The following is a 461,373-nucleotide window of genomic DNA, read 5'->3' as shown; positions in this document are numbered from 1 at the left end:
GTGATAGTACAAGCCCTTTTATTATTAGCTATAAGTTATGAAATGCTAAGTAAAGAGAGGGATAGACAAATATGACAGAGAAGCAAGTATTTTCAACAGAGATCTCTGGTAAACCATTCTCCGTAGAGGTTGGGGAGCTAGCAAAACAAGCAAACGGTGCTTGTATGATCCAATATGGTGATACATCTGTATTAGCTACAGCTACTGGATCAAAAGAACCAAAAGATTTGCCATTCTTTCCACTAACGGTTAATTATGAGGAAAGGTTGTATGCAGTCGGTAAAATTCCAGGTGGTTTCGTTAAACGGGAAGGTAGACCAAGTGAAAAAGCTGTATTAACATCACGTCTAATTGACAGACCCATTCGCCCACTATTTCCAGATGGTTACCGTAACGATGTACAAGTAATCAGTATGGTACTAAGTGTAGATCAAGATGCACCTTCAGAAATTGCAGCTATGATTGGCTCTTCCATCGCATTAGGAATTTCAGATATTCCATTTGAGGGACCTATTGCAGGGGTAGTTGTCGGACGCGTTGATGGTGAATTTGTGATTAATCCAACAACAGAACAACGTGAAAAAAGCGACATTGATCTTTCTGTAGCAGGAACGAAGGATGCTATTAACATGGTTGAAGCTGGAGCAGATGAAGTTCCAGAAGATATCATGCTTGAAGCAATTATGTTTGGACATGAAGAAATCAAACGTCTCGTTGCATTTCAAGAAGAAATTATTGCTGCTGTAGGGAAAGAAAAAATGGAAGTTAAACTTTTTTCTCTTGCTGAAGATATTCGTACAGCAGTAGAAGAGCAAGCACATGATAAATTAATCACTGCGATTCAAGTACAAGAAAAGCATGCACGAGAGGAAGCTATTTCACAAGTAAAAGAAGAAATTGTAGCTTCTTATGAGGACAACGAAGCAGATGAAGAAACCATTGGGCAAGTAAAAGCGGTTTTAGATAAAATGGTAAAAGCAGAAGTCCGTCGTTTGATTACGAAAGAGAAGATTCGTCCAGATGGAAGAAAAATAGATGAAATTCGACCACTATCTTCTCGTATCGGCGTATTACCACGGACACATGGATCAGGTCTATTTACACGGGGGCAAACGCAAGCGTTAAGTGTATGTACATTAGGAGCACTTGGTGATGTGCAAATTCTTGATGGATTAGATCTAGAAGAATCGAAACGTTTCATGCATCATTATAACTTCCCATCTTTCAGTGTGGGAGAGACAGGTCCAATTAGAGGACCAGGTCGTCGTGAAATTGGTCACGGAGCGCTTGGTGAACGTGCTTTAGAAAAAGTCATCCCATCTGAATCAGACTTCCCTTATACGATTCGACTTGTATCCGAAGTGTTGGAATCAAATGGATCAACTTCTCAAGCAAGTATCTGTGCCAGCACACTAGCAATGATGGACGCAGGTGTTCCGATTAAAGCACCTGTAGCAGGTATTGCAATGGGACTAGTGAAATCTGGAGAAGATTATACGATTTTAAGTGATATTCAAGGAATGGAAGACTTTTTAGGAGATATGGACTTTAAAGTTGCTGGTACGGATAAAGGTGTAACAGCACTTCAAATGGATATTAAAATTGAAGGTCTATCCCGTGAAATTTTAGAAGAAGCATTAACACAAGCTAAAAAAGGTCGTATGCACATCCTTAGACATATGCTTGAAACAATTAAAGAGCCAAAACAAGAATTATCTTCCTATGCTCCAAAAATTATGACAATGAGCATTAATCCAGATAAAATTAGAGATGTCATTGGGCCAAGTGGAAAACAGATTAACAAAATTATTGAAGAAACTGGCGTGAAAATTGATATTGAGCAGGATGGAAATGTCTTTATTTCCTCTACCGATGCTGAAATGAATCAAAAAGCCAAAAAAATTATTGAAGATCTCGTACGTGAGGTTGAAATAGGACAAATGTATCTTGGAACAGTGAAACGAATTGAGAAATTTGGTGCCTTTGTCGAAATCTTTAAAGGTAAAGAAGGTCTTGTTCACATTTCAGAGATGGCGACTGAACGAATCAACAAAGTAGAAGATGTTGTGTCTATTGGCGATCAAATCATGGTTAAAGTGAAAGAAATTGATCGTCAAGGTCGTGTTAATTTATCTCGCAAAGCGGTTCTACAAGAACAAGCAAATCAAGAAAATAACTAAAGTAAAAGAAACTGGTTTTCCAGTTTCTTTTCTTACATAATCAGCTTGCGCTTTAGGAAGGAGCAACATGATGTTACAAAAACATACAAGCGATAACGGATTACGATTAGTTATAGAATCAATCCCAACTGTACGATCTGTAACTATTGGGATATGGGTTCATGCAGGTTCAAGGGATGAAACAGAAGCAAATAATGGGATATCTCATTTTCTAGAACACATGTTTTTTAAAGGAACAAAAACACATAATGCAAAAGAGATTGCGGAAACATTTGACGCAATTGGCGCTCAAATCAATGCATTTACCTCTAAAGAATATACGTGTTATTACGTAAAAGTATTAGATACGCATAAAACCGAAGCAATGGCGTTATTGGCAGAAATGTTCTTTCACTCTACATTTGATCAAGAAGAAATGGAAAAAGAAAAAAATGTTATCTTAGAAGAAATCAGAATGGTAGAAGATACGCCAGATGACATTGTACATGACTTGCTAGCAGAAGCTTCTTTTGGTCAGCACGCATTAAGTTATCCTATCTTAGGAACAGAACAAACGTTACGTTCTTTTACTCGACAAGATTTATTCGATTATAAAGATCGTCATTATACACCAAATAATGTTGTGATTTCAGTTGCGGGAAATGTAGAAGCTGATTTTATGAAACAATTAGAACAAACGTTTGACCAATTTGGTAGTACCAATAATAAAAAAGTACTGCAAACGCCGGCATTTGAACCAATTGCGTTAACGAGACAAAAACAAACGGAACAAGCACATTTTTGTTTAGGTTATCAAGGGTTAGCGGTTGATGACCCAGATATTTATAGTTTGATTACCGTAAACAATATACTAGGTGGGAGTATGAGTTCACGTCTTTTTCAAGAAATACGTGAACAAAGAGGGTTAGCCTACTCGGTATTTTCTTATCATAGTTCATTCTTGGATGATGGTTTGTTAACCATTTATGCGGGAACAGGAAAGGAATACTTGGAGACCTTACAAACAACAATCCAAGATACCATAGCAACATTAATGAGTGATGGTTTAACCCAAAAAGAATTAACCAACAGCAAAGAACAAATGAAAGCAAACTTGCTCCTCGGATTAGAAAGCACAGATAGTCGAATGAGTCGAAATGGGAAAAATGAATTAATTTTAGGAAGGCAACGAAGTCTAGATGAATTGGTTACTGCTATTGATAATGTAACCATAGAATCAACAGCTAAGATTATTAAACAAGTTTTTGACGAACCGTATTCTAGTGCGTTAATTCGTCCATAAAAGGAATAGTTTTCTCTATTTATTCATAATGTAAGGATAGTTAGGGGAGATGTTACTAATGCGATATCGTGATTTAAGCAACAAGGAAATTGTTGATATTCAGACTGGTACAAGACTTGGCATTCTTGGTCAGACAGATATTGAGTTAGACGAAGCAACAGGAGAAATAATCGCTTTTATTATTCCGAATTATAGTTGGTTTGGTTTAAAAAAGGAAAATGTAACGCATCGGATTCAATGGTCCGATATCGAGAAGATTGGCGAAGATATGATTATGATACGCCAAACGCCACTTTCGAAATGAATAATGTACAAAGCTGTATAAAAGCGATATTTATCCTTTTATACAGTTTTTTTTTATACCTTAAAGAAAGTAAACGATAAGTGAAAGTTTATTTCGCCTTGTGTCTCGCTTTAGGCAGATCTCACTCACTTCATCCTATGATTTACATATAATAAGAGAAGATAACAGGACCTTATTTTAAGAAAGAAGAGGTGATAGCATGGATCAAACCATTCGAATGGCAATCATTGGTGGAGATGCTAGATACTTGGATATGATAAAAAAACTAAATGAAAATGATAACTTAAGTATGGAGTTAGTGGGCTTTGATCAATTAGATCAAGGATTTGCTGGAGTAAAAAAGACCAACTTCTCTGGTTTGGAAGTCGAAAAATTAGATGTTGTTGTTTTACCTATTCCTGGTATAAATGAAAATGGGATGATTGATACCGTATTTTCTAATGATCACATTCAATTTTCTGAAGACTGGTTCAAAAGATTACCAAACCATACAACCATATTTACCGGTATTACAACTCCTTATTTAGAAAAAATGATACAGAAAACAGCTATGCATTTAATTCCACTGATGAATAGAGATGATGTGGCAATATATAACTCAATTCCTACCGCAGAAGGAACGATTATGCTGGCAATTCAACATACGAATTTTACGATACATCAAGCGAACATTTGTGTATTAGGATTTGGGCGTGTTGGAATGAGTGTAGCTAGCAGATTTCATGCTTTGGGTGCAAAAGTTGCAGTAGGTGCGAGAAATCCTGCAGATATTGCACGTATAACTGAACTAGGAATACAGTCTTTTCACATGGATGACATTATTGCATATACTGGGCAGTGTGATATTCTTATCAATACAATTCCGGCTAAAGTAGTAACTGAACCAGCGCTTAAGGAGCTAAAATTAAATGCGCTAGTAATTGATTTGGCTTCAAAACCAGGTGGCATTGACTTTCTATATGCCAAAAAACGAGGAATAAAAGTGATCCATGCTTTAGGGCTTCCTGGTATAGTAGCACCAAAGACAGCAGGAGAAATACTAGGAAATATCATAAACCAACTTATTATCACAGACAAAAAGTAAAGAAAGGGAGAATTTTTGTGTTAAAAGGTAAAAAAATTGGTTTTGGTATAACAGGCTCACATTGTACTTACGCGGCAGTCATGCCGCAAATTGAACGATTAGTAACTGCAGGGGCAGAAATTGTGCCAGTAGTGTCTGAAACAGTGCAGACAACAGATACACGATTCGGTAAAGCAGTGGATATTGTGAATGAAATTAAACAAATAACAGGTAGAGAGCCAATCCGTACCATTGTTGAGGCAGAACCTTTAGGCCCTGTAGAACCGCTCGATTGTATGGTAATTGCACCATTAACTGGTAATTCGATGAGTAGACTGGCGAACGCAATTTCAGATTCCCCTGTGCTAATGGCAACGAAAGCAACCATTCGAAATGGAAATCCTGCTGTCCTTGCTGTATCTACAAATGACGCACTTGGGTTAAATGGTGTTAACTTAATGCGTTTAATGGCTACAAAGAACTTCTATTTTGTCCCATTCGGTCAAGATGATCCCATAAAAAAACCAAATTCCCTCGTTGCAGATATGACACTACTTCCAGACACGATTAAGGAAGCTTTGTCCTACAAACAATTGCAACCAGTACTAGTAAATTGTAATTAAAAATAGAATATGTGCTATCCTATTATCTTTCCACCCCTAATCTATGTTAAAATAACATCAATTACGTATTAAGTTTTTATTGTATGATTGGAGAGGGGTATTTTTTATGTCTGAAATTAAAGGTTATCATGTTGCTGTTGTGGGAGCGACAGGAGCAGTAGGTCAAAAAATGCTAGAAACGCTAGAGAAAAAGAAGTTCCCAATCGGTAAATTAACACTTTTATCATCAAAACGTTCAGCAGGAACCAACATAAAGTTTAATAATGAAACTTATACTGTCGAAGAGGCTACACCTGATAGTTTTGAAGGTGTGGAAATTGCGTTGTTCTCAGCAGGGGGTTCTGTATCAAAGGAACTTGCGCCTGAAGCTGTGAAACGCGGAGCAGTAGTAGTGGATAACACAAGTGCTTTTCGAATGCATGAAGATGTTCCACTTGTCGTACCTGAAGTGAATGAAGTAGATATTGAAGCCCATAAGGGAATTATTGCTAATCCAAATTGCTCAACTATCCAAATGGTTGCAGCATTAAAACCAATAAAGACGTTATACGGTTTAAATCGAGTGATTGTGTCTACCTATCAAGCTGTTTCGGGTGCAGGTAATCAAGCAACGGAAGAGTTAGCAGAACAATCACAAGCCTTCTTAAATGGAGAAGAATTACAACCCGAGTTACTACCAGTAAAAGGTGAAAAAAAACATTATCCAATTGCTTTTAATGCACTGCCACAAATTGATGTATTTCAAGACAATGGCTATACATTTGAAGAAATGAAAATGATAAACGAAACAAAGAAAATCTTACATGATAATGTCTTACCTGTAGCTGCAACATGTGTCAGGTTACCATTCTTTACTTCACACGCAGAAAGTGTTTATATCGAGGTTTATGAACAAGGAGTAACTGCATCTGATATCCAAAAAGCAATATCAGAAGCTCCAGGCATGGTTTTAGAAGACGACCCGACTAATCAAGTTTATCCAACACCACTTCATGCAGCTGGAAAGCCAGATGTTTTTGTGGGAAGAGTGCGAAAAGACCTCGATCAACCAAATGGTTTTCATTTATGGGTTGTATCTGATAATTTATTAAAAGGTGCAGCTTGGAATTCAGTGCAAATTGCTGAATCGTTAATAAAAAATAATTGGTTATAATATTGAGGTGGCAAGATGAATGTATTAGTTCAAAAATTTGGTGGAACATCTGTTAGAGACAAAGAGGTTCGCACAAATGCAATTAACCACATTAAACAATCAATTGAAGAAGGATATAAAGTGGTAGTTGTAATATCAGCAATGGGAAGAATGCCAGATCCATATGCGACTGATTCTCTACTAGAATTAGTTGATTTTCCTAGCACCGATCTATCCAAACGTGAACAAGATCTTTTGCTAGCATGTGGCGAAACAATTTCTTCTGTCGTTTTTTCCAATGAATTAAAGCAGAATGGTGTTTCAGCTATTGCCTTAACTGGAGCGCAAGCAGGATTTATTACTACAGAAGATTTTACTGCAGCAAGAATTAAAGAAATGCAAGTAGATCGTGTAACTCAAGAATTACAGACACACCAAGTAGTTGTTGTTGCTGGTTTTCAAGGTAAAACAGAAACAGGTGAAATAACTACACTTGGAAGAGGTGGAAGTGATACTTCCGCTGCTGCATTGGGAGCTGCACTTGATGCAGACTATATCGATATTTTCACTGATGTGGCTGGCATTATGACCGCAGACCCTAGAGTGGTTAAAAAGGCGAAAACACTAAAAGTAGTTACGTATAATGAAATTTGCAATCTGGCTTACCAGGGTGCCAAAGTTATCCATCCGAGAGCAGTAGAAATTGCCATGCAAGCGAAAATACCGATGCGTGTTCGTTCAACACTTTCGAATGAAATTGGCACCTTAGTGACGTCTTCGTTAGAACCTAAAAAGGGGAATGATATTGCTGATCGTTTAATAACAGGAATTGCTCATATCTCCGGTATTACACAAATAAAAGTCGATTCAACAGAAAATACAGATCAATTGCATTCGAATGTCTTTAAAGCAATGGCGGAATCTGGCATTTCAGTGGACTTTATTAACATTTCACCTACAGGCGTTATCTATACCGTTCCAGAAATATTTGCTTCAAGAGCAAAAACGCTATTAATTGAACTAGGATATCAGCCTGAAATGATCCATAATTGTGCAAAAATATCGCTAGTCGGGGCTGGAATGACAGGTGTACCAGGTGTTACAGCTAAAATCGTACAAACGTTAACCAATGCTGAAATACAAATTCTTCAGTCTGCTGATAGTCACACCACGATTTGGGTTCTTGTTCATCACGATGATCTTGTCCCGGCTATTAATGCCTTGCATGACACTTTCGCACTAGATCGTACAGTTACAAAATAGCTGGGAACAGTTATTGATCAAAAAGAATGGGAGGAGCAGATGGCTATCATGAATTTTGGGAGTTTACTTACCGCAATGGTTACACCGTTTGATCAGCAAAATCGAGTGGACAATCAACGTGTTGATCACTTAATTGAACACTTGATATCTCATGAGACAGACGGTCTTGTTATTGCAGGTACAACTGGTGAATCACCAACATTGTCAAAAGACGAAAAAGTTGAACTGTTTAATCATACCGTTAAAACAGTGAATGGTCGTGTGCCTGTTATCGCAGGAACAGGTTCCAATAATACAATGGAGACCATTGAATTGACTAAAAAAGCGGAAACGGCTGGGGTAGATGCTATATTACTAGTAACACCTTATTATAATAAGCCAAGTCAGGGCGGATTATATCAGCACTTTCAGACAATTGCTGCAGCCACAAGATTGCCGATTATGTTGTATAATATACCTGGTAGAACGATGGTTCATTTATCTGTTGAAACAATCGTTGCTTTATCAAAAATTGATAATATTGTTTCGATAAAAGAATCTAGTGGGAATCTAGATGCCATTACCCAAATTATTGAGCAAACGGATGAAGATTTCACTGTATATAGTGGTGATGATAGCCTAACATTGCCATTAAAATCGATTGGTGCTAACGGTGTTGTCTCTGTTGCTTCTCATGTAATCGGAAACGAAATGAAACAAATGTTAAATTCTTTTGATCAAGGGAATGTTAGCGAAGCGGCAAGTATTCACCGTAAATTACTACCGATAATGCGTGGGTTATTTATGTCCCCATCACCGGCGCCAGTAAAAGCTGCACTTAAATTTCAAGGAATTGACACAGGAACGGTTCGACTACCATTGGTACCTTTATCAGAAATAGAACAACAGTACTTAAAAGAATTAATGGAGTACCAATAAAGCACAAAATCTATCCAAAAAACGCAAGAATTTAGACACGAGCTATACGTGATAACATGCTTCTTAAAGATAGAAAGTAATAAAGTTTCTATTGCACGGAGTGTATGTTTTATTACGATAGTTCGTGTTTTTTGCTCTGCTTATTTTTAGTATACATGCTGTATGAATTGTTGTACTAACGTTCATACTAAAACAAGATTCTAAAAAGGAGCTGGGAATATGTCTAGTAACGAAAAAACACAAGAGGAAGAGCCAAAACAGTCGTCTTTAGTTGAAAAAATCCAACAATTAGGTCAATCCAATGTACCAACTGCGCCTGACTCCAATATTCACGTATTATCGATCATTGGACAAGTCGAAGGGCATGTTCAATTACCACCACAAAATAAAACAACAAAATATGAGCATCTCTTGCCACAATTAATTGCCATTGAACAAAATCCAAAGATAGAAGGATTAATTATATTATTGAATACGGTTGGGGGCGATGTAGAAGCTGGTCTTGCTTTATCTGAAATGATTGCATCCTTGTCAAAACCTACTGTATCTGTTGTATTAGGAGGAGGACACTCAATTGGTGTTCCTATTGCAGTGGCTGCAAATACGTCTTACATTGTACCTTCTGCAACCATGACGATTCATCCAATTCGGCTTACAGGATTAGTGATAGGGGTACCGCAAACATTTGAATACCTAGATAAAATGCAAGAACGTGTCATCCAATTTGTAACAAGTCACTCCAATATCAGTGAAGAAAAATTCAAATCACTAATGTTTGAAAAAGGCAATTTGACCAGAGATATAGGCACAAATGTTGTTGGTAAAGATGCGGTGGCTTATGGTCTGATTGACTCTGTTGGTGGTGTTAAGGAAGCCATGGAGCGATTAAATGAATTGATTGAATTAGATAAAGATAGTAAAGGGATGATCCAATGATCCTGTATACGCCACTAGAACCGATGGATATTTTTGAACATAATCAATCAAACTATACGAAACAAAAAGTAATTCATTTTGATGATTGTAGTCTGCTTGTTGATTGCCTAGAAGAAGGAAATTATCGTGTTGTACAATTATTGTCAACTAATCCACAACATTTTTTAAATGAATCTTTCCAACCAGGAAAAATGTTATAGACAATGGATTATTTTTAAACGTAAGTGAATTAATTTCATCATTACATCCACACTTATAAAACATAAACGTTACATTAATTTTTCGTTTAAACCGTGTAAATAAGTGAAGGAAGCAATTGGGGAAAAGTGACTCCTCGAAAATAAAAAGCTATTTTCTTCGTGCGATGATTCGCTGCCCAAGCGTTCCTTATCCTGACGGAAACGTATCAACCGAAAATCCACTTTTGTTGATGAAAGGAATGTTAGACTAAAACCATCACGTCTTGTGGCCCAAAGACCTTGCCTAAAAAGCACCCTATATGGGCTGACTGAACGGATTAGGTGCACTACATTTAATCTGAAATATCATGCGTGTTTTTTAATCAAACATTGAATGATGAAAGTGATTCAAGTAAATAAATTTTACGTACTACAGAAACAAGTGTTTGTGGTATAATAGAATACACGTGATGCAAAGAACCCTTGTCGTAATGACGAGGGTTTGTCACTTCTAAATCAATAATAGATATAAATGCGGTTACACATACATGAATATTATTTTTGCTTGAATTGAGGTGAAACAAATGGCAAAAAAGAAAAGGAAACCTAATCAAAAGAAACTGCAACAACAATTGAAATACGAACTAATGGGTATACTATTCATTTTTCTCGCCATTCTTGGTAGTGGCGCAAGTGCGATAAGTGAAGGGGTTATTCCTAATTGGTTAGAGTTATTGTTTCGATTGTTTTTAGGGATTTGGTACAGCATTGCTTCATTGGTCTTGTTTATTACTGGGTTATATCTAATGATTAAACGGAAAATGCCGGTGTTTTTTAATCGTAGATTGATAGGATTGCTAATTGTGTTTTTAAGTGTTCTACTGATTACACATATTAAAGCGATCGAATCAATGCTAACAAGCGGAGGATCGATTCTACAATTAACTTGGAATAATTATGTTGGTTATTTTAATGGTCAATTACCTGCTTCTGAATTGGGTGGTGGACTAATTGGAGGTCTATTGTTTACTTTTACATACATATTATTCTCAGCAAATGGTGCGCAAATCGTTGCCTTCTTTTCTATCGTGATAGGTATCCTGTTTATCACTGATTTCTCACTAGGTGATTTCTTAGAAAAACGTTGGACAAGTCTTAAAACGATTTTGAAAAATTGGAGAACACAAACAGTAGATAAACAGAAACGCAAACAAGAGCAACAAGATGCAATGGAAACGATTGAACAAAATGAAATTACTGATATGGATGAAGATTTTAATCATTCGGACACACCGATAGAGCCAGTTATTCAAGAGTTTACCGATATTGCATATGAACAAGAAGAGTTACAAGCGAACAAAGTAGATCAGTCTAGTGAAGACAAACACTCGGACAAAACAGCTAACAAAGCAGAAGAGGCCGAATCACTACCAACTCTACCATTAACGGAGATGGAAAATGTCGATTATCAGCTGCCTTCTATGACTCTATTAGAAGAACCAAAAAGTCAACAGAACCAACGAGCAAAAGGAGAAATTCAATCTACTGTTCGGAAATTAGAGCGAACCTTCCAGAGTTTTGGGGTGAAAGCAAGAGTTACACGTGTACATGTGGGTCCGGCTGTTACCAAATATGAAATCTATCCTGAAGCAGGTGTAAAGGTATCAAAGATTGTTAATTTACACGATGATTTAGCACTTGCTTTAGCTGCCAAAGATATCCGAATTGAAGCACCAATCCCAGGAAAATCTGCTGTAGGGATTGAAGTACCAAATACAGAAATTGCTACCGTATCTTTACGTGAAGTACTTGAATCAAAACAAGCAATCAATGGATCTATTCTTTCATTTGTGTTAGGACGAGATATTTCAGGTGATGCTGTTGTTGCAGAATTAAATAAAATGCCCCATTTACTAGTAGCGGGAGCAACGGGAAGTGGTAAAAGTGTTTGTATTAATGGAATTATTACGAGTATATTAATGCGAGCGAAGCCACATGAAGTAAAAATGATGATGATTGATCCTAAAAAAGTAGAATTAAATATCTACAATGGCATTCCTCATCTGTTAACACCGGTGGTTACAGACCCAAAAAAAGCGTCTAGAGCACTGAAGAAAGTAGTTTCTGAGATGGAAAGAAGATACGAACTATTCTCTGATACTGGAAACCGAAATATCGAAGGATATAATGATTATATTAAACGTTATAATCAAACGTCTTCTTCAGAAGAACAACAGCCACAACTTCCTTATATTGTTGTTTTAGTAGATGAACTCGCCGATTTAATGATGGTCGCTTCTAATGAAGTAGAAGATGCGATCACACGACTTGCGCAAATGGCACGAGCAGCAGGAATCCATTTAATTATTGCTACGCAACGTCCATCGGTTGATGTTATTACTGGTGTTATAAAGGCAAATATTCCCTCCAGGATTGCGTTTAGTGTTTCTTCACAAACAGATTCTCGAACCATTTTAGACTCTGGAGGTGCTGAAAAATTATTGGGACGTGGCGATATGCTTTTCACACCAGTAGGTTCTTCAAAGCCAACACGTATTCAAGGTGCTTTTCTTTCTGATGAAGAAGTCGAAAGAATAGTCGATTATTGTGTAGAACAGCAAAAAGCGCAATATCAAGAAGAAATGATTCCAGAAGAAGAATCAGAAGTGAAAAATGAAGTAGATGATGAATTGTTTGATGATGCTGTACAATTAATTATTGAAATGCAGAGTGCTAGTGTCTCTATGTTGCAAAGACGTTTTCGAATTGGATATACTCGAGCTGCAAGGTTAATAGATGCGATGGAAGATAGAGGGATTGTCGGTCCATATGAAGGATCGAAACCTCGATCGGTTTTAGTATCAGATTATCAAGAACATCAAACTAGTTAATAGTTTATTTTTGAAGCAAAAAAGACTGGGACAAAACAAATTTAGAAAAAGAACAATCTGAACGACGTGAACGAAGCGTAGGCAAAACACGTAGACTTCTGCGTGAAAAGCAAATGTGTCCCATGGTACGAGTAATCGCAGTCCCACAAGCCGAAGATCCACTGTGGGAAGTGGCTAAAAATTAGACTAAAACCGTCACGTGCTGTGTGCCCGAGGAAAGCGAAGTATTTTGCCAAAGGGTTATATTTTTACACGTTAACGTTCGGATTTTTCCTATTCCTTTACTCTTTTCTCCCAGTCTTTTCCTGTATATTTTTTGTTGAATTTCAATGTGAACGTGGGTATATTTGGTCATATGGATGGACGTCCAACCCATAAAAGAGAACGTTTACACCGCCTGTGAGGTTGGACGTCCTACCGAAAATAAACCGTTTACATCCTTGATTTAATAAGAATCACTGCTTTTCCAAAGTTTATGTCTAATTTAGTATTTATTTCTCGAATTAATAATGTTATATTATTGTGTGACCATATTAATTGGCTGTAAATACTGGAGGTTCATGAATGTCTTACGAAGAAAATTCACATACAGACATGGAGAAAACATTACTTACTTTAAAACAGGATATTGAAAATGGTTTTTTTCAAGAAAAAGAAAAGTTGCCTTCAGTTTTCGAGCTAGCTAAAAACTATCAAGTATCTTATGAAACAATGAAGGAAGTTATCCAACTTGCAGTAAACGAAGACATTCTTACAAGGCGTGCAGGAGTGGGGGTTTTTATAAATTCCCAACCAATTTTTTCTTCAGGGATTGAACAGTTACGTAGTGTAACAAAAATGATTCAACATGCTGGGAAAACACCTGGTACGCAGTATGTTTCTGCAGATATTGTCAATCCTACAAAGTATGATTACCAATATCTACGATCAGCTGAAACCGATAAGATTGCAAAGATCGAGCGGGTTCGAACTGCAGATGGTGACCCTGTTGTATATTGCATTGATAAAGTTAATCAACAACTCTTGCCCATGAGCCAACTACATAGTAAACATTCTATTTTTCAATTATTAGAAGAGCATAGTGAAATGCGAATTTCTTATGCGGTGGCTTTTATTGAACCAATTAGCTACGATGAAAAAATCTCCCCGATTTTGAATTGTCAACCAGATCAAGCCATGCTATTACTGAAGCAAATTCATTATACGGAATCGGACGAACCAGTTTTATTTTCGGAAAATTATTTCCGTCCTGATGTGTTTCGCTTTTATGTCGTACGTCAAAGAACTTAAATTTATTTAGGGAGGTGATGCGTTACATCAGATTAGGATTTGCTACTTAATATCAAATAAATATTACTTTTGGGGGTAAAACAATGAAAAAAAATCATTTATTTCTAGTATTTAGTATGCTTTTTGCGGCTGTGCTTCTTTTAGCTGCTTGTGGAACGTCAGATGAGAATGCAAATGAACAAGAAGATGCTGGGGCATCAGATGAGGGAACAACTGAAGGAACGAATGACTTTAGTGTTGCAATGGTAACTGATGTTGGTGGTGTAGATGATAAATCATTTAACCAATCTTCTTGGGAAGGCCTAAAAGCATTTGGTGCCGAGAATGGTTTAGAGAAAGGTGCAGGCTATGATTACGCACAGTCTGAACAAGATGCAGACTTCATGCCAAACTTAAATCGTTTAGTAAAACAAGATTATAACTTGATTTTTGGTGTTGGTTATAAACTAGCAGATGCATTAGGTAAGGTGGCAAAACAAAATCCAGATACAAACTTTGCAATTATTGATTCAGCAGTTGAAGGAGACAACGTAGCTAGTCTTACATTTGCTGAACATCAAGGTTCTTTCTTAGTGGGTGTTGCAGCTGCAATGAAATCTGAAACTGGTAAAATTGGATTCATTGGTGGAGAAGAAAGTGACCTAATTAAAAAATTCGAAGCTGGTTATCGAGCTGGTGCTAAATCTGTTAATCCTGATATTGAAGTAGAAGTAGATTATGCTGAATCATTTGCAGCTCCTGATAAAGGAAAAGCAATTGCAGCAAATATGTACAATTCTGATGTTGACGTTATTTATCATTCTTCTGGTGCAACTGGAAATGGTGTGTTTGCACAAGCGAAAGACATCAAAAATGGTGACCCTGATGCAAACGTGTGGGTGATTGGTGTCGACCGTGACCAGTATGATGAAGGTGCAATTGGTGATATGAATGTAACTTTAACATCTATGTTAAAACGTGTGGATGTTGCAGTACAAACTGTTGCACAACAAGCACTTGATGGAGAATTCCCAGGTGGAGAAACATTAACTTTTGGTCTTAAACAAGATGGTGTCGGTGTAGCGAAGACAAATGAAGAAGCGTATACCGAAGAAATCGGTGCAGCCGTTGAAGAGTGGAAACAAAAAATTCTTGATGGTGAAGTAACAGTTCCTAAAACAATCGACGAACTTGAAACTTACCTTGATGAATTGTAAGAATTTAAATCTTAATTGCTTTCAATGATGAAAAAGGCTAGAGATTTTCTAGCCTTTTTCATCTATGTTGAATCAATTACATCATTACAATGTTTGATTAAAAAATACGAAAGATATTTCAGACTAAATGTAGTGCATCTGATGCGTTCAGTCGGTCCATACGCGGTTGCTTTCTAGGCAAGACCTCGGGGCCACAAGACGTGAGTCAGCTAGACGTTGTCACATGACGTGACGGTTTTAGTCTAACATTCCTTCATCAACAAAAGTGGATTTTCGGTTGAAGCGTTTCCGTCAGGATAAGGAACGCCTCGGCAGCGAATCATCGCACGAAGAAAATAGCCTTTTATTTTCGAGGAATCTCCCCCAATTGCTTCCTTCACTTATTTATAAAGAAAACAGTTAAAGGAAATATTAATTTAAGGTTCGTGTTTGATAAGTGTGGATGCAATTATAAAATTGATAAATGTTAAACAATAAAAATCTTCAAATGAAGAGAAATAACTCTCCCCTTTTCATTTGCAGATTTTTGTAAGATACTTTGTAGAAGGAGTGAGAAATTCATGGAGAATTATGTGGTTGAAATGCTTCGCATACGCAAAGAATTTCCTGGTATTGTGGCGAATAATAATATAAATCTTCAAGTGAAGCAAGGCGAGATCCACGCACTCTTAGGGGAAAATGGAGCAGGTAAGTCCACGCTAATGAATGTTTTATTTGGCCTTTATCAACCAGAACAAGGAGAGATACGGGTAAAAGGTAAGCAAGTAAAAATAACCAATCCAAATGTGGCCAATGATCTAGGCATTGGTATGGTGCATCAGCATTTTATGTTGGTAGACACGTTTACGGTAACACAGAATATTATCTTAGGTAGTGAGCCAAAGCGTGGGACAGTGGTTGATGTCAAAAAGGCAGAAAAAGATATAGAGGAATTATCTAAAAAATATGGTTTAGATGTTGATCCGAGAGCCAAAATTCGAGATATTTCTGTTGGCATGCAGCAACGTGTAGAGATATTGAAGACATTGTATCGTGGAGCAGAAGTGTTGATTTTAGATGAACCGACAGCTGTGCTCACACCGCAAGAAATCAAAGAACTCATGAATATTATGAAATCATTAATTAAAGAAGGTATTTCGATCATTTTAATCACACACAAATTAAAAGAAATTATGGAAGTGTGTGATCGTTGTACAGTAATTAGAAAAGGTGAAGGTATTGGTACGGTTGATGTAAAAGAAACTAATCCTAATGAATTAGCTTCCTTAATGGTTGGGCGAGAGATCAGTTTCACCACAGAAAAATCGCCTGCTCAGCCGCAAGAAGAAGTGCTTAGCATAAAAGGTCTTGAAGTGAAAGACATCCGTAATGTGTTGATGGTAAAAGGACTAGACCTTTCCGTAAAAGCAGGAGAGATAGTCGGTATTGCTGGGATTGACGGCAATGGTCAGACTGAACTAATTGAAGCTCTTACGGGACTTCGAAAGGCTGAAACTGGAGACATTCGTTTGAACGGGAAACTAATCACCAACTTATCACCTCGAAAAATTACGGAGTCAGGATTGGCGCATATCCCTCAAGATAGACATAAATTTGGGCTTGTTCTTGATTATCCAATTGGTGAAAATATGGTGTTACAAACCTATTATAAAAAGCCGTTTTCTAATATGGGAATTTTGTCATTCAAAGAAATTTATAAACATGCGAACAAATTAATTGAAGAGTATGATGTACGGACACCAAGTCCTTATACGCCAGCACGTGCTTTATCTGGCGGTAACCAACAGAAAGCAATTATTGCTAGAGAAGTGGATCGTTCGCCAGAACTATTAATTGCTGCGCAACCAACGAGAGGGTTAGATGTCGGTGCAATTGAATTTATTCATAAGCGATTAATTGAAGAGAGAGATAAAGGAAAAGCTGTTTTACTATTATCTTTTGAATTGGATGAAATATTAAATGTTAGCGATCGTATTGCTGTTATGTTTGATGGTAATATTGTAGCCAATGTGAAGCCTGAAGAAACAAACGAACAAGAACTTGGCTTGCTAATGGCCGGAAGTACAAAGCAGAAGGCGGGTGATCAGTAAAATGTTTACTAATCGATTATTTAATATATTAGTGCCACTAATTTCTGTGTTTCTTGGTTTGTTAGCTGGTGCAATCATCATGTTAGCTTTTGGGTATAATCCAATAAACGGTTATCAAGCATTATGGAATGGTGCATTTGGAAGTGGTTACTTTTTCGGTGAAACTATTCGTCAGGTGACACCATACATTTTAACAGGACTAGCTGTTGCATTTGCCTTCCGAAGTGGTCTTTTCAACATTGGTGCTGAAGGTCAAGTTATTGTTGGATGGGTTGCGGCAGTATGGGTAGGTTCAAGTTTCGAAGCACCAATGATTATTCACTTGCCACTAGCAGTTTTAGCAGCTGCCTTTGCAGGTGCATTATGGGGTTTTTTACCTGGACTGTTAAAAGCTACAAAAGGTGTTCATGAAGTAATTATAACGATTATGTTGAACTACATTGCCCTACACGTTTCAAATTATATGATTCGACATGTACTAAGTGATGGTGGCGATTCTTCAGATCCAATTGCGAATTCTGCATCGCTTGCGTCTGATTGGTTAATGCAAATTACCGAATATTCAAGAATGCATTATGGAATTCTTATTGCTTTATTTGCCGCTTTTATTATGTGGTTTATTTTAGAAAAAACAACAGCTGGTTACGAATTTCGAGCAGTCGGTTTTAATCCGGACGCTTCGAAATACGCTGGTATGAATGTGAAGAAAAATATTATTACTTCTATGATCATTTCGGGCGCTTTTGCAGGACTTGCAGGTGCGATGGAAGGGCTGGGAACGTTCGGTTACATGCCTTCCCATTCCGCATTCACCAACTTAGGTTTTGATGGGATCGCGGTGGCCTTATTAGGAGGAAATACTGGTTTAGGTATTGTCATTTCTGCTTTCTTATTTGGTGCTTTAAAAGTAGGTGCGTTAAACATGCCTACCACTGCAGGTGTACCATCAGAATTAGTAGAAATCGTTATTGCTTTAATTATTTTCTTTGTCGCATCAAGCTACATCATTCGTTGGGCTTTATTGCGGTTAAGAAAGGAGGAGAAATAAATGGCACTTTTAGATATCCTACAATCTATTATTCCAATCGCATTATTTTATTCTGCTCCACTTATTTTTACCGCTCTAGGTGGTGTGCTAAGTGAACGATCTGGTGTTGTAAACATTGGTCTAGAAGGTTTAATGGTTATGGGAGCCTTTGTCGGTATTGTTTTTAACTTAACGTTTGCTGATGTGTTAGGCGCAGCAACGCCTTGGGTATCTATCCTTGTAGCTGCAATTATTTCTGCGCTATTTTCTTTACTACACGCAGTTGCCTCAGTTTCCTTTCGAGCTGACCAAGTAGTAAGTGGTGTAGCAATTAACTTTCTTGCAGTAGGGTTAGGTGTGTTTTTAACGAAGCAATGGTATGGGAAAGGCCAGACAGATATGGTATCACAGCCATTCTATTCAAGTAATGTACCGATATTATCAGATATACCAGTTATTGGGAAGATGTTTTTCGCGGGTGCTTATTACACGTCTTACTTAGCAATTGGATTAGCTATATTGATTTGGTTTGTTCTTTATAAAACAGCATTTGGCTTGCGTCTTCGTTCTGTTGGCGAGCATCCGATGGCTGCGGACACGAATGGTATTAATGTATATAAAATGCGTTATATCGCGGTTATGCTCTCTGGAGCACTTGGAGGATTAGGTGGATCGGTATTTGCCTTAACGATTGCGCTTAATTTTTCAGGATCTACCATTGTTGGTCAAGGCTTTATGGCGCTTGCTGCTGTAATATTTGGTAAATGGCACCCAATAGGTGCATTAGGGGCAGCATTGTTCTTTGGCTTTGCTCAAAGTTTAAGTATTATCAGTTCAAATATTCCTTTCTTAGCTGATGTACCATCTGTGTATCTAATAATTGCACCATATGTCTTAACAATTCTTGCTTTAGCTGGTTTTATTGGCAGAGCAGAAGCGCCTAAAGCTAGTGGTGACCCATATATTAAAGGTTCTCGTTAATAAAAAAATAGAATCAAAAAGCCTGGTAATTGTTACCGGGCTTTTTTTTCGGTAGAATAAGTTTTAAGGGGATAGTAATAATACAAATATAATAAGGATGTAAGAAGTAAGAGGAGGCGTTCGCATTGACTGTAACAAATGAACAAACATATGATTACAACGGATATAAACTTCATGTAATCGATAGTAAGAAGTTTAAAACTGTTGATATTGTCGTGAAATTTAAAGCGACACTAGCTAAAGATACCATTACTTATCGAGCATTATTGCCATTTGTATTGCAACAGGGTACACGTAATTATCCAACCCAACATCAATTTAGGCAAGCTTTAGATAATTTGTATGGCGCTCATTTATCTATTGATGGAGGAAAAAAAGGCAACAACCATATTTTGTCGTTTCGAATGGAAGTGGCTAATCAAGCTTACTTAACGACAGAAACGAATATCTTTGAAGAAGCAATAAAATTTCTGCATGAAGTAATTTACTTTCCGAAGGCAACAGAGCAATCATTTGATACCAATGTGGTGACAAGAGAAAAACAAACATTAAAGCAAAAAATAAACGCGATTGTAGACAATAAAATGAGCTATGCTAACATGCGGTTAATTGATGAAATGTGTGAAGATGAGTCTTATCGTTTGCATGTTCATGGATACGAAGAAGACTTAGATACAATTGATGAAAAGAACTTATACCGATACTATCAACAATTGCTTCAAGAAGACAAAATGGATATCTATGTTTTAGGTGATTTTTCTTCCATGAATGTAAGCGAATATATTCAGTCATATTTCAATGCAGACAGACAACCTAAAGTGAATCAAATACAAGAAGAAAAGCCAACTATTCAACAAGCAAAAGAAGTAATCGAAAAGCAGCCTGTTCAGCAAGCAAAATTACATCTAGGTTACAGATCTTCGATAAAATTCGCTGATCCGCTTTATCCTGCCCTACAAGTGTTTAATGGAGTATTTGGAGGGTTTCCTAGTTCAAAATTGTTTATGAATGTAAGAGAAAAAAATAGCTTAGCGTATTATGCTGCTTCAAGATTTGAAAGTCATAAAGGGCTTTTATTTGTGTTTAGTGGCATTGACCCTAAAGATTTTTATAAGGCTAAAGAAATTATTGTAGCTCAGATCGATGACATGGTGAATGGTGAATTTTCTGCTGATGATGTGGAAGAAGCAAAAAAACAGATTACCAATCAATGGAAAGAAACCATTGATAATCCCAACGGTTTAATTGAAATACTGTATCATCAAGTGCTAGCTGAAACGACCCAAACGCCAGAAGACTTTTTATCACAGATTAGTACAGTAACAAAGGCTGATGTATTAAAAGTAGCTCAACAATTACAGTTAGATACTGTCTATTTCTTAACCGCTGATGGAGGAGAAAACGATGAATAAGCAATATTATGAACAATTAAAAGAGACATTATATGAAGAAAAACTTGCTAATGGTTTACAAGTTTATTTGTTGCCAAAAAACGAAATGGCAAAGACTTTTGCTATATTTGCAACCGATTATGGCTCAATTGATCAATCTTTTATACCAATTCAGCAAGATGCTTATATCAATGTGCCAGACGGTATTGCGCATTTTTTAGAGCACAAGTTATTTGAAAAAGAAGATCGTGACGTTTTTCAAGATTTCACAAAACGAGGAGCATCAGCAAACGCATTTACTTCTTTTACAAAAACAGCTTACTTGTTCTCTGCTACAGAATCTATAGAATCTAACGTTGAAACGTTGCTTGATTTCGTCCAAGAGCCCTATTTTTCTGATCAATCAGTTGAAAAAGAAAAAGGTATTATTGCGCAAGAGATCCGTATGTATGATGATCAGCCAGATTGGCGTGCTTTTTTTGGAACCATTGGCAATATGTATCATGCGCACCCAGTTCAAATTGATATTGCTGGTACTGTTGATACCATTCAGGCAATTACCAAAAATGATTTGTACACGTGTTACCATACTTTTTATCACCCTGCTAATATGATTTTATTTTTGGCTGGTAATTTTGAAGCGGAAGAGATGATGGATCTTATTAAGAAGAATCAGCAAGAAAAAGAATTTGCACCATTCAAGTCGATTGAACGATCTTTACCTGAAGAACCTGCAACTGTAGCAAGCCAAAAAGAGGTATTAGAAATGCCGGTTTCTGTACCGAAGTGCTTGGTAGGAATTAAAGAAAACCTGCAATCCATTGACCAAGAATTCATGAAACATGATTTAATTTCAGACATGTTACTAGATCATTTTTATTCGAAAAGTGGGGCATTTTATCAAGAACTTTATGAAAAGGATTTAATTGATGATCATTTTTCCTTTGAAGTGAATCGTGAAAAGAATTTTGCATTTTCTATTTTAGGTGGAAATACCACGAAACCTGATCAATTAGCAGACCAAATGAAAGATCAACTGCTAAGGTGGAAAAAAACTACACTGACGACAGAAGAATTTGAACGAATGAAAAGAAAGAAAACTGGGGAAATATTAAGAAGTATGAATAGTTTAGAGGCAACTGCCCAACAATTTATTCATTATAAGACGTTAGGATTTGATTATTTTAATATGTTACCAGCACTTAATCAAATTACGATAGAAGACGTCAACGATTACTTACAACACTGGGTTAATGACACCAATGTTACAGTTTTTCAAGTCGTTCCAACCAAGGCAGCTACAAATGGATAAGCATTGTCTAATTATTGGAGCAAGTGGTGATATTGGGAAAGCTGTTGCCTTACAGTTAGCACGGGATGGGTACACTCTTTCCCTACATTACCATACAAACAGAAAGAGTATCGACGAATTGCTACCAGCTTTACCAAACGAAACGGTAGTAGAAGTTCTTCGTGGCGATTTAAGTACAGGATCTGGTATTGAAGCGTTTATCAATTCTGTTTCATTTGTACCATCTCATCTTGTGTTTGCTAATGGTCAAGCGTATAGTGGCTTATTCCAAGAGACACCTAAACAAGTAATGGATGAGCTATTTCATGTGCATGTAAAAGCGTTATGGCTAATCACACAGTTTTTCTTACCTACCATGATTCGTAATCAACATGGGAATATCATCGTGATATCATCGATTTGGGGAAATGTTGGTGCTAGTTCAGAAGTTATCTATTCATCGGTAAAGGGAGCGCAAAATAGTTTTGTAAAAGCCTTAGCAAAGGAAGTCGCTAGTAGCAATATCCGCGTTAACGCTGTTAGTCCTGGTTTAATTAATACAAAGATGAATGCGGATCTATCGAAAGAAGAAGTTGATGCATTGGTTCAAGATATTCCGGCTAACCGAATGGGCAAAGTGGAAGAGGTCGCCGATTTAGTCACATTTCTATGTCAACCACACGCTACCTATATAAATGGAGAAAACATCAATATCGACGGCGCTTGGTAACAAATACATGTATATTTTCCTTTCTATTTTCACAACCTATTGGTGCAAGTCAATGGAAGGAGGGAAAAGGTAAATGTCTGTTCTAGATAATTTCGAATCATGGAAAGATTTCCTTGGCGATCGCTTACACCAAGCCCAAACACAAGGTATAAGTCAACAAGCTATATCTGATGTAGCCTATGATATTGGTGATTATCTATCACATCATGTGGATGCAAAAAATGGTCAAGAAGCAGTTATTAAAGAACTGTGGAATGTTGCGGATAAAAAAGAACAACATGCCATTGCGAATATGATGGTTAAATTAGTGCAAAACGAGGGTACAGATCGTTAAATACAAAAAGTCCTTGCATCTGCAAGGGCTTTTCTTTCTCCTTGTTTGTATCGCCGCATTAAAGTTATCCCTTAGCTTATAATGGCACCTATTCACATATTATTAATATATTTGAGTTAATTTCATAATTCAATATTTGTTTGACAAACACGAATAAAATAATTATATGTAGCATATTAGCTCCGTGCAGTCAGCAAATGAGGTCGCTTTCCGAAGGTATCACCTCGGGCCCACAAGATGTGGGTCAGTTAGATGTTGTCACACGACGTGACGGTTTTAGTCTAACATTCCTTCATCAACAAAAGTGAATCTTCGGCTGATGGGACTGCGATCACTCGTCCCACCAAGATCATCTGGGACTGCGATTACTCGTCCCACCAAGATCATCTGCTATTCCTTCAGGATAAGGAACGCTTTGGCAGCGAATCATCGCACGAAGAAATTAGCTTTTTATTTTCGAGGAGTCTCCCCATTTGCTTCCTTCCCTTATTTGTAAAGAAAACATGTAAAAGAAATATCCATGTAATGTTCGTGTTTTATTAAATAGAAATAAATTATGAAATTGACTCATTTATAAAAAAAGTTACATAAAAAACAAATATTAAATTAAATAAAACAAAATTTGTATAATTAGATCTTTAATAAATGATAAAAATCATTTATGATAATAATAGTAAATAGTGTGATGATTTACTTTTTATATTTAATTGGATGGTGTTAACATGGAAATCGGTATGAGATTAAAAGAAGCGAGAGAAGCCAAAAATCTCTCACTACAAGATATTCAAGACATGACAAAAATTCAACCAAGATATTTACGAGCTATTGAAAATGGTGATTTTTCTTTGTTACCAGGGTCTTTTTATGCCCGTGCTTTTATTAAAGAGTATGCTGTTGCGGTTGGACTTGATGCTAATGAATTGCTAGAGACTTACAGCCATGAATTACCAGTGACAGAAGAAGATCATTCCATTGATTATAATCGTGTACAACGCAGCAGGAAAGATACGAATGTCTCAGAAAAAAGCTCGCCTATTTTTTCATTGCTTCCCACCATTATCGTTGTAATCTTAATCATTGGCGTTGCTTTCGTTATTTATCTATTTGTTACTAGCGGTATGTTTACAGATAATAATAATACACCTTCTGCAAACAACACGGAGCAAAGCGGAGATGAAGTGAAAGTGCGTTCAGATTCAGACGATGCATCAGCGAATAATGAATCTTCTGAAACAACAGAAAAGGGTCAAACAAATGAGGATGGATCTGATCAAGAACAATCAACAGAGGAGTCAACCTCTGCAGAGGATCAAGAACCTACATTAGAACTGACGCAATTTGAAAACGACGAATCAACTTATGATTTCACGTATGCAGAGGATGAGGTAGCCTTAGTAGTATCGACAGAGAATCAAAACTGGCTTGAAATTGAAGACAGTAATGGGGAAAGTTTATTCTATGGTACATTACAATCAAGTAATTCGCCAGTTGAATTAGACGTCTCTGATTTAGAACAGATTTACTTGCGTTTTGGTGAACCAACAACTATCTCCATTGAGTTAAATGGGACAATGTTAGAATTATCTGATGATATTAGTAGTCCTACTGCAGTACAGCAAGTTTGGATTAATATGAATCAGGTTACAGAATAAGGTGGCGAGATACCCTTTTCATCGCAAGGTGGGAAGGGTTTATCATTGCAAAAAAGGGGAAATCACAATGAACATACCAAATCGAATTACATTATCACGTATTTTTTTAATTCCAATTTTTATTTTGCTTTTAACATTACCGATAAATTGGGGAATTTGGACGATGGGTACAGAAACACTACCTATTGTCGATTTTGTAGCTGCTCTGCTATTTATCATTGCAGCAGGTACAGATTGGATTGATGGGTACTATGCTAGAAAATATAACTTAGTTACGAATTTAGGAAAATTTTTAGATCCAATGGCTGACAAACTATTGGTATCTGCAGCTTATATTTTACTTATTGAAATGGGGATGGTACCTGCTTGGATTGTTATTATTATCATTAGTAGAGAATTTGCCATTACAGGTCTTAGGTTAGTAGCGGCTGGGGAAGGGCTTGTGTTAGCAGCTGGAAATATGGGGAAATGGAAAACAACATTTCAGCTAGTTTCGATAGCCACATTGTTACTTCATAATTTCCCATTTGCTTATATTAGTTTTCCTTTTGATATCGTAACGTTATACATTGCATTAATTTTAACTGTTTTATCAGGAGTAGATTACTTTATAAAAAATTGGCATGTAATGAAAGGGTCTAAATAATGGAAAAAACGTATAAAGCTGAGATTATTGGTGTAGGTACAGAACTTCTATTAGGACAAATTGCCAATACCAATGCACAATGGATATCAGATAAGTTGGCTGATATTGGTTTGAGTGTATATTATCATCAAGTTGTAGGTGACAATCTAGCACGAGTAGAGCGTTGTTTTGATGAAGCAAAAGGTCGTTCGGATATAGTATTCGTAACAGGTGGTCTTGGCCCTACAGAAGATGATCTAACCAGAGAGGCATTCGCGAGTCTCACAGGTGAATTATTAGAGTTAAATGAGGATGTTCTTACTACAATTCATCATTATTTTTCCAAAAATAATCGTCAAGTAACAGCGAATAATCGTAAGCAAGCGATGGTATTTCCTGATGCTACGATTATCGATAATCATATAGGTACTGCACCAGGAATGATTGTTTCTTATGAACAAACTATGTTTATTTTTATGCCAGGCGTTCCCAGGGAAATGAAACAGATGATGACGGAGTTTGTTATACCATATTTAAAAGACCAACTCTCCTTAGAAGAAGTAATTTCATCTCGAATGCTTCGTTTTATTGGAATTGGTGAAGCTCAATTGGAAACAAAAATCCAATCGATTGTGTCAGATCAAGTTAATCCGACCGTAGCTCCATTAGCTTCTGATGGTGAAGTTGCAGTCCGTATTACGGCAAAAGCAAATACAGCTGACCAAGCAAATCAAATGATCGAACAAAAGCAACAAGAAGTACTTGCTATCGTTGGTTCGTACTACTATGGGTATGATGATGTATCGATAGAGACGGCTGTTTTGAATCTATTAATAGAAAAAAAACAGACGCTAGCTGCGGCTGAGAGTCTAACAGGTGGTTTATTTGCTGATGCGTTAGTTTCTCTATCGGGAGCAAGTCAAGTGTTTCAAGGAAGTGTTGTTAGTTACAGTGAGCACGTGAAACAAGCAGTATTAAATATACCAAGAGAATTATTAGTAACAAATGGTACAGTGAGTAAGGCCTGCGCTAAAGCAATGGCAGAGCAAGTGGCAAAAACTATGCGAGCTGATATAGCGATTAGTTTTACTGGGGTTGCAGGACCAAATGCGTTAGAAGGTCAACCACCAGGAACAGTTTATATAAGTATTTATCAAGCGAATAGCGTAATCATCACGGAGAAATATCACTTTTATGGTGATCGAAATTATGTAAGGAAGCGTTCGGTTAAGAAAGGGCTAGAGCTACTATACTATCTACTTAAAAATAATAAATTATAATTTCCTAAAAAAAAAGATTTGTACACTATAAGACGGACAAATTTGATTTTTTAGCTAATGAAATGATATTTTTTGTTGAGTAATATTAGCTAAAAAATAACGAACATTTATTCGCTTTTTACTTGTTTTATCTCAAAAAACAAGTTATGATAGTAGTAGTTTAAATGACGAGGGGGAAATATAACGTGAGTGATCGTAAACAAGCCTTAGATATGGCGTTGAAATCTATAGAGAAGCAATTTGGTAAAGGTTCTATCATGAAGTTAGGAGAACGTGCAGAGCAAAAAGTAGCTACTGTTTCCAGTGGTTCTTTAGCGTTGGATGTTGCATTAGGTGTTGGAGGATATCCGAGGGGGCGTGTTGTTGAGATTTATGGACCAGAATCTTCTGGTAAAACAACGGTCTCCCTTCATGCCATTGCCGAAGCACAGAAACAAGGTGGTCAAGCAGCCTTTATTGATGCAGAACATGCTTTAGATCCTGTTTATGCAAGAAGTTTAGGTGTTAATGTGGATGAATTATTACTTTCACAACCAGACACAGGAGAGCAAGCATTAGAAATTGCAGAAGCACTAGTACGAAGTGGTGCCGTTGATATGATTGTTATTGATTCGGTTGCAGCGCTTGTTCCTAAAGCCGAGATTGAAGGTGAAATGGGAGACGCCCACGTTGGTTTGCAAGCAAGACTAATGTCTCAAGCATTGCGTAAGTTGTCTGGAGCTATTAATAAGTCAAGAACAACAGCAATCTTTATTAACCAAATCCGGGAAAAAGTTGGAGTTATGTTCGGTAACCCAGAAACAACACCTGGTGGACGCGCCCTTAAGTTTTATTCTTCTGTTCGTTTAGAAGTTCGTCGTGCTGAAACGTTGAAACAAGGAAATGAAATGGTCGGAAACAGAACAAGAATAAAAGTTGTTAAAAACAAAGTAGCGCCTCCGTTTAGACAAGCAGAAGTCGATATTATGTACGGAGAAGGTATCTCTAAAGAAGGAGAATTACTAGATATTGCTTCTGATTTAGATATTGTTACGAAAAGTGGTGCTTGGTATTCCTATAACGAAGAACGTTTAGGACAAGGAAGAGAAAACTCAAAACAATTCTTAAAAGAAAATCCAGAAATAATGGAAGAAATTTATATTAAAGTACGAAATCACTATGGTATGGGTGTTGAGGCGCCAGAAGAGACACCAAAAACAGATGAAGAACAAAATGTCTAATAGATAACAGAAAGAAAACTGATAGTCTTATTTAAGATTATCAGTTTTTTGTGTAAAGTATGACGTTTCCTTGACATTACCATGACGCAAGATTAAAATTAAATTGTATAATTTTATTATACAATTTTGATTAATTATGCATTTATAAAGGTAAAGCTGTACATGCCGACTTAAATTGATTTGTACAAATTTATAGCAAGAGGAGGTGAAACCATGACCACGGAATGGGTTATATTCATAGTCATCTCCATTTTGCTAATTATCGTCAGTATTGTTGTTGGTTATCTGATTCGTAAATCTATTGCAGAAAAGAAGATTTCTAGTGCCGAAGAGTTGGCTGAACAGATCGTTAAAGAAGGACATAAAAATGCCGAAGTTGCTAAGAAAGAGGCACTGTTAGAAGCGAAAGATGAGAATCATAAAATTCGCCAGCAAGTAGATGAAGAACTTCGAGAACGACGAGTAGAACTTCAAAAACAAGAGAATCGTCTATTGCAAAAAGAAGAGAATCTAGACAGAAAAGATGAAACGCTAGATAAACGTGAGCTCATGTTAGAGAAAAAAGAAAGTTCGCTAGCAGAAAAACAACAACAAATTGAAGAAATGGAACGCAAAGTGGAAGCTATGTTTAGCGAGCAACAGACTGAGCTAGAGCGCATTTCCGGATATACCACTGACCAAGCAAGACAAATAATTCTAGAACGAGTTGAAAAAGAAGTTAATCATGAAGCGGCGTTAATGATTAAAGAGTCAGAAAATCGTGTGAAAGAAGAGTCAGATAAAAAGGCAAAAGAGATTTTGTCACTGGCCATGCAACGTTGTGCTGCAGATCATGTAGCTGAAACAACAGTATCTGTCGTTAATCTACCTAACGATGAAATGAAAGGTCGTATTATTGGTAGAGAAGGACGGAACATTCGTACGCTTGAAACATTAACTGGAATTGATTTAATTATTGATGACACGCCAGAAGCGGTTATTTTGTCTGGTTTTGATCCAATTAGGAGAGAAACTGCCCGCATTGCTTTAGAAAAGTTAGTGCAAGATGGTAGGATCCATCCAGCTCGAATTGAAGAAATGGTTGATAAATCAAGACGAGAAGTTGATGAATATATACGTGAAGTTGGTGAACAAACAACATTTGAAGTTGGAGTACATGGACTTCATCCTGATCTTGTGAAAATACTTGGACGATTAAAATATCGTACAAGTTATGGTCAGAATGTGTTAAAACATTCAATGGAAGTTGCGAATCTCTCAGGACTACTCGCTGCAGAGTTAGGTGAGGACGTTACTGTAGCTAAACGAGCGGGTTTATTGCATGATATCGGTAAAGCGATCGATCATGAAGTAGAAGGTAGTCATGTTGAAATCGGTAAAGAATTAGCAATGAAGTATAAAGAAAATGAAATTGTTATTAATTCCATTGCTTCGCATCACGGAGATGAAGAAGCTACTTCAGTAATTGCAGTTCTTGTTGCCGCTGCTGACGCCCTTTCAGCTGCGCGACCAGGCGCTAGAAGTGAAACATTGGAAAACTACATCAAGCGATTAGAGAAACTAGAAGAAATATCTGAATCGTATGATGGAGTCGAAAAATCTTTTGCGATCCAAGCTGGAAGAGAAGTTCGTATTATGGTTAAACCGGATGTAATTGACGACGTAGAATCTTTACGTATTGCAAGAGATATTAAAAAACGTATTGAAAGTGAGTTAAATTATCCAGGCCATATTAAAGTAACAGTCATTCGAGAAACAAGAGCAATTGAATATGCAAAATAAAGCGGCCGCATGGTCGCTTTATTTATTTACTTACATATAGTTAAGCGTATAGCTATTATATGCATATTTTGACTTTTATATGTTGATGTGTGAGACTAAAAGTAATTTAAAAGTGAGGAAGATGAAATTTGAAAATTTTATTTGTCGGTGATGTTGTTGGCTCACCTGGAAGAAATCAATTAGAAACGTATTTACCCAAATTAAAGCAAAAGTATCAGCCACAACTAACAATTGTGAATGGTGAAAATGCTGCCTCTGGTAAAGGAATTACTGAAAAAATTTATAAACAATTCCTAAGTTGGGGTGCTGATGTTATCACAATGGGAAACCACACGTGGGATAAGAAAGAGATCTTTGAATTTATTGATGAAGCACAAAATATGATCCGTCCAGCTAATTTTCCAGAGGGTACACCAGGGAAAGGACTACAATATATCAATTGTAACGGAATTAAAGTTGCTGTGATCAATTTACAAGGAAGAACGTTTTTGCCTGCTATCGATGATCCTTTTCGAAAGATAGACGAATTGATTGAACAAGCAAAAAAAGAAACATCTGTTATCTTCGTTGATTTTCATGCAGAAGCAACTAGTGAAAAGCAAGCACTAGCATGGTATGTTGATGGAAGAGTCAGCGCAGTGGTCGGTACACATACCCATACACAAACAGCTGACGAAAGAATTTTAGATGGAGGTACCGCATATATTACTGATGTAGGTATGACTGGTCCATATGATGGAATCCTAGGAACCGATCGTCAAGCTGTTATTAAGAAGTTCCTAACTAGTTTACCAGTACGTTTTGAAGTAACGAAAGAAGGGAAAACCCAACTAAACGCAGTCGTTGTTGAAATAAACGATCAAAGTGGCAAGGCAAAAACGATCCAGCGTATTTTAATAAATGATGATCACCCATTCTTTGTATAAAATTTGAATTTTTAGACTATTTACTTCATAATAAAATATAAGGGAATAACTGGCTGTTATACGAATATAGTAAAAGTGGAACTACTTTAGTTAATGAAGGAGGTAGCAAACGTGGATGTATTAAAAGTTTCAGCAAAATCAAATCCAAATTCAGTAGCAGGAGCACTTGCAAATGTTCTAAGAGAACGTGGTTCAGCAGAAATTCAGGCTATAGGTGCTGGTGCATTAAACCAGGCCGTTAAGTCAGTAGCTATTGCTAGAGGGTTTGTAGCACCGAGTGGCGTTGACTTAATTTGTATTCCCGCTTTTACAGATATCATGATTGATAATGAAGAACGTACGGCCATAAAGTTAATTGTAGAACCAAGATAACCACATAGTAGTTCCTGTTTGCTTACCTAGCAAACAGGTTTTTTTACATAGTAAAGTTATGAATCTAGCTCTACCGTGATTCTCTTCAAATGATTAATGCAAAGGGAGATAAGTGATGATTATTGATGCGCACTGTGATGTTTTATTAAAACTTTGGGACGACAAGTTAGATTTTGCGACTAGCGAGAACCTACAAATAAATGAGCAAAAATGGCGACGAAGCCCAGTCAAAGTACAATGTTTTGCTATTTTTGTTCCACCAAACGTACCACAAGAAAGCCAATTTCAAGCAGCCTTAGAAATGGTTACTCTTTTTTTTGAAAAAATAATTGAACCTTATAACGATATTAAATTTATCAAGAACAAACAAGATCTACTTGCGTTAAAAGAACATGAACGTGGTGCAATACTCACATTAGAAGGTTGTCATGTGATCGGCAACGATATTAACAAGTTAAAAACATTAATTCAATTGGGTGTTCGAGCGGTTGGACTAACGTGGAATCAAGCCAATGCAGTAGCAGATGGTGTAGGTGAGAAAAGAGGCGCAGGGATCAGTAGTTTTGGAGAAGAAGTCATTGCGCTATTAAACCAAGAACAAATTTGGACAGATGTGTCACATCTTTCTTATCAAGGGTTTTTTGATGTGATGGGGCAAGCTGAATTTGTTATGGCATCTCATTCAAATGTGAGATCATTGTGTAATCATCGTCGTAATCTAGATAACAAACAAATTCAAGCACTTATTGATAAAGATGGTTGGATTGGCGTAACGTTTGTCCCTTATTTCACGAAAAATGCAGAAGTGGTCACCTATCACGATACCATCGATCACGTGTTAAGTTACATCAGTCTTGGTGCAGCAAACTGTTTAGGATTTGGTTCGGACTTTGATGGGATTGACAAATATATTAATGGGTTGGAAAATGTAACAGGTTATCACACGTTAACCAGTTTGTTACAACAAAAGTTAACACCACAACAATGGAACAACATTAGTCACCAAAATTTTATTAATAAATTTCCGAAAAACAGGTAATAAATTACAAAGAGACTTTGTTTTTAAACTAAATCCTTGCTATAATAGTAGAATTGAAGTAGTACATAAAGGACTACTGATCGCTGAAAAAAGAAAGGAGTTCTCTGAAAATGAATGAACAGCAACGAAAAGAAGCTAGTCAAATTAAACAATCCAATCCCTCGGACGTAAAAAACGACTCCGAATCAAATTTAGAACGCTTAAAACAAATGGGCTCTGATGAATTGATAGGAAAGTATTTTCAAACAACCTATGAACCCCCTAACTTAAAAAAAGCTAAAAAACGATTAAAAAAAGATGTAGATATCCATTATGATTTTTCTATTTCGGAAGAAATGCAAACGATTGGTGAAGGAAAGAAATTTTTAATTCGTACCTATGGCTGTCAAATGAATGAACATGATACGGAAGTAATGGCTGGCTTATTAACTGATATGGGTTATCAAACGACCGATGATGTAAATCAGGCAGATGTTATTTTATTAAATACATGTGCTATCCGTGAAAATGCAGAAAATAAAGTGTTTGGTGAAATTGGTCACTTAAAACCATTAAAATTAGAAAATCCAGATCTAATCATTGGTGTATGTGGTTGTATGTCTCAAGAAGAAGCGGTCGTTAATCGTATTCTCAAAAAACACCCATTTATTGATATGATCTTTGGTACGCATAATATTCACCGTTTACCAAGCTTGTTAAAAGAAGCGATGTTTAGTAAAGAAATGGTTGTTGAAGTATGGTCAAAAGAAGGCGACATTATTGAAAACCTACCAAAAGTTCGTAAAGGACGTATTAAAGGTTGGGTTAACATCATGTATGGTTGTGATAAATTCTGTACGTACTGTATTGTACCGTATACACGAGGTAAAGAACGTAGTCGTTTACCGGAAGATGTTATTCAAGAAGTTCGTCATTTAGCAGCACAAGGCTACCAAGAAGTTACTTTACTTGGTCAAAACGTAAATGCATACGGTAAAGACCTAGAATTTGAATATGGACTTGGCGACCTAATGGATGAGTTACGTAAAATCGACATCCCACGAATTCGATTTACTACATCCCATCCGCGTGATTTTGATGATCGCTTAATTGAAGTGTTAGCGAAAGGCGGAAACCTTTTAGATCATATTCATTTGCCTGTTCAATCAGGAAGCTCGGACATCCTTCGTGTAATGGCACGTCGTTATACTAGAGAAAGTTATCTAGAATTAGTACGTAAAATTCGTGAAGCAATGCCAAATGCTACACTGACAACAGATATTATCGTAGGTTTCCCAAATGAAACAGATGAACAGTTTGAAGAAACCATGTCGCTTGTGCGTGAAGTAGGGTTTGAAAGTGCCTATACATTTATCTATTCTCCAAGAGAGGGCACACCAGCTGCTCGTTGGGAAGATAACATTCCGATGGAAGTGAAAAAAGAACGATTACAACGTTTAAATGCGTTAGTTAACGAGCAAGCAAAACAAGCAATGCAACAATATGAAGGCGAAATTGTCAAAGTGCTTGTTGAGGGAGAAAGCAAGAAAGATCCGGACGTATTGTCTGGTTATACCGAAAGAAATAAATTGGTTAACTTTAGAGCGTCCAAATCACTTATTGGAAAACTAGTTGATGTTAAAATAACGAAAGCAAAAACATGGTCATTAGATGGAGAACTTGCTAAAGAGACAGCAGAGGTGTTATAAATGGAAACTTACTCAAAAGAAGTTATTTTAGCAGAAGCAGAAAAGCTTGCAGATCGAATGGTGCAAATTGAAGAGGTTGCACGTTTTAAACAAGTTGAGAATCGTTTAAATCAAAATGAAAAAATCAAGAAACTGATTAATAATATGAAGGCATTACAAAAGCAGGCAGTTAATTTTCAAGCTTATGGTAAAACAGAAGCATTGAAAAAAGTGGATGCTCAAATAGATGATTTACAAGCAGAAATCGATGCAATCCCTATTGTAGAAGAATTTAAAGAATCACAAATGGTAATGAACGATCTGTTACAACGGATATCTCAAACCATTACGAAACAAGTTGAAGGTAATATGGAAAATATATTAAACGAAAACTAATATTATAAACACGTTTACCAGGATTATTCTAAGTAAACGTGTTTTTTTGGCATTAAAGATGTTCCTTGTCTGAAAATTATATGTATGAACAATGATTGGTGTATCACCTTTTCTAGGCATATGCATACGATGAACTAGAAACCTATGACATGTTATTCACCTACTTTTTTTAAGCACTCTAGGTGGATAGCCTGCATAAACTGACTATGAATAAAGAGGAGGTTTTAGTTCTATGTCTTTTCTTGATCAAGAATATCGAGAAATTATTACAAAAGCAGTCATTGGAAAAGGGCGAAAATTCATTCAAGATACGAATACAGTCTCACCAACCCATAAGCCATCAAGCATATTAGGGTGTTGGATCATCAACCATTTATACCATGCCAAACGCAAAGAAGATGAACTGGTAGAAGTAAACGGTAGTTATGATGTGAATGTTTGGTATTCGTATAACGATAACACGAAAACTGAAGTAGTAACGGAACGTGTTTCCTATCAAGATCTAATTAAGCTAGCAGTTAAAGATAAGCATACTTTAGGGGATGAAGAAAAAGTGTATGCTAAAGTATTGCAACAACCAAATTGTCTCGAATGCAACATTGCTCAACATGACCAAAAAATTGTCGTAGAAGTGGAGCGAGAATTTCTAGTGGAGGTGATCGGCGATACCAAAGTCACCGTTAAAGTTGATCCAAACGGTTTGGTAATCGATGATGACAATTGGGATCTAGAATTATCAGACGATGAATTTGATAGTGTAGACACTGAATTCATGTCCAAAAAGGATTAGTCAAAAGAGTGTGAGTTCTCTCGCGCTCTTTTTTTTACATAATTCAACCATAAACCATAAACGATAAACATCACGCTGCAACAAAAAATAGAGAATGTGCTATAATAAAAGAATGATATTTTATGCGTTGGGGGAAGACAAATGGCAAATTATACGCCAATGATCGAACAGTATTTAAAGATAAAAGCAGACTATAAAGATAGCTTTCTATTTTTTCGATTAGGTGATTTTTATGAAATGTTTTTTGATGATGCCTTAAAAGCATCAAAAGAATTAGAAATAACATTAACGAGTCGAGATGGTGGAGGAGATGAACGAATTCCAATGTGTGGGATTCCTTTTCATTCGTCATCTAATTATATAAAAAACTTAGTGGAAAAAGGGTATAAGGTAGCTATTTGCGAGCAAGTAGAGGACCCGAAATCGGCTAAAGGCGTAGTAAAACGAGAAGTCGTCCAATTGATTACACCTGGAACGGTAATGGAAGGGAACATGTTGGATGAGAAAGAGAACAATTACTTAGCTAGTATTACGCAAGTGGACGAGCAAACCTTCATCATCGTCTATAATGATCTTTCAACTGGTGAAAACAGAATTGCGCGAATTGAAGCTGGCTGGGATCAAGTGATTAGTGAGTTGTTTAATCAACCGATTAAGGAAATTGTTATCTCACAATCCCTAGACTCATATTATCAAGAACTTTTAACGGAAAGATTACAAGTAACATTATCTTATCAAGAGCGAACAGATATTGCCAATGATTTCATGCCATTAGTTGAGGCATTGTCCGATGATGACATGAGACAAGCGTTTGGTCGCTTGTTGACTTATATTGAAGCAACACAACAACGTTCGTTAGATCATTTACAACCTGTCAAAGAGATTGAATTAAAACAATTTATGAAATTGGACATGTATTCTAAACGTAACTTAGAACTTACAGAAACGATCATGCGCAAAGGAAAACAAGGCAGTCTTTTATGGGTATTAGATAAAACGGTAACAGCTATGGGTGCACGGAAACTAAAAAAATGGTTGGAACGCCCGTTATTGAATCAATCTGAAATAAATTGGCGCTATCAGCTAGTAGATGGCTTGATGGCACAGTTTATGGAACGAGAAGAATTACGCGAAGCATTACAATCAATTTATGATTTAGAGCGTTTAGCTGGGAGAGTAGCATTTGGTAATGTTAATGCACGCGACTTATTACAGTTAAAACATTCAATAGGTAAGATACCAGAACTAAAACAAATACTACAATCATTTTCAACGAAAGAAGTACAACAGTTAGGTGAAGTAATTAACCATCAAGAAGCATTATATTCTCTTTTAGACCAAGCAATTAATGAAGATCCACCGGTGACCATTAAAGAAGGTGGAATGATCAAAGATGGTTTTCATCCACAGTTAGATCAGTATCGAGATGCATCGAAAAATGGTAAACAGTGGATTGCGGAGCTAGAACAACAAGAAAAGCAAGCAACTAACATTAAATCATTGAAAATTGGCTATAATCGTGTATTTGGTTACTACATCGAGGTAACCAGAGCAAATCTACACTTATTACCTGAAGGGAAATATGAGCGAAAACAAACACTTACGAACGCAGAGCGTTTTATTACACCAGAATTAAAAGAAAAAGAATCTTTAATTTTAGAAGCTGAAGAAAAAAGTGTTGATTTAGAATACGATTTATTCCTTGAATTACGCGAAAATGTCAAAGCATTTATTCCGCAATTACAAGTACTAGCCAATCAAGTTAGTGAGATTGATGTATTGCAAGGCTTTGCTACAATAAGTGAATCCGCAAATTACACCCGTCCTGTGTTTAATCAAACGAGAGAAATAGCAATCACTAATGGAAGACACCCTGTTGTAGAAAAAGTGATGAAAGATAATGCTTATGTACCTAACCATGTATCTATGAATAATAACACCAATATCTTATTAATTACTGGTCCGAATATGTCTGGTAAAAGCACCTACATGCGTCAACTTGCACTTATTGCAATTATGGCGCAAATCGGATGTTTCGTACCGTGTGAGCAAGCAAACCTACCCGTTTTTGATCAAATTTTCACTCGAATTGGCGCATCGGATGATTTAGTAGCAGGTCAAAGTACCTTCATGGTAGAAATGTTAGAAGCCAAACATGCAATTACGAATGCAACAAAAGACAGTTTAATTTTATTAGATGAAATTGGACGAGGTACTAGCACGTATGATGGGATGGCGTTAGCTCAAGCTATTGTCGAATATGTACATCATCATGTCGGTGCAAAAACGTTATTTTCGACCCATTACCATGAATTAACAGCACTAGACGAAGCACTTGATCATTTGAAAAATGTGCATGTAAGAGCGGAAGAGTATAATGGAAAAGTGGTTTTTCTCCACCAGATTCAAGATGGTGCCGCTGATCAAAGCTATGGGATTCATGTTGCCAAATTGGCAGCATTACCTGATGCATTAATTGAAAGAGCGCAAGTGATACTACAAGACTTAGAAAAAACGCAAACGATTGAATCTACTAATCAACCACCTGCTGCAGATGACCAACAGCAATTAAGCTTCTTTGTTTCAGAAGAACAAAAGCCAAAAGAGAAGCAGAAACAGCCAGTAACAGGACAAACCAAATTAACGAAATCGTTAAAGCAATTAAATATTATGGATATGACACCACTACAGGCAATGAATGAATTATATCGGTTACAAAAGCAGGCAAATGAGGAGGGATAAGCATGCATATATTACCAATGCCAGATCAATTAGCTAATAAAATTGCCGCTGGTGAGGTAGTAGAACGACCGGCTTCCGTTGTCAAAGAATTAGTAGAAAATAGCGTTGATGCTAAAAGTACCGAAATTAAAGTAGATATTGAAGAAGCCGGGTTACATCGTATTAAAGTGACGGATAATGGCATGGGCATGGAAGAAGAAGATGCTGAAGTCGCATTTGCCAGACATGCGACGAGTAAGATTCACAATGAAAATGATCTATTTCATGTGCGTACGCTGGGCTTTCGAGGAGAAGCGTTAGCATCTATTGCAGCCGTTAGCCAATTGACGGTTAAAACCTCGACAGGCGAAAACGCTGGTACCATTCTCAAGATTGAGGGGGGTCACGTCATTGACCGTGATAAAGGGGATGCTAGAAAAGGAACTGAAATCACGGTTGATGCTTTATTTTTTAATACACCTGCCAGATTAAAATATATGAAAACGATCCATACCGAATTAGGCCATGTGACCGATGTAATCAATCACATGGCACTATCCTATCCTAATGTTCGATTTGAACTACAACATAACGGAAAACAGATCTTTAAAACGAATGGCCGTGGTGACCTAATCCAAATTATTGCCGAAATTTATGGGGTTAATGTTGCGAAAAAAATGATCCCAGTTTCCTATGAGACGCTTGATTTCTCTATATCTGGTTATATTGCTAAACCAGAAGTTACCCGTGCATCAAGAAATTATATCTCAACAATTATTAATGGTCGTTATATTCGCAATGTACCCTTAAATAAGGCAATAACTAATGGATATCATACATTACTTCCAATCGGAAGGTATCCGTTAGTAGTCTTACAAATTGAAATGGATCCAATTTTAGTCGATGTCAATGTCCATCCTGCTAAGTTAGAAGTGCGTTTTAGTAAGGATAAAGAATTGTATCAAGCTGTTGAAGAAACAATTCGCCTTGCATTTCGAAAGCAGACACTCATACCAGACGTGACCAAAAAAGAAAAGAAAGAACAACCAAAATCAACACAACATCACTTTGATTTTGAGTTTAATCGAACGGAAACAGAACAAGTTTTACCCACTTCAACAACGGATTGGACATCAACGGGTCACAGCAATTTTGCAGCAGCTCAAAATCAAGCGTTAGAATCGATTCAATCTTATGATGTTCCGAGAGAACAAATAGGTTCTCAAGGTGATCAATATGGGATGAATGAAGAAGAATTGTCATTAGACACTAACGAAAATTCAAACGATGAAGTTCAATCACAAGATCGAGTTCCAGCGATGTATCCGATTGGGCAACATCATGGAACCTATATTTTAGCGGAAAATGAAAACGGCCTGTATATGGTTGATCAACATGCGGCTCAAGAACGGATAAAATATGAATACTTCCGCGACGTTATTGGTGAAGTTCCCAATGAACGACAAGAGTTGCTGTTACCAATGACTTTTGATTTCTCGAAACAAGAAGCGTTGCTTATTGAACAGTACCAAACGGAATTAGAAAAAGTTGGTTTGTTTTTTGAACATTTTGGTCAACAAACCTATATTGTTCGTTCGCATCCGCAATGGTTTCCTAAAGGATTTGAAGAAGAAATTATTCGTGAAATGGTCGAACAAGTGACAGAAGAAGAAAAAATAGATATTGCCAAATTACGCGAAGATGCAGCAATTCTGATGTCTTGTAAACGATCAATCAAAGCGAATCATTATTTAAACAAAGATGATATGTTTCGATTACTCGAAGATTTGCGGAAATCAACAGATCCATTTACGTGTCCGCACGGGCGACCAATTATTATCCATTTTTCTGGTTATGAGCTTGAGAAATTATTTAAACGTGTTATGTGAATAAATGATAAAACTAAAAAAGTAGAGATAACGGAGATACGCGTCAACTTTTAAAGGCTTATCATTTAACTGGTATAGCAATTACCTTTTTTGTTAATGAATAAACAAAAAGGTAGGTGTACAATGATGCGCGATTATGAACACGCAATTAGACATTTAAATCAATTATTGGCAGATCTATTTGTTCTCCACACAAAATTACATCGTTATCGTTGGTATATTAAAGGGACAAATTTTTTCACTCTAACAGATTTTTTTTATGATTTCTGTAAAGAGGTTGCGCAGGATATTGATGAAATAGGTGTTTTTATTTTAACAATTGATGGTCAACCTTTTGCAACAATGGAGACCTTTCTTGAGCATGCGACATTGAAAGAGGCACAAGCGGATGACACAGAAACCGAGATAATCGATCAATTAATTGCCGACTTGCAAATGTTGGATAAACAGATAACATCCTTTGTGCCATCCGAACAAGAGAAGTCAGTGGTACATCTATTCTATCAACTCCGAACGAAATACAATAAAAGAAAGTGGATGCTGCAAACGTATCAAACCTATCATCACTAGCTTTCTCGAAGTGTTAAATGACAATTGTGGTTTAACACTTTTTTTTCATGCTTAATTCTGTATAATGAAAATCAGAAGAAAGAGTTACTGTTTTTAAGGAGATATTTTTATGAAAGATACAGTTATAGCGGTAGTTGGACCGACTGCTGTGGGTAAAACAAGTTTGAGTGTAGAGATAGCGAAGCATTTTGATGGAGAAATTATTAGTGGTGATTCGATGCAAATCTATCAAGGAATGGATATTGGTACTGCAAAAATAACGGAAAAAGAACAACAAGGAATTCCGCATCATATGTTAGATATCGTTTCACCACAAGAACCTTTTTCTGTAGCTGATTTTCAAGATCTAGTACGAAAAAACATTTCAGCTATTCGTTCAAGAAATAAATTACCGATTATTGCTGGCGGTACAGGTCTATACATACAAGCTGCTTTATATAATTATCAATTTTCCGATAATAAAAGAGACGATACTTATCAAAAACAAATCGAACAATTGATTGAGCAAAAAGGGGCTGATTATCTCTATCAAAGATTGGCACAAATAGACCCTGCGCAAGCAGAGAAAACACATCCAAATAATGTGAGAAGAGTAATTCGCGCGCTAGAAGTATATGCGCGTACAGGGAAAACAATGACGGAACATCATGCCGATCAATCAAGGAATTCGCCCTATCAGCCTATTTTTATTGGATTGGAAATGGATCGCGAATTATTGTATAATCGAATTAACCTTCGAGTCGAGCAAATGTTGAAAGATGGATTACTTGATGAAGTTAATGGTCTTTATCACAAAGGACTTGAAAAATCACAAGCAATGCAAGCGATTGGTTATAAAGAGTTTCTTCCATACCTTAAAGGCGAAATGTCACTAGAGGAAGCCATAGATACATTAAAACGTAATTCAAGAAGGTATGCTAAGCGCCAATATACATGGTTCAAAAATAAAATGCATGTTCATTGGTATACGGTTAGTCCGGAAGAGAAAGATAAAAAGTTTTCCATCATTTTAAAAGATTTAGCAGGAATGATCGATAACAAGTAGAATAAATATGAGTAATAGAGATAGATATAGAGGAGGAAAATTCATGTCTCAATCAGTTAATATTCAAGATCAATTTTTAAATCAACTTCGTAAAGATCATATCCAGGTTACCGTCTTTCTTACAAATGGTTTTCAATTACGTGGAACAGTAAAAGCTTTCGATAACTTCACGGTGCTTTTGGATACAGATGGGAAACAACAATTGTTATTCAAACATGCCATCTCTACTTTTGCTCCAACAAAAAATGTAAGTCTTGATAAAGAATAATTTTATTGTTTATTTATCATGAAAAAAGCAATTCATCAGTATTTTCTCGATGAATTGCTTTTTTTAATACAGGAAAAATAGGCGTTTGTCACACATTTTTTGTAGACGACGTATAATGGCAATGGTAAGGGAAGGGGTGAGGATGTGGAATCACAAATATCTTTTCAAAAACAAAATCAAATTAATATTATCTTGAATGACCAGAAGAATGATAGTAAAAAGACATCATCCATCGAAAATTCACCATTTCGAATAGTAGAAGATGCCTTTCAAGATATTATTGGGATGGATAAATTAAAAGAAAATGTCAAAGAAATGTATGCTAACGTCCTAATTAATCGAGAACGTGAAAAGGTTGCTCTGAAAACAGATCAACAAGTTTGGCATATGCTTTTTAAAGGCAATCCGGGTACGGGCAAAACGACAGTTGCGCGGAAATTGGCTCAGATTTTTTATGATTTGAATGTGTTATCAAAAGGGCATTTTATTGAAGCGGATCGAGCAGATCTGGTTGGAGAGTACATTGGACATACAGCAAAAAAAACAAGAGGACTGGTAGAAAAGGCGTTAGGTGGCATACTATTTATTGACGAAGCGTATGCGTTAGCTCGAGGCGGGGAAAAGGATTTCGGTAAAGAAGCCATTGATACATTAGTCAAACAAATGGAAGATTATCATGACCAATTTATTTTGATTTTAGCTGGCTATCCAGACGAGATGGATTATTTCTTATCGATGAATCCTGGATTGCAGTCAAGGTTTCCTTTTATTATGCATTTTGATAATTACACAATTGATCAACTAATAGAAATAGCTATGCATATGGTCAAGGAGAGAGACTATCAGTTATCCAGTGAAGCTATTTGGAAATTAAAATCATATCTTATTAAAATGCAACAGCATAAATCTTCGCAACACTTTGCCAATGCTCGGTTGGTTAGGAATATGGTTGAAAAAGCAATACGATACCAAGCGGTTCGGCTTTTACAAAAACAACGCTATTCTACAAATGATTTAATGTTGTTAACCGCTAAAGATATTGTGGTAGAATAAATAAAGTACATGTTCAGAAAAGGAGTAGAAGTTTGATTATGACAGAAGAGAATGTACTAATCATTGCGGTACAGAGTGAAACAATGGATGATCTGCGACTTAACTATTCTGTGGATGAACTCACTTCATTAACGGAGACAGCAAAAGGAAATGTTATCGAAACCGTTGTTCAAAAGCGGGATCATCCATACCCTGCGTTATATATGGGAAAAGGTAAATTAGATGAATTGCGCGAACTAATAGACGAAATGGACATTGATTTAGTAGTTGCCAATCATGAGTTAACGGCAACGCAAATGAGAAATCTTCACCACGAGTTAGAAGTTCGAATCATTGATCGTAGTCAATTAATATTGGATATATTTGCCCAACGCGCACACACCAAAGAAGGAAAATTACAAGTAGAATTGGCACAATATGAGTACATGCTTCCTCGTTTGCACGGTCAAGGTCAACAATTGTCTCGTCTAGGTGGCGGAATTGGTACAAGGGGACCTGGTGAAACAAAACTAGAAACTGATCGAAGACACATTAATCGCCGTATTGATGAGATAAAACGTCGACTTGCGGCAGTAGTTCGTCAACGCGGGCAATATCGACAACGAAGAAAACGAAATAATGTAACACAAATTGCCATTGTCGGTTATACGAATGCTGGTAAATCAACATTGTTTAATCGTCTCACTCGAAGTGAATCAATAGAAGAAGATCAACTATTCGCTACACTTGATCCAATGTCACGGCAAATAAAGTTTCCCTCTGGTTTTCAGGCAATTATCACGGATACAGTAGGTTTTATGCAAGACCTACCGACAGCGTTAATTGCAGCTTTCCGTTCAACTTTGGAGGAAGTGAAGGAAGCAGACTTTATTTATCATGTTGTTGATAGTACGCATCCTGATAAAGAGAAACAGCAAGAAACCGTGTTGACGTTGCTCAATGAATTAGGTGCTGATCAAATTCCTACATTAACGATTTATAATAAAATGGATACATTAGTGGAGACATTTATACCTGAAGCGCACCCGTCTATTTTTATTAGCGCTTTTAACGAGAATGATCGAAACCGGTTATTAAAACAAACGGAACAATTATTTACCGAACAATGGGAATTTTTCCATAAATTAATACCTGCGGCAGAAGGAAAGTTATTACAACAGTTCCGGCAGCAAACGATGATTGTTGAGCAAAACTTTGACCCGGACAAAGAACATTATGTGCTAGAAGGGTATATTCCCCCTGCACACCCGTTATTATATGATCAAAGGAGTAACTAAACATAAGATGATAGAACAACAAATTGAACAAGTTGAAAATGAAATAGAAGAGCAACGAAAAAAGATTCAACGAACTGCTGAGTATAATCAAAAGCGTGTACTGCAGGCGTTTCGAAATAATCAAATAAGTGATAGCCACTTTAACCCTACAACGGGATATGGGTATGATGATTATGGCAGAGATGGATTAGAAGCTGTGTATGCAGATGTTTTTGGCGCAGAAGATGCACTCGTTCGGCCGCAATTGATATCAGGAACACATGCCATTACCACTGCTTTATTTGGCATCCTTAGACCGGCGGATGAATTAATGTACATTACAGGGGCACCATATGATACGTTAGAAGAAGTCATCGGTATTCGAGGCAATAATAATGGTTCCTTACTTGAATTTGGCATTAATTATCAAGCCATCCCTTTAACAACTGAGGGGCAAGTTAACTGGGAACAGATTGAATTAAGTATTAGCCAACAAACGAAAGTTGTTGCAATTCAACGTTCGAAAGGCTATGCCAATCGTCCATCGTTCTCTGTAGACGAGATTGCAGATATGATTCGAAAAATAAAAGAACTGAAATCAGATGTTATTGTGTTTGTTGACAACTGCTATGGTGAATTTGTGGAACAAAAAGAGCCCACGCATGTTGGGGCAGACCTTATTGCTGGTTCATTAATTAAGAATCCTGGTGGCGGGATTGTTCGTACAGGAGGATACATAGTTGGGAAGAAAGATTTAGTAGCCTTAGCCGCTAATCGGTTAACGGCTCCGGGGTTAGGAAAAGAAACAGGGGCAAGTATCGGTATGCTCCAAGAAATGTATCAAGGTTTGTTTTTAGCACCACACACCGTTAGTGAAGCACTACAAGGTGCGGTTTTTTCTTCAAATTTATTGGCGGATTATGGATTTAAAACATCACCATTCTTTGATGAACCACGCACTGACTTGATTCAGTCTGTTACTTTTGAAACCAAAGACCAAATGATTGCATTTTGTCAATCGATTCAATATGCATCACCAATCAATTCACATGTAACACCATATCCCGCAAGTATGCCCGGCTACGAGAGCGATGTGATCATGGCTGCAGGCACGTTTATTCAAGGAGCTAGCTTAGAATTAACAGCTGATGGTCCTATTCGAGAACCTTATACGGTATTTGTCCAAGGTGGGTTAATCTATGCGCATGTGAAACTTGCCATTATTGAAGCAATTAATCTTTTTAAAGAAAAAGGATATGTACCAACAAATGAACATTCTTCTACGAAATGACGGAAAATAAAAGTGTATTGAATTGAAAATGATGAATAATATAAATTTTTTGAATTTTTTAATGTAAAGAAAGCTCACACGTATTGACAATTAATTTTCCAAATGTATAATGAAACTATGGAAATGCAAGATAGGAAGGGGTGGATATTATGAGCGATTTAGATAGACGTTCGATGCCCTTATTTTCCATTGGTATTGTTAAATCATTAACGGATTTAACTGCCAGACAAATTCGTTATTACGAAGAACATCAATTAATTCATCCTTCTCGTACAGATGGTAATCAACGATTATTTTCTTTTAACGATGTTGATCGTTTGTTAGAAATAAAGGAATTAATCGAAAAAGGGATAAACTTAGCTGGTATTAAGCAAGTTTTACAAATCAAAGACTTACCTACGACGAAAGAGATGAACGAATCTGAAAAACCACCTGAATTATCAGAGAAAGAATTGCGTAAGATTCTTCAGAAAGAACTATTAGAATCAGGCCGGTTTGGTAAGACCTCGTTAAGACAGGGAGAATTATCGAGATTCTTCCATTAAAAAGATTGATTAAAGGAGAGGAAAACATGGCAAAATTTACGAAGGAAGAAGTCAAAAAAAGCATTGAGGAAGAAAACGTTCGATTTATTCGTCTACAATTTACCGACTTACTTGGTACAATCAAAAACGTTGAGATTCCTCTAAGTCAATTAGACAAAGCACTGGACAATGAAATGGTATTTGATGGTTCATCAATTGAAGGTTTTGTTCGTATTGAAGAATCAGATATGAAACTATATCCAGACCTAGATACATTTGTTGTATTCCCATGGACATCTGAAAAGGGTAAAGTTGCAAGGTTTATTTGCGATATTTACAATCCAGATGGCACTCCTTTTGAAGGTTGCCCTCGCTATAATTTGAAACGTAATCTTAAAAAGATGGAAGAACTTGGTTTTTCTAAATTTAATATTGGTACCGAGCCTGAATTCTTTTTATTTAAATTAGATGAAAATTTTGAACCAACATTAGAATTGAATGATCATGGTGGTTACTTTGATCTAGCACCTACTGATTTAGGTGAAAACTGTCGTCGTGATATTGTATTAGAATTAGAAGAAATGGGATTTGAAATGGAGGCATCTCACCACGAGGTTGCTCCAGGACAACATGAAATTGATTTTAAATATGCAGATGCGGTGAAACACGCAGATGATATTCAAACATTTAAATTAGTTGTTAAAACAATTGCTCGTAAACATGGTTTGCATGCAACATTCATGCCAAAACCGTTATTCGGTGTAAATGGTTCAGGTATGCACTGTAATATGTCATTATTTAAAGATGGTAAAAATGCATTCTTAGATGAATCTGGTCCGCTTGAGCTAAGCAAAACAGCTTATCAATTCATCGCAGGAATTATTAAACACGCATTAAACTTTACTGCGGTTACAAACCCAACAGTAAACTCTTATAAACGTTTAGTTCCAGGTTACGAAGCACCTTGCTATGTAGCATGGTCTGGTCTTAACAGAAGTCCATTAATCCGTGTTCCATCTTCAAGAGGGTTAAGCACTCGTATCGAAGTGCGTAGTGTTGATCCAGCTGCCAACCCGTACTTAGCACTTTCTGTCTTGCTAGCTGCAGGTCTAGACGGTGTAGAAAACAATCTTGAAGCGCCAGAATCTATTGATAGAAATATCTATGTAATGGATAAAGAAGAAAGAGAAGCAAATGGCGTTAAAGATCTACCAGCAACACTTTATGATGCAGTACAAAAACTGAAAGAAGACGAAGTAATGGTAGGCGCACTAGGTGAGCACTTATTTGAACACTTCGTTGAATCTAAAGAAATCGAATGGGATATGTTCCGTACACAAGTTCACCCATGGGAACGTGAACAATACCTTAAAGCATATTAATAGACATAAAGCCCTTGATACTACGGTATTGAGGGTTTTTGTTTTGGTTGAATGAAATAGTAATATTTATGTCACCCACGAAACAGCCACAAAAATTAATCACTCTTTGAAGAAGCGATTTGACCAAGGTACGCTTCATATTTTCAATTGATTTTTGATCAAGTCTTTTAGAAATGTGAGAGTAAACATCTGCGGTTATTTGATAATTTCCATGTCCTAATCTTTCTTGAACGAATTTCATGTTAAGTGGGTACTACTTAGGCCAGTTAACAGAGCCTTGTCCTACCGCAACAATACGAAATATCATACTAATCTAGTGGTGTCAAAAGCGATTAAAAGCAGGTGGAATGTAATGGATGCACTACTTCAAGAGCTTATAGCTAAAGCTGTTATTACACAAAAACAGTTTGATGAAAAAGGTGTAGGTTATAAAAATGATAGTGTAGCTAAAACGCTAGAAACGGAATTTGCGGAAAAAGATATCCGTATCTTGGAATTAGAAGCTGAAAATAGGCAGTTAGGTAGCCAAGTAGTTGACTAAGACTTACGTTTAATGCAAGGAGGATTGTGAGCAAGATGTAATTCGATAAAGAATGGGCGAACAAAGAACAAGTCGCTATTTATGTTAGATACAATAAAATCACAAAATTAGAATACAAAGAAATCATAGGAGAGCCTTATTCAACAGAATTTGAGTAGGGTTCTTTTTTTATGAAGCAATAACATGGCTCAAAATCAATTAATGCCAATCCGTATCCTTTCACAAGATTTAACACTGTTAAGTGAAATTGATAACTAAGAATCTTTACAATATCTGAATAAAAATAATTCAGAAGAAATGCAAGATATATCTCTGGCAACCGATCTTGGTTGGGATATTACCTTAGATTTAGAAAATAAACAATTTATTTTTGGTGTTTATTATTTTCTACAGATTTATTATCAAAGTAAAAAAAGAGAAAGCAATAAGTGAAAACGAAAATGATTAAATTATTTATTGTAACATTTACTGTGATATCAATAACTTTAGTCCTCACAAATCAAGTTGTAGAAGCTACTAAATGCTATCCCACTAACTCATGTGATAATAGTAATGCACATTATAAAAAAATGTCAGTCTATTATTCTAAGGCTGATGTTATTAATTATGAAAAGAAAAGATAAGCTGGCTAGCAATATTAGTCTAATCATTAGTTAGATATTAGGGATCAAGTCAACTCCATTAGGATTAAATATTTTAATGGCTAATATTGGTGCTATTAATGTAGGATAAAAATTCGAAGCACCTTATAATAAAGAAACAGGTGTTAAAATATAGTAAACTGTTATAGTTTATAATCATACAAATCCATACACTAATGCAACGAGCAGTTGTAATGAAATACTTTTAGTATAGCCAAGTAAATTAAATTGCTGATGAAGGAGTATAAATTATGGATGATTTAATCAAGCTTAAAGAACACCTATGCGATTTAGAAACTACACTATTAAAACCAGAAACACGTTCATCTAAAGAAACACTGGAAAAATTGCTGGCCAAAAATTTCTTTGAGATTGGTAGTTCAGGTAAGTTTTTATATAGAAACCAAGAAATAACTGATACCGGAATCGATGTAGTAAAGATGACCTTAAGTGAGTTTGAAATACATCCCTTATCTGAAGAAATAATATTAACTACCTATCGAATTTACAATCATGAAACGAAACAGTATTCGTTACGCAGCTCCATTTGGAAATATCAAAATCAAACATGGAAAATGCAGTTTCATCAAGGTACCACAGTTAAGTCATAGAAAATATAAAGTCCTATTAAAAAAACTGAGGTAACATAGATAGTTGAACAAGATATATCTACGAGATGATCGTTTTGAAGATAGTAAGGTAGCATTCCTTTTGAAGTTGCTCCACAAAGAGAAAATGGAATATATTTACAATTAACGATTTCTTTTGGTTTTTCGAAATACAATCCAATTTAGTTTGGACAAAACAGGATATTTATGTATTAAAAGAACAAATTGCTCAATTAAATATGAAAGAAGCAAGAATTCCATGTCTACGTATAAACTAGATGTTATGTTTACTTATATTTTCACAATGAAGAACAATGTGTTTCCAATTCATTGTTTGATCTTTACATAAAAATTCATAGCGGTCTGTTAAATAGTAATATGGAAACTGATACTGAACCGACCATAAAATTAACCACAACATACTAAGATTTATTAAAATGGCTACAAGGATTAGAACATGTTTTTTAGATAGTAGAACATGTAATTTGTTTATTAGCAAGTAGACTAATACATCAATTTTTGAAAAGTAGGTAACAACCCACAGGAATTGATAACCTTCAACATATATAAGTAGTAGAAGGAGGTTGTATTATGGTTAAAATCTTCCTTGATCCAGGACATGGTGGCAATGATCCAGGAACTATTGGTAATGGATTACAAGAAAAAGATTTAACACTTGCTATCGCACGTGAATTACAACAAATATTAGAATCAAATTATAAAGATGTAAATGTTCGTTTATCTAGGACAAAAGATAGAACAGTTAGTTTAAATCAACGGACAAGTGCAGCGAACCAATGGAACGCAGATTATTTACTATCTATTCATATCAATGCTGGTGGTGGTGAAGGCTTTGAAAGTTACATTTGGCGCGGGAATTTTAATGGCAAATCAAGAACAGAAAAAATCCGAAGTGTGATCCATCGAGCAATTATTGATGAAATGAACTGGAGAGATAGAGGAGAAAAAGAGGCTAATTTTCATATGTTGCGTGAATCTACCATGCCTGCTGCTTTGACGGAGAATGGGTTTATTGATAATGAAGAAGAGGCTGAGCAAATGAAAACAAAGCAATGGATAAAAAAAGTTGCCATTGCCCATGCAAATGGAATTGCCGAAGCTATTAATCTGAATGAGGCGGAATCATCAGATGCACCAAAACCAGAGGAAGGTGCTTTTTATCGAGTCGTATGTGGTTCTTTTCGTAAACTAAAAAATGCCAAAGAACGTAAATATGTCTTAAACAAAAAAGGATTTCAAAGCTTTTTGTCGCCGTATCATGAAGAAGAGACAACCTATTATCGCGTAATTGTTGGGTCATTTCAAAACAAAAGTAATGCTGAAGATAGATTAAAAGAATTACAAAATATAGGTTTTGATTGCTTTATTACTGTTTTTGAAGAATAATGCGCATAAAAAAGCTTTACTCTTATTAGTGAGTAAAGCTTTTTCTTTAGTGTATGTGACGATAAAGTCCGATAACTTTCCCTAGAATAGATACATTCTTATAGATTAGAGGTTCCATCGTAGCATTCTCTGGTTGTAAACGAATATGGTCTCGCTCTTTAAAGAAACGTTTTACTGTTGCTTCTTCTTCATCGGTCATCGCTACAACAATTTCCCCATTTTGCGCTGTCTGTTGTTGTTTCACAATAACCATATCCCCATCTAAAATACCTGCTTCAATCATACTTTCTCCTTCAATAATCAAAACAAAAATGGATTGATCTGTGGCATCGCCATGTGTTAGCGACATCGGTAATGGAACATACTCTTCAATATTCTCAACTGCTGTAATAGGTATCCCTGCTGTAACTTTTCCGATGACTGGTGCAAACGTTGCTTCCCCAGCGGCAATGCTCGGTTGCTCGTCTTCGAGTTCAAGTACTTCAATTGCTCTAGGTTTTGTTGGGTCTCTACGAATATATCCTTTTTTCTCTAAACGGGAAAGGTGACCATGTACAGTCGAGCTTGAAGCTAAACCAACAGCTTCCCCTATTTCTCTAACAGAAGGTGGATAACCTTTTGCTAGAACTTGTTCTTTTATGTAATCCAGTATTGCTTGCTGCCGCTTCGATATTTTTGTCATAAACGATCAACTCCGTACATATTTTATTAAAGTTAGTATACCATCTCATGTATAAAAAGACAAACATAAGTTCGAAAAAATAGTTGACAAGAACCTTTGTTCGTATACAATAGAAATCAGAGGCGAACATAAGTTCTTTATTAGATAGGAGGGATAAAAGGTGTTTAGTAAAATATCTAAAGCAGATGCTTTCTATTTCGTTTTATTTATACTTACGTTAGTATTTATGTATATAGGTTTAGTGACAGGTTGATTAATAGATTAGAGGGTTTTACATATGAAGGCAATTATTTATTGTAGAGTAAGTACGGATAAAGAAGAACAGGCTTCTTCTTTATCGAGACAAAAACAAGAGCTATTACAATTAGCAGAGAATGAAGGTTTTGAGGTTGTAGATGTCGTTCTAGAAAGAGAAAGTGGTTATGATATTGATCGAGAAGGTATGCTGCATGTATTAGAACAATGCACGACAGGAGAAGTTGATTGCTTACTTATTCAAGATGAAACAAGATTAGGACGAGGAAATACTAAAATCGCACTTTTTCATCAGTTTACGAAGCTAGGTATTAAAGTTTATGCTCTTTCGAACCAAGGTGAACTTCAATTATCTGAAGCCGATAATATGGTACTTCAGATTGTTGGCATCGTAGAGGAGTATCAACGTAAAATCCATAATATAAAAATAAAACGAGGAATGAAACGAGCGATGGATAATGGTTATAATCCTGAGAAAAATTTAACTAATCGTCACCATGCTGCTGGGCGAGAACGTATTAAATTTCCCATCGAAGAAGTAAAACGATTGCGTGATAATAAACTAACATTCACAGAGATTGCTTCTACACTACGCGGATTGGGGTATAATGTTTCAAAAGCTACCGTGCATCGGAGGTATCAAGAATACCTATCGCTTGAAAAAGAAGGATCATTTCATATAGAATGAAACCAAGGTCAAATTTTGATAAACCTTGGTTTTTATTTTTGTTATATTAGATTAAAAGGAGTAGCTTGATGTTATCTAAGGATAAATTGAATCGTATTAACGAGTTAGCGAAGAAATCAAAAGCAGAAGGATTAACAGCAAAAGAAAAAGAGGAGCAACAAGAATTAAGACAAGCTTATTTGAAGAATGTACGTAAATCATTTAAGAATCAATTTAAAGGTATGAAAATCGTTGATCCTAATGGTGAGGATGTTACCCCACAAAAAGTAAAAGATTTGCAAAAAGAAGACCAGAATAATTAATGTTTTGCGAATAATAATACTTGTATAATATCACATTTCATTATAGGATATAAATTGTACGTACATATTGTTAAAATTGAAAGGAGTATTACTATGGCAACTAATATGGAACAATTATCGATTAATACAATTAGAACATTATCCATTGATGCAATTGAAAATGCAAGCTCTGGACACCCTGGATTACCAATGGGGGCAGCTCCAATGGCATACACGCTTTGGACTGATTTTATGAGTCATAACCCCAAAAATTCCGACTGGTTTAACCGTGATCGTTTTGTTTTATCAGCAGGTCATGGCTCAATGTTATTGTATTCTTTACTTCATCTATCAGGTTATCAAGTAACGATTGATGATTTAAAAGGATTTCGTCAATGGGGCTCTAAAACACCAGGACACCCTGAGGTTACACATACAGACGGAGTAGAAGCAACAACTGGACCATTAGGACAAGGTATTGCAATGTCAGTTGGTATGGCAATGGCTGAACAACATTTAGCTGCAAAATATAATCGAGATAACTACAAAGTTGTTGATCATAATACCTTTGCTTTAGTAAGTGATGGGGATTTAATGGAAGGTGTTTCCCATGAATCTGCTTCACTAGCTGGTCACTTAGGTTTAGGAAAACTGGTTGCTTTATATGATTCCAATGATATTTCATTAGATGGTGAACTGAATCAAGCATTTTCTGAAAATGTTGAAGAGCGTTTTAAAGCATATGGTTGGCAAGTTATTCGAGTCGAAGACGGTAACGACGTGGAAGCGCTTCGAAATGCTATTAAAGAAGCTACAGCTAATACAGAACAACCAACTTTAATTGAAGTAAAAACAATTATTGGATATGGTTCACCAAACAAATCAGCTTCTTCAGCAGCACATGGTGCACCATTAGGTGATGATGAGATTAAGCTAACAAAAGAATTTTATGGCTGGGACCATGAGAATTTTCATGTTCCAGATGAAGTATATAAAGATTTTGAAACGAAAATCGTTGAACAAGGCCAAAAAGCAGAAGAAGAATGGAACAACCTATTTGCTAGCTACAAAGAAACTTATCCAGAATTAGGTAAAGAACTTAGCTTGGCAATGAAAGGTGAATTACCTGAAGGTTGGGAAAAAGAACTTCCTGTTTTTGAAGCGGGTGAAGATGCTGTGGCTACTCGTGCTTCTTCCGGTAAAGTATTAAACGGTGTTGCAAAAGCTGTACCATACTTCTTCGGTGGTAGTGCAGACCTAGCAGGTTCTAATAAAACAACCATTAATGATGAAAATGACTTCTCTAAAAAAGATTACACTGGGCGAAACGTTTGGTTTGGAGTTCGTGAATTTGCAATGGCTGCTGCGTTAAACGGTATGGCATTACACGGCGGTTTAAAAGTATTTGGAGGTACATTCTTTGTATTTAGTGATTACCTTCGTCCTGCTGTACGTTTATCAGCTATTCAAGAACTACCGGTAACATATGTATTAACACATGATTCTATTGCAGTTGGCGAAGATGGTCCTACACACGAACCGGTTGAGCAACTTGCTGCGTTCCGTGCAATGCCAAACTTGTCACTTATTCGTCCTGCTGATGGCAATGAAGTACAAGCTGCTTGGCGTTTAGCGTTAGAGTCTGAAAAACTTCCTACCATGCTGGTATTAAGTAGACAAAACTTACCAACGCTACCAGGTACGAAAGATAAAGCGTACGAAGGTGTGAAAAAAGGCGCCTATGTTGTTAGTCCTTCATCAAAAGAAACACCAGACGCCTTACTTTTAGCGACAGGTTCAGAAGTACAGTTAGCAGTGAAAGCTCAAGCTGAATTGAAAGAGAAAGGCTATGATGTGAGTGTTGTAAGCATGCCATCTTGGGATCGTTTTAAAGCACAAGATCAAGCTTATCAAAATCAAGTGATTCCACCTGCTGTAACAAAACGTTTAGCAATTGAAATGGCGTCTCCATTTGGATGGGAACGTTATGTTGGAGTTGAAGGAGATATCCTAGCAATTGATCAATTTGGCGCTTCCGCAAATGGAAATAAAGTTATGGAAGAGTATGGATTCACTGTAGAAAATGTAGTAGAAAAATTCGAAAACATGATGAAAAAATAAATTATAAGAAGTCTCACATGTGTGAGGCTTCTTTTTTACATAAACATTTATCATAATTAGTGTCCCTCTGACAAAATAACAGTTTTTTTATTTCTCTGTTTGACAGCATATGCAACGTTTAATTGGTATACTATGTCAAAAAAGTGGAGGACGAGCTTGTGGAAACTTATTATATGTTCTTTTTAGAAGATGAAGTACAAAATAATTATTTTTATAAATCAGGATTGCTTTGTCAATTTATTCGTTCCTATCTCTCCAACCCTGACAGAGAAGACTTGCGTGATCAATTTTTCTATATTACTCGTGTCATTAATCAAAAAGATCTAATGACATGTTTTAAAAATGATTTTCCTACATATAATTTTAATTTGATTGAACCATATTCTATCACCATGAGACCTCGATGGGTAGAAGTAGAATTTGATTCATTGCAATCAGCTTACAGTTTGTTTTTTCAATGGATCAAACAAATAAGAAAATGTTGTTTTATCGTTGAAAAGAATGGCGATAATTTTGGTTGGTTATCACCGCTACGAAAAGAATCCTTGCTTTCCTAGTTCATCTATTGTAATCTTACATATTGTCTACTATACTGTATTAGAGAGAATGTGAAGGAGGAAAAGACAGAAATGAGCACGGTGGTTTGGATAATATTACTTGTTGTTGCTTTACTTGCTGGTGTGGCATTAGGCTTTTTCATCGCGCGAAAATATATGATGAACTACTTAAAGAAAAACCCACCAATTAATGAACAAATGTTACGCACGCTAATGATGCAGATGGGGCAAAAACCATCACAGAAGAAAATAAATCAAATGATGCGTGCAATGAATAATCAAAATCAAACGAAATAATATCATTGGAATATTATATTCATGGTATAAGATGTGAACATTCTGAAATCCCTTGCGCCATTTATTTGGGCAAGGGATTTCTAAATGGTAAATCACAAGAAGGGACTCGATACAATGTATTTAGTTATTGCTACTACGATCATAGGTTTAATAATGGCTTCTACGATGATTATTATTCGTGCAAAAGTAGCAAAACGTCCAACGAATACGAAGCGTATTTTATTACCTCCTGTCTTTATGAGTACAGGAGCTTTTATGTTTGTTTTTCCTCAATTTCGGGTTTCTACACTTGAAATAGCGGAGGCTATCCTTGTTGGAATGTTTTTCTCAATTTTTTTAATAAAATCAACAGATTTAGAAATAATAGACCAGGAAATATATTTAAAACCGTCCAAGTATTTTATTGCTATATTAGTTGGATTATTAATTGTCCGCCTTGGCTTAAAGTGGATTGTTGGATCACACATTTCTTTAGGAGAAACAAGTGGAATCTTTTTTCTATTAGCTTTAGGCATGATTGTTACTTGGAGGATTGCTATGTATTTCAAGTATCGCAGGCTGATGCAAAATGTAAAATTAAATCAATAAATAATAAAGGAATTGTGCTTATTCTGTCATAAAAGGAAAAAACAACTAATATATTGGTATAGATTATGATATACTTGTGAAGTAACGATAGGACTATTATAAAATATTAGATAGTGGGGGATCATAATGGACGAAGTTGAAAGAGAGAAAAAAGAGCAACGTACTATTCGTTCTACATTTCATATTGATCATCTTCCTAATCCTTTTAAAATAGCGTATCTACCAGAACAGGTTCAAGATTGGATAGCAGGTCGAGGTTTTGATTTTGTTTCCGTGTGTTCCTATTCTGGGGAAATTATCTATCTAACTCCATCGGTTAAAAATGTATTAAGTTATGCATCATCAGAATTGATAGGTGAAAAAGCGCTTGATTATTTTGCACCAAAAGATAGGGAAACAATTGAACAAAACTTTATTTGTAATACAAAGAAAGTTCAAAATTTCTCAGTCGCTGTTCGCAATCTAACAGATAAATTTATTTGGGTTGATGTGGCCATCGCCTCTATTTATGTTAGTGAGATTAGTGATATAGTTTTTATTACATTGGTCAAAGATATAACTGATAAAAAAGAATCAGAAGAACTATTGATTCGTTCAGAAAAAATGTCAGTCGCCGGTCAGTTAGCTGCCGGTGTTGCACATGAAATTAGAAACCCTTTAACATCTTTAAAAGGATTTATTCAATTACTGCAAGCTGGAGTAGAACAGAAAGAGCAGTTCTACCAAATTATGATTGATGAAATTGAAAAGATTGACACGATTTCTTCAGAGCTATTGTTTATTGGTAAACCGATAACCGACAAACGTGAATTGGAAAAACTCTCTAAGATGATTAATGAAATTGTCACTTTATTAAATACACAAGCTAAACGGTATCATATTACGATAACCACATCGGTTCCTAAAAATATATCGCTTTTGTGCGATCGAACCCAAATAAAGCAAGTTTTAATTAATTTAGTTAAGAATGCTATTGAGGCCATGCCAAATGGTGGTAACATAAGTATTGATGCTACTACAAATGAAGACTGGTGCTATGTTTCTATTATAGACCAAGGCACAGGTATTCCTGAGTACCTTATACATAAGATTAACGAGCCTTTTTTTACTACCAAACCAGATGGGACAGGGCTTGGTTTAATGATATCGAATAAGATCATTGAAAATCATCAAGGAAAGTTGAGTATAGAATCTACTGAACTTGAAGGTAGTACGTTTACTATTCAATTACCTTGTTTTAACAATCAAAAAAAAGTGAGTGATAGCCAAGCATATTGATGAAATATGCTTGGCTATCTTATTGATTACATGTCATGGTGTGTATGTTGTTTTTGACGACTGTGATTCTTATTTTTTACTTTTTTTGAGCCACTTAATGGTTCATTTGGTTGTTGTTTCTTCTTCTTTTTTGGCACAATGCATACCTACTTTCTCTTTCTATGTTCATAGCTAGTATTAGTATTTGTGAACTTTATCAATTTATACGCAAAGTAAGCGTTAAACTGTCTAAAAATTTTACTTATTAACAGTTTTCTATTAAAATAAATAATACATACGTGTTTCACAATTTATGGAGCGGAGAGTTGTGAACAAGAGAGAGTTTTAAATGGGGGTATTTGGTTATGGTAAACAATTTTAATGATGTAAATGTAAAAAAGCACTTTGAATTGAACGGTAAAACGTATCATTTTTATCATTTAAAAGCACTGGAGGAAGCAGGGATTGGTAACATCACAAGATTACCATTCTCTATCCGTGTTTTATTGGAATCGTTAATTCGACAACACGATGGACGAGTGATTAAAGAAGAACACATTAATGGATTAGCAAAATGGGGAAAAACAGAAAAGACAGATGTACCATTTAAGCCTTCACGTGTTATACTTCAAGATTTTACAGGTGTTCCTGCTGTGGTTGACCTAGCATCATTAAGAAAAGCAATGGTTGATATGGGTGGTTCCTCTGACCAAATTAATCCCGAAGTTCCAGTTGATTTAGTTATTGACCATTCGGTTCAAGTAGATCAATATGGAACAAGACAAGCGTTACAAGCAAATATGGATTTAGAATTTGAACGCAATGCCGAACGGTATGAGTTTTTAAATTGGGCACAGAAAGCTTTTGAAAATTATCGGGCTGTTCCACCAGCTACCGGTATTGTTCACCAAGTTAACCTTGAGTATTTAGCAAATGTGGTTCATGCTGTCGAGAATGAAGACGGTGAAATGGAAGCTTACCCTGATACTTTAGTAGGTACGGATTCACATACAACCATGATCAATGGGCTTGGTGTATTAGGATGGGGCGTTGGTGGTATTGAAGCTGAAGCTGGTATGTTAGGTCAACCATCATATTTTCCGGCTCCTGAAGTTATCGGTGTGAAGTTCACCGGAAGTTTTCCAAACGGAACAACAGCGACCGATTTAGCTTTAAAAGTAACACAAGTACTTCGTGAGAAAAAAGTAGTTGGAAAATTTGTTGAATACTTTGGTCCAGGACTGCAAGATATGCCACTTGCTGATCGTGCAACTATTTCTAACATGGCGCCAGAGTACGGTGCTACGTGCGGATTTTTCCCTGTCGATCAAGAAGCGTTAAATTATTTACGTTTAACTGGGCGGAGTGAAGAACATATTGCATTAGTAGAAAAATATTGTAAAGAAAATAACCTATGGTATTCTCCAGAACAAGCCGATCCAGCATTTACTGATCTAGTTGAAATTGACTTATCAGAGCTTGAACCTAATTTATCTGGTCCAAAGCGTCCACAAGATTTAATTCCACTTTCTATGATGAAAGGATCGTTCCAAGAGGCAATTACCGCGCCAGCAGGAAATCAAGGTTTTGGGTTGGATAAATCAGAATTTAGTAAAGAAGTAATGATTGAGCATCCTAATGGAAAAACATCAACAATGAAAACTGGGGCAGTAGCAATCGCAGCGATTACTTCTTGTACCAATACATCCAATCCTTACGTTATGTTAGGTGCGGGATTACTTGCGAAAAAAGCTGTCGAAAAAGGATTAGCTGTACCGGAATATGTAAAAACATCTTTGGCACCAGGTTCAAAAGTTGTTACGCGTTATTTAGAAGATGCAGGCTTAATGCCGTATTTGGATCAGTTAGGTTTTAGTCTTGTAGGATATGGATGTACGACATGTATTGGTAACTCTGGACCATTATCACCAGAGATTGAACAAGCAATTGCAGATAATGATTTAACTGTATCATCAGTTTTATCTGGTAATCGTAACTTTGAAGGTCGTATTCATCCATTCGTGAAAGCTAATTATTTAGCATCTCCTCCTTTAGTAGTTGCTTATGCTTTAGCTGGTACAGTAGATATAAACATTAAAGATGAACCTTTAGGCGTAGATGAAGAAGGTAATGATGTCTTTTTCGATGATTTATGGCCATCAATTGATGAAATTCGTAATGAAGTTGAAAAAGTGGTTACACCAGAAATCTTCAAAAAAGAATATGAAAGTATTTTTGATGCAAATGAAAAATGGAATGCAATTGAAACAACAAATGAACCATTATATACTTGGAATGAAGATTCTACTTATATACAAAATCCGCCATTCTTTGAAGGGCTAACAAAAGAAGTAGACGAAGTAGAACCATTAGCTGATTTACGTGTCATTGGAAAATTCGGTGATTCTGTAACAACAGATCATATTTCACCAGCAGGTGCTATTGCTAAAGACATGCCAGCTGGTAAGTACCTACAGGAAAAAGGTGTCACGCCACGCCACTTTAATTCCTATGGATCAAGACGTGGAAACCACGAGGTCATGATGCGTGGAACGTTTGCTAACATTCGAATTAAGAACAAGTTAGCGCCAGGTACAGAGGGTGGTTTTACAACGTATTGGCCAACTGATGAAGTTATGCCAATCTATGATGCTGCTATGAAGTATCAGCAAACTAATACTGGATTAATGGTTATTGCAGGAAAAGATTATGGTATGGGTAGTTCACGTGACTGGGCTGCAAAAGGTACAAACCTATTAGGAATAAAAACTGTTATTGCTGAAAGTTATGAACGAATTCACCGAAGTAACCTTGTGATGATGGGCGTATTACCATTACAGTTTAAAGAGTCTGACTCAGCTGATCGTTTAGGCTTAACGGGGAAAGAAACGTATCGTATTCAAATTGATGGAACGGTAAAACCCAACGATAGTGTATCGGTTGTAGCTGAAAAAGAAAATGGAGAAAAGATCGCTTTTGACGTTATTGCTCGTTTCGACAGTGAAGTAGAGATCGACTATTATCGTCACGGTGGTATTTTACAAAATGTTCTACGAAATAAATTAGAAGCACAATAAAGAAAGAGACTGGAACAAAAGTGAATTAAGCTCTCGAAAAAGCAAAGCGGACGATAGATATAATTTTTATCTATCGTCCGCTTTTTGGTTAGGTGATATAACTAAGCAACTGGAAATATTCAAGACTCTAGCGGGACCAGCGTATGTTTTCGATGGGACGAGTAATCGCAGTCCCACGAGCCGAAGATCCACTTTGTAGAGCGTTTTTACAAAGTTAGCTGAATTCGTGCCCCCAGAACGTGAGTATATTTCCAGTTGCGACGGTTAGGCTCTCATCAATCATTTGTTTACTGCAGTTGAAAATTAGTTTTGTCCCGCACACTTTTTTAATTTGATTGATTGTTGTCTTTAATCGTTGCATGGATACGCGTATCGATTCGTTTTTCAATTTCTGCTAGTTGATGAACATCGTTTAATATTTTTTCACGGTTCATTGCAAAAAGTGTTTCAAAACTCATTTTTCCTTTGTTTTGCATACAAAACCCTCCTGTTGTTCATTTATAACTATTATTTCCATTTATCTGATAATTATAATTATAAAATGAAGTTAGGAGTAAAAGTTTATAAAATATAAGTGTTATGAATGAACATGCACTGATGTCAACCAACTTGTAACAATTTCATTTCTGTATAAAATACAGTACCTTAATTCACACTAGCTAGTGAAGGAGGGGTTTACATGAGCAATCCTAAACGTGATAGTGAGCAATTTCAGCCGGATGTATTAGGTACACAGCCAAGAAAGGCTAGAGCTAACAATGCGAAAAAAATGGGATTAAAGAAAGATCATAACCCTGAATTAGTAGATCAAAAAGGAAAGTAAGGAGGAACTATTGTGAAGAATCATCAACAACCAAATCCAGATGATCGATCGGATAATGTCGAAAAACTACAAGAAATGGTACAAAATACGATCGAAAACATTGAAGCATCACATGATACGATGAAATTTGCTAGTGATGAAGAAAAAGAAAATATTAAGCAAAAAAATAAAAGACGAGAAGACTCCATTGAGAGTATGCGTGCAGAGATAAAAGACGAGTATAAAGAACGATAATTTATTTTTATATCAATATTTCTAACGCTTGGATAACCTGTATATCCAAGCGTTTTAATATTGTTAAATAAACGAACAAAGAGTATTTAAATGTTATTCTTCTATTCGATTATCTAGCTGTTTGCGTATTTCATTTTCCATCGTACCTAACTTAATATCATTTCTATAAAGTAATTCAATAACTTTTTCATCTAATTCTGCGTAAGGTCGGGCTAAAGAGTGGCCTTCATCCTCAAAGAAAATACTAGAACTTTATTTTGGTGAATCGTTTCCTAATCCCAGTGACTGGATCAATCATATTTTTTTACTTCACTATCTTTTTTATCCTACTAACGATGGTAAAAAGGTCATGACACGAACACAATATCAAAGAAGTAAGCGGAACTGTTATTCTACTATTGTCTAGAAATGTGAGCACTGTAGCAAACGAAAAAAATTTTTTATGATAAAATGAAACAAGTGAAGGGAGCGTATCATTGTGAGTGAGGTAGCAAATACACAAACGATAAATGAAGATAAAATAACCAATTGGAAGTCACTTGATCAGCTTCCACCATTAACAGAAGTAGAAATACTTCGCGTGTTAGACGATGTGGAAAAAGAAAAACAGACAGTTGCCAATGAAACCATGGCATTGCTGTATACCATGCTTGCGTTTCATCGCTTAAAAAGGCATACAGAAACGGATCCTTTTGTCGACTTTTTATTGCGTAAGGCAGGGGATTATGACGCAACCATACCTGTATACCAATCTATACAGCAAATTAAATCCTATTACCAATTTTATTTAGCTTTAAGTGAACAACAATTTGAAGAGTGGGCGTTAAGAGAAACTGATTTTGCCCCAGTGAAATTAAAGAAAATGAACCAGTGGGTTGAGCGTCTGCAAAACCTATTAGATAGCACTACAATAGAATCTAGTAACGACTTGGAGATTGGGCGATTATATAAAAAAATAATACAACAAATAAATGATTTAATAGAAACATTAGAAGATGCTATTGCTATGTTAGAAAATAAACGAACTAGCGCACCAATTTCAAAAATTAATAATGATATACGAGCGTTAAGTAGTTTAAAAATTGATTTATATCATTCGATCCCAATGATTTTACAATCAAATGAAAATAAAACCGCACTAGACAAATTGCAGGAAATGGTTGGCTTAGCGGACATCAAAGACTATATGAATAAATATTATCATTATTTGAAATATCAAAAAGAGCGTAAAGAATTAGGGTTCCAAATGATTGATGAACCTGGACTGCATATGGTCATCACTGGAAATCCAGGAACAGGTAAAACAACCATTGCGCGCTTACTTGCTGAAATTTATTACGAACTTGGATTACTACAATCAAAAGAAGTAATCGAAGTTAACCGATCTCACCTTGTTGGTTCCTATGTCGGACAAAGTGAAGAAAATACCATTGCATATATAAAAAAAGCAATGGGTGGAATTCTATTTATAGATGAAGCATATAGCTTAAAACGTCAAGAACAACAGGGAAATGATTATGGCCAAGCGGTAATTGATACGTTGGTATCTGCGATGACAAGCAGTGAATATGAAGGGAAATTTGCTGTCATTCTAGCTGGCTATCCAGAAGAAATGAGACAATTTTTGTGGTCAAATCCTGGTCTTAGAAGTCGTTTTCCAGACCAAAATTTTATTTCACTTCCCGATTTTCAAATTAATGAATTATTACACATTGCGGAGAATACGGCTTTATCAAACGATTACTTTTTTACAACAGAAGCACGTCGACATTTTGAAACATTGATTGATCAAGCGAAAGTAGATGAAACATTTGGAAACGCTCGTACAGTTCGAGATTTAGTATTAAAGGCAATTTTTAATAAAGGTGCTGCTGAAACGATTGACGTCAATGATAATTGGATAGAGCACATGCGTATTGATAAAGAAGATTTAGATTTTATAGATAATCAATCAGACGGTGGCGATCCTATGGAACAGTTAGATGATCTTATTGGACTTAGTAATGTTAAACAAGAAGTGAAAAAGCTATCTTCTTTTGTCAAAGTACAGCAACAACGCAAACAACAAGGCTATCCAGCTGTACCAATTCAGTTGCATGCAGTATTCTCTGGAAACTCAGGAACAGGAAAAACAACTGTAGCAAAAATTTATTCTGAGTTGTTAAAAGATTGTGGTTTGTTGAAACGGGGACATTTCGTAATAGCTTCAAGAAGTGATTTAGTTGCTGGTTATGTTGGCCAAACGGCTGTTAAAACAAAACAAAAAATTCGAGAAGCTTTAGGTGGTGTTTTGTTCATTGATGAAGCCTATTCACTTTTTCGTGGGCAAAATGACTTCGGTAAAGAAGCCATTGATACTTTAGTAGATGAAATGACAAAACACAATGAAAACTTGGTTGTGATTTTAGCAGGATATAAACAAGAGATGCAGCAGTTTATTGATAGTAATCCGGGACTTGCTTCACGATTTAAAAAATATTTCCATTTTCTTGATTATAATGCAGATGAATTAATTCAAATTACCAATTATCATGTTAAAAATTATCAATATCAATTAGATGGAGACGCTGCGTCGTATTTATTTACCCAGTTTAACAATAACAAAATAAACGGCAATGCTCGTTTTGTTGTGAATCTCGTTGATGAAGCTATCCAATTTCAAGCCCTACGTTTAGAGGATTCAGAAGATAGTTCTGAAAACTTCTTACTACTTACAAAAGCAGATGTAGAAAAAGCTTGGCTAGCAGTGAAAGGAGAAAATGAATCATGAAAATAAAGACTCCGATACAAGTAAGATATCAAGAAACAGATCAAATGGGAGTTGTATACCATGCCAATTATTTAGTTTGGTTCGAAATTGGACGAACAGCATTTATTGAAGCTAATGGACTCAACTATCATGAAATGGAAGAACAAGGTGTCGTTTCTCCAGTAATCGATGTACATGTGTACTTTAAACAACCTATTCGCTATGGCCAAGATGCATTTGTGCATACATGGTTAGAAAACTATGATGGATTACGAACTACCTATGGCTATCAAGTGACCGATGCAGAAGGTAATATTGCTGTTAGTGGTACTTCACAACATGTGATTGTGAAAAAAGATAATTTTCGTCCTATTTCCCTACGTAAAAAGTTTCCTGAGTGGCATGAAGTATATTCCAACGCCTTGGAGGAGAAATAGATGGCCTTTGGTGTGAAACGAAGTGAACTAAATAAGTGGAAACAAGATGTACAAAATGGAAATATTGCTTTTTTAACGCATTACTGGTTAGACGATCGTTTTCCAGGTTGTGATACAGTTACAAAAGTAGGGTGTAATGATTTGACCAAATTGAAAAACTGGGGACAAAAATATCACTTGGCTCCTGAATGGATTCATCGTGATGAGTTATATCCTCATTTTGATTTATTTGGTGAACGGCAAAAAGAGATATTAACACAAGAAGGCGTCTGTGACCAAATTAAACGTTTTGGTTTATAATAGTATAAGGTTAAAAAAAGACGGACCAAGTTCAGTTCTTTAGGTCCGCCTTTTTGATTTCTTTTCTGGTACAGGGTCAAATCCACCAGGGTGAAAAGGATGACACTTTACTATTCTCCTAACACTCAGGTAGGTCCCTTTCATGGCACCAAATCGTCTCACCGATTCTAAGCTGTATTGAGAACAAGTAGGTTGAAATCGACAACTTGGCGATGTCATAGGACTAATAAATTTTTGATAAAACCGAATGATACCTATTAGTAAATATTTCATTTCAACCCTTCTATTCTTCACTTTTATCGTATGTTATTGAAGCGATCGCATCGTGTAAATGAATCGATTCTTCATTTTGACAAACGACATGAAATGCTTGCACGAACTCCATTTCATATAAATCAGCAGCAACGAGTCTAACCATGTCTTCGACAAATCGTGGATTCTCGTAAGCTTGTTCTGTAACCATTTTTTCATCTGGCCGTTTAAGAACAGGGTGGATTCTAGCACTTGCATTACTTTCAGCTGCTTCTAATAACGCTTGTTTCCAGTCGATTTTGTTTTCATCAAATGAATCTGCTAGCCCAATTTCCATCGAAACTTTACCGCGTTGATTGTGAGCGCTGTATTCACTAATTTCTTTTGAACACGGGCATAAAGTAGTGATCGTACCTGTGATTCCGGTTATGATATCATAACCGAGCTCTTTATCATAATTGATGCGAATATAAGCATCCGCATGGTTAAACCCACTTAAGTCAGAGGCTGGGCCTTTACGTTCAAAAAACCAAGGAAATGTTACTTCTAAGAAAGCATCATTGCGCTTAAGTCGTGCTGCTAATTCTTTTGTGAATTCTTTTAAATTTGACAGCGACACATCAAAGTTTCCATCTATTAAATAAGCATGTAACTGCTCAGTAAAACGGCTCATGTTGGTACCTTTACTATCTTTTGCTACTGAGGAAGAAAAACTAAACTCCCCAATTGAACTTTGGGTGGTAGGTTGTAATTGACTTGATACTTTGACAGGGTATTTAACGTTTGAGATTCCTACCGCGTCTAAATCAAATAAGTAATTATTTTGTGAGTTTTGTAGATCCGCCATAGCTTCTTTATCTGTAGGTTTTGTTTTTTTGCCTGGTTCTACAGAGCCAAATAATTTATGTCGTTCTTGTTTATTTGGTAATTGTTTTTTTCCATTTGTATTAATCCCCATTATGCTAACCCCTTTCAGTTGATAACCTATCTCAAAGTATAAGTTAAAAATAGTGTGCGTTCAATTTTTATGCTTTTTTATTCATTAAAGAAAAAATACTCAAAGGCAATCAGCTTTGAGTAAATATTGTAGAAGTTACATCCATTTAATTTTTGGTTCTGTTTTATTGATGATCCGCTTAATATTTGCTCTATGACGATAAATAACAAATATTGTCAATATAGTTGTTACAATAATTAGGCCAATATTTTGTAGCAAAGCGGAAGTAATAACTGCTACGATTCCGGTTACCATTGACGCGAGTGATACGTATTTACTTAAATACAACACTAGGAAAAAGGAAACTAAAATAATTCCGAATAAAAGTGGACTAAGCCCTAGTAACATGCCTCCGGAAGTGGCAACAGCCTTACCGCCTTTAAATCGTGCAAATACAGGATACATGTGACCAATAACTGCAAAAACACCGATAATTAAAGCATTCACACTAGCATCAACAGAAAATATTATCGGTAATAGTACGGCTAAAGTTCCTTTTAAAATATCAGCCAATGTAACTACTGTACCAGCTTTTATACCTAAGACACGAAACGAGTTGGTGCCCCCAAGGTTACCACTGCCGTGTTCTCTAATATCAATGTTATAAAATGTTTTTCCGACAATAAGTCCAGATGGGATTGACCCAATCAAATAAGCAAGTATTGCTAATAATACATAAGTCATATCATTTGCTCCTTTAATCTATTTCACAGTATCGTTATTTTAACACGAATTCTTATTACCATGTACTATAAATTTAGTAAACAAGTGAAATATGTGTTTCTTAAGCTTTGTAAATGGGTAACGTATAAATCAGTAGGAGGGGTAAATATGATAACTTTTGAACATGTAGATAAAGTATATCAAGATGGCACAGAAGCAGTAAATGATTTCTCTGTACATATAAAACAAGGTGAGATATTTACGTTAATTGGACCAAGTGGTTGTGGGAAAACAACTACGATGAAAATGATCAACCGTTTGATTACACCAACGAAAGGAACCATTAAGATAAATGATAAGGATATAACTTCTTATGATATTCATCAATTACGTTGGAATATTGGTTATGTACTTCAACAAATTGCGTTATTTCCACATATGACTGTTCGTGAAAACATTGAAATTGTTCCGCAAATGAAAAATTGGGAAAAATCACGGACAACATCTAGAATAACCGAATTATTAGATATGGTTGGATTAGAGCCAGAAAAGTTCATTAATCGAATGCCTAGTGAACTATCTGGTGGTCAACAACAACGAATTGGAGTTGTTCGTGCCTTAGCTGCAGATCCAGATATTATCTTAATGGATGAACCTTTTAGTGCGCTTGATCCAATTAGTAGAGAACAGTTACAAAAAGATATTCAAGAGCTTCAACAAAAAATCCATAAAACCATCGTTTTTGTTACCCACGACATGGACGAGGCATTAACTATCTCTGATCGTATTTGTTTAATGGATGAAGGGAAGATTATTCAAGTTGGTACACCACAAGAAATCGTATTGTATCCACAAACAGATCTTGTTAAGACATTTATTGGTGAGAAACGATCCGCGTGGCAAATGACAGTGAAAGATGTGTTACAACAACGGTTAGCTAAGCAAGAAACTATGAATAATAATAGTGAAAAAGTGTCTATTCAAGCGGATCAATTTTTGATTGAAGCAGTAAAATTGCTTGAAACTGAAGGAGTAAATCAACTTGTCGTACTCAAGGATAATCGGGCATTAGGGGTTATTCATGAAAGGGATATTTTACAATTTCTTCGCGAACGGATCACATCTAAGAATGGAGTGATCCAGTAATGCAACAGTTTTTATCTGTCTGGGAAGAACGTCAGTCAATGGTTTTTTCAACCATTCTAGAACATATCCAGCTGTCTGTACTGGCGCTACTAATTGCTATTGTTATCGCCGTCCCTTTAGGAATTATTTTAACGCGATATCAACGCATTGCAGAACCAATGATTGCAATTACAGCTGTATTGCAGACGATTCCAAGTTTAGCTATTTTAGCATTTTTAATCCCGTTTTTAGGCATTGGCACCAAACCAGCTGTAGTAGCACTTATTGTTTACGGTCTGTTACCAATCCTACGGAACACGTATACAGGAATTAATGAAGTAGACCCAGCTTTACGCGAAGCCGCAACAGGAATGGGGATGAATACGTATAAACGATTGATTAAAGTAGAGCTGCCGCTCGCAATGCCAGTCATTATGGCAGGAATCCGAACATCTATGGTTTTAATTGTCGGTACTACCACTGTAGCAGCACTAATTGGGGCTGGTGGACTTGGGGAATTAATTTTACTAGGTATTGATCGAGGTGGAGACATTAACTTAATCATCCTAGGTGCGATACCAGCAGCATTACTTGCAATTATACTTGATGGGTTACTTCGTTTTTTTGGCAAATCAGCAAAACGATCGCCTTTTAAGTCGATCTTGGTTACTTTAATCGTATTGGCCTTAATACTAGTGCCGTTTGCATTTAATCAAGAAAAAGAAGCTGATTTAGTAATCGGTGGAAAGTTAAATGCAGAACCTACCATATTAATAAACATGTATAAACTATTAATTGAAGATCAAACCGATTTAGATGTCGCTTTAGAACCTAATCTAGGAAAAACGACATTTGTTTTTAACGCATTAAAAAATGGTGACATTGATATCTATCCAGAATTTACAGGTACTGCGATTGTTACACATCTAGAAGAACAAACAAACAGTAATGAACCGAAAAAAGTATATGAACAGGCAAAAACGGAGATGATGGAAACATTTAATATGGCTTATTTGCAACCAATGAAGTACAATAACACTTACACACTATCTGTCAAAGAAAGCTTTGCTGAAGAAAATAATTTGACTTCTATTGCAGATTTACAAGCTATAGATGACGACATGACAGCGGGCTTTACCTTGGAATTTAAAGACCGAGAAGATGGCTATGTAGGAATCCAAGACAAATACGGAATTTCATTCGGTGAAATAAAAACAATGGATCCTGGTGTTAGACAGCAAGCAATCAAAAATGATGAAGTCGATGTGATTGATGCTTATTCTACGGAAGCATATATGGTAGAATTAGGATTAGTATCCTTAGAAGATACAGAGAATGTGTTCCCGCCTTATCAAGGCGCACCATTAATGCGACAAGAAACATTAGATAACTATCCTGAATTAGAGAGTATTTTGAATCAATTAGCTGGTTTAATTACCAATGAACAGATGAGAGAAATGAATTATCAAGTAGATTATGAAGACAAACAGCCCGAAGAGGTAGCGAGAAACTTTTTAACCGAACAAGGCTTATTATCACAATAATAAGGAGACATGTCACATGGATTATCAACATCCGTCAAAAGAAGAAATAAAAACGATTTTAGATAACGCGAAAACGATTGCTGTGGTAGGTTTATCCGATAATCCAGAACGAACTTCCTATCAAGTATCAAAAGCAATGCAAACGAATGGGTATCGGATTATACCTATTAATCCGACCATTGAGGAAGCATTAGGAGAAAAAGCTTATCCTTCTTTACAAGACGTACCAGAAGAATTTGATATTATTAACGTGTTTAGAAGATCTGTTTTTCTAAAAGATGTCGCTAAAGAAGCGCTCCAAACCAATGCACGTGTTTTCTGGGCCCAGCAAGGAATTTTTGATCAAGAAACCTACGAGTGGTTAACAGATCAAGGCTTTTCCGTTATTATGGATATGTGTATTAAAGTCGCACACGCGCTAACTAAATAAGTACAGTAAAAAATCTCTGTTTCGACAGAGATTTTTCATTGTTAAGTTACAAATCGTGCAAATAGACACTTTACGAAATCAAACATTTGTTCTAACATATAGATATTTCAAGAAATTATGGTAACATAGGGAATGTTACTAGTGTGTTTGGAGAAAGGGGCACTTACATTGAGTAAACAGACAAACGTTTATTCTGATGATTCGATTCAAGTCTTAGAAGGCCTTGAAGCAGTTAGAAAAAGACCAGGTATGTATATAGGAAGTACAGACGCAAGAGGCTTACACCATCTTGTTTTTGAAATAGTAGATAACGCTGTAGATGAAGCATTAGCAGGATTCGGAACAAAAATCACTGTAAAAGTACATAAAGATAATAGTATTTCCGTAATGGACGAAGGACGTGGTATGCCAACTGGCATGCACCGTACAGGTAGACCTACACCAGAAGTTATTTTAACGGTATTACACGCTGGTGGTAAGTTCGGTCAGGGTGGTTACAAAACCTCAGGTGGTTTACATGGTGTTGGTGCTTCAGTAGTTAATGCTTTATCCGAATGGTTAACAGTGACAATCCATCGTGAAGGATCGATTTATCAGCAAACATTTCGAAATGGCGGCGTAGCAGACACCGATTTAGAGACGATCGGAAAAACAAGGAAAACAGGTACGATTATCCATTTCAAACCTGATTCAACTATTTTTTCGACCACAACATTTCAATATGATATTCTAGCAGAAAGATTACGTGAGGCTGCATTTTTATTAAAGGGATTAGAGATTATTTTAGAAGACGAACGACAAGACGAAACAGCTTCATTTTGCTATCCTGAAGGACTGAAATCGTTTGTTACTTACTTAAACGAAGAAAAAGATGCACTTCACTCTGTCGTTTCCTTCGAAGGAGAACAACAGGAATTGGAGATAGATTTTGCTTTTCAATTTAATGATGGGTATGCCGAAAACATGCTATCATTTGTTAATAATGTCCGAACAAAAGATGGTGGTACGCATGAATCAGGAGCAAGAACTGCTATTACTAGAGTCTTTAATGAATATGCCCGAAAAAATAATCTGTTGAAAGAAAAAGATAAAAACCTTGAAGGTAATGATATTCGCGAAGGTTTTACAGCGATCGTTTCTGTCCGCATTCCAGAAGCGAAATTACAATTTGAAGGACAAACTAAAGGAAAATTAGGTACTTCAGAAGCTCGTTCTGCCGTTGATGCTGTTGTGTCAGAGAATTTAGCTTATTTCCTTGAAGAAAACCCAGACACCGCCTCCATGCTATTGAAAAAAGCTGTTCGAGCCAAAGAAGCAAGAGAAGCTGCACGCAAAGCGCGTGAAGAAGCGCGTTCAGGTAAAAAAAGGAAAAGAAAAGATGCTTTATTAAGTGGTAAGTTAACACCAGCACAGTCTAAAAATGCTGATAAAAATGAATTATACCTTGTCGAAGGTGATTCAGCTGGTGGTTCAGCAAAGCAAGGACGTGATCGTAAATTTCAAGCTGTATTGCCTTTACGAGGTAAGGTTATCAATACAGAAAAAGCTAAATTAGCTGATGTATTAAAAAATGAAGAAATTTCGACGATTATTCATACGATTGGTGCTGGTGTTGGTGGTGATTTTAATACGGAGGACATCCAATATGATAAAATTATCATTATGACAGACGCTGACACAGATGGGGCACACATTCAAGTACTATTACTTACCTTTTTCTATCGTTATATGCGACCTCTAATTGAAACAGGAAAAGTCTATATTGCATTACCACCCTTATATAAGATCTCTAAAGGAAAAGGTAAAAAAGAAGAGATTCACTATGCATGGAATGAAGAAGAAATGCAAGAAGTGACCAAAAAGCTGAAAAACGGTTATATTTTACAGCGTTATAAGGGACTAGGCGAGATGAATGCTGATCAACTTTGGGAAACGACAATGAATCCAGAATCAAGAACATTAATACGAGTTACTATTGATGATCTTGCTCGTGCAGAACGACGTGTAGCTACACTTATGGGAGATAAAGTTGCGCCCCGAAGGAAATGGATTGAATCCCATGTAGCATTCGGCTTACAAGAAGATGCAAATATTATGGATAATGAAAATATCCATACGTAAGAGGAGGAAGTACAGTTGACATCGTCAATCGAAAATTTTCTTGATTTACCTTTAGAAGAGGTGATCGGCGACCGTTTTGGTCGTTATAGCAAATATATTATTCAAGATCGTGCATTACCAGATGCGCGTGATGGATTGAAACCGGTACAACGCAGAATTCTTTTTGCGATGTATGAAGAACGAAATACATTTGATAAACCGTTTCGTAAATCGGCAAAAACAGTTGGTACAGTAATAGGGAACTATCATCCACATGGAGATAGTTCTGTTTATGAAGCTATGGTACGTTTAAGTCAAACGTGGAAGTTACGGAACGTGCTTGTTGAGATGCATGGAAATAACGGAAGTGTCGATAATGACCCACCAGCAGCAATGCGTTATACGGAAGCGCGACTTTCTAGTATTTCTTCTGAGTTGCTACGAGATATTGATAAAGAAACCGTTGATTATGTGCCAAACTTTGATGATACCATTAATGAACCGGTAGTATTACCAGCACGTTTTCCTAATTTACTTGTCAATGGTTCAACAGGTATATCAGCAGGTTATGCTACTGATATACCGCCCCATAATATAGGCGAAGTCATTGATGCAGTAATCAAACGAATGGACAACCCAGTTATTACGATTAAAGAATTAATGAAAGTGCTGAAAGGCCCTGATTTTCCCACTGGTGGCATTATCCAAGGCGTTGAAAATTTACAACAAGCTTATGAGACTGGTAAAGGAAAAATTGTCGTTCGTGGTAAAGCTTGGATTGAGCCAATCAGAGGGAATAAAGAACAAATTGTTATTGATGAAATCCCTTATGAAGTAAACAAAGCTGCACTCGTTAAGCGTATGGATGAATTACGTATTGATCGAAAAGTAGAAGGAATTGCAGAAGTTCGTGATGAGACGGATCGCACTGGCCTACGTATCGTAATTGAATTGAAAAAAGATGCGAACGGCGAAGGTATTTTACATTACTTATACAAAAATACAGACCTTCAAGTAACGTATCATTTCAATATGGTTGCGATTAAAGATAAAACACCAAAATTATTAAGTCTAACGGAATTACTAGATGCGTATATTGCCCACCAAAAAGAAGTGATGACAAGACAATCAATTTTTGATTTAAAGAAAGCACAAGATCGTTCCCATATCGTTGAGGGATTAATTAAGGCGATTTCTGTTTTAGATGAATTAATTGCTACGATTCGGGCTTCTAATGATAAACAAGATGCAAAACGACGGATTAAAGCAGCATTTGATTTTTCGGAAGCACAAGCGGAGGCAATTGTTAATCTACAGTTATATCGCTTAACAAATACAGACATTACGTCACTACAACAAGAAGCAGAAGAATTGCAACAGAAAATTAACGAGTTGCAAGCGATTCTAGATGATGAAAAACAGTTAATAGCTGTTATCAAGTCAGATCTTAAAGAAATCAAAAAGAAATATAATAGTCCCCGATTAACAAAAATTGAAAACAAGATTGAAGAACTAAAGATTAATTTAGAGGTAATGGTGGCAAGTGAAGATGTCTTAGTATCTGTTACTAGAGATGGCTATGTGAAACGAACAAGTTTACGTTCCTATGCCGCCTCGAATGGTGAAGACCTAGCAATTAAAGATGATGACCATTTGGTTGGACTCCATGAAATAAACACGACAGACACGGTGCTTCTATTTACAAATAAAGGGAAGTATATCTTTGCGCCAGTTCATACGTTACCTGATATAAGGTGGAAGGATTTAGGTCAGCATATCTCTAATATTGTTTCCATTAATAAAGGAGATTATATAATTAAAGCTCTCCCAATTAGATCTTTTACAGAAGGTTATCTCGTGTTTGTTACTAAAAATGGCATGATCAAACGGAGTGAGCTTGCTCTATATGAAGCCCAACGGTATTCAAAAGCTCTAGTTGCTATTAATTTAAAAGGTGACGATGAATTAATAAATGTGGAACAAACGGATGGCAATGCTGAAATATTTATTGCTTCAAATCGTGGCTTCGGACTTTGGTACAGTGAATCAGAAGTTTCTGCGATGGGACAACGTGCAGGTGGTGTAAAGGCGATTCAATTAAAAGACGATGAATTTGTAGTGAATGGTATAACATGTAAACCAGCCGAAACGGCAGTACATTTGGTTGCGGTTACCCAAAGAGGTGCAGCGAAGCGAATGAACATAAATGATTTTGACAAGATGTCTCGTGCGAAACGTGGACAGGCGATGCTACGAGAATTAAAACAAAAACCACACCGTATTGTAGGGTTCTTGATGGTAAACGAAACAGATGTGGTACAAATGACTACAGCTAATGGGAACGCGCAAACGCTTTACCCAATGGAATTGAGTGTAAGTGATCGTTATAGTAATGGCTCCTTTGTTTTAGATACAGATGAAAAAGGTAATGTTGTGAATGTGTGGAAACAAGCGAATTACACGAAACCTTTTGAAGAAGAGTTATTAGATTTTCATTAATAAATAAAGCGATGAGTTGCTCTATAAGAGTAAGCCTCGCTTTTTTATTAGCTTTAATAATAGAAAGTAAGCAACTTACTTTTGATTCGAAGTAATACGTGCTATGATTTCTATACAATGTATAGATTAGCTTATAATTTTTAGTTAATTGTATAATGTACTGGTAACTATTTAATTTAAGAAGACTAACGACATACAACTAGACTAAATAAACGTAAGGAAATGAATATGAGAGATTATCATGTAGATGTTATTCAATATAGGGGCGATTATCGTTCCTTTGGTTTTGAGCAAGGAAAATGGTTAAAAAATATGCCGATTCACTCCATATATACGAATAAAGAAGCGATAAAAAATCCTAGATATACAGTAGATCAAGCGAAAGCAATCGATTGGATTAAATCTTTGTTCCCACAATTTTTAGAAGAAATCAAAGGTTTAGCCGAAGGGTTGGAACTTTCTTTTGAAGAAGCTATCTTTCATTTTAGTGGCTATCAACAAGAATGGGTTCGTTCTGGATGTACTATTCTAACGGGAGACCATTTTCTTGTTCGTAATTATGACTTCCACCCAAAAACATATGAAGGCAGATTTGTTTTATATCAACCAAAGCAAGGATATGCAACAATTGGGCCTTCGCAACGAATGGTAGGACGAGCAGATGGAATGAATGAGACAGGATTAATGACGGGTTACAATTTCGTTAACCGACGTGGTGCTGGAGATGGATTCATTCCCACTATTATCACTCGGATGATTTTGGAACAGTGCCAGTCAAACGAAGAAGCGATTGCTTTATTAAAAGAAGTACCTCATCGCGTAGCGTTTAATTATGTGATAGCTGATCGATTTGGCAATAGAAATGTCATTGAAGCGACTTCGGAAGCTGTCCGCGTCAAAGCGGATACCATGAGCACGAATCATTTTGACCTTTTACATCAATCAAATCGTTACCATTTGGCCGACTCCAAACGTCGTATGGACATCTTAAGAGAAAAGAGTAATCCTGCTTCTAAACAAGCGACATATGAGTTATTAAATAACAAAGAAAAAGAAGTGTATTCCGAAAAATATTTACAATCGGCTGGCACGTTGCACACGACTATCTATGATAGAGAGACACTTGAAGGCGGAATCGGACTTGGTCATAATCGCCCACCTGTTATCTTTTCATTTAAAGAATGGTTAAAAGGGGACAATACCTGGGTCAAAAAAATTAAAGGTAAACTCAATACAGATGCCCACATGCCTTATATGGATGGGTTGAAACAAGATGCATAATTAAAAGAAAACCTCCAATACTAACAAAAAAGATTGGAGGTTATTTTAATGCCTGAAAGACCAGAAAGAAAAGCTGGCAATACACGATTATCAAAAGAAGAAGAATTACGTATTGAACAACGTGCACTAGAAGAAACAAGAGAACAAATTGAAGATGGTTATATGGCTGGTACGATTGATCATGAGATCGACTAAATAATAAAATTTCTTAGTTAAAGTTAAAAAACATAAATTTGTTTAAAAAAAGCGCAAAAGTTCTAGCATTGTGTAGACTTTTGCGTTTTTAATTAAACTGTCACCAACAGGATAGCATTAAAATATCCCCGTCATTTCTTAGGAAAAGTATAAGATATAGAAGCAGGCAATTGATCGAACCCTCTAGCTATAGTGTTTGCTGCATGACTATCCGATCCAGGAACTAAAGCTATTCCCATTTGATCTGCTATTTCCATTAAATTTTGTGGTGGATACATCTTTCCACAGTCCGCTTTATATAATCCTGCTGTATTGGCATCTAATGTATAATTATTATTTTTAATCAACTGTAATAATTGCATGTAGTTATCCTGATAGTTTTTTAGCGGAGGATATTTTTTGGCAAATTTTTCAATTAAGCTAATGTGGCCAATTCGGTTCGGCTTATATTTGCCAAGATCAGCTTCTATACTAGCAGCTACGGTTTTAAAATAAGCCTGATAAACCTTATCGACAGAACCAAATTGCACAATAATATTTGCGAAATTCTCTAAACTATAATCTAAACAAACAAATGAACCATCCGGCGCTTGTAGCATGTGCACGGATAATATCCCATCACCCATTTGTTCACCATATGTATCTAAAAATGTTTTTGTTTCTTTTTCGAAGCCTATAATGTAATCCAATTCAAATCCAACGTATATGTTGATTTTGTCTTGATAACGTTTTTTTAATCGATTGCCCTCTGCAAAATACTTCTCCAAATCCTCCGTAAGCATGGCACTATCTTTTGTCGGTGTAGGATCAGTAAAAGCTTTTGGAAATGGGGCGTGTTCAGTAAAACTTATCGCCTTTAGCCCCTTATTTATCGCTGCCCGTACATAATCTTCCATCGAATCAGTCGTACCATGTGGACAATAATTCGTGTGAATATGAAAGTCTCCTGGTTGCTGCACATCACATCCCTCCTAATCTTATTCTACCTTAAACTTACTAGCAGAAAAAGCGCAACCTCCTTTTGAGACTGAAAATGACACCAATATTAAATCTGTTTTATTCAAGAACATTTACAACTATTGAAATAGAATCGAACGAAGTCTTATAAAAATTAATTAATAATTTGGTCTATTACAGTATTGGTTATGAGAAAGTACAGTATTATTTCTTTTGTATTTATTGATTTTGTATAGCAGTTATTTACACTGTTGATATTTATGTCGGTACGTTACTGTTCTTTCCATAAGTAGTGATAAAGTTTTATAGACATTCGCCTCATTTGAAAAATGTAACTTGATAAGGCGAGTAATTGCAAACCGTTAAGAAGTTAGACTAAACCAGGTACGTACTCTTTAACGTCTAACTTGTGCCCAAAGCTCGATCCTACACAACGCGAGTATACTCTTAATTGCGATGGTAATGTTCTCATCACTAATTCATTACTGAAAAATACTTTTGTTCCAACTTTTATTGATGAAAACATGCATATGCAAGTATCTCCTTATCTATACAATTATGGCAGAGAGAAAGATAGCTCGATTTCATACATGTTATACTGGTCAGTAGATTATATAATCGTTTGCTAGATATAAGAGGTTTTCGTTGACTTCTCCCCAATTAACATGATAAGGTTATAACAATAAAAATACTTTATCTAAGTAAAATGGTAGTGTGATAAAGTTACAGTCGGAGGTGTGTATGTTGTTTTTACCTGAAGGTAGCCAAGATGAGACTGGAGAAATATTAGATAATAAAGCAACAACATCAGCAATATTTCGTGAAATTGCGCAAGCGAGGAATTTTAAAGCAATTGCTACGCCTGTGGTCGAATACGCAACTACGTTTACGAACAAACATGTAGGCATGAAGCTGCATCGGATGTTGAAGTGGTTTAATCGTGATGGAGAAATCGAGGTTCTTCGAGTGGATTGGACGACAGCGATTGCTCGTGCCTTAATGAAACAACAATCACCACAAACGAAGTGGTTTTATGAAGGATCTGTCTTTCGAAATGACAAAGATGGTATTGAATCAAAACAGGCTGGAATTGAAATTATTCGAACGGAAGCCTTTTTAGGAGAAGTGGAGAGTCTACTGACAGCAGTCGCTTATTTAAAAGAATTAGGCATTTCTAATTATTTGATTGAGTTAGGACATACAGGGATCTTTGATGAAATAGTTGCTTCACTAAATTTAGATGAGGCAGATACAAAAAAATTACGAGAAGCAATGCATGATAAGCGTAGAGATATTGTTTATGAAATTGCTTTAGCTCATGGGACTGAAAAACAAGTAACACAATTAACCCAATTAGTTGATGCTTATGGATCGGTTACTGAATTACGAAATTATCAATCTATATGGAAAGATAATCCTAAACTCACAAAAATTTTAGACCATCTCATTGAATTAGCTAATTTATTAGAACAAAGTGGTGTTGACGAAGTAATTATTGATTTAGGGCGTGTGAAAAATTTACCGTATTATTCTGGAACGATGTTTCGAGGGTATGTCAAAACTGACGGTGAAACATGTTTCTCTGGTGGACGGTATGATAAATTATATGAACAATTTGATGAGAAAATTTCAGCAGTCGGTTTAGCATTTGATGTGGATGTATTAGCCAAACATTTGCAACAGGTGCAAGCAAAACCACACATTTGCATCTTAGCAGATTCAAAGACACATGTGCAGGCAGAACAATTAAGAGCAAGCTATTCAAATGCTGTAGTAGATATTCAATATGAGCAAGTAGCTGCCGAGCAGTACGACAAAATCGTTACCGTAGATGACGAAATAATTTTTTCAAAAATAGGTGATTAGCTATGAAACCAACGATTGCGTTAACAAAAGGAAGGTTAGAAAAACAGTTTATCGCTTTTTTAGAGTCGATTGATTTTGATGTAGAGCCTTTAGTAAATAAAGGACGGAAATTACGTGTAGAAACCGATACATTACAGTTTATTTTTGCCAAAGGTCCTGATGTTACTACCTATGTGGAACATGGGATCGCTGATTTAGGAATTGTTGGTGGAGATATCTTAGCGGAATTTCAGCCTGATGTCTATAATTTATTCCCCTTACCATTTGGCCATTGTCGGATGGCGGTAGCAACGGAGCAAGGTCAGGTATGGTCGAATCAAAAGAAAAAAATTGCGAGTAAATATACCGGAATTACGAAAGAATTTTTCAAAGACAAAGGTGAATCCGTTGATATTATTAAATTAGAAGGATCTGTTGAGTTAGCACCGATTCTTGGTTTAGCCGACGCAATTGTCGATATTGTTGAAACAGGAACCACACTAAAAGAGAACGGATTAGTTATTAAAGAAGAGTTCTTTTCATTCAGTGCACGGTGTATTGCCAATCGTTCCTCACTTAAAATTAAACGAGCAGAGCTGACACCAATTATTGATATATTTCAAAAGCAGGGGGGAAATTTATGATACCTACATACCAAATCCAAGCATTTCGAGATAATTTTATTAACAAAAATAGGCGTAATCAGACGGATGAACAGTACAGACAGGTTGCCAAAGAAGTGATTGATGCTGTTCGATCTGAGGGAGACAAGGCATTAACCAAATATGTTGAAAAATTTGACCGATTTGTTCCTGCTAACTGGGAAGTGACAAAAGATGAACGCGCACAAGCATGGCAACTAGTAGATCAAACAACGATTGAAGCACTAAAAAGAGCGGCAAGTAATATTCGTGATTTTCACCAAAAACAACTACAAAATTCTCGTTTTATGCAAACAGATGATGCGATTATTTCGGGGCAACTATTTCGTCCGATTGAGCGAGTTGGCATCTATGTTCCAGGGGGGACGGCTTGTTATCCATCATCGGTGTTAATGAATGCGATTCCTGCGATTCTGGCAGGTGTAGAAGAAGTAATTATGGTTACTCCGGCTCGGAATGGAGAAGATATTGCTCCTATTTTATCTGTTGCAGCGGATATCGCAGGCGTGACACGAATATTTAAAGTTGGTGGGATTCAAGCGATTGCGGCTTTAGCATATGGGACACCTTCGATTCCAAGTGTAGATAAAATTGTTGGGCCCGGAAATGCGTATGTCGCTGCGGCGAAGTCACTTGTATTTGGTGATGTTGGGATAGACATGATTGCTGGTCCATCAGAAGTAGCAATTATTGCTGATGAATCTGCTGACCCAACGTTTATTGCGTCAGATTTAATTGCTCAAGCCGAGCATGATACGAATGTGCGTGCTTGTTTATTCACTACTTCGGAAAAAATAATTGCAGCAACCAAAGAAGAAGTAGCTAAACAATTGGAGACGTTACCTCGAAAAGACATTGCGCAAGCGGCTTTAACAAACCAAGGCGCAGTAGTTCTTTGCGATAATCTAGAGGAAGCTTTTGACTTGTCGAACCAATTTGCACCGGAACATTTAGAGATTCACTTAGATAATGCGCTAGCGTATGTAGGCAAGATTAAAAATGCTGGTTCTGTCTTTTTAGGACACTATACGCCAGAATCATTAGGCGATTACTATGCTGGACCAAATCATGTCTTACCGACATCCGGTACGGCTCGCTTTTCATCTGGTTTATCTGTTGATGATTTTATTAAAAAAACAACGTTTATTTATTATTCGGAACAAGCATTATCCCAAGCTTCAGAGGACGTGATAACCATTGCCAATGAAGAAGATTTAATTGGACATGCTAGAGCAGTAGAAAAAAGACAAAACAAAGGTGGTGGCAAATAAATGCGAAAAGCAAACAAAGCAAGGAAAACAAATGAAACGGCGATCGAAGTAGCTGTTAGCCTGGATGATCCAGAAGTGGTTTCTATTCAAACAGGTGTGGGGTTTTTTGATCATATGTTAGAGTTATTTGCTCGCCACGGTAGAATTGGCTTAACAGTGAAAGCTAACGGTGATTTACATATTGATAGTCACCATACGGTTGAGGATGTCGCCATTGTACTAGGGCAAGTGATTCGAGAAGCACTTGGTGATAAAAAGCAAATTACTCGTTATGGTACTGCCTATGTACCAATGGATGAAGCTTTAGGATTTGTTTCATTAGATATTAGTGGTCGACCTTATCTCGTGCTAGATGCAGTATTTGATAATCAAAAATTAGGTGATTTTGATACTGAATTAGTTCGAGAATTTTTACAGGCATTTGCTGTACAAGCTGGGATCACGCTACATGCTCGTGTGTTGTACGGAATCAATACGCATCATAAGATTGAAGCTATTTTTAAAGCTTTAGGTCGGTCTTTTGCACAAGCTATTACCATTGATCCTTCCATTAATGGGGTCAATTCCACAAAGGGGCTAATCGAATGATTGCAATAGTAGATTACGGTATGGGAAATACCGCTAGTGTAAAAACGGCTTTGCAACGATTGGGGTATGAAGTTGCTATTACGGATAATCCTGCCGTTTTAGAACAAGCCTCTCATATTATTTTACCTGGCGTGGGCTCTTTTCAAGCGGCTGTAGAAGAAATTGAAAAAAGAAATCTAAAAAATGTATTAATAAAGTTAGCAAATGAGAAACCACTACTTGGTATTTGTCTTGGCATGCAATTGCTATTCACAACCGGCTATGAGAATGGAATTACACAAGGGTTAGACCTAATTCCCGGGGACATTGAAAAAATAGAAACGCCTTATTTATTGCCTCATATCGGTTGGAATGCCTTGCATGTGCATCAAGAGGAATCGACTTTTGCCACATTCCAAGATCAACATGTGTATTTTGTCCATACCTATGCGGCAAACACAGATGACACTTATGTGGTAGCTACGGCAGAATATGGACCAGAAGTAACTGCGATCGTTAAAAAAGGAAAAATATACGGCATTCAATTTCACCCCGAAAAAAGTGGGGAAGTAGGACAGCGAATTTTACAAGCATTTTTAAAAGGGGTGGAACAATGAAAATCATTCCAGCAATCGATTTAATTAATGGAAAAGGCGTTCGCTTATACCAAGGGGATTTTAATCAAACCGAAGAAGTAGCAAGTGATCCGTTAAGCCAACTACAGGCATTTATTGCTGACGGTGCTGAGCTAATTCATATTGTGGACTTAGATGGTGCTAGGTACGGAGAAGAAAGAAGGCAATATCAATTAATCGAACAGATCTGTGAACAAGCAACTGTGCCGATTCAGATTGGTGGAGGTATTCGCAGAATGGATACAGTTGATAAATTAGTAAGCGTTGGTGCTGATCGATTAGTACTTGGTACCGCCGCCATTGAAGATACGTCCTTTCTTCAAGCAGCTGTAGCAAAATATCCTTCAAAAATTGTCGTTGGTATAGACGCAAAGAATGGGAAAGTTGCAACCCATGGCTGGGAAAATGTATCAGAAGTAGATTATATTACATTTGCGAAAGAAATGGAGCAACTTGGTGTTCAAACGATAGTCTTCACTGATATCTCAAAAGACGGGACGATGTCAGGTCCAAATGTTGAAGCGTTACAAGAAATGAACGAGGCTGTATCATGTAAAGTTGTTGCCTCTGGTGGTATCAAGGATAACGAAGACATTGCAGTGTTGGCTGAGGTTGGTATTGAAGAAGCGATTGTAGGAAAAGCAATTTACCAAGGTGCAGTTACCTTAAAAGGAGCAAAACAATGATCGTTAAACGAATTATTCCTTGTTTAGATGTTAAAGAAGGAAAAGTAGTTAAAGGTACTAACTTTGTTGGTTTACGGGAATTAGGTGATCCCGTGGCCATGGCACAAAATTATTCCAAAGCAGGAGCAGATGAAATTATTTTCTTGGATATATCTGCAACGAATGAAGGTCGCAATACCATGGTCGATATTGTAAAGGAAACAGCACGCGAAGTATTTGTCCCTTTCACAGTCGGTGGTGGCGTTCGCAACATCGATGATGTCACAAGATTACTACAAGCAGGAGCCGATAAAGTCGGCATTAACTCAGCTGCCGTTCATCATCCAGCATTAATTACGGAAGGAGCCAATCGTTTTGGTTCTCAATGTATTGTCGTTGCCATTGATGCGAAAAAATTTGCTGATGGTTGGCATGTGATGATAAATGGTGGATCAAAGGATAGTGGCTTAGATGCATTAGAATGGGCAAGAGAAGTCGAAAAAAGGGGAGCAGGCGAAATTCTATTAACAAGTGTTGATACCGATGGTGTAAAACAAGGCTTTGATTTAGCCTTAACACAAGCTGTTGTTAATGCTGTTCGTATTCCTGTCATTGCATCGGGTGGAGTAGGTCAACCAGAACATTTTCCAGAAGTATTCAAGAAAACCGATGTATCAGCAGGCTTAGCTGCTTCTATCTTTCATGAAAATACCTTTTCAGTCGCCGAAGTAAAAGCAAAATGTAAAGAACAAGGAGTGAATATACGTGAAGCCTGATTTTTCAAAAGGACTCTTACCAGCTATTATCGTTGACGAAGCGTCGAAAGAAGTGTTAACACTCGCTTACATGAACGAAGAATCTTATCAAAAAACATTAGATACGAAGGAAACGTGGTTTTATTCACGTTCAAGGGATGAATTATGGCACAAAGGCGCTACCTCGGGAAATACGCAGCAAGTCGTTTCCATGACTTTGGACTGTGATCAAGATAGTTTAGTCGTTTACGTGAGACCAAACGGACCAGCTTGCCATACGGGAGCTATTTCGTGTTTCCATCATACCGTGTATCAAGACGAAACAATAAACCAATCAAATCAAGTCGATATTATCGATCAAGTAATGGACGAAATCGACGCACGTAAACAAGAACCAGTTGAGAATTCTTATACCAATTATTTATTTGATAAAGGTATAGATAAAATTTCGAAAAAAGTGATTGAAGAAGCTGGGGAAGTTGTCATTGCCGCTAAAAATCAAGAAAATCAAGAACTTGTAAATGAAGTCAGTGACTTGTTGTATCATACCTTTGTTTTAATGCGTAATCAAGGCGTCTCGTTGGAAGAAGTAAAAGAAGAACTAGCCAATCGAAGTTTAACAAAAGGGAATAGTAAAGGTGAGCGCCCAGAAATTAAGAAGTGGTAAAAAGCTTCTTAATTTTCTCACATATAGTGTACATAATATTATTATGATAAATAGATGAAATAATTATAAAATGATCCTTACTTAATAGGTTAGATTTTTATCATTAGAGATAGATAAATGGTTACAATTCCAGAGGGAAAATAAAAGTGTATAAAAGCTATTGACGAAGTATACGTTTGTCCATCAAAAATGTAAACTTAAATTTTGGATTTCAATTTAATCTTGAATTGTAACCCTTTACATAAACATTATAAATGTGGTATACTAATTTCAAAGAATATATTTAACTTATGGATTGTTACTGATTAGCAGGCGAAACCTAAGTTGCTGTTGAGTCGGAAGTGTTTTATTCTGATTCTTTAAGTAACTCAGGTTTTTTTATTACCTTGAGCATGGTGTTAATATATTCATTTTTCTTCCACATATTCAGTGGAACATCAAATAATTATATGAGGTGATAGTTATGTCAAACGTATTTCCAGATGGATTTTTATGGGGTGGCGCAACCGCTGCTAACCAAGTAGAAGGTGGATTCCATGAAGGTGGAAAAGGACCAAACTTAGCGGATGTACTCCCAGGGGGTAAAGAAAATAGATTGAAGCTGTTGTCAGATACCGGCTTTGATTTTGAAATGGATACAGATAAATATACGTATCCAAACCACGAGGCAATTGATTTTTATCATCGCTATAAAGAAGATATCGCATTATTTGCGGAAATGGGATTCAAAACATTTCGTATGAGTATTGCTTGGTCTCGAATTTTTCCAAAAGGTGATGAATTAGAGCCAAACGAAGAAGGACTTGCCTTCTATGATCGTGTATTTGATGAGCTTGCAAAATATGATATTGAGCCATTAGTAACAATCGCACACTACGAAACACCACTTCATTTAATTAAAGAATATGGTGGTTGGAGAAACAGAAAATTAGTTGAATTCTTTGAGCGTTATGTAACGGTAATTTTTAATCGCTACAAAGATAAAGTGAAATATTGGTTAACATTTAATGAAATTAATGGTGCAACTCATATGCCGTTATTTGGACTAGGTTTCTCACCAGAAAATGAAGAAACACGTCTGCAAGATAGCTTTCAAGGGCTTCATCACCAATTTGTTGCAAGTGCTAAAGCAGTACAATTAGGACATGAAATCATTCCTGGTTCACAAATTGGTTGTATGTTACTTTATGCACCAGTTTATGCTTATGACAGTAATCCTGAAAATGTACTTTATGCAAAGAAAGAATCACTTCTCTTTAATAATTTCTGTGGTGATGTACAAGTTCGTGGAGAATATCCAAACTTTATTGACCGCTATTTCCAAGAAAATGATATTAACATTGAAATGGAAGATGGAGATCTTGCATTAATCAAAGAAGGAACGGTTGATTTCATTTCATTAAGTTATTACATGTCTCGTACAGATAAGAAAAATAAAACACCAGAAGAGCTTGGCCAAGGTAACTTAATTGGTGGCGTAAAAAATCCATTCTTAGAAGCAAGTGACTGGGGATGGGAAATCGATCCAAAAGGACTTCACATTGCATTAATGGAATTATATGGTCGTTATCAAGTGCCGTTATTCGTAGTAGAAAACGGATTAGGTGCTTATGATAAAGTTGAAGAAGATGGTAGCGTGAATGACGACTATCGTATTGATTATTTAAGAGAGCACATTAGAGCAATGGGTGAAGCGATTAAAGATGGCGTTGAATTAATGGGTTACACTGCTTGGGGATGTATTGACTTAGTAAGTGCATCTTCTGGCGAAATGTCTAAACGTTATGGCTTCATCTATGTAGACAAGCAAGATGATGGTAGCGGTTCTTTCGATCGTAGTAGAAAGAAATCATTCTACTGGTACAAAAATGTAATTGCTACAAATGGTGAAGAACTGTAAAAAATAATGTACCTGTTACATCCAATGGACAACAGTCTTATTGGTGTAATAGGTGTTTTTTATTATTAAATTACATCCAAACATTTTACAATAGGAAGGCATCATTATTGTGCCAGCACCGATCCATGTTTGGAATACATTAACCTCTGTATCATATCAGATCCAGCTCACAAAAAAATGTCTGACTTTATGTATTTATAAATTTTAGACCAAAATCCCCTCAATAGCTATTGTAAGCTGAATAGAGCATTTACCAATAAAATCACTTCTAGTCTTTTCCATATTCCGCTTAATCTTTTCCATCAATGGTTGGTAAGCAGTAATAAATCTTCATTTTATTACTATCAGCCAGTAATTTTCCTGTTAAATCTTTCCCCCTTCGAACTTAAAAATGTAATGATTCTTACAATTTTTAAATAGAATATTTAGAAAAAAATAATTAAAAATACATTTTTTATAAAAAAATAGGTTGTAATTTCCTTGGTAATAAATGATAATAAAGATGTTTTTAATAGATTAATAGAATTTTCTGCAATTATTTCTATTGCATAATTTTTTGTTCATCTTTATTTTCTGTTTTTTAATTTGAGGGGGTTAGTTATGAATTTTATTAAGCGTGGTTTATTAAGTATTACAAGAAAAAAAGGAAAAGCTTTGATTTTATTAGCTGTTATTTTTATTCTTGGTAATGTCATCTCAGGGTCTATCTCTATTCAGCAGGCCACAGGGAATGTAGAAAAGAATATTAAAGAGAAATTAGGGGCTGCAGCAACGGTTGAGCTTGATTATAAAGCATTAGAAAATATGGATGAAGAAGAACAAATGAGCATAGAAATTGCTGACCTAGATCTAGAATTAATTAAGCAAATTGGAGAAATTTCTTATGTGAAATACTATGACTATAACATGTCTACTTGGTTAGGCTCAGAGAGTCTTCAAAGTTATCAAGGTGAAGAAATGGATGATGCGGGAGTAGAAGTGGTAGCGGATGGAATGAGTCCAGATTTTATGTTAAAGGGGATTAACTACGCACCCGTTCTTGATTTTGAGGAAGGAATAGGTAATTTAGTTGAAGGACGTATATTTGAATCACAAGAAGTAGAAAACGGTTCCAGCGTTGCCATTATATCTAAAAAAATTGCCGAGAAAAATGATTTACAGATCGGGGATAATTTTACCCTTACGAATAGTGTTATGGACTATGATGAAACAACTGGAGAAGAAAAGGTAGCAACTTCTCGTGATGTGGTATTAGAAGTGATTGGATTGTTTGAACCTGCTTCTGCAAATGTAGAGCAGAGTGAAGAAGACGCTGAAATGCTGGATTTCATGGACATCGATTATCAAAATACGATTTATGTTCCTAATGAAATCATTAGTAATGAATCACGTTATCAATCAGAAGAATATATGAAAATTGATGAAGAATATGCGGAGATGGTTGAAGCGGAGGGAACAGACTATTCTGATATTTATACACCTATTTTTGTATTAAAGAGTCCAGAAGATAGTGTGGCATTTGAGGAAGAAGTTCAACCGTTATTACCGGAGCTCTACAAAGTAACGAATGCTGGTGATCAATATGATTCAATTGCTGCTCCAGTTGAATCAATGTCTAAATTAGCAGGTTATGTGTTAATTGTTGCCGTAAGTGCTACTGTATTGATAATTGGTTTGGTTGTTTTACTATTCTTACGAGATCGAAAACATGAATTAGGAATTTACTTATCCTTAGGCGAGCAACGGGCTCGTGTGGTTGGTCAAATTCTTATCGAAGTAATGGTTGTAGCTGTGATTGGGATTACCTTATCGCTATTTAGTGGAAACTTCTTAGCACAAGGTATATCTAATACGTTACTTAATGCAGAAGACACACAAATGGAAGACGATATGATGTATTACAGTGAGTTACAAGCTTATCAAAATAATATAACAACGGATGATGTAGTGGAATCTTATGAAGTAAGATTGGATTCTAGCTATATATTAATGTTTTATTTAATAGGGTTATTGACTATTTTAGTATCAACGATTATTCCATTGGTCTATATTGTCCGATTAAATCCAAAAAAAATAATGATGTAGTAGAGGTGAAATAGATGATATTAGAAGCGAAGGACTTAAATTATTTTTATCAAGATGGTGATCGTCGACGTTACGTATTAAAAAATACAAACGTTGGTTTTGAAAAAGGAAAGTTTTATACCATTTTAGGCCAGTCTGGTTCTGGTAAAACAACACTATTATCATTACTAAGTGCATTAGATTCCCCGCATAGTGGGACAGTACTATTTAATGAAAAAGATATTAAACAAATTGGTTATGAGAAATATCGTCGAAATAATGTTGGTATTATCTTTCAAAGTTATAACCTGATACCTTCCTTTACAGCAGTAGAAAATGTGCTAGTTCCAATGTCGATTACAGAAAATGAAATTCCAGAAGATCAAAAGTCGGTTGCTTATAATTTATTAGACTACATTGGAATTGTGAAAAGCAAAGCAGATCGCACAGTAAATAAACTTTCAGGTGGAGAACAACAACGAGTTGCTATTGCACGCGCATTGGCTACCAATGTAGAATTGATTCTTGCTGATGAACCAACCGGAAATCTTGATGAGGAAATGGAACAAGAAATTATTGACATTTTTAAAAAACTAGCACACGACCATGACAAATGTGTCGTAGTTGTTACGCACTCGAACGAAATTGCTGAACAATCCGATCAAACCTTTACGCTTCAGAAAGGTAATTTAACAGCTTATGAGTGATTTTTTATCAAAATTTAACAAGGATAATTATAAAGATACATTGGAAGAACAGGATAACAACAAATCAGAAAAAGCAGAGGATGCAGCTTTAGAAAATAAAGAAGATACTGAGCCAAAAACGGAAAAACAGTATATCCCAGAAACAAAAAATTATTCCTTAACTTCTAATCACCTAAGTGGAGTAGGAGAAGAAGTAGAGTTCGATCCGACGTACCAAAAGAAAAAACGTCGAAAACTTATCTTAATTATTGCGGGAGCTACACTAGCGCTTGTTTTAAGTTTCATTACTTATTATCATGTTGTTCACGCAGAAGTGGAAGATTTCACAGGTAAGCCGGTTTCCGAGGCAAGGGCATGGGCTAAAGAGAATGATGTAGAAATTGAATTAACCCAGGAATATAACTCCGATATTGAAGCGAATCGAATAATCTCTCAAAATATTGATGAAGGAAAAAACATTCGGAAAGGCAAAACAATTACATTTGTTAGTAGTTTAGGTCCTGATCCAGAAGAGGTGATCCCTTTACCTGACTTTTCAAAAATGAGTAAAAGAGATGCAGATACCTGGATAGAAGAGCAACAAGCGGACAATCTTAAGCTTGTTTCCGAATATAGTGATAAAGTGGAGTCTGGTTCCTTTATTAAGCTTGTGATTAAGGATAGTGAAGTCGAGGAAGAAACCTATCGCCGAAAAGATAGTGCTGCTGTCTATTACTCTAAAGGAAAAGAAGTCTTTGAGAAAAACATTAGTGTTCCGGATTTTTCTGAAAGCACAAAAGAAGAAGTGCAACAATGGGCAGATACGAATGAGATTGCACTGACGCTTAAAGATAAGGATTCTAATACAGTAGAAGTTGGCAAAGTAATTAGTCAAAGTGTAAAAGCTGAAGAAAAAATAGCGAAGAAAGATAAAATGACTGTAGAGGTATCCGTTGGCAAAGCCATTGTCGTACCTAATTTCGGTGAGTTATCTATGGAAGAAGCAGCTAACTATCCTGGATTAACGGTAACAATAAAAGAGCGGTTTCATTCTAAGTTAGCGTATGGGAAATTAATCGCACAAACAATTGAGGCAGGTACTAAATTGATAGGAGAAGATGATTCTACTATTACGGCTACTTATTCTGTAGGTCGACCATATCTAGCAGATTACCGTGGTGTGTTAGAAGGTGATTTGCCCAAGTTATTCTATGATGATTATCAATCCAAAGGAGCAGACATAGATTACATTGTGAAATACGTAAATGCTACCGAGGTCAAAGGAACAGTTGTTAGTATGAGCAAATTTAACGCATTTGTGCCTATGGATTATACGGTTGAGGTGCGGGTTAGTAATAATACTTCTGCTCCATCAACATCTAATCCTTTAGAAGATGTCGAAGAAGAGGTGCAACAACCAATAGAAGAAGAATTAGACCAACCGATAGAAGAAAATATTGAAAAGTAATTTGTCGTGTAGGTCAATAAGAATGTTGCCAGTAATTTAATTGTATGCAGACTAGAAACTAAAAAACAATAATAGGAACTTATGTTTGTGTTTGTGTGTTATCTTAGAGAAGGATAATGTTCTTTTAGGATAGGTCGGCTAATCCCCGTATGAAAGGGGGTGAAGCCTATGAGTATGTATGTACTGTTAGGTTTCGGTACTTTCTTGATTGCGTTACTCACGTTGATCATTGCGTTGATCAATAGAAAATAGACCTCCCTATTAACCATCCAAGTGAGTAGGTGAGGTCTATCAAACCAATAGCCGATTTCCTCTGGGGAAGCGCTTATCCATAACCTGTAGTGACTGCTACGGGTTATTTTATTATTATAGGTAATCCTTATTTTTACTATAGCACAAAAAGTCATATAAGTCATAAATTTAACAAGGATATAAGATATAAGGTAAGCCTTCAATAAATAAACTGAGATATGACTAAAGTAAATTCACATGTAAAAAAATCGAAATTAAGGTAGTAAATTAATACGTTTTACCTCATTATAAAAAGGTTTATTTGAAAGATGAAACTTTACTTTTATCTTAGGTAACAATGATGATTAAAACTATTAATAGTATTGATTGGTATATGGTGAAAAGGACGTCTTTTGATTCAAGAAGCAAACGGCATTTAACATGAGTGATGTGTATACGTTCCCATGCTTTCTTTTTGTAAAAAAAATTAAATGCATATATACCTTAGTAGTTAATATGATCCTAAAAGACAGAGCAGTACCACAAACATGTACTGCTCCGCTTTCGAAGTTTTACTTCATTATCCCTGCTGCAAAGAAGGGGCCATTTATCGTCATTGTGGAAATAATTCGGGCTATTTCTTTTGGCGATTCTCCTTTATCATGATTGAGCCATTCTTCAATAACACCTATATGAGCTGAAGCAATATAAGAAATTAAGTATTCTTGGGGAACAAGTAGATTTTTCTGCTTAAATATAGGATGGTTGTTATTGTCAAATAGAGTTTTTTGCATAAAAATTTTTAATTTTGATTGGAATGATAGATCACCTTTTGCTCCTAACAATACTTTTATAAACCCTCTATTTTGATTAAGAAATTCAAAAAATGGAACAAGAATGGTGAAAGGGATTGAAGGGGAAGAAGTGGGTGCTAGATTTGAAATGACTTCTGGAAGGTTCTTAATAATCTTTTTTTCCAGTTCCTGTAACAATTCTTCTTCACACTTCATCATTAAATCATATTTATCTTGGTAATGGCTATAAAAGGTACCACGATTAATGTTTGCTTTAGTAGCTATATCTTTAACTGTAACTGCCTCAAAGCCTTTTTCTTCAATCAATTCTATCAATACCTTCTTTATTGAAGCTCTTGTGCGAATAACACGTAAATCCGAACTAGTATTACCCATTTCAATTTCCTCCCTAAATTTTTTCAACACATTTCTAAATAGCGTAGTATAACCTACACATCTTGCTTTTTTGATTATTGAACAAATCGATAACGTGAGATTATAATTTTAGTGAAGCAACAATAAACAACGCGTTGTTTATTATTTTAACGGAATGCAAGTAGGATTAACAAGAAATTATTGTATTTTTGATTACGTTAATTGGGGAGGAACACCGATGGATATTCAAATATCGCATGTATCAAAAAGTTTTGATCAAAAGCAAGTGATAAATGATATTACGTTTTCAATTCCAAAAGGGGAAATAAGTTGTTTACTTGGGCCCTCTGGTTCGGGAAAAACCACATTAATTCGTTTGATGATTGGAGCGATTGCTGCTGATCAAGGGTCCATTCAAATTGATGATATTCCTATGCCGCATATGAAAATGCTAAAAAAAGTAGGGTTCATGCCACAGAATGATGCGTTATATGACGATTTATCAGCAGATGCTAATTTAAGTTTTTTTGGTGGCCTTTACCATATGGATAATAGCGCATTGAAAAAACGTATTAATGAAGTACTTGCTATTGTTGATTTAACAAAGCATCGCTGGAAATTGGTGAAACATTTTTCAGGAGGGATGAAAAAGCGACTTTCACTGGCAGCCTCCATCTTACATTCTCCTAAGATCTTGTTTCTTGATGAACCAACAGTAGGAATCGATCCTGTGTTACGTAGAACGATCTGGGACCAATTTCAGATGATTAAACATGCTGGAACAACGATTATTGTTTCCACACATGTAATGGATGAAGTGAGCGAGTGTGATAAAGCAGCACTCCTATATAATGGTACTTTAATTGAATATGATGCCGTGACAACTCTACTCGAAAAAACGGAAAATGGACGGGTAGAGGAATTATTTTTTATTGCAAGTGATTCGAAAAGTGGTGCTGAAAGATGATTCATTTAGCTAAACGTGTTATCCGTCAAACAATCAATGATAAACGAAGTATTATGATGATTTTAGTTGCTCCATTATTAATTTTGACTTTAGTATATTTTTTGTTAGGTGATACCAATTATGTTCCAAAAGTAGGAATATATCAAGATGCCATACCACATTCATTTATTAATGCTTTAGAAGAGCAAGACTTGCAAGTTATAGACTTGATAAAAAAAGAAGACAAACAAGCAAAACAATACTTGAAAGATCACCATGATGTAGATGCCATCTTCACACTATCAAAAAGTTCAGGTATGACTATCACAATGTATGAACCTAATTCTAAGGCTAGAGATGCTGCAAGTGGGATCCAAAAAGCCATAGCCTCTTTAAATCCATCAGCCAAAATGAATATGTCTTATGTTTATGGTAGTCAAGATCAGTCGAGTTTTGATTCCCTCGGCTTTGTGTTCCTTGCGTTATTTTCGTTTTTCTTAGTGTTTATTATTTCAGCTATGGCACTTGTTAGAGAGCGAAGTGGTGGTACCTTGGAACGTTTATTGATGACGCCAATTAGACGTGGAAAAGTGATTCTTGGCTATACAGTAGGATATGGTGTTTTCGCCGTCATTCAAGCTGTTCTCCTTGTTCTTTACGCTATTTTTGTATTGCGCTTAAGTATAGTTGGGAACATTGGGTGGGTTTTGGTCGCAATGGTTTTATTAGCTGTTACCGCTGTGTCATTTGGTGCTGCAATATCAATTTTTGCTAGTTCAGAACTTCAGGTGGTGCAAATGATTCCTTTTACCATCATTCCTCAAGTGTTTTTTTCTGGGTTGATTCCCATCGACCAGATTCCTTATCATCTTGGAAAGTTGTGTTATCTTATGCCCATTTACTATGGAGCAGCAGCGATTAAAGGAGTAATGGTTTATGGAGATGGTTTCATGCAAATTTGGGGGCATTTGTTTGGTTTAATTGTGTATGCATTCCTGTTATACCTGTTAAACACACAAGCATTGAAAAAATTCAGGAAACTGTAGACCGAATCAATTTTGCAAAAAGATAAAGTATGAATAAAGTACATGGTAAAAGGTTATGAAAGTAATTTTAAAAAGGGAATTAGCAAATGAGGTTACTGGATAAAGCAAATTATATATAAAAAAGATACTTCCGCGCTTTCTAAAGATGAGCTACATCTATTTATGAATTATATTGGTGAACATGTGAATGTTTTAGTATAATTACAAAACAACAGGTAACGAAAACAAAGGAGCATGAGGAGGGTCATAGAAAATGAGCAATAATGCAATTGAACAACTATGGAATGATTTTAAAAAACAAAACCCAAACGCACCTGAAACGTATGAGGCATGGGCTTTTGGTAATTCAAAACAAATGGCTGATGAATTAGCAGATTTAGTTGTAAGAGGGATCAAAACGGCAACAGCTTCTAATTATCTAGCATATGAAGAAAAGGAGCCTTTACCAGACGTTGGACTTCATAATATCATCCTTGATGGAGAGGGAAAACCGGTAGCAATTGTGAAAACGACAGTTGTTGAAATTATCCCTTATGATGAGGTTACAGAAGAACATGCTTATTTAGAAGGAGAAGGAGATCGTACCTTAGCGTATTGGAAAGCTGTGCACGAACCTTTTTTCACTAATGAACTAAACCAAATTAATCAATCCTTTCATCATAAAATACCGGTAGTTTGCGAGCAATTTGAATTGGTTTATATAAAATAATTAGTATTATTGAATGCTATGTCCTAGAACAATTCATTTATAAATAGATTAGTGCAGCGTATCACAATTTGACTGCTCCTTTTTTTTATTACCAATAAACGACTCGAATGAATAAGTATCTCATCTATTCGGATATACATTTAATTAATTATTTAGGATGAAAAAGGTAAATACTAACTATAATAAGTCAATTCAATTCCACATATTTCCTTAATGGTACACCTATATTCTTAAAAAATAGATATTTTTTAAGATTAATTAATTCTTATTTCAAGAACCAATTTCAAAATATGGAGATGATCATAAAATGGGACATAAAGTAAACCTATCGGAAGTAATAGAATTCTCAGATGAATAAAAGTCAACATCAGAAGATCTAAAAGAAAGTATATCTCAAATACAACAAAATATAGACTCATTGCAAGATATGGTCAGTTTTTCAGGAAAAACAGCTGATGAGGCGAAACTATATTTTGGAGATTGTCACTAGATTATGTTGGAAACTTTTAAATGGATTTTTACTGGCTTATATACAAATTTAAACAAGCATATTGAAAGCTTTCAATCAGAGGTAAAGGTTTTGAATGCATCTCTGCTAAAGTAGCTGCTATAGAAGGAGAAGTATCTCCAATAATTGCAATACCATTTACTGACCATTACATAAAATTAGCTCCGGTCTGCTGGAAGTATTGGTGGAGAAGCAAGGGTTGGTAATGAGTTTATATTATATTTATGTTTAATTGTTGGAGGAAAACTCGGTTTTAGCTTTGAATGGAAAATTTAGGAATATCCAGTGTAAAAGGAAAAGAGTTACTACCTATCGACACAGCTGGAAAAATAGAGTTTGTGCAACAGGCAGTAATGATCTATGGCAGAAAACAATTGCAAGATGATAAAAGTGTAATTTGGGATTATGTAGTTTGCCATATTCCCAAGGGCATCTTTCAGAAGAAAGCAATATTTTTTTAATCATAATCAGATTAATAATATTTTTTAAAGGTTCCGAATCGGAAGGTGAAGTCATTTTACGTGAAAAAATAAAGGGTAGAATGGGTGAAAATTAAAGAATGAAAACTTATTTAGCTTTTCCTTTTAGCCAAGCTATTCAAGAAATAAAAGAAAACAAGAAGCAAATACAAATGGCTAAAGAAGATGGTATACATATAAACCTTTATCCGTTTATATTTGCTGGTTATATGTTTATTTTTATAATGATTATCATGTATATTTCTATTTTGTACTTATTGATAGGTACTGTTGTTGAACCAGTAGGAATTATTATGTTGATACCATTCTTAGTAAGTGCTTGGTTATTTACAATTATCTACACTAAAGTCTTTCCAAAAGTAAAAGAAAACTATTTGAAACATGTCGGTTTTTATGATGAATATTAAATAAGAACTTTAAAACTAAGAAAGAAAGAATTGATTATTGAAAATAAAAGTACCGATTAAAGAAAGAGTGAAAATTTTTATAATATCCCCATATAAATTGCTTAAACAAGATTTTCAAAAAGATAAGTTGTTAATCAAAGAAGCAAAAGAATATGGGATAAAAATAAATTTATATCCTTTTAAAGTTATATCATGTATGTTTGTCTTTGTAACTTCTATATTATATATTTATTTTATATATATAATATTCGGAGGCCTCTTTGTGAGTCCACTAGTCTTTATTGGACTTCTACCCAATAGCTTGTCTATCTGGGTATTTATTCTTATATATACAAAGCTCTATCCAAAAGTAAAAGAAAACTATTTGAAACATGTCGGTTTTTATGATGAATATTAAACAGAAATAATAACCCAAGTTAAAATCGGGTACACTAATAAAGAGAATCTTCTAATCGCTAGGATAGTCATTACCGCCCTGAGATTAAAAGATTCACTTCTTTAATTACCTTTATTTCCAATGCATATCAATAAAATTATCTCTACCAGACTTCTCTCGATCTTCCAGATATTCATCTTCATTCTTTTTATAAAAATCTTGATGATAATTTTCTGCAGGATAGAAAGGTTTTGCAGGTAAAATCTGTGTTACAATATCTTTTTTGAATTTGTTTGATTGTTGTAATGTCTCTTTAGAGTTTGTTGCTAATTGCTGTTGGTTGTCATTATGATAAAAGATCGCAGTACGATATTGTGAACCACGATCATGGAATTGACCGTCTGGATCGGTTGGGTCAATTTGTGGCCAATATAGATCAAGAATTTGTTGATAATCTATTTTGTCAGGATCATAAGTTATCTGAACGGCTTCATAATGACCTGTTTCCCCAGTTTTAACTTGCTCATAAGTTGGGTTTTCCACCTTTCCCCCTGTATATCCCGATATAACTTCATATACACCATCCCATTGATCGAATGGTTTTACCATACACCAGAAGCAACCCCCAGCAAATGTCGCGATCTCTTTAGTTGCCATGCTAATCCTCTCCTTGCTTCCTATTTGTATTGTTAAATGTATCTAAAAATATCGAGTTTGTCCATTAAAATGTATAGGTTGAATGCTTCCAGTAAAGTCTAACTAAAAAGGTGGTGAATAGCTTGAAAAAACAAACAAGTAACCGGACCAATCGTCAAATGAAGGCCGGTTTAAACAAACAAGGCCTCACAGAAGATGAAGCAGTCCAACGCCCTGTATCACAACTAGAAGCCAAAGCGAAAAAAGATAATACGAGACGATAAATAAGTGATTATTGCTGTTTAAAAATATCCATAATAAAATCATAAAAGACTTTTTCAGAAGGAGCGAGATCACGGTGTTTCGGTGTAATGATTCCGACTGTTCGGTGCAGGTTTGGACTCGTTATTGCTATTTTCGATGTATACGGCGTTTTAGTTTCAGTAAACGCGCTCTCTGGTAATATGGTAATCCCCATACCGGCAGCTACTAAACCTTTAATGGCATCGAGGTCTTCTCCTTCTGACGTTACATTTGGTTCAAAGCCAGCTTCACGGCATCCATCAATTGCCATCTTGTTAAAGATGTAACCTTTCGGAAATAAAACGAAGGGTTCTTTTTTTAATTCAGATAAATAGACACTTTTTCGTTGCGCAATACGATGATCACTTGGGACTAATACATATAAATCCTCAGAAAATAAGATATCTCCATTAATATCTGCTCGATTTTCAGGTACAGGACCTAAGAAAGCGACATCGATTTCACGATTTTTTACTGATTCAATTAAAAAGTTATAGGAACCTTGCCGAAGTTGAAATTGAATACCGGCGTATTTTCGTTTGAATTCAGCTAAGACACTTGGTAAAAGATTACTAGCCAAACTAGTGGGGAAGCCAATTTTAATCGAACCTCGCTCGGGATCAATGTATTCGTCAATTTGTTTTTTAGCATGGTCAATTGCTTTTAAAGCAACCTTCGTATGATGCAAAAACGTTCTTCCTATTGGAGAAAGTTTTACGTTACGCCCTTCACGTTCAAATAATTCAACACCTAACTCCTTTTCCAAATTCGCAATTTGCCTACTAATTGCAGATTGCGCTACATGTAAATGAAGCGCTGCTTCAGATACATGTTCGCGTTCAGCAACTTCCATAAAGTATTTTAATTGTCGCAATTCCATAACCTTTACACCCCTTCTTATATCAAAATTAGATTGTTCTTATCTATATTATATATTGTATGGATGGATAATTAAAATTACAATAGGAATAGACACTTTAAAAAATAAGACGGGGGCGAGTAGAATGACTTATAATAATTTGCCCGAAGCGCAAGGTTTATATCGTCCTGAATTTGAGCACGATGCTTGTGGTATTGGCCTTTATGCACATATGAAGGGTCATCGCACACATGATATTGTAAAAAAAGGATTGCAGATGCTTTGTCAACTTGATCATAGGGGTGGTCAAGGAAGTGATCCGAATACAGGAGATGGCGCAGGGTTAATGGTACAAATTCCTGATGCATATTTTAGAAAAGTATGTTCCGATTTTAAGTTACCAGAAGAAGGGCGTTATGGTGTTGGAATGGTATTCTTCTCAAACGATGACCAGGAAAGACAACGGATTGAAACAAAAGTAAATCAATTAATTCAACAAGAAGGTCAACAACTTATTGGTTGGAGAGATGTACCCACAAATGTCAGAAAAGTCGGAATAAAAGCACAAAAAACGGCGCCTGTCGTGAAACAAGTTTTTATAGGTGCAGATCCATCCATTAAAGATGATCTTGTTTTTGAACGTAAATTATATATTATTCGTAAGCAAGCAGAGCATTGGGCAAAACAACAATCATTACGCTTTTATTTTGCTAGTCTATCTAACAGAACAATTGTATATAAAGGCTTGTTAACTCCAAACCAAGTAGATGAATTTTATTTAGATTTACAAGCAGAAGATTTTGTTTCTGCTTTCGCGTTAGTACATTCACGTTTCAGTACTAATACATTTCCTAGCTGGGAACGCGCACACCCGAATCGTTATTTAATTCACAATGGTGAAATTAATACGATGCGCGGAAATATCAATTGGATGCGCGCACGTGAGCAACAATTTGTTTCAGAGGCTTTTGGTGATGACTTACCAAAACTCTTGCCAATTTTAAATGCAGAAGGTAGTGACTCGTCTGTATTGGATAATGCATTAGAGTTCTTTACGCTAGCTGGAAGAACACCAGCACATGCTGCGATGATGCTTATTCCAGAACCATGGAAACATAATCCACATATGTCAGCAGAAAAACGCGCGTTCTATGCATATCATAGCTGCTTAATGGAACAATGGGATGGACCAACTTCCATTACATTTACGAATGGAAAACAAATTGGGGCAATCTTAGACCGGAATGGGTTACGTCCTGCACGTTATTATGTAACAAATGATGATTACATTGTCTACTCCTCTGAAGTAGGAGTTGTTGATATACCTGATGAAAATGTTCGTTTTAAAGATCGATTGAGTCCAGGAAAAATGTTGTTAATCGATTTAGAAGAAGGACGGATTATTTCTGATGAAGAGATTAAACATGACATTGTTAGCGAACATCCATATGAAAAATGGTTAGATGAAAAACTTGTGACACTATCTAGTGACTTGGTCGATGAAGAAGAGCAAGCAATTGATCACTTAATCGCAAGACAGAAAGCATTTGGTTATACAACGGAAGATGTTGAAAAATATTTAAATCCGATGATTACCGAAGGAAAAGATCCGATTGGTGCGATGGGAAATGACATGCCTTTAGCAGTATTATCCGATAAAGCACAATCTTTGTTTAATTATTTTAAACAACTATTTGCGCAAGTAACAAATCCGCCGATTGATGCTTACCGAGAACAGATTGTCATGTCCATGATGACACTTTTAGGGCCAGAAGGGAACATCTTACAACCGGGACCAGAAAACAGTCATCGTATTCAGTTAGAAACACCTGTTATCTCAAACAGTCAATTAAACCAACTGAAAAAAAATCGTTATTCTGGTTTTACAAGTACGACTATCAATACATTATTCACCAATGATTTAGCGCAAGGATTAGATAATGTTTTTGCGAAAGCAGATTCGGCGATTGCAAAGGGTAGTAACATTTTAATCTTGTCTGACCGAGAGATGGACGAAAATCATGTAGCAATCCCAACATTGCTTGCTGTTAGTGCCTTACACCAGCATTTGGTTCGGGAAGGAAAACGAACAAAAGCTAGTATCATTGCGGAGACTGGGGAAACAAGGGAAGTCCACCACTTTGCTGCTTTATTAGGGTTTGGTGTTGATGCCATCAATCCTTACTTAGCTTTTGAAACTTACCGTCAAGAAATTGCGGATGGAGATTTAGCTGTAACCTATCCTGAAGCAGTTGAAACATACATTGATGTCGTTACCCAAGGTATTGTAAAAGTAATGTCTAAAATGGGGATTTCAACGGTACAAAGTTATCGTGGAGCACAAATCTTTGAAGCAGTAGGTATCAGTAAGGAAGTAATCGACAATCATTTTACTGGTACAGCATCCCAGATTGATGGAATCGGGTTGGATACCATTGCACAAGAAGCGAAGTTGCAACATGAAAAAGGTTATACGCGATCGATTGATGCATCATTAGAGCCTGGAAGTGATTTTCAGTGGAGAAAAACGGGAGAACATCATGCCTTTAATCCATTAACAATTCATAAATTACAATGGGCTGCACGTCGAGGCGATTATCAATTATATAAAGAATTTTCGCAAGCTTCCGATAAAGAACGATTAGGAAACCTACGCCATTTATTTGAATTTAAAACTACCGATTCGATTTCAATAGATGAAGTAGAATCAGTGGATTCCATTGTGACACGATTTAAAACAGGTGCAATGTCATTTGGTTCACTAAGTCAAGAAGCGCATGAAGCTTTAGCCATTGCAATGAACCGTTTAGGCGGAAAAAGTAACAGTGGTGAAGGTGGAGAAGATGCACGTAGATATCAAATCGATGAAAATGGTGATGATCGTCATAGTGCGATTAAGCAGATTGCATCTGGACGATTTGGTGTAAAAAGTCACTATTTAGTAAATGCAGAAGAATTACAAATAAAAATGGCACAAGGTGCAAAACCTGGTGAAGGTGGTCAATTACCAGGGAAGAAAGTGTATCCTTGGGTTGCCAATGTACGAGGATCTACACCTGGTGTGGATTTAATCTCCCCACCACCACATCATGATATTTATTCGATTGAAGATTTGGCACAGTTAATTCATGATTTAAAAAATGCTAATCGAGACGCAAGAATTAGTGTGAAACTCGTTTCTAAATCAGGTGTTGGTACGATTGCTGCCGGAGTTGCTAAAGGAAATGCAGATGTCATCTCAGTCGTTGGTTATGACGGAGGTACTGGTGCATCACCTCGAACCAGTATAAAGCACGCCGGTTTGCCTTGGGAACTAGGATTATCAGAGGCCCATCAAACCTTGATGCTTAACGATTTACGAGAACGAGTGATTTTAGAGACGGATGGAAAATTATTAACTGGACGTGACGTAGTAATTGCGGCGTTACTTGGTGCAGAAGAATTTGGTTTTGCTACTGCTCCACTAGTCGTATTAGGTTGTGTCCTGATGCGTGTTTGCCATCAAGATACTTGTCCGGTCGGAATTGCCACACAAAACCCGGAATTGCGTAAAAAATTCACTGGACACCCGGATCATGTCGTAAACTTCATGCGTTTTGTCGCTGAAGAAGTGCGTGAGATCATGGCTTCGTTAGGGGTTCGCACGGTTGAAGAATTAGTCGGAAGAACAGATATGTTGACTATTAGTGAACGAGCAAAAAATCACTGGAAAGCAAAATCTCTAGATCTATCTCGTATTCTTTATCAACCAACAGGGAGCGGACGTACCAATTCGAAACAACAAAATCATAAAATTGAGCAATCATTGGATATAACAAAGGTCCTCCCAGCTGTACAATCTGCCATTGAAACAGGCGAAAAAGTGAACGCCACGTTCCCGATTATGAACGTGAATCGTGTAGCAGGGACAATTGTAGGTAGTGAAATCTCTAAAAAATATGGGGAAGAAGGGTTACCAGAAGATACAGTGAATGTTCAATTTAACGGATCAGCTGGTCAGAGTTTTGGTGCGTTTATTCCAAACGGTATGACGCTTACCCTTACGGGAGATGCCAACGATTACGTGGGTAAAGGACTCTCTGGAGGTAAGCTTATTGTTAAAGCACCAGAAAATGCAGGGTTTGTTGCTAGTGACAACGTGATTGCTGGTAATGTGTGTTTCTATGGTGCAACGAGTGGTGAAGCTTATATTAATGGTTACGCAGGCGAACGTTTTGCCGTAAGAAATAGTGGCGCAAACATCGTTGTCGAAGGAATCGGAGACCACGGTTGCGAATATATGACAGGCGGTCGAGTAGCGATTCTTGGTAATGTAGGTAAAAACTTTGCAGCCGGAATGTCTGGTGGTATTGCATATGTATTTGCTGAAGATCAGAATCACTTAAAAAATATAACCAATACAGAATTGGTTGAATTCGAATCACTTATTTCTGAGCAAGAGATTGCTAGTGTAAGAGAGATGATTGAAAAACATGCTGCTTATACGAATAGTAGTCGTGCGGCAGAAATTTTAACAGATTGGGAAAACAGTCTCACAAAATTCGTAAAAGTTATCCCAAGAGACTTCAAACTAATGCTACAAACGATTGAATCCTTTGTAGAATTTGGAGAAACAGATGAAGAAGCAAAAATGAGTGCATTTTTAGCCAAAAAAGAAAATCGCGCTGTCCTAACAGATGAGCGTAAAAAAGCGATTGTACAGTAGAAAGGAGAGAATAAAATGGGCAAAGCAACAGGGTTTATGGAAATAAAACGGGAAGAAGCTGTCGAGCGTGATCCGATTGAACGCCTCAATGATTGGAAGGAATATTCTACTCCTTTCACTGATGATATGATGCAACGCCAAGGGGCAAGATGCATGGACTGTGGTACGCCTTTTTGTCATATTGGAATGGATATTAACGGTGCTACATCCGGTTGTCCGGTTTATAACTTGATACCGGAGTGGAATGATCTAGTTTATAAAGGAAAGTGGAAAGAAGCATTAGATCGGTTAATAAAGACAAATAATTTTCCAGAGTTTACTGGGAGAGTTTGTCCAGCTCCATGTGAGGGTTCTTGTACAGTGGCTATTTCTGAACCAGCTGTCGCCATTAAAAATATTGAACAAGCAATCATTGATAAAGGTTTTGAAAATGATTGGATTACACCAAACCCTCCTGAAAAACGCACAGGTAAAACCGTAGCGATTATTGGTTCTGGTCCGGCTGGTCTAGCTGCTGCAGACCAATTGAACAAAGCAGGTCATACCGTAACGATTTATGAGCGAGCTGACCGTGCTGGAGGATTGCTAACGTATGGTATTCCAAACATGAAATTAGATAAAGATGTGGTGCAGCGCCGTGTTGACCTATTAGCACAAGAAGGTGTTCGTTTTGTATTAAATACCGAGGTAGGAAAAGACATTACAGCAAATGAATTAAAAGAAATATTTGATAGTGTCATTCTATGTACAGGTTCACAAAAACATCGTGATTTAATCATTGAAGGACGAGAAGCAGAAGGTGTTCATTTCGCAATGGACTATTTAACGGCTGCTACGAAACACTTGTTAGATGAATCGCAGCCACCTGTTAACACATTAGATGCAGAAGGAAAGAATGTCATTGTTATCGGTGGCGGTGATACTGGTGCCGACTGTATCGCTACCGCATTACGCCAAGGTGCAAAAAATGTTGTTCAGTTTGGTAAACATCCACAATTACCGTTAAAGCGTACGGAAGATAATATGTGGCCTGAATATCCAAAAGTTTTTAGCTTAGAATATGCACATAAAGAAGCAAAAGCGAAGTTTGGTGAAGATATTAGAGAATATTCGATCCAAACAAAAGCTTTTATCAAAGATGATGCAGGTAAGTTAAAAGAATTGCATACTGTTGAAATGAGAAAGACACGAACAGATAATGGAAAGTTAGTTTATGAAGAAATTCCAGGAACAGAAAAAGTGTGGCCAGCTGAATTAGTTCTTATTGCTATTGGATTTGAAGGACCAGAGCCTACCGTTTTAGAAGAATTTGGTGTAGAAACGAAAAATCGCAAGGTTAACGCTACCTATGGAAAATTCACTACTAATGTCGATGGTGTATTCGCTGCTGGTGATGCTAGAAGAGGACAAAGCTTAATTGTATGGGCAATTAATGAAGGTCGAGAGGTGGCATACACAGTTGACCAACACTTGATGGGCAAAACGAGCTTACCAACTGTTTTAGCAATGTAAGGAATTAAAAAGATCGCTAGTTCTCAACACTAGTGGTCTTTTTATGCACTTGCTTTGTTTTAAACTACATTCATGATAAGATAATAATATATACATATATAGATTAAGATGGATATACTTATAAACTTATATTAATATTTTTAACAATTTCGAATTTTTCGACTTAAATAACTTGAAGAATATTATCCTTTAGTAATAAAATAGTGATTATACATTAAAGAAAATCTACGAAATAAAAAAGCAAGGGGACGAAATGATGACAGTAAATAATATAACGATTTCGAAAACAACTTCTAAAAAAGAAAAACCAGATCAAACGCAATTAGGATTTGGCCAATACTTTACAGATCATATGTTCATTTTAGATTATACAGAAGGAAAAGGTTGGCATGACCCTAGGATCGTACCTTATCAACCAATTACATTAGAACCGTCCGCAATGATTTTTCATTATGGTCAAACCGTATTTGAAGGAATGAAAGCATATCTCTCTGAAGATGGAGATATTCATCTCTTTCGACCAGAAAAGAACATTCAACGTTTAAACCGGTCCAACGATCGTATGCGCATTCCAGAAGTAGATGAAACGTTGGCATTACAAGCAATTAAAGAATTAGTGAAAGTTGATGCGGATTGGGTACCAAGCGAACCTGGAACTTCTTTATATATTCGTCCATATATTATCTCAACCGAGCCATTTTTAGGTGTAGCTCCTTCAAAACATTACAAATTCATGGTGATTTTATCACCAGTAGGAGCTTATTATAAAGAAGGGATTAACCCAGTTAAAATTGCTGTGGAAAATGAATTTGTTCGTGCAGTAAAAGGTGGTACGGGAGAAGCGAAGACAGCAGGTAACTATGCTTCCAGCCTAAAAGCACAAGCGCTAGTGGCTTCACAAGGCTATGCACAAGTCATGTGGTTAGACGGTATTGAGAAAAAATATATTGAAGAAGTAGGAAGTATGAATGTATTTTTCAAAATAGATGGAGAAGTAGTAACTCCTGAATTAAATGGTAGTATTTTAGAAGGTGTTACACGCAACTCTGTAATGGAACTTTTAAAACATTGGGGAATCACAGTAACTGAGCGTAAAATAACGGTAGAAGAAATCTTCGAAGCACATAAAAATGGCAAATTAGAAGAAGCATTCGGTTCAGGCACAGCTGCTGTTATCTCGCCAATTGGAACTTTGGCTTGGGATGGAAAAGAAATTGTCATCAATGATAGCAAAACTGGTGAAGTTTCCAAAAAGCTTTATGATACACTAACAAATATCCAATATGGTAAAGAAACAGATGTGTTTGATTGGATCGTTAAATTAGAACGCTAAAAAATAAAAGTGTTTCTGTTATGTTTAGCAATTGACATTTCACTTATACTAAAGCATAATATGAACAATCAATTTCGGATAAAGGCAACGACGAGGTCTAGTAAATAAAGAGCAAATGAAAGAGAATAGAATCCATCGGCTGAAAGATTCTTGCATAACTGCTTTTATTGAACCTACCCTCTGAGCTAAGAAGGATAAACTTCTTTCGCTTTCCCAGCGTTATGGGGCAAGGTGGGCAAGCTTGCTTGTCAAAACAAGGTGGTACCGCGGATCAACTCTTTTCGTCCTTTACAGGCTTCTATGTATTGGATGGAAAGAGTTTTTTTAATGATACAAAATAAAAGAGGGTTTAACATGGCGAATAAACGAGTAGTAGTGAAAATTGGTAGCAGTTCGTTGACAAAAAAAGATGGGAGTCTAAGTATTGATAAACTTCAAGAGCATACGGAAGCAATTGCAAAATTAATGCAGCAAGGAATAGAAGTTATTCTGATTTCTTCTGGTGCAGTTTCAGCTGGGTTTCATGATTTAGGTTATTCGAGTCGTCCCGTTACCGTTGCTGGTAAACAAGCGGCAGCTGCAGTAGGTCAGGGCTTGTTAATTGAGGCTTATGCAGACGCGTTTAAGAAATACGGTATTGTTAGTTCGCAACTTTTATTAACAAGAGATGTCTTTGTTAATAAACAGCAATTCCATAATGTGTTTCAAGTAATTAGCGAGCTATTGAGACGTTCCGTTATTCCAATCATTAATGAAAATGATGCAGTTGCAATTGATGAATTAACTTTTGGCGATAATGATATGTTATCCGCTTTAGTTAGTGGATTGGTAAATGCGGATTATTTGATTTTACTAACGGATATTAATGGACTCTATAGTGCAAATCCAAATCAATATCCTGATGCCATTCGCTACAATCAATTAGATCATGTATCAGATGAGTTAATTGATCAAACAAGTCAAAATTCTAGTTCAAAAGTCGGGACCGGTGGAATGAAATCCAAATTATTAGCAGCGCAAACTGCTTTATCACTTGGGGTACACGCTTTTGTTGGAGTTGGAAAAGGTTCAAATAAGTTTGTAGACATTTTAGCAGGCAATGGGGACGGTACTTATATTGGGAATTATCATACACACCATGTGCGCAAGCATAAACAATGGATTGCGTTCCATTCCAATGTATCTGGACAATTAATTATTGATGATGGCGCTAAGGAAGCTTTACTAAAGAAAGGGAGAAGCTTACTTCCAGCTGGTGTTCTTAAAGTGAAAGATACATTTGCTGAAAACGACGTGGTTGAAATCGTCTATCATAATGATGTGATTGCGAAAGGACAAGTGAACTATAACTCGGAAGAAATTCAACAAATTAAAGGATTAAGTAGTGCACAAGCGATGAATATCATTGATCAAACAAAAGCAGAAGTTATTCATCGGAACAATTTAGTTTTAACATTACAGGGGGTATAAGAATGCAGGACTTACTGATAATTGCACAGCAAGCAAAAGCAACGACAACAGCTTTAAGTCAAGCAACAACAGAGCAAAAGAATGATGCTATTAAACAAATAGCTAACCAATTGATCCAACAACAGGATTATGTTATTGCAGAGAATGCTAAAGATATTGCCAAGGCAGAGGAATCAGGATTTTCTACTTCCATTATGGATCGATTAAGACTAGACAACCAAAGAATTATAGATATGGCAGAGGCTTTAAACCAGTTAACACAATTAAATGATCCCATTGGAACAGTTCAAGATGCATGGGATAGACCAAATGGTTTGTCAATTAAGAAAGTTACAGTTCCAATTGGTGTTGTTGGCATGATTTATGAAGCTCGACCAAATGTAACGGTAGACGCTGCTTCGCTTTGTTTAAAAACCGGAAATGCTGTTATTTTACGAGGTAGCTCTTCTGCTATCTATTCAAATATTGCGCTTGTAAATGTAATGCAACAAGCCTTACAGAATACTGCAATTCCTGTAGAAGCAGTGCAACTAATTGAGGATACGAATCGTGAAACAGCTGAAAAAATGTTTCGTTTAAACGAATATTTAGATGTACTAATTCCAAGAGGAAGTAAAAATCTAATAGATACGGTGGTTGCTAAGTCATCTGTACCGGTGATTGAAACTGGAGCAGGAAATTGCCATTTGTTTATTGATCAAACAGCTGACGCAGAGATGAGTGTGAATATTGCCATCAATGCAAAAACACAACGTCCATCTGTTTGTAATGCGATTGAAACAATATTAGTTGATAAACAATGGTTTGAAGAAAATGGAGATCAATTAATAAATGCATTGTATGATCACGATGTACAAATGGTAGTCGATGAGGTGATTGCTTCTTTCCGTAAAGAATTGCCTTTAGCGACGGAAGAAGATTGGCAGGAAGAGTTTTTGGCTAAAAAAGTAGCCATCAAAACTGTAAATAATGTAAAAGAAGCAATACAACATATTAATTATTATGGGACCAAACACTCTGAAGCAATCATTACCGAAAATGATCAACATGCCCTTCAATTTTTAAATGAAGTTGATGCAGCTTGCGTATACCATAATGCTTCGACTCGGTTTACCGATGGATTTGAATTCGGCTTTGGCGCAGAGATTGGTATCAGCACACAAAAATTACATGCCAGAGGACCAATGGGTTTAGATGCATTAACATCAACGAAATACACCTTGCATGGAGAAGGACAAATTAAATAATCTTTTTGATGTTTTTTGTCAAATGCTTTAATCTATGTTAGTGATTTTTAAAGAGAAATAAACCAATTTGGATGAAATAGCAAACAATTTACGTTACAATAGATAAGGATATTTTACACTATTTGATCATACACATGTAATTGTTAAAGGAGAGAGACAAAGTGAGTAAAACATTTATTTTCGGACATAAAAACCCAGATACAGATACCATAACAGCAGCACTTGCTTATGCGTATTTGAAAAAACAACTTGGCCAAGAAGTAGAGGCAGTTCGACTTGGTGAAGTGAACAACGAAACACAATATGCACTTGATTATTTTAAAGTAGAGGCACCTCGCTATGTTTCTACAGTAGCAGATGAAGTAGATTCGGTTATTTTAGTCGATCATAATGAACGTCAACAAAGTGTAGATGATATTGAGAAAGTACAAGTAAAAGAAGTAATTGATCATCACCGTATTGCAAACTTTGAAACAAATGATCCATTATACTATCGTGCAGAACCAGTGGGTTGTACGGCGACTATACTTAAAAAAATCTATCAAGAAAATAATGTTGCGATTCCAAAAGAAATTGCCGGACTTATGTTTTCTGCCATTATTTCTGATTCGCTATTATTTAAATCTCCAACATGCACAGAGGAAGACGTACAAGCTGCTGATGCATTAGCCACTATTGCAGGAGTAGATCCACAAACGTATGGCTTAGAAATGCTAAAAGCAGGTGCAGATTTAAGTGATAAAACAGTTGAAGAATTAATTTCACTAGATGCAAAAGAATTCAACATGGCTGGTACAAGTGTGGAAGTTGCCCAAGTAAATACGGTAGATATAAATGATGTGTTAGCAAATCAAACAGCGATTGAAGAAGCAATTCAACAAACAATTGATAAAAAACAACTTGGCTTATTTGCATTTGTCGTAACAGATATTCTTAATAATGATTCCGTAATTTTAGCTTTAGGAGACAAACAAAAAACGGTAGAACAAGCTTTTGATGTAACGTTAACGAATAATCAAGCATTGCTTAAAGGCGTTGTATCTCGTAAAAAACAAATTGTACCTAACATACAAGGTGCTTTAGCATAATCTGATTTAGAAAGACAACTATCCATTTTTTAGTTGTCTTTTCTAATAAGATAAATCTGGTGTTATAGTTTTCTAATTTGTCTGAATATGATAGTATAAGTCTAACTATTTTTTGCAGGAAGGATTCTATGAATGATGAGCACAAAAGTAAGTACAGTCCAAATTAAAGATATTCTTATTGCACAACAAAAATTAAAGGATGTTGTTCAAAAAACACCTTTACAAAAAGATCCAATCTTATCAGAAAAGTATCAATGTAATGTTTATTTGAAGCGAGAAGATTTGCAAGTTGTTCGCTCCTTTAAAATTAGAGGGGCATATAACTTGATGCAAACCTTATCCAAAAAAGAACTACAAAATGGTGTTGTCTGCGCAAGTGCTGGTAACCACGCACAGGGCGTTGCATACTCCTGCAAGGCAATGGAGGTTAAAGGGAAAATATTCATGCCTACAACGACACCAAGACAAAAAGTAAAACGCGTAACTTTCTTTGGTGGTGACGAAGTAGAAATTATCTTAGTTGGCGATACCTTTGATGATGCTTATCAAGAAGCAAAAGCTTATTGTGATCAATATGACATGTCGTTTATCCATCCTTTTGACGACTATCGTACGATTGCTGGTCAAGGAACCATTGGGATGGAAGTTGTTGATGAAATGGAAGAACCAATTTCCCATATTTTTATGTCAGTAGGTGGCGGTGGTTTAGTTTCTGGTGTTGGTTCATATATGAAAAACATTAGTCCTGATACCCAAGTTATTGGTGTGGAACCGCAAGGAGCACCATCTATGCAGGCTGCTTTAAAACAGCAAAAGGTTGTTAAACTGGATAAGGTAGATAAGTTTGTTGATGGAGCTAGCGTACAGCAAGTTGGCAATTTAACTTTTGAAATTGCTAAAGAGGTGATTGATGATATTGCAATTGTCCCAGAAGGGAAAGTTTGTAGTACATTAATTGATCTATACAATGAAAATGCCATTGTAGCTGAACCAGCTGGAGCGATGCCAATTGCAGCATTAGATCAATATCGTGAACAAATCATAGGTAAAAATGTTGTTTGTATCGTAAGTGGTGGCAATAATGATATGGATCGCATGCAAGATATGAAAGAAAGATCACTAGTTTACGAGGGCTATAAACATTACTTTATTGTTAACTTCCCGCAACGTGCTGGTGCGTTACGTGAATTTTTAGATAAAGTTCTAGGTGAAACAGATGATATTACTCGTTTTGAATACACGAAGAAAAATAATCGTGACAAAGGTCCTGTTCTTGTTGGGGTTGAATTAAAACATCGAAGTGACTATCAACCATTGATGGCGCGAATGGAAGAACATGACTTTTCTTATATTGAAATTAATAAAGATGAAGCACTGTTTCATCTATTAATCTGACAAAGGTAATCCCTTTTGTCAGATTATTTATATATAAAATTTTTTTGTTATAAACAAGTCAATGGAAATAGATTACCTTGCGAATGCTTTACTGATTTAACAAACAATCATTCGTAACTAAATAAAAAATAAAAAAGTTCTTGAAATCAATCAACGGCGTGTTACAATATTAAAATAATAATTTCATAATTATTCACTCGTATAATAGTGGGGATATGGCCTACAAGTTTCTACCAGATTACCGTAAATGATCTGACTATGAGTGAGCAATAGATGTATGTTTATTGATCTATGTTTCAATAACGAACAATGCCCAAAGATTATTGCTCATCTCATTAGGTGTGCACAATCTTTGGGTTTTTTATATTCACAAATAGGGGGTTGCAAGCATGGAAAAACTACAACAAAAGATCACTGAGGAAGGGGTAGCACTTTCCGACACAGTCTTGAAGGTGGATAACTTTTTAAATCATCAAATTGATCCAACATTAATGTATGAAGTGGCACAAGAATTTATTAAGCGATTTGAAAACAAGACAATAACGAAAATCGTTACATTGGAATCATCGGGTATTGCCCCTGCTGTAATGGTTGGATTGATTTTAAATGTCCCAGTTCTTTTTGCTCGCAAAAAGAAATCATTAACGTTAACGGATGGATTGATAACTTCTAAAGTTTATTCATTTACAAAACAAGAAACAAATGAAATATCGATAGCTGAAAAATTTCTTAGTACTGATGATCAGATCTTAATTGTTGATGATTTTCTTGCAAATGGGCAAGCAACACTAGCACTTATTGATATCGTGGAAAAAGTTAATGCTACAGTCGCTGGTATCGGCATCGTCATTGAAAAAGCTTTTCAAGATGGTGGTAAAATGATTCATGATAAAGGATATCAATTAGAGTCATTAGCAAGAATCAAGTCATTAAAAAATAAAACCATTGAATTTGTAAGTGAGGAGGAGTTTGCATAATGAAGTTAACAAAAGGAAAAATCGCATCATTAGGATTACAACACGTATTAGCCATGTATGCCGGGGCAGTAGTTGTTCCAATGATTGTTGGAGCTGGGATCGGACTTACTAACGCACAACTTACTTACTTAATTTCCATTGATATTTTAATGTGCGGTATCGCAAGTATTTTACAGGTTTGGCGGAATAAATTCACTGGTATTGGATTACCAGTTGTACTAGGGTGTACCTTTACTGCAGTGGGCCCCATGATATCGATTGGCAATAATTATGGAATCACCTCGATATATGGTGCGATTTTAATATCTGGTTTATTAGTCGTGTTACTTGCTAAGTTCTTTAGTAAAATGATTATATTATTTCCGCCGGTTGTGACAGGCTCTGTGGTGACCATTATTGGTATTACGTTGATACCGACTGCGATGAATGATCTGGCTGGTGGCACAGATAATAGTGAGTTTGGTAGCTTAACGAACTTAGGTTTAGGATTTGGGACATTATTGATTATTTTATTAATCTTTCGTTTTGGAAAAGGCTTTATACAATCAATTGCAATTTTACTTGGTATTGTCGTTGGAACTGTAATAGCTTCGTTTTTCGAAATGGTAGACCTAAGCACTGTAGCAGAAAGTAGCTGGTTTCACATACCAACACTATTTCATTACGGAACACCTAAGTTCCATATCGTACCTATTTTAACAATGGTGCTAGTGGCGATTGTAAGTTTAGTCGAATCAACAGGTGTTTATTTTGCACTAGGAGACATTTGCGATAAAAAGTTAACAGATAAAAATTTGGAAAGAGGCTATCGTGCAGAAGGAATTGCCATTTTACTTGGTGGCTTGTTTAACTCTTTTCCATATACAACTTTTTCACAGAATGTCGGTTTGGTGCAATTGTCAGGTGTTCGCTCCAAAAAAGTAATTTACACAGCAGGTGTTATGTTAATTATGCTTGGACTTGTGCCTAAAATCGGTGCTTTAACATTAATTATACCAAAAGCCGTTTTAGGTGGGGCAATGGTTGCCATGTTTGGAATGGTGATTGCTTATGGAATAAAAATGTTAAGTAAAGTTGATTTTTCGTCACAAGAAAATTTATTAATTGTTGCTTGCGCAATTGGAATGGGGTTAGGGGTAACAACCGTACCAGAGATTTTTACAAGTTTACCTAATAGTCTAAGACCAATTACAGAAAGTGGAATTGTCGTAGGGAGTTTAACTGCAATCATTTTAAATGTTATTTTTAATTTTAGAAAAAAACCAATGCAACAAATGACAAATGAGCCAGATAAAGAGGTAGCCTAATTAGATGGAGTAATAATTTTTCACTTAACGCTTTCACATCATTCCAATTATGTGAAAGCTTAGGGCGAATGGGTAAGATTTTAAATTTGTTTGTGAACTTTACTTACATAATAATGGCAATCGAAAAGAAATTTTATTATCATTATTATTAAATCTTGGGAAGGATGAGGACTCAATGGTTACAAAGCAAGCGTATTCCTTTATTAAACAACTACCAAAAGTAGATTTACATCTTCATTTGGATGGAAGTGTTAAACCAAAGACATTATTGGAATTAGCTCGTGCGCAAGGCGTGACATTACCAACCCAGTCTATTGCTGATTTGTCTTCCTATATGTCTGTCGGAGATAATTGTACTAGTTTAGCAGAATATTTACGTCCGTTCGATCTTGTGGCTAAAGTGTTACAAACTAAACAAGCATTAGAACGCGTTGCCTATGAATTAGTGGAACAAGCAAAACAAGACAATTGTGCATATATTGAGGTGAGATTTGCACCTCAACAGCACCGTGAACAAGGACTTCAACTAGAGGAAGTGCTTAATGCAGTAATGAAAGGCTTAACGAAAGGTTCCTGTATGTTTGGAGTAGAGACACGGGTTATTACATGCTGCATGCGTCATCACGATGCCGAAGTTAATAAAGAAGTGATTCGTGTTGCTGCTAAATATTTAAATAAAGGATTGGTTGCTGTAGACTTGGCCGGAGACGAGAACAGTTTTCCTACTTCATTATTCCGAGATACCTTTGCATTAGCGAATCAACTAGAAATACCGATTACGATTCATGCTGGAGAAGCAGCGGGGGCAGAAAGCATTAAAGAAGCTGTTAAGCAGTTAGGTGCTGCCCGCATTGGTCATGGTGTAAGATTAACCGAAGACGACAAACTCTTGCATGAGATTAAAAAAAGAGAAATACCATTAGAAATGTGTCCAATTAGTAATTTACAAACAAAGGCCACGGATGGGTGGGGACACTACCCGATTAGATATTATTTTGATCAAGGGTTAAAAGTTACGGTTCATACTGATAATATGACCGTTTCTGATACGTGCATCACAAAAGAATTCTCTATTTTAATGGACCATTTTCATTTTACAATAACTGAATTGAATCAATTAACGATTAATGCAATTGATGCTTCGTTCCTAAGTTTTCAAGAAAAAAAGACCTTAAAGCAGAAGTGTTTAAAACAAATGAAAAAGCAGGAACAAAGCTTTCCTATGGTAGTATAAAACTGATGGTATATTAGCCATTGGTTTTTTTTGTTTGAAGAAATGTTACAGATTGGCTTAATTCATAGATATTGTTATAATAATCATAGTAAATTGATCAGTTTTTATTTTTATTTCTTTTTATTATAGAGAGGATGTTACATACATGCGTGTTGTAAATAATATGACAGAATTAATCGGTGAAACACCAATTGTAAAATTAAACCGTTTGATTCCAGATGATGCTGCAGACGTTTATGTTAAATTAGAAATGTTTAACCCTTCAAAGAGTGTTAAGGATAGAGCAGCATTTAACATGATCAAAGTAGCAGAAGAAGAAGGGATTTTAAAACCTGGATCAACGATTATCGAACCAACAAGTGGAAACACGGGTATTGGTTTAGCGATGACTGCAGCCGCAAAAGGATATAAAGCAATTCTAGTAATGCCTGATAACATGACAAAAGAACGTATTAATATCTTAAAGGCCTATGGTGCACAAGTGGTTCTCACACCAAGTGAAGAGAAAATGCCAGGCGCAATCAAAAAAGCAAAAGAATTAACAGCAGATATTCCAAATAGTTTTATGCCACAACAGTTTGAGAATGTCTCAAATCCTGATGTTCATCGAGTTACAACGGCTAAAGAAATTTATGAGCAAATGGATCAACATCTTGATGCTTTTGTTGCAACGGCAGGTACTGGTGGCACCATTACAGGAACTGGTGAGACACTCAAAGAATGGTTGCCTAATATTCATATTGCTGTTGTTGAGCCACAAGGTTCACCTGTTTTATCAGGAGGAAAGCCTGGTAAGCATAAATTAGTTGGTACCAGTCCTGGCTTCGTACCAAAGATTTTGAATACATCTATTTATGACGAAATTATGCCGATTGAAGATGATGACGCTATTAATATGATGAAGCAACTAGGGCAAAAAGAGGGAATCTTTATCGGACCTTCTGGTGGTGCAGCTGTCTTTGCTGCCATTGAAGTGGCGAAACGTTTAGGAAAAGGAAAACGTGTTGTTTGTATTGCGCCAGACACAGGAGAACGTTATTTAAGCATGAATTTATTTGGTGAATAAATACTCGAATGTTTGGTGAATCAGAATTGGAGAGGTACACGATGGTTAAAGTAAGAATGCTTGTGCAAACCAGATATAATGAGCAGTTACTACGAGTGAACAAAGAATATGATATTCCGAAAGAGACAGCAATCCGCTGGGATCAAAGTAAATTAGCTGAGATAGTAGAGAATCCTAAACAACAAGATAAGAATTAAGTATTCTAAAAGTTCGATTTCAGTAATGTTATTATTTACTGAAGTTGAACTTTTTTACAATTCATATACAATGATTGTGTAACTTTATCAAATATAAATACATCTTTCTATGTAAAAGGGGGATTACTACAAATGAGAAAGAAGAAGCTTATTGCTATTATTATTGTTTGTATTCTAATAGCAATACCAATTTACTGGCTCTCCCAAAATGGGTTGCAAATTATAATAAAGAATCAAACAAATCAAGAAATCACGGGTTTATATGTCACCTATGACAATATCAAATCAGATATTATGCTACCCTCCATCGGAGCTAAGAAAGAAGTCAAATGTCATATAGATCCAAGCAAGCATTCTTTTGAATCTTTTGATGAAGCAGAGATATCTTTACAATATATAAATAACCAAGGTAAAGTACAAACGGAAAATGTCATTGGTTATTTTGAAAAAGGATATACTGGAAAGGCCAATATAAAAATTAAATCTGTTGATAAAGATGGACACCTAGAAATGGAGATTTCCAATCACACTTCTTTATATTAATTAAAATAAGATTTTAACTAATAGCATTTCTTAAAGAATTTAAGAAATGCGTAAGGGAGCGAAGGGAATAATGAACTTTGATGCGATATTTAGTGACTTCCCAGTATTACAATCTGATCATCTCGTTCTTAGTAAAATTGAAGATATCCACTTAGAAGAGGTTTTTGCAATTTATAATAACGACGCTGTATTTACATACTGTGGAATTATTCCTAAACACAATAAGCAAACAGTACAAAAAATGATAAGTCATTTTGAACGAGATTTTAATAAGAAAAAGCGAATTAAATGGGGGATTTTTCAAGATAATCGGTTAGTAGGAATTATTGAAGTGATGAGCTTTAATAAAGACGTAAATATGGCTAGTATAGGGTATTTTCTAGCAGAGGAATTCTGGAACAAAGGAATTTCAACTGAGGCCGTCCAAAGAATAGTGCGTTTTTTATTCGAGGAGGTTAATATAAATCGAATTCAAGCAGAGGTAATGCCTGCGAACAAAATATCAAAAAAGGTACTTTTGAAGAATGGTTTTATCAAAGAAGGTGTCTTAAGACAAGCGAGTGTTTGGGCTGGGAAAGGAGTAATCGATCTGGAAATATACAGTATTCTAAAAAATGACTATATGTTAGAAAGAGGTATAAATATGACAATGATGACTTCATGTTAGATTCTTATTTTAATTCATGAAAATTTAAATCAATTTCCTAATTGCATCCACACTTATAAAGCAAAAAAGGCTTTATAAGAGATCTTTCTCTTTAAAGCCTTTTTCTAACAATAAATTAGTCAATAAACTGTGTGTCAATTAAGTTTGAGAAATCTGGTTGTTCTTTTAAGAATTTTAATTCGTAAGAAGAATCCCCGAATGCTTGCACTTCTTCTGCACTAACATCATAACTAAAACCAATGTTGTTCCATGCGCTATCAATTACTTCTTTACTTAATTCTTGACCAGTGTTTTCTTTGATATCTGCAATCGTGATATCTTTTGCTTTTTCCTCGTTTTCATTGATGAAGGTAATTGCTTCTTTATGTGCTTCGACAATCTGTTGAATTAATTCTTTATCGTTTTTAATCATATCACCTGATGTAACGAGGACAGAAGCTGGTAATGTTTCACCGAAAGAAACTTCATCTGGTGCGACAATTACTTTTGCGCCAGTTTCCATTTGCAATACAGATCCCCAAGGTTCTGGAGCAACTGCAACATCTACTTTCCCTGATTCAAACATTGCCTGATACTGTGCTGGTTTTCCTGTGGTATGAACCATTTCACCACCCGTACGTTCAGAAGTGATACCATGTTCCTTCATGAAAGTTTCGAATTGCACATCGTGTGTACATCCCACACGCGGGGTAATAAATGTTTTTCCTTTAAGGTCTTCAATTGATTCAATACCGCTATCTTTTCTAGCAACTGTTACTGTACCACCTGTAGAACCACCAGCTAAAATCTTTACATCTGTTCCTGTCGTGTAATTATTCATTGCTGGTCCCGGGCCAACAAGTCCTGCTTCAATTTCGCCTGTTTTTAATGCTGTCATAAAAGAAGCACCGTCAGGGAATGTTTTGTATTCAATTGTAACATTGTCGCCTACTTTTTCTTTATATATACCTTCTGATTTGGCAACCATAGCAGGAACATGGTTAATATTAGGAAAATATCCAAGGGTGATCGTCCGTTCGTCATCCTTAGAAGTCGATCCTCCCGAAGTACCACAAGCTGCTAAAACACCTACAATAAAGATAAATACTATACTAATTATTACTTTTTTCATGTCACTTTCCTCCTTAGGGTTTTTTATGATAAGCCCCAACGTCTTGCTACATTCTTTTCAATACGTTGGAAAATTAGTTGATCGACAATAGCACCAATAACACCAATGATAATCATGACACCAATGACTAAACTCATATCACCGAAATCAGAAGCATAGCGCAGTGTATAACCTAATCCAGGCCCAGTACTAAGTAATTCTCCAGCCATCAACGCTCGCCAAGAAAAGGCCCAAGCTAAGCGTGTTCCTGTTACGACGTGTGGAATAGAAGCAGGGAAGATGACTCGTAGAAATAAGTCAAAGCCTGAAGATCCCATGGTTCGTGCTGCTTTAATAAATAATGGGGACACATTTTTAATGCCAGTTCGAATATTTAAGGCCATCACAAATGTACCACCAAGGATAACGATAAAAATAACTGCTTTTTCATTAAGGCCAAACCACATTATTGCTAATGGTAGCCAGACAATACTAGGCACGCTTTGTAATGCCAATAGCATGGCACCAATCGTATCATCTGCTGTTTTTGATTTCGCTATTAATACCCCAATTGCTGTTCCAATAATTAGCGCGATACTTAGACCGATTGCCAACCTGCGAAAACTAGCAATTAAATCATAGATCAGTGTCATATCTGTTATGCCTGCTACTAAAGAATTAATTACACTGAGAGGGGAAGGGAACAACACTTCAGACCATAAATTTACTGCAGAACCAAAGCTCCAAAAACCGATTAAGATAACAAAGAAAAGAATTCGTTTTAGTAGTGGATTCATATCAATTCTCCTCAGCAATTACTTTATCGATTTCTTTTTTAAGATAGGTCATAATTTCTTCTTCCAGTTCAAACATTTTTTCTTTATGATCTTCTCGTGGTCGTGAAATGGTCACTTTGATATCGGCTAATATGGTACCAGGTCGTGTGCCCATGACAATAATGCGATCTGATAACTTAATAGATTCAGTAATGCTATGTGTTACAAATAAGATAGTTTTCTTTGTATCTCTCCAAATGTTTTCTAATTGCGTATGCAATCTTGTGCGAGTTTGTTCATCTAATGCACCAAATGGCTCATCCATCAATAATAATCTAGGGTCCATCGCTAACGCACGCGCAATAGCTACACGTTGCTGCATTCCACCGGATATTTCATGCGGATAATGATCAAGATAATTTGACAATTGTACCATTTTCAAATAATTTGTTGCTTTTTCTTCAGCATCTATTTTGGATCCATCGCTTTTTAAAGGAAACATCACGTTTTCTTTAACTGATAACCAAGGGAATAAAGCTGGTTCTTGAAATACCATTCCGCGGTCTTTTCCTGGTGAGGAGATAGGTGTTCCTTCGACTTTAATTTTTCCTTCAGTAGCAGATGTTAAGCCAGCGATAATCGAGAGTAATGTAGATTTCCCGCAACCAGATGGCCCTAAAATGGAAATGAACTCTCCTTCGTTGACAGATAAATTGATATCTTTCAAAATAGTGCTAACTTGACCGTTTTGATCCGAAAATTGTTTATTAAGTTGTTGTATAGTAAGAAACATTATTGTCACACCTTATTCATTAATATCATTATTCTTATTAAATTAATCGGAATTAAAACAAACTTACCTTAGTTACCTAGTTCCTGTCAACCAAATTTTAAGAATTTATCAATAATTAGTTAAGGTATCACGAAGTTTAGCTCGAAAAAGATCTTTATCTTCCTGTGTTAACCGCTTTGGGCCCTTGATTTTTTGCTTTTGACGTCTAGCCTGTGCATTTTGATAACGCACTTCTAACAAGTAATCAATATTCTTATTAGAATACAAGAATCCTTTGTGGTGTAAAACTTTTGCTTGTTTTTCTAATGCTAATGAAGCAAGTCCATAATCTTGTGTAATTACTACGTCATCTTTTGCTACCAAAGAAAGAATCCGATAATCTACGGCTTCTCGATCAGCGTCTACATAAATAGAAGTTACACCAGCTGGGTCTTCTTGTGTAGAAAAATGAGCATAGCTTTTCACTAACAATACGGGTATATTTTTTTCATGTGCTTCTTCAATTACAATATCTTTTACTGGACAAGCATCTGCATCTACATAAATTTTCATGTTATTTTACCAACCTTTATGTTTATTTTATTAATTATATTAATGAATCGAATGATATTATTCCCTTTACTATTTTATCAACGTATGACTTCGGTTATAATAATTTATTAGAATAGAGAATAGAAAGAAGGCTAAAATTTGAAGAAATCACTTGCTGGAAATATTGTTTCATTACAAGTAAAGAACGAAATCAAAGACTATTATGTACTTTCTAATACAGCATTAGCAAATGTGTATGTTAATAAAGAAAATAATGATGCATTGGAATTAAATCAAAACTACCAAGTCTTTGTCTATTTAGATAATGATCAATGGTATGGTACTACAAGGTTGCCTGATGTTCAATTAGATGTATTTGATTGGGCTGATGTTACTAGAATTGTTCCTAGTTTAGGTGTATTTGTTGATATAGGTATTGCCGTTGATATCTTAGTTTCTAAAGATGATCTACCGGTTTATACCAGTGTTTGGCCTGAAGTAGAGGATCAATTATATGTTACATTAGAACATGATAAAAAAGGTAGGTTATTAGCAAAACCTGTATCCGAATCTGATTTTGAAGGGACATGGGATATTGCACCAGAAAATTTGCTTGATCAATCGATTGAAGGAAGAATTTTTCGAACAGATCGAGAAGGAGCAGTGATGATCTCAGATCAAGGTTACAGAGGGTTTATCCATCATACAGAACGTAAACATGAACCGCGATTAGGACAATGGGTCAATGGAAGAGTAATCGCCGTTAAAGAGGATGGTACCATAAATGTTTCGTTACGTCCTCGGAAAAAAGAAGCAAGAAGAACGGATGCTGACACGATATTAGCCTATCTTCAGGACCATCATGGAGAAATGCCTTTTAATGATAAAACAGATCCAACTACAATATATGATACATTTAAAATAAGCAAAGCTGCATTTAAACGCGCGTTAGGAAAATTAATGAAAGAAAACAAGGTTAAACAACAAGAAAATAAAACGGTACTATTGGATTAAAGAAAAAGGAAGAGGCTTGGGAAAAGAGTAACTGAAGAAGAAAAATCTGAATAAGATAGTGTGCAAACATAACACTTCATTCACGTTGGTCAGATTCTGGTTCTTCTAATTTTGTTATGCCCCAGCCTCTTCCTTTTTTAACTAACCTGTGCTTTTTTAGAACAGGCTATCGTCTTGGCTAATTCCTCGCGTTGTTCTTCTGATAATGCAATCAAAGGTAAACGTACACTTCCAACATTTAGACCAATCAAAGCCAGGGCTTCTTTAATGGCTGTCGGATTAGGAGCCATAAATAAGGCCTTCATTAACGGCAGTATTTGTTGGTGGATAGCTGCTGCTTGTGCAGGATGACCATTTATATGGCTAGTTATCATGTCTTGCATTTCTCGACCGATAATATGAGAAGAAGCAGAAATGACACCTGTACCACCAATCGATAAAATTGGTAAAGTTAGTGAATCATCACCACTATATAACTGGAATGAATCATCCGTATCGTGAATGATTGCTGTCATGGCATCTAAATCGCCGCTTGCTTCTTTAATTGCAACAATATTATCAAAGTTATTGGCTAGACGAACAATGATATCTGTAGTCATACCTACAACACTTCTACCAGGAATGTTATATAACATAATCGGCAAGGTTGTTTCCTTAGCAATTGCACTAAAATGTTGAAACATTCCTTCCTGAGAGGGTTTGTTATAGTAAGGGGTCACTAACATTACACCATCTACTCCAATGGTTTCCGCTTGTTTAGTTAATATAATAGACGCCCGAGTGTTATTAGAGCCTGTGCCAGCGATGACTGGGATTCTGCCGTTAACATATTGTACCACATAGCGTATGAAAGAAAGTTTTTCTTCGTTTGATAATGTAGGTGATTCTCCTGTAGTTCCTGTGATCACAATGCCTTCTGTTCCATTTAATAATAGATGATTAATTAATTGATCTGTTTTACCAAAATCAATATTTCCTTTGTTGTCAAATGGGGTTACCATTGCAGTTAATAGTCGTCCGAATTGCATGACTTTCACCTCTATTCAAATATTTAAAGCATGATCTATTCAACTAGATAGATCGAATAGAGGGCATCTCATCATAATAAACAACAAAAAGCAGCGGGGATAGGACGCCCGCTGCATCATGTAAAAACAATAAAATGACGCGTGAGATAGCCCTCCATATAGCAATTGCTATATGACAGTACTGTATTTATTCAATACAGCACCAGTGAATAAAGTGATAAGCCAATATTCACTTCGGCAAATTCCCCTTTCAACTACAATCTTTAGTTCTCATCATCTTCTTGTAGCCTACTCTTGGTCAATGCACCTCTATACTCACTTCAATGTTAGATTGAAGTAAACTTAATATTAAGTTTACTATATCAAATAGTCAGATTTTATGTCAATAAAGTAAAAATATTTGTAAAAGAGAACAATTTATCAGAATGGTATTTATTTCTGAAAATTACATTCAGCATATGCTTATTTTTGAAAGGCTTATGCCGATAAAATAAATAGAAATCCCTTTTTATAGCTGAATAATGAATAGTTAGTATATAGTAAATGCCAACATAGCAAAAAATGTCGAAATTCATTGTATTATGTTTTTTCGTCATATATGCTAGTGTAGCACAAATAGTTTAGAAAATTCATTGAATATAAAGCACTTTATCAGTTTTACCACAAAAAGATTAAACTATTTTCAGGAAAATTATGTTTAAGCTTAGAAAACTTAATTAATGGAGCGTGATACGTTGAAAAAATTTAATTTTTGGCGCTCAAAAAAATTTTGGCAAATTGTTAGTATAAACGGTATTATCATTTTTTGTTTATTTATGCTTTTAATGTTTTCTTCCCATAAACTACTTGTTCAATACCTTACAAATCATTATCAAGAACGAATGGATAATGTAACCGATCGTCTAGAAACCCAAATTACACAAAAAACTTCCGATATTGAAAGTATAACTAGATTTATAGCAAGAAACATAAATTCAGATATGGAGATTAATTCACTTCAATCTACGATAGAAGATCTTACAACATACGGTTCTATTGTAGATGGTATTGTAGTTACTGATTCGGATGGTCACCAAATTGCCTCCTATATTAACAAGTTAGATATTAATTTCAATAAACTTACAGATGATTTGGATACAATAGATGACAAGTTAATGATGAAACATTCCTCGGATCAAAGAGATAATCAATATATCCAGTACTCTAAATTAGTAGGTGGTAATACAGAAGAGCAGCGATGGGTACATTTGTTTTTAGATATCAATAACGAGTCTTTTCAATCTATCTTTCAATCACTTGACTTTGTTGAAGATAGTTATACAGCGATCTTGTCTGACGATGACGTATTATTCAGATACAATAATTTAAATCAACATGAAATAGAATTTATAAACCAACTAGAAGAACAAATTATTGCGAATGATGCAACTAAGACGCAAAAACTGGATATTTCAACTTATGATCATTTTTATAGTTCGCAACAGTCTATTCCAAAATTTGATTGGCGTATTGTGATGGTACTTCCATCATCTGATATTACTGCGTTATCCTATCAATTAAATAAAATTTTAATACCTATTTTCATCATTTTATCTATATTGTTATTTATTATTGTCACTATTTCTGTACAGCAACAATTACGCCCTCTTAATAAACTATTTAAAGCAATTGAAGAGATTAGTGACGGACACTATAATCATCGTATTCGAGACATTGATAACAAGTCTACCATCGGTTCAATAAATGCTAAGTTTAATGTAATGGCCAATAAATTAGACAACTATCGAGGAGATATCAAGCATAAGACAGATCAATTGAAACAACAGAAAAACTTTTTAAATCGAATAATTAACCACAATCCGAACGGCATTTACACCATGAATTGGGAAGGCGAATTTACATTAGTAAATAAAGTATATGCTGATTTATTTGGAAAAACGCCAGAAGAAATTTTAGGAAAAAAAGAAATAGAATTTAATCCAAATCATGAAGAAGCACTTTATTATTTAGATCTAAACAGAAAAATTATTAGAAGTAATCAGGTGCACGAAATAGAGGATTTTCTATTTGATGATAAAGGAAACAAACATTGGTTTCATGTAGGAAAAGTGCCCATCTTGGGAGATGATGGTGAACAAACGCAACTGCTCTGCGTAATTACTGATATTACGGAGCAAAAAGAAAAAGAAGCATTGATTAAACGTCAAGCATACTATGATGATTTAACTGGTATACCGAATCGTTACATGTATAAAGATAAATTAAGACAAATCATTGAGCAATCTGAGAAGAAGAATAAAAAATTTGCTTTACTATTTTTAGATTTAGACCGATTTAAGTATATTAATGATACTTTTGGTCATGAGGCAGGAGACACATTACTTCAAACTGTGGCTAGTCGATTGCAGAATATTTTACTGAAATCTGCCACTGTGTTTCGATTTGGTGGAGATGAGTTTATCATTCTTTTTCCGAATATAGAGGGAAGACAAGAAGTTGCAGATTTAGCAAAAGAAGTATTAGTCAAAATCGCTAAACCGTATTACTTTGAAGAGAATAAGTTTATCACAACAGCTAGTATTGGCATAAGCATCTATCGAGATCACGCGACTGAAATGAAGAGCTTAACAAAGTTTGCTGATATTGCCATGTATCAGTCTAAGCAACAAGGGAAAAACACGTTTCGATTTTACACCGAGGACATGGAAACAGATGTATCAGCTAAACTACGGTTGGAAATGGATTTATATCAAGCTTGTGACAAGCATGAATTTTTCCTGAATTATCAACCTATCATGCATGCGCAAAGTGGAAAAATAATGGGGGCGGAATGTTTGTTAAGATGGGAGCATCATCAACTTGGGTTAATTTCCCCTTCAGAGTTTATTCCAATCGCTGAAGAAACAGGTCTAATACATCATATTGGGGAGTGGGTGTTACGAACTGCTTGTCATCAATTAAAAGATTGGCAAGAAAGATGCTTCAGCAATATGCATTTATCTGTTAATTTGTCTCCAGTACAATTAATGGACCGCGCGTTAGTCAATAAAATAAAACAAATAATTGAAGAAACAAACATTGATCCAAGTTCCTTACAATTAGAGATTACGGAAAGCTCCATTATTCAAAACCAGGAACAAGTAGTAGCATTTATTGCAGAGCTTCAACAACTTGGCGTGCTGATTGCGATCGATGACTTTGGCACAGGCTACTCTTCTCTAAATGTCCTAAAAGAATTACCAATTGATACATTAAAAATTGACCGCTCTTTTCTTGATGATATCCTGTATGATCAAACTGAGGATGTGGTATTGAAGACCATGTTTGATTTAGCAAAAAAATTACGTTTATCCGTTGTAGCGGAAGGGATTGAAACACAAGATCAATTGGCATATATTAGAAATCAATATTGCCAATATGTTCAAGGATTTCTATTTAGTCAACCGTTAACAGTTACTCAATTTACTGAATTTATCTTGCAAAATAAAGAATAGTAGGCATTTAAATTGACATGTATCGCCTTAGTCCATACAATATAAAATAACAATTTATAATTTTTGGTTAATAAATACTTTTCGCTTAATAAATGGTTTCATTTCTCAAGTTAATGAAATATAAGTATGAATTAGTCGTAAGTGTAAAAATTATAAATAGGGTTAAATAATAAAGGTGGTGCCAATGCATGGGAACGAATCATAACACATCTGTTCAAGTTGGTGATTGGGTAAGCGCGAAATCAAGTAGAGGCGAACTGATTCATGGATTTGTTGAAAAAAATGCATTAGATCATAATGTCATTCAATTACGAGTCGTAGCAAGTGACAATAAAATGTTAATGGGGCATAGTATTCAAATTAATCAATCGAAAATCAACCGTTTGGATAATAATCTCTTAAAAACAGAAATTCAACTGAAGCAATTAATTGATTTTGCTCTTGAGACACGTGATCAGGAATGGTTCAATGAACTTCTAAACCAACTTCAATATTTAAAAAAACACAAGAAAAAAGGAAATTTTCATACCTTACCTAAACATAAGACACAACATACAGATCATCATTCATAACGAAAAACCTACCTTTACAAAGAAGGTAGGTTTTTTGTTGACAGAATATCAAAATCATGATATATAGTTGACATTAGCACAAAGCTTGTTAAAGTGCTAATCTGATAAATGAGGAGAGGAGAAAACAACAAATGACAACCAAACAGTTTGAAGCAGAATCAAAACGCTTGTTAGAAATGATGATTAATTCGATTTATTCTCAGCGAGAAGTGTTTTTACGAGAACTAATTTCGAATGCAAGCGATGCAATTGATAAGTTATATTATAAGGCTTTAACAAATGATAATCTTACATTTCATCCTGATGATTATTACATAAAGATAACCCCTAATAAGGAAAAAAGAGAATTAACGATTGAAGACACTGGGATTGGGATGACCAAAGAAGAACTAGTTGATCATTTAGGGGTAATCGCAAAAAGCGGATCACTGGCTTTTAAAAAAGATAATGAATTAAAAGATGGACATGATATTATCGGACAATTTGGTGTAGGCTTTTATGCAGCATTTATGGTAGCAGACAAAGTGACCGTTCGCACCAAGTCGATTGATAGTGACCAAGCTTACGTGTGGGTATCTGAAGGAGCAGAAGGATATACAATCGAACCTTCCAATAAAACAAACGTAGGTACTGAGATCACTTTAACCATTAAAGAAAGTGAAAATGAAGAAGACGATTTCGATCAATTTCTAGAAACGAATCAATTAAAATCAATGATTAAAAAATACTCTGATTTTATTCGTTACCCAATCAAAATGGACATTGTCTCCCAGCAGCCACAAGAAGATGGGGAAGAACCAACTGAGGTAATGGAAGAAAAAACGGTTAACAGTATGATACCAATCTGGAAGAAAAATAAAAGCGAATTAACAGAGGCAGATTACCATCAATTCTACAAGGAAAAACATTATGGTTATGATCAACCACTACAACATATTCATTTAAGTGTGGATGGGAATATCCGTTACGATGCTATTCTGTATATCCCGGAATCTATGCCATACAATTATTATTCTGCAGAATACGAAAAAGGCTTAGAACTTTATTCAAATGGTGTGCTTATCATGAATAAATGTGCAGATTTACTTCCGGATTACTTTAGTTTTGTGAAAGGTTTAGTTGACTCAGAAGATCTTTCTCTAAATATCTCTCGAGAAATGCTACAACATGATCGTCAATTAAAACTAATTGCAAAAAATATTAATCGAAAAGTAAAAAGCGAATTGCAAAAATTGTTAAAGAATGATCGTGAAAAGTATGAAGCGTTCTTTGAATCATTTGGACGCCAGTTGAAATACGGTGTCTATAGTGATTTTGGTCAAAACAAAAATGTTCTTCAAGACTTACTACTTTTCTATTCTTCCAAAGAGAAAAAGCTAGTAACACTTGCTGAATACGTTGATCGTATGGAAGCAGATCAAGCCTATATCTACTATGCAACAGGGGAAACTAATGATCGAATTGAACGATTACCTCAGACTGAATTTGTATTAGATAAAGGTTATGAGGTCTTGTATTTGACAGACGATGTTGATGAATTTGCAGTTAAAATGTTAGCAAATTACCAAGAAAAAGAATTTAAGTCAGTCGCCAGTGGGGACCTAGGATTTGAATCAGAAGAACAGTCAGATACTGAAGATGAAGTGAAAGAAAATCAAGCATTATTAGCCTATATGAAAACAGTTTTAGAAGATAAGGTCAAAGATGTTCGAATTTCCAAACGCCTTAAATCACATCCGGTTTGTTTAAGCAATGATGGTGATATTTCAATCGAAATGGAAAAGGTGTTAAATATGATGCCTAACAATCAACAAATAAAAGCAGATAAGATCTTAGAAGTAAACCCAAATCATGATGTTTTTCAATTATTACAAACATCATTTGATTCCAATCACCATGATCGGACAGATTTATTGACGAATATCTTGTATAATCAAGCGCTTTTGATTGAAGGATTATCGGTTGAAGATCCTGTCGTATTCACAAATGATATTTGGAAGGCTATATCTTCTTAATTATATATAAGTTTAATAATAATTGTTTAATGTTTGAAAAGAGGCACACATTATAAAATGTGGTGTCTTTTTTTAATACTTAGTTTAACAAAGACAAAAAGGGAAATAGGAAAAGGAGTTCATTATTGTAATTCAAAAAAGTGTCACGGAATAGTCATAAATCATTCACAACTTTACAAACCATAAAGTTTAAAATGTAAGAACGGAAATTATTTAAAAGTTATAAATGTTATAATTATATAGTGAATATTTTCACATGCGAAAGAGAGGGATTTTTGTGGAATTTGATACAGTTATTATGAGTCGTTTAATTACAGCGATGACGTTAGGATTTCATATTATTTTTGCTACCTTAGGCGTAGGTGTGCCATTATTTATTTCCATAGCGGAATTTATAGGGATTAAGAAAAGAGACGACCATTACATACTACTTGCCAAACGATGGGCACGTGGTTTTGTTATTACAGTTGCAATTGGTGTTGTGACAGGGACTGCTATTGGGTTACAATTGTCACTTGTTTGGCCAAATTTCATGCAGTTGGCTGGTAACGTGATTGCCCTACCATTATTTATGGAAGTATTTGCATTCTTCTTTGAAGCAATCTTTCTTGGAATTTATTTATATACGTGGAATCGCTTTAAGAATCCATACATTCATTGGCTGTTTTCTATTCCAGTACTGATTGGTGCAGGTATCTCAGCTTTATTTATTACAACAGTAAACTCTTTTATGAATACGCCAGATGGATTCATGATGGAAAATGGCGAATTTGCTGCGGTTAATCCAATAGCAGCTATGTTAAATCCGTCCACCCCAACACGAGTAGCTCACGTGTTAGGTGGTTCTTATGTGACAGTTGCAGCTATCCTTGCAACAATTGCTGCATTTGCTTTATTACGCAAAAAAGGTGCACAACAATACCATAAAAAAGCATTGAAGTTGACGGTTATTTCTATGTTTGTATTTTCTATTGTTACGGCTGTTGCTGGGGATGCATCTGCAAAATTTTTAGCTGAACATCAGCCAGAAAAATTAGCTGCAGCTGAGTGGCATTTTGAAACGGAAAAGAATGCTGACCTAATACTTTTTGGTTGGTTAAACGAAGACAATGAGGTCGTAGGAGAAATACGATTACCAGGATTTTTAAGCTTCCTTGCTCATGGTAACTTTATGGCTGAAGTTACTGGTTTAGAAGCTACCCCTGAAAATGAACGACCACCTCTATGGATACACTATATGTTTGATTTAATGGTGTCGATCGGGATGTTTTTAGTAGGTATTTCGTTTATTTATTTATTGTTTTCAATTATTAAAAAATGGAACGCAAACAATAAGTTATTTCTATGGCTAATGGTATTAAGTGGTCCTTTAGCTATGCTTGCAGTTGAATTTGGTTGGATCTATGCAGAAGAGGGTAGACAGCCGTGGATTTTGCGTGGCTATATGACTGTCGAAGAAGCGGCTACTAGCTCACCTTATATTACACATATGTTCTTCTTATTCTTACTATTGTATGTCGTGTTAGGAACACTATGTGTGATTACATTGCGTAAACTGTTTAAAGATAATCCCGCTGAATTGGAATTAGAGAAAAATACTCCTGTATTTGAGGAAGGAGCGGATAAATAATGAGTTACGAGCTTATTGGAATCTCCGTTTTATGGTTGTTTCTTTACGGTTATTTAATTGTTGCTTCAATTGATTTTGGTGCTGGATTTTTTGCTTATTATGCAAAAGTAACAAAACGAGACCATATTATTAATCAAATTATATCTCGTTATCTTTCTCCTGTTTGGGAAGTAACGAACGTATTCTTAGTGTTCTTTTTTGTTGGTATTGTTGGGTTCTTCCCAAAAAGTGCTTATTACTTTGGTTCAGCTTTGCTTGTTCCAGCAAGTTTTGCAATTATTTTGTTGGCGATAAGAGGTTCTTTCTATGCTTTCGAAAATTATGGATCAAAGCAAAATAACGTATACATGTTTTTATATGGAGCGACTGGATTATTGATTCCTGCCTCTTTATCGACTGCTTTGACGATTTCGGAAGGCGGATTTATTACTGAAGCAAACGGAGTTGTATCTCTTAACTATCTTGAACTATTCACAAGCCCGTTGTCATGGAGTATTGTTGGACTAGCAATCACCGCTTTACTATTCATTAGTGCAAGCTTTTTAACTTATTATGCTTCTAGAGCAAAAGATATCGATGCACTTAATTTAGTAAGAAAATGGGCATTATTTTGGGCAACACCAACGATAATTATGGCCTTAACAACGATGATTGCATTAAGTCAACGAAACGAGCGTCATTTTGATAATATGCTTGATTTGTGGTGGGTGTTTGGTTTATCAATAGCATTCTTTGCCATTGGTATGGGCTTACTATATATCGGTAAGTACTATGGTGTTGCGTTTATCGCCATTATGTTACAATTTTTCTTTGCATTTTTCGGTTACGGTGTTGCGAAGTATCCATATTTACTTGATCCTTATGTTAGCGTGCATGATAGTGTGACTTCAGACGCGATGGCAATTGCTTTAATCATTGCATTTATTGGTGGGTTATTATTACTTGTTCCATCACTTATTTTATTGATGCGTTTATTCTTATTTAATGCGGATTATGCAAAAGGAAAAAAATAACCTTTTATAAAGGATCGATCGACGATGAATCAAATTAAACAATCTTTACAAATGCATAAGTTACGTTTAATCATGCTGGCGTTCCTAACGTTGTTGTTAGGAACGTCCATTATCATTCAAGCTTTAGCAATTACATATGTAGTGAATGGTATCTATATAGATGATGTATCATTTTTGTCTATTGTTAAATGGCTCATCATTTTATTTGGTGCACTTTTGATTCGCGCTACAGCCGATTATCTTAGTAAAAAAATTGGCATATCTATCGCAAGTCACGTAAAAAAACAAACACGCGTTAGATTGTTAAATAAATATCGTAATGAAATTACTAGCATGGAAAATCGTGGTCAAACAGGTGAGAAAGTGAGTTTGTTACTTGATGGCGTCGATGAAATGGATAGTTTTTATAGCCAATTTATTCCACAAGTAATGCAAAGTGCTTTTGTTCCTTTATTGACACTAATTATTATTTTTACACAGCATATGAACTCGGGCATTATTCTAATGGTTACTGCACCATTTATTCCGATTTATATGATTGTAATTGGGATACAAACGCAAAAGAAATCAGAAGAAAAATTGGACAAAATGGCCGCGTTTTCTGGTACATTTTTAGATACGTTAAAAGGGCTAGTTACATTGAAATTATTTAATCGCACGGATCAAAAAAAGAAAGAGATTGAGAGAAGCAGTCTTGGTTTTCGTGATACAACGATGGATATATTAAAAATAGCCTTTACACAATCATTTATGCTTGAAGTAATTTCCATGTTGAGTATCGGGATTGTCGCTTTAGAAATCGCCTTTCAATTAGTGTTGTATAATGGGATCACTTTCTTTACTGCTTTTTTTGTATTGATATTAGTTCCGGAATTTTACACCGCTCTAAAAGAATTAGGAACAACTTTTCATAATGGTCGTAGTAGTATGGGTGCTGCCAAAAAAGTCTTTGAATCGTTCGAAACAAGTGTTGTACCAGTTAAATGGGGCAATCAAGTCTTTGAAAATTCGGATCAAGTGCCGACCATTGTTTTAGAAAATGTTACATTTCGATATGGTGCAGATCGTTTTGCATTAGAAGATATTTCATTTATTTGTCACCCAAATGAAAAAATTGCTATTGTTGGACCAAGTGGAGCAGGTAAATCAACTTTATTAAATTTGTTTGCGGGTATGATCAGTCCCGAGCAGGGACAGCTAACGATTAATGGAGAGTCGTTGTTAACATATACGGAGGCTAGTTGGCTGAACCAAGTTAGTTATATTTCACAAGATCCTTATATATTTGCTGGCACAATTAGAGAAAATATCGCGATCGGGGCTAGTGAATCAATAACAGATGAGGATGTTAAGGATGCCGCAAGAAAAGCGGGAATTGCAACATTAATTGACTCTTTACCCGAAACCTATCAAACCTATATTGGTGAAGGAGGGCGAGGATTATCGAGCGGAGAAAAACAACGCGTTGCGATTGCGCGTGCTTTTATTAAGCAGCCAAATGTCGTCCTATTAGATGAGCCCACGAGAGGATTAGATCTTCAAACAGAGCGGATATTACAGCAATCAACGAAAGAGTTGCAAACATTCGGCACAGTGATTACGATAGCCCATCGTTTGCATACGATCAAAGACGCCGATAAAATTGTCTTTTTGCAAGAGGGGCGAATAACAGGTAATGGCACGCATGATGAACTTTATGCTGCCCTACCAGCTTATCGAGAAATGGTAACCATTCAGCAAGGAGGTACCGCTTGATGACTCCAATGAAACAACTAATTAAGGTATTATGGGTTGAAAAAAAAGATATTATCTCTGCTGTTATCTTTGGTTTTATCGCTGGCATTTCTAGTGTTGGATTATTTGCGGCTAGTGGTTATCTTATTTCTAAAGCAGCATTAGTACCACCCTTGTATGCACTAATCGTATTAACTTCAACCGTGAAATTACTTGGTTTTATTAAAGCTAGCGCGAAATATGCAGAAAGGCTAGTCTCTCACCGAGCAACGTTTACTATCTTAAGTAATTTACGAGTAGAATTCTTTGAGAAGCTAGAACCATTAGTACCACAAATTTTTCGTAAATATCGTAGTGGCGATTTATTAGGAAGAGTGGTTGGCGATGTGGAAAGTTTACAAAACTTCTTTTTACGCGTGTTTTATCCGCCAATTGTTTTAGTATTGGTATTTGTAAGCACAATTTTCTTTACAACGTTTTATTCATGGGCAGTTGCTGTGATATTATTCGTTGGATATTTAATAACAACTTTACTTATCCCGTTCTTGTTTTCATTAAAACAACTAAACATTAAACAGCAAGTAAGCGCAGAACGAGGAAAGTTATCGACGGAAGTTACGGAATTTATGTTTGGTTTTAAAGAATTGAAATTATTTCAACAAGTAGATAATAAAAGACAAGCTCTACTTTCACAAGCGAATAACTATAGTCAAACACAGAACCATGAAAATATCAACAAAGCATTCAATCAATCATTTACTGGCTTTGTCACTTTTATGACAAGTTGGTTAGTGCTAGCAGTGGGAGCTTATCTAGTAGCAATTGGGGATCTGGAAGGTATTTTTCTTGCGATGTTAGTGATGATTTCGTTAACAGTATTTGAACCAATTGCTCCGATGGGTGTATTTCCTATTTATTATCAAGAAAGCCAAACAGCTGTGACACGTTTAGATGAAGTCGTCAATGACCATGATGTTTCACTTGATCAAGGAAATGCAGCATTAAGTACAGATAGTGCACCTTATCTAAGGATGAATCATGTTGCATTCAGTTATCATGGCGATTGGCGAAAGACGCTATCAGACATTTCAATAACAATTCCACGAGGAAGTAAAACTGCGATTGTTGGCGCAAGTGGTTCTGGTAAATCAACCTTGCTACAATTATTGATTAAATTGCAATTTGCTGAAAAAGGGGATTTATTCTGGAATGAGCAAAACTATACAATGATTCGGGCAACATCAATTTGGGAGCAAACACGAGTTGTATTACAAGAAAACCACTTTTTTTATGGAACAATTAGAGAAAACTTGTTAATCGCAGACGAAAATGCTAGTGATCGATTGTTAGAAGATATGTTAAAACGTGTGCTGTTAGATCATTTTTCATTAGAAGGACATGTTGCTGAACGAGGGGAAAATCTGTCTGGAGGGGAAAAACAACGTCTAGCTATTGCACGGGCCATGTTAAAAAGCGGGAAGCTCTGGATCCTAGATGAACCAACATCTTCGTTAGACGCGAAAACAGAACAAGTCATTCTTGATCATATTGAAACGTTAGCCCAAGATGACACATTATTACTCGTTAGTCATCGAATTAATGGATTAGAGAAAATGGACCAAATCATCGTGATGGAGTATGGAAAAATCATCGAAAGCGGAAGATATGATGAATTAATGAAACGTAAGGGCTATTTATATGAAATGAAACAATTAGAACAATCAATGTTAGGATAAATTTGACATAATTAGTAGACATGTTATGATGGAGACAAAATAATTGCAAATTCAAACCACTAGGGGTGTTTTAAGAAAACTGAGATTGAAGTGCACCTTCAAGACCCTTTGAACCTGATCTAGTTTACACTAGCGTAGGGAAGTGAAAAAGGGTTACGTGTAACCACTTTTCTACCTGCGTTGGTGAGAAAAGTGGTTTTTATTTGTATAAAAAGGGAGAGAGTAAACAATATGTTATTTTCAGATCAAATTCAACAAGAAATTGAACCTGTCTGGCAAGCGAGTATTCAACATCCATTTGTGAAGGAAATAGGCGAGGGCACTTTACCACTTGAAAATTTTAAGTTTTATATCATGCAAGATGCTTATTATCTAACACATTTTGCTAAAGTACAATCACTTGGAGCAGCAAAAGCATCTGATTTAGCTACGACCAAAAAAATGAATGTACATGCACAAGGTACGTATGAAGCAGAACTTAGTTTACACGAAACGTTTAGTAAATTATTAAACATTACCGAGCAAGATCAGCGCGTGTTTCAACCAGCGCCAACAGCCTATGCCTATACATCGCACTTATATCAAGCTGCTTACCAAGGACACCTTGGTGATATTATTGCAGCTATCCTTCCATGCTACTGGATTTACCATGATGTTGGGGAGGCTTTAAAGGACAAACAGCCAGAAGAACCTATTTACCAAGAATGGCTTAATGCCTATGGGTCTGAGTGGTTCAAAAATTTAGTGAAAGAGCAAATCAATCACCTAAATGAAATTGCAGAGACCGTTACGCCAGCTGAACGTGAGCGAATGAAAAATCATTTTGTTATTAGTGTGCAATACGAGTATATGTTTTGGGATATGGCTTATCATTTAGAACAATGGCCAGGTGATATAATCTAAAGAAGCACTTTTAAAAACAAGACTTGATATGTTCAAGTCTTGTTTACTGTCTTACGGTTTAAGAATAACTTTTATGCACTCATCTTGTTTATTATTAAAAATTTGATAACCATAATCAGCTTTAGCTAATGGTAGTTCATGCGTAATGATACAGGTTGGATCAATTTTTCCTTCTTTAATTTGTTGATAGAGAGGTTGCATATAGGTTCTTGCATGTGCTTGTCCGGTTTTAATTTGAATATTTCGAGCAAAGAAAGCACCCAAAGGAAATAAATTGTAGTTGCCACCATAGACACCAGTAATCTGGAAGGTACCACATTTTTTAATTGCTTTCGTCGCAATCTGTATAGGTCCTAAGGTTCCTCCTTGTAGTTTCAATTTTTGCTCAACAAATTCTAAAGGTGATTTTTTACCATCCATACCTACACAGTCGATTACAACATCTGCACCACCTTTGGTAGTTTCTTTTAAAAACTCGCCCATATCATCATGTTTTGTAAAATCAAATACTTCTGTTTGGTTAAACTTTTTGGCTTGAGTCAATCGATAATCAATGTGATCAATAGCTATGACTCGGTCTGCACCTGCTTGCCAAGCAAATTGTTGTGTCATCAATCCAATTGGCCCACAACCTAGTACAATGACAGTATCTCCCGGTTTTACTCCTGCATTTTTTACGCTCCAATAAGCAGTAGGGAGTACGTCAGACAAAAACAAGAGGGTAGGATCCTCCATTTCACAATCCGGTGGAATAAGAAAAGCAGTTGCGTCCGCAAATGGCACACGTAAATATTCTGCTTGTCCACCTGGATAGTTCCCGAATTTTTCTGAGTAGCCAAAGTAACCACCAGAATCGTAATGAGGATTGACGTTGTCACATTGGCTTTCCATATGATGGTTACAATAAAAACAGCTACCACATGATACAGTGAATGGTATTACCACACGATCTCCCTTTTTGAATCGTCTTACTGATTTGCCAACTTCTTCTACTATCCCCATTGGTTCATGACCAATAATATAGCCTTTGGGTAACGGGAAATTCCCTTGATAGAGATGTAGATCAGAACCACAAATTGCTGTAGATGTCACACGTATAATAATATCTTGCGCATCTTCAAGGAATGGTTCTTCTACTTTATTAACAGCGACTTGATTTTTTCCTTCATAAGTTACAGCATGCATCATTTCGAGTATCATCTCCCTTTATGTAATCAATTTAAAAGTAGTATGAGAATAATCAGTAGTTTTATTCGTAATAATAGAGTTCTAGGCGTCAAAATGACACATTAAAAAGGAAGAAACCTTGAAAAATAGTTTCTTGCTTTTTTAACTATCTTGTTAAAGGTTTTGGTGGTGTGTTAAAAACGGTAGCTGGTGCTAGCGGAAGTTTAGGAACAGGGCCATAAGGGAAAGGTTGTTCTATATAACGGAATTGTCCTCGTCCATCCGGTGCTGTTCCTTGCGCCCAAGGCCCGTTTGCATCCGATTGCCCTTGCGAAGTATTGTAAAAATCATAAGCTACTTCTTGTTTTTGCAACTCTTTTGGAAAATTTGTCGGAACAACAACATCTTGTGCTTTATTTTCTAATTCACGAATCGCGGCAATCCATTGATTTTGATGGGCAGTATCTCTTGCAATGAGAAAACTCAACGTATCTTTGACTAAAGGGTCGTCTGAGATTTCGTATAAGCGACTGACTTGAAGACGTCCTTGTGATTCTGCGGTTAAATTTGCACGAAAGTCAGCCAGTAAATTTCCACTGGCAACGATGTAGTCAGCTGACCATCGGTTACCAACACTATCAGCCGGCATTGCACCTAATCCTGAAACAATCGCGTGTTGGGGGTTCATTCCACCTAGTACAGCAGCTAACGCGGGATCATAATTAAATGCCTCCAATTGACTTTCCATTGGTGTTCCATCTAAAAGACGTGCTATTAATGTCGCTAAAATTTCAATATGCGCAATTTCTTCTGTACCGATATCAAATAGCAAATCACGATACTTTTTATTGCCCCGACAGTTAAATCCTTGAAATAAATATTGCATCATTACGGACATTTCACCCCATTGTCCACCTAATACTTCTTGCAGTTTTTTAGCAAATACAGGATCTGGTCTGCTAACTTTTGCTTCATATTGTAATTCTTTTACATGATAAAACATAGAACCCCTCCTTTAACGTCATCCTTTAATATGTATGAGATTAAATAACTGTTTAATGTCAACTTTATTTGATGGTAGGCATCATAAATTAAGCGTGATAGGCTATACTACTTGTGAAAATAGGAGGGGATTGGCATTGACTGACAAAGAGAAAAATTTGGCTTGGTGGCAATTAGCTTTAATAGGGGTCGGATGTACGATTGGGACAGGTTTTTTTCTTGGATCAGCTATTGCGATTCAACAGGGGGGGCCTGCTGTTGTTGCTTTATTTTTAATGGGGGCTATAGCAACATATATCGTATATGATGCATTATCGATCCTAACAGCTAACGATCCGCAAGAAGGTTCGTTTCGGACATATGCCAAAAATGCTTTTGGTTCATGGGCGGGTTTCAGTAATGGCTGGGTATACTGGTCTTCAGAAATGCTCATTATGGGTAGCCAACTCACCGCTATCTCTATTTTTGCCCAGTTTTGGTTTCCCTCTATGCCGATATGGGTGTTATCTGTCATCTTTGGCTCTTTAGGGGTTGCAGTAATCTTGTTAGGTGTTTCTGGTTTTGAGAAAGTAGAAAATATCTTTGGAATGATGAAAATAGCGGCTATAATTATGTTTATTATTATTGGGTTTTTAGTAATTTTTGGCGTTATCCAGGGAGACACGTCCTGGTTAACATTTACCAAAGACAAGCTATTACCAAAAGGAACAATCGGGATTTGGACAGCGTTTATCTATGTGCTTTATGCCTATGGCGGGATTGAAGTAATGGGAATTATGGCGAATGAACTGAAAGAACCAAAAGACGCACCAAAGTCAGGAAAAGTGATGCTTGGGTTATTAAGCTGTATTTATATTATTTCGATAGGCTTGTGTGTTTGGTTACTACCAATAAAAGCATTCAATGGCGATAAAAGTCCGTTTTTACTACTTTTAGAAAAACTGGATCTAACTATTATTACGCATATTTTTAACGGCATTTTAATCATTGGTGGATTTTCAACCATGGTTGCTTCTTTATACGGGATTACCACTATTTTAACTAATTTATCAGAAGATGGCGATGCACCAAAACTATTTTCAAAAAAAGGGAAAAGGAACGTACCGTATTATGCGGTAGCCTTAACAACCAGCGGCTTAGTTCTATCCATTGTAATCGCATTTTTGATACCAGATAAGGTATATGAATACATTACCACTGCAGCAAGCTTAATGTTAATTTATATTTGGATTTTCATTTTGTTTACGTACAGTAAATTAAGTAAGTTAACAGTGATAGCAAAATGGAAGCAACGCATAGGTGTCTTACTGTTAGCAGTAGGTGTGCTAGGAACTTTATTTGATGCTATAGGTAGAATTGGATTATTAATTAGCGGTGTCTTTCTGACAGTCATTAGTGTCGTGACGATCATTGTCCAAAAAAAGCAGGTACATTAAAACAATAATTGAAATGCATGATAGCCAAAATATCCCGCAAAACCAAGCAAACAGACCGCAGATAAAACGGTTATCATCTGCAAAAAAATTGGCTTTAAAAAATAACGGAAACCACTGGATAGAGTAGCCATAAAAATATCCCATAACATTAATCCAGCAAGTATCGCTGCACCATAATAAATCACTTGTGCTAAGTCGTATTTATGTAAAGAGTTTGCTAAGATGGAACCATAAATCCCCAACCAAAATAAAATGGACAAAGGATTAGTTAACGAAAGAATAAAACCACTCCAAAACGTTTTGACTAATGAATCCTTATTCGTCCGAGTATCAGATGGTGAAAGAGAGGCTAAATTGGTTAAGCTTTCTATAGCAGTATATGCTAAAACGAATGAACCAAATGACCATAGAAATACACGTACAAATGAGGATTCTAATAAATGAACCACCCCAAAAAAGACCGCAATGATAAACAAGCATTCAGCTAAAATCGAACCAAGACCAATAAACCAAGCATGCATAAATCCATTTTTAATCCCTTGACTCATTTGAGCGGCATTAATTGGACCGATTGGAGCTGCTAGTGATAATCCTAACAGGACATAACTTAACAAAACCATGAAGATGACTCCCTTCTATATAGAACATAGCTTGTACAAATATATTCTATGAAAAGAAGGGATATGCTCAAAAAAGTTGGGATAAAATACATCTTTTTATAAACTGAAATGTTCCAAACTTTTATCGACGATATCTTGATTAATACCAATATAGCGTAAAGTGATATCTGGAGAAGAGTGGTTAAAAATGTCTTGCAATAAAGCTACGTTTTTGTGCATTGTATAATGCCAAAAACCAAAAGTCTTTCGCAAACTATGTGTACCAAAATCAGGGATTCCAACATTGTTGGCTGCTTTATTTAAAATTTTATAAGCTTGCACACGTTTGATTGGAAAATCCGTTTTATGGGAAGCAAATAAATAATCATCCAGTGACATATGTTTTGTGTAATCCACAATTATGTTTCTAAGTTCTAAATTTATTAAGAAACGCTTATTTTTTCTCGTTTTTGTTTCTCTGATAACGATATGTGTTTGATCCCGAACATCCGTTACTCGTAAAGGAAGTAGATCACTAATTCGAAGCCCCGTATTAATGCCCATCACAAACAAAAAATAGTTTCGATAGGAGTGTTTCCATAATTCCTGTTTCATTGCTTCAATTAAAAACTTATCGCGTATCGGTTGGACTGTTTGCATTCCCTTACTAATAAGTGCATGATAATCAGACTTAATACGGTAACGTCGCTTTTTATCATTTTGTTTTGAACGACTTAATTCTTCCATCTTGAGATTTAATTCGTAGGTACCGTACTTTGATAGAAGATACATATATTCTCCTTCCGTTAAGAAAACATTCGTTGTATATTCTGTCTTTTCCATCAGTAATTCCTCCAATCCATCCCACACATAATATCACGCATCGAACGAATACTCACTCGTCACAAAAAAGATAATTTGCTTAGAATCCCCCTCTGCGTAACAGAGGATTGTTGTATAATTAGAATATATGTAATAAAAAGGATGAATGATTATATTCAATATGTTTCATTCCATAATTATACTATTACATAATTTTTTAATTAGTTCTCGAATCAACAAGCTTTCATATGTTTTCACAATGAAACATAATATCTATTATGTTTCATTACATATTTTACTATCATTTTTGAACGGGAGCAACTAAAAATTTATAATATAAAAGACGTTGGTAAAAAGTGAGACCGCTTCTAAAGGCAGTAGAAGAATGGTAGAGTTCGTATATTAAATATGCGAATTTTCAATTAGAAAGTAGGGAATTTTCTAAGTTAGAGATAGCTGGAATAATCATCATGACAATTGCAACAATTATTTTCCTTTATACACTTGTGTTCGAGCAAAATTTTTGGAGTTGTCTTTATTTGCTGATTAGCCTATCATTCTTTATTCAACTAAGTATTAGAAAAAAGCGACAAAACAAGCAACATTCGTAATATATGAATTCATTTAGTTGAAGCTGACAGAAGTCGGGTTTTTTATCATTTATATTCAAATAAATATTTGAATATAAGGTTTAATTTCTTTATAATATATTCAAACAAACTTTTTAATAAACGAGGTTTTTTAGATGATAGTTGATACAAATCGGTTCGAGTTCACCTGTCTTCATAAAGACAAAGTAGATCGTGTCAGAGAACGGATGAAAGATCAAAATACAATGGATGTCGCTAAAATGCTGAAGGCAGTGGCAGATGCTACAAGAGTTCACATTGTATGTGCTCTAACCATTGAAGAAGAACTTTGTGTCTGTGATATGGCGAATATTATTTCATGTAGTGTAGCTTCTACTTCTCATCACTTACGAACACTAAAGAAAGCTGGTATTACAACGACAAGAAAAGAAGGAAAGACAGTTTATTATACATTAGAGGATAACATCATGGTTGAACTAGTGATGAAAATGGTTTTTGAACAAAACAAAGTATCAGTTTAAAGGAGAACACGTTATGCAAAAAATGAAAAATAATACTTGTTGCAATAGTAACCAGATTCAAGCAAATAGTTGCTGTAACCATACAAAACAGACGGCTGGTTTGCAAACTTCTACAGTAGCAACTACAACACCTTCCAATCAATCAGAGGAGAAATTAGATTGTTGCGAAAGTGAAACAAATGATGATTCAGACTCCTATGACTCGAGTTGCACGAATCATAGCGATTCTTTTTGTTCAGTAGCTAAGGAGCAATCAAATGAAGAAGCAATAAAACACCATACTAATGAAGCAATTGACTTTTATCGAGTACAGTACACCGTCTCTGGAATGGATTGTGGTGCATGTGCGAAAACAATTGAAAAGTCTGTAGCAAACATGGAAGCTGTGCAGACAGTAGAAGTACAGTTTGGCACTGCAAAGATGAACGTTGCCGCAAAAAATCAAGCTGTTATCCAAGAAATACCACGAAAGGTTGCTAAACTTGGTTATAAGGCAGAAGAGATTGGTTCGCATAAGGATAAAGGGGAGATCTATTTTGTTGAAGGTATGGATTGTGGGGCATGTGCAAAAACAATTGAGAAGCATATGCGTACAATTCCTAACGTCCAACAAGTAACCGTCAATTTCTCTACAAGTAAAATGGATATTAGTCACTCAACAGATCAGGAAACTATTATTAGTGAAGTTAAAAAGGCTGGTTATAATGCTACTTTAGCTTCTAAACGAGCTCGAGGAAATACTGCTCCTGCTAAATTAATTGATTTAAGTGCGATGTTTGTAATTATTTCAGGATTGCTTCTTGGAACTGGTGTTGGATTATCCTTCATAGGTGTTCCATCTACCATCTCAAACGTATTTTATGGAGCAGGGATGGTAATTAGCGGATATAAACCAGTAAAAAGTGCTTATTTCGCTGTAAAGAGTCGGGCTTTGGATATGAACGTATTAATGTCCGTCGCTGCTATTGGGGCGGCTTTAATTGGGGAATGGTTAGAAGGAGCACTTGTTGTCTGGCTCTTCTCTTTAGGTGCTTTACTTCAAATAAAGTCGATAGATCGTACTCGAAATTCAGTAAAAGAATTGATGGAGTTAGCTCCTCTAGAAGCATTGGTTAAGCGCGGACAGGATATTGTAAAAGTATCTGTAGAAGCGGTTACTATATCTGATATTATCCTTGTCAAACCCGGGGATCGAATTCCGCTTGATGGCGAGATTGTCAAAGGGGAATCAAGTGTTAACCAAGCGTCCATAACGGGGGAATCAATTCCAGTTGATAAAACAGTAACAGATGACGTTTTTGCTGGTACAGTTAATGGACATGGAACATTGGAAATAGAAGTCACCAAACTAGCACAAGATACCACGATAGCGAAAATCATTGAAATGGTGGAGGACGCGCAAGGCAAACAGGCGCCTTCGCAAGCTTTTATTGATAAATTCGCTTCTATTTATACGCCCATCGTGTTTGTTGTTGCATTGATTATTATGGTACTTCCCCCACTAGTGCAGCTTGGGACATGGGGAGAATGGTTTTATCGAGGTCTTGAACTGTTAGTTATCGCCTGTCCGTGTGCATTGGTTATTTCAACCCCAGTGGCGATTGTGGCCGCAATTGGAAATGCAGCCAAAAATGGTGTGTTAATCAAAGGTGGTGCGTTCTTGGAAAAAGCGGGCACAATTACAGCCATTGCTTTTGATAAAACGGGGACAATTACAGCTGGTAAACCAACAGTTTCAGACGTGGAAGTGTTTCACAAAGATGAAACAGCATTACTACAATTAGCACGAACATTAGAAGCATATTCAAATCATCCGATTGCGAAATCCATTGTGGATTATACGGAAGCAAAACAAATCAACATATTAGAAGGAGAGAACTTTCAAAGCATTGTGGGTAAAGGCGTAAGTGCCACAATAGATGGTACCACTTATTATGCTGGTAACCGAAAATTATTCAATGATTTGGGTGTCGAACCAATTCCAAAAACAATTGATCAATTGCAAGAACAAGCGAAAACTATTGTTATTATTGGAAATAATATTGAAATACTCGGTGTGATCTGTGTAGAAGATACCATTCGCACGACGACAGTAAAAGCAATGAAACAGCTTGAAAATGACGGCATGAAAGAAAAGGTCATGCTGACGGGTGATAATGAAAAAACAGCTGCATTTATGGCGAAACAATCGAATATGACACGTTATTATGCTAACTTGCTCCCCGAGGATAAGGTTACTTCGATTAAAAAATTGCAGCAGGCAGGTTATCAAACTGCAATGGTTGGTGATGGCATTAACGATGCACCAGCGCTTGCGACAGCTGATTTAGGAATTGCAATGGGTGGAGCTGGAACAGACACAGCAATTGAGACAGCTGATGTGGTGTTAATGGCCGATAACCTTGAAAAACTGCCCTTCACCATGAAGCTTAGTAAGAAAGCATTAACGATTATTAAACAAAATGTCTGGTTCTCCGTGCTAATCAAGGTTGTAGCTCTTGTACTAGTTCTTCCTGGGTGGTTTACACTTTGGTTAGCTGTATTAAGTGATACAGGCGCTGCATTACTTGTGATCTTAAACAGTTTACGTCTTTTTAAATTAAAATAATATTTTTGGGTCCTTGTTTGTGCATCTAATCAAACAGGACCTTTTTTTGTTGCGTGACTTGTAAAAATAATTTGAATTTATCGTGAATGAGAACAGCTATTGACAGTAAGATGAAAACTTTGCTAACTTTAGCTTAGTAAAGAGAATAAGTATGCTAGTCTACCTTTTATTGAATATAAAGTTAATTTTTATACAGTAGTAGGGAATACTTAAGAAAATGGAGACTCATGGTTAGGGAAGGATAGATACATCGGTTTGAAAAACATCATTGTCGTTATTGGTTCATTTATTGTAGCAATTGCATTTAACTTATTTCTCGTTCCTTACGATGTTTTGAGTAGTGGAATGAGCGGGATAGCCATATTGATTGGTATCTTAACACCTTTTGATATTGGTTTACTAAATTTTTTACTTAATGTACCGCTTTTAATTATCGGTTATATTAAGCTTGGAAAAACCATCATTATTAACACAATTGTCTGTGTTGTTTCCTTATCTATATTTTTATATGCTATTCCGGTCGTCCCTGTCGCAGATAATATTTTGTTATCAAGTATTTTTGGCGGGGTGTTCGGTGGTGCTGGCATTGGGTTGATTATGAAGTACTCTGGAACTTCTGGCGGTCTGGATATTATCGCTATCATCTTATCAAGGTCTAGTAATGTCAGTGTCGGTATGTTACTCACAGGAATGAATGGTTTAATTGTTTTACTTTCTGGATCAGTGTTCGGATGGAATATCGCTTTATATACCATGCTATCCATTTACCTTACTGGAAAAGTTATTGATACCATCCACACAAATCATATTAAATTAACAATGCAAATCGTTACTTCAGAAGGGGATGCGATACGTAAAGAGCTTATTGACTCTATTTATCGTGGAATTACTTTAATGGATGGGTATGGTGGTTATACAGAAGAAAAAAAACAAATTTTAATGATGGTAGTAACACGTTATGAGACAATGCAAATTAAACAAATTGTGCGAAAGTATGATAAAAAAGCTTTTATTAACATATATGAAACAGTGGAGGTAGATGGAGAATTTGCAAGAAATTAATTGAAAAAGTACCTAGCTTTGATTGGAGAAACACCCTATTATATAGACATTAGACACGTCTATCTATGGGTGCTTTTTTATTTTATAAAATGACAATAAACTTCTTAAATTGGTAATAGAACTACGTTAGCTGTAGTCTATGTGAAATTCACTGAATTGTCAAACTTTTTATAAATTAATTAGTACTATTAAGTTACAATTATAAGTAATATTAGGTATAAAATTGAATTACAGAGAGGTGTGTAATTAAACAGGTGGAGGATTTATATGATTGATAAATATTTCATTAATAAGAATATATTCCTTTTGCTAGTAAGTCGTTTTATTTCACAAATGGGTGACTACATATTTCTTCCTGCAATTCTTTGGTTGGCTATTGACTCCGAAAGTGGTTCTAGAACTTGGTTAGGTATCATTTCTATCGTCATTTTAATACCACCATTTTTAGGTTTTTTATTTGGATTGATAGCGGATAATAGATCAAAGAGAAGTATCATGGTGGTCAGTGATTTAATTAGATTATGCTTATGTATTCTATTATTATGTAATCAAATTACGATACAGTCGATGCTTATTATTACCTTAATTATATTTCTTATTGAAAGTCTTGGCCAGTTATTTAATATCTCCTCCCAATCCTTCATACCTGATATTATCCCTAAGGAAAAGTATCTAAAAGCTAATTCATATTTTAGTGTTATTAATAACCTTACTGGAATTATTGGTTTTGCTGTTGGAGGTATCTTAATAGCGATATTAGATTTTCAGTTAATCATTCTCCTCAATGCCTTAACATTTACAGTATCCGCTCTATTGATTTATCTTATTGATAACAAAGCTGTTGTTGCTCTTAAAACGAATGAAAAAGAAGAGATTGATAAAAAAAATAGGTTCATTGAAAATCTTACTGCAAGTTTTAAATCCGTCTTTAAAAATAAACTTTTGACAAGTATTCTGCTAATAGCGTGTATAGTAAATATGTTTTCTGCTTCAATTGAGATGTTGATAACGGTATGGACACACGATAGTTTAAACATGAATTCTGATCATTTCGGTATATTAATGGCAACCATTTTAACGGGAGCTTTAGCTGGAGGCTGGGTTGCCAATTTGAAGTTGTTTAAAAAAAGCTCTGCTGTATCTATTGTTGCATTATCGACTTTATTATTTGGATGTATCTTTTTAACAGTTTCGTTTCCCCCTTTTTTTATATAAATGTTATACAATTTTTTACAGCAGGGATTTTTCTATCTATTAATAGTATTCATTTCACAACAGCTATCATGACTGCGACTGATCAAAGTTTAATGGGACAGGTATTTGGAATTATTCAGACAATCATACGGGGTGGACAACCATTAGGAGTTGCTATCGTTACTTGGCTTATTACATTTGTTAATGTGTCTTTTATATTTTTAGGCATAGGAGCTACTATCGGTTTAGCAGGGCTAACACTATTTTTAATTAGCATAAGACATTTCTCAACATCTAAAAAGATCTATCAACCAGAACAAAAACCTTCGGAGTTATAAACTTCAAATGTGTATGGAGAATTTTCAGATGACGATACCAGAAGCTAAAGTTACAATTAGTATAGCAGAGAATGTAATCTGATTAGAGCGAAAAGCTAGATCATATTTTAGATCTAGCTTTTTTGATATAGGTTATAAAAATAGATGACGCTACATTTCAACCATCAAAGAAATTCCAATTCCTCCACCAACACACAGGGAAGCTATCCCATAATGGTTATTCCTCTTCTTCATTTCATGTAACAATGTTACTAAAATGCGAGCACCAGATGCACCAATTGGGTGTCCTAGGGCAATAGCGCCACCATTTACATTTACTTTTGTCTGATCAATCTCTAAGTCTCGCAAAACAGCAAGACTCTGAGCTGCGAATGCTTCATTAAATTCGAATAGATCAATTTCTCCCAAATTAACACTTGTTTTTTCTAATAATTTTTGCGTGGAGTAATACGGTGCATATCCCATTAGCGAAGGATCTGTGCCAACTTCTGCATATGCCTTCAAAGTGGCTAAATACGGAATATTCTTCGCTTCAGCAGTAGATTTTTTCATCAATACGACAGCTGCAGCACAATCGTTGATTCCTGAAGCATTCCCTGCAGAAACTGAACCGTTTTCAATAAATGGCGTTTTTAGTTTTTGTAAATCTTCTAGTGTTACATTCGGACGTATGTGTTCGTCAGTCTTAAATACATTGGATTCATCATCTTCTAATGGAATAGGAACTATTTCTTCTTGAAATCTGTTCCTTTCTAAAGCTGCTTTTGCTTTTTGTTGTGACTGCAATGCAAATTGATCTTGATCTTCGCGAGTAATACCATATTTTTTTGCTACATTTTCAGCAGTAACACCCATATGTGTCTGCTCAAATGCATCTGTTAAGCCATCATGGATCATACTATCTGTTAGTTTTTTATCCTCTAAAGTCTTGTCCCAACGATAACCATGAACAAGATGGGGGGCTTGGCTCATATTTTCTGTACCACCGGCAACAACAACATCCGCTTCACCAAGTTGAATCGCCTGACTACCTAGAATAATAGACTTCATACCAGAACCACATACTTCATTAATCGTCATGGCTGGCACATGATATGGAATACCTGCATGGACAGAGATTTGTCTGGCCACGTTTTGACCTAATCCTGCTTGCAATACATTTCCAAATATTACTGAATCAACTTCTGTATTCGAAATATTCGCTTGTTTCATTGCAGCTTTGACTGTATAAACCCCTAAGTCTTTTGCGGATATATTTTTTAAGCTACCACCAAATTTACCGATTGGGGTACGCATTGCACTTACAATTACGACTTCTTCCATTATTAAGCACTCCTTTAAAACTAATCAATTACTACAAAAGTAGCAGTTTGTACTTCCTGTTATAGTATAACATGGAACGAAGAAAATATAGAAATACAAAGGTATGCATCAATAATAATACTAATTAGTAAAGAAAATCGGTTAATTTTGCACTTTTCAATAGCAAAAAACATCAAAATCATCTAAAATAGGAAAAGCAAACACATATTTAAAAAGGGTGAAACAGATTGAAAATAGGAATTGATAAGATCGGCTTTTATACGCCTAATATGTATGTCGAAACAGAAAATCTTGCGAAAGCTCGTCATATTGATCCAGGAAAGTTTACGATCGGAATAGGCCAAGAAAAAATGGCAGTTACCCCGATTACGCAAGATGCTGTCTCATTGGCTGCTAATGCGGCGTTAGAAATTTTAACAGCTGAGGATAAAAAAGCGATTGATTATGTCATCTTTGCTACAGAGTCAGGGATTGACCATTCGAAAGCGGCTTCTATTTATATACATGAATTATTAGATTTAGAGCCAAATGTACGATCCATAGAAGTGAAACAAGCTTGTTACAGTGCTACAGCTGGTATTCAGATTGCAAAAGGGCATATCGCGCTTAATCCTGAAAGCAAAGTATTGATTTTGGGTGCAGATATTTCTCGTTATGGACTAGAAACTTCTGGTGAAGTGACGCAAGGGGCAGGAGCAGTTGCTATGGTAGTAAGTGCTGATCCTAAAATTATGACAATTGAAAGTCCGAGTGTTTATCAAACAGAAGATGTGATGGATTTCTGGCGACCATTACATTCAGATACTGCGTTTGTTCAAGGAAAATACTCTGTTGATCAGTACATTAAATTTTTCCAAAATCTTTATTACGCACATCATGATAAAACAAACATTGGACTGAGCGATTTGGATGCTATCTTATTCCATTTACCGTATACTAAAATGGGAATGAAAGCACTAAAATCAGTAGTAGAAGAGGCAAATGAAGCAGATAGAGAACGATTGCTAGCTAATTTTGATATTAGTAAACGTTATAATGCAATTGTAGGGAATATTTATACAGGCTCCCTTTATCTAAGTCTAATCTCTTTATTAGAGTTAAATACGACGATTGAAGCGGGCTCACGTATCGGTTTGTTTAGCTATGGTTCGGGTGCAGTAGGGGAATTTTTCACTGGAATTTTACAACCAAACTATAGAGAAGCATTATATAAAGAAAAACATGACAACATGTTAGATAATCGAACGGAAGTAAGCGTAGAAGCATACGAAAAAACATTCCAAGATACGATCCCCTCAGGAACAGAAAATATTGAATTACCGATTGAACAAGATCCGGCAACCATTTGTTTCGCTGGTATTAAAGATCATATGCGTCAATATGTTAATAAAAATAACTAATGATAAAAAGCCGTTAATCTAAACAGGATTAACGGCTTTTTGTGTTTGCGTTTAATTTAATTGTGCAAGAATAGCTTTTGCCGTGGCTAAATTCATATTGGGTGCTTGTTTTAGTTGTTCAGTTACAACTTCAATTTGATCACCTTTTGCGCCAGCAGTAATGGCAAGTGATTTTGCTTGTAATCCCATATGCCCTTTTTGAATTCCTTCGGTTACAAGGGCGCGAACTGCTGCAAAATTTTGAGCTAACCCTATGGAGGCAATAATTGCTTCTAACTCTTTGGCAGCTGGATTTCCTAATAGCTTCATGGAAAATTTAGCAGCAGGATGAATTGAAATTGATCCACCAACTGTGCCAATAGGTAATGGTATTGTAATTTCTCCTAATAAATCACCATTTTCCGCTTTTGTCCAGTTGGTTAAGGAACGATATTGTCCACTTCTGGTTGCATAAGCATGGATACCAGCTTCAATGGCACGCGTATCATTGCCGGTTGCTAACACAACGGCATCAATACCATTCATGATTCCTTTATTATGTGTTACTGCACGATATGGATCAACTAACGCAAATTGACATGCTTCTATTATACGATCACGAACTTGCTCACCAGTGTATGGTTCTTTTGCTAATTGGTTAGTAGGAATACGACAAGTAGCAGTAACTAAACATTCGGTTGCATAGTTAGATAATATCCCCATTAAAGCAGTACCACCTGTTACATTTTCTAGATAAGGTTTCACGGCTTCAACCATTGTATTAATAATATTCGCACCCATTGCTTCAAGCGTTTGCGCGTGGATATGTATAACCAAGAAGGCGGGTGTTTGATAAGTTGGATCAGCTTGAATTTTTCTGATTTGAATTGAACGTGCACCGCCTCCTCGTTTCACAATTGAGGGATGTGCTTGATTTGCTAGGTCGATAATCGCATCTGCATGCTGTAAAATAATTTCTTCAGCCTTGTTCATATCTTCTACATTTTTTAATGCAATTTGCCCAATCATTGCGCGATCTCCTACCGTTGTTTTAAAACCACCGGCTTGTTGAATCGTTTTGGCAGCAAAACTAGCAGCAGCAATCACAGATGGCTCTTCAGTTGCCATTGGTACTGCATAGTCTTTTCCATTAATGAAAAAGTTTAGCCCCAATCCTAACGGGACTTGATAAGTGGCAATTTGGTTTTCAATCATGTGATTCGCAACTTCATCAGACAAATGTATTTTAGACGAGAAAGCTGTTGTAGCTTCTTCGTGAATAAGACCTGCAGAAACCAATGCTTCTATCCGTTCTTGCTTCGTTTTCTGATAGAATTTTGTTAAATGTTGCTTGTCCATTCTAAGCCTCCTAGAATTCTATAAAAATAATTACCGCGTAACAATTAAAATCTTTATGACTGCCATTATTTTAGCACAAATTAAAAAAGAAAAGATAGAAATAAAATAATCATGCGTCAATACTTTAGACAGCGCATGAAAATGATACACGAAACCAAAATACCCATAAACATTTTTACATAATTATTTGATACAGTTGAATATGATTAATGGTAGGGGGGAGGAATATGCGAAGAAATAACAAACCATTTATCATCATTATCTTACTCATACTGTTTGTTATCTTTATTCTAGTACCACTTGGTATCAGTATTGCCTATGGAAATATTCCTCTGTTTAATAGCGATTATCTTGAAAACTATGATGTCTTAGTTAGTAATGACCCCAATTTATCAGAGAATGAACTTTCCTTTATCAATAATAATACGTATACATGGAGTGAAATTAAAAGTTATATTCTCCGTAATGAAATGACCTTCTCCAAAGCTTTCCGTAATACAGTTTTTGTCGTAGGAATCGCTATACTATCTGTAATCCTTGATCGACTACTTTTTCGTAGAAAATGACTCGATAGAATCTTTTATAAAAATTAAAAAGGTTCTATTTTTTTTTGAAAATATGTAGTACTTTTCTTTGTTTCCATCGTCTATAGTACGGAGAGCCAAACGGAAAGGGGGGTAGAGCGCTATTCATGATGAACAATTGATTAAAAAAATTAAAGCTGGCAATACACAAGCACTACGGATACTAATTGAACGGTATAAAAATCATGTCTTTCGTATCACAATGAGCGTGGTTCACAATGAGAAAGATGCAGAAGATCTCGCACAAGAAACATTTATTAAGATGATGGATGCGCTCTCCACCTATCAATCACAAGGATTTAAAACTTGGATTAGTCGTATCGCTTTACATAAGGCGATTGATTATAAGCGGAAGTTGCAGCGTAAAAAAGAAGAACTTTCCACTTTTGAAGAGGATAATCAATGGTCTGATAATAATAACGTTGAAAAGGAAATAACTACGAAAGAAGTAAGACGACGGGTTAGAGAATCGATTACTAGTATGCCTGATAAACTCCAATTAGTTGTTCACTATTATTATTTAGAAGATTGTTCTTATAAAGAAATAGCTGATAAATTAGCTATAGAAGAACCAAATGTAAAGATGCGACTTTACCGGGCTCGGAAATGGATGAAAACGCATTGGAAGGAGGAAGACTTTTAATGGAGCATATCGATAGACACCAATTAAAAGCTTATATTGATAATGAATTAGATATAGATAAAGTAGAACAAGCAGAAAACCATATGTATGCTTGTGAAGCATGTATGCGCACTTATATTTCATTATTAGATCAATATCATGTGCAAGACTCTGTTTCAGAAGGTTTTACCGATAAGGTAATCGATAAAGTCGATAAGCAAATTCCAGTTCAAAAGTACAACCTTCAACAAAAACGATCATCCAAAACAATGTCACACTATTTGTTAGCGGCTGGTTTAACGATCCTTATTATGCTGACTGGCGCATTTCAAGAAATCATTACAATGACACACGATCAGGCGGCGATGGAACGAACGTCACTAACAGAGCAATTAATGCATAAAACAAACCATTTGTTAGATAAGATAAAGGGGGGACAAGACGAATGAAGTCACGTATTTTAGCATTTTTTCTAGCATTTTTTCCGGGGTTTGGTCATTTGTATTTAGGACACAAAGTTAGAGGTATACTGTATTTAGTCTTTTTCCTGGTAGCCGGAGGACTTGGCTGCATAACTGGGATTCTAATTATGTATGATACAACATTTGTATTGTTCTTTGGAATTGCAGCTATGATATGGATTATTAACATGATGGATATCATTATCACCTTGCTTACAATTTCACCAAGGACAGCTATGAACCAAACAACTCAAATGCAAGCTGATCAAATTATTAATCAAAATGAACGGATGAAAACCATTCTATTATCTTTAATTCCTGGGATGGGACAATTCTATCTTGGATTAACATTAAGAGGATTAACCTTTACCGCCGCATTTTTTGGCATTATTACGATGGTGTTATTTGTAAGTGTGTTAACTAGTTCCGTATTTTTAATTTTTTTATTTGCTTTACCAATCATTTGGATTTACAGTATTTTTGATTCCATTAACTTGTTAAATAAAAAGCAAGCTGGGGAGACATTAGAAGACAAAACGATTATTGATGACTTTGACCAATATCGTGAAATTGGGAAGAAAAGCAAAATTTTAGTCATCGCATTATCTATTTTTCCCGGGGCAGGACACATGTATCTCGGATTACAAAAACGCGGTTTACAACTCATGGCAGGATTTTTATTGTCAATCTTTATTTTGGATGCTTTACAATTATCGATCTTCCTATTCATTATTCCGATCATCTGGTTTTTTAGTTTTTTTGATGCGTTACAATTAGCAAATCGCTCAGAATACGATATTCTTGAAGATATACCGATTGTTACCTATCTAGCAAATTACCAAAAATGGATAGGAACTGGGCTAGTATTGTTAGGATTTTATTACGTATCTACTTCCGTACTTTTACCAGAGCTATCAGAGTATGTAAGCTATGCATTTGGTATTGATTTGTATCATTATTACTATGATTATTTTCAAGTTACCATTGTCTGCGTGTTACTAATCGTTGCTGGTATTAAATTATTGTCTGGATCGAAAAAGAAATCGACTGATGGCTAATATCAATTTGGATATATACCCAGTTTAACGGACTAGTTGGTCGTGCATAATTTAATTAAATTAAAACTCCATTTCTTTTACGGTGGGGTTTTTTGTTATTGATGAGTCTTTTCCAACGATCGATACGAGTTTTATCCAAGCTGGAGAAACGTTATACAGGTTACAAAATCAGAAGTAAATTACAAAGTTTATTATGAAAAGGAGACGAATATCTTTGATGATGCTGATGATATTATAGAAAACGGCTTTCAATTTGAACCAATTCCAGGAACAAAAGAAGGCAACAAAGGGTTGATTGTTTATGGTGGAAATAACGATGGAGCTACCGTTAGTATAGTAGGCTTGAAAACAGAAGATTTTACGAAGAAGAAGACGATAAAGTACTTCAGTTTTCTGGAAATACCAGCGAATATGTAGAGCTACCCAATAGATAGATGATGAAACATTTACGATTGAAACGACATTTCGTACCAGTAAAGCAGCTAATCATTGGCTCTATGCACATGATGCCAATTACACAAGTAGAGTATGAGTATGATAATTTGCTAAATAACGCAACCGGTGGAGGTAATAAATCCAGGCAATGAAAATAACGTTACAAATGAGGTAGTTGACCAAGAAAGTGTTATGTTAACAGAAGGAGAAGATACAAAACTAAATGTAACAGTTATGCCAAGTATGCGGCTAATAAAGACGTATTATGGACTACCAATAATCCTGAAATAGCTACAGTAACTATGGACGGAACGGTAACTGGTATTTCACCAGGGGATGCTGTCATTACCGTAACAACTGTAGATGGAGGATTTATTACAACCACTAAAGTAACGGTACAGGAAGATAAACAGGGAAGTGAAGAACCTGAGAATGATGATGAAACCCTGGTAGATGAAGAAAGCACATTGGGCGCATTTCCAGTGTTTGGATCTGTGCCTTTTGTATTATCTTTGTATCTCCATGAAACATTTAATTAGTTATTTACAAAAAGGTAAATACTTAAAAACACTTAAAAAAATAATATAAAACTTAAAAATACTTAACAAAGTACATATAAACATTTATAATGAATGAATAAAGGCAGGTGTTTCCTAATGTATCAAGAAGAACGTTTGTTAAAAATACTAGATTATCTCAAAACACATAATCAAGTCTCAAACCAAGAAATTTGTAGCATGCTCGATATTTCAAGAGATACCGCTCGAAGAGATATTATCAAATTAGTTGAAGAAGAAACTGCAATAAGAACGCATGGTGGCATTGCATTGCCTCACTTTAAGGAAGAAATAAAAGCATATAAAGAACGTTTAACCACTGCTTCAAAACAGAAGTACCAAATAGGAAAAGAAGCTTCAACATACATCATGGATGGAGACCTTTGTTTTCTTGATGTTTCCACAACAATAAAGTTCCTTTGCGAGCATCTAAAAGCAAGTTCGATTCTCTATACTCATTCACTTGATAATGCAGAAATGTTGTCAACGAAAGAATTTGTAGAACTAAACATTCTTGGAGGAAATTTCAATCAAAAAAATAGATTTTTTTATGGTCCTGAGATGATTTCACAATTAAATGATATTTGCTTCGATAAAGTATTTTTGGGATCAGCAGGTATTTCAAGTGATGGGATCTACTATGCCGATGAGGAAGATGCTTATATTAAAAAAATTGTATCTAAACGTGCAAAACAAGTCTTTCTACTAGCTGATTATGAAAAGTTTAATCATACAAGTTACTATAAAGCCATGTCTTTTTTAGATGTTGATACTTTAATTACAGATAAAGAGCCCCCAGGTAACTTTATTGAATTATTAAATAATCATGGAGTTCAAATAGAGTTAGTAAGAGAGGGAGTTGAAAACTAGATGTCACGTACAGCGGTAGATATGGACGGAGTGATTACTAACTACAACGTATTTTGTGACGTGTAAAAGACTGGAAAGAAGTCAGAGAATACTTTAAGGGTGCTTTTGCATATCCCCTCGAAAAGATGGAATAAGCAAAAGCAGCAATCCGCTAGATGAATTGCTGCTTGACACTAATAACCCAGTGAATGCTAGTACAGAAACATTTTCAGGGATAGAATACATGCAAGGAAGAAATACAGTTCATTAAAGAATTTAGTAGTTATATTGAATCAGAAGATCCAAGTTCATTGGAAAATTTAAAGATATCAATTCTTTCAAAAGATTCAAACGCAACTATGGAGGATCTCAAAGTGATTTCTAAGCATTTAAACCAATTCTTTGAAAAAAGTGATTATGAGCTCACTGAGTCAGGTGAAGTGATTCCTCAGTGTGGGGTTGTGGCCGTTTGGGGAGCTGCAGTAGTTGTTGTTGCACATCAATATGTTGGTGTGACATATGCTGCGGTAGGAGGCGATGTTGTTTATCTAGCCGCCGGGACCTGGGGTTAACTCTGCGGAGGAACCAGAAAAAGCAGTTGCCTATGTTTTAGATAAACTATCTTAGATAGAAGGAGATAAGAATGTTAGTATTTATCACTGGTTTGGGTACTCTGATGGCAAGTATTGTTCTAAGGACTTCTAGTCCCCACAATATTAACAGCCTATATGGCTATCGAACTAAAAGGTCTAAGAAAAACCAAAAACTATGGGATTTTGCTCAAAAATACTCCGCAAAATTATTAAGCATAGTGGGAATACTTAATATTTTAATTGGTATAGGATTGATGTTTGTTACTTACAGCAAAGAATATTACTTGTTTTTTGAATTAGGGTGGGGAGTCCTTTCTTTCCTACTGGTTTTCGTTCTAACAAAGAGAAAACTTATTCAAATTGAGCGATCTTAACGGAATGAAAAAAGAAGGATTGTTTGCTCCCTTCTTTTTTCATGTAAATAAAATCTTAAAAATGATTATTATGAAGATAAAGATCTACAATAGGTTTTTCTATATGCTTTCTATTGTTAATCTACTTATCTGTTATAATAGACATTTTTTAATATATACTTTTCTTAGTTCTCGGTTATTTAACGACTGTGCAAGGGTTATTTCAAGGTTGTAGACTTCTTGATCTAACGGGACTTTAATGTAAAAAAGTGCTCTTCTTACTTAAGAATTATTTGGGACATCTTATTCCACCTTTTCGAGGGGAAGTGTAATAATACCCTTTAAGAAAATTAATGATTAATTAAAATGAAGGGGGACAATAAAACATGACACTTAAAGCTATTTTTAGCGATATTGATGGAACTTTATTAAATTCAAATCACCAAATTACAGAAGAAACTAAAAAGGCAATTTTAAAAGTTGCGAATAATAATATTCACTTAATATGCTATAGTGGTGCTTTGATTCTAAGTTCAGATAATGGCAACGGAGAAAAGACAACCATTGATAGCACAAGCATAGTGCAAACAGATGTACAAGAAATTTATAAAATAGTCAATAAACTTTCACCTATTAATTTTAGCTTATATAGTCATGACCAATGGGTGGTTAGTGATAGTCAAAATGAATGGGTTTTACAAGAACAAGAAATTACAAATGCGTCTCCTATACATCGTCAACTCCCTTTATTCATTGAAGAAAACCATGATATTCATAAATGTTTGTGTATGGGGGAAACACAAATAATTAATCAACTTGAATCAATATTAAAAGATAAATTTCCTAATTTAACGATTTATAAGTCAAAGGATACCTATTTAGAAATTATGTCAGGTAACGCTTCAAAGTCTAATGCTATTAAAAAGTTAGAGAACCTTTATGGCATTACAAAACAGGAAATCATGGCCATTGGAGATAATTTTAATGATATGGATATGTTAAAATACGCAGGTTTAGGGGTTGCGATGGGGAATGCACCAGAAGAGGTGAAAGTGATCGCTGATGAGGTCACTTTGAGTAATGATGAGAATGGTCTAAAACATACTTTGCAAGAGCATTTTTAATAAAAGGAAACTAATAATTCATATCCGATTATAAAAGCAATGATTAGTCTTGTGGTTAGAATTAAGAAATTTAAATTATTCCACTTAAACGGGTGCGTTACTTATAATTAGGATTAATAATGGTAAAATTACGATGGTTGTTATGTTATAGATCAGGAATGTATGTTCGACGTAATTATGTTATAATAGATGTGGATAACGCTTTCTTTTAGGGCAAGGTCGGCTAATCCCCTCAATGAAAGGGGGTGATGCCTATGAGTATGTACGAAAGTTTTGTTGTGCTGTCTAGCTTTGGCACTTTCTTGGTTGCATTACTCGCTTTGATCATTTCTTTGATCAATAGAAAATAGACCTCCCTATTTGCCCTGATAAGTAATTAGGAGAGGTCTAACGCTATAGTTAGCCGATCCCTCTGGGGGAACAGCTTATCTATAACCCGTAGTGACCACTACGGGTTATTATTTACTTTTCCTAATCAAATTATAGCATATAAATCAAAAGAAGTCACAATAATTCCTTGAATTAGGCAGAGTAGCTATTCTCTATTCATCTCACACATACAAATGCAATCAACTGTATTTTGTAGTACCTGACACTGTTTGGGTGGGGGACTACTAATAAAGGTAATTGACTTCTTACCCCCGTGGTTAGTTTACTTATTCTGACTCTTGATATCCCTATATAACTGTATATTTGATCTTTATAGGTGGAGCTATAGCGATAATATCTGGAATCTTAGATATAAAGGAGAAAAAAGTAATTTTCATGGATCTACGTCAATATCTTGCATAAAAAAGTTAGGGTGGTAATGATTACTCTCGGAATCAGGGATCTGGCATTATTTATTGTTATACTCAATTTTCTTGTTTACATAATATATATTATCGGAAGTGACAGATAAATCAAAAAAACAGTCTCATAAATCAAGTATACTTATGATAGTGAGACAAAATAAATTTTAAAGTTATTTTAAATTGAATTATTTTATATATTATATGTCTATGCCAATGTTTTTAACTTATTGAATCACTAACACTACATTTTTATATTTAAATCTATAGAAACATCTAAGTGTTCAGACTTTGCTATTGGTTACCACTTAGATGTTTATTACGTTCACTAAGTATTAGGATACAAAATAAACTTCATTTTTTGATCGTTTAATCTGTTTTGTAAAAGTCCACTTTTCGTGTCAGAATATCTAAGTTTTGCTTATAGTTTGTTTCTTGATTACCATTAGATTAATTGCATCGTTGTTATACAAGTTCCGTCCGTATTATAAGTTGAAATTTCTGATTCAGCAACCTTCCCATTTTGTTCAATTTTAACTTGATATGTTTTGTCTCGTGGTAGCCATAAATCAAAAAAGCCATTCTTCTGTGATTTCATTTGTTTATTTACTAACACATTCCCATCATTATCTTTTATATATACTTGGAAAGTTTCATTAACTAATTCTCCTTGACAACCTGTCAAACTATGATTTGTACACGGATGTGTTTGATTGATGTAAGGTGCAATAGAAATGAAAAAGTCTTCATTACTGACATCATAAACGAACTCCTTCTTGTTATTTTTGATAATCAACTGCTCAGGTGTAATTGAAGCAGAATCTGCACTTACAGTACCTGAACTGTATTCACTAACTAAATCTTTGATATCTTGATCTTTTGTTCCATTCAATGAATTTTCTTTACTTGAATCAGCTTGTTCGCAACCAACTATTACCATAGAAATAATTAAAATAGACAGAAAGAATTTTATTTTCATTTAACGTTTCACTCCTGTATGATCATTATTTTTATAATTTATAACATCTCTAAGGACAATTTGCTATACACTCTAGTATTCGCTATTTATATAAAATTTTCCTTTACTTAGAACTATCTTTAATTTATTCATTTTTAGGAATCCATATGGTTACAGTTGTACCAACATTCAGTTCGCTTACTATGTTAATGTTGCCATGGTGAGCATCCACTAAAGCTTTTACAATTGAGAGACCAATTCCAATCCCACCTGTTTTTCTATTTCGGGATTTGTCTCCTCGATAAAATCGCTCAAATAAATGCGGAATATCCTCTTGGCGAATGCCTGTACCTTGGTCTTGTATAACAAAACCAAGAAAATCTGCTTCATTTTTAACCGTTATCCATACCTTACCTTGCTCTGGCGTATAATTAAGCGCATTTTTTAAAACATTTGTTATGATTTGAACGACTTTGTCATGATCACCAACGAAAGCAGAACCACCGTCTGTTTTATTAACAAATAATTGTACTTTTTTTTCTTTAAATAGTGTAGATAATTGATTGGTTATTTGCGCAATCAGTTGATCAGCATCAATTGTTGTTTTATTTAATTTAATTTGTGGATTTTCAGCTGCGATAAGCTTCTCTAATTCATTTACCAGCCTTACTAGACGCATTAATTCATGATGACTTTGCTCTAACCTTTTGGGCGTTGGTTCCCAAATTCCATCTTGAAACGCTTCTATTTGACTTCTAAGCGTTGCAATTGGTGTTCTTAGTTCATGAGCAAAGTCTGCTGTAAACTGTTTACGAAGATTATCTTCTGTAACAAGTGAATCGGTAAGTTGATTAAAAGATTCACCTAGTTTTCTAAATTCAGGTGTGAGCTTCTCTACTGGAACTTTTGCTTGGTCTCTGTGCTTTTGTAATCGTTCAATCGCATTAGATAGTTGGTTAAATCCAGTGGTAAGTCGTCTTGAAAAAAACAAACTAAAGACAATGGATAGTATGACTGTGATGATAATTGCTATTACAATGTTTCTTTGAATTGATTTAACAAATGTAAAGTTCTCTCCAACAAACTCTACTGGATAGAAAACTTCTAATTGACCGATTTGTTTACTGCGATAGTTTAAATTAGTTATAGATGATTCATAGCCCTGTTCGATTTTTTGCGAATGCTTCCCATGCATCATGCCCATCATACCTATCATTGTGGTCGTGTTAAGAATAACTTCACCTTGTTCATCAAGGATTTTATAATATAAATTCTCTGTCATGGCTTGGTCATGTAACAACTCACTCAAGTTATCCCCGGTTAAATTTCCATACGTTTGATAGCTAGTTATCAACGCTTGTTCAATGAGCTCAATATTTTTTTCTCTATCATTTTGTACATACGTTGAAAAATGATTTTGCACACCAAATAATATGGTAAAACTGGCCAGAAAAATGCCACAGAAAGAAACAACTAATAGATAAAATAAAATTTTATTTCGTAAAGTTTTATGCATCTAGCTCTCTCCCAAATTTATACCCCATTCCAAATACAGTCTCAATGAATCGGGGATTACGTGAATCGATTTCTATTTTCTTTCTAAGATTTTTGATATGTGTGTCAATACTTCGCTCATATCCATCAAAATAAGCAAGATCTTCTTGAATTATTTCTAGTAAATCTACTCTGCTATAGACTCGCCCTGGATAGGAAGACAACGTCACAAGTATTCTGTACTCATTTGGTGTTAATGTGATAACTTCCCCTTTTAGCTTCACTTCTTTTTTTACTTGATCAATTACTAACTGTTCATTGTCGAATTGAAGCAAATCTTTATTAGCAGCTTTCTTTATCCTTCGTAATAATGCTTTTACTCTTACGACAACTTCTCTAGGACTAAATGGTTTTATCACATAATCATCTGCTCCGATCACAATCCCATTAATGAGATCATCTTCTGCTGATTTAGCTGTGAGCATAATAATTGGTACATCACTTTCATTTCTTGTTAAACGGCATACTTCTTCGCCGGAGATATCAGGTAACATTAAATCTAATACAACAATGTCTGGGTTTAGTTGCTTTATTTTTTTGAGCGCCTCCACTCCATTTGCTGCTGAAGCTACTTTCCAACCTTCCTTCTCAAAATAGGCCTCAAGAACTTCAATAATGGCTTGCTCATCATCGATAACAAGTATGGTCGTCATAACAATCACCTCATTATTAATAATAGCATTAGTTAACTTTTAATGAATAATCTTCACAACTTCTACACAAGTTCACCATAAGAAACACAAAAGCTACGGGTATAGTGTTCGTAGAAAGGAGTTGAAATAACAATGAAAAAATTAGTAATGAGTGTTATCGTTGGCGTGGTGATTATAGGTGGAGCTGGCACTTATGTGTACGCTAATGCAAACGAAAGCGGCAATGTTCCCTTTAAATTTGACCAGATGAGGCCTCATATAGATCAAATTCACCCAAATTTATCTACACAAGAACAGAAAGAGATGTTCAATTATTGTCACGGTAAAGATGGATATATGAAAAATTACAACTATCAAGGAATGATAAATAATTATTAGTAGGAGGGTTAACCATGATGGGCGGTTATGGAGGCATGATGAATGGATATGGTTCAGGAATGACAGGGTTTGGACTTTTAGGTTGGATTATTAACCTTATCGCCATTGGAGTGGTTGTTTATTATGCCACTAAGTTAGCTTTAAAACATTTTCATAATAAGAAATGATAATAGATTTTGTTTAAATATGGAGGCTAGGACAAAAGTGAATTAAAATACCTGATAAACGAACGATGGATAACTTATTTTATCCATCGTTCGTTTTAGTTAGAAAACATAACTAAGTACTAGAAATATACGAGACTCTAGCGGGAACAGCGTATGTTTTCGATGGGGCGAGTAATCGCAGTCCCACGAGCCGAAGATCCACTTGGTAAAGCGGCTAGAAGTTAGACGAAAACCGCCACGTCCTGTGACAACGTCTAACTGACCCACGTCCTGTGTGCCCGAGGCCGTGCACGCAGAACGCGAGTGTATTTCCAGTTGCGATGGTTAAGCTCTCATCAATCATTCGTGTACTGTAGTTAAAAATTAGCTTTGTCCCAGCTCTTTTTCTCTATGTAATAAAAGCTAATACTTATTGGACAGGATAAAAATAGATACGCTGTAACTGAATAAAAAACGATAATCTTATAAAACTAATACAGAATATTTAAAGTGAGGAGGTTATGTATGGGCGTATTAACAACATCACCAACAACGATGGATAAATGTATTGAAGAGTGTCTAAAATGTGCTCGCGCGTGTAATGAATGTTTTGCTGCTTGTTTATATGAGCAAGATATAAAAGAACGAACTATGTGTGTGAAAACACTTACAGATTGTACTGAAGTTTGTTTTCAATCAGCGGCAATGATGTCTCGGCAAAGTAATCTTTCAAAACAACACTGTCAACTATGTGCCTCTATCTGTGAAGCATGTGCGAAAGAATGCGAAATGTTTAAAGACAAACATTGTCAAGAATGCGCTAAAATATGTCGTGAATGCGCAAAGGCTTGTAAACAAATGGCATCTTAAACACATACCTAAACCATGTCCTCACTTTCAATTGAAAGTGAGGACTTTTCATATTACTCTTTTCCAGCCACTTTACCTAGCTAATCCGCGTCTTTTTCGATTCCTTTACAAAAAGAAAAAGGCAGTAGTCATATACAAGTGGTAACTTTGATTTCTCAAGTTAACTATTTTCTATGATTTCTATAAAATTTATACCCAAAATAAACAAAAGGAAATAATACAAGAAGTATCACGATTGGTGTGGGAAAAGTGATCATACTTTCTTTCCTCCTTTTTTGATATATTTCTATAACAGTTATAATAAATCTTTTTTTGCATAAATCTTAATGGATACAATCAAGGAGATAGCAAAAACAGTGATTACAGCCGCAATCAGTATCAAACATTTGGCTAACATAGATATTGCATATAGTTCACTAAAATCGAGTCTAATATCTACGTTTGATAGTGCTGGCAAGATAAATGGCGTTGCTACAATAACAATGGAGAAGAAATACTTTGTTCTTTCATAACCTAATTTATACTGTATGGGTGTATATACGCCAAATAATATTGTCGAAATCAACAGAACAGTAAGTATACTTATCGGGGTAAGATATTCAACTTTAGACACGAACAGTGCTAATACGGTATATGCTACATAGCAGTAGGCAAAAATAAAAAGAAGAAAAGCATATCTTGCCTTTATAAGCATGCTGCGAGGGTATGGTGTACTACATAGTAACGCGGTGGCTTTAGGGTATTTCATTTCTGCCATTGATACATACTGATAGAGCATAAATTCTGCAAAAATCACTGAAATTAGAAAGGCATTGAGACCCAAAAATTCAGGGATGCGAACCATAATAAATAGTGGGATAGCACTTACCGCAAGCAACGTAAATAGTAAGTATTTCTTAACAAGGAGAATATCTTTTTTAATGAGATGTAATAACATTATTCTTTGCCTCCTCTTCCATGTATCCAAGCATAATATCTTCAATTGTAGGTCTTTCAATCAGAATGTCATGCATGTTTTTTTGGACCTTCGACAGTTGATTGGTGATACCCGAAAAACCAAATTCTGTTTCTTGGATATTTAAGAACAGGTTTCTGGTTTCATCATTTAAACCTTTTATATCGCCTTTTATCAAACGGTGAGTATCAATTAGCATATCCTTGTCTTCCTCAAATAAAATCCTGCCATTGTTGATGAGAATTAGCATATCTGCAACTTTATCTAAATCAGAAGTGATATGCGTCGAAAAGAAAACCCCTTTACCTCCTTGCTTCATATAATCCTTCAAGATTTCCATAAGTTGACTTCGGATTAAGGGGTCTAATCCACTTGTAGGTTCATCCATTATCAGTAAGTCTGCCTGATGGGAAAGTGCTAAAGTCAATGAGTATTTCATGCGCATCCCCTTTGATAAGGTGGCAATCTTTTGGCGTGGGTTTAAGGAAAAGCGTTCCATAAAAGTTTTATAGTCTTGTTCACTCCATCTTGAATATGCAGGGGAGATAATGCTTGTCATTTCTGCCATTGACAATTCATCATAAAAGCCTCCGTCGTCCAAAACAATTCCAATACGATCCTTTAATTCCTGTTCATATTTGTTCATATCCTTCCTAAAGAATTTAATCGTGCCTGAGGCTCTTGTTACAAGTCCAAGTATTGTCCGTATAGTAGTTGTTTTCCCTGCTCCATTGACACCAATAAACCCTGTAATGCAATCCTCCTCTAAGGAAAAGCTAATATCAGAAAGAGAAAAATCCCCATAAGATTTGTTTAGCCCTGTTACTTCTAAAATGTTACTCATGTCCATCCTCCTCATATAGAATATTCATCATTTCATTTAGCTCTTCTTTCGTAATTTTCAATGTCTTTGCGGTTTGAATTAACTCTTCCATTATTTGCTCAACTAGATGGCGTTTAGAGTCTCGAATCAACTCAAGATTACCGGTAGAGACAAAAGTACCAATACCCACTTGCCTTGTTATAAACCCTTCTTCTTCTAATTCATCATAAACGCGACGAATAGTAAGAACACTTACCTTTAAGTCATGGGCAAAATTTCGAATGGATGGGAGTGGATCCCCCTCACTAATCTCCCCGTTAAAAATAGCATCTTTGATTTGTTCTTTGATTTGCTGGTACAAAGGGTTATCGGATGTGTTTGAAATCAATATCTTCATATTATTATTTTTCCTGCCTTAAGTGTATAGTGTGTATCTTGATAATACACACTATACACTTAAGGCACTACTTTGTCAATGTGAACTAATGCACTTAAATGGTACTTTAATGGAGTAATGAACAAAAACCTAAATTCTCAGCATTTATTTTGAGAATTTAGGTTTTTAATATAAAAATTTTCTTAACGTTGTAAATCTGCAATTTCCTGAATCTCCCCTTTAAAAGAGATACTAACAAGAAAAAATAATCACCAATTAAATGTTAATACACACAAAAATTCTGTCCCCTAATCCTCGCTTGCACATAGTGAGACAGAATTCCCTTTATTGGACTAACTTATGTTCTACTTGGACATGTAATAAATCATCATAAAAATCAACTAGTTGTTGTGAAGGTTCAGACCAACTGAATTTTTCCGCTTCGATACGTGCATTTCGAGATAATTTCTGATAAAGGTCCTCATCTTCTAACTTTTCAATGGCTTGGATCATACTTGCTGTATTTCCGTTTTCAAAGAGCAAACCATTTTTTTCATTGGCCACTTGCTCCATGGTGGGACCACTTTTGGCAGCGATAACTGGTAAACCTGCTGCCATTGCCTCAAGGATGACTAAACCTAGTGTCTCTGTAATAGATGGAAATACAAGGGCATCACTTGAAGCGAATGCTTCAGCAAGTTCTTTTCCTTGCAAAAATCCAGTAAACACTGTGTCAGTACCTGCAAAAGTGTTCTCTAATTCTTGACGAGAAGGACCATCACCAACAATTGCTAATCGCACATCATCACGGTTTTCAAGTAATGGTTTTAATTTGTAGATTTCTTTTTCAGGTGCTAATCTTCCTACAAAAAGTAATAATTTCTTGTCTGGATTCCCGTTAGATAAACGCTTGCGCATTGAATCGGTTGCATTATTCGGGTGGTATTTATCAATATCTACTCCTCTTTTCCATAAATGAACGTTATGGAAATTTTTTTCGATCAACTCATCCTGAATAGCTTTGGATGTACACAAGTTTACTTGTGCCATATTATGTAATTTTCTAAAATAATGCCAAAATATCGGTTTAAGCGGACGGTATAATTTATAGAAATCTAAATATTTTGGTACATGTGTATGATAAGACGCAATTAATGGATAGCCTAACTTCTTTGCATAATAAACTCCAGTTGCCCCAACTAGTGCCGGGTTAACGACATGGACTAAATCAGGATCATGTTTGGCTATTAGATCCTTCACTTTTCTTTGTGGTAATGCAAATGACCGGTAGCGATAAAATGGCAATTTAGTTGCTTTCACGCGCTCAATTGTCACTCCTTCTAGTGTTACTTCACCTAGATCTGGAGCGATAACGACCACTTCATGATTTAATTGGCGTAAATGTTTGATTGCAGCAGTTAACCTTGTTACAACTCCATCAATAGATGGTAGAAAGGTTTCTGTAATAATAACTATTTTCAAAACAAAATGCTCCTTTTCCGACAACATTCCTACTTCGTACACTATTATAAAGTATCTCAAAACAAAAATACAATAAAAGGCGAGTAAAAAAGGTGTTAATCCCCCTTATAATCGATTAATAAAGTGTGTTATCAAATGATTAAAAGCATAGTAATGCTTGCTGGGAACTCGGTGAAAAGCATGGTGAACAAAAACAATATTTATATTTGCTTGTTGCTCATAGAAACGTCTGTGCTCATTAATCCAATCAGCTTTTTCGCCATAAACAAATAAAGCTGGACACTGTATCTGTTTGATAGAAGGAACCAGATTTAAATGATGGGTATCATAATAGAATTTCAGCCAATGTTGAATATTTGCTTGTAGCATATGTGTGTACAATCTATGATAGGACTTGTGACTATTGGAATTGCTATAAGCGAGAATCTGTGCTAATCGGTTTTTATTTTGTAATACCAATGTTTCACCGATCTCATACATGAACTCCAAACCGATGGTATCAACTTTTGGATATCCACCAGAAACAATCAATCCTTTTACTTTATCTGGATATTTTATACAAAAAGATTGTGCAATCATGCCTCCAGCAGAATAAGCACATAAAATAACTCTGTCTAAACCTTCCGCTTGAATAAGTTGATGAATCTCTTCTACATATTGGTCTACGATAGAAATATTATAATTGATTACTGATGTCGATTGACCATGTCCGCTTAAATCAGGTAGTAGCAATTGATATCTGCTTGATAAAACAGATTGAAATTGAAATACATAGTGCCCTAATCCTGGAGGGTGGATAAATAAAATGGGCTCCCCTTCGCCTATGCTGGCATAATAAATGGACGATTGATCAAATTCTACAAACGGCATGTTTAAGCGTCCTCCGTTACATTTAAGTCAACTTGTTTTAAGGGTTTGGTTGCAGGTCCTTCCAAAACTTCACCATGAATAGAAAAGCGTGAGCCATGACACGGACAATCCCATGTATCTTCTTCTTTATTCCATTTTACTTCACATCCTAAATGTGTGCATGTAGTATCAACCGCAAATAATTTTTTGTTTTCATCTCGATATACCCCTATTTTGTCCTTACCGGATTGTATGACCGTACCATTATTCATTACCAAATCACGAATATGTTTTGTTGAAATGGATAGTTTTCCTTTTGTCAGATGTTTCGCTGTGGTAGCATTCATGCTAATTAACTTCATGAAATCAGGATTGACGTGAAAACGATGTGGTGAAAATAATTCCACAAATGAATTCTCCTTTCCAAGGATCCTATCCGTAATTAATTGTGCTGCAACCATACCATTGCTCATTCCCCATTTATGAAATCCAGTTGCTACATAAATGTTATTCGTTCTAGTAGTTAACCCACCTATAAAAGGAATAGAATCTGATGTGGTTAAATCTTGTGCTGCCCATTGATGGGTAACCGCTTCTAGGTCTACCATATCATTAGCAAAATTTTGTAATTGGTGGAATGCATGTGTTTGTTTTTTTGTATCCCCTGTTCGATACCTCTCCCCACCAATTAACCAAGTCTCTTTTCCGTCACGAATAGTTGCACGGACTGAACGAATTGGTTGTTCTGCGCTAATGTACATTCCCCCAGGAAAACATGCCTGCTTTGGAGCTACAGCGATGAGATGAGAGCGTTCTGCGTACATCCGGGCAAAATACAAGCCGCCGTTATCATAAAACGGGAAATGCGAAGCGACAACAACATGTTTTGCTCGAATTCTATGCCCTTCTTTCGTTACAACAGTAGGCTGATTAGATGTTCCGTTTTCTACATCTTGTGCAGGGGTGTGCTCGTATATATCAAAATGAGTATCCTTCGATAACGTATCTACTAGAAATCCTAGATACTTGAGCGGATCAAATTGCGCCTGTTTCTTCATTTTTATCGCTGCTTGAATAGACATATTCAAAGAGATTTTAGCTTGCATCTCACCAGGTATGTTTAATTGTTCATAGGCTTTCATTTCTTTTTCGATTTTTTTAAGATAATCACTATCTTGTGTATATACGTAAGCATCTTCTTCTGAAAAATCACAGGCAATCTGATGCTTTGTAATAATCGCTTTAATCGTCGCTAATGCTTGATTTTGGGCCTGGTAATATTGCTGGGCACGTTCAGTTCCTTGCTGCTGCATCAATTGATGATAAATTAATCCATGTTGCGCGGTGATTTTTGCTGTTGTATGTCCTGTAGTTCCACTAGCAAGGCGATCAGATTCTATTAGGATTACGTTAAGGTTTGTGTCTCGAAGTAAATAAGCCGTTGTAATGCCAGTTATCCCACCCCCTATGATAACAACATCCGCCGTTGTATCCTTTTTTAAAGGAGAAAATGCTGTTATTCTATTTTGATTCCAATAAACCTTTTTCTGTTCTTGCATATCTAATTGTCATCCTTTTTTGCTTTAGTATGTACCTATCGCATGTTGCACATACAAAAAACTCTTTCTATACAGGCTAAGTATAAAAAGAGTTTTTAAGTTGTTACATTTTCGTTTGATAGCGGCCAAGTGTAGCATTTATTTTTGTTTCCGCATCATATCATAATATCTTACTGGCTGATCTACTTTTACTTTGGTGATCATCATAGCATGTTTCGCTCGATCAATTGGTTCCCCATTTTCGTCCCATATTGCTTGAATCGTTTGTTTGAAATGATAAAAATTAGGTCCAAAAAATTCTATTTCGTCCCCAACGCCAAAACTATTTCGTTGCTGAATAGTTGCTATCTCGGTTGTTTCATCATAATCTAACACGAGTCCAGAAAAATCATACTTTGGAATTCGATCGGGTTTGCCAAATAATTGATCCTTTTCCGTAGGTTCTTGATAATAAAATGCAGTTGTTAATGAACGTTGGGCTGCTTTCCATATTTCATCAACCCACGCTGGATTAAGGGTGAAGTTCTCAGGGTCTTCAAAATAGGTATCAATAATTTTTCGGTAGACATTCACCACTGTTGCAACATAGTGAATACTCTTCATTCTACCTTCAATTTTTAAGCTATCAACCCCAAGTTCTAACAGATCAGGCATATGCTCGACCATACTTAAATCTTGGGAACTCATGGTATAAGCTTCATCTGCTTGTTCTGAAACACTAACAGCACCGTCTATCCCATCTTCAAACAAATCATATTTCCATCGACAGGACTGTGCACATCCTCCTCGATTGGCATCACGAGCAGTCATATGATTGGATAGTACACATCGACCAGAGTATGAAATACACATCGCACCATGAATAAATGCCTCTAACTCAATGTCTAATTTTTCTTTCATTTCTTTCATCTCTTTTATTGAGACCTCTCTTGCTAAAACGACACGTGGTATGCCTTCCTTTTTCCAGAAATCCACCGTACGCCAATTTACAATTGATGCTTGTGTACTAATATGGATCTCTAAATTTGGAGCTGCTTCCTTACACGCCGTTATTAGCGCGGGATCAGCAATAATAACGGCATCTATTCCGATATCATATAACGCTTTAAAGAAGTCTTTTGCACCTGATAAATTTTCGTTGTGCGCAATAATATTAGCGGCTACATATACTTTAGCACCATATTTTCTAGCAAAAGCAATTCCTTCTTCCATGTCTTCATAAGAAAAGTTACCCGCTTTTGAACGCAATCCAAATTGGGTTCCGCCAATATATACTGCATCTGCTCCATAATGAATAGCAAATTTAAGTTTTTCTAAATTTCCAGCAGGAGCAAGTAATTCTGGTTTTTTTGTTATTGGTTTTGTCATCATGTTCATACTCCTCTGTTAATAAATCTGTTCTTTGAAATAAAATCCAGTGTCTAGTATTCTGTCGTCTGGTTGAATGGCATAAATCTGATGTTTATAACCCGCTTTTTTTAATTCATACTGATCTGGATCAGCTAAGTAAGTATCAATTGCTTCACGGTACAACCGAGCAACCTGCACATGATAATCAGTACTTTTTAAAATGCCATTAATCCGCAAACCAGAAATCTGACTCATTAATAATAATGGTAAATGCTCAATCATGCACAAATCTTCGTTACTCATAATATGCGTTCCGTTCACATCTTCAAAGATTGGATAATGCGTATCATCGTCTTTCGCTTGCCTAATATGTTTCGCTTGTTGTTCATGATACGGTACATTAATATGCCGGTAATAGTTTTGTACTAACTTACGTTTGGATTGAAATATACAGGTCATCCCGTGAACTTGTACTTCAATTGGGAATTCAACCTGCTTATTAATTTCATTAATAGCATCTATTGATAACTCGTTGGATAATATTGCTCTACTGATGCCTTTTTGATGCCAATAGTTTAATGTTTGATAATTCGTAGCTAATGTTTCAGGATTCCAGGTCACTGGTATATCAAGTGACAAATCTTCTAACAAAGAAAAGACAGATGGATCTCCACAAATAACAGCATCTATTTGTATTGCTGCTAAACTTTCGAAATAAGCAGGTAAGTATTCTAGTTTGTCATTATGAAAGATTGCATTTGCTAATACATAGACTTTTTTTTGATGTTGGTGACAATACGTTGTAGCCGCTTCTATTTCTTCAATTGAAAAATCACCAGGTACGCGCAATCCGTAATCCTGATGTCCGAGTGTTATTGCATCAACGCCTGCTTCTACTAATTGTATTACTTCGTTAAAGTCTCTAGCTGTTGCAATTAATTCTGGTTGATAATTGTTTGACATAGTTTCACCTCAAAATGGCAGTCTACTGTCTATTATGGATGAAAAAATAAAAATATCTGTGACAAACATCACAATTTTATATACTTTTTTATTTATTTTTGATTATTGCTTGATAACTCGGTTGCCCACAAGTGGTTTCAGCATTTTTAACCGCGTTAATAACTGCTTGTTCGATCACCTTAACTGCTAACATACCAACCAAATTTAAATCAGCTTCTACTTCATTGGTCGACATCGTAAATATAGTATCTCCATCTACTAAAGTATGAGATGGACGCATGGTTCGAGCAAATCCATCGTGTGCAATGCTTGCAATTTTGTTCATTTCCGCTTTTGATGCTTTTGCATTTGTCATAACAACACCTATCGATGTATTATCAGAAAACCGATTTGTTTGCTTAGATAACTGTGATAATAATTGTTTTTCTGTGTCTAGGAATTGTCCTTTTTTACGGTCGTAAACCCCCGCTAAAATAGAGCCATTACTAGGATCAATAATATCTCCAAAACTATTTACTGCAACGACTGCACCAATTTGAAGTTCACCGATTTGTAAGGCATACGTACCTAATCCACCCTTCATGGAATAGTCAACCCCTAGACATTTTCCGACCGTAGCGCCAGATCCGGCTCCTACAGCACCTTGCGTAACTGGTTCGTTTGAAGTTGCGTTAAGGCACGCTTGATAACCTAAAGCAGCATCTGGACGAATGGTTGCATCTCCAATACCCAAATCAAACAAAATAGCTCCTGGCACAATAGGCACGTTAGCAACACCAACATCAAACCCGATTTTTTGTTCTTCTAAATATTGCATAATGCCACCGGCTACGTTTAACCCGTAAGCACTACCCCCACTAAGAAAGATCGCATGCGTTTCTTGTACCAGATTTTCTGATCGTAATAAGTCCGTTTCACGTGTACCGGGCGCCCCTCCTCGCACATCTACACCACTCACTGCTCCTCTTTCGTTGATAATGATGGTACATCCTGTTGCCGCTTCTTGATATTGCGCATGACCAATAGCAAAAGCTTTAATGGACTGAATAGAAATTTCTTGTAACATAATTAACGACCTCCGTAATTAAAAACTAGTTTAATTTGATGATATATGGTAAATAGTTTAATAACAACTATTTTGGGTTTGAGGTGATAACATGAGTAAAGTAAGAGTAAATATGATTGTTAGTGGTAAAGTACAAGGTGTCGGTTTTCGATATACAACACAAATGAAAGCCAAAGAAATAGGTATTAACGGGTGGGTGAAAAACCTGGTTGATGGAACAGTTGAAATTGAAGCAGAAGGTGACGCACAGAAGGTTTATAAATTTGTTGATATCATTAAAGCCGGACCCAGTCGATTTATTAAAGTAGATAATGTAGATATAGAAACTTACGAAGAATTGAAAAATTATCAAGATTTTGATGTAGTATATTAACAGACCGATCAAAAAGATGCATATTTAAAAAAGTCGCGAAATTGTCGCGACTTTTTCATGAATTAATTTTCTTGGAAAAATTGGCGATTGAGTGAAATGTACTCATGCTCTTCGTCAGGTACTTCATCTTCCATGAAGATGGCTTCTACTGGACAAACAGCTTCACACGCACCGCAATCAATACAGATATCTGGATCAATATAAAACATATCTTTTCCTTCTTCTATACAATCGACAGGACAAACTTCAACACATTCGCCTGCTTTTTCTTCTTTACATGGTGATGTAATAACAAAAGCCAAAAGAAAAAACCTCCTTAAATCTTTACTACAGTCTGTCTATCGTATCACAATTAGCTAAACTTCCCAATAGTTAGACAACAATAAGCTTACCATAAATGTGTTACTTGATACGCATTCTGCTGTTGTTCAATTAAGAAAACATCTGGTGTTTTTAACATTTTCCAATCATTAAATTCAAATTGATCAGCATAATGTGATACCAGCAAACTAAATAAATTATAATGTGTTACAACAGCGGCAATTTCATGATTTTCATCTTGCCACAACTCATTCAAGCTCTCTAAGCCTCTTCGCAAGGCTTCATTAGATGATTCACCACCGGATAAGGAAAAGTCATAGTCTCTAACGGATGTCTCTATTACGTCTAGCCAATCATCAATGGGTTCATCACTAAGAATCCTTTCTTCTAAACGAACATCTTTTTCTATCGGAATGTTAGATGCATTAGCGAATGGTTTAATCGTTTCTATTGCAGGCATAAAAGGACTAGTAACAATTCGATCTACCCTTATACCTTTTTCTTTAAAATATGCTGCTAACCGATGTGCCTGGTTCACGCCATGATGGGTTAATGGAGAATCTTTATGGTGTTCTTCTACTTGACAATGGCGAATCAAAATGATTTGCTTCATGAGATCATCTCCTACTTAAGAGGCTTATATTACTTATCCTTATCTACTAAGCTATGATAACTCAGTAAAATAATCTTTTTTGAAACCACCAATTCTATTCGTATTATCTATAATAAAATAGAATTCATCGGTTTCATTTTTAACATCATATACTTTACCTGGTGTTAATACGTTATCGACGACAAACTTTTTTGCATTTGCATGTACACATTGGACTTTTTTTATGGTTTCTGATTTATCCCACGTTTTATGTATCATCATTATGCACCTTCTTTCTCTCTTACATACTTCTTCTATTTCATTTTAGCATGAATACTATAAAAAAATAAGTAGTTATAAGATGTTTTGCGAATCTATAAAATCAGCATGATGTTTCTCATGCGAGATAGGTAACCATATTGAAAAACGAACTATAATGATGAAATCAGAGATAGTTCGTTTTTTTTATTGCTTCATATTTTTCTTTTATCCAATATTTATTCAAACAAAGAAAGATATTGCCCATAACCTTCTTCTTTTAATTTGTCTTTCGGTATAAATCGCATGGCTGCAGAATTCATGCAATAGCGCATACCACCTTGATCAATTGGACCATCATCAAATACATGTCCTAAATGCGAATCTGCATCTTTACTACGAACTTCTATTCGTCGCATACCAAGTGATGTATCCATATTCTCGGTTAACTGATTGCGATGAAGTGGTTTGGTGAAGCTTGGCCAACCACACCCAGCATCATATTTCTCTTTTGAAGAAAAAAGTGGTTCCCCGCTTACGATATCTACATAAATCCCATCTTCTTCTAAATCATAGTATTCATTCTGGTAAGGTCTTTCTGTACCGTTTTCTTGTGTAACTTGATACTGAATGGGAGAAAGCATTTTTTTTAATTCTTCTTTGGTATATTTCTTTTTCCAGTTTCGGTTAATGAAGTCTTCTCTCCCTGAACCTTTTTTATATAAACGATAATGGAACGTATTTTTTTTGTAATAATCTTGGTGTTTTTCTTCTGCTGGATAAAATGTTTGAGCGGGTAGAATTTTTGTCACAATTGGATTTTTAAATTTACCTGATTGGGCTAATGCTTCTTTCGACGCTTCTGCTAACATTCGCTGCTCCTCATTGTGATAAAATATAGCAGTTTGGTAAGATTCACCTCGATCATTAAATTGTCCACCAGGATCGGTTGGATCAATTTGTTGCCAAAATAATTCTAATAAACGTTCATATGGGAAAACATCTGGTTGGTAAGTAATTTGAACAGCCTCAACATGGCCGGTTGTATTGGAACATACTTCTTCATACGTTGGATTTTCCGTATGTCCACCAGTATAACCGGAAACAATTTTTTCTATGCCAGGCTGCTCATCAAATGGTTCAACCATACACCAAAAACAACCCCCTGCAAATGTTGCTAACGCAAACGTTTGATCCAAGATACATTCCTCCTAGTTGAATGGTAATCATTACTCTCATTATTATTGTAGTTAGTTTAAGGTTGAATATCAAATATATAGCTTAGGAGCTGATTGGTTCGAACGTTTTTTAGGAGATTGATTTGTCTCAATGATATTTAAAGTTTCTTTCGCATCTAATTTGTTAGGCTTTACTGTTTGCTCTTCTTGATCTTTTGCATCTTCATCTTCTTCATCCACTTCTAGTAAATCTATATCCTCATCCGTGTCCTTTTCTTCTGCTTCATCATCTGATTCGGTCTCTTGAAAAGCTTTTAACAGAGATATCATACTAGGAAGATTTTTCATTAATGGACCATACTGTTGAATTAATGGCGTGACAGACTGGGTCATTTTTAGAATTTGCTGGAGATTGGTTAAGGTCTGCGTAACCCCTCCCCCACCACTTCCGACTTGACTAAGCAATTTGCTAGGCAGAAATCGTTGCAATAGCCCTTGTAGTCCACTGCTAGTGCTTGGTACTTGAGCGGGAGGTGTGAAAGGTGCACGCATTGGCCCCCAAGGTTGAAATGATTGCATATTTCTTGGCGTGAAATTGGAAGGGGAAGGTGGCCCGCCTCTTGTTGGTGGTAGTAACATGTTACTCCCTCTTTTCATAAAAATACTTCTAAACTAGTGTACGTAATTTTATAAAAAAAGTGTAGGCTACTTCTTCAGTAACATCTTATTTTGGAGATAACGAGGGTAGTTATTTCATCAGAATTATTTTAGTATAAATCATAAACAGCAGTATAAATCAAAAATAAAAAAGCTGAAAAAGTCTTTTAGAAAAACTTAATTTCAGCTATTTACAGGAAATAGCCAAGTGGTTATTTCCCGGGTAAGCGCAGGAAGCGTCATCATTTGAGCTATCCCGTTGTAATTAATTGACACTATACAAAGAAATAAGTTGATAGGTACAAATCGTTCGATTTGCTTTCCAAGTTATTTCGACAACTTTTCCATATCCAATCTGATCAGCATCTTGATGACGACGTATCTCAATCTCTTCTTCAAGTGGAAATAATCGATAACCATCTAAAACGATGGAAAAAAAGTTATCTTTATTTGCGACACGTTTTTCATTTCCTTCTGTAACAAGTCTCCATTCAAAAGACATAGGCATGCTCATCTTCTTTTCCTCCTAATCTATGTAAAATAGTATAGCACGTCTAACGTGTCAGTGGATTAAATTTTTAAAAAGACTCCAGTTGGCACTAGAGTCTAAGCTGTATCTTCTTGATATTGCTCCCATAGTCTATCGAATACTTGTAAAGCTTCTGTAAAAGGAATATTCCATTCTAAATATCTACTAATTTCATCATAAGACCGACTCTGTTTTGGGAAGCTATGATCATGAAACATCCAATCAGCTAACCTTGTCTCATTGGTTACCTGTTTTGCGCCACGAAAACGCATCATATATTGATAAAAAGAACGCATATCCTTTCTCCTTTAGCTTTTTTTGATATTAGATTGCTTTATTATTGATTTTTTTGCGATCGTATTGTAAGAAATAATATTCATGGGGATTATTTTCATCTTGTACCCCTTGCTCTTTGTTGGTTAGTTTCCACTCACTTTCATCATAAGCAGGGAAATAAGTGTCTCCTTCAAACTGATCATTAATCCACGTCATATACATGCGATCGACATAGGGGAAAAATAGTTTAAAAATCTCTCCTCCTCCAATGACAAAGTATTCTTTTTCAGGGTTCGCTTTATTCCATTGTAAGACCGTGTCAACGGAATGAATCACATGGCATCCTTCTTTAGCGTATGCCGTATCCCTTGTTAACACGACATTTTCTCTTTTAGGTAAGGGTTTTTGAAACGATTCAAAAGTTTTTCTTCCCATAATTACGGTATGGTGTAATGTTTTTTCTTTAAAAAATTGCAAATCACGTGGGAGATCCCATGGCATCCATTGATTGAGTCCAATCACTTGTTGTTTGTCCATGGCAAATACAAATGAAATCATAATAACATTCCTCCTCCATTATACAGCTACAGGTGCTTTGATTGGTGGATGTGATTGATAGTTCTCCATGCTAAGGTCATCCATTTTAATTGCAAAGATAGATGTTAGATTCTCATTGATACGTAGTTTAGGGAAAGCGTATGGTTCTCGTTCTAACTGTGTCTTCACCTGTGAAAGATGATTCGAGTAAATATGTGCATCCCCTAATGTATGAATGAATTCACCAACTTCTAGTCCACATTCGAAAGCAATTAGATGTGTTAACAGCGCGTAACTCGCAATATTAAATGGAACGCCTAAAAAAACATCGCCACTTCGTTGATATAATTGACAAGAAAGTTTTCCTTCTGCTACATAAAATTGAAACATAGTATGACATGGAGGTAAAGCCATATTACTTGGAACATCTTCTGGATTCCAAGCTGTTACCATATGTCTTCTAGAATCAGGATTTTTCTTAATTGCATCAATAACTTGACTTATTTGATCGATAGTTTCTCCTTGCGATGTTTTCCAGTGACGCCATTGCTTCCCGTAAACATTTCCTAAGTCACCATACTTTTCTGCAAAATCATCTTCTGTTAGGATTCGATGTTTAAAGGAGTCCATCTCTTGATCATATCGTTCTTTAAAGTCTGGATCTGTTTGCGCTCGGTTACCAAAATCAGACATATCCGGACCGTTGTATTCATCACTTTCTACCCAGTTTTTAAATGCCCACTCATTCCAGATGTTGTTGTTATGTTGTAATAAAAAGCGGATGTTGGTATCACCTTTTAAAAACCAAATTAATTCACTAGCAATCAAGCGAAAAGGTACGCGTTTTGTTGTTAATAACGGAAAACCTTCTTGTAGATTAAAGCGTAATTGATGGCCAAAGACAGAATAAGTCCCAGTATTCGTTCGATCTGCCTTTTTAGTTCCATTTGCTAATATGTGTTCACATAAGTGTAAGTATCCTTTTTCCCCTAACAATTCTATCCACCCCAGTTTCGTGTTGAGTTTAAATCATATGTCCCATATTACAGAAATATTTCGTTTGATTCAATAGCACATGTTTCGGTTTACTTTTACATAGATTGAAATGAAGAGAGACACTTTCAAAGGAGGGTTTTATTATGCTTACTTCCGGTCAGTTGCAACATATTGTCAAGCATTCGATGGCTTATGGCTATCTGTTAAGTCAACCATTCTCCTTTTACGTTGATGCCTATCCACTTCACCAAAATGAAGTATTTGAGCAAACAGATAGTAACCTAACGTATGGGCAGCACAATGAAGCTGTTCGAGTCTTACAACAAAAATTAAATTATCTATCGTACTATACAAAAGACATTGATGGAACGTTTGGGCTTTATACGGAACATGCATTAAAACAATTTCAAAAAGAGCAATCATTAAAGCCTAACGGACAAGCAAATCAAGAAACAATTGTGGCTATTATTAAAACAGAACGAAACCGATACCTTGCCCCGTTAAAAACAATTGATCGCACGTATACGATCGGAGAAACAGGTGATGGAATTAAATCAATCCAGCGTGCATTGTATTATTTTGGATACTACAAAGATTCAATAGATGGCATATTTGGACCAAAAACAAATGAAGCACTTTACTACTTTCAAGTGGATCATGATTTAGACGTAAAACAAGAGATTAATCATCAAGTAGTTACTGCTTTAACAGAAAAGCAAGAAGAAGTGAAGCCACCAACAGTAAAAACGACTAAAAACCAAGAAACAACGCAACAAACAACTAACGACCAGACGATTCACGTAGCACAGAAAAAAGCTGAACAAGAAACCTATCAATCCGATCAATTAATAGCAACTGCCAAACAATACGTTGGTACGTCCTACGCTTGGGGTGGTACTTCTCCTTCTGGATTTGATTGTAGCGGGTATATTAATTATGTATTTAACGAGTTAGGTGTTTCGATCCCAAGAACAGTGTCAGATATATGGAATAGTGCACAACCGATTGAGCAACTATCTATTGGCGACCTCGTTTTTTTTGAAACATACAAAAAAGGTCCTTCACATATGGGGATATACTTAGGAAATCATAATTTTATCCACGCTAGTGAATCCAAAGGGGTTTCAATCGCTTCCATGGATATTGATTATTGGCAACAAAGATATTTAGGAGCAAAACGTATTGTTGTAGAAAAATAGCTTACGAATAAAAAGATGCTCTACAAACTTGTCAGTGGAAGAGCATCTTTTATATTATTTCCCTTCCCAATCTAGAAAAAAGTGATCAAGAAAATCTTCCATAAAAGTATGTCTTCGTTCCGCAAGTTGTTTAGCGGTTTGTGTATGTAATCGATCTTTTATCAATAACAATTTATCATAGAAATGTTGGATGGTTGTCATTGATTTTTCGATAGGGTTTTCACTATAGATCTGTCTTTTCTTACTCCCACCGTAGCTAAACGCTCGAGCAATACCGATGGCACCAATCGCATCTAAGCGATCAGCATCTTGTGCAATTTGACCTACAAATGAAGTTGGAACATTCCCTTTTCGAAAAGAGATGTTATCAATAGCTTGTAAAATAGTTGCTACTTGTGTTTCAGATAAGCAAGATGCATAGAGATAATCGGTTACTTCTTGCTTTGCTGTTACTGGATCGTTTGTTAATTTTGTATCTGTTATATCATGTAGCCATCCAATAAGTTCTGCTAGTAATGGATCAGCTTGTTCTTTTTCTGCTAGATATTTAGCCATTGTGGCGACTCTTTTCATATGTGCATAATCATGCCCAGTGGTATCATCTTTAAATCGATTAAATACAAACGTCTTTGTTTGTTCAATTATATGTTGATTCATCACTACCTACCTACTTTCTTATGAAAAATCAAATAAATCCAGTTGTTTTGGATTTAAATTGTTGTAAGAAATCCCTAATAAACCAATTAACTGTTTTGCATTTTCAGCTGCATCCCCTCCAGAATTATTGTTAAATACAATACTGATATGTTCCACCTGTGATTGTAACTTCTTGATATGATTTGCCCATTCCATTAACTCAGCTTTATTATACCGATAAAGAAAACGGACTTTTCGCCACTCTTCTCCTCTGCCATTGCGATTCCATCCGTGTACATTTCTACCGTGCATACGAATGAATGCATGGGTTTGATTGGTCACTTCTAATACAGTAGGTACAGATCCTTCTCCTGCTTGTGGTTCATCACAAATGGTATGAATCCATTCATAATTGGTTAACAATTCTAATGTCGCTTGCTTATGCTTAGAATTAAACCAAGACTGATTACGAAACTCGACGGCAATTGGAAGATCTGGTAGTAATTGTTTTATTTTTTTCAACTTCCTGATGTGAGTGAAATGCACATCAAACCATGGTGGAAATTGAAATAATACATACAGTAGTTTATCGTTTTTTCGTATCGGGTCTATTGAATCCAAAAAAGCTTCAAATAATTGTTTTGCTTCTAATGTTGTCATTTGTTTTCGATCATGGCCAGTCATAGATTGGTGTGCTTTTACAATGAATTTAAACTGCTCAGGTGTTTCAGTACTCCATCTTTGATAATTAGAAGTCGATTGAATTGCATAAAATGAGCTGTCAATCTCCACAATAGGAAAATGAGCACTATAAGTGGCTAGTTTGTCTTTCGTTCTTACTGACTGTGAATATAGTATATCATGATCTCCCCAACCAGTTAGTCCAATATAAATCCCCATTTCTATTCACTCCATTTATTTCTCATGATTTCTCTATTCAATTCTACCATATTTTATTGGAATTTAACTCCCAATTCCTTGACTGATTTATCAAAATAAGTTATATTAGACATAAGCAAAGAAGATGTTTGGATTCATAATTGACAGGTAGCTTCATAGAAGTGGATGCATTGATAATCCTACACTTCTATGAAGCTACTTTTTTATTTCCATTAGTCTTATTTGTATTACCACGTATGACGTGAAAGTTTTTAGGAGGATTTACATGCAAACAGGTGTAGTAAAATGGTTTAACGCAGAAAAAGGATACGGTTTTATCCAATTAGAAGAAGGAAATGATGTATTTGTACATTATTCCGCAATTCAAGAAGAAGGATTTAAAACACTAGAAGAAGGTCAAACGGTTAACTTTGAAGTAGTTGAAGGCGATCGCGGACCACAAGCAGCTAACGTAGTTAAACAATAATATATTATTAATGCGGTGATCAAATTGATCACCGCATTTTCATGAATGAGGAAGGAGTGAGCCCATGTTAGAAGTATATGTGGATGGCGCGACAAGTGGCAATCCAGGCCCTAGTGGGATTGGTATCGTTTTAAAAAAGAAGAATTTTTTAAAAGAAGAAAAACAAAATATTGGAATTGTAACCAACCATGAGGCAGAACTAATTGCTGTTACAAAAGGGTTACAACTATGTAAAGAGTTATTTCCGGATGAGATACTTTCATTACGATCCGACTCCAAATTAGTAGTTGATATGATCGAAAAAGAATATACTAAAAATAAAACGTTTGCTCCTCACCTCGAACAAATTCTTTCATTAATGCATACTTTTCCATATTGTTTTATCAAATGGATACCTGATGGACAAAATACACAAGCCGATCGCTTAGCGAGATTGGCAATTCAAGCAATAAATGAATCATAACATCTTTTTTTGCTGAAATAATTGAATGGCTTGCTGCTCATTTGTAATTTCATGCTCAAGTAATAACTCCAACAAACTAAGATAAAAACTAAAATCAAAATCACGCTGTATCTGTAATGTGAATTTCAGTGCCATGATAATATTATGATCATGCGCAGCCGTAAATCGCTTTCCGAAATAAATTAATCGAATATCTTCGTTTGTTAGTTTAAACCCTCTCCCCCACAATTCTTCTAAATAATTTGCTAATGAAGAATGCTTTGGCATTTAAACACCTCTAACTCAAACTAATGTTGAAAGACATATTAACTTTATCACCAGTAAGTATAATATAGATTCCTTCATTTAGCCAGATATTTCTCTTTGTTTAGATGTGTGCATATTCAGAAAAATGCTAAGATTTCAACATTAAATGAAAATGTTTACTTTTCTTCTATGAAACAGTAAACTACTAACTATTGAAAACAAAAAAGGGGGAAACTAAATTGAAAAAAGTTTTATTAGCTTTAGGATTACTTGTAACATTTGTGATTACTGGTTGTGCTCAGAATTCAGATGAAGCAGATACAACAGATGATCAAGCTACGACTTCATCAGAAACAGAAAGCGCAGAAAAATCTGCGGATGATACTGCAAATGTAAAAAAAGCACTATTAGATACACAAATGAACTTAGTGCATGAACTTACTACATATCAACCAGCAATTAATGACTACACTGCTGCTGCGGCAGATGAAGCAGCAAAAGAAGAAGATGTAAAAGCAGCAAAAGAAGCAGCGAAAACAGCGGCAAGCGAAGTTAGTAGCCAACTAGAAGGTTACGAAATTCAGACTGAATTGCCTGAGGCTGAAAAAGAACAATATGCAGCAGCAATTGCAACATTACAAACGTATTATCAACAAGTTGCTACAGCTCTAGAAGCAAATGTTGGTGAAGTTGATTTATCTGAAGCTGACGCTACTTGGGAAGACTTCCAAGGTCAAATAAATGAAATTTATGAAGCGGCAGATTTAATTGCACCAGATATGAAAGACGCATTAAGTTAAGAAAAAGGGACGAGTATTCGTCCCTTTTTTAATGTACTTGCATAATTATTTTACTTTTCGGCTTACTTGGCATCTCTGTCATGGAATAACTTAAATCCTGTTCAGGTAACTCAAAATCCATATGAACAAAGAAGGATAGACAGCGTTTCATTACACCTAATGTCATCCACTCACCAGCGCAGCGATGTCCTAAATTAAACTCTCCTCCACCTTGTGGTATGAAATCAAATGGACTACCTTTCCATTCTTGAAAGCGGTCAGGTTTAAATTGATTAGGTTCGCTCCATTCATTCGGGTCATGATTTGTTCCATATAGATCTAATAATGTTAATGTTCCCTCTTTAAATGTGAAACCATTCCATATGAAATCTCGTTTTACTCTAGCAGCAGCAAATGGGAAAAACGGATAATACCTACGTACTTCTTGGCAGAACCATTCAAATCTATTTTCATTATCTGTATTTTTTAGATTTTCCCTTTCTTCCGGATGTTCATATAGAGCTAGAACTAGAAAATTGATATATGCGCTAATCGCTACAATAGGACGTAACAAATTTAATAGTTCAACAGCCACGATTTTTTCGTTTAATAGATTACCATCTAAATCCCGGTGCCAACTAAAGGTATAAAGCGCACGATCCTCGTCTACGGCCATCTCATTATTTCGTACTTGTCTTACTAACGAAATGATCCACTCTTCCCCATTTTTTCGAGATTTACGTCCTTTCCAATGCTTTGGACCGATCGAAGCTGCTGATTCAAACATATCTGCAAGTTGCTCTGTTCGTTGATTTATTTCTTTATCTGGTAATGGCACCCCCACCCACTGACATGCTGCTTTTGTAAGTAATTTTTGTATTTCTTTATCAAGTACAATATGGTTTTCTTTTTTCCAATTCTGGTTTGCAGCAGTTAATTCTTTGTCAATGATTTCATACATCTCATTTAGGCCATCTCGTGACATTAACGTCATAAACATAGCTTTTCGGTGATGATGGGCTTCTCCATCTAACGATTGTACACCACCTTCACCGAATAAAGTTTTTTGTATACGTTTTGGAGCCGCATCGCTTCTTCTGAATTTTTCGTTATCGTAAAATAAACTTGCAGCTTCTTTTCCGCTTAATGCAATTGCTTGTTGTCCAAGAATCCTAGTTTTAAATATCGTGGAATCTACTTCCTGCCTCCGATTGAATAGAAATGGATACCCCTCTTTTAATAATGCAAGCGTGTGATCAATGCCACTTTCTTTTGGCATTTTTTTAATCATTGTCATGAAATCCCTCCCAAAATATCTTTTATATAACTATTGACTAAAATAATAGGTTTAAACCATTTTTTACAATTTTCTTTGTATATATCTTTCTCGTAGGTGATTGCTGAGTTTTATAACATGTTTGAAAATTAACTTCGAATCACCCTATTAAAAATACACATCTTTTGTATGTAGAACCGTTGCCACTTATTATCGTTTGCGTTTTTCAAAACTTTGCTGCGCAACTTTTTGTAAGGAATAAATTTAGTTGTAATATAATTGGTATAATCATAATTTGTTCATGGATGGTTAGTTAGTTTATTCAATAGACATCCATAGTTAAAGATAGCGCCAGGAAAATCCGGATTGACAACGATAAGAGAATTACAAATTAAAAAGCCCAACTTCTCTACATACCAAAATAGAGAAGTTGAGCTTTTTAGTTGCTTCTTTTATTTATTGATTTCATTAACTGGAAGAAATATTCAAGTTTATGAGTTTTATTTAGCTTATACCATGAATGTAAGGTATCTGGTGTAAATACATCTAATTTTTTCAGTACCTCCATTGCAAATTCCAGAGGAGCTATTCCTGATGCAGTAACTAAATTTGAATCAGATACGGCAGGTTCCAATTCATAAAACTTTTCTCCTTTATAGTTAGGACACACCATTTTAGTATATTCTAAGCTCTTACTTGTATGCTTTCTAGTATCCAAGTATCCCATATTCGCGAGGGCATCAGTTGCACCACAAATTGCAGCAACAATAGTGCCAAGCTTTAATACTTGACCTATTCTTTCCAAGATAGGTTGATGAATTTTTTCACCCCAAGTAGTCCCTCCTGGTAAGATTAAAAGATCTTTATTGTCAAAAGCACATTCATCAATAGAAATATCTGGTTTTACGCTCAATCCCCCCATCGTACTAATCATTTCCTTATTAGCTCCTACTGTAATTACTTTTAGAGGTGCTAAATCTCTTTTGAAATATCTTCCTGAGTTTAGTTCAGTAATTAAATATCCATATTCCCAGTCCGACATTGTATGAAATACATATAGAAAAGCTTTTTTTGTTTGCATCTGATGACACTCCAATCATAATTAATATAGCTAGTATAATATAACTTCCCTGACACTTAACGTCAGGGAAGTTATATTACACTTGATGAAATTTTATTAACTCCGATAGAACTTCAACAAGTCTTTTTTTAAGGCTTATTGGCTCAATAACTTTAATAGCTTTATTGTACGGTAAAAGTAAATAAGGTACATAAGTATGGATTATATCTTTTTCAAGAAGAAAAACTGCTTGATTTGAAGTCCGTTCTTGTAAATAATGTCCCAAAAACCAATGTTGGCTAATATCAGCCAATACACTTTTATCCCCACTGATAACCAAAGAAATAATCCCTTCTTTATCTTCTATAGTGGGAAGAAGATTTTTTATAAAAAAGTCCCGTGCCGAAAAATTTTCTGGCCGGTTAAACTTATTTTCGGTTAGCATTAGACTTTCAATTCTATCTGCTCGAAAACTACGAATATCATTCCTAAGATGACAAAATCCAATCACATACCACTTATTATTCCAATAGATAATTCTGTATGGATCGAACAATCTATAATTTAATTGTTTTTCGTCACTTTTATTGTAACGAATTTTTACTGCGTACTGGTCAACTACGGCACGTTCCAACTCCTTCAGAAAATATTCCATAGATAATGAACTTAATCGACTTATTACTTCAAGACTAGTTAAATGTTGGTTTATCTTTGTTTTCTGCTCTTGATTTGAGAATTTTTTTAGTTTTGAAATCGCCCTATTTAGTGCTTCACCTCCATAATATCCGGCTTCTTCTGCAAACACAGCAGCGTGAAATAATGAAGTATACTCCTCAAAATCAAAAAAAAGAGGAGCCTTAATAAAATTATTCAATAAACTGTATCCACCGTTATGTCCTGGTTCTGAAATTATCGGTACGCCACTTGTTGAAAGTGTATCAATATAACGATAAACAGTTCTTATATTCATCTCTAACTTTTCTGAAATTTGTTTTGCAGTAAGCTTTTGACCTGACCTGAGCATCCATAGTATTGCTAACATATTGTCAATTTTAGGCATGTAATTCCACCTCTGAGAATATACTAATTTACTAAGAAAATACCATTTTAATTCAAAAAAAGGACTCGCATTAGATTCTCTGTGGTCTTTGTAACTTTCTTAACGTTGTAAAAAAGGGAATCGTCTTGGAAATAGGCTTAGCGTTGTAAATCCGTAATTCCATGACGATACCCCTTGATAGATTATAAATTGTATATTGCTTTATATTTGTTTGTTAAGTAAGTAACTAAATAACTTGCATTTAATGAGGATCCAGTTACTTCTTTAATTAATTCTAATGGTTTTTTAACTTTTCCATATTGATGGATATGTTCGGTTAACCATGACGTAATTGGTGAAAAATCACCGGATTCGATCACCGCTTCTACATCCATCTCTTGTTGCATTTGATGATGCAATTGTGCAGCATACATATACCCTAATGCATAAGAAGGAAAATAACCAAAATCCCCTCCAGACCAGTGAATGTCTTGTAACACGCCTTGCTTGTTTGTGCTTGGTCTAATACCAAGATAAGCCTCCATTTTGTCATTCCATGCTTCCGGTAAATCTTTTACAGCTAGATCACCATCAATTAGAGCTTTCTCTAATTCATAACGAACCATAATATGCAAACAGTAGGTTAATTCATCTGCCTCAATTCGAATATACGATGGTTTCACTTCGTTAACTGCGCCGTAGAAGTCTTCAAAATCTATTTGTTGAAAAGCTTCAGGCGCAACGCTTTTAAAGTCTTCCATTAGTACCTTCCAAAAAGATTTACTACGCCCTACAAAATTCTCCCAAAATAGTGATTGGGACTCATGTATACCCATTGATGTCCCAGTAGCCAAAGGTGTCTGCGCTAATGCATTGTCGATATTCTGTTCATATAGTGCATGACCTCCTTCATGGATTGTTCCGAATACAGCCATTCGAAAATCTTGCTCATCATAACGTGTCGTAATCCGTACATCATTTGGATTAATACCGATGGCAAAAGGATGAATTGTCTCATCTAATCGACCAGATTGAAAATCGTATCCCATTCTATGTAAAACATCTAAGCTAAACTTTTCTTGCGCTTCTTTCGGGAAATAATGCGTTAATATATGACTATCAGGTTGATGATCAGCTTGGCTAATTTGTTGCACTAAATCGGTTAGTCCATCTCTTACTTGTTCAAAAACTTGATCTAATAACGCAGTTGTGACACCTGGTTCAAATAAATCTAGCAACTGGTCATATTTATTGGTGGTGGCCCCCCAATACGTAGCAAACTTTTTATTATAAGCAACTAGTTCTTCCAAATACGGTTGTAATAATTCAAAATTATCCTCATCTCTTGCTTGTTGCCAAATCGATTCAGATTTTGATTGTAATGTAATATAAGCTCTGTGTTCCTCATCTGGTATCAGGCTACTTCGTTGGTATTCTTCCTCACAAACCTCCACTGCCCGTTGTAAGATAGCATCCCCTGTTTGGTTCTTTAATTGATCAATACACTCTTTCATTTCATCAGAAGTTTTTATTTGATGGATTTTTTGTGAAAGTAACCCAATAACTTCTGCACGTTGGTCGGTACCTTTCGTAGGTATTTTGGTACGTAGATCCCATTGCACAAGTGATAGTGCTTCGCGGTAGCTATCTTGCTCCTGTAATAAAGCACGAAACTTTTCTTCCATTTGTTTCACGTTTTCCATTTAAGACTCCCCCTTTTTTTCATGCTTTCCAAAGTACTGATAGTAATCAACTTTAATGAATCCATTAAAGAGTTTACGTCGTTTCGTTGCTTTTGCTCCATATAATGATTCAAACTTTTCGTTTGAAGTAAGCACATAAACACTCCATGACGGATGCAGTCTCATCGTTTCTCCTAACGCCTCATACAACGCTTCTACTTGTTTTTTATCGCCTATCCGTTCACCATATGGTGGATTGCTAATGATATAGCCATTTGGAACTTTCGGTTGAAAATCGGTTGCTTGCATTTGCTTCCACTGAATTAAATCGGCTAGCCCGGCTTCCATTGCATTGTTTTTAGCAATTTCGATCATTTTGGGATCAATGTCTGAACCAGTTATGTCTAATGCCTGATCATAATTTGCTAGTGATTCTGCTTCATCAAAAGCTTGTGCCCATCTTTTATCACCTATCCATGCCCATTCTTCTGAGGCAAAGGACCGATTGAATCCTGGTGCGATATTTTGACCGATGAATGCAGCTTCAATTAAGATAGTTCCAGACCCACAAAATACGTCAACTAAAGGATAATCAGGCTTCCAATTGGTTAATTGGACAAGAGCCGCTGCAAGTGTTTCTTTAAGAGGCGCTTCCCCTTGTCCGATTCGGTACCCTCGTTTATGTAAACCAGCTCCTGATGTATCAATTGTTAGTGTTGCTTTATCTTTTAAGAGCGCAATCTCAACTTTATACAGTGCACCTGATTCCGGCATTCTTGATGCGACACCATGTTTTTGTTTTAGTTTTTCTACTATCGCTTTTTTGACAATAGATTGACAATCAGGCACGCTGTAGAGTATGGACTTAACAGATTTACCAGTAACAGGAAAAGATCCGTCTTCTGGAATATATTCATGCCAGGCAAGCGCTTTTGTTTGTTCAAATAATTCATCAAAAGTTGTTGCCTCAAATTCTCCTATAATTACTTTCAATCGATCTGCAGTGCGTAACCACAGATTACAACGTGGAATCGCTTGTATATCTGCTTTAAATATTACTTTACCGTTTTCTACTTGTACATCCTCATAACCTAACGCTTTCACTTCATTTGCAACGATAGATTCCAACCCCATTGCAGATGTAGCAAGTAATGTTACTGTTGTTGGCATAATTCAAAATTCCTTTCATCTACATAAAATAAATAACACCCTTCTGATAACAATGCTGTTATTAGAAGGGTGTTTGTGTTTTGTAAATAGTATAGACCAATGAATGTTTGGTAAGCCATGTTCTGTTACTATAGTACTGCAAACGGTGGTCAACCTCGTACGTAAGTTGTAATCATCTATCTACAAGCATAAAGCTTGTCCCTGTTTCGGTTGTATTCCCTAATCCAGGATGCCCCTACCTAAATTTGGGTTGCTCACTCGTGGGGTTTACCTCGTTCCACTCAAGTTGTTTCCAACCTGACTACGTCACTGTGGCACTTTCAAGAGCATCACACCATATCAAATGACTTAGGTATTTACTCTGCCGTGAACCAACATATGGCTCCCTTGATTTATGAATTCATCAAGCACGAACACTACAAGCATCTCAGCTTGTGTGAGCATGGACTTTCCTCTACGTAGTAAATTACGCAGCGATTACAGCAAACATTCATTTTGTAAGATTTCATATGTTGATTTCATTTAAAAGACGACATTATTACTATACCATATTGATAACAAACAGACTAGTAGTAATAATTGGATACTTCAAAAATTATGAATCAGCATACTTCTTACCAAACACAGCCTTCTCTAAATTTGATAAACGTTTCAAAATATCATAATTCACTTGATGATTCGATGTTACTGGTCTACTTCTCGTTTGTTCGGATTGTTTTCGTAATCGACTATTATCCTGCTCTAATTTCTCAATGTGATTTAAAAACGCTTCATAGTCTTTAATAATAATATCTAAAAATGCATCTACTTCTTCTTGATTATATCCTCGCATGGAAGTTTTAAATTCTTTATCAAGTATTTCTTTTGTACTTATTTGATTAATTTCTTCGCTCATCATTTTCACCTCGAATTTCACAGACGTTAGTTGTATTTTTTCAAATTTATTGTGAATTGTCAATTACTGTTCCAATTTTCCCCCTGTTCATTCTGTATTTCTTGCGCGGTATCTTCTAAATCAAAGGGAGTAATGGTAAACATAGGATAATTTGAAATCTCAGATTTACTTTGCGCTTCTTCTAAAAAGAACTTCACTGATCCTGGATTATCTTCATCTAATAAAAGTAAACACGCGTCACTTTTATCTGTTAAAAATTTATTTTTTGCTTGGAATTGATATGGCCCTTTATAAGCAGAATCGTATAGAAGTTGAACAAAGTCAGCTTCCATTAGAATCAACTGATATTTTTCTTGTAAACCCTCTGGCCATTTACTATCTTGTTGATCAAAGGGTGGAATAACAGCTAACTGGATTGGATATTCTTCTTGCAATTCCAACGTGACTTCACATGTCCAAAGTTCTACTCCAATTTGCCCAGATACCAATATCCACTCGAGACCTTCTTCCAAGAATACACGTAATCTTCTTTTTATTGTTTCTTTAATGTATGTAATTCTTTCATCATTTATCGATGAAATATTCATTTCATGTGGTTTGTAACCTGTCACTGTTAGTACTTTCACGTTATTGCATCACCCTTTAAAAATGAAAAAGCTGGTAGTCCCAGCCTTTTCGAAGTTACGTTAGAATAAATTACCGAAAAAATGGAGGTCGTTGGTTCGGGACTTCAAAAGAACCTCCATATACATTTGTGCTATTCACGGTATTTTGGTAAGAAGTAGAATGTGGATAAAAATGAGTGTTTTTAATTGTGTGATGATTAACTACATTGGTATGAGAAGGATGAATGTAATTAACATCAGATTGGCTAAACGTATGCACTTCATTACAATTGGTTGGACAAACCACTGTTTTTGCAGGTCCTGTCATACAACCATGTGGGCGAGGCCGCATAAAAATTCTCCTTTCATAAATTTAGTGTAATTAACACTGCTACACTATAACCTATGTTAATAAGAAAAACTTGTCTTGGCGTTCGTCCTAATTATAATGAATTTATCTATAAATTCTTTTATGCTAAATCTTCAAGAATGATATCTAACACATATTGTACCGAATTATATAAATTCATGTATCTTGTTTCTTTCACATCAATATAGTAACTATGCATCAACAATAATTCCACATTTTCTTTTGTTGATGCTACTTGTTGTGGATGAATCCGTAATTCTCTTTCTTTTACCTTTTTAGCCGTTTCTTCTGACCATTTTTCAGCTAATTGAAAAACAGGAAGTGTCTCTTCCTTGACAAGATTAAAAAATTCAGGATCTCTTCTATATTCTGGTTTCTCTTGCTGATAATAGTTTGTTTTAAGTTTTGCTAATTTTTCTTTTAATTCAAACGTTAATTCTTTTACTGAAATATATATCCCCCCTGCTTATTCACTTTACCATGCTTTATGAAGATAATGCAGTCGTTTGTTTCGCTTTTATTTGTTCTTTCTAATTTAAACAGCATGACGTAATAATAACTAATAAAAATCTTACTCTATCTCTTTTTGTAAAGCAACTATACTCTTTTGAAATTGCCCAATATCATTGTGATGATTGCAATGGATTTCTTCGATAAGTGTATTGGCTGTAACAATAAGTTGCTCTTCGATTAATTGCAATTTATCCGAAAGTGCGATAAATCGATTATTTACTTCATTGATCGTGAAAGGTTTCGTTTGTATATGCAGCATTATTTACACTCCCTCTTCATTTTGTACCTACTCCATTCTTCATTTCCCCTTCTTCTCCTTCACACTTGACAAAACTAGAAGTAATCTAACAAAAACACCAAAAATCGCGTATGATTTTTCATTATTTTATCAAACTAATAGTTAAAAGGAGGGATACTTATGGCTAAAGCCGATAAACGCCAACGTCAAACGAAATCAGTCAAAGAATCGAAACGACAAGGTGCTCCAGTTGATAAAAAATTAGATGGTCCCAACCGTCCATCTACTTAAATGAAGCATTACTTAATAACTATTGTTGCGAATGCGACAATAGTTATTTTTTTGTGTAAAATCACGATTCGTCGTATAATAAGAAAGTGTCTTACTACTATTAACTACACACAGAGTTAAAAATAGGCTTTTGTAATTAAAATATAGTAAAAGTATATAAGATTATTCTCAAACCCATATGTTTTTGTTATGATACTGGCAAGCAGGAGGGAAAACTATGAACTATCCGAACGGGAAGAAATCTTCTTCTCTAGTAAATCGTAACAAAATAAAGAAAACAACAACGTTTAGTAATCGAGGAATGACCCTAGAAGAAGATATTAATAATACAAATATGTATTATCGTACAACAAATGCTGCAATTATTCACAAAAAGCCAACGCCAGTGCAAATTGTTAACGTTGATTACCCGAAGAGAAGTGCTGCAGTTATTAAAGAGGCATATTTTAAACAAGCATCGACTACAGATTATAATGGTATATATCGTGGCAAATATATTGACTTTGAGGCAAAAGAAACGAAAAATAAAACATCCTTTCCACTTAGTAATGTGCATGAACATCAAATAAACCACATGCGTTCGGTTGTTGAACATGAAGGTATATGTTTTATTCTTGTTCGATTTGCATCTTATAATCAAACATTTTTTTTTCCTGCGTTGAAACTTTTCCCATACTGGGATAGTCAGTTTAATAGTGGAAGAAAATCTATTCCGTATCAGGATATTAAAAACAATGGTATTGAAGTTCCTGTTCATTACCCAGCTCAGGTAGATTACTTAAAAGTAATTGACCAGCTTTATTTTTAGAACGGAGGAAGAACAATTATGGCAAATGAAAGCCAATCTAGAACAGCAAGAAGAGAACAACAAAAACAAAATAAACAATCAAAGAAAAAGCAAAAATCCATATTTAAAAAAACCTTATTAATTATAGGTATCATTTTCCTAGTCACAGCGATTGGTGTAGGTGGATTATTCACTTATTATATTGCAAAAGCACCAGATTTAGACGCTTCCATGTTAAGCGACCCTGCATCAACTAAAGTCTACGATATGAATAAGGAACTTTATGCAGATTTGGGTACCGAAACACGAACGAAGGTTTCATATAATGAATTACCTGATTTATTAATTGATGCGGTTTTAGCTACTGAAGATGTTCGTTTTTTTGAACATTCCGGAATTGATTTAAGACGTATCGGAGGTGCGGTTATTGCCAATGTCACAGACGGTTTTGGGTCTGAGGGGGCGAGTACCATTACCCAGCAGGTTGTGAAAGACTCATTTTTATCAACGGATAAGACAATTAGAAGAAAAGTACAAGAACAGTGGCTTGCCATTCAACTAGATCGAAAGTACTCGAAACAAGAAATTTTAGAGATGTATCTAAATAAAATTTATTACGGATCTGGAGCTTATGGCGTCGCGACAGCAGCAAACACTTATTTTAGTAAAACTGACTTAAGCGAATTAACGTTACCGGAAGCTGCTTTATTAGCTGGACTTCCGCAGCGACCATCTGCTTATGATCCAACGGTTAACCCAGATCTTGCAAAAGAACGAATGAATACGGTATTAGATCTAATGGTTCGCCATGATAAAATTAGCGAGGCAGAAGCAAAAGAAGCAAAACAAGTAAAAATAGAAGATATGCTTAACCCTTCAGAACAACAAGACACGGAATATCAAGCGTTCATTCAAAAAGTTGCTGAGGAAGTGGAAGCAAAACTAGGTGCTAACATTTACACGGATGGCTTGAAAATTTATACAACATTAGACCCTAATGCTCAAGAAGAGGTAGAGCTTGTTTTATCAAATTCTGAAGATAATCCAATTCAGTTTCCAGATGATGAATTACAGTCAGGTATTGCTGTCGTTGATACCACATCTGGAGCTATTCGAGCAATTGGTGGTGGCCGTAATAGAGAAAATAATAACGGTTGGAATTTTGCTTTCCAAGGTGATGGTCGGCAAGCAGGTTCTTCTATTAAACCAATTCTTGATTATGGACCTGCAATTGAATACTTGAATTGGTCCACTTACCATCAAATCAATGATGATGGACCATATGCTATTGCTGGAACAGATGATGTAGTTAGAAACTGGAATAGACGTTATCAAGGTTGGATGAGTATAAGATATGCTCTGGAACAGTCATTAAACGTACCTGCATTGAAAACGTTAGAAGAAGTTGGTTTAGACCAAGCTACTGAATTTGCGAGTGGATTAGGAATTGAATTAAGCGAAAAACCAGTAATAACAGATGGAATCGGAGGAGGTAGCGCGAATGTAACGCCATTAGAAATGGCAGGTGCCTATAGTGCATTTGGAAACGAAGGTATCTATACAGAGCCATATGCAGTAACGGAAGTAGTTTTTAGTGATGGTCAATCTGAAACGCTAAAATCTCAACCTGAAGCAGCTATGTCTGATGCGACGGCTTATATGATTACGGATATGCTTAAATCAGTAGTCAACAGTGGTACAGGTACAACTGCTAAAGTATCTGGTCTACCGATGGCAGGTAAGACTGGTACGACAAACTTAGCCGACAGTTCAAAAAGCGGAAGTCCTGATGTTTGGTTTGCCGGTTACACACGTAACTATTCGATAGCAATATGGTCAGGCTACCCTGAAGACAATAAAACTGCTGTTGCAGATACAAAAATATCGCAAAAACTATTTCATGAGATTATGAGTCATATTTCAGAAGGTAAAGATACTCCAGATTTTGAAATGCCAGACTCTGTAGTTGAGGTTGCTGTAGAAAAAGGATCAAATCCTGCGAAACAACCAAGTGCGTATACACCAGATTCTCAAATCGTTACTGAACTATTTAAAAAAGGACATGAACCTAGTAAAACGTCTGAGAAATATGATCAGCTAGATCCTGTTTCTGATTTGACTGCGACATATAATGAAGAATCAAATAGTATCAATGTTTCATGGGGATACAATGGTGATCAAGAGGTACAATTTTCTGTAGATGCAGGTTCAGGTAATAAAACCACGACTGAAAATACAGAAATGGAAATTACCAATGTAGAGCCTGGTACAACTTATACTATTAATGTAACAGCGGTCGATGCTAATAATGAAAGCAATGTAAGTGAGGCAAAAACGGTAAAAGTGGATGTTCCTGACGAAGAGCCTGAACAAATTGCGGCTGTTTCTAATTTATCTGGAACATATAATCAAGAATCAAATAGTATCACAGTCTCATGGGGCTATGAAGGTGATCAAGATGTTCGCTTTCAAGTAGACGCTGGATCTGGAAATACGACATCAACTGAGGGAACTACACAACAAATAACCAATGTACAACCTGATACAACATATACCATTCGTGTTACAGCGATTGATAAGAATAATGAAAGCAACACAAGTGGAGCACAATCAGTAGAAGTTAGTGTTCCCGCGGATGATCAGGAAACAGACCCTTCATCTGATAATGATAATAATTCCGCTGATGACCAACAAGGAAACACTGACAATTCAGAACAGGAACAGAACTCAGAGGAAAACGGCAGTGGCAATGAGGACAGCGAAAACAGTGAATAAAGGTAAGTAATAAAAAACAAGAAGTCAGCTTATTGCTGGCTTCTTGTTTTTTGCTTTAATATAGCAACTTTAGCGTATATTTTTTCTGTTTCTTTATATAATTCATTTAACTGTATGTAACAGTAATATTGTTCCGGCTGTTGTAAGATAAAAGGAATGCGTTCTTGGCTATTAAATGGTGCATAAGTTAGCTGTGTTATTTTTTCACTTAACGTATTATCTACGATTAGTTCGGTATCATTCAACCAACCCAATACTAGTACTAACTGTTTAGTATAATATTGCACGGGTTCTTTAGCCTCTGGATAGCGACGTTGTTGAAATAAATCGGCTATTGCTTGATGATTTGCTTTCCAATTCTCGATCCATTCTTTACCTTTATCGATTAACATGTTGTTCACGTTCCTTTTTTTTCATTCTTTTTTGTCCTTCTCGACAGATAGATAATAAAGGACAGACATCACAATTTGGGCTTTTCGCTTTACAATGATATCTTCCAAAAAAAATCATTCGATGATGGGTGGCACTCCATTCTTCTTTTGGTACCTTTCGCATTAATGTCTTCTCTACTTCCAAGGTAGAATCTTTCCAACGACAGATAGCTAATCGTTTAGAAACACGTTCTACATGTGTATCCACAGCAATAGCTGTCTCTCCAAAAGCCACCGAGGCAACTACATTAGCTGTCTTCCGCCCTACACCAGCCAATGTTTCTAGTGCTTCTTTTGAATGTGGAACTTCTCCATCAAATTCGTCGATTAAAGATTGACATAACTTTTGTATATTTTTTGATTTATTACGATATAATCCAATCGAACGAATGTCTTGTTGCAATTCTTCTAGTGAAACTGCTAAATAGTCTTCTGGTGTCTGATATTTTTTAAATAACTCTTTTGTTACTTTATTTACTAATGCATCTGTGCATTGTGCAGATAAGACGACTGCAATTAACAGTTCAAAGGCATTTTTATGCACGAGCTCACAGGCTGCGTTAGGAAACATTTCTTCCATGACATCCAATGTATATCGTATTTGTTTTTGATTTAGCATTACTGATCCCCTCTTATCTTAATCCTCTTCTAACCAATTGTAATACAAGGAAGCATCTCGTTCAGTGGTTTCTTTTCTTTCCACTTGCGATGGACCAGTATGAAATGCTTTACTATGTTGTCGTGCTTGCTCCACCGTATGAATGCCTTGTCGTTTCCATTCTCGTAAAATACGATCAATATATTTAAAATTTAATTTACTCATTAACACAGCTTCCCGGAGTGCTGCTTTAATAAGTGCAGGTTGTTGTTCATCTTGATCTATCCAAATATTAATTGTCTCAATTTCAATGGGAGACAGAGCTCTACCAAACTCTTGTTCAAAAAGGATAAAAATATTCATTTGCTCTTGCTTGTTTGAATCATCTTTTTTCTTCGATTTATTAGTATACAAGACTGCCCATAAAGGCTCTAAAGAATAATATTCATTTCTTAAGGATTCAGAAGCAGATGACTCTTCAATCTCTAATAAGCCTTTTTGAATTAATTGTCTAAGAAGCATGGCACATTCTTGTTGATCAATTGTCGTCTTTGCTGTAATTTCTTCTGGTGTAGGGAATAAAACACCTTCTATTTGATACTGATATATTTTTAAAACAATAACTAGTTCTTTCTCGTCTAATCCGACGGAGGGATAATCCGATAGTAGGCGTGCTGGTATAGATAGTTGATCTTGTAGTATCACTTGTATTGCTTGTTTGTCTTTCATACGTTCACCTCAAAAAGTATTGTAGCATAGACATGTCACGAATACGAATATATTAAAAAGCGTAAAAAACCCTTGACACATAAGTCAAAGGTTTTCCTAATATCAAGGATATAAACGATTTAATAAACGAGGGAATGGTATCGTCTCTCTTACGTGTTCAACACCAGATAACCAAGCAACTGTACGCTCTAATCCTAAACCAAAACCGGAATGTGGCACACTTCCGTATTTACGTAGCTCTAAATACCATTGATAGGCATCACCAGACAGCGCATGTTCCTCATAACGTTGTTTCATTAATTCTACATCATCAATTCGTTGAGAACCACCAATAATTTCACCATATCCTTCAGGAGCTATTAAATCCGCGCATAATACTACCTCAGGACGGTTAGGATCTGGTTTCATGTAAAAGGCCTTAATCTCAGCTGGGTAATTCGTAATAAAGACTGGTTTATCAAAGCTTTCAGCTATTGCAGTTTCATGCGGTGCACCGAAGTCTTCTCCCCATTCAATGTCATCAAAACCTTTTTCTTTTAATAATTCAATTGCATCATCATAAGAGATTCTTGGAAATGGCGCTTTGATTTTTGCTAATTTTTCTACATCTCGTTCTAATGTTTGTAATTCAAGGCTACAATTGGTCAGAACTGCATCTACAATATAAGATACATAGTTTTCTTGTACTTGCAGGCTATCTTCATGGTTCATAAACGCCATTTCTGGTTCTATCATCCAGAATTCAATTAAGTGCCTACGTGTTTTTGATTTTTCTGCACGGAATGTGGGGCCAAATGAAAATACTTTTCCAAACGCCATTGCAGCAGCTTCCATATATAATTGACCACTTTGAGATAAATAAGCCTCTTCATCAAAATATTGCGTATGGAATAGCTCTGTTGTTCCCTCTGCAGCTGAACCTGTTAAGATCGGTGGATCAATTTTGATATAGCCATTTTCATTAAAGAAGGTATATGTAGCACGAATAATTTCGTTACGGATTTTCATAATTGCATGTTGTTTTTTAGAACGTAGCCATAAATGGCGGTTATCCATTAAGAATTCTGTTCCGTGTTCTTTAGGTGTAATTGGAAAATCAACAGCTTCATGAATAACCTCGATACTCGAAACTTGTAATTCATAGCCAAATGGGGAACGACTATCTTCGGCTACGATTCCTGTGACGTACAATGAAGTCTCTTGTGTCATGTTTTTAGCTAATTGAAATGTATCTTCACTTACTTCAGCTTTGACAACAACTCCTTGGATAAATCCTGTTCCATCCCTTAATTGAAGAAATGCAATTTTACCACTAGAACGTTTATTGGAAAGCCAACTTCCAATGGTAACTTCTTGTCCTACATAATGTTTTACTTGATCTATTGTTGTTTTCATAACAAACTCCTCCAAAAACTAGTATTATACTTGATGTGTTTCAACAAAATGTTGAATTCGTTTGGTAGCTTCTTCTAATTGATCTAAACCAGTGGCATAAGATAGGCGAACATTATTAGGAGATCCGAATCCACTACCAGGTACTAAAGCAACTTTTTCTTCTTCTAATAATGCTTCAACCCATGCATCCACTGAATCAAAACCGTTCATTTCTACCGCTTGCTTCACATTAGGAAATAGATAAAAAGCTCCTTTTGGTTTGACACAAGTGATCCCCGGAATAGCAGTTAACCACTCGTATGTTGTATTCAAACGTTGGGTAAATGCCGCTTTCATTTCGCTTAACGCCTGCTCTCTTGAATCTGTATAAGCTTTTAAAGCTGCAGCTTGCGCAATTGAAGTTGGATTTGACGTAGAATGCGACGCAAGGTTGGTCATGGCTTGAATTATTTTTTGATTACCAACAGCATAACCTATCCTCCACCCCGTCATCGCATGGGATTTAGAGACGCCATTAATAATAATGGTTTGCTCTTTCAAATCTTTTGAAAGTTGCGCAATGGAAACATGTTTATCTTGCGTATAAATTAATTTTTCGTAGATCTCATCGGAAATAATTAATAACCCATGTTCTAGACAAACTTCTCCCAATGCTTCCAATTCTTCTTTGGAATACATCACCCCAGTTGGGTTACTTGGTGAATTGATGATAATCGCTTTTGTTTTTTCCGTTATAGCTTGTTGTAATTGCTCTCTTGTAATTTTAAAATTATTCTGTTCCTCCGCATTGACAAAAACCGGTTGTCCTTGTGCCAATTTAATTTGCTCCGGATAACTCACCCAATATGGTGCTGGGATAATTACTTCATCATCCGGATTAAGGATTACTTGAAATAAAGTATATAACGCATGTTTAGCTCCAGTAGTCACAATTACTTCCTTCTCCGTATAATTTAATGCATGATCAGATTTCATTTTATCAATAATTGCCTGTTTGAGTTCTAACGTGCCACCGGAAGCAGTATATTTGGTGAATCCTTGATCCATTGCCTCTTTAGCAGCATCCAATATGTAAGATGGCGTATTAAAATCTGGTTCTCCAGCCCCTAATCCAATGACGTCATGCCCCTCATTTTTTAAGGATTTTGCTTTCGCCGTAATTGCTAACGTTGTTGATGGCGTCAATGCATTTACTCGATCTGCTAACTTCATAAAATCACCTATCCTTTTTTAATACTGGTTAGAGAAAGAAATACCACTTTCATACTCTCCGTTATCTAATTGATAATAACGATAAGTCAGTCGGTTCTGTGAATCTATATAAGTCAATTCTAACAAAGGTGTCGTATCTCTTATTGCGTATGTTGAATGTAACAACTGACAACTTTCGCATTCATTTTTCCATTGACTAGTTAATTGCTTTTTCGTCATTAAATTGTTCAAAGAAAAAGTATGAATTTCTTCGTCTTTATTCGTCTGGTTTACATAAGCTAGTAACCGATCACCATCTTTGTTGTCTCCGATAAAGACATGGTAAAAGTCTGTACCATGAAACCTTTCTGTTTGATTAACAGTAACCATATCCGTTTCATTTAAGACACTTTCTTCTGACTCGGCAAATCCTGACAGTTTATTGGATTGAATTGTTTGATAAAGATGACCAACATACACAAATACTGCGACTAGGCATAAAACGAGTATTACAGTGGTCCACTTTATCCAATTAGGTACGGTAAATCGTGAAGACTGCTGTCTCATTGTCATCCTCATCTAGGGCTAAACCAAACATTAAATCATCTTCTTTTAAAATTCGATTTAAGCTATCCACTATTTTATATAAATCTTCTGTATATGTCAGTCGAACGGTAGATAATGTTTCAATTTTATCCTTCATTAGTCAAAACCCCTACATGAAATATTTTTATTGTCTTTATTTGCTAAACATAGAATGATACTAGCAACACCATACTAATAGTGCGTTGAGAAGAAATATGTCTCCATTATAACAGTTTTTTACCGAATTTTGATGGTGAATATTTATTTTCAACTAAATTTAATCCTTACCCATTTTTTGCTGTGTGCATTTATGTACACAGCTTTTTTACCAATTCTCAAATTAATTAGGAGATAACCTCGTAGTCCGTTAAGGTCATTTGAATAATGGTCGTACCTACTTGTTTTAATTGATATACGTCAATCCATGACTCGTTTAATCTTTCAACAAGTCGTGGATTTAACTTTGCTGAGCTTGAATTAAAAATAATACCTATGTGTGGATCAATTGCCTTTAAGAGTGTCTCACTCGGTGAATTATTTTGCGCAAAATCAGGCACTTTGATAATATCTGGTTTACTATTTGAATTTTGAATAACTAAATCCTTATTTATTTGTTCAGAAAATCCCATATACAACATGCTATTATCACCATATTGAATAGTAAACGTCATTTCTCCATCAACCGAAGTATCAAAAACATGGAATTGCAAATGATTGGCTAAATTATGTTGCTCTCCTTTTTCCCATTGTTGTAATTTAACCTGATTAGAAAATTCATTCAACGGTTTTGCGGCTACAATTAAATTTTTCACTGCAATATGATCAAGAAGATAGTGAAGATTCCCTATATAGTCTTCTGTTTGTTTAGACAAAATAATGGCATCTAGTTTGGTAACACCCAGTTCTTCTAATTGATTGATCAATTCAGTGGTACTGTTGTCTGAGCCCGTGTTGATTAAGTAATTCTCATCTCCAGTTGTTTGGATTAAAGTAGCTTCTCCCTCAGGTAAATTAAAAAAGGAAAGTAATAACTGAGGATCTTCTTGCATAGGCAACTGTGTTTTAGCTATAGCGGGCAATGGAAAACACATTATTATGCTAAGTACTATTATAAATGACTTTATCTTCTGTTTCATCTTAGACCACCTACTTATCATTCATACATATGATTAGGGTATGTAAGATAACGAACATCATAACCAATCTTCTGCAGTTTCCAACAATTCTTTCGTTGTTTGATAATGGATGTCGATTGGCGGAATCGAATCGATAAAATATTTTCCATATTTTGCTGTCATTAAACGATCATCACAAACAAAAACTATGCCCCGATCTTTACTTGAGCGAATTAATCTTCCGAAACCTTGTTTGAATCGAATAACTGCATTCGGTAATGCAACAGACATAAACGGATTATGCCCATGCTTTTTATAAAAATTGGCTTTTGCTTGATAAACAGGGTGATTAGGTGGTTGAAATGGTAAACGAACAATAACAACACAAGTTAAGTCACTACCAGGAATATCTACCCCTTCCCAGAAAGAATTCGTACCAAGTAAAATGGCTTGCTCAAATGTTTGAAAGTTTTTTTTCAAACGAGAACGACTTCCACTTGAAATGCCTTGTGCAATCAACATATACTCGTCTTCTACCCATTCCTTTAATAAATAATATGTTTTTTTAAGCATGTCATAAGAGGTAAATAATATTAGCATCCTCCCCTTAGTTAGTTCTGCCAAAGAAACAATTGCTTCACATGTAGCATAAATAAAGTCATCCATTTGATTAAATTTTGCTACAGGAAAATCATTAGGAATTAACAATTGTACTTGATCAGAATAAGAAAAGGGTGAATCAATTTGTTTTTCGACTATTTCATTATTTGTAAATCCTAATCGTTCTTTAAAAATAGCAAAAGATCGTTTTACCGTCATCGTTGCGCTCGTTAAAATGATACTTTCCATTTTTTTAAATAACTGCGTTTGAAGTTTTTCACCAACGTCAATTGGTTCTTGATACAAATAAACTGAATTTTGTGCTCCATCTTTGTCAATTTCTATCCATTTTACTTCCGTATCTAAAGTTGGTTGTAAGAAATAGATGCGGATACGTTCAATGGTTATGTCCAGTTGTTCCTTAAAGTAATCAATTTCTTGGATAATATCTGTCGGATATTTCGCTTTGACAAAATAACTAGATAGATGTGACAACACCTCTTTTAGATCTTCCAGAAGCACAACTAATCTATTTACCATTTCTAAAATACTTTGCCATTGTTTATCGGTATGATCGGTTGAAGAAAAAGTATATTGATATCTACCAACATCACTCATTGCTCCTTGTTGGTATTGTTTTTTCATGACATACTGAAACAAATGTCGAAATAACTGATCAAGTTCAGCTTTCGCATCTTCCCAACGTTTATCCCATTGTTGATCCAGCAGTACGTTTGCAATCACACTTTCTCTTTCAGCTAGACGATGAATGGTTCCATCTTCGGTAGAACCAATCCCCTTCAGTAAACGATGAACAGCTACATAATGTAATTGAAAACCAACGTGTTTAGCTGCTGTTTCTTCTAAATGATGTGCTTCATCAATGATTAACTTTTTAAAAGCCGGCAAAACTTGCTTTTCATTGGTGAGACTACTACTCAATAAAGCATGATTAGTTATAACAACATCAGCTTTTTGTGCTTTCTTAATCGCTTTTAGATAAAAAGAATGTTGAAACCATGGAGATTGAGGATCTAATCCCCCTTCTGCTTCTGTAGAGATTGTACGAACAAATCGCTCTCCACTTGAAGGAAGCGTTAATTCATCAAAGTCTCCTGTCCAAGTTTCCGTTAACCAAACCAACAAAATCGCCTTTGTTAAAGTAATATCATAATTATCAAATTCGAGTGACTGCATCACTTGTTCAAATCTTGCTAAACTCAAGTAATGTTGTTTACCTTTGATCATCACAGCTTGAAATGGAAAAGGAAGGACACGTTTTAACAACGGGATTTCTTTTTCCATTAATTGGCGTTGTAATTGTGTTAAGTGCGTACTAACAATCACTCTTTCGTGGTTTGTTACTGCTTGATAGATGGCTGGAATTAGATATGCGAGTGATTTACCAGTCCCTGTAGCAGCTTCAATCATCGCGTGTTTTTTTGATTGAAACGTGTCATAAATGGTTGTCGCCATCTCATATTGGCTAGGTCTTGCTTCAAAATCATTTAAATAATTGGCAAAACCAGAAGATTCATAAAACAAATGGTCAACTAACTCACCATAAGAAGGGGTTTCCGTTAATTGAGGAAAATTAGTAACTGATTGTTTTTTAAAGGCAAAACCTCGGAATTCTTCGATCTGATTCGTTTCATCAGCTATAAAGATTGCTTTGTTAAGGGCTTCATCAAATATAGCGGACAAATCACTTTTTAGTTTACCTTCTAGCAGCATTAGTTTACGCAATGTTTCATATGGAAGACTTTTCAACTTATTTAAAAGGTAATCTAACAATTCTGTGGTGACCAGTGCATCTGATAGCGCGCGATGTGGTGATGTATGTACAAAATGTAATGATTCAGCTAATTGACCTAATTTGTAGCTTGACGCTTGTGGTAAAAAAATCCGAGATAACTCTACGGTATCTATCACTGAAAGGTTGATAGGCTCCAAGCCAACACGCTCAAATTCAGCATTAATAAATCCTAAATCAAACGGAACATTATGCGCAACAAAATAAGCATCAGTTATAATAGCATGTAATTCATCCGCTATCTCTTCAAATATAGGCGCATGTCGAACATCATCATTCGAAATACCAGTTAGATGTGTAATAAAATGTGTGATTTCTATATTTGGATTAACCAATGTAGTAAATTGTTCTGTCACTTCTCCGTCTTCGTACACAACTAAACCAACTTCAATGATTCGGTCTCCTTGTTTTGGCGTATGTCCTGTGGTTTCTAAATCGATTATGACAAATTTATTCAATCTACTCATCCTTCATTGTCGACATTTCTCACAGCGCCAACCATCTGTAATAACCCATTTTAAATGAGTTGGTGATTAACAGATGCTGAGCTTTCTGAAAAGTTTTCATAGTCTTACTTATATATAAGTAAAACTCCTATCAAACACAAGCTGATAAGAGTTTTACCGTTACATCGTTGCTAATGGTGGTTCCTGATCGATTACTTCAACAACCTCATTGTTATCGTTCATCAACGCAACTTTTGGTTTAAACGTGGTTAATTCTTCATCAGATAAAGAAGCATAAGAAACAATAATAATAATATCATTAGGCTGAACCAGTCTAGCTGCAGCCCCATTTAGACAAACGACCTTACTACCTCTTTCTCCAGGTATAACATAAGTTTCTAACCTTGCTCCATTATTGTTATTGACAATTTGCACCTTTTCGTGAGGTAAAATACCCACTTGATCAATAATGTCTTGATCAATCGTGATACTGCCAACATAGTTTAAATTTGCTTCGGTTACGCGAGCGCGATGGATTTTTGCTCTCATCATCGTGCGATACATAAAAAAACCCCCTACAATACTACATTATCAATCGATCCATCGGTTGAAATGATGACATTATCGATCAGCCTAGCTTTCTCAAATTGCACAGCAACGGCAACAATTACATCCTGATCGATTTCCGCAACAAGTTCCAGTGTAGGAAAGGTTAATAGTTCCACATAATCTATCATTCCACTAGTATGGGATTGAATATAGTTTTTCACTTCATTCACTATGATAGCAGGATTTTTTTCGCCGTCAAACATTTTTTGTTGTGCAAGTGAAAGACTTTGAAACAGTGCAGGTGCCTCCGCACGTTCCTGTGTTGATAAATAGACATTACGACTACTTTTAGCAAGCCCATCTTCTTCTCTTACAGTTGGAACTACATGTAAGCTAACAGGGAAATTTAAGTCTTTAATCAGTTGATCAACCACGGCAACTTGTTGTGCATCTTTACTACCGAAATATACATGATCAGGTTGTGTTAGATGAAACAGCTTAGTTAATACTGTTACAACACCAGCGAAATGCCCTGGTCTAGATTTTCCGCACAAGACATCAACGCGTGAAGTCACATCCATGCTAATGCCCGATAATCTTGGATACATTTCTTCTACGTTTGGAAGAAATAAATAATCTACGCCATGTTTCTCAGCTATTTGCTGATCACGCGCTTCATCACGTGGATATTTATCAAAGTCTTCATTTGGCCCAAATTGTAGTGGGTTTACAAAAATACTAGTAATTACGACGTCATTGTTTGTACGTGCTTCATCCATTAAAGTGGTGTGCCCTTCATGGAGATAGCCCATAGTAGGCACAAAACCAACTTTTTCTTTGCTTTGTTTTAACGTTTGCGCAATTTCTTGCATTTTCTGAACCGTTGTAATTACTTGCATTAGGCATCCTCCAAATTCAAAGCAGTTCTCAATTCAGGAGATAAAAAATAACTTTCGGACGCATTAGGAAAAGTACCCTGTTTTACTTCTGAAATATACTGGCCAATTGCTTGTGGGATGACTTCATTAAAGTTTTGATAAGAGCGAACAAATTTCGGTAAACGATCTACTCCATATTTTAAGATATCATGAGAAACAATAACTTGACCGTCACAATTGATTCCTGCACCAATACCAATGGTTGGGATGGTTAATTGACTCGTAATCAGCTGTGCAACTTCTTTTGGAATACACTCAAGTACAATACCGATCGCTCCACTTGCTTCCAGTGCTTTGGCATCTTTGATTAGTTTATCAATACTTGCCTGATCTTTTCCTTGCACACGAAAACCACCTAAAACATTTACTGATTGCGGCGTTAAACCAATATGGGCTACTACAGGTATACCTGCATCCGTTAATTTGGTGATGAATTGTAATATCTCTGGAGATGCCCCTTCTATTTTAATCGCTTGCGCATTAGTCTGTTGGAAAATTTCTTTTGCATTTCGCATCGAATCCTCTAATGATATGTGGTAGGACATAAATGGCAGATCAACCACGACAAATGTATCTGATGCACCACGAGTTACTGCTTTTCCATGATGAATCATGTCTTCAACCGTAACTTGAATGGTTGAATCATATCCTAATACGACCATTCCTAAGGAATCCCCAACTAAAATCATATCAATCCCTGCTTGCTCAGCTAATTTAGCCGTAGGATAATCATAAGCCGTAATCATCGTAATTTTATCATCTGTTTCTTTCATTTGTTGTAATGTAATTTTGTTTTTCATCTTTCTTCCCCTTTTACCAATCAATTTCAGCAGAATATAGTGCGGTGATTTGTTTATCTATTCGTTCTACAAGCAAAGCACCATCTTCTTGAATGCCTTTAATCTTCCCTTCTGCTTTCTGGTTGTTTGTATAATATGTCACCCATTCATTTAATTTATAAGCTCGCTGTTCCCACTTCGTTTTTATCGGATTAAATCCTTGTTTAATAAAGTTCTCATATTCTGCCTCAAATGAACGGAGGATTTGTTGAATTAAAATAATTCTCGAGTAAATTGTTCCAGTAGCTTCTCGTAATGAGGTTGCTTTTGTTTGAATCGATGTATCAAAGCGTGTTCTAGTTTGGTTGACATTTATTCCAATACCCACAACAAGATGGTGGACAGTGTCTTGTTCTGCTTGCATTTCCGTTAATATACCAGCAACTTTATAATTACCGATAAATAAATCATTTGGCCATTTTATTTTTACAGCTACGTCAGTTTCTTTTGTCAAAACTTCAGCTAGTATTGTTCCAACTAATAGAGTGAATTGAGGTGCTTGAAAAGGTAGCACGGATGGCCTAAGAATGATACTTAACCATATCCCCTGATTATTATCAGAAAACCACTGGCGATTCATCCTCCCTCTTCCCGCTTCTTGTTTATCAGCTACGACAATTGTTCCATGTGGTGCGCCTTCATAAGCTAACGCATTTGCTTTCGTTTGTGTGGAATCAATTGTTGGGTAGTGGTGAATCGTTTTACCTAACCATTTTGTATCTAAACCCCATTGTAACGTATTCTCACTTAATTTATCTGGGGTTGAAATAATACGATAACCTTTATTAGGGATTGCATCAACTTGGTAACCATCTTTTTTTAAAATGTTTATTTGTTTCCAAACAGCAGTGCGGGAGATGTTTAATTGTTCCGAAATTGCTTGACCTGATAAATAAGTGTCTTCATTGGCAACAAACAAAGCGATTATTCGATCTCTGGTGGATGCCATTTTGTTAACCACTCCTTTATCTGTTGATAATCATTTTCTACATCTCGTTGAACAATGGCATATTCGACTTCGTTGAGATAGGTACCTAACCATGCTCCTTTCGACCGATTAGGATACATAGCAACTATGTCTTCCCCATTGACTTGCATTTCTTTCCGGCTTTTAAGTGGTAACTGATTAGCTAACACAGACAATTGGTCAACCGTAATCTCTTGGTTAGTTAGATTACGAATAAGACGAACAAATGATTTGTAAAGATCACTAGGTAACTGATATACAAGCCAAGTTGTTAAACCTTGTTGATTAAATAATCTCGCTAAATCAATTAATACTTTTGCTTTATTAAGAGAGTGATTCGACAGTTTCCACTTTTTCGCCATTTCTTTGATCGTTATGTCTTGATACGTACAACTGATAAATGCAGATAACTCGAATAAATGGTGTAACGGACAAGACATCTTTTTAACCACATGACCTATAGAAGGAAGGTCTTGAAAAACTGGCAAATGACGCCACAAATCAACTTGTGTACTAAGTGCAAGTGCCTGCATATATTGGGAACCTGCAAACATTTTTTCTAATTCTATTGCTAATCGTTCTACTGCTAATGTCTCAATTAAAGGAATTTGATGATGAATCGCTTGGTATGTAGTATTTTCTATTGAAAAATCCAGTTGACTAACAAATCGAAGTGCTCGCATCATACGTAATGGATCCTCTAAAAAACGCGCAGCAGGATTTCCTACAGTTTGAATTTGTTTATTTTTAATATCGTTTTGTCCGTTAAATGGATCATGAAGAACACCAAATCGATCCATTGCTATCGCATTCATCGTGAAATCTCTTCTACTTAAGTCTTCTTTCAAGTCAGAGATAAAAGTGACTTGATCTGGATGACGATGATCAGAATAATTTCCATCTGAACGAAATGTCGTCACCTCATACGATTGATGTGCATGACGGACGATCACTGTACCATGTTCAATGCCTACCGGAATGACTTTATCAAAAATTCGCTGCATAACCTCTGGTGTAGCTGAAGTTGCAATATCAATATCGCTAATGGAAAGACCTAAAATAAAATCACGAACTGCTCCACCAACAAAAAAAGCCTGATAACCATTAGCTTCAATTGTTTCAATAATTGGCAAGGCTTCTTTAAAATGTTTAGCTAGCATCATTTTTTCCTCCTATAGAAGTTCATCGTAAATCTGTTGATAAGCTTCTACAATATGTTCTGCATGGAAGTGATTTTCTACGTGGGTTATTGCTTGTTTAGAGAACGCTTGCCATCGTTTGTCATCACCAAGTAAAGAAATAGCTTTTGCAGCCATATCCTCTACATCTCCTAATTCAACAATAAAGCCATTGTTATTATGTTCGATTACTTCCGGTATACCGCCCACATTTGTTCCAATACATGGCACACCACAAGCCATTGCTTCAATTAAAACGAGACCAAAGCTCTCTTTTTCGGAAGGTAATAGTTTCAAATCAGCAATTGAGAATAATGCTGCAATATTGCTTTGTTTTCCTAAAAATAAAACATGATCTTCTAGGTGAAGCGTATGGACAAGCTGATGCATTTCACTATATTCCGGACCATCACCAATTAATAATAGTTTTGCTGGGATCTTTTCGTTTATTTTCCTAAAAGCATAGATGACATCTTGGATTCGTTTAACCTTACGAAAATTTGAAATATGTACAATGACTTTCTCATTTGACTGAATGTTGTATTCTTTCTTTAATGCTTCGCTTGGTTGGTAATAGTATTCTGATGTATCGACAAAATTATAGACAACTTTCATTTCTTTTTCAACAGCTAACATTTCTTTTGTTTGCTTAACTAAACTGTTTGAAACAGCTGTAACCGCATCTGATTGTTCAATGCCATATTTAATCATCTTTTTCAAACTTTTATCAATGCCTAGTACTGTGATATCTGTTCCGTGTAATGTCGTTACAATTTTGACGTCTTTAGTCGCCATTTGCTTAGCTAGTATCGCACAAATGGCATGCGGCATCGCATAATGAACATGTAAAATATCAAGTTCTTCTGTATCAATAACTTCTGCCATCTTATTCGCTAATGCTAAGTCATAAGGTGCATATTGAAATACAGGATAATGATTCACTTCAACTTCATGAAAATAAATGTTCGAAAAGAAATTATTCAAACGAAATGGCACACTAGAGGTAATAAAGTGTATCTCATGTCCTTGCTTTGCCAGAAATTTTCCTAATTCTGTGGCAACAATCCCAGAACCACCTACAGAAGGATAGCAAGTGATGCCAATTTTTTTCATTTTTACTCATCCTTCATTATTTTTCTTGTTGATTAAGTTTCTCCATTCAAAAAAGCCCGCTTCTAGCGCTCGAATAACTATTTCAGCTCCACCCAAATTAGTTACTAATGGTATCTGATGCACATCGCATAAGCGCATTAATGCACTAATATCAGGCTCATGTGGTTGCGCCGTTAATGGATCTCTAAAAAAAATAATTAAGTCCATATTGTTTTCTGCAATTTTTGCACCAATTTGTTGATCGCCCCCCATCGGGCCAGATTGGAAGCGATGAATTTTTAATCCAGTTGCTTCACTAATCATCTTTCCGGTGGTACCAGTAGCAAATAAGTTATGTTTCGATAAAATATGTTTATACGATAATGCAAAATCAATAATCATTTCTTTCTTTTTGTCGTGTGCTACTAAAGAAATATTCATGTTAAACCTCACACCTTTTTAGTTTTTTATTCGTGATTTTATTCTAACAAGTTTTCTAACCCATAAACCAGTACATCTAACTTCATCACGTGATCAATGGAAAATTTAATACCTGACATAAAGGATTGACGATGAAATGAATCGTGTTTAATTGTTAGATTTTCGCCTGGGCTACCGAAAATAACCTCCTGATGGGCCACAAGTCCCGGTAGCCTTACACTATGGATGTGCATTCCATCAACATTGGCACCTCGTGCACCCTGTATTGTTTCTTGTTCATTTGGATGGCCCTGCTGTTTCTTTTCACGTTCTTGCTTAATTAATTCAGCTGTTTTCACTGCCGTACCTGATGGCGCATCCAATTTCTGATCATGGTGTTTTTCAATAATCTCGACATCCGGAAAATATTTAGCTGCCCATTTTGAGAATTGCATCATTAACACCGCGCCTATTGCGAAATTTGGTGCGATAACAGCGCCTATCCTCTTTTCTTCTGCAAGATCTGTTAATTCTGCTAATTGCTCTGAGGTAAACCCTGTGGTGCCAACCACTGGTCGTACGCCATATTGTATGGCTGTTTTCGTATGAAGATAGCCATATTCAGGAGTAGTTAAATCAATTAGTACATCCGCGTCAACTGCTTGAAAACACTGATCGATGTCAGTGAAAATTTTGGCATCAAATGCAGGAAGTCCAGGTATATCTTTTATTCGTTCTCCCTCATGTTTCATATCTAAACATGCCACTAAATTCAAGTCATCATGTTTTTCAATCATACGTAATGCTTCGCTTCCCATTCTTCCTCTTGGTCCCGCTACAACTACTTTAATATTACTCATTTTCTTCACGCTCCAACTCTTTTTTTGTCCAGCGATTCTTATCTCTTGTTTCAATTTTGGTCATCGAGTGATCAAATGCTTCGGCTACATCAATATCTAATGAATTGGCAAATGAAAGCATAACAAACATTAAATCACCAAGTTCTGCTTCGATGCTATTTGTCACTTCTGTCTTCTTTTTTGGTTTTTCCCCATATGTATGATTTATTTCTCTGGCTAACTCTCCAATTTCTTCGGTAAAACGTGCAAGCATACTAAGCGGGCTAAAATATCCTTCCTTAAATTGAGATATGTAATTGTCCACTCTTTGTTGCATCTGTCTCACATCATTATTATTATTTTCGACAATCATATACATAACCCCTTTTATCGATAAAAATTCATATGTTCACTGTACCCTATATGTTAGCGAAAACAACGCTTTTTGACAAATAAATTCAATTTGCCATCAATCTGTATTGTTTCTTTGTTTCTGTTTGACTATAATAGTAAAGGTGTTTTGTATGTTAGGAGGAGAACATTTATGAATTTGTTTGGTCTTAAATTTAAAAATATTTTCTTTATATTAATTGGATCTGCTATATTTGCTTTTGGGATTGTTCATTTTAATATGCAGAATAATCTTGGTGAAGGTGGATTTACAGGGATCAATTTGTTACTTTATTTCCTATTTGGTTGGGATCCCGCAGTGATGAATATCGTATTAAATATCCCTACATTTATTTTAGGATGGCGATTTTTAGGAAGAAATACGTTTGTATATACGATTATCGGTACAGTGGCTGTTTCTATCTTTTTATACATATTTCAAATCAAACCATTTCAACTTCATTTAGAAGCTGACATGACATTAGTTGCTTTGTTTGCAGGGGTTTCCATTGGGGTTGGATTAGGAATCATTTTTAGGTACGGTGGAACCACTGGTGGTGTAGATATTATTGCCCGTATTGTTTTTAAATATGCCGGATGGAGTATGGGCAGAACAATGTTTTTGTTCGATGCGATTGTTATCGCTGGTTCCATTATCACGTATTTAGAGTTACGAGAAGGCATGTACACATTAGTGGCAGTGTATATTGGTGCAAGGGTAATTGATTTTATTCAAGAAGGTGCCTATTCCGCACGCGGAACAACAATTATTTCTAATTTTAGTCATGAGATTTCAGATAAAATATTGAAAGAAATGGATCGAGGAGTTACCGTGTTGCAAGGTAAAGGTCGTTTTTCTGGAGAGAATAAAGAAGTTCTTTATTGTGTAGTTGGTCGTAATGAAATCGTTCGTCTAAAATCGATTATCAATGAAATTGATCCACACGCTTTTGTTGCGGTAACATCTGTACATGACGTTGTGGGAGAAGGATTTACTTTAGATGAGAATAAAAAACCTTATCCAGATTAAAAAAGAACTGATACATTAGTATCAGTTCTTTTACTTTGTTAAAATTAATCTTCTGAGATAACAAACATTAAAATAAAACGGATTAATTCAGCTACAGCTACAAGTGCAGCTGCTACATAAGTTAGTGCTGCAGCATTAAGTACTTTTTTCGTGTCACGTTCTTCATTATTGCGGATCACGCCAGAAGATACTAACTGCCCCATCGCTCGGTTAGAAGCATCAAATTCAACTGGTAATGTTACTAATTGGAACAATACCGCAAATCCCATGAATACGACACCAATTATACTCAGCATAGGCGTAAGGAATATACCAGCAATAATTAAGATAAAACCAAGTTTATCCCCTAAATTTGCCAACGGAAATAGTGAGGAACGAAATCGTAAAAATGCATAGGCTTGGGCATCTTGAATTGCGTGCCCAACTTCGTGTGCTGCAATCGCTGAGGCTGCCATGGAATGACCATGATAGTTATCGCTAGAAAGTCGAACAACTTTTTTACGTGGATCATAGTGGTCAGACAGCATACCCCGTGTTTCTTCTATTGTAACGTTGTATAAACCATTATCATCTAAGATTTTTCTTGCTACTTGAGCACCAGTCATATAGGATGACGTTGCTACTTTCGCATACTTCTTATACGTACTTTTCACTTTTGATTGCGCCCAAAGTGGAATAATCATTAACAGCGCAAGATAAATAAGGTAAGTACCTATTCCCATCTTCATACCTCCATCAGTATATACTTTCTCTATTTAAAGACAATTTTAGTCAAAAAACATCATTTAGTCAATTAAAAGGTTGTTTTTGTTTACGCTTTTTTTCTGCTTTGTATTTTCGCCAAGCAACATAAGATAACGTGACAATAATGGCTCCCCCAACCATTAAAATAATCCAATAAAATGATAATGGGTCTCCTTGCGTTGTTGTTTGCACATCAATTAGTTGCGATTGTTTAAATACTGCTTTTGTATTTTGGACAGCATTAACTGATTCTACATTAAGTTGCGAGAAGCCCTCATTTAGAGCACTGAAATCTTCTTCGCTTAGTACAATTTGAAGTGCAGGTTGAAGCATTTGCCAATGTGTTAGTATATCCTCTAAACGTTCACTAGAATAATTACCTGTTTCAATAACTGATTGCAATGATTTGTCTAACGCTTGTTTACTTTTCATCCATAGAGGATCATCATGTTGTTTGATTGCATCCAAGGCAATAACAAGTGATCTAGCCGCATTCACTTTATAGGAAGCAGGAACATCATCACGCATTACAGTATCTAAATTATGTGATATTAATTCGTTTATAATAGCTTGTACCTGTTGATTTTCCGTATACATCATGCTGTCAATTTCTTCAGTATATGTTGATAACCACTGTTCTGCTAGACTATACTGCTGCTCTGTTACATAACGTTCATAGGTATAAGAAACGGAAGAGCTCTCCTTTTCCTGCGTCATTAGTATCTGTTTTGATCCAAGTACGATGAATATAATGCTAAGAACGAAAATGAAACTTGTCATATACTTTGTCATCATTTTTTTCATAGAGATCCCCTTCTCTTATCATTTCTTTACTAAATGTATGAGAAAGTGGACGAGCTTATAACTACGAACTAATTAAAATATGTAATAGAAGCATTTTTTTTAATAACAAAATAATATGCTATTCCTAATGAACAAATACTTAACCAGAAAGTAAAATAACCTATTTCATTCATATAGATGTTGAGTGACCTGTATTGAGGCATCATATCAAAAACATAATCAATGACATCATTGTGTAACGTCCAGATTGCAGCTACGACAAGATGCCTTCGTTTAAAACGATAGAAAGGTACATAAAGCAATCCTTGGATTGCCATTGCTCCATGGGAGGCGATTAACATATAGCCTTGCCACGAAATATCTCCATCCATGATTAATGTAAGGAGATTCATCACCACCGCCCATGTGCCATATTTAAATAATGTCACGATAGCTAGTGCTTCTATGTATGGTACATGCTTACGAAAAATATAAAACGTCAAAAATATAGTGAAAAACAAACTTGCTGTTGGACTATCTGGAACAAAAATAAGAAATTTAGCCGGTGTAGTAGATAATTGCGTTTCATACCACATGTAACCGTAAATAGTCCCTGCTAAATTAATCATCCATAGAATTACTAAAAATGTTCGATCTTGCAGTAATTGCTTGTAAAAATATAACATGACACACACTCCATTAACACAATAAGAAATCCCTGAAACTTTCGTGTCACAGGGATCTTTTCTATTTACTATAAGATTAGCACGTGCTTTTGAAAATAACAAGCATCTTTCCTTACTGTTCAGACGGATATTGTAACTTATTTAATCGTTTTACAAAACGTTCAAAACTTGCTTGATCTTTTTCATCTAAAGCTTGATCTATTTTTGCTTGCAAGTACTTTTTTTGAGATTGAAATAAAGAATAATCTAAAAGCTCTTTCGCTAATTCTTTTTCTCGTTTGGTGATAAAAAAATCATCTGGTAAATAAGGGTTATCTTCCAATACAGCCACATAATTAGCAGTTTGATGAGCATTTTCAAAACTTAATTGAATATAAATAGGTTCTTCTCGATTCAGGCGAATATCATGAAATGATTTTTCTGCATCTGTTGTAACAATATGATTTTTATAAAAACGAAAAGGTACATCATTCGAACAATGCGTGGATATAACAATTCCTCGTGGACAATAGCGTGCTTCACGAATAAAGTGAACATGCGCTAGTAAGGCATCATGATTCGTTAAGTAATTCAAAATCCATACACTTTCTCTTTTCTTTAACTGATAGTTCTGTAAAAACCACTTAATAAATGTTTTTTTATCTTGCACAGAAACAGACGTATTCAACTTTTTCCCTCCTAAACGAACGATAGGAAAGCAACACATAAGATGTTTATACCGATTTCATTTTTAATGAGACTTTATTAAATGTCAAATGATTCCTTTAATCGTCCTACATATTCCTCTATTTCAGTATCACTTGGATCAAGTCTTAAATATCTTTCTAGGACGGTAATAGCTTCTTGTCTCCTCCCTTCTTCTACTAAGAAATAACCATATTCTTTCAAGAAATCTTGATCGTCTTTAAACGTAGTATATGCTTCTTGGTAAAATTTTAATGCTTCAGAAAACAATTCTTCTTTTTCATATGCATTAGCAAGTTCCCAGAGATAGTAACCATCATCTTCTCCTAGTTCTATAATATGTGTTAATAAATCAATTATTGCTTCAAAATCTTCATCTTGTTTATAATTTTCAACCAAGAACAGAATAGCTTGTTTAAATCCAGGATCAATACTTACTGCTTCTCGTGCTAATTGATATCCTTCTTCTGTATTACCCATTTTTCTCGCTAGTGAACCAGCTAATAAATACAATTCTTTATTTAATTCATCAACCTCAAGCCCTTTTTGGGCTGTTTCATACGCATCTTCAGTTCTTCCTTCATCTTCATAAGTGTCAGCCAAATTAAAATAAACCGATTGAAAATCAGGATCCATCTCCATTACTTGCTCCCAAGCTTGGATACTTATATCTGCCCGATCTGCTTTTTTTGCAATGAACCCATAACGAAATAGCACTTCTGATTGATCTGTTTCTACCGTTTGATAGTAGGTTAAAGCTTGTTCAAATTCACCAGTAGCGGCTAAGCATTCCCCTAAACGTAGTGCAACTTCGACATCAGCAAAAACCGCTTGTTGTTGGTATACTTTTTCATAATAAGGGATTGCTTTTTGGTATTCTCCATTTGAAAAAGAAAGTTCTCCTAATGCAAAATCGATCAATATTTCGCTAGGATCTAATTGCTTAGCATCTAACAGCTTTTGTTCAGCTACTTCAAACAAACCTTGTGTCTGATACAAATCTGCAAGTTGTACTAAAACGGCAAGATACTCTTCATCACCTGATTCAAACCGATTTAAAAGTTCTATCGCTTCTTGGTCTTCATCGAGATCAATATGAATATCGGCTAATGTTAATTTTAATTCTCCTTCTTCAGGATATTGTTGAACAAGACCTAACAGAATCATTTTTGCTTCTTCAAGCATTCCCCATTGATTATATAATTCGGCAATCGTGTACTTTTCTTCCTCATTTGCTTTTGGCAAGTAATCTTCTAGTACAGCAATTGCCTCTTCTGTTTTTTGTTGTTCCATTAATGTTACGGCACGAGATATTTCTTCCATGCTAATGTCATCCTTTCCACAAACATTCCTTTAACTATTTGCAATATTACTATCATAACGAACTTTTTTCTGATCAGCAATTTATATAATTATTATTCATTACAGACATTTATTTCTGTTTTGTTTCATGCAAAAACACCTCTCTTCCATTTGTATAACAATTGAAAGAAAGGTGTTGCAATTAACTAGTTATTAATTGAGATAAATCCTCAAAAAATGTAGGATATGAGATATTAATACATTCAGGATCTACTAAAGTTACTTCTTCTTCGGTAATTAAAGACGCAACAGCTATCATCATACCGATTCGATGATCGCCAAACGCTTCTACCTGTGCACCTGATAATGTTGATTCTCCAGAAATAATCATACCATCTGTTGTTGCTTCAACTGTTGCCCCTAGTTTAGTAAGTGTATCGATAATTGTTTGAATTCGATCAGTTTCTTTGTAACGCAATTCTTCCGCATCACGAATAATTGTAGTTCCTGTCGCTTGTGTAGCTAAAAGCGCAACAATCGGGATCTCATCAATCATGCGTGGAATCACTTCACCACTAATTTCAATACCATGTAATGTTGAACTAGAAATCGTAATGGAGCCAACCGCTTCTCCGCCTATGTACCGTTCTTCTACAACTTCAATGGATGCGCCCATCTGCTGTAATACGTCGATAACACCTGTTCGAGTAGGATTTAACCCTACATCTTCAATTGTTACTTTACTGTTTGGTACCATAGCTGCTGCAACTAAAAAAAATGCCGCTGAAGAAATATCACCTGGGACAGCTAGGGTCGTACCTATCAATTGTTGATTTGATGGAACAGAAATGCTGTTATCTTGGACAGAAATATTTCCACTGAATGCTTTAATCATATTTTCTGTATGATCTCGCGTTTTTGTAGACTCAATAACTGTTGTATTTCCATTACCAAATAAACCTGCTAAAAGAACTGCTGATTTTACTTGTGCACTTTTAACAGGAGGAATAAAAGCGATGGATTGAAGCGCTCCTCCTCGAACGGAAATTGGCAAATACTTGCTATTCTCTCTACCATCAATCTGTGCACCCATTTGCTTTAACGGTTGAACCACACGATCCATTGGGCGACGAGTTAATGATTCATCACCATATAACGCAATGTGAAATGGTAGTCCAGCTAATACTCCAAGCAATAACCTTGCAGTCGTTCCTGAGTTCCCTAAATAAATTGGTTGCGTTGGTTCAATAAAGTTATCTGCACCTTGACTATCGATAATTACTTGTTGCCCTTCTTGACGAATCGTCACTCCTAGTGCTTCAAATGCATGAATAGTTCTCAAGCAATCTTCTCCATCGAGAAAATGTGTAATCGTTGTTCTACCTTTTGATAAAGCACCGAATATGATTGCTCGATGGGAAATTGATTTATCTCCAGGAACAGTTACCTTTCCGGTTAAGCAAGTTTGAATAGGTAATAGTTTCTTCACCATCTTGTATCTCTCCCCCCTACTCCTGAAGCATGGTTTCATAACCGTGCTTCGTCAATAATTGGTGTGCGTTGACTTGTTGTTTCTGTGTCATCAAACTCACACGCAAGACACCGGTAATCCCTTCTCGAATCTCAAGAATTTCAATATTTTTAATACTAATATCACCTTCGGCTAATATTGAAACTACCTTTAATAGAGCACCCGTTTGATCAAAAATATCTACATACACATCATAAAATGATGGAAGCGCACCTCTTTTTCTAGCATCTAAGCCATCTCGATATTCTTTTGCTTGCTTTAAATAATCATACATTGTTGTTCTATCATCATTCGTTAACAACTTCTGTAGATCTTGCATTTCATTGATCCAATCCGTTAATAGATGATGGATGATTTTTTTGTTTTGGAAGAAAATATCTTGCCACATCGCAGGATTACTTGATGCAATACGCGTAATATCTCGAAAGCCACCTGCAGCTAAATGTGGAATCCGATCATGCTTTTTCTGCCATTTCTTTGCTTGCTGTACTAACGAGGAAGCAATGAGATGCGGAAAATGTGATATAACACTAGTCATTTCATCATGTTCAGTTGGATTTAACTGCAGAAAAGAACTCTTTGTATGTGCCAATAACCTTTTTAACGCTTCCATTTGCTCATCGGTAGCATTTGTGTCTGGAGTTAGTATATAAAGCGCATTTTCAAACAAATGTTCTTTTGCTGCGTGTATCCCTTTTTTATGTGAACCTGCCATAGGATGGCCACCGATAAAAGAAACATTAGGTTGGTCCAGCCTTGCCACAGCGTCCATAATCGGTTGTTTAACGGATGATACGTCCGTAATAATAATCGGTCGATTAAATGATATTTGTTGGATTTGCTTAATTAAGTCGACTGTTTTTGATACTGGCGCAGCTAATAAACAATAATCTACATCTGTTATTTTCTCGGTAAATTTGGTTGTTACTTCATTTACAATCTGATGGACTTGTGCGTACTCTAATGTTTCCTCATCTGTATCATATCCAATAAGGTAAGTATCCTCTTGTTTCTTGATATTAATTGCTAATGAAGCTCCAATCAAACCTAGACCTACAATTAATATTTTTTTAGTCACGATTGATTTTCCTTTACAGCAGGTGTTAAATATGCTTCGATTAGATCTTGAAGAAGTTTCATATCTTCTTCATGCCCAATTGTAATACGTGCCCCTTTCGGATGTCCTAATGCTTCGCCAGACCGAACGATAAACCCTTTCGTTAGTAAGTGTTCAAATAGTTCATCCCCCGTTACAGGAAGATTTACAAATACAAAGTTTGTTGCTGAATCATAATACGTTAACCCCATCCGATCTAGAAATTCCATAAATTTCTTTTTATTAGCTAGAGTTTGTTTGACAGTATCTTGTAAAAATTGTTGATCTTCTAAAGCAATTAGAGCTGCTTTTTGTGCGATCGACGTCGTATTAAATGGTCCTCTGACGATATTTAACAGATTAGCAATGGTTTCTGTTGCAACGCCATAACCAACCCGGAGTGCAGCTAAACCGTAAGCTTTAGAGAATGTTCGAAGTACTACTAAATTGGGATAAGTTTCAATAGCTTTTATCGAATCCGGCGCATCTTCAGGTCTAACATATTCATAATACGCTTCATCTACCACAACTAATACATCTGAAGGACATCGTTCCATAAAATCAATTAATGATGCCTCCTCTATTAACGTACCAGTAGGATTATTAGGTGTACACAACCACACTATTTTTGTATTCTCATCGATTTCATTCAACATTGCATCCAGATCATGATAGCCATTAACTACAGGCACTTCTTTCACGTCTGCACCTTGAATTAAGGCATTATGCTTATATTGAGGAAACGTAGGTGTAGCAGTAATTGTGTTCGTGCCTGACTCTAGAAAAGCTTGACATAGAATCGCAATCACTTCATCGGAACCACTTCCAAAAACTAATTGATCTGGCTTCACGTTTAATTGATTAACCAGCGCTTCCCGTAATTCTGTTGCATAGCCATCTGGGTATAGTTCTAAATGTGTGGAAATATCCGTTATAGCTTCTTTCACTTGAGGAGAATAGCCGAAAGGATTTTCATTTGATGCTAGTTTCACAATTTTATTTAGACCGTATTCTTTTTTTACATCTTCAATTTGTTTGCCTGGTTTATAAGGTTTCATTGTTTGTAAAATCGTTTTGCCGTTCATTCTCTAACACTCCTTTAATCAGTCATTGGATAGATCAGGTCTCAATTTTTTTGCTTCATGATGATAGATATGGTTTAACTTGTCTTGTTCGATCGTTGTATTAACTGTCATCATGATTCGTATACATTGAGCTAGACTCCCTGGCACATCAATTTCTTGCATGCACATAACTGGAACAAATGTCCATCCATCTAAATTTCGAATCGCTTTCGCTGGAAAAGTCGCATTTAAATCAGCAGTTACTGAAACAAGCACAGATGCTACATCTTCGGCTTTGATCGCATTCTGTTTGATCATTTCAGATGCAAGAGAGGACGTTTTCTCTAATATTTCTTCTGATATGTTGTTTGAAACCGTTGTTGCTCCACGAATAGCACGTATCATTTTTCTAACAACTCCTGGATAAACTTCTCAAGTATGTCGGCTAAATCTCTATCATCTACAGAAGCAATAGTGGGGTTTCCTACCCCTTTTAATAAAACCATTTGAATATGTTGATTTCTTGTTTTTTTATCTTTTTTCATACGCTGAATTATTTTAGAAACGGAAACAGCTGGTAAACGAAAAGGAAATTGATTCTTTTTCATCCAACCCAAAAGTTCTTCATATGGTAATATAATATTATAAACATATGAACTTACCCGAAAAGCATATAACATTCCAATTGCTACTGCTTCCCCGTGCGTCATTTCTCCGTATCCAAGTTCAGATTCTAACGCATGACCAAGCGTATGGCCAAAGTTTAAATATTGCCGGATATTCGTTTCTCTTTCATCCTGCTCAACAATAGCGGCTTTTACTGCAATACCCTTTAACAGGTGTTGCTTTAATTCTTGATCAGACATCGCATGCATAATATTTACTTTTTTAATTTCTTCCCAAAAAGAAGGTGTATGAATCAAACTATGCTTAGCAATTTCAGCATAGCCTGATCGCAGCTCCTTTAAAGGGATAGTATGTAAGGTTTCCACATCAAAAATTACTGCTTGTGGTGCATGAAAGTTTCCAATTAAATTTTTCCCTTCAGGATGATTAATGGCCACTTTACCACCAACACTACTATCGTGTGCTAAGACAGTAGTTGGCATTTGGATAAAATCAATGCCTCGCATAAATGTGGAAGCAACGAATCCAGCTAAATCACCTATCATCCCACCTCCAAGTGCGATAATCAAACCTTGACGATCTAAACCAGATTCAATTGCTTGTGTAACTAGATCAAAATAAACGCGAATACTCTTCGAACTTTCTCCAGCGGGAACGATGGTATAATTTACGTTATGATGTTTTTCTAATGGTCGCAGAACATCTTCTAAATAGAGTAATTCGACATTACTGTCAGTTATGATAAAAATACTACTATAATTCTGTTTAATAAAGTCATTTACCCGAAAACGTAACTGCTTCCCAATAAACACATTATAATTTTTTGTATTAGTTTTTACTGACAGGGATTCCATTAAAAACACCTGATTTCTTCACGATAAGTATGAATTGCTTGTTGCAATTTAGGAAACTGGTCATGTGGAAACTGTTCCAGTAGTGCATTTGCAACTTCAAATGCTACTACGTGCTCCATTACGACCGCTGCAGCTGGTACAGCACAAGCATCAGATCTTTCTATACTCGCATTAAACACTTCTTTTGAATCAATATCTACACTTTGTAATGGTTTATATAAAGTAGGAATTGGTTTCATGACACCTTTTACAATGATAGGCATTCCAGTCGTCATACCGCCTTCAAAACCACCTAAGCGATTTGATTTTCGATAATAGCCATTAGCTTCGTCCCAAGCAATTTCGTCGTGCACCTCACTACCGTTTCTTCGAGCTGCTTCAAATCCGATACCAAATTCTACTCCTTTAAATGCATTGATACTTTGAACTGCTCCAGCGATTTTACCATCCAGTTTTCGATCATAGTGTACATAAGACCCGATACCAGCTGGCATTCCTTCAACATAAACTTCGCATACACCGCCAATGGAATCACCATCTTTTTTTGCTTGATCAATGGCTTGCATCATTTTTTTACCAGCTTCTTCATCTAAACAACGCACAGGTGATTCCTCAGATATTGTCTTTTTTTCTTCCATGGAGTGGTTAGTTTGTTTTGCATTAATACCAGCAATTTCCTTTACATACCCTACAATTTCAACACCTAAATGATGTAGTAATGTTTTGGCTACGGCACCAGCGGCAACGCGAGCAGCTGTTTCTCTAGCAGAAGAGCGTTCTAGTATGTTTCGCATATCGCGATGCCCATACTTTAACGCTCCGTTTAAGTCTGCGTGACCTGGTCGAGGTCGTGTTACTTTTCTCCGAATATCTTTTTCTGGTTCAATAGGATCTTCTCCCATAATGTCTTCCCAGTGTTTAAAATCATCATTTTTAACTACCATTGCTATTGGCGATCCTAATGTATATCCATGTCTTACACCACCTGCAATATCGACAAGATCTTTTTCAATCTGCATTCTTTTGCCACGACCGTATCCCTTTTGCCTTCTTACTAATGATTCATTAATATTCTTTGATAATAAAGGCATTTGTGAAGGAACACCTTCCACAATTGTAGTTAATTGCTTGCCATGCGATTCACCAGCAGTTAAATAACGCATTGCGCAACCCCCCTGTTATTACAATTTTGTATTACTATATCATATGTTTGTCTATCTGTGTGTGATTAATAAATGAATTATTCTATTTTTTCTAAAATTTCTGGATAACTAGCTAACTAGCCAGTTGTTTTTTGATAGAAAAAGGTGTCTAATACTTTAAAATTATATTTTTCTGGAGAAAAAATTTGCTCTGTACTTCCTACAAAAAATACTCCATCATCGTTTAGAGATTGATTAAACTTATGATAAATTGCAGCCTTTGCTTCCTCCGTAAAATAGATCATAACATTTCGACAAACAATTAGATCAAAATTATTCGGATAAGGGTCTGATAATAGGTTATGTTTTTTAAATGTAATTGCTCTTTTTACTTTATCATCAATGACGTAAGCATTATCTTGTTGTGTAAAGAACTTTTTCTTTAGATTATTTGGGACTTCTTTTAATGCCCGGTCTGAATATATGCCTTGTTTTGCGCGATCAAGAATTCGATCATCAATATCAGTGGCTAGAATACTCACTTGAGAGAGATCTACATATTGACTTAACATCATGGCAAGCGTATAGGGCTCGTCTCCTGTTGAACATGCCGCACTCCAAATTTTTAATTTTCGATTATTCTGAAGCAAATCGGGTAATATTTTCTTTTCCAATACTTCCCATCTACCTGAATTGCGATAAAATTCAGACACATTAATTGTCATTTTATCTAAAAATTCTTCCATCAGTGCTTGGTCATTTTTTAAAGCTTGAAAATATGCGTCAAAATCTTTATACCCTTTTTTATCTCGTAAAGAAGTAAGTCGTCGTTTCATCTGTACTTCTTTATATAAAGACAAATCAATTCCTGTTTTCTTCTTGATCGATTGGATAAAAGTTTGATAATCACTCATGGGTATATCTTCCTCCTTGATGTGTCCTGGTTTAAATCAACCCCCCGCATAGTACGAGAGGTATAAGTTAGGTATTGTTATAGGTGTATTGTATTACATATCTGGAAAAAATCGAGCTATTTCTATTTTTGCATTTTCAACTGAATCAGAACCATGAATTGCATTATGTCGGACATCTGTACCAAAGTCAGCGCGTATCGTATTAAGTTTGGCGGCTTTGGGATCCGTAGTACCAATAATATCTCGTGCACTTGCAATGATATCTGTTCCCTGCCAAACCATCGGAACAACTGGTCCTGACGTGATAAAAGCTACTAGATCATCAAAAAAATCCTTCTGTTTGTGAGCTGCGTAATGCTGTTTTGCTAACTCTTGAGACATCGTGAACATCTTAATTGCTCTGAGTTGATAATCATGCTGTTCAAATCGATGAATAATCTGACCAATATTACCTTGTTTAACCCCATCCGGTTTTATCATAATCAATGATTGTTCCATCTTCTTAGACAACTCCTATTCCAGAAAATTCTTATGCTTTTCTTTGTCCAATATAAGTGGCTATGTCTTTTAAAGTTTGCTTTGCTTTCACATTTGGTAACTTATCTAAGGCATGAAAAGCTTTTTGCAAATACTGATTACTAATTTCAAAACTCTGTTCAATAGCATCTGATTGTTTGATCTGTTCGATAAATGGTTTTATTTCATCTTGTGTAATAGATTTATGTGTAAATAATTCTTGCAACTGTTGATAAAAATTCGGATCTTTCATAGCAATTAGTACAGGCAATGTTATATTTCCTTGCATTAAATCACTACCTGCTGGTTTGCCTAATTGTTTTTCTGATGCTGTAAAGTCTAAGATATCATCGATAATTTGATATGACATTCCGATATAATAACCATATCGTTCAAGGTGTTTTTCTTGTTCAATTGGCACACTTGCAGCTATCGCTCCTAGTTGTGTGCTAGAGGTAATTAGTAAAGCAGTTTTACGTTTAATACGGCGTAAATAGTCACGTAAGCTTTGGCGCGTATTAAATTTGTCTCGTATTTGCGTAATCTCTCCAATTGTTAAATCCACCATCGTTTTAGATAAAATTTGGTGAGCTCTTGGGTCATTGATTTCTGCTAAGTATTCTAATGCCCTGGCAAAAATATAGTCTCCCGTATACATAGCGATACGATTATCCCATTTTGCTTTTACGGTAGGCTTACCACGTCGTAATTCTGAATTATCGATCACATCGTCATGAACTAATGAAGCCATATGAATTAATTCCAAAGCTACTGCAACATGTTTAACTTTTGATAAATCGTATTGACCAAATTGAGCCGAAATTAATACAAACACCGGACGTAGCCTTTTACCGCCAGCCTTAAGCAGTTGCGTAGATGCTTCGTTTAATATCGAATGATCAGCTTGAATGATTTTTTCTAAATCTTTTTCAATTACTCCTAAATCTGGTTTCAGATAGGAATATGTCTTTGCTAATTTCATTATTTACTTCACCTTTAAGTTAATATATTGTTGCTAAGATTTCTTTGGTTTCACACCCATATGCATAGCTGCTACACCGCCAGTATAGCTTTTCACTTGAACAGCAGTAAGACCTGCTTGTTCAAACATTTCTTTTAATTCTTTTTTACCCGGAAAATTTTTAGCTGATTCATGCAACCAAGCATATTCTTGATAACTACTCGCCAAAAGTCTGCCAAATGTCGGCATGATGAATTTAAAATAAGAATAATATAGCTGACGAAATACAGGTAATGTTGGTTGAGATGTCTCTAAACAAACTACTTTGCCACCAGGTTTTACGACTCTAGTCATTTCTTTAAGAACTTGTTGATAGTCTGGAACGTTTCGCAAACCAAAACCGATGGTTGCAAAATCAAATGAGTCTGATTCAAAAGGTAATTCCATTGCATTTCCATGCATGAAAGTAAGTTGCGGTTGAATTTGCTTATCATGTTTTTGTTTTGCTACTGAAAGCATATTTTCGCTAAAATCTAGTCCAACAATTTCTCCCGATCGACCTGATTTGTCTGCTAAAGCAAATGTCCAGTCTCCAGTACCACAACATACGTCTAATGCAGATGAGCCACGACTTACCTTCATTCTTTTCATGACGTCTTTTCTCCAAGCGATATGGCGTTTAAAGGAGATAACTGAATTCATGAAATCGTAACGATTATATATCTTTTCAAAAACGTGATGCACACGTTCTTCTTTTGTTTGTTTATTCAATTATTTACCCTTCTTCCATTGCCAGTTTATTATGACTAAAATATTCGTTAAAGAAACGTTGGGTTGATGTCTTTACAGATTGAAAAGGGACAGGTAAATTTCGACCAAGTTCTTCTGTTATTAGTAAATGCTTTCGGATAAACGTTTCAATCATTTGTAAAGCTTGATGATTTTGCAAGCGATGAAAGGAGTCTTGAAATAGAACGTCGAATATCGATGCTTGTTGCTTTGAAGTATATAAATCTTTTTCTTGTACTAATTTTTTTGTTAATAACCAATTTTGTGCAAATTCGTTTATGGAATCTTTTTTTGCATGTTGCGCAACTCGCACAATTAAAACTGATTCTAATTTTTTTAATCGATCAACCAACGCGTGTAAGGATTGGCCTGATTCATAATACAAGTTCATTTTTAATTCATTTATTTCTTTAATTGCAGAAGCTAAGGTGGATATCATCTCGACATCATCAATCTGAGATAACATGTAGTAGTATAAACCACTAAAATAATCTCCCGCTAATACTGTGAGTTGCCTATTTTTCTTTATTTGATCTGTTTCCTCTTCACTACTATGTTGCGTTACTAAATCATGGGTATCCAAAGCGATTTGCACAATCATTGTAGTTAATATATAGCTTCTCTTTTTTTTATCGGAATAAGATGTATGATTTATAAGTGTAAACAATAGCAAAAGTTTATCTTTATCTATTTTGGGCTTTTGGATAAACTTGTTTAAATAGGAATGATATAATTTTTCCTCTAATTCTTTTTCTATAGTGTTTAACGATAAATTTGACATATAATCACCTAAGCCCTTTCTCCCAAACCCCTGTGACAACGAATTCTAAGCCTAATTATAACATAGTATGTAATATTTCGCTTTCAAAAAATATGTATGTATCCGATATCATTCATCATTCTTTACTTGTCCAACACTTGAATGAATGATAGCTTTTCCTTTTATTTTTATCGCTGACGTATGTTCAGTAAATTGTACTACTAACATTTCATTTTTATCTAGTTTTTCAGCATGATGAAATTTGGTATTTGACCCCCTTGTTAAACCAATAACTTGGACGCCATCTTCTAAAGCTTTAATAATGAAATAATCACCTTGCGATAATCCTTGCATGTATATCCTCCTTAGTCTAACTCGATTATAAATATATTTTAAATCGTCCGATTGCTCTATCTATTAACATTGTTTCATACTTTGTTGTTAAACTAAAAGAAAAAGGGTGCATTAGAATGCACCCTTTTTCTAGCCCATATGTAACAATTTATTTTACACTATCTTTAAGGGCTTTACCTGGTTTGAAAGCTGGAACTTTGCTTGCTGGAATTTCAATTTCAGCACCTGTTTGTGGGTTGCGACCTTTACGGGCAGCACGCTCACGTACTTCAAAGTTTCCAAAACCAATTAATTGTACTTTGTCACCGTCTTTTAGTGAATCCATGATAGTTTCAAAAACTGTGTCAACAGCTTTTGTTGCATCTTTTTTGGATAATTCGCTTTTTTCAGCAACTGCATTAATTAGATCTGTTTTATTCATGACATTCACCTCCTCCCAAAAAATCAAAATACCTTTTGAAAATATGAACAATAATGGATTTATTCCATTCGTTCACTAAATTCATAGAACTTATACTTCTAATCATCAATAAAATGATGACAAGGCTTATAATAAACGACTTTTCCCTTAAATTCAACAAAAAATAACAAGATAATTAATTTTTTGTTCTTTTGACCTAGTGAAACACTTACTAAATTCCTTTGGAGCATATCATATAAACTACCAGGATGCAAGTGTTTACAAAGGATGGGAGAATAGTATTTTTCCTATATTAAAATGAATCTGTTTAAGTTCAATATAGAGATTTTATAGAAAAACAAAGCTCATAAAACTGGAAGTTCTGTTTGGATGATGGTCACATTCAACGAACGATTCGTTAGTTGAACAAGCCATTATACTATTATTTACTTTATACTAGTGGAAATAAACATTGAGGCATCTTGATTCATAAAAATACGATTTCCATGATAAAATGTCTTAAGTTCAGTCGATTTAAAACCAACTTCGGATAATTTTGTTTTCAATTCTTCATGCGAAAAACGATTATGAACTTTCGGATGATTGATGTTGTCGTTTTTGTCAAAATCAATAACAAGTAGTTTACCACCATTATTTAAATAGGGAACAACACTTGTAAGATTTTTTTAGTATTTGGAATATGAAGAAGGACTAATGACATTACAATTATGTCAGTCGTAAGTTCAGGAGTTTCTTGTGTGAAATCTGCACAAAGCACTCTTGAGTTTATGATCCCTTTGTTAATAATCTTAGCATTTGCAACCTCCAACATCTCTTTCGATGAGTCTACCAACAAAATAGAATCCACTAAATCTGATAAATCTAGACCAATTAGAACAGTCCCACTTCCATTCCGTTCATCATTTACGTAAACCTATTACAAAACTTTAGTTTCAGTGAAGTAAATATTAACAAAAACCATTAACAGATCATAAAAAAACGACTTGCTGAACAAGTCGTTAAAGAATAATTGCTATTAAACCTCCAGAACCTTCATTAATGATACGCTCTAGGGTTTCTTTAAGTTTATACCTTGCATTTTCTGGCATTAAAGATAATTTTGCTTGAATCCCTTCTCTTACAATAGAACTTAAGGAACGCCCAAATATATCAGACTGCCAAATTGATAATGGATCTTCTTCAAAGTCTTGCATTAAATAACGTACTAATTCTTCACTTTGTTTTTCTGTTCCGATAATTGGTGAAAACTCAGACTCTACTTCTACTTTAATCATATGAATAGACGGTGCTACAGCTTTCAAACGAACACCAAAGCGCGCACCTTGTCGGATAATCTCTGGTTCGTCTAACCGCATATCTTGTATGGATGGAGCTGCAACACCATAGCCGGTTTGCTTGACCATTTGTAATGCTTCGGCAATTTGATCATATTCTCTTTTTGCTTCGGAGAATTCCTGCATTAACTGTAACAGGTGATCTTTACCTCGAATTTCTTCGCCTACTATTTCTTTTAACACTTGGTCATACAAGTAATCTGGAGCCTCTAAATCAATTTCTGCGATACCCTCGCCCATTTCAATGCCCGCTATTTTCGCTTGATAAATGTAGTCATAATCGTCAAATTGTCCTACTACACGATCGACATCACGAAGGCGTTTTATGTCTTTTACAGTTTCTTGAATCGCCACTTGGTAACTTTCTCGCAACCAATGATCTTCATTTAACACCATGACCCAGCTTGGTAAATTCACATTCACCTCTAAGACGGGGAACTCGAATAACGCTTCCCTAAGCACATTGTACACGTCGTGCTCTTCCATACTTTCTACACTCATAGCTATAACTGGTACGTCATATTGCTCTGTTAAACTTTGTCTCAGCAACTCGGTATCTTGGTGATAGGGTTGTACCGAATTTATTACCATGATGAAAGGTTTGCCAACCTCTTTTAGCTCTTCAACTACGCGTTCTTCAGCATCTAAATAGTCTACTCTCGGAATATCCCCTATTGTTCCGTCAGTTGTTACAACGACACCCATTGTTGAATGTTCTTGAATAACTTTTCTTGTGCCAATCTCAGCTGCTTCATGAAATGGAATTGGCTCCTCATACCAAGGTGTATGTATCATCCTTGGTCCATTCTCATCTTCAAAACCTTGCGCTCCTGCAACAGCATAGCCCACACAATCCACTAGTCTTACATTTACATCAAGTCCTTCGTCCACATTAACACTAACCGCTTGATTTGGAACAAATTTAGGTTCGGTAGTCATGATGGTTTTACCAGCTGCACTTTGAGGAAGTTCATCTTGCGCTCTTGCTCGATCACCTTCATCAGCAATATTTGGTAAGACAACTTGTTCCATGAATTTTTTAATAAAAGTCGATTTACCAGTACGTACAGCTCCTACAACACCTAAATAAATATCACCATTTGTACGTTTAGAGATATCTTTAAAAATATCAACTCTTTCCAAGTGATCCCCTCCCGATCTCCTTTACACCACACGATTAGATTCTTTGACATTTCTATTCTATGACATTGTCCCACTCGATTATGACTGAATTAAAGAAAAATTAAGTATTCCCAAATAATCCAAAGACAAGCGACGATTACCTAATGAATACGCAAAAGGGGGGAGAATTATGATAGGCAATATTAGATTCTCTGTCAAATGTGATGGTGTCATTTTCACTCCACCATCTCTTTTATTACACTTACATTATTAATCATACTTGTACCTGAACCGCAGGGGAAATATACTCGCTTTCCTCGGGCACGGCCACGGGCACACAGGACGTGGTTCAGTTAGACGTTGTCACAGGACGTGACGGTTTTCGTCTAACTTCTAGCCGCTTAACCAAGTGGATCTTCGGACGCGTGGGACTGCGATTACTCGTCCCATCGAAAACATTTGCTGTTCCCGTAGGAGTCTCGCATATTTCCTCTGCTAAGGTACTTTTATAATAAGACGCTTCTTATCTCTTGAGGCCCCAGTATCTTCTTTTTCAATCACTCTAAACTCTTAATGCCCTAAGATATGCATTTCGTCACTTTTATTGTGTTGTTCACCCCCTCAATATATCCATTATTAAAGAGAGGGGTTTTTCTTCGAGGGAAGCTTTGAGAAATCAAGGGAGACCACCACATTTAGTATAGAGCCATATTAAAAGAGTTAAAAAGATAAATGAATATAAAAAAGACAGAGGGGGCAATCTCTGTCTCATCATGACTAAATAATACCCAAAGCAACCCTAAAATGAATGCTTGTGCGGTTTATTGTATGCTTATTGTAGTTTGTTCGTATCCTCATCTGCCCAGATCAGTTATTTTTTAAATAATTGGCCTAATGAATTTAAGTCTTTTGGTACTTTATTTTTTGTAATCGATTGAACAAGTTTATCTTCTTTTTCTTTTGAAATTGGTTTATTTGCCATTTTAGCGAGTTGTTTCACTAAATTACGGACTGTTTTTTCATCAGAAAAATTTGCATTTTGCACAGAACTTGCCACTTTCATAATTTCATCAGTAGTTATGTTTGATTTCTTTTGGATTTGGTCAAACATATTTTTTTGGAAATCACTCACACGCTCTCCTCCTTGCTAATAGCTTCAAGATACTATATGCAAGACAGCGTGATAGTGTTAATTATTGCGTGTACCGATTGGACAAAATAAGTGACAAATCTTCCATTTCGTGTTTACGCATTCTTGTCATTAATTGATCGACAATATCTTTGGGATTAGCATGCTCAAATAATATTTGATAAAGTCCTGTTGTAATTGGCATTTCTATACGCTCTTCTTTAGCTAATGCATAGGCAGCTTGTGTTGTTCGGATACCTTCTACCACCATATCCATTTCAGCTAGCACATCTTCCAACTTATTTCCTTTTGCTAATAAGTTTCCCGCTTTCCAATTTCTACTGTGTACACTCGTGCACGTTACAATTAAATCACCGACACCACTTAAACCAACAAAAGTTAGCGGATCTGCTCCTTTTGCTGTACCTAAACGAGCAATTTCAGCAAGTCCTCTAGTAACTAATGCCGCCTTTGCATTATCCCCATAGCCAAGGCCATCTGAAATCCCCGCTCCTAAAGCTATTATATTTTTTAATGATCCTCCCAGCTCTACGCCTACCATATCAGCACTAGTATATACTCGGAAACGTTCATTAATAAATAAATCTTGCGCCCTTTCTGCGTCTTTCATCGTTTTTGAAGAAGCAGTTACCGTAGTTGGTTGTTTTTCACTAACTTCTTCAGCATGACTAGGACCAGATAAGACAACAATATCGTTATATAACTCAGGCGGTAGCTCTTCTTCCATAATTTCAGAAACACGTTTAAATGTATTAGGTTCTATTCCTTTAGTTCCATGTATTATAGTAACTTTGTGGTCTAAAACCTCTTTCACCTGTCTACAAACGTCTCGTATGGCTTTTGTAGGTAACACAAAGACAATTGCAGAGACATCTTTCACAACTTCTGCCAAAGATGTATAGACGTGCATATCTTCAGGTAATGTGATATTTGGTAAATATTTTATATTTTGATGCGTCTGATTCATCTCTTCTGCGTGGGATTTGTCATGTGTCCATAATTTAACTTCATGACCATTGTCGTATAAAACCATAGCTAAAGCAGTTCCCCAACTACCTGCTCCTAAAACAGCAATTTTTTCCATGCGGCGTCCCTCCTATTGCCTACGTCTTGCAAATATTTTGATCGGGGTTCCTTGAAATCCGAAAGCTTCCCTAATTCGATTCTCCAGAAAACGTTCATACGAGAAATGAAGTAATTCAGGATCATTAACAAAGACTACAAAGCTAGGTGGTTTAACTGAAACTTGTGTAGCATAGAGTATTTTCAGTCGTTTTCCTTTCATCGTTGGTGTCGGATTCATCGCTAAAGCATCCATGATTACATCATTTAGCACATTTGTTTCTATACGTTTGGTATGGTTCTCACTCGCTTCTAGCACATGTGGAAGCAGCGTATGCGTTCTTTTTTTCGTTTTAGCAGATAAAAACACAATTGGCGCGTAATCTAAAAACGGGAAGTGAACACGTACTTTATCTTCAAAAGCTTTCATGGCTTTCTCATCGCTTTCAACCGTATCCCATTTATTCACAACAATAACAACCGCTTTACCAGCTTCGTGTGCATAACCAGCTATTTTCTTGTCTTGTTCGATAATGCCTGTTTCTGCGTCAATTAAGGTTAATACTACATCGGAACGTTCGATCGCTTTCAATGCACGTAAAATACTATATTTTTCTGTTGATTCATATATTTTGCCACGTTTCCGCATTCCAGCTGTGTCAATAATGACATAATCACGCCCATTGTTTGTAAAAGGAGTGTCAATAGCATCTCTTGTGGTACCAGCTATTTCACTTACGATAACTCTTTCTTGCTGTAAAAGAGCATTAACAAGTGAAGATTTTCCTACGTTTGGTCTGCCGATCAAACTAAAATGAATCGTATCCTCATCGACTATTTCAGTTTCTTTTATAGGGAAATAGTCAACTACTTGATCCAACAAATCTCCTAAACCTAATCCATGAGTACCTGAAATTGGGAAAGGTTCACCAAATCCAAGTGAATAGAATTCATAGATCTCGTCTCTCATATTCGGATTATCTATTTTGTTCACACCAAGTACCACAGGTTTATTAGATTTAAAAAGTAATTTAGCTACTTCTTCATCAGCAGCTGTAATTCCTTCACGTCCGTTTACCATAAAGATGATAACATCAGCTTCACGAATGGCTACCTCTGCCTGCTCACGCATTTGAACAAGCAATGGTTCATCACCTAACTCAATACCACCTGTATCAATCAGATTAAAAGTTGTCGTTAACCACTCAGCTTGTGCGTATATTCGATCACGAGTAACACCAGGTGTATCCTCTACAATTGAAATACGCTCTCCTACTAAACGGTTGAAAATAGTTGATTTACCAACATTCGGCCTACCTACAATTGCTACAATTGATTTTCTCATGAAAGGTACATCCTTTCTTTGCTTTCTTGTATTTGTCATGGTTATCTTGATTACATCTAAGTATCCTTTCATAATATCGCATGTCTATTAGATGCAACATTAGTAACTCAAATATATATGCACCTTAACTTATACATTTTAGCAAATGAAGTAGACAGAAACAACAACCTATTTTTTTAATGTTTTACAATGATGTACAATTCGTCACTTAACGCATGGCTAATTCCATCAATTATTGCTTCTAAATTTGCTGCAACTTTCGTCATTTCTTCTTTTGATTCACAATAAAAAATAGGTGCTCCCCCGTCTACTTTTTGTGAATTCGTTGTAATCACTGCTAAAATTGCTTTTTCAATATTCATCTGTATCACCTTAATTTTTCTGATTTACTTTAGACTCCGAAGGCATACGTATTGCATTCTCCAGTACTGGGACAGCTCCAATTATTTCTGCGGCTTTTTTCGGATTATGATCTTGAGGTAAAATAAAAACTCCAATACGGCCATCATCTAACTCTCTTTTGATTAAAGGGACCAATGCTGGTGTACCAGAATCACGAAAAACGCCTAGAGATACGGAGATATCATGTAAAATAGCTTGCCTTTGACCAAGATTTGCAATAGTAGACCGGACATCAAAGTTTTTTGGTGTCAAAATAAATCCCATTCCATATTTCCTAATTTCTTCTTGACGTTCAGGTAAACCAATATTCATAATATAGATATTATCTACATATAAGCCAGCGCCTTCGAAATGAATATCAGAGTGAGATATGTCAACGATCTCTTTGAGTGTAGAACCGCTCATTAATTTTCTGTTAATAATAAAAATGACAATTGTAACCGCTAGAGCTGCAATCCAGTTGAACACAAGGTAAGCCAAAGTAGTCAAAAATGCTGTGAAAATAACCAAATAATTTCTACTTTCAAAAGCTACTGCAATTCCTTCAATATACGTATTCCCTCTAGGTACTAATTCATAACCATCTAACTCTGTCAGTGTATTTCTTTCCATATTTCTAACTTCTCGAAACTGGGATGCTGCAATGGTCAAAAAAGTAACTGCAGTAAATTCTTTTTCCATAATAGCTGGTATAGCAACGGAACCTAATGCAGCAGCAATAAAACCTAATGCTAAATGAATCACTTTTCCATGTAAGTAAGTAGGATATTGACGATAATCTGTTCGAAGCATAATCGCTCGTGCGATCGTTCCAACTGTAACACCAAATATTATTGGTAGTGTATATTCATTCATTTGTCCACCTCTTGTTCTGCTGTTCTATCACATGTAGTATATCCTGAAGTTTTCGTTTTATTTCAATGCCCAAGTGATGGCATAAAATGATGGCAGATAGAACTGTTAAAAGCAGTAACAGATCAGGTGCACCTATGATTATGTCCCAATTTATTGAGTACACAGTAGCCATAAAGATAGCTTCACCGATAATAATAGATAAACAAACAATGATTAGTTTATCTATTAATTTTTTTGAGAGAAAAGAAATAATAACTACAAAAACGCCACCATATAATAATGTTTTGGGAAGAAAAAACCATACAGGTGTAACAACTTCAAAACAACGTAATCCTGCATATACATGTGCCACGAACAAACAAATGACAAATAAGCTTATCCGTCTTTTTGAACTTGTTAAAAACAAGCTGCTTGCAATGAACAAAATAAGGACCGCTGTATTGACAGATATTTGTTTCCATGTAATTATATAGTTCCCGAAAATAAGCAAGAGAAATAATAATATAGCCAAACTATTCCTTAGGCTGCTTTTCTTCATAAAAAAAGTTACAAGTGTTAAATAAATCCACCAAACCCAATAAACAATAATTATCCCATTTTCATCACCATTATTAATTATAGGGTAGAAAAAAAATAATTAAACTTAAAAAAGCTGTTTATCATATGATAAACAGCTTTTTCCTACTTATTTGTATTTGTCAAGTTTGTCACCAATCATGTCACCTAATTGAAAACCACCTTGATCATCTCCTTTTTCATAATTTTTTAACTCTTGTTGATCCTTATCTGCTTCGATTTCTTTGATGCTTAATGAGATTCGCTTGTCTGCTTCACTAACATCAAGTACTTTTACATCAACAGTCTGACCTACGTCTAAAACTTCTTGAGGTGTTCCGATGTGTTCAGTAGATATTTGAGAGATATGAACAAGTCCTTCTACCCCTGGGAGCACCTCAACAAACGCACCAAAGTTCACAAGACGTTTCACAGTACCTTCAACAACGCTACCTGCTTGAAGTTTTTCAGAAATGTTTTCCCATGGACCCGGAAGTGTTTCTTTAATTGATAAAGAAATTCGTTCATTTTCTTTATCTACAGAAAGTACTTTCACTTTAACAGTTTCACCTTCTGTTACTACTTCACTAGGTTGATCGACGTGTTCATGAGATAATTGCGAAATATGCACTAAACCATCAATACCACCTAAGTCCACAAATGCACCAAAGTTAGTTAGACGAGCAACAGTTCCTTCTAATGTTTGGCCGGATTCAATTGAATCAAGTATTTTTTGCTTTCTCACAGCATCTTCTGCTTCAACAACAGCGCGATGAGAAAGAATGACACGATTCTTATCTCTATCTAATTCAACAACTTTCAATGTCAATGTTTGATCCATATAATTCGAAAAATCTTCGACATAATAAGTTTCAATTAAGGACGCTGGAATAAACCCGCGCAAGCCGACATCGATCACTAATCCGCCTTTTACTACTTCTTTAACGGTCGCTTCGAAAACAGTACCTTCATTGTACTTTTCTTCTAGATCTTGCCACGCTTTATCCGCATCGATGGCTTTTTTCGATAGAATGATTTCTTCATCTTCTATTTTAATTATCTTTAGAATTAATTCGTCACCTTCATTAACTATATCACTCGCTTTTTCTACATGAAGGCTAGATAGTTCACTAATTGGCACTGTACCATCTACTTTGTAACCAATGTCTACGAAGACTTGCTTATCTTCGACTTTCTCTACTTTTCCTGTTACTGTTTCACCTTCTGTCAATTCTTTGAAATCTGATACTTCTTTATTTAATTCATCCATAAAAGAGGCCTCCTTCAATTTACGACAAAACTGAAAACAACATTTTCCTTTTGTCTAACTTCTAATATTTTTACTTATTTGTCAAGCAATAGACAAATAAGATTACTCATTATTTTTTTTCAACTCTTTAATATTTTCCATAATGGTATCCGTTACTTCACTAGCTTTGGCTTTATTTTGCCTCATCTCTTGAAGATCAATCGGTTTTCCATAAACAATTTTTAATTTTTTTCCTATTTTATATTCACCAATAATTGCACATGGGATAACAGTTGCTTGTGAACGAAGCGCAAAGAATCCAATACCTGAAAGTCCTTTTCCTACCTCGCCAGTTTTACTTCTTGTCCCTTCTGGAAACAACCCTAAAGTTCTACCTTCACTTAAGATATTCAAGGCATTACGAAGTGCATCTCTATCTTTCATACCACGTTTAATTGGAAAAGCATTGAGTTTATGAAATAATTTAGCTGACCATTTCTTACTAAACAATTCTTCTTTTGCCATAAAAGATATATCTCTTGGCGAAGTAATACCCACCATCGGAGGATCAAAATTAGAAATGTGATTAGAACAAATTATTACAGGTCCTTCTTTAGGTATATTTTCTGTACCAATAACTTGCACGCGATAAAGCGGCATTAAAATTATTTTAACCACCCATTTAGCAAATCGATATAAACTCATTTCAGTTCTCCTTCTTTTGTTTAACAATAGTTAAAATCGCTTGTGTGACCTCATTAATAGACATTGCAGTCGTATCAATTGCAATCGCGTCATCAGCTTTAATAAGTGGAGAAACTTCTCTTTCTGAGTCTAACTTATCACGTTTTGCAATTTCAAGTTTTAATTGATCTAAATCAGAATTATATCCTTTTGATCTATTTTCTTGATATCTTCGTTCTGCTCTTTCATCAACAGAAGCCAGTAAAAAAATCTTTACTTCAGCATCAGGTATCACATGTGTTCCGATATCTCGTCCATCCATTACCACACCGCGTTCAGCAGCCAATTCTTGTTGTCGCTTTACCATTTCTTCACGTACCAAAGCATGCTGTGCAACAATAGAAACTTGATTTGTTACTGCTGCTTTTCTGATTTCCTCTGTAACATCGCGTTGATCTACATATACTTTTTGACCAAATTCAGTTTGTTCTAATGTTACACTTGAATTTTTAATTAAATGAAATAATGCTTTTTCATCTGTTAAATCAACTTCTTTTTCTAATGCTTGAAATGTTACAGCACGGTACATTGCACCAGTATCAATGTATATGTAATGTAATTTATTTGCTACTTTTTTTGCAACTGTACTTTTTCCAGCTGCTGCTGGACCATCAATAGCAATTGCTATTTTTTTCTTGTTCATCTTGCTTACTTCCTTTCTTTCAATGCCAGAACCGTCAAATAGTGTGCACTTCATTATAAACAAGGATAACATATTTTATTAAAAATGTTATCCTTCAAATAAAAAATTACAATCTTTGACGACGTTCTCTCAACTGCACTTCAAAACAATAACGAATTATTTGTTGGCGATCTTTTTCTAGAATATCATGAAATTTTAGCGTTAATAAAGGTTTGTGCATATCTTTCTTTTGAAGCATGCGAACCACACTGGCTTTAGCCTTTATGTATTCAGTATTTCCATTATTCATTGGTAAAACAAGTAGAATTTCAACTAACTCCTCCTCGTCATATTGCAGTTGATCGTTAGGTAATACTACAGATAAACCACCACCACTGATATCTTTGGTGATCGAGGTATACGCCTCCTTCTCGTTGGAAAGGTCATGAACAGCTATATCAAGGGTGCTATTTATTCGAACATATTCCCGTCGCTGAATACGATTTAACTTATCTTTGGGATAATGAAGCAATAGCATAGGCATATTTCCTTGTTTCTTCCCTTTAATTTCTGTGAAAAATTGATAAACCGCTTCATCTTTTCCAATAAATGATACCGAAAATTCAGCTCCTTTTGGAAATATATCTGTTCTACCAGTTTTCTCATTAATTGGATAATCAATATAAATGGTTGATTCTTCCTGCTCAACCACTTTACATCGATACTTTGTATGTTCTTCCTCATTTTGAATTGTCTCTAACGTTAACGGTATACCAATCTTAATCAATTGTTGTTCCCCCTTATATATCAACCTGGCAATTACACGAGTGTATATATGTGCATATAGTTCTAAGAATAAATACTCATTATAGTTATACAACATTTTTCAATAAAACGAAAGAATGTTATAAAAAGAAAGTACTTAAAAAGAACTATACCACTATCAGTATAGTTCTTGGGTTATTCGCATACTTAATCATATTTCGTCATATTTCGTCATATTTCGTTTTTAATCCATTTGGAATTTTGCCTCAGCTGATTGCATTTTCTCAACTTGAAGCTCTGCACCACTGTTAGCATCAATGAAAATTCGATAGGTTTCATCATCCATTGTCCCTAAAAACGCATAAGCTAAAGTCTCTTCCATAATATCACTTTCGATTATAGCCAAGTGCTGATCTTGTATTTTTACTGATGGATTGACCTTTTCTTTTGCTTCTTCTAGTGAGAGTTTTGGTGCCTCTATCATACGATCATGATGATTACGGTAAAAATCATTTCCGACAAATCCTAATATTTCTCCGTTATCAAGGGCAACTTTTAATTGTACTTTGTCTGGATATACGCGTACGTCATTATCTTTATACAAAAATTGAAAAACACCAACATGGTCATATTGACTACTTTGAGCTAGCTCCATATCTGCTAAACCATTATCTTTTAAAAATTTTGCCGCTTTTTGCGAAGCCTCATTTAAACTAATCTTCTGTTCTTTTATTTCCCTATTAAGCATGAACGACAAGATATGGCCACCCTGTTTGGATACATCAATATATCCGTGCTCCTCATCCAACTGAAATGCACCACTATAAGTAGGTAAATTCGCTCCTTTTCCACTCTCTGTAACAGTTATTTTAAGGTCTTTTGGTAGTTCAAAAAAATCTCTAAGTTTTTTCTTGACTTCAGATTTTCCTACTTCTTTACCTTTAATAAATTGATACTCGTGATTTTCATTGGAAATACCAGTAGCATTTGTAGATAACATACTTTCGGAGTAACCTTTGGATACTTCTTCTACAGTTTTAAAGCCATCAATAATCGTATTGTCTTGTTGCTCATCATTATTCACTAAAGCTAACTGCACATCCATCCAACGTAAATTTTCTTCTAATACCACATGTTGTACTTTACGAAGTTCATCTTCTATTTCTCCAGCTGATTTATGAAGCTCTTTTAATGTCTCCAATTCTTTATCTGATAAAGGTTCTTCTTCTAAGTTACGAACAGCTGTCCGATAAGTGAAATCACCTATATTTGCTAAGAACTCTTCTGTTTTATTAAATGGAAGTAACGACAATGGTAGTTGCCCAACGTCCGTATGCGCTTCAGAAGTTAACCGCCAAATATCTATCAACTGAGGAGATAATTTTTCTTTTGTATTCATTGCTAAGGTTGTACCAATTTTATCATGTAATAAATCAATTTGATAAGTTAAATCATGAAAAGCTCGTTGATAGTTGTTTTCTGCTTGAACGAGAATTGCATTTTTTTCTTGATGTTCTTGATAACCCCAAAAACCTGTAGCAAAAATAACGACAGATAATACAGTAATAAAGATCCATCTAAACATGAATAATTCGCTCCTTTCTTACATACAAAATACATGCTTTCCTATTCGTTTAATTTGTGGTCTACCCCATATCCAACTGGATGTTGCAGTATTTGGATTAAAATAATAGATAGCATCACCTGTAGGATCCCACCCATTAATTGCATCTACTACAGCTTTTTTCGCTTTTTCATTTGGTGTCAGCCAGATCTGACCATCTGCAACAGCAGTAAATGCTCTCGGTTCAAAGATCACGCCTGAAACCGTGTTAGGAAAGGTTGTACTTTGCACACGATTTAAAATAACAGCGGCAACAGCAACTTGTCCTTCATACGGCTCTCCTCTCGCTTCACCATAAACTGCATTTGCCATTAGCTGAATATCATTTTGTGAATATCCATTAGGAACATTAACTGAAGTTGGTTCAAGTGACATATCTTTTCCTTGTTGCTTTTGTTGTTGTGATTCTTTATTTTGTTGTTGTTGTGGTTCTTGATTTTGTGCTTGTTTCTTTTCTTGTTGCGACTCTTGATTTTGTGCTTGTTTCTTTTCTTCTGTATTTTGCCCATTATTTGGTTTAGGTTGTTGAGATGGTGCCTGCTTTTTCTTTTTAACCTGATACTCTTTAGGTGTGCCACCATAATAAGTGAAGTCATGACCAGACTCGATATTTTTCTTGATAAACGCTCTATCATATTTACTTGCTTTAACAAGTTTATCTTTAGCTGTTTGACCAGCCAACCCGTCAATTTCCATGCCAAACTCGTATTGAAAATTTCGTAATGCCCAATACGTACTCCAACCAAATACACCATCAATTTTTTTGTTATAAAAACCTAAATATTGCAATCTCGCTTGTAATTCAATTACATCCTCACCTGTTGCTCCATGTTGAATCACTTGTGAACTAAACGCATGAACTTTTGTTACTGGTTGGAATGATAATCCTGTCAATAACAACATCGTACTTAGCAAACATATATTGATACGAGTAAACATCATAAACCTCCTACAATCTTCATAATCTATCCTTTGCTATTTAATAGTATTTTTTGGCTTATAAAGTTTTTTATACGTGATAGAAATTGGAAATATATAATTTTATAAATTAAAAAAGTGCGTCTTCTTAATGTAGAATACGCACGAACTATTTAACTTCTTTGACAGGAACATGACATTGCTCCATACTCTGATTTGCCTGTTTCACTTTTTTTATTGCATTTAACCAGAGGATAACCATAAAAGGTATTAAAATGAAGATCCAATTTCGCTCGGATGTTTGTAATATATAATCATACGTCCCGTGTAATAGAAAAGGTAAGACTAATCCAATAGACATTGTTCGTTTTGGTTGTGTTGTTTTAAACTTTGCCTTTCCTAAATAATAGCCCATAATGACACCAAATAAAGCATGAGAAGAAACTGGAAACACAGCACGAGAAAATGCATATTCAATACCATGTGCAAACAAATACAAGATATTTTCAACTGTCGCAAATCCGAGACTGATAGCAACTCCATAAATAATACCATCATAAGGAGTATCGAAATCCGCAAATTTGTAAACGGTAAAAATGAAAATAAACCATTTAAAGAATTCTTCCATTAAACCTGTGAGCAAAAAAGAAGAAATGAGTGGATCTTGAGCTACATTTTCAGCGACAAAAGCATATTGCACAAACATAATTGGAAAAACCAATAAGGCACCATTGATAAATGATCGCACTATTGGTAATAAAGGTTCTGAATTGAATCGATCTTTTAAATAAAAAAAAGTCATCAATGCTAGGGCTGGCGCAATTCCAGCAGATAAGAGTGCGATCATATCGTTGACTCCTCTTTCATAAAAATTAATTTCATCGTATCATGAAGTAGAAAAAAAGAAAATATTTAAAGTAGGTGTATGTAATGAAAAAAATATTACTGATTCATACAGGTGGTACAATAGCTATGAGTGAAGATCACCAAACTGGAGCTGTTACGACAACACAAGATCACCCGCTTCTACAAGATCAGGCTATTCTTAATCAATTTGCATTTGTAGAAGAAAAGGTGATTTTTCATTTACCTTCTCCTCATATTACACCTGCTCATATGCTTGATTTAGGAAAGTACATTCAATCTCGCATGGATGAATTTGATGGTTTTGTCATCACACACGGAACAGATACGTTGGAAGAGACAGCATATTTTTTAGATTTATATGTACAAACGAAAAAACCAGTCGTTGTTACCGGCGCCATGCGCTCAAGTAATGAAATAGGTTCAGATGGGCTTTATAATTTAATTTGTGCGGTACGTGTGGCTACCACAGAGGAAGCATCAGAAAAAGGGGTACTAGTAGTGATGAATGATGAAATCCATACTGCGACCTACGTAACCAAAACAGCTGCTAATAATGTAGCGACGTTTCAAAGTCCTCAATTTGGACCAATAGGAATGGTTACAAAACAAGAAGTTTATTTCTACCATAAATGGATCTCGTATGAGAAATTTCAAATCGAAAAGGTTACAAAACAAGTTCCTTTATTGAAAGCATATGCAGGGATGGATGAATCATTTCTTAACGCAATACTTTCAATGGATTTAGATGGTTTAGTGATTGAAGCATTCGGTCAAGGTAATTTACCACCTGTATTAATCAATAATATAAATGATTTAATTAATAAAAATATTCCGGTAGTTATTGTTTCAAGGAGTTTTAAAGGAGTAGTACAACCGACCTACGGCTATAAAGGTGGAGGAAAACAGTTACACGATATGGGAGTCATTTTTGCTAAAAGACTTTCTGGTCCAAAAGCACGTATCAAATTATTAATGATACTAGATGCAATTAATAAGCAAAACCTCCGCAATAGTTTTGAACATTAGTTATCATTTTCAGTATATTGTATAGGTAAAAGAAAAGGATAAGACAAAATGCTACATTAGTTTTGTCCTATCCTTCGTTTTTATCGGTTTGTAACTTTTTGATAAATATCTTTTGCAATTTTAGGCCCATGCTCTCGTCCATTTTCAATGAAAATTTCGTTATTATTATAACCTGCTGCGATAACACCAGCAATGTAAATACCTTCAACATTCGTTTCTAATGTCATGGAATTAAAAACTGGGCGACCAGTTTCTTTTTCTATTTCCACACCAATTTCTTGCAAAAATCGATGGTCAGGTTGATAACCAGTCATAGCAAATACAAATGCGGTATCTACAGTTTTCTTCGTATCACCTACTTGATAAATAACTTGATCGGTTGTAATTTCTTTGATCGTTGCGTTAAATTCCATCTCAATTTCTTGTTTATTTATTAAAGCAGTAAACTCAGGCAATATCCAAGGTTTAACACTTTTTGAATAGGTTTCACCTCTATACAGGACCGTTATATCTGCATTTGCTTTATGTAACTCTAGGGCTGCATCCACAGCAGAGTTTTTCCCACCTATAATAACCACCTTTTCACGATAAAAAGGATGAGCTTCTTTAAAGTAATGAAAAACGTGTGGAAGCTCTTCTCCTTTCACTTCCAATTGGCGAGGTTGATCATAATAACCAGTAGCTATGATAACAAAAGCTGCTTGATAAACGCGAGAAAGCCCTTTAATAGTTTTTGTGTACACCATAAAATGATCTTTCTCTTTCTTTATATCAACTACTTGCTCAAAACTATTGACTCTTAATGACCTGCGTTTTGCAACCTCACGATAATATGCAAGAGCCTCACTACGAATAGGCTTTTTTCGCTCGGTCACAAACGGAATATCACCAATCTCTAAGCGATTGCTGGAACTAAAGAAGGTTTGATGGGTTGGGTAATGATAAATCGAATTAGTAATATTTTCTTTTTCAATTATTAATGGATTTATTCCTTGGTCTTGCAAAGCTAAAGCAGCAGACATCCCGCAAGGACCAGCACCAACAATAATTACTTGTTCCTTTTGCATGATTATCCCCCTAGTGATAAATCGTCCTATCTTTAATTTTCAAAAAAACTAGTTACTTGATTCACCGCATTCTCTTCCATGATTATTTTACCATACTCAAATAACCGATATGATGTAACAATAGAGGGTGAAGCAAATTCTGACAAGATTGCAATGATGTCTTCACGATTAACATTCTCTACATCTTTTTCAGTAAATCGCATGTAATAATGATTATTATAATAAATGACTGCACCACCGCTTACACCAGCTGGGTGAAGTGACTTGGATAATTGAATAATGGACTCAAATGAATCAAATAAAAATATGAGTTCATTACTCTCATCTAAAGTTACCTTCATTTCAATATATTCATCGTCATCATATTCAGCAACTGCCTCATTTTGCGTAACAATGATGAGCATACCTTGAGCTTGGAGGACATGAACTTGAACTAATAACACACCTTCTAATTCAAAGTCTAATTCATCGCTTGCTTCATACATCACGTCATGAAATAATGCTTGCATCCTAGGAAGATCACGCCATAATTGTTCCTTTGTTAATCCTCTTTCGACTAAATCATCAAAGGTAAGAAAAATTTTAAATTGGTTAAACGAAAGTCGCTCCAAACGCATGGTTATGTCCCCCTTATCATGTACTATTATATGATGTAACAGAACAACATATAGCAAATCCTCATTCGTTGTTATACTACCATCATTTGATGAAGAAAAAGGGTACTCTCTTATCAAAGTACCCTTTAATGATTATATATTATACAATACTATATTTTAAATTCCAAAGAAGTGTTAATCTATTTTAACACTTTTTTTCTTACATCCTTAATGGAATCTATGGTAATTCTAATAAAATAACAAATAATAGGAATGACATTACCATGCTTTACACATTTTTTACATCAAGCACACGGAATCCTGCTTTTTCAAGTCGGTGCTTTAATTTTTCTATTTTCACATCTTGATCCACTTTTAAAACTATTCGTCTTGCTAATTTATCTGTCTCATCAAAAGTAATAACCGAAATAATATTCGCATGTAAACTTTGTAATATTTCTGTTAGTCGCGCAAATCTTCCTGCTGATTCTTCAGATGTAAACGCGATTCTTATCCCTGATCTTTTCATACCAAATACACTTTCAAATTGTTCTATTACATCGTAACGCGTGACAATGCCTAAGAATTTTTTCTCTTCACCCACTACAGCAAGAATAGGATAATCTTTAAAAGTAGTTAACGTTTCTTCAAAAACATCATTTTTATTAATATATAAGTTTTCATGTGTCATTACTTCCTTCACCTTTACTTGATTTAAAAAGGTTTCCTGATCTTGTTTAGCGTGGAAGTTAGCTTTATAGATCGTTTGTACAGATATCATACCTAGGAACTTTTGATTTTCATCGACAACAGGCATAGCTTGGATATCTTTTTTATCAAGTTTTTCTAATACTTCCTTTACAGGTTGGTCTGGTGATGCAACAGAACATTTATAACTCGGTTTCATTGTGCTACGAACAAACACGAAAAACACCCCCACGTGAATTATTTACAACCATTAACAGTTCTATATTCCCATTACACAAAGATATCAAACTGATAAGGTTATTTCCATTATACACATAAGACTAGCTGCTATGCCATAAAATCAAGTGATGCATGAAAAGAAAGGAGGAACAAAATTGGATAATACAAACACAAAATATTACTACCCGTATATCAGTCCATTTGACCCTTGTAAGCCTATAGTTATAAAGAGCTATTCGACTCCCCCACATTTATATATGGGATTCCAACCACCAAATTTACCACAATTTAGCACAGCTAGAGAAGCGCTCTTTCGAGGAACACTGTGGCCGGCTTTATATGATACCTATCCACCTGAGAAAGCGAGGGAAGAATAATGAGTACACCAAAACAAGTGCCGCAAGCCTATTATGACTTATTAGAACAGATTCAGGCAATTGACTTTGTATTAGTTGAACTAAATTTATACCTTGATACACACCCCAATGACGCAGAATCCATTCAGCAATTTAACCAATGCTCCTATGAAAGTAGAAAATTAAAAAAACAATTTGAAAAGCAATTTGGTCCACTAATGCATTTTGGTTACAGCTATTCAAATTATCCATGGGATTGGATTGATGTTCCATGGCCATGGCAAGTATAAAGGGGGCAAATACTATTGTGGTATTATGAGAAGAAATTACAATACCCTGTTAAGGTTCGCGAATGTAATCCACGCCTTGCAAAGTATTTAATTGAACAATATGGCGGTGCAGACGGTGAATTATCAGCTGCTTTACGTTATTTGAATCAACGTTATACGATACCTAATAAAGTGGTTGGTCTGTTAAATGATATTGGTACAGAAGAATTCGCTCATTTGGAAATGATTGCCACTATGGTTTATAAATTAACAAAAGACGCCACACCAGAGCAAATGAAAGCAGCTGGGTTGGCTGCGGATTACGCGAACCATGATAATGCATTATTTTATCATAATGCAGCAGGCAGCCCATGGACGGCTACTTATATTCAAGCTAAAGGTGATCCAATTGCTGATATTTATGAAGACATTGCTGCCGAAGAGAAAGCTAGAGCAACTTACCAATGGATTATAAACTTGTCCGATGACCCAGAGTTAAATGATAGCTTGAAATTTTTACGTGAACGAGAAATTGTTCATTCCCAACGTTTTAGAGAAGCGGCACAAATTCTAATGGATGAAAGAGATACAAAACAATATTTCTAGTAGGCTAAAACTAACCATCAGTGAATGGGTAATGCACCGGCACTGATGGAATTTTTATTTTGACTCTTCTAGTTGCGGTAGAAATAGTTCTTCACCCGGTTTAATCGTTTCATCCTCAAGTTGGTTTATTTTTTTTAATACGTTTATCACATCTGGGTTTTTATAATACGTATTAACAATAGATTCTAACGTATCACCTTCCGAAACTCGATAATACCTTCCTGTTAACTCGATTGTCTCATCGGAGTTAGGATCTAATTCAAATTCAACTGTTCGTTCTTCTGTGAGTTTCTGATTCGAAGATACTACTTGAACAGATTGACCGCCAACTTCTTTTAAACCATCTTGTTGTGTTGACTCTAGAAATTCTTTTCCCCAATATGGATAAGTAACCACTAAAATAATTACTAAGACGAATAAAAAAATTAAAAATCTTAGAAACAACTGATTAAATTTCCATCTTGTCTTTTTCTTTTTATTTTGATGTACTTCACTTCTCGGCGGAAGATCTAACACATTAATATCCGCTTGATTAAATGCTTGCTCGTGCGCATCTTGTTCACTTTCTTCCATGTGCCTACGTAAGTTTTCCGCTTGATCCTTATGTTGAGTCATGATTGCTCTCCTTCAATAAAATAGTTGATATTTTAATTATCTCGTTACTAACAATCACTATGCATTATTTGTTGGTCGAATAAATGTGCTAAAGATGTTCGCCAATCTTCTGTGTTCGTTTTCTCTATATCTACCACAGGTGACCATTGTTCAAATTGAAAATCGCAGGAATCACAACAATAGAAAGTAGGTTCTTTTATTGTTGATTGAAAAGGTTGAAACAACGTTCGCCTTCTACAACCTTGTTGATGAATCCAATTAACCATTTGGTTTAATTTTGCTAACTTTTCTTGATATCGATTGTGAATCAATTGTTCGATTGCTGGCACCAAAACATTCTTTTTTTCATATATCGACATAATATGATTATCTTTTAGTATTTCATATTTCTCAAATTGAAATTTAATAAACCTCCACTGTATTTCATTTAAATCAAAAGCGACCATAATCTCTTGTTCATTGATAGCGGTTTGTTTTGCTTGAAATTTATTATCAAAAAAATGATATAACGATTTTACTTGCTCTACCGTAGGCAATTCTGAATCAATGAGCCTTTTAGGAAGCATCTCATCGTAAGGCGCATATAAAACAACAGAAACACTTGATAGTCCATCTCTACCAGCTCGTCCAACTTCTTGAATAAACGACTCAATTTGCGTTGGGATATGATAATGAATAATCAAACGAACGTTTGTTTTGTTAATCCCCATACCAAAGGCACTGGTACAACAAACGATATCTAATTGACCTGCCATAAATTGTTGCTGAATTAACACACGATCCATGCTATCCATCCCCCCATGATAGAAAGCAACACGTAAATTTGGTAATTGATAATGCAGGTGGCTCGCAATGGCTTCCGCTTCTTTCTTGCTTGAAAAATAAATCATTGTTGGAACCGGGAATTTCTGTAATGTATCTGATATAAAAACAAGCTTTTCTTTCGTGTTATTACAATATTGCACTGAGAACGTAATATTTTCTCGATCCATTGCATAAATATGTTTATTCATATTCATTCGTTCTAACTGATTCATAATATCGTCTTGTACTTCAGGAGTAGCAGTAGCCGTTAACGCTAATACTGGCGGAGCATTAAGAAAAGCAATTACTTCTTTCAATTTTAAATAATCCGGCCTAAATTCATGCCCCCATTGTGAAATACAATGCGCTTCATCAATCACAAATAAAGAAATCTTCATGTGGTTTAATTGCGTTAATAATCGTTTATTTTGAATCATTTCAGGTGACAAGTAGATAAGTTTATAACTTGATAACTCATGAAAGATTTGAGATCTTTCCATTTCCTGGACAAAACTATTGATAGCAACAACATCTTTAAATCCTGTTGCTTTCAATTGTTTAACCTGATCTTCCATCAACGAAAGTAAGGGAGAAATAACAATGACTGTCCCTTCTGCTAACATGGCAGGGATTTGATAACAAATTGATTTCCCAGACCCTGTCGGTAATACACCTAATACATCGTTTCCAATCATCACATCATCAATAATTTCTTTTTGACCTTCACGAAAAGATGTATGTCCAAAAAATTTCTGTAAAATGGTTTCTAGTTGACTCATGGTATCATGCTCCTATTATTATCAGTTACACTGGCAAACACTAAGCGAATTTCAAAATAACTATATTGATTATGCAATAGTGACTTAATATCTTTTAATTTTGTTGTTTTTGATTGTTTTATACCATGCAGGATTTCGGTATAAGCTTGATGATGAAGAAATGATTCCACAGAAAACGATGGATCTATATACGCAATCTCTATCACATGGTCTTCGATGGTACTTCGTTTTAGTTTACGAATTTGGGCGATTTGATCAATCGAAAATCCTTTCTCTAACCACTGTTTCGTTTTTTGGGCTGACTGTGTGACAACATCTGCCACATGCTGTTCTGATGGAGGGATAAGCATGGATAGATAAGGAAAATCGTTTGATTTAACTTTTACTTTTGTTACAAAACGATGAATCACACAAGTCAATAGTAACGAAACGTCATAAACAGATAAATGAGAACTCTGAGCTAATTGATAAAGAGATAAACCTATTTTTTGATAGCCACTTAAACGATGTACGAATAATGTTGCGTAGTCAGTGGGTAATGACTCAAGCAATGTTAGTAATTCTTTATATAAATGATCCACCGACTCTCTTACATCAGTTCTTGAATGGTAATAGTGTTGTTTAAACCAATATTGCACCGTATGATCATCTGTTATTGGAATAAAATTGTTATTTCCTTGTACAAGGTTGGTATATGTTTGAATGGTAAGTTGTAATCTCAGCCAAAACAATTCACTTATTGACGCTAACTGCATACCATTTAACCATTCTACAGGAAACGTTTTTTGATGTGATTGCAAGTATATATATCCATCTTCTGTAAGAGAAGCATAATTTTTATGATTGCTTACAATCCACCCACTTTCCTGTAGTTTTTCTACTATTTTTTCAAAATCACTTCGTTTCAGGTTTTTTAATATCCCAAAATACGAAGAAAGCTCATATAGTTTTGCATCTTGGATCGTCTGACTTGAGCGCTTCCCTCTTAATAAGTGGTAAACAGAAGCTGTGGTTCTTTCATGATTTATTTTTGCAATGCAGTATAATATAACATAATTAACCAGGTGAATCACCTTCTACTATCTTCTTTTTATTGCTACAGTTAGATTTTTTCGTAAGAGTAATTTTTTTGACACACAATACAATACTGTTAGTTTTAAATGCTTCTAGTATGTTAATACCATATCACGAACATATCTATAAGTGAATATTGCATATTATTGTTTTCAGTTGTAAAATTAAATAATATGAATATTTTAACTGAAAGGAGCATCATTTTTGGCGCGATATACGATTGTGGATCAAGAAACTTGTATTGCATGTGGCGCATGTGGTGCAGCTGCTCCTGATATATATGATTATGATGATGAAGGAATCGCCTATGTATTATTAGATGATAACAAAGGCATGATTGAAATACCAGATGTGTTAGAAGATGATATGCTTGATGCTTATGAAGGCTGTCCTTCAGATTCTATCAAAATAGCAGAGCAAAGTTTTGATGGCGATCCAATGAAATTTGAATAGATAATCTTTCATTTGTAATTCATTATATAAGCAAATTTGCGTGAAAGTTATAGAATCATGATAATGCAATAAGTGCTTGAAACAATAGTTCAACATACTAAAAAAAGCAATCATCTCGATTGCTTTTTTTGAATATCATCAAATTAATGAAGCGTGATTGCGTTAACTCCATCAGGTACTAAAATTTTTGCTTTCATTTTGTAATTGCCAACTTTGTCCCCTTTATATGGTAAGTCGATAACTACAGTGTCATAATTAAAAGCTTTTGCAGTCATTAAAATTGATTCTATCATTTGGGAGGTTTGTTTATTATCACCTAATGAATTACCTTTTGAAAAAGTTATATTAAGATTATTTTCTGTTTTTGTTAATTGAAATTCTGCATCTTTTGGAATTGGCGCGATAATATTTGCTGTAGGTTCTTCTTCTTGCATAGCTTTTAAGGCTTGTTCTATACTTTCAGATGTTTGTGTCGGCACCAACATCGGTTGTTTCTTCTCATATTGATAAATCTTATATGTTTGTTGCTCTAATGCTAATAAATCTAATTTCGTAATTTCCCCGTAACTTCCTAATTTTACTGGGTTACCATTTTGAGTTTGAACAATTACCTCGTCAATTTCATATGATTGAAACATTAAACTAAGCATTCTCCTAAATAAATGTGCTATACTACTTCCCTCAGGAAAAGAATAATTCTCTGGAACCGTCATTGTAGCTTCCGTTCTCTCATGATTAATCTCAAATACAATATCATCAAAAGGAAACGTTTCGATACCATAGGAGACCTGTCTTTCTACCGGCAAAAAACTATTTATTCGATTATAATAATCATTCGGATTATCGGTTGATGATGGATCTACAAGTGTAATCGGAATAGCATAACTGGCTGATTTATCACTAGCAACAATTGTAAATAAATGCTCTTGGTCTGTTTGTTTATAATGAATCATACTTTGATCTGTCGGGTTAAAGTTGGGGATCACTACTTCCTCACTTTCTACATCATTCAATGTAACATTGTCTTCTCCCGAGAAAGAAGATTCTTCGCTAACTGTTTGTTTTTCTGCGCTACTATCCATACGAACAGACATGTCAGATTCGTTTGATTGTTCTGTTATTTGCAAAGGCTGCTCTATAGTATGTTGAACAATTAAAAATAACAATACTAAAGCAATTAAACCAGTAAGCGAAGGTAGCATCCATCTTCTCCAGCGATGTTTGGGTGCCTTATCCATTTGTTGTTCAACTTTACGGAAGAATACTTCTTTTGATTGCTTATCTTGGATAAGCGGCATCTCTGTTAGTTTCTTTTCAATGTCCGTTTCTCGCCATCTCTCATTGTTCCTTTGCACACCTATTAACCTCCTTTAACATTAATGCAAGAGTTCTTGTAGTTTTTTTATCGCACGATGTTGGGTGGTTTTTACTTTACTAATTGTCCAACCCATAATATCTGCTGTTTCTTGAATGGAAAAAGACTGGATATATCGTAAAATAATTACTTGTTTTTGATCGATGCTACATGCTTGAAGTTTTTGATATATTTGTTGTATTTCATCATTTGAAACAACAATTTCTTCTGGTAAGGCCTTCTCATCTTTTAAATCATGTTCTGTTTTATTCCATGAAAACAATTCAACTAAGCGATGCTGCCTCTTTTGCTGCTTACGAAAGAAATCCAATGTAGTATGACGTGCGATAGCGAAAAGCCATGTTTTTTCACTACTATCACCACGAAAAGTATCATAAGATTTTAGCACCTTCACATATACCTCTTGGACGATATCTTCTGTTTGAGTTGAATCTTTTACCATATAAAAAACAAATTGATACAAATCTCGATGATACTTATGATAAAATGCGTCGAACGTGGTCTTCATTTCATTAGACCTCCAGCTATAATTAATTAGTCGCAAATGCACCAAGAAAGTTACAATGTTATAAACTAGAATAATGTATTTTGTAATGTTTTGCTAATAGCGAAAATGGCTTATAAGATACAAGCATAAATAGCACGTTGCCGAACGCATGATAGCAATCAAAGATTAGACCAGCAATGTAATAACCCCAAAAGAAACCCGTTATAAGGTAATTGGATATAGCAAAAAATAAACCATAACAAAAAGCTGCCAGGATTGACATAATTATTAAAACAAAAAATTGATGTTTGATAATGCATTTTCCTACTATCCCACTGATCAAGCCAATCAAAGTGAAAGCAATAAGTTGTGATAACGTCCAAATCCCCATACCAAGAAACAAATTAGATATCAATATAGTGATAATTCCTAATAAAGCTGCTGGTATTGAACCAAAGAAAAAACCAGTTAATATCACTAATGATGTAACTGGTTGAATGTTAGGCAGAAATTGCAACGCAAACCTTCCGGAAATTGCTAATGCAGCTAGCATTGCAATTAGTGAAATTTTGTATGTATGTTTCATCAATAACTCACTTCGTGCAGATCAAAATTGATTTTATCACCTGATTTAAGGGTATAATCGCCTGCGCCAACATTTGCTGGTTCTCCATTCACTTCATACATCCAATAGACATTCTTTTTAGGATCTTGTTGTTCTCCTTCAATAGAAGTAATCAACCCACCTGACTCTTCGATATCAAAATTCTTCTTAAGTATAGCTAATAAGTTTTTTTCATCTTGCAACTCAATGGAAACTTCATCAATAATCTCTTCTTGGTTATTCTCAGAAATAGTTATCGTTACTGGATTTGATGCTTCCTCTGTTAATGTAGAAGCTTGACAACCACCCACGAATAGGATTGTTAAAGCCAGCACAATTATCTGGATAGTAGTTCTCATTACTTACTCACCTCACTCATATGTATCGAAGGATGTCTGTTTGTTTTATCCGTAACAACATCCCTCGTCTGATTTTTTTCTTATATGTGCCAAAAGCTGTGATAATTAACCAGAATAATTTTTATTCTTCTTCTGTTTTTGGAATAACAAAGGAAAATGTCGTGCCTTCTCCATGTTTGCTTTGTACCGTAATCGTGCCGTCGTGCGCTTCGACAATATTCTTTGCAATCGAAAGCCCAAGGCCGGTACCTTTACGTTTCGAAGTTTTCTTCCTCGACTTATCAGCTTTATAAAATCGTTCAAAAACAAACGGAAGATCGTCTTCAGATATACCAGAACCGGTATCTTTAATAGAAAAGCGTACATTTTTCACTTCTTCCTCAACAATCAGTTTTACTTCACCATTTTTTTCCGTATGTTGCATCGCATTATCGATTAGATTGGTTAATACTTGCTCTAATCGATCCTGGTCCACAAAAATTGTCGCTAGTTCTACCTTGTTTTCCGTATATATATGAATCATTTGTTCATTTGCTGGCACTTGAAATTTACGGATAATACGATCAATAAATAAAGTCAAGTTGACTTCTTCTTTATGCAATACTTCATGTCCAGCTTTCATCCGTGCTAAGTCTAATAATTCATTAACTAACCTACCCATACGAAGAGACTCGTCTCTTATGATGGAAGCTAATTCATTTTTTTCTTCCGGCGAAGCTGCAATATCATCAACGATTGCTTCGCTATAACCTTGTAACATTGAGATTGGTGTTCTTAATTCGTGTGATACATTAGCAATAAATTCTTCTCGCAATTGATCCGTTTTTCTTTCTTGGGTCATGTCTCGTATAACTGCAACTACGCCTCTTACATTTGTTTCATCATATAATGGGGACATGATCATCACCCAATACCTACCCTGCACCTTTACTTCCTGCACTTGTTCAGATTCGGATTGAATAACTGTATACAAAAGCTTAATGATGGCTTCAGGTAAGAAATCATTCTGTTGATTACCGAGTTCGTAACGCCAATCATGTAAAAATCGCTGTGCAGGTGGATTGGAAACAATGATACCAGCTTCACGATTAAATGTAATCACACCATCTGCCATGGAACGCAGAATGCTGTATAATTGTTCTTTCTCTTGTCTTAAAGCATCCATATGATAGTTTAACTGTCGCCCCATCCGATTAAATGCCATTGCCAGTTCCCCTATTTCGTCATGGGTAACAATTGGTACTTTTGTCTTAAATTCACCTCTAGCTAATTCCAATGCACCTTTACGCATTTTGATTAATGGTGCAGTAATACGGGAAGATAAGAAAAAAGCAAACACAGTCATTAGAATTATGGCAATTGCTGCTGCAAGTAAGATGATTTTTTCTGTTTGTTTTGTTGTTTCTGCTACTACTTCAGAAGATTGATAAGCAAATATGCTAACGCCACTTTCTTGCACGTAGGTACCTACCATTAATACCTGACGATCTTTATCTAACGAAACTTGTCCTGACATATCTGAATGATTTTCAATTACTTCACGAGTGGTTAGATTAGTCTTTAACCATTCTTTTGAAATGGTTGGTAAATCACTATCCGAGCTATCAGAAGTCCAAATAAGATCATCTTGAGATAAAATAGTAATTTTGCTAGTATCATCTTTTACTGTTTGAACGATTCTTTCTGTCGTATCTTGTGGTTGGTCAATTTCAATTAATTCAGCAATCTTTGTAGCTTCATCAAGTAATTGTTCTTCCGCTTGATTCACGTGATAGCCATCAAAGAATTCTACTAATAATAGACTAATAATGGCTAGCACAACGAAGATAACGAATAGAAACGTAACCCATAACTTGACAACTACACTGCGCCAAAACATCATTTTTCAGCTACTTCAAATTTGTAGCCTACACCCCAGACAGTCACAATCATTTTACCTGCGCCTTTAGATACTTTATTAAGTTTTTCACGTAATCGTTTAACATGTGTATCAACCGTACGTAAATCACCAAAAAACTCATATTGCCAAACTTCTTTTAATAACTGTTCTCGGTCAAATACTTTGTCTGGAGCACTTGCTAAGAAATATAGCAATTCATACTCCTTAGGCGTTAATCCTACTTCTACACCTTCTGCTAATACTCGGTGAGCATCATTATCAATAAACAGATGTTCAAATTCTAATATATCTTTTGTTTTTGCTCCTGCAGTAGGCAATGGTGCTGTCGATGATCTTCGTAATAAGGCTTTAATTCTTAATACTACTTCTCTAGGACTAAACGGTTTAACGATATAATCATCTGCACCTACTTCAAATCCTTCTACTCGATTTGCTTCTTCCCCTTTTGCGGTAAGCATAATAATTGGAGTTGATTTTTTAGCACGAACTGCTTTACAGATTTCCATTCCATCTTTTCCTGGTAACATTAAATCAAGAATAATTAATGTGTAATCATTTTCTAAAGCTAGTTCTAAACCTTGATCACCATCTTCTGCTTCTTCCATCTCGTACCCTTCTCTTTCTAGGTACATTTTTAATAGCTTACGAATTCTCTCTTCATCCTCCACTACTAAAATCTTCTGTATTTCATCCATCCCAATTCCCCTTTCTAACCGACTTGCTTCTTTCATCTTTCTCCCCGTTTTCTACTTGTATGATCAAGGGAAAATAATCTACAATTTTTGCAATTGACATATACCCTTTACGTAGATAAGTAACAAAAAACTACCGATGAAAACAATCTATGTTACGTGATGGAAATCATATTAATCAAAGAAGTTGTTGCATCTCCAATTCCTATTTTACATTATAATAGAGTAAACGATTAATCTATTTTTCTTTTTTTGCTTCCTGACGAAGTTGATTTATTTCATGCGGTGTTAATTCCCGATACTCTCCAGGTTGTAACCCCTGTAGTGTTAGGAAACTATACTGTTCTCTTTTTAATTTACTTACTGGGTGGTTAATCGCTTCAAACATCCTTCGAACTTGTCGATTTTTCCCTTGATGTAGCGTTAATTGAACGATAGCTGTTTGTTTGGTTTTATCTGTAGATAATACTTTGACATGAACCGCTTTTAATTTTTCCCCTTCGTGGTGCACGCCTTTTCGTAACATTTTTAAGTCATCACTTGTTGGTATACCTCTCACTTTTGCAACATAGACTTTATCGATTTCGTGACTTGGATGCATTAACAGTTGAGCAAATTCACCATCATTTGTTAATAGAATAATGCCCGATGTATCATAATCTAACCTTCCAACAGGGTATAGACGTTGGTCAATACCAGGTAAAAAGTCAAGTACAACTTTACGATCTTTATCATCTTTCACACTGGAGATAACTCCCCTAGGTTTGTAAAGCATATAATATGCGGGCTTTTCTTTTTCTAATGGAATCCCATTTACTTCAATCTTATCTGTTGAAGAGACTTTGGTTCCCATTTGACTAACTACTTTCCCGTTTACTTTAACTTTTCCTTCTTCAATTAAAGTTTCTGCTTTTCTTCTTGACGTTACACCACTCTGTGCAATTACTTTTTGTAGTCGTTCTAATTTATTCGTCATTATTACATCACTGTACCCTTCTGTTTTACATATATATATTCTGCCAGAAACTCGAAAACAAAACAATAGCGCTAACTTTTTCGTTAACGCTCCATGCATTAAAATACTATAGAAACGATGATAATCGATGTTATTATACCAACAAGGTCTGCTAGAAGTCCAACTTTTAATGCATCACCCATTTTTTTAATTCCTACTGAACCAAAATATACCGTAAGAATGTAAAAGGTCGTATCCGTGCTACCTTGCATTGTAGAAGCTAGCCGACCAATAAAAGAATCCGGGCCATAAGTACTAATTAAATCTGTTGTAATAGCCAAAGCAGCTGTTCCTGATATTGGCCTTGTAAATGCCAAAGGGACGAGTTCACCTGGAATACCCACCAATTGTAAGAAGGGATGCAAATGATCTATGATTGCTTCTAAAGCCCCTGAACTTCGAAAAATAGTGATAGATACCATCATACCTAATAAATAGGGGAGCAAAGATACAGCAATTGAGATACCTTCCTTGCCCCCTTCCACAAAAAGTTCATAGGCAGGGAGTTTTTGAATCGTCGCTGTAAGCAAAATAACCATGACGATAACTGGTATAATCCATATACTAATGGTAGTAATTACACTCATTTTTTGTGCTTACGCTCCCTTCTATAATAAAAAAGTCGATCTATTATAATAGCACATATTGTTGTAATAAGTGTGGCGATCAAGGTAGTACCGACAATCTCCGTTGGTGCAGCAGAATTATATTGCATACGGATAGCAATAATTGTTGTCGGAATAAGCGTTAAACTTGATGTGTTGATGACTAAAAAGGTTACCATCGAGCGACTAGCTTCATTCGATCTTGATAGTTTCTTCATTTCTTCCATTGCTTTTATCCCCATTGGGGTTGCAGCATTACCAAGACCGAATAAGTTTGCGATAAAATTAGACAGGATATAACCCATCGCAGGGTGATCCTTCGGTATTTCAGGGAATAATTTAACGATCAATGGTTTGAATAACGATGCTAGTTTCTTCAGAATCCCCGCTTTCTCTCCAATTCGCATTAACCCCAGCCAAAAAACAAGTACGCTAACTAAACCAATCACAAGAGTAACTGCTTCTTGACCACTTGCGAATAGAGCTTCATTTACATCTGCCATTGTGCCATTAAACATAGCGTAGACAATTCCTATGATCGCTAAAGCGGCCCATATGTAATTGACCATAATTAAAGCACACCCATTAACTGTTGAATGATACTTCGAAACGTATATTGATAGGACTCGCCTTCATGAAGCGTGTGTACAGATTGGTTTGATGAAGTTTTCGCATAGTGATCAAATCCCCAATTATATAAGCGGATATGGTCTTTCCAATCATCTGGATCCTGTAACGTAACAACAATTAGCGTCGTATTGTCTTTTTTAGCAATAGAGACTAATGTTCTACCTGCTGCTTTTGTGTAACCTGTTTTCCCCCCAATTGTATATGGATAATATTGCGTTAATAGTTTATTTTTATTTCCCCAAGCATACTTTCTTTTCTCGGAGTGGTAGGACTTTGCTCCTGTTATTTCAACAAATGTATCGTTGTTCATGGCATATTTTGTTAAAACTGCCATGTCATAAGCACTTGAATAGTGAGTTTCTGAATCCAGACCATGCGGATTATCAAAATGAGATTCATTCATCCCTAACCAAGCGGCCTTCTCATTCATTAAATAAGCAAAACCTTCTACACTTCCTCCAACATGCTCAGCAATAGCCGTAGCTGCATCATTACCTGAACGTAAAATTAACCCGTATACTAAATCTCTTAGTTTTACTTTTTCTCCCTCTTTTAAATAGATGGACGAACCCTCTGTATAAGCTGCTTCATGACTTATCGTGACCTCTTCGTCTAGTTTTCCTGATTCAATGGCGATTATAGCCGTCATAATTTTTGTTATACTTGCAATTAAATGTTGATCATGTGCTGCTTTTTCATATAAGACTTCTCCATTTTCTTGATTTATTAAGATTGCATTTCTAGCTGTAACATCTGGTTTTGCCATTGAGCTTGTCGGCGATATAAACATAAGACATACCATAATTATTACGATCTTTTTTTCCACATTAAACATCCTCCCTGCAGCCCTTTCCTTAACATCTTATGCAAAAAGGACAGGCATATGAAAAAAGTATATGAAAAAAGTCTTCTTATCTTAACGATAACAAGACTTTGTTCCTTACGGTTAAAAAGGTTTCCATTTTAATTTCCATGATTGATTAAATCGATTATCTACATCATCCCAATTCACAACATTCCACCACGCTTGCACATATTTACTACGTTCATTATCATATTGTAAATAATAAGCATGTTCCCACACATCCAACACAAGTAACGGAATCGTGTCGGCCAAAGCATGATTTTGATGTTTTTCTAACGTTTGAATTGCTAACCTTCTGGTTCGAGGACTCCAAACAAGAGTTGCCCATCCGCTCCCTTGAACCGAATTCGCCGCTTCTGTAAATTGTTGTTTGAAATTTGCAAATGAACCAAAATCATTTTCAATCTGTTTACTTATCGAATACTTTGGTGTCGGAGCACCTCCACCATTAGGGGACATATTAAACCAAAAAATAGTGTGTAGATAATGACCTGACCCATTAAATGCTTGTTCATCTAGCCAATATTTGTAGTTTATTGGTTGATTGTCAGCAAGATACAATGCTCTTTCTGCACGATTCAATCCATCGACATAGGATTGGTGATGTTTGTCATGGTGTAAACGCATGATTTTTTCAGAGATATGCGGTTCTAACGAATTATAATCATAGGGTAACAGAGGAAGTTTATGCTCTCCTGGTTTAACTGAATTGTTTTCTATACGACTCTCTAATGATTGGTGATAATATTCTGCACGATCTCTTATTTGTTGTACTTCTTCTTCTGAAATACTGTTATTCTCTCGTGCTACTTCTAACTGGGCTATCCACTGATCCCAATTACTAAGCCGTACATTTTCTTCTCTAATTGAGAATATACGTTCCACTTCCCTCGACCATTCGAGTACATCGCTTATATAAGCTTTCTTTTGTGTTATTGTCATCGTTATCACCTCATGATAGACTATGCAATTAACATAAAAAAGTTAGTGCAAAAATAACGCACTAACTTTTATTTAGTATCCTGGTTATTTAATTCTTGTTCTACTTGATTAAAGAATAAATCTGCTTCTTCGGTAACATCTGATGCAGTAATATCCTCTGGTAACGGTGGTAACTCATCGATTGACCTTAATCCAAAGTAAGTTAGGAAGTCTACTGAAGTACCAAACATAACTGGTCTTCCTACTCCTTCTTTCCTTCCGACTTCTTCAATCAATGCCCGAGATAATAACGTTTGTACCGGCCGGTCACTTTTCACTCCACGAACATCTTCAATTTCTGTCCTGGTAATCGGTTGATTATAAGCAATAATTGCTAACGTTTCTAAAGCCGCCTGTGATAATTTAGATGCCTGTGGCGATTCCATCATTTTTTGAAAGTAAGACGTATGTTCAGGTTTTGTCGCCAAATGAAAATTACCTTTTGCCTCCACTAACATAATTCCTCTATCGCCACGTTCGTAATCATAATTTAACTCTTCCATAATATGATCAATCGTTTCATTATCTATTTCTAGTACCGTTTTTATCTGTCTTTTATTTAAACCTTCATCACCTGCAGCAAATAATAAACCTTCAACCACTGCTTTAAAATTTACTTGATTCACAGATTGCCCCCCCAAATCATTACAAACAACTAGTTAGTTTTCTTCCACCTCAGCATGTAACCCTGGATAGATAGTTAATGTTTCAAAATGCTTTTGTTGTACACAATAAATCTGTTTGCTCTTCATGAGCTCTAGTATGGCTACAAACGTCACAACGATATGAGAACGTGTAGGATAAGGAAACAATTGAGCAAAAGCAATCCCATTTTTGTTGTGCTTTATTTGTACCATTACTTCGTCCATTCGTTGTTTGATCGGTATCTCTGTTCGTTGGACAGTTGTCTCCATTGGTCGATTCCATTGTTTTCGCGTGAAAACTTTCTGCATAGCAGCTAACATGTCATAGATAGACACATTACCTGGATTAGTTAATGGTTTTGGTGTAGTAGTATAATCAAATGGTTGTGGCGCTCTCGTGTAACTGAAACTCGCATCTTCTTCTTTTTCTTTTAATTGAGTTGCAGCTTCTTTATATTTCCGATATTCAATTAATCGGCGCATTAATTCTTCTCTTGGATCTTCTTCATATGTGTCTTCATCTACATCCAATTCTTGATTTGGAAGAAGAAGCGAACTTTTCATCGCTAATAGTGTTGCAGCCATCACCAAATATTCACTAGCAATATTTAATTCTAATTGCTGCATCGTATGAATATAATGCATATACTGTTCCGTGATTTCAGCCACCGGTATATCATATATATCAATTTCATATTGATTAATTAGGTGCAACAAAAGATCTAAAGGACCTTCAAATGCATCTAATTTAACTTGATAGGCTGGTTGCATATTTTTCTCCTTCTTAACCGATAAAGTAGTTATTATACTCTAGTTTACCACATTCACAAAAAAGGGGTTAGTAGAAAAATGCTTGTCACAGAAAAACCAACTCCCTCAAGAGCTGGTTACAGATTATCCTCACATTTATCAATAAAATCTTTTGTTACATCATTTGCGAAAATAGTATAATTATCCTGATAAACTTCTTTAATTCCTTGAACCATTTTTCTGCCGATACCATGGTCACGATGGGATGGGTTTACTGTAATATGTTGAATAACTAATGCTTGCTGTTGATCATCAATCACCACACCAATAGCCCCTATAACATCTTCTTCTTTCCACAGATATAATTGCCAGTCTGGGTTCTCTTCGTATGCTTTAATGGTTTGTTGCAATTTTTTTACGTCTTTTTCTTCTGGCATGAAAGACAAAAGTCCCATAGCAATTTTCTCTAATGATTTTTTATAGCGTATTAACATAATTACCCCTCATCACTAAATGCTTTTGTATATTATAACGAATATACCTAAAAAAATGTTCCATTTTTGCGTAATTTTTTACAAACAAATTCTTCTTAAACAATTAATTTTAATTATACCAAAAATCATACTACGTTTTATCTTAGTTGTCATGTACTAATGCAAAAATAACATTAGTAATTTTACAATTCAATGACATTTACGTCAATCCAAATCTAATAAAGGCTCATCATAGCTAGCTTCGTAAGTAAAATCATCAATAAATCGACAAATCAAAAATAAAAAAAGTGGCTTCTCAAAAACGTATAACAAACTTCATTATACGATAAAAGAAGACCACTTTTCACTTTCCATCTTACTTTTCTTCTACAATTACATTTTCCATACGGTCACCTTGTCTTATGCGAAGCACTGTATCCATACCATCAATCACCTGTCCAAACACTGTATGCACACCGTCTAAATGAGGTTGGGGTTCATGGACAAGAAAGAATTGACTACCACCTGTATCTTTACCTGCATGCGCCATTGACAAAGTACCTGCTACATGTTTGTGGGGATTTCCCTCTGTTTCACATTTAATTGTATAACCCGGGCCACCAGTACCATTGCCGTTAGGACAACCTCCTTGCGCTACAAATCCAGGAATAACACGGTGAAAGGTTAGCCCATTGTAAAATCCATCATTAGCTAATTTTTCAAAGTTAGCCACTGTGTTTGGAGCTGCCTCATCATACATTTCCAATATTATTTTTTCGCCATTTTCAAAAGAAATTGTTGCTTGTTTCATAAATAGTTTCCTCCTCATTATTCATAAGATAAATCATTTTTTATCATGTCTTGATATGTTTCTCTTTTTATAACTAATGTATCAACACCATTCTCAACAAAGACAACTGCTGCTTTCGGGAAACGATTATAATGGTTGGACATGGAATAGCCATAAGCACCAGTACTAAATACAGCTAATATATCACCAGCTTCAACTTCTGGCAGAGAAATATCCCAAATTAACATGTCTCCAGATTCACAACATTTCCCAGCAACAGAAGCTTCGTTCGTAGTTGGTTGTGTTGCTTTATTGGCAACTACAGCATCATATTTCGCTTGATACAGAGCTGGTCTAATATTATCCGTCATTCCTCCATCCACTGCGATATAATCCCTTACATTAGGAATTTGCTTTTGTGAACCGACGGAATACAATGTTATTCCAGCATTCCCTACTATCGCTCGACCTGGTTCAATCCATATCTCTGGAAAGTTCATTTCATATGTGTTTACTTGACTATTAATCTCTTCTACGAGGGCTTTTACATATTGATCTAATGCCAATGGTTCATCTTCAGCCGTATATTGAATACCAAAACCACCGCCAAGATTTAATACTTCTGCTTCAAAACCATAGGTTTGCTTCCAATTAGCTAGTGATTGAAACAACCGACGAACCGCCATGATAAATCCATCTGTTTCAAAGATTTGGGAACCTATATGACAGTGTAATCCTTTGACATGAATACGGTCGAAACCCTGTAATTTTTGAAATGCTTTCGCCGCTTGTCCATTCGCAAGGTCAAAGCCAAATTTAGAATCTTCATTTCCAGTTAGAATGTAATCGTGCGTGTGCGCTTCAATACCCGGTGTTACCCGAAGTAATACTTCCATCTCTTTTTGTTGATGGACAAGAATATCATGTAATAACTCAATTTCATAGAAATTATCGACAACGATACAGCCAATATTATACTGAACAGCCATCTCGAGTTCTTTTCTACTTTTATTGTTTCCGTGCATATGAATTTTTTCCACAGGGAAAGCCGCTTGTAAAGCAGTATACAATTCTCCTTCAGAAACAACATCTAAGCTTAATGCTTCTTGTCTAGCTACTTGTAACATCGCAATTGATGAAAATGCTTTACTGGCATATGCAACTTGCGCTTTGACCTTTAACTTTTTAAATGTATCTACAAATAAACGAGCGTTTTTTCTTATTCTTTCTACATCGTAAACAAATAATGGTGTCCCATATTTCTCGGCCAGATATACTGTATCTAAATTACCGATTGTTAAGTGCCCATTATCATTAACTTTACGCATTTCATGCATACATACACCCCCTCTGTTGCTGATACGCTTCACATCAATAAAAATCCCTTGCCATTTGATACATCCGCAAGCAATTGACGAATGTATAAAGGAAGGGATAGCAATCTTTCCCAGACACGTTAACTTGTTTTAAGTATGCAAGACTAATATGGTTAATTTACCACAAGTTCTATCGCTATTCAACTTAAATGTTACGGCTGTTTGTAATTATTTTTAGGGTGTACAATACTCGGACGTTCTTTGGATGCTGGGACAGATAAACGCAATAATATCTGTATTAATGCTTTTCCATTGAAAGGAATAAACGGCCATAAATAAGGTGTATTAAGCGACTTTGTCCGGATTAAATGGATGACATAAAGGCTACATCCAATCGTAAAGCCTTTGATACCAAATAATCCAGTAATAATGATCAGAAACACACGACTTATTTTATTTGCTACACTTAATTCATAACTCGGTGTTGCAAAAGAACCGATAGCACTAACAGAGACATATAAGATAACTTCTGGACTAAACAAACCGACGTCAATGGCAATTTGACCAATTAGAACGGCTGCGATTAATCCCATCGCTGTAGATAGTGGTGTTGGGGTATGAATTGCCGCCATACGTAATAACTCAATTCCAACGTCTGCTAATAAAATCTGAACAATAATTGGGATATTTCCTAATTCGTTGGGCCCGATAAAATCCAATGCACTAGGTAATAAGGATGGATTCATCGCTAGCAGATACCAAAAAGGCATTAAAAATACGGATGATAAAATACCAATAAATCGTATCCAACGAATAAATGATCCTACAGCAGGTGATTGACGGTACTCTTCCGCGTGTTGGACATGGTGAAAATAAGTAGTTGGGGTAATAATCATGCTTGGTGATGTGTCGACCATCACTAGGACATGGCCTTCAAAAAGGTGATTCGCCGCCACATCTGGCCGTTCTGTATAACGTACTAAAGGAAAAGGGTTAAGTCCCTGTTTTAAAAGGTACTCTTCTAAAGTTTTATCCGCCATAGTTAAACCATCAATATCGATTGCTTTCAATTCTTTTTTTATTGTTTTCACAAGTCCATCGTCAGCTATATCTTGTATATAAGAGATACAAATATCTGTTTTGGACCGCTCTCCAACCTGAATAATTTCATTTCGCAAGCGTTCATCTCGTACACGTCTTCGTGTTAAACCAGTATTTTCAATGATGTTTTCTGTATATCCATCTCGTGAACCACGCACAACCTTTTCAGTATCTGGTTCCTGAGGTGTCCTGCCAGGATAGCTACGTACATCTACGGTAAAGGCATAATCTCTATCTTCCATAAAGATAACAATTAAACCGGATAAAAGCTGGGTGATAATTTGATTTAATTCTTGTTTTCTTTCAACTTGTTGATGAATAAGACGATTTTCAATAATCGACCCAAGTTGATCTTTATTTGCCTCATCATCATTAATCGCTGTTATTTTTTTTAATAGCTCCACAACAATTGATGTATCACAAAGCCCAGTCAGATAATAAAGTTGTATTTTTTGATCCAGAATAGTCATTTCTCGAAAACCAATATCAAATGATGTCCCTATGCCTAATCGTTTTTTCATCAATCGTTGGTTTTCTTCTAATTGACTACTCACTGCTACTTTTTTTGCCATAATGTGTCTTATCACCTTTCTAAAATCATTTCAATCGCTTTTCGGGTAATGGGACATCCCTTAGAAACATCGTCTCGACCTTGCATTTTTCCAATATCGCCAATACCAACCACCGTCGGAATAGATAATTGATCCAATAAATATACTGTATCCCCATTGATACGTTTATCATCATAAATGGGAATCCCTTCTTTATTTACCCCCTTCGATGTGATATTGCCATCTTGATCGATTGCAAAAGAAATACGTGTCCATTCTTTATTTTTAGTATGCGCTGCTACAGCAACGGCACCAATAATAGTAATTGATGGTTCATGAGCCAACGTTTTCAATATGTGCTCACCTGAACCAATACCAGAGAAACCCGCGTCATCGATTAACACATAAATAAGCTCTGCGTCGATATGTTGAATCGTTTTAATAATGGTGTTTGCATCGATTTTACTTGGATTATCAGCAAGAGCCGTTAATGCAACACCTCCGATTTGTTGAGAAATGACATCCATCGCTTTTCTGGCAAAATGATCACCATCGGTAATAATTATAATTTCTTTTGCATTCATCGATATATTTCCCTTTCCATTTTTCTCTTCATAGTTTTACAAAGATGATCCATTGAAAAAGTGAACCAACAATCTTACCAAAAACAATTGCCATCATAAGCCAGATAATTTGATTGTCAATGCCAACTCGTTTAGCTAATAGAGGAAACACATTTAATACCTCTGTTAAAGCGGCTGAAAGCATGCCAACAAAAGTTCCATGTAGTAATCCCCAAAACATGATAACAATAATCCCTAATCGAATAGGGAACGGTGTGAAAGAGACATATGTGCCAAACAAAACCCCAATAATGACTGCAAATTCGTATAAATGAAGTTGTTCTCTCGTTTTGCTTAATTGAATCAAACGAGGCAAAATTCCTAAAACGGTGATAAAAGCTACAAAACCAGTACCTACCACTAATCCTGATGCCAGTCCAACAAAAACATCAATACTATGATTTATCATGTTTACTGTGATTCAAGGGATTTTCATAATATTGCACATATTGATCGATATCTTGTTGATATTTATGTATTTCAATTTCCATCGGACTCGGCTCTTCATTAAATTTTTTCTTAAATAAATGATTGAAGAACAAAACCATTCCTAGTCCTAATCCAATGGAATATGGTATTTGTAGCCATAAAGGATAGTCTGTATCCTCTCCTGTAAAAAGGTAATGCAAACGTTGATGCACACGTTGCATGCTGACATCATAATGAAAGTTCATGATCGCCATGGCAGAACCGACAAATAAAAGTAGCCAGACGAACAGCATAAGTAATATCTTTGGTTTATTATTTTGTTTTTGCTCATAGATGATAGATTGACTAGCACCTAATAATTGAACGTCTATCGTTGGATCTACTTTTTGCATTAACTGAATAATGGTAAAAGCTTCAATGACTTGAACTTTATTAGTCATTGAGGTCTGTTCTTTAATTGGCAAAGCGTTACAGGAAGAAACAAGTTGTTGGTCGCCTGTTAAAAGCGCGACATCCGCTATAGTTAGTTTTTTTGGTGGAGTGATGTAGACATATTTTTTCATTCGCATGTAGATAATAGCTTGCATATTCGTATCCTCCATTTCTTCGAGTATAGTATGAAGCAAGCTTATTTATTTCATACATACAACTAGATGATGAAGGGAGAAGAGAAAACAAAAAACCATTGGTAATCCAATGGTTTAAAAAAATTATATTAAAGTTATCTTTGTTCTTACTTACTCTAAGACGCCGATTTGCTCTTTCATCCAATCTAAGATCTTTTTCTCTAATCGCGAAACTTGAACTTGTGATACACCAAGACGTTCCGCTACTTCAGCTTGAGTTTGATCTTGATAATAACGCAAATATACAATCAGCCGTTCGCGTTCATCTAATTCACGAATGACTTCTTGCATAGCAATTTTATCGAACCAGTTATTATCTTGATCAGATATTTGATCCATTAATGTGATAGGATCACCATCGTTTTCATAAACTGTTTCATGAATCGAGTGCGGTAATTTAGATGCTTCTTGCGCATGAACAACTTCCTCAATCGAAAGGTCTAGCGATTCCGCCACTTCAGAGATGGTAGGGGCTCTACCAAGTGCTTTCGTCAACTCATCTTTTTTTCTTCTTATTTTATTACCAACTTCTTTTAGCGATCGACTAACTTTTAAACTACCATCATCTCTTATAAAACGCTGAATCTCCCCGATAATCATAGGTACCGCATACGTCGAGAATTTCACCTCGTAACTTAGATCAAATTTATCTATCGATTTTAATAAACCTATACAACCAATTTGAAATAAATCATCAGGATCATATCCACGGTTCATAAACCGTTGCACCACTGACCATACTAGTCGAACATTTCGTTCTACTAAAATATCTTTGGCTGCTTGATTGCCTGTTTGACTTTGGTGAATATATTTTTTCACCTCTTCATCCGTTAACTGCACCTCTGTACGTTTTTTATTTTTTTCCATCATTCCATCCCCTTAATTACATAAGGTTCTAGATTTATTAAAATATTTGATTAAACGCACTTTTGTTCCTTCTCCAGTTGTTGATTCCACTTCCACATTATCCATGAAATTTTCCATTATTGTAAAACCCATTCCTGATCTTTCTAATTCAGGTTTTGACGTATAGAGTGGTTGAACGGCTTCGTCGATATTGTCTATACCAATACCTGTATCTTCAATAATGAGCTCTACTTTATTGTCATCAATTTCACAGTACATAAAAATCATCTGGTTCTCATCATTGTTATAGCCATGAATAATTGCATTCGTCACTGCCTCAGAAACGACTGTTTTCATTTCAGTTAATTCTTCCAATGTTGGATCTAGTTGGGCAACAAAAGCGGCAATCGTGACACGTGCAAAAGATTCATTCGCGCTATTACTAGAAAATGATAACTGCATTGTATTTTTCATGATGCTACCCCCAATCGCAATAAAGCTAGCATCTCATTTTCTTCATATCGAATAATCTTAAATAAACCAGATAACTCAAATAAACGTTCTACTAAAGGAGATATCGAACATGCGATCATTTCTCCACCCATCTGCTTTAGCTCTTTATATCTTCCTAAAATGACACCTAATCCTGAACTGTCCATAAATGTTAAATCAGCTAGATTCAAAATGACGTGCTTTACCTCGCCAGTTTGAATCATATGTTGCCACTCTTTTTTGAATTTCTCAGCTTCATGATGATCTAACTCACCAGATAGTCGAACTAATAGCACATTTTCTTTGACATTCCACCCTACATTTAAGCTCAACTTCTCTCCTCCTCTTTGCTTTAGACACTTTGTTTCGTTTCTTTAAAAGCTTTTCTATCCTCACCTCGCGGATTCCTGCCCCATGACAAAACTAGTGATCAATTTGCATTTTTCACCATTTCTTTCATCGAATATTTGAACAGCTTCCATACATTTGCTTTATTCAACGATGCTTCAAGTAAAAGTGGTGTTTCGGTCATTACTTTTCCATTCTGTTTCACTTGCAACATCCCCACTTTTGCACCTTTTTCCAACGGTAAATCCATGTCTTGATCTATTTTTATGGTCGTTTCAATCCCTGAAGAATCTTGTCCTTTTTTTAAAAGAATGGATACTGCATCTCCAGTTACAACATTTACTTTATCTTTGTCAGCTTTAATCATCGCTATCTGAGTTACTGGCTGGTTCTTTTTATAAATGGAAGCTGTTTTATACTGTGAAAAAGCATAATCTAACATGTTGGTTACTGCTTTATTTCTCTCTTTAGGTGTTTGTGCACCCATAGCGACGGCAATCACACGCATGTCATCTTTTTTTGCAGTAGCTGTTAAACAATACTTGGCTTCTGATGTATATCCAGTTTTAAGTCCATCTACACCATCATAAAATTTCACAAGCTTATTCGTATTTACTAACCAAAACTCATCTTCCGTACCTTTTCTTAAATAATCTTCATATACACTGGTATAGTTAGTGATTTTTCCGTATTTCAATAGTTCTTTTGCAATAACAGACATGTCATATGCAGTAGAGTAATGATTTTTCGCGGGAAGGCCTGTTGGGTTTTGAAAGTTAGTATTTTCTAAACCTAACGCTTTTGCTTTGTCATTCATCTTTTGAACAAACGCTTCCTCAGTACCAGCAATGCGTTCCGCTAAAGCAACACTAGCATCATTTCCAGAAGCAATTGCAACACCCTTTAATAGATCGTTAACAGACATTTCTTCACCTTCTTCAAGAAAAATCTGTGATCCTCCCATCGAGGCAGCGTGTTCACTAACACGTACCTTTTCATCTAACGTAATCTTTTCTTCATCTAGAGCCTCCATAATTAATAGTAGAGTCATCATTTTCGTCATACTTGCTGGTGGTAATTGTTCATGGGCATTTTTTTCATACATTATGGCACCAGAATCTCGTTCAATTAAAATTGCTGAACTTGCTGAATCCGCTAACGATAGATCTTGATCTTCTTGTTTATTTTCGTTCGCACTAACCGTTTGCATAGACAAAAAAGTAAGCATTAATACTAGTGTTAAAGTAACTATTTTTTTCATGGTTGTACCTCCAACTATGTAATGTTCCTATTTTCCCCACCATAAGCAATTTTTATAACAAAATAATAAAGAAATGTAGGTAACAAAAAAAGTTATTCCAAATTTCCTGGAATAACTTTTTTACGCCCTCGGATGATAGGTTGTATAAATATCTTTTAATCTTGCTTTTGATACGTGGGTATAGATTTGTGTGGTTGATATATCAGCATGTCCCAACATTTCTTGTACAGATCGCAAATCTGCTCCATTTTCTAATAAGTGGGTTGCAAAGGAATGACGCAATGTATGTGGTGTAATTTCTTTTTTAATACCTGCTTCTTTTGCTAGTCTTTTAATAATTTTCCAAAATCCTTGTCTGGACATAGAATTTCCGTGATGATTAACAAAAAGAGCATCCCCCTTATTTTTCTTGGTAAGAGAACCCCGAGCTCTAGTTAAATAGTCTTCAATTGCTTCCTTCGCCACATCACCTAAAGGAATGATACGTTCTTTATTTCCTTTACCAATACAGCGTACAAACCCCATTGTTAAATGTAAGTCTGTAACTTTTAATTGAATTAGTTCAGAAACGCGTAATCCAGTAGCATACAGCATCTCAAGCATTGCTTTATTTCGAATGGACAACGAATCTTGAGTGGGAAATGTTAATAGCCGTTCTACTTCTGTCATCGAGAGTACCTTTGGCAATGTTCGAGCTTTTTTCGGTGTTTCAATATGTAAACTTGCATCATGTGATAAATGGTATTCTCGTACCATAAATTGATGGAACAATCGAATAGAAGACAGCATTCTTGCCATGGTAGCCTGTGACCGCCCTTGGTCATTTAAATGAAATAAAAATTTCATAAGTTGTGGCCTATCGACTTCCTCCCATTTATTTATGTTCAATTTCTCACGTAAAAATAGCTGATACTGATTTAAATCACGGCGGTAAGATTGTAACGTGTTATCAGATAATCCTCTTTCTATTTGAAGATAGTGAAAAAAATCATTTAATGCATCTTTCATTATTACTCCCCTAATCGAAACAGAATAGATAAGCGATCCATCCAATCATAGTCGATATTGTTGCTACTAACCTTTATCGCATTTCCTTCAGGTGGATCATAACGATGATAATCTTGATATTCACTGTGCATCGCTTGTAAACCAAAGTAGAATATCGATGTACATAAGACAAACAATACAAATAATTTAACAACATCTTTTACATATCTAGCAAAAGATCGCATTATCGCTTACTTCCTTTCTATTATATCAAAAAAAGTTTATTAAAAATATATTCTCTTTAAAAGATATGCCAGAAACGAAGAATAATATACATTGTTTCAAAAATAAAAAAGCCTTTTAACAAAGGCTTTATCTACTAGGAATTAGCATTCATTTTCAACTATTATCTTTATGATGAAGCCTTTAATTCTTTCTCTTGGCATTTTTTACATACACCATGAAAAGTAAGACGATGGTCTTTTACTTTGAAACCCCAATCATTTTCAACAATTTTTTCAACATCTTCTAATAGATCTTCTACTATTTCTTCAACTGCGCCACATTCTGTACAAACCAGATGATGATGAAAGTGTCTCGCTCCTTCTTTTCGTAAATCATAACGAGAAACACCATCTCCAAAATTTATTTTATCAACAATCTTCAATTCTGAAAGTAATTCTAGTGTTCGATATACCGTAGCCAATCCAATTTCTGGAGCTTTTTCTTTCACTAATAAATAGACATCTTCTGCACTTAGGTGGTCTTCTTCTCTCTCCAAAAGCACACGAACTGTTGCTTCTCGTTGGGGAGTAAGTTTATAACTTTGGGAATGTAATTGTTTTTTAATCCGCTCAATTCGATGTTCCATATATGAAACCTCCCTCACACTATTATTATAAGCAGGGTGAGAATTAGTGTCAATTAAAATCATTATAAATTATTAATAGTATTTATTATTTTATTAAAATAATTATTATTTAGGTTCATGTCACTAATAAAATCGGTTCGTTATCCAGTCCATTAATGGATTAGATACAAAGGCTTCAACAATTGATGCTCCACCTAAACAAGCAATTAGGACAACAAAGATAATCATATATTGCATGAGATACTGTGCAATTGGTTCTTTTTGCAATCTCCTTGAAAATATCTTTTGTATTAAATGAAAAGAAAAAATCATGGCTAAGCTACTTGCCAATAAATAAATCGGTATAGATATAAGGTTCTGCGGTGCGATAGAAGCTGCTGCAAAAAGCAATCCTTTCCATCCTAGTTGATTTACAAAAAAACCAACAGAAAAGCCGACAACAACTCCTTTCACAAAAATCAGCACCCAAATAATTGGTAACCCAATAACAGATAAGCCAAGAATAAAAAAAAGCGCTAAATATTGAAAATGATAGAAAAAGGAAGTTTTCAATATTTCTTGATTAGATATAATAGGCCCTTCTAACAAACGACTTAAAAATTGGTCAACATAAAAAAATAAGTTTTGTCTTTGGATAACTCCCATACTATTTACAATGATAGCTCCAAAAATAATCCCAATTAAAAATAGAATGATCATAAAAAAATAGATCAAATGATATTTTTTTATGTGATGAAATATAGCAGATTGATTACGATTCATTAACATCCTCCGTTCTTACATACTATAGTAAGAATCTATGAGGAGGTTAATTGAAATAGACCAGCAATTCTATAATCTATTATTTTATTTTTCCATATTTACCGCCACCGCCGGCTGAAACTTCTTGCATCCCAGTTCTCAATTGCCATATCTTATGAGCAATGCGTTCTGGAACAACTGCTTGCAACTGACTTTTGGTAGCAAAATGAATAATGTTCATTTCTGTTTGAAAAGCGTCCAATAACCGCTGGTACATTTTTGGTCCAAGTCCAGGAATATAGGATAACGGCACTTGATGAATATATTGCGGACGCAATACAACATCGTCAGGATCATCTGATAGTTCTTTAATACGTTCAGAAACACCTTTAATAATTTTATCTGCACCACAATTGGCACAGTTGGATCTACCTTCAATTGGATATAGGCACTTTTTACACACGGTATGATAGTATTTACCTAGCTTTGGGTTCATACCATAATTTGCAACAATCGTTCGTTCATAACGGTTGTGCAGTGCGAGTGCTAATTCATTGAATGATGGATCAGCAACTTGTAGTTGTTGATACTCCCGAGCTATCTTTGATAAAGAGTGTGCATCGGAGTTACTTACATAGGTATAAGCATGTAATTCGTTTATTTGATCAGCCATCGTAGTATCTGCACTTAAACCAAGTTCAATAGCATCAATTAAGTTGGGATCAAACACTTCTGTTAATGATTGTTTAACACCTTTGCCGTAAAGACTTTTAAATGGAGTAAAAACATGTGCAGGAATAAATAAACCACCTAATGATTTTACAAATGCTTGTAATTCCTGTGCATTACCATAATATCGTTGCGAACTTAAAAAAATGTTTTTCATCCTAGAACGAAGCCATTGAGTGAATTGGATCATAGCTTCCAGTGTCGGTAAATAACAAAGTACATGAATAGGCCCCTGACATCGGTCATCATAAATTTCGATTTCAGAACCTAGAATCAAGGTTAGCTCTTCAAAAGTGATGCCTCCACCCAATCGTTCGTTAGCTGCTCCTTGATTGATCAAATCCATTAGTTCTTCTTGAACAGCCGGTGATTGACAATCAATGACACCAATCATTTGTAAACCTTTATTTCGACTTGCTTCTTTCAAAATATTTGTAAGTGTAAGTGTTTTACCAGCACTAATCTTAACCGGGTAATTGTGTTTATCTCTGCCAACATGTATATGTAAATCTGCAAAGATCGTTTCCATTGTTTCATCAGATCCTTTATTTGCTAAAACGTTCTTTTAAATAAGATAATGCTAAAATAGTTTTCGCGTCATGGATTTCTTGTTGTTGTATCAAACTGTCTGCTTCAGCCAAAGAAATATGTTTTACTTCTACAAATTCATCTTCATCTAATTGTGAGCTTTCCGTTACCGGTGCGAGTTGGTCTGTAAAGTATAAATACATTAGTTCATCTGAAAAACCAGGTGAGGTGTAAAAAGATGTAACATATTCTAATTGATCAGTAGTATAACCTGTTTCTTCTTCCAATTCTCGTTTGGCAGTAATCGCAGGTTGCTCTCCTGGCTCTAACTTTCCTGCTGGTATTTCTAAAATGCTCTTTTCTAGTGGTTTTCGATATTGTTCCACCATAATAATTTTTTTATTTTCAGTAATAGCCATAATAGCCACGGCACCGGGATGTTTCACGATTTCCCTTGTCGACGTTTTTCCATTCGGTAAAGATACATCATCAATTTGTAATTCTATAATATTACCACGAAAAATACTATTGGTTGAAAGTGTTGTTTCTTGAAATTTTTGCCCCATTAAAACCTTTCCTTCCTGTATATGTGATTGGTGTTTATTTTAACATATGGACACCATTTGTTGTGTTTTAGAACGATTATTTTTAAAATAGTAGCAAGGAGGATGATCATGCAAAAGAATCAAATAGGAAATTCAGATTTATATGTTTCGGAGCTTGGCTTAGGGTGTATGTCACTTGGTACAGATGAAGTAAAAGCAAAGGCAATCATTGACCGCGCTCTTGATCTAGGGATTAATTATTTGGATACAGCCGATTTATACGATCAAACACAAAATGAGTCTATTGTTGGTAAAGCATTAAAGGGAAAAAGACAAGACATTATACTAGCTACGAAAGTCGGTAATCACCTCAACGAAGATGGTACATGGTTCTGGGATCCATCCAAACGTTATATTAAAGAACAAGTAAAATCTAGTCTTTTACGATTGCAAACAGAATATATTGATCTCTATCAATTACACGGCGGTACAATAGAAGATCCTATCGATGAAACCATTGAAGCTTTTGAGGAATTAAAACAAGAAGGATTGATTCGCTACTATGGCATCTCCTCCATTCGACCAAACGTCATACGCGAATACGTTAATCGAGCTTCGCTAATATCTATCATGATGCAATACAGCTTATTTGATCGTCGGCCGGAAGAGGAAATGTTAGATTTATTAAATAAGAATGATATTAGTATCCTTACAAGAGGTTCGCTAGCGAAAGGGTTATTATCTGATCAAGCTGAGCAAAAATTGCGTAATAAAGCTACAGATGGGTATCTAACCTATTCTGTTGATGAATTAACACACACAATCGAACAATTAAAAACCAAAGATCTCATCAACCAGTCCTTACTTACTACCGCTTTACGCTATGTGTTAAAACATCCAGCTGTTGCAAGTGTTGTAGCGGGAGCGAGTTCCTTAGAACAATTAGAAACTAATGTGGCAGCACTTGAGCAAGGATATGTAATAACAGATACCTTATATAAGAATTTACAATCGACTACAAAGGCAGATACCTATGTGAAGCATCGATGATCAAAATTCAAGCGTAATAAGGAGGCTCTTTGAAAGATGAACCTCCGATTACGCTTAAGCATTTTTAGCTATTTGAATTTTTTCCAATCTAATTCACTTTCTTCAAAAAGTTCAGCAAAACTTTTGTTTGCTTCTCTTCTTTTTCTTTCTTCCACACGTTGTTTTTTTCTAACTTCCTCTTCCTTGCGCACTTCTTCTTTTAAGTGTTGTTTTTTCTTTTGTAAAGCTTCTAGCACATCTTGATTCAAGTTAGAATTGATAGGCTTTTTATCTTTTGCCTTACTCATGCTTCCACAACTTCTTGAACGGATTGCTCTGAGATGATTGGATTGAGGATCCCTTCAGGACTAGAAAGGCGAAAGCCAGTAGTTTCATAAGATAGGGTAAGTGAAGCAGCAAAAAAGATTGCTTGTTGACGATTAACAATCACATCAAAGGATGCACAATCCACCTCTTTATCGAGTTCTTCTTTATGATTAGCAAACCGAATAGTTGGTAAACCATTAACCCCACAGCCACAATCATCGGTATCGTAAAATAGTCGTAAATATGGTTGATTTTGATCATTTAACATTGATAATTTATTTTTCGCCTGTTTTGTTATCCTTAATTTCATAATTTAATTCCCCTCTTTCTTGTAAATAAAGCAATTAGAAGTAATATTTACTTCTTACTTCTGATTGAATTGACTTGCTAATAACCGCTCAGATAGTGTCGGGAATAAATGATAGAGACGATTCCCTAGTTCCATCCATCTCGGAAGATTAATTTCCCGTTTACGAATGAATAATGAATTGATAATTGCTCTAACCACATCACTTGGTTCGATCATAAAACGGTCAACATTTTGCTGGTAACCTCCACTAGGATCTGCAATATGAAAGAAATTGGTTCGAACAGGTCCCAAATTAACAGTGGTTACATACACCCCATGCTGTTCAACTTCTAGACGTAGTGCATTACTAAAGCCAACTACGGCATGCTTAGTCGCTCCATAAACAGACGATTTAGGTGTAGCAATTTTACCTGCAAAAGACGCTACATTAATAATATGCCCTCTCCTTGCGTTTAGAAAAGAAGGTAATAATTGTTTAACAGATTCGATTAAAGAAAATACATTTACTTGAAACATATGTTCAACATCTGATGTCTTCACGTCTTCTACTTGGTCAAACAAACCGTATCCAGCATTATTAATTAATGCATCTATTTTTGGATACTTCCTTTTTATCTCTTCAAGAACTTTAACCCAGTCTTCATTTTTAGACAGATCTACTGTATAAATCGCACAATCGATGGCGTAAGCTTCCTCTAGTGTTTGTTTTAATTCCAGTAGTTTGTTTGTGGAACGGGCAACTAAAATTAAATTAGCTCCTCTTAACGCTAACGCTTGCGCTAATTCTTTACCTATTCCACTTGAAGCACCAGTAAGTAATATTCTTTTATTAGAAAAATTTCGCACGTGTACCCCTCATTTCGTTTTTATGGAATGTAACAAATGCATAAACTGCTTTATATTATATATACTTTTTCATTACATTCATCATATCGAATACTACGTAGCCATGTCCAACATTATGAACGTGTGAGGATGAATAGCCGATCACAGAAACCAAATTTCATAAATTCGTAGAAGTTATTTATTTAAGCACTATTGATTAATAGCTAAATTGACATTCTTTAATTAATATTACACAATCATATAGAATAACCTTTATCGAGGTGAAAGAATGAAAACATTGATTTATGCTCACAGAGGTGCTAGTAAACAAGCGCCCGAAAATACAATGCCCGCTTTTACATTTGCCTATGAACTTGGTGCTGATGGCATTGAAACCGATATCCAATTGACAAAAGATCACGTTCCAGTATTAATCCATGATGAAAATGTCAGGCGAACCACAAACGGCACTGGTTTTGTCCAAGATTATACGTTTAAACAACTCCAACAATTAGATGCTGGTTCTTGGTTTTCTGAGAATTTTATAAATACGCAGATTATTTCACTAGAACAGTTATTATCTTGGGTAAAGGATAAAGAATTAAAACTTAATTTAGAATTAAAAACAAAAATCATTCCATACAAGCACATTGAACAAATTGTTTATGACTTACTTATAAAATATGATAAGCTTAACCAAACAGTCATATCAAGTTTTAACCCAAATACGATTCAAAATATGCACGTAATTGATCCCAATGTTACTACTGCTTTGCTTACATCACAGAAGAAAGTGGATCTATTCCGATTTGCCAAACAGGTAGGTGCATCAGGACTACATATTAAAAGCCGATTGCTCAACCCACCCTTCCTTAATAAAGCTACAGAAAACGGTCTATATGTTGCAACGTATACTATTAATCGAAAATTTGAAATGCTACGTTGCTACAAACTAGGTTGTCACGCAATCATTTCAGACCTACCTCATTTAGCAATCGAAACGAGAGAGTTATACGAACAAAATATCTTGAAATAACGGAGGAAGACACATGAAAAGCAAACTGTTTAGCCCTATTACATTTCGGAACATTGAATTAAAAAACAGAGTTGTCATGGCACCAATGTGCATGTACGCTTGTGACACAGAAGATGGTATAGTACAAGATTTTCACATTACACATTATGAATCTAGGGCTGCTGGTCAGGTGGGGCTTATTATGCTAGAAGCTACCGCGGTGCAACCTGAGGGAAGAATTTCGACTAAAGATCTTGGAATCTGGGACGATAAACATCTGCCTGGATTAAAAAAAATCAATGAACGTATTCATGCACATAGGGCGAAAAGTAGTATTCAATTAGCTCATGCTGGAAGAAAAGCACAATTACCTAATCAAATTGTTGCGCCAAGCGCGCTAGCTTTTGATGAAACCTATCAAACACCTAAGGAAATTTCGAGCGAACAGATAGAAGAAACCATACAAGCATTTCAAAAAGCGGCAGTGCGAGCAAGACATGCTGACTTTGATATTATTGAACTTCATGCTGCACATGGCTATCTCATCAATCAGTTTCTATCACCTTTAACTAATAAACGAGAAGATCGATATGGTGGTACAAGAGAAAACCGTTATCGCTTTTTGCATGACATAATTGAAGCTGTCAAACAAGTATGGACTGGTCCCTTGTTTGTCCGAATATCTGCGGACGAATATCACCAAGATGGCAATACTCTTGCAGATTTCATCTATTTTAGCGAACAAATGAAGCAGCAAGGAATTGACTTGGTTGATTGCAGTACTGGTGGCGTTGTGAAAGCAAAAATTCAAGCTTATCCCGGTTATCAAGTCCCCAAAGCAGAAGCAATTCGAAATCAAGCGAACATTGCAACAGGTGCTGTAGGATTAATTACTACCGGTATTCAAGCAGAAGAAATACTGCAGAATGATCGTGCAGATCTAATCTTTTTAGCTCGCGCATTATTACGCAATCCTTATTGGCCAAAAGCTGCAGCACAGGAATTAAATGATGAATTACCCGCACCTACTGCCTATCAAAGAGGTTGGATATAATCGTATGAGATTAGAGTTTCTTGGAACCGGAGCAGGAGTTCCTTCAAAGGAAAGAAATGTCTCCTCACTCTTGTTAGACTTAAATCAAGAAAAAGGAGAAACGTGGTTATTTGATTGCGGCGAGGCCACCCAACATCAGATTTTGAAGACCACAATTAAACCGAGAAAAGTTGCAAAAATATTTATTACCCATTTACATGGTGACCATATTTATGGGTTACCAGGTTTCCTCAGTAGCAGGTCGTTTCAAGATGGTACTTCACCAGTAATGATTTACGGCCCAAAAGGATTAGAATCGTTTATTAAAACTAGTCTGGCAATTAGTGGTACACATTTGCGTTATCCGTTTGATGTGATAGAAGTAAATGAAGGTATTATTTTTGAAGATGATACGATGACGGTATATGCACAACCGTTGGAGCACGGTATCCCATCTTTTGGTTACCGAGTGGAGGAAAAAGACAAACAAGGTGAATTGTTGCCAGAAAAATTAAGAGCTTTAGGTATTCCCCCAGGTCCAATCTATAAACAAATAAAAGAGAATGAAACGACTATCTTACCTGATGGTGAAGTAGTCCAACGAAAAGACGTTGTCGGTGATGATAAACGAGGACATGTTATTTCCATACTTGGTGATACCCGATACCTGCCAAATTTACAAGCGTTTGTAAAAGACAGTGATGTACTTATTCATGAAGCAACATTTGCGGATGAAGATGCAACATTAGCTTATGACTATTTTCATTCGACAACAACACAAGCTGCAACCTTAGCAAGTGAGGCAAATGTTAACAAATTAATTTTAACACATATTTCTTCACGTTATACTGGGGAGCGTATTGAACAGCTAAGACTTGAAGCAGCTACTATCTTTCCAAATGTAACGATTGCACATGATCTATACCAACATGAAATAACAAAATAGCGAAGCAGACTGCTTCGCTATTTTCTATAATCATCAAGATAATCCTTTTGAAAACTTGTCCTTGGTTGGCTATTATCTTCTAGTTGATGCCCATTTTTAAATGTTTTTGCTCCATATTTTTCAGTTAACTGCTCCATAGTCTCATATAACTTCTCTTTTTTCGCTTCATGCTCATACGTAAATAGATTAAGTTGTTGCGCAATGGCTTTTTTTTCTTGGAGATCTTGAACAGTTACACCTAATAACCGGATGGGGGTGCCATTCCAATGCTGATCAAGCAATGCATATGCATAATTAAAAATAGTGTCATCTTCATCGATATAAGTGCTTAATTTTTTACTTCGTGTAATGGTTTTTCGGTCATGAAAACGAATCATAAGCTGTACATTCTGGCCAACTACTTCTTTTCGTTTTAAGCGTTCTGACACTTTTCGAGATAGCTTACGTAGCAATTGTTTAATAACTAGATCATCCGTCGTGTCCTCAGGTAATGTTTGTGAGTTACCAATACTTTTGAAATCATAAATGGCATCAGGGTCTACCGATCTTGTATCAATACCTTTTGCACGATTTTGTAACCGTTCGCCATTAATACCCAGTATTCGCTTTAGCAAATAAATGTCTGCTTCGACTAAATCGTGAATAGTTGTAATATCAACCTTATTTAGTTTTTCAGCCGTTTTTGCTCCAATGCCATACATTTCTCCAATTGGCAGTGGCCATAGTTTCATTGGTAAATCTCGTAACCGCAGAACCGTAATACCCATTGGTTTTTTCATATCTGAGGCCATTTTTGCCAGAAACTTATTCGGTGCAATGCCGATACTACAGGGCAAATCAAGTTCATCATGAATACGTTGTTGCAGTCGATTCGCAATTTCCAACGGGGCGCCTAGCGCTTCGCATCCAGTAATGTCCATATACCCTTCATCTATCGAGACCGGCTGCACATAGGGTGTAATTTCTGCTAGCATTTTAAACATTTCACTAGAAGCTTTACGATATCGCTCAAAGTTAGGTCGCATGATAATTAAATTTGGACATAGCCTTTTTGCTTCCCAAATCGGCATAGTTGTTTTAACACCTTTGGCGCGTGCTTCATAGCTACTCGTTACAATAATTCCTCTACGTTCTTCTGGATTACCTGCGATAGCTAACGGTTTACCTTTTAATGACGGGTCATAGGCTGCCTCTACAGATGCATAAAAACTGTTCATATCGACGTGGAAGATAACTCTTCCTTTTTTCGGATACCATTTAGACATATATCTCTTCCTTTTTCAGGAACGTGCGTTCTTATCGCAAGTATAGCACAATGTGATAAGAATTTCTATTTTAGTTTACATAATAATTTTATAGTTATTTTAAGTGGGCAGTGAAAAAGCCCTTTAAAATTATTAACTGTTTGCAGCCTCTTCTACAATTGCAAGGATAAGCTCAGCAATATGATTTAACTCTTCGATTGGCATTTTTTCACCAGTTGTATGTATTTCTTCATAACCAACTGCAAGGTTGACGGTAGGGATACCAAATCCTGCAATAACATTCGCGTCGCTTCCTCCGCCACTTTGTTTTAAAGAACTATTACGGCCAATTTTTTTTGCCGCTTGTCTAGCGATTTCTACTACTTTTTCGCCTGCTTGTTGTTTATAGCCAGGATACATAACAGTTGTATTGATTTCTACTTCACCACCAAGCTCATTTGCAGCCTCTTCAAATGCAGTACGCATCGCTTTCACTTGGGTTTCCATTTTTTGTGGATCTAGTGAGCGTGCTTCTGCAAGTATTTCTACATAATCACAAACAATGTTTGTTTTTTGTCCGCCTTCAAAACGGCCAATATTAGCCGTGGTCTCCTCATCAATTCGTCCTAGCGGCATTTTGGCGATGGCTTTAGATGCGATCGTAATAGCAGACACACCTTTTTCAGGAGCCACACCGGCATGTGCAGTTTTCCCTTTTACAACTGCTTTCAGTTTTGTTTGGGTTGGCGCTGCAACAACAATATCACCAACTGGCCCATCACTATCTACTGCATAACCATAGGATGCATAAATCTTTTCTTTTTCTAGCGCTTTTGCACCGACAAGTCCTGATTCCTCTCCTACCGTAATAACAAATTGAATATCACCATGGGCTATGTCTTGTTCTTTAATGGTTTCAATCGCTTCAATTAAAGCAGCTAAACCAGCTTTATCATCTGCCCCCAATATAGTTGTACCATCTGTCATAATATAATCATCTACTATTTGTGGTTTAATTCCTTTACCTGGCACAACTGTATCCATGTGAGATGTGAAATAAATAGCTTCGGCTTCTTTAATCCCTTTTAACGTGCATATTAAATTACCAGCACCATGACCAGTTTCCTTTGCACTATCATCTTCGTACACATCTAAACCTAGATCAGAGAATTGTTTTTTTAATAATTTAGCGATTTCTGCCTCTTCTGTTGTTTCTGAATCCACTTTCACTAATTCCATAAATTTGCTTAATAGTCTTTCCTGGTTTATTTTCATAATTTTTCTCCTCCTCACGTTACGCTATAACGTACATTAGCGAAACCTAGTTAAATTGTCAATTTAAACAAATAAATCGGGGTGGTACCTTGGGGAAATTCACGATAAAATACTAATGAAGTATGAAGGAGGAAATACAATGGCAAATACAAAAAAACAAAAACATCATACACAGAGCAAAACAAAAAAAACTTCAAAAAGGCAACGTAGAACTAAGATAATTGTTTATATTATGATAATCGCAATGATACTTTCTGTATTTACTGCTGGACTAGCTTATTTTATTAACGGCTAATTAATTTATAACACCTTTTGATTTAGCCAATTCTATAAAGTTACGATCGGTATCAACTACCCATATTTTTGTTCCAATTGGTATTTGATCAAATAATTCCACAACATCTTCATTTTTCATACGAATACAGCCACCAGAGACCCTATATCCGATTGTCTCTGGTTGATTCGTACCATGCACACCATAAGTTCTCCCGTCAGTATCCCTTGCATCAAACCCTATCCATCTTGCACCTAAAGGGTTATTAGGATCGCCGCCTGGAATATTAGATTTTCGATAGTATGGTTGGTTTGCTTTCACAACAATCGTGAACATACCTTCTGGCGTTCGGTCTTCTGTTAATCCTGTTGCTACTGCATAAGTAGCTTGTAACTCTCCCTCATCAAAAAAAGCTAATTGCAATGTCTCCTTGTTGACAATAACAAACGGCGCATAATAGGTGGGATTTTCACCTAAAGGCCACAGTGGTGAAAGAAATAATAAAATTCCAATCTGCATTATTTTCATTGATACCCTCACTCCACGCTAATTTTTTTGTAGTTTATGGAGTGAGGGACAAATTATGAATGATGCATCTCGTTTATCGTTGTAATGCTTTCGATAATTTCTAAGTAGGTCTCTAATTCATGTAATAATTGAAATAGACTTGCTCTTGCCTCGAATTCTTCTTTTGTATCTGGTAATGGTTCGGCTTCAAATCGTTGCTTGACTTCTTCTATCTGTGCTAACAGTTGTTCTGTTGTATTGTCGCGGGGAACGGCTTCCGCTAATTGATCAAAAAAACTTCCAATTTGATCTGCTTGATGATTAAACTTGTTTATTTGATTGATTAAAGGTAGCATTCGTTTTAAAATAGAAAATTGCTCTTTTCTAACATTAAAATATAATTTATACGGATGCTCTTCCCTTAATATATGGTTTTCTGAATCTCTTGCTACAAACAGATCCGCTTGACGGAATAGCTTTTCCGTTTCTAGAATTTCTTTACTCGTCCAGGTTTTTTCCCCTTTATGAAGGTATAGAGCTATTTTTTTTAGAATTACGATAATATTAGATTCTACCTTTTTACTGAGGGAAAACAATTTTGTGTCCAAACTAGGCATATATAAATTAAGTAATAAAGCAGAGCCAATTCCAATGATAATTAGTAAAAATTCATTCCAAACAAGTGAAAAAGTAATATGCCCTGAACTGTATAAATGTAATAAAATAACAGAACTAGTAACGATACCAGGTGCTAAATTAAATTTTATTGTTGTTGGAATAAATAACAAAAGCAGTATCCCGATTGCAATTGGATGGTACCCAATTAATTCAAAAATAAGAAAGGAATAAACAATAGAGATCATGCAAGCACCAAAACGGTGCCAAGCGGTTAGAAAAGATCGTTTTCTTGTTGTTTGAATACACAACACAGCAATGATACCGGCTGATACAAAATTATTTAATTCTAAGACTTGTGCTATCCATATAGCTAACGGGGTAGCAATTGCCGTTTTTAACGTTCGGTATCCTATTTTCACTTCAGTTTCTCCCTGTTTTTTATGTACAAAAGCACAAATCCCCTTCTTCACATTATGAAAGAAAAGGGAAAAATGACAATTTTACTTATTTACTTGTTGCATAGCAGCTTGCAATTTTGCTACGACATCATCAACTTGGTGCCCTTCAATTTCATGGCGTTCTACCATAGTGACCATGCTGCCGTCTTTTAATAAAGCAAAAGATGGAGAAGATGGTGCGTACCCTTTAAAATAGCTTCTTGCTTTTTCGGTTGCTTCTTTATCTTGTCCGGCGAATACGGTTACTGCATGATCTGGCTTACCCTCGGCCTGCATGATTTGTGCCGCAGCTGGTCGAGCTACTCCTCCGGCACATCCACAGTTTGAGTTTACCATTACTAATGTTGTACCCTTATTTTGCATCACTTCATCTACTTGTTCAGGAGTAGTTAATTCTTGATAACCCGCTGTAACAATCTCATCTCTTGAGGCTTGGGTGCGATCGCCCATGTATAAATTAAATTCCATTTTTTGTTCACTCCTTGCTTTATTGTTATTTAATTATCATAACAAGTTTCCTCAATCGAATCAATCAATGATATTTCCCGGGAAAGCGCAAAATAACTGTTTATATAAGCATTTCTTTTGTTTTTCTACAATTTTGCTAATATTTTAACAAGATTTTTTGTTGAAAGGTAAAAGTTAACTTTATTTACATATTTGAATAGGAAGATTTCTTATTTGGCATACTGATAAATGACATCTACTTATAAGAAGGGAAGCATTAACGAATGGAGTTAATAAAAAAACAAGCAGTAATTGATGAGTTGCGTTCGAAGCTTGAACTTTGGAAAAATGCATGTGAAGTAGCTCATATTGATGTTTATCAACATTATCAAAATGGAGATCTTTGTTATCTTGGCTTCCAACTTTCAAAACAAACACGTAACTTTCAAATCTATTTACCTTATTTAATTTATGATGAAGAGCAACTAATGCCGTTAACCCCGATTTGGACTATTGAACAATCAGACAATCCAATAAAAAAGGGATTTGAAAATGTAGAACAAGTAATAAGTTCGATTCTGATTGCTTCTTAGATTCAATGGTTTCTCATTCCATTGCATAATTTTATTCCCTTTTCGTTAAACTATAAGTAACTTTACGGATCCAATGGAAGGGGAGGACTGTGTGATGAGCCTTGATGACAATTTAACGAACCACCCAAATGATTATGAACATGCAGAAGTTACTGAGATATTAGAGGATGTTGCCCTCTATCGGACACTGGTATCCAATGTCTATATGTTGGGTAAACCATCAGAAAAAGAGTGGTTCTTAATTGATACGGGCGTCAAGCACTATCATGAACGTATCATAGCGGCAGCTAAAAAACGATTCAATAATGTTCCACCAAGAGCCATTCTCCTTACGCATGGTCACTTCGATCATGCAGGTTCGGCTAAAGCGTTGGCAAAATACTGGGATACACCGATCTATTCACATGCACAAGAAAAACCCTATTTGGACGGAACCTTAGCTTATCAACCAGTGGATCCAACGGTTGGAGGTGGCATGTTATCTTTACTGTCTCCTCTTTTTCCACAAAAACCACTACAACTATCCAAATGGTTACATACGATTACAGAAGAACAAGAAATTTCCTTTCTTCAAGGTTGGAAAATCATTCATACCCCTGGCCATACACCAGGACATATTTCATTATTCAGAGAAGATGATCGTACACTAATTGCAGGAGATGTCGTTACAACAGAAAATCCTGAGTCAGCTTTAGCAGTATTCTTTCCAATCGGAAAAATATATGGACCTCCTGCATTCTTTACGAAAGATTGGGATTTAGCCAAAAAATCCGTTGAAAAAGTCGCTTCATTACATCCAAAATTATTATTAGCTGGACATGGTTTACCAATGAAAGGGACAGCATTAACAGAAGGATTAGAACACTTAATTACTAACTTTCACAGCTTAGCTATTCCAAAACATAAAAATGATGACTAAAGTTACCTTTAAATAAGTTAAAATAACAATGTCTAAGATTAAGGATAAAAGAAAATCTCATTTTGTTACCAGCTATTTTGATAAAGTAAAGCGCGTTGTAGTTCGTTTACAACGCGCTTTACTTTATTTAAGGTTAAATTTCATAACTACTTTATTTAAGTTTGTTGCCAGATCTTCTAATAAGTTTGATTGTTGGGTTAAGTAGTCTACTGCTTCTTTTTGTTGTTGAATCGATGCAGTTGCTTCTTCCATGTTAGCGGCGTTTTCTTCTGATACAGCAGCTATTTGTTCAATTCCATTATTCATATCTTTACTATTCGACTCAATAGAGGTTAGATTACTTGCAATACTGGATATATGTTGATTCATGTTGCCTACTTCGTTCGTTATCTCAGTAAAAAAGTTGGCAGATATTTGAATTTCGTGTACCCCTTTATCTGCTTGCTGATAAGTGGCTTCTAATGATGACTTCAAGCGCATAGATTCTTCCTGCATGGACGCTATCATTTGTGCAATATCAATTGCTGAGTTGCTTACCTGCTCAGCTAATTTTCTGATTTCTCCTGCAACTACGCTAAAACCTTTTCCCGCTTCTCCAGCTCTTGCTGATTCAATTGCCGCATTTAAGGCAAGTAAGTTTGTTTGTTCTGTTATATTATTTATGACATCAGTCAGTTTAGAAATTGCTGCTGATTGTTTTTCTAAGGCGTTAACGTTCTCAACTGCTTGCTTAACATTAAGATTAATAATATTCATCTGTTCAATCGAATTTGTGATTTGCACATTACCTTTATTGCCCAGTTCAGCTACACCCGATGATGATTGTTTGATATCTTCCGCTTTCTGCCTTACTTGTTTGATTTTCTCACCTAATACTTGCTCTGCGGTTGCTATTTGAGAAGCTGAACTTGCTTGTTCCTCAGCGCCCGAAGCAATTTGCTGCATCGAGGCATTGAGTTGGTCACTACCATTTTTTAATTGATAACTAAGCGATTGCAGCGCATTACTTTGTTCGGTTACCCGACTGGAAGCTTGATTAGTAGAACGAATGGTTTCTTCTAAGTAATCAACCATATGATTCATAGCAATAGACAGATGTCTAACTTCGCCTCTACCTTGAATCTTTGCCTTATCTGTTAAATCACCCATAGCAATGGTTTGTGCTTTATTTCTTAAGTTAAGAAGTGGCTTGGCAATCATTTGAGATAAGAAGAAGGCAAGGAGTATGACACCTAAAAACGTAGCAACCGCAATAACTAATATACTATTCCTGATTGAGGCAATAGACGCTAAGGCGATCGATTCTGGCTCACTGACCACTAACGACCAGTTAAATCCTGGGTAATCATTGAAACGGTCACTTTTGGCATAGCCAATTACCGCCGCTTGTCCAGTACTATCTTTTCCAGTAGTATAGGATGCTTCCCCAGGTTTAATATTTGCTAATTTTGTTTGAATAGTGGAAGTACTTTCAATTGGATCTGACTCTTCTTCCGAAACACTAGCACTTGATACCGTATCCGCTACCTTTTCTCCATCTTGATTAATTAATTCTACGATCATATTATCAGTAGAAATACTATTAATATCTGTCCAAATGTATTCAATATTAAATGTTCCTTCTAAATTTAATGTTTCGCCTTGAGCATTTTCGATAGGAACAGAAATTGCAATAACGGTTTCTCCTAAGTCTTGATCATAATAAACATTTGAATAGCTTACCAGATCAGATTGGAGATCTAGCGTTTGTTTGGCAGGTTGATAGTTAGCTGGTATATTACTTGATGCTGCGTACAAATCACCACTGTTATTAAAAATCGTTAAAGATGAAAAGTACTCCAAATCTTCCACCTTGTTATCTAAATATGTTGTTACCGAATCGCCCGCTACTTGATCCACATTTGTAATGGCTGGTTCATTAGCTAATAACTGTATATCTCTTGTTCTTTCATACATTACTCTATCTAATTTACCCATATGCACATCGGCAAAATCCTGTACTTTATTACCAACTTCTTTTTCTAACGCATGTGCCGCTTGCATATATGCTATACCACCTATTAACAATACTGGTATAATTGCTATCAAACTAAAATAAATAGTTAATGTGCTTCTAATCCCTCTATCGTCCCATTTTCTCTGTAATTGCTTAAACATATAGCCCCATCCTTTAAATGTCTAATTTTTTATTATAAAATGTATAGAAAACCTATTTCATTATAAACGAGATGTGTCTAATAATCGGTGTCATTTCTGTGAAATAATTCACGTTAATAAAAAAAGTTATAACTACTTATTCATCTATTGACATATTATTTAATCTAAACGATACAGATCATTGTTAATAGTGGTTCAACAAAGAAACGGATTGGGATTAGTAGAAAATCTGATTGTTGCTGTTCATTTTTCTGAATGGCAAGACCAAGATCACCAGAAACAGGCAGCAAACAATTTTCCTCAACATAGAAATGTTGGTATTGATGAAAAAACTGGGGTTTATTTATTGAACAATGCAATGGCGGAAATGGAAGGTAAAGGCATTTATCAATACAAGCATGATAAGTTAACTTTGCTTTATCCATGAAACTAGAGAGAATTAGGTAATGGAATGAATTAAAATAAACCAAAACGAATGCCAAACCGTTAATGAGGATTGCCATTCGTTTTTTTGTGAAATAATTATGGATTCGGTTTAATTCCATACCGAAAATACCGTGATTTACTTTTTTCAATTTATGGTAATACATTACCTGCAGCTCGGTAAAGCTCATACCACTCTTCTCGTGTTAATGCTACATTTGTTGCTTTTTCAATATGTTGAAGTCGTTCAGGATTCATTGTTCCAACGACAGGTTGGATGTTAGCAGGGTGTCGCAAGATCCAAGCAATGGCGATAGCTGAATTCGTTACGCCTTTCTTTTCAGCAAACTCGGTTAATTTAGCATTGACCTCAGGGAAATCGCTATTATCAATAAATGGCCCTTTAATTAAGCCATATTGGAAAGGGGACCATGCTTGAACGGTAATGTTATTTAGACGACAATATTCTAATATACCATTGTCCCGATCAATTCCACTTTCATTTCCCATGTTTACATTTAAGCCAGCATCAATCATTGGTGTATGCAGTAGACTTAACTGCATTTGGTTAACGATTAAATCATCTTCCAGATACTTGCTTAGTAATTCCATTTGGTATGGGTTTTGGTTACTCACACCAAAGTAACGAACTTTCCCCTCGGCTTTTAACTTTGTGAACGCCTCAGCAACTTCTTCTGGTTCCATAAGCGCATCTGGACGGTGAAGTAATAATACATCTAAGTAATCCGTATTTAAACGATTTAAATTACCTTCAACAGAAGAAATTATATGATCTTTTGAAAAATCAAAAAAACCTTTTCGAATACCACATTTTGATTGCAAAAAAATTTTTTTACGAATAGATGGATTCATATCAATAGCTTGGGCAAAAACTTCTTCTGATTCTCCAGCGCCATAAATGTCTGCATGATCAAAAAAATCGACTCCAAGATCTAAAGCATTTTCAACTACATACGCCGCGTCTTTTTTTGAAAGCGAACTCATTCGCATGCAGCCTAAAGAAATTTCGCTTACTTCTAAATCACTTGAACCTAATCTTAATTTTTTCATCATTTCACCTCTTATGGACTATTTTATGTATCACAATTTCAATTATAGCACTTTCTACCATTATCAACATAGAAAACGCTTTATTTTTCTGAAAAATCATAGTCTTCTTATTTAATTACCACTTCTTAATGAAACAAAATCACAAAATTTAAAGGAGCTTAGAAACTCAAGCTCCGTCCTAACATTTAATAATCTTTTACTAGCTACACTTCCATTTTTATCAGAATAACTGGTGTACATGTTACGGTTGAACACTATCTTTTTGCGCATGCAAATTGGTAAGTAGTTTCTCCATTTGTTGATTACTTTCTGCTACACGTAATTGGGCTTGATATAATGGCTCAGCTGATGTATCATCCCCATTCATCGCTTTCCCTTGTGCTTGATGAATGTGTTCTAATACTTTTTGTAATTGTGTGTGAAGCTCTTTAGCTTTAGCTGCATCAGCGTGAGTTTGTGCTTGATGAGCTTCCGCTTCTAACTTTTTAGAAAGGCTACATAGTTCTTCAATTTCGTGTTTATTTTGAATAGGCATTCAAAATTCCTCCTTATTGTTTATCTACTGCCTAGTTTCTGCAAAAATTAGAAACCTACTCTTTTGTTTATTTAAGTTTCTTAGCTATTTTATATGTCTTTTGGTTCAAACGCGTATTACTTGGACATCAATACCTTTTTATGCCATAATTTCCTTAAACCAACCTTAGAGAAGATGGGAAGAACAATAAAAGCATGTATATCGATGCTATTTTGAATAACACCAATACTAGAGGAACCCAATACCGAAACCGTTGGATAAGCCACCCAAAAAGCGGTAAGATAAAGAGCAGTTCGAACGTAATGTTTTCCTAATGATTGATTGAAATTAGATACTATTTTCCTGAGTGGAGACCAGATAATATATGGAATAATAAATAACGCAACCACACCTAAAAAGTACCACAAATACTTCTGGTAACCAGTTCAAAAATCTGCAATTAATCCCATAAATATAGCAATCACGTATTCATAACGATAAACACCACGGAATTTTCTACTTAACAAATAAAAGTACCATGCACCTGCCGCCGCCATAATAACAAAATAAAAAATATGCATTGCAAAAATATATTTCTCCATATTTTTATCACCTCATAGAACTTTTTAACCGTATCAGTCGTGTGAGGCTAATGCATACATAATTATAGCTTTAAGTTAAACCACAAGGTAAGTCACCAAACTAGTAAAAGTGATTAGAACAAAGATAAACAAACTATACTTCAATGTTTTTGGTTGTAAAAATCGAAAGAATAAATTAGAAATAAAGAACAAAACACTAATATCAAGAAATAGAATGAAAGGAACATAAAAATCTGCTTGTACAGTGAACGCTGTTTCTACTATTCCTAAAAAACTAATCCATAACAATGGGACGGCAATAGCAATAATACCAAGAACTTTCAGGAAGTTTTTCAAAAATTGATTCAAAGCATTTCCTCCTATTGTTTCTAGAGAATTTTTCTTCTTATAAGAGAGAAAAAATAGGGAGTTTAGTGATTTAATAACCAAAAATAAGTGGTCTGATATAAAAATGGCGAAAGAAGAGAAATGAAGGTATTTTCTATTTATTTCTGAATATCTGCGTAAACTTTTCGTTCTAAAAAAATATCCTTTAAATTAAATAAAACAGAAATTAAAAATTATAATGAAATAATCCGTCAAGGTATCAAAGATTCCGGTTTAAACATAATAAGAATGTAGAGAAATTTCTCTACATTCTTATTAACTTTTAAACAAAAGGTCATTACATTTGTTGAGTTTTTTATCTATTACATCATTATAGCTTTTAGTATATCGGTGTCGTAGTTGCAGATACATTTTCTAGATATGTTTTCACTTCAGACATAAAGTCACCTGAGACTACGCCATCCAAAATACGATGGTCGATTGATAAACAAAGATTTACCATGTCACGTGCTGCAAACATGTCATCAATGATGACTGGACGTTTTACAATTGATTCTACTTGTAGGATTGCCGCTTGTGGGTGATTAATCACACCCATGGACTGAACGGAACCAAATGAACCAGTATTGTTAACGGTAAATGTTCCACCTGACATATCTTCTTGCGTTAGCTTTCCATTCTTTGCTTTAGTTGCTAATTGATAAATTTCTTTGGCAATTCCTTTTATGCTTTTTTCATCTACATTTTTTATAACCGGGACAAATAATTCTTTTTCATGGGCTACTGCAATCGATAAATTAATATCTTTATACTGAATAATTTTATCGCCCGCCCATGAACTATTTAATTCAGGGAATTTTTTCAATGCTTTTGCAACAGCACTTAAAAAGAAAGCAAAGTATGTTAAGCTGTAGCCCTCATTTTCTTTAAATTTTAGTTTTTCTGCATTTCGATACTTAACCAAATTAGTAACATCTACTTCTATCATCATCCAAGCATGTGGAATTTCTGTAGTAGAACGCACCATGTTGGTAGCAATCGCTTTGCGCACACCAGTTACTGGAATTTCTTTATCACCATTTTCCAACGAAAAATCAACAGGTTTTGGTTGTTTTACAGATATATCTTCTGTTTGTTCTGGTTCACTCATTTGCTGAGATCCATTCGCAATCATTCGTTCAACGTCTTTTCTAGTTATACGTCCTGCTTTACCGGAGCCTTTTACATTGGAAAGATCTAGATTATTCTCTTGTGCTAAACGCATCACAGCCGGAGAATATCTTGTCTTCATACTTGTTTCTGCTGATACTTCTGTTTTTTCAACAGTTTCTTCTGTCACTTTGTTTGTCGTTTCATTTGAAGCTGGTACCTGGGACTCATCACCCGCAGTTTCAATCGAACAAATAACATCCCCAACGGCTACCGTCTCATCTTCTTGAGCAAAAATTTCTTTAATCGTTCCAGAAAACGAAGATGGAACTTCTGCGTTCACCTTATCGGTAAGTACTTCCACGATTGGATCATACTTATTTACTTTATCGCCTGGTTTCACTAGCCAAGTGTTAATCGTACCCTCCGTAACGCTTTCTCCTAGCTGCGGCATTTTCATATTTTCTAAACCCATTTTTCCACCTCAAATTCTATTAAAATTCAGCCAATTCGCGCATAGCAGCTTCAATTTTATCTGGATTAATCATAAATTCTTTTTCTAACGGAGGTGCATAAGGCATAGCTGGAACATCAGGGCCAGCTAAACGCTTGATTGGTGCATCAAGATCAAACAAACAGTGCTCACTAATAATTGCTGCGACTTCGCCAATGATACTTCCTTCTTTATTATCTTCGGTAATCAACAACACTTTCCCTGTTTTAGATGCTGCTTCTTTAATTGCTTCTTGATCTAGTGGATACACGGTACGCAAATCTAGAATATGGACATCAATGTCTTCTTTCTCCAATTTTTCAGCAGCTTGCAATGCAAACTGTACACATAAGCCATACGTAATCACCGTAATATCAGCACCGTCACGTTTCACCTCTGCTTTTCCAATCGGTAACGTGTAGTCTGTATCCGGGACTTCTTCTTTGATTGAACGATACGCACGTTTATGTTCTAAAAATAACACAGGATCCTCATCACGAATCGCTGCTTTTAACAGTCCTTTTGCATCATATGGGGAGGACGGCATCACAATTTTCAAACCGGGTTGATTAGCAAAGATCGCTTCAATCGATTGTGAATGGTAAAGTGCACCATGAACGCCACCACCATATGGTGCTCGGATGGTAATAGGAGCGGTCCAATCATTGTTTGATCGATAGCGAATTTTTGCTGCTTCTGAAATAATCTGATTAACAGCAGGTAAAATAAAATCAGCAAATTGCATTTCTGCTACTGGGCGCATACCGTACATTGCAGCCCCAATGCCAACACCAGCAATTGCAGACTCAGCTAATGGTGTATCAATCACTCGTGTTTCACCAAATTGTTCATAGAGACCATCTGTTGCTCGAAACACGCCCCCTCTTACACCAACATCTTCTCCTAAAACAAATACCTTCTCATCTCGCTCCATTTCTTCTTGCAGTGCTTTTGTTATCGCTTGGATATAAGATAAAACTGGCATTATCTCGTACTCCCTTCATTACCATAAACAAAATCATAGATTGACTCTGGTTTAGCATAAGGCGCATTTTCTGCATACGCTGTCGCCTCATCAATGATTTCTCTTATCTCTTGTTCCATTTGTTCTAACTCACTATTTGTAGCAATCTCTTGATCTTGTACATAAGATTTAAACGTTAGTAATCCGTCTTTTTGCTTCGCTTGTTCTACTTCTTCTCGTTCTCGATAGCTGCGATCATCATCATCACTTGAGTGTGGGGTTAGACGATAAGACACAGCCTCGATTAAAGTTGGACCTTCGCCTGTCCTTGCACGATCTACAGCTTGTTTCACTGCTTCATAGACAGCAAGCGGATCATTTCCATCAACCGTTACGCCGGGCATACCATACCCAATCGCTCGATCAGATATTTTTTCGCAAGCCACTTGTTTGTTTAGCGGAACTGAGATGGCATATTGGTTATTTTCTACCATAAAAATAACAGGCAGTTTATGGACTGCAGCAAAGTTAGCTCCTTCATGGAAATCCCCCTGATTAGAAGAACCTTCCCCTAATGTAACAAAACTCACAATATCCTTCTTTTCCATTTTGGCAGCTAATCCTACACCTACCGCATGTGGTACTTGTGTGGTTACTGGTGATGAACCAGTTAACATTCTATTTTTCTTTTGACCATAGTGCCCGGGCATTTGTCTACCACCTGAGTTAGGGTCTTCCGCTTTTGCATATGCTTGAAGCATTAACTCTCTTGCTGTCATACCTAAAGATAAAACCACACCAACGTCTCGGTAGTATGGTGCAGCATAATCTTTCGTACGATCTAATGCATAACTAGCTCCCACTTGTTGAGCCTCTTGCCCTTGACAAGAAACAACGAAAGGTATCTTTCCAGATCGATTTAATAGCCACATGCGCTCATCAATTCTGCGCGCTAATAACATGGTTCGGTACATTTCTAATATGTTTTGATCAGACAAGCCAAGTTGCTGATGTTTACTTAAACTCATGAATTTTCCTCCTTTTAACCGTGTATTTTCATATGATCAATATCTAATGCGGCTTCAGCTATCGCTTCTGACATTGATGGATGGGGATGAATCGTTTGACCAATTTCCCAAGGCACAGCATCCAATACTTTTGCTAAACCCGCTTCTGAAATTAACTCGGTTGCATTGGCACCAATAATATGAATCCCTAATACATCATTTGTTGCTTTATCCGAAATAATTTTGACAAAGCCATCAGGTGTACCATTAATTAATGCTTTTCCGATAGCTTGGAAACGAATCGATCCTTTTTCAATATCATATCCTCGATTTAGGGCTTCTTTCTCTGTTAAACCAACATGCGCAATTTCTGGGTTAGAATAGATACATACTGGAATATCTTGTTGTTTGATAGCAAAAGGCTGTTCACCAGCAATATGCTCTACCGCATGTTTTCCTTCATGTGAAGCAACATGGGCTAATTGCATGCCCCCGATGCAATCGCCTATGGCATAGATATGTGATTCTTTTGTTTGATAATGCTCATTCACTTGAATAAAACCAGCCTCATTTAACTGAATGTCAGTATTCTCAAGACCGATATTTTTGGTAATAGCTTGTCGACCAACCGCCAATAACAGTTTATCTGCTGTTAAATCAATAACTTGCTCTTTTTCAGAAACTTGAATCTGTACCATGCCATTATCTTTATTTACTTGTTCATGCATACTTGCATTCGTATAGATGCTAACTCCTTTTTTCTTTAATTGCTTTTGCATCTCTTTAACAATTGCTTGATCTTCAGCAGGTAAAATTTGTTCAGCAGATTCGATGATTGTAATTTGCACACCAAAATCAGCTAGCATAGATGCCCATTCGACACCAATTACCCCACCGCCAACAATAATCATGGATTCTGGTAATGATGGTAACTCCAAGGCGTCATCAGAAGATAGAATGTATTCTCCATCTATTTCAATGTTAGGTAACGTCCTTACGGTAGAGCCAGTGGCAATAATAACATTTTTACTGACAAGCATTTCGTTGTCTGAACCATCATTCATTTCAACAGAAATCGTTCCTGCTGTAGGAGAAAATATTGACGGTCCCAACAATCTTCCAATACCTTCATACACATCAATCTTGCCTTTTTTCATTAAACCGACGACGCCTTGATGCAATTGATCAACAATTGATTGTTTTCTATCTTGAACTTTACTGAAATTAACACTCGTATCCTTTACTGTAATACCATAAGAATCTGCACGTAAAGCCTGTTGATAAACGGATGCACTCTTTAATAATGCTTTTGATGGTATACAACCACGGTGAAGGCAAGTGCCACCTAATTTATCTTTCTCAACAATGGCAGTTTTTAAGCCTAATTGAGTGGCGCGGATGGCAGCAACGTATCCACCTGTACCACCTCCTAATATGACTAGGTCATAATTTTTGGTCATAAAAAAATTCCTCCTTAAGAAACTTGAAAAAAATTAGCGTTGTAGAATATTCGAAATTATATTTGCTATACATTTTCACTTTTGTTATTGATAATTTACCTACTTCCATCATAGACGTTTCTTCTTTTTTTGGCAAGGTATACATCAATGAAACAAACAAGTTAATAACAAAGAACCTGCATAACATAAATGAATCACGCAGGTTCTTATATAATTTACAGTTATTAATGAGTGTTAACTAAGCTTCAGTAAAAAAAGCTTCATAGAGAGAACGAACAGCTACATCTACACCTTCTTCTTTCACACCAAACATTAATGAAACTTCCGATGATCCTTGGTTGATCATTTCAAGATTAACATTAACTCGAGAAAATGCCTCCGTCGCTTTGGCTGCTACGCCAATCGTACTGTCCATATCTTCACCAACAATCATAATTAAAGCTAAGTTACGCTCAGTATAAACAAGATCAGGGTGAAGTTCATTTTTAATCCGCTCGATTATTTTTGCTTCTTTTTCAATTGGCAGCTGATTTTCATTCATGATTACTGACATATCGTCAATACCAGAAGGCGTATGTTCAAATGATATCCCTTCATCTTCTAAAATGTGAAGCAATCGCCTACCAAAACCTAATTCTCTATTCATTAAATATTTGCTAACATATAAACTTAAAAATCCTTTAGCAGAAGCAATCCCAACAACGGGATTACCTCTAACTTCTTTTTCAGAAACAATAATTGTTCCCATCGCACCTGGATTATTCGTATTTTTTATGCTAACAGGGATTTTTGCCTTTACTGCAGGAATTAATGCTTCATCGTGAAAAACCGAAAAACCTGCATAAGACAACTCTCGCATTTCTTTGTACGTAAGTGAAGTAATCTCTTTTGGATTCTCTACAATAGAAGGATTCACACAATATACTGAATCCACATCCGTGAAATTTTCATATAAGTCTGCCTTGACACCAGCGGCTACTATCGAACCAGTAATATCTGACCCACCTCGTGAGAAAGTTACTAATTTACCTTCTTTAGTAAAACCAAAGAAACCAGGTATAACAACAATTTCTTCGCGCTTATGTAATTCATATAGTAAATCAAGACTTTCGTCTAAAAATTGTGCGCTTCCAGGTTCATTACTAACAATGATACCTGCATCTTTTGGATTTAAATATGCTGCATTCAGCCCTATATGTTTTAAGTATTCACTTACCACTTTTGCAGATGAGTCTTCGCCAATTGATTTAATTGCTTCTAGTTTCATTTGATCGGAATAATTACTTGAAATAATGGATGCTACATCTGATTTAATTTCTTGCACCACTTGATTCGTTATATTAAGGTCATCTGTAATTAATTGAAATCTATTTAGAACTAGATCCAATGCTGGCTGGTAAGCTTCGCCATTTATTAAATCCTCTCCCAACTGTATCAATAAATCTGTAACTTTTGTATCTTCTGCTGTACGTTTTCCAGGTGCTGAAACAACCACAACTTTTCTGTCTGAATCATCTTGAATGATGGATGCTACTTTTTTAATTTGTTCAGCACTCGCGACTGAACTTCCTCCAAATTTAGCTACTTTCATTAAAAACCTCTCCAATTATATTTTCTCTTTTGTAAAAATATTATCATACTTTTAGAGAAATTGTTACAGTAAGGTTCAGATTATTTTAATTAGGTTAACTAGAAACTTTGTAAAAAGAACCAAAAAAGTGCTTGTGACAAAACTATATAGCATTTATCAAAAAACGAACCTTCACTCTGCAGACGCGAATGAAGGTTCGTTAATTTAAGTAGAATTAATGATTAGCTGTGGAATTATGCGCCACTCCTGCAGGAACAGAAAATGTTTTCGATAGGGCGAGTAATCGCACTCCCGTGAGCTTGAGCATCCACTTTTTAAAGTGTTTTGTGCTTTAATGAGTTAGCTGAAGCCGTGCCTGCGGAAAGGTAGCTTATTTCCACGGCAGTATTCATTTTGTTATAAAAAATTAATTGTTGTTTTGTCCCAGTCTTTTTCACATGTTAGCGTTTAATAAACATTTGTGTCCAATATTTCCCATTCTCTACATAACCTACACCGATATGAGTAAAGTCACCAAGGATATTTTTTCGATGTCCCGAACTATTCATCCAAGCTCGCACAACGTCTTGTGGTGTCTGTTGTCCTCTTGCGATATTCTCACCCGCTCGTTGATAAGAGACTCCAAAGGCTTTCATCATATCAAATGGAGAACCATAAGTTGGACTTGTGTGGGAAAAATATCCTTTATCTCTCATATCTTGTGACTTATAGCGTGCCACGCGAGAAAGTTCCCAATCGGGTTTCAAAGCTGGAAGTCCATACTTCGCCCGTTCTTGGTTTGTTAATTGAATAACTAAATGTTCGGTATGTTTAATCGAATCAATAGTTGGAATGTTTAATTGTTGATTTGGATAAATCAAATTCGGATTCTTTATTTGGGGGTTTGCTTCAATGATCTCAGTCACACCGATTTGATAACGAACAGCAATTTTCCACATGGTATCACCTGGTTGAACCGTATAGGTTTCTTTTGCTAACGCTGATACAGGTAACAGAAAGCTAAATAACATAACTATTAGTAATATTTTTTTCAACATACAACCTCCTTTTTTGTTTAATTTCTCTCAAAAGAAAGGTTCTATTCACATAATCATCAAAAAAAGTTCTCTTTTTAACTGTAACGTTAAGCAGAGAACTTTTGGAAAACATACTTAGATTTATTATCTATAACTAATTAGAAAAATAAGTATTTTTAAAATTTAGATGTTGTTTTTAAGATGCCTTATGTTCTAAACGAAGTCGGTCTGCTACCATTGCAATAAACTCACTATTGGTAGGTTTTGCTTTTGAAACATTTACAGTATAACCGAATAAGGACGAAATAGATTCTATATTTCCTCTACTCCAAGCTACTTCAATGGCATGTCGTATTGCTCGCTCAACTCGAGATGCAGTGGTATTGAATTTCTTCGCGATGTCTGGGTATAACACTTTGGTGATGGAGCCTAACAACTCAATGTCATTGTATACCATTGTGATGGCTTCTCTTAAATACATATAACCTTTAATATGCGCTGGTACGCCGATTTCATGAATAATATGTGTAATGCTTGTTTCTAAATCAAATTTTTCATTTTCTTTTGCAGATTTTTGTTTTAATGGTCTTGAGTCTGAAACTGGCATGCCATACACTTGACGAATTTGATCTGCCAAATTATCTAAGTCAAAGGGTTTTAGGATAAAATAGGAAGCTCCTAAATTAACTGCATTTTTGGTAACTTCTTCTTGACCAAAAGCAGTGAGCATAATCACGTTAGGTTTTTTCTTTAATTCCATTTGTTTGATCTTACCAAGAACTGCTAAACCATCCATATGAGGCATTATGATATCTAAAATGATCACATCCGGTTCTTTTTCCTCGATAATTTCAAGGCTTTCTTTTCCGTTATAAGCAGTACCTACCACTTCAATATCAGATTCGGTTTCGAAATAATCCTCCATTAATTCCACTAACTCTCGATTATCATCCACTAGACACACTTTAATTTTTTCTACCATTGTGCTCCTCCTCCTCATTGCCTTTCTATGCATATATTCAATTTCGACGCAAGTTCTAAAAAACCTTCAATTTCCTCAAAAAAAATATATTTCTTTAAAAAGCTATCTTTTTCTCCGTTTTTTGCATTATTTCGATTAATTACGACAATGTTACATATTCCTTTAAAATACCAATTACTTATGTCCTAAGTATAGCATGAAATTTCCAACTAGATAACGAATTCGTATATTTTTCTTTTGCATTTTACATTATATGATTGTTTTTTCGCTTTTAGTACAAAATTTATGGTCAAATGACTTGTGATAACACCAAGTTACATTCTTAACAAAACGAACTATACTGATTAGGTATCAATATAGTTCGCCATCCAATATTTAATTCAATTTTTTGTCTTTATTAGCTCGCTTGTTTTTGTTCGTCATAAATATCGATCCCAGATTCTTGCAACATCCATTCGATATGAACACCATAACCACTAGTTGGATCATTGACAAAAACGTGGGTAACCGCCCCAATCAATTTTCCATTCTGAATGATAGGGCTACCGCTCATTCCTTGAACAATTCCGCCGGTTTTTTCTAATAATTCTTCATCGGTTACTTTAATAATCATCCCTTTTGTAGCCGGATTTTTTTGCACTACACTATTCACTATTTCTATATCAAAAGCTTCCACCTTTTCTTCCTCCACTACAGTTAATAACTGCGCTTTACCTAATTCGACTTGATCTGATAAAGCAATTGGCATCGGCTTATTCCACTTACTATCTTGCAATTTTTTGTTAATTTCTCCAAATACACCGAATGGCGTATTCTTCGTTATTGTACCAAGCGGCTCTTTATCTGCTGAAAACGTTGCTTGCTTTTCTCCAGGTAATCCGTTATTACCTTTCTTTATATCTTTAATCGAGGACTTAACAATAGATCCTTCGTTAATCTGGATTGGTTTTTTGGTATCCATATCCGAAATCACATGTCCTAATGCCCCATATTTTTTAGTTTTTGGATCATAAAATGTCATTGTCCCAATCCCAGCTGCCGAATCACGAATATACAACCCAATTCGATAAGCATCTTCATCTTTATCTAAAGCAGGCGTTAACTCTTTCTCTAATGTTTTTTCATCTCGTTTTATCGTAAATTGTAGCGGTTTGTTGCTCTCGCCTGCTTTATTTACGAGCGGTGTTATTTCTTCCATGTTTTTTATTTGTTTATCATTTACTTTGGTTATAATGTCACCCACTTGAATATCTGCATTTTCGCCAGGTGACTTTTCTCCTTCCTCTGTCGAAATTAAATGGTGCCCAACAACTAATACTCCTAATGTTTGTAAATTAACACCAACTGATTGCCCTCCTGGTATCACTTTGTAATCCTTCAGTACATCCACATTTACTTTTTTTACTGGAATATTAGCAACTTGATAAACAATATTACTTTTTCCTTGATCTAGCGTTTTGAATTTAGACGTGTCCATCGCTTCTATCACTCGATCTGATTGTGCCACAGCGGTTGTTGCGTGTTTCACTTCTGGGAGGTTAATGGTCTCCTGATCATTGTTAAATACCGTGATATGTCCGGGGATTGCTAAATACGTTTGGATCGGTTTTATAAATGGCATACTAAGGAAAGTAACAAGGAGTAATATCCCTAAGGCTGCTCGTATATTTATTTTTTTCATGCTTCACGCTCCTCGTTCCTTAACCCATTTTATTTTTTCTGTATTTCTAATGTCACCTTACAATGTCGTTTTTAAACCCTGCAAAGTACAGAAAAAGCGGAGATGATTTCCACATCTGCATAAAAATTTTGTATTAGATAAAAATAAAAGACAACGCATAAATACGTCGTCTTTTGGCACTATTATTATTTATTTAATTGTTTAAATTGCTCTGCTTGTTCAATTAATTCACGTGCGTGTTCTCTAGAAGTAGCTGTTAATTCTGTACCTGTAACCATTCTTCCGATTTCTGTAATTCGTTCATCTCTTGTTAATTCATTGACTGAAGTTAAGGTTCTTTCGCCCTTAATTTCTTTTTCAATAAATAAATGAGTATCTGCCATTGATGCTACTTGCGGAAGATGTGTGATACAAAGAACTTGTGAACCAACAGATATTGTAAATATTTTTTCTGCAATAGCTTGGGCGACTCTTCCGCTGACACCAGTATCCACTTCATCAAAAATTACACTCGTAACACCTTGATGTCGCGCAAATATTTTTTTTATTGCGAGCATAATGCGTGACAATTCACCACCAGAAGCAACCTTATTCATATCTTTCACTGGTTCGCCAGGATTTGTGGAAATTAAAAATCTAACTTTATCAAATCCACTTTCACCTAGTTGAACTGGCATTCCATCCAGTTGAATTGTGTCGTCTTTACCTTTTTTAATAGCGATATCAACGTCAAACGTAGCCTTTTCTAAATATAAATCCTTTAGTTCTTCATGAATTACTTGTTTTAAATCGTGAGCAGCTTGGATTCTCAAATCATGAAGGTGCTTAGCCTCCACTAATAAGTCTTTTCCAACTTCTTTTAAATCATGGTCTAACTTTTCAATCGATGTATCCTTATCCTCTAATTCATCGATTTCATCTTCAATCGTAGAAGCATATTCCAACATGGCATCAACAGTAGTGCCGTACTTCCTTTGGAGCCGATCAATCTCATTTAATCTACTTTCTACTTCATTTAATCGATTAGAATTAAATTCTAAAGAATCAATAAAGTTGCGAAGATCGATGGAGAGTTCTTCAATCAGATAAAAATGACTAAGAAACTGTTCTTTCTTTTCCACAAGCGTTGCTTCGTACTCACTTGCTTTTTCTAGACCAGATAACGCAAGCCCTAACCAATCAATCGCACGTTGTTCACCACTTAGCGCTTGGTAAGCTTCATTTACCCCAGTGAATATTTTTTCATAATTCGTAAGTCTTTCTCTTTCTTCTCTTAGGGCCTCGTCTTCGCCTGGTGATAAATTAGCTTCTAGAAGTTCGTTTAATTGAAATTTTAATAAATCAAGTCTTTGAGCCATTTCTTGTTCATTTTCATTTAATTGTTTATAGCGATTTTGTAACGTAGTGAATTTGTCAAAAAGAGGGGAATAATCTTGTTTGGCTTCTTCCATTTCTTTATAATTGTATAAGTCTAATAACGCAATATGTCGATCAACATCCATTAAAGATTGTGTCTCGTGTTGCGTATGAATATCAATTAATACTTTTCCAAACTCTTTTAATATAGCCAAAGTTACTAAGTGACCGTTTACACGGCAAATACTCTTTCCATTTGCACTGATGGTACGAGATAATACAATCATTCCATTCCCATCAATATCAACGCCAAATGCTTCTCCTACCGAATATACTGCGTGTGAACGGTCTTCTACCGTAAAAAGGCCCTCTAAACTTGCTTTTTTAGCACCATGACGAACGAATTCCGCTGAACCTCTTCCACCAGTGAGGAGTTGTATGGCATCAATTATTATTGATTTTCCTGCACCAGTTTCCCCAGTTAATACGGTTAAGCCGTCTTTAAACGTAATTGTTGTTTCTTCAATTATGGCAAAGTCTTTTATGGAAAGCTCGGTTAGCATGAACGTTTACCTCACTTTATTGTTAGAATTTACTTAACTATAACATCTCTAAAAAACGATTTTTTATCTCTTCAGAATGAGCTGCAGTTTTACAAATAATAAGTATTGTATCATCACCACATATCGTTCCAAGAATTTCTTCCCAATCAAGGTTGTCAATTAAAGCACCAATCGCATTCGCATTACCTGGCAAAGTTTTTAATACTAAGAAATTGTCAGCTTCCTCCACTCGGATAAATGCATCTCGCATCAAACGCTTGAGCTTTTCAAGAGGATTAAAACGCTGATCAGCAGGCAAGCTGTACTTATAACGACCATCCGTCATAGGGACTTTTACTAAATGGAGCTCTTTAATATCACGGGATACTGTAGCTTGTGTTACATTGTAACCTAATTCACGGAGTGTATCTACCAATTCATCTTGGGTTTCAATATCATTTTGTGTTATTAATTCACGAATTTTTATGTGACGTTGTCCCTTAGTCAATAGTCAAACCTCCTTTTCATTCTACACATACAAAAATGAGCTGTTTTTGTTTGAGATAAACAGCTCCTCACTTCTTCTGTCTAGTTATGAGCTAGGTGTGCATTTTTAATTACTTGGTTGATTTGTTCCTCTAAATCATGCGCATTAAATGCCTCGTGTTGTTCATTATTCCAAGAAAAATGAGCTAAGAATTCAATATTTCCATCTCCACCTGTTATTGGTGAAAAGGTTAAATTTTTCAATTTAAAGTTTTCTTTCGCTGCAAATGAAATAATATTTGTTACTACTTGATGATGCACACGAGCATCTCGTACAATACCTTTTTTTCCAACTTGTTCTTTGCCAGCTTCAAATTGCGGCTTAATTAGCGCAACGACTTCACTATTAGGATCTAAAATAGTTTTTAATACAGGAAGAATTAGCTTTAAAGATATAAACGACACATCGATGCTAGCAAAATTAGGTGTTTCAAATAAAAACATGTCTTTTGTTGCATATCTAAAATTTGTTCTTTCCATTACGACAACACGTGGATCATTGCGTAACTTCCAATCTAATTGATTATAACCTACATCAACAGCATAACATCTGCTTGCACCATTTTGTAAAGCGCAGTCTGTAAAACCTCCAGTAGAAGAACCAATATCTACCATCACTTTATTATTCATGTCAATTTGAAATTCTGTTAACGCCTTTTCCAATTTCAGACCGCCTCTACCTACATAAGGAATTAATTTTCCTTTCACTTCTAGAGGAATATCTGAAGTAACTTTCATGCCAGGTTTGTCCAATCGTTGTGAATCTGAAAAGACTAGACCGGCCATAATGGTTCGTTTTGCTTTTTCCCTCGTTTCAATCAATCCACGTTCTACTAATAAACTGTCTAATCTCACTTTATTTGCCATCACATTAGTTCCTTTTTTTGATACTTTTTTTCGGAGTTAAGATTCGTATACTTAACCTATTTTCGATAAACGAGATAACTTTTCCTGCAAAAAAAATAATTTTTGTCGAAGAATGGATCCCGTAGTATTTCCCAAGTGCTTTGCCACCAACAGTCAATGCGGCTACAAAACTAGTCATAATAACAGATATCGTAAGTTGAAGCGTCGAACCTTCCCCTTGCCCAAAAACATTTGCTAATTGTAATACAACAATTGCTGAGGCAGTACCACTAATAACACCAGATATATCACCGATCACATCGTTACAGAAACTAGCAAATCGATCTGCGTTACGAACGATTTGAATCGCTTCTTTGGAACCGTTTACTTTCTCTGCGGCCATTGCATGAAAAGGAACTTCATCAGCAGCTGTAGCAGCAATTCCAAGCATATCAAAGATAATTCCGATCAAAACAATTGCTAATACAATAATAAGCCCGAAGATCCACATAACTTCGCTTAAGATAGAGGACGATATGACAGAAAAAATAGCCGCTAACACAAATGTGATAACGGCAATACTTAAACTAAATTTTATCGACTTTCTTATTTGCGATTCCGATTTCGCCATTTATAGATACCTCATTGTAATTTCACTATGTAGTTGGAATGGTCATTTAAAAGGTAAAAACTACGGCTTAGGTCCAGTAGGTTTTCCCAGATACGTACCGAATGTTGCCATTCTGGCGGTTCCCCTTTAAACGCATCTTAGCTTTGTTACCAATAGCTAGACTGGATTGCCACTTAGTCCGTACTATAATCCCTTTTAAACGTCCGATGGAACAGTCTAGGAGATTTCCTCAGCAGCTCTTAACCGCTCCCTAGCCTCTTTTGCAGTGCCGATTTCAGACAGTTAAAAATGCAGTGATCAGTGGCCACCAAATCTCGCATTCACTAGTGTCATCCCCTCGGACACCACTCAAGGCAGGCTACGCTACGAATAAGATTCCCTCTCTCCTATTACGTAGGTTCATACCCCAGTCCATGGTAATTGCTTTGGCATTGACTTACCACAGAGATGGGCCTCCGCGGAAGCAGGGTCATCGCCCACATGCCTTTGTGGATCGCCCTGCAACCTTAACTCCCAGCACCAACCCAAGGCTGGGCGCCTCAAGCCGGCACAAGGAACTTCATCGATGTGCCCTTTGGCGGATTTTTAGGCCCGCCTTCAGAAACGGAGAACCGACTAGAATACTGCACCATTCCTATTATATTTTTAATAATAACATATAAGTGATTTTTTTTCAATTATCGGTTGCTTCCATTTTTTGAATTTGTGAACTATGCATCCCTTTCGCTAATGTGTGTCACAAATGATTCTAGTAGGGAAGTAGAAAGATTAGCTTTAACCAGCGCTTCTTTGGCTTTCACTAAATAGTGTTTTTTCTTTTCAATCGCACCTTCGAGTCCAAGTAGTTTTGGATAAGTGCTTTTCTTGTTGATTTCATCACTACCAATTGGTTTGCCAATAAGTTCTTGATCACCGATTACATCAAGTATGTCATCTTGAACTTGAAAAATTAAACCAAGATAATAACCATAGTCACGGAGAGCATATAACTCTTCATCATTAGCACCACCAATGTAAGCGCCAATTTCGACAGCAAACTCAAGCAGTTGTCCCGTTTTCAACTGATGGATTCGTTCCAAATGGTCTAAAGAAAGTTCCTCATCCTCTGCATGCATATCCAATGATTGACCAGCTACCATTCCTTTTGGTCCACTAGCCTCAGCTAACCGCTTCAAGATATAAACCTTTTGTTGATCCGTTAAGTGTAGATCAGACGCAATAACATCGAAACTGTACGTGAGTAATGCATCTCCAGCTAAAATAGCTGTTGCTTCATCAAACTTACGGTGATTTGTTGGTTTTCCTCTTCTTACATCATCATTGTCCATTGCTGGCAGGTCATCATGAATAAGTGAATATGTATGAATCATTTCTAGTGCTATTGCTACATTTAGTACATGTTCATCTCTACCTTGATAGGATTCACAACTTGCTATCATTAAAAGTGGACGAAGTCTTTTTCCACCAGCTTGAATGGAATAAAGCATTGATTCTTTTAAGGTTTCAGGAATAGATAATTTAGCTACCGTGTCAATTAATTTTTCTGTTATTCGTTCTTCTTTATCCTTAAAAAATGAAGTGAGTGATTGGGCCATCTACTCCTCCTCCTGGATCATAAATGGCTTGGTTTCTCCCTGCTCATTCATAATTTGTGTCATTTGTTTTTCTACATTAGCTAATTTGTCACTACAAATTTTGGAATACTTCATGCCTTCTTGATAATACTGAATAGCTTTTTCTAATGGAACGTCTCCTTCTTCAAGTTTTTCTACAATTGTTTCCAATTGTTGCATTGCTTCTTCAAAAGACAGTTCTTCTTGCGTCATTTTTTCTCCTCCTCTATACCCCACACATGACAATCCAGTGATCCATCCTTCACTTTAACAGTAATTGCATCTCCAGGTTGTACCTGTTTGGTTGATTGAATTAGTGAACCGTCTTCACGGTATGTGATAGCATAACCCCGTTTCATTGTATGAAGTGGGCTTAACACTTCTAGTTTATCTAACTGACGAATAAACTTCTGATTATACGCCGTATATAGTTGATTCATTGCTCGGCTTTGTCGATTAAATAATTGAGCCAGTTCTTTTTTAGTAGTCTGAACTTGTTTCTCAGGATGTTGGTTTTCCAAGCGTTGATTGAGTTGACTGAACGTTTTTAATAAGTTTTCTTGACTCGATAGACTAGATTTTGTTAGTCGCTCAATATTTTTGTCCAATTCCTGCTCTTTTTGGTTTAACAATTGGGCTGGATAACGAAAAGCATAGCTTTTCTTTAATCGATTCAAGTGATTTTTGGAATGATTCATTAAGTACTCTAAGCCACGTGACATCGTACGATTTAAATTGTTTAAATGTTGTTGTACATCGTCTTTAGAAGGAACGGCTACCTCAGCAGCACCAGTTGGGGTAGCCGCACGTACATCAGCAACGAAATCCGTAATTGTTACATCTGTTTCATGGCCAACCCCGGAAATAACAGGAATGATTGAATTAGCAACAGCTCGAGCAACACGTTCATCATTAAATGCCCACAACTCTTCAATCGAGCCTCCACCACGACCGACAATTAACACATCTAAAGCAAGATCATTTTTGTTGGCTAACTGAATTGCTGACGCGACAGACACAGGAGCTTGTTCGCCTTGCACAAGTGCAGGAAAAATCGTTATATCTGCAATTGGATATCTACGTTGTATCGTAGTTAAGATATCTCGAATAGCCGCCCCAGTCGGAGAAGTGACTACTCCAATATGTTTCGGATAGGTTGGTAAAGCTTTTTTTAGAGATTCACTAAATAATCCTTCATTATCTAATTTCTCTTTTAATTGCTCAAAGGCTACATAAAGAGCTCCAATACCATCTGGTTCCATTTGTTGAATGTACAACTGATAATTCCCTTGTGGTTCATAAACACCCACTTGTCCTTTGATCAATACTTGCATCCCATTTTCGGGGAGAAACTTGAGTGAACGATTGTTTCCAGCAAACATCACTGCACTAATTCGTGACCGATCATCTTTCATGGTCATATACATATGACCTCTACTGTGATGTTTGAAATTTGATATTTCCCCTTTTAACCACACTTCGGTTAAGTGATTGTCTAATTCAAATTTTCGTTTGATATATTTAGTAAGCGCACTAACCGTTAAATAGTTATCGTGCATTAGTACCATCTACCTTTTAGCATGTCTTTGTTTTGCTGCTTTAATTGTGTTATGCAACAGCATGGTGATTGTCATTGGCCCTACTCCACCGGGCACAGGAGTAAGGTAAGCAGCCTTTTGTTTTGCAGAGTCAAAATCAACATCCCCTACTAATGATCCACTGTCCGTACGATTTACACCAACATCAATCACTACTGCTCCTTCTTTAATTTGGTCACCATGGACAAATGCTTGTTTTCCAACTGCAACAATTAATATATCAGCTGTTTTTATATAATCTTCTATATTTTTGGTTCTAGAATGGCAATACGTAACCGTTGCGTTTTCATTTAGCAACAATTGTCCAACAGGTTTTCCCACAATATTACTTCGACCTAGAATGACTGCGTGCTTTCCATCAATCGAGATATTCTTAGCTTTTATCATGTGAATAATACCGTAAGGCGTACATGGGAGAAACGTTGCTTTTCCTGTCATCATTCTACCAATGTTCATCGGATGAAAGCCATCCACATCTTTTTCAGGAGTGATGGCCTCAATAACTTTTTGTTCGTCAATATGTCGAGGTAACGGTAGTTGAACAAGGATACCGTCAACTTTATTGTCGTTATTCAACTCGTCAATTCGTTGAAGTAATTCTTGTTCGGACGTTTCAGTAGGTAATGTAATCACCTCTGATTCCAATCCTAAAAAATCAGAAGCTTTTTGTTTTCCTTTCACGTATGATTGCGAGGCCGGATCTTTTCCAATTAGAATAACAGTTAGTTTTGGATGAATTCCTTTTAACTTTAACTCATCAACCAAATGTTTCATTTCTAATCGAAATTCTTCAGCTAATTGCTTTCCATAAATGATCTCTGCCGCCATATGAGCGCCCCCCTATTGAATCATTTTTGATAACACGCCATTAATGAATTTCCCAGACTTATCATCTCCGTAAACGTTAGCTAACTCCACTGCTTCGTTAATCGCTACACCATAAGGCGTTTCTAATTCATAAAACATCTCGAAAGTAGCAATGCGTAACAACGTTCGTTCTACTGTCGCTATTCGACTTAAACTCCATTTTTCTAGGTTTTTTGTTATTTTCTCATCTATTTCAGCTTTATTTTGGTGAACTCCCAAAATTAACATCGTTAAAAAATCAGACTGAACTTCTTCTTCATCTAACACGTTATTTATAGCCTCTTTCGGTTCAAAACTTTCATTATCTATAGAGAAAAGTATTTGAAAGGCCTTCTCTCTTGCATTCCTACGATTCATCTCTTCATTCTCCTTGTTTCATATGTAAACAACATATACTATAAATAGTTTTAACTCCATCATAACGAATATAAACAGAAAAAGCCATAGCTGCTTCCCAAAAGTAAATGACTATGAAGACGAAAAGACCTTGGAAGAGAGTTGTTCTCTTTCAAGGTCTTAGCAAACTAGCTCTAAACTTCTTCATCTATCTCATCTTTTGCATCCATTTTCATGGCAACAACATGTACATTGATCTCTTGAATTTCCAAAGCTGTCATGTTTTTCAAAGCTTGCCTGATATTCTCTTGCACTTTTTCTGCAATTGCAGGAATACTAACACCATAATCTAAAACAACAAACACATCAATAGCAACACCAGTGTCTGCTAATTCAACTTTAATTCCTTTTCCATGTGCTTTTTTACCAAATCGTTCAACCACTCCAGATGCAAAATTACCACGAGTAGATGATACTCCAGCCACTTCATTTGTTGCAATACCAGCAATTACTTCAATAACTACAGGTGCGATCTCAACTTTTCCTAAATTTACATCTTCACTTACATTGAGAACTGTGTGATCACTCATTAAGGTTCACTCCTTTTAGAGTTTTTTTAACCATGGAAATTTAATTTTTTTCTTCTTCTATTATAGTATATTTCTCCAAAAATTTCGTATTAAAATCTCCACTATTAAATACTTCATGCTCCATCATCTGATAATGAAATGGAATAGTGGTTGCAATTCCTTCTACCATAAATTCACTTAACGCTCTTTTCATTCGATTAATGGCTTCTTTTCTCGTTGATCCATGAACGATTAATTTAGCAATCATCGAATCATAATAAGGCGGAATACTATATCCAGAATATGCTGCAGAATCTACACGAACACCTAAACCACCAGGAGGTAAGTACATATCAATTTTTCCAGGAGAAGGCATAAAATTCTTCCATGGGTTTTCTGCATTTATACGACATTCTATTGCCCAACCCTTAAAAGTTACGTCTTCTTGAGCTAGTGAAAGTGTTTCATTGTTCGCCACATTAATTTGTTCTTTAATTAAATCTACACCCGTGACCATCTCTGTAACAGGATGCTCCACTTGAATTCGAGTATTCATTTCCATAAAATAAAAGGCATTTTCTGCTTTATCAAAGATAAATTCAATTGTTCCTGCGCCAGAATAGTTGACAGCTTTTGCTGCTTTTACCGCAGCAGCGCCCATTTCTTCACGAATAGATGGGTTAATAGCTGGGGATGGTGTTTCTTCAATCAACTTCTGCATTCGGCGTTGAATCGAACAATCTCTTTCTCCCAAATGAATCACATTACCATGATTATCTGCTAACACCTGAATTTCCACATGAGAGAAATCTTCAATGAATTTCTCTACATATACACCCGGGTTACCAAAAGCTTGCTCTGCTTCTTGCTGGGTGACACGTAAACCTTTCAAAAGCTCTTCTTCTGTGCGAGCAATTCGGATTCCTTTACCCCCACCACCAGCAGTCGCTTTGATAATAACAGGATAACCAATTTCTTCTGCGATAGACATCGCTTTTTCTTCACTTTCGATAATTCCTTCCGAACCTGGAACAATTGGTACGCCTGCTTGTTTCATGGTCTCTCTGGCAACATCTTTCGTGCCCATTTTTTGAATCGCATAAGCGCTAGGTCCAACAAAAGTAATATTACACTTGGTACAAATTTCTGCAAAATCAGCATTTTCTGATAAAAATCCATATCCTGGATGTATTGCGTCAACTCCAGTAGAAGTCGCCACGCTCATAATATTGGTAAAATTTAAATAACTATCTTTACTAAAACGCGGTCCAACACAATATGCTTCATCAGCCATTTGAACATGTAAGGCATCACGATCAGCTTCAGAATATATAGCTACTGTTTCGATCTCCAACTCTTTACACGCACGAATGATTCGAACAGCAATTTCACCACGATTAGCTACTAAAATTTTGGAAATCATGTTCTCTCTCCTTACTTCGTCTTAACTCGATATAACGGTTGACCGTATTCCACAAGCTCGCCATTTTCAACTAAAATCTCGACAATTTCTCCGGAAACTTCAGCTTCAATTTCATTAAACAATTTCATTGCTTCTACAATACACACCACAGTATCCTCACTTACTTGATCGCCAACAGAAACAAATGCTTCCGTATCTGGTGATGAAGAGCTGTAGAATGTACCAACCATAGGTGATGTGATTTCGTAATCACCATTTGATGTATTAGCTGTATCTTCTTTTTGTTCCGCTGAAGAAGTGTACGTCTCAACCGGAGCCGATACATGCTCGTGTGTAGGAGATTGATTTGGAGCAACTACCTGTGGAGCAGGAACAGCTTGCTGTGCTCCTTGTTTTTTAAGTTCAATTTTCGCACCATCTGCTTCATATGTAAATTCATTTATTGATGATGCATCTAACGTTTTAATTAAAGATTGTATGTCTTCGATTTTCAACATAACAAACACCCCTTTTACTATTAAGTAATTAAATATTTAAGAACAGGTACTAATAATACCTCTTAACATTTTACGCAAACCCAGCTCAATCTGCAACTATTCATTTTTCCAACACTTCTATAGTTATTTATTATTATCATAACATGAAACCTATATTAGCGAAAAATTTAACTTCATCTCAGTTGACTTTAATAAAATGAAAAAGGCTACCGCCAATGAAAGAGCGAAAGCCTTTTTGATAGAATTATGTTAATAAAATAGTTAAAATAATTAAGCTAGTTGCTCGGTTGAAATTTAACTTCTACATTCTTGTTGCCAAATTCATCATAGATCGTTTGCATAATATTGTTAGCTTCACTATCTGAAAGTTCATCTGCTTTCACCGTAACAATAACATCTTCATCCTCAGTGCGAACAAGTACATCCTGATAACCTTTATCAGCTTTTAACGTTTCTTCAACAATTAATTCTTTAGAGGAAAGCTGATCAATTTGTTCCATTTCATCATAAGCTTCATTCTTCTCTTCAGTAGACGTAGCGCTAGAAGCAACAATTTCCTCTAACTGTTCCATTCGAACACTTCTTGATTCTTCTACATCCATTCGAATCGTTGTGAATAAGTCATCTGTTTCACTTGCTGTGCCCTCCGTGGTGTCTGTGACAATATCTGTACCTTCTGTCACTGTGTCTTCTGTGGAACCATCTACATTTCCTGTAGTAGTTTCCTCTTCGGTCAAATCATCATTAATAAACGCCAAATCGCCATTCGCATTCTGATTCATATAATACACACTCAAAACGATCATCAAACTTAGCATTGTTAACAGCCATACGGTTTGTTTTTTTAACATTAGGATTCCTCCCCTTTATTTTTTGGCATTACGGAAATGCGATGAACTGGTACATCGAGTACACGAGACACTGCCTCTGTGACCCACTGTTCGATTTCTAAATTGTTAACGCCTTGTGCAACTACAAGTACCCCTCTTACTTCTGGCCGCTTGGTTTGAATTAATAATGGCACCTCTTCCTCTCCTTGCCGAACAATGACCACTTGTTTTTCTTCCGAAGTATCTTCTATCTTTCTTTCTCCCCCGTTTTGGTCCGTTTCTTCTGTTGTTTGCGTCCCGACAATTAAATTTTTCTCATACACTTGCTTCTGCGTAGCATCTAAATTGACCATTACCTCTACCCCAGACACACCATCAATCTTTTCAAGCAATGCTTGCAATTCACTTTCATACTCTTTTTCCACTTCATCGAGATTTGATGTCTTTTTTTCTTCTTGTAAAAATGTTTCTTCCCCCAAATCTTCTCTCATTTGATTCGATGAAGTTTGCGGTTTTTGTGTAGTTGTTTGACCTTGAAACATATTAGCAACCAGTAGTACCAAGATACCGATTAATCCAATAATTAGGATATAACCAACTTTTGTTGGTTTAGTTCCATCTTTTGTTTTTAACTTCAACATTGAAAAGATTTTTTTGAAAGGGTTCTCCATTATACTTCTCCCTTCTGAATAATCTCTAGTTGATCTGCATCAATTTCCCATTGATCTGCTAAGAATTGGCTAACTTCTTGTATAATATTATCTGTAATTGTTTCTTCTGTAGACGATTGATTGTTTCCGATAACCACCTCTTTAATCTCAGATTGTCCTGTATTAGGTTCTTGTAAATGTAAATACACCGTCACTGTTTTTAATGTTTCAGGTGTTATGCTTTTATCAGCGAAAAACTGCAGCTGTATGTCTGCTATTTGCACATGATATTCTTCCACCAACTCCTCTTTCACTTGATTTTTCATTTGGACAATCAGTTCTTCTACAATATATGCATCTTGAGAGGCTTGTATTTCTTTTTTCTTCGATTCTATGTTTTTTTCTAATTGTTTTTCATTGACTTCTTGGTTAAAACTATTAAAGGACTGCGAGACAACTTGATTAACATCAACATGAAAAAGTTGAAATAGTGGATGCAACAACATTAATAAAAATAATAGGGACATCACTGTATGCACATACTTTCGTAAATCTGTTTGGGGCAACAGCATTTCAAGAATTAATGTTAAAAATAAAAAGAGTATGAGTTTGGTGACCCAAGCAACTAAAAATTCCATATGTACAACCGTCCCTCCTATTACCGAAGCATTAAAGTAATATTACTCGCAGCTACAATGATGACTATCATTAAAAAAAACATGAATGAAACAGATAATAGAGCAGCAAACAAATATAAAATATGTTTACTCATAATATCTAGACATTTTAAAATTGGACCGTCCCCGAGTGGTTGCAACATCGCGACTGTCAATTTATAAATAAACGCTATAACAAATATTTTCACCGCTGGAAATAGGACAATTACAATAAGAATAACAACCCCTACGATCCCAACTGCATTTTTCAATAAAAGTGATGCACTTAACACCGTATCTGTTGCATCAGTAAAAAGTTTACCTACTACTGGAATGAAATTACCTGTTACAAACTTAGTTGTTTTCATAGCTACACCATCTTGAATTGCTGAGGTCACTCCTTGAACCGAGACAACACTTAAAAAAATAGTTAAGGCTACTCCTAAAATAGTTAAACTTGCATTTTTTAATAATTCTGCTAATTTTGTTACTTGAAATGATTCATTAAGTGTACTTACCATCTGTAAAATGATTGAGATAAAAAAAAGAGGAATAATAACATAAGAAATTAATAAAACCGTAAAATGCATACAAGAAACGATAATTGGATGAAAAAAAGCAACTGCTGTCAAACTACCAAAAGATGCCATCAATCCTAGCATTAAAGGCAAAAGGGCTAACATAAAATCCTGCATGCGTGTAACGGTTTCTGTTGTATAAGAAGCAACAATTTCAAAACTATGCATGGCCAAAATAAATAAAACTAAAATCACTACTAGGTTTGAGACGTTGCTTATCGTTTTTGATTCAAATGAATTTTGGATCATTTGAAGAACCACTGAACAAAGGGAAAGAACAATTAAAGTTCCAAGTAATTTTCCATTTGCTAGTATTTCATAGCTAAAAAAGGAAACAATTGCTTTTAGCCAATCGGTTAGTGATAAGGCGCTTTGGTTTTGCAGAAAATCACGAAAAGATACATTTTCTAATTCAGGTAAATAAGCGCCGTAATCATCTCCAACTTGTTCCCAAAATTCACTTGTCTCTTGTAGCGATATGTCATTTAATATTTGATTATTAGATTGATCGATTGCTTGTGTTTGATCACCGGTTGAAGCCAATACTTGCTGTTTAATCATCAGGCATCCACTGCAAATGATAAATAAAAAAAGTATTACTTTTAAATAGCTTTTCATTTTGGTACCCCGCCTTGTTCATTATTGCGGTAAAAAATCGATGATTGTTTCAATAACAGCAGATATAATTGGCACGGCTAATACGATAATAAATAGTTTACCTGCCAATTCAATTTTTGCTGCAATGGAAGCTAGACCTGCATCTTTTGTGATATGCGCACCAAATTCAGTAACATACGCTATACCGATAATTTGTAAAATTGTATCAAGATACATATCGTTAATGTTTGCCCGCTTACTTATAGAATGAATTAGATCAAATACGACAGCGATATAGTCGATAATAAATGAAAAAATGACAACAGATGTGAGAATAACAAGAAACAGTGCAAATGTTGGCTTTTGTTCTTTTATTAAGATAATTAATAAACTTGCAACAATCCCAATCGAGATAATTTGAACAATTATCATTATCTATTATCCTTGGAATAGAAAAACGGACTTAATTTCTTGAAAAAAATCTGAAATGCCGTTTACCACGAATAGAAGCACAATAATAAAGCCAACAATACTAGCAAATTGCGCATATTCCTCTTTTCCCATCTGTTTAAGAATAGTACTGATTAAAGCAACAATAATCCCGATTCCTGCTATTTGAAATATAATCGAAGCATCCTGATACATCGTTTAACTCCTTTCTAGATTAGAAGTAAGACGATAAATAAACCTGCTAAGAAACCAAGACTTTTCACCATCTTACTATAACGATGTTGTTCATCTAACGCATTCTCTAGTATTCGTTGTAAATGGGTTTGTGCTAATTGAATGTATTTTATTTGCTGCGTTATATCATGTTGACCCAATGTTTGTCCAAACTGTTCTAATATTTCTTTTTCTGAAACTCCTAAAGTACTATTGTTAATTAAACCTTTCACTTTTTCACTCCATACCATTGGTAAGTTAGCAATATTATTGTTTAGTTCAAGACACAATGATTCAAAAAAAGAAGCAATCGGCCGATTTGTTTGTTTAGCTACTTGGTTAAAAGCTTCTACCAATGTCGCACGACTATATACAATTTCTGCTTCAAGTATTTGCAGGGCACTTTTTAATTGTCTAATTTGCTTCGGACGATCGTTTAGGTGGGATGCGATGTGAAATCCGATCCATGTTGTCGCCACTACACATAGTAGTGCTCCAATCCATTTCATTTTTTTTATAACCTACCTTCTGGATGATGTTCTCCCCCTGGTTTGTTAATATCTCTGAAATGTCTCCTGGTTGTTTCGATTTTTGGAGAATAACAAATCGATCAAATTGTTTAGAACGAAAAAGTGGCTGAAGTGAATCTCTTTTCAAGATGTCCTGCAAGCAGTCACCATGAACACTACATATAACTTTCACTCCTGCATGCAACGCCTCTTGAATAGCCCAAACATCTTTGTCGCCTCCAATTTCATCAACAATAATTACACTTGGAGACATCGAACGAATTAGCATCATCATACCTTCTGCTTTTGGACAAGCATCTAAAACATCTGTACGCATCCCGACATTGTGTTGAGGAACTCCATTCACACAACCTGCGATTTCAGATCTTTCGTCTACAATACCAACTTTCATCGGTTCTACTTGTTTCCAGCCTGAACTAATTAACCTTGCCATGTCCCGTAATAACGTTGTTTTACCAGTTTGAGGGGGACCTATTACTAACGTATTACAATAATTCCCCTCGTATAAGTAGGTTATATATGGTGTAGCAACCCCTATTTTTGCTTTAGCGATACGAATATTAAAAAACGTGATATCTTTGATTGCTTTGACCTTTCCAGCTTCGGTATTTACTTTTCCAGCCAAACCTACGCGATGTCCGCCTTGAATAGTGACATAACCATGCTTTAATTCTTCTTCCATTCGATATAAGGAAAATTGAGAAACTTGATTCAACAAATACACCCCATCCTCTTTCGTAACAATAAATTCCGAAAGCCACTCTGTTTCTGAATTAAATACGATTTCTACTGGTTGATTTACCCTTATACGAATTTCTTGAATACTTTTCCAGCGATTTTTCAGTTTAACTTGCAAATGTTTTTTTAGCGGGGGCGAAAATAACCTTAGAATTTCTTCTATCATTTTACTCTTCCTTTTCTAGTACTCCTTTTATTATTCATTGTATGCTTGTCTATCCTTGTTATGATTAAAACAGCTGTTGTATTATAAATATTTTCATCTAAGCAAATGAAGTTAAAGGTGATAGCTTTAGCAAAACTATGTGAATAAAAAAGAGCTGTCTTTAAAAAGACAACTCTTTAGTCAAGCGATTCAAGCGATAGAAAACTTAAGCACGTGATACGTATTTGCCATCACTCGTATTTATTAGAAGTACATCCCCTTCATTAATAAAGAACGGGACTTGAACTACTAGACCTGTTTCAAGGGTAGCTGGTTTCGTACCACCGCTCGCTGTATCTCCTTTAATTCCAGGTTCCGTTTCAGTTACTTCAAGTTCAACGTTATTTGGTAAATCAACGCCGATTGTTTCACTTTGATAACTCATAATATTTACTTCCATATTTTCTTTTAGAAACTTTAATTGATATTCAATTTGGTTACCTGGCAATTCAACCTGTTCATACGTTTCCGTATCCATAAACACATGCATGTCACCTGATGCATATAAATATTGCATTTTTCGATTGTCAATATGTGCTCGGTTTACTTTTTCACCTGCACGGAAAGTTTTCTCTTGAATATTTCCGTTACGCAAATTACGTAACTTTGATCTTACAAACGCTGCACCTTTACCAGGCTTCACATGTTGAAATTCAACCACTGTCCAGATACCATTATCTACTTCAATTGTTAGACCTGTTTTAAAATCATTAACTGAAATCATAATTTATTTCCTCCCCAAACTATTGCAATACTTCTTACCATACACGTAAGTTGTGTCCTATAATATAATAAGTTCTTTTGGTGAATGATTCAAGCGTTCATTGCCATCTTCTGTGATAAGAAGGTCATCTTCAATCCTGCATCCACCAACATCTGGAATATAGATACCTGGTTCTACAGTTACAACCATGCCTTTTTCTAAGGATTGATTTGTTTTAAAAGAAAGTCCAGGACCTTCATGAACTTCTAAGCCTACGCCATGTCCAGTAGAATGTCCGAAGTAGTCGCCATATCCTTTTTCTGTAATATAATCTCTTGTTAGTGCGTCTGCTTCTTTACCAGTCATCCCTGGCTTAATGCCCTCTACCCCTCGTAGTTGCGCTTGTAATACCGTATTATAGATTTCTTTTAATTCGTTAGATATCTCGCCAACTGCGACAGTTCTAGTAATATCTGAACAATAACCATTGTATAGCGCGCCAAAGTCTAACGTAACCAACTCACCGGATTCAATTGTTTTGTCAGATGCAACACCGTGTGGTAAGGCAGAGCGATAACCTGACGCAACAATGATATCGAAACTAGATGACGTTGCCCCTTGCTTACGCATAAAAAATTCAAGTTCATTCGAGACTTCAATCTCTCGGACACCTGGCTTGATTACAGTTAGAATATGGTCAAAAGCTGCATCTGCAATTCTAGCCGCTTCTTTTAGAGTGGCTACTTCTTCCTCTGTTTTAATTAAACGAAGCTTCTCTACCAATCCAGTGGTTGGAATCCATTCTACTTCGGCTTCATTTTTGTATTGCTCATATAAAGCATATGTAAGGTCTGTTTTTTCAAAACCAACTCGTTGAACTCCCATACGGGAAAGTTGATTTGCAACTTCCTTTGTTAGTGGCTGCTTATGTTCTATAATATTATAATTAGACGCTTGTTTTGCAGCTTGTTGGGTATAGCGAAAATCTGTAATAAATAATGCTTCTTCTTTTGTGATCAATGCTACTCCAGCAGTACCTGTAAATCCAGTCATATATCTTCTGTTATACGCATTGGTAATTAATAATGCATCCAAATCATTTTCCAGTAAAGCACTTCTGATTTGCTCAATTTTCCCCATTCTATTCCTTCCTTTCTAAATCAAACACATTTCAATTTTAATGATTTCTATCAGTGTATCATAAATATGTTTATTTGTTTATTTGTTCAACTTTCTTGTTATCATATATTTTTCTTTGTAATACTATCTAAATAGTCATATGAAATAGAATATCCAATAAATATACCGTATAATAAATATAAACAGATTGTTGTCACGATTGTGTCACTATTCAATTGTTGAACTGGTTTAATGTTTGGGAAGATTGGTAGTAAGACATAAAATACAATTCCCCATAATAATAATCCAAAAATGATACTTGGCCATAGTCCGCGTGCCTTACGAAGAATAAAATAATAAACTAACGCGACAAACAATGAAATTAATCCAATAATGACAACGGATATAATTTCAGCTAGCCAACTCGAAGTCCATTTTGCATGTAACCAAGATCGAATAATAAATGATGCGGGAGAAAACACTGTGAAATTAAAATAATTCATCAACCATCCAATCGAGCTCCAAAGGATACCTCCAACAAAGCCCGTCATTAATGTTTTAAATATAATAGAAACAGGTTGTTCTCGTTTATTTTGTTCTAATTGTTGATCTGAACTCATATTTATCACCTCTATGATATAGAATGACCCAATTGATGAGAAATATGCTTTTGTTGCAATCTATATACAATAAAAATCACTTTCTAGTATATTAATTATTAAGATTGCCATACTAATGAATAAATTATAGATTGTAAAAGTGAAATTACGGGAATAAACAGAATAAACTTATGTTTAGAAAGGATGAAACATATGTTTCAAAAACGTCTACCAGCTTGGTCTTATCTTTTAATCGCTATTGCATTACTTGGATTCGGAAGCCAATTACTAACTAATACACAAACATTTTTTTCTACCATATTAATGATTCTCGGAACAATGGTACTTATATACGGCGCAATCTATTTTCTCTTCCTTCGAAAAAGAAATACGAATGAATTAAAGAAATATAAAAAAGCTGTAAAACAATCAAAGAAACGAAGAATTAGTCAATCTAGTACTACTCGTCCAACAAAGCAAGGAAAGATAAAGACGTACAAACATCGTAACCATAAAGATGCACCTTACCTACGAGTGATTGACGGTAAAAAGTCTAAAAGAAAAGATCGCGCTACGTTTTAGTAGGCGATCTTTACTTTGACCACTTTTTCAAGAAGGCTTCTGTTCTTTCTCTACCAAAAGCAACTAAATGTTTTTTTTCTTCCATCGACACATTCAATGCAGAAACTTTGACATGTGTTACTGGTAAAAACAAGATATCACCTTGGTACCTTTGTGATATATATCGATTATCATGCGCTATTCGCATGGTATTAATTAAATCTTTAGTTAAATCTAATGCATTTGTTATTTGTTTTGGCGGGATCTGATCAGCAGGAGCAGTTAACTTCATTCCCAATAGTGGTCGCACTCGTTTTGATTTTTTTTGTTCAAATAACCACAATGGAAGATTGCTTAGCACCCCTCCATCCACAATGATACTTTTTTCGTTATCACGGTTGAGCAATTTTTCTGGACGAAAAAAGTAAGGAAGACTTGCACTCATACGAATTGCCTTCGCAACAGAAAAATTCTCTGGTGACAGATGATAGATACGTTCTAAATCATCAGGGATAACAACAATTTTTCCTAATGATAGATCAGCAACAATTACTTTCAAACGATCAGCCGAAATATCGCCAAAAGTGTAGACTTGTTTTTGTCCCAACATGCTATATAGCCAATCTTCAAAGCGTTTTCCTTTATACAATCCCATAGTAAAGTACAGAGAAAGCCATTTTATTATAGGAATATATTTTTCTAACAATGAATTATCCATAAACTCCTTTAAGTCTACATCCATAAATATCTTTTGGATATCCTTATTCGAATATCCAGCCGCCAAAAAACCAGCAACTATTGCTCCCGCAGAAGACCCTGCTACCCGAACAAACTCAAAACCTTTTTCCTCTAACACTTCAAGTGCACCCATATAAGCAAATGCTTTAACACCCCCACCTGAAAATGCACCATCAATTTTCATAACATCGCTCCTCTACAGTTTATCTATAGAGGAGCGATGGTGTTTTTAGAACTATTTTTTAATTTGTAAGACCTTCAATTTCTATACTTTCTACCGACCCTGTTGCTCCATCACGAATTTTTGCTTGTAATTCAACATCATCTCCGCTAGTCATAAAAATTGCTTTGGGTTCAATAGTTGTGCTAACTGTATAAATAACTGGATCGTTTTCTAATAAGAATCGAACAATTTGAACATCGTCAGTAGACGTAACAAGCACACGATCAACCGTACCTTGCACATTTTCTGGCTGAACTTGATCACTCGCACCAACAGCACTTGGGTTTTGTTGTAAGGCAAGACGATAACTTGCTAACGCTTGACTTGCCGTTTCACCAAACACGACAAAATCAGAATCTGCTGCATTAATATAGGCATATTGTTTAAATAATCCATTTGGATCCAATACATTTACCACCCATGTTGCATTGCCATCTATATTATAAAGGATTGGCATCGAACCTTCCCAATTTTTTTCTGGGTATTCTTTGTTTACAATTTGTTTCGCACCTTCACTATCCATGATTCCATTATTCATATCGCCATTGTAATAGGTTAGTTTTCCTGTTCTTGCATTGATCATGGTGTAACCAAGTGCGGAATCAATATTCTCCTTCGGTGAAGTCATGTCCGTGAAATAATACATGTCACCACTCTCGTCAAAAATTGGTGTAACACTCTTCTCTGTGCCTGACTCATTTGGTACTCGAACATCTTTCTTACCAAACATACTATTAAACCAACCGTGCACATATTTACCAAAGTAGGTATTTTCCGTTGAAGCCAACTCAGAACTTACTGATCCATCAATAAAATCAGGTGCTTGATCCGTATCATGTAACGAAACATCTCCGGTCGCAGGATCAACTACAGCTACTTTTAATTGGTTTAAATCTGGTTTATCAGTGACATTCATCGTTAAATATAAGGTCTGTACATACCATGGTTTTCCATTTTCGTCCACTTCAATTTGTGCTGTACCACTTTGCACATACTGTGGATACTTATTGTAGATTGTACGTTGAACGTTTTTATTCAAATAGCTCGAATTTGTATATTGCATTTTTTCTGCAACAAACTCAGGTTGAGCGTTAATATTAGTAGCAGAAATCGTAAAATATCCTTCTGTTTCTTGACCACGAATGAATTTCCAGAAACCTGTAAACTCTAATGGGGCAACATAAACAATTTCATCGCCTATTTTTTGTACTTGTAGCTTCCCTAAGTCATAAAATTGTGGATTAGGGACTACACTCATTGCTTTTTGCATTTTATTTCGAGCGGATTCTGGTGCGACTGCAATTGGCGTATCTTCTTTACTTAGCGGTTCTGCCTGATCTTTCATCTCGGTATTAATTGAGTCATGTACATTGTCTAGTGTAAATAAGCTATAGATATAAATAACTGGTAAAGCTAGTACAAGTATGGTTCCTATAAACGTAACAGTTTTTATTTCTTTTGCTTTATAAACAAGTTTATTCCCTAATAAAAAATACATTAACGGTATACTGATAATACCTACGATTATATTGGACAGTATAATGTTAGGTACAATGATACTTGGCATTAAAAAGTAAATAAAAATATAAAAAATTATAAATAGGAAAACAAGTAAAAAGAAACCATGCTTGATTTGCTTGAATGATGCTTTTTGCTTTATCGCCATAAATAAAACAATAAGCAGTGTTGCAATAAATGAAAATCCTGTTGTTAGTAACGGGCCTAGCATATTTATCTTCCCCTTTAATTAAATTCTCTACTTCTAATACGGATAAAAAATAAATAAGTTTCAAAAACAGTACAGAACTTGATTGAAAGTATTAAACCATTAAAAAAACCAAATCTAACTGAATATATTCAGAAACGATTCGGTCTTTGGTTCTGTTTATTCACTTACCTTTGGTTAACTTAAAATACTATACTTCGTCAGCTTCCTTGTGTAATTGTCTTAATGACTCTATGGTCTTTGGGTGTTTTTCTAAATACTGTACAAGATCTCCAATGCGATCGATTGAATTCCAACTTAAATGATGTTCGATTCCTTCCACATCTTGATAGATATTTTCTTGATTTACTCCGATTAGTTCTAAAAATTGTTCAAGCAATTCATGACGATAAACTAAACGTTTTCCAATTTTTTTACCTTGAGGGGTTAAAATCAATCCTCTATATTTTTCATAGTTTAAGTATTCATCTTTATCTAGCTTCTGAACCATTTTTGTAACGGAGGATGGATGAACGTCAAGGGCATCAGCTATGTCTGATACTCTCGCATACCCTTTTGATTCAATTAATATATATATTTGCTCAATATAGTCTTCCATACTAGGTGTTGGCATAATAATCCTCTCCAATTCTACATCCACAAAGTTCCTTTAATAAAAGGATACAACAGTTTTCTTATTGTTACAAGCGATTACAGTAACAGAATTTTCAGCAATAAAATAGACCTTCCCAAAACTTAACTTTAAATTAGCAATTATAGAATTCTCTATTTAAATCATGTTATAATCATCATATAATATAAAAAGATTGTATGAAAAAGGGGAAGTAGATTATGACATTAGATTGGTACATCATAATAGGGATATTATTTGTGTTTATTATCTTTAGTATTTACAGATATGTGAAACAAAATAAAATTCTTAAAACGTTGAACGAGGAGGAATTCCGTCAAGGGTATCGAAAAGCTCAATTGATAGACGTGAGAGAACCGAAAGAATTTGATGGTGGCCATATTTTAGGTGCACGAAATATTCCTCTAACGCAATTAAAGCAACGAATGAATGAATTACGAAAAGATCAGCCTGTTTACCTATATTGTCAAAGTGGGACTAGAACGGGTCGTGCGGCGATGATTTTAAATAAAAATGGATACAAGGATCTTTATGAGCTAAAAGGCGGCTTCAAGAAGTGGACAGGCAAAATCAAAAAAGCAAAAAAAGCAAGTTATTAAAAGCAGACGGGTGTTTTTTTAAAACACCCGTCTGCTTTTCTGTTCGATAAACATGTTCCTTTGATCGGTTTTAATTTTCTCATTATAATGTTTGTGTCTGTATAGTACAGCTAATTTTAGGGTAGTTTATTTTTAAGTATCTTTTTAAAAAGAAGCTTTATGTATTATTACCATTTTTTAAAGCTTGTGATAATGTCTTTCTTTTTAACAACAATTAATAATTAGCTTAGTACGAATCGTTCAAGATTTTGTTTCTTTAATTTTATATTCAATCAGCATGGAGGTTGGTAAAATGAATATTGAAATACAAAGTGATCAAGACTTCTTACCAGTATTCGTAGAGAAGTTAGATCAAGATCGTTCTTTTGCAAACTGGCAGTTATTTTATTCAACCTATCAAGTAGCCGAATCAAAACAAATTAAAAATTTCCATGATTTACAAGCGCCACATTTATTACCCCATGTAAATTTCTTATCCCATCAATTAGCATGTGTTAAACAAGTGCTACATCGAATGAATGGGCGTGCAATTTTAGCAGATGAAGTTGGTCTTGGAAAAACCATTGAAGCCGGATTAATTTTAAAGGAATACATGCTTCGAGGGTTGGTAAAAAAAGCACTTTTATTAGTCCCAGCTTCCCTTGTAAACCAATGGGCAACCGAACTCACCCAAAAATTTTATTTACCCGTTGTTACCTCGCGAAAAAAACCTATTTGGGACCAAGATAATATTATGATTACATCCATTGACATGGCAAAACGAGAACCAAACCAGTCTATTATACTGGAGCAACAATATGATTTTGTGTTAGTAGATGAAGCACATAAATTGAAAAACCATAAAACGAAGAATCATCAGTTTGTTCGAGCTTTAAATAAAAAATATTTTTTATTATTAACCGCAACCCCGGTACAGAATAAGTTAAGCGATATCTTCAATTTAGTATCTTTGTTAAAACCTGGATATTTAGGAGATTATAAAACATTTTCTGAGAAATTCGGCAAACGTAACACTACACTTGAAAATGATGCCCATTTAAAACAGTTAATAAAACAAGTAATGGTACGTAATCGAAGAAAAGATACAGGATTAGAGTGGACGAATCGAAATGTAGAAACTGTACTGATTTCGTTTTCACAAGAGGAAAAAGAAGCATATCAAATGTTACAGAATATAACTGATGATTATGCTTCTTTTGCCAAAATTACTTATTTACGTGAGTTATGCTCATCGCGAGAAGCATGCTACTTATCGATAAAGAAAAACCAAGAGCAAGTTCAAAATCAAAAAAAAGATTACTTATCTTTATTAGAAAAAATTGAAACTTTACCAAATCACGCAAAAGCGATTAAAGTTGTAGAATTAATTCAATCGTTTAATAACGAAAAATGCATTATTTTCACAGAATATCGAGCAACGCAAGTTTACTTGCAGTGGTTTTTAAAACAACATGGTATCACTTCTGTCCCATTTCGTGGTGGCTTTAAAAGAGGAAAAAAAGACTGGATGAAGCAATTGTTTGAAAACCATGCACAAGTATTAATTGCTACAGAGGCGGGCGGAGAAGGGATTAACTTGCAGTTTTGCCAACATATGATAAATTATGACCTACCCTGGAATCCTATGAGACTAGAACAACGAATTGGTCGTATTCATCGTTACGGACAAACAAAAGATGTGCATATCTATAACTTTGCAATCGAACATACAATCGAAGCACATATTCTACAATTACTATACAATAAGATTGGGCTTTTCGAACGAATTATTGGAGATTTAGATGCCATATTGGCTGAACTGGATTTGTCGCATATTGATAAAGAAGTAGAGCAAATTTTCAAAGAGTCCGTTTCTGAAGGGGAAATTAAAATTAAATTAGATAATTTATCCTCTGTTATCGTTAACAATCTAGGACAAAAAGAACAGGAGAATAATTATGGGAATCGAGAATCTTCATAAGTTCCTTTATACTTTCTTTTCGGAAAATAATAGTCAAATAACAAACCAATCAAAAACCACATTAGATATTCAACTATCTCCAGAGTTAGATGAACAACTGATGAATAGACCGTTTTACTGGCAATATGTCAAAAAAATGGGATTACAGGGGGAAGCCACATCCCTACATTTAACCGTAGATCCAAACGAAGATAGCAAATATGAATTTATCCACTTCGGCAGCCCAAGACTACAAAAAATTATGGAAATATTAGCTGACAAAGGAAAATATGCTAAGCTGTATCAATCTGTCGATACAAATCAACACACACCACTGGTTCCATGGTTCGTCTTAAACGTGAAAATAAGTTACATAGGGACAGTGAAAAAAGAAATATTAAAGTCTATTGGCATTAATATGATCAATGGCGCAATGGTTAATCAAATGATTGACCATTGTAGGCACATCAACTGGGACATAAAAATTTCTGATTTTTGTTATACCTTAACGCCCTTGATTCATGTTAAACACAGTTACCAACGCATCATACAATTGATGAAAGAACACATTCAACAAGAATCGCATCAATGGGCTGTCGATGCATGGAACAAAATGAACGAAGAGAAAACACTACTTCAAGAATTTTATCAAACGGAAGATAATGACTATCAAAATCATTATCAACAAGAGTTGGCATCCATTGAAGCACTGTATCAACCTAAAATTGAATTATCCGTTGTCAATGGAGGATTGTTTTTCATCACTCAACCAACTACATTCCAAATATTAAATACATAACTGGTTTTACAAAGATCTGTTCTTTCTTTTCTTGTTTGCCCATGTTCGAATAGAAAAAGGCAGTAAGCCAAACCATTTGTTCGATAAATAAAATTGAGCTTGCTGTTTTTCCGCTTTTCGTTGCTCTCTCATTCGTTCTTTCTCTTCTTTTGTCATATCAGCATATTTCACTAATTCTTTGGTAACATATTTAACTAAATCATTTCCTGACATAAAATCAGCTCCTTTATGTCTAGGATTGCCTATTTATTTATTCTTATAAGTCTAACAATTTCATTAGCAATTTCTTTTGGGTTTTTCTCATCTGTTTGGATAACATATTTACTTGCTTGTAAGTACTTTTCCTCCCTAGCATTTAATAATGCTAATTTATCTTTCGTTTGATCGTTCCAAATTGGTCTATTTTTATCATGTTGGAGACGACGAACAATTTCTGACCAACTTGTTTTTAAGTAAATCACTTGATGGGTAGAAAGCCAATTTATATTTTGCTGACTTTCAATGATGCCCCCACCAGTTGATACAATCGTGTTTGCTGGATTTGTGTTTATTAACATTTGATGCTCATACGCTCGAAAAGTATCTTCTCCAAACGCAGCGAATATCTCTTTGATAGATAATTCATAATTAATCTCTACCATGCGGTCCGTATCTTGAACAGCAGCTCCACATCTTTTTGCGAGTTCATGAGCCACTGTTGTTTTTCCACTTCCCATAAATCCAATTAAATAAATACTCTCCATCATAAACCTCTCCAATTAGCAATTACATGTTGTACATTATAGCATGAATTATCTTGCAATTATATTAACAAAAAAAATTTTCCTATAAAACAAGATGTAAGAAAATCGATTTTTGATCTGCTAAACATTAAAAACAATATTACTATTTCTGTAAAATATCTATTTTTGATTTTTTATTCAGTGAGTCAAGATATTGATTTTTGCTCAAAAACTTTATATAGTTTTTGCAAGGAGGAAAAGCCATTATGAATTCGATTGACCGTTTTTCAACAAAATTGTTAAATAGTGCTTTAGACCTTTACGCATCAGATATTCATTTCAGTCCAACCAATAAAATCGTCCGAATTTATTTTAGAATCCATGGAAAAAGACATTTTCATCATGAAATAAGTGTGCCACAATATGAGCATTTATTAAGCTATTACAAGTTCTCCTCTGGAATGGATATTGGCGAGAAACGAAAACCTCAGAACGGTGCACTAACATTTTATTATCACAAACGACTTATTTCACTACGCATCTCCACCCTACCTGTTCACCCATCTGAGAGTTTAGCCATTCGCTTACTTCCACAGGATGACAATATTTCCTTTAATCGCTTATGTTTATTCCCATACCAATTAAACAAAATTAAAAAATGGATCCGTCATCGCTCCGGTGTTATTTTGTTTACTGGTCCTACCGGAAGTGGCAAAACAACTACTTTATATGCATTATTGCAATCATTGCTAGAAGAGCAATCTTATCAAACCATTACCTTAGAAGATCCAATTGAAAAAGAAATCAAGGATCTTTTACAAGTTCAGGTAAATGAAAAAAGTGGTTTAAGTTATCAAGTCGGATTAAAAGCTGCTTTACGCCATGATCCTGATATTATTATGGTGGGTGAAATCAGAGATGAAAACACAGCTAAATTTGTTTTTCATGCCGCCTATACCGGACACCTGGTCCTTTCTACTTTGCACGCAAAGAATGCATTTGGAACAATTTATCGATTAAAAGAAATGGGTATCCCTATCACAGATCTTGATCAAAGTTTGATTGCAGTAGCAGCAATAGAATTACTTCCCATTATTTTAAATGAACAAGATATTTCACGTGCGGCCATCTTAGAATTGTTAGATGGTGATTTATTACACGAGGCAATTAACGGACAAACATCTGAGAGTAACAAACTCTTCTATACTTTTGAGAAATTAAGGAGGAAAGCTTATGCATATGGATTTAGCAAAGAAAAGTAAATTCAAAAAATTGAGCTCAAGCGAACAAAATAAATTTCTCATTCGATTAACTCGTTTATTAGAACAAGATTACTCGCTTATTGACGCGCTCAATGCAATGAAATGGAATGCTACTTGGAAAGAACAGATAAATCATCTAATGGGTGCTTTAAAGCGAGGCAAGTCAATCGATGATGCATTACAACAAGCAAAGTTTGATAATAAGGTCGTTTCATTTTTATATTTCGCTAATGCGCATGGAAACATGAGTAAGGCACTTAAACAAAGTATTCAACTAATTGAACAAAACAACCAATTATGGATTAAATTCAAACAAGCTATTCGCTATCCTGTTGTCCTGTTCCTTCTGTTTATCAGTTTACTTTATTTTATTAAAAGCTATGTTTTTCCAGCCTTTATGCAGCTCTTCGCTTCTACTGCTTATGTATCTAATATCACTCTCTTGGCATTGCAAATTATTCAACTATTTTTCCATGCATTAATAATTGGTACGTTACTTATCGCGCTTACTTCATTAACTTGGTTATTGATGCAAAGGCATTGTAATGTTGAAACAATTATTACTATCTATCAGCGTCTTCCAATTATGCGACTATTCGCTCAAACCTACACTACTTTTTTATTCACACTCCACCTCAGTTCACTACTACAATCCGGACTTTCATTAAAAAGAAGTTTAACAGTTCTAACACAACAATCGCATTATCAAATCATCCGTTATTACAGTAATATGCTAATCGACCACTTAGCCGGTGGTCTAAGTATTGAGCATATCTTACCCTCTCTTCATTTATTAGCACCTGATTTAGAGACAATCTTTTTTAAGAACAATAATGTGGAAGAATTAGCTAAAGACATGAGAGGTTTCGCCGATCATTTACTGGAACAAATGCAAAATAAAACAAAAAAAATAATAGCTTGGATACAACCTACTTTTTTCGTCATGATGGCTACTAGTATCATATTCATTTATATGTCACTTTTGTATCCTATGTTTCAATTAATTCAAACGATCTAAACGAAGTAATTTTATTAATTAAAGGAGCTGGAAGAGTTGAGAGACCAAAAGGGATTCACACTAATAGAGATGTTAATCGTTTTAACAATTATTGCTACACTATTAATTTTACTTATTCCTAATATTGCTAAGAAAAATAGTGAGATACAAACAAAAGGTTGTGATGCTTTAAAACAAATGATTGAAAATCAGATGCAAACTTACGTGGTTGATACCGGAAGATATCCAGATACTGTAAACACATTAGTTCAAGAATCATATATTAAGTCCGATCAATGTTCAAATCAAACCAAACGAATTGTATTTAGTGATACAAGTACGCATGAACTAGAAATCGTGGCGAAAAGGAATGAATAAACAACATGGATTTAGTTTAGTTGAGTTATTGATTGTTTTGAGTATTTTGACGATCATTTTATTTATAGGTGGTACAATCCATATAAAGACATATCAACAATATCAATTTAATCAATGGTATCAAATTTTTAGTAATGATATATTACGTATGCAACAAGATACAATTATTAGCAATAAAAATCTTTATCTCACAATTAATCCAACTTCAAATGTTTATGAAATACGGAAAGGCGGTTTAGGAGAACTAATAATTTCCAGGAAAATCCCCAAAAAATGGAATATAAACCTTTATTCACTTAAAATTCCTCTTTCTTTCTCTAAAAATGGGACGATCAAAAAGCCTGGGAGATTCCAAATTGTTATCGCAGATAAAACAAGGGAAATTGTATTTCCTTTTGGAAAAGGTAGATGTTATGTACGCGAAAAATAAACAAAACGGATTTATATTATCTGAATTGATCGTTACGTTTAGTATCATTATGATGATCGCTTTTACAATTGTTCCTGTTTTTTATCAATTATCCACTGAACATTCACTATTACAAAATCGTGTAGAGATACAGTCTCTTTTACATGATCAACTATTAAATCAATCATTTCAATCGTCTACAACAGAGATTAATCACACCTTTGTTGAGTTTACTTATACTTTTGAAGAACCGCTATGGAAAGGATGTGCGCAATGGTCCAATGGTAAAAATAATAAAGAAAGCGTCTGTCTGTACTACTATCCAAAAGAATGAAAATGGGTTTTCCCTCGTTCAAGTCTTTATTTCTTTAATGGTTATAAGATCGATTTTACTTTTTATCCCCACGTTTTATAAGCTCTTAGACCAACGTCATTTTACCGATACTTACTCTGCTCGACAGTTTTTTCATTTCTTAAATGATGAAATCCAAGCTAACAGTTATGATTATCATACAAGCAATTCGATTCACTTTATTAGTCCAAATGACGAAAATATTTCGGTTTCTTTATATGGTTCAAGCATTCGTCGACAAGTGAATCGAAAAGGTCAAGAAATATTAATCAGAGATATCACTAATTTTACTGTCAAACCAACAAAAACTGGGATACAAGTATTAATCCGTTTAAAAGAAGGTGATCGATTTGCTAAGAAATTTACATTTGACTAAGCATGTCAAACAACGAGGATTTATTTTTCCATATATCTGTTTTATCGCAATAATGCTTCTGTTATGTGTATTAACTAGTGTCACGCTCTATGAGAATAGTAAGCAAATGACGAATAATCAGCTCGAACAAATTAAATTGGAAACACTACGGCAAATGACGTCAGGTAAACTGTTCGATGAAATTAGGCATCAAAAAATTAAACTTCCATTTAAAGATATCGCTTATGAGTTTCCGAATGGTTCCGCAACAGTCCAATATCAAACGCATGATTCAGAAGTTTTACAAGTTAGAATTGAGACGGTAACAACCAGAGGTTATACTAAATATTGGAATAAACAAATAGAAATGAATGATAAATAATGCATAACATGATGGTTCTTACACAGGCTATTTGTATAATTGGGCTATAGCCAAGCGGTAAGGCAGCGGATTTTGATTCCGTGATTCCGTTGGTTCGAATCCAACTAGCCCAGTAAAAAACGGAACAGTTTAAAATAGCTCCGTTTTTTTGTGCCCATAAGATGTTAGAGAAAAGGATTCATTTGCTTTTCTCTCTTAATTGTAGTTTTTGGACCGTGACCTGGATATACCGTATAGTCTTCTGGTAATTGAAGTAGTTTTTGCTTAATGGAATTCATTAATTCCTGCTGATTCCCGCCAGGCAAGTCCGTTCTGCCTATTCCATTTTGAAATAAACAATCTCCAGAAACAACAAACTTTTCGGAATCGAACACAAAGCTTATTCCTCCAGGTGAATGACCAGGAGTGTGAATAACATTAAATTCAAATGAATCAATGACCATATTACCTGGCTGTAAGTAGTAATCTACTGGTTTGCAGCGTACTTCTGAAACTGGAAATATACTAGAGCCATTTAGCGACGGGTCAGCTAACCAGTTTGCTTCACTATCATGTAAATAAACTGGTGCATGATACTTATCCCTCACATCGTCTAATGCGCCTATATGATCAAAATGTGCATGTGTTAATAAAATCGCGATGATCTGTAAGTCATTTTGTTTTAGATAGTATATTAGACGTTCTGCATCTCCACCTGGGTCAATCATAAGTGCTTTGTTATTTTTAAATATAATGTACCCATTGGTTCCTAAATCTCCTAATGATAAACCTTTAATGTTCACTGTTTGTTCACCCTTTTCAAAAAGTTTCGAAATAGTACTCGACAAAGTATATATATTATTTTAAAATGTGAAAAGATAATTAGCAAATTCACCAATTTAACCGTTAATTACCTTGTGTATTAACGATCAATATATAAATTTAGATTAGTTCATAATAAATAAAATGGAAAGTGAGGAAGAAAAATGGCATTAGCAATCATATTAATTATTATTACAAGTTTATCTAGTTTAGCTGTATGTCGAGAAATTAAGTCAAAAAATATTTCTGCGGCCATTGTAACAGGATCATCTGCAATTATTTTTGGTTTCTTTTCCATCACCACAGTAGTAACATCCATTCTTAGTTAGCTACTTGTACATTAATTAGCTATAAAAAAAGAACTTCCACATGTGAAGTTTTTTTATATTCACAATTTTAATACGTTTCCTTTAGCTTCATAAGCCATCAAAATTTTTAATCATCACTGCTTTTCATAATGGATCTAGTTCAACATGGTATAATAACCCTTTCGTTCGGATGGTGAGTTATTGAAAGTATGTTGATTTTTAATTTTTTACAATTACACTATAGTATTTCTCATACCCTCTCCAATGAACTACGGTTCTCTGTCAAATGTGGTGGTGTCATATTCACTCCACCATCTCTTTTATTACACTTACATTATTAATCATACTTGCACCTGAATCGCATGGAAAATATACTCGCTTTCCTCGGGCACGGCCTCGGGCACACAGGACGTGGGTCAGTTAGACGTTGTCACAGGACGTGACGGTTTTCGTCTAACTTCTAGCCGCTTAACCAAGTGGATCTTCGGACACGTGAGACTGCGATTACTCGTCCCATCGAAAACATTTGCTGTTCCCGCAGGAGTCTCACATATTACCTCTGCTTTAGGGGAACAAAAGAGAGGGCATTGACTGTGTTTTTTTTGCTTCGATGGAACCTTTGATAAATCAAGGGATAACACCACATTTAGTATAGAGCCTGAACTACTTCCTATATGAACGCTATATAAAAAGAGGATCGATTTACAATCGATCCTCTTTTTCATATACTATTCACTTTCATTCTTACTTTCATTTGTCTCTTCATTTTCATTTTTGAAATCGTGGAATCTAAATAGGTCTCCATAAATGATCTGATCAGAGTATGAAAGTTCTTTTGCTACTTTTTCTTCTATAGGCTGACAAGCATTTTCTTGCTTAGTATGTTCATCATCTGTAATTCCTTCTGTTTCAGCCGCTATTAATTCACCAGTTGAACGATTGAAACACTGATCTTTTGTATAAATATAATCGTTACTAATAAAACTACCGTCGCGTAATGCAATATAGCCTTTACGATTTTCACCAAACAAATCGGTTCCAAAACTTAAATCATCGCTATCATCAATTCCAAGCAAATGCGTTAATGTTGGTTTTACATCAATTTGCCCAGCCACCTCTGACATCACCTTACCATCTTGACCAGGGATATGGATAATAAATGGAACACGTTGTAATTGGATGTGATCATACGGTGTGATTTCTTCTTTATCTAAATACTGAGCCATTGCCTTATCGTGAAAATCACTGATTCCGTAGTGGTCACCCATTAATACGATTATTGAATCTTCATATTCTCCCGAAGCTTTTAAATCAGAGAAAAATTCTTTAATTGCTTCATCTGTGTAACGAACCGTTTGGAAATATTGATTTAATGTCTTCGAATTTGAATCAAATTTGTCAATAGTTGCGTCTTCTGGATCCAAATCAAACGGATAATGATTGGTCAACGTTATAAAACGTGAATAATAAGGTTCTGGTAAATCCTCTAAATATTTAATCGACTGGTCAAAGAACGGTTTATCTTTTAGTCCCCAACCAACTGAATTTTCATCATTTACATCGTAAGATTCAACGTCATAAAACTTATCTATTCCTAGATTATCATACATAACATCCCTATTCCAAAAGCTTTTGTTGTTTGCATGGAATACGTTAGATGTGTAGCCGTTATTTTTTAATATCTCAGTTGTAGAGTTGTATTCATTTTGACCATGTGTAAAGAAAACAGCACCACTAGGTAATGGATACAAGCCTGTCTCTACTAAAAACTCTGAATCTGACGTTTTACCTTGTTCTGTTTGGTGATAAAAGTTCTCAAAATAATAACTATCTTCTACTAAGTCATTTAAGAAAGGTGTAATTTCTTCACCATGTAATGTGTTATTAATAACAAAACTTTGCATTGATTCTAATGAGATAAAAATAACATTTTTATCTTTAGCAATGCCAAACATATCTGATTTGCTGTTATCCGTTGTATTGTTATTAATGTAATCTTCTATTTCAGCTAGTTCATTTCCATCTGCGAACACACGCTGCGCTTTTGATTTAGATTGTTGCACAATATCATAGATATGATAGTTAAATATCCCAATATTTTTCACAAGATACTCTCTATCAAAGGTACGTTGCAATAATTGAGGTCGTTCAATTTCTGCAAGAATGTAGTTACCCATTAAGAAAGCAATGGACAAGCTAAATGCTAGAACTTTATTGCGTTTATGATAAGAAACTGACAAAGCTGTGCCATATTTTTTACTTAAATACCAAACAATTGCTACATCTAAAAATAACAAAATATCTGGAATGTGAATTAAAGCCATCACACTTGATCCCAAGTCTGCAGCATTACTTCCCTGGAACAATACCGGGATGGTCAAGAAATCTGTGAAATTCCGATAGAATACTAGATTAAAATACAAAATTAAAGATCCTATTAACATAGCATATCGAGTGAATTTCAATTGCCGTTTTTCTTTAAACCATATACTAAGCGCAAATACTAAAAATGCGGAAACAAACGGGTTAATAAATAATATAATCTCTTGCATTGCATTGTCTAATTCAATATTAAAAATGAATCGATAGACAATATACGTTTTTAGTCCAAATAAAAGACTTGCTATTACGTATAAAGGTATCTTTCTGTTTTGATAAAACATACCAACTTCGTCCTCCTAGAAACATAATGTTCAATGTACGTTTAATTTATGTTTGTTTAATCCATGTTGTGTTAATTAGTCACAAACTAAATAGTCTCATATAATACGACGTAAGAAACGTAAAAAAAGTTTCAACTTTTTTTACGTTAATTTAATATTAACCTATTTTATTAAAAAAAGCCAAAAAAATAAACCCCCTTAACAGGGGAAAATTGTAATTAGTTTGCTAATAGTAACATTTCAACAGAAAAATAGTCATTTATACCTAAGTATTTTACGAATGGTTTTGTTTTACTAAATACGCACCACCGTAAATACCAGCATCATTTTCTAATGCAGCAATAACAAATTCACAACCTTCGTTAATTCGAGGTAATGCATATTTTTCAAATGCATAACGAAGTGGTCTTAATAAATCTTCTCCTGCTTTTGAAACGCCACCACCGATTACAATCTTTGATGGATTAATCACTGTAGCTACATTTGCAATAGCATACCCTAATGTATCGGTAACGTGAGCCACAATCGATTGCGATACGTTATCCCCTTCTTTTGCTAAATCAAAAACATCTTTTGCCGTTAATAATTGATTTCTTTCTAATCTTTGTTTCAGGCGTGTATCTTTTCCAGCGTCGACCGCTTCTTTTGCTTGACGTGCAATTCCTGTAGCTGATGTAACTGTTTCTAAACAGCCAGTTCTCCCACAATTACAAGGAGCTCCACCTTCTGGTTCAACTGTGATATGACCAATCTCACCTGCTGTACCATTCGTACCGTTTATAACATGTCCATTTGCTATGATGCCCCCGCCTACTCCAGTGCCAAGTGTGATCGCAATAATATTTTCTGCTAGATTCCCAGACCCTTTCCAATTCTCCCCAACTGCAGCAATATTGGCATCGTTGTCTACATAAACAGGTAATTTTGATAATTCATGAATCGCTTGTCCCAAATCGAAATTCCGCCATCCAATATTAACAGCAACGGAAACATTTCCTGTGGATGTATCAACGAATCCTGGTGCACCTACACCAATGCCAACAATCGAAGTTCGCTCAATATGTTGCTCCGTTAATTTATCTTGTATAGAATTCCAAATATCCTCAGGTATGTGGTTGGCACTGTTGCGTTTATCTGTCGGTATCTCCCATTTATGTAACAATTCACCTTCATATGTGATAATACCTATCTTAATTGTTGTTCCACCTATATCCACACCAATTAATTTTCTATTCATTTTATTCTCCTCCCCCATGCAACAATTGCGATTTTTCTTGTCTTAACAATAATATTGCCATCTGATAATCGTTTGTTGGTATACACTGTGCTTGATATAGTTCTCTAACTTCCATTTCCATCATTTCTAAATCTGCTAAACGATCACCAATATAGATAATCGTTCCAAATCTCTTTAATAACTGTTGTACGTCATAAACCGTTTTCATTATATCACCTATTTCATTATAACAAAAAATTAACAAAAAATTAATTACAAAAAATCGAACTTATTATTTTGCAAATGATTTAAAACTGTAGATCCAAACTAAATCTCAATAAATAAAAAAAGATCGCTAAAATTAGCGATCTGGATCTTTGGGATCTAAGAAATTGGGCCTTCTCGTTTTTAATGGGATTGGTGTGCGAATGATAACATCAACAAAAGCTTTTGCTGAAAACGGAATAAATGGCCAAAGATAACCTGTTTTGAATGTATTCATGCGAATTAGATAAACCAACCATGCCGTTACACCTATCACATATCCTTTCACACCGAAAATAGCTGTGAAGCAAAGTAATGCTAGACGAGTTAACCGATTAGCAAGACTTAATTCATAACTAGGAGTTGCAAATGTTCCCATGGCGGCAATGGCTAGATATAACACTACTTCATTTGAGAACAAACCTACTTCCACAGCAACTTGACCAATCATAATAGCAGCTACTAGTCCTAAGGCTGTTGCAAGTGCTGTTGGTGTATGTATGGCTGCCATTCGAAGCATATCAATTCCGATCTCAGCAATTAAAAACTGTATTAATAAAGGGATTAAACCTACTTCTTCTACGCCCAAAAATATTAAAGAATCTGGTAAAATGGCAGGTGTTGACGAGATTAAAAAATAGAATGGTAAGAGGAAGATGGACGCGATAACCGCAATGAACCTTACCATACGCAAATATGCTCCAACTAAAGGCTTTTGTCTGTATTCCTCGGCATGCTGTAGATGATGCCAAAAAGTCGAAGGTAATATCATCACACTAGGTGAACCATCGATAATAAGAATAATATGTCCTTCATAAAGATGTGCAGCAGCGGTATCTGGCCTCTCCGTATATCGAATGGTCGGATATGGATTCCAATGTCGCCCACTTAAAAATTCTTCAATAGTTTTTTCTGCCATTGGTAATCCATCTGTATCTATTTTCTTTAGATGTTTTTTTAAGGTTTTTACTTTTCCGTCATCCGCAATGTCTTCGATATAACATATACATATATCTGACTTTGATCTTCTGCCTACACTCATATACTCCATACGGAGGGAGCGATCACGTATCCTTCTTCTTGTTAAGGCAGTATTAAAGATAATCGTCTCTACATAACCATCTCTAGAGCCTCGGACCACTCGTTCTAAATCAGGTTCTTGAGGGCCTCTTACTGGATATGTACGCGCATCAATAATAATAACCTTATCTAACCCATCCACCACTAGGGCGGTAGGTCCAGCTAAAACCGTATCTCCTGCAACACTTAAATCATCGACTGTATCTAGCTCTACATAAGGAATATATGTTTTCAACAGATGCATCAGCGTATCTGGTTCTAGCTGAGCTGGTTGCAACTCAGCTAAAAAACGCATAAGATAATGTAAAATATCGTCTTTTGCAAACCCGTCAATTAAATACATCGCCATGTTTCGTCCTGCATAATGCAAATCTAATTGAATCACATCAAAACTTTTTTCTACTCCTAAATAATCATTCAAAAAAGAAACATTTTTATTAAATGATGAACTCACTTTCTGTTTTGCCATGGAATAGATCTCCTTTACTTCACAAATAATCTGCGATCTAACTAACCATAGCTTTTACATCTCCTTAAAAATAATACTCTCATAAACAAGATAGCTTGGACATATGGATAAATATATGATGAAAAACTGAGGGTGATTTCATGCGTTATCATTTAATGATCATTTTATTTTTGCTAGTAGGATTATTATTTTTTATCATACAGTCTTTACAAAGTGTTACAACAATAAAGTACTTTCCATTTGACTCGTCGGTCACATTTACTAAAGCCGAAACAGCATTAAATTTTCTAACAGAATCAAATCAACATAAATATAAAATTGAATGGGAAACTAAATCGGTAGTTGATCGCCCTGTTTACTTAAGACAAGATCTAAGTCTTTTATATGTAGATGGACGTCTCAAAGGAATGCAAAGCAAATGGCAAGAAGAAACAGATACAATTGATTTAAAGGCATCTATTAATGGAGAAGGAAGTAGTCATTATCAAGCAATAACGTATCATCATGCCGAAGTGCATTATCCGGAAGATATCATTAAAAGTGTACAAAAAATATCAAGTGATGAATTATATGTATTTGATTCAGCTTATCGTCCGCTAGAATCATTTCAGACACCAGAGGATCATAGCCAACAAGAATGGAAACAAGCTTTAGATCATGCAGCTACTCAGCAGTTATCTGTGCATTGGAATAAACTTATTGATCATTTTGAGCTAAAAAAAGAAGATTACTATTATATTCCATTAACATTTATAGCACAGTATGAAACAAAACCTATTCCTTCCTTAACAGCTGAAGACACAAAACGCGTTATTGCCCAGTTATGGGAAGGATTATATACCAATTATATCCTTCCCTTTGATCAAGCAGATCCGATTAAAGATAGTTTTATTCCATTAGTATTGTTTGCAAAGGATGGCACACACCTTAAAGTGTTATACCAAGATCAAAACGGTGAAAAACAACAATTGATTCAATATTATGACGCTTCAAATAGCTCATCATGAAGTTTTTTAAACGATTGGTCCTCTGGACGCAATTCCACGGCTTTTTCAATTGTCGTTTTCGCTTGTGTCAATTGATTCCGCTCCAGATAAATTAAAGCTAAATTATAATAGGCTTCAGGAATTTTCTTTGGAGCTAATTCAATTGTTTTTTTGAGATCATCAAATGCTTTTTCTGACTGCTCCATATGACTGTATGCAAAAGCACGATAAAATAAAAATTCAGCTTGATAATCATTAGGTTTTTGTTGTAAAGCGCGAGAAGCTGTATCAATCATCGTATGATAACCTTCTTGGTCTACTAATTCATTCATCTGTTGTAATTGTCGTTGAAAGTCATACTGTTTAGCTTCATCTTGTACCGATTGATTCAACAAGCCATAAAAAAGGATAGCTACACATATAAGTAGGAAGGCAATAAAAGCGCCTGCTTGACGTAACCACTGCTTCTTTTTAGGGAAATGGACAATGGCAGCTGCAATAAAACCTCCTGCTAATCCACCGATATGGGCGCCATTATCAATGGTTGGAACCACAAGTCCAAAAATCACATTAAAAATAATGACACCAATAACGTTCCACCCCATCGTTTGAAAGAAAATTCTACGATGATTAACACCGAAAAATAGTAATGCTCCAAACAACCCAAATATTGCTCCGGAAGCTCCTGCAGATACTTGTGGACTGAATGCAAAACTTGTTAAACCGCCAACAATACCAGCTAAAAAGTATATTATTACAAATCTTGTATTACCATAAATCCGTTCTACTAAGCTTCCTACAACATGAAGTGCAAGCATGTTCATTAATAAATGAAGTAACCCGATATGGAGGAACATCGAAGTAATAATTCGCCACCATTCACCGTCTATCATTGCTGGGTTGTATTTTGCACCAAAATCAATTAAAACTTCTGTCGTCATACTGCCACCTTTTATCTCCAGCAACATAAACATTAGGACATTAAGAACTAATATCACATACGTAAAAAAAGGCTTAGCATGTTGAAAAACTTGCTTCATTTCTCTTTGGTTTCTATTATATGTACTGATAAGTTTCGCTTGTAATTGTTGGGTGTGCTTTTCTAATTCCCATACATCATCTGGTTGCTTCATCGATACCTCTTTAATGTTTAAATCTTGAGTCAACCTAATTAATTCTTCTTCACGATTTTCCTTGTCTAAATAAAACATTTTTATTTCCTTAAATTTTTTATGTTTTAATTTTTGGGATTGTTTTAAATACTCCCAAGTATCGACCGGAGGATGTTCAGCAACATATATATTGTATAAGGTAATAGTTGAACCTAAAAATAGGCGTGCAAGTTTTTCACTATTCATCATCGTGCGTTTGTGGTCATTCTCTAATTGATTTCTCCAATCAAACCCCACTTGTGCTATTCGAACCACTTGATTATATTTGCGTGTTTTTCTTTGTAACCATATTTCTGATTGATTCGTATGTATATAAATTAATTCAAAACCCTCTTGATTAATAAAGTGATCCAACAATCTAAAATAATAATAGCTATTTTCAATGTGCATATTGCTCCCCCTCCTACCTATTGTACCATTTTATTCTACAGTAAAAGAAGGAAATGCAATGAAAACATTTCCTCCTCTCTTTTCTTTATTTTGTAGGTTGTAAAAGATTAGACATTATTTCATTGCGAACCAAAGGGATACGCATGCCAATTGTTACAATTAGCTTTCTAATCATTGTTATCGCTAATAACATGTTAATGATCTTATAACGTTTTTTTAAAATGAACATGCCACCAATGGCTACTGCCATCATCCACCATACATTACGCATAATAATCTCTTCCTTTCTTAATAACTTTACATAGGTAGCGTTCCACAAACTAAAAAAAATTATGAATCGATTAAAAGGTCATCAACTGGAATATCATACGGTTTAGTAGCAATATGTTCAATTAACTGTTCTCGCCATATTAAAGAAATCGTTTTTCCATCATAGCTTGTTAAATACCGGTCATAAAAACCACCACCATGACCAATACGGTATAAATTTTTATCAAAAACAAGTCCTGGGACGAGAAGTAAATCAATTTGGTTGGATAAGACTTTTTCCGATGTTTCAGGATTAGGTTCTAATAAACCATAATACACGCTTTCTAATTGTTGAAAATCATTTAATTGATAAAATACTAATTGTTTTTCTTTCGGAAAGCACTTTGGCACAACTACTTGTTTCCCTTGCTCCCATGCCTTTTTAATGATTGGAGTAGTGTCCCATTCATACCCCTGTGAAATAGTAATACCAATTGATTTCGCAGCTTTCCACGAGTCATTATGCCACAATTTTTCATATAAACGCTGCTCAATGGTTTGTTTTTGATCAGGAGTAAGCTGGTTAAGCTTATCTTTCATCTGTCGTCTAAGAAGTTGTTTTTCCTCTCTCATTTCATCTGATTCCCCTTCTACAAACAAATATAAGAAAATTCAAAAAAACTCTCACCTATTCATGAGGTAAGAGTTTTTAGAACGATACTATTTTGTTTCACGGTGAAGCGTATGTTTTTTTAAACGTGGAGAATATTTTTTTAGCTCCAAACGTTCAGGGTGTTTACGTTTATTTTTTGTAGTAATATAATTTCGATCGCCTGTTTCTGTACAAGCAAGTGTAATATTTACGCGCATCGTTATCCCTCCAAACTATTCAACTATCTTCAATTTTAAAATTTAAATCACAGACTTAATTATATTATCAAATATCTTGTTATAATTCAAGTACTCGCTTAACATTAAGGTGCTAAAAATTTTCTTTACATATTGTTCATTGCTAACTGGTTGTGTTATAACTAGAGTGTAACATATTGGAGGGAACATAGTGCTACTATACATGATAATTGGGTTAGCTGTTGTTGGAATGATATTATTAATTTTATCCTTTTTTGCAAATGACCGTTTTAAGCAGATTGAAAACCAAATTGAGCAGCTATCTATTACAATGCTACAAGATACCTATCAAATGAAGAAAAAAATCAAAATCTTGGAAGAAGAACTATTAACAGAAGAAATAAGTACGGCCGATTTACTGAATCCGAATCAAACTCCTACAATGAGAAAAATTCAACAGTTAGCTAAATCCGGAAAAACAGTCGCGGAAATAGCCAAGTTAACGAATTTAAGCGAATACGATGTGCAAACACTCGTAAATCAATTTTCAAAACAGGATAGAGGCTTTAACTAATGAAACAAATATTACGTTCTTTCGCCTTAGGTTTATTAACAGCAACAGTTCTATTGGGTGTTTTTTATATGCTAGATAATGACAAAGAGCTAAAAGATAACCAAACCGGTACCTTATCTACTGAAGAAATGAAACAAGAACTCGAAGCGCAAGGTTATACTGTTGAAGGTATTGCAGAGCAACAACCAGAAGAAGAAAATACTGCCGATCAAAAACAAAAAGATCAAGATCAAGAAAATGATAATGAGGAGACAAGCCCTTCTGAGGAACAGCAAACTCCTCCTAAAGAAATTCGCATCTATTCACTTCACATCGAATCTGGGATGACCATCTCAGAGATTGCTGGCGTATTGGCCAATGCGAGTATCATAGAAGATGAAAATGCGCTTATTTCGTTTTTAAATAAAAATGATTATGCAACCAGCATTCAAATAGGAACATTTGAATTAACAAGTGAAATGTCAATCGATGAAATTGCAGCTACGATTACAGGGCAGAACGATTAAAAAAAGCACAAGAAAAGTGGAAAGCATAGCGCTTACTCACTCCTTGTGCTTTTTATTATTCGTTTAAATCCGGCAAGTGTCCTTTAACTAAATACATTATATTCTCTGCAATGTTGGTTAAATGATCACCGAAACGCTCGATATATCGACCACTAAAGGCTAACTGCATAATTAACTGTATCTTTTGTGGTTCAGTTGCGGTTTCCTCTAATAACTCTCTTAACATATTGGAATACATTCCATCAATTATATCATCTAATTCAGATAATTTTTTTGCAAGTGAAATATCCTCTTGACGATATGCTTCCATAGCTAAATCTATCATTCTAAGTGCTACATCACGCATATCATGGATCGAAGGGTGGATCAATAAGTTATGGTCATCACCCAAAAGTGTTGTTGCGCGTGCAATATTTTTCGCGTTGTCTGCCATCCGTTCTAGGTCAGCAGAAGTTCTTAATGCAACAATTAATTTACGCAAGTCAGATGCAACTGGTTGTTGTCTAGCAATTAAGAGAATTACCGATTCATTAATATCTAGATCCATTTTATCCAGTTTTTCATCCGCTTTTATTACGTGTTTGGCTGCTGAAATATCTTTATCATACAATGTTCTAACTGAATCTTGTAATTGCTTTTTCGCCCCTTCTGCAAGGGCGATTACTTTTTCATTAATCTTTTCTATTTCTGACTCAAAATGTGGTCTTGATACCATTACGCGCCTCCTTCAGTTTGTTCGTTCATATTATCCGAATCTACCTGTTATATATTCTTCTGTCCGCTTATCACTCGGATTAGAGAACAAACTATCTGTGTCACTAAATTCAACAATCTCACCATTTAAGAAAAAGGCCGTTTTGTCAGAAACGCGAGCTGCTTGTTGCATGTTATGCGTAACAATGACAATTGTATAATCTTCTTTTAATTTTGTGATTAATTTTTCAACCTTTAATGTAGAGATCGGGTCTAAAGCAGACGTTGGTTCATCCATTAGAATTACATCTGGTTTTGTTGCAATAGCTCTAGCAATACATAATCGTTGCTGTTGACCACCAGATAAACCCATAGCATTACTATCTAATCTATCCTTCACTTCTTCCCATAATGCTACATCTTTTAGTGATTGTTCAACGATTTCATCCAATTTCTTCTTTTGTTTTATCCCATGAATTCTTGGTCCGTAAGCTACATTATTATAAATAGATTGAGGAAAAGGGTTACCCTTTTGGAAAATCATTCCTATTTCTTTTCTTAATTGCACTAAATCAACCGAACCTTGTAAAATATTCCTATCTTGATATTTGATTTCTCCAGACATTTTAACTCCTGGTACCATATTGATCATTAGGTTTAAGGTTTTAATAAAAGTAGATTTTCCACAACCAGAAGGACCGATGATAGCTGTAACTTCATTTTTTTTAATCGAGAAATGAAGATTATGAAGCGCCTGAAAGTCGCCATACCATAAATTCATATCAAAAATGTTAAATACTGCATCTTTTTCTGCCAGTTCCAAAGTTAACGCCCCCTATTAACCAAATCTACCGGAAATGTAGTCTTCCGTCTCTTTTTTACTTGGATTGGTGAAAATATTTTTCGTATCATCATATTCAACAACATTTCCATTAAGGAAAAATGCCGTTTTATCGGAAATACGAGAAGCTTGTTGCATATTATGTGTAACAATGACAATTGAATAATCTTCTTTCAAGTGTAATATAAGTTCTTCTATCTTTGCATTGGATACAGGATCTAATGCTGAAGCTGGTTCATCCAATAGTAATAGATTAGGCTCCATCGCCAACGTACGTGCAATACATAAACGTTGTTGCTGACCACCAGATAGAGCAAGTGCTGATTCGTGTAATCTATCTTTCACTTCATCCCAAAGCACAGCTTTTTTTAAACTTTCTTCCACAATACGATTTAACTCTTTCTTTTTGGTAATGCCATAAAACCGCAGTGCATGTGCAATATTATTGTAGACTGATTTTGGAAAAGGATTTGGTTTTTGAAATACCATTCCAATTTCTTTACGTAATGCAATAATGTCCACTTCATCAGATAATAAATTAACAGCATTTTCATAGACAATTTCGCCTTTATTGTGAGCAATCGGAATCAAGTCATTCATTCGATTAATTGTTCGAAGAAAAGTTGACTTACCGCAACCGGATGGTCCTATCAGTGCGGTAACTTGGTTTTTATAAACTGGAAAAGAGGCATGCTTTACTGCTTGATTCTCCCCATAATAAACACTTAAGTCTTTAATATCTAAAACTATATCGGTTGCTTTATTATTCTCTTTTACTTCTTCAGACTTTTGTTCAGGTATTTCTAATGTAATTGAACGTGACATAACTTAATAGCCCCCTATCATGTTATTTACTTGCTGTGTACTTCTTATGAATGACGCTACCTAACCATCGAGCAATCAAATTAAATAAAAGCACGGATAAAATTAGGATGGCGGAAGCACCTGCAGAAACAGCATCAATATCTGGGATAATACCATTTGTATTCGTAGCCCATATATGAACCGATAATGTCTCAGCTGGTCGCATTAAATTTAAAGGAGAATCTTCTGAAAATGGATTCCAATTACCATAGTCTAAACGAGGTGTAGATAAACCAACTGTAAATAGTAATGCAGCTGCCTCACCAAAAACTCTTCCTGCTGCTAATATCGCACCAGTTAATATTCCAGGAAACGCACTTGGTAAGATAACCGTTTTTATCGTATGCCAATGGGTAATTCCTAATGCTAGACTAGCTTCTTTCAATTCCCCCGGCACAGAACGAATGGAGTCTTCTGTCACTCGTACCATGGTAGGGATATTGAAAATGGTAAGTGCTAAGGCACCACCAATAATGGAGTAACCCCAATCAAATGTATTTACAAAAATTAAAAGTCCAAACATCCCAACAACAATAGATGGTAATGATGCAAGCATTTCAATACATGAACGAATAAAATTAGTTAATTTACCAGGCTTTGCATACTCAGCCATGTAAATACCACCACAAACACCTAAAGGCACAGTAATAAGCATGGTAATAAATAAAACATAAAATGAGTTAAACAGTTGATCACGGATACCGCCACCAGCACTAACTGTACTTGACTCTGTTGTTAAGAAATCAAGCGATATATGTGGTACACCTCGAACCAAAATGTATCCAAACAAACTTACTAATAATAATACAATTATGGATGCTAATAGAACGAATACCCCTGTTGCAATCCGGTCTGATACTTTGCTGTTCATTATAGCTTCCTCCTACTGGAAAGATAACGGATAATTAAAATGAAAATAAATGATAGAATTAATAATACAAGTCCCATTGACCATAGTGTGTTATTTTCCACACTACCGTACGTTGTATGTCCCATATTCAATGTGATAATTGTTGTTAACGTTGCTGCGGGTTCTAAAATTGAGTCTGGAATTGCTCTTACATTTCCAATCACCATTTGAACAGCCAAAGCTTCACCAAATGCTCTTGCCATACCTAATACAATTGCAGTTAATAGTGAAGGTATTGCAGCAGGTATTAATACTTTCTTAATCGTTTGCCAACGCGTTGCGCCTAATGCATACGAACCTTGTCTTAAATTGCTAGGTAATGAAATCATCGCGTCTGTAGCTATCGAAGTTATTGTTGGTAAGATCATAACTGATAATACAATGACACCTGATAATAAACTAAAACCAGTTTGCGCTCCACTAAATGTATTACGCATAAATGGTACAAGTACTGTAAGGCCTATGAATCCATAAACGACTGAGGGAATCCCTACTAGCAATTCGATAACGGGCTGAAGTACTTTTTTGCCCCAAGAAGGTGCGATTTCAGACATAAAAATAGCACCACCAATCCCAATGGGACCAGCGATTAAAGCAGATAAAAAAGTAACAGCTAATGTTCCAAAGATAAACGGAAACGCGCCAAATGATGGATTTTCATCTGCAGTAGGATTCCAATCAGTACTGGTTAAAAACTCAATTGGGCTTACACCACTTACTAAAAAGGACTGCAAACCCTTTGTTGCCAGGAAAATAGTAATAGATATTGTTGCTACTATCATAATAATTGCTGCTACTGTAACGATAAACCGACCAGTAAATTCATTTTTTTTAGCTTTCCCTTGTCTACTTTTAAGTAATCGTTGTTGTACAGCTGTGATAGTTTGTTCATCCTTCATGTTTTCACCCCTAAAAATAGGCATATTAGGGCAAATGCATCTACATTCACCCTAATTAGCAGCATAATTTCTATATCTTTTATTTATTATTAGTTAGCTTCAGTTTGCTTTCCTTCTGCGTCTCTTTGCACTTCCATTTTTGAAGCTGCAATGTAACCTTGTTCAGGAACAATGTTATTTTGCACTTCATCACTCATTAAGTAATCTAAGAAAGTTTTTGCTAAACCTTCTGGTTCACCATTCGTATAAGAGTGTTCATAAGCCCAAATTGGAAAATCACCAGATTGTACATTTTCGTCTGTTGGTTCTACGCCATCAATTGACATTGCTACAACAGAATCATCTGTAAAGTAAGAGAATGCTAAGTATCCAATTGCTCCAGGAGTGTCTCCAACAATTTGGCGTACTGTGTTAGAAGAATCTTCTGTTACACCTTCAGCAGGAGTTGCTCCATCCAAACCGAAATCAACAAAGGTAGCACGAGTTCCTGAAGAATCTGGACGATTTACTAGTGTGATTTCTTGATCTGCTCCACCAAGCTCTGACCAGTTAGTAATTTCTCCTGTGAAAACTTTGATTAGATCTTCTTTAGAAATATCTTCCACTCCAGCTTCTGGGTGAATTGCAGCTGTCATTCCAACTACCGCTACTTTATGGTCTACTAGTTCATCAGCAGGAATACCATCTTTAGCTTCAGCAAAGACATCAGAATTACCAATGTCAACCTGACCTTCAGAAACTTCACTTAATCCAGTACCAGATCCACCAGCATTCACTTGTATGTCTGCATCAGGATTTTCGCTCATGAATTGTTCTGCTGCAGCAGCAACAAGTGGTTGCATTGCACTTGAACCAGAAATAGTTAATGTACCAGAAGCAGTTCCTTCAGAATCAGCATTCCCTGCATCTTCTGTGCTTTCCGTATTTGTGTTTTCTGATTCACTACTAGAATCACCATCTTCACCGCTACCACACGCAGCAAGGAAGCCTATTGTTAAGACTAGTAATAATGCGAAACCGACTAATTTCATTTTCTTCATAAAATGTTTCCCCCTAATTTTTTTGTTTGGGCTTGGCTCTTTAGGCCACAAGTTCATCATAACGATTTTGTATAAACTTGTGGTTAACTGAATGTAAAGATTGTGTAAATTGATGATCTTTTGTCGAAACAAAAAAAGAAAAGCTACTACTTGTAGCTTTTCCTTCTTTGAACTTATTATGCTTTCTATTCACTTTGAGCGTTTGTAGATTGATCTGAATTATCATCTGATTGTCCTTCAGAACGTTTTTCTTTTAGTTCGAAATACTTATTAATAATTTTATTACCGATATTATGGTGAATACCATGTTGATCATTCCCTGTACCAGTTCGTGGGACAATGATGGCAAAAGCAACTTCGGGATTATCGTATGGTGCATAACCAATTAAAGAGAGGTTATAAGTTTCTTTTAAACCATTATCGGTCGATACCATATTTTGCGCTGTACCAGTTTTCGCAGCAACTTGATGGGAATTACTGCTCCATTGACTACTAGCGGTTCCTTGTGTTATCACGCGTCTAAATCCAGTTTGCACACGTTCAATATAATCTTGTTTCATTTCAATTTTATTTAACACGTCTGTTTCAATTGTATTCACAACTGGACCAAGCTTTTCTTTCGACCCATTCGCTTGACGTATTTCTTTAACTAAATGCGGCCGAACGCGATAACCATCGTTTGCAACTGTAGATACATATTGTGCTAATTGTAATGTAGTGTACGTATCATATTGACCAAAAGCAAGAAACAACAGGTTAGCAGCATTTGGACTGGAACCAATCAAACCTGGCGCTTCATATGGTAAATCAATGCCGGTTTCCACACCTAATCCAAATTGACTATAGTAGTTTCGTAAAGTTTGAAAAGCGGAAAAGTCAAAGTTTCGTAAAGGTTGACCCGCTTGATAATCCGCACCAGCTAAACGAATTGCAATTTTTGACATGTAAATATTCGATGATTTTTCAATAGCCTGTATATCACTAATCGACCCCATGTTTTTGTAAGAACTAATTGTGCGAGAGCCTGCAATTTTTATTGGAGAATCATATAGATGTTCACCTGGACTAATCACCCCTGAATCTAATCCTGCTAAAACAGTAGCACCTTTCACTACTGATCCTGGTACATTCGTGTTATAGATAGTTCGATAACCTTCATCATAGACTTCGCCTTTTTCTTTATCATAAGCAGCACCAGACATAGCTAACACTTCGCCTGTTTGAGGATCCATCATGACCACCATAGCATCTTCCATAAATCGATTCTCGTATGGATTCGATTCAATATATTTTTCTAACTCTTCTTGTACAATTTGATCAACTGCTTGCTGCAATTCAATATCAACCGTTAAGACGAGATCATTTCCGCTTTGTCCGTCATTAATGGTTTTTTGACCAACAATTTCATTATTGTTATTGGTTGTAAATTCTACAACCTTTTTCTGTCCTCTAAGATTTTCTTCATACTCTTCTTCTAATCCACTAGTACCCACACGGTCATTACGACTATAGCCACGTGTTAAGTAATAATCTTCGTTATCTTGCGGAATACCTTGATCAGTTGTACTAATGTTACCAATAAATGTAGAAAGCGTGTCCTCCACTTTAGATACTCGGTTCCAGTCAATTGTGGCATCAATACCTTCTAATTCATATAGGTGCTCAGAGACCATAGCATACTCTTTTTCAGTTACACCCTCATTTTTTACAATATGTGGTGTGAATTCTGTTGCAGCATCTAATTCTTTCTTAATCGCAACTACGTTTAACAGATTAGGGTCTGACCAATCAAACTCGTTATAGTCCTCTTGTTTAATCTTGTCCAACATCGCTTGGTATTGATCACCGCTGTCCATTTCCTTTTCTTTATCGCTTAAACGTTTTGCAGCTTCTTTTGCATGAAACAAATACCAATACTCTTTTTTATCTCTTTCTCGAATCATCGAAGCTAGCGCTTCTTGATCTTCTTCCATTGTAATAAAAGTTGCTAATTTTTTTGCTATATTTAATCGTTCCTCAGCACTATGTCCATTTTTGGGAGGGGTATATGTGATTGAACGCGTCGACTCATTATCTAATATCAATTTTCCGAAACGATCATACATCAACCCTCTAGGAACAGAAATATAAGCACGTGAACTTTCCGTTTGATCAATTTCTTTTTGTGCTTCTTCTCCATTTAGAATTTGCACAACACCGAGTTGTAAAATTAGTAAAGAAAATAACAAAAATACAAAGATAAATAATATATTTAAACGGAAGGGAATTTGTGATCTATTCGTTTTTTTCTTTTTCCCCATTACATGTTTCCCCCTATTAATTTGCTGTTATCATTATAACATGTAATTTAACGATTTTCATGAGAGATTATGTCTCCTTTTACAGTAGGTGGGCTTTTTTTCGACAAAGAAGGTAAGGATATTCCTTTAATCACAAAATATACAAAGAAATGTCCGCCACCTAGCAACATTAATAAAACAGGTATACTTGAAGCGGGTGGAGCAAGTTGAATGCAAATTAGGAATAATATGATCGAACTAACGCGACCAATATTTAAAAAGACTTCTCTGACAGCAATATATTCAATTCGCAACTCTTTTGCTTTCCAAGCGGTTCCAATGACATCATAAGTAAGTGAGGCATATGGCACTGTAAAAAGTGGATAAGCAATACCAATGATACCGCCATATATTAAGAGTATTGTATAATTTAATTTTGCAATTATAATAAAGAGCGCTAAAAAAAGTATTAAACCACCAATAAAGATTGATCGCTTTCGTAAATGTGGTTTAATGATTCGGGTAGCTGCATAATAACATAGAAAAGAAAAACCAGAAAAAATTAAATTGAATGTACCTAAAGCTAATTCACTGCCTGTAGCGATAAAAACCCAAATAGAAATAACAAAAACGAAAATACCTTCTCGTAACCCTTGCAAAACATGCGCATATAAAATACGACGCCAATTCTTATTATGTCGACGCTCAGTTACAATTCGTTTGAAAAAAAACTTCCCTTCGGCTCTACGACGATTAATAAAGAAGCTACATGTTACTGCTCCAATAAATAAAAAGAAAGAAACTGTGAAAATTATTGTGTATCCTTGCGAACTATCCCACTGAGAAATGATATAACCAGCGATAATAGGACCAATCATGCCGCCAAATGATTGCATCAATCCTAGGAACCCATTAAAAAAATCTCTTGTCTCAGGTTCGGTTATTTCAAATGTTAACACATTAAAAGCTAGCCAATAGAACCCATAACCAATCCCTAGCAATGCCCCGAGCAACATATTAAAATTAGCGGCCTTTTCCCCAACAATAAGCACAGTCAAAAAAAAGATCGCTAACGTACTAACCCCTAACCGGAGAACTAATACGCGATCAACTTTTTTGGCTAGTTTACCAGCAACAATAAACGTTATTGGTTGTAAAATGTAAATAAACAAGTTATAGACGGCTATCGCAACATAATCATTTGTTTGTTTCCACAAATAAATATTAACGAATGTGTTGGACAAAAAAGTCGCTAATGCGTATAAGCCGCCAATCGTGAGCAGTAATTTTAAATCTCGATTAACTTCCATATCACCAATTAGTATATGTAAATATTTCTTCTTCATAATTTGTCTCCTTTTTGTTCTACTTCTATTGTGAACAAAAGAAAACGAGATATACTGTATTTAAAACTAAAGAAAAAATAAGAAAATTATTTACATCTTTTAAAGTAGATTACTTTAAAACGATAAAAAGAGCTAAGCACTCTCGTAGCGCTTAGCTCTTTGATTAATTTCACTTATTTAGCTGCTTGATATAATTTAGCAACTTCATCCCAATTTACTACATTCCAGAATGCTGCAATGTAATCTGGACGTTTGTTTTGATATTTAAGATAATAAGCGTGCTCCCAAACGTCAATACCGAGGATAGGTGTTTTTCCTTCCATTACTGGTGTGTCTTGGTTTGGTGTACTTGTAATTTCAAGGTTACCATTATCAACGATTAACCAAGCCCAGCCCGATCCGAAACGGCCAGTAGCTGCAGTTTTGAATTTTTCTTTAAATTCATCAAAGCTACCAAATGTAGCGTTAATTTTATCAGCTAGTTCTCCTGTTGGTTCACCGCCACCATTTGGTGAAAGTAATGTCCAGAAAAGGCTGTGGTTTGCATGTCCACCACCATTATTGCGTACAGCTGTACGAATAGATTCTGGTACACTATCTAAGTCAGAAAGTAGCTCATCTAATGATTTTTCTTGTAGATCCGCATGACCTTCCAAGGCAGCATTCAATTTTGTTACATACGTATTATGGTGTTTCGTATGGTGAATGTTCATTGTCTCTTTGTCAATATGTGGTTCTAATGCATCATATGCATAGGGTAATTCTGGTAATTCAAATTTTGCCATGATTAATTCCTCCTTAAATAGTTATGTAAGAAAAACGTTCACAAAAAATTCGTTTTTCTTCTATTAATTAGATTATCAAAGCCATTACAACGATGCAACTTTTCTGCTTTAATATCTGAACTATTTTCCCTACATAATATATATTTACTTTTTGTGTCTTGGTTAAACTTACTTTTTTTTCTTTTTTTCTTGATTTAGCTGATTATCGCCTTCAAAATCTGCTATGGCGAGTCGATCAGTCGGTTCTGTTTTACCTGCTCTTTCTTCGGAATCGATATACATTTCTTCATAATCAGCTTTTGGATTAGTAAAATCTGATGGACTATTCGAGGAACCATACTGACCTACCGCTTGCCACGTGTCCTCTCGATCAAATCCAGTTTCCTCGTCTTCTTCATATGTGTCATCATTCGCTGTAATGGATTCTTCAAATATATTATTTTCTACAGGTCGACCATTAATTCTTTCATTGTCTGTTGCGTGATCAATACAATATTGCGTTGTTGGCATAGCTAACAATCGATCACCAGCAATTTTTTTACCACATACGTTGCATAATCCATAAGTACCGTGATCAATATCTGCTAAAGCTTGCTCAACCTCGTTCATCTGTTGTTCTGTAAATTCATTTAGCGCCATATCTTTTTCACGTTCAAACAGATTTGAACCTTGGTCAGCTGGATGGTTGTCATAATTCGATAATTCATTGTCCACTTCATCTGTGAGCATATTATTCTTTTCATTTTGCATATTTTCTTTGTGTAATAAATTTTGTTTTTGTTCTTTAACAAGCTGAATCGCTTTTTGTACTTTTTCTTCACGAGTCATACCGATAACTCCTTTATATTAATAATATCTGTTACAAGTATGTTTCCTGTTTTGAAGTGAACTAAACATATTAGTAAGTTGGACATGTAATACATTGGTATAAATCAAGAACAACACATTCAGTATAGAGCCCATATTTATGCGCACAAAAAAACAAGCATTAAAAATGCTTGTTTTAAAGATGGCTCGGGACGGAATCGAACCGCCGACACACGGATTTTCAGTCCGTTGCTCTACCGACTGAGCTACCGAGCCAGAATGTTATGTCTAACTTATAGCCCAATTAACTTTTAATATTATGTAATATGGCGGAGGAGGAGGGATTCGAACCCCCGCGGGCCGTGAAGCCCCTGTCGGTTTTCAAGACCGATCCCTTCAGCCGGACTTGGGTACTCCTCCGTACGATGCTATATAAATGGTGGACCCTGCAGGATTCGAACCTGCGACCGATCGGTTATGAGCCGATAGCTCTAACCAACTGAGCTAAGGGTCCAATCTTTGTAATGGGGCGACCGGTGGGAATCGAACCCACGTATGCCGGAACCACAATCCGGTGCGTTAACCACTTCGCCACGACCGCCATTTTATTTTCATGGTAAAATTACTATAAATATGGTAGCGGCGGAGGGGATCGAACCCCCGACCTCACGGGTATGAACCGTACGCTCTCGCCAGCTGAGCTACACCGCCATATTGGCTCCACAGGCAGGATTCGAACCTGCGACCGATCGGTTAACAGCCGATAGCTCTACCACTGAGCTACTGTGGAATAATTGAGTACTATGTGAAGCGACGATATATAATATAACACGTATACTTTTTTTCGTCAATATGTTTATGGAAATCTTTTTTGCAACAAGAATAATATAGCATGTACATCAAAATCATTCAAGACTTTTTTGAAAAACTCTTATTCGTTCTCTCTTTTCTTCAATATGCAATGTAGCTTAAACATATATGTAAAGGGGGTAACCCCCTTTACATATTTATTGTGGATTTGAGTTTTTATCGTCAAGCACTTCTTCAGCTATATTAACTGCGTGGTCCCCGATTCGCTCTAAATTACTTAAAATATCAACGAATACGATACCGGCTGCCCCATCACATACACCTTCATTTAAACGAATAATATGTTTTTTACGGAAAGTACGTTCCATTTGGTCAATTTGATTTTCTTTATGAACAACTTCTAATGCAGCTTCACGATCCATATCCCCCAATGCTTGAATCGCTTGTTTTAATGTAATGGCCGTCAGATCAAACATGTCATTCAAATCTATATTGGCTTGCGCTGTTAATGATACTTTATTTGAAATTTTATATTGAATTAATTCTATAATATTCTCAAAATGATCACCGATTCGCTCAATGTCTCGCACAGAGTCTAGTAAAGCGGAGTGTTTGTTACTCTCAGCTTCTGAAAATGAAGTTCCTGATAATTGAACTAAATAATGCGTTATCTCTTTATCTAGGTTATTAAGAGCCCCTTCAATTTGTAAAGCTAATTCAGCATGCTTTTGATTGTGATTATTTAAGTACTGACTAGATTCTTCTAACCCTTTGTGTGCATATTCCCCCATACGAAGTACTTCTTCTTTTGCTTGGTCAAGTGCCACAGATGGAGATTGTTGAATGAAAATTGGATCCAAATGCTTTGGTTTGTATTCAACTAATGTATCTTCACCAGGGATCAATTTCGTTACTAAGAAAGCAAGCACTCCTATAAACGGGAATTGCATAATTGTATTTGTAACATTAAACGTTCCATGTGCGAATGCGATCGTCATTGGATCATTTAAATGAAGTTGTGATTGCAAAAACAGGACAAGTTCATTAAAAGGAACAATTAAAATAATGAAGATGGTAGTCCCAATCAAATTAAAAATAACATGTGTATAGGCTGCTCGCTTAGCCGCAATACTTGCCCCAATTGATGCCAGAACAGCAGTTATAGTTGTACCTACATTATCACCAAATAACACTGGTAAAGCAGCTTTTAAACTGATGGCATCAGCATTAAATAACTCTTGCAATATACCAATTGTTGCACTAGAACTTTGGACAATAAATGTAAATAAAGTGCCGATAACCACACCTAAAACGGCATTATCACTCATACTAACCGTTAAATCTTTAAAAGCTTGTACTTCACGTAATGGTTCCATACCGGAACTCATTAACTCTAAGCCAAAGAACAGAGCACCAAAACCAAAGATAGCTTGTCCTACATAAGTAATCCGATTATTTTTAAAGAAAAATAATAAAAATGCCCCAATTGCTAAAATTGGTAAAGCATAGGCACCGATATCTACACCGATAATAAATGCAGTAACAGTTGTTCCAATATTGGCGCCCATGATTACACCAATGGATTGGCGTAAGGTCATAAAACCGGCATTAACCAATCCAACAGTTAACACGGTGGTTCCAGAACTACTTTGAATTAATACGGTAACTATAATTCCTGCTAATACTCCCATAAAAGGATTACTTGTGAAACGGTCTAGAATATCTCGAAGCTTGTCCCCTGCGGACTTCTGTAGTCCTTCTCCCATAAACTTCAGTCCAATTAAGAAAATACCTAAACCACCCACAAATTCAAATACAAGTGTCTGTACGTCAATCTGCATCTAGATGTTCATCCCTTCTAAAAATTAAAAAATATATAAAACACCCTTCTTATTATTAAGTCATTATTGGTTATATGTAAAGTTTTTTAATGAAAATTTACATAGAATTAACATTATAGCAAGTGGACGTACTTATTTTGGTTTAATTTGGATAAATAAGTAGTTTAATGTTACTATAACCAATAATTTTTAAGGGCTTTTACCTTAAAAAAGAACTATACATGATATCATATCAGTATAGTTCTTCTATTTTTTATTTTGCCCTATTACACCCAATCTATTTTTTATTATAGATTGGTTCAACTAATATCTTTGTACCATCCACTTGTTTCACAACAATTGCTTTATTCTTTTCAATCCATTGCCCATTTGAAACAGCACTATAGTCTTGTTGATTAATTCTAACAGTTCCTACTGGGTGCATATCAGTTAGTGTTATCCCTTCATGTCCAATTAAACTTTTATAGGTTTTATTCATGGTACTGTACCCTTTCTCCTCTGTTAGTTGATCAAGCAATGCTAGTTTGCCCCACATCTTCCTTTTTGGAAAAACTTTCAGGAAAAAAAGTGAGCTTACCCCCCCAATAATCACACCAGAAATAGCATATAGTCCAGCTGTCCAATTTGGCGAACTGAACCCCACTGAGAAAATCATACAAAGAGCACCTATCGTGGCTAGGGTTCCATCGTTAATTACTTTGCCATCGATAATAATGAGTAATAATCCAATTAAATAAATAATAAGCATAATGATAAACATGCCTGGTTCTAAATAATTTAAGAAATATATTGCAATAAATCCAAAACCTAAAATGGCTGATAATCCTCGCATGTTGACTAATAGTTCTCCCACCATAAATAAAGTTCCTAATCCTACGATGACAAAACTCATCCAGCTAATATCTAAAAACATCTTCACACCACCCTTTTTCCTCTTATTTTAATTATACGGTCTGTGTATCATAAAAGTTTCACCTGGATGGAGCGTGAGTTTATGATTGTTTCCAAAAAAATTATACTATGCTTTTTATTATTCTTACTGTTATATAGTGTTATAGTAGATTTAACAAACAATTCATCGATGAATGAGCCGTTAACAGGCGAACTATCAGAAACGAAAAACCAAATCAGTTTTAATGTTGTGTCCTATCAAATGAAGGAACAAGATACATTTATAAGTGTTATTGATCAATTAAATCCAAACCTAACCGAATATGATTTAACCAAAGTTCGCAATGATTTCATACAATTAAATCCATCCATTCATCCATCTAACCTTAAAACTAAAGTAACTTATTTATTCCCTCAATACAATTAACAAAAAAGGAGCTACGCTATGTAGCTCCTTTCAATTTCTAAACCATTGGAACGATAAACAATGTGATGATAAATGACAGCGCACCAGCAATTATCGCTGTGTTACCCAGTATATCTGCGCCATTACGCTTAGCCATAAATCCTAAGATGATCCCGCCAATACTAAAAAACACAGGTAAGATGAAAAATGAAGCAATTGCCATAACTACACCAAACCAACCAAAACCAGTTTTTGAATCAACTTCTGCTCGTTGCTTTGTTTCTGGATCAGTAGTAATAGGTTCATTAAACCCACCTGCAGTCATTTCTTGCGCATATTCTTCGTCAAATTCTCTGCGATTGTATCCATTCATGTCTCCTTGAATCATCGCATGCTGTGCAAATGCATCTGTTGCAGCCTTCTCATCTTCTCCAAATTTTGGCGCATCTTCCACATGACTATTACGCTGTTCATTATTTTGTTCCATCATAAGACCCCCACTTTCCTTTATTGAGGTGCCTTTATAGTTTGCGGTTTTTTTAAGATTTCACCCTGGCGAATATCTTCCAATTAGTTTGCAAAAGCGACTGTACGATGTGTTTTTGCATTCTGCTGAATCGTTAAGGCATAGTCACTTTTCGCTGTACCATTTTTTTGTTTATAAGCTTCCATGCCTGCTATACCTCTGTGATAAGCAGTTAATGCCTCATCCCAATTGCCATATTCGTGATGCAAGTAATCAAGATAACAAATCGATAGTTGGATGGAATAATAAGGGTCTAATAGTAACTTATCCTCGTATGGTAAACCTGCCATATCAGCGATCCATGGTGCAGTATTTTTCATAAATTGCGACATACCGTAAGCATGTCCATATTTTGTTTCTGGACCAACTAACTTAGGATTAAACGTACCACCTGTTTCAACTTTTAATAATTCATATACTAAGTAAGGATCAATAGCATACTTTTTTGCTTCATTCGCTAAATATATTCCCCAAGAAGTTTTAAAATTTCCACTACTGTCTTCGGTAAAACTCTTCGCGGTAGTTTCTAAACTTGCCCAATCAAGATAATTAGTTTTTTCAAGATCAATCAAAGTCTTTTCATTGTATGATATTTCTGCTTCTAATTGTTCGTTTTGTTGCATTAAAAATTTATTTTTGGTAGTAAGTGCATCAATTTGTGTTTGGTAATGTTTGAATGAGAGTATGAAGATAATTGCTATGGTTGATACAATTGCTAACAATGCAACAGTAAAATCTCTACGCATGTGCTTACTCCTTCCTGCATGTCCTTATTCTTCCTATAGCTTGATATCCTAACGTAGATTCTAATTAATTGCAACTAATACACACTTTTCAAGCTATTGTTGCATACAGATAAGAAAGAATAGGAATAATTTATAGGAGCGGTGGTCATGCAAGGATTTGTTCAACAGATGATAAAGAAAAAGTTAAAAGGTATTACTTCGACAGAACTCCTTCACTATGCCAAGCAATATGATGTAGTCATTACGTCCGAACAAGCAGTGCAGATTGCATCTTTTCTGCACGCAAATGAACTCAATCCCCTATTAGAATCTGATCGAATGAAAATGTTTAAAAAACTGGCTCAAATAACGGATCTAAATACTGCAAAACAAGCCCAACGTTTATTTAACCAGTTAATTAAACAGTATGGTGTTGAAGGTTGGTTTTCTTAACAAAGTCACTAAAGTCGAAAAAACCTCACTATAACGATGAAAGACCATCGATAGTGAGGTTTAAACTTAATGCTTGGTATGTGAGTCGATTTCATAATTTATTTCTATTTAATAAAACACGAACATTGCATCTTATTTTCTTTAATTTATACGTTGTTTAAAAAGTGAAGGAAGCAATGGGGAGACTCCTGAAGGAATAGCATCAGCCGAAGATCCACTTTCGTAGCGGTTTTTGCTACGAAAGTTAGCTGAGGCGATGCCTTCGGAAAGCGACCTCATTTGCTGACTGCACGGAGCTGGTATGCTACATATAATTATATTATTCGTGTTTGTCAAACAAATATTGAATTATGAAATTGACTCATGTTATTGATTTAAAATTTTTTCTTTTAGTTGACTATCAAACTGAGCTGTTTTAAGCATGTCTATTTCAAACTTATAAGGAGGTTTTTTATTTTTTTTATCTTCTCCTACATATGGTGTTTCTAAGATTTTAGGTAGATGCTTTAATTGTTCGTGATGCACAATATAGCGGAGCGCATCAAAACCAATGTAACCAAATCCAATATTTTCATGGCGGTCTTTATGTGCACTTATTGGGTTTTTGCTGTCATTTACATGGATCACTTTTAGACGATCTAACCCTACGATTCGATCAAATGTATCTAGCACACCATCAAAATCATTAACAATATCATAACCAGCATCATGTACGTGACAAGTATCAAAACAAACAGACAGTTTTTCATTACGCTTGACACCGTCTATAATTTGAGCTATTTCTTCAAATGTGCGACCCACTTCTGAACCTTTGCCCGCCATTGTCTCTAGTGCGATCTGAACATCTTGATCTTGCTCTAACACTTCGTTTAAACCCTCAATTATTTTTGCAATCCCTTTTTCTGTACCTTGTCCAACATGTGCACCAGGGTGAAGTACGATTTGCTTTGCACCTATAGCTTCTGTTCGTTGTATTTCACTTTGCATAAAAGAAACACCTAATTCAAATGTCTCCTTTTTAGTTGTGTTGCCTAAATTAATAATATATGGTGCATGTACTACAATTTCTTCAATGCCATTTTCTTTCATATGTGCTTTACCAGCTTCAATATTTAACTCTTCAATGGCTTTTCGTCTTGTATTTTGCGGTGCACCTGTATAAATCATGAATGCTGATGCACCATAAGATGCTGCTTCTTCACTTGAACCTAACAGCATTTTTTTACCACTCATTGAAACATGTGATCCTATCTTCAAAACAAACACCTCTCCTTACCAAGTTGCGTTAATCTTTATTTTTTATATTTCTTTTTATTTAATTGTTTTTTTATTTTGTTGTGTTGATATTTCATTTTCTTTTTATAACCCGGTTTTACTTTTTTGCGTTTTTTTACTTTACTCCAAGCCTCTCTATCAACGTCATGCCCTTCTTTTTTACGTTGGGTTCGTTCATTCCAAGCTTTAATCTCACGCCATTCACTTTTTACAATATCATAATTGGTAAAGTCAAGTCCGCGTTCTTCTAGCTTCTTAATTAATGGCTTATCTTCATCTGTATAAATATTTATTGCAGTGCCTTCCATTCCAGCTCTAGCCGTTCTACCAACACGATGAATATAAAATTCTTCTTCTTTTGGCATTTGCGCATTAATAACATGACTAACGCCTTTAATATCAATACCTCTAGCCGCTAGATCAGTAGCAACAATATATTGATACCTTAATCCTTGGATATCCTTAAGTACTCGTTTACGCTCTCTTGGCTTCAATCCACCATGAATAATACCAGGATTAAGCCCTTTTTCCTGTAGTTGTTGAAATAATTCATCTGCAGCAGTTTTTCCATTAGTAAAGATGATAGCGATATAAGGATTAATCGCTTTTGAGATATGATGAATAACTTCTGCAATAGGACGGTGTTTCAACGGAATTAACCGATGCTCAATTGTTTCTGGTGCAAAATGATCTTTAATATGAAAATACGATGGATTAAACATGTATTTGGTTAGAAATGGTTTCAATCGTTCAGGTATAGTTGCTGAGAATACAAACATTTGTATCTTCTCATGTGCTCGTACAAGCATTTTGTCAATTTCATCAATAAGACCTAAATCTAACATTAAATCCGCTTCATCTACCACAAAAGAGCGAGCTGAGTAAATGTCCAAAGCTCCTTCTTCAATCAAATCTAGAATGCGACCTGGTGTACCAATTACAATCTGTGGTTGTTTATTTAATTTTTCAATTGTTCGTTTTTTATCTGTTCCACCAATTAATAATTTCGCATCAATCTGACCCCCATTTGGGGCGTAATCAATCATTTTTTTGGCTTCATTATAAATTTGTGTTGCCAACTCTCTAGTGGGGGAGGTAATCACAAATTGTACTTCTTGCTTATCTAAGTCCAGCTGATTAAACAACGGAATTAAAAATGCGTGTGTTTTTCCCGATCCAGTATGTGATTGACCAATGATATTTTCCCTTCTTAATGCAGCAGGAATTACTTTTTGTTGAATAGGCGTTGGTGCTTGGAATGTCAGTTGATCAATAACATCATAGATCCATTCATGTAGTTGATATTGCTTAAATTGATGGTTTTTCATTATTAATACTCCTCTAAACGTTCTTTTTAAAAAGATAGCGACAAGTTTCGATTATTACTACGTTTTTATTATAAACATAAATAAAGTCAATTTCATCATCTATAGTGAATAAGTACTTTTGAAAGAAAAAAATACTTCACAAAAACTGGAATGGTTCTGTACTGCTTTTAGCGGCAACAAATGTGATTGACAGTTCTTGTTTTTCAAAGAATTGTATTAAACCTTCAATCATCACTTTTTCTACATGATGACCAGGATCAATGACGGCTAAGCCCATTTCCCATGCTTCTTGTGCATCATGAAAGGTTAAATCTCCTGTAAGATAGACGTCGGCTCCTAAACGTTTTGCCTGCGCAATATAACCTTGACCACTCCCACCAAGTACAGCTACTTTCTTGATTTTTTTATTTAAGTCGCCAATGCTACGTAGCGCAGGTACATCCAGTTTCTCTTTAACATCTTCACAAAATTCTCTTAATGTTCGTTCCTCTCTGATCGTCCCTATTCTACCGACACCAATTGTCTTCCCTTCGTTCGCTAGTGGAATAAGATCATATGCCGGTTCCTCATATGGATGAACATCTAGTAAGGTACGAACAAAAAAGTCTTTAGCAGTTGAAGGAATAATAGTCTCTAATTTCACTTCATTGACTTGCTCTTCTTTTCCTATTGTTCCAATATACGGGGTGGCATCACCTTGTGGAGTAAAGGAACCTGTACCCTTTTGTTCAAAAGTACAATGGCTATAATTCCCCAAATGCCCTGCCCCATTATCTCCTAACACTTGTTTAACTTCGTCTACCTTTTCAGTTGGTACATAAACCACAAGTTTCAGATAAGCTTCTTCGCCCGATGGAACTAATACGTCTGTGTTCGTTATGTCTAATTGCTTTGTTAACATATCATTGACACCGCCAAAAGCGATATCTAAATTGGTATGTGCCGCATATACAGTGATATCATGTTTTAATAGTTTGGCAATCGTTTTTCCTTTAGGTTGATCGACATTGATTTGTTTTGTTGCTTTAAATAAAAGTGGATGGTGCGCGATAATTAAGTCGATGTCGTTAGCAATTGCTTCATCTGCAACATTTTCTAACACATCTAGGCTAATCATTACTTTTTTGACTTCTTTATTTAATGTGCCTAGTTGCAGACCAACATTATCCCAATCATACGCAAGTTCTTTAGGCGCCCAATATTCTAGCATTTGAATAATATCTTTAGCGAGTACTTTGTTCGTCACGAACTAAAACCTCCTCTATTATTTTTATTTCATTTAAAAACATGTTAATTTTTTCATAATTAATCATTTTCGCTTGATGCATTTGGGTAACAATTCGTTCACGCTTATTTTTCTCTGCTTTCCATTTTTCTATAAAGATCTCCGTTTTTTCTTGTAGTAAATAAGGTCCAAAGAAAAGTTGACGCTCCAACTGGTTTTCATCATATGGAGTAGTAGGATCACCTTTATCTGCTACCAATATCTCATAAATATGACCATCTTCTTTAATGATTTCCTCGGCTACTAGTTGATAATTGTTTTGATAGAACCATTGCCGAACCTCTGGGGCATCGACATTGGGTTGTGCAATGATTCGACTAACGTGAAAGAGTTTGGTTGCACCTTGTTGCAAAATAGAGCGAATCAATGTGCCACCCATTCCAGCAATTACAACTTGGTCCACTAGACGACCTTCGATTACACTTAGACCATCTCCTTGAATCACTTCAATTTGATCTGTTAACCCAAATGCCGCAACATGTTGTTTTGCACTTAAGTACGGTCCTTCATTTATTTCGCCTGCAATTGCCCGAGCCTGTAAATCTTGTGAACAAACATAAGAGGGCAAATAGGCGTGATCACTTCCTACATCAACAAAGTTAGCATGTTGTGGAAGATAATGCGCAACTAGTTGTAATCGTTTTGATAACGTTTTATCATTCATTGTTCAATCTCCTTAGGTCATTCGTTCAATTTCGTCTTAATTTTTGTATTAATTTTTTTATATTTATTTTATCTTACATCAACGTAGGAGAGAAAACCTAATCTGTTTAACTCACAAAATATACCAAGCAAAAGATAAATCCAACTATTCCAGCAATAGAAAGTAGTTTATTTTTTTGTTTCAATCCAAAACCTATCCAAATGATTAACTGAGTCAATGCTATTAATGCAATAATTAATTGATTTTGGAATAATTGTTGTGATAAATAACTTGTAACAAAAAGGATAATTACTAATAAAATGAATAACGGGTAGTTAGCTGAAAAATCTAACTTGGTCTTTACGATTATATAAAAGCTATAACTAAGTACTATCATCAAACTTCCAAAGCCGACTTGCAAGTAACTACTTAATTGAGTAAAATATAATACAATAAATGTAACTGGTAATAAGAAAATATTTAAAGAAATAATAAGGACATGTAATGGTTTTACACCTGTTGATTCCATAGGGTTTGATTGATTATGATTAACGTTTTCTGTATTTCCTTCTGTATACAATGCTAATAAAAAATCGCAATATTTCTCTGGTAGTAGATGATTTTTTTTCCAATGCTGAATTTCTTTAATAATAATCGTTTTTCTTTCTTCAGGCATGGTAGTTACCACCTCAACATGTTTAATGATTCAACATCTATAGTTTAGCAGGTTTGTAGAGTTGATATAAAAAAAGACACAGTCAATCTGCCCAACTAATCATTAATAATTGGTAGCAAATGACTGAGCCTAATCATTTTTAAATGCTATTCAAGAAAATCTTTAAGTCGCTTACTACGACTTGGATGACGTAATTTACGTAATGCTTTAGCTTCAATCTGTCTAATACGTTCACGTGTAACGCCGAAGACTTTTCCTACTTCTTCTAGTGTTCTTGTGCGTCCATCATCTAAACCAAAGCGCAAGCGAAGTACATTTTCTTCTCGATCAGTTAAGGTATCTAATACATCCTCTAATTGTTCTTTTAATAGTTCATATGCTGCATGATCAGAAGGGGATGTTGCTTCTTGATCTTCAATAAAGTCACCTAGATGGGAGTCATCTTCTTCACCAATTGGTGTCTCTAAAGATACAGGTTCTTGAGCTATTTTAAGGATTTCTCGCACTTTATCCGGTGTTAACTCCATCTCTTCTCCGATTTCTTCAGGAGTTGGCTCCCGACCAAAGTCTTGTAATAGTTGTCGCTGTACACGGATTAATTTATTAATTGTTTCCACCATATGCACTGGAATACGAATCGTTCTAGCTTGGTCAGCAATCGCTCTAGTAATCGCTTGACGGATCCACCATGTTGCATAAGTACTAAATTTAAATCCTTTGCGATAGTCAAATTTCTCAACTGCTTTAATTAATCCCATGTTTCCTTCTTGAATTAAATCTAAGAAGAGCATACCACGACCAACATAACGTTTTGCAATACTTACAACTAAACGTAAGTTCGCTTCTGCTAATCGACGTTTGGCTTCTTCATCACCCTGCTCGATGCGTTCAGCCAAGTTTATTTCTTCTGCTGCTGACAGTAAATCTACACGGCCAATTTCTTTTAGATACATCCGAACTGGATCATTTATCTTTATGCCCAACGGGACACTAAGATCATTTAAATCGAATTCTTCTTCTTTTGCGATTTGTTGCATACTTGGATCTTCTTCCGAATCACCAATGATTTCAATTCCCTGTTCACTTAGGTACTCATAATATTCGTCCATTTGTTCTGATTCTAGTTCAAAGCCAGATAAGCGCTCAGCAACTTCTTCATAAGCTAATACGCCTCGCTTTTTACCAATTTCCAATAATTGTTCTTTTGCTTGATCTAAAGTCAGTTCATTTTCATTTTCTTTTGAACGTGATGGCTTATTATTTGCCATGAGTCCCCCTCCTTCCAAAACTACTGCTATATCATGAATTAGCATTTTTTATTTTTTTTTGTATTTCTAATATTTCCATGCCAATCTGCGCTGCTTTAACGAAGTCTTTTTGTACTTCTGCTTGCTTTTGTGCTTGTTGTAATGATCGGATGGTTGCTTTATCTTCTTGTTCAGCTTTAATCAACCAAATGTAATCTTGAATTTCTTTATCGCTAACATCTGGATGTATTGGTTCCATTGCAATTTCCACTATTTCATTTTTTATTGTAGTATCGTCTATTCGTTCAATGAATTGACTAATATTAGCATTGTTTCCTTCTTCATAAAAAGCATATAAATGCGTCACAATAATTTTATGCAGATCTAGGTTAAAAGAAGCACCAAGTCTTTCTTTTACATTTTCGGCAATCGAGACATCGTGTAACATATAAGCAAGTAATTGCTTCTCTGCCTTATGATAAGCAGGCAATAATTTTTTTTGCTTACTAAAACCAACTTTGTTCCTAGTATGGCTAGATGTTTGTTGGTTATCCTGTTGTACGCCTAATTTCTTCCTACGATCTTTAATTTCCTGCATCATTGTATTTATCGATAGATCATAGGTATTCGCTAGTTCCTTTGCATAGTACTCTCTTTCCATCGGACGTTTGATCGTTGCAAGTTCATCTATTACTTTTTCGATATATTGCATACGATCTCCTTCTAATTGAAGGTTATAATCTTTTTTTAAATACTCCATTAGAAACGTCATATACGTATTGCTTACTTCAATAATTTCATTTTGAAAGCGATTCTCCCCATACTTTACAATGTATGAATCAGGATCTAGTCCTTCTGGGATTGACGCTACTTTCACATTACAATCTACTTGATGCAACAACCTTGCAGCCTTATAAGAGGCATCAATGCCTGCTTGATCGCCATCATAACAGATTATAACCGTATTAACATAGCGATTTAACAGCTTAGCTTGATTTTCCGTAATAGAAGTTCCTAAGGTTGCTACTCCATTCTTAATACCTGCTTGATAAGCTGAAATAACATCCATATACCCTTCAAATAGTACTGCTTGTTCACTATTTCGAATGGTGCTTCTAGCTAAATCAAAATTAAATAACAGTCTACCTTTTTGAAATAAAGCAGACTCTGGACTGTTTAAATATTTTGGTTCTTGATCTGTAATCGTACGGCCACCGAACCCAATACTTTTGCCAAGATGATTTCGGATCGGGAAAATCACTCTACCTCGAAAACGATCACTTGCTTGATTTTGTTCATTTGCTGTTAACACACCAGCACGGATCATTTGTTGTGTATGAAATCCTTTTTTCTCTAAGAATTGCACTACCAATTCTCTTGATTGAGGAGCATAACCCAATTGAAATAAATCAATCATTTCATCGGTAAAACCGCGATCCAATAAATACTGATAAGCTTGCTTACCTTCTTTAGTATGACGTAATAAATGATGATATAATTTAGTTAACCAAGCAAAAGCCTTCAAATGTATCTGCTCTTCACTGTTATTTTCTTGGTCTGTTTCTTGTCCTACCGAAGCAGGCAAGGAATGACCACTTTTTTCAGCTAAATATTGAACGGTTTGCTGGAACGTAAATCCTTCTATTTCCATAAGAAAGGTAAACACATTTCCACCTTTTCCACAACCAAAACAATGAAAAATCTGTTTTTCTTGCGTAACAGAAAATGATGGCGTGTTTTCTCCGTGGAAAGGACAGAGCCCAAAATAATTTCTTCCTTGTTTCTTTAATGAAACATATTCTCCAACGACATCCACAATATCATTAGATCGACGAATTTCGTCTACTGTTTCCTCAGGAATTTGTCCTGCCATTTACATCACCAACATCTAATTTCTATAAAAAGTGAAAAATTCCTGCAACTTTCGACACTTTTTTAGAAAATTATTTATACAGTTTTCTTATTTCTATAATTCCTTAAATTCAAGATGAATAAACCTAACCACAATAAATAGTGTTAGGAAAACAATCTTATATTAGATCATTTTTTCACAAATGTTAATTATAATACAAATATATTAAAAATACTATTTATTTGATTAACAAAAATCCTTTTTTCTAAAAAAATTTAAAAACGGATGAAAAACGTAACAAGCATCAGCATAAAACGTGGCTCGTTACGTTTTTCTCTTTTTACATCGGTGTTTGCATTTGTAAAATTAAATTAGCCGTTTCCTCTACAGCTTTATTCGACACATCAATACATGGGCAACCGATTCGATCTATAATAGATTGAAAATAGTCAAGTTCATAATTAATCCGTTCAAATGTGGCGTAGCTTGCCTCTTGTTTCAACCCTAAAGATTTTAATCGTTCACGCCTAATATCATGCAATTTTCCAGCATTAATTTTTAAGCCTACACATTTTTCTGCTGGTACATGAAACAACACTTCCGATGGTTCTACCTCTGGAACAATTGGCACATTAACAACTTTAAAACTTTTTAAAGCAAGGTATTGAGATAAGGGAGTTTTAGAAGTCCGAGATACTCCAAGTAAAATAATATCTGCTTCTTCAATCCCCCTTGGATCTCGTCCATCATCAAACCTTACCGCAAATTCGATTGCCTCAACGCGACGAAAGTATGCTTCATCTAATCTATGGACCAACCCGGGTTTTAATTCAGGCTTTTGTTGAAAATATCTTTCCATCCCATCAAGCACAGGTCCAATAATATCAATTGCAACAACATTCAATACTTTTGATTTTTCAGCCATGTACTTTCTCAAAGTTGGATTTACCAACGTATAACCAATAATAGCATGGTCATGCACTGCATGATTAATAACTGACTCTAACTTTGCTACTTCTTTTACAAATGGAATACGCACAATTTCATGCTCCATTCGATTAAGAAATTGTGATAATGCCGCTTTGGTAACTTGCTCTGCGGTCTCCCCTACAGAATCAGATACTAAATAGATGATTGACTTCATAATTTCAACCCTTCATTTGCTTAGGCATTTAATTGTTGCTTCCATTCAATTTTACTTAAATCAGCAAATTGATTGATTAAAGCAGCAATTTCATTTAACAAGGATAAACGATTATTTTTTAATTGTTCGTCATCTGTCATCACCATTGTATGATCAAAGAAGTCATGAATAAATGGTGTGAACTGACTTAATGTTTCCAGTGACTGTGTTGCTTCATATGCTCGGATTTGCTCTTGGTATTTCACTTTAATTGCTTGAAAGTTATCATAAAGTTTTTGTTCTTGTGCATTCTGTAACAACGTAGCGTCAACACCTGAATTTGTTCCTTTTTTAGCTAGGTTAAGCACACGAACAAGTGCTTCTTGTGTATCTTTAAAGCTAGTATCATGTCTTTTATCGGTTAACAATGCTGCTTTTTTATAGGCAAAAGAAATATTCCCAATTCCATTTGCCAATACAGCTTCAATAATGTCTTGCTCACTTGTCGCCTCTCTTAAAATATAGGAAGCTCTAGCATAGAAGAACGAGTTGATTTCTTCATCAATATTATCTTCTGATGATTTTTCGATTTCAAGTGTTTGGTAAAGCTCTTTTGTTACATCAATTAATTTTTCTACTGTAACGTCCCAACCAGTTTGTTGTAAGATTTGCAACACACCAATGGCTTGTCTTCTTAAAGCATAAGGATCTTGGGATCCAGATGGTATAATTCCGACAGAAATGCAACCAATAATTGTATCTAATTTATCTGCAATACTAACTGCGGCCCCCTCTGTCGACTGAGGTAATGCATCATTGGCAGAACGAGGCATGTAATGTTCGTTTATTGCTTTTGCAACCTGCTCATTTTCCCCAAATAGACGCGCATATTTCTCACCCATAATACCTTGTAGTTTGGTGAATTCATTCACCATGTTAGTTACTAAATCGAATTTACTAATTTCCGCAGCACGTAATGCATTTTGTTTTGTCGTTTGATCAACATCAAGCAACGTGGTTATTTTATCTGTTAGTGCTCTAACACGTTGAACTTTATCTGCAATTGTACCTAGTTTTTCTTGATATACAATCCGCGATAACTTAGCGTTATATTGTTCAATGGAATGTTTTTGATCTTCCTCAAAAAAGAACATCGCATCGGATAATCTCGCCTTCAGTACTTTTTCATTTCCTTTAGCAACTACTTCAATAGATCTATTATCACCGTTTCTTACTGCTACAAAATAAGGGAGAAGCTCCTCATTGTCACTTAGCACAGGAAAATAACGTTGATGTTCTTTCATGGATGTAATCAGTGCTTCATCAGGTATCGTTAAGAATTTGTCGTTAAATGTACCATAAAATACAGTTGGATATTCAACTAATTGTGTAACTTCTTCCAAAAGGTCACTATCCATTGGAATATGCCAGCCTTTTTCTTGTTCAAGCTGCTTGATCTGATCAGAAATGCGTTCTTTACGCTCGTTACTATCTGCTATTACATATTGAGTAGCTAATAATTCTTCATACATTAAAGGATCCTTAATAGTGACTTGTTCACCGAGGAAACGATGCCCATAAGTGGAATTAGATGTTGACACACCGCCAATTTCAAACGGAATAATGTTCGATTGATTTAAAGCCACAAGCCAGCGAATCGGACGAACAAATCGCATTGTTTTACCAGCCCAACGCATATTCTTTGGAAAAGTAAGATCCATAATGACATCTTTAAAATTAATTAATAATACTTCTGCTGACGCTCCTTGAATGTATTTATTAACAAATGCATAAGATGTGCCATTAACCTCTTTGAAATAGATATCATCTACACTTTTTCCTTGCCCTTTAGAAAAACCAATAGCTGCTTTAGACCAATTCCCTTCCTCATCTACAGCTATTTTTTTGGCAGGACCTTTTGCTTCTTCTTCTTGATCCAATTGCTTATTAGCTAATCCTTCAATCACAACTGCTAATCTTCGTGGGGTTACATATGTTTTCACGCTTTCATAAGGTAAGCGAATGGAAGTTAGCCAATGCTGCGTTTTTTGTTTTAATTGAACTTCTGCATCTGATAAAAAACGAGCTGGCATTTCTTCTAATCCAATCTCGAATAGAATATTAGTTGTTGACATCTTGTTTTCCCTCCTCTTTTAACATTGGAAAACCTAAGCGTTCACGCTCTTCTACATATAATTTAGCAATTTCTCGGGCAAGATTTCGAACACGTCCAATATAACCTGTTCGTTCTGTTACTGAAATAACACCTTTTGCATCAAGTAAATTGAACGTATGCGAGCATTTCAATACATAATCATACGCTGGAAAGACGAGTCCTTTCCCCATGATACGCTGTGCTTCTTTCTCATATGTAGCAAACAGGTCAAATAACATCTCGGTATCCGATTCTTTAAATGTATAAGTAGAATGCTCAAATTCTGGCTGGTAGAAAATATCTCCTACCGTTACTCCATCGGTCCATTCTAATTCAAAGACATTTTCTTTGTCTTGAATATAGGAAGCAAGTCGCTCCATTCCGTAAGTAATCTCAACAGACACAGGTTTTGCTTCCAAGCCACCAATTTGTTGAAAATAGGTAAATTGGGTAATCTCCATGCCATCTAACCAAACTTCCCATCCTAGTCCTGCAGCACCTAAAGTTGGATTTTCCCAGTTATCTTCAACAAAACGAATATCATGCGCCAAAGGATCAATTCCTAGTTTTTTGAGAGATTCTAAGTATAATTCTTGAATATTGTCAGGTGATGGTTTCATAATTACTTGAAATTGATGATGCTGGTATAAACGGTTCGGATTTTCACCGTAGCGACCATCTGCTGGTCGTCTTGATGGTTCTACATAAGCAACATTCCATGGTTCAGGACCAAGACTGCGTAACAATGTCATCGGTGACATCGTACCAGCCCCTTTTTCTACGTCATAGGCCTGCATTAAAATACAGTTTTGATCTGACCAGTGTTTCTGTAATGTTAATATCATCTCTTGAATATTCATATTCTTACCTCCATTTACTGAATCACATATTTTGTTTCAGGTTTAATGAACAAAAGAAAATCCCGTCCCTATAGCTCAAATATTTAAGCTATAGGGACGGGATTCCCGCGGTTCCACCCTACTTGTTATCTAACTAGTATAGATAACCACTTTCATACGATTACTCCAGAATGCCTTCCCTCTATGTTCTATGTTCAGCTTCCACTTTCCTGAACTCGCTAGAATAGAATGGATAGAAGTACTACTTTCTATCAACGTAAAATGTCATTTTGTATTACAGATCATAAGACAAAACTTGTTATTTGTCAAGCAACCACGCAAGTGAGACAAGTTTACACGTTTAATTCTCATACCAATAATTAAATGTATCTAATTGTTTTAAAAATTTTTTTGATTTCAAATAATAACTTCCATACTGATCATAGTAAGCTTCCATCAATTGTTTTAGCAACGCTTTGTTTTCCGGTTTAACGGAAATATTACCTATCTGTTGTAAATCTACTTGTGAAAAAATTTGAAATAGTTTAGTTAACGTTTCTGACAAGTGCACTGCTTGAGGGTCAATGGATAAGCATTGGCTGCAAAGAAATCCGCCTTCTTTTATAGAGAAGGCATAACTTGCTTCCACTCGGCCACAGTTTACACATCTATTCACTACTGGTGCAAATCCAGCTTTATCAAATACTTTTAATTCATACATTAGCATGATAATATCAGGATCTTTATCCATCTCTATTGCTTGCATGGAAAAAATGAATTGTTGGTATAGATACCCTTCAAATGACTGTTTATCTAACATTTTATCAGTTAGCTCAGCTAAATAACTTGCATAAGCTGTTTTTATGATATCTTCTCTTATTTTACGAAACGAAACAATAATTTCCCCTTGTTGCATCGTACCAAGATTAGAGCCTGTTTGAATTAAAAATGAACCATGAATAAAAGGCTGCGTAACGGCAGCCATTCTACTTTTTGGTTTTTTAGCACCTCTTGCAATACAAGCGATTTTACCTTTTTCTTTTGTAAATAACGTTACGATTTTATGTGTTTCCCCATAATCTTGTGTTCGTATAATGATTCCTTCTATTTTTTCAAACAACGGTTTCACCAATCCCTCGCCTCATTGCCAAAACAGTACAGCAGCTTAAAAATTAAAAATTATGATCATATTCCTCTATATCATCTTCAACATAAGCTTCTAAACCATCATTAGTGTCTGCTTCTAATTCTTTCATTAGTAAATAGGTTTCTATGTTTCCTGTTTGACTGAAAAGTTTCCAAGGTAAGTCAATCACAAGAAACCCCACCTTTCCATTTGAGAAATGATTAATTGATGTTTCAATTACTTACTTATAGAATTTCCTTTTGACAACAAAGCATGAGTAAAAATATTTACCAGACATTAATATTCATCTTCTGTGAATCCATATGCTTGCAAGTGCTGGGGGCGATTTCGCCAATCTTTTTGCACTTTCACCCATAGTTCGAGGTAAATTTTGGTTCCCAACAAGGATTCGATATCTTTTCTTGCTTTGACACCGACTTGTTTAAGCATCGTACCTTGTTTACCAATAATGATCCCTTTTTGTGATTTCCTTTCCGTGACAATAGTCGCTTGGACGCGCAATTTCTCATTTTCTTGCTCGTCAATCTGTTCAATTACTACAGCAATAGAATGTGGTATCTCTTCTCTCGTTAACTCAAGTACTTTTTCTCGAATAAGTTCGCTCATAATAAAACGTTCTGGGTGGTCTGTCACTTGATCTTCTGGGTAATATTGTGGTCCTTCAGGTAAATGACTTTTCAGAACATCTAATAAATGCGTTACATTATTTCCTTGTAATGCCGAAATAGGAATGATTTCTGCAAATGACAACTTGTCCTTGTACTGATCAATGAGTTGAAGTAAGGTATCTGGATGTACTTGATCAATTTTGTTTATAATTAGAAAAATCGGGCGTTTAATATTTTTTAACCGGTCGATAATATATTGATCACCACGACCGAAACCTTCTTCTGCATTAATCATAAACATAACGACATCTACTTCATTTAACGTACCTTCTGCTATTTTAACCATAAAATCGCCTAAACGATGCTTTGGCTTATGAATACCTGGTGTATCAATAAAAACAAATTGTGCGTCTTTTTCTGTAAGTACACCTTGAATCGTATTACGAGTAGTTTGTGCTTTGTCACTCATAATAGCAATTTTTTGGCCTATTACTCGATTGATAAATGTAGATTTTCCAACATTCGGTCGGCCAATAATTGTAATAAACCCTGATTTATATGACTTTTCCATGGTGCATCCTCCATTAACTACTTCTTGCAATTATTTTACTATATTTTAGCGTTAATTTCATACGTTCGACAAAAGATCTTATAGCTTTTTTGAACATTAATATTTCGTTCTTTTTCTACAACATGTGCACGTTTTAATTAAAACAATGCGATAATTTTCGGCAAGAAAATAACAAACCCAACAGCAACTGCTACAATAGCTGCAATAAAAACTGCACCAGCGGTAACATCTTTTATTTGACCTACTACTGGATGTTGTTCAGGTGTTAGATAATCAAGCAAATGCTCTACTGCTGTGTTTAATAGTTCAGTAATGATGACTAAACCACTTACTAGGAAAACCATCATCCATTCAAAAGGTGAGATTTGAAATAAGACACTAATGATCGTAATCGCTATAAAGGCAAACACATGCATTTTCACATTCCATTCGGCCGCAAACGCATAGCGTATGCCCTGTAAGGCGAACCTAAATCCAATGCGATGTGGTTTATTCCCGCGAGAGCCCAAACCCATTTAACAATTCCTTTTGTCTATTGAACATTTTTTCTTCATCCGCCTCATTCATATGATCATAGCCTAATAAATGAAGAAAACCATGTAATGCCAAGAACCCTAATTCTCTTTCTAATGAATGGTCATAATCTCCCGCTTGTTCTCGTGCTTTGTCGATGGAGATAACAATATCTCCTAGTACAAGTGGGATATCTTCTCCGATCACCTTTATTTCACCTTCACCGGACTCTTCTAATGCAAAAGAAATAACATCTGTTGGGCGATCAATTTGACGGTAATTTCGATTAATGATTTGAATTTCATTATTATCAACGAAATTAATTGATATTTCTGCTTCCTGCGTCACGTGTTCTTGCTCAGCCGCATAACTTATTAAATTTTGGATAAGATCGATATATTTTTCAGTTACTTGATTTGTTTCATCATGGAAATCAATATGCATTTAAGCTTCCTCCTTCAATTTTTTATCATCAGGATATTGAATCCTTGAATGGTAAATGCCATTCAACGTTTCACTAATTGTTATTTTAACCATTTCTAACTCATTAAACGTTAACGAGCTTTCATTCAATTGACCATCCGTTAATCTGTCATAAATAATATTCTCGATTAGCTGATCAATTTTTTCTTTCGACGGCTCGTCCATAGATCTTACTGCTGCTTCAACTGGGTCACATAGCGCAATAATAGCTGCCTCTTTTGTTTGCGGTTTAGGACCAGGATAACGATACTCTTCCTCATTTACTTTTTTATATGTCTCTTTCGCATTGTAATAAAAATATTTCAGCAAAGTTGTGCCATGGTGTTGTTTGGCGATATCGATAAACGCTTTCGGCATATTATATTGTTTTAGCATCTTAGCTCCGTCATAGGGATGAGCCATAATAATGGCAGCGCTTTGCTTTGGTTCTATAAAATTATGCGGATTTTGAATACCCATTTGATTTTCAATAAAATAGTGGGGATATTTTGTTTTACCAAGATCATGGTAATAAGATGCTACCCTAGCCAATAACCCATTTGCTCCTATTTTTTCACAAGCGGCCTCGCTAAGATTAGCAACCATCACACTATGATGATACGTTCCAGGCGCCTCTGTCAGTATTTTTCTTAGTAATGGATGATTTGGACTTGCCAATGTTAATAATTTCGAGTCAGACAAAATTCCTAATCCTGATTCTAAAAATGGGAGACTGCCTAAAGTTAATGCAGAGGCAATTAAACCAGACGCCGCACCATAGCCACCAAAAACTAAGAAGTTTGTCCATTCGTACTTTTCATACGATAGAAATAAAAATAGTGACACCGCACAAATGTTAATAACGATAAGTCCTATACTGCCTTTTAAGATTGCAGGACGGTCTTTCGTATTATAGATAAATAATATCGCACCTAACTGCGACATTAAAAAGTATAAACCGGCCTCAATATTTAATGCTCCAGGAATCTGTCCATTAAAAATAACGCTACCAATAATCGAGAATACGATGGCAAATGTAACAGCTGTGCGTTCACGAAACAATAGTTTTATCAGCATGGCACCCACAGGAACTGGTAGCAGATAATACAAAGGATTCGTTTCTGTTGCATAATAGCTTACAAATTTCATGAACGCAACCATTAATAAACTAATAATGATAAAAGCAAGACACGATCGAATACCGACTTCAATCTGTTTGTTTAGGTGTGTTAGATCATACAAAATATAACCTATTATTAACAAAACAAGCATGAACAATCCAATAACTGGATATATGTTTCGGTCATCATTTAACAGCCCTACTAACTTTAATTGCTCATAAATTTCATTTGTGATTGTTTGTCCTTCTTGAACTATCACCTCTCCCGCACGGATGGTGACGGGTTCAACATTATTGACTGCTTGTTTTTCTGCTTCATTTGTCTGTTCAACAGAAAAAAATGAATTCTCTACAATAGCAAATGACGCGACATCCGATAAAGCAGATTTTACCTTACTTGATAAACTAGAAAAACGCAATCGTTCATTAAAACGATCCAACGAATCAGTAACATCTTCTGTTCTGATGCCTTCATTAAAGATAGTATGCAAGGTTGTTGTTACTAGCTCTTTTGAGATGGAACGATCATTTTCATTTGCATCAAACAGGACAGACAGTGTTTTCTGATCAATCTGAGCAATAATTTCAGGACTGAGCATCTGTTGTAAATCTTGTACATAATCGACTGTTGTTAGCTCCTCTTCCTCTGATGTCGAATTCGATTGCGATTTTAAAGTCTTAATTGCATCAAATATCTCTTCTACATAACCAATTCGTTCCTCTGTTATTTCAGAGGATATATAATAGCGATCATCAATTGCTTGAATGGCCTCTCTGCGTCTTCTTTCTGTCTCTTTGGTATCCTCAATGGTAATGGGAGAACGTATCGTTTCCTTTGCATTACTAAATCGATTGATATCATACGTTTTTGTGTATACATTTGTCAACATAAATAAGAAAAAGATTATTCCGATAACAAGTGTAGCTAAAATAATGACGATAAAATGATTTTGTGTCAACATGGTATGAAAAAACTTGCGCCACTTGTCGTTCATGTATATTTCCCCTTTTTCATCTAATAGAAACCAGTAATCTATCTTTGATAAAACGTAATGACATGTTTTTACTTTTATCATACACGGAAAGCGTATTATTGTATAGCTTTCATCATTAATCTAGGGATATTTTATGGTTCTCTGGCACATGTGGTGGCGTAATTTTCACTCCACCATCTCTTTTTTTACACTTACATTATTAATCATACTTGCACCTGAACCGCAATGGAAATATACTCGCTTTCCTCGGGCATGGCCTCGGGCACACAGGACGTGACGGTTTTCGTCTAACTTCTAGACGCTTAACCAAGTGGATCTTCGGCTCGTGGGACTGCGATTACTCGTCCCATCGAAAACATTTGCTGTTCCCGTAGGAGTCTCGCATATTTCCTCTGCTAAGGTACTTTTATAATAAGACGCTTCTTATCTCTTGACGCCCCAGTATCTTCTTTTTCAATCGCTCAAAACTCTTAGTGCCATAAGATATGCATTTCGTCACTTTTATTGTGTTGTTCACACCCTCAATATACCATTATTAAAAGGATACATAAACGATTGCAGGATTTCTTGTTTCCAACGTTTAAATGTTTTTGCGACCTTGTGAAAAGCGTCTATATTTGATGTTCTCTTTTCTTTCAGACATGCCTCTACCCTTCTTTGGCAGTCTTTTCCTCATTATAATCAAATTGTTTTGCACGCTTTCCCTCTCCATTTTCTTTTTGTCTACAACTTTAGGGGAACAAAAGAGAGGGGTTGCTTGTATTTTTTTACTTCTATGGAAGCTTTGAGAAATCAAGAGATACCACCACATTTAGTATAGAGCCTATTTTATAACTAGAAATACACAAAAACAGACCTGAATCCAGGTCTGCTTTTGTATATTTATTCAAATGCATCTATAATTTTTTGGACAAGTGGGTGACGAACAACATCTGCTTGTTGTAAATAAATAAAAGATATATCCGAAACGTCTTTTAATTTGGATTCCACTACTTTTAATCCAGATTGCACACCATTTGGTAAATCGACCTGTGTTATATCTCCTGTGATAACCATTTTAGATCCAAAACCTAATCGTGTTAAAAACATTTTCATTTGTGCATGTGTTGTATTTTGCGCCTCATCTAATATAACAAACGCATCATCTAATGTTCGACCTCGCATGTAAGCAAGTGGCGCAATTTCAATCGTACCACGCTCAATTAATCGCAAGGTATATTCAGTTCCTAACAAGTCATGAAGGGCGTCATATAACGGTCTTAAATAAGGGTCTACTTTCTCTTTTAAATCGCCTGGTAAAAAACCTAAACTTTCTCCAGCTTCTACTGCAGGTCTTGTTAAGATAATTCGTTTGACGCTTCCACTCTTAAGTGCTTGTATTGCCATGACCACTGCTAGATAAGTTTTTCCGGTTCCAGCAGGCCCAATACCGAACACTAAATCATGTGCTTTAATTGCGTTAACATAACTTCGCTGACCTAATGTTTTGACACGAATGGGTTTCCCTTTTGCGTTCTTTATAATTTCATCTTCAAACAGTGTTTCAAATTGATGTATTTTACCTTTTTTTGCAAGTTCTACTGCATAAACGACATCTCTTTCAGAAATCGTCAGTCCTTTTCGAATTACTTTTAATAACGCATGTAAGATTTCTTCAATTAAAACAACTTCTTGTTCATTTCCAGAAATACGAACTTGCTCGCCACGTGTAATAATCGACACTTGCAATTGTTGTTCGATCTGTTTTAAATGTTTGTCTTCTGCTCCAAATAAGGCAAGTGCTTCATTTGGATCTGTAATTTGTAAATCAATAAGATGTAAGGCTTCTGACATAAACTAATCTCCTTGAGAAAGGTCTTGTATTTTTGCTATATTTTCCTTAACGGTAAAGTATAAGCGTAATTTTACTTTACCATTCTCAGAAGTTTCGTGCAAAATTTTTTCGCTTTTAATTTCAGCTTCCCGTCCTAATTGCTGTAGTAAATTTTTTTTTGCTTGTGATATGCCAGCAGTTTTTGCCTCAGCAAGCGTACGTTTTTCTTGGACATGTCTTTGTTCATATGTATCTTTTCTTATAATATTAATCGGCAATTCCCATTGAAAAAAGTGAATAGACTTTTTTTCAATCTCAGCTTGTGATTGTTCAAATTCTTGTTGAAAAAAACCCCAGATTGGTAAAGCTATTTTCCCCCAATTTATGAAATACTTGCTTGTCATTTCTCCCGATAACGTTTGATAGTCTGCTTCTAATGGGATGGTAACATTAGATTCGTACCAAGTATCTGCGTAAATATCCGCTTGGGCAGCTACTTGATTTTTGTTTGATGTGTCTTCTTCTTCTTCTGCCTCTTCTTTTCCTTGTGAAAGATCAGCCGCTACTAGCTTGTCCCCTTTTTTTACATAATCATTCAAGTCCACTAAAGGTCTTCCTTTTGATACATACATTTCAGTAATAACACCTGATTTTGCTGCAATAATATCATGTGGGGAAGGTTGTTCTCTTTCAGACACCTGTGTTTTCTCTACTCCTTCTAGTGCATACGTGGTTCCCTGTTCTTTTACACCAACCCATAGTAATTCTGGAATTTCATCTAAGAGTAATTGTTGCATATCGCCAACTGACTGAATCGAGAATTTCAGTTTCCCTACATAAATCCCATTCTCATCAAGTGTGGTACGTATTTGTTTCTCAATTTCCGGTCGGACACCTTCAATATTAATTTTCCATACCATATTCGATAACAAGATGATTAATAGTAAGCTAGCTATTAATCCAAGTACAAATGGTTTATTTGCTGTCGTTCTTTTACATATAAATGGTATGCCCTTTTTTTCTATAAAAGAAATTTTATAACGGGTTTGCTTTCTTAATTTCCGCATGTTTTTTATATCATGAATGTAGATATTCCCCAAGCAGTGTGTTTGATCTATTTTTTTTATATGCCACACATTAATATTATTTCGTACACATAAATCAAAAAATAGCTCTGGATGATATCCAACTACTTGTATTTGTACATACCCTCTAAACCAAGTGGCCTGTATATTATTCATTTTATTGCCTCCAATAGCTAACTTTTGTTAAATGCATGCCTGAGGTGGTTTAAACCGCAAACAGTCGTTGCTCTTTTGTAATTGTTTATGCCTACGAAAAATGCTAACTACGACTTCAATATCATTGTGTTACATAACTAATAGTAGAGATTATGCCTTCAATTAAGATTTCTTCAGGTAAAAGTGTCTTAATGACAAAATTTCGCCCTGTTATTTTAAGCTTTCCTTTAGACATTTTTAACTGAATTTCATCTTCGTTAAAGATTATTAAACCTTGATGATTTTCTATGTAAGCATGAAATTGCCCAATAGTTGTGACTCTAGGCAACTCCAATACCACATCAGAAGGTAATTTCAGATGATTGGTTAACCAATTGTCGATTCGTTGATGCCATCTATTCATCCAGATACCCTCCTCCATCTTTAATATATGTATGGTTAAAAAGAAACAGAACTAGGAAAAGGGAAGCTGTTATTTTTATTGATCTTCAAGTACTTGCACTTTGTCTATTTTTAGTACCTGAAGTGAATTTGGCGATTGAGGTGCAAAAAGAGGCTCTGACAAAACTTTTGTTGTATAGGGAGTTGTTTTAAATATATATTACTTCGCTTTATACCAATCTTTAAGCTTTCGAGTTATATTGACAATAACTACGGTTTAACTCCCCTCGCTTTTTCTAGCCATTCATTGTCATGTTTATTCCTAAAGGTGATATGTACTATCTCCATATAAAAAAACGCCACCTCAACTATTGGGGTGACGTTACTAATAACAGTATTGGTTGTTTCCCAACACCATGTAATCTGGGAAGACAGTTATTGTTTGGTATATTTTTTTTGTTGATATGGTTTTTTAGCTCTTGGTGGGCCTAACACTTCCGACATAATCACACTTTCAGCTAAACCTTCTTTTGAAATATTTCTTGCAACTGAAAAAGCTGTTTTTCTTTGCTTTGTTTTCGGTTTGGATTCCTTCTTTACTTTCAACTCTTGATACTTTTGCAATGCTTGTTCATATTGGCTTGATTCAGGATCCACACCGAGATTCGATTGTAATTGCTTCAATTGTTCTTGTTTTTCATCAAAATAAGTCTGCAATTCAGCTGACTGTCTTGGCTTTTGCGTCTTTTCCGGCCGTTCAACAGGTTTTTGCTGCGTTCTTGATTGTGTTGGACGAGGAGATGATTTTGTTTCCTCTTCCTCATCCTTTTTCCCGAATAAACTTAACAACCCACCACCTGCTGCAAATAACAAGGTAAGGATCGTCAAAATATTATCCACTTGCCATCACTCCTTTACAAATGAACGGCATCGAATGTTTTAACTTATTCTTCATCTGAATCATCATTTGATAATTTACCGATAGAATCGCGCATATCTGTATCTGCATCAATATTCTTATAGTTCATGTAATCCATGACACCCATATTGCCTGAGCGCAATGCTTCAGCTAATGCTTGTGGTACATCCGCTTCGGCTTCTACAACTTTCGCGCGCATTTCTTGTACACGTGCAACCATTTCTTGTTCTTGCGCAACAGCCATTGCACGACGTTCCTCAGCTTTCGCTTGTGCAATATTCTTATCAGCTTCAGCTTGATCAGTTTGAAGAATAGCACCAATATTTTTACCGATATCTACATCAGCAATATCAATGGATAAAATTTCGAATGCAGTTCCAGCGTCAAGCCCTCGATTTAACACATTATGAGAAATAGAATCCGGGTTTTCTAATACCGCCGTATGTGCTTCTGAACTACCAATTGTACTTACTACACCTTCACCTACACGTGCGATAACAGTATCTTCTCCAGCACCACCGACTAAACGATCGATATTTGCACGAACTGTAATTCGTGCTTTTGCTTTTACTTCAATTCCATCCATTGCAATACCAGCAATAAAAGGTGTTTCAATTACTTTTGGATTAACGCTCATTTGAACAGCTTCTAAAACGTCACGTCCAGCTAAATCAATCGCTGCGGCACGCTCAAAACTAAGTTCAATATTGGCACGTTGTGCAGCAATTAATGCATTTACCACACGGTCAACATTACCACCAGCTAAGTAATGACTTTCCAATTGATTCGTATTGACATCTAATCCGGCTTTATGTGCTTTGATTAACGGATTAATTACTCGAGCAGGTACTACTCGACGTAATCGCATACCAATCAATGTAAAAATACTAACTTTCACACCTGCCGCTAAAGCACTAATCCATAGCATCACTGGAATAAACGTGAATAATATAGCGACCGCTATAATGATGATTCCAATAATGACGAGTGATAAAATTTGTTCGTTTGTCATTTTATTGTTTCCTCCTAATTCGTGTCAATTTCTCTTACAACTACTCTAGAACCTTCTGTTTTCATAATTTTAACTGGTCGTTGACTAGCGATATATCCTCCCTCAGAAACAACATCTAGTCTTTCACCGTTGAATATAGCTGTCCCAGCTGGTCGAAGTGGGGTAACGGTTGTGCCTTCTAATCCAATCAGTTCTAAACGATTGACAGACGATACGTAACCTTTTTCAGTCGTTGTCGCATCATTAAGGATAATATGTCTTAGAAAACCTTTCTCTAAACCAATTAATTTATACATTAACACAGCTGTAATGATTGCTACAACAAAAGCGATAGCAATACTTATACTCATTTGACCGATATCAACTGCTGACATGTATAACGAACCAACCAATGCACCTACACCTAGGAGGCCGATGATACCACCAGGAACAAAGATCTCAGCTATAATTAAGACAAGACCTAAAATTAATAGAATAATTGCTTCGTAACCAGCAAAGCCAGCAACAATATGTCCGTAGAAAAATAAAACAAGCGATACAAGTCCAATTGATCCAGGTATTCCAAATCCTGGTGAATATAATTCAACAATTAAACCAATGCTGGCTAATGATAATAAAATCGGTACGACAGTTGAATTTGTAAAGAAACGGGCTAGCTCTTCTGAAAAAGTTACTTCTGTTTCAACAATTTTCGCATTACTAAGTCCAAGTTCATTCAACAATGCGGTACGATGATTAACTACCGCTTTGGCATAACCTACCTCTACGGCTTCTCGTGGACCAAGGGTTAAATACTTACCTTCCCCAGCATTATATTCCGGCAAATCAACCGAAGCATCTGCCATAGCTGCTGCATATAAAGGATCTCTTCCCTTTGACTCTGCTGCACTGCGCATTGCACTTAACCAAGCTGATTGCGCCTTCTTATTAGCTGCAGTTCCATCTGAATTAATGACCCCACTTGCACCCATTGTTGCTTGTGGTTTCATGTATATATTATCTGTATTCAGCGCGATATAAGAACCAGCAGATAGCGCTTGACTTGTAATAAATGAAGTGGTTTCAATATTTAAATCCTGCAATAACTCAGCTATATCATTTGCTGCATCTACACGTCCACCAGGTGTATTCAATTCGAAAATGATATGATCAGCATTCGCTGCTACAGCTTCTGAAGTTGTTCGGTCTAAAAACGCTTGTAAACCTCTTTCTACTTCTTTTTCAATTGGAATGACATATACGAGCTTACCATCGCCAGAACCTGCTGCATAGGCGCTATCATTTGAATGAAAACCAATTATTCCAAGAAAGCTAACACAGAGGATGATTATTAATAAATTTAGTTTTTTCACATTACCCCTCCCCTCCACTAAACCATTATGTATACTATCTACGAGCATAAAAATTAAAAAGTTCCATGTTTTCATAATTTTTTCAATAAGTTTCTTAATTAAGTTTCATTTAATAATACAGTACATATTATTAAACAACTTAGTTAAAAATAATCCCCTATCACGAAATAGATGCGATAGGGGATTATTTGTTATAAAACCATTAAAATAAACAGATTTATGATAGGTGTTTTTGTACTAGTTGTTTTACTTCCGTACCATCTGCTTTACCTTTTACTTTAGGCATTAGCGCACCCATTACTTTACCCATTTCTTTTTTAGAAGTAGCATTTACTTCTTGAATGGTTTGTAAAACAATTTGTTCTAATTCTTCACTTGAAAGCTGCTCAGGCATATATACTTGTAAAACGTTTAATTCATCATTTAATTTTTCTACAAGATCATCGCGTCCAGCTTCTTTAAATTCATGGAGGGAATCTTTCCTTTGTTTTACCTCTCTTGATAAAACAGTGATCTCTTCTTCTTCTGTTAACTCGTCTTTACCAAGTTTAATCGCTTCATTTTGTAAAGATGCTTTCACCATACGTATAACGCTTAGTTTTTCTTTATCTTTACTTTTCATCGCTTCTTTCATATCTTGATTAAGACGTTCTAATAATGACATTCTACTTCTACACCCTCTTTTAGGAAAAAAAGAACTTTCCATTCATGCAATTAGAATTACTTACGTTTTCTAGCTGCCTCAGATTTTTTCTTACGGCGAACACTAGGTTTTTCATAAAATTCACGCTTACGATATTCAGACAATGTACCAGATTTGGATACACTGCGTTTAAAGCGACGAAGAGCATCTTCAAGAGACTCGTTTTTACGAACGCGAGTTGTGTTTGACATGCTAATTTCCCTCCCTCCGAAGCATCAACAATTTAATATGACATATGTAAGGTGTACATATGCCTCTACCATATTATAATATAAGGTTTTTTCCAGGTCAACTTTTGATTTTATCTATTGGCTTTTTCATGAATGTCATGTCCTGTCCATATCGTTAATAAGAGGAGGTTAACGAATGGAGCTGCTATCTTATCTAGGTGTATATCTAATACTATTTTTCATGGGCATGCGTTTGTTACAAAATGGATTAATATTTTATACGGAATCTAGATTAACAGATTGGATTTCATCAAGTACCAATCATCTGGTTAAAAGTGTTCTAATCGGTATGACAGCAACTGCTTTGCTACAAAGTAGCTCTGTTGTATTAATCATTACGATTAGTCTAGTAACGATTGATGTATTAACTTACAAACAAACAATAGGCATTATTCTTGGTGCAAACATTGGTACCACAATGACAGGTGAATTACTAACAATCAATCATATACTCCCATATCCTTTAATTTTTGTAATTGGCGTAATTTGTCTCATTTTAAATAAACAAAAAATTTATTATTTTGGTTGTGTTTGTTTAGGCCTGGGTAGTATTTTTATTGCAATGAATGGTTTTCAATCTTTAATGCCCATTGTCAATCGAACCTTCACTTTTACAGAAATTTTCACTACAAACGAATATGTAGTCAACGGAATTGTTATTGGCACAATCGCCAGTGCCATTCTTCAATCGTCCAGCGCAACATTTGCTTTAACTGCAGCGATGGTACAGGAAGGAGTAGTTCCATTAGCAAACGCTATTGCGATTATATTGGGTTCCAATATTGGTACTTGTGTGACTGGTTTAATCGCAGCAATCACGGCTTCAAAACAAGCGAAACTTGTTGCCATCACACACACAGCTTTTAACATTATAACAGTCTGTATCGCCGTTCCCTTCTATTCATTTTTGCAATCGATCGCTGTTCAATTAGCCACAGAACCAATACAGCAGCTGGCACATATTGCTGTTATATTTAATGTATTTTCAGTATTAATCGTTCTTCCTTTTATCCCGTTTATTATTAATAAGTTAACTTAAATATTGTTACGATTTTTCAAGTGAATTTGAAACCACCTAGAACCCTTGGACGTACAATTATATAAGGAGGTGATAATCATGACATTTATTATACTTGGAATTGCAACATTATTATTATTAATAATCTTTCTACTTGCTGATAAATTTACCCCTTATTCATCTATGATGAGTAGTTTCAAAGCAGGAACATATAAAAAGACGATAATTGTTTTAACAGTTTTGTCGATAGGCTTTCTTGGTTACGGCATTTATTATGAAGTAACGTATCAACCGCCTTATCTAGATATACAAGTCGAAGGAGAAAATTATACAGTATTTGGAGACATCGGAGAGGTTGGTTATTATGCTGATCAGCTAGTGAAAAAAGACGAAGAAGTTCACCTTCATTTAGTCACATGGGATACATTAAATGAAGAAAAAGCAGAGATAGTAATTAACTATCCTTCTGGAACAAAAGAAACATGGGAAACTGAATTAACGCCATTAGGAAATACATCTATCTCATCATTAACAGAAAGTCATCAAATAAAAGGTATTTACCAATTAGCACCCTATACTTTTAAAGAGCAAGGCAATGTTCAACTGCAAATTCAAAGTGGAGATGAAACTAAAGAGTTAACCATAGAAGTTCATGATTAAAAATGATGATGGTAAAATATATGACGTTGGTGAGTAGAAAAAAATTCACGAACGTCATTTTTAAATTTATCTTTTAAGTGATGGTGTCACTTTTGTTTGAACATCTATAAAAGATGAGGAATAATGTTTATTCCTCTGCGGAAATCGGCTTGCTTTCGGAAGGCACGCTTCAGCTAACTTGGTAAAAAAATCACTTTACCAAGTAGATCTTCAGCTCGCGCTGTTTCTGCAGAGTCGCGCCTATTTTCTCCACTCTGTGCCTTCCCATCTTATATGAAATGTCGTTATCCTATCCATATCTTTAAAAGATAGAAAAAAAGTGAGTTTCCCTATTGATATGAACGCTGGCTACGTCACTATCATCAAAGCGCTATTTCCGGACGCGGGAGTTATTATTGCTCGCTTTTATCTTGTCCAGCTCATTTCCAGAGCGATAAACAAAACACGCCCTAAAGCTGTTTAGCTACTTTAGGACGCGAACAAAAAATAATTCAGTTGACTATTCTGACTCACCAACGTGATTTGACGTACAACCAAAATGATACAGTATCGAGGTATATCTCTGTTAGCTAGCGTTAGAAACTAGTTTGTCGAGGTAACCATATGCTGTATCGTTTATCATAGAAGATTTGTCTAAGGTTTTTAGCGGGTATATAACATACACTACTTAAATTTTAAGCACGAGCAGCCATTTTTTGATTTCTAGCCGGATTTTCTAACACTCGAACAAATTCCCCTTCATTTAGTGGGTAACCTGCTTGTTTAATTTTAACCCGTACAATTTCACCAATCATATCCGGGGTCCCAGTAAAGGTGACCTTTAAATAATTATCTGTATAACCAATTAATAGATTTTCTTCAGTTGATACTTCATCAACTTCTTCTGGTATAACTTCGAGAACTTCTCCTTCATAATTGGATGCATATTCTCTTGCCAGTTGATTAGAGAGTTCAATTAATTGATGGACACGCTCATTTTTTAAATCGTCGTCTATTTGATTATCCATTCTTGAAGCGGGTGTTCCTGTACGTTTGGAAAATGGAAATACGTGCAATTCGGAATAACCAATTTCTTGAATAAAACGGTATGTTTCTTGAAATTCTTTATCTGTTTCTCCTGGAAAACCTACAATTACATCAGAAGTGATTGCTAATCCAGGTAGTGCTTGTTTGATGCGATCTACTTTTTGTTTATAATAACTAGTTGAATACTTACGACGCATTCTTTCTAAAACTGAATCAGAGCCAGATTGTAGAGGTATATGTAAATGGCGTACGATCTTTTCGGATTCATCTAATACTTGAATTACTTCATCGGTAATTTGACTTGCTTCTATCGAAGAAATACGTATTCGTTTTAATCCTTCTACTTTTGTTTCCAAGTCTCGTAAAAGAGAGGCAAAATTGTAATTTTTCATATCTTCGCCATAGCCAGCAGTATGAATACCGGTAAGAACAATTTCTTTATAACCTGCGTTCACAAGCTGTTGCGCTTGTTGTAATACTTGTTTAGGCTGTCTTGACCGAAGTAATCCCCGAGACCAAGGAATAATACAGAATGTACAAAAATTGTTACAGCCTTCTTGTATTTTCAATGAAGCTCTTGTTCGATCAGTAAAAGTAGGTACATCCATTTCTTCAAAAACACGGTTTTTCATAATATTAGAGACGCCATTAATTGGTAATCTGCATTCTTGGTGTTCTTCGATATAGCCAATCATTTTTTGTCGCTCTTGAGTGCCCACCACAATGTCGACTCCTGGAATTTCCAAAATTTCTCCTGGAGAGGTTTGGGCATAACAACCTGTAACACAAACAACCGCCTCGGGGTTCTTACGGATTGCACGACGAATAACTTGTCGACTTTTTTTATCACCTGTATTCGTTACGGTACATGTGTTAATCACATAGACATCGGCTTGGTGGTCAAAGTCTACACGCTCATAACCTTCTTTTTCGAAAATTTGCCATATTCCCTCTGTTTCATAATGATTCACCTTACAACCTAATGTGTGAAATGCCACTGTAGACATACCAATCACTCCGTTTCTTCAAGATGATAGGACAAACTTGCCAACGCATATAATCCAGCAGTTTCTGTTCTAAGAATTCTAGGACCTAATCGTATACATTGAAATTCATGTTGTTTTAATAAATCTATCTCTTTTTCGGAGAAGCCACCTTCAGGACCAATACAAATTAATACACGTTCTCCAGGTTGAATCTGTTTAAATACTTCCTGTAATCTCTTGCTTGTCATCGATCGAGTTGTTTCTTCATATGCAACAAATTTATGATCAAATGTGACTTGAGAAAGCTCAGCAAAGTTGGATAATACTGTGATTGTTGGTAATAACGAGCGGTGAGACTGTTCTGCTGCTTCTTTAACAATTTTATTATAACGCTGAAGTTTTTTATCTACCTTTTTTTGATCCCATTTTACGATTGACCGTTCACCCTCAAAAAGTAAGAAAGATGCAGCTCCTAATTCCGTACCTTTTTGCATAATCAAATCGAGCTTATCACCTTTGGGAAAAGCCTGTGCAATGGTAATATTAGCTGGCATCTCTACATTTGTTTCACTCCAATGTAGAATTTGAGCGATCACTGTATCATCTTGGATGGCTGTAATTTTACAAAAAGCAACCTTTCCATCCGGACGGTTACAATAAAATTCGTCATCAATGTTCATGCGCATCACTCTTACAATGTGATGAACATCATCCCCTGTTATCGTTACTTCTTCTTGAGTCCATCGATCTAGTGGAACAAAATAATGTTGCATTACTTTACCTGCTTTCTTCTATTTCCTTACTTTTTAGCGATGATACAAATCCAATCTTCCATTTGATTGACTTCAACAATGGTAAAACCAGCGTCAACGAGTGCTTGTTTTACTTGTCCTTTTTTCGCCTGAATAATTCCCGACGTGATAAAGATACCACCAGGTTTAAGTAAACGATACGCATCTTTTTCAAAACGCATAATAATTTCTGCTAAAATATTTGCTACAATAATATCCGGCTCGTGGTCGACATTATTCAACAAATTATTCTGTTTCACTTGAATCTGATCATCGACTTTGTTGACCTTCGTATTAATTTTGCTAACTTTTACTGCTGTGTCATCTAAATCATACGCATAAACTCGCTCAGCCCCAAGCAAGGCAGCAGCGATACTAAGTACACCAGACCCTGTACCGACATCAATCGCTGTTTGCCCTTTTTGGATATACTGTTCTAATGCTTGGATACTTAACACCGTCGTAGGATGTGTTCCGGTACCAAAAGCCATACCTGGATCTAATTCAATGATAAGTTCATCACTTGAAACTGGGGTATAGTCTTCCCAAGTAGGTGTAATAGTTATTTTTTCAGAAATTTTAACAGGTTTATAGTATTTTTTCCAAGCAGTGGCCCATTCTTCTTCATTTACTTCGCTCACGGTAATATGATTTAATCCCAGATCAATATCATATAGCAATAAATTATTAATTGCTTGCTTAATTTGATCAACTGTCTCTCCTAAAAAACTATTGACTGGTAAATAAGCTTTTAACAAAACGCCTTCTTCCGGAAAATCTTCAGGATTCAACTCATACATTTCGCCTAAATCAGTGGAACGGTCTTTGTCTAACTCCTCTGAGTCCTCAATTACAACACCACTTGCACCTGCTTCATGCAAGATATTTGAAATCGGTTCAATTGCTTCATTAGTGGTGTGGATACATAATTCAGACCATTTCAAGAAAATCAACTCATTTCTTTGGTTTTATTTAATACAAGGCTAATGCCAAACCAATTATTATGAATTACTCCCCTTTAAACGCGCGTTTTACACGTTGAAAAAAAGAGTTCTCATGTTCATCTAATGGTTCATTCTTGCTGATTTCGTTAAACTCCCGCAGTAGCTCTTTTTGTCTACTATTGAGATTAGTTGGTGTTACTACATGGATTTTCACTAGTTGATCACCGTGGCCATAACCACGAACATTTGGAGCACCTTTACCTTTTAAGCGGAATGTTTTACCATTTTGTGTACCAGCAGGGATTTTAAGTTTTACTTTTCCATGAACCGTAGGAACTTCAATTTCATCACCTAAAGAAGCTTGTGTAAACGTAACTGGCATTTCACAGAAAATATGATCTCCTTCACGTTGATAGAATTCATGTGTTCTAACTTGAACAACAACATATAAATCACCAGCAGGTCCACCGTTCGCACCAGCTTCACCCTGACCAGCAACTCTAATTTGTTGCCCGTGGTCTATACCCGCAGGAATATTTACATGAATTTTTCTTGTTCCACTTGACCCCTCTTTAGGTATTTGAATATCCGTTTCTTTTCCAAAGATCGCTTCTTCAAAATTTAAAATCATTCTGTATTGAAGATCAGCACCTTTTCTTGGTGCATTCGGATCTCGACGACGACCCCCACCAAAGAACATATCAAATATATCTTCAAATCCGCCAAAATCTTGGGCGCCACCGAATCCACCAAAGCCTTGACTTTGTGGGCCGTTATGTCCAAATTGATCATACTGCGCACGTTTTTGGTCATCACTTAATACTTCATAAGCTTCCTTTGCCTCTTTAAATTTATCTGCAGCACCATCTTCTTTGTTCACATCTGGATGATACTTTCTAGCTAGTTTTCGATATGCTTTCTTTACTTCATCTTTTGATGCATCTTTAGAGACACCTAGTACCTCATAATAGTCTCTTTTACTCACTGCGACATCACTCTCCCGACTCTTGTTAACATAGATTTTATCATAACATTGAATTACTGTAATGAGCAAATACTGTATTCTTGTTGTGTCTTAAAAGCTATTTTCCATATATTCTGCTTCGTGATATACAAAGGAAAAGCCAAAGCCAAGTGAAACCTGACTTTGACTTTTTCAACTAGTTTAATCTTACGAATAAAACTTATTGTTTGTCTTTATCTTCATCATCATTAACTTCTTGATAATCAGCATCTACAGCTTCATCCTCAGAGCCAGCTTCCCCTTGCTCTGATTGCGCTTGTTGTTGTGCTTGTTCATACAATTTAACAGAAAGTGCTTGCACTTGTTCTTGTAAAGCATCTTTTTTCGTTCTGATTGCTTCTAAATCTTCACCCTCAAGTGCTTGTTTCAATTCCTCTTTTGCAGTTTCTGCTTTTTGTTTCTCATCATCTGATACTTGTTCGCCAAGATCTTTGATTGTTTTATCTGTTTGGAAGACAAGTTGATCCGCTTCATTACGAAGTTCTACTTCTTCACGACGTTGTTTGTCTGCTTCTGCATTTTCTTCCGCATCTTTTACCATTTGTTCTACTTCATCATCAGAAAGGCCAGATGAAGATTTAATGGTAATAGATTGCTCTTTGTTTGTTCCTAGATCTTTTGCACGAACATTAACAATACCATTCGCATCAATATCAAATGATACTTCAATTTGAGGCACACCACGTTGTGCAGGTGGAATATCTGTTAATTGAAAACGTCCAAGTGTTTTATTGTCTTGAGCCATTTCACGTTCCCCTTGAAGTACGTGGATATCAACAGCTGTTTGGTTGTCTGCAGCAGTTGAGAATACTTGAGAATGACTTGTTGGAATTGTTGTGTTACGTTCAATTAGTTTTGTCGTTACCCCGCCCATTGTTTCAATACCTAATGATAATGGTGTAACGTCTAGAAGTACAACGTCTTTCACATCACCTTGAAGTACGCCACCTTGAATTGCTGCACCAAGTGCTACGACTTCATCAGGGTTTACTCCTTTAGATGGGTCTTGACCGATTTCTTTTTTGATTGCTTCTTGTACCGCAGGGATACGCGTTGAACCACCTACAAGTAGAACTTTGCTAATTTCACTTGCTTTCATACCAGCATCTTTTAACGCCTGACGAGTAGGTCCCATCGTGCGTTCAACTAGGTTAGAAGATAGTTCATCAAATTTAGCACGTGTTACATTCATTTCTAAGTGTAATGGACCGGCTTCACCTGCTGTGATAAATGGCAAGGAAACTTGTGTTTGAGCAACACCAGAAAGATCTTTTTTCGCTTTTTCAGCTGCATCTTTCAAACGTTGAAGCGCCATTTTATCTTGAGATAAATCAATGCCATTTTCTTTTTTGAATTCAGCAACCATATGATCAATAAGTACTTGGTCAAAGTCATCTCCACCAAGACGATTGTCTCCAGCTGTTGCTACTACTTCAAATGTACCGTCACCGATATCAAGGATAGATACGTCAAATGTACCGCCACCAAGGTCATAAACTAATACTGTTTGATCTTGATCTCCTTTATCAATACCGTATGCTAATGCTGCTGCAGTTGGTTCGTTAATGATACGTTCTACTTCAAGACCTGCGATTTTACCAGCATCTTTTGTTGCTTGACGCTCAGCATCATTGAAATAAGCAGGTACAGTAACAACAGCTTTATCTACTGTTTCACCTAAATAATCTTCTGCATAAGACTTGATATGTTGCAAGATAATTGCTGAAATTTCTTGAGGTGTATATTGTTTACCTTCAATTTCAACTTTATAATCTGTACCCATATGTCTTTTAATAGACTGAATTGTATTTTGATTTGTGATTGCTTGTCGTTTAGCAACCTCTCCTACTTGTCGTTCGCCATTTTTGAAAGAAACAACAGATGGCGTTGTACGGCTTCCTTCTGGGTTAGGAATTACTTTTGCTTCCCCACCTTCCATTACTGCCACACAAGAATTTGTTGTACCTAAATCAATACCAATTATTTTTCCCATGACTAAATTCCTCCTTCTTACAATATGTAATTACTGATTCACTTTAACCATTGCTGGTCGAATAACTTTATCTTTTAATTTATATCCTTTTTGTAGTTCTTCTACTACAATATTGGAGTCGTAATTGTCATCTTCCACTTGCATTACTGCTTGATGCAAATGCGGATCGAATGCTACACCTGTTGTTTCTATTTCTTCTACGCCTTCTTTTTGTAATACGTCCGTTAATTGACGATATACCATATTTATTCCTTCAACAAACTGTTTGGCACTATCATCTTCAACTTTTGTCTGAAGTGCACGTTCAAAATTATCAACAATTGGCAGCAATTCAGTGATAAGCGACTGTGACCTATATTTACGATCAGCTTCTTTTTCTTTTTGTGTTCTTTTTCGAAAATTATCATATTCTGCTTGGAGTCGCAGGTATTTTTGATAAATTTCATCTTTTTCTTGCTCAAGTTTTTCCAACGCACCGTCTTTTTCAGTTGTGGTTGTTTCAGCTTGACTTGCAGGATCATCAATAATTTCTTGTTCTGTATTTTCTACTTCTTCTACCGTGTCCTGTTCGTTTTTTTCTTTATTCTCTTCCATGACGGTCACCTCCTCCAATTTCATAAATAAGATAAATCAAACATTTTAGAATATAACATGAAAATTAGTTGAAATAAAGCAATTTAAAATAAAGATGTTGTTTTTCAGAAAACACTTCTCCAAAATTTTATTAAATACGTTGTAAGTGTTCCCTAGAATACGCATTTAAAACCATGAATCAAACGTATGTGACATTCGTTTTGATAATACATGCAATAGTGAGATCACGCGTGAATATTCCATTCTAGTCGGACCTAATAATGCAATAGTGCCTAACTGTTCTTCACCAAGAGAATAAGTAGCAGTAATTAAACTACAGTCCTGCATTTCATCCATTACATTTTCTTGACCAATCGAAACGTGAATGCCATTGCTATAGGACCTTAACATATTAGCTATTGCATTTTCTTGCTCCATTACAGAATATAACGAATGTATTTTATTAACATCTTTAAACTCTGGTTGCAACAATATATTAGTAATTCCACCAACATAAAGTTGAACAGGTTGTTCGTCAAACAGCGCTGCTTTTAGATACTGGTAAGCTCCATCAAAATCATTCACATATTTTTGCATTAACATCGTTATTTCCTTTTGCAACCGTTCATGCAGCTGAATAATTGGTACGTTTCTCAATTGCTGATTTAGAATATTAACTAATTTCTCTAAATCACTTGGTTTAATTTCTTCTGGTATAGAAAATGAACGGTGTTCCACATGTCCTGTATTGGTTACAAGAATAGCTACGGCCATATATGAGGATAGCTGAATGATTTCGATTTGCTTCAATGTAGTCTCGTAAACCTTAGGTCCTAATATAATGGATGTATAATTGGTTAAATCAGAAAGTACCTTAGCAGATTTCTGCACAACTTGCTCAAATTCAACCATGTTATTTTCAAACGTATTTGAAATAAGATGCAACTCAGCTTGCGAAAGATGAGAAGGAGATAGCAAATGATCTACATAAAATCGATATCCCTTTTCAGAAGGCACTCTTCCAGATGAGGAATGAGTCTTTTCGATATAACCCAAATCCTCTAAGTCTGCCATCTCATTTCGAATTGTCGCAGGACTGAACGTTACCTCATCCTTTTTGGAAATAGCACGCGACCCAATTGGTTGTGCTGTTTGGATGAATTCATCAATAATCACTTGTAATAAAAATAATTGTCTTTCTGTCAACATCGATGATCACCTCTGTTAGCACTCTTGTTGTTTGAGTGCTAAATCTATTATTAAATTATCAAAAGCCATTCAAATTGTCAATGCAAGTGCACCGTTTCTTTATAAAAGCATAAAAGCGCTAATGCATATATCTCCATTAGCGCTTTTATACTTATGTTAATGACGGTTCTTGTTCTAGTAAAAATGCCGCAAAAACTTCATTACCAAATAATTGTCCTTGTTTTGTTAATCGAATACCATACTGATCTTGTTCAATCCATTTTTTCTGTCTTAATTGCGCTAACTCTTGTTGATAGATGGACGTTAGTGACACATTAAATTTTTCTTCAAATGTATTAAATTTAACACCAGACCGTTTACGTAAACCAAGGAAAAGTTCTTCTTCAATTTGTTCTTTTCGCCCGATTGGTTCAGTATGCAATACGGGTCTCCCGGTTTCTGATGCTTGTTTTACATATGCCGGAAAAGGTCTAAGATTAATAATGCGTTGATTTGGAAGATACCCATGGGCACCAGCACCAAATCCATAATAATAGTCATTGTCCCAATAGGTTAAATTATGCTTACTTTCGAATCCTAGTTTTGCAAAATTACTTATTTCGTACTGCAGTTTACCTTTTTGTTCCATCTTTTCAATTAATAATTCATACATTGCCGCTTCTACTTCCTCAGGCGGCTTATGTAATTTACCTTTATTGTAACGTTGATAAAAGATCGTTTTGGGCTCTATCTGTAATGAATATGAAGAATAGTGTGGTAAATCAAACGATAAAGCTTCGTTGATTGTTTGCTCAAACCCTGCTAGTGTCTGATTTGGCAAACCATACATAAGGTCAATGCTAATGTTAGAAATACCATTTTTTTTCAGATCATTCACATTTCGATAAACGTCTTTAATGCGATGGAGCCGGCCTAGATGTTCTAGTAAATCATCGTCAAAGACTTGTGCCCCCATTGAAATACGATTCACACCAAAACTATTCAGTAGTTTAATTTTATCTTCACTAATATCACCAGGATTAGCTTCAAATGTGAATTCTTCTACTTGGCTAATATCAAAGTAAAAATCAATGATAGATAGTAACTTTTTTAATTGTCGCATGTTTAATGAAGTTGGGGTTCCCCCACCAACAAATATGGTTCGCATCGGTTGCTGTGGCTCTATAATATAGGTGGCGATTTCTTTTTCTAAAGCTATTAAATAATCGTCAGCCATTTTTTCATCATAAAAGAACTTTGTAAAATCACAGTAATGGCATATTTTTTCACAGAAAGGGATGTGAATATATACAGCAGATGTCATCTAGCTCACCTTTCCTTTCAATTTATTTACCTCTTTGATATATTGTAAATAAGAGATTCCATTTCGTACACTATTTTGATTTGATTAATAATAGAACCCTTGCCATCTAATTAGCAAGGGTTTTGTTGTTTATTCATCGTCCATCCGCAATACCGCCATAAAGGCTTCTTGAGGTACTTCAACAGATCCAACCATTTTCATCCGTTTTTTCCCTTCTTTTTGCTTCTCTAATAGCTTCCGCTTACGTGATATATCCCCACCGTAACATTTGGAGAGTACGTTTTTACGCATCGCTTTAATAGTAGAACGCGCAACAATTTTGTTTCCTATTGCAGCCTGAACAGGTACTTCAAACTGTTGTCTCGGAATTAGATCTTTTAATTTTTCAACAATTTGTTTCCCTCTATCATAAGCAAAATCACGGTGTACAATAAACGATAATGCGTCAATGGTATCTCCATTTAACCAAATATCCATTTTCACTAAATTAGATGAGCGATACCCAATCATTTCATAGTCAAATGATGCATACCCTTTTGTTTGTGATTTCAAAGTATCAAAGAACTCAAATACGATCTCTGATAAAGGAATTTCATAAATAATATTGACACGGCTATCATCTAAATATTGCATATCTAGAAAATTACCACGTTTCTTTTGACACAATTCCATAACCGATCCTACATAATCGTTTGGCACCATAATCATTGCTTTCACAAATGGTTCACTAACTTCTTGAATCGACTGATTGTCCGGCATAAAGGATGGATTGTCAATAGAGACGTCTGTGCCATCTGTTTTTGTTACTTGATAAATTACGCTTGGTGCTGTTGTAATCAAGTCGATCTTGAATTCGCGTTCAATTCGCTCTTGGATAATTTCCATATGTAGCATCCCTAAAAATCCACAACGGAATCCAAATCCTAATGCTTGAGATGTTTCCGCCTCATACTGAAGGGATGAATCATTCAATTCAAGTCGTTCCAAAGCTTCTCTCAAGTCATTATAATTGTTAGAATCTACCGGGTACAAGCCACAGAACACCATTGGGTTTAATCTACGATAACCAGGTAATGGTTCAGATGCTGGATTATTGGCTAACGTAATGGTATCTCCCACTCTAGAATCCCCTACATTTTTAATTGAAGCTGTTAAGTAACCCACTTCTCCAACAGTAAGTTCTTTTAAAGGATGTGGTTTTGGAGTGAAAACACCCACTTCATTCACTTCAAAGGTTTTTCCAGTAGCCATCATCTTAATTTGATCGCCTACTTTAACAGAACCCTCTTTAATACAAACGTATGCCACGACACCGCGGTAAGAATCGTATAAGGAATCAAAAATTAACCCTTTTAATGGTTCCTCTGGTTCACCTTGTGGAGGTGGAATTACCTCGACAATTCGATCTAATATCTCCTCAATACCAATACCATCTTTTGCACTTGCAAGGATCGCCTCATCACCATCAATTCCAATAACATCGGTGATTTCTTGTTTGACACGTTCCGGATCCGCACCAGGTAAATCAATTTTATTAATTACAGGTATTATTTCTAAATCGTTATCTAAGGCAAGATACACATTAGCTAATGTTTGGGCTTCGATCCCTTGTGCTGCATCGACAACTAAGATAGCACCTTCACATGCTGCTAAACTACGAGATACCTCATATGTAAAATCCACGTGTCCTGGGGTGTCAATTAAGTGAAACAAATATTCTTCATTATCTTTATGTTGGTATTTTAATTGGACTGCATTTAATTTAATTGTTATTCCGCGTTCACGTTCTAAATCCATTGCATCTAAAAACTGTTCTTTCATTTCTCTTTGAGTTAATGCTTTTGTTCTCTCTAAAATTCGATCCGCAAGCGTCGATTTGCCGTGATCTATGTGGGCAATAATCGAAAAATTACGAACTCGTTTTTGGTCTCGTTTGTTTGACACTTCATTCACTCCTATTTTTCGAGCACATACTAAGTAAGATTATAGCAGTGAAACGGCGATGATTCAATTATTTTCGAGCTATTCCTTTTGATACAATGATTACACTAGAATATAATCGTGTGATTTCCTACTATCGACTTGGTTACGATTTCTTTCCATATTTACTTCATTCCCCAAACGTTTTATATAAATAATTCAGAGAACTGATACGTTGCTTGTAATAGTCGGTCGTAAAACCATACCGACGTATTCTCGACAACTTTTGCTGCCTTTTCTGTCACCGGTATAGATTGGTTCTTATTGTTACGTGGTTGAGCAACAGCCTTATTTTCTGTGTTTTCTTGCACTAAAGAAGCCGGATTAGCTGGTTGTACTGTATTTACCATTGTTTGTTTAATTGGCTCTTGCACCACACTTTGATTATTGTTCCCACCAATTAGCAGACCACTTAAAAAAACAACAACAATTAATAATAAATAAATGATACTTTTCATAATCAATAAGCTCCTTTCAATTTTAACTATCCTCCTGAACGGCTTCTGCATCCCAATAATACTTACTAAACACTTCAGCAAGTACATCTGCCGAGCGATAAAGTTCGGTTAACGTGTTATCAACCCCACCCACCTCTATCAAAATAGCATTGTCTGATAAATTTTGGTTGTATACACCATTCCTTCCAGCACCACCTTGTTGGGATACCCCTCGACTTAAACCAGGATATTTTTCTTCTATCTGGTCATGTAGTTTGGTAGCTAAAGCAACATTTTTTTCGTTATTGCTGTAATCAGAACCAATCACAAAAAACAGACTAGCATAATCTTTCCCATCAATAGTTGAGGTAGTGTCTTCTCTACGTCTACTATCTCGGTGTAAGTCAAAGACATAATTAATTTTAGAATTCCCTGCCAACGCTTCTTCTACAATTGGTTTAGATGCATCATAAGACTGCCAATATTCCCAACCTTTCTGATTCAGAACTGTGGTGAAATCCGTATGATCAACTTGGGTGCCAATTCCTTTTTTCTCTAAACTTTCTGCTAGATGATCACTCACTTTTGTGATATTTACTTCTTTATGGAAAGCTAAATTTGGATCCTTAACACCATCTAAATGTGGCAAAAAAGACTCTCGGTTGTGTGTATTGTATATAAAAACCACTTTATTCTCACCAGTAGTATGTTCCGATTCAGGCTCTTTTTGTTTTTCACCCTCTTCCTCGGGCTCTTTATCTGTTTCCTCTTCATCCACCGTTGCATCACGTTCTTCCAAAACTACATCTAATGGAGGAGAAGATTCAATTGGTAATGCAGTATAATCGGTCCCTTCACCTGCGACAATAATTTTTTGATCATAGGCATAAAAGCTTGGTATTTCTCGACCAAGTAAACTTCGAACATCATTCGGACGAATATTTGTGGTTAACTCAATTAATAAATCCGTCATGCTTAAGTCTTGTATGTCATCTGAATAGTTCATTTTCGTATATTGTTTATTCTCCATCCCTAACAAGTGAATAAACACAGAACTATCAACTTGACTTGTCCAATGGGTAATAACTGAGGACGATATACGATAAGCTGGTTTTACAGTAGTGATAAAACCGATACTAATAAATAATAAACTTAATATAATGATCCAAATCGTTCCGCGTTGCAATGAATGTAGTAGGCTAACAATGATTTTCTTACCTATTTGTCGAAGATTGTTCATGTGTTCCTCTCCCACTTTTCTATCAGCTTTAATAGATCATATGATAGAACTTGGGTGAGTAGAACATTCTTTTATTCCAAATGATTCACCTCATCTATAAAAACTATCTTGTATAATAGCCAGTATTCTCTATACTAACTGTTTCGTGAAGGGCGGCATTGATACCGGATGCTAGGACGTGTGCCATATCTTTCATATATCCATCGACTTCTTTTGGGGTTACCATTAGATTGTGTCCTAAAGGGGTAAGCACTTCCGAAATTAACATTCTCTTTTCTTCTTCATTTAATTGACCAATCATCCCAAACACTGCTTCTCTTTTCTCCATGTCTGGCATATCCTCATCTGTTAAAGTACGCTTTCCAAAAGTCATACTTGCTGGATTTAAGCTCTTAGCCGGTCGGTCTTTTTCATTCCATTCTTTTCCGAAATGTTTAAACACATAGTCGATGGTATCGCTTGTAATCGTTACAGCATCTACGACTGTCGGAACACCGATAGCAATCACAGGTATCCCTAAAGTATCTTTACTTAACTCTTTTCTTTTATTACCTACACCTGAACCTGGATGAATTCCTGTATTTGAAATTTGGATTGTAGCATTGACCCGGTCAATTGCTCTAGATGCTAACGCGTCAATTGCAATCACAAAATCTGGCGTTTCTTTATCAATAATTCCTTGAATAACATCACTTGTTTCTATTCCAGTTGTCCCCATTACCCCAGGTGTGATCGCGGAAACAGGACGATATCCTTCAGCGACTGTTTCAGGGTGAAGTTTAAATAAATGACTAGTAATAAGTGCTTTGTTTACAGTCATCGGACCTAGTGCATCTGGTGTCACACTCCAATTACCAAGACCAACAATTAAACAACGAGCACCTTGACTTAGTTGTTCTCTTGCGATTAAATCTCGCAATTCTTCTGAAAAAATATTAGCTGCTTCATTTTGTTGACTGCTATCTTGTGATTTGACACTTTCCGTGTGAATGGTAATATATTCTCCTGGTTTTTTACCGATCTTCTCTGCCCCTACCTGGTCAATTGTTACATAAGAAACAATTACGTTACCTTTTTGAGTTTCTTCTATGTTAATACCAGTTAACTGTTTTTCTTTGGACTCTTGCTCTTCGACAAACATATCTTTTGCCTCTATCGCTAAGTCCGTGCGAATAGAGCCTAAGTTTTTTTCATTATTTTCCATCATCATCACCTTCTTTTTAGTTATATCCTTACCAAATGCGTTAGAAAAGATACCTTTTAACAAGGTATCAAACATATTTATATTGAAAACTAGCGGTTCCTTTGGTACAATGACTCTTGTTCCATAATTGTTTTGTGAATTGAGTTGAATGTGGAGGTGAAATAATGGCTAATATTAAATCTGCAATTAAACGTGTTCGTGTGAACAACGATCAGCGTGCACATAACGCACCTATCAAGACTGATATGCGTTCACACATTAAACGTGTTGAAAAATTAGTAGCGGACCACAATGTGGATGATGCGAAAAAAGCTTTACAACAAGCAATTAAACGAATTGATAAAGCGGTACAAAAAGGCATCGTCCATAAAAATAATGGTGATCGTCAAAAATCACGCCTTACTAAAAAAGTAAATCAACTTAGCGCTTAATTTATTTTTATATGACCAACAAAAAAAAGCTTGTAGAAATAGTCTACAAGCTTTTTTAGCTGCTTTATGATGCCGTTGGTCGGATAATCTGATACAACAATAATTCAAATGCTAGTCGCTTGTCCATTCGCCCTTGCTTCACTTGTGCATCTGTTATGGCGCATTGATTTAATATACCCTCTAGCTGCTCTCTAGAAAAATAATTTTCTCTTGTCATCGCCATCTTAATAACATAGGGGTGGACTTTTAATTGTTGTGCCATTTGCTTTTGCGAATAACCAGTTTTTTTTAATGTTTTGACATGATTAATCGTTCTAAATTGTGAAGCTAATAAGGCAACTAAGGCTATTTCATCTTCATTCATTCGTGCTAAATCTTGGTATATGCGCAATGCTTTTGCTAAGTTTTTAGCAATAACAGCATCAACTAATTTTAATCCTGACGTATTCGCGCTTTGATGTGCTAACAGCATTTCTGCTGTGTCCACTGTAACTGTACCACCTTCACCAACATAAATCGCTAATTTTTCTAGTTCCTTTTCCATTAACATTAGATTGCTTCCTACTTCTTGAAGAATCACATCATATGCTGCTTTCTCAATTCCAATATGTAATTGTTTCGCTAAATGATCCATCCATTTATCCATATCCCAGTCTCTTACAGGATCACATTCGATTACAGTTGCGTTCTTTTTCAAGGCCTTAGTCAATTTTTTTCTTTCATCAAGTTTTTCATATGGCGCGATCAGCACAAGTACGGAATAATCAACTGGATTCATAGCATACTGTAACAAATTGTCTAGTTGATGAGTGACGCCAGACTTGTCAGGCTTGGCCGTTAAAAAAACAGGATTACTAGCAACGACGATTTTTGTTTCACCAAAAAACGGATATGTTTCTACGTCCATTATCGCCTCTTGAATAGCTGTTTCTTCCAAATCATATCGAATAACATTTTCTTCTTCTGTATCGGAAGTAGCTTTTTTTCTGATTGTATTTACTACATTTTCAGCTAAGTATGTTTCTGGTCCAATCAATAAATAAATTGGTGCTAAAGCTTGTTGCTTGATTTCTTTCATGGCTTTAAAATAATCCATAAACTCACATCCCAATCTAACGTTTTCATTATCTATCCTAATCGGAATGGCGTAAGAATACAAGGATCATTTGTAAAAAAAGAGATGGAGGAAGTAATGACTATACTCCCTCCGCAATCTATATGAACGTAAAACCAACAAGCCTAGGAAATGTTGATTTAACGATGTTTTCATTTATAGATTGACCAAAAAAGCGATAAGTAGGACTGTTAAGTCTTGCTAACATAGGGAATGTGCAGTGATATCGACAATAGGAATTATTTATCTATTTTCAAAAGCGCACCATGACGTCATTTTTTATCCTATTCTCGCTCCAATACAATATATTATGGTAAAAATGTAGAAAATGTTCCTTGTTCGCCATTATCTTTGTACGTATAGGTTATCGCTCCTTGTTGATCGGTTCGGAGCGTTAAAATATCTAACTGCTTCAAACGATCAAGTACATCTTTTGCTGGATGACCATATCGATTCTTTTCACCAACAGAAATAAGAGCTAAATCAGGATGAAGAGCTTGAAGAAAAGCACTTGTTGATGAATCACTACTTCCATGATGTGCTAGTTTTAGAACATCAGCGGTTAGCTGAGGATAAGTGACCATTAATTCATTTTCGATTTCTTTACTAATATCTCCAGTAAATAACCATGTCAGTTCTCCGATTTCTGCAAATAAAACAAGAGAATTATCGTTTCGTTCTTGAAGTCGAGTAACTGGGTGTAACACTTGAAAGGCTTGATTGTTATATTCAATGATATCTCCCTTTTTTACAGTAGCTATGCTTGTATTGTTGCTAGCTGTTTCTTGTAGACGTGTTAAATCAAAATAATCACTAATTACCAAATGCTTCACATCAAAACCTTCTAAAAGATAAGGTAAGCTTCCAATATGATCATGATCAGCATGTGATAAAATTACCATATCAATTTTATTTATTCCTTTGCGATATAAAAATGGTTTTATCACTTGTTTATAAATTTGATCAGATGGCGTTTCAAAATTATGCGCCATTTCCCCTGCCACATCTATCATAAATACGCCTTTACGATACGGAAGTTCAATAACAATTGTATCCCCTTGACCGATATCTAACATCGTTACAGTTCCATATGGATTCGTATAGGGTTTAACCTCCAACCAAAACAACCAACTTAGGAGAGCAAGGATTAAAAAAACAGCTTGTTTCTTCTTCCCGTATTCTATCACTACACATAAAGCAAAAAATAGAAGATAATACAACAAAAGATAAAACACTGAAAAATCCCCTGTTACGATTGGATAGAACATCTGATCATCTATCCAATCGAGCAATGTAAGGACAAAAGAATGCACCTTAAGAAATCCTTGATCTAACGTAACTGCGAATACAGGGAAGAGGAGTAGTAGTGATAATATGATAAGCAATAATGGTATGACGAGAAGAGTAAAATACGGGACAATAAGTATATTTACAATAAGCGCAAGCGGATTGAAAAAGTAAAAGTGTATTAATTGCAGGGGTAATAAACTAAACATGCTGATGAAACTAACCCTTACAAGCACTTGTAACTTAGTTGAACGATTCAACCATTGTTTTGAAAGAATTAATGATAATGTAACCAGGAAGGAGAATTGGAACCCTAATTGAAATATCCATTGTTTGTTAAAAAGAATACATAGTAGAAAAATGATACTTAATATATCCAGTATACGCATTTTTCTCTGTTGTTGTATCATTAACATACCAAATGTTGTCATGAAACAAGCACGCCAAACAGATGGTGCCCCACCACTGAGTAATGGATAAATAATTAATACACCCATAATGATAATTATGCTTTTTTCTTTTGTTGCTACCCCTGTTTTGACAAATATGAAAAAAAGAAACCCTGCAATCAAACCAACATGAAGGCCCGATATAGCTAATAAATGTGAAAGATTCCATCGTTGAAATTGGGATACTATGGCTGAATCTAACGCATGATCATTACCGAATAGTAGTGCTTTTAACCAAGCAGAAGTAAAAGGGCTAATTCGTTCCGTTACTTTCTCCATTACCGTTGCTCGCATTCTATAAAATAAATGTAAAAAATTAGATCCGCTGCATCGTAAAGCCTTTGTATCAGTGATATTCATCTGTTTTGTAATATTTTTATGTAATAAATACACTTGATAATCAAATTCTCCAGGGTTTTTACTCTTTGAAGGTAGCTCGGGCGTTCCGGTTAGTTGACAAGTAGCACCGGTTTTCCAAGAGGTTGGTAGTGCTGTGGGGTCATCGATGAAGTAGGTAACTTGTAGACGTTCCTTCTGTTGGTTCGCTTTGTGTTGAAAGATAAATGAATAATATGTTTTTTGTTTGTTAATTTCAGAAACAATGGTACCAGTTAGTTGTTGCTCTTCTTCAGTTTTTAATGGTGTATTTGTCTCTAAGGGAAAGTAATACCCGGAGACAAATACACTAATCATGAGGATCATCGTCAATTGACGAATGGTAATTCGGTCTTTTCTATACAGCAAGTACAACCAAATCATTAGTAAACCGAACAAAAAATAAGCTTCATATGTGATGGAAACAATGGCAATAATCGCTGATAAACCTATTAGACGCCAATAGCCATTCATTGATATGACCAACTTTCTATTTATTTGATGTTTTTTGCAGGTAATAAATCAATGGATGTTTGTTCTAACTCTACTTTCTCAACCCGTACACCTGCATTTTCGAGTAATTCTACAGCATAGGGGTGATTTTTATAATCAGTCGCGTAAAAGACCGTTTGTATACCAGCTTGAATAAGCGATTTAGAACATTGCAGGCAAGGAAAATGTGTAACATATATCTCTGCTCCACTTGTGGGTACACCAAATTTTGCACATTGCAATAATGCATTAATTTCTGCGTGTACCGTACGAACACAATGTCCTTCAATTACATAACATCCTTCATCAATACAATGTGTGCTGCCGGATACACTGCCATTATATCCGCCTGCAATAATTCGTTTATCACGAACAATGGTCGCACCTACCATTAATCGTTCACATGTGCTTCTTAACGCTAATAGATGGCTTTGCGACATGAAATATTGATTCCAAGAAATTCGTTCCAACTCTATTTCTCCTTCGCTATTTTTCTACAGTTTATGAGAAACCTTTTTGTTCGTCAATAGTTATGGTACTTGAATATAAGGTTCTAGTTTTTCAACGGTTTTTGACCCAATTCCAGTAATGGACTGTAAATCCTCAAGACGTTGAAAAGGGCCGTTTTCCTGTTTATATTGGTGAATAGCTTCTGCTTTCACCGCTCCAATACCAGGTAATGTTTGCAATTCTTCAATTGTTGCTTGATTGATCCGTAGTGGTGAAGTAGTTTCTCCTTCAGGTTCAGCGGTATTATTATTGGAGGAGGAACCAATTTCAGGGACAATAATAACCATTTCATCTGTTACTTTTTGAGCTAAGTTCACTGCACTTGTGTCAGCCTCATCAGTAAAACCACCCGCTAAAGCTATCACTTCTTTTACCCGTTCTTCTCCACTAATCTCGTATATGTCAGGGTGTTTCACTTCACCTTTAACATCGACGAATTGTTGATTAGACATTGAACTTTCCTGTTTAGCAGCAATAGATGTGTCAATTTCTTGCGTATCGTTTAGCTTAACAAAATTGTTTGCTTCTTGTTTAGGGTGTTGTTGAAACCAGGTCCAACCACTAAATAAGATAACACCAAAGATAATTGTGCAAATAAGCCAATTTTTACTTATAAAATCTTTCATCACATCACACCTGTCATTTGGTATTTTATAATTGAATGTTAAAAGATGTAAGTAGCTTCTAAAGGATTACAGATACTTGCTTAAAGAAGGGTAGAAATGAATAATGGAAGGGATAAAACATTCTAGTACTTGATATTTCGACAAAACAAGAGGATTTCCTTCAAAAAATAGGGGGAGTTTTATTTTTGAAGAGAATAACGATTTAAAAACAGACTGAAAGAGTAACTGAGCAGGAGAAATCCGAACGTTAAAGTCTGCCTTTCACGTAATGCATCGAAAAAACACTTCGATTTCCGTGGGCACGACCTCGGGCTCACAAGACGTGGGTCAGTTAGACGTTGTCACAGGATGTGACGAGTTTAGTCTAACTTCTAGTCACTTCACACAGTGGGTCTTCAGCTTGCGCTTAACCCACAGGAGTCTATGTATTTCACCTACGTTTCGGTTAGAATATTTGGATTCAACTTCTTCTGAATAGTTATCTCCCAGCCTACCTCTAAAAAATCATTAAATCTAGATAATATAAATTTTGATCAAGGGGAAAAATTACTATATTATTTTTTACAGATAACAAAAACTCTTTCTGCTGCATCTGCTTGTTTAGGCGTGATAAACGTCGTATCAAAATCAGCACAAATACCAACGATGGAAAAACCCGTGTGTTGTAACCATTGTATATACATATCTGTCGGAAACGTACGTTGGTGATGGTGCTCATCAAATCGATCATATTGTTGTTGATCTTGTACAAAAAAAGTTAAATCATGATACATTTCCCCATCTATTTCGCCAGCATCACAGAACCAAACATAACCCATATCATCATACATTTCAGCAAATGTATTACCGACTAAATCCTGTTCAACATGACGAAGCGAATGAAAATCAAATAAGAATAAGCCACCTTCTCGAATTGTCTGATAAACATTGGTAAATACTTGATTGACTTGTTCTTCTGTTGTTACATAATTAATCACGTCACAATAACTTACCGCTACATCATAGTTAGCTGGCACTTCCAACGCCGTTATATCTTGTTCCACCCATTGTAATGAAAGATGGTGCGCCATTGCTTTTTGATGTGCAATACTTAACATGTCTGAAGCTATATCTACACCAGTCACTTGATAGTGATTCTGAGCCAATTGTACAGCTATTTCCCCTGTTCCACAGCCCAAATCAATTATTGAGCGAGCAGAAGAAAGATGCGTTGCTATTATCGTTTGCGTAAAAGCAACCCACTGTTGATATGGTGCTGATTCCATAAACTGGTCATAAACAAATGCCATTTTATTGTATACCATACAAGTTTGTTACCCTTCTTTTGATAGTTCTAACGATACTAAAGGCGCATCGCCCCATAAACGTTCCAAATTATAATAATTTCGTTCATCTTTGTGAAAAACATGGCAAACAACATCTCCAAGATCCACTAGTATCCATCTAGCTTGATCGAATCCTTCCAGACGTTTCACCTCAATCTCTTGTTCTTCTGCTTGATCTTTAATTGCTCTTGCAATCGCTTGTACCTGTCTTTCATTTGATCCATCACAAATTAGAAAATAGTCTGCAATTAACGATACTTCCCCCATATCTAAAGTGATGATGTCATTTGCTCGCTTGTCATCGCAAGCTTGAGCAACTAATTGAACCATTTGTTTACTATTCATTCAGATAATTCCTCCAATTGTTTATTAAAATAATTATATGCGTGCACCGTATCAGGATAAACCAACTGTTGTTTGCTTACTAGATATGCAATTGTGTTTTGTAAAGCCATAAAACAAGCGTAATCAAGATTAATCCAGGCTTGTTCACGAACTTCTTCGATACCAGGAAAACTGCGTCCTGGTTCGATATAATCAGCTAAAAACACAATTTTTTCTATTTTGCTCATATGCACTTTTCCCGTTGTATGCCAATGAATAGCACTTAAAATAGCTTCATTGGTAATTCCCACCTCTCGTTGAACCAAAAGGGCCCCCACAGGACCATGCCATAACTCTGCGTGGTAGTCTAACAAATCTTTTGGTAAGTCTGATTCAACGATAACACGTTGCATTTCCTCTTTATCTCTATATTTTGCATAGTCATGAAAAATAGCTGCCATTTCCACACTTTTTTCATTTTCTTGGTATTGCTTCGCTAATGCGATAGCCGTATCTGTTACTCTGATTGTATGATCATAACGTTTTTGATTTAACTGTTTTTTTACAATGTCAAGAGCTTCTTGTCTCTCCATATAAATGATGCTCCTTTATTACACGTTTTACTGCATCTGGCACATAATACGCAATCGTCCGCTCTTGTTTAATGCGCTGGCGAATCATCGTTGACGATACATCAATTTCTGGCGTATCGATTGTTATAATCGGATAATCCGATTTCAAATCAAATTCAGGACGTTTCACTCCGACAAACTGAACCATATTTACTAATTTATCAATTTGATCCCATTTTGGAAGATACTCCACCATATCTGCACCAATAATAAAATAAAACGTTATATCGGGATGTTTTGCAGTTAATGCATCTATTGTATCAATAGTATATGATTTCCCTTCGCGATCAATTTCAAATCTTTCTAAAAAAAAATGATCATTTTCTGCTATTGCTGCTTCCACCATAGCAACACGATGATTCGATTCTATCATGGCTTTATCTTTATGCGGCGGTTCGTTGGAAGGAATAAACCATATTTCATCTAATTGTAATTGATCATAAACTTCTTCGGCTATGACTAAATGACCAATATGTGGCGGATCAAACGTACCGCCTAATAAACCCACTTTTTTCATTTTATGCTCCTTACGGTAATTCGATTGTTTTGTTTTCTGTTGATTCTTTATATAGGATAATATTATTTCCAATGATTTGCACTAATTCCGCTTCAGTACCTTGGACTAATTGCTCTGCTACTTCATTTTTATCTTCCATACAATTTTGCAGGATACTTATTTTAATAAGCTCTCGCTTGTCTAAAGCATCCGTTATTTGATTAATCATATTTTCATTGACACCGACTTTACCTACTTGAAAAATCGAACGTAATGGGTTTGCTTTTGCGCGTAAATAACGTTTTTGTTTACCTGTTAACATAATTTATCCATCCTTTTTAATTTGTTGCTCAAAATCTTCTAATAGAGGGGAGACATTTACTTCCCTGTTTGTCCAATTCTGAAATGCTAATTTTGCTTGATAGAGGAGCATCATATGCCCTTGGTGAATGTATGCTCCTCGTTTTTGTGCTTCAGCTAAAAATGTTGTGATTAATGGCTGATAGACAATATCGCTCACCACCGTGTCTTTGGTTAGCTGGTCTAAAGCGAGTACTTTTTTATCCTCATTCATTCCTACACTTGTTGTTTGGACGATTAGATCGTATTGTCCTAATTGTTTTTCCGCTTCCTCAAATGATAAACATGTCGTCTTGGTAACCTTGCTTTTATTTAACAATTTCAATTCCATCGCTTTATTCATTGTTCGATTGGCAATATCAACCGTTTGAAACTTATGCTGACACAACGTATAAAAAATCCCTCTTGCTGCCCCACCAGCCCCAATAACTAACACCCGCTTTTGATTATCAGAAAATAGAAAGGAATAAGCATCCATTAGAGCTTCTAAATAACCCAATCCATCAGTATTATAACCGATCCAACGACCGTTTTCATTAACAACCGTATTTACCGCTCCAATTTGTTCAGCATTTGCATCTAATCCATCTAAATGAGCTATAATCTTCTGTTTAAAAGGAACCGTTATATTAAAACCTGTTAGTTTTTTTTGCTTTAATTGTGCAACAGTTGCTATAAACTGATTTTCTTCTGTTTCGAAAAGATGATAATCCCCTTGTTGTTTTACTTGTTGCAAAAATTGTTTATGAATCCAAGGTGATAATGAATGTTTAATTGGATTACCAACTAACCCTAACTTCATACAATTTCCCCTTTTTTAAATAATTGCATTTCGTTTTGAAGTAGCTACAGTTTGTGGTGTATGCATTTCAACAGTAACAGCTTGTCCTGACAACGTAATCCAACCTAAACCAGGTATCACAATGTCCGTTTTATCACCATCAATTTTAAATGTATTCGTCGTGAAATTTGGTAATAAATGAAGCGAATCTTTGTTTGGAGGAGCTAACATGTCTCCTTGATGTGTTTCATACAAAGCATCTGCATTTTCAAGTTTCGTGCGGTGAATAGATAATTGATTGGCAAAATAACAAACAAATGGCTGTTTTTCCCCTTTAATGATATCCATTCTCGCAAGTCCACCAAAAAATAGCGTTTGTCCTTCTTGCAATTGATAAATGATCGGTTTAATCTCTTTCGTCGGCGTAATCGCTTTTAGATCTTTATCCGACATATAGTGGGCCATTTGACCACGATTAATTACACCAGGAGTATCGTATAATGATGAATGCTTATCTAATGGAATTTCAATAAACCCTAATGTTGTTCCAGGAAAATAAGATGTCGTAATCACTTCTTTCGTTCCAGTAGAATCATTAATTAAACGATTAATAAAGGTGGACTTACCCACATTGGTACTCCCAACTACATAAACATCTTGTGTTTTTCGATAATATTCCATCGCTTCTTTAACCTCATCGATTCCTTTTCCTTTAACAGCAGAAATTAAAAAAACATCTTGCACTACTAGACCTAGATCAGCCGCAGATTTTTTTATCCATTGTTTTAATCGATTTAGGTTTGTTGATTTTGGTAACAAGTCTACTTTGTTTCCTACTAATATAATTGGATTTTTTCCTGTTAATCGATGTAAGCTACTAATAAAACTACCGTTAAAATCAAAAATGTCGATGAGTTTAACAATTAGACCTTGTGTCTGGTTAATTTGGCTTATCATATCTAAAAAGTCTTGATCATCATATGGAACATCTTGTACTTCGTTATAATGTTTTAATCGAAAACATCGTTGGCAGATTACTGTATCATTTTTCAGTGCAGAAGCAGGTAAATAACCTGCTTCTTTTGGGTCACTCGTTTGAATTGGTACTCCACAACCCTGGCAATAGATTACTCTTTCCATGTGATCATTCCTTTCTTGCGCATCCAGCTTAAAATTCTTCGTTCCATTCTACGATTTAATTTTGTCCATACACCATCTGATTGTACGATCGGCACGACAAGAATGGTATAAAAACCAGCATTATTTCCACCTAATACATCTGTCATCAATTGATCTCCAATGACAACTACTTCGTCTTTCCTCAATTGCATATCTGTTACTGCTTTTTTAAATGCCTTCGATAGAGGTTTCCTTGCTTTATAAACAAACGGAGTCTTTAAAGGTTCTGAAAATAACCGCACCCTTTTCTTGTTATTGTTTGAAATAATCGTTACTTTTATGTCATTACTTTCCATCAAACGAAACCATTCTATAATTTCAGGTGTAGCTTCTGGTACATCCCAAGCTACAAGCGTATTATCTAAATCAGTAATTATTCCTTTGATTCCTTTTTGTTTCAAACTATCAGGAGTTATCTCAAAAATATTTTGCACATGTTGATTTGGTAAAAATCTTTTTAACACTACATTTGCCACCTCAGTATAATTTATCATCAATCCACTTATTCATCATAAACAATTTATGCTATTCTTTCAAAATTAATTTTAAAAAAATACTCAAAAAATACTGTTTTATGTAACGACATTGGTAATTAGAAGGGGAATCGTTCGACAATTTCTATTAAAATTTTTATTTGTGGATAACTTTATCAACATATTTTTCACTGTTATAACAATGTTTTTAGAGCTTTTTCACTTAATTTATACACAACTTATCTACAGGTACCTGTAGATAAGTATTGCTTGTATCAATTACATTAAAGTGATACTGTAGCAATAACCTATTTTTCAAGTATATAGAAACAAGTTCCACAAATTGTAATGGAGGGGTTATCGGTGGACAATTTATCTAATGAGTTGTTACTTGAATCTTATCAAAAAGCCCTTGAGTTGAAATTGAATCCAGAGTTTATTTGTTTAATTGAAAAAGAAATGTTACGTAGATCACTTCCCGGTCAAGTTAGTAATTCTAACAAAATAAACCAGTAATTTTCTACAAAATTTGTCTCAATCCTACTTATCCATAGGCTGAAGTATGGCTTTCTTACATAATTATAAGATTTCAGATGGACAGACACATTATTGATTGCACCAACATAAAGTAACGTATAGGCTTAAGCCCAAATGCTTTATGGAGGTGCATATGTTTTGTCCGTAATCTTGAGTGCACTTGCTTTTCTATTTAAGGATGTACTTTTTTTTGTATCATATGTTAAAAACCATGTTTTTCCCCAACCTTTAAATGCAAAAGAGGAGAATATCCAAATTAAAAAAATGTTAGAAGGGGATGAAGAAGCCAGAAATACGTTAATCGAGCACAATCTTCGGTTGGTTGCTCATATCGTAAAGAAATTTGAAAATACGGGGGAGGACACCGAAGATCTAATCTCAATTGGTACGATTGGTTTAATTAAAGGTATTGAAAGCTATTCAAGTGATAAAGGAACGAAATTAGCAACATATGCGGCTCGATGTATTGAAAATGAAATTTTGATGCATTTACGAGCATTGAAAAAGACAAAGAAAGATGTGTCATTACAGGATCCAATAGGGCAAGATAAAGAAGGGAATGAAATTAGTTTAATTGACATTCTGGAAGCTGAAAACGATGATATTGTTGAGTTTATTCAATTGAATATGGAAGTGGCAAAGATTAAAAAATACTTAGGTATATTAGATAAACGAGAGAAAGAAGTGATTATTAGTCGATACGGCCTCAGCAATGAAGATGAGCTGACCCAAAGAGAAATTGCCAAAAAGTTAAATATCTCAAGAAGTTATGTTTCGCGCATTGAAAAACGTGCATTAATGAAAGTATTTCATGAATACTATCGAAAAGAAAAGAGCATGTTTAAACGGAATTAAACGTTACACTTAAATTTGCTTACTTTAAGCAACATGTGCAATGTTCAATAGCTTTTTGTCTCTTTGTTGTAAAGCATCCGAATCAATCTATCTTTTTTAAAAGATGATCATTCGGATGTTTTACATTATATATCACTTTTGTTTTCTAGGTTGACAAATATAGCAGTTATTCCTGTATCCTTAATTTAGCGAGTCGTAAAGTGAGTGTAAATGATCCTAGTAAACAAAATGCTAGCAATGCTAAAATGAACGCTATGTGATTTAATGTTTGATGTGCGAACACTTGTATTAATAAGCCCGCGTACAAATAACTACTCAATATGAGTAGTACAAAGATAAAGCGTTTGTAGTCAGCAATCTTTTTCTCTACTATTTCTTGCATTCGCTCACTCTCCCCTATATGTTCCGAATAAAACTATCATAACATGAATAAAGGGTTCTATTAGATGGTAAATATTTGAAAATTAAAGTTTTTGAACAACTGTCACTATCAATTCAGCGGCATGTGTCGCTGCTTGATCTAAAAAGGCATCAAACGAAACAGAGGATTCCTTACCAGCTATATCGGATAGTGCACGGATAATCACAAAAGGTGTTTCGTATTGATGGCAAACTTGAGCAATTGCAGCAGCTTCCATTTCAGCCGCAATTAATTCTGGGAATTTTTCTCTTACAAAAGCAACTTTGGCAGGATCTTGCATAAAAGCATCTCCAGTAGCGATTAAACCTCTTTTTTCTTTTACGTCTTTTAATTGCTGGATGGCTTGTTCTGTGAGTTCCATTAATGTTTTATCTGCTTTATATATAGCTGGTAAACCTGGAACTTGTCCATAAACATAATCAAATGCTGTAACATCCACGTCATGGTGTGTCACTTCTTGCCCTATAACAATGTCACCGACTTGTAAGTCTCTATCAAATCCACCGGCTGATCCAGTGTTAATTATGACACTAGGTTGATATTTTTCATGTAATATAGTTGTTGCCATAGCTGCGTTCACTTTGCCTATACCTGATTGCAACAAGACGACTGATTTGTTTGCTAACTCTCCTTCAATAAATAGACAGTTTGCAATTTTCTCTTGAGTTTGAATCTCCATTTTACTTTTTAATAAAGCAATTTCTTGATCCATAGCTCCAATAATCCCAATTTTCAATGGCTTCCACTCCTATTCTTGCTGTGTATTTGTTTCCTGTTTGCTAGTATCTTCTGTGCCTTTTATTCAACATTTGGGCTATCTTCATTCGCCGATGAGTCATTTGTTTGTTGGTCATCTTTAGCAGCTTCAAATCGATGCTTTTGATCATTTTCTGTTAAACGGTCAACTCTAGTTGGTTGCCAACCTTCGTTCTCTACCCAAGATAAGTAGACGCGATAATGATTCGTAATCGAACGATCAGAGAACGTAGCAATTACTTTTTGTTCTCCATTGCCAGACACCCATAAATAATTCATCTCATCTAGTGCCACGCCTGTAGCGATTTTAGCTGCCTGAAGCATTTCTTGCCAATCCGTTGAGCCTTGCTCCCATGATATTTGGTGAGATCCTTCTTGTGAAGTACCAATCGGTTCCCAATCAGCTGTATACGCGTCTTTAACGATTTCCTCATTTGATTCAACCTCTGTTAATTCTAACCCACCTTGAGAGTTAGCTCCATCCGTTTCGTCAGCGGTGTCAGCAATGGCTTCTGAGTCCTCACTTGTGTCTTGATTGGTTTCTTCTTTTGTGGGTACTTCAGGTTTCGAGCTAGTTGTTTCTGTCTTTTCATTTGCTCCCGTTTCAGTTGATTCATCACTAGCAACAGGTTGGTCCTTAGCAGGTTGGTTAAATACTAAAATAACAAAAAAGACTACTACTAGGCTTACAGCTACACCACAGAGTAAAAAAATCCATTTCTTGTTCTTTTTACGTTTCGTTTGTCTAGTATTGGTTCTACTAAAATGATAGTCATAATCATGCGGCATTTCTTTATCCCCCTATTATGTATGATTTAGAAGACATTTTACAAATGTAATCGAGTATGGATTACCAACCAAACTTGAACTTATTTATTCTAGGAATTATTCATAGTTATCTTAAAGTTTATGCAATGTAAACTCATCTATGTAGGTTTTACGTCAATGTATGTGTTTAGAAAGGCATCAATATAACAAAAAGTCCCAACTTACAGCGAGGATGTTTCAAGAGCATTTTGTTTTATTATACTATTAAATAAGACAAACGCCAAAAACTTTCTTGTTATTGTTATTTTTTCAGTAATTAAAAAAGAACTTGGTAATCACCAAGTTCTTTTCATTTATCATTTAATAAAAATTATTAAAATGCCTTTTAATTAATCAACACTAATAATTTTAACGTTCATATCGCCAGCCGGGGTAGGAACGGTAACTTCTTGGCCAATTTCACACCCGAGAAGACTTTTTGCTATTGGTGAATCATTAGATATTTTACCTTCAAACGGGTCCGCTTCAGCACTACCGACAATGGTGTACGTTTCTTCATCACCATCAGGTAATTCTTGAAAAGTTACAGATTTCCCAAGCGCAACTTCATTTGAATTTTGTGTATCATTTTCAATAATGACAGCATTACGGATCATATTCTCAACTTGAACAATGCGAGACTCGACGAAAGCTTGCTCATCTTTTGCCGCATCGTACTCAGAGTTTTCGGATAGATCACCAAAACCGCGAGCAATCTTAATACGCTCAACGACTTCTTGTCGGCGCTCCGTTTTTAAATACTCTAATTCATTTTCTAATTTTTCTTTACCTTCTTGTGTCATGTAATAGCTTTTCTCAACAGCCATTCGCTACACTCCTTTAATCCAAACCTTTTTTATAAGCATTTTTTTGATATTTATTCATAAAAATCATTGGTATAACTGCTCACTTAAAATAAAAGTAAACGGTTAATAAATGTACTAACCAATACTATGGCAGATTCTGACGAATATTTCAATAGTTTCTTAAATGAATTCATTAAATATTTTCTTTTCGATTTAGAATTGTTTGAATTTTTGTTGCCATCAAATCAATCGCAACATGATTTTCTCCACCTTCTGGAATGATAATATCAGCATATCGCTTCGTCGGTTCAATAAATTGTAAATGCATCGGACGAACAACATTTATATATTGATCAATTACGGAGTCGATTGTTCTCCCTCTTTCCTTGATGTCACGCAGTAGTCGTCGAATGATTCTTACGTCTGCATCAGTATCTACAAAAACTTTAATATCCATTAGATCCATTAGTCGAGGATCTTCTAAAATAAGAATTCCTTCTAAAATAATAACTTCTTTTGGTTCTACTGTGATAACTTGGTCAGACCTAGTATGGCGTTTATAATCATAGACAGGTTTGTCCACGGATTCACTTTGAATTAATTGTGTGACATGATCCACTAATAAATCATTGTCAAAAGCAAATGGATGATCATAATTGGTCTGCAGGCGTTCTTCAAATGGAAGATGTGATTGGTCTTTATAATAATAATCCTGTTCAATAACTAAAATAGATTTATCAGCAAACCGTTGGCATATCGATTTCGTGACAGAAGTTTTTCCTGAACCAGATCCCCCTGCTACTCCTATAACGATTGGTTTTTCTTTATTCATTGTTTCTAGCCCCTTTTTGTTCCATTTATTTCTATGCCTTATGTTTATTTCTTTGTAGTAATTGCGACACCATCACCGACTGGTACAATCGATGTATTATAATCAGGATGACTAGTTAACCAAGTATTATAAGCTTTTATTTTATTAGCTAACTTTTGTTTTCGCTTATCTGCTTTAGTCGGGTCAGCAACGAAACCTTTAAACAAGACATTATCTGTTATTATTACCCCATGTGTTGTTAACATTGGTGCGTATAGCTCAAAAAAACGTTGATATTGCCCTTTTGCTGCATCAATAAAAAGCAGATCAAATGGGCCATTTTTTTCTATCTCATTGCTGCATTCCAAAGCATCTCCAAATATAAGATGGATTTTACCTTGTTTATCATAAGCAGTTACATTCTTCCTAGCTTCTTGATATCGCTCTTCATCTCTTTCGATTGTTGTAATCGTCGCTTCTGGGTAAGATTCTTGCATCCTTAAAGCAGAATACCCAATTGCAGCACCAATTTCAACTATTTTGTTCGGTTGCTTCAAACGAATTAGTTGCATTAAAAATTGCATGCCTAAGGGTTCCATAATCGGAACATGATTTTCTTTGGCATATTCTTCTAATTGCCTAGCCCATTCCGGTGATTCTTCTAATAGACTTTGTAAATATTCTTTTGACATATCAATCACTCATCCTATCCTTAGCGCAATTAGATCGATTAGAAATCCAGCTAATCAAAGAAAAACAGGGAAACAAAAGCGCTTCCCTGGCTCTCCAATTATCATTCTTCTCTATTCAAATATTTATTAATCTTTTCATTGTGTTGGCCAAGTGTTTCTGAAAAATAAACTTCCCCGTCTGGTGCGGCAAGAAAATATAAGTATTTTGTATCTTCAGGTTCAATTACTGCTTGTAATGAACTTTCTCCGAAATTAGAGATTGGTCCAGGTGTTAACCCTTTAACTTGATATGTATTGTAAGGTGAATCCACATCTAGACCTTTCTTCAACTCCGTATCTTTGTGCGTGCCTAAGGCGTATAATACGGTTGGATCTGTTTGCAAGGGCATATCTTGATCCAAACGATTATAAAACACACCAGCAATACGTTTACGATCTTCTTCTGTTCGTGCTTCTTTTTCTACTAAAGATGCCAACGTTAGCAAATCGTGAAGCGTATAATCTTCCATTTCTTTCATTTTTGGATAATATTTTAAAACTACTTGTTCTGATTTCTTTAACATTTTATTTACAACTGTATCAATAGAAGGATTTTCTTCATAGAATTGATAGGTTGCTGCATACAAATAGCCTTCTAATGGATAACGAATATCATCTTGAAGTACCTCATCAGACAAAAGGCTTGAATGAGCATCGATTAATGATTCAATATATTCGGTATCTTGCATTCGTTCTAAAAATTCTTCTTTACTAAAGTTTGCATGTTTGGCAAATAACTCGGCTATTTGATCAATCGACTTACCTTCTGGAATAGTTACACTAAACAGCGGCTCTTGCATTACTACTCCTGTTTGTAGTTTATTTGTTATCTCTGCTAATGTCATAGCAGGTGATAGTTGGTAATCCCCAGCTTGAAAACCTGCAGCATTATTAAATTTAACATAAAATCGATAAATTAGCTGATTAGCAATAATACCTTCATCTTCTAAAATTCCAGCAATTTGTGTAGTAGATGATCCCATTGGGACTGTAACAGTTTTTTGTGTCTCATCAGAAGCATCTGCTGGCTCTAAGCCATTTTTAATATAAAAATAACCAGAAATCCCTCCAGCAAGCAATAAAATGATAATACATAATAAGACAATAACAACAATTTTTCGAACAGTACTTACTTCCCTAGCTCTCGCTAATAATCGGTTTTCTTTTGCTTTTGAGTAATCTGTTTTATTATCTTCACGCATCTCTGCTTTTTTATTATTTTCATTTTGATCGGATTTCGACATGATCGTTCCTCCCTTCATCCGGTATATTATACTACAAGATTCAACATAATTTCCATGCTATTTATAAATCTTTCTCCTTTATCAAATAATTTATTATTATCAAAAAAAGACAACATAAAAAAACAGAAGGGGTTACCTTCCGCTTTTATCACACTTATTATTCTTCTTCATCGATTAGAGTATTAAGCATTTCTTCAACTATTTCCCATTCTTCGTCTGTTTCAATTTGGAACAGTTGTAAGTCATCTTCGTTTTCTTTATCTTCATATCGAAATGCAAAAACTTCGACTTCCTCATCATCTTTTTGTTCTACTGGTACTACAGCAATATAAGATTGTTCATTCGCATCGACATCAAATGTGAACAATACTTCAAAAAGATGCTCTTCCCCGTTCTCATCCGGAATAATAATTCGTTCTTTTTCTTCTAAAGCCATTATTGAACCTCCTATTGTTGATTAGCATCTAGATATCCTTGCAATATCATGACAGCTGCCATTTTATCAATTACTTTTTTACGTTTCTTTCTACTTACATCAGCTTCTAATAACACACGTTTAGCAGCCATAGTAGATAATCGTTCGTCCCATAGGACTGTTGGAAGATTGAACTGCTCTTCAATAAATACTGCAAATTGTTTCGAAATTTCAGCGCGTTCACCAATTGTACCATTCATATTTTTTGGCAAACCAATAACTACTGTTGAAATTTCGTGCTCTTGAACAATTGTCGCTAATGCTTCTTCTGCCGTATGGAAATCATTTTCATCCCAGTGAATTGTTTTTATTCCTTGAGCAGTCCACCCCATTACATCGCTAACAGCTACTCCAATTGTTTTAGAGCCGACATCTAGCCCCATTTTTTTCATACTAAACCTCTTTATGTTGATCTAAATAGAATTTCACTAACGCTTCAATTAGTTCATCTCGTTCTATTCGTCTAATTAAATTTCTCGCATCTTTATATCTCGGAATATAGGCTGGATCACCTGAAAGTAAGTACCCAACAATTTGATTGATTGGATTATACCCTTTTTCACGTAATGCTTGATAAACCGTTAATAGTACTGCATTCACATTTTCTTCAAAAGGTTCTTCAGAAAAATTGAACTTCATTGTTTTGTCCATTGATCCCATGATAACACCCGCCTTTTTCCATACGTTATCGTTTTATCATTATCATAACATACTTAACGATCTGTACGTTAATTATAACTTTTTTTATCACAAGATTACAATTTATATTGCATTAGAAAGATAGTTTTTTGCAAAATTTAATGCCTCTTGCACTTGCTCAGGGTTTTTACCCCCGGCTTGTGCCATATCTGGTCGGCCGCCACCACCGCCGCCACATCGAGAGGCCGTTTCTTTAATTAATTTACCGGCATGGTAACCTTGCTCAATTAAGTCTTTGGATACACCAGCTGCTAATTGTACTTTCCCATTATTCACAGCTGCTAGTAAAATAATACCTGATGATAGTTTTTGTTTTAATTCATCAACCATCGCTCGTAATTGATTCATATCAGAAACATCTACTTTTTCTATCAGTACAGAGACCCCATTTATCTCTTCTATCTTATCTAAAATGGAAGCAGCTTCTACATTAGATAATTTTTGATTTAATGAATCTTTTTCCTTTTGCACTTCTTTTATCTCTTGGTACAGGTCATTAATTCTGTCAGGTACGTTGTGTTTTGCTACTTTTAATAACTGACTTGCTTCTGATAGATAGGCTTGTTGCGTGCTAACAAAGTGATATGCGCCTTTAGAGGTGGTCGCTTCAATCCGGCGTGTACCTGCTCCAATACCAGATTCTGTCATAATTTTAAACAAGCCAATTTCACTGGTATTTGTAACATGACAACCACCACATAGTTCAATACTGTAATCTCCTATTCGAACCACTCGAACAATATCACCATATTTTTCACCAAATAAAGCCATGGCTCCCATTTCTTTCGCTTCTTGAAGCGCATAATTACCGATTGTTACAGGTATTGACGCCCAAATCTTTTCATTAACAATTATTTCGATTTGTTGCAATTCTTCTGCCGTAATGGCATTAAAATGTGAAAAGTCAAATCGCAAACGATCAGGTTCTACTAGTGATCCAGCTTGATTCACATGGTCGCCTAATACGTCTTTTAATGCTTGATGCAAAATATGTGTGGCAGTGTGATTTTTTTCTACAAAGGTACGTACGTCTTGATCAACAATCGCTTTTACTTGATCACCTTGGTTTAATTGTCCTTTTGTTATCATAACTCGATGCAAATGTTGGCCTTTTGGTGCTTTTTGAACATCTTCCACTCTAGCTTCAGCGTGATCTGTGTAGATCCAACCTTTATCTGCTATTTGTCCACCACTTTCCGCGTAAAATGGTGTTTCGGATAGTACAAGATAGACTTCTTCATTTGTAGTTTGCTCTACAAATGATTTGTCTTGAATAATAGCCGAAATGGCAGTTGCTGTTTCAAGGTTCTCATAACCAATGAAATCACTATTAGCAGTTAATTTCTGAAATATTTCATCTTGCACTTGCATAGAGTCAACTTTTTGACGTGCATTACGCGCGCGTTCACGCTGTTTCTTCATCTCAGCTTCAAAGCCTGCTTCATCAATCGTGAACCCAGCATCAGCTACATACTCTTCCGTTAGCTCTTTTGGAAAGCCGTATGTGTCATACAGACGGAAAACTTCCGTACCAGGAAAAACATTGTTTTCTTTTTGTTTTTCTTTTTCTATAATATCGGCCAAAATCGTCAGCCCATCATTTAATGTTTCGTGGAAACGTTCTTCTTCTGTTTTCACAACATTTTCAATAAACGCCTGCTTTTTCTTAATGTCAGGATAAAATGCTTCCATTATGCCGCCAACTGTACCTACGAGTTGATACATAAATGGTTTTTCGATGCCTATTTGTTTAGCAAAACGAACAGCTCTTCTCAAGAGTCTTCTTAGCACATAACCACGGCCTTCATTGGAAGGTAATGCGCCATCTCCAACTGCAAATGCTACAGTACGAATGTGATCGGCAATTACTTTGAATGCCACATCAGTTGCATAGTCTTTTCCGTATTTCGTAGTTGCAATTGTTTCTACTTTTTTAATTAATGGTAGAAATAAATCTGTCTCAAAGTTAGTCGGGGCATCTTGAATGACGGAAACCATACGTTCAAGTCCCATGCCAGTATCAATGTTTTTCTTTGGAAGTGGAGTATATGTATCATCTGGATTGTGATTAAATTGTGAGAACACTAAGTTCCAAATTTCAAGATAACGATCATTCTCCCCACCAGGATATAATTCCGGGTCACTTGGATCATTGCCGAAGGTTTCGCCACGGTCATAAAAGATCTCTGTGTTTGGTCCACTTGGTCCTTCACCAATATCCCAGAAATTTTCTTCTAGACGAATAATTCGCTCTTCTGGAAGCTTAATATGATTTTTCCATAAATCATAAGCTTCATCATCTTCCGGATGAACCGTAACAGATAATTTCTCTGGAGCAAAACCTATCCATTTTTCACTAGTTAAAAACTCCCATCCCCATTCAATTGCCTCCTTTTTAAAATAATCGCCAATGGAAAAGTTACCTAGCATTTCAAAAAACGTATGGTGTCTTGCTGTAAAACCTACGTTTTCAATATCGTTTGTTCGAATGGATTTCTGTGCATTAACAATACGTGGATTATTTGGCACAACCCGTCCATCAAAATATTTTTTTAATGTAGCAACCCCACTATTGATCCATAACAACGTTGGATCTTCTTTAGGTACGAGCGATGCACTTGGTTCTACACTATGACCTTTTTCTTTAAAGAAATCTAAAAACATTTGACGTACTTCAGCAGATGTTAATTGTTTCATCGTTTATTCCTCCTCATTTTTATATTTATTAAAAAAACTCTCATACCTGCAATAAATTGCAGGGACGAGAGTTGTTTGTCGCGGTACCACCCTGATTATGAATGCATAAGTTCCATTCATCACCTTATGAACGATAACGGTGTTTAACCGGCAGGGATTAGCTGCACTCCAAACAAGCTTCTGTAACCCTTCATTTAGAATCTCTTTCAGCCACGGAAATTCCTCTCTTGAAATGGGCCTGTCACATACTACTGTTTTTCGACGTTTTTACTTACTATGCTACGTTATTATAGTTAACTTTAGCATTTCTGTCAATTCATTCTGCCGTCTTCTTTCCTTGTTTGCTACGCTGAATAATGACCTTCACAACCGTTGCAATCGGTATGGCAATAATCATGCCTAAAATCCCTGCGATTTCTCCACCTATAAGCAAAATAAGTATGATCATAATGGGATGCAAATGGACACTTCTACCCACAATAAAAGGCGATAATAAGTTGCCTTCGATAATCTGAACAAGTAACACTGCACCGATTACCAATAGTACTTGTTTTGTAGAGATGGTTAAGGCAATAATGACCGCGGGAAAAGCACCGATAATTGGACCAAAGTAAGGAATGATATTGGTTATCGCCATAATAATAGCCAAGACTAAAGGGTACTTCATTTGAATAAGTAGTAATACGAGATAACTAGTTAACCCAATAAAAAAACAAACAATTAGTTGTCCTCTTATATAGCTGCCTAATCCTTCATCAATAGCTGGCCAAAACGCTTTAATTTTTGGCCTAGTTTTCTTGGGAAATAAGTTAATAATACTTGACTGGATTATATGAAAGTCTTTTAACATGTAAAAGACCAAGACAGGAATAACAGCTATTAGCATGATCATATCCATTAGTTTACTTGCTTCTCCTAATAGACTAGTTACCCACACACCGATATTCTCTTCTAGTTTATTAATAAATTGATCCATCTGATCGTGAAAAGTTTCTGGTAAAAAAGCCGTATTCTCATACAATTGATAAATTGTCGTTCGATATGTATCAAAGAAATGTGGAATACTTTGTTGTAAATCTTTCATTTGTTTAATAAAAGAAGGGAACCCTGAATAGCAAGCTAATCCGATTCCACCAAAAAAAGTGAGATAGATACAAATGATAGCTAAGGCTCTAGGAATATGGTAACCATGTAGTTTTTCAATGATAGGATGAAGCAGGTATGCAATTAAACTCGCAATGATAAAAGGAGTCAACACTTGAAAAATAATGCGTAACACTTGCTGATAAAATGGAAATAGCAAATATAACAAAAAAATAAATAGTAAGCATGCAATACCTAAAATCAAAATCATCAACCACTGTTTTATTTTTGTTTTAGATAGCATATGCATGACTCCTCATTAATGGATTTGCACGTCATTCTTAAATTGTTCGTTCTTCTTCTGCAAAAATATCATCTAACGAACTCAATGATCCGTCTTCTTCCACTTCATGCATATGCAGCACTTTATTTTCCAACATTAATTCAATATAACAATCCCAACAATAATAGTGTTGGTTTCCAATTTGACCAATATTTTTACTTTTACAATTTGGACAATGCAAAATAATCACTCCTGAGAAAAGTTTCTTGCTTCTATTTTTCCCAGAAAATGATTATATATACAGTCATTTACTTTAAGATATTATAAAAAATCATATGGTGAGAGTGCTTCTTCCTCAGCCCGCAAGTCTTCCTCTGTCATTTGTAATTCTCCATCTACTAATAAGCGTAATTTTTCGGTTAAAGTGGTATAACGGCGATTGTTATCTTCCTGTTGAACTCCTGTCAGAAAAGCACGACGATCTCCACACAACAATAGCGACTGTTTTGCACGTGTGATAGCGGTATATAACAGATTCTTTTTCAACATACGACGATAGCTAGGTACTACCGGAAGAATCACAATCGGAAATTCACTCCCCTGTGATTTATGAATCGAAATACAATACGCATGCATAATATTCAATAGATCTTTACGATTGTATACCACGTCATTTTCATCAAAAGTGACAACCACTTGTTCTTCTTGATCTACATTTTCATCTGCTTGATAAATAGCAACAATTTCACCAATGTCTCCATTGAAAACATGATCTTCTGGTTGATTGACTAATTGAATCACCTTATCTCCCTTACGAAAGACTGTATCTCGTGTTCGAAGCTCTCTTCGCCCTTTTTGTTTGGGGTTCACTAGTTGTTGAACCTCTTCGTTTAACCGATGAATGCCGGCATTAGTTCGATACATCGGGGCAAGCACCTGCATATCTTTTAGATCTAATCCTTTGGCTTGCGCTTTTGTGATGATTTGCTTCACCACTTCAACAACCTGATCTGTCCCGCAATCAATAAAATTAAAGTCCGAGGCTTTTGTTAAAGATGCTGTGGCAACATGGTTTTGTTTAATTTCGTGCGCTAACTGAATAATTTTTGATCCTTCTTTTTGTCGATATACTTCATCTAATTTAGTAGCTGGGATCCGATCACTAGCCAACAAGTCAGCTAATACTTGGCCCGGACCAACAGATGGTAATTGATCTTCGTCACCAACGAGTAGCACTTGCATGTGATTCGGAATCGCTTTGAATAATTGATTCGCCAGAAAAATATCTACCATTGAAAATTCATCAACAACAAGTAATTTGCCATCTAGTTGATTTCCTTCGTCTTTTTCAAAGCTATCGTTTCCATCCCAACCTAACAATCGATGAATCGTTACCGCTGGTAGTCCAGTAGATTCAGTCATACGTTTTGCCGCTCTCCCTGTCGGAGCTGTTAAAATGAAAGGAAAATCAGCTTTTTTATCGTAGCTACCTGGATCAGAGGAGATATTATGAAGTTGACTATAGGCTTGAATGATTCCTTTAATAACAGTTGTTTTTCCAGTCCCAGGTCCACCAGTTAGAATCATAACTTTCTGTGAAAGTGCTTGTTTAATACCTTCAAATTGCTCTTTTCCATAGCTCAGATGCTCATCTTCCTCAATTTGTCCTACGATTTTTAAAAGGTCGGCATCCGTTATTTCTTCATCAATCGTATGATCCAACGTTCGCTTTAATTGCGTGCAAAATCCAGCTTCTGCATAATAAAGCACAGGCAAATATACTTTCTGCTCGTCGGTAATCACATGTTTCTCGGTTTCTAATGTTTCAAGCGCCGATTCTAGTTCATGCCTTTCAATCTGATAGCGAGGGGCTTGAATCAGACGTTCCGTCCAAGCGATAAGCTCATCGATCGGTAAGTACACATGTCCATCTTGAATCGATTCTTGTAAGGAATAAAGTAAACCAGCTTGCAAACGTGCTGGATGATTCATCGTTAGGTTGTGTTGTTTTGCTACTTCATCTGCTCGCATAAAACCAAACCCTTCAATATCAAATACATATTGATATGGATTTGATTCAAGAATTTCAATTGCTCTTTCTTGATAGGCTTGATATATTTTTTGTGCCATTTTCAGACCAAAACCATACTTAGACAAATGAATCACGACATGTTCAAATCCTTGATGTTCTTGCAGGCTTCGTGTCAGATTCTCTGCTTTTTCTTTGGTTATTCCTTTGACTGAATCTAACACAGACGCATCTTTTAAAATTTTTGAAACAGCTGTATCACCGAGTTCTTGCACAATTCGTTGCGCTAATTTTTTACCTATTCCATGAAATAAATCACTAGATAAATACCCAATTAAGCCTTCTGTTGTCTTAGGGATATACCTTCGATAATGGTCGACTTGATATTGTCGTCCAAATTTTTTGTGATCAACAAATTGCCCTTGAAAAATGTACGGTTCGCCAATCGCAAGATCACTAAAATAACCTTTTATTACTAATTCCTTCTCCTCAAAAGTTTCATTGGTATCAAGCACTTTGATTTTAGCGATTGAAAAGTGCTCCTGTTGATTGGAGAAAATCGTATGAATCAATTCACCTTTTATATATCGTTCTTCTGTTGTCATCTGATTTTCTTCCATCACAGTGATACCCCTTTATTTTCTTTATTCTTCGTCTTGACGAAGCATTTGCTCTACTTTTTCTTTTACATCTAATGCAAATACGTGATCAGGCTGAATCTCAATAGCGCTTGTTAAATGATTTAGTGCTTGTTCGATCTCATCATCAAATAACAGGGCCACACCCAAGTTATAATGTGCATCACTATGCTGATCGTTCAGCTGAAGGACATCAGTAAACATCTCTTTTGCTAGTGTAAATTCTTCCGTCTGCGCTAACGATAAGCCGTATTGAAACAGTATTACTTCGTCATCTGGCTTTAACTCTTTTGCTCGTTGAAAATAAGGCAATGCTAACTTGTCATGTCTTTCCTGTTGAAAAGCTAACCCTAACATAAAATAGGCATCTGCTTCTTCTAAACCAAAGTGGATTGCCTTTTGATAATAACGCTGTGCTTTAGCGTAATCCTCTTGTTCAAAATAAAGATTACCTAATCCGTAATACGCAGTAGCCGCAGTATCATCTAAAGCAATAGCTTTTTGAAAAAACCGAATCGCTCGATTATAATCATTCATATGTAATAGTAGATTTCCGAAATTGATATAGCCCACAGGATCTTCTGGCGCTTGTTCAATTACTTTATTAAAACAATTCGCTGCTTCTTGATATTTTCCTTCTTGCATGTATTGAATACCTTGATCCATTATTTCTTTCATTGCTCTTCCTACCTTTCTATTAAAGCTTAAGTAACAAGAAGTTGCGATGAAAACGGAACTGAACGGGAAAAATCCGAACATTAAAGTGTGCAAATATAACGATTCGTTCACATTGTTCGGATTTTGGTTCTTCTATTTTTGTTTTATCCCAGCCTCTTCGTTTAGCCTACATAGTTTAATCGTTGATTATTTTTATAAATTTCATCAATTGTTGCCCCCCCTAGACAGATATCATCTTGATAAAAGACAACTGCTTGTCCAGGTGTAATCGCGCGTTCACTTTGATCAAAAATAACTTCGACCCGACCGTCGCCAAGGGGTACAACCGTCACTTGCGTGTCTTTTTGACGATAACGGAATTTAGCTGTACACACAACTGCTCGTGTTGGCGCTTCATTAATCCAATTTACATCTGTTGCAATCAGACCATCAGAGTATAAATAGTGATTATCATAACCAGGTTCTACATAAAGCTCATTTTTACGCAAATCTTTTCCAACTACGAACCATGGTCCACCTGGTCCACCAATACCTAAACCTTGCCGTTGACCTATCGTGTAATACATTAACCCTTCATGTTGTCCTTTATCTTCACCGCTCATAGTTTTCATTCTGCCAGGTTGAGCTGGAAGATATTCACTTAAGAATTCTTTGAAGTTTCGTTCACCAATAAAGCAAATACCTGTACTATCTTTTTTCGTGGCTGTCACTAAGTCATGTGTTTTTGCGATTTCACGCACTTCTTTTTTCGGCAAGTGACCAAGCGGAAACATTACCTTTGCTAGCACATCAGAAGATAATTGATTTAAGAAATAGGTTTGATCTTTGTTATCATCAACACCTCGTAACATTTCATAACGGTCCCCTACTTTTCTCACTTGGGCATAATGACCTGTAGCAACATAATCTGCACCGAGTGATAGTGCATGTTCTAGAAATGCTTTAAATTTAATTTCTTTGTTACACATTACATCAGGGTTTGGTGTGCGTCCTGCTTTATACTCATCTAAGAAATACGTAAAAACTTTGTCCCAATATTGTTTTTCGAAATTCACAGCATAATAAGGAATATCTAGTTGATTACACACGCGTACCACATCGTCAAAATCTTCTGTTGCCGTGCACACGCCAAATTCATCCGTATCATCCCAATTTTTCATAAAAATACCTACGACGTCGTAGCCTTGCTCTTTTAGTAATAAAGCTGTTACAGAAGAATCAACTCCCCCACTCATTCCAACTACGACACGTGTATTCGCATTATCTGTCATGTTCTTACACCTCACTTGTTATTTAATCTAGCAACAATTTTTGCAACTGTCTCAGCAGCTGTTTTTACCTGTGCTTGGTCATTTGCTAAACCAAAACTAAATCGAATTGAATTCGTTGTCTTTTCATTACCTTCTCCATACATCGCCATTAATACATGGGATGGCTCTACGGAACCTGCAGTACAAGCACTACCACTGGATGCAGCAATTCCTTCTAAATCAAAATTCATTAACAACGCTTCTACATTTGTACCAGGAAAACTAATATTTACGATCGCAGGGACAGTATTTGTAGACCCATTAATAGAAAAATCAATCGCATGTTCTTTTAATGTATCAACAAATAATTGCTTGTAACTAATATAAGCTTCTGAACGTTTTTCTCGCTCAGATTCAACTAATTCAATTGCTTTTTTAAATCCTAAAATTGCTGGGTAATTCTCCGTCCCTGGTCGACGTTTTCTTTCTTGCTCCCCACCATAATGGATCGCTTCCAAACGTGTCCCATTTTTTATATATAGAAATCCGATTCCTTTTGGACCATTTATTTTATGTGCTGAGGTAGTCAACAGATCTACCCCCAACTTCGATACATCAAGCGATAATAGACCATAAGCTTGGACAGCGTCCGTGTGAAAATAAGCTTGATGCGTAAGGAGTAATTCCCCAATTTCCTCTATTGGTTGGATCATGCCTGTTTCATTATTCACCATCATAATCGACACAAGAATCGTTTGGTCGGTTAATGCTTGTTCGACATCTGCTACTGAGACCTGCCCTTGTTCATTGACAGGTAAATATGTCACATGGAAGCCTTGCTTTTCCAAATATTCTGCAGTATGAAGGATTGCATGATGTTCTATTTCTGTCGTAATAATATGATTGCCCTTTTGTTTATTTGCATAAGCAACACCTATTAGAGCTAAATTATCTGCTTCCGTTCCTCCACTAGTGAATGTTATTTCCTTTTCATTCGCACCAATGCTTACAGCAGCAACTCTCCTTGCTTCGTCCAGTTGTTTTCTCGCCTTGCGACCAAAATGATGCACACTGGAAGGATTTCCGAATGTATCCTTCATAGCCACATGCATCGTTTCAATAACATCCGGGTGTACTGGTGCTGTGGCGGCATGGTCTAAATATATTGGCTCCATTGTTTTGCCTTCTTTCTATAGCAAGCTTTAATGCTATTATTACCTATTAAATGTAGAACATATATGGTTCTTGTTCTAAAAGATCGTCTTCATCATAATTAGATAAGTCATCCAAAGTAGTAGTATCTAAGACATTCTTTACTGCATCTCGTATCCGAATCCACAAGGCTTGTTTAGCAGGTTCTTCATCTTCCATGCCTTCCACTGGTGTGATAGGACCTTCAAGAATACGAATAATATCACCAGCAGTAATTTCTTTTGCATCTTTTGCTAACATGTAGCCTCCATATGCGCCTCGGACACTTTTAACTAAACAAGCATTACGCAATGGTGGTACAAGTTGTTCTAGATAATGTTCAGACAAATTCTTCTCTGTAGCTATCGTCTTAAGCGAAACTGGGCCTTCCCCAGTATGCTTAGCCAATTCAATCATTATCGTTAAGCCATAACGTCCTTTGGTTGATATCTTCAAATCAAACACTCCTCCATTATCCCTATTGAATCAATCAACATGGGAAATACATCTTCAACCGATTATATCAGACTAATCTTGTAGTTTTATTGAAATACATATATAAATTAATTATAGCATGAATCGCATGATTCTTGCATTTTCATAAGCTTATCATTACGCTAGAATAAGGAAGCGAATATAGCTTGAAAACAAAATAGTATTTTATCGATTTATTTTTGATAAGTCAAGTCAATCACACTGCCAAAGGAGAATAAATGAGATGGTACATAACCCCTTAGCATATCGCATGAGACCGAATGGTATTAACGATATCATCGGACAAGAACACTTAGTTGGGGAAGGAAAAATGATTCGTCGTATGATCGAAGCAAATCGTTTAGCTTCAATGATCCTATTCGGCCCGCCTGGTACTGGAAAAACATCGATGGCTATCGCACTAGCAAAAAGCCTTCAATTAAGATATAAATTGTTAAATGCCGTGGTTGATAAAAAAAAAGATATGGAAATTGCGGTTGAAGAAGCTAAAATGTCCGGTCAACTCGTGGTAATACTTGATGAAGTGCATCGTTTAGATAAAGCAAAACAGGATTATTTATTACCACATGTAGAAAGTAACTTGATTACCCTAATTGGCTGCACCACTAGTAATCCTTATCACTCAATTAATCCTGCTATACGAAGCAGAGTCCACTTATTTGAATTAGAAAAATTACAACCAAACGACGTAAAAGTAGCCATTGATCGCGCGTTAACTGATGAAGAAAATGGACTTGGTAACTTATCGATTCATATAACGGAAGATGCATTTGCTCATTTCGCCTCATCTTCAAATGGCGATTTACGAGCAGCGTTTAATGGACTTGAATTAGCTGCATATTCTACACCTGAAGATGCGAATGGTATTATTCAAATAGATTTAGATGTAGCAGAAGCTTGTATGCAAAAGAAAAGTTTTTCTCATGATAAAAATGGCGATGCCCATTATGATGTATTATCTGCTTTTCAAAAATCAATTCGAGGTAGTGACGTAAACGCAGCACTTCATTACTTAGGTAGATTAATTGAAGCTGGTGATTTGGATAGTATTGCTCGTCGCATGATTGTTTGTGCCTATGAAGATATTGGTGTTGCTAATCCCCAGGCAGGGCCACGAGCTTTAGCAGCTGTCGAAGCAGCAGAACGAGTTGGTTTTCCAGAAGCACGCATTCCGCTTTCGGTCGCTATCGTTGAATTATGTTTATCTCCTAAATCAAATTCCGCTTATGCTGCACTGGATCAAGCATTAGCTGATATAAGGAACGGTAAGATGGGGGATATCCCTGCTCATTTAAAAGATGCACATTATCAAGGAGCAAACAAATTAGGTAGAGGAATTGGTTACCAATACCCCCATCAATTTGACAGTGGATGGGTAAAGCAACAGTACCTACCTGATGAATTGAAAACGAAAAAATACTATCAACCTAAAGAAACAAGTAAAACAGAGCGAGCATTTAAGCAAATCTATGACAATTTAAATTAACTATTGTATATTGTGAAGCTTTCTTGTTAATACTAGTAAAAACATTTCGATCCTATAAAGGAATCATTTAGAATACAAATTTACTAGATAAAGGAAGACATAAAGGAGCGATTCACATGGCAAAAGTTAGACAAGACGCATGGTCTCATGAAGATGATCTATTATTAGCAGAAACAGTACTTCGACATATTCGTGAAGGAAGCACACAGTTAAATGCCTTTGAGGAGGTTGGCGATAAATTAAATCGCACATCAGCGGCTTGTGGTTTTCGATGGAATGCTGAAGTAAGGCAACGGTATGAACAAGCAGTCGATATAGCAAAAAGGCAACGCAAAGAAAGAAAACGTAGTATGTCTGCTAAGCAACCACAGTTAAACCGATCTTATCAACGGACAACGGAAACCATTGCAATGGATGAAGACGAACAAATCAGTCCTATAGCTGTTTCTCAAGTAGAAGAAACTACTGATATAGAGCATAAAGTAGATTTAAATCAAATCATCTTTGCATTACGGACATTGAAAAAAGAAATGGATGAAACGAACCGTTCGGAAAAAAATGCGGCAAAACTACAAAGTGAAAATGACTACTTACAAAAAGAGAATGAAAACATGCAAAAAGAGATGAAACAATTAGAGAAAAAGCTGGAAACCGTTCAAGCAGATTATCAAGCATTCCTACAAATTATGGATAGGGCTAGAAAAATGGTTGTTTTCCAAGATCAAGACGATCAGACGACACCTGCCTTTCGCATGGAGAAAAACGGGAATCTAGAACAACTTGCTAGATAATGAAGCGAGGAAAGCTATAAAGACCAATTAAGCCGAACTCTTATGCTGTAGTGCTTAAGAGTTCGGCTTAATTTGAGTTTCAAAATGAAATCTTTCATTGAACTCAATGATTACTTCTTAATCTAACTTCAGATCAAATTCCCTAAGCTTAGCTCTAATGATTTTTCATATTAATCGCATATACTACTAATATACTATTCAACATAGCTCTGTGTTCACTGATAACATCAAAAAAACAACAAAAAGCGCACCATATAGGTACGCTTACTTATGTATGATAGTGCACTCCCGATCGTGCCGTCTTACTTAAAAGTTTTGGCCCGCTCTTCGCAGGTGGGTGCAGCGTTTTATGTTTTATAAGTCCTTATGAAAAGGCATGTACGCCACATAAAAACGTCCAGCTCCCAATATTATAAATGTTCGGTCAAAACATAAATAATCCAACGAACACATCAGGATGAGCACTACTGTTATTACTTTGTAACTAAATAATAGCATATGTTTTATATGATTTCAAGTAAAATTGTAAGCGTTTCTAACACTATTCCTTAGGAATTTTTTCTTGAATTGTTAAACTTAATTCATCTAATTGGGCTCGACTAACCGAACCAGGTGCTTCAGTTAATGGATCAGCAGCTGATGCTGTTTTAGGGAATAGAATCGTATCGCGTAAACTTGATTTACCAGCTAATAGCATGACTAAACGATCAAATCCTAGTGCAATTCCGCCATGTGGTGGGGTACCATACTCTAACGCTTGTAATAAGAAAGAGAACTGTTCTTCCGCTTCTTCTTTAGAAAATCCTAGTACCTCAAACATCTTGTCTTGCAATTCTTTTTTATAGATTCTTAAGGAGCCTCCACCTAACTCAAATCCGTTTAATACTAAATCATAAGCTTGGGCTTTTACTTGCTCTGGATTTGTACTTAATTTCTCAATATCTTCAGTAGCAGGCATTGTAAATGGATGGTGTGCTGCGAAATATCTTCCAGCATCTTCATCATACTCTAGCAACGGCCAATCTGTTACCCATAGGAAGTTGAATTTTGCTTCATCAATTAAATCTAGATCTTTACCTAATTTCAATCGAAGGGAACCTAAACTATCGAAAACAATAGATTGCTTATCTGCAACAAACAATACTAAATCATTTGCTTCCGCATTTAATTGGTTAACTAAAGCTTGTTGTTCTTCTTCCGTGAAGAACTTAGCAATTGGTCCTTTGAATCCTTCTTCATCCACTTTCAACCATGCTAAACCTTTTGCACCATAAATCTTCACAAAATCTGTTAGTTTATCAATGTCTTTCCGAGAATAGTCTGCTGCATGATTTTTAACATTAATTGCATTCACTTTCCCGCCGGACTGAACAGTTGATTCGAACACTTTAAAACCTGAATTCGCTACAGTTTCTGAAATATCAACAAGCTCCATCCCGAATCTAGTATCAGGTTTATCCGAACCATAGCGAGCCATTGCTTCGTCATAACGCATCCGTGGAAATGGTAAGGTTACGTCGATTCCTTTCACTTCTTTCATCAATTTTTCCATCATTCGCTCGGTCATCGCCATAATTTCATCACTAGACATGAAAGAAGTTTCTATATCAATTTGGGTAAATTCCGGTTGACGATCGGCACGTAAATCTTCATCACGGAAACAACGAGCAAACTGATAATAACGTTCAAACCCAGCCACCATAATTAATTGTTTAAATAATTGTGGAGATTGTGGTAATGCATAAAAGTGACCTGGATGTACACGACTAGGTACTAGATAATCACGTGCCCCTTCTGGTGTACTTTTCGTTAACATTGGGGTCTCCATTTCTAAATATTCCTCATCATTTAGGAATTGACGAATTACTTGCGTTGCTTGATGTCTTAGTTTAAACATGTTTTGCATTGTCTGTCTTCTTAAATCCAAATATCGGTACTTCAAACGTAATTCTTCTGAAATATCTTTATCTTCAACAATACTAAAAGGTGGTGTTTTTGCCTTATTTAATACGTTTATTTCTTCTACTACCACTTCAATTTCACCAGTCGCCATTTTTTCGTTCATTGTCTCAGGTGCACGCTCAATAACTTTACCATTTACTTCGATCACATACTCACTTCGAACATCTTCGGCAATGGCTAGAGCTGCTTCAGAGATAGCAGGATTAAACACAATTTGTACAACCCCGGTGCGATCGCGTAGGTCAATAAAAATCAATCCACCTAAATCACGACGTTTTTGAACCCAGCCTTTCAGACATACTTGCTGATCGATATGTTTTTTTCTCAAACTACCTGCTAATTGTCTCATTTGCTCCATCATGCCTTACCTCCTTGTATCAGTTGCTTCATTTCTGTTGCAATGCTAGCAATTGGAATCTCTTGTTGGTCACCTGTGGTCATGTCTTTTACGCTGACAACTTGTTTTGCTAGTTCATCTTCACCCAATACGATTACAAATTTAGCTTTTAACCTGTCAGCTGCTTTGAATTGCGCTTTGAATTTTTTTCCTTGATAATCTTTATCTACTTGAATACCTGCTTGGCGTAGGTTATACACGATTTCAACTGCCTTTTTAACGGCATTATCACCCATGGCCACAACGTAACCATCTAAAGCTTGATCGATTGGTAAATCTATTTTTTCTGCATCTAACGCCATTAATAAACGTTCAACACTAAGTGCAAAACCAATACCTGGTGTCTCTGGACCGCCCAGATCTTCAACTAAGCCATTATAGCGGCCACCGCCTGATAACGTAGTAATAGCACCAAAGCCATCCGCATCACTCATAATTTCAAAAGCCGTATGATTGTAATAATCTAAGCCACGAACTAAGTTTTTATCAACAACATAGTCGATACCCATGTGATCAAGATAACTTTTCACTTGTGCAAAGTATGCTTGTGATTCGTCATTTAGATAATCTAAAATGGATGGCGCAGTTTGCATTGCTGGATGATCTTTATCTTTTTTACAATCCAATATACGTAATGGATTTTTCTCTAAACGAATTTGGCAGTCACTACAAAACTCATGGATATGTGGCTTGAAGTGTTCTACAAGTGCATGACGATGATTGTTTCTACTTTCGACATCACCTAAACTGTTTATCACCAATTTTAATGATTTTAAGCCTAAAGATCGGTAGAGATTCATTGCTAGACCGATCACCTCAGCATCAATTGCTGGATCTGCACTACCTAACGCTTCTACACCAAATTGAACGAACTGGCGCATTCTCCCTTGTTGTGGTCGCTCATAGCGGAACATTGGGCCAATATAAAATAATTTGGTAGGCTGTGTCGGGTGACCAAAAAGTTTGTGTTGAACAAATGAACGAACAACAGAAGCTGTTCCTTCTGGTCTTAGAGTTAAGCTTCGTTCGCCACGATCTGTAAATGTATACATTTCTTTTTGAACTATATCAGTTGTATCCCCCACACCTCGCTGGAAAAGTTCGGTATGTTCAAAAATAGGTGTTCGAATTTCATGATAATTGTATGTATGACATAACGCTTTAAACTTTTCTTCAACGTATTGCCATTTCTCTGTTTCGCCAGGTAATAAATCTTGTGTTCCTCTTGGTACATTAATCATTACGTATTCCTCCTGTATATATAATAACAGCCGTTGTTAACAAATTTTGTGAACATAAATAAACTCTCATCCCCATAAAAGGGACGAGAGCTAACCCGTGTTGCCACCCTAGTTGACATACATAATGCTCACGTATGTCCACTTTCACAGTTAACGCCTGCTTTTACGTTTGTATTTACTCCTATTTCAATACAAAACCTTCGGAATGTCTTTCATTTAGAAGTTAAGTAAGAATCTTTTCAGCCAACGAGATTCTCTCTCTCTCCTCACTTTTCTAAATTACTTTTTCCATCATTGGTTTGTTATTTACGCTATTAGAATTGTTTATAATAATACTGTCTGGTAAAAAAATTGTCAAGAACGTTTTAGCTTTTCTTTAAATAATTTAATTTCCTCTGATTGTATACCTAATTCTGAAGTTATTGTTAAAGGAGATTGATCCGCTTTTAACGCAGGCAACCGATGAAAATCAACACCAAATTCTGTAGTTGTTTGATTGGACATATTTTGTTTATCAGTCACTCGCATTTCTTTAACACTCCTCAACTTTTTTAATTTTCACTTTGACTTATTTATCCTATATTGCTTATTATTGAGAAAGTACACGAATTCGATTTATTTCGCAATATTATCTTTGATATAATCAGTAGATAATGATAGTAGTTTTGCTTTGCATTTATTGTATTAAATTATTAAAGCAGGAGGATAATAAATGTATCGATGGATAAAGTCCATTATTTTCTTACTTATGCTTGTAATTAGTTTGTCCATTTCTTCAACTGTCTATGCAGCTACGGTTAAAATTGACACAGACAATCTAAATATTCGTAACGGCCCCAGCTTAGAAAGTGATGTTATTGGACAGGCTGATACAGGAGAAACATATCAACTCAATGAGAGAGAAGACGGTTGGGTAAGTATTTATTTTAACAATAGTATTGCCTGGGTATCTTCAGAATATGTTACCATCTCTGATGAAAACAATGAAAAAAATCACGATCAAACAGTACATGTACAGAAAGATTCCATTCCAACCGAGACCAAAAATAATCCAAATGCTTTATTGAAGAATAAAGTTATTGTAATTGACCCCGGTCATGGCGGAAGAGATGTAGGAGCAATCGGTGTGAGTGGTGGTTATGAAAAAAAATACGTGCTCCATACAGCACATAATTTAAAGACATATCTGGAACATTTAGGAGCAATCGTTCATTTAACTAGAGAAACAGATAATTATAAGATGTTAAGTAGTAGAGCTAGCTATGCCAATTATCAGAGGGCAGATGTCTTTCTAAGCTTACATTACAATAGTTCTCCTCAGTATCCTAGCGTCAAAGGAATTGGTACGTTTTTTTACGACAAGAACGATGAAACATTTGCATCAATCATGCAAGAAGAATTAATTAAATCGACAAATTCAGAAGACAGACACGCACAATTTGGAGACTTTCAAGTACTACGTACCAATCATCAACCTGCGTTACTCTTGGAATTAGGTTTTATTTCTAATGCTGCTGAAGAATTAAATATTCAAACCATTGCTTATCAACGAAAAATCAGCCAAGGTGTGATGGCAGGTCTACAAAAGTACTTTTTAATGCGTGAAACTGACTAACTGTCACATTCAAATTAAATAAGCAACAAAAACGAGCGGTGTATGATTATTTACTCAACAATCGTACACCGCTCGTTCATCGTTTCATTTGTCTTTACTATCTAAAATCAAGGTTACTGGACCATGATTGACACTATCAACTTCCATCATCGCACCAAAAACACCTGTTTCTACTGGAACACCTGCTTCTTGCACTAATTTGTTGAAATACTGATACTGACGTTCAGCTTGGTCGGGTTTTGCTGCTTCCATGAAATTAGGTCGTCTTCCTTTTTTTGTGTCCCCGTATAGTGTGAACTGAGAAACAGATAATAAACTACCTAGTTTATCTTTTAAAGAAAAATTCATTTTTTCTGCTTGATCTTCAAAAATTCGTAAATGTACCACTTTATTTACGATGTATTCCACATCCGCTTCGGTGTCTTCATGTGTTAAGCCAACATATGCAAGTAATCCTTCACCAATCGCACCAACTGTTTCACCGTTCACACGAACACTAGCTTTGGAGACCTTCTGCAAAACTACCTTCATTTAAACTACTCCCTTTTCTTACTGAACAACTCTTTCTACGGTATAAACTTCTTTTATTTGTTTTAAACGTTCAACTATTTTTCTTAAGTGTCCTATGTTATGAATTAGAATGGTAATATTAATAATTGCCATTTTATTACGATCGGAACGGCCATTTACAGCTGTTATGTTAGTCCGCATCTCGTTAACTGCTTGTAATACATCATTTAACAAACCTCTTCGATCGTATCCAGAGATTTCAAGATCAACATGGTACTGTTTTGTTTGACTATCTTGTCTTTCCCATTCAACCTGCATTAATCTTGGATCGGATGGGTCTATTTTAATATTTGAACAGTCTTTTCTGTGTACGGTTACCCCTCGACCTTTGGTGATGTAACCAACAATTTCATCACCTGGTACAGGGTTACAACATTTCGCTAAACGAACTAATAAATTATCTACACCTTCTACCCGGACGCCTGAGTCTTTTTTCTTGGTAGTCTTTGGTCTAACTGTTTGTTTTTGGGCACTTTCCAGTGTTTCTTCTAGTTCTTGCTTTTGCTCTACTCTTCTTAGTTTTTCGGTTAATCGAGTGGCTATTTGCGCTGCTGTAATTCCTTGATAACCAACCGCTGCATACATATCTTCTACACTAATAAAATTGAATCTATCAGCTACTCTTGTTAAATTCTCTTGCGTTACAGCTTCTTTTGGTTCAAATCCTAAAGCTTTCACTTCTTTATCGACTAATTCTTTTCCTTTAACAACATTTTCTTCTCGTTGTTGTTTCTTAAAGAATTGCTTAATTTTATTTTTCGCTTGGGAAGTTTGTGTCATGTTAAGCCAATCACGCGATGGCCCATAAGAATGCTTAGAAGTCATCACTTCTACAATATCGCCATTTTTTAAAACATAATCCAAAGGCTCCATTTTGCCATTGATTTTCGCCCCGATGGTGTGATTGCCTACTTCCGTATGAATTTTATAGGAAAAGTCAATTGGTACAGAGCCAGCTGGCAATTCAATTACGTCACCTTTTGGAGTGAACACGTAAACCATGTCAGAGAATAAGTCTACTTTTAACGATTCCATAAATTCTTGGGCATCGTGGGTTTCATTTTGCCATTCTAGAATTTCACGGAACCAAGCAAGTTTTTGCTCTGAATTTGCTTTATTTTGATCTAGTTTTGCCCCTTCTTTATATGCCCAATGAGCCGCAATCCCGTACTCCGCTATATCATGCATTTCTTTTGTACGAATTTGCACCTCTAAAGGCGCTCCTTTTGGTCCGATCACTGTAGTATGGAGCGATTGATAAAGATTGGCTTTTGGCATTGCAATATAATCTTTAAACCGGCCAGGCATTGGTTTCCAACAGGTGTGAATGATGCCTAAAACCGCATAACAATCTTTGATACTTTCAACAATAATTCGTACTGCTAATAAATCATAAATTTCATTAAATTGTTTATTTTGTAGCACCATTTTCCGATAAATGCTATATAAATGTTTTGGGCGGCCAGAAAAATCAGCTTTAATATTCACTTCATCAAGTTGTTTCTGAACTTCTCCCATTACTTCTTCGATATAATATTCACGTTCTTGTCGCTTTTGTTTCATTAAGTTGACAATACGATAATACTGTTGGGGATTTAAATAACGCAATGCCGTATCTTCTAATTCCCATTTAATTGCTGAAATTCCTAATCGATGGGCAAGCGGAGCAAAGATTTCTAACGTTTCATTAGAGATTCGTCGCTGTTTTTCCGCTGGTAAATGTTTTAATGTTCGCATATTGTGTAAGCGATCTGCTAGTTTAATTAGTATAACACGGATATCTTTCGCCATCGCAATAAACATTTTTCGATGGTTTTCTGCTTGTTGCGCTTCTTTTGATTTATATTTAATTTTACCTAACTTCGTTACACCGTCTACCAACATGGCTACTTCACTGTTAAATGCTTCTTCTAACATTTCAACCGAAATGTCTGTATCTTCTACCACATCATGTAAAAAGCCACCAGCAACTGTTTCTGGATCTAATTTTAAATGCACCAATATACCAGCAACTTGCACTGGATGAATAATATATGGTTCGCCAGATTTTCGAAACTGATTTTCATGCGCTTTCTTGGCATATTCATAAGTATCTCTAATAAAATCAGTATCTTCTGGGGAAAGATACTGTGAAGCTTGTTCGATTACGTTTTCAGCTGTCAAAATTTTATCCTTCGACATTTTATCACCTTTTGTCCTTTTTACCGCTGTTCAATTAGAATGCGTCAAATAAATGTATAATAGCTTTATCTAGTATAATAAAAGATTTTTATCTATGTTACAATAATTTCGATTGAATTCAAAACAATTTGGTCACAATTTCCAACAAATTTCGAGGTGTACATTTGAAAATAAGGAGTACCTGTGTAGGCACTCCTTTTGATCTCTTGTTTAATACTCCATCAACGTTAAAATATCATAACCTTCTAATTTTTCACGGCCATTCAAATAACTAAGTTCAATTAAGAATGCACAACCAACAACAACGCCACCTAATTGTTCAACAAGTTTAATCGTTGCTTCAATTGTACCACCAGTAGCTAGTAAATCATCTGTAATTAAAACACGTTGTCCCGGTCTAATCGCGTCTTTATGGATAGTTAATACATTTTCACCGTATTCTAAACCATAATCTACTTTAATAACTTCTCGTGGAAGTTTCCCTTCTTTACGCACAGGAGCAAAACCTATTTCTAATGCATAAGAAACCGGACAACCAACAATAAATCCTCTTGCCTCCGGTCCGACCACAAGATCAATTTCTTTCTCTTTCGCATAAGTAACGATTTCGTCTACAGCAGATTTATATGCTTTACCATTATCCATTAATGTTGTAATGTCTTTGAATTTAACGCCTTCCTTTGGCCAGTCCTCCACTACTGTAATATAGGATTTATAATCCATAAATCAGTTCCTCCTTCATCGAGCCATGCTCATCCATTTGACTTGTCATCCATTCTTTCAATTCTTGATGGGTAGAATAATACAGTAGTTTTTCCGTTTCTGCTTGTTCCAACATTTCTTGATAGACAGTAGATTCTGTCAGATCGCGTTTTTGTGGGTGCTTCATCGGTCGTATTATTCCGTCATCTATTTTAACAAATTCTAATTCAGAAAACACGCGAATAATAAATTCAATTTTTCCTTGTTTCCATCCTTTATGTTTAGCCAATAGCTCTGTATCTTGAGCAAGAACAAATTGTTCACGTTTTAATAGCATACCATAAAACCACTTAAATTCCTCTCTTTTAGGAAAAACTTGCGAGAAATGGTCATCTTGAATATGATAACTCACGATAATTCGTTTAGGTGACCAACGCTTTAGCAACAATTGTAGTTCCTCACGACTTTTAGGTAGATCAGCTAGAATAAGCGAGTGAAACTGATCCAATTGTGTCGTTTGATCTAATTCATTTAACTGCTGATACGAATATTGCACGAAGGGTAAGGAAGGATCCGCTTTTTTTTGATCTGCTGTTATTATCATTGTTCTATCTTGTTCCAAGGATGCAACTTGCTTTTTCCAAAACTTTGATCCACGATAATCAAATAATTGCCATTCCTTAATAGCTAAATCTTGCAACATAATTTGCGGATTTTTCTTACCATTCCACTCATTTATTTGTAAGTATCCTACTAAATCAATCGTTGCTTGTGGAGTAATGTAATGAAATAACTCCCCTATACCAAATCCAATCGCCTGAACCACTTGGCGCTCCCCTTGAAGGGCTAGTTTTAAATGATTTTGTTTACTTCCAATTTGACGTACTTCAGCTGGCTTTCCTTTAATTTGAAATAGTGGTTTTGGATTTGCCATACCAAATGGTGCTAACTGAGTCAACGTGTTGATTAATTTCATATCAATGTCATCAGAAGAAATGATTGCTTCTATCTCTAATTGTTCTTGATAATCTTCCGGCGTGAGTTTTTGTTGTGCTAATTGATTAAAACGCTCTCTTATTTTATCAACATTTTCAATCGGTAAAGTCATTCCTGCAGCTTGAGCATGTCCACCAAATTGCTGAAATAAATCTTGTATTTCCATGCCATTTTCAAACATATCAAAAGCAGGAATACTTCGAGCTGATCCTTTAGCTCGTTGTTTTTCTGGTTGAAGTGTTAGTACAATTGCTGGTCGTTGGTAAGTACGAACTAGTTTAGAAGCAACAATACCTAGCACACCTTCATTCCACCCCTCTTGTGCTACTACGATAAAATGTTGCTGCTGGAGCGGATTGGATTCTACTTGCTTGATTGCTTCTTCTGTAATCTTTGCCACAATTTTTTGTCGTTCTTGGTTGATTTCATTTATCTCATTTGCAATATAAGCGGCTTCTTCTGGATCCTCCGTTAGTAGTAACTCAATAGCTGGATATGCACTCTGTAGCCTACCAACCGCATTTAGTCTTGGACCAATTAAAAAACCAATATCTTCTTCAGATACGGTATCTTGTATGCCTGCTATTTTTTTTAGTGCAACGATTCCAGGTCGCTTGGAATTACTGATCGCTTGCAAACCATGATATGCTAAAATACGATTTTCACTGGTAAGCGGCACAAGGTCTGCTATCGTTCCAATTACCACTAAATCTAATAACTGTTTAGGGAAGTACCCTAATAAATAGTGCGCCAGCTTAAATGCCACACCTACGCCTGCTAATTCTTTAAAAGGATAGTTGGGGGAACACTTAGGATGCACAATTGCATAAGCATCTGGGAGTTGTTCTTGGACTTCGTGATGATCGGTAATAATTAAGTCGATTCCTAGCTCTTTAGCTAGTTTTGCTGGCGCAAATCCCGCAATTCCGGTATCCACTGTAATAATCAACTGAAATCCTTGTTCATAAGCTTCTCGAAAGGCTACCTCATTCGGTCCATAACCTTCTGTGAAGCGATTTGGAATATAAAAATCACACATTGCGCCACGTTCACGTAATGCTTCTACTAAAACGGCTGTGGAACTTACTCCATCCGCATCATAATCGCCGAATACTAAAACACTTTCCCCGTTATCAATCGCCTGATCGATACGTTGCTTAGCTTTTTCTATATCATTCAATAACGAAGGGGCATGTAAATCATCTAATTTTGGTTGTAAAAATGCTAGAGCATCTTCAGTTGTTTCAATGCCTCGTTTTATCAATAATTGTTCTACTAAAGGGGGTAACCCTAATTCACTGAAAAGTTGTGATGATAATTCACTTTTTTTATAATTCCAATTTGCTTTACTTTGTAACATAAATTCACCCCTGACTCACTTATTATACAGTAGTAAGACAGGGGGTTCAAATAGATTCTTATTTGACTTTTTCTTCATCCTCAGGAGAAGCTTGATTCACTTCTTTTTCTGCAGTTGAATTTAGTTGTTGTTCATCTGTAATGGGGTCATTAACATCTTCAGTTAATGTTAGTTGCTCATTTTCACGTTTAACTCTACGCAATTCACGTTGTACTCGGATTAAACGGAATATCCCAAAGCCACCAGTTATTAGTCCTCCAAATAATACTGAAATCAAAATAACTAATATCAATGGAACTTGACCAGTCCCAAATAAATAATCTACTTCTACTGGTTCCACATTAATCACTGCAAACATTGCTACAATAAGTGCAAAAATAAGTGCGAAAATAATATACGTTTGCCCTTTCATGCTAACACCTCTTTAGTTGATAATTTTTTGCTCATTACATTATAATTCATAAATCAACAATTCTAGCTATGTCTATTTTCCACTAAAAAACGCTCCTTAAACGAAAAAGGAGCGTTTTTTTATATTGAATTATACTTGTGGTCCATCATTTCGTTTTTTCTCAACGTAAACAATTGGTTTTTCTTTAATTTGCTTGCCTCTCCATACTAACCAAACTTGTGCAGCAATGAATAGGGAAGAATAGGTTCCAGCAAATAGACCGACAATTAATGCAAATGAGAAATTAGTAATAGACGTTGCGCCGAAAAAGAACAGCATGATAGCTGCTACAATAACAGTAAGCACCGTATTAATACTTCTACCCAATGTTTGCATTAAGCTCTTATTCACAATTTTTGCTAATTCCGCAAAGGAACGAACTCGTTTTTTCGCTTTTAAGTTCTCTCGTATTCGGTCAAAGGTTACAATCGTATCATTAATCGAATAACCGACTATCGTTAGAATAGCTGCAATAATTGTAACATCAAATTCTAATTGCGTAATACTAAACAAGGCCAATATAAAGAACGCATCATGCAGTAAAGCTAGAATTGCTGTTAAGGCAAAGTAGAATTCAAAACGAATAGTCACATAGATGATGATCGCAATTGACGCATACAAAATAGCTAATAACGCATTTTTTGCTAACTCTTGTCCAACAACAGGCGATACTGTACTTACATTTGGATCAGACCCATATGCATCACTAAAGAAAGTACGAACTTGCCCGACTGTGTCTTGATCTAATTGTTTATCGAATCTTGCAACCGCAATTTCATTATTATTTCCTGAAAGTATTACTTTTTCAGGTTCCAATCCCAATTCATCAAATTGATCTTCTACTTGTTCCGCTGTGACAGAATTTCCAGCATTAATTTCTACACGAGACCCAGCAGTAAAATCAATCCCTAAATTCAAGTTGAAAACACTTAAGCACAGTGCACCAGCTACGACTAAAACACCAGACAGAAGGAAGAACTTTTTACGATGCTTAACAAAATCAAATTGCTTACCGAACACAGTTGGCTCAACTTCTGATTTATCTGAAATGTCCTGTATTTGTGAAGCTTTTACACCAAACCAACCTGGACGTTTGTTTAAGAATCGGCTTTTCACCCATAAGCTTAAGAAGAATCGAGCACCGAATACGGCTGTCACGAAACTTAAAACAATACTTACGATTAGTAAGGTTGCGAAACCTTTTACAGAACTTGTCCCAAAAATGAATAAAACAGTAGCGGCAATTAATGTCGTAATATTGGCATCAAAAATAGTAGATAGTGAGTTACTATTACCAGCTTTGAAGGCCGACATCATTGATTTGCCTTGTTTTAATTCTTCTTTCATGCGCTCATACGTAATAATATTGGCGTCTACAGCCATACCAACCCCGAGTATCAGAGCAGCAATTCCTGGTAACGTTAGCACGCCATTCATTAATTCAAATACAAGTAAGACTAAATAAATGTATATACTTAAGGTGACAACTGCAATAAAACCTGGGAAACGATAATAAACGATCATAAATAAGAAAATAAACGCAACGCCTAATATGCCCGCAAAGATCGTTTTATCCATTGCTTGTTGCCCAAATTGTGCGCCAACAGATGTGGTGTACTCTTCATGAAGATCGACCGGTAACGAACCTGCATTTAATATATCTGCAAGTTGCTTGGCTGATTCAACAGTGAAATTACCTTCTATTTGAATATTGCTCGTGTTTAATACTTGATCAAATCCTGGAGCAGAAATATACTTAGGATCTGCTTTTTGAGATTCTTCTTCATATGAATCGCCTTCTTCATAATCCATCCAAATAACCACACGATTGTCTAAATCAGGGTCATTCATAATCTCCCTGGTAACATCGCCAAAGGCACTTGCACTCTTGAATTCAACGGTTACGATTGGTTGGTTGGTTCGCGAGTCAAAATTCTGTTGTGCACTACCTTCTACAATATCAGAACCATCTAAATATTCTTTATCGTTTACATCACGAAAAGATAACTGTGCTGAGGTAGACAATAGCTCTCTCGCTTCATCTTCGTTTTCAACTCCAGCGAGTTGTACACGAATTCGATTTGGTTCTTCAATATTAAAATTTGGCTCACTAACCCCTAACACATCGACACGCTGTCTTAAGGATTCCACAGTTGCTTGTAATAATTGACTATCTACTTCTTGTCCTTCATCTAACGGCTCAACTTCATATAAAATCTCCACACCACCTTGGAGATCTAAGCCAAGTTTCATATCTTTAGTGATTCCTGTAATTGTTGTTCCAATCGTTCCGAAAAGTGCTAAAACAATTAGAAAAAAGGCAATTATTCTGCCTCGTTTTACCATATGTATTGCGCCTCCCCTACTTTATTTTCTTAATAAAAATAAAGTAAACTCTTTTAAAACTTGTTTATTACATAAAATATAGTTCCAAGACGTATTATGCTACCAATGCATGTTAATGTCAATTAAAATCTGTCAATTTTCATGCTCCGTAAGTGCTTGAATCGAAGCCATCAAGTCATCTTGTTGTTGATAAGACTCGATCGTTAAAAAGCTCATATAGATATGCGTATTTAAGTGAAGAATATCTTCTACTACTTGGTATAACCGTTTCTCTGGATTACCTTTCCATACTTTCTGTTTTAAGCAACGCCAAACTATATCAGCAGTTGTATCTGTATATCCCATTAGTTTTAATTCTTCTACTTTGCTTTCAATCACAATTGATAGCAACGCACGCCAATTATCTACTGTCTTTATCATTGCCATAAAATCGCTCCCTTTTCTCTATTGGAAAACCTTACTGACACGCCTCCCTCAAGCAAACTTTTCCTTCTGTTATATGAGATTTTTTTCATATTAGTTGATGCTATCACGTACATACTAAGTTGCACTTTTACTTTTTAACATATCAACAGATGCTTGTCATGCTTGACCATCTACTATGCATATACATATTGTATAGGATTTTTATTTCTTTGAGAAGGTAGGATTCACATTCATGACAAAGCAGTCGTTTTTAAAGGGAACACTCATATTGATTCTTGCCGGTTTAATCACTAGATTTTTAGGTTTTGTTAACCGAATTGTAGTGGCTCGCTTAATGGGGGAAGAAGGTGTCGGCCTATATAACATGGCATTGCCTACATTATTTTTAATTTATACCTTATCTCAATTTGGCTTACCAATCGCTATTTCTAAACGGGTGGCCGAAGCAGAAGCAAATAATAATACGAGACAAATTAAAAAAATTCTTATTATCTCTTTGATTATCACCGGTACTTTAAGTATTATTTTCACGATAGGTATGATTATTAGTGCGCCATTGATAGCTGAACATTTTTTAACAGATAAGCGGACATTATACCCATTACTAGCTATTACACCAATGGTACCGATCAGCGCAATCGCTTCGGTTGTGCGTGGATACTTTCAAGGAAGACAAAATATGAAACCGCAAAGTATCGCCCAAGTTATTGAACAGATCGTCCGGATATCGTGTGTTGCTTTTTTTGTGAAATTATTATTACCTTACGGGATTGAATTTGCTGCTTGTGGGGCAATGATTTCCGTTATTATCGGCGAATTTATTTCTTTATTATTTATGTTGCGTATGTTTCGGTCGTATAAACGGATTACCGTTCATAAACAATTCTTCTCTTATTTAATCTCTAGTAAAGATACATTAAAATCCTTATTATCAATCGCACTTCCAAGTACAGGGAGTCGTTTAGTTGGATCAGTTTCAAATTTTTTAGAGCCAATTCTTGTATCTCAAAGTCTTGCCATTGCTGGTGTACAGACCGTCATAGCGACCAAACAATATGGAGCATTAACCGGGTATGCAATTCCGTTATTATTTTTTCCGACGTTCATTACACATTCGTTAGCTGTGGCATTATTACCCAATATCAGTGAAGCAGAAGCAAAACAGCAGTATCGCTTGATTCATTATCGTCTCCATCAAGCCATCCGCATATCATTTGCTTCTGGTGCAATTGCTACCGTCATTTTAACAGTATTCGCAGAACCAATTCTACAGTATATGTACGGTACAACAAGCGCTAGTTCGTTTTTAATAATGATGGCACCATTTTTTATTTTACTTTATATTCAATTTCCACTGAATGCAACATTGCAAGCACTTGATTATGCAAAACCTGCGATGTGGAATAATATTATTAGTACTGTAGTGAAATTTTTTGTGCTAATTGTCTTAACAACCAATCCCCATTTTGGTATCATGGGCGCGGCGATTGCGATGTCAGTTGGACAAGTATTAGGCACATTGCTTCACATGACGACACTACATAAAATTATTAACTTCCGTATTCCAACACTGGATACCATTAAGATGATTCTATTGCTAGGATTAAGTTGGCTAGCAAGCCTTATGTTAAAAGCTTGGCTGCCTGCTTTTGCAAGTAATATGTGGGTATTTCTTTTCTTGTTAACTGTACTTTTTATGATTTATATCCTGCTATTGTTTGTATTACGTTTTATTACAAAAGAAGAGTTACGACAATTACCTTTGTTTAACCGTTTCGTGCGTTAGTGCTCATCCTTAAGATCAACATACCAATTGCCTTGTTGATCAACGGAACAAAAGGATATCGCTTGTGTAGTAGAATATCCTTTTGTTTTTAACTGCTCCATCAGCCATTCTGTAGACTGATGGAGTTTTTTTAGACTTTCTTGCTGGATTTCCCCGTCCATAATCAACGGTAAGATATACCCTGAGGAATCCTCTTGATTTTTCTCAAAAACAGACAATTTACCAGATGGTTCTAAAATAGCGAATGCTACATCTTCAATACTTTTGGTTCCCTGTTCTCTAAGCTGCTGCATTAAATCGTTTAAATTATACCGTTGTTTCTTCATTTCATATTCGTCAATTTTCCCTTGATTAATAATTACAGATGGTTTACCTTCAAACCAATCGCGAAACCATTTACTTTTTAACGAAACCCACGCGATGAAGCGTTGGATGATAACTAATAACACGACAGGAATAATAGCCTCTAGTAGCTGTCTTTTTGGATCTTCAATCGTGAAGACAGCTATCTCAGCTACCATAATGAAAATAACAACGTCTAATAAACTAAGTTCCCCAATTTCTCGTTTACCCATTAGACGAAAAACAAGGACAATCATACTGTACGTAAAAATTGTCCGAAAAATTATTTTCCCGATTTCTAGTTCCATCTGATCCCGCCTTTTCTTCTTAGCATCTCCTTTCTTTTTTACTTTACCCTGCTAATTTATAATCCATGTAAAAACGGGAGTAAGTATCTAATATACACGTAGATCGTGCAAACAACTAACGAAAATAATACTAAGGGAACACCATATTTTAAGAATTGAAAAAAAGAAATTGCTTTATTTTCACCTTCAGCCAAACCTGCTACCACCACATTAGCTGAAGCTCCAATTAAACTGCCATTCCCCCCTAAGCAAGCGCCTAAGGCTAACGACCACCATAATGGGTCAACATCAGCCATACCATAGGTTTGGAATTCCTTGATTACAGGAATCATAGCGGCAACAAACGGAATATTATTAATAATTTGCGAGATAATTCCTGATACCCAGAGTAATAATAATGCAGTCAATGGTAGATCACCAGATGTTGCCCAAATAATATAACTTGCTAACTCATCAATAACACCAACTTCTTGTAAACCGCCAACGAGCATGAATAGTCCAATAAAAAAAAACAGCGTGATCCATTCTACCTCTTGAAATACTTTTTCAGTTGCTAATTCCTTCTCTGTCAATAATAATAGTAAAATAGCGCCGCTAACTGCCACCGTCGTTAAATCAACGTGGATAATTGGGTGAAGAATAAAGCCAATAATAGTGAGCGATAAAACAACTATCGATTGATAGATCATCGGTGATTTTTTTAAATAACTAGCGGGTTTCATATGATGTAATTCATTAACAGATCGCGTTTGCATAATAAGTTGTTTTTTGAAATGATGACTCACAAAAATCAACATACTAATAAAAATGATCAATACAATTGGTCCAAGATGGTTTAAAAAAGATAGAAAGGTAAGATGTTCAACAGCCTGTCCAATCATTATATTAGGTGGATCACCAATTAAAGTTGCTGTTCCACCGATATTTGCACTAAAAATAATCGTCAACAAATAGGGAAAGGTTGGTAAATGAAGCATATTGGTTATCGTAAACATCACAGGAACAAATAAAAGCACGGTTGTTACATTATCAAGTAACGCAGAACCTACTGCAGTTAAAATAGCCATACCAACTAATAATGCGACGGGGTTCCCATTCACCCTTTGCGCAAAATAAATAGCAATAAATGAAAATATCCCAGTTTTTTTAGTTATAGATACAAGAACCATCATCGAAAACAATAATGCGATGGTCTCCCAATCGATATAATTGTTTAGCGCATCCTCTAATGAATATACTTTTGTTAACAGTAAGAGCGTCCCTCCAGCTAGAGCTATTAACGCTTGATTTATTTTTTCACTGATAATAAACATATAGCATATTACAAAAACGCTAATCGCAAAAGTAGCACCCAATAGCCATCCACTCCCCCTCTTAGAAAAACTAAAGCTACATGTACCTGTTAATTATAAGTTCTAGTCAATGACAACGTGCCTGTCTATTTCTATATGTATTAATAAACAAAATATTTTATTCTAAATAGCTTACAATCGCATATCTTCTAGTAAGGACAAGCAAAGGAGAGTGCGTATGAAAGTTCGATTTACTGGTCTGTTATATGGATGGATTGCCATACTGACACTGATGATACTAGCAAGTTTTATCCTATCATTATTGCTGCGATTTACATCGTTAGGAGCTTCTACAATAACGCACAGTACAACCATTATTAGCTTATTAGCTTTTTTAAGTGGTGGAACATTTGCAGGGATAAAAACAGGTGAAAAGGGCTGGCTGGTAGGGTTACTAACGAGTATCGGATTTAGTACTTTTGTATTTATGTATCAATACTTAGGTCTACAGCAACCCTTTTCTGCGTCACAGTTCGTTTATCACGGGGCATTCTTACTGGCAGGAATGTTAGGCGGAATTATAGGAGTGAACTTAAGTCAAAAAAAAGAATAACAAAAAAGCACAAAATTAATTTTTGTGCTTTTTTTCCTTTTAAGCTTCTTCTGTTTGTTTTACGACATCACGTACAGATGAGCGATCATATGTAATCTTTGTACCATCATGTACTTCGAGAACAAGTGTGCCTTCATCGATAGCATGAACTGTTCCGTGCATACCGCCGATGGTAATGATCTTATCACCTTTTTGCAAATCTGCTTGCATTTGACGCACTTGTTTTTGACGTTTTTGCTGCGGACGAATCAACAGAAAATAAAAAACGACAAAAATCAAAACAAACGGTAATAACCCTAAAAATCCCTGCATTTCTATTTTCCTCCTTTAAAAGTTTTTAGCATTCGGTTTATTAAAACCATATTGTTCAAAGAATTCTTCTCTGAAATCGCCAAGTCGATCTTCTGTTATCGCTTCGCGTACCTGCTGCATTAAGTTTAACAGAAAATATAGATTATGATAAGTAGTTAAACGCAGTCCAAAGGTTTCATTCGATTTTACTAGATGTCGAATATATGCTCTGGAATAATTTCGACACGTATGACAGTCACAATTCGGATCAATTGGACCGAAGTCACGGGCGTATTTGGCATTACGTACAACTAAGCGACCATTAGAGGTCATGCATGTACCATTTCTTGCAATTCTAGTAGGTAACACACAATCAAACATATCAATACCGCGAATCGCACCATCGATTAACGAATCTGGTGATCCAACCCCCATCAAGTAACGCGGTTTACTATCTGGTAGTAATGGTGTCGTGTATTCAAGTACGCGATTCATCACATCTTTTGGTTCACCAACGGAAAGACCACCGATTGCATAACCAGGAAAGTCTAAAGACGTAAGATCATGGGCACTTTGGCGGCGCAAATCTTCATACTCGCCACCTTGCACAATCCCAAATAAACCTTGATCATGTGGTCGTTGATGTGCTTGTAAGCAACGCTCTGCCCATCTACTTGTTCGTTCGACTGATGACTTCATATACTTATGCTCAGCTGGGTACGGTGTGCATTCATCAAATGCCATCATAATATCAGCACCCAAATCATTTTGAATCTGCATCGCTTTTTCAGGTGATAAAAATAATTTCTCACCACTAATATGATTACGGAAATGAACGCCTTTTTCTTCAATTTCACGTAAGTCACTTAAACTAAATACTTGGAACCCACCCGAATCTGTTAAAATAGCGCCATCCCAGTTCATAAACTTGTGTAAGCCACCTGCTTCTCGCACAATGTCTTCCCCTGGACGTAGCCATAAATGATAGGTGTTGGATAAAATTATTTTCGCACCCATTTCTGTTAACTCTTCTGGACTCATTGTTTTGACTGTAGCCAATGTTCCAACAGGCATAAACGTTGGTGTATCAAACGAACCATGAGGTGTGTGTACACGACCAAGTCTTGCCCCTGTTTGTTTACATGTTTTAATTAACTCATACGTAATTGCCGCCATTATTCTTCCCTTTCTCGTTGCAAAAAATAGTTTTATTAAAGAATTAACATTGCGTCTCCAAAGCTAAAAAAACGATAGCGCTGCTCAATTGCTTCGTGATAAGCTTTTAGTACAAAATCTCTTCCTGCTAACGCACTAACTAGCATAACTAGTGTGGATTTTGGTAAATGAAAGTTTGTAATCAAACCATCAACTGCTTGAAATTGATAGGGTGGATAGATAAATATATCTGTCCAACCACTAGCCTCGACCAAATTACCATCATTATCTCTCGCAATGGTTTCTAACGTACGCGTTGACGTCGTCCCCACGGAAATGACCCGTCCGCCATTTGCTTTCACTTGATTAATCACATCAGCTGTTTCTTGCGACATGTGATAAAATTCCGCATGCATATCATGCTCTTCTACCGTATCAACACTTACCGGTCGGAAGGTCCCTAATCCGACATGCAGCGTGAGGAAAACAACTTGTACCCCTTTTTGTTTTAATTGTTCTAATAGCGTAGTAGTAAAATGCAATCCAGCGGTTGGTGCGGCAGCAGATCCTTCTTCACGAGCGTATACGGTTTGATAACGCTCTTGATCAGGTAATTGCTCCTTAATGTAAGGTGGCAGTGGCATTTCACCAAGTTCGTTTAATACTTCTAAAAAAATTCCGTGATAATGAAAGCGAAGCGTTCGTCCACCATGTTCTTTTTCTTCGAGACAGATGGCCGTTAATTTCCCATCACCAAAGACAATTTCTGTTCCTTCTTTTATTTTTTTGGCTGGTTTTACGAGCACTTCCCAATCATCATCTGACTCTTGATGAAGCAAAAGTACTTCTACTTTGGCACCAGTGTCTTTTTTTGACCCATATAGTCTTGCAGGTAAGACTTTGGTATCGTTTAAGACTAAACAGTCACCCTTACCAATATAATCGATAATATCACTAAACGTGTGGTGTGATAGAGCTTGATCTTCACGGTTCATCACGAGAAGTCTAGATGATGATCGATCTTTTAATGGCGTTTGCGCAATTAGTTCTTCTGGTAAATCAAAATCAAAATCATTAATATTCATATTAAACTCCTATCTAACGAAACCTACTGATAATATATAAAATGATGGATAATACAATGCTTATGATGATTGATGTCATAAACGGGAAATAAATCGATACATTCCCTTTTTTAAAACTAAAATCACCTGGTAACTTACCAATCACATTTGAGAGTAAGCCAACAATAATAAGTACAACCCCTATTACAATAAGTAATTTACCAAAACTGGTCAAGTATTTGGCACCTCCCGATTGAAATGCTGATAAGCTTTTGGTGTTACCATGCGTCCTCTAGGTGTTCGCTGAATAAAACCTTGTTGCAATAAAAATGGTTCATAAACATCTTCAATTGTTTGTGATTCTTCCCCAATCGTTGAAGCTAATGTATCAAGTCCTACAGGTCCACCTTGATATGCGTCCATAATTGCTTCTAATACTTTATGGTCAATATGATCAAGGCCAGATTGATCTACTTGGAGCATTTCTAATGCTTTTCTGGTAGTTTCCAAACTGATTTTATCTTCCCCCCGAACTTGTGAAATATCTCTTACTCGTTTAAGTAATCGATTAGCTATTCGGGGAGTCCCTCTAGATCTTCTCGCTATTTCAATTGACGCCTCCTTCGTGATTGTAACTTCAAAAATAGTTGCCGTTCGTTCAACAATCTGGCATAAATCATCTGTTGTGTAGTACTCTAGGCGACTTAGCACACCAAATCGATCACGGAGAGGAGCAGTCAATAAACCAGCTCTTGTGGTAGCACCAATTAATGTAAACGGTGGTAAATCAAGACGTACAGACCTCGCACTGGGTCCTGATCCAATCACAATATCAAGGCAAAAATCTTCCATCGCAGGATATAAGATCTCTTCCACTGACCTCGGCAATCGATGGATTTCATCAATAAATAATACATCACCAGTTTCTAAAGACGAAAGAATGGCTGCTAAATCTCCAGCACGCTCAATCGCAGGTCCAGAAGTCGTTCGAAAGGATACACCCATTTCGTTAGCAATAATGGAAGCCATTGTTGTTTTCCCAAGTCCTGGTGGTCCATATAATAGTACATGATCTAACGCTTCATTTCGAAGTCTTGCTGCCTCAATAAAAATACTTAAATTCTCTTTTGCTTTTTGTTGTCCGATATATTGAGCTAATGAACTGGGGCGCAAGCTAAGCTCGATTGAAGTATCATCTGATTGAAGTTCACTTGATATCATACGTTCTTCCATCGTTTTCACCCCTCATTATTTTTTCGTAAGTAGAGCTAAACCAACGCGAATATATTGGTCGGTATTTGCATTTTTTTCTTTCTTTAATTCAGGCGTAATTTGTTTCAATTCACGCTCAGAATAACCGAGAGAACGTAAAGCTTCTAAGGCTTCTTCTAGTACTTCTTGATTATGCGAATCAAACAGCGTACCTTTCTCATCCGTGATTGATAATGTTACATCAAATTCTTGGATCAGTTTACCTTTTAAATCTAAGATCATCTGACGTGCTGTTTTCTTACCTACGCCCGGGAATCCAGTTAGAAACTTTTCGTTCTCTGTTTCAATTGCTTCGACAAAATCTTGCACTCCTGCTGTTCCAACAATGGACAGCGCACCTTTAGGGCCGATGCCAGAAACTTGTAAAATTCTCGCGAAAAGATTTTTCTCATCTGGATTGACAAAACCGTACAAAATTTGAACATCTTCTCTTATATAATGAAACGTATGTATACGAATTTTTTCTCCCAATTGATGTTGGAACCGAAATGGATTAGCACAAATAACTTCATAGCCTACCCCATTAGCTTCAACAATCACAGCATTTTCATTTACAACTTCTAGTCTACCATTTATATATGCTATCATTTTTATTTGTTTCTTCCTCTCAACTGTAACATTACCTATATTTATTCTATCATACAACCATATGTTCGCACATCTAATTATGTGACTTTTTCATTTAACTTTCCATGATATCCATATGCTCATCTTGAATACTATAGCAAGAAAATAAGCAAAGAGCTAGAAAACCCTTCGCTTGTTTAACCTTGTACTTGTTTAGTTGGAGATAAATCACGATATACTTCAAGAACTTGTAAGTATTTATCTTTTGATTCGATTTTTATACCTTCTTGCAGGGCATCCATTTTCCTACTTTCTAATGTATCCGTGTCAATCTGATAAAATGATTGAATGACTTGGCCGTGGATAGGCTCACCTTCGAAAATGGATAACATACTGTCTTTTAAACCGAAATAGCCTGTTTTCTTTATATAAGGTGAGATATCATTCATTTGTTTTCGAAAGACCATTTCTCCCTCTTTTTGATCAATGACTTGCCAATCAGCATAACTTGCCCAAAAATCTTGCATCGACTGAATGGTTTCAAGATGGGTTTCTTCTGAAATTTTTCCATCTAAGTATTGTTTTTGTAACGTAACCTGTATTTCGAGTGGGCTTTTGAACGGTGCAGCGGTATTACTGACCTCCGTAACTTCAATCGTATCACTTTGTTCTGCAGTAGAACTTTGTTGCTCGAATAAACTATGCACACTAAATCCAATTAAAAACATGATAACCCCAAACATAGACAAATACACATATTTTTTCATTTTTTTCACCTCAGTCAAAACATATGATTAGATAGCTTATCTCATAAAGAAAATTTTTCATTCTCTTTTCACATTACATTTATACAAAGTTTATATTGAGATAAACCTAATTATCTCTCTTTCCTATGATTGACCAATTTTATGAAGTTTATGCTACTTTGTCTATGATTCATGAAATGATGTAAAAGCATTACCTTTCAATGGTTTATCCTATATATTCAAAAAAGATGTTAAAAACAAAAATACCGACTAATCGATTAGTCGGTATACACAACAAAATCAAACGCATGAGGATCAAAGATACGTAGTTCAATAATTTCTTCTTTAGCTAGAATAATTTCTTCTCCATGATAGTAGCGAATATGATCCGTTTCATCTTCTGTATGCATGGCGATCGCATATGACTTAGCTGATAATTTAGTGACTTTGTTGAATTTCAATTCTCTTTTTACTTGTTGATCTTGTTTTTGATAAATAACATAGTAATCGTTCTCGTTTTCTTCGTAATGGTCTAAGCAATCAATTGCTTTTTCTTTTTCTAAGATTTGTTGACCTTGTAAAGGTTCACTATCATTCTGCTCACCCATAACTAAAACACCTCGATATGCTTTTTCATTATTATATTCTAAATAATGTTCTATTGAAATGGAAGATAGCCCTTTCTAGCAAAAAAAAATAAATCTCTCACTTCCATTAGGTTACTTTAATCCTATTCATTCAATTCTGCATTATGATAGATTTCTTGAACATCCTCTAGATCTTCTAAACGATCGATTAACCGAGACATTTTATTTTCATCATCTTCACTAAGTGATACATAAGTTTGGGGAAACATGGTAACTTCCGCAGTTTCTAATTGATAACCTTCGTCCATTAAATATTTTTTGACATCTTGGAATTGTTCAGGCGGCGTGTATATTTCAAATACTTCTTCCGATGGTTCCATTTCTTCTGCCCCAGCTTCCGCTACTGTAAGCATCATGGTATCTTCATCTGTTTCAGTTGTATTACGTTCAATCACAATATAACCGCGTCGATCAAACATAAAAGCAACACAACCATTTTCACCTAAGTTGCCACCATGTTTAGAAAATGCATGACGAACATCGGATGCAGCACGGTTTTTATTATCGGTTAACAACTCAACCATCACAGCAGCACCTGCTGGTCCGTAACCTTCATACACTACTTCTTCATAATTAGCACCATCTAAATCACCAGTAGCCTTTTTGATCGCACGTTCAATATTATCATTCGGCATATTACTTGCTTTTGCTTTATCGATAGCTAAACGAAGGGATGGATTCATTTCTGGATCTCCACCACCATCTTTTGCAGCAACATAAAGTTCTTTTGCAAGTCTCATGAATATTTTACCCTTTTTAGCGTCTTGAGCATTTTTCCGTCTTTGTATATTCTTCCATTTTGAGTGTCCAGCCATAATCAATCCAAACTCCTTTCCATTAACGCTTACTGTTCCTCTTACAATATAACACATCTCCATAAACTAGAAAAATCATGCATTCATAAGGAAAATCCTTTACCAGTTAACTGATAAAGGATTCAGAATACATCTATTTAGAATTTCTCTGGAGCTTTTGCCATTTCACGTTTGTGGGCTGTTCGATTATGCATTTGTTCAATAATAGCCTTATCTTTTTCTGGTACTTTTTCACCTTTCAGGTATTGATCAATTATTGCATAACTTGTTCCCATTTCATTTTCGTCTGTTTGACCTTCCCATAGACCAGCACTTGGTTGTTTGTTAATTACTTCTTTAGGAACATTTAGATATTTTGCTAATTCCCGAACATCGCCTTTTGTTTGATGTACCAATGGAACCAAATCAACCCCACCATCACCAAATTTAGTGAAATAGCCTGTATACCATTCCGCAGCATTATCTGTTCCTACCACAAGGTAATTGTAATTGGTAGCTAGTGTATACAATGTACTCATGCGCAAACGCGCACGTAAGTTCGCATCAGCTAATTGTTGGTTTTCTTCAACTAATGCATTGGCATTTTTTAATTGTGTTTGAATTTCTTTTAACATCGTATCATGCGTAGATGTCAAATCAACCGTAACATTCTCAAGACCCGCAGCTTCTACTACTTTTTTGGCATGGTCCAAATCTTCCGGATTACTGTTACATGGCATCATTACACCAAGAGAGGACGCTGGAGCTGCACGCTTAATTAAATTCGCAACAACCGATGAATCAATTCCTCCACTGACGCCAACAAGCAAGCCTTTTACACCAGTCTCTTCTATCTGTGTTTGTAGCCATTGTACTAATTTTTCTACTTTTTCTTGCATCTGTATTTCCCCTTCCCTTTATCTATTTAGTTTTTTCTTAACAGTTTCAACAAATTGTTTCCTTTCATTCCAACTTAAGCAAAATTCAGTAAGAAAATTTGTAATAGCTATTTCTTCTTTTGATTGTACAATAAAATACCACCATTCTCTAATAAAATCAGCTGGAATCATTAGCCCAATCCAAAAAAGCTGATTGGTTTGCAATGTGTCTGGATGTATGTATGCTTCCAGTTGTTCAATATTATCTTGAATGAATGGTAAAAACCGTTGCGCAAGTTGAATTTCATCATAAATCGAAGGTGATGGAGCCAATAAGTCAAAGTCTATTAAATAGATGTTATTTCTATTATCTCGCAAAAAATTATGAGAAGCAACATCTCCGTGTATCCAATTTAATTGATAACTCGGATTTGCCTCCAAAGTAGGGTGATTTACTTGTTGAAATAATGTAATGCCCTCCATTAATTGTGTTTCAAGTTCATTATATAACGTTCGGTAACCTAGTCGATAAAGAAGTTGTTCGGTGTTTTGCCATCTTCTTAATCTATTTTCCCATTTTCGCACAAAATTAACTGTAGGTGGTTGATGCTCAATCACAATGCCACTGGCTGCTAGGTGAAATTGTTTCATACTTGCCCATGCTTGATCCCTGTCTTCCTTCCATTGATAATTTAATCGTTGGGCACGGTAATATTTTTGTAACGTCCAATAGTAACCTTCCCAAAACAGATAACGATCTCCGCTTGGAAATCGTTGAAAAGAAACGATAAATGGTTTATCTATTTGAGAAAATAACTCCCACTGTTTCAAGACTGTCGCTTGCTTCTGGTAACCTTTTAAAACAAATTTCTGATCTGCATCATCAGTGACGATAAAATTAACTGCTTTAACGCGTTGCACATTTTTGATCGATAAGAAGCCCTTTTGTTTCAAAAATAGGAGAAGACGATTCCATAAAGAATCGTCTCTTTTGCCATTATTCATCATCCGTTTCTTCTCGATAAGGGTACGCGCCTTGCATCGGATATGGTTGCATATTTCCTTCATATGGCATTGGCATTCCAGGTTGTGCATTTGTTGGCATTGATTGATAAGCTGATGGCGGCATCATATTCGGTTGCATCGAAGAGCCATTCGCCCCCATCATTGGCGCTTGCATCATTGGTTGTTGTGGTGCTTGTGACCACATTTGTTGCTGCGGTTGTTGCCAATATTCATTGGGTGGCATCGGCATTGATTGTTGTTGCATTGGCATTTGTGGTGGTAATGGTGGCATTTCCACACTTGGTGATTCCATTAGTTCTTCATTTGGTTGAAAAGGCATTGGTTCTTGTTGCATCCACGCTTGTGGTGTTGAATACTTTTCACAAGGATCGCCTTGTGGCATTGTTTGCCAAGGCTGCATCATTGGTGGCATAACGTGAATTGGCATGCATGGCATACAAGGGTGCATTGGCATCATTGGCTGATGATACATTGGTACTTGCATCGGTTGTTGTTGGGGTGCTTGTTGAATCGGTTGCTGTTGTATTGGTGCTTGTTTGTGCGTTTCATTCATTTGTTGAATTGTCGTTTGATTGATTTCAGTATCATTATCCTCATAATCTACATCAATATTGTAATTAGTCGAATAAAAGTTAGGTAGATCTGGCAATTGGATTGGTTGCATTGGCGGTGTTGGTGAAACTGGTGTCGGTTTAGGCATGGTTTTTTTTATGTTAGGTGCAGGTTTGCTGTCATCTTCATTAATGACAGGCATTGCTTTCGGTGACATATCCTTGTACGGTTGCATCGTTTTATCTTTGGTTGGTTGTGTCTGTACTTGCTTAGAACTCGTTGGGATCTTTATTTTCATTCCAGGCATAATCATATTAGGATTAGCCAATTGAGCATTCATTTGTTTTAACTCTTCAAAATCTACCCCATATTTTTGCGCAAGGTTCCATAGGGTATCCCCTTTTTGTACGATATGAATCTTCAAAGTGATAACTCCTTCCTAAATTTTAATTCAGCCATTTCTATAGGCAAATAACAGTTCAATTCATTAACAACATATGCGAATGCCCTAAAAAGTTGAATATATTTCACAAAAACAACAATAAATATCCGCCCGTAAAACGGGCGGTTTTAATTTCGCCCTAGAAGGGCACTTTACTAACTACCCCTAAAGGGGCTTTTAAATTGACCGTCAA

The 461,373-nt window shown here is 35.6% G+C and carries 477 protein-coding genes, 7 tRNA genes, 2 other RNA genes, 7 pseudogenes, 3 riboswitches and 4 other annotated features; of the genes and pseudogenes, 179 read left to right on the top strand and 314 right to left on the bottom strand.

Going from position 1 to position 461,373, the window contains the following annotated elements:
- Positions 1-71: 71 nt before the first annotated feature.
- The 45 genes and pseudogenes from pnp (at position 72) to DES48_RS02235 (ending at position 50,046) form a co-directional block, all read left to right on the top strand.
- Positions 72-2,180, top strand: a complete 2,109-nt coding sequence (gene pnp, locus DES48_RS02465) for a polyribonucleotide nucleotidyltransferase (RefSeq protein WP_113866557.1) — start codon at positions 72-74, stop codon at positions 2,178-2,180.
- A gap of 70 nt (positions 2,181-2,250) precedes the next feature.
- Positions 2,251-3,462, top strand: a complete 1,212-nt coding sequence (locus DES48_RS02460) for a M16 family metallopeptidase (RefSeq protein WP_113866555.1) — start codon at positions 2,251-2,253, stop codon at positions 3,460-3,462.
- 58 nt (positions 3,463-3,520) lie between these two features.
- The gene (locus tag DES48_RS02455; protein ID WP_079709495.1) at positions 3,521-3,766 is read left to right on the top strand and encodes a YlmC/YmxH family sporulation protein; all 246 of its coding nucleotides are present in this window, start codon (positions 3,521-3,523) and stop codon (positions 3,764-3,766) included.
- Between the two features lie 199 nt (positions 3,767-3,965).
- Entirely contained in the window at positions 3,966-4,850 is an 885-nt protein-coding gene (gene dpaA / locus DES48_RS02450; protein WP_113866553.1) for a dipicolinic acid synthetase subunit A, read from the top strand.
- A gap of 17 nt (positions 4,851-4,867) precedes the next feature.
- On the top strand, positions 4,868-5,452 hold the full coding sequence (locus DES48_RS02445; RefSeq protein ID WP_113866551.1) for a dipicolinate synthase subunit B: 585 nt from the start codon (positions 4,868-4,870) through the stop codon (positions 5,450-5,452).
- A 106-nt stretch (positions 5,453-5,558) separates the two neighbouring features.
- The gene (gene asd / locus DES48_RS02440; RefSeq protein WP_113866549.1) at positions 5,559-6,605 is read left to right on the top strand and encodes an aspartate-semialdehyde dehydrogenase; all 1,047 of its coding nucleotides are present in this window, start codon (positions 5,559-5,561) and stop codon (positions 6,603-6,605) included.
- Positions 6,606-6,620: 15 nt separating this feature from the next.
- The gene (gene dapG / locus DES48_RS02435) at positions 6,621-7,847 is read left to right on the top strand and encodes an aspartate kinase (RefSeq protein ID WP_113866547.1); all 1,227 of its coding nucleotides are present in this window, start codon (positions 6,621-6,623) and stop codon (positions 7,845-7,847) included.
- Positions 7,848-7,895: 48 nt separating this feature from the next.
- Positions 7,896-8,765, top strand: coding sequence for a 4-hydroxy-tetrahydrodipicolinate synthase (dapA, locus tag DES48_RS02430; RefSeq protein ID WP_113866825.1), 870 nt, complete (start codon positions 7,896-7,898; stop codon positions 8,763-8,765).
- Between the two features lie 219 nt (positions 8,766-8,984).
- Positions 8,985-9,701 carry a ClpP family protease gene (locus DES48_RS02425; protein WP_079709500.1) on the top strand — a complete coding sequence of 239 codons (717 nt, stop codon included), beginning with the start codon at positions 8,985-8,987 and terminating at the stop codon, positions 9,699-9,701.
- Positions 9,698-9,901 (top strand): YlzJ-like family protein, encoded by a 204-nt coding sequence (locus DES48_RS02420; protein WP_079709501.1) that lies wholly within the window; start codon positions 9,698-9,700, stop codon positions 9,899-9,901. Before DES48_RS02425 ends, DES48_RS02420 begins: the two co-directional genes overlap by 4 nt.
- Positions 9,902-10,464: 563 nt before the next feature.
- Positions 10,465-12,771, top strand: a complete 2,307-nt coding sequence (locus DES48_RS02415; protein WP_113866545.1) for an FtsK/SpoIIIE family DNA translocase — start codon at positions 10,465-10,467, stop codon at positions 12,769-12,771.
- Between the two features lie 564 nt (positions 12,772-13,335).
- Positions 13,336-14,061 carry a GntR family transcriptional regulator gene (locus DES48_RS02410; protein WP_079709503.1) on the top strand — a complete coding sequence of 242 codons (726 nt, stop codon included), beginning with the start codon at positions 13,336-13,338 and terminating at the stop codon, positions 14,059-14,061.
- 83 nt (positions 14,062-14,144) lie between these two features.
- Complete coding sequence (locus DES48_RS02405; RefSeq protein ID WP_113866543.1) at positions 14,145-15,257, top strand: BMP family lipoprotein; 1,113 nt, start codon at positions 14,145-14,147, stop codon at positions 15,255-15,257.
- A 560-nt stretch (positions 15,258-15,817) separates the two neighbouring features.
- Entirely contained in the window at positions 15,818-17,347 is a 1,530-nt protein-coding gene (locus DES48_RS02400; protein ID WP_113866541.1) for an ABC transporter ATP-binding protein, read from the top strand.
- Position 17,348: 1 nt separating this feature from the next.
- Positions 17,349-18,395 carry an ABC transporter permease gene (locus tag DES48_RS02395; protein ID WP_113866539.1) on the top strand — a complete coding sequence of 349 codons (1,047 nt, stop codon included), beginning with the start codon at positions 17,349-17,351 and terminating at the stop codon, positions 18,393-18,395.
- The gene (locus DES48_RS02390; RefSeq protein WP_079709507.1) at positions 18,396-19,355 is read left to right on the top strand and encodes an ABC transporter permease; all 960 of its coding nucleotides are present in this window, start codon (positions 18,396-18,398) and stop codon (positions 19,353-19,355) included.
- 125 nt (positions 19,356-19,480) lie between these two features.
- Positions 19,481-20,767 (top strand): EF-P 5-aminopentanol modification-associated protein YfmF, encoded by a 1,287-nt coding sequence (gene yfmF, locus DES48_RS02385; protein ID WP_113866537.1) that lies wholly within the window; start codon positions 19,481-19,483, stop codon positions 20,765-20,767.
- Positions 20,760-22,058, top strand: coding sequence for an EF-P 5-aminopentanol modification-associated protein YfmH (gene yfmH, locus DES48_RS02380; protein ID WP_113866535.1), 1,299 nt, complete (start codon positions 20,760-20,762; stop codon positions 22,056-22,058). The genes yfmF and yfmH overlap by 8 nt, the downstream gene beginning before the upstream one ends.
- The gene (gene ymfI, locus DES48_RS02375; RefSeq protein WP_079709510.1) at positions 22,051-22,767 is read left to right on the top strand and encodes an elongation factor P 5-aminopentanone reductase; all 717 of its coding nucleotides are present in this window, start codon (positions 22,051-22,053) and stop codon (positions 22,765-22,767) included. Before yfmH ends, ymfI begins: the two co-directional genes overlap by 8 nt.
- 73 nt (positions 22,768-22,840) lie before the next feature.
- Positions 22,841-23,101: a DUF3243 domain-containing protein gene (locus DES48_RS02370; RefSeq protein WP_079709511.1), complete on the top strand. Its 261-nt coding sequence runs from the start codon at positions 22,841-22,843 to the stop codon at positions 23,099-23,101.
- Between the two features lie 722 nt (positions 23,102-23,823).
- Positions 23,824-24,753 (top strand): helix-turn-helix domain-containing protein, encoded by a 930-nt coding sequence (locus tag DES48_RS02365; RefSeq protein ID WP_113866533.1) that lies wholly within the window; start codon positions 23,824-23,826, stop codon positions 24,751-24,753.
- A gap of 67 nt (positions 24,754-24,820) precedes the next feature.
- The gene (gene pgsA, locus DES48_RS02360; protein ID WP_079709513.1) at positions 24,821-25,399 is read left to right on the top strand and encodes a CDP-diacylglycerol--glycerol-3-phosphate 3-phosphatidyltransferase; all 579 of its coding nucleotides are present in this window, start codon (positions 24,821-24,823) and stop codon (positions 25,397-25,399) included.
- Positions 25,399-26,658, top strand: a complete 1,260-nt coding sequence (locus DES48_RS02355; protein ID WP_113866531.1) for a competence/damage-inducible protein A — start codon at positions 25,399-25,401, stop codon at positions 26,656-26,658. Before pgsA ends, DES48_RS02355 begins: the two co-directional genes overlap by 1 nt.
- Before the next feature lie 185 nt (positions 26,659-26,843).
- The gene (recA, locus tag DES48_RS02350; RefSeq protein WP_113866529.1) at positions 26,844-27,878 is read left to right on the top strand and encodes a recombinase RecA; all 1,035 of its coding nucleotides are present in this window, start codon (positions 26,844-26,846) and stop codon (positions 27,876-27,878) included.
- Positions 27,879-28,091: 213 nt separating this feature from the next.
- Positions 28,092-29,660, top strand: coding sequence for a ribonuclease Y (rny, locus tag DES48_RS02345; protein WP_079709516.1), 1,569 nt, complete (start codon positions 28,092-28,094; stop codon positions 29,658-29,660).
- 128 nt (positions 29,661-29,788) lie between these two features.
- Complete coding sequence (locus DES48_RS02340) at positions 29,789-30,586, top strand: TIGR00282 family metallophosphoesterase (RefSeq protein ID WP_079709517.1); 798 nt, start codon at positions 29,789-29,791, stop codon at positions 30,584-30,586.
- 111 nt (positions 30,587-30,697) lie between these two features.
- Entirely contained in the window at positions 30,698-30,958 is a 261-nt protein-coding gene (locus tag DES48_RS02335) for a stage V sporulation protein S (protein WP_079709518.1), read from the top strand.
- Positions 30,959-31,073: 115 nt separating this feature from the next.
- Positions 31,074-31,997 (top strand): dipeptidase, encoded by a 924-nt coding sequence (locus tag DES48_RS02330; RefSeq protein ID WP_113866527.1) that lies wholly within the window; start codon positions 31,074-31,076, stop codon positions 31,995-31,997.
- A 110-nt stretch (positions 31,998-32,107) separates the two neighbouring features.
- Positions 32,108-33,685, top strand: a complete 1,578-nt coding sequence (miaB, locus tag DES48_RS02325) for a tRNA (N6-isopentenyl adenosine(37)-C2)-methylthiotransferase MiaB (protein WP_113866525.1) — start codon at positions 32,108-32,110, stop codon at positions 33,683-33,685.
- On the top strand, positions 33,686-34,060 hold the full coding sequence (locus DES48_RS02320) for a YlbF/YmcA family competence regulator (protein WP_113866523.1): 375 nt from the start codon (positions 33,686-33,688) through the stop codon (positions 34,058-34,060). It abuts the gene before it with no gap.
- 232 nt (positions 34,061-34,292) lie between these two features.
- Entirely contained in the window at positions 34,293-34,850 is a 558-nt protein-coding gene (cotE, locus tag DES48_RS02315) for an outer spore coat protein CotE (RefSeq protein WP_079709522.1), read from the top strand.
- A 141-nt stretch (positions 34,851-34,991) separates the two neighbouring features.
- On the top strand, positions 34,992-37,592 hold the full coding sequence (gene mutS / locus DES48_RS02310; protein ID WP_113866521.1) for a DNA mismatch repair protein MutS: 2,601 nt from the start codon (positions 34,992-34,994) through the stop codon (positions 37,590-37,592).
- A 2-nt stretch (positions 37,593-37,594) separates the two neighbouring features.
- Entirely contained in the window at positions 37,595-39,460 is a 1,866-nt protein-coding gene (gene mutL / locus DES48_RS02305; protein WP_113866519.1) for a DNA mismatch repair endonuclease MutL, read from the top strand.
- A 123-nt stretch (positions 39,461-39,583) separates the two neighbouring features.
- Positions 39,584-40,030 carry a ferritin-like domain-containing protein gene (locus DES48_RS02300; RefSeq protein WP_170126149.1) on the top strand — a complete coding sequence of 149 codons (447 nt, stop codon included), beginning with the start codon at positions 39,584-39,586 and terminating at the stop codon, positions 40,028-40,030.
- 109 nt (positions 40,031-40,139) lie between these two features.
- Complete coding sequence (miaA, locus tag DES48_RS02295) at positions 40,140-41,075, top strand: tRNA (adenosine(37)-N6)-dimethylallyltransferase MiaA (RefSeq protein ID WP_113866515.1); 936 nt, start codon at positions 40,140-40,142, stop codon at positions 41,073-41,075.
- A 43-nt stretch (positions 41,076-41,118) separates the two neighbouring features.
- Positions 41,119-41,343, top strand: coding sequence for an RNA chaperone Hfq (hfq, locus tag DES48_RS02290; protein ID WP_079709527.1), 225 nt, complete (start codon positions 41,119-41,121; stop codon positions 41,341-41,343).
- A gap of 144 nt (positions 41,344-41,487) precedes the next feature.
- Positions 41,488-42,396 carry an AAA family ATPase gene (locus DES48_RS02285; RefSeq protein WP_113866513.1) on the top strand — a complete coding sequence of 303 codons (909 nt, stop codon included), beginning with the start codon at positions 41,488-41,490 and terminating at the stop codon, positions 42,394-42,396.
- Positions 42,397-42,434: 38 nt separating this feature from the next.
- Positions 42,435-43,673, top strand: a complete 1,239-nt coding sequence (gene hflX, locus DES48_RS02280) for a GTPase HflX (protein WP_113866823.1) — start codon at positions 42,435-42,437, stop codon at positions 43,671-43,673.
- Positions 43,674-43,680: 7 nt separating this feature from the next.
- Positions 43,681-44,943, top strand: a complete 1,263-nt coding sequence (locus tag DES48_RS02275) for a methionine gamma-lyase family protein (RefSeq protein WP_245911259.1) — start codon at positions 43,681-43,683, stop codon at positions 44,941-44,943.
- Positions 44,944-45,092: 149 nt separating this feature from the next.
- Positions 45,093-45,488: a MerR family transcriptional regulator gene (locus tag DES48_RS02270; protein ID WP_079709530.1), complete on the top strand. Its 396-nt coding sequence runs from the start codon at positions 45,093-45,095 to the stop codon at positions 45,486-45,488.
- Positions 45,489-45,514: 26 nt separating this feature from the next.
- Positions 45,515-46,849, top strand: coding sequence for a type I glutamate--ammonia ligase (gene glnA / locus DES48_RS02265; RefSeq protein ID WP_079709531.1), 1,335 nt, complete (start codon positions 45,515-45,517; stop codon positions 46,847-46,849).
- Positions 46,850-47,201: 352 nt separating this feature from the next.
- The gene (locus DES48_RS02255) at positions 47,202-47,390 is read left to right on the top strand and encodes a hypothetical protein (RefSeq protein WP_113866509.1); all 189 of its coding nucleotides are present in this window, start codon (positions 47,202-47,204) and stop codon (positions 47,388-47,390) included.
- A gap of 53 nt (positions 47,391-47,443) precedes the next feature.
- Positions 47,444-47,548 (top strand): annotated as a pseudogene (locus tag DES48_RS16560) (XkdX family protein); the annotation flags it as partial.
- A 734-nt stretch (positions 47,549-48,282) separates the two neighbouring features.
- Positions 48,283-48,642 (top strand): nuclear transport factor 2 family protein, encoded by a 360-nt coding sequence (locus tag DES48_RS02240; protein ID WP_113866505.1) that lies wholly within the window; start codon positions 48,283-48,285, stop codon positions 48,640-48,642.
- Positions 48,643-49,230: 588 nt separating this feature from the next.
- Positions 49,231-50,046 (top strand): N-acetylmuramoyl-L-alanine amidase, encoded by an 816-nt coding sequence (locus DES48_RS02235; protein ID WP_113866503.1) that lies wholly within the window; start codon positions 49,231-49,233, stop codon positions 50,044-50,046.
- A 46-nt stretch (positions 50,047-50,092) separates the two neighbouring features.
- Here DES48_RS02235 and lexA read toward each other — a convergent pair whose 3' ends face one another.
- Entirely contained in the window at positions 50,093-50,728 is a 636-nt protein-coding gene (lexA, locus tag DES48_RS02230) for a transcriptional repressor LexA (protein ID WP_079709538.1), read from the bottom strand.
- Between the two features lie 277 nt (positions 50,729-51,005).
- On the opposite strand from lexA, the gene DES48_RS02225 reads away from it, so the two are divergent.
- From DES48_RS02225 to DES48_RS02195, 7 genes are all read left to right on the top strand, one after another.
- A complete protein-coding gene (locus DES48_RS02225) occupies positions 51,006-51,671 on the top strand; it encodes a YneB family resolvase-like protein (protein ID WP_113866501.1) in 666 nt (221 codons plus the stop codon).
- 68 nt (positions 51,672-51,739) lie between these two features.
- Positions 51,740-51,973 (top strand): DUF896 domain-containing protein, encoded by a 234-nt coding sequence (locus DES48_RS02220; protein ID WP_079709540.1) that lies wholly within the window; start codon positions 51,740-51,742, stop codon positions 51,971-51,973.
- Positions 51,974-52,066: 93 nt separating this feature from the next.
- Positions 52,067-54,073, top strand: coding sequence for a transketolase (tkt, locus tag DES48_RS02215; protein ID WP_113866499.1), 2,007 nt, complete (start codon positions 52,067-52,069; stop codon positions 54,071-54,073).
- 158 nt (positions 54,074-54,231) lie between these two features.
- Positions 54,232-54,630, top strand: a complete 399-nt coding sequence (gene sirA / locus DES48_RS02210) for a sporulation inhibitor of replication protein SirA (protein ID WP_113866497.1) — start codon at positions 54,232-54,234, stop codon at positions 54,628-54,630.
- 72 nt (positions 54,631-54,702) lie between these two features.
- Positions 54,703-54,927 carry a YneF family protein gene (locus DES48_RS02205; RefSeq protein ID WP_079709543.1) on the top strand — a complete coding sequence of 75 codons (225 nt, stop codon included), beginning with the start codon at positions 54,703-54,705 and terminating at the stop codon, positions 54,925-54,927.
- Positions 54,928-55,011: 84 nt separating this feature from the next.
- On the top strand, positions 55,012-55,515 hold the full coding sequence (locus DES48_RS02200) for a CcdC family protein (protein ID WP_342769920.1): 504 nt from the start codon (positions 55,012-55,014) through the stop codon (positions 55,513-55,515).
- Between the two features lie 126 nt (positions 55,516-55,641).
- The gene (locus tag DES48_RS02195) at positions 55,642-56,793 is read left to right on the top strand and encodes an ATP-binding protein (RefSeq protein ID WP_113866492.1); all 1,152 of its coding nucleotides are present in this window, start codon (positions 55,642-55,644) and stop codon (positions 56,791-56,793) included.
- Between the two features lie 26 nt (positions 56,794-56,819).
- On the opposite strand, the gene DES48_RS02190 is transcribed toward DES48_RS02195, so the two are convergent.
- Positions 56,820-56,930: a small acid-soluble spore protein P gene (locus DES48_RS02190; RefSeq protein WP_079709546.1), complete on the bottom strand. Its 111-nt coding sequence runs from the start codon at positions 56,928-56,930 to the stop codon at positions 56,820-56,822.
- A gap of 207 nt (positions 56,931-57,137) precedes the next feature.
- Between DES48_RS02190 and acnA the strand changes: the two genes are divergently transcribed.
- Positions 57,138-59,849, top strand: a complete 2,712-nt coding sequence (acnA, locus tag DES48_RS02185) for an aconitate hydratase AcnA (protein WP_113866488.1) — start codon at positions 57,138-57,140, stop codon at positions 59,847-59,849.
- 326 nt (positions 59,850-60,175) lie between these two features.
- On the opposite strand, the gene DES48_RS02180 is transcribed toward acnA, so the two are convergent.
- Positions 60,176-60,325 (bottom strand): FbpB family small basic protein, encoded by a 150-nt coding sequence (locus DES48_RS02180; RefSeq protein WP_113866486.1) that lies wholly within the window; start codon positions 60,323-60,325, stop codon positions 60,176-60,178.
- 203 nt (positions 60,326-60,528) lie between these two features.
- Between DES48_RS02180 and sspN the strand changes: the two genes are divergently transcribed.
- The 5 genes from sspN to DES48_RS02155 all read left to right on the top strand — a co-directional run bounded on the left by sspN (position 60,529) and on the right by DES48_RS02155 (position 64,392).
- Positions 60,529-60,672 carry a small acid-soluble spore protein N gene (sspN, locus tag DES48_RS02175; RefSeq protein ID WP_113866484.1) on the top strand — a complete coding sequence of 48 codons (144 nt, stop codon included), beginning with the start codon at positions 60,529-60,531 and terminating at the stop codon, positions 60,670-60,672.
- A gap of 12 nt (positions 60,673-60,684) precedes the next feature.
- Positions 60,685-60,906, top strand: coding sequence for a small acid-soluble spore protein Tlp (tlp, locus tag DES48_RS02170; RefSeq protein ID WP_425451844.1), 222 nt, complete (start codon positions 60,685-60,687; stop codon positions 60,904-60,906).
- Between the two features lie 478 nt (positions 60,907-61,384).
- A complete protein-coding gene (locus DES48_RS02165) occupies positions 61,385-63,676 on the top strand; it encodes an AAA family ATPase (protein ID WP_113866480.1) in 2,292 nt (763 codons plus the stop codon).
- Positions 63,670-64,092: an acyl-CoA thioesterase gene (locus tag DES48_RS02160; protein WP_113866478.1), complete on the top strand. Its 423-nt coding sequence runs from the start codon at positions 63,670-63,672 to the stop codon at positions 64,090-64,092. The genes DES48_RS02165 and DES48_RS02160 overlap by 7 nt, the downstream gene beginning before the upstream one ends.
- A complete protein-coding gene (locus DES48_RS02155; RefSeq protein ID WP_113866476.1) occupies positions 64,093-64,392 on the top strand; it encodes a hypothetical protein in 300 nt (99 codons plus the stop codon).
- Between the two features lie 39 nt (positions 64,393-64,431).
- Here the strand turns inward: DES48_RS02155 and yidD are convergent, their stop codons facing one another.
- The 3 genes from yidD to plsY all read right to left on the bottom strand — a co-directional run bounded on the left by yidD (position 64,432) and on the right by plsY (position 66,325).
- Positions 64,432-64,665, bottom strand: a complete 234-nt coding sequence (gene yidD / locus DES48_RS02150; protein WP_113866475.1) for a membrane protein insertion efficiency factor YidD — start codon at positions 64,663-64,665, stop codon at positions 64,432-64,434.
- 10 nt (positions 64,666-64,675) lie between these two features.
- The gene (gene folE2, locus DES48_RS02145) at positions 64,676-65,602 is read right to left on the bottom strand and encodes a GTP cyclohydrolase FolE2 (RefSeq protein WP_113866473.1); all 927 of its coding nucleotides are present in this window, start codon (positions 65,600-65,602) and stop codon (positions 64,676-64,678) included.
- 135 nt (positions 65,603-65,737) lie between these two features.
- On the bottom strand, positions 65,738-66,325 hold the full coding sequence (gene plsY / locus DES48_RS02140; protein WP_113866471.1) for a glycerol-3-phosphate 1-O-acyltransferase PlsY: 588 nt from the start codon (positions 66,323-66,325) through the stop codon (positions 65,738-65,740).
- Positions 66,326-66,472: 147 nt separating this feature from the next.
- Between plsY and DES48_RS02135 the strand changes: the two genes are divergently transcribed.
- The 7 genes from DES48_RS02135 (at position 66,473) to DES48_RS02105 (ending at position 75,478) form a co-directional block, all read left to right on the top strand.
- Entirely contained in the window at positions 66,473-67,450 is a 978-nt protein-coding gene (locus tag DES48_RS02135) for an ABC transporter ATP-binding protein (RefSeq protein ID WP_113866469.1), read from the top strand.
- On the top strand, positions 67,450-68,973 hold the full coding sequence (locus tag DES48_RS02130; protein ID WP_113866467.1) for an ABC transporter permease/substrate-binding protein: 1,524 nt from the start codon (positions 67,450-67,452) through the stop codon (positions 68,971-68,973). Before DES48_RS02135 ends, DES48_RS02130 begins: the two co-directional genes overlap by 1 nt.
- Positions 68,974-68,989: 16 nt before the next feature.
- Positions 68,990-69,403, top strand: a complete 414-nt coding sequence (locus DES48_RS02125; RefSeq protein WP_113866465.1) for a CoA-binding protein — start codon at positions 68,990-68,992, stop codon at positions 69,401-69,403.
- A gap of 132 nt (positions 69,404-69,535) precedes the next feature.
- Complete coding sequence (parE, locus tag DES48_RS02120) at positions 69,536-71,524, top strand: DNA topoisomerase IV subunit B (RefSeq protein WP_113866463.1); 1,989 nt, start codon at positions 69,536-69,538, stop codon at positions 71,522-71,524.
- Positions 71,525-71,539: 15 nt separating this feature from the next.
- Positions 71,540-74,002, top strand: coding sequence for a DNA topoisomerase IV subunit A (parC, locus tag DES48_RS02115; RefSeq protein ID WP_113866461.1), 2,463 nt, complete (start codon positions 71,540-71,542; stop codon positions 74,000-74,002).
- 228 nt (positions 74,003-74,230) lie between these two features.
- Entirely contained in the window at positions 74,231-75,283 is a 1,053-nt protein-coding gene (locus DES48_RS02110; protein WP_170126148.1) for a C45 family autoproteolytic acyltransferase/hydrolase, read from the top strand.
- Positions 75,284-75,331: 48 nt separating this feature from the next.
- Positions 75,332-75,478 (top strand): DUF4025 domain-containing protein, encoded by a 147-nt coding sequence (locus DES48_RS02105; protein WP_113866457.1) that lies wholly within the window; start codon positions 75,332-75,334, stop codon positions 75,476-75,478.
- Between the two features lie 131 nt (positions 75,479-75,609).
- On the opposite strand, the gene hisJ is transcribed toward DES48_RS02105, so the two are convergent.
- Positions 75,610-76,437, bottom strand: a complete 828-nt coding sequence (gene hisJ, locus DES48_RS02100) for a histidinol-phosphatase HisJ (RefSeq protein ID WP_113866455.1) — start codon at positions 76,435-76,437, stop codon at positions 75,610-75,612.
- Positions 76,438-77,176: 739 nt separating this feature from the next.
- Between hisJ and DES48_RS02095 the strand changes: the two genes are divergently transcribed.
- From DES48_RS02095 to DES48_RS16480, 13 genes are all read left to right on the top strand, one after another.
- The gene (locus tag DES48_RS02095; protein ID WP_245911258.1) at positions 77,177-78,301 is read left to right on the top strand and encodes an ATP phosphoribosyltransferase regulatory subunit; all 1,125 of its coding nucleotides are present in this window, start codon (positions 77,177-77,179) and stop codon (positions 78,299-78,301) included.
- Between the two features lie 2 nt (positions 78,302-78,303).
- The gene (gene hisG, locus DES48_RS02090; protein WP_113866453.1) at positions 78,304-78,924 is read left to right on the top strand and encodes an ATP phosphoribosyltransferase; all 621 of its coding nucleotides are present in this window, start codon (positions 78,304-78,306) and stop codon (positions 78,922-78,924) included.
- Complete coding sequence (hisD, locus tag DES48_RS02085; protein WP_113866451.1) at positions 78,921-80,213, top strand: histidinol dehydrogenase; 1,293 nt, start codon at positions 78,921-78,923, stop codon at positions 80,211-80,213. The genes hisG and hisD overlap by 4 nt, the downstream gene beginning before the upstream one ends.
- Complete coding sequence (gene hisB, locus DES48_RS02080) at positions 80,214-80,801, top strand: imidazoleglycerol-phosphate dehydratase HisB (RefSeq protein WP_113866449.1); 588 nt, start codon at positions 80,214-80,216, stop codon at positions 80,799-80,801.
- On the top strand, positions 80,798-81,397 hold the full coding sequence (gene hisH / locus DES48_RS02075; protein WP_113866447.1) for an imidazole glycerol phosphate synthase subunit HisH: 600 nt from the start codon (positions 80,798-80,800) through the stop codon (positions 81,395-81,397). The genes hisB and hisH overlap by 4 nt, the downstream gene beginning before the upstream one ends.
- Positions 81,394-82,101 (top strand): 1-(5-phosphoribosyl)-5-[(5-phosphoribosylamino)methylideneamino]imidazole-4-carboxamide isomerase, encoded by a 708-nt coding sequence (hisA, locus tag DES48_RS02070; RefSeq protein ID WP_113866445.1) that lies wholly within the window; start codon positions 81,394-81,396, stop codon positions 82,099-82,101. The genes hisH and hisA overlap by 4 nt, the downstream gene beginning before the upstream one ends.
- Positions 82,098-82,856, top strand: a complete 759-nt coding sequence (gene hisF / locus DES48_RS02065) for an imidazole glycerol phosphate synthase subunit HisF (protein ID WP_113866443.1) — start codon at positions 82,098-82,100, stop codon at positions 82,854-82,856. The genes hisA and hisF overlap by 4 nt, the downstream gene beginning before the upstream one ends.
- Complete coding sequence (hisIE, locus tag DES48_RS02060; RefSeq protein ID WP_113866441.1) at positions 82,846-83,502, top strand: bifunctional phosphoribosyl-AMP cyclohydrolase/phosphoribosyl-ATP diphosphatase HisIE; 657 nt, start codon at positions 82,846-82,848, stop codon at positions 83,500-83,502. The genes hisF and hisIE overlap by 11 nt, the downstream gene beginning before the upstream one ends.
- Before the next feature lie 463 nt (positions 83,503-83,965).
- Positions 83,966-85,402 carry a glycoside hydrolase family 1 protein gene (locus DES48_RS02055; protein WP_113866439.1) on the top strand — a complete coding sequence of 479 codons (1,437 nt, stop codon included), beginning with the start codon at positions 83,966-83,968 and terminating at the stop codon, positions 85,400-85,402.
- Between the two features lie 600 nt (positions 85,403-86,002).
- Positions 86,003-87,487: an ABC transporter permease gene (locus DES48_RS02050; RefSeq protein ID WP_113866438.1), complete on the top strand. Its 1,485-nt coding sequence runs from the start codon at positions 86,003-86,005 to the stop codon at positions 87,485-87,487.
- 14 nt (positions 87,488-87,501) lie between these two features.
- Positions 87,502-88,173 (top strand): ABC transporter ATP-binding protein, encoded by a 672-nt coding sequence (locus DES48_RS02045; RefSeq protein WP_113866436.1) that lies wholly within the window; start codon positions 87,502-87,504, stop codon positions 88,171-88,173.
- Entirely contained in the window at positions 88,166-89,620 is a 1,455-nt protein-coding gene (locus DES48_RS02040) for a PASTA domain-containing protein (protein WP_113866433.1), read from the top strand. The genes DES48_RS02045 and DES48_RS02040 overlap by 8 nt, the downstream gene beginning before the upstream one ends.
- A gap of 168 nt (positions 89,621-89,788) precedes the next feature.
- Positions 89,789-89,872 (top strand): putative holin-like toxin, encoded by an 84-nt coding sequence (locus DES48_RS16480; RefSeq protein ID WP_113866431.1) that lies wholly within the window; start codon positions 89,789-89,791, stop codon positions 89,870-89,872.
- Positions 89,873-90,423: 551 nt separating this feature from the next.
- On the opposite strand, the gene DES48_RS02030 is transcribed toward DES48_RS16480, so the two are convergent.
- A complete protein-coding gene (locus DES48_RS02030; protein ID WP_113866429.1) occupies positions 90,424-91,041 on the bottom strand; it encodes a TetR/AcrR family transcriptional regulator in 618 nt (205 codons plus the stop codon).
- Positions 91,042-91,258: 217 nt separating this feature from the next.
- Between DES48_RS02030 and DES48_RS02025 the strand changes: the two genes are divergently transcribed.
- The 7 genes and pseudogenes from DES48_RS02025 (at position 91,259) to DES48_RS16335 (ending at position 95,512) form a co-directional block, all read left to right on the top strand.
- Positions 91,259-91,987 carry an ABC transporter ATP-binding protein gene (locus DES48_RS02025; RefSeq protein ID WP_113866427.1) on the top strand — a complete coding sequence of 243 codons (729 nt, stop codon included), beginning with the start codon at positions 91,259-91,261 and terminating at the stop codon, positions 91,985-91,987.
- A complete protein-coding gene (locus tag DES48_RS02020) occupies positions 91,984-93,012 on the top strand; it encodes an ABC transporter permease (protein ID WP_113866425.1) in 1,029 nt (342 codons plus the stop codon). The genes DES48_RS02025 and DES48_RS02020 overlap by 4 nt, the downstream gene beginning before the upstream one ends.
- A gap of 253 nt (positions 93,013-93,265) precedes the next feature.
- Entirely contained in the window at positions 93,266-93,721 is a 456-nt protein-coding gene (locus tag DES48_RS02015) for an ASCH domain-containing protein (RefSeq protein WP_113866423.1), read from the top strand.
- A gap of 373 nt (positions 93,722-94,094) precedes the next feature.
- A pseudogene (locus DES48_RS16555) lies at positions 94,095-94,211 on the top strand (hypothetical protein); the annotation flags it as partial.
- A gap of 281 nt (positions 94,212-94,492) precedes the next feature.
- Entirely contained in the window at positions 94,493-94,690 is a 198-nt protein-coding gene (locus DES48_RS16550; protein ID WP_113866421.1) for a DUF4176 domain-containing protein, read from the top strand.
- Positions 94,691-94,788: 98 nt separating this feature from the next.
- Positions 94,789-95,115 carry a hypothetical protein gene (locus DES48_RS02000; protein WP_113866419.1) on the top strand — a complete coding sequence of 109 codons (327 nt, stop codon included), beginning with the start codon at positions 94,789-94,791 and terminating at the stop codon, positions 95,113-95,115.
- A gap of 262 nt (positions 95,116-95,377) precedes the next feature.
- Positions 95,378-95,512, top strand: coding sequence for a hypothetical protein (locus DES48_RS16335; RefSeq protein WP_281269217.1), 135 nt, complete (start codon positions 95,378-95,380; stop codon positions 95,510-95,512).
- A 111-nt stretch (positions 95,513-95,623) separates the two neighbouring features.
- Here the strand turns inward: DES48_RS16335 and msrA (DES48_RS01990) are convergent, their stop codons facing one another.
- The gene (gene msrA, locus DES48_RS01990; RefSeq protein WP_113866415.1) at positions 95,624-96,148 is read right to left on the bottom strand and encodes a peptide-methionine (S)-S-oxide reductase MsrA; all 525 of its coding nucleotides are present in this window, start codon (positions 96,146-96,148) and stop codon (positions 95,624-95,626) included.
- Positions 96,149-96,270: 122 nt separating this feature from the next.
- Here msrA (DES48_RS01990) and DES48_RS01985 point away from each other — a divergent pair, with 122 nt between their 5' ends.
- Positions 96,271-96,411 carry a small, acid-soluble spore protein L gene (locus DES48_RS01985; protein WP_245911257.1) on the top strand — a complete coding sequence of 47 codons (141 nt, stop codon included), beginning with the start codon at positions 96,271-96,273 and terminating at the stop codon, positions 96,409-96,411.
- An 8-nt stretch (positions 96,412-96,419) separates the two neighbouring features.
- Here the strand turns inward: DES48_RS01985 and gltC are convergent, their stop codons facing one another.
- Positions 96,420-97,310, bottom strand: a complete 891-nt coding sequence (gene gltC / locus DES48_RS01980; protein WP_113866413.1) for a glutamate biosynthesis transcriptional regulator GltC — start codon at positions 97,308-97,310, stop codon at positions 96,420-96,422.
- 124 nt (positions 97,311-97,434) lie between these two features.
- Here gltC and gltB point away from each other — a divergent pair, with 124 nt between their 5' ends.
- From gltB to DES48_RS01915, 14 genes are all read left to right on the top strand, one after another.
- A complete protein-coding gene (gene gltB / locus DES48_RS01975; protein ID WP_113866411.1) occupies positions 97,435-101,994 on the top strand; it encodes a glutamate synthase large subunit in 4,560 nt (1,519 codons plus the stop codon).
- Positions 101,995-102,009: 15 nt separating this feature from the next.
- The gene (locus DES48_RS01970) at positions 102,010-103,506 is read left to right on the top strand and encodes a glutamate synthase subunit beta (RefSeq protein ID WP_113866409.1); all 1,497 of its coding nucleotides are present in this window, start codon (positions 102,010-102,012) and stop codon (positions 103,504-103,506) included.
- Positions 103,507-103,762: 256 nt separating this feature from the next.
- A complete protein-coding gene (locus DES48_RS01965) occupies positions 103,763-104,839 on the top strand; it encodes a branched-chain amino acid aminotransferase (protein ID WP_113866407.1) in 1,077 nt (358 codons plus the stop codon).
- Between the two features lie 78 nt (positions 104,840-104,917).
- Positions 104,918-105,131 (top strand) — a binding site (T-box leader).
- Between the two features lie 62 nt (positions 105,132-105,193).
- Positions 105,194-106,309: a glutamate 5-kinase gene (gene proB, locus DES48_RS01960; protein WP_113866815.1), complete on the top strand. Its 1,116-nt coding sequence runs from the start codon at positions 105,194-105,196 to the stop codon at positions 106,307-106,309.
- A 2-nt stretch (positions 106,310-106,311) separates the two neighbouring features.
- Positions 106,312-107,556: a glutamate-5-semialdehyde dehydrogenase gene (locus tag DES48_RS01955; RefSeq protein WP_113866405.1), complete on the top strand. Its 1,245-nt coding sequence runs from the start codon at positions 106,312-106,314 to the stop codon at positions 107,554-107,556.
- A gap of 161 nt (positions 107,557-107,717) precedes the next feature.
- Entirely contained in the window at positions 107,718-108,644 is a 927-nt protein-coding gene (locus DES48_RS01950; RefSeq protein WP_113866403.1) for a manganese-dependent inorganic pyrophosphatase, read from the top strand.
- 135 nt (positions 108,645-108,779) lie between these two features.
- Positions 108,780-110,039: a threonine ammonia-lyase IlvA gene (gene ilvA, locus DES48_RS01945; protein ID WP_113866813.1), complete on the top strand. Its 1,260-nt coding sequence runs from the start codon at positions 108,780-108,782 to the stop codon at positions 110,037-110,039.
- 177 nt (positions 110,040-110,216) lie between these two features.
- Positions 110,217-110,318: riboswitch (purine riboswitch) on the top strand.
- 110 nt (positions 110,319-110,428) lie between these two features.
- Positions 110,429-111,016 (top strand): xanthine phosphoribosyltransferase, encoded by a 588-nt coding sequence (locus tag DES48_RS01940; RefSeq protein WP_113866401.1) that lies wholly within the window; start codon positions 110,429-110,431, stop codon positions 111,014-111,016.
- Entirely contained in the window at positions 111,016-112,323 is a 1,308-nt protein-coding gene (locus DES48_RS01935) for a nucleobase:cation symporter-2 family protein (RefSeq protein ID WP_113866399.1), read from the top strand. The genes DES48_RS01940 and DES48_RS01935 overlap by 1 nt, the downstream gene beginning before the upstream one ends.
- A 175-nt stretch (positions 112,324-112,498) precedes the next feature.
- Positions 112,499-113,557: an adenosine deaminase gene (add, locus tag DES48_RS01930; protein ID WP_113866397.1), complete on the top strand. Its 1,059-nt coding sequence runs from the start codon at positions 112,499-112,501 to the stop codon at positions 113,555-113,557.
- A gap of 145 nt (positions 113,558-113,702) precedes the next feature.
- Positions 113,703-114,623 carry a cysteine synthase A gene (gene cysK, locus DES48_RS01925; RefSeq protein ID WP_113866395.1) on the top strand — a complete coding sequence of 307 codons (921 nt, stop codon included), beginning with the start codon at positions 113,703-113,705 and terminating at the stop codon, positions 114,621-114,623.
- A gap of 41 nt (positions 114,624-114,664) precedes the next feature.
- The gene (locus DES48_RS15840) at positions 114,665-114,820 is read left to right on the top strand and encodes a hypothetical protein (protein WP_170126147.1); all 156 of its coding nucleotides are present in this window, start codon (positions 114,665-114,667) and stop codon (positions 114,818-114,820) included.
- Between the two features lie 132 nt (positions 114,821-114,952).
- Positions 114,953-115,363: a hypothetical protein gene (locus tag DES48_RS01920; protein WP_113866393.1), complete on the top strand. Its 411-nt coding sequence runs from the start codon at positions 114,953-114,955 to the stop codon at positions 115,361-115,363.
- 70 nt (positions 115,364-115,433) lie between these two features.
- Complete coding sequence (locus DES48_RS01915; RefSeq protein WP_113866391.1) at positions 115,434-116,030, top strand: GNAT family N-acetyltransferase; 597 nt, start codon at positions 115,434-115,436, stop codon at positions 116,028-116,030.
- Between the two features lie 115 nt (positions 116,031-116,145).
- Here DES48_RS01915 and DES48_RS01910 read toward each other — a convergent pair whose 3' ends face one another.
- The 4 genes from DES48_RS01910 to DES48_RS01895 all read right to left on the bottom strand — a co-directional run bounded on the left by DES48_RS01910 (position 116,146) and on the right by DES48_RS01895 (position 119,241).
- The gene (locus DES48_RS01910; RefSeq protein WP_113866389.1) at positions 116,146-117,141 is read right to left on the bottom strand and encodes an aliphatic sulfonate ABC transporter substrate-binding protein; all 996 of its coding nucleotides are present in this window, start codon (positions 117,139-117,141) and stop codon (positions 116,146-116,148) included.
- Between the two features lie 23 nt (positions 117,142-117,164).
- On the bottom strand, positions 117,165-117,917 hold the full coding sequence (locus tag DES48_RS01905) for an ABC transporter permease (RefSeq protein ID WP_113866387.1): 753 nt from the start codon (positions 117,915-117,917) through the stop codon (positions 117,165-117,167).
- Between the two features lies 1 nt (position 117,918).
- On the bottom strand, positions 117,919-118,689 hold the full coding sequence (locus DES48_RS01900) for an ABC transporter ATP-binding protein (RefSeq protein WP_113866385.1): 771 nt from the start codon (positions 118,687-118,689) through the stop codon (positions 117,919-117,921).
- A gap of 108 nt (positions 118,690-118,797) precedes the next feature.
- Positions 118,798-119,241: a YaiI/YqxD family protein gene (locus tag DES48_RS01895; RefSeq protein ID WP_113866383.1), complete on the bottom strand. Its 444-nt coding sequence runs from the start codon at positions 119,239-119,241 to the stop codon at positions 118,798-118,800.
- 138 nt (positions 119,242-119,379) lie between these two features.
- Here DES48_RS01895 and DES48_RS01890 point away from each other — a divergent pair, with 138 nt between their 5' ends.
- Complete coding sequence (locus tag DES48_RS01890) at positions 119,380-120,234, top strand: CvfB family protein (RefSeq protein ID WP_113866381.1); 855 nt, start codon at positions 119,380-119,382, stop codon at positions 120,232-120,234.
- Positions 120,235-120,371: 137 nt separating this feature from the next.
- Here DES48_RS01890 and dapA (DES48_RS01885) read toward each other — a convergent pair whose 3' ends face one another.
- A complete protein-coding gene (gene dapA / locus DES48_RS01885) occupies positions 120,372-121,262 on the bottom strand; it encodes a 4-hydroxy-tetrahydrodipicolinate synthase (RefSeq protein WP_113866379.1) in 891 nt (296 codons plus the stop codon).
- Positions 121,263-121,401: 139 nt separating this feature from the next.
- Positions 121,402-121,582: riboswitch (Lysine riboswitch) on the bottom strand.
- A 414-nt stretch (positions 121,583-121,996) separates the two neighbouring features.
- On the opposite strand from dapA (DES48_RS01885), the gene DES48_RS01880 reads away from it, so the two are divergent.
- From DES48_RS01880 to tenA, 8 genes are all read left to right on the top strand, one after another.
- Positions 121,997-124,756 carry an EAL domain-containing protein gene (locus DES48_RS01880; protein ID WP_170126146.1) on the top strand — a complete coding sequence of 920 codons (2,760 nt, stop codon included), beginning with the start codon at positions 121,997-121,999 and terminating at the stop codon, positions 124,754-124,756.
- A 188-nt stretch (positions 124,757-124,944) separates the two neighbouring features.
- Positions 124,945-125,328 carry an IDEAL domain-containing protein gene (locus tag DES48_RS01875; RefSeq protein WP_113866376.1) on the top strand — a complete coding sequence of 128 codons (384 nt, stop codon included), beginning with the start codon at positions 124,945-124,947 and terminating at the stop codon, positions 125,326-125,328.
- A 131-nt stretch (positions 125,329-125,459) separates the two neighbouring features.
- Positions 125,460-127,343 (top strand): molecular chaperone HtpG, encoded by a 1,884-nt coding sequence (gene htpG, locus DES48_RS01870; protein ID WP_079709609.1) that lies wholly within the window; start codon positions 125,460-125,462, stop codon positions 127,341-127,343.
- Between the two features lie 277 nt (positions 127,344-127,620).
- Positions 127,621-128,973: a cytochrome ubiquinol oxidase subunit I gene (locus tag DES48_RS01865; protein WP_245911256.1), complete on the top strand. Its 1,353-nt coding sequence runs from the start codon at positions 127,621-127,623 to the stop codon at positions 128,971-128,973.
- Positions 128,973-129,986: a cytochrome d ubiquinol oxidase subunit II gene (locus DES48_RS01860; RefSeq protein WP_179123875.1), complete on the top strand. Its 1,014-nt coding sequence runs from the start codon at positions 128,973-128,975 to the stop codon at positions 129,984-129,986. The genes DES48_RS01865 and DES48_RS01860 overlap by 1 nt, the downstream gene beginning before the upstream one ends.
- Positions 129,987-130,010: 24 nt before the next feature.
- Positions 130,011-131,741: a thiol reductant ABC exporter subunit CydD gene (cydD, locus tag DES48_RS01855; protein ID WP_113866372.1), complete on the top strand. Its 1,731-nt coding sequence runs from the start codon at positions 130,011-130,013 to the stop codon at positions 131,739-131,741.
- A complete protein-coding gene (cydC, locus tag DES48_RS01850; protein WP_113866370.1) occupies positions 131,741-133,456 on the top strand; it encodes a thiol reductant ABC exporter subunit CydC in 1,716 nt (571 codons plus the stop codon). The genes cydD and cydC overlap by 1 nt, the downstream gene beginning before the upstream one ends.
- A 51-nt stretch (positions 133,457-133,507) precedes the next feature.
- A riboswitch (TPP riboswitch) is annotated at positions 133,508-133,614 on the top strand.
- A 73-nt stretch (positions 133,615-133,687) separates the two neighbouring features.
- On the top strand, positions 133,688-134,359 hold the full coding sequence (gene tenA, locus DES48_RS01845; protein WP_113866811.1) for a thiaminase II: 672 nt from the start codon (positions 133,688-133,690) through the stop codon (positions 134,357-134,359).
- 51 nt (positions 134,360-134,410) lie between these two features.
- On the opposite strand, the gene DES48_RS01840 is transcribed toward tenA, so the two are convergent.
- Both DES48_RS01840 and DES48_RS01835 read right to left on the bottom strand, forming a co-directional pair.
- Positions 134,411-135,544, bottom strand: coding sequence for a zinc-dependent alcohol dehydrogenase (locus tag DES48_RS01840; protein WP_113866809.1), 1,134 nt, complete (start codon positions 135,542-135,544; stop codon positions 134,411-134,413).
- Positions 135,545-135,692: 148 nt separating this feature from the next.
- Positions 135,693-136,529, bottom strand: a complete 837-nt coding sequence (locus DES48_RS01835) for a manganese catalase (RefSeq protein ID WP_113866368.1) — start codon at positions 136,527-136,529, stop codon at positions 135,693-135,695.
- Between the two features lie 136 nt (positions 136,530-136,665).
- Between DES48_RS01835 and DES48_RS01830 the strand changes: the two genes are divergently transcribed.
- Positions 136,666-137,964, top strand: coding sequence for an amino acid permease (locus DES48_RS01830; RefSeq protein ID WP_245911255.1), 1,299 nt, complete (start codon positions 136,666-136,668; stop codon positions 137,962-137,964).
- Here the strand turns inward: DES48_RS01830 and DES48_RS01825 are convergent.
- Complete coding sequence (locus tag DES48_RS01825; protein ID WP_113866364.1) at positions 137,961-138,584, bottom strand: LysE family transporter; 624 nt, start codon at positions 138,582-138,584, stop codon at positions 137,961-137,963. The genes DES48_RS01830 and DES48_RS01825 overlap by 4 nt on opposite strands.
- 96 nt (positions 138,585-138,680) lie before the next feature.
- A complete protein-coding gene (locus DES48_RS01820; protein ID WP_113866807.1) occupies positions 138,681-139,223 on the bottom strand; it encodes a site-specific integrase in 543 nt (180 codons plus the stop codon).
- A 907-nt stretch (positions 139,224-140,130) separates the two neighbouring features.
- On the opposite strand from DES48_RS01820, the gene DES48_RS01815 reads away from it, so the two are divergent.
- From DES48_RS01815 to DES48_RS01795, 5 genes are all read left to right on the top strand, one after another.
- Positions 140,131-140,496, top strand: a complete 366-nt coding sequence (locus DES48_RS01815) for an ArsR/SmtB family transcription factor (RefSeq protein WP_113866361.1) — start codon at positions 140,131-140,133, stop codon at positions 140,494-140,496.
- Between the two features lie 13 nt (positions 140,497-140,509).
- The gene (locus tag DES48_RS01810) at positions 140,510-143,104 is read left to right on the top strand and encodes a heavy metal translocating P-type ATPase (RefSeq protein WP_211318461.1); all 2,595 of its coding nucleotides are present in this window, start codon (positions 140,510-140,512) and stop codon (positions 143,102-143,104) included.
- 255 nt (positions 143,105-143,359) lie between these two features.
- Positions 143,360-144,166: a YitT family protein gene (locus DES48_RS01805; RefSeq protein ID WP_113866359.1), complete on the top strand. Its 807-nt coding sequence runs from the start codon at positions 143,360-143,362 to the stop codon at positions 144,164-144,166.
- Between the two features lie 267 nt (positions 144,167-144,433).
- The gene (locus tag DES48_RS01800; RefSeq protein WP_113866357.1) at positions 144,434-145,381 is read left to right on the top strand and encodes an MFS transporter; all 948 of its coding nucleotides are present in this window, start codon (positions 144,434-144,436) and stop codon (positions 145,379-145,381) included.
- A gap of 68 nt (positions 145,382-145,449) precedes the next feature.
- The gene (locus tag DES48_RS01795) at positions 145,450-145,698 is read left to right on the top strand and encodes an MFS transporter (protein ID WP_147232374.1); all 249 of its coding nucleotides are present in this window, start codon (positions 145,450-145,452) and stop codon (positions 145,696-145,698) included.
- A gap of 150 nt (positions 145,699-145,848) precedes the next feature.
- Here the strand turns inward: DES48_RS01795 and DES48_RS01790 are convergent, their stop codons facing one another.
- Positions 145,849-147,021 (bottom strand): acetyl-CoA C-acetyltransferase, encoded by a 1,173-nt coding sequence (locus DES48_RS01790; RefSeq protein ID WP_113866353.1) that lies wholly within the window; start codon positions 147,019-147,021, stop codon positions 145,849-145,851.
- A 227-nt stretch (positions 147,022-147,248) separates the two neighbouring features.
- Between DES48_RS01790 and DES48_RS01785 the strand changes: the two genes are divergently transcribed.
- Positions 147,249-148,421 (top strand): hydroxymethylglutaryl-CoA synthase, encoded by a 1,173-nt coding sequence (locus DES48_RS01785; protein ID WP_079709622.1) that lies wholly within the window; start codon positions 147,249-147,251, stop codon positions 148,419-148,421.
- 51 nt (positions 148,422-148,472) lie between these two features.
- Here the strand turns inward: DES48_RS01785 and DES48_RS01780 are convergent, their stop codons facing one another.
- The gene (locus DES48_RS01780) at positions 148,473-149,759 is read right to left on the bottom strand and encodes a hydroxymethylglutaryl-CoA reductase, degradative (protein WP_113866351.1); all 1,287 of its coding nucleotides are present in this window, start codon (positions 149,757-149,759) and stop codon (positions 148,473-148,475) included.
- A gap of 227 nt (positions 149,760-149,986) precedes the next feature.
- On the opposite strand from DES48_RS01780, the gene DES48_RS01775 reads away from it, so the two are divergent.
- The 10 genes and pseudogenes from DES48_RS01775 to DES48_RS16130 all read left to right on the top strand — a co-directional run bounded on the left by DES48_RS01775 (position 149,987) and on the right by DES48_RS16130 (position 156,745).
- On the top strand, positions 149,987-150,325 hold the full coding sequence (locus DES48_RS01775; protein WP_079709624.1) for a hypothetical protein: 339 nt from the start codon (positions 149,987-149,989) through the stop codon (positions 150,323-150,325).
- Between the two features lie 136 nt (positions 150,326-150,461).
- Positions 150,462-150,986: an RNA polymerase sigma factor gene (locus tag DES48_RS01770; protein ID WP_170126145.1), complete on the top strand. Its 525-nt coding sequence runs from the start codon at positions 150,462-150,464 to the stop codon at positions 150,984-150,986.
- Positions 150,986-151,414: an anti-sigma factor gene (locus DES48_RS01765; protein WP_113866347.1), complete on the top strand. Its 429-nt coding sequence runs from the start codon at positions 150,986-150,988 to the stop codon at positions 151,412-151,414. The genes DES48_RS01770 and DES48_RS01765 overlap by 1 nt, the downstream gene beginning before the upstream one ends.
- The gene (locus DES48_RS01760) at positions 151,411-152,484 is read left to right on the top strand and encodes a TM2 domain-containing protein (RefSeq protein ID WP_113866345.1); all 1,074 of its coding nucleotides are present in this window, start codon (positions 151,411-151,413) and stop codon (positions 152,482-152,484) included. Before DES48_RS01765 ends, DES48_RS01760 begins: the two co-directional genes overlap by 4 nt.
- 677 nt (positions 152,485-153,161) lie before the next feature.
- Positions 153,162-153,458, top strand: a pseudogene (locus DES48_RS01755) (Ig-like domain-containing protein); the annotation flags it as partial.
- A 117-nt stretch (positions 153,459-153,575) separates the two neighbouring features.
- Entirely contained in the window at positions 153,576-154,346 is a 771-nt protein-coding gene (locus tag DES48_RS01750) for a DeoR/GlpR family DNA-binding transcription regulator (RefSeq protein WP_079709629.1), read from the top strand.
- Between the two features lie 236 nt (positions 154,347-154,582).
- Entirely contained in the window at positions 154,583-154,897 is a 315-nt protein-coding gene (locus tag DES48_RS16660) for a sporulation delaying protein family toxin (protein ID WP_484216268.1), read from the top strand.
- A gap of 71 nt (positions 154,898-154,968) precedes the next feature.
- A complete protein-coding gene (locus DES48_RS01740; RefSeq protein ID WP_113866341.1) occupies positions 154,969-155,292 on the top strand; it encodes an SdpI family protein in 324 nt (107 codons plus the stop codon).
- 365 nt (positions 155,293-155,657) lie between these two features.
- Positions 155,658-156,395 carry a Cof-type HAD-IIB family hydrolase gene (locus DES48_RS01735; RefSeq protein ID WP_113866339.1) on the top strand — a complete coding sequence of 246 codons (738 nt, stop codon included), beginning with the start codon at positions 155,658-155,660 and terminating at the stop codon, positions 156,393-156,395.
- Between the two features lie 248 nt (positions 156,396-156,643).
- Positions 156,644-156,745, top strand: a complete 102-nt coding sequence (locus DES48_RS16130; protein WP_342769919.1) for a putative holin-like toxin — start codon at positions 156,644-156,646, stop codon at positions 156,743-156,745.
- Between the two features lie 886 nt (positions 156,746-157,631).
- Here the strand turns inward: DES48_RS16130 and DES48_RS01725 are convergent.
- The 3 genes from DES48_RS01725 to DES48_RS01715 all read right to left on the bottom strand — a co-directional run bounded on the left by DES48_RS01725 (position 157,632) and on the right by DES48_RS01715 (position 160,351).
- On the bottom strand, positions 157,632-158,165 hold the full coding sequence (locus DES48_RS01725) for a CueP family metal-binding protein (RefSeq protein ID WP_113866335.1): 534 nt from the start codon (positions 158,163-158,165) through the stop codon (positions 157,632-157,634).
- A 124-nt stretch (positions 158,166-158,289) separates the two neighbouring features.
- Positions 158,290-159,660 (bottom strand): sensor histidine kinase, encoded by a 1,371-nt coding sequence (locus DES48_RS01720; protein WP_113866333.1) that lies wholly within the window; start codon positions 159,658-159,660, stop codon positions 158,290-158,292.
- Positions 159,653-160,351: a response regulator transcription factor gene (locus DES48_RS01715; RefSeq protein ID WP_113866331.1), complete on the bottom strand. Its 699-nt coding sequence runs from the start codon at positions 160,349-160,351 to the stop codon at positions 159,653-159,655. Before DES48_RS01715 ends, DES48_RS01720 begins: the two co-directional genes overlap by 8 nt.
- 132 nt (positions 160,352-160,483) lie before the next feature.
- Here DES48_RS01715 and DES48_RS01710 point away from each other — a divergent pair, with 132 nt between their 5' ends.
- The 3 genes from DES48_RS01710 to DES48_RS01705 all read left to right on the top strand — a co-directional run bounded on the left by DES48_RS01710 (position 160,484) and on the right by DES48_RS01705 (position 161,745).
- The gene (locus DES48_RS01710) at positions 160,484-160,729 is read left to right on the top strand and encodes a hypothetical protein (RefSeq protein WP_113866329.1); all 246 of its coding nucleotides are present in this window, start codon (positions 160,484-160,486) and stop codon (positions 160,727-160,729) included.
- 14 nt (positions 160,730-160,743) lie between these two features.
- Positions 160,744-160,896 (top strand): hypothetical protein, encoded by a 153-nt coding sequence (locus tag DES48_RS15835; RefSeq protein WP_170126144.1) that lies wholly within the window; start codon positions 160,744-160,746, stop codon positions 160,894-160,896.
- 504 nt (positions 160,897-161,400) lie between these two features.
- Positions 161,401-161,745 carry a four-helix bundle copper-binding protein gene (locus DES48_RS01705; protein WP_113866327.1) on the top strand — a complete coding sequence of 115 codons (345 nt, stop codon included), beginning with the start codon at positions 161,401-161,403 and terminating at the stop codon, positions 161,743-161,745.
- Between the two features lie 295 nt (positions 161,746-162,040).
- Here the strand turns inward: DES48_RS01705 and DES48_RS01700 are convergent, their stop codons facing one another.
- The 9 genes from DES48_RS01700 to DES48_RS01660 form a co-directional block, all read right to left on the bottom strand.
- A complete protein-coding gene (locus DES48_RS01700) occupies positions 162,041-162,682 on the bottom strand; it encodes an ABC-2 transporter permease (protein WP_113866325.1) in 642 nt (213 codons plus the stop codon).
- Positions 162,663-163,544 (bottom strand): ABC transporter ATP-binding protein, encoded by an 882-nt coding sequence (locus tag DES48_RS01695; protein ID WP_113866323.1) that lies wholly within the window; start codon positions 163,542-163,544, stop codon positions 162,663-162,665. The genes DES48_RS01700 and DES48_RS01695 overlap by 20 nt, the downstream gene beginning before the upstream one ends.
- On the bottom strand, positions 163,537-163,920 hold the full coding sequence (locus DES48_RS01690) for a GntR family transcriptional regulator (RefSeq protein ID WP_113866321.1): 384 nt from the start codon (positions 163,918-163,920) through the stop codon (positions 163,537-163,539). The genes DES48_RS01695 and DES48_RS01690 overlap by 8 nt, the downstream gene beginning before the upstream one ends.
- A 324-nt stretch (positions 163,921-164,244) precedes the next feature.
- On the bottom strand, positions 164,245-165,381 hold the full coding sequence (locus DES48_RS01685; RefSeq protein ID WP_079709638.1) for a glycosyltransferase family 4 protein: 1,137 nt from the start codon (positions 165,379-165,381) through the stop codon (positions 164,245-164,247).
- A 105-nt stretch (positions 165,382-165,486) separates the two neighbouring features.
- Positions 165,487-166,251, bottom strand: coding sequence for an alpha/beta fold hydrolase (locus DES48_RS01680; RefSeq protein WP_113866319.1), 765 nt, complete (start codon positions 166,249-166,251; stop codon positions 165,487-165,489).
- A 2-nt stretch (positions 166,252-166,253) separates the two neighbouring features.
- On the bottom strand, positions 166,254-167,789 hold the full coding sequence (locus tag DES48_RS01675; RefSeq protein ID WP_113866317.1) for an FAD-dependent oxidoreductase: 1,536 nt from the start codon (positions 167,787-167,789) through the stop codon (positions 166,254-166,256).
- Positions 167,790-167,927: 138 nt separating this feature from the next.
- Positions 167,928-169,157, bottom strand: coding sequence for a peptidase U32 family protein (locus DES48_RS01670; protein ID WP_170126152.1), 1,230 nt, complete (start codon positions 169,155-169,157; stop codon positions 167,928-167,930).
- An 18-nt stretch (positions 169,158-169,175) separates the two neighbouring features.
- Positions 169,176-170,102: a peptidase U32 family protein gene (locus DES48_RS01665; RefSeq protein WP_113866313.1), complete on the bottom strand. Its 927-nt coding sequence runs from the start codon at positions 170,100-170,102 to the stop codon at positions 169,176-169,178.
- 88 nt (positions 170,103-170,190) lie between these two features.
- On the bottom strand, positions 170,191-171,168 hold the full coding sequence (locus DES48_RS01660; RefSeq protein WP_113866311.1) for a P1 family peptidase: 978 nt from the start codon (positions 171,166-171,168) through the stop codon (positions 170,191-170,193).
- Between the two features lie 91 nt (positions 171,169-171,259).
- Between DES48_RS01660 and DES48_RS01655 the strand changes: the two genes are divergently transcribed.
- On the top strand, positions 171,260-171,541 hold the full coding sequence (locus tag DES48_RS01655) for an acylphosphatase (protein WP_113866309.1): 282 nt from the start codon (positions 171,260-171,262) through the stop codon (positions 171,539-171,541).
- A gap of 62 nt (positions 171,542-171,603) precedes the next feature.
- Here DES48_RS01655 and DES48_RS01650 read toward each other — a convergent pair whose 3' ends face one another.
- From DES48_RS01650 to DES48_RS01610, 9 genes are all read right to left on the bottom strand, one after another.
- Positions 171,604-171,843 (bottom strand): ferredoxin family protein, encoded by a 240-nt coding sequence (locus DES48_RS01650; RefSeq protein WP_079709645.1) that lies wholly within the window; start codon positions 171,841-171,843, stop codon positions 171,604-171,606.
- 86 nt (positions 171,844-171,929) lie between these two features.
- Positions 171,930-172,475 carry a histidine phosphatase family protein gene (locus tag DES48_RS01645; RefSeq protein WP_113866307.1) on the bottom strand — a complete coding sequence of 182 codons (546 nt, stop codon included), beginning with the start codon at positions 172,473-172,475 and terminating at the stop codon, positions 171,930-171,932.
- A 51-nt stretch (positions 172,476-172,526) separates the two neighbouring features.
- A complete protein-coding gene (locus DES48_RS01640) occupies positions 172,527-172,733 on the bottom strand; it encodes a DUF6501 family protein (protein WP_079710016.1) in 207 nt (68 codons plus the stop codon).
- A 218-nt stretch (positions 172,734-172,951) separates the two neighbouring features.
- On the bottom strand, positions 172,952-173,911 hold the full coding sequence (msrA, locus tag DES48_RS01635; protein ID WP_113866305.1) for a peptide-methionine (S)-S-oxide reductase MsrA: 960 nt from the start codon (positions 173,909-173,911) through the stop codon (positions 172,952-172,954).
- Positions 173,912-173,980: 69 nt separating this feature from the next.
- Complete coding sequence (gene vrrA / locus DES48_RS01630) at positions 173,981-174,529, bottom strand: VrrA/YqfQ family protein (protein WP_170126143.1); 549 nt, start codon at positions 174,527-174,529, stop codon at positions 173,981-173,983.
- Positions 174,530-174,812: 283 nt separating this feature from the next.
- Positions 174,813-175,061 (bottom strand): DUF2584 family protein, encoded by a 249-nt coding sequence (locus DES48_RS01625; protein WP_113866301.1) that lies wholly within the window; start codon positions 175,059-175,061, stop codon positions 174,813-174,815.
- Positions 175,062-175,153: 92 nt separating this feature from the next.
- Positions 175,154-175,372, bottom strand: coding sequence for a YozE family protein (locus DES48_RS01620; protein ID WP_113866299.1), 219 nt, complete (start codon positions 175,370-175,372; stop codon positions 175,154-175,156).
- A 28-nt stretch (positions 175,373-175,400) separates the two neighbouring features.
- A complete protein-coding gene (locus DES48_RS01615) occupies positions 175,401-175,910 on the bottom strand; it encodes a dihydrofolate reductase (RefSeq protein WP_113866297.1) in 510 nt (169 codons plus the stop codon).
- A gap of 18 nt (positions 175,911-175,928) precedes the next feature.
- Positions 175,929-176,885 carry a thymidylate synthase gene (locus DES48_RS01610; RefSeq protein WP_113866295.1) on the bottom strand — a complete coding sequence of 319 codons (957 nt, stop codon included), beginning with the start codon at positions 176,883-176,885 and terminating at the stop codon, positions 175,929-175,931.
- Positions 176,886-177,028: 143 nt separating this feature from the next.
- Between DES48_RS01610 and DES48_RS01605 the strand changes: the two genes are divergently transcribed.
- Positions 177,029-178,084, top strand: coding sequence for a C40 family peptidase (locus DES48_RS01605; RefSeq protein WP_113866293.1), 1,056 nt, complete (start codon positions 177,029-177,031; stop codon positions 178,082-178,084).
- Positions 178,085-178,138: 54 nt separating this feature from the next.
- On the opposite strand, the gene DES48_RS01600 is transcribed toward DES48_RS01605, so the two are convergent.
- Positions 178,139-178,741 carry an HD domain-containing protein gene (locus DES48_RS01600; RefSeq protein ID WP_113866291.1) on the bottom strand — a complete coding sequence of 201 codons (603 nt, stop codon included), beginning with the start codon at positions 178,739-178,741 and terminating at the stop codon, positions 178,139-178,141.
- 18 nt (positions 178,742-178,759) lie between these two features.
- The gene (locus DES48_RS01595; protein ID WP_113866289.1) at positions 178,760-179,620 is read right to left on the bottom strand and encodes a DUF72 domain-containing protein; all 861 of its coding nucleotides are present in this window, start codon (positions 179,618-179,620) and stop codon (positions 178,760-178,762) included.
- Positions 179,621-179,885: 265 nt separating this feature from the next.
- Here DES48_RS01595 and DES48_RS01590 point away from each other — a divergent pair, with 265 nt between their 5' ends.
- Together DES48_RS01590 and DES48_RS01585 are read left to right on the top strand one after the other, a co-directional pair.
- Positions 179,886-180,086: a cold-shock protein gene (locus DES48_RS01590; protein ID WP_079709656.1), complete on the top strand. Its 201-nt coding sequence runs from the start codon at positions 179,886-179,888 to the stop codon at positions 180,084-180,086.
- A 64-nt stretch (positions 180,087-180,150) separates the two neighbouring features.
- Positions 180,151-180,549 carry a ribonuclease HI family protein gene (locus tag DES48_RS01585; protein WP_113866287.1) on the top strand — a complete coding sequence of 133 codons (399 nt, stop codon included), beginning with the start codon at positions 180,151-180,153 and terminating at the stop codon, positions 180,547-180,549.
- Here DES48_RS01585 and DES48_RS01580 read toward each other — a convergent pair.
- A complete protein-coding gene (locus DES48_RS01580; protein WP_079709658.1) occupies positions 180,544-180,816 on the bottom strand; it encodes a DUF6123 family protein in 273 nt (90 codons plus the stop codon). The genes DES48_RS01585 and DES48_RS01580 overlap by 6 nt on opposite strands.
- A gap of 218 nt (positions 180,817-181,034) precedes the next feature.
- Here DES48_RS01580 and DES48_RS01575 point away from each other — a divergent pair, with 218 nt between their 5' ends.
- Complete coding sequence (locus DES48_RS01575) at positions 181,035-181,595, top strand: hypothetical protein (protein ID WP_113866285.1); 561 nt, start codon at positions 181,035-181,037, stop codon at positions 181,593-181,595.
- A 28-nt stretch (positions 181,596-181,623) separates the two neighbouring features.
- Here DES48_RS01575 and cypC read toward each other — a convergent pair whose 3' ends face one another.
- The 11 genes from cypC to DES48_RS01520 all read right to left on the bottom strand — a co-directional run bounded on the left by cypC (position 181,624) and on the right by DES48_RS01520 (position 190,443).
- Positions 181,624-182,871 (bottom strand): CYP152 family fatty-acid peroxygenase CypC, encoded by a 1,248-nt coding sequence (gene cypC / locus DES48_RS01570; protein WP_245911254.1) that lies wholly within the window; start codon positions 182,869-182,871, stop codon positions 181,624-181,626.
- A 418-nt stretch (positions 182,872-183,289) separates the two neighbouring features.
- Positions 183,290-183,931 carry a type 1 glutamine amidotransferase family protein gene (locus DES48_RS01565; RefSeq protein WP_113866283.1) on the bottom strand — a complete coding sequence of 214 codons (642 nt, stop codon included), beginning with the start codon at positions 183,929-183,931 and terminating at the stop codon, positions 183,290-183,292.
- 76 nt (positions 183,932-184,007) lie between these two features.
- Positions 184,008-184,970, bottom strand: a complete 963-nt coding sequence (locus tag DES48_RS01560; protein ID WP_113866281.1) for a helix-turn-helix transcriptional regulator — start codon at positions 184,968-184,970, stop codon at positions 184,008-184,010.
- 182 nt (positions 184,971-185,152) lie between these two features.
- Entirely contained in the window at positions 185,153-186,652 is a 1,500-nt protein-coding gene (locus DES48_RS01555) for a carboxypeptidase M32 (RefSeq protein WP_079709661.1), read from the bottom strand.
- Positions 186,653-187,801 (bottom strand): THUMP domain-containing class I SAM-dependent RNA methyltransferase, encoded by a 1,149-nt coding sequence (locus tag DES48_RS01550; protein ID WP_113866279.1) that lies wholly within the window; start codon positions 187,799-187,801, stop codon positions 186,653-186,655. It lies immediately after the preceding gene.
- Positions 187,802-187,907: 106 nt separating this feature from the next.
- An RNA gene (gene rnpB, locus DES48_RS01545) (RNase P RNA component class B) lies at positions 187,908-188,291 on the bottom strand.
- 105 nt (positions 188,292-188,396) lie between these two features.
- Complete coding sequence (gene gpsB / locus DES48_RS01540; RefSeq protein WP_370622732.1) at positions 188,397-188,696, bottom strand: cell division regulator GpsB; 300 nt, start codon at positions 188,694-188,696, stop codon at positions 188,397-188,399.
- Between the two features lie 59 nt (positions 188,697-188,755).
- Positions 188,756-189,322 (bottom strand): SLOG family protein, encoded by a 567-nt coding sequence (locus DES48_RS01535; protein WP_113866277.1) that lies wholly within the window; start codon positions 189,320-189,322, stop codon positions 188,756-188,758.
- Between the two features lie 70 nt (positions 189,323-189,392).
- Positions 189,393-189,653, bottom strand: a complete 261-nt coding sequence (locus DES48_RS01530; protein ID WP_079709664.1) for a CotD family spore coat protein — start codon at positions 189,651-189,653, stop codon at positions 189,393-189,395.
- Between the two features lie 118 nt (positions 189,654-189,771).
- Entirely contained in the window at positions 189,772-190,122 is a 351-nt protein-coding gene (locus DES48_RS01525; RefSeq protein WP_113866275.1) for a DUF1798 family protein, read from the bottom strand.
- A gap of 120 nt (positions 190,123-190,242) precedes the next feature.
- A complete protein-coding gene (locus tag DES48_RS01520) occupies positions 190,243-190,443 on the bottom strand; it encodes a hypothetical protein (protein ID WP_113866273.1) in 201 nt (66 codons plus the stop codon).
- A gap of 487 nt (positions 190,444-190,930) precedes the next feature.
- On the opposite strand from DES48_RS01520, the gene recU reads away from it, so the two are divergent.
- Together recU and DES48_RS01510 are read left to right on the top strand one after the other, a co-directional pair.
- Positions 190,931-191,521 carry a Holliday junction resolvase RecU gene (gene recU, locus DES48_RS01515; RefSeq protein ID WP_079709667.1) on the top strand — a complete coding sequence of 197 codons (591 nt, stop codon included), beginning with the start codon at positions 190,931-190,933 and terminating at the stop codon, positions 191,519-191,521.
- An 18-nt stretch (positions 191,522-191,539) separates the two neighbouring features.
- Positions 191,540-194,275, top strand: coding sequence for a penicillin-binding protein 1A (locus DES48_RS01510; RefSeq protein ID WP_113866271.1), 2,736 nt, complete (start codon positions 191,540-191,542; stop codon positions 194,273-194,275).
- 29 nt (positions 194,276-194,304) lie between these two features.
- Here the strand turns inward: DES48_RS01510 and DES48_RS01505 are convergent, their stop codons facing one another.
- From DES48_RS01505 to DES48_RS01420, 18 genes are all read right to left on the bottom strand, one after another.
- Positions 194,305-194,667: a YpoC family protein gene (locus DES48_RS01505; protein WP_113866270.1), complete on the bottom strand. Its 363-nt coding sequence runs from the start codon at positions 194,665-194,667 to the stop codon at positions 194,305-194,307.
- Positions 194,654-195,325, bottom strand: coding sequence for an endonuclease III (gene nth, locus DES48_RS01500; protein ID WP_113866268.1), 672 nt, complete (start codon positions 195,323-195,325; stop codon positions 194,654-194,656). The genes DES48_RS01505 and nth overlap by 14 nt, the downstream gene beginning before the upstream one ends.
- 18 nt (positions 195,326-195,343) lie before the next feature.
- Positions 195,344-196,033, bottom strand: a complete 690-nt coding sequence (locus DES48_RS01495) for a DnaD domain-containing protein (protein ID WP_079709671.1) — start codon at positions 196,031-196,033, stop codon at positions 195,344-195,346.
- A 102-nt stretch (positions 196,034-196,135) separates the two neighbouring features.
- Positions 196,136-197,428 (bottom strand): asparagine--tRNA ligase, encoded by a 1,293-nt coding sequence (gene asnS / locus DES48_RS01490; protein WP_113866266.1) that lies wholly within the window; start codon positions 197,426-197,428, stop codon positions 196,136-196,138.
- Positions 197,429-197,452: 24 nt separating this feature from the next.
- Positions 197,453-198,640: a pyridoxal phosphate-dependent aminotransferase gene (locus tag DES48_RS01485; RefSeq protein ID WP_113866264.1), complete on the bottom strand. Its 1,188-nt coding sequence runs from the start codon at positions 198,638-198,640 to the stop codon at positions 197,453-197,455.
- 18 nt (positions 198,641-198,658) lie between these two features.
- The gene (locus DES48_RS01480) at positions 198,659-199,186 is read right to left on the bottom strand and encodes a cell wall elongation regulator TseB-like domain-containing protein (RefSeq protein WP_147232373.1); all 528 of its coding nucleotides are present in this window, start codon (positions 199,184-199,186) and stop codon (positions 198,659-198,661) included.
- Positions 199,152-199,322, bottom strand: a complete 171-nt coding sequence (locus tag DES48_RS01475) for a YpmA family protein (protein WP_113866260.1) — start codon at positions 199,320-199,322, stop codon at positions 199,152-199,154. The genes DES48_RS01480 and DES48_RS01475 overlap by 35 nt, the downstream gene beginning before the upstream one ends.
- A 226-nt stretch (positions 199,323-199,548) precedes the next feature.
- Positions 199,549-200,340, bottom strand: coding sequence for a ComEC/Rec2 family competence protein (locus DES48_RS01470; protein ID WP_170126142.1), 792 nt, complete (start codon positions 200,338-200,340; stop codon positions 199,549-199,551).
- A gap of 57 nt (positions 200,341-200,397) precedes the next feature.
- Positions 200,398-203,199 (bottom strand): ATP-dependent DNA helicase DinG, encoded by a 2,802-nt coding sequence (gene dinG, locus DES48_RS01465; protein ID WP_245911253.1) that lies wholly within the window; start codon positions 203,197-203,199, stop codon positions 200,398-200,400.
- A gap of 159 nt (positions 203,200-203,358) precedes the next feature.
- Positions 203,359-203,742, bottom strand: coding sequence for an aspartate 1-decarboxylase (gene panD, locus DES48_RS01460; RefSeq protein ID WP_079709678.1), 384 nt, complete (start codon positions 203,740-203,742; stop codon positions 203,359-203,361).
- An 11-nt stretch (positions 203,743-203,753) separates the two neighbouring features.
- Positions 203,754-204,626, bottom strand: a complete 873-nt coding sequence (gene panC, locus DES48_RS01455; protein WP_113866254.1) for a pantoate--beta-alanine ligase — start codon at positions 204,624-204,626, stop codon at positions 203,754-203,756.
- Entirely contained in the window at positions 204,626-205,465 is an 840-nt protein-coding gene (gene panB, locus DES48_RS01450) for a 3-methyl-2-oxobutanoate hydroxymethyltransferase (RefSeq protein WP_113866251.1), read from the bottom strand. Before panB ends, panC begins: the two co-directional genes overlap by 1 nt.
- A gap of 13 nt (positions 205,466-205,478) precedes the next feature.
- Complete coding sequence (locus tag DES48_RS01445; RefSeq protein WP_113866249.1) at positions 205,479-206,453, bottom strand: biotin--[acetyl-CoA-carboxylase] ligase; 975 nt, start codon at positions 206,451-206,453, stop codon at positions 205,479-205,481.
- Complete coding sequence (locus DES48_RS01440) at positions 206,429-207,634, bottom strand: CCA tRNA nucleotidyltransferase (RefSeq protein WP_113866247.1); 1,206 nt, start codon at positions 207,632-207,634, stop codon at positions 206,429-206,431. The genes DES48_RS01445 and DES48_RS01440 overlap by 25 nt, the downstream gene beginning before the upstream one ends.
- 9 nt (positions 207,635-207,643) lie before the next feature.
- Positions 207,644-208,762, bottom strand: coding sequence for an N-acetyl-alpha-D-glucosaminyl L-malate synthase BshA (bshA, locus tag DES48_RS01435; protein ID WP_113866245.1), 1,119 nt, complete (start codon positions 208,760-208,762; stop codon positions 207,644-207,646).
- A gap of 6 nt (positions 208,763-208,768) precedes the next feature.
- Positions 208,769-209,182, bottom strand: a complete 414-nt coding sequence (gene mgsA / locus DES48_RS01430) for a methylglyoxal synthase (RefSeq protein WP_113866243.1) — start codon at positions 209,180-209,182, stop codon at positions 208,769-208,771.
- A 38-nt stretch (positions 209,183-209,220) separates the two neighbouring features.
- Positions 209,221-210,021, bottom strand: a complete 801-nt coding sequence (dapB, locus tag DES48_RS01425; protein ID WP_113866241.1) for a 4-hydroxy-tetrahydrodipicolinate reductase — start codon at positions 210,019-210,021, stop codon at positions 209,221-209,223.
- Positions 210,014-210,373, bottom strand: a complete 360-nt coding sequence (locus tag DES48_RS01420) for a nucleotide pyrophosphohydrolase (protein ID WP_113866238.1) — start codon at positions 210,371-210,373, stop codon at positions 210,014-210,016. The genes dapB and DES48_RS01420 overlap by 8 nt, the downstream gene beginning before the upstream one ends.
- A 171-nt stretch (positions 210,374-210,544) precedes the next feature.
- Here DES48_RS01420 and DES48_RS01415 point away from each other — a divergent pair, with 171 nt between their 5' ends.
- Positions 210,545-211,420, top strand: coding sequence for a YitT family protein (locus tag DES48_RS01415; protein ID WP_113866236.1), 876 nt, complete (start codon positions 210,545-210,547; stop codon positions 211,418-211,420).
- A 44-nt stretch (positions 211,421-211,464) separates the two neighbouring features.
- On the opposite strand, the gene DES48_RS01410 is transcribed toward DES48_RS01415, so the two are convergent.
- The 33 genes and pseudogenes from DES48_RS01410 to prsW all read right to left on the bottom strand — a co-directional run bounded on the left by DES48_RS01410 (position 211,465) and on the right by prsW (position 241,242).
- Complete coding sequence (locus tag DES48_RS01410) at positions 211,465-212,148, bottom strand: zinc metallopeptidase (RefSeq protein ID WP_079709687.1); 684 nt, start codon at positions 212,146-212,148, stop codon at positions 211,465-211,467.
- A gap of 61 nt (positions 212,149-212,209) precedes the next feature.
- Positions 212,210-212,968, bottom strand: a complete 759-nt coding sequence (locus DES48_RS01405; protein ID WP_113866234.1) for a sporulation protein YpjB — start codon at positions 212,966-212,968, stop codon at positions 212,210-212,212.
- A 68-nt stretch (positions 212,969-213,036) separates the two neighbouring features.
- Positions 213,037-213,633 carry a lipoprotein heptaprenylglyceryl N-acetyltransferase LhaT gene (lhaT, locus tag DES48_RS01400; RefSeq protein ID WP_113866232.1) on the bottom strand — a complete coding sequence of 199 codons (597 nt, stop codon included), beginning with the start codon at positions 213,631-213,633 and terminating at the stop codon, positions 213,037-213,039.
- A gap of 112 nt (positions 213,634-213,745) precedes the next feature.
- On the bottom strand, positions 213,746-214,300 hold the full coding sequence (locus DES48_RS01395; protein WP_113866230.1) for a ReoY family proteolytic degradation factor: 555 nt from the start codon (positions 214,298-214,300) through the stop codon (positions 213,746-213,748).
- Between the two features lie 77 nt (positions 214,301-214,377).
- A complete protein-coding gene (locus DES48_RS01390) occupies positions 214,378-215,640 on the bottom strand; it encodes a tetratricopeptide repeat protein (protein WP_113866228.1) in 1,263 nt (420 codons plus the stop codon).
- A gap of 181 nt (positions 215,641-215,821) precedes the next feature.
- The gene (gene aroA, locus DES48_RS01385; protein WP_113866226.1) at positions 215,822-217,111 is read right to left on the bottom strand and encodes a 3-phosphoshikimate 1-carboxyvinyltransferase; all 1,290 of its coding nucleotides are present in this window, start codon (positions 217,109-217,111) and stop codon (positions 215,822-215,824) included.
- Positions 217,112-217,127: 16 nt separating this feature from the next.
- Positions 217,128-218,228, bottom strand: coding sequence for a prephenate dehydrogenase (locus DES48_RS01380; protein WP_211318460.1), 1,101 nt, complete (start codon positions 218,226-218,228; stop codon positions 217,128-217,130).
- Positions 218,225-219,331, bottom strand: a complete 1,107-nt coding sequence (gene hisC, locus DES48_RS01375) for a histidinol-phosphate transaminase (RefSeq protein ID WP_113866222.1) — start codon at positions 219,329-219,331, stop codon at positions 218,225-218,227. Before hisC ends, DES48_RS01380 begins: the two co-directional genes overlap by 4 nt.
- An 18-nt stretch (positions 219,332-219,349) precedes the next feature.
- Positions 219,350-219,715, bottom strand: coding sequence for a chorismate mutase (gene aroH, locus DES48_RS01370; protein ID WP_113866220.1), 366 nt, complete (start codon positions 219,713-219,715; stop codon positions 219,350-219,352).
- The gene (gene aroB / locus DES48_RS01365; protein ID WP_113866218.1) at positions 219,712-220,791 is read right to left on the bottom strand and encodes a 3-dehydroquinate synthase; all 1,080 of its coding nucleotides are present in this window, start codon (positions 220,789-220,791) and stop codon (positions 219,712-219,714) included. The genes aroH and aroB overlap by 4 nt, the downstream gene beginning before the upstream one ends.
- Complete coding sequence (gene aroC, locus DES48_RS01360; protein ID WP_113866216.1) at positions 220,791-221,954, bottom strand: chorismate synthase; 1,164 nt, start codon at positions 221,952-221,954, stop codon at positions 220,791-220,793. The genes aroB and aroC overlap by 1 nt, the downstream gene beginning before the upstream one ends.
- Before the next feature lie 116 nt (positions 221,955-222,070).
- Positions 222,071-222,847, bottom strand: a complete 777-nt coding sequence (locus DES48_RS01355) for a CheR family methyltransferase (protein ID WP_113866214.1) — start codon at positions 222,845-222,847, stop codon at positions 222,071-222,073.
- Between the two features lie 93 nt (positions 222,848-222,940).
- Positions 222,941-223,345: a nucleoside-diphosphate kinase gene (gene ndk / locus DES48_RS01350; protein ID WP_113866212.1), complete on the bottom strand. Its 405-nt coding sequence runs from the start codon at positions 223,343-223,345 to the stop codon at positions 222,941-222,943.
- 31 nt (positions 223,346-223,376) lie between these two features.
- Positions 223,377-224,345: a heptaprenyl diphosphate synthase component II gene (hepT, locus tag DES48_RS01345; RefSeq protein ID WP_113866210.1), complete on the bottom strand. Its 969-nt coding sequence runs from the start codon at positions 224,343-224,345 to the stop codon at positions 223,377-223,379.
- A 33-nt stretch (positions 224,346-224,378) separates the two neighbouring features.
- Complete coding sequence (locus DES48_RS01340) at positions 224,379-225,095, bottom strand: demethylmenaquinone methyltransferase (RefSeq protein ID WP_079709701.1); 717 nt, start codon at positions 225,093-225,095, stop codon at positions 224,379-224,381.
- Positions 225,096-225,099: 4 nt separating this feature from the next.
- Positions 225,100-225,894, bottom strand: a complete 795-nt coding sequence (locus tag DES48_RS01335; protein WP_113866208.1) for a heptaprenyl diphosphate synthase component 1 — start codon at positions 225,892-225,894, stop codon at positions 225,100-225,102.
- 108 nt (positions 225,895-226,002) lie between these two features.
- Entirely contained in the window at positions 226,003-226,227 is a 225-nt protein-coding gene (mtrB, locus tag DES48_RS01330; protein ID WP_113866206.1) for a trp RNA-binding attenuation protein MtrB, read from the bottom strand.
- Positions 226,228-226,375: 148 nt separating this feature from the next.
- Positions 226,376-226,648 (bottom strand): HU family DNA-binding protein, encoded by a 273-nt coding sequence (locus DES48_RS01325; protein ID WP_079709704.1) that lies wholly within the window; start codon positions 226,646-226,648, stop codon positions 226,376-226,378.
- A 425-nt stretch (positions 226,649-227,073) separates the two neighbouring features.
- Positions 227,074-227,537, bottom strand: a pseudogene (locus DES48_RS01320) (class I SAM-dependent DNA methyltransferase); the annotation flags it as partial.
- Positions 227,538-227,646: 109 nt separating this feature from the next.
- Complete coding sequence (gene spoIVA / locus DES48_RS01315) at positions 227,647-229,125, bottom strand: stage IV sporulation protein A (protein WP_113866204.1); 1,479 nt, start codon at positions 229,123-229,125, stop codon at positions 227,647-227,649.
- A gap of 850 nt (positions 229,126-229,975) precedes the next feature.
- On the bottom strand, positions 229,976-230,236 hold the full coding sequence (locus tag DES48_RS01310) for a stage VI sporulation protein F (protein WP_079709706.1): 261 nt from the start codon (positions 230,234-230,236) through the stop codon (positions 229,976-229,978).
- Between the two features lie 61 nt (positions 230,237-230,297).
- On the bottom strand, positions 230,298-231,338 hold the full coding sequence (locus DES48_RS01305; RefSeq protein WP_113866202.1) for an NAD(P)H-dependent glycerol-3-phosphate dehydrogenase: 1,041 nt from the start codon (positions 231,336-231,338) through the stop codon (positions 230,298-230,300).
- Between the two features lie 12 nt (positions 231,339-231,350).
- Positions 231,351-232,661 (bottom strand): ribosome biogenesis GTPase Der, encoded by a 1,311-nt coding sequence (gene der, locus DES48_RS01300; RefSeq protein ID WP_113866200.1) that lies wholly within the window; start codon positions 232,659-232,661, stop codon positions 231,351-231,353.
- 176 nt (positions 232,662-232,837) lie between these two features.
- A complete protein-coding gene (locus tag DES48_RS01295) occupies positions 232,838-233,023 on the bottom strand; it encodes a capping complex subunit for YIEGIA (protein WP_079709709.1) in 186 nt (61 codons plus the stop codon).
- A gap of 10 nt (positions 233,024-233,033) precedes the next feature.
- Positions 233,034-233,918, bottom strand: coding sequence for a YIEGIA family protein (locus DES48_RS01290; RefSeq protein ID WP_113866198.1), 885 nt, complete (start codon positions 233,916-233,918; stop codon positions 233,034-233,036).
- Positions 233,911-234,456 (bottom strand): YphA family membrane protein, encoded by a 546-nt coding sequence (locus DES48_RS16545; protein WP_425451842.1) that lies wholly within the window; start codon positions 234,454-234,456, stop codon positions 233,911-233,913. Before DES48_RS16545 ends, DES48_RS01290 begins: the two co-directional genes overlap by 8 nt.
- A 147-nt stretch (positions 234,457-234,603) precedes the next feature.
- Positions 234,604-235,743 carry a 30S ribosomal protein S1 gene (gene rpsA / locus DES48_RS01280; protein WP_113866194.1) on the bottom strand — a complete coding sequence of 380 codons (1,140 nt, stop codon included), beginning with the start codon at positions 235,741-235,743 and terminating at the stop codon, positions 234,604-234,606.
- 102 nt (positions 235,744-235,845) lie between these two features.
- Positions 235,846-236,427: a lysophospholipid acyltransferase family protein gene (locus tag DES48_RS01275; RefSeq protein WP_079709713.1), complete on the bottom strand. Its 582-nt coding sequence runs from the start codon at positions 236,425-236,427 to the stop codon at positions 235,846-235,848.
- Between the two features lies 1 nt (position 236,428).
- Positions 236,429-237,109 (bottom strand): (d)CMP kinase, encoded by a 681-nt coding sequence (gene cmk / locus DES48_RS01270; protein WP_079709714.1) that lies wholly within the window; start codon positions 237,107-237,109, stop codon positions 236,429-236,431.
- Positions 237,110-237,215: 106 nt separating this feature from the next.
- Positions 237,216-237,875 carry a flagellar brake protein gene (locus DES48_RS01265; protein ID WP_170126141.1) on the bottom strand — a complete coding sequence of 220 codons (660 nt, stop codon included), beginning with the start codon at positions 237,873-237,875 and terminating at the stop codon, positions 237,216-237,218.
- Between the two features lie 222 nt (positions 237,876-238,097).
- Positions 238,098-239,438: a germination protein YpeB gene (ypeB, locus tag DES48_RS01260; RefSeq protein ID WP_113866192.1), complete on the bottom strand. Its 1,341-nt coding sequence runs from the start codon at positions 239,436-239,438 to the stop codon at positions 238,098-238,100.
- A gap of 18 nt (positions 239,439-239,456) precedes the next feature.
- Positions 239,457-240,380 (bottom strand): spore cortex-lytic enzyme, encoded by a 924-nt coding sequence (sleB, locus tag DES48_RS01255; RefSeq protein WP_245911271.1) that lies wholly within the window; start codon positions 240,378-240,380, stop codon positions 239,457-239,459.
- A gap of 184 nt (positions 240,381-240,564) precedes the next feature.
- On the bottom strand, positions 240,565-241,242 hold the full coding sequence (gene prsW, locus DES48_RS01250) for a glutamic-type intramembrane protease PrsW (RefSeq protein ID WP_113866188.1): 678 nt from the start codon (positions 241,240-241,242) through the stop codon (positions 240,565-240,567).
- Positions 241,243-241,325: 83 nt separating this feature from the next.
- Between prsW and DES48_RS01245 the strand changes: the two genes are divergently transcribed.
- Positions 241,326-242,288 carry an asparaginase gene (locus DES48_RS01245; protein WP_113866186.1) on the top strand — a complete coding sequence of 321 codons (963 nt, stop codon included), beginning with the start codon at positions 241,326-241,328 and terminating at the stop codon, positions 242,286-242,288.
- 80 nt (positions 242,289-242,368) lie between these two features.
- Here DES48_RS01245 and DES48_RS01240 read toward each other — a convergent pair whose 3' ends face one another.
- From DES48_RS01240 to DES48_RS01230, 3 genes are all read right to left on the bottom strand, one after another.
- Positions 242,369-243,355 carry a YpdA family putative bacillithiol disulfide reductase gene (locus DES48_RS01240; protein WP_113866184.1) on the bottom strand — a complete coding sequence of 329 codons (987 nt, stop codon included), beginning with the start codon at positions 243,353-243,355 and terminating at the stop codon, positions 242,369-242,371.
- Between the two features lie 32 nt (positions 243,356-243,387).
- On the bottom strand, positions 243,388-243,972 hold the full coding sequence (locus tag DES48_RS01235) for a genetic competence negative regulator (RefSeq protein ID WP_113866182.1): 585 nt from the start codon (positions 243,970-243,972) through the stop codon (positions 243,388-243,390).
- A gap of 268 nt (positions 243,973-244,240) precedes the next feature.
- Complete coding sequence (locus DES48_RS01230; protein ID WP_113866180.1) at positions 244,241-244,876, bottom strand: CBS domain-containing protein; 636 nt, start codon at positions 244,874-244,876, stop codon at positions 244,241-244,243.
- Between the two features lie 157 nt (positions 244,877-245,033).
- Here DES48_RS01230 and DES48_RS01225 point away from each other — a divergent pair, with 157 nt between their 5' ends.
- Genes DES48_RS01225 through DES48_RS01215 form a run of 3 tightly spaced genes read left to right on the top strand, consistent with a single transcriptional unit; the run spans position 245,034 to position 246,109 of the window.
- Entirely contained in the window at positions 245,034-245,255 is a 222-nt protein-coding gene (locus DES48_RS01225; RefSeq protein WP_245911252.1) for a spore coat associated protein CotJA, read from the top strand.
- Positions 245,255-245,524, top strand: coding sequence for a spore coat protein CotJB (locus DES48_RS01220; protein ID WP_079709884.1), 270 nt, complete (start codon positions 245,255-245,257; stop codon positions 245,522-245,524). Before DES48_RS01225 ends, DES48_RS01220 begins: the two co-directional genes overlap by 1 nt.
- A 15-nt stretch (positions 245,525-245,539) precedes the next feature.
- Positions 245,540-246,109 (top strand): manganese catalase family protein, encoded by a 570-nt coding sequence (locus DES48_RS01215; RefSeq protein WP_113866176.1) that lies wholly within the window; start codon positions 245,540-245,542, stop codon positions 246,107-246,109.
- Positions 246,110-246,163: 54 nt separating this feature from the next.
- Here the strand turns inward: DES48_RS01215 and DES48_RS01210 are convergent, their stop codons facing one another.
- Genes DES48_RS01210 through DES48_RS01200 form a run of 3 tightly spaced genes read right to left on the bottom strand, consistent with a single transcriptional unit; the run spans position 246,164 to position 249,380 of the window.
- A complete protein-coding gene (locus DES48_RS01210; RefSeq protein ID WP_079709899.1) occupies positions 246,164-246,724 on the bottom strand; it encodes a LysM peptidoglycan-binding domain-containing protein in 561 nt (186 codons plus the stop codon).
- A 47-nt stretch (positions 246,725-246,771) separates the two neighbouring features.
- Entirely contained in the window at positions 246,772-248,307 is a 1,536-nt protein-coding gene (locus DES48_RS01205) for a RecQ family ATP-dependent DNA helicase (RefSeq protein WP_113866174.1), read from the bottom strand.
- Positions 248,304-249,380 carry a YpbB family protein gene (locus DES48_RS01200; RefSeq protein ID WP_113866172.1) on the bottom strand — a complete coding sequence of 359 codons (1,077 nt, stop codon included), beginning with the start codon at positions 249,378-249,380 and terminating at the stop codon, positions 248,304-248,306. The genes DES48_RS01205 and DES48_RS01200 overlap by 4 nt, the downstream gene beginning before the upstream one ends.
- 205 nt (positions 249,381-249,585) lie before the next feature.
- On the opposite strand from DES48_RS01200, the gene DES48_RS01195 reads away from it, so the two are divergent.
- The gene (locus tag DES48_RS01195; RefSeq protein WP_079709902.1) at positions 249,586-249,834 is read left to right on the top strand and encodes a ferredoxin; all 249 of its coding nucleotides are present in this window, start codon (positions 249,586-249,588) and stop codon (positions 249,832-249,834) included.
- A 143-nt stretch (positions 249,835-249,977) separates the two neighbouring features.
- Here DES48_RS01195 and DES48_RS01190 read toward each other — a convergent pair whose 3' ends face one another.
- From DES48_RS01190 to DES48_RS01045, 30 genes are all read right to left on the bottom strand, one after another.
- Positions 249,978-251,189 carry a GerMN domain-containing protein gene (locus DES48_RS01190; protein ID WP_113866170.1) on the bottom strand — a complete coding sequence of 404 codons (1,212 nt, stop codon included), beginning with the start codon at positions 251,187-251,189 and terminating at the stop codon, positions 249,978-249,980.
- Between the two features lie 21 nt (positions 251,190-251,210).
- Complete coding sequence (locus DES48_RS01185; protein ID WP_113866168.1) at positions 251,211-251,717, bottom strand: RNA polymerase sigma factor SigX; 507 nt, start codon at positions 251,715-251,717, stop codon at positions 251,211-251,213.
- A gap of 58 nt (positions 251,718-251,775) precedes the next feature.
- Entirely contained in the window at positions 251,776-252,282 is a 507-nt protein-coding gene (locus DES48_RS01180; protein ID WP_113866166.1) for an ECF transporter S component, read from the bottom strand.
- Positions 252,282-252,659, bottom strand: a complete 378-nt coding sequence (locus DES48_RS01175) for a DUF4430 domain-containing protein (RefSeq protein WP_113866164.1) — start codon at positions 252,657-252,659, stop codon at positions 252,282-252,284. Before DES48_RS01175 ends, DES48_RS01180 begins: the two co-directional genes overlap by 1 nt.
- 121 nt (positions 252,660-252,780) lie before the next feature.
- The gene (locus DES48_RS01170; RefSeq protein WP_113866801.1) at positions 252,781-254,538 is read right to left on the bottom strand and encodes an ATP-binding protein; all 1,758 of its coding nucleotides are present in this window, start codon (positions 254,536-254,538) and stop codon (positions 252,781-252,783) included.
- Positions 254,538-255,254, bottom strand: a complete 717-nt coding sequence (locus tag DES48_RS01165) for a response regulator transcription factor (RefSeq protein ID WP_079709908.1) — start codon at positions 255,252-255,254, stop codon at positions 254,538-254,540. Before DES48_RS01165 ends, DES48_RS01170 begins: the two co-directional genes overlap by 1 nt.
- A gap of 235 nt (positions 255,255-255,489) precedes the next feature.
- Positions 255,490-256,227: a pseudouridine synthase gene (locus DES48_RS01160; protein ID WP_113866162.1), complete on the bottom strand. Its 738-nt coding sequence runs from the start codon at positions 256,225-256,227 to the stop codon at positions 255,490-255,492.
- Between the two features lie 98 nt (positions 256,228-256,325).
- Positions 256,326-256,853, bottom strand: coding sequence for a spore maturation protein (locus tag DES48_RS01155; RefSeq protein WP_113866160.1), 528 nt, complete (start codon positions 256,851-256,853; stop codon positions 256,326-256,328).
- The gene (locus tag DES48_RS01150; RefSeq protein ID WP_113866158.1) at positions 256,850-257,440 is read right to left on the bottom strand and encodes a nucleoside recognition domain-containing protein; all 591 of its coding nucleotides are present in this window, start codon (positions 257,438-257,440) and stop codon (positions 256,850-256,852) included. Before DES48_RS01150 ends, DES48_RS01155 begins: the two co-directional genes overlap by 4 nt.
- A gap of 2 nt (positions 257,441-257,442) precedes the next feature.
- Entirely contained in the window at positions 257,443-258,327 is an 885-nt protein-coding gene (locus tag DES48_RS01145) for a D-alanyl-D-alanine carboxypeptidase family protein (RefSeq protein WP_306291523.1), read from the bottom strand.
- A 120-nt stretch (positions 258,328-258,447) separates the two neighbouring features.
- Positions 258,448-259,308 (bottom strand): superoxide dismutase, encoded by an 861-nt coding sequence (locus tag DES48_RS01140; RefSeq protein ID WP_113866156.1) that lies wholly within the window; start codon positions 259,306-259,308, stop codon positions 258,448-258,450.
- A 68-nt stretch (positions 259,309-259,376) separates the two neighbouring features.
- Positions 259,377-259,973: an SMC-Scp complex subunit ScpB gene (scpB, locus tag DES48_RS01135; protein ID WP_113866154.1), complete on the bottom strand. Its 597-nt coding sequence runs from the start codon at positions 259,971-259,973 to the stop codon at positions 259,377-259,379.
- A 33-nt stretch (positions 259,974-260,006) separates the two neighbouring features.
- The gene (locus tag DES48_RS01130) at positions 260,007-260,762 is read right to left on the bottom strand and encodes a segregation/condensation protein A (protein WP_113866152.1); all 756 of its coding nucleotides are present in this window, start codon (positions 260,760-260,762) and stop codon (positions 260,007-260,009) included.
- Between the two features lie 116 nt (positions 260,763-260,878).
- Positions 260,879-261,235: a GNAT family N-acetyltransferase gene (locus tag DES48_RS01125; protein ID WP_079709916.1), complete on the bottom strand. Its 357-nt coding sequence runs from the start codon at positions 261,233-261,235 to the stop codon at positions 260,879-260,881.
- Between the two features lie 355 nt (positions 261,236-261,590).
- Complete coding sequence (locus tag DES48_RS01120) at positions 261,591-262,025, bottom strand: peptidylprolyl isomerase (RefSeq protein WP_079709917.1); 435 nt, start codon at positions 262,023-262,025, stop codon at positions 261,591-261,593.
- A gap of 17 nt (positions 262,026-262,042) precedes the next feature.
- Positions 262,043-263,341 carry a diaminopimelate decarboxylase gene (lysA, locus tag DES48_RS01115; RefSeq protein WP_113866150.1) on the bottom strand — a complete coding sequence of 433 codons (1,299 nt, stop codon included), beginning with the start codon at positions 263,339-263,341 and terminating at the stop codon, positions 262,043-262,045.
- A 191-nt stretch (positions 263,342-263,532) separates the two neighbouring features.
- Positions 263,533-264,993 carry a spore germination protein gene (locus DES48_RS01110; protein WP_079709919.1) on the bottom strand — a complete coding sequence of 487 codons (1,461 nt, stop codon included), beginning with the start codon at positions 264,991-264,993 and terminating at the stop codon, positions 263,533-263,535.
- An 11-nt stretch (positions 264,994-265,004) separates the two neighbouring features.
- Positions 265,005-265,556, bottom strand: coding sequence for a stage V sporulation protein SpoVABEA (gene spoVAEA, locus DES48_RS01105; protein WP_113866148.1), 552 nt, complete (start codon positions 265,554-265,556; stop codon positions 265,005-265,007).
- 28 nt (positions 265,557-265,584) lie between these two features.
- Positions 265,585-266,004: a stage V sporulation protein AB gene (locus DES48_RS01100; protein WP_113866145.1), complete on the bottom strand. Its 420-nt coding sequence runs from the start codon at positions 266,002-266,004 to the stop codon at positions 265,585-265,587.
- Positions 265,991-266,611, bottom strand: coding sequence for a stage V sporulation protein AA (locus tag DES48_RS01095; RefSeq protein ID WP_113866143.1), 621 nt, complete (start codon positions 266,609-266,611; stop codon positions 265,991-265,993). Before DES48_RS01095 ends, DES48_RS01100 begins: the two co-directional genes overlap by 14 nt.
- A gap of 150 nt (positions 266,612-266,761) precedes the next feature.
- Complete coding sequence (gene sigF / locus DES48_RS01090) at positions 266,762-267,517, bottom strand: RNA polymerase sporulation sigma factor SigF (RefSeq protein WP_079709923.1); 756 nt, start codon at positions 267,515-267,517, stop codon at positions 266,762-266,764.
- A gap of 12 nt (positions 267,518-267,529) precedes the next feature.
- The gene (spoIIAB, locus tag DES48_RS01085) at positions 267,530-267,970 is read right to left on the bottom strand and encodes an anti-sigma F factor (RefSeq protein WP_079709924.1); all 441 of its coding nucleotides are present in this window, start codon (positions 267,968-267,970) and stop codon (positions 267,530-267,532) included.
- Positions 267,967-268,320, bottom strand: coding sequence for an anti-sigma F factor antagonist (gene spoIIAA, locus DES48_RS01080; RefSeq protein WP_113866141.1), 354 nt, complete (start codon positions 268,318-268,320; stop codon positions 267,967-267,969). Before spoIIAA ends, spoIIAB begins: the two co-directional genes overlap by 4 nt.
- Before the next feature lie 98 nt (positions 268,321-268,418).
- Positions 268,419-269,597: a D-alanyl-D-alanine carboxypeptidase family protein gene (locus tag DES48_RS01075; protein WP_113866140.1), complete on the bottom strand. Its 1,179-nt coding sequence runs from the start codon at positions 269,595-269,597 to the stop codon at positions 268,419-268,421.
- Positions 269,598-269,717: 120 nt separating this feature from the next.
- Positions 269,718-270,605: a site-specific tyrosine recombinase XerD gene (xerD, locus tag DES48_RS01070; protein WP_113866139.1), complete on the bottom strand. Its 888-nt coding sequence runs from the start codon at positions 270,603-270,605 to the stop codon at positions 269,718-269,720.
- Positions 270,606-270,607: 2 nt separating this feature from the next.
- Positions 270,608-270,829, bottom strand: coding sequence for a DUF4227 family protein (locus DES48_RS01065; protein ID WP_113866138.1), 222 nt, complete (start codon positions 270,827-270,829; stop codon positions 270,608-270,610).
- A gap of 167 nt (positions 270,830-270,996) precedes the next feature.
- Positions 270,997-271,455, bottom strand: coding sequence for a ferric iron uptake transcriptional regulator (gene fur, locus DES48_RS01060; RefSeq protein ID WP_079709929.1), 459 nt, complete (start codon positions 271,453-271,455; stop codon positions 270,997-270,999).
- 123 nt (positions 271,456-271,578) lie between these two features.
- Positions 271,579-272,217, bottom strand: coding sequence for a stage II sporulation protein M (gene spoIIM, locus DES48_RS01055; RefSeq protein WP_079709930.1), 639 nt, complete (start codon positions 272,215-272,217; stop codon positions 271,579-271,581).
- A gap of 79 nt (positions 272,218-272,296) precedes the next feature.
- Entirely contained in the window at positions 272,297-273,454 is a 1,158-nt protein-coding gene (locus DES48_RS01050) for an endonuclease Q family protein (RefSeq protein WP_113866137.1), read from the bottom strand.
- A 16-nt stretch (positions 273,455-273,470) separates the two neighbouring features.
- Complete coding sequence (locus DES48_RS01045) at positions 273,471-274,019, bottom strand: NUDIX hydrolase (RefSeq protein WP_113866136.1); 549 nt, start codon at positions 274,017-274,019, stop codon at positions 273,471-273,473.
- 108 nt (positions 274,020-274,127) lie between these two features.
- On the opposite strand from DES48_RS01045, the gene DES48_RS01040 reads away from it, so the two are divergent.
- Positions 274,128-275,048, top strand: a complete 921-nt coding sequence (locus DES48_RS01040) for an aldo/keto reductase (RefSeq protein WP_113866135.1) — start codon at positions 274,128-274,130, stop codon at positions 275,046-275,048.
- 68 nt (positions 275,049-275,116) lie between these two features.
- On the opposite strand, the gene DES48_RS01035 is transcribed toward DES48_RS01040, so the two are convergent.
- The 3 genes from DES48_RS01035 to DES48_RS01025 are packed head-to-tail and all read right to left on the bottom strand — an operon-like array spanning position 275,117 to position 276,510.
- On the bottom strand, positions 275,117-275,335 hold the full coding sequence (locus DES48_RS01035; RefSeq protein WP_113866133.1) for a YqkE family protein: 219 nt from the start codon (positions 275,333-275,335) through the stop codon (positions 275,117-275,119).
- Positions 275,332-275,664, bottom strand: a complete 333-nt coding sequence (locus DES48_RS01030; protein WP_113866131.1) for an iron-sulfur cluster biosynthesis family protein — start codon at positions 275,662-275,664, stop codon at positions 275,332-275,334. Before DES48_RS01030 ends, DES48_RS01035 begins: the two co-directional genes overlap by 4 nt.
- 54 nt (positions 275,665-275,718) lie before the next feature.
- Positions 275,719-276,510, bottom strand: a complete 792-nt coding sequence (locus tag DES48_RS01025; RefSeq protein ID WP_113866129.1) for an SDR family NAD(P)-dependent oxidoreductase — start codon at positions 276,508-276,510, stop codon at positions 275,719-275,721.
- Between the two features lie 268 nt (positions 276,511-276,778).
- On the opposite strand from DES48_RS01025, the gene DES48_RS01020 reads away from it, so the two are divergent.
- The 3 genes from DES48_RS01020 to rnz are packed head-to-tail and all read left to right on the top strand — an operon-like array spanning position 276,779 to position 279,483.
- Positions 276,779-277,525 (top strand): glycerophosphodiester phosphodiesterase, encoded by a 747-nt coding sequence (locus DES48_RS01020; RefSeq protein ID WP_113866127.1) that lies wholly within the window; start codon positions 276,779-276,781, stop codon positions 277,523-277,525.
- Positions 277,526-277,538: 13 nt separating this feature from the next.
- Positions 277,539-278,558: an NADPH dehydrogenase NamA gene (gene namA / locus DES48_RS01015; protein WP_113866125.1), complete on the top strand. Its 1,020-nt coding sequence runs from the start codon at positions 277,539-277,541 to the stop codon at positions 278,556-278,558.
- 4 nt (positions 278,559-278,562) lie between these two features.
- Complete coding sequence (gene rnz, locus DES48_RS01010; protein WP_113866122.1) at positions 278,563-279,483, top strand: ribonuclease Z; 921 nt, start codon at positions 278,563-278,565, stop codon at positions 279,481-279,483.
- 17 nt (positions 279,484-279,500) lie between these two features.
- Here rnz and DES48_RS01005 read toward each other — a convergent pair whose 3' ends face one another.
- Both DES48_RS01005 and DES48_RS01000 read right to left on the bottom strand, forming a co-directional pair.
- A complete protein-coding gene (locus tag DES48_RS01005) occupies positions 279,501-280,748 on the bottom strand; it encodes a DNA polymerase IV (RefSeq protein ID WP_113866121.1) in 1,248 nt (415 codons plus the stop codon).
- A 132-nt stretch (positions 280,749-280,880) separates the two neighbouring features.
- A complete protein-coding gene (locus tag DES48_RS01000; protein ID WP_113866119.1) occupies positions 280,881-282,002 on the bottom strand; it encodes a M20/M25/M40 family metallo-hydrolase in 1,122 nt (373 codons plus the stop codon).
- A gap of 139 nt (positions 282,003-282,141) precedes the next feature.
- Between DES48_RS01000 and prli42 the strand changes: the two genes are divergently transcribed.
- A complete protein-coding gene (gene prli42 / locus DES48_RS00995; RefSeq protein ID WP_113866117.1) occupies positions 282,142-282,297 on the top strand; it encodes a stressosome-associated protein Prli42 in 156 nt (51 codons plus the stop codon).
- Here prli42 and DES48_RS00990 read toward each other — a convergent pair whose 3' ends face one another.
- From DES48_RS00990 to DES48_RS00980, 3 genes are all read right to left on the bottom strand, one after another.
- The gene (locus DES48_RS00990) at positions 282,298-282,804 is read right to left on the bottom strand and encodes a L,D-transpeptidase (protein WP_079708566.1); all 507 of its coding nucleotides are present in this window, start codon (positions 282,802-282,804) and stop codon (positions 282,298-282,300) included.
- 53 nt (positions 282,805-282,857) lie between these two features.
- Complete coding sequence (locus DES48_RS00985; protein ID WP_113866115.1) at positions 282,858-283,820, bottom strand: aromatic acid exporter family protein; 963 nt, start codon at positions 283,818-283,820, stop codon at positions 282,858-282,860.
- A gap of 81 nt (positions 283,821-283,901) precedes the next feature.
- Positions 283,902-284,327 carry a BrxA/BrxB family bacilliredoxin gene (locus DES48_RS00980; RefSeq protein ID WP_113866113.1) on the bottom strand — a complete coding sequence of 142 codons (426 nt, stop codon included), beginning with the start codon at positions 284,325-284,327 and terminating at the stop codon, positions 283,902-283,904.
- 263 nt (positions 284,328-284,590) lie between these two features.
- Here DES48_RS00980 and DES48_RS00975 point away from each other — a divergent pair, with 263 nt between their 5' ends.
- Both DES48_RS00975 and DES48_RS00970 read left to right on the top strand, forming a co-directional pair.
- Entirely contained in the window at positions 284,591-284,899 is a 309-nt protein-coding gene (locus DES48_RS00975) for a DUF5634 family protein (protein WP_113866111.1), read from the top strand.
- A 94-nt stretch (positions 284,900-284,993) separates the two neighbouring features.
- Positions 284,994-285,818 (top strand): MBL fold metallo-hydrolase, encoded by an 825-nt coding sequence (locus DES48_RS00970; protein WP_113866108.1) that lies wholly within the window; start codon positions 284,994-284,996, stop codon positions 285,816-285,818.
- Between the two features lie 123 nt (positions 285,819-285,941).
- Here DES48_RS00970 and DES48_RS00965 read toward each other — a convergent pair whose 3' ends face one another.
- A complete protein-coding gene (locus DES48_RS00965; protein WP_113866106.1) occupies positions 285,942-287,975 on the bottom strand; it encodes a methyl-accepting chemotaxis protein in 2,034 nt (677 codons plus the stop codon).
- 181 nt (positions 287,976-288,156) lie between these two features.
- On the opposite strand from DES48_RS00965, the gene DES48_RS00960 reads away from it, so the two are divergent.
- On the top strand, positions 288,157-288,402 hold the full coding sequence (locus tag DES48_RS00960; protein ID WP_113866104.1) for a type 1 glutamine amidotransferase family protein: 246 nt from the start codon (positions 288,157-288,159) through the stop codon (positions 288,400-288,402).
- Between the two features lie 149 nt (positions 288,403-288,551).
- Here DES48_RS00960 and DES48_RS00955 read toward each other — a convergent pair whose 3' ends face one another.
- The 36 genes and pseudogenes from DES48_RS00955 to DES48_RS00785 form a co-directional block, all read right to left on the bottom strand.
- On the bottom strand, positions 288,552-289,469 hold the full coding sequence (locus DES48_RS00955) for an aldo/keto reductase (protein WP_113866102.1): 918 nt from the start codon (positions 289,467-289,469) through the stop codon (positions 288,552-288,554).
- A 241-nt stretch (positions 289,470-289,710) separates the two neighbouring features.
- On the bottom strand, positions 289,711-290,004 hold the full coding sequence (locus DES48_RS00950) for a hypothetical protein (RefSeq protein WP_079708558.1): 294 nt from the start codon (positions 290,002-290,004) through the stop codon (positions 289,711-289,713).
- Between the two features lie 116 nt (positions 290,005-290,120).
- Positions 290,121-290,414 (bottom strand): annotated as a pseudogene (locus DES48_RS16540) (bacteriorhodopsin); the annotation flags it as partial.
- 15 nt (positions 290,415-290,429) lie between these two features.
- Complete coding sequence (locus tag DES48_RS15830) at positions 290,430-290,585, bottom strand: hypothetical protein (RefSeq protein ID WP_170126140.1); 156 nt, start codon at positions 290,583-290,585, stop codon at positions 290,430-290,432.
- 75 nt (positions 290,586-290,660) lie between these two features.
- On the bottom strand, positions 290,661-290,933 hold the full coding sequence (locus DES48_RS00940) for a hypothetical protein (protein ID WP_113866098.1): 273 nt from the start codon (positions 290,931-290,933) through the stop codon (positions 290,661-290,663).
- 358 nt (positions 290,934-291,291) lie between these two features.
- Positions 291,292-292,536 carry a dihydrolipoamide acetyltransferase family protein gene (locus DES48_RS00935; protein WP_113866096.1) on the bottom strand — a complete coding sequence of 415 codons (1,245 nt, stop codon included), beginning with the start codon at positions 292,534-292,536 and terminating at the stop codon, positions 291,292-291,294.
- 19 nt (positions 292,537-292,555) lie between these two features.
- Complete coding sequence (locus DES48_RS00930) at positions 292,556-293,539, bottom strand: alpha-ketoacid dehydrogenase subunit beta (protein ID WP_113866094.1); 984 nt, start codon at positions 293,537-293,539, stop codon at positions 292,556-292,558.
- Positions 293,539-294,546, bottom strand: a complete 1,008-nt coding sequence (locus DES48_RS00925) for a thiamine pyrophosphate-dependent dehydrogenase E1 component subunit alpha (RefSeq protein WP_113866092.1) — start codon at positions 294,544-294,546, stop codon at positions 293,539-293,541. The genes DES48_RS00930 and DES48_RS00925 overlap by 1 nt, the downstream gene beginning before the upstream one ends.
- Positions 294,547-294,560: 14 nt before the next feature.
- Positions 294,561-295,985 carry a dihydrolipoyl dehydrogenase gene (lpdA, locus tag DES48_RS00920; RefSeq protein WP_113866090.1) on the bottom strand — a complete coding sequence of 475 codons (1,425 nt, stop codon included), beginning with the start codon at positions 295,983-295,985 and terminating at the stop codon, positions 294,561-294,563.
- Between the two features lie 238 nt (positions 295,986-296,223).
- On the bottom strand, positions 296,224-297,576 hold the full coding sequence (locus tag DES48_RS00915) for an aspartate kinase (RefSeq protein ID WP_079708551.1): 1,353 nt from the start codon (positions 297,574-297,576) through the stop codon (positions 296,224-296,226).
- 440 nt (positions 297,577-298,016) lie between these two features.
- Positions 298,017-298,610 carry a SafA/ExsA family spore coat assembly protein gene (gene safA, locus DES48_RS00910; RefSeq protein WP_245911251.1) on the bottom strand — a complete coding sequence of 198 codons (594 nt, stop codon included), beginning with the start codon at positions 298,608-298,610 and terminating at the stop codon, positions 298,017-298,019.
- A gap of 178 nt (positions 298,611-298,788) precedes the next feature.
- The gene (gene spo0A / locus DES48_RS00905; protein ID WP_113866088.1) at positions 298,789-299,574 is read right to left on the bottom strand and encodes a sporulation transcription factor Spo0A; all 786 of its coding nucleotides are present in this window, start codon (positions 299,572-299,574) and stop codon (positions 298,789-298,791) included.
- 397 nt (positions 299,575-299,971) lie between these two features.
- Positions 299,972-301,255 (bottom strand): SpoIVB peptidase, encoded by a 1,284-nt coding sequence (gene spoIVB / locus DES48_RS00900; RefSeq protein ID WP_113866086.1) that lies wholly within the window; start codon positions 301,253-301,255, stop codon positions 299,972-299,974.
- A 185-nt stretch (positions 301,256-301,440) separates the two neighbouring features.
- Entirely contained in the window at positions 301,441-303,174 is a 1,734-nt protein-coding gene (gene recN, locus DES48_RS00895; protein ID WP_113866084.1) for a DNA repair protein RecN, read from the bottom strand.
- 37 nt (positions 303,175-303,211) lie between these two features.
- Entirely contained in the window at positions 303,212-303,661 is a 450-nt protein-coding gene (gene ahrC, locus DES48_RS00890) for a transcriptional regulator AhrC/ArgR (protein WP_079708546.1), read from the bottom strand.
- A gap of 80 nt (positions 303,662-303,741) precedes the next feature.
- Complete coding sequence (locus tag DES48_RS00885; RefSeq protein ID WP_113866082.1) at positions 303,742-304,569, bottom strand: TlyA family RNA methyltransferase; 828 nt, start codon at positions 304,567-304,569, stop codon at positions 303,742-303,744.
- A gap of 1 nt (position 304,570) precedes the next feature.
- Positions 304,571-305,176 carry a hypothetical protein gene (locus DES48_RS00880; protein ID WP_079708544.1) on the bottom strand — a complete coding sequence of 202 codons (606 nt, stop codon included), beginning with the start codon at positions 305,174-305,176 and terminating at the stop codon, positions 304,571-304,573.
- 710 nt (positions 305,177-305,886) lie between these two features.
- Positions 305,887-306,771 carry a polyprenyl synthetase family protein gene (locus DES48_RS00875; RefSeq protein WP_079708543.1) on the bottom strand — a complete coding sequence of 295 codons (885 nt, stop codon included), beginning with the start codon at positions 306,769-306,771 and terminating at the stop codon, positions 305,887-305,889.
- Positions 306,772-307,002: an exodeoxyribonuclease VII small subunit gene (locus tag DES48_RS00870; RefSeq protein WP_113866080.1), complete on the bottom strand. Its 231-nt coding sequence runs from the start codon at positions 307,000-307,002 to the stop codon at positions 306,772-306,774. It lies immediately after the preceding gene.
- A complete protein-coding gene (xseA, locus tag DES48_RS00865; protein WP_113866078.1) occupies positions 306,999-308,348 on the bottom strand; it encodes an exodeoxyribonuclease VII large subunit in 1,350 nt (449 codons plus the stop codon). Before xseA ends, DES48_RS00870 begins: the two co-directional genes overlap by 4 nt.
- A gap of 9 nt (positions 308,349-308,357) precedes the next feature.
- Positions 308,358-309,215, bottom strand: a complete 858-nt coding sequence (folD, locus tag DES48_RS00860) for a bifunctional methylenetetrahydrofolate dehydrogenase/methenyltetrahydrofolate cyclohydrolase FolD (RefSeq protein ID WP_113866076.1) — start codon at positions 309,213-309,215, stop codon at positions 308,358-308,360.
- A 12-nt stretch (positions 309,216-309,227) separates the two neighbouring features.
- The gene (gene nusB, locus DES48_RS00855; protein WP_079708539.1) at positions 309,228-309,611 is read right to left on the bottom strand and encodes a transcription antitermination factor NusB; all 384 of its coding nucleotides are present in this window, start codon (positions 309,609-309,611) and stop codon (positions 309,228-309,230) included.
- Positions 309,612-309,784: 173 nt separating this feature from the next.
- Positions 309,785-310,180: an Asp23/Gls24 family envelope stress response protein gene (locus DES48_RS00850; protein WP_113866073.1), complete on the bottom strand. Its 396-nt coding sequence runs from the start codon at positions 310,178-310,180 to the stop codon at positions 309,785-309,787.
- 40 nt (positions 310,181-310,220) lie between these two features.
- Positions 310,221-311,582, bottom strand: coding sequence for an acetyl-CoA carboxylase biotin carboxylase subunit (accC, locus tag DES48_RS00845; RefSeq protein WP_113866071.1), 1,362 nt, complete (start codon positions 311,580-311,582; stop codon positions 310,221-310,223).
- Between the two features lie 11 nt (positions 311,583-311,593).
- Complete coding sequence (accB, locus tag DES48_RS00840; RefSeq protein ID WP_079708536.1) at positions 311,594-312,079, bottom strand: acetyl-CoA carboxylase biotin carboxyl carrier protein; 486 nt, start codon at positions 312,077-312,079, stop codon at positions 311,594-311,596.
- A 275-nt stretch (positions 312,080-312,354) separates the two neighbouring features.
- Positions 312,355-312,930, bottom strand: coding sequence for a SpoIIIAH-like family protein (locus tag DES48_RS00835; RefSeq protein WP_113866069.1), 576 nt, complete (start codon positions 312,928-312,930; stop codon positions 312,355-312,357).
- Positions 312,930-313,580 carry a stage III sporulation protein AG gene (spoIIIAG, locus tag DES48_RS00830; RefSeq protein ID WP_113866067.1) on the bottom strand — a complete coding sequence of 217 codons (651 nt, stop codon included), beginning with the start codon at positions 313,578-313,580 and terminating at the stop codon, positions 312,930-312,932. Before spoIIIAG ends, DES48_RS00835 begins: the two co-directional genes overlap by 1 nt.
- The gene (gene spoIIIAF, locus DES48_RS00825) at positions 313,580-314,197 is read right to left on the bottom strand and encodes a stage III sporulation protein AF (protein WP_079708533.1); all 618 of its coding nucleotides are present in this window, start codon (positions 314,195-314,197) and stop codon (positions 313,580-313,582) included. Before spoIIIAF ends, spoIIIAG begins: the two co-directional genes overlap by 1 nt.
- A 20-nt stretch (positions 314,198-314,217) precedes the next feature.
- Entirely contained in the window at positions 314,218-315,411 is a 1,194-nt protein-coding gene (gene spoIIIAE, locus DES48_RS00820) for a stage III sporulation protein AE (protein ID WP_113866065.1), read from the bottom strand.
- A 21-nt stretch (positions 315,412-315,432) separates the two neighbouring features.
- Positions 315,433-315,822 carry a stage III sporulation protein AD gene (gene spoIIIAD, locus DES48_RS00815; protein ID WP_079708531.1) on the bottom strand — a complete coding sequence of 130 codons (390 nt, stop codon included), beginning with the start codon at positions 315,820-315,822 and terminating at the stop codon, positions 315,433-315,435.
- 6 nt (positions 315,823-315,828) lie between these two features.
- Positions 315,829-316,035 (bottom strand): stage III sporulation protein AC, encoded by a 207-nt coding sequence (gene spoIIIAC, locus DES48_RS00810; protein WP_079708530.1) that lies wholly within the window; start codon positions 316,033-316,035, stop codon positions 315,829-315,831.
- Positions 316,036-316,049: 14 nt separating this feature from the next.
- On the bottom strand, positions 316,050-316,532 hold the full coding sequence (gene spoIIIAB / locus DES48_RS00805; protein WP_245911249.1) for a stage III sporulation protein SpoIIIAB: 483 nt from the start codon (positions 316,530-316,532) through the stop codon (positions 316,050-316,052).
- Complete coding sequence (gene spoIIIAA / locus DES48_RS00800; protein ID WP_245911269.1) at positions 316,468-317,484, bottom strand: stage III sporulation protein AA; 1,017 nt, start codon at positions 317,482-317,484, stop codon at positions 316,468-316,470. Before spoIIIAA ends, spoIIIAB begins: the two co-directional genes overlap by 65 nt.
- Positions 317,485-317,692: 208 nt before the next feature.
- The gene (efp, locus tag DES48_RS00795) at positions 317,693-318,250 is read right to left on the bottom strand and encodes an elongation factor P (protein WP_079708527.1); all 558 of its coding nucleotides are present in this window, start codon (positions 318,248-318,250) and stop codon (positions 317,693-317,695) included.
- Positions 318,251-318,307: 57 nt separating this feature from the next.
- Positions 318,308-319,369, bottom strand: a complete 1,062-nt coding sequence (locus tag DES48_RS00790) for a M24 family metallopeptidase (protein ID WP_113866063.1) — start codon at positions 319,367-319,369, stop codon at positions 318,308-318,310.
- Between the two features lie 101 nt (positions 319,370-319,470).
- On the bottom strand, positions 319,471-319,968 hold the full coding sequence (locus DES48_RS00785) for a YqhR family membrane protein (RefSeq protein ID WP_079708525.1): 498 nt from the start codon (positions 319,966-319,968) through the stop codon (positions 319,471-319,473).
- Between the two features lie 192 nt (positions 319,969-320,160).
- Here DES48_RS00785 and DES48_RS00780 point away from each other — a divergent pair, with 192 nt between their 5' ends.
- A complete protein-coding gene (locus DES48_RS00780; protein WP_079708524.1) occupies positions 320,161-320,529 on the top strand; it encodes an SA1362 family protein in 369 nt (122 codons plus the stop codon).
- A gap of 10 nt (positions 320,530-320,539) precedes the next feature.
- On the opposite strand, the gene DES48_RS00775 is transcribed toward DES48_RS00780, so the two are convergent.
- The 3 genes from DES48_RS00775 to mntR all read right to left on the bottom strand — a co-directional run bounded on the left by DES48_RS00775 (position 320,540) and on the right by mntR (position 323,808).
- Positions 320,540-321,430 carry a patatin-like phospholipase family protein gene (locus tag DES48_RS00775; protein ID WP_113866061.1) on the bottom strand — a complete coding sequence of 297 codons (891 nt, stop codon included), beginning with the start codon at positions 321,428-321,430 and terminating at the stop codon, positions 320,540-320,542.
- 58 nt (positions 321,431-321,488) lie between these two features.
- A complete protein-coding gene (locus DES48_RS00770; protein ID WP_113866059.1) occupies positions 321,489-323,198 on the bottom strand; it encodes a DNA-binding protein in 1,710 nt (569 codons plus the stop codon).
- Positions 323,199-323,385: 187 nt separating this feature from the next.
- Entirely contained in the window at positions 323,386-323,808 is a 423-nt protein-coding gene (mntR, locus tag DES48_RS00765) for a transcriptional regulator MntR (protein WP_113866057.1), read from the bottom strand.
- A gap of 218 nt (positions 323,809-324,026) precedes the next feature.
- Here mntR and DES48_RS00760 point away from each other — a divergent pair, with 218 nt between their 5' ends.
- The 3 genes from DES48_RS00760 to DES48_RS00750 all read left to right on the top strand — a co-directional run bounded on the left by DES48_RS00760 (position 324,027) and on the right by DES48_RS00750 (position 327,163).
- Positions 324,027-324,425 (top strand): rhodanese-like domain-containing protein, encoded by a 399-nt coding sequence (locus tag DES48_RS00760; RefSeq protein WP_079708520.1) that lies wholly within the window; start codon positions 324,027-324,029, stop codon positions 324,423-324,425.
- 292 nt (positions 324,426-324,717) lie between these two features.
- On the top strand, positions 324,718-326,385 hold the full coding sequence (locus DES48_RS00755; RefSeq protein WP_113866055.1) for a DEAD/DEAH box helicase: 1,668 nt from the start codon (positions 324,718-324,720) through the stop codon (positions 326,383-326,385).
- Positions 326,363-327,163, top strand: a complete 801-nt coding sequence (locus DES48_RS00750) for a YqhG family protein (RefSeq protein ID WP_113866053.1) — start codon at positions 326,363-326,365, stop codon at positions 327,161-327,163. Before DES48_RS00755 ends, DES48_RS00750 begins: the two co-directional genes overlap by 23 nt.
- Before the next feature lie 6 nt (positions 327,164-327,169).
- Here the strand turns inward: DES48_RS00750 and DES48_RS00745 are convergent, their stop codons facing one another.
- Both DES48_RS00745 and DES48_RS00740 read right to left on the bottom strand, forming a co-directional pair.
- A complete protein-coding gene (locus DES48_RS00745; RefSeq protein ID WP_079708517.1) occupies positions 327,170-327,376 on the bottom strand; it encodes a YqzE family protein in 207 nt (68 codons plus the stop codon).
- Positions 327,377-327,405: 29 nt separating this feature from the next.
- Complete coding sequence (locus tag DES48_RS00740; RefSeq protein WP_113866051.1) at positions 327,406-327,909, bottom strand: shikimate kinase; 504 nt, start codon at positions 327,907-327,909, stop codon at positions 327,406-327,408.
- A gap of 242 nt (positions 327,910-328,151) precedes the next feature.
- Here DES48_RS00740 and comGA point away from each other — a divergent pair, with 242 nt between their 5' ends.
- From comGA to DES48_RS00700, 8 genes are all read left to right on the top strand, one after another.
- Positions 328,152-329,147 (top strand): competence type IV pilus ATPase ComGA, encoded by a 996-nt coding sequence (gene comGA / locus DES48_RS00735; RefSeq protein ID WP_113866049.1) that lies wholly within the window; start codon positions 328,152-328,154, stop codon positions 329,145-329,147.
- Positions 329,119-330,165 (top strand): type II secretion system F family protein, encoded by a 1,047-nt coding sequence (locus DES48_RS00730; protein ID WP_113866047.1) that lies wholly within the window; start codon positions 329,119-329,121, stop codon positions 330,163-330,165. Before comGA ends, DES48_RS00730 begins: the two co-directional genes overlap by 29 nt.
- Before the next feature lie 36 nt (positions 330,166-330,201).
- Positions 330,202-330,522: a competence type IV pilus major pilin ComGC gene (comGC, locus tag DES48_RS00725; protein ID WP_113866045.1), complete on the top strand. Its 321-nt coding sequence runs from the start codon at positions 330,202-330,204 to the stop codon at positions 330,520-330,522.
- Positions 330,515-330,952, top strand: a complete 438-nt coding sequence (gene comGD / locus DES48_RS00720; protein WP_113866043.1) for a competence type IV pilus minor pilin ComGD — start codon at positions 330,515-330,517, stop codon at positions 330,950-330,952. Before comGC ends, comGD begins: the two co-directional genes overlap by 8 nt.
- The gene (locus DES48_RS00715; RefSeq protein WP_113866041.1) at positions 330,936-331,265 is read left to right on the top strand and encodes a type II secretion system protein; all 330 of its coding nucleotides are present in this window, start codon (positions 330,936-330,938) and stop codon (positions 331,263-331,265) included. The genes comGD and DES48_RS00715 overlap by 17 nt, the downstream gene beginning before the upstream one ends.
- The gene (locus DES48_RS00710; protein ID WP_113866039.1) at positions 331,213-331,659 is read left to right on the top strand and encodes a competence type IV pilus minor pilin ComGF; all 447 of its coding nucleotides are present in this window, start codon (positions 331,213-331,215) and stop codon (positions 331,657-331,659) included. The genes DES48_RS00715 and DES48_RS00710 overlap by 53 nt, the downstream gene beginning before the upstream one ends.
- Complete coding sequence (locus DES48_RS00705) at positions 331,634-332,020, top strand: hypothetical protein (RefSeq protein ID WP_113866037.1); 387 nt, start codon at positions 331,634-331,636, stop codon at positions 332,018-332,020. Before DES48_RS00710 ends, DES48_RS00705 begins: the two co-directional genes overlap by 26 nt.
- A gap of 40 nt (positions 332,021-332,060) precedes the next feature.
- Positions 332,061-332,133: transfer RNA gene (locus DES48_RS00700), tRNA-Gln, on the top strand.
- Between the two features lie 51 nt (positions 332,134-332,184).
- Here DES48_RS00700 and DES48_RS00695 read toward each other — a convergent pair.
- A complete protein-coding gene (locus DES48_RS00695; protein WP_113866035.1) occupies positions 332,185-332,802 on the bottom strand; it encodes an MBL fold metallo-hydrolase in 618 nt (205 codons plus the stop codon).
- 183 nt (positions 332,803-332,985) lie between these two features.
- On the opposite strand from DES48_RS00695, the gene DES48_RS00690 reads away from it, so the two are divergent.
- Positions 332,986-333,150 (top strand): DUF2759 family protein, encoded by a 165-nt coding sequence (locus DES48_RS00690; protein ID WP_079708507.1) that lies wholly within the window; start codon positions 332,986-332,988, stop codon positions 333,148-333,150.
- A gap of 707 nt (positions 333,151-333,857) precedes the next feature.
- Here the strand turns inward: DES48_RS00690 and DES48_RS00685 are convergent.
- From DES48_RS00685 to DES48_RS00670, 4 genes are all read right to left on the bottom strand, one after another.
- Positions 333,858-335,792, bottom strand: coding sequence for an LTA synthase family protein (locus DES48_RS00685; RefSeq protein WP_113866033.1), 1,935 nt, complete (start codon positions 335,790-335,792; stop codon positions 333,858-333,860).
- Between the two features lie 274 nt (positions 335,793-336,066).
- Positions 336,067-337,029: an ROK family glucokinase gene (locus DES48_RS00680; protein WP_113866031.1), complete on the bottom strand. Its 963-nt coding sequence runs from the start codon at positions 337,027-337,029 to the stop codon at positions 336,067-336,069.
- Between the two features lies 1 nt (position 337,030).
- On the bottom strand, positions 337,031-337,237 hold the full coding sequence (locus tag DES48_RS00675) for a YqgQ family protein (protein ID WP_079708504.1): 207 nt from the start codon (positions 337,235-337,237) through the stop codon (positions 337,031-337,033).
- A gap of 132 nt (positions 337,238-337,369) precedes the next feature.
- Entirely contained in the window at positions 337,370-338,821 is a 1,452-nt protein-coding gene (locus DES48_RS00670; protein ID WP_113866029.1) for a spore germination protein, read from the bottom strand.
- A 140-nt stretch (positions 338,822-338,961) separates the two neighbouring features.
- Here DES48_RS00670 and DES48_RS00665 point away from each other — a divergent pair, with 140 nt between their 5' ends.
- Positions 338,962-339,828, top strand: a complete 867-nt coding sequence (locus tag DES48_RS00665) for a hypothetical protein (RefSeq protein ID WP_113866027.1) — start codon at positions 338,962-338,964, stop codon at positions 339,826-339,828.
- On the opposite strand, the gene DES48_RS00660 is transcribed toward DES48_RS00665, so the two are convergent.
- The 4 genes from DES48_RS00660 to rpmG all read right to left on the bottom strand — a co-directional run bounded on the left by DES48_RS00660 (position 339,801) and on the right by rpmG (position 342,488).
- A complete protein-coding gene (locus tag DES48_RS00660; protein WP_113866025.1) occupies positions 339,801-341,369 on the bottom strand; it encodes a rhomboid family intramembrane serine protease in 1,569 nt (522 codons plus the stop codon). The two genes, DES48_RS00665 and DES48_RS00660, sit on opposite strands and share 28 nt — an antisense overlap.
- Positions 341,370-341,454: 85 nt before the next feature.
- Positions 341,455-341,640, bottom strand: a complete 186-nt coding sequence (locus DES48_RS00655) for a hypothetical protein (RefSeq protein ID WP_079708500.1) — start codon at positions 341,638-341,640, stop codon at positions 341,455-341,457.
- Positions 341,641-341,699: 59 nt separating this feature from the next.
- Positions 341,700-342,251 (bottom strand): 5-formyltetrahydrofolate cyclo-ligase, encoded by a 552-nt coding sequence (locus tag DES48_RS00650; protein ID WP_113866023.1) that lies wholly within the window; start codon positions 342,249-342,251, stop codon positions 341,700-341,702.
- An 87-nt stretch (positions 342,252-342,338) separates the two neighbouring features.
- Positions 342,339-342,488 (bottom strand): 50S ribosomal protein L33, encoded by a 150-nt coding sequence (gene rpmG, locus DES48_RS00645; RefSeq protein ID WP_079708498.1) that lies wholly within the window; start codon positions 342,486-342,488, stop codon positions 342,339-342,341.
- Between the two features lie 190 nt (positions 342,489-342,678).
- Here rpmG and DES48_RS00640 point away from each other — a divergent pair, with 190 nt between their 5' ends.
- Together DES48_RS00640 and DES48_RS00635 are read left to right on the top strand one after the other, a co-directional pair.
- The gene (locus tag DES48_RS00640; RefSeq protein WP_245911248.1) at positions 342,679-343,041 is read left to right on the top strand and encodes a hypothetical protein; all 363 of its coding nucleotides are present in this window, start codon (positions 342,679-342,681) and stop codon (positions 343,039-343,041) included.
- Positions 343,041-343,547, top strand: a complete 507-nt coding sequence (locus DES48_RS00635; RefSeq protein ID WP_113866021.1) for a hypothetical protein — start codon at positions 343,041-343,043, stop codon at positions 343,545-343,547. Before DES48_RS00640 ends, DES48_RS00635 begins: the two co-directional genes overlap by 1 nt.
- 55 nt (positions 343,548-343,602) lie before the next feature.
- Here the strand turns inward: DES48_RS00635 and phoU are convergent, their stop codons facing one another.
- From phoU to DES48_RS00545, 18 genes are all read right to left on the bottom strand, one after another.
- Positions 343,603-344,262 (bottom strand): phosphate signaling complex protein PhoU, encoded by a 660-nt coding sequence (gene phoU / locus DES48_RS00630; protein ID WP_079708496.1) that lies wholly within the window; start codon positions 344,260-344,262, stop codon positions 343,603-343,605.
- A 30-nt stretch (positions 344,263-344,292) separates the two neighbouring features.
- Positions 344,293-345,063 carry a phosphate ABC transporter ATP-binding protein PstB gene (gene pstB, locus DES48_RS00625; RefSeq protein ID WP_256860462.1) on the bottom strand — a complete coding sequence of 257 codons (771 nt, stop codon included), beginning with the start codon at positions 345,061-345,063 and terminating at the stop codon, positions 344,293-344,295.
- Between the two features lie 15 nt (positions 345,064-345,078).
- Positions 345,079-345,906, bottom strand: a complete 828-nt coding sequence (gene pstB, locus DES48_RS00620; RefSeq protein WP_113866019.1) for a phosphate ABC transporter ATP-binding protein PstB — start codon at positions 345,904-345,906, stop codon at positions 345,079-345,081.
- A 22-nt stretch (positions 345,907-345,928) separates the two neighbouring features.
- Positions 345,929-346,816 (bottom strand): phosphate ABC transporter permease PstA, encoded by an 888-nt coding sequence (gene pstA / locus DES48_RS00615; protein ID WP_113866017.1) that lies wholly within the window; start codon positions 346,814-346,816, stop codon positions 345,929-345,931.
- Positions 346,816-347,754, bottom strand: coding sequence for a phosphate ABC transporter permease subunit PstC (pstC, locus tag DES48_RS00610; protein WP_113866015.1), 939 nt, complete (start codon positions 347,752-347,754; stop codon positions 346,816-346,818). The genes pstA and pstC overlap by 1 nt, the downstream gene beginning before the upstream one ends.
- A gap of 89 nt (positions 347,755-347,843) precedes the next feature.
- Positions 347,844-348,794, bottom strand: coding sequence for a phosphate ABC transporter substrate-binding protein (locus DES48_RS00605; RefSeq protein ID WP_079708492.1), 951 nt, complete (start codon positions 348,792-348,794; stop codon positions 347,844-347,846).
- 185 nt (positions 348,795-348,979) lie between these two features.
- Positions 348,980-351,094, bottom strand: coding sequence for a peptidoglycan D,D-transpeptidase FtsI family protein (locus DES48_RS00600; protein WP_113866013.1), 2,115 nt, complete (start codon positions 351,092-351,094; stop codon positions 348,980-348,982).
- Between the two features lie 47 nt (positions 351,095-351,141).
- The gene (locus DES48_RS00595; RefSeq protein ID WP_079708490.1) at positions 351,142-352,419 is read right to left on the bottom strand and encodes an MFS transporter; all 1,278 of its coding nucleotides are present in this window, start codon (positions 352,417-352,419) and stop codon (positions 351,142-351,144) included.
- A gap of 173 nt (positions 352,420-352,592) precedes the next feature.
- A complete protein-coding gene (sodA, locus tag DES48_RS00590; RefSeq protein ID WP_079708489.1) occupies positions 352,593-353,204 on the bottom strand; it encodes a superoxide dismutase SodA in 612 nt (203 codons plus the stop codon).
- A 168-nt stretch (positions 353,205-353,372) separates the two neighbouring features.
- Positions 353,373-354,032: a TraR/DksA C4-type zinc finger protein gene (locus DES48_RS00585; RefSeq protein WP_113866011.1), complete on the bottom strand. Its 660-nt coding sequence runs from the start codon at positions 354,030-354,032 to the stop codon at positions 353,373-353,375.
- Between the two features lie 182 nt (positions 354,033-354,214).
- Positions 354,215-354,287: transfer RNA gene (locus DES48_RS00580), tRNA-Phe, on the bottom strand.
- Between the two features lie 51 nt (positions 354,288-354,338).
- A tRNA-Ser gene (locus DES48_RS00575) sits at positions 354,339-354,431 on the bottom strand.
- Between the two features lie 17 nt (positions 354,432-354,448).
- Positions 354,449-354,525, bottom strand: a tRNA-Ile gene (locus DES48_RS00570).
- 11 nt (positions 354,526-354,536) lie between these two features.
- Positions 354,537-354,612 (bottom strand) — tRNA-His (locus DES48_RS00565).
- A 33-nt stretch (positions 354,613-354,645) separates the two neighbouring features.
- A tRNA-Met gene (locus DES48_RS00560) sits at positions 354,646-354,722 on the bottom strand.
- Positions 354,723-354,726: 4 nt separating this feature from the next.
- Positions 354,727-354,801, bottom strand: a tRNA-Asn gene (locus DES48_RS00555).
- A 217-nt stretch (positions 354,802-355,018) separates the two neighbouring features.
- The gene (locus DES48_RS00550) at positions 355,019-356,662 is read right to left on the bottom strand and encodes a Na/Pi cotransporter family protein (RefSeq protein ID WP_113866009.1); all 1,644 of its coding nucleotides are present in this window, start codon (positions 356,660-356,662) and stop codon (positions 355,019-355,021) included.
- 277 nt (positions 356,663-356,939) lie between these two features.
- Positions 356,940-357,575: an NfeD family protein gene (locus tag DES48_RS00545; RefSeq protein WP_113866007.1), complete on the bottom strand. Its 636-nt coding sequence runs from the start codon at positions 357,573-357,575 to the stop codon at positions 356,940-356,942.
- Between the two features lie 81 nt (positions 357,576-357,656).
- Between DES48_RS00545 and DES48_RS00540 the strand changes: the two genes are divergently transcribed.
- Positions 357,657-357,980 (top strand): hypothetical protein, encoded by a 324-nt coding sequence (locus DES48_RS00540; RefSeq protein ID WP_113866005.1) that lies wholly within the window; start codon positions 357,657-357,659, stop codon positions 357,978-357,980.
- A 37-nt stretch (positions 357,981-358,017) separates the two neighbouring features.
- Here DES48_RS00540 and DES48_RS00535 read toward each other — a convergent pair whose 3' ends face one another.
- Positions 358,018-358,446 (bottom strand): hypothetical protein, encoded by a 429-nt coding sequence (locus DES48_RS00535; protein WP_079708484.1) that lies wholly within the window; start codon positions 358,444-358,446, stop codon positions 358,018-358,020.
- Positions 358,447-358,529: 83 nt separating this feature from the next.
- On the bottom strand, positions 358,530-359,231 hold the full coding sequence (locus DES48_RS00530; RefSeq protein ID WP_113866003.1) for a transglycosylase SLT domain-containing protein: 702 nt from the start codon (positions 359,229-359,231) through the stop codon (positions 358,530-358,532).
- Between the two features lie 147 nt (positions 359,232-359,378).
- Here DES48_RS00530 and DES48_RS00525 point away from each other — a divergent pair, with 147 nt between their 5' ends.
- Positions 359,379-359,663 carry a DUF2624 domain-containing protein gene (locus DES48_RS00525; RefSeq protein ID WP_113866001.1) on the top strand — a complete coding sequence of 95 codons (285 nt, stop codon included), beginning with the start codon at positions 359,379-359,381 and terminating at the stop codon, positions 359,661-359,663.
- Between the two features lie 366 nt (positions 359,664-360,029).
- Here DES48_RS00525 and DES48_RS00520 read toward each other — a convergent pair whose 3' ends face one another.
- The 25 genes and pseudogenes from DES48_RS00520 to rpsU all read right to left on the bottom strand — a co-directional run bounded on the left by DES48_RS00520 (position 360,030) and on the right by rpsU (position 385,114).
- Complete coding sequence (locus DES48_RS00520; RefSeq protein WP_113865999.1) at positions 360,030-360,920, bottom strand: deoxyribonuclease IV; 891 nt, start codon at positions 360,918-360,920, stop codon at positions 360,030-360,032.
- A 35-nt stretch (positions 360,921-360,955) separates the two neighbouring features.
- The gene (locus DES48_RS00515) at positions 360,956-362,266 is read right to left on the bottom strand and encodes a DEAD/DEAH box helicase (protein ID WP_113865997.1); all 1,311 of its coding nucleotides are present in this window, start codon (positions 362,264-362,266) and stop codon (positions 360,956-360,958) included.
- A gap of 136 nt (positions 362,267-362,402) precedes the next feature.
- A complete protein-coding gene (locus tag DES48_RS00510) occupies positions 362,403-363,476 on the bottom strand; it encodes a Nif3-like dinuclear metal center hexameric protein (RefSeq protein ID WP_245911267.1) in 1,074 nt (357 codons plus the stop codon).
- A gap of 13 nt (positions 363,477-363,489) precedes the next feature.
- Positions 363,490-364,215, bottom strand: coding sequence for a tRNA (adenine(22)-N(1))-methyltransferase (locus tag DES48_RS00505; RefSeq protein ID WP_113865993.1), 726 nt, complete (start codon positions 364,213-364,215; stop codon positions 363,490-363,492).
- Positions 364,216-364,321: 106 nt separating this feature from the next.
- Positions 364,322-364,870 (bottom strand): hypothetical protein, encoded by a 549-nt coding sequence (locus DES48_RS00500; protein ID WP_079708477.1) that lies wholly within the window; start codon positions 364,868-364,870, stop codon positions 364,322-364,324.
- A gap of 146 nt (positions 364,871-365,016) precedes the next feature.
- Positions 365,017-366,138, bottom strand: coding sequence for an RNA polymerase sigma factor RpoD (rpoD, locus tag DES48_RS00495; protein ID WP_113865991.1), 1,122 nt, complete (start codon positions 366,136-366,138; stop codon positions 365,017-365,019).
- Between the two features lie 31 nt (positions 366,139-366,169).
- Positions 366,170-367,990, bottom strand: a complete 1,821-nt coding sequence (gene dnaG / locus DES48_RS00490) for a DNA primase (RefSeq protein WP_113865989.1) — start codon at positions 367,988-367,990, stop codon at positions 366,170-366,172.
- A gap of 319 nt (positions 367,991-368,309) precedes the next feature.
- The gene (locus tag DES48_RS00485; protein WP_113865987.1) at positions 368,310-369,116 is read right to left on the bottom strand and encodes a pyruvate, water dikinase regulatory protein; all 807 of its coding nucleotides are present in this window, start codon (positions 369,114-369,116) and stop codon (positions 368,310-368,312) included.
- A gap of 17 nt (positions 369,117-369,133) precedes the next feature.
- Positions 369,134-371,227 carry a glycine--tRNA ligase subunit beta gene (gene glyS, locus DES48_RS00480; protein WP_113865985.1) on the bottom strand — a complete coding sequence of 698 codons (2,094 nt, stop codon included), beginning with the start codon at positions 371,225-371,227 and terminating at the stop codon, positions 369,134-369,136.
- The gene (gene glyQ / locus DES48_RS00475; protein WP_079708472.1) at positions 371,214-372,107 is read right to left on the bottom strand and encodes a glycine--tRNA ligase subunit alpha; all 894 of its coding nucleotides are present in this window, start codon (positions 372,105-372,107) and stop codon (positions 371,214-371,216) included. The genes glyS and glyQ overlap by 14 nt, the downstream gene beginning before the upstream one ends.
- A gap of 89 nt (positions 372,108-372,196) precedes the next feature.
- Positions 372,197-372,371, bottom strand: a binding site (T-box leader).
- A gap of 76 nt (positions 372,372-372,447) precedes the next feature.
- A complete protein-coding gene (recO, locus tag DES48_RS00470) occupies positions 372,448-373,215 on the bottom strand; it encodes a DNA repair protein RecO (RefSeq protein WP_342769922.1) in 768 nt (255 codons plus the stop codon).
- Positions 373,216-373,258: 43 nt separating this feature from the next.
- Positions 373,259-373,402, bottom strand: a complete 144-nt coding sequence (locus DES48_RS00465; RefSeq protein ID WP_079708471.1) for a YqzL family protein — start codon at positions 373,400-373,402, stop codon at positions 373,259-373,261.
- Between the two features lie 107 nt (positions 373,403-373,509).
- Positions 373,510-374,412, bottom strand: a complete 903-nt coding sequence (gene era, locus DES48_RS00460) for a GTPase Era (protein ID WP_079708470.1) — start codon at positions 374,410-374,412, stop codon at positions 373,510-373,512.
- Positions 374,413-374,549: 137 nt separating this feature from the next.
- Complete coding sequence (locus tag DES48_RS00455) at positions 374,550-374,927, bottom strand: diacylglycerol kinase (RefSeq protein ID WP_113865983.1); 378 nt, start codon at positions 374,925-374,927, stop codon at positions 374,550-374,552.
- Positions 374,902-375,369, bottom strand: a complete 468-nt coding sequence (gene ybeY / locus DES48_RS00450; protein ID WP_113865981.1) for an rRNA maturation RNase YbeY — start codon at positions 375,367-375,369, stop codon at positions 374,902-374,904. The genes DES48_RS00455 and ybeY overlap by 26 nt, the downstream gene beginning before the upstream one ends.
- Positions 375,370-377,502, bottom strand: coding sequence for an HD family phosphohydrolase (locus DES48_RS00445; RefSeq protein WP_113865979.1), 2,133 nt, complete (start codon positions 377,500-377,502; stop codon positions 375,370-375,372).
- 406 nt (positions 377,503-377,908) lie between these two features.
- A pseudogene (locus tag DES48_RS16535) lies at positions 377,909-378,156 on the bottom strand (transposase); the annotation flags it as partial.
- Between the two features lie 228 nt (positions 378,157-378,384).
- Complete coding sequence (locus DES48_RS00425) at positions 378,385-379,335, bottom strand: PhoH family protein (protein ID WP_079708465.1); 951 nt, start codon at positions 379,333-379,335, stop codon at positions 378,385-378,387.
- A gap of 3 nt (positions 379,336-379,338) precedes the next feature.
- A complete protein-coding gene (gene yqfD / locus DES48_RS00420; protein ID WP_113865973.1) occupies positions 379,339-380,556 on the bottom strand; it encodes a sporulation protein YqfD in 1,218 nt (405 codons plus the stop codon).
- Positions 380,557-380,677: 121 nt separating this feature from the next.
- Entirely contained in the window at positions 380,678-380,959 is a 282-nt protein-coding gene (gene yqfC, locus DES48_RS00415) for a sporulation protein YqfC (RefSeq protein WP_113865971.1), read from the bottom strand.
- 413 nt (positions 380,960-381,372) lie between these two features.
- Entirely contained in the window at positions 381,373-381,837 is a 465-nt protein-coding gene (locus DES48_RS00410; protein WP_113865969.1) for a hypothetical protein, read from the bottom strand.
- A gap of 44 nt (positions 381,838-381,881) precedes the next feature.
- Positions 381,882-382,868 (bottom strand): flotillin-like protein FloA, encoded by a 987-nt coding sequence (gene floA, locus DES48_RS00405; protein WP_079708461.1) that lies wholly within the window; start codon positions 382,866-382,868, stop codon positions 381,882-381,884.
- 14 nt (positions 382,869-382,882) lie between these two features.
- The gene (locus DES48_RS00400; protein WP_245911247.1) at positions 382,883-384,220 is read right to left on the bottom strand and encodes an NfeD family protein; all 1,338 of its coding nucleotides are present in this window, start codon (positions 384,218-384,220) and stop codon (positions 382,883-382,885) included.
- Between the two features lie 217 nt (positions 384,221-384,437).
- Positions 384,438-384,884, bottom strand: a complete 447-nt coding sequence (locus DES48_RS00395; RefSeq protein ID WP_113865964.1) for a GatB/YqeY domain-containing protein — start codon at positions 384,882-384,884, stop codon at positions 384,438-384,440.
- A gap of 56 nt (positions 384,885-384,940) precedes the next feature.
- Positions 384,941-385,114, bottom strand: coding sequence for a 30S ribosomal protein S21 (gene rpsU, locus DES48_RS00390; protein ID WP_067837072.1), 174 nt, complete (start codon positions 385,112-385,114; stop codon positions 384,941-384,943).
- 175 nt (positions 385,115-385,289) lie between these two features.
- On the opposite strand from rpsU, the gene DES48_RS00385 reads away from it, so the two are divergent.
- The 3 genes from DES48_RS00385 (at position 385,290) to DES48_RS16530 (ending at position 387,294) form a co-directional block, all read left to right on the top strand.
- Positions 385,290-386,192 (top strand): Na/Pi symporter, encoded by a 903-nt coding sequence (locus tag DES48_RS00385; RefSeq protein WP_113865962.1) that lies wholly within the window; start codon positions 385,290-385,292, stop codon positions 386,190-386,192.
- Positions 386,193-386,270: 78 nt separating this feature from the next.
- Positions 386,271-386,831, top strand: coding sequence for a hypothetical protein (locus tag DES48_RS00380; RefSeq protein WP_113865960.1), 561 nt, complete (start codon positions 386,271-386,273; stop codon positions 386,829-386,831).
- A gap of 286 nt (positions 386,832-387,117) precedes the next feature.
- The gene (locus tag DES48_RS16530) at positions 387,118-387,294 is read left to right on the top strand and encodes a transposase (protein ID WP_425451848.1); all 177 of its coding nucleotides are present in this window, start codon (positions 387,118-387,120) and stop codon (positions 387,292-387,294) included.
- A gap of 211 nt (positions 387,295-387,505) precedes the next feature.
- On the opposite strand, the gene mtaB is transcribed toward DES48_RS16530, so the two are convergent.
- The 12 genes from mtaB to gpr all read right to left on the bottom strand — a co-directional run bounded on the left by mtaB (position 387,506) and on the right by gpr (position 401,544).
- Positions 387,506-388,864: a tRNA (N(6)-L-threonylcarbamoyladenosine(37)-C(2))-methylthiotransferase MtaB gene (gene mtaB, locus DES48_RS00370; protein WP_113865956.1), complete on the bottom strand. Its 1,359-nt coding sequence runs from the start codon at positions 388,862-388,864 to the stop codon at positions 387,506-387,508.
- 5 nt (positions 388,865-388,869) lie between these two features.
- Entirely contained in the window at positions 388,870-389,616 is a 747-nt protein-coding gene (locus DES48_RS00365; protein WP_113865954.1) for a 16S rRNA (uracil(1498)-N(3))-methyltransferase, read from the bottom strand.
- A 26-nt stretch (positions 389,617-389,642) separates the two neighbouring features.
- The gene (gene prmA, locus DES48_RS00360) at positions 389,643-390,578 is read right to left on the bottom strand and encodes a 50S ribosomal protein L11 methyltransferase (protein WP_113865952.1); all 936 of its coding nucleotides are present in this window, start codon (positions 390,576-390,578) and stop codon (positions 389,643-389,645) included.
- 64 nt (positions 390,579-390,642) lie between these two features.
- Complete coding sequence (locus tag DES48_RS00355) at positions 390,643-391,563, bottom strand: DnaJ C-terminal domain-containing protein (protein WP_113865950.1); 921 nt, start codon at positions 391,561-391,563, stop codon at positions 390,643-390,645.
- Positions 391,564-391,762: 199 nt separating this feature from the next.
- Positions 391,763-393,595 (bottom strand): molecular chaperone DnaK, encoded by a 1,833-nt coding sequence (gene dnaK, locus DES48_RS00350; protein ID WP_113865948.1) that lies wholly within the window; start codon positions 393,593-393,595, stop codon positions 391,763-391,765.
- Positions 393,596-393,625: 30 nt separating this feature from the next.
- Positions 393,626-394,189 (bottom strand): nucleotide exchange factor GrpE, encoded by a 564-nt coding sequence (gene grpE, locus DES48_RS00345; protein WP_113865946.1) that lies wholly within the window; start codon positions 394,187-394,189, stop codon positions 393,626-393,628.
- Between the two features lie 165 nt (positions 394,190-394,354).
- Positions 394,355-395,377, bottom strand: coding sequence for a heat-inducible transcriptional repressor HrcA (hrcA, locus tag DES48_RS00340; protein WP_079708450.1), 1,023 nt, complete (start codon positions 395,375-395,377; stop codon positions 394,355-394,357).
- A 151-nt stretch (positions 395,378-395,528) separates the two neighbouring features.
- Entirely contained in the window at positions 395,529-396,680 is a 1,152-nt protein-coding gene (hemW, locus tag DES48_RS00335; RefSeq protein ID WP_113865944.1) for a radical SAM family heme chaperone HemW, read from the bottom strand.
- Positions 396,681-396,809: 129 nt separating this feature from the next.
- Entirely contained in the window at positions 396,810-398,624 is a 1,815-nt protein-coding gene (gene lepA / locus DES48_RS00330; protein WP_113865942.1) for a translation elongation factor 4, read from the bottom strand.
- A 182-nt stretch (positions 398,625-398,806) separates the two neighbouring features.
- A complete protein-coding gene (locus tag DES48_RS00325; protein WP_113865940.1) occupies positions 398,807-399,118 on the bottom strand; it encodes a LapA family protein in 312 nt (103 codons plus the stop codon).
- A gap of 22 nt (positions 399,119-399,140) precedes the next feature.
- Positions 399,141-400,337 (bottom strand): stage II sporulation protein P, encoded by a 1,197-nt coding sequence (gene spoIIP, locus DES48_RS00320; RefSeq protein WP_113865938.1) that lies wholly within the window; start codon positions 400,335-400,337, stop codon positions 399,141-399,143.
- 103 nt (positions 400,338-400,440) lie between these two features.
- Positions 400,441-401,544 carry a GPR endopeptidase gene (gene gpr / locus DES48_RS00315; RefSeq protein WP_113865936.1) on the bottom strand — a complete coding sequence of 368 codons (1,104 nt, stop codon included), beginning with the start codon at positions 401,542-401,544 and terminating at the stop codon, positions 400,441-400,443.
- A 161-nt stretch (positions 401,545-401,705) separates the two neighbouring features.
- On the opposite strand from gpr, the gene rpsT reads away from it, so the two are divergent.
- Positions 401,706-401,972, top strand: a complete 267-nt coding sequence (rpsT, locus tag DES48_RS00310) for a 30S ribosomal protein S20 (protein WP_079708444.1) — start codon at positions 401,706-401,708, stop codon at positions 401,970-401,972.
- 64 nt (positions 401,973-402,036) lie between these two features.
- Here the strand turns inward: rpsT and holA are convergent, their stop codons facing one another.
- From holA to DES48_RS00250, 12 genes and pseudogenes are all read right to left on the bottom strand, one after another.
- A complete protein-coding gene (holA, locus tag DES48_RS00305; RefSeq protein ID WP_113865934.1) occupies positions 402,037-403,068 on the bottom strand; it encodes a DNA polymerase III subunit delta in 1,032 nt (343 codons plus the stop codon).
- Positions 403,069-403,394: 326 nt separating this feature from the next.
- Complete coding sequence (locus DES48_RS00300) at positions 403,395-405,671, bottom strand: DNA internalization-related competence protein ComEC/Rec2 (protein WP_113865932.1); 2,277 nt, start codon at positions 405,669-405,671, stop codon at positions 403,395-403,397.
- Positions 405,672-405,715: 44 nt separating this feature from the next.
- Positions 405,716-406,159: pseudogene (locus DES48_RS00295) on the bottom strand (ComE operon protein 2); the annotation flags it as partial.
- 60 nt (positions 406,160-406,219) lie between these two features.
- Positions 406,220-406,825, bottom strand: coding sequence for a helix-hairpin-helix domain-containing protein (locus DES48_RS00290; protein WP_113865927.1), 606 nt, complete (start codon positions 406,823-406,825; stop codon positions 406,220-406,222).
- A gap of 554 nt (positions 406,826-407,379) precedes the next feature.
- Positions 407,380-408,129, bottom strand: coding sequence for a class I SAM-dependent DNA methyltransferase (locus DES48_RS00285; RefSeq protein WP_113865925.1), 750 nt, complete (start codon positions 408,127-408,129; stop codon positions 407,380-407,382).
- A gap of 9 nt (positions 408,130-408,138) precedes the next feature.
- Positions 408,139-408,495 carry a ribosome silencing factor gene (gene rsfS / locus DES48_RS00280; protein ID WP_113865923.1) on the bottom strand — a complete coding sequence of 119 codons (357 nt, stop codon included), beginning with the start codon at positions 408,493-408,495 and terminating at the stop codon, positions 408,139-408,141.
- Positions 408,492-409,067: a bis(5'-nucleosyl)-tetraphosphatase (symmetrical) YqeK gene (gene yqeK / locus DES48_RS00275; RefSeq protein ID WP_113865921.1), complete on the bottom strand. Its 576-nt coding sequence runs from the start codon at positions 409,065-409,067 to the stop codon at positions 408,492-408,494. The genes rsfS and yqeK overlap by 4 nt, the downstream gene beginning before the upstream one ends.
- Positions 409,045-409,623 (bottom strand): nicotinate-nucleotide adenylyltransferase, encoded by a 579-nt coding sequence (locus DES48_RS00270; protein ID WP_113865919.1) that lies wholly within the window; start codon positions 409,621-409,623, stop codon positions 409,045-409,047. Before DES48_RS00270 ends, yqeK begins: the two co-directional genes overlap by 23 nt.
- 10 nt (positions 409,624-409,633) lie before the next feature.
- Positions 409,634-409,924 (bottom strand): ribosome assembly RNA-binding protein YhbY, encoded by a 291-nt coding sequence (gene yhbY / locus DES48_RS00265; protein ID WP_079708435.1) that lies wholly within the window; start codon positions 409,922-409,924, stop codon positions 409,634-409,636.
- 3 nt (positions 409,925-409,927) lie between these two features.
- The gene (aroE, locus tag DES48_RS00260) at positions 409,928-410,764 is read right to left on the bottom strand and encodes a shikimate dehydrogenase (protein ID WP_113865917.1); all 837 of its coding nucleotides are present in this window, start codon (positions 410,762-410,764) and stop codon (positions 409,928-409,930) included.
- A gap of 15 nt (positions 410,765-410,779) precedes the next feature.
- Complete coding sequence (gene yqeH / locus DES48_RS00255; protein ID WP_113865915.1) at positions 410,780-411,883, bottom strand: ribosome biogenesis GTPase YqeH; 1,104 nt, start codon at positions 411,881-411,883, stop codon at positions 410,780-410,782.
- On the bottom strand, positions 411,871-412,386 hold the full coding sequence (locus DES48_RS00250; protein WP_113865913.1) for a YqeG family HAD IIIA-type phosphatase: 516 nt from the start codon (positions 412,384-412,386) through the stop codon (positions 411,871-411,873). The genes yqeH and DES48_RS00250 overlap by 13 nt, the downstream gene beginning before the upstream one ends.
- A gap of 372 nt (positions 412,387-412,758) precedes the next feature.
- Here DES48_RS00250 and sda point away from each other — a divergent pair, with 372 nt between their 5' ends.
- Complete coding sequence (gene sda / locus DES48_RS00245) at positions 412,759-412,911, top strand: sporulation histidine kinase inhibitor Sda (protein ID WP_113865911.1); 153 nt, start codon at positions 412,759-412,761, stop codon at positions 412,909-412,911.
- A gap of 159 nt (positions 412,912-413,070) precedes the next feature.
- A complete protein-coding gene (gene sigK / locus DES48_RS00240; protein ID WP_079708430.1) occupies positions 413,071-413,787 on the top strand; it encodes an RNA polymerase sporulation sigma factor SigK in 717 nt (238 codons plus the stop codon).
- A 166-nt stretch (positions 413,788-413,953) separates the two neighbouring features.
- On the opposite strand, the gene DES48_RS00235 is transcribed toward sigK, so the two are convergent.
- The 18 genes from DES48_RS00235 to cymR all read right to left on the bottom strand — a co-directional run bounded on the left by DES48_RS00235 (position 413,954) and on the right by cymR (position 430,842).
- Positions 413,954-414,169: a YrhC family protein gene (locus DES48_RS00235; RefSeq protein WP_113865909.1), complete on the bottom strand. Its 216-nt coding sequence runs from the start codon at positions 414,167-414,169 to the stop codon at positions 413,954-413,956.
- Positions 414,170-414,251: 82 nt separating this feature from the next.
- Positions 414,252-414,944, bottom strand: a complete 693-nt coding sequence (gene mtnN / locus DES48_RS00230; protein ID WP_113865907.1) for a 5'-methylthioadenosine/S-adenosylhomocysteine nucleosidase — start codon at positions 414,942-414,944, stop codon at positions 414,252-414,254.
- A gap of 62 nt (positions 414,945-415,006) precedes the next feature.
- The gene (locus tag DES48_RS00225) at positions 415,007-415,753 is read right to left on the bottom strand and encodes a YrrS family protein (protein ID WP_113865905.1); all 747 of its coding nucleotides are present in this window, start codon (positions 415,751-415,753) and stop codon (positions 415,007-415,009) included.
- A gap of 368 nt (positions 415,754-416,121) precedes the next feature.
- The gene (gene greA, locus DES48_RS00220; RefSeq protein WP_079708427.1) at positions 416,122-416,598 is read right to left on the bottom strand and encodes a transcription elongation factor GreA; all 477 of its coding nucleotides are present in this window, start codon (positions 416,596-416,598) and stop codon (positions 416,122-416,124) included.
- Positions 416,599-416,770: 172 nt separating this feature from the next.
- Positions 416,771-417,409 carry a uridine kinase gene (gene udk / locus DES48_RS00215; RefSeq protein ID WP_113865903.1) on the bottom strand — a complete coding sequence of 213 codons (639 nt, stop codon included), beginning with the start codon at positions 417,407-417,409 and terminating at the stop codon, positions 416,771-416,773.
- A 44-nt stretch (positions 417,410-417,453) separates the two neighbouring features.
- Positions 417,454-418,080, bottom strand: coding sequence for an O-methyltransferase (locus DES48_RS00210; RefSeq protein ID WP_113865901.1), 627 nt, complete (start codon positions 418,078-418,080; stop codon positions 417,454-417,456).
- Positions 418,081-418,181: 101 nt separating this feature from the next.
- Positions 418,182-419,363, bottom strand: coding sequence for an endolytic transglycosylase MltG (gene mltG / locus DES48_RS00205; RefSeq protein WP_245911246.1), 1,182 nt, complete (start codon positions 419,361-419,363; stop codon positions 418,182-418,184).
- A gap of 157 nt (positions 419,364-419,520) precedes the next feature.
- Complete coding sequence (locus tag DES48_RS00200) at positions 419,521-419,799, bottom strand: DUF1292 domain-containing protein (RefSeq protein ID WP_079708424.1); 279 nt, start codon at positions 419,797-419,799, stop codon at positions 419,521-419,523.
- Between the two features lie 11 nt (positions 419,800-419,810).
- Positions 419,811-420,230, bottom strand: coding sequence for a Holliday junction resolvase RuvX (gene ruvX, locus DES48_RS00195; RefSeq protein WP_079708423.1), 420 nt, complete (start codon positions 420,228-420,230; stop codon positions 419,811-419,813).
- A 1-nt stretch (position 420,231) separates the two neighbouring features.
- Positions 420,232-420,498, bottom strand: a complete 267-nt coding sequence (locus DES48_RS00190; protein ID WP_079708422.1) for an IreB family regulatory phosphoprotein — start codon at positions 420,496-420,498, stop codon at positions 420,232-420,234.
- 102 nt (positions 420,499-420,600) lie between these two features.
- Positions 420,601-423,234, bottom strand: a complete 2,634-nt coding sequence (gene alaS, locus DES48_RS00185) for an alanine--tRNA ligase (RefSeq protein WP_113865899.1) — start codon at positions 423,232-423,234, stop codon at positions 420,601-420,603.
- Between the two features lie 57 nt (positions 423,235-423,291).
- Positions 423,292-423,505, bottom strand: a binding site (T-box leader).
- A 45-nt stretch (positions 423,506-423,550) separates the two neighbouring features.
- Entirely contained in the window at positions 423,551-424,621 is a 1,071-nt protein-coding gene (locus tag DES48_RS00180; RefSeq protein ID WP_113865897.1) for an AI-2E family transporter, read from the bottom strand.
- Between the two features lie 37 nt (positions 424,622-424,658).
- Positions 424,659-424,844 (bottom strand): hypothetical protein, encoded by a 186-nt coding sequence (locus tag DES48_RS00175; protein ID WP_079708887.1) that lies wholly within the window; start codon positions 424,842-424,844, stop codon positions 424,659-424,661.
- Positions 424,845-424,921: 77 nt separating this feature from the next.
- Complete coding sequence (recD2, locus tag DES48_RS00170; RefSeq protein ID WP_113865895.1) at positions 424,922-427,249, bottom strand: SF1B family DNA helicase RecD2; 2,328 nt, start codon at positions 427,247-427,249, stop codon at positions 424,922-424,924.
- A 24-nt stretch (positions 427,250-427,273) separates the two neighbouring features.
- On the bottom strand, positions 427,274-427,945 hold the full coding sequence (locus DES48_RS00165; protein ID WP_079708418.1) for a tetratricopeptide repeat protein: 672 nt from the start codon (positions 427,943-427,945) through the stop codon (positions 427,274-427,276).
- A gap of 161 nt (positions 427,946-428,106) precedes the next feature.
- Complete coding sequence (mnmA, locus tag DES48_RS00160) at positions 428,107-429,216, bottom strand: tRNA 2-thiouridine(34) synthase MnmA (protein WP_079708417.1); 1,110 nt, start codon at positions 429,214-429,216, stop codon at positions 428,107-428,109.
- Between the two features lie 11 nt (positions 429,217-429,227).
- A complete protein-coding gene (locus DES48_RS00155; RefSeq protein WP_113865893.1) occupies positions 429,228-430,370 on the bottom strand; it encodes a cysteine desulfurase family protein in 1,143 nt (380 codons plus the stop codon).
- Positions 430,371-430,416: 46 nt separating this feature from the next.
- Positions 430,417-430,842: a cysteine metabolism transcriptional regulator CymR gene (gene cymR / locus DES48_RS00150; protein ID WP_079708415.1), complete on the bottom strand. Its 426-nt coding sequence runs from the start codon at positions 430,840-430,842 to the stop codon at positions 430,417-430,419.
- Between the two features lie 262 nt (positions 430,843-431,104).
- On the opposite strand from cymR, the gene DES48_RS00145 reads away from it, so the two are divergent.
- Positions 431,105-432,367: a replication-associated recombination protein A gene (locus DES48_RS00145; protein ID WP_113865891.1), complete on the top strand. Its 1,263-nt coding sequence runs from the start codon at positions 431,105-431,107 to the stop codon at positions 432,365-432,367.
- Positions 432,368-432,483: 116 nt separating this feature from the next.
- A complete protein-coding gene (locus DES48_RS00140; RefSeq protein ID WP_113865889.1) occupies positions 432,484-433,158 on the top strand; it encodes an RsfA family transcriptional regulator in 675 nt (224 codons plus the stop codon).
- Positions 433,159-433,439: 281 nt separating this feature from the next.
- On the opposite strand, the gene ssrS is transcribed toward DES48_RS00140, so the two are convergent.
- The 4 genes from ssrS to DES48_RS15825 form a co-directional block, all read right to left on the bottom strand.
- Positions 433,440-433,620, bottom strand: a non-coding RNA gene (gene ssrS / locus DES48_RS00135) — 6S RNA.
- A gap of 79 nt (positions 433,621-433,699) precedes the next feature.
- Positions 433,700-435,478 (bottom strand): aspartate--tRNA ligase, encoded by a 1,779-nt coding sequence (gene aspS / locus DES48_RS00130; protein ID WP_113866795.1) that lies wholly within the window; start codon positions 435,476-435,478, stop codon positions 433,700-433,702.
- Complete coding sequence (hisS, locus tag DES48_RS00125; RefSeq protein WP_113865886.1) at positions 435,478-436,758, bottom strand: histidine--tRNA ligase; 1,281 nt, start codon at positions 436,756-436,758, stop codon at positions 435,478-435,480. The genes aspS and hisS overlap by 1 nt, the downstream gene beginning before the upstream one ends.
- Before the next feature lie 76 nt (positions 436,759-436,834).
- Positions 436,835-437,062 (bottom strand) — a binding site (T-box leader).
- 50 nt (positions 437,063-437,112) lie between these two features.
- Complete coding sequence (locus DES48_RS15825) at positions 437,113-437,286, bottom strand: hypothetical protein (RefSeq protein WP_170126138.1); 174 nt, start codon at positions 437,284-437,286, stop codon at positions 437,113-437,115.
- A 184-nt stretch (positions 437,287-437,470) separates the two neighbouring features.
- On the opposite strand from DES48_RS15825, the gene DES48_RS00120 reads away from it, so the two are divergent.
- On the top strand, positions 437,471-438,373 hold the full coding sequence (locus DES48_RS00120; RefSeq protein WP_113865884.1) for an N-acetylmuramoyl-L-alanine amidase family protein: 903 nt from the start codon (positions 437,471-437,473) through the stop codon (positions 438,371-438,373).
- Positions 438,374-438,457: 84 nt separating this feature from the next.
- Here DES48_RS00120 and dtd read toward each other — a convergent pair whose 3' ends face one another.
- From dtd to DES48_RS00085, 7 genes are all read right to left on the bottom strand, one after another.
- Positions 438,458-438,904, bottom strand: coding sequence for a D-aminoacyl-tRNA deacylase (gene dtd, locus DES48_RS00115; protein WP_113865882.1), 447 nt, complete (start codon positions 438,902-438,904; stop codon positions 438,458-438,460).
- An 18-nt stretch (positions 438,905-438,922) separates the two neighbouring features.
- Entirely contained in the window at positions 438,923-441,124 is a 2,202-nt protein-coding gene (locus DES48_RS00110) for a RelA/SpoT family protein (RefSeq protein ID WP_113865880.1), read from the bottom strand.
- 210 nt (positions 441,125-441,334) lie between these two features.
- Complete coding sequence (locus tag DES48_RS00105; protein ID WP_079708408.1) at positions 441,335-441,847, bottom strand: adenine phosphoribosyltransferase; 513 nt, start codon at positions 441,845-441,847, stop codon at positions 441,335-441,337.
- Positions 441,837-444,182: a single-stranded-DNA-specific exonuclease RecJ gene (recJ, locus tag DES48_RS00100; RefSeq protein ID WP_113865878.1), complete on the bottom strand. Its 2,346-nt coding sequence runs from the start codon at positions 444,180-444,182 to the stop codon at positions 441,837-441,839. Before recJ ends, DES48_RS00105 begins: the two co-directional genes overlap by 11 nt.
- Positions 444,183-444,240: 58 nt before the next feature.
- A complete protein-coding gene (locus tag DES48_RS00095; RefSeq protein WP_113865876.1) occupies positions 444,241-444,594 on the bottom strand; it encodes a LapA family protein in 354 nt (117 codons plus the stop codon).
- Positions 444,595-444,723: 129 nt separating this feature from the next.
- Positions 444,724-446,979 carry a protein translocase subunit SecDF gene (secDF, locus tag DES48_RS00090; RefSeq protein WP_079708405.1) on the bottom strand — a complete coding sequence of 752 codons (2,256 nt, stop codon included), beginning with the start codon at positions 446,977-446,979 and terminating at the stop codon, positions 444,724-444,726.
- Positions 446,980-447,111: 132 nt separating this feature from the next.
- Positions 447,112-447,405, bottom strand: coding sequence for a post-transcriptional regulator (locus DES48_RS00085; RefSeq protein WP_079708404.1), 294 nt, complete (start codon positions 447,403-447,405; stop codon positions 447,112-447,114).
- Positions 447,406-447,637: 232 nt separating this feature from the next.
- On the opposite strand from DES48_RS00085, the gene spoVB reads away from it, so the two are divergent.
- On the top strand, positions 447,638-449,191 hold the full coding sequence (gene spoVB, locus DES48_RS00080; protein WP_113865873.1) for a stage V sporulation protein B: 1,554 nt from the start codon (positions 447,638-447,640) through the stop codon (positions 449,189-449,191).
- Here spoVB and DES48_RS00075 read toward each other — a convergent pair.
- Together DES48_RS00075 and DES48_RS00070 are read right to left on the bottom strand one after the other, a co-directional pair.
- Positions 449,188-449,841 carry a DUF421 domain-containing protein gene (locus tag DES48_RS00075; protein WP_113865871.1) on the bottom strand — a complete coding sequence of 218 codons (654 nt, stop codon included), beginning with the start codon at positions 449,839-449,841 and terminating at the stop codon, positions 449,188-449,190. The two genes, spoVB and DES48_RS00075, sit on opposite strands and share 4 nt — an antisense overlap.
- 56 nt (positions 449,842-449,897) lie before the next feature.
- On the bottom strand, positions 449,898-451,196 hold the full coding sequence (locus tag DES48_RS00070) for an ArsB/NhaD family transporter (protein ID WP_113865869.1): 1,299 nt from the start codon (positions 451,194-451,196) through the stop codon (positions 449,898-449,900).
- 175 nt (positions 451,197-451,371) lie between these two features.
- On the opposite strand from DES48_RS00070, the gene DES48_RS00065 reads away from it, so the two are divergent.
- Positions 451,372-451,746 (top strand): TIGR04086 family membrane protein, encoded by a 375-nt coding sequence (locus tag DES48_RS00065; protein WP_113865867.1) that lies wholly within the window; start codon positions 451,372-451,374, stop codon positions 451,744-451,746.
- Positions 451,747-451,785: 39 nt separating this feature from the next.
- Here DES48_RS00065 and yajC read toward each other — a convergent pair whose 3' ends face one another.
- The 12 genes from yajC to safA (DES48_RS00005) form a co-directional block, all read right to left on the bottom strand.
- Complete coding sequence (gene yajC, locus DES48_RS00060; RefSeq protein ID WP_113865865.1) at positions 451,786-452,058, bottom strand: preprotein translocase subunit YajC; 273 nt, start codon at positions 452,056-452,058, stop codon at positions 451,786-451,788.
- Positions 452,059-452,073: 15 nt separating this feature from the next.
- Positions 452,074-453,213, bottom strand: a complete 1,140-nt coding sequence (gene tgt / locus DES48_RS00055) for a tRNA guanosine(34) transglycosylase Tgt (protein ID WP_113865862.1) — start codon at positions 453,211-453,213, stop codon at positions 452,074-452,076.
- Between the two features lie 35 nt (positions 453,214-453,248).
- Complete coding sequence (gene queA, locus DES48_RS00050) at positions 453,249-454,277, bottom strand: tRNA preQ1(34) S-adenosylmethionine ribosyltransferase-isomerase QueA (protein ID WP_113865860.1); 1,029 nt, start codon at positions 454,275-454,277, stop codon at positions 453,249-453,251.
- A gap of 13 nt (positions 454,278-454,290) precedes the next feature.
- Positions 454,291-454,491: a DUF2905 domain-containing protein gene (locus DES48_RS00045; protein ID WP_113865858.1), complete on the bottom strand. Its 201-nt coding sequence runs from the start codon at positions 454,489-454,491 to the stop codon at positions 454,291-454,293.
- Positions 454,488-455,489, bottom strand: a complete 1,002-nt coding sequence (gene ruvB / locus DES48_RS00040) for a Holliday junction branch migration DNA helicase RuvB (RefSeq protein WP_113865856.1) — start codon at positions 455,487-455,489, stop codon at positions 454,488-454,490. The genes DES48_RS00045 and ruvB overlap by 4 nt, the downstream gene beginning before the upstream one ends.
- A 15-nt stretch (positions 455,490-455,504) precedes the next feature.
- On the bottom strand, positions 455,505-456,116 hold the full coding sequence (gene ruvA / locus DES48_RS00035) for a Holliday junction branch migration protein RuvA (protein WP_113865854.1): 612 nt from the start codon (positions 456,114-456,116) through the stop codon (positions 455,505-455,507).
- Positions 456,117-456,292: 176 nt separating this feature from the next.
- Complete coding sequence (locus tag DES48_RS00030) at positions 456,293-456,862, bottom strand: intercompartmental signaling factor BofC (protein ID WP_113865852.1); 570 nt, start codon at positions 456,860-456,862, stop codon at positions 456,293-456,295.
- Between the two features lie 257 nt (positions 456,863-457,119).
- Positions 457,120-457,449 (bottom strand): hypothetical protein, encoded by a 330-nt coding sequence (locus DES48_RS00025; RefSeq protein WP_113865850.1) that lies wholly within the window; start codon positions 457,447-457,449, stop codon positions 457,120-457,122.
- A 122-nt stretch (positions 457,450-457,571) separates the two neighbouring features.
- On the bottom strand, positions 457,572-458,303 hold the full coding sequence (locus tag DES48_RS00020; protein WP_113865848.1) for a YebC/PmpR family DNA-binding transcriptional regulator: 732 nt from the start codon (positions 458,301-458,303) through the stop codon (positions 457,572-457,574).
- A gap of 137 nt (positions 458,304-458,440) precedes the next feature.
- Positions 458,441-459,181 (bottom strand): NAD(+) synthase, encoded by a 741-nt coding sequence (gene nadE / locus DES48_RS00015; protein ID WP_113865846.1) that lies wholly within the window; start codon positions 459,179-459,181, stop codon positions 458,441-458,443.
- Between the two features lie 18 nt (positions 459,182-459,199).
- Entirely contained in the window at positions 459,200-460,168 is a 969-nt protein-coding gene (locus DES48_RS00010; protein WP_170126137.1) for a phosphotransferase, read from the bottom strand.
- Positions 460,158-461,162 carry a SafA/ExsA family spore coat assembly protein gene (gene safA, locus DES48_RS00005; RefSeq protein ID WP_170126136.1) on the bottom strand — a complete coding sequence of 335 codons (1,005 nt, stop codon included), beginning with the start codon at positions 461,160-461,162 and terminating at the stop codon, positions 460,158-460,160. The genes DES48_RS00010 and safA (DES48_RS00005) overlap by 11 nt, the downstream gene beginning before the upstream one ends.
- Between the last annotated feature and the right edge of the window lie 211 nt (positions 461,163-461,373).

Source organism: Paraliobacillus ryukyuensis, from assembly GCF_003315295.1.
GTDB classification, from domain to species: domain Bacteria; phylum Bacillota; class Bacilli; order Bacillales; family Amphibacillaceae; genus Paraliobacillus; species Paraliobacillus ryukyuensis.
Note: the sequence above shows the minus strand (reverse complement) of the source record. Positions and strands in the feature narration are given on the sequence as shown.

What these genes read in the sequence shown, in the direction of transcription:
- pnp (WP_113866557.1), top strand. Translation starts at nt 72, where the DNA reads ATGACAGAGAAGCAAGTATTTTCAACAGAGATCTCTGGTAAACCATTC.
- DES48_RS02460 (WP_113866555.1), top strand. Translation starts at nt 2,251, where the DNA reads ATGTTACAAAAACATACAAGCGATAACGGATTACGATTAGTTATAGAA.
- DES48_RS02455 (WP_079709495.1), top strand. Translation starts at nt 3,521, where the DNA reads ATGCGATATCGTGATTTAAGCAACAAGGAAATTGTTGATATTCAGACT.
- dpaA (WP_113866553.1), top strand. Translation starts at nt 3,966, where the DNA reads ATGGATCAAACCATTCGAATGGCAATCATTGGTGGAGATGCTAGATAC.
- asd (WP_113866549.1), top strand. Translation starts at nt 5,559, where the DNA reads ATGTCTGAAATTAAAGGTTATCATGTTGCTGTTGTGGGAGCGACAGGA.
- dapG (WP_113866547.1), top strand. Translation starts at nt 6,621, where the DNA reads ATGAATGTATTAGTTCAAAAATTTGGTGGAACATCTGTTAGAGACAAA.
- dapA (WP_113866825.1), top strand. Translation starts at nt 7,896, where the DNA reads ATGAATTTTGGGAGTTTACTTACCGCAATGGTTACACCGTTTGATCAG.
- DES48_RS02425 (WP_079709500.1), top strand. Translation starts at nt 8,985, where the DNA reads ATGTCTAGTAACGAAAAAACACAAGAGGAAGAGCCAAAACAGTCGTCT.
- DES48_RS02420 (WP_079709501.1), top strand. Translation starts at nt 9,698, where the DNA reads ATGATCCTGTATACGCCACTAGAACCGATGGATATTTTTGAACATAAT.
- DES48_RS02415 (WP_113866545.1), top strand. Translation starts at nt 10,465, where the DNA reads ATGGCAAAAAAGAAAAGGAAACCTAATCAAAAGAAACTGCAACAACAA.
- DES48_RS02410 (WP_079709503.1), top strand. Translation starts at nt 13,336, where the DNA reads ATGTCTTACGAAGAAAATTCACATACAGACATGGAGAAAACATTACTT.
- DES48_RS02405 (WP_113866543.1), top strand. Translation starts at nt 14,145, where the DNA reads ATGAAAAAAAATCATTTATTTCTAGTATTTAGTATGCTTTTTGCGGCT.
- DES48_RS02400 (WP_113866541.1), top strand. Translation starts at nt 15,818, where the DNA reads ATGGAGAATTATGTGGTTGAAATGCTTCGCATACGCAAAGAATTTCCT.
- DES48_RS02395 (WP_113866539.1), top strand. Translation starts at nt 17,349, where the DNA reads ATGTTTACTAATCGATTATTTAATATATTAGTGCCACTAATTTCTGTG.
- DES48_RS02390 (WP_079709507.1), top strand. Translation starts at nt 18,396, where the DNA reads ATGGCACTTTTAGATATCCTACAATCTATTATTCCAATCGCATTATTT.
- yfmH (WP_113866535.1), top strand. Translation starts at nt 20,760, where the DNA reads ATGAATAAGCAATATTATGAACAATTAAAAGAGACATTATATGAAGAA.
- ymfI (WP_079709510.1), top strand. Translation starts at nt 22,051, where the DNA reads ATGGATAAGCATTGTCTAATTATTGGAGCAAGTGGTGATATTGGGAAA.
- DES48_RS02370 (WP_079709511.1), top strand. Translation starts at nt 22,841, where the DNA reads ATGTCTGTTCTAGATAATTTCGAATCATGGAAAGATTTCCTTGGCGAT.
- DES48_RS02365 (WP_113866533.1), top strand. Translation starts at nt 23,824, where the DNA reads ATGGAAATCGGTATGAGATTAAAAGAAGCGAGAGAAGCCAAAAATCTC.
- pgsA (WP_079709513.1), top strand. Translation starts at nt 24,821, where the DNA reads ATGAACATACCAAATCGAATTACATTATCACGTATTTTTTTAATTCCA.
- DES48_RS02355 (WP_113866531.1), top strand. Translation starts at nt 25,399, where the DNA reads ATGGAAAAAACGTATAAAGCTGAGATTATTGGTGTAGGTACAGAACTT.
- rny (WP_079709516.1), top strand. Translation starts at nt 28,092, where the DNA reads ATGACCACGGAATGGGTTATATTCATAGTCATCTCCATTTTGCTAATT.
- DES48_RS02330 (WP_113866527.1), top strand. Translation starts at nt 31,074, where the DNA reads ATGATTATTGATGCGCACTGTGATGTTTTATTAAAACTTTGGGACGAC.
- miaB (WP_113866525.1), top strand. Translation starts at nt 32,108, where the DNA reads ATGAATGAACAGCAACGAAAAGAAGCTAGTCAAATTAAACAATCCAAT.
- DES48_RS02320 (WP_113866523.1), top strand. Translation starts at nt 33,686, where the DNA reads ATGGAAACTTACTCAAAAGAAGTTATTTTAGCAGAAGCAGAAAAGCTT.
- cotE (WP_079709522.1), top strand. Translation starts at nt 34,293, where the DNA reads ATGTCTTTTCTTGATCAAGAATATCGAGAAATTATTACAAAAGCAGTC.
- mutS (WP_113866521.1), top strand. Translation starts at nt 34,992, where the DNA reads ATGGCAAATTATACGCCAATGATCGAACAGTATTTAAAGATAAAAGCA.
- mutL (WP_113866519.1), top strand. Translation starts at nt 37,595, where the DNA reads ATGCATATATTACCAATGCCAGATCAATTAGCTAATAAAATTGCCGCT.
- DES48_RS02300 (WP_170126149.1), top strand. Translation starts at nt 39,584, where the DNA reads ATGATGCGCGATTATGAACACGCAATTAGACATTTAAATCAATTATTG.
- miaA (WP_113866515.1), top strand. Translation starts at nt 40,140, where the DNA reads ATGAAAGATACAGTTATAGCGGTAGTTGGACCGACTGCTGTGGGTAAA.
- hfq (WP_079709527.1), top strand. Translation starts at nt 41,119, where the DNA reads ATGTCTCAATCAGTTAATATTCAAGATCAATTTTTAAATCAACTTCGT.
- hflX (WP_113866823.1), top strand. Translation starts at nt 42,435, where the DNA reads ATGACAGAAGAGAATGTACTAATCATTGCGGTACAGAGTGAAACAATG.
- DES48_RS02275 (WP_245911259.1), top strand. Translation starts at nt 43,681, where the DNA reads ATGATAGAACAACAAATTGAACAAGTTGAAAATGAAATAGAAGAGCAA.
- DES48_RS02270 (WP_079709530.1), top strand. Translation starts at nt 45,093, where the DNA reads ATGAGCGATTTAGATAGACGTTCGATGCCCTTATTTTCCATTGGTATT.
- glnA (WP_079709531.1), top strand. Translation starts at nt 45,515, where the DNA reads ATGGCAAAATTTACGAAGGAAGAAGTCAAAAAAAGCATTGAGGAAGAA.
- DES48_RS02255 (WP_113866509.1), top strand. Translation starts at nt 47,202, where the DNA reads ATGGATGCACTACTTCAAGAGCTTATAGCTAAAGCTGTTATTACACAA.
- DES48_RS02240 (WP_113866505.1), top strand. Translation starts at nt 48,283, where the DNA reads ATGGATGATTTAATCAAGCTTAAAGAACACCTATGCGATTTAGAAACT.
- DES48_RS02235 (WP_113866503.1), top strand. Translation starts at nt 49,231, where the DNA reads ATGGTTAAAATCTTCCTTGATCCAGGACATGGTGGCAATGATCCAGGA.
- lexA (WP_079709538.1), bottom strand. Translation starts at nt 50,728, where the DNA reads ATGACAAAAATATCGAAGCGGCAGCAAGCAATACTGGATTACATAAAA.
- DES48_RS02225 (WP_113866501.1), top strand. Translation starts at nt 51,006, where the DNA reads ATGAAGGCAATTATTTATTGTAGAGTAAGTACGGATAAAGAAGAACAG.
- DES48_RS02220 (WP_079709540.1), top strand. Translation starts at nt 51,740, where the DNA reads ATGTTATCTAAGGATAAATTGAATCGTATTAACGAGTTAGCGAAGAAA.
- tkt (WP_113866499.1), top strand. Translation starts at nt 52,067, where the DNA reads ATGGCAACTAATATGGAACAATTATCGATTAATACAATTAGAACATTA.
- DES48_RS02205 (WP_079709543.1), top strand. Translation starts at nt 54,703, where the DNA reads ATGAGCACGGTGGTTTGGATAATATTACTTGTTGTTGCTTTACTTGCT.
- DES48_RS02200 (WP_342769920.1), top strand. Translation starts at nt 55,012, where the DNA reads ATGGTAAATCACAAGAAGGGACTCGATACAATGTATTTAGTTATTGCT.
- DES48_RS02195 (WP_113866492.1), top strand. Translation starts at nt 55,642, where the DNA reads ATGGACGAAGTTGAAAGAGAGAAAAAAGAGCAACGTACTATTCGTTCT.
- acnA (WP_113866488.1), top strand. Translation starts at nt 57,138, where the DNA reads ATGGTAAACAATTTTAATGATGTAAATGTAAAAAAGCACTTTGAATTG.
- DES48_RS02180 (WP_113866486.1), bottom strand. Translation starts at nt 60,325, where the DNA reads ATGCAAAACAAAGGAAAAATGAGTTTTGAAACACTTTTTGCAATGAAC.
- sspN (WP_113866484.1), top strand. Translation starts at nt 60,529, where the DNA reads ATGAGCAATCCTAAACGTGATAGTGAGCAATTTCAGCCGGATGTATTA.
- DES48_RS02155 (WP_113866476.1), top strand. Translation starts at nt 64,093, where the DNA reads ATGGCCTTTGGTGTGAAACGAAGTGAACTAAATAAGTGGAAACAAGAT.
- yidD (WP_113866475.1), bottom strand. Translation starts at nt 64,665, where the DNA reads ATGAAATATTTACTAATAGGTATCATTCGGTTTTATCAAAAATTTATT.
- folE2 (WP_113866473.1), bottom strand. Translation starts at nt 65,602, where the DNA reads ATGGGGATTAATACAAATGGAAAAAAACAATTACCAAATAAACAAGAA.
- plsY (WP_113866471.1), bottom strand. Translation starts at nt 66,325, where the DNA reads ATGACTTATGTATTATTAGCAATACTTGCTTATTTGATTGGGTCAATC.
- DES48_RS02135 (WP_113866469.1), top strand. Translation starts at nt 66,473, where the DNA reads ATGATAACTTTTGAACATGTAGATAAAGTATATCAAGATGGCACAGAA.
- DES48_RS02130 (WP_113866467.1), top strand. Translation starts at nt 67,450, where the DNA reads ATGCAACAGTTTTTATCTGTCTGGGAAGAACGTCAGTCAATGGTTTTT.
- DES48_RS02125 (WP_113866465.1), top strand. Translation starts at nt 68,990, where the DNA reads ATGGATTATCAACATCCGTCAAAAGAAGAAATAAAAACGATTTTAGAT.
- parE (WP_113866463.1), top strand. Translation starts at nt 69,536, where the DNA reads ATGTTACTAGTGTGTTTGGAGAAAGGGGCACTTACATTGAGTAAACAG.
- DES48_RS02110 (WP_170126148.1), top strand. Translation starts at nt 74,231, where the DNA reads ATGAGAGATTATCATGTAGATGTTATTCAATATAGGGGCGATTATCGT.
- DES48_RS02105 (WP_113866457.1), top strand. Translation starts at nt 75,332, where the DNA reads ATGCCTGAAAGACCAGAAAGAAAAGCTGGCAATACACGATTATCAAAA.
- DES48_RS02095 (WP_245911258.1), top strand. Translation starts at nt 77,177, where the DNA reads ATGTTGTTTTTACCTGAAGGTAGCCAAGATGAGACTGGAGAAATATTA.
- hisG (WP_113866453.1), top strand. Translation starts at nt 78,304, where the DNA reads ATGAAACCAACGATTGCGTTAACAAAAGGAAGGTTAGAAAAACAGTTT.
- hisD (WP_113866451.1), top strand. Translation starts at nt 78,921, where the DNA reads ATGATACCTACATACCAAATCCAAGCATTTCGAGATAATTTTATTAAC.
- hisB (WP_113866449.1), top strand. Translation starts at nt 80,214, where the DNA reads ATGCGAAAAGCAAACAAAGCAAGGAAAACAAATGAAACGGCGATCGAA.
- hisH (WP_113866447.1), top strand. Translation starts at nt 80,798, where the DNA reads ATGATTGCAATAGTAGATTACGGTATGGGAAATACCGCTAGTGTAAAA.
- hisA (WP_113866445.1), top strand. Translation starts at nt 81,394, where the DNA reads ATGAAAATCATTCCAGCAATCGATTTAATTAATGGAAAAGGCGTTCGC.
- hisF (WP_113866443.1), top strand. Translation starts at nt 82,098, where the DNA reads ATGATCGTTAAACGAATTATTCCTTGTTTAGATGTTAAAGAAGGAAAA.
- DES48_RS02055 (WP_113866439.1), top strand. Translation starts at nt 83,966, where the DNA reads ATGTCAAACGTATTTCCAGATGGATTTTTATGGGGTGGCGCAACCGCT.
- DES48_RS02050 (WP_113866438.1), top strand. Translation starts at nt 86,003, where the DNA reads ATGAATTTTATTAAGCGTGGTTTATTAAGTATTACAAGAAAAAAAGGA.
- DES48_RS02045 (WP_113866436.1), top strand. Translation starts at nt 87,502, where the DNA reads ATGATATTAGAAGCGAAGGACTTAAATTATTTTTATCAAGATGGTGAT.
- DES48_RS02040 (WP_113866433.1), top strand. Translation starts at nt 88,166, where the DNA reads ATGAGTGATTTTTTATCAAAATTTAACAAGGATAATTATAAAGATACA.
- DES48_RS16480 (WP_113866431.1), top strand. Translation starts at nt 89,789, where the DNA reads ATGAGTATGTATGTACTGTTAGGTTTCGGTACTTTCTTGATTGCGTTA.
- DES48_RS02030 (WP_113866429.1), bottom strand. Translation starts at nt 91,041, where the DNA reads ATGGGTAATACTAGTTCGGATTTACGTGTTATTCGCACAAGAGCTTCA.
- DES48_RS02025 (WP_113866427.1), top strand. Translation starts at nt 91,259, where the DNA reads ATGGATATTCAAATATCGCATGTATCAAAAAGTTTTGATCAAAAGCAA.
- DES48_RS02020 (WP_113866425.1), top strand. Translation starts at nt 91,984, where the DNA reads ATGATTCATTTAGCTAAACGTGTTATCCGTCAAACAATCAATGATAAA.
- DES48_RS02015 (WP_113866423.1), top strand. Translation starts at nt 93,266, where the DNA reads ATGAGCAATAATGCAATTGAACAACTATGGAATGATTTTAAAAAACAA.
- DES48_RS16550 (WP_113866421.1), top strand. Translation starts at nt 94,493, where the DNA reads ATGGAAAATTTAGGAATATCCAGTGTAAAAGGAAAAGAGTTACTACCT.
- DES48_RS02000 (WP_113866419.1), top strand. Translation starts at nt 94,789, where the DNA reads ATGAAAACTTATTTAGCTTTTCCTTTTAGCCAAGCTATTCAAGAAATA.
- msrA (WP_113866415.1), bottom strand. Translation starts at nt 96,148, where the DNA reads ATGGCAACTAAAGAGATCGCGACATTTGCTGGGGGTTGCTTCTGGTGT.
- gltC (WP_113866413.1), bottom strand. Translation starts at nt 97,310, where the DNA reads ATGGAATTGCGACAATTAAAATACTTTATGGAAGTTGCTGAACGCGAA.
- gltB (WP_113866411.1), top strand. Translation starts at nt 97,435, where the DNA reads ATGACTTATAATAATTTGCCCGAAGCGCAAGGTTTATATCGTCCTGAA.
- DES48_RS01970 (WP_113866409.1), top strand. Translation starts at nt 102,010, where the DNA reads ATGGGCAAAGCAACAGGGTTTATGGAAATAAAACGGGAAGAAGCTGTC.
- DES48_RS01965 (WP_113866407.1), top strand. Translation starts at nt 103,763, where the DNA reads ATGACAGTAAATAATATAACGATTTCGAAAACAACTTCTAAAAAAGAA.
- proB (WP_113866815.1), top strand. Translation starts at nt 105,194, where the DNA reads ATGGCGAATAAACGAGTAGTAGTGAAAATTGGTAGCAGTTCGTTGACA.
- DES48_RS01955 (WP_113866405.1), top strand. Translation starts at nt 106,312, where the DNA reads ATGCAGGACTTACTGATAATTGCACAGCAAGCAAAAGCAACGACAACA.
- ilvA (WP_113866813.1), top strand. Translation starts at nt 108,780, where the DNA reads ATGAGCACAAAAGTAAGTACAGTCCAAATTAAAGATATTCTTATTGCA.
- DES48_RS01940 (WP_113866401.1), top strand. Translation starts at nt 110,429, where the DNA reads ATGGAAAAACTACAACAAAAGATCACTGAGGAAGGGGTAGCACTTTCC.
- DES48_RS01935 (WP_113866399.1), top strand. Translation starts at nt 111,016, where the DNA reads ATGAAGTTAACAAAAGGAAAAATCGCATCATTAGGATTACAACACGTA.
- add (WP_113866397.1), top strand. Translation starts at nt 112,499, where the DNA reads ATGGTTACAAAGCAAGCGTATTCCTTTATTAAACAACTACCAAAAGTA.
- cysK (WP_113866395.1), top strand. Translation starts at nt 113,703, where the DNA reads ATGCGTGTTGTAAATAATATGACAGAATTAATCGGTGAAACACCAATT.
- DES48_RS15840 (WP_170126147.1), top strand. Translation starts at nt 114,665, where the DNA reads ATGGTTAAAGTAAGAATGCTTGTGCAAACCAGATATAATGAGCAGTTA.
- DES48_RS01920 (WP_113866393.1), top strand. Translation starts at nt 114,953, where the DNA reads ATGAGAAAGAAGAAGCTTATTGCTATTATTATTGTTTGTATTCTAATA.
- DES48_RS01915 (WP_113866391.1), top strand. Translation starts at nt 115,434, where the DNA reads ATGAACTTTGATGCGATATTTAGTGACTTCCCAGTATTACAATCTGAT.
- DES48_RS01910 (WP_113866389.1), bottom strand. Translation starts at nt 117,141, where the DNA reads ATGAAAAAAGTAATAATTAGTATAGTATTTATCTTTATTGTAGGTGTT.
- DES48_RS01905 (WP_113866387.1), bottom strand. Translation starts at nt 117,917, where the DNA reads ATGAATCCACTACTAAAACGAATTCTTTTCTTTGTTATCTTAATCGGT.
- DES48_RS01900 (WP_113866385.1), bottom strand. Translation starts at nt 118,689, where the DNA reads ATGTTTCTTACTATACAACAACTTAATAAACAATTTTCGGATCAAAAC.
- DES48_RS01895 (WP_113866383.1), bottom strand. Translation starts at nt 119,241, where the DNA reads ATGAAAATTTATGTAGATGCAGATGCTTGTCCAGTAAAAGATATTGTA.
- dapA (WP_113866379.1), bottom strand. Translation starts at nt 121,262, where the DNA reads ATGCAATTCGGACGACTATTAACTGCAATGGTAACCCCATTTGACAAC.
- DES48_RS01875 (WP_113866376.1), top strand. Translation starts at nt 124,945, where the DNA reads ATGGGAACGAATCATAACACATCTGTTCAAGTTGGTGATTGGGTAAGC.
- htpG (WP_079709609.1), top strand. Translation starts at nt 125,460, where the DNA reads ATGACAACCAAACAGTTTGAAGCAGAATCAAAACGCTTGTTAGAAATG.
- DES48_RS01860 (WP_179123875.1), top strand. Translation starts at nt 128,973, where the DNA reads ATGAGTTACGAGCTTATTGGAATCTCCGTTTTATGGTTGTTTCTTTAC.
- cydD (WP_113866372.1), top strand. Translation starts at nt 130,011, where the DNA reads ATGAATCAAATTAAACAATCTTTACAAATGCATAAGTTACGTTTAATC.
- cydC (WP_113866370.1), top strand. Translation starts at nt 131,741, where the DNA reads ATGACTCCAATGAAACAACTAATTAAGGTATTATGGGTTGAAAAAAAA.
- tenA (WP_113866811.1), top strand. Translation starts at nt 133,688, where the DNA reads ATGTTATTTTCAGATCAAATTCAACAAGAAATTGAACCTGTCTGGCAA.
- DES48_RS01840 (WP_113866809.1), bottom strand. Translation starts at nt 135,544, where the DNA reads ATGCATGCTGTAACTTATGAAGGAAAAAATCAAGTCGCTGTTAATAAA.
- DES48_RS01835 (WP_113866368.1), bottom strand. Translation starts at nt 136,529, where the DNA reads ATGTTTTATCATGTAAAAGAATTACAATATGAAGCAAAAGTTAGCAGA.
- DES48_RS01825 (WP_113866364.1), bottom strand. Translation starts at nt 138,584, where the DNA reads ATGGTTTTGTTAAGTTATGTCCTGTTAGGATTATCACTAGCAGCTCCA.
- DES48_RS01820 (WP_113866807.1), bottom strand. Translation starts at nt 139,223, where the DNA reads ATGCAAACAGTCCAACCGATACGCGATAAGTTTTTAATTGAAGCAATG.
- DES48_RS01815 (WP_113866361.1), top strand. Translation starts at nt 140,131, where the DNA reads ATGATAGTTGATACAAATCGGTTCGAGTTCACCTGTCTTCATAAAGAC.
- DES48_RS01810 (WP_211318461.1), top strand. Translation starts at nt 140,510, where the DNA reads ATGCAAAAAATGAAAAATAATACTTGTTGCAATAGTAACCAGATTCAA.
- DES48_RS01800 (WP_113866357.1), top strand. Translation starts at nt 144,434, where the DNA reads ATGATTGATAAATATTTCATTAATAAGAATATATTCCTTTTGCTAGTA.
- DES48_RS01795 (WP_147232374.1), top strand. Translation starts at nt 145,450, where the DNA reads ATGACTGCGACTGATCAAAGTTTAATGGGACAGGTATTTGGAATTATT.
- DES48_RS01790 (WP_113866353.1), bottom strand. Translation starts at nt 147,021, where the DNA reads ATGGAAGAAGTCGTAATTGTAAGTGCAATGCGTACCCCAATCGGTAAA.
- DES48_RS01780 (WP_113866351.1), bottom strand. Translation starts at nt 149,759, where the DNA reads ATGGACAAGCAACATTTAACAAAATTCTATCAGAAAACGAAGCAAGAA.
- DES48_RS01775 (WP_079709624.1), top strand. Translation starts at nt 149,987, where the DNA reads ATGCGAAGAAATAACAAACCATTTATCATCATTATCTTACTCATACTG.
- DES48_RS01765 (WP_113866347.1), top strand. Translation starts at nt 150,986, where the DNA reads ATGGAGCATATCGATAGACACCAATTAAAAGCTTATATTGATAATGAA.
- DES48_RS01760 (WP_113866345.1), top strand. Translation starts at nt 151,411, where the DNA reads ATGAAGTCACGTATTTTAGCATTTTTTCTAGCATTTTTTCCGGGGTTT.
- DES48_RS01750 (WP_079709629.1), top strand. Translation starts at nt 153,576, where the DNA reads ATGTATCAAGAAGAACGTTTGTTAAAAATACTAGATTATCTCAAAACA.
- DES48_RS01740 (WP_113866341.1), top strand. Translation starts at nt 154,969, where the DNA reads ATGTTAGTATTTATCACTGGTTTGGGTACTCTGATGGCAAGTATTGTT.
- DES48_RS01735 (WP_113866339.1), top strand. Translation starts at nt 155,658, where the DNA reads ATGACACTTAAAGCTATTTTTAGCGATATTGATGGAACTTTATTAAAT.
- DES48_RS16130 (WP_342769919.1), top strand. Translation starts at nt 156,644, where the DNA reads ATGCCTATGAGTATGTACGAAAGTTTTGTTGTGCTGTCTAGCTTTGGC.
- DES48_RS01725 (WP_113866335.1), bottom strand. Translation starts at nt 158,165, where the DNA reads ATGAAAATAAAATTCTTTCTGTCTATTTTAATTATTTCTATGGTAATA.
- DES48_RS01720 (WP_113866333.1), bottom strand. Translation starts at nt 159,660, where the DNA reads ATGCATAAAACTTTACGAAATAAAATTTTATTTTATCTATTAGTTGTT.
- DES48_RS01715 (WP_113866331.1), bottom strand. Translation starts at nt 160,351, where the DNA reads ATGACGACCATACTTGTTATCGATGATGAGCAAGCCATTATTGAAGTT.
- DES48_RS01710 (WP_113866329.1), top strand. Translation starts at nt 160,484, where the DNA reads ATGAAAAAATTAGTAATGAGTGTTATCGTTGGCGTGGTGATTATAGGT.
- DES48_RS15835 (WP_170126144.1), top strand. Translation starts at nt 160,744, where the DNA reads ATGATGGGCGGTTATGGAGGCATGATGAATGGATATGGTTCAGGAATG.
- DES48_RS01705 (WP_113866327.1), top strand. Translation starts at nt 161,401, where the DNA reads ATGGGCGTATTAACAACATCACCAACAACGATGGATAAATGTATTGAA.
- DES48_RS01700 (WP_113866325.1), bottom strand. Translation starts at nt 162,682, where the DNA reads ATGTTATTACATCTCATTAAAAAAGATATTCTCCTTGTTAAGAAATAC.
- DES48_RS01695 (WP_113866323.1), bottom strand. Translation starts at nt 163,544, where the DNA reads ATGAGTAACATTTTAGAAGTAACAGGGCTAAACAAATCTTATGGGGAT.
- DES48_RS01690 (WP_113866321.1), bottom strand. Translation starts at nt 163,920, where the DNA reads ATGAAGATATTGATTTCAAACACATCCGATAACCCTTTGTACCAGCAA.
- DES48_RS01680 (WP_113866319.1), bottom strand. Translation starts at nt 166,251, where the DNA reads ATGCCGTTTGTAGAATTTGATCAATCGTCCATTTATTATGCCAGCATA.
- DES48_RS01675 (WP_113866317.1), bottom strand. Translation starts at nt 167,789, where the DNA reads ATGCAAGAACAGAAAAAGGTTTATTGGAATCAAAATAGAATAACAGCA.
- DES48_RS01670 (WP_170126152.1), bottom strand. Translation starts at nt 169,157, where the DNA reads ATGACAAAACCAATAACAAAAAAACCAGAATTACTTGCTCCTGCTGGA.
- DES48_RS01665 (WP_113866313.1), bottom strand. Translation starts at nt 170,102, where the DNA reads ATGTCAAACAATTATCAACCAGAATTAATTGCAACAGCTAGAGACTTT.
- DES48_RS01660 (WP_113866311.1), bottom strand. Translation starts at nt 171,168, where the DNA reads ATGTTACAAGAAATTTCTATTCAGTCCATTAAAGCTTTTGCTATTGGT.
- DES48_RS01655 (WP_113866309.1), top strand. Translation starts at nt 171,260, where the DNA reads ATGAGTAAAGTAAGAGTAAATATGATTGTTAGTGGTAAAGTACAAGGT.
- DES48_RS01645 (WP_113866307.1), bottom strand. Translation starts at nt 172,475, where the DNA reads ATGAAGCAAATCATTTTGATTCGCCATTGTCAAGTAGAAGAACACCAT.
- DES48_RS01640 (WP_079710016.1), bottom strand. Translation starts at nt 172,733, where the DNA reads ATGATACATAAAACGTGGGATAAATCAGAAACCATAAAAAAAGTCCAA.
- vrrA (WP_170126143.1), bottom strand. Translation starts at nt 174,529, where the DNA reads ATGTTACTACCACCAACAAGAGGCGGGCCACCTTCCCCTTCCAATTTC.
- DES48_RS01625 (WP_113866301.1), bottom strand. Translation starts at nt 175,061, where the DNA reads ATGAGCATGCCTATGTCTTTTGAATGGAGACTTGTTACAGAAGGAAAT.
- DES48_RS01620 (WP_113866299.1), bottom strand. Translation starts at nt 175,372, where the DNA reads ATGCGTTCTTTTTATCAATATATGATGCGTTTTCGTGGCGCAAAACAG.
- DES48_RS01615 (WP_113866297.1), bottom strand. Translation starts at nt 175,910, where the DNA reads ATGATTTCATTTGTATTTGCCATGGACAAACAACAAGTGATTGGACTC.
- DES48_RS01605 (WP_113866293.1), top strand. Translation starts at nt 177,029, where the DNA reads ATGCTTACTTCCGGTCAGTTGCAACATATTGTCAAGCATTCGATGGCT.
- DES48_RS01600 (WP_113866291.1), bottom strand. Translation starts at nt 178,741, where the DNA reads ATGAATCAACATATAATTGAACAAACAAAGACGTTTGTATTTAATCGA.
- DES48_RS01595 (WP_113866289.1), bottom strand. Translation starts at nt 179,620, where the DNA reads ATGGGGATTTATATTGGACTAACTGGTTGGGGAGATCATGATATACTA.
- DES48_RS01590 (WP_079709656.1), top strand. Translation starts at nt 179,886, where the DNA reads ATGCAAACAGGTGTAGTAAAATGGTTTAACGCAGAAAAAGGATACGGT.
- DES48_RS01585 (WP_113866287.1), top strand. Translation starts at nt 180,151, where the DNA reads ATGTTAGAAGTATATGTGGATGGCGCGACAAGTGGCAATCCAGGCCCT.
- DES48_RS01580 (WP_079709658.1), bottom strand. Translation starts at nt 180,816, where the DNA reads ATGCCAAAGCATTCTTCATTAGCAAATTATTTAGAAGAATTGTGGGGG.
- cypC (WP_245911254.1), bottom strand. Translation starts at nt 182,871, where the DNA reads ATGACAATGATTAAAAAAATGCCAAAAGAAAGTGGCATTGATCACACG.
- DES48_RS01565 (WP_113866283.1), bottom strand. Translation starts at nt 183,931, where the DNA reads ATGCAAACAAAAAAAGCTTTTCTATATGTATTTCATACAATGTCGGAC.
- DES48_RS01560 (WP_113866281.1), bottom strand. Translation starts at nt 184,970, where the DNA reads ATGCCTAAAATTGACAATATGTTAGCAATACTATGGATGCTCAGGTCA.
- DES48_RS01555 (WP_079709661.1), bottom strand. Translation starts at nt 186,652, where the DNA reads ATGGAAAACGTGAAACAAATGGAAGAAAAGTTTCGTGCTTTATTACAG.
- DES48_RS01550 (WP_113866279.1), bottom strand. Translation starts at nt 187,801, where the DNA reads ATGCCAACAACAGTAACATTACTTGCTACATCTGCAATGGGGTTGGAA.
- gpsB (WP_370622732.1), bottom strand. Translation starts at nt 188,696, where the DNA reads ATGAGCGAAGAAATTAATCAAATAAGTACAAAAGAAATACTTGATAAA.
- DES48_RS01530 (WP_079709664.1), bottom strand. Translation starts at nt 189,653, where the DNA reads ATGCGGCCTCGCCCACATGGTTGTATGACAGGACCTGCAAAAACAGTG.
- DES48_RS01520 (WP_113866273.1), bottom strand. Translation starts at nt 190,443, where the DNA reads ATGCTGCATATACAAACGAAACCTTTCACGATCAATGAAGTAAATAAT.
- recU (WP_079709667.1), top strand. Translation starts at nt 190,931, where the DNA reads ATGAACTATCCGAACGGGAAGAAATCTTCTTCTCTAGTAAATCGTAAC.
- DES48_RS01510 (WP_113866271.1), top strand. Translation starts at nt 191,540, where the DNA reads ATGGCAAATGAAAGCCAATCTAGAACAGCAAGAAGAGAACAACAAAAA.
- DES48_RS01505 (WP_113866270.1), bottom strand. Translation starts at nt 194,667, where the DNA reads ATGTTAATCGATAAAGGTAAAGAATGGATCGAGAATTGGAAAGCAAAT.
- nth (WP_113866268.1), bottom strand. Translation starts at nt 195,325, where the DNA reads ATGCTAAATCAAAAACAAATACGATATACATTGGATGTCATGGAAGAA.
- DES48_RS01495 (WP_079709671.1), bottom strand. Translation starts at nt 196,033, where the DNA reads ATGAAAGACAAACAAGCAATACAAGTGATACTACAAGATCAACTATCT.
- asnS (WP_113866266.1), bottom strand. Translation starts at nt 197,428, where the DNA reads ATGAAAACAACAATAGATCAAGTAAAACATTATGTAGGACAAGAAGTT.
- DES48_RS01485 (WP_113866264.1), bottom strand. Translation starts at nt 198,640, where the DNA reads ATGAAGTTAGCAGATCGAGTAAATGCATTGACGCCATCAACAACGTTA.
- DES48_RS01480 (WP_147232373.1), bottom strand. Translation starts at nt 199,186, where the DNA reads ATGAGACAGCAGTCTTCACGATTTACCGTACCTAATTGGATAAAGTGG.
- DES48_RS01475 (WP_113866260.1), bottom strand. Translation starts at nt 199,322, where the DNA reads ATGAAGGATAAAATTGAAACATTATCTACCGTTCGACTGACATATACA.
- DES48_RS01470 (WP_170126142.1), bottom strand. Translation starts at nt 200,340, where the DNA reads ATGAAACAGAAGATAAAGTCATTTATAATAGTACTTAGCATAATAATG.
- dinG (WP_245911253.1), bottom strand. Translation starts at nt 203,199, where the DNA reads ATGAGTAGATTGAATAAATTTGTCATAATCGATTTAGAAACCACAGGA.
- panD (WP_079709678.1), bottom strand. Translation starts at nt 203,742, where the DNA reads ATGTATCGCACGATGATGAGAGCAAAAATCCATCGCGCTCGCGTAACC.
- panC (WP_113866254.1), bottom strand. Translation starts at nt 204,626, where the DNA reads ATGCAAGTAATTACAACGGTTCAGAAAATGCAAGAAATTGCGCAAACG.
- panB (WP_113866251.1), bottom strand. Translation starts at nt 205,465, where the DNA reads ATGAAAAACAAAATTACATTACAACAAATGAAAGAAACAGATGATAAA.
- DES48_RS01445 (WP_113866249.1), bottom strand. Translation starts at nt 206,453, where the DNA reads ATGGCATCCACCAGAGATCGAATAATCGCTTTGTTTGTTGCCAATGAA.
- DES48_RS01440 (WP_113866247.1), bottom strand. Translation starts at nt 207,634, where the DNA reads ATGATGCTAGCTAAACATTTTAAAGAAGCCTTGCCAATTATTGAAACA.
- bshA (WP_113866245.1), bottom strand. Translation starts at nt 208,762, where the DNA reads ATGAAAAAAATTGGCATCACTTGCTATCCTTCTGTAGGTGGTTCTGGG.
- mgsA (WP_113866243.1), bottom strand. Translation starts at nt 209,182, where the DNA reads ATGAATATTTCTTTAGTAGCACACGACAAAAAGAAAGAAATGATTATT.
- dapB (WP_113866241.1), bottom strand. Translation starts at nt 210,021, where the DNA reads ATGAGTAATATTAAAGTAGTTGTAGCGGGACCAAGAGGAAGAATGGGA.
- DES48_RS01420 (WP_113866238.1), bottom strand. Translation starts at nt 210,373, where the DNA reads ATGATTGTCGAAAATAATAATAATGATGTGAGACAGATGCAACAAAGA.
- DES48_RS01415 (WP_113866236.1), top strand. Translation starts at nt 210,545, where the DNA reads ATGAATTTGTTTGGTCTTAAATTTAAAAATATTTTCTTTATATTAATT.
- DES48_RS01410 (WP_079709687.1), bottom strand. Translation starts at nt 212,148, where the DNA reads ATGAAGATGGGAATAGGTACTTACCTTATTTATCTTGCGCTGTTAATG.
- DES48_RS01405 (WP_113866234.1), bottom strand. Translation starts at nt 212,968, where the DNA reads ATGAAAAAAATGATGACAAAGTATATGACAAGTTTCATTTTCGTTCTT.
- lhaT (WP_113866232.1), bottom strand. Translation starts at nt 213,633, where the DNA reads ATGTTATATTTTTACAAGCAATTACTGCAAGATCGAACATTTTTAGTA.
- DES48_RS01390 (WP_113866228.1), bottom strand. Translation starts at nt 215,640, where the DNA reads ATGGAAGAAATATCTCGTGCCGTAACATTAATGGAACAACAAAAAACA.
- aroA (WP_113866226.1), bottom strand. Translation starts at nt 217,111, where the DNA reads ATGGTGAAGAAACTATTACCTATTCAAACTTGCTTAACCGGAAAGGTA.
- hisC (WP_113866222.1), bottom strand. Translation starts at nt 219,331, where the DNA reads ATGAACGGCAAAACGATTTTACAAACAATGAAACCTTATAAACCAGGC.
- aroH (WP_113866220.1), bottom strand. Translation starts at nt 219,715, where the DNA reads ATGATACGTGCTATTCGTGGAGCAACAACGGTTTCAAACAACATATCA.
- aroB (WP_113866218.1), bottom strand. Translation starts at nt 220,791, where the DNA reads ATGGAATCCCTGTCAGTAAAAACTAATACAAAAAATTATAATGTGTTT.
- aroC (WP_113866216.1), bottom strand. Translation starts at nt 221,954, where the DNA reads ATGCGTTATTTAACTGCTGGTGAATCGCATGGCAAGCAATTAACTACA.
- DES48_RS01355 (WP_113866214.1), bottom strand. Translation starts at nt 222,847, where the DNA reads ATGAGTGATTATCAAACTTTTATCCAATCGATCAAGAAGAAAACAGGA.
- ndk (WP_113866212.1), bottom strand. Translation starts at nt 223,345, where the DNA reads ATGGAACAATCATTGATTATGATAAAACCGGATGGGGTTAAACAAGGT.
- hepT (WP_113866210.1), bottom strand. Translation starts at nt 224,345, where the DNA reads ATGAAATTAGCAAAGACATATTCCTATCTGAAACCAGATTTAGGAGTA.
- DES48_RS01335 (WP_113866208.1), bottom strand. Translation starts at nt 225,894, where the DNA reads ATGTCAAATTTATCGTTAAACACTATAGAAAAAGAATTAGAGGAAAAA.
- mtrB (WP_113866206.1), bottom strand. Translation starts at nt 226,227, where the DNA reads ATGCAAGGATTATCGCAAGGTGATTATTTCATTATTAAAGCTTTAGAA.
- DES48_RS01325 (WP_079709704.1), bottom strand. Translation starts at nt 226,648, where the DNA reads ATGAATAAAACAGATCTAATTAATGCAGTTGCTGAAAAAAGCGAATTA.
- DES48_RS01305 (WP_113866202.1), bottom strand. Translation starts at nt 231,338, where the DNA reads ATGGAAAAAATTGCTGTTTTAGGAGCAGGTAGTTGGGGAACTGCTTTA.
- der (WP_113866200.1), bottom strand. Translation starts at nt 232,661, where the DNA reads ATGAGAAAATCAATTGTAGCAATTGTAGGTAGGCCGAATGTTGGTAAA.
- DES48_RS01295 (WP_079709709.1), bottom strand. Translation starts at nt 233,023, where the DNA reads ATGAATATTGAAAAAGCAATTTTAGCAGTGATTACAACGAATTCACAA.
- DES48_RS01290 (WP_113866198.1), bottom strand. Translation starts at nt 233,918, where the DNA reads ATGAATGAATATACACTACCAATAATATTTGGTGTTACAGTTGGAACG.
- DES48_RS16545 (WP_425451842.1), bottom strand. Translation starts at nt 234,456, where the DNA reads ATGAAGAAAAGCAGCCTAAGGAATAGTTTGGCTATATTATTATTTCTC.
- rpsA (WP_113866194.1), bottom strand. Translation starts at nt 235,743, where the DNA reads ATGGATGAATTAAATAAAGAAGTATCAGATTTCAAAGAATTGACAGAA.
- DES48_RS01275 (WP_079709713.1), bottom strand. Translation starts at nt 236,427, where the DNA reads ATGAGTTTATATCGATTTGCTAAATGGGTGGTTAAAATAATTTTAATG.
- cmk (WP_079709714.1), bottom strand. Translation starts at nt 237,109, where the DNA reads ATGAACAAGAAAAAAATAGCAATTGCTATTGATGGTCCAGCAGCAGCT.
- ypeB (WP_113866192.1), bottom strand. Translation starts at nt 239,438, where the DNA reads ATGTTTAGATGGATCTTTATTACTGTATTATCTGTCGTTATTTTTGCT.
- sleB (WP_245911271.1), bottom strand. Translation starts at nt 240,380, where the DNA reads ATGTTGTTATTGACAGGATTATCATTCCAACCAGTAACAAAAGTTCAT.
- prsW (WP_113866188.1), bottom strand. Translation starts at nt 241,242, where the DNA reads ATGATCGCACTCTTATCTGCTGGAATTGCGCCAGCCCTAGCATTGATG.
- DES48_RS01245 (WP_113866186.1), top strand. Translation starts at nt 241,326, where the DNA reads ATGAAAAAAATATTACTGATTCATACAGGTGGTACAATAGCTATGAGT.
- DES48_RS01240 (WP_113866184.1), bottom strand. Translation starts at nt 243,355, where the DNA reads ATGCAAAAGGAACAAGTAATTATTGTTGGTGCTGGTCCTTGCGGGATG.
- DES48_RS01235 (WP_113866182.1), bottom strand. Translation starts at nt 243,972, where the DNA reads ATGCGTTTGGAGCGACTTTCGTTTAACCAATTTAAAATTTTTCTTACC.
- DES48_RS01220 (WP_079709884.1), top strand. Translation starts at nt 245,255, where the DNA reads ATGAGTACACCAAAACAAGTGCCGCAAGCCTATTATGACTTATTAGAA.
- DES48_RS01210 (WP_079709899.1), bottom strand. Translation starts at nt 246,724, where the DNA reads ATGACTCAACATAAGGATCAAGCGGAAAACTTACGTAGGCACATGGAA.
- DES48_RS01205 (WP_113866174.1), bottom strand. Translation starts at nt 248,307, where the DNA reads ATGAGTCAACTAGAAACCATTTTACAGAAATTTTTTGGACATACATCT.
- DES48_RS01185 (WP_113866168.1), bottom strand. Translation starts at nt 251,717, where the DNA reads ATGAAGACCACGTTCGACGCATTTTATCATAAGTATCATCGAGATTTG.
- DES48_RS01180 (WP_113866166.1), bottom strand. Translation starts at nt 252,282, where the DNA reads ATGAAACATACATACAAAATTTCACTAATTGCAATGCTAGCTGCATTA.
- DES48_RS01175 (WP_113866164.1), bottom strand. Translation starts at nt 252,659, where the DNA reads ATGAGAACTACTATCCAGATAATTGTGCTGGCTTTAACAATCCTATTC.
- DES48_RS01170 (WP_113866801.1), bottom strand. Translation starts at nt 254,538, where the DNA reads ATGTTTTGGCGCAGTGTAGTTGTCAAGTTATGGGTTACGTTTCTATTC.
- DES48_RS01165 (WP_079709908.1), bottom strand. Translation starts at nt 255,254, where the DNA reads ATGGATGAAATACAGAAGATTTTAGTAGTGGAGGATGAAGAGAGAATT.
- DES48_RS01160 (WP_113866162.1), bottom strand. Translation starts at nt 256,227, where the DNA reads ATGACGAATAAATTAGAACGACTACAAAAAGTAATTGCACAGAGTGGT.
- DES48_RS01155 (WP_113866160.1), bottom strand. Translation starts at nt 256,853, where the DNA reads ATGAGTGTAATTACTACCATTAGTATATGGATTATACCAGTTATCGTC.
- DES48_RS01150 (WP_113866158.1), bottom strand. Translation starts at nt 257,440, where the DNA reads ATGGTCAATTACATATGGGCCGCTTTAGCGATCATAGGAATTGTCTAC.
- DES48_RS01140 (WP_113866156.1), bottom strand. Translation starts at nt 259,308, where the DNA reads ATGACAATAACACAAAAGAAAGCTTATATAAGCGATGTACTCGAATGG.
- DES48_RS01130 (WP_113866152.1), bottom strand. Translation starts at nt 260,762, where the DNA reads ATGCAACCAGCCTATCAAGTTAAATTAGATGCATTTGAAGGTCCTTTA.
- DES48_RS01125 (WP_079709916.1), bottom strand. Translation starts at nt 261,235, where the DNA reads ATGTTAATACGCTATAAAAAATCATTAGAGAAAATTGCTATGGGACTT.
- DES48_RS01120 (WP_079709917.1), bottom strand. Translation starts at nt 262,025, where the DNA reads ATGAAACAAGCAACAATTTCTTTTGAAAATGGCGAAAAAATAATATTG.
- lysA (WP_113866150.1), bottom strand. Translation starts at nt 263,341, where the DNA reads ATGCATGAAATGCGTAAAGTTAATGATAATGGGCACTTAACAATCGGT.
- DES48_RS01110 (WP_079709919.1), bottom strand. Translation starts at nt 264,993, where the DNA reads ATGGCAAAAAAAGTAGCAGTGAGTAGTCAATTAGAAGAAAACCAACGA.
- spoVAEA (WP_113866148.1), bottom strand. Translation starts at nt 265,556, where the DNA reads ATGAATGCAAAAGAAATTATAATTATTACCGATGGTGATCATTTTGCC.
- DES48_RS01100 (WP_113866145.1), bottom strand. Translation starts at nt 266,004, where the DNA reads ATGATAAATCATAGTATTGATGTTTTTGTTGGACTGGCATCAGGATTA.
- DES48_RS01095 (WP_113866143.1), bottom strand. Translation starts at nt 266,611, where the DNA reads ATGCAAGCTATTATCTACATGCGAATGAAAAAATATGTCTACATCACT.
- sigF (WP_079709923.1), bottom strand. Translation starts at nt 267,517, where the DNA reads ATGGAAAAAAATAAAAAACGTACAGAGGTGCAGTTAACGGATGAAGAG.
- spoIIAB (WP_079709924.1), bottom strand. Translation starts at nt 267,970, where the DNA reads ATGAAAAATACAATGCAGTTATCATTTTCTAGTAATAGCGCGAATGAA.
- DES48_RS01075 (WP_113866140.1), bottom strand. Translation starts at nt 269,597, where the DNA reads ATGAAAAAAATAGTTACTTTAACACTAGTATTAATGCTTACTTTTTTG.
- xerD (WP_113866139.1), bottom strand. Translation starts at nt 270,605, where the DNA reads ATGAAAGATGCATTAAATGATTTTTTTCACTATCTTCAAATAGAAAGA.
- DES48_RS01065 (WP_113866138.1), bottom strand. Translation starts at nt 270,829, where the DNA reads ATGCGATCTTTTGCTAGATATGTAAAAGATGTTGTTAAATTATTTGTA.
- fur (WP_079709929.1), bottom strand. Translation starts at nt 271,455, where the DNA reads ATGGAACATCGAATTGAGCGGATTAAAAAACAATTACATTCCCAAAGT.
- spoIIM (WP_079709930.1), bottom strand. Translation starts at nt 272,217, where the DNA reads ATGAATCGTAATCAATCTGCTATATTTCATCACATAAAAAAATATCAT.
- DES48_RS01050 (WP_113866137.1), bottom strand. Translation starts at nt 273,454, where the DNA reads ATGGAAACGATCTTTGCAGATTTACATATACATGTTGGCAGAGATAAA.
- DES48_RS01045 (WP_113866136.1), bottom strand. Translation starts at nt 274,019, where the DNA reads ATGGGGCAAAAATTTCAAGAAACAACACTTTCAACCAATAGTATTTTT.
- DES48_RS01040 (WP_113866135.1), top strand. Translation starts at nt 274,128, where the DNA reads ATGCAAAAGAATCAAATAGGAAATTCAGATTTATATGTTTCGGAGCTT.
- DES48_RS01035 (WP_113866133.1), bottom strand. Translation starts at nt 275,335, where the DNA reads ATGAGTAAGGCAAAAGATAAAAAGCCTATCAATTCTAACTTGAATCAA.
- DES48_RS01030 (WP_113866131.1), bottom strand. Translation starts at nt 275,664, where the DNA reads ATGAAATTAAGGATAACAAAACAGGCGAAAAATAAATTATCAATGTTA.
- DES48_RS01020 (WP_113866127.1), top strand. Translation starts at nt 276,779, where the DNA reads ATGAAAACATTGATTTATGCTCACAGAGGTGCTAGTAAACAAGCGCCC.
- namA (WP_113866125.1), top strand. Translation starts at nt 277,539, where the DNA reads ATGAAAAGCAAACTGTTTAGCCCTATTACATTTCGGAACATTGAATTA.
- rnz (WP_113866122.1), top strand. Translation starts at nt 278,563, where the DNA reads ATGAGATTAGAGTTTCTTGGAACCGGAGCAGGAGTTCCTTCAAAGGAA.
- DES48_RS01005 (WP_113866121.1), bottom strand. Translation starts at nt 280,748, where the DNA reads ATGTCTAAATGGTATCCGAAAAAAGGAAGAGTTATCTTCCACGTCGAT.
- DES48_RS01000 (WP_113866119.1), bottom strand. Translation starts at nt 282,002, where the DNA reads ATGAAAATAAACCAGGAAAGACTATTAAGCAAATTTATGGAATTAGTG.
- prli42 (WP_113866117.1), top strand. Translation starts at nt 282,142, where the DNA reads ATGGCAAATACAAAAAAACAAAAACATCATACACAGAGCAAAACAAAA.
- DES48_RS00990 (WP_079708566.1), bottom strand. Translation starts at nt 282,804, where the DNA reads ATGAAAATAATGCAGATTGGAATTTTATTATTTCTTTCACCACTGTGG.
- DES48_RS00980 (WP_113866113.1), bottom strand. Translation starts at nt 284,327, where the DNA reads ATGGAATTTAATTTATACATGGGCGATCGCACCCAAGCCTCAAGAGAT.
- DES48_RS00975 (WP_113866111.1), top strand. Translation starts at nt 284,591, where the DNA reads ATGGAGTTAATAAAAAAACAAGCAGTAATTGATGAGTTGCGTTCGAAG.
- DES48_RS00970 (WP_113866108.1), top strand. Translation starts at nt 284,994, where the DNA reads ATGAGCCTTGATGACAATTTAACGAACCACCCAAATGATTATGAACAT.
- DES48_RS00965 (WP_113866106.1), bottom strand. Translation starts at nt 287,975, where the DNA reads ATGTTTAAGCAATTACAGAGAAAATGGGACGATAGAGGGATTAGAAGC.
- DES48_RS00955 (WP_113866102.1), bottom strand. Translation starts at nt 289,469, where the DNA reads ATGAAAAAATTAAGATTAGGTTCAAGTGATTTAGAAGTAAGCGAAATT.
- DES48_RS00950 (WP_079708558.1), bottom strand. Translation starts at nt 290,004, where the DNA reads ATGCCTATTCAAAATAAACACGAAATTGAAGAACTATGTAGCCTTTCT.
- DES48_RS15830 (WP_170126140.1), bottom strand. Translation starts at nt 290,585, where the DNA reads ATGGAGAAATATATTTTTGCAATGCATATTTTTTATTTTGTTATTATG.
- DES48_RS00935 (WP_113866096.1), bottom strand. Translation starts at nt 292,536, where the DNA reads ATGGGTTTAGAAAATATGAAAATGCCGCAGCTAGGAGAAAGCGTTACG.
- DES48_RS00930 (WP_113866094.1), bottom strand. Translation starts at nt 293,539, where the DNA reads ATGCCAGTTTTATCTTATATCCAAGCGATAACAAAAGCACTGCAAGAA.
- DES48_RS00925 (WP_113866092.1), bottom strand. Translation starts at nt 294,546, where the DNA reads ATGAGTTTAAGTAAACATCAGCAACTTGGCTTGTCTGATCAAAACATA.
- lpdA (WP_113866090.1), bottom strand. Translation starts at nt 295,985, where the DNA reads ATGACCAAAAATTATGACCTAGTCATATTAGGAGGTGGTACAGGTGGA.
- DES48_RS00915 (WP_079708551.1), bottom strand. Translation starts at nt 297,576, where the DNA reads ATGAAAGTAGCTAAATTTGGAGGAAGTTCAGTCGCGAGTGCTGAACAA.
- spo0A (WP_113866088.1), bottom strand. Translation starts at nt 299,574, where the DNA reads ATGGTAGAAAAAATTAAAGTGTGTCTAGTGGATGATAATCGAGAGTTA.
- spoIVB (WP_113866086.1), bottom strand. Translation starts at nt 301,255, where the DNA reads ATGAAAAAAATAAATATACGAGCAGCCTTAGGGATATTACTCCTTGTT.
- recN (WP_113866084.1), bottom strand. Translation starts at nt 303,174, where the DNA reads ATGCTAACCGAGCTTTCCATAAAAGACTTTGCCATAATTGAAGAAACA.
- DES48_RS00880 (WP_079708544.1), bottom strand. Translation starts at nt 305,176, where the DNA reads ATGGCGAAATCGGAATCGCAAATAAGAAAGTCGATAAAATTTAGTTTA.
- DES48_RS00875 (WP_079708543.1), bottom strand. Translation starts at nt 306,771, where the DNA reads ATGGCCCAATCACTCACTTCATTTTTTAAGGATAAAGAAGAACGAATA.
- DES48_RS00870 (WP_113866080.1), bottom strand. Translation starts at nt 307,002, where the DNA reads ATGACGCAAGAAGAACTGTCTTTTGAAGAAGCAATGCAACAATTGGAA.
- xseA (WP_113866078.1), bottom strand. Translation starts at nt 308,348, where the DNA reads ATGCACGATAACTATTTAACGGTTAGTGCGCTTACTAAATATATCAAA.
- folD (WP_113866076.1), bottom strand. Translation starts at nt 309,215, where the DNA reads ATGGCGGCAGAGATCATTTATGGAAAGCAATTAGCTGAAGAATTTCGA.
- nusB (WP_079708539.1), bottom strand. Translation starts at nt 309,611, where the DNA reads ATGAATCGTAGGAATGCAAGAGAGAAGGCCTTTCAAATACTTTTCTCT.
- DES48_RS00850 (WP_113866073.1), bottom strand. Translation starts at nt 310,180, where the DNA reads ATGAGTGATCACACAGTTCTCAATGTAAGTGAAGATGTAAATTTAGGA.
- accC (WP_113866071.1), bottom strand. Translation starts at nt 311,582, where the DNA reads ATGATTTCCAAAATTTTAGTAGCTAATCGTGGTGAAATTGCTGTTCGA.
- accB (WP_079708536.1), bottom strand. Translation starts at nt 312,079, where the DNA reads ATGTTGAAAATCGAAGACATACAATCTTTAATTAAAACGTTAGATGCA.
- DES48_RS00835 (WP_113866069.1), bottom strand. Translation starts at nt 312,930, where the DNA reads ATGTTAAAAAAACAAACCGTATGGCTGTTAACAATGCTAAGTTTGATG.
- spoIIIAG (WP_113866067.1), bottom strand. Translation starts at nt 313,580, where the DNA reads ATGGAGAACCCTTTCAAAAAAATCTTTTCAATGTTGAAGTTAAAAACA.
- spoIIIAF (WP_079708533.1), bottom strand. Translation starts at nt 314,197, where the DNA reads ATGGAATTTTTAGTTGCTTGGGTCACCAAACTCATACTCTTTTTATTT.
- spoIIIAE (WP_113866065.1), bottom strand. Translation starts at nt 315,411, where the DNA reads ATGAAAAGCTATTTAAAAGTAATACTTTTTTTATTTATCATTTGCAGT.
- spoIIIAD (WP_079708531.1), bottom strand. Translation starts at nt 315,822, where the DNA reads ATGATAATTGTTCAAATTATCTCGATTGGGATTGTTGCAAGTTTATTA.
- spoIIIAC (WP_079708530.1), bottom strand. Translation starts at nt 316,035, where the DNA reads ATGTATCAGGATGCTTCGATTATATTTCAAATAGCAGGAATCGGGATT.
- efp (WP_079708527.1), bottom strand. Translation starts at nt 318,250, where the DNA reads ATGATTTCAGTTAATGATTTTAAAACAGGTCTAACAATTGAAGTAGAT.
- DES48_RS00790 (WP_113866063.1), bottom strand. Translation starts at nt 319,369, where the DNA reads ATGGGGAAAATTGAGCAAATCAGAAGTGCTTTACTGGAAAATGATTTG.
- DES48_RS00785 (WP_079708525.1), bottom strand. Translation starts at nt 319,968, where the DNA reads ATGAGTTCAGATCAACAATTAGAACAAAATAAACGAGAACAACCTGTT.
- DES48_RS00780 (WP_079708524.1), top strand. Translation starts at nt 320,161, where the DNA reads ATGTTTCAAAAACGTCTACCAGCTTGGTCTTATCTTTTAATCGCTATT.
- DES48_RS00775 (WP_113866061.1), bottom strand. Translation starts at nt 321,430, where the DNA reads ATGAAAATTGATGGTGCATTTTCAGGTGGGGGTGTTAAAGCATTTGCT.
- DES48_RS00770 (WP_113866059.1), bottom strand. Translation starts at nt 323,198, where the DNA reads ATGCTAGGCCCGTTACTAACAACAGGATTTTCATTTATTGCAACACTG.
- mntR (WP_113866057.1), bottom strand. Translation starts at nt 323,808, where the DNA reads ATGCCAACACCTAGTATGGAAGACTATATTGAGCAAATATATATATTA.
- DES48_RS00760 (WP_079708520.1), top strand. Translation starts at nt 324,027, where the DNA reads ATGACATTAGATTGGTACATCATAATAGGGATATTATTTGTGTTTATT.
- DES48_RS00755 (WP_113866055.1), top strand. Translation starts at nt 324,718, where the DNA reads ATGAATATTGAAATACAAAGTGATCAAGACTTCTTACCAGTATTCGTA.
- DES48_RS00750 (WP_113866053.1), top strand. Translation starts at nt 326,363, where the DNA reads ATGGGAATCGAGAATCTTCATAAGTTCCTTTATACTTTCTTTTCGGAA.
- DES48_RS00745 (WP_079708517.1), bottom strand. Translation starts at nt 327,376, where the DNA reads ATGTCAGGAAATGATTTAGTTAAATATGTTACCAAAGAATTAGTGAAA.
- DES48_RS00740 (WP_113866051.1), bottom strand. Translation starts at nt 327,909, where the DNA reads ATGATGGAGAGTATTTATTTAATTGGATTTATGGGAAGTGGAAAAACA.
- comGA (WP_113866049.1), top strand. Translation starts at nt 328,152, where the DNA reads ATGAATTCGATTGACCGTTTTTCAACAAAATTGTTAAATAGTGCTTTA.
- DES48_RS00730 (WP_113866047.1), top strand. Translation starts at nt 329,119, where the DNA reads ATGCATATGGATTTAGCAAAGAAAAGTAAATTCAAAAAATTGAGCTCA.
- comGD (WP_113866043.1), top strand. Translation starts at nt 330,515, where the DNA reads ATGAATAAACAACATGGATTTAGTTTAGTTGAGTTATTGATTGTTTTG.
- DES48_RS00715 (WP_113866041.1), top strand. Translation starts at nt 330,936, where the DNA reads ATGTACGCGAAAAATAAACAAAACGGATTTATATTATCTGAATTGATC.
- DES48_RS00710 (WP_113866039.1), top strand. Translation starts at nt 331,213, where the DNA reads ATGGTAAAAATAATAAAGAAAGCGTCTGTCTGTACTACTATCCAAAAG.
- DES48_RS00690 (WP_079708507.1), top strand. Translation starts at nt 332,986, where the DNA reads ATGGCATTAGCAATCATATTAATTATTATTACAAGTTTATCTAGTTTA.
- DES48_RS00685 (WP_113866033.1), bottom strand. Translation starts at nt 335,792, where the DNA reads ATGTTTTATCAAAACAGAAAGATACCTTTATACGTAATAGCAAGTCTT.
- DES48_RS00680 (WP_113866031.1), bottom strand. Translation starts at nt 337,029, where the DNA reads ATGAATAGAAAATTAATTGGTGTGGATATAGGTGGAACAACAATTAAG.
- DES48_RS00675 (WP_079708504.1), bottom strand. Translation starts at nt 337,237, where the DNA reads ATGAAAACGGTTTATGACGTACAACAGTTATTAAAGAGATTTGGAACG.
- DES48_RS00670 (WP_113866029.1), bottom strand. Translation starts at nt 338,821, where the DNA reads ATGGCAAAACAGAAAGTGAGTTCATCATTTAATAAAAATGTTTCTTTT.
- DES48_RS00665 (WP_113866027.1), top strand. Translation starts at nt 338,962, where the DNA reads ATGCGTTATCATTTAATGATCATTTTATTTTTGCTAGTAGGATTATTA.
- DES48_RS00660 (WP_113866025.1), bottom strand. Translation starts at nt 341,369, where the DNA reads ATGCACATTGAAAATAGCTATTATTATTTTAGATTGTTGGATCACTTT.
- DES48_RS00655 (WP_079708500.1), bottom strand. Translation starts at nt 341,640, where the DNA reads ATGCGTAATGTATGGTGGATGATGGCAGTAGCCATTGGTGGCATGTTC.
- DES48_RS00650 (WP_113866023.1), bottom strand. Translation starts at nt 342,251, where the DNA reads ATGAGAGAGGAAAAACAACTTCTTAGACGACAGATGAAAGATAAGCTT.
- rpmG (WP_079708498.1), bottom strand. Translation starts at nt 342,488, where the DNA reads ATGCGCGTAAATATTACACTTGCTTGTACAGAAACAGGCGATCGAAAT.
- DES48_RS00635 (WP_113866021.1), top strand. Translation starts at nt 343,041, where the DNA reads ATGAAACAAATATTACGTTCTTTCGCCTTAGGTTTATTAACAGCAACA.
- phoU (WP_079708496.1), bottom strand. Translation starts at nt 344,262, where the DNA reads ATGGTATCAAGACCACATTTTGAGTCAGAAATAGAAAAGATTAATGAA.
- pstB (WP_113866019.1), bottom strand. Translation starts at nt 345,906, where the DNA reads ATGTCACGTTCAATTACATTAGAAATACCTGAACAAAAGTCTGAAGAA.
- pstA (WP_113866017.1), bottom strand. Translation starts at nt 346,816, where the DNA reads ATGAACAGCAAAGTATCAGACCGGATTGCAACAGGGGTATTCGTTCTA.
- pstC (WP_113866015.1), bottom strand. Translation starts at nt 347,754, where the DNA reads ATGAAGGATGAACAAACTATCACAGCTGTACAACAACGATTACTTAAA.
- DES48_RS00605 (WP_079708492.1), bottom strand. Translation starts at nt 348,794, where the DNA reads ATGAAGAAAATGAAATTAGTCGGTTTCGCATTATTACTAGTCTTAACA.
- DES48_RS00600 (WP_113866013.1), bottom strand. Translation starts at nt 351,094, where the DNA reads ATGGGGAAAAAGAAAAAAACGAATAGATCACAAATTCCCTTCCGTTTA.
- DES48_RS00595 (WP_079708490.1), bottom strand. Translation starts at nt 352,419, where the DNA reads ATGAAGAAGAAATATTTACATATACTAATTGGTGATATGGAAGTTAAT.
- sodA (WP_079708489.1), bottom strand. Translation starts at nt 353,204, where the DNA reads ATGGCAAAATTTGAATTACCAGAATTACCCTATGCATATGATGCATTA.
- DES48_RS00585 (WP_113866011.1), bottom strand. Translation starts at nt 354,032, where the DNA reads ATGACTCGTGAAGAAAAAGTACAAAAAGCGATTCAGCTTGTTAAAGAA.
- DES48_RS00550 (WP_113866009.1), bottom strand. Translation starts at nt 356,662, where the DNA reads ATGCAGATTGACGTACAGACACTTGTATTTGAATTTGTGGGTGGTTTA.
- DES48_RS00545 (WP_113866007.1), bottom strand. Translation starts at nt 357,575, where the DNA reads ATGTTTTTAGATATTAGCTGGATGAGTTTTGTCATCGTAGGATTAGGA.
- DES48_RS00540 (WP_113866005.1), top strand. Translation starts at nt 357,657, where the DNA reads ATGATTGTTTCCAAAAAAATTATACTATGCTTTTTATTATTCTTACTG.
- DES48_RS00535 (WP_079708484.1), bottom strand. Translation starts at nt 358,446, where the DNA reads ATGGAACAAAATAATGAACAGCGTAATAGTCATGTGGAAGATGCGCCA.
- DES48_RS00530 (WP_113866003.1), bottom strand. Translation starts at nt 359,231, where the DNA reads ATGCGTAGAGATTTTACTGTTGCATTGTTAGCAATTGTATCAACCATA.
- DES48_RS00525 (WP_113866001.1), top strand. Translation starts at nt 359,379, where the DNA reads ATGCAAGGATTTGTTCAACAGATGATAAAGAAAAAGTTAAAAGGTATT.
- DES48_RS00515 (WP_113865997.1), bottom strand. Translation starts at nt 362,266, where the DNA reads ATGAAAAACCATCAATTTAAGCAATATCAACTACATGAATGGATCTAT.
- DES48_RS00510 (WP_245911267.1), bottom strand. Translation starts at nt 363,476, where the DNA reads ATGCTAGAATATTGGGCGCCTAAAGAACTTGCGTATGATTGGGATAAT.
- DES48_RS00505 (WP_113865993.1), bottom strand. Translation starts at nt 364,215, where the DNA reads ATGAATGATAAAACGTTATCAAAACGATTACAACTAGTTGCGCATTAT.
- DES48_RS00500 (WP_079708477.1), bottom strand. Translation starts at nt 364,870, where the DNA reads ATGCCTGAAGAAAGAAAAACGATTATTATTAAAGAAATTCAGCATTGG.
- rpoD (WP_113865991.1), bottom strand. Translation starts at nt 366,138, where the DNA reads ATGGCAAATAATAAGCCATCACGTTCAAAAGAAAATGAAAATGAACTG.
- dnaG (WP_113865989.1), bottom strand. Translation starts at nt 367,990, where the DNA reads ATGGCAGGACAAATTCCTGAGGAAACAGTAGACGAAATTCGTCGATCT.
- glyS (WP_113865985.1), bottom strand. Translation starts at nt 371,227, where the DNA reads ATGTCAACAACTAATATTCTATTCGAGATTGGATTAGAAGAAATGCCA.
- glyQ (WP_079708472.1), bottom strand. Translation starts at nt 372,107, where the DNA reads ATGAATATTCAAGAGATGATATTAACATTACAGAAACACTGGTCAGAT.
- era (WP_079708470.1), bottom strand. Translation starts at nt 374,412, where the DNA reads ATGGAAAAGTCATATAAATCAGGGTTTATTACAATTATTGGCCGACCG.
- DES48_RS00455 (WP_113865983.1), bottom strand. Translation starts at nt 374,927, where the DNA reads ATGGGTTTGGGCTCTCGCGGGAATAAACCACATCGCATTGGATTTAGG.
- ybeY (WP_113865981.1), bottom strand. Translation starts at nt 375,369, where the DNA reads ATGCATATTGATTTCCATGATGAAACAAATCAAGTAACTGAAAAATAT.
- DES48_RS00445 (WP_113865979.1), bottom strand. Translation starts at nt 377,502, where the DNA reads ATGAACGACAAGTGGCGCAAGTTTTTTCATACCATGTTGACACAAAAT.
- DES48_RS00425 (WP_079708465.1), bottom strand. Translation starts at nt 379,335, where the DNA reads ATGTCAGAAGCCTTACATCTTATTGATTTACAAATTACAGATCCAAAT.
- yqfD (WP_113865973.1), bottom strand. Translation starts at nt 380,556, where the DNA reads ATGAATAATATACAGGCCACTTGGTTTAGAGGGTATGTACAAATACAA.
- yqfC (WP_113865971.1), bottom strand. Translation starts at nt 380,959, where the DNA reads ATGAATAGATGGCATCAACGAATCGACAATTGGTTAACCAATCATCTG.
- floA (WP_079708461.1), bottom strand. Translation starts at nt 382,868, where the DNA reads ATGACAAACGAACAAATTTTATCACTCGTCATTATTGGAATCATCATT.
- DES48_RS00395 (WP_113865964.1), bottom strand. Translation starts at nt 384,884, where the DNA reads ATGTCATTATTAGAACGTCTTAATCAAGATATGAAAGAAGCGATGAAA.
- rpsU (WP_067837072.1), bottom strand. Translation starts at nt 385,114, where the DNA reads ATGTCAAACACAACTCGCGTTCGTAAAAACGAGTCTCTTGAAGATGCT.
- DES48_RS00385 (WP_113865962.1), top strand. Translation starts at nt 385,290, where the DNA reads ATGGAGCTGCTATCTTATCTAGGTGTATATCTAATACTATTTTTCATG.
- DES48_RS00380 (WP_113865960.1), top strand. Translation starts at nt 386,271, where the DNA reads ATGACATTTATTATACTTGGAATTGCAACATTATTATTATTAATAATC.
- mtaB (WP_113865956.1), bottom strand. Translation starts at nt 388,864, where the DNA reads ATGTCTACAGTGGCATTTCACACATTAGGTTGTAAGGTGAATCATTAT.
- DES48_RS00365 (WP_113865954.1), bottom strand. Translation starts at nt 389,616, where the DNA reads ATGCAACATTATTTTGTTCCACTAGATCGATGGACTCAAGAAGAAGTA.
- dnaK (WP_113865948.1), bottom strand. Translation starts at nt 393,595, where the DNA reads ATGGGAAAAATAATTGGTATTGATTTAGGTACAACAAATTCTTGTGTG.
- grpE (WP_113865946.1), bottom strand. Translation starts at nt 394,189, where the DNA reads ATGGAAGAGAATAAAGAAAAAAACGAACAGGACACGGTAGAAGAAGTA.
- hrcA (WP_079708450.1), bottom strand. Translation starts at nt 395,377, where the DNA reads ATGTTGACAGAAAGACAATTATTTTTATTACAAGTGATTATTGATGAA.
- hemW (WP_113865944.1), bottom strand. Translation starts at nt 396,680, where the DNA reads ATGACATCTGCTGTATATATTCACATCCCTTTCTGTGAAAAAATATGC.
- DES48_RS00325 (WP_113865940.1), bottom strand. Translation starts at nt 399,118, where the DNA reads ATGAAAAGTATCATTTATTTATTATTAATTGTTGTTGTTTTTTTAAGT.
- spoIIP (WP_113865938.1), bottom strand. Translation starts at nt 400,337, where the DNA reads ATGAACAATCTTCGACAAATAGGTAAGAAAATCATTGTTAGCCTACTA.
- gpr (WP_113865936.1), bottom strand. Translation starts at nt 401,544, where the DNA reads ATGATGGAAAATAATGAAAAAAACTTAGGCTCTATTCGCACGGACTTA.
- rpsT (WP_079708444.1), top strand. Translation starts at nt 401,706, where the DNA reads ATGGCTAATATTAAATCTGCAATTAAACGTGTTCGTGTGAACAACGAT.
- holA (WP_113865934.1), bottom strand. Translation starts at nt 403,068, where the DNA reads ATGGATTATTTTAAAGCCATGAAAGAAATCAAGCAACAAGCTTTAGCA.
- DES48_RS00300 (WP_113865932.1), bottom strand. Translation starts at nt 405,671, where the DNA reads ATGAATGGCTATTGGCGTCTAATAGGTTTATCAGCGATTATTGCCATT.
- DES48_RS00290 (WP_113865927.1), bottom strand. Translation starts at nt 406,825, where the DNA reads ATGAAAGATTTTATAAGTAAAAATTGGCTTATTTGCACAATTATCTTT.
- DES48_RS00285 (WP_113865925.1), bottom strand. Translation starts at nt 408,129, where the DNA reads ATGGTATACAATAAAATGGCATTTGTTTATGACCAGTTTATGGAATCA.
- rsfS (WP_113865923.1), bottom strand. Translation starts at nt 408,495, where the DNA reads ATGAATAGTAAACAAATGGTTCAATTAGTTGCTCAAGCTTGCGATGAC.
- yqeK (WP_113865921.1), bottom strand. Translation starts at nt 409,067, where the DNA reads ATGGAGAGACAAGAAGCTCTTGACATTGTAAAAAAACAGTTAAATCAA.
- DES48_RS00270 (WP_113865919.1), bottom strand. Translation starts at nt 409,623, where the DNA reads ATGAAAAAAGTGGGTTTATTAGGCGGTACGTTTGATCCGCCACATATT.
- yhbY (WP_079708435.1), bottom strand. Translation starts at nt 409,924, where the DNA reads ATGTTAACAGGTAAACAAAAACGTTATTTACGCGCAAAAGCAAACCCA.
- aroE (WP_113865917.1), bottom strand. Translation starts at nt 410,764, where the DNA reads ATGAAGTTAGGGTTAGTTGGTAATCCAATTAAACATTCATTATCACCT.
- yqeH (WP_113865915.1), bottom strand. Translation starts at nt 411,883, where the DNA reads ATGGAAAGAGTAATCTATTGCCAGGGTTGTGGAGTACCAATTCAAACG.
- DES48_RS00235 (WP_113865909.1), bottom strand. Translation starts at nt 414,169, where the DNA reads ATGCAAGAAATAGTAGAGAAAAAGATTGCTGACTACAAACGCTTTATC.
- DES48_RS00225 (WP_113865905.1), bottom strand. Translation starts at nt 415,753, where the DNA reads ATGCCGCATGATTATGACTATCATTTTAGTAGAACCAATACTAGACAA.
- greA (WP_079708427.1), bottom strand. Translation starts at nt 416,598, where the DNA reads ATGGCTGTTGAGAAAAGCTATTACATGACACAAGAAGGTAAAGAAAAA.
- udk (WP_113865903.1), bottom strand. Translation starts at nt 417,409, where the DNA reads ATGAATAAAGAAAAACCAATCGTTATAGGAGTAGCAGGGGGATCTGGT.
- DES48_RS00210 (WP_113865901.1), bottom strand. Translation starts at nt 418,080, where the DNA reads ATGTCAAAAGAATATTTACAAAGTCTATTAGAAGAATCACCGGAATGG.
- mltG (WP_245911246.1), bottom strand. Translation starts at nt 419,363, where the DNA reads ATGTCGAAATCCGATCAAAATGAAAATAATAAAAAAGCAGAGATGCGT.
- DES48_RS00200 (WP_079708424.1), bottom strand. Translation starts at nt 419,799, where the DNA reads ATGGCTTTAGAAGAAAAAGAACGAATTATTATTCCGGATGAGAACGGG.
- ruvX (WP_079708423.1), bottom strand. Translation starts at nt 420,230, where the DNA reads ATGAAAAAAATGGGGCTAGATGTCGGCTCTAAAACAATTGGAGTAGCT.
- DES48_RS00190 (WP_079708422.1), bottom strand. Translation starts at nt 420,498, where the DNA reads ATGGGATCAATGGACAAAACAATGAAGTTCAATTTTTCTGAAGAACCT.
- alaS (WP_113865899.1), bottom strand. Translation starts at nt 423,234, where the DNA reads ATGAAACAATTAACATCTGCTGAAGTACGTCAAATGTTTTTAGATTTC.
- DES48_RS00180 (WP_113865897.1), bottom strand. Translation starts at nt 424,621, where the DNA reads ATGCTATCTAAAACAAAAATAAAACAGTGGTTGATGATTTTGATTTTA.
- recD2 (WP_113865895.1), bottom strand. Translation starts at nt 427,249, where the DNA reads ATGGAAGAAAATCAGATGACAACAGAAGAACGATATATAAAAGGTGAA.
- DES48_RS00165 (WP_079708418.1), bottom strand. Translation starts at nt 427,945, where the DNA reads ATGAAAGAAATAATGGATCAAGGTATTCAATACATGCAAGAAGGAAAA.
- mnmA (WP_079708417.1), bottom strand. Translation starts at nt 429,216, where the DNA reads ATGACAGATAATGCGAATACACGTGTCGTAGTTGGAATGAGTGGGGGA.
- DES48_RS00155 (WP_113865893.1), bottom strand. Translation starts at nt 430,370, where the DNA reads ATGGAGCCAATATATTTAGACCATGCCGCCACAGCACCAGTACACCCG.
- DES48_RS00145 (WP_113865891.1), top strand. Translation starts at nt 431,105, where the DNA reads ATGGTACATAACCCCTTAGCATATCGCATGAGACCGAATGGTATTAAC.
- DES48_RS00140 (WP_113865889.1), top strand. Translation starts at nt 432,484, where the DNA reads ATGGCAAAAGTTAGACAAGACGCATGGTCTCATGAAGATGATCTATTA.
- aspS (WP_113866795.1), bottom strand. Translation starts at nt 435,478, where the DNA reads ATGGAGCAAATGAGACAATTAGCAGGTAGTTTGAGAAAAAAACATATC.
- hisS (WP_113865886.1), bottom strand. Translation starts at nt 436,758, where the DNA reads ATGATTAATGTACCAAGAGGAACACAAGATTTATTACCTGGCGAAACA.
- DES48_RS15825 (WP_170126138.1), bottom strand. Translation starts at nt 437,286, where the DNA reads ATGCGAGTGACTGATAAACAAAATATGTCCAATCAAACAACTACAGAA.
- DES48_RS00120 (WP_113865884.1), top strand. Translation starts at nt 437,471, where the DNA reads ATGTATCGATGGATAAAGTCCATTATTTTCTTACTTATGCTTGTAATT.
- dtd (WP_113865882.1), bottom strand. Translation starts at nt 438,904, where the DNA reads ATGAAGGTAGTTTTGCAGAAGGTCTCCAAAGCTAGTGTTCGTGTGAAC.
- DES48_RS00110 (WP_113865880.1), bottom strand. Translation starts at nt 441,124, where the DNA reads ATGTCGAAGGATAAAATTTTGACAGCTGAAAACGTAATCGAACAAGCT.
- DES48_RS00105 (WP_079708408.1), bottom strand. Translation starts at nt 441,847, where the DNA reads ATGGATTATAAATCCTATATTACAGTAGTGGAGGACTGGCCAAAGGAA.
- recJ (WP_113865878.1), bottom strand. Translation starts at nt 444,182, where the DNA reads ATGTTACAAAGTAAAGCAAATTGGAATTATAAAAAAAGTGAATTATCA.
- DES48_RS00095 (WP_113865876.1), bottom strand. Translation starts at nt 444,594, where the DNA reads ATGAAAGGGCAAACGTATATTATTTTCGCACTTATTTTTGCACTTATT.
- secDF (WP_079708405.1), bottom strand. Translation starts at nt 446,979, where the DNA reads ATGGTAAAACGAGGCAGAATAATTGCCTTTTTTCTAATTGTTTTAGCA.
- DES48_RS00085 (WP_079708404.1), bottom strand. Translation starts at nt 447,405, where the DNA reads ATGGCAATGATAAAGACAGTAGATAATTGGCGTGCGTTGCTATCAATT.
- spoVB (WP_113865873.1), top strand. Translation starts at nt 447,638, where the DNA reads ATGACAAAGCAGTCGTTTTTAAAGGGAACACTCATATTGATTCTTGCC.
- DES48_RS00075 (WP_113865871.1), bottom strand. Translation starts at nt 449,841, where the DNA reads ATGGAACTAGAAATCGGGAAAATAATTTTTCGGACAATTTTTACGTAC.
- DES48_RS00065 (WP_113865867.1), top strand. Translation starts at nt 451,372, where the DNA reads ATGAAAGTTCGATTTACTGGTCTGTTATATGGATGGATTGCCATACTG.
- yajC (WP_113865865.1), bottom strand. Translation starts at nt 452,058, where the DNA reads ATGCAGGGATTTTTAGGGTTATTACCGTTTGTTTTGATTTTTGTCGTT.
- tgt (WP_113865862.1), bottom strand. Translation starts at nt 453,213, where the DNA reads ATGGCGGCAATTACGTATGAGTTAATTAAAACATGTAAACAAACAGGG.
- queA (WP_113865860.1), bottom strand. Translation starts at nt 454,277, where the DNA reads ATGAATATTAATGATTTTGATTTTGATTTACCAGAAGAACTAATTGCG.
- ruvB (WP_113865856.1), bottom strand. Translation starts at nt 455,489, where the DNA reads ATGGAAGAACGTATGATATCAAGTGAACTTCAATCAGATGATACTTCA.
- ruvA (WP_113865854.1), bottom strand. Translation starts at nt 456,116, where the DNA reads ATGATAGCATATATAAATGGTAGACTAGAAGTTGTAAATGAAAATGCT.
- DES48_RS00030 (WP_113865852.1), bottom strand. Translation starts at nt 456,862, where the DNA reads ATGAAAAAATATGTGTATTTGTCTATGTTTGGGGTTATCATGTTTTTA.
- DES48_RS00025 (WP_113865850.1), bottom strand. Translation starts at nt 457,449, where the DNA reads ATGGGTGAGCAGAATGATAGTGAACCTTTACAAGGTCAACAAATCTTA.
- DES48_RS00020 (WP_113865848.1), bottom strand. Translation starts at nt 458,303, where the DNA reads ATGGCTGGACACTCAAAATGGAAGAATATACAAAGACGGAAAAATGCT.
- nadE (WP_113865846.1), bottom strand. Translation starts at nt 459,181, where the DNA reads ATGCAAGAAAAAGTAGAAAAATTAGTACAATGGCTACAAACACAGATA.
- DES48_RS00010 (WP_170126137.1), bottom strand. Translation starts at nt 460,168, where the DNA reads ATGATGAATAATGGCAAAAGAGACGATTCTTTATGGAATCGTCTTCTC.